The following is a 449,563-nucleotide window of genomic DNA, read 5'->3' on the forward strand; positions in this document are numbered from 1 at the left end:
GCAGTTCCTTCAGGCAGGCGATGACGTCCGGGTTGCCTTTCATGGGGGGCTCCTGTGAATCGATGGCGCATAGGGTGACGCATTTCAGACGACGGTGATCTAATCGGAATCAGTCGCAGTTGCGCCTGCGGCTACAATCGCCCCTCGAGTGCTGGAAGGACCTGCAATGCGACGTAGATGGCGTTGGATACTGGCTCTGCTGATCGCCATCGTGATGGCTGCGGTCCTGACCATCTGGCTGCTGCTGCGCGGCAGCCTGGCCGATCTTGACGGCGAACATGCCCTGCCCGGGCTGGCCGCCCCGGTCAGCGTCGAACGCGATGCGCTGGGGGTGGTCACCATCATCGCCGGCAGCCAGGCCGATGCGATGCGCGCCCTGGGCCATGTGCATGCGCAGGAACGCTATTTCGAAATGGACCTGATGCGCCGCAGTGCCGCCGGTGAACTGTCGGCGCTGTTCGGCCCGGTGGCCATCGACACCGACAAGCGCATGCGCGTACACCGCCTGCGCGCACGCACCGAGGCCCATCTGGAGCAGGCGCTGGGCGCCGAGCCGCAGGTCGTGCAGGCCTATGTGGCCGGGGTCAACGAAGGCCTGGCCGATCTTTCCGTGCGGCCATGGGCCTACCTGCTGCTGCGGCAATCGCCGCAGCCGTGGAAGGCCAGCGACAGCGTGCTGGCCGGGCTGGCCATGTATGCCGACCTGCAGGACCCGGGCAACCAGAACGAACTGGCGCTGGCAAGGATCCGCGAGGTGGTGCCGCCGGCGCTGTACGCGCTGCTGGCACACGACGGCAGCGCGTGGGATGCACCGCTGCAGGGCGAACCGCGCGGCGATGCCGTGCTGCCGGACTCCACGCAGCTGGACCTGCATGCGCTTGCCGGCGTGCCCGCAGCGCCCGCCGAAGAGACCGACGCGGTCGGCAGCAACAACTTTGCCGTGGCCGGCACACTGACTGCCGATGGCCGTGCCATCGTCGCCGACGACATGCACCTGGGCCTGCGTGCGCCCAGCCTGTGGTTCCGCGTGCGCCTGCGCTACCCGGACCCGAAGGCGCCCGGCGGCCAGGTCGATGTCAGCGGCTTTTCGCTGCCGGGCGTGCCGGCGGTGATCGTCGGCAGCAACGGGCACGTGGCCTGGGGCTTCACCAACAGCTACATCGATACCGCCGATTTCCGCCGCGAAGCCGCCAACGCGGCGGTGACCGTGCACGAAGAACACATCGCCGTGGCGGGCCAGGCCGATGTGGTGTTGCCGGTGCACGAAACCGCCTGGGGCCCGATCCTGCACACCCATGCCGACGGCAGCGGTGATGCCCTGCGCTGGGTTGCCCACCTGCCCGGCGCGGTGCGCATGGATTTCGCCGGGATGGCCCGCGCCGGTGACCTCGACCAGGCGCTGAAGACCGCCGACCACGCCGGCATTCCCGCGCAGAACCTGGTCATCGGCGATCGCAGCGGGCGCATCGCCTGGCGCTTGATCGGCGCACGGCCGGACCGTGGGCCCGGTTGCGTGCCGCAGGGCTTCAATACGCTGCAGAACAGCGCCGACTGCGCGCCGTGGCCGATCCGCAGCGATGCCGCACCGGCCCTGGTCGATCCGCCCGGACAGCGGCTGTGGACCGCCAACAGCCGCGTGGTCGACGATGCCACGCTGGCCGTGGTGGGTAATGCCGGCTACGACCTGGGCGCGCGCGGGCAGCAGATCCGCAATCTGCTGGCCACTCAGGAACGCTTCGATGAACACGACCTGCTGGCGATCCAGCTCGACGACCGCGCGGTGTTCCTGCAGCGCTGGTGGGTGCTGCTGCAGGAAACCGCCGCGCACAGCGATGACCCGTCATTGAAGCGTTTGGCGGCCGCCAGCGAACACTGGGACGTGCGTGCCTCGGCCAATTCAACCAGCTACCGCATCGTGCGCGGCTTCCGCGGCAAGGTGCTGGACGCGGTGGAAAGCGCACTGCTGGCGCCGGCCAAGGCGCGCCTGGGCGATGACTACCTGCCGCCTCGCCTTGCCCAGCTGGAGGGCGTGGTCTGGCCGATGCTGGAGCAGCGCCCGGCCAACCTGCTGCCGCCCGGGGTGGACAGCTGGGACGCGCTGCTGGCCAACGCGGCGCGTGAACTGGACGCCGACCTGGGTAAGCAGGGGCCGCTGCAGCAGCGCACCTGGGGCGAGCGCAACGTGGCCGACATCTGCCATCCCATCGCCCGCGCCCTGCCCGCCTTCAGCCGCCGCTGGCTGTGCATGCCGGCCGATCAACTGCCCGGCGACCGCGACATGCCGCGCGTGCAAGGCCCGAGCTTCGGCGCCTCGCAGCGCATGGTGGTGTCGCCCGGCCACGAGGCCGACGGCATCGTGCACATGCCCGGTGGCCAGAGCGGCCATCCGCTGTCACCTTACTGGGGTGCCGGCCACGAGGACTGGGTGCACGGCCGCCCGACCCCGTTCCTGCCCGGCAAGGCGCAGCATGTGATGACGCTGGTGCCAGCGAGGTAAATGTAGAGCCGAGCCCATGCTCGGCTGCCTTTTGTGTGAAGCCGAGCGTAGGCTCGGCTCTACAGCACGGTCAGAGCTAGTGCCGGGCCATGCCCGGCGCTACCGGATCAGCCCTTGCGCCGCTCGATGAAGTTCAACAGCGGCCCGGTCATCGCCGTGGTCACCAGCGCCATGATCACCAGCACGGCGAACAGGCGGTCGCCCAGCAGGCCCATTTCGTAGCCCAGGTTGAGCACGATCAGTTCCATCAGGCCGCGGGTGTTCATCAGCGCACCCAGGCGCCAGGCTTCGCGGTTGTCCATGCCGGTGCTGCGCGCCGCACTCCAGGTGCCCAGCAGCTTGCCGACCGTGGCCACCGCGATCACCACCACGCACAGCAGGATGTCGCTGGTCTGCAGTGCATCGGCACGCATGCGCAGGCCGGTCATGGCGAAGAACAGCGGCAGCAGCAGGGTCGCGGCGAAGGGTTCGACCTTGGCCACCAGCAGGTTGCGCAGCTGTTCGTTGGACGACACCGCCACGCCGGCGGCGAACGCACCGAACAGCGCATGGATGCCCAGCACTTCCGTCACCAGCGCGCTGGCCAGCGACAGCAGCAGGATGCCCAGCAGCCAGCGCCCCTCGCGGCCGGGGGCGATCTGCTGGCGCGCGAACCAGGGCTTCACCGCGCCCAGCATCAGCGCGATGAACAGCACCACGCAGACCAGGTTGATGCTGGCCGACAGCCAGCCGGTGGCCTGCGCGGCCGCTACGATCAGCGCCAGCATGCACCACGCCGTGGCGTCACCCAGCGCCGCACAGGCGATGGAGGTCTGCCCCAGCGGGGTCTGCGTGATCCCACGGTCGGCCAGGATGCGCAGCAGCACCGGGAAAGCGGTGATGCTCATGGAAATGCCGACGAACAGCGCGAAGGCCGTGAAGCCCACGCCCTGCGGGCCGTGTTCGGGGAACAGCCAGATCGCCATTGCCACGCCCATCACAAAGGGCACGGCGATGCCGGCATGGCTGACCGTGAAGGCGAATCTGCGCCGCCCGCGCAGCGCGCCCAGGTCCAGTTCGGCACCGGCCACCAGCAGGAACATCAGCACGCCCAGCTGGCTGAGCATGCCCAGCGGCCCCAGCGAACTGGCCGGGAACAGCGCCCCGTGCAGCTGGGGCAGCAGGCTGCCCAGCACCAGCGGGCCCATCATCAGGCCGGCGGCCATTTCGCCGATCACCGCCGGCTGGCCGAAATGCTTCAGCAACGCGCCGGCGCCCTTGGCCACCACCAGCAGCACCAGCAGCTGCAGCAGGAACAGGCCCAGCGGCGATGCCAGGTGATGCGCCCAGTCACTGCCGACCACGGCCTCGGCCTTGGCCGCCATCGAGGGCACGCCCGGCCCGGCATAGCGCGCCAGCGCCAGGCCCACCAGCAACGGAACCGCGGCCCAGGCCAGGTAGCGCCAACCCCACTTCATCGGCGGCACGCTGCCTCCGGTCTGTACGTCCATGAACATTCCCCAATGTGCAGGGGGCCGATGATACGTCCTTCTTCGCGCGCCCGCCGGGCACGGCCCGGCGCTACCCTTCCCTGGCTGCGCCCGACCTTGCCCGGCGGAATCATTCTTCGGTAGCGCCGGGCCATGCCCGGCGGAAACATCAGGCCAGGGCCTGCTCGTGCACCCCGGCAATGGCACGGCCGGAAGGATCGGCGGCGGCGGCGAAGCTGGCGTCCCAGGCAATGGCGGCCGGCGAGGAACAGGCGATCGACTTGCCGCCCGGCACGGTCTCGGCGGCTGCACGGCTCGGGAAGAACTGCTCGAACAGGTGGCGGTAGTAGTACGCCTCCTTGGTCTGCGGCGGGTTGTGCGGGAAGCGCTTGTCGGCCGCCGCCAGGACGCGGTCGCTCACCTGCGCTTCGGCATGTGCCTTCAGGCCATCGATCCAGCCGTACCCCACGCCATCACTGAACTGCTCCTTCTGCCGCCACAGGATGCTGTCCGGCAGGTAGCCATCGAAGGCTTCGCGCAGCACGGCCTTTTCGATGCGGCGGCCACCGAAGCCGGCGCCGACCATCTTGTGCGCGGCATCGAACCGCATGGCCACGTCCAGGAACTCGCGGTCCAGGAACGGCACGCGCGGCTCCACGCCCCAGGCCATCATCGACTTGTTGGCGCGCAGGCAGTCGTAGTTGTGCAGGGCGTCGAGCTTGCGCACCAGCTCCTGGTGGAACTCGCGCGCATCCGGCGCCTTGTGGAAGTACAGGTAGCCGCCGAAGATCTCGTCGCTGCCCTCGCCGGACAGCACCATCTTCACGCCCATCGCCTTGATCCGGCGTGCCAGCAGGAACATCGGGGTGGACGCGCGGATGGTGGTCACATCGTAGGTCTCGATGTGGCGGATCACTTCCGGCAGCACGTCCAGGCCTTCCTCGAAGGTGTACTCGAACCCGTGGTGCACAGTGCCCAGCGCTTCGGCGGCCACCGCCGCGGCAGCCAGGTCCGGCGAACCCTTCAGGCCGATGGCGAACGAGTGCAGGCGCGGCCACCAGGCTTCGCTCTGCCCGCCATCCTCGATGCGGCGGCGGGCATAGCGCGCGGCCACCGCCGCCACCAGCGATGAATCCAGCCCGCCGGACAACAGTACGCCATACGGCACATCGCTCATCAGCTGGCGCTCGACGGCGTGTTCGAAGGCCAGCCGCAGTTCGGCCAGGTCGGCCTGGCGGCCCTGCACATCGGCGTAGTCGCGCCAGGACTGCTGGTAGTAGCGCACCAGTTCGCCGCTGGCGCTGTCGTAGTAATGGCCGGGCGGGAACTGCGCGACATCGGCGCAGGAGTCGACCAGCGCCTTCATTTCCGAGGCCACCCGCAGGCGCCCCTGCGCATCGTGGCCCCAGTACAGCGGCACCACCCCGATCGGATCGCGCGCAACCAGCACCCGGCCGGCATCACGGTCCCACAGCGCGAAGGCGAAGATGCCGTTGAGCTGTTCGAGCCACTGCGCCGGTGCAGTGCCCTGCCGGTACAGCGCGTTGATCACTTCGCAGTCCGAACCGGTCTGGAAGTCGTAGGCCTTGGTCAGCGCGGCCTTCAAGGCCTGGTGGTTGTAGATCTCACCGTTGACCGCCAGCGCGAGCTGGCCATCGGCCGACAGCAGCGGCTGCGAGCCGCCGGCCGGATCGACAATGGCCAGGCGTTCATGGACCAGCAGCGCGCCTTCGTCCAGATACACGCCGCTCCAGTCCGGGCCGCGGTGGCGCTGGCGCTGCGACAGTTCCAGCGCATGGCGGCGCAGGGCGGGAAGATCGTCGCCGGCCTGCAGGCCGAAGATTCCAAAGATCGAACACATGGGTGGCGCTCCTGTTGTGGGGGTTACACGAGGGGAAGGTGTTCGACCGGCCAACCAGGCCCGGGTGGGGCTGCGCCCGGGCACAAAAAAACCCGCATCGGCCGATGCGGGTTTTCTGGTGTCCGGGCGTTTGTTGCTGTCTATCTACCCAGGGCGCAGTCCCGCATCGGCCGCGCACGATTATTCGTGCGCAGATTATTGCGGTTGCTGTTGTTGACGGCGGGGGCCAGGCGGATCGACATGGACCGACCGTATCGCGGTTTCCGGCGCCGTGCAACAGTTGCGTCGGCAACCACGCCTGCAGCGCATAATGGCCCGCCCTGAACCGTGTAACAGGAATGCAACACCGCACTGGACGCACCGCACCGCTGGCCGCCCTGCTCTGCCTGGCACTGACCGGCTGCCAGACCCTGCCCCCGCCGTCCATGCTGCCACTGGCCCAGCAGCAGGCACTGCAACAACGCGGAACCGACGGCAGCTTCGAAGGTGCCTGGGACACCGCAGAAACCTTCGAGCGCTTCAACGACCCACGCGCCATCGCCTATTACGAACGCGCCGCGGCGATCACCCCTTGGACCTTCCACAACGCCAAGGCCGAACGAGCGCTGGGGCGCATCTGGACCGACGGCGCGCTGCGCCATGCCGACAGCCCGCACATCAACCCGGCACCGGTGCTGCGCGCCTCATGGCGACGCGGCGAACGCGCGTACCTGGCGGCGGCCAACCACGGCAATCCCTACGCGTTCCAGGAACTGGCCAACGCCTACCGCAATCGCGGCGACGCGCAACAGGCACTGCGCTGGGATCTGCGCGGAATGATCTACCAGCGTTACGCCAGTTCATCGTCGCACCTGCCCGGTGCGGTGGCCGCACAGGGCGGCAGCGTGCATCCGCGGGTTGCCTACATCCAGCGCCGTGCGCAGCGCGGTGATGCCGAAGCGCAGGTGGATCTGGGCGCACTGCTGGAAAAGGGCGTGGGGCTGCCACGCGATCCGGCGCGGGCGCTGCAGCTGTACCAGCGCGCCGGTGAGCAGGGCAATGTGTTCGGCCAGTACTTCGCCGGGCTGTTGCTGGGCCGCAGTGCGCCGGGCGTGGAAAAGGACACCGAAGCGGCGGCGCGCTGGTTCGCCCGGGCCGAAGCGCAGCGCTTCTACATGGCAGCACCCAGCTACTGGGAAAAAGCCATCAAGCCGCCGTTCTTCAATTTTTCAGAATGACCGCAACCGCCGCCCGGCATGGCCCGGCGCCATGCCTCACGCCAGCAGGCGTTCCACCAGCCGCTGGTACAGCCCCGGCAGTGCTTCCAGTTCATCCACGCGCACGTTCTCGTCCACCTGGTGGATGCTGGCATTGACCGGCCCCACTTCGATGCACTGCGCGCCCAGCGGCGCGATGAAGCGCGCATCGGACGTGCCACCACCGGTGCTTTCTTCCGGCGCACGGCCGATGTGCTCGGCCAGCACCGCACGCGCCGCCGCGCGCAGCGGGCCTTCCGGGGTGTAGAACGGTTCGCCGCTGCGGTGCCACTTCAGGGTGTACTGCAGGCCGTGCCGCTCGAGCAGCCCGTTGATCTCCGCTTCCAGCTTCGGCGCATCCCAGTGCGGGTTGTAGCGGATGTTGAAATCCACCTCCAGCTCACCGGGAATCACGTTGTTGGCGCCGGTACCGGCATGGATGTTGGAGATCTGCAGGCTGGTCGGCGGGAAGCTCTCGTAGCCGTCGTCCCAGCGCCGCGCGCTCAGTTCGGCCAGGGCCGGCGCCGCCTGGTGGATCGGATTGCGTGCCTTTTCCGGGTAGGCCACGTGGCCCTGCACACCCTGCACGCGCAGCTTGGCCGACAGGCTGCCGCGGCGGCCCACGCGCAGCAGGTCGCCCAGGGTCGCGGTGGACGACGGTTCGCCGGTGATGCACCAGTCGATGCGCTGGCCACGCTCGGCAAACAGTCGCGCGACGTGGCGCACGCCATCGATGGCATCGCCTTCCTCATCGCTGGTCAGCAGCACCGCCAACGTACCGGCATGGCCCGGATGGGCCGCGACGAACTGCTCGGCCGCAACCACGAAGGCGGCCACGCTGCCTTTCATGTCCGCCGTGCCGCGGCCATACAGCACCCCATCACGGATCTGCGGGGTGAACGGATCGCTCTGCCACGCCTCGCGCGGGCCCGGGGGTACCACATCGGTATGGCCCAGCAGGACCAGTACCGGCGCACCGCTGCCATGGGTGGCCCACAGGTTGTCGACCTCGCCCAGACGCAGGTGTTCGCACTGGAAACCGGCCTGCTGCAGGCGCGCGGCCAGCAGCGCCTGGCAGCCGGCATCGTCGGGGGTGACCGACGGCCGCGCGATCAGGTCACAGGCCAGGTCGAGGACCGCGCTCATGCGCCGCTCACGCCGAAACGTGCCTTGAAGCCGTTGTCACTGAAGCCCTGGCTGACCGTGCCATCGGCGGTGACCACCAGCGGGCGCTTGATCAGCTGCGGGTACTCGCGCAGCAGCAGCTTCCATTCCGCCTCTGAATCGGCCGCCTTGCGGTTGTCGGGCAGCTGCCGCCAGGTGGTGGAGGACTTGTTGACCATCGCCGCCAGCCCGCCCAGCTGCGCAGCCCATTCCAGCAGCGTTTCCGGGCTGGGCTTGTTGTCGCGGTAGTCGACGAAGGTGTACGGCACGCCGAAGCGGTCCAGCCACTTGGTCGCCTTCTTGCAGGTATCGCAGTTCTTCAAACCGTAGACGGTGGTGCTCATGGCCATCTGTAGTGCAGGAAAACAGAGGGCCAGAATCTCACAACAGGCGCTCGGACACGACCCGGAACGGCACGCGTGGCAGCCGCAGCACCAGCCCCTCCTGCAGGTTCACGCCCATCGCCTGCAGCCGGGGGCAATACGGGCGGCCCTCCAGCTGCAGGGGCTGCAGGCTGACGATGTCCACCGGCAGTTCGATACGGGTGCTGGCCCAGCGTTGGTCGCAGGTGCGGGCAATGGCCTCGTCCTGGCAGGTCAGGAAACCCAGCAGGGCCTGCGGGCCTCCGAATGCTGCGGCCCAGCCGGGGTCGATGCCAGAGCCGGCCGCGCGCCACTGCAGGTGCAGGGCCGGGGCACTGCCCTGCCCCCCTTCGATCACGGTGTGGCCGCTGCCATCGGTGTGCACCACGTGGTCGAAGCGCGTGGAAAGATGCGGCTGCATGGCATCGCTGAAGGCACGCGCGCCAGCCACGAAGGCCAGCTGGTCCATCACGTTGCGGTCGAACAGCACTACTGGCGTTCCCTGCGGATCGTCATCGCGGCGCAGGTACCAGCGCCAGTTGCTCTGCCGGGGCGAAGGCATCAGCGCGCGCAGCGAGCCGGCGATACGTGGCCCGAAGTGGCCATGCCGGTAGCTGAGGATGGTGTACGGGGTGCGACCGCCCTGGACCACGTAGTGATGCCCCGGCGGTGGCAGCGGTGCGTGCCGCACGTCCACCCACCAGGTCGCGTAGACCACATCGCGGACATCACTGACCAGCTGCGGCATCGGCCAGCGCCGCGACAGTGCGCGGCGCAGCCGGGTCCAGCCGGGGGCATGCAGCAGGCGCGGCAGCATCCGTCCGGACAGGGTGTTGGACGGATGCCGGTAGATCGCCGACGGCACCAGGTCCTCCGGCGCAGTCACCTTCAGTCGGCCAGGCCGCGCAGCAGGTCGTTCACGCTGGTCTTGCTGCGGGTACGGGCATCCACCTGCTTGACGATCACCGCGCAGTACAGCGAGTGGGTGCCGTCCTTGCTCGGCAGCGAGCCGGACACCACCACGCTGTACGGCGGGATGTAGCCGTAGGTGATTTCGCCGGTGGCGCGGTTGTAGATGCGGGTGCTCTGGCTGAGGAACACGCCCATGCCGATCACGCTGTGGTGGCCGACCACCACGCCTTCCACCACTTCCGAACGCGCACCGATGAAGCAGTGGTCTTCGATGATGGTCGGGCTGGCCTGCAGCGGTTCCAGCACGCCGCCGATGCCGGCGCCGCCGGACAGGTGGCAGTGCTGGCCGATCTGCGCACAGGAGCCCACGGTGGCCCAGGTATCGACCATGGTGCCTTCGCCCACATAGGCGCCGATGTTGGTGAAGCTCGGCATCAGCACCACGTCCTTGCCGAAGTACGTGCCGCGGCGGGCGATCGCACCCGGCACCACGCGCACGCCAGCGCGGCGGAACTTCGCTTCGTCATAACCGGCAAAGCGCGATTCGACCTTGTCCCAGAACGGCGCCGGGCGTGCGTCGACCACGGCCATGTCGTTCACACGGAAGTACAGCAGCACCGCCTTCTTCAGCCACTCGTTGACCTTCCAGCCGCCCTGGCCGTCCGGTTCGGCGACACGGAATTCGCCGCTTTCCAGGCCATCGATCACGCGGTTGACCAGCGGGCGGGTGGAACCTTCCAGTTCGTGCAGGGTGAGCGTGGCGCGGCGCTCGAACGCGCTTTCAATGCCGAACTTCAGCTCTTCCACGCCCGGCACCGACGGCTTGCGCAGCGACTTGCGGGCGATGGTTTCGGCGCGTGCGGCTTCGGCACTCTTGGCCGGGGCCTTCTTCGCGACCGGCTTCTTCGCAACAGCGGCCTTCTTCACCGGCGCCTTGGCCGGCGCGGCCTTCTTCGGTGCGGCAGTCTTTTTCGCCGCTGCGCTCTTGGCGGTCGCAGCAGTCTTCTTCACAGGCTTGGTGGCCATCAGGTGGGGTCTCCGGCGTTTCGATCAGGGTCCAGGCAGGCCAGCATTGCGTCATGCAGCTGCTGCCGGGCGGGTTCGGTCAGGGGGAGGTCGTGTTCGTCACTGATCACGAAAGTGTCTTCGGCGCGCTCGCCGAACGTGGCAATGCGCGCATCATGCACGCGCAGGCCCTGGTTGCGCAGCACGAACGCCACGTCGGCCAGCAGGCCGGGGCGGTCGGGGGCGACCAGGGCGAATCGGGTCGCGCCGGGTTCATCGCGGAACTCGATGCGCGGGGCGAAACGGAAGTGGCGCAGCTGCCGCGGCACGACCCGGCGCGAAGGGCGCAGGCGGGTCAGATCGCCACTGAGCGCTTCGCGCAGGGCCGCTTCCAGGTTGGCGCTGCTGCCATCGGCAAAGGTATCGGCCGGGCTGACTTCGAAGGTATCGAAGATGGTGTCCGACGGGCCGTCCAGCACGCGCGCACGATGGATGCCGTAGCCCTTGCGGTCCAGGGTCATCACGATCGCGGCGAACAGGCCATCGCGGTCCGGCGAATGCACGAACACTTCCAGCGCGGGGTCGTCCACGCTGATCCGGCGCACCTTCACCAGGGTGTGGCCCTGCTTGACCGGCACCAGCGCCGAGGCCTGCCAGGCCAGCTGTTCCGGACGCAGGCGCATGAAGCCTTCATCGGGCATCACCGCGAACTGGCGGTCGATGGTGGCATCGTCGTAGCCCTGCTCGCGCACCAGCGCGCGCACGCTGTCACGCGCCTCGGCCACGCGCTCGGCGGCCGGCACCGGGTGCTCCAGGCCCTCGCGCAGTGCGCGGCGGGTGGCGAAGTACAGGTCGGCCAGCAGCCGGTCTTTCCACGCATTCCACAGCTTGGGGCTGGTGCCGGCAATATCGGCGCAGGTCAGCAGATACAGGTAGTCCAGGCGGTCGCGGCTGCCAACCAGGGTGGCGAAGCGGTGGATCACCACCGGATCGGCGATGTCCTGCTTCTGCGCGGTCACCGACATGCGCAGGTGCTGCTCGACCAGCCAGGCCACCAGGTCGGTATCCGAGCCGCTCAGCGCATGCGCGTGGCAGAACGCGCGCGCGTCCACCGCGCCCAGTTCGGAATGGTCGCCGCCGCGGCCCTTGGCAATGTCATGGAACAGGCCTGCAAGCAGCAGCAGTTCCGGCTTGCGCAGGCGCGGCCAGACTTCATGGGCGATCGAGAAGCGTTCGTCGGCACGGCTGCTGGCGAACAGGCCGATGTTGCGCAGGACCATCAGCGTGTGCTGGTCGACCGTGTACACATGGAACAGGTCGAACTGCATGCGCCCACTGACCTGGGCAAATGCAGGAATCCACTGCCCCAGCACGCCCAGCCGCGCCATGCGCGAAAGCGTATCGACCGGGCGCTGGCCCCGCAGCAGGGCCAGGAACTGCTCGCGTGCGTTGCTGTCGGCCTGGTCATAGGCCGGCAGCAGCGGCAGCGACTCGGCCAGCGCGCGTGCGGTCAGCGAATGCAGGCCGCGCACCTGCGGGTTGTTGGCCCAGCCGGCGAACAGCGCGAACACCTGGCCGATATCGCCGCGCGGCCACTCCGGCTCGTTGGCGGCCAGGTAACCACGGCGCAGGGAAAAACCCACGGTCAGCGGCTCCGGCTGCGCTTCGCCGTCGAACTGTTCCTCGAAGCGCTGCAGCAGTCGGTCGCTGATACGGCGCACCACCAGGGCGGCGCGGTAGAAGCCCTGCATCATCTTTTCGACGCCCAGGTTCTCGGCGTCGTCTTCGAAGCCCAGGCGCGCGGCCAGGGTCTTCTGGTAATCGAAACGCAGGCGCTCTTCCGGGCGCCGCGCCACCAGGTGCAGGCCGAAGCGCAGCCGCGCCAGCACGGCACGCTCGCGCTTCAGGGCAGCCGCTTCGTCAGCGCCCAGGTGGCCCAGCCCGACCAGCGCTTCCAGGTCGCGCACGCCGAAGGCGCGCAGCGCCATCCAGCCCAGCGTGTTGAGATCGCGCAGGCCGCCGGGGCCATCCTTCAGGTCCGGCTCCAGGTTGTCGGCGGTATCGCCGAACCGCTGGTGGCGGTTGCGCAGCTCTTCCAGCTTGGCCAGGAAGAAGGCGCGCGCCGGCCACAGTTCACGGTCGTCGACCGCCGCGCGCAGCGCGCGGCGTGCGGCGTCGTCGGCCAGGATCGGCCGCGCTTCGATCAGTGCGGTCAGCACGGTCTGGTCGGTGGCCGCTTCACGGGTCTGCGCCGCAGACCGTACCGCGTGGCTGACCGCCAGCCCGCAATCCCACAGCAGGGCAAACAGCCGCGAAAGCGCAGGCTCGTGTGCCAGCTGCGCGGGCGCATCGCCGAACACCAGCAGGTCGATGTCCGAACGCGGGAACAGTTCACCGCGCCCGTAGCCCCCTACTGCGAACAGCGACAGGCCGCTGTCGGCCGGCAGGCAGCGCTGCCAGGCCAGGCGGATCAGATGATCGGCCGCGCGTGCGCGCAGCGCGATCAGCCGTTCGATGTTGTCGCCCTGGTCGAAACGCCGGTACAGGCGCGCATCGGCCTGCTGCAGCGCCTGCCGTGCGGCAGACGCCCATTCGGGATCGTCAAGCGAATCGGCCGGCGCGTCCAGCAGTGAACCCGCCGGCAGCATCGTCAGGAGACCTGCGATTCGCCCGGCGACAGGGTCAGCACGTCCACGCCGGTCTCGGTGACCGCGATCATGTGCTCCCACTGCGCCGACAGCTTGCGGTCCTTGGTCACCACGGTCCAGCCATCGGGCAGCACCTTGTTGTAGCGGGTGCCCTCGTTGATCATCGGCTCGATGGTGAAGGTCATGCCCGGCTGCAGCACCAGGCCCTGGCCCGGGCGGCCGTAATGCACCACCTGCGGTTCATCGTGGTAGACCTTGCCGATGCCGTGGCCGCAGTACTCGCGCACCACGCTGAAACGCTCGCCTTCGGCATAGCTCTGGATGGCATGGCCGATGTCGCCCAGGGTCGCACCCGGGCGCACTGCGCGGATGCCGCGCCACATCGCCTCATAGGTGGCTTCCACCAGGCGGCGGGCCATCACCGACGGCGTGCCGACGAAGTACATGCGGCTGGTGTCGCCGTGCCAGCCATCCTTGATGACGGTGACATCGATGTTGATGATGTCGCCATCCTTCAGGACCTTCCCCTCGCTGGGAATGCCGTGGCAGATGACATTGTTGACCGAGGTGCACACGCTCTTGGGGAAGCCGCGGTAGCCGACGTTGGCCGGCGTGGCGCCCTGCACGTTCACGATGTGGTCGTGGCAGATGCGGTCCAGCTCCTCGGTGGTGACACCGGGCTTGACGTGGGGGGTGACGATGTCGAGCACTTCGCTGGCCAGGCGGCCGGCGATGCGCATCGCCTCGATTTCCTGCGGGGTTTTCAGATTCACGCTCATGGCCGCCATTATCGCCGATCCGCATGCAATCTGAACGAACGCCACCCAACTGGCCGTCCAGGTCATGCACATATCCGGCAAGGACCGTGAAAGCGTGACCGACCGCGCTCTTTTGCGGCCACAAATATCACTGAATACAGACACTTGGCTCGGGAAGCTGGGATCGACCGTCCTCAAAGCGGCGCAGAACGTGCCGCCCTCGCCCCGTTCAACAGACCTTCGGGTCAGGGAGGTTGTCCATGCGATCCGCCGTTCGTTTCCCGCTGGCCGGGGCTTTGGCCCTGGCGCTGGCCGGCCCGGCCGCCGCAGCCGATACGACCACGTTCAATGTCACCCTGATCATCACCAAGGCCTGCACGATCACCGCCGCAGCCGCCACCAACGTGGACTTCGGCACCGCCGCCTCGACCACCGCCACCCCCACCCTGGGCCAGGGCACGGTGACCGCGCAGTGCTCGGCGCTGACCCCCTACACGATCTCGCTGAATGCCGGCGCCAATGCCGGCACCGCCAACGACGTGACCACCCGCCGCATGAAGAACACCGATACCACGGTGACCGCCAACAACTTCGTCGGCTACCAGCTCTACCGCGATGCCGCACGCAGCCTGGTCTGGGGCGCCACGTCAGGCACCAACACCCAGGCCGGCATCGGCACGGGCCTGAACCAGCCGTACATCGTCTACGGCCAGATCGCCAACCTGAGCACCAACAACGCTGCGGCCGGTAACTATCTGGACACGGTCACCGCCACGATCACCTATTGATGGGGCGGCACCGGATGATCCTGCCCCGCCCGTGGCGCGCCACCGGGGTGGCGCTGCTGCTCTGCCTTGCCCTGGCGGCCGACGCGCTGGCCGCGACGAGCATGCAGATCGCGCCCACCAGCCTGCAGATGGAACCACGCCAGCGTGCGGCCGAACTCTGGCTGACCAACAGCGGCACCGCACCGGTGAAGCTGCAGGTGCGGGTGTTCCGCTGGACCCAGCAGGAGGGTGAGGAACAACTGCTGCCCACCACCGATCTGATGGCCACCCCACCCATGCATGAACTGGCCGCCGGCCAGCAGCAGCTGGTGCGGGTGATGCGCGCCGATCCGCAGGCGCCGGCCAGCCAGCAGTACTACCGGCTGATCGTGGACGAAGTGCCGGACCTGGCCACCCGCGCCAGCGGCATGCAGTTCGTGCTGCGCTATTCCATCCCGGTGTTCATCCAGCCGGGCGGCGGCGGCAAGCTGGCCCCGCAGCTGCAGGCCCGGCTGCTACGCCTGGACGATGGCCGCAACGGGGTGGAAGTGCGCAACACCGGCAACAGCTACGCGCAGATTGCCGACCTGGCACTGGGCACGGTCGAGCGCCCGCGCATCATCCACCCGGGCCTGCTGGGCTACGTACTGCCCGGCCAGGTGATGCGCTGGCCGCTGGAACGCATCGCGACCAGCGGCGACAACGACCTGATCACGGCCAAGCTCAATGGCGAGTCCGAGCAGACACCGCTGCCGACGCCACCGGCTCGCTGAGGCCCTGGTGAGCGCGCTGCTGGGTGCGGCCCTGGATCCCGCGGCAAGCCTTGCCGCCGATGTTTCCGGGGTTTCGGCCGATGCCGTCCTGCCCCCGCCCACCCCGCTCACCGCCAACCAGACGCTGTATCTGGATGTCACACTGAACAGCACCTCGCGCGGCCTGCTGCCCTTCATCCAGACCGGCGGCCGCCTGCAGGCCAGTGCCGACGTGCTGCGTCAGCTGGGCTTCGACGCACGCGGCCAGGCGCCGGTGTACCTGGACCAGATCGCCGGTGTGGTGGTGCGCTACGACGCGCAGCTGCAGACCTTGGCGTTGGACGTGCCGCTGGACCAGCTGACCCTGCCCACCACCGTGCTCAGCCGGCCGCAGGTGCGCGCACCTGCGGGAAAGGCGTCACCAGGGGTCCTGCTGAACTACGACCTGTACGGCAGCCACGTGGATGAACTGGGCAACGTGAGCCTGACCACAGAGCTGCGCGTGTTCGGGCTGGGCAGCGGCACCTTTGAAAACACTGCCATCAGCCGCCGCTACCAGCAGGCCGAAGACCGCCACTGGCGCGGCGAAAGCGTGCGCCTGGATACGCGCTGGACGCTGGACTTCCCCGAGCAGGCCCTGACCCTGGAAGTGGGTGATTTCTACAGCGGCTACGTCGACTGGTCGCGGCCGGTGCGCCTGGGCGGCCTGCAGATCGGCCGCAACTATGGCCTGCAGCCCTACCGGGTCCTGACGCCTACCCCGTCCTTCCTCGGCCAGGCCGTGGTGCCTTCCACGGTCGAGCTTTATGTGGACGGGCTGCGCCAGTACAGCGGCCAGGTGCCGATCGGCCCCTTCCAGCTTTCGGCGCAGCCCGGCATCAGCGGCACCGGCAGCGCGCAGGTGGTGGTGACCGATGCCTTCGGCCGCATGCAGACCCTGGATTTCAGCTTCTACGGCACCCAGCAGCTGCTGGCCAAAGGCCTGTCGGACTGGTCGCTGGGCGTGGGCCGGCTGCGTGAGGACTTCGGCGAACGCTCCTTCGAATACGACGGCCGCACCGTGGCCACCGCCAACTGGCGCGGCGGCATCAGCGACCGGTTCACCGGCGAAGTGCATGCCGAGGGCGGTGGTGGCCTGGCCCTGGCCGGCCTGGGCGGCTGGTGGCAGCTGGGCAGCGCGGGCGTGTTCAATCTGGCCTACGCCAACAGCCGCTACCAGGGGCTGCAGGGCGGCCAGTGGGCGCTGGGCTACAGCTGGAACAACCGCCGCTTCAACGTCAACCTGCGCAGCGTGCGCAGCCATGGCCAATACCGCGACCTGGGCGCCCTGCAGGGCAATCTGCCACCGGACATCAGCGAACAGGCCACGCTGGGCGTGGACCTGCTGAAACTGGGCACGCTCAGCACCAGCTACCTGCGCCTGCGCTATCCCGACGGCCAGGACAACCGCTATGCCAGCCTGTTCTGGTCGCGCAGCTGGAGCCCGCGCTGGTCGGCCTACCTGTCGGTCAACCAGAACCTGGACCGGGGCGAAGACCGCAGCATCTACCTGTCGCTGACCGCCAGCCTGGGCAACAACCGCCAGGCCAGCCTGTCTTCCCAGCGCAATGGCGATGCGCAGAGCTGGGTGGCCGATGTCACCCAGCCGGTCCCGGGCGACGGCAGTGCCGGCGGCATCGGCTGGCGCGCGCAGGTGCGCCAGGGCGACGACGGTACCGGCGGGCTGGCCGAGGTCGGCATCCTCAATGAGCTGGGCCGCTATTCCTTCGGGGCCTCACGGCAGGGCGGCAGCACCTTCGCCTACGGCAGCGCCAGCGGCAGCGTGGTCTGGATGGGCGGCCACACCTTCGCCACCCGCGAGGTGTCCGATGCGTTCGCCGTGGTCAGCACCAGTGGCGTGGGCGGCGTGCCGGTGCGGCTGGAAAACCGCCTGATCGGCGTGACCGATGATCGCGGCCTGCTGCTGGTCAGCCCGCTGATGTCCTGGCAGCGCAACCGCGTTTCGATCGATACGCTGGACCTGCCCGCGGACATGCGCGCCGACCGTATCGAGGACTGGGTGACCCCACGCCAGCGCGCCGGCACCGGGGTAACCTTCACGCTGCGCGCGCGCCCCTCGCTGATGCTGGCCCTGCAGGACATGCAGGGCCAGCCGCTGGACGCCGGCAGCGAAGTGCGGCTGCCCGATGGCCGCCAGGCCACGGTCGGCTACGACGGCCTGCTGTATCTGGAAGACGTCGCCGCCGGCACGGTGCTGTACATCACCACCAGCCAGGGCCAGTGCCGCAGCCGGGTGCCCGCACAGCCGCAGGTGGTGGCCAGCGGCGCGCAGGCGCAACCGGTGCCATTGCGGTGCGTGCCGGAGGTGGCGCCATGACCGCAGGCCCCTTCACCGCACGCCACCTGCTGCTGGCCCTGCTGCTGGCCGCCGGCCTGCTGATGATGGCGCCGGCACGGGCCGCGGCCGTATGCACCGCCGTGGCCAACCCCACCCTGCCGTTCGGCAACGTCAACAGTGGCGCTGCCGGCCCGACCACGGCCACCCTGAACATCAACGTGACCTGCAGTACCGCGGCACTGAGCCTGCTGGCCACCACCGGCGTGCGCGTCTGCGTGGGCATCGGCCCCGGCAGCGGCGGCAGCACGCCCAGCTGGCGGACGATGACCACCAGCACCAGTGACAGCATGAACTTCCAGATCTACAACAACGCCAGCTTCAGCCAGGTCACCGGCCTGGTACCGCATGGCACGCCGCCGGCACAGGAACTGACCATGTCCTACAACGTGCCCCTGCTGACCGGCGGCAGCGGCGTACAGACCACGCAGTTGTTCGCACAGATCCCGGCTGGCCAGGTGCTGGCCTCCGGCGCCTACAGCAGCACATTCAGCGGCGCCAACGTGGTGCTGACCTGGGCCTGGAACGAAGTGCTGCTGGGCACTGCCACGGTGCCTGCCACCTGCACCAGCGGCACCGGTACCGCCACGGCCAGTGCGGCCTTCAGCGTGACCGCCACCGCCAACGTGCTGCCGCAATGCGGCAGCTATGTCACCACCAACATGAACTTCGGCAACGTCACTGGCGGCATCTCCAGCAACATCGACCAGACCGCCACCCTCAGCCTCAGCTGCCTGAAGAACACCGCCTACCAGGTCGGCCTGAGCAACGGCCTGAACAACCCCACGGCCACCAGCACCCGGCGCATGAGCACGACCATCGGCGGCAGCAGCTATTACCTGACCTACGAGCTGTACCGGGATGCCGCGCGCAGCCAGCGCTGGGGCAGCACGCTGGCCGTCGACACCGCCAGCGGAACCGGCACCGGCAGCACCCAGCAATGGACGATCTACGGCCGCGTGCCGCCGGTGACCGGCCAGCCGCCAGCGGGCACGTACAACGATGTGATCACGGTGACGATCACCTATTAGCGTTCCCTAGCATCGAGCTTGCAGGACCGCGCCTTCGTAGAGTCGAGCTTGCTCGACTGCGCCTTCCGTAGAGTCGAGCTTGCTCGACTGCGCCTTCCGTAGAGTCGAGCTTGCTCGACTGCGCCTTCCGTAGAGTCGAGCTTGCTCGACTGCCGGGCAAGTCGAGCAAGCTCGACTCTACGCATGGGGTGCGGTCGAGCACGGCTCGACGCTACAGATCCACCACGCCCGGCCGATACCGCCCACAGGGTTTTCCAGCAGGGCAGATGGCCGGTGCAACGCGCATTACTGATGACAGCCATGCTGATGGCCAGCCTGCCAGCCCTGGCCGAACCGGTGGCCACACCGCTGCAGATCCGCCTGGTGGTGGTCGAGGGCTGCGCCACCCTGCCGGGCAGCAACGCGCCCTGCCCGGTGCCCGCCCAGTACAGCGATGCGGCCGCCCTGCCTGCGCAGGTGCGCGAACTGGCACCGGCGGCCGAAGACGAAAGCGGCCACGCCCTGCCCGAGCCGCCCACGGTCTACTACTGATGCCACACCCATGGCTGACCGGCCTGCTGGCCCTGCTGCTGGCCTTCCCCGCCGCTGCGCTGGACCTGCTGCCGACCACCCTGCAACTGCCCGCCACGGGCGGCCACACCGAGTTGTGGCTGCACAACCCCGGCCCCACCCCGTGGCACGGCCGCGTGCAGGTCTGGGCCTGGGACCAGCAGCCCGGCGCCGAGCGTCTGCAGGCCAGCGACCAGATCCTGACCAGCCCGACCGTGATCGCCCTGCCCCCCGGCGCCCGGCAACGGGTCTGGATCCTGCCGCGCATACCCGCACCGGTGGCCGCCGAACAGGCCTACCGCCTGCTGCTGACCCCCGACGACCGCCGGCAGCCACGCTATTCCCTCCCGCTGTTCCGCGGCGGCGACACACGTGGAGAGCACCCCGAGCTGTGGGTGGCCCCCCCGGCCGATCCGTCGCAGCCTGTGCTGGGACTGCATAATGACGGGGCGCGCCATGCCCGCCTGAGCGAACTGGTCTACGAGGACGCGCGCGGCCGGGCCAGCCTGCTGCTGCCCGGCCTGGCCGGCTATGTCCTGGCCGCCCGGCAGCGCAACTGGGCGCTGCCGGTACGTGCCGACGGCTACGCCGGGGGGCGTTTCCTGGCCCGCCTGCAGGACGGGCGCCAGGTCATCCTGCAGGCACGTACCCCGCCAATTGCAGCCGGCGCCCCTACCGGGCTATAATCGACTGGATGTCCTGCCGCCCTGTGCGCGGAACACCGTCCACGCCGTACGTCATCGGCGAATCCACACCTGCTGCCCCCATCCGTGCCGGGGTGCTCCGCAAGGAGTTCGGCCACGGAGGCAGCAGGGAAGCCAAACCCCGGAACCATCAGCGTTTCCACGCGTCCCGCATACCTATCCCGCGGGCGGATTCGCCGGTTCCCCATCAGGAGTATTGCAATGCCCCAGGTCACCATGCGTCAGATGCTGGAAGCCGGCGTCCACTTCGGCCACCAGACCCGCTACTGGAACCCCAAGATGGCTCCGTACATCTTCGGCGCCCGCGGCAAGATCCACATCATCAACCTGGAAAAGACCGTCCCGCTGTTCAACGACGCGATGAACTTCATCTCGTCGGTTGCCCAGAAGCGCGGCACCGTCCTGTTCCTGGGCACCAAGCGCAGCGCCCGCGAAACCATCCGTGAAGAAGCCGAGCGTTGCGGCATGCCGTTCATGAACCAGCGTTGGCTGGGCGGCACCCTGACCAACTTCCGTACCGTCAAGCAGTCGGTTGCCCGCCTGAAGGAACTGGAAGCCGGTGAAACCGACGGCACCTTCGAGAAGCTGGTCAAGCACGAAGTGCTGGGCCTGCGTCGCGAGCGCGACAAGCTGGAAGCCTCGCTGGGCGGCATCAAGGAAATGAACCGTCTGCCGGACGCCATCTTCGTGATCGACATCGGCCACGAAGACATCGCGATCAAGGAAGCCAAGAAGCTGGGCATCCCGGTCATCGCCGTGGTTGACACCAACTACAACCCGGAACTGGTCGACTACGCGATCCCGGGCAACGACGACGCCATCCGCGCTGTGCAGCTGTACGCCCGCGCCGCTGCCGACGCCGTGCTGGAAGGCAAGGCTGCTGCTCCGCACGCTGCTTCGGTGCGTGAAGAAGAGTTCGCCGACGCCGCTGCTGCTGAAGGCGAAGAAAAGGCTGCCCGCCGCGCTCCGGCGAAGAAGGCTGCCAAGAAGGGCGACGACGCCCAGGCCTGATCCAGGCCCCCGGGGTGGACGCCCGGCGTCCACCCTCCCTGCGCGCAGCCTTGGGCGCGTGACAGGACCGTGTCACACGGGCCGGCCACCATGCCGGCCCTACCCCTTTCTTTCGTGAGGTAATCCCGTGGAAATCACTGCTTCCCTGGTCAAGGAACTGCGCGAGCGCACCGGCGCCGGCATGATGGAATGCAAGAAGGCGCTGACCGAAGCCGGCGGCGACATCAACGCCGCTGCTGAAGCCCTGCGCAAGTCGGGCGCCGCCAAGGCCGACAAGAAGGCTGACCGCGTGGCCGCCGAAGGCCGTCTGGGCCTGGCCCAGGATGGCGGCAAGGCCGTGCTGGTCGAGATCAACTCGGAAACCGATTTCGTTGCCAACGACGTCAACTTCAAGTCCTTCGTCGACGCCGTCGCCGCTGCCGCCCTGGCATCGGGCGCCGCTGACGCCGAAGCCCTGAAGACCGCCAAGCTGGCCTCCGGCGAAACCGTCGAAGAAGCCCGCGCCACCGCGATCCAGAAGCTGGGTGAAAACATCCAGATCCGTCGCCTGGTCAAGGTCGACACCACCGGCAACGTCGGTGCCTACGTCCACACCAACGGCAAGGTCGGCGTGCTGGTTGACCTGATCGGCGGCGACGTCGAGCTGGCCCGCGGCCTGGCCATGCACGTGGCTGCGCTGAAGCCGCCGCACAACAAGGCAGGCGACGTGCCGGCCGAGTTCGTGGAAAAGGAAAAGGAAATCGAACTGGCCAAGATGTCCGAGAAGGACAAGTCCAAGCCGGCCGACATCCTGGAAAAGATCATCAGCGGCAAGATCAACAAGATCGTCAGCGAAGTGACCCTGTACGGCCAGACCTACGTTCTGGGCGACACCACGGTCGAGCAGGTGGTCAAGGCCGCTGGCGCCGACGTGGCTGGCTTCCAGCTGCTGGTCGTCGGCGAAGGCATCGAGAAGGTGGTGGAAGACTACGCCGCCGAAGTTGCCAAGGCGATGCAGGTCTGATTCCAGCCTTCCGGCTGTGAACGACCAGAAGGAGCCGCGGGAAACCGCGGCTCTTTTTTCATGTCTGGAGCACACCCGGCGTCGGCAGGCTTTGCGTTATGCATGAATCGGGCCGATACTCGGCACAGGGGAATCTGCAATCACGTAACAGGAACGAAAGTCGCAGACTGTGATGCATTCCTAGATATTCTTGTCCTAATGGAATTGAACGATCCGACATGCCTCCTGAGCTGACTGCTGCCCTGGCGTTGTGCCGAAACCTGCCCTCGCCGCCCGGTATTGCCCTGCGCATCATCGAACTGGCCCAGGACCCGGAAGCGGACATCGCCACCGCCGCCGACATCATCGCCATCGACATGGCGTTGAGCGCTCGCATGCTGCGCATCGCCAATTCGCCGCTGTACGCCAGCCGCCGCCGGATCGAGAACCTCGGCCAGGCACTGACCATGCTCGGCCTGAACGCCACCATCAGCCTTGCGCTGGGCTTCACCGTCACCCAGGGCCTGACCGGCGGCAGTGGCGCCGACCATGACCTGCGCCAGCGCGCCTGGAAGCGCAGCATCCTCAGCGCACTGGCTGCCAGCCAGCTGGGCCAGGCCCGCGGCCTGCGCCGGCTGGAAGAACTGATGCTGGCCGGCCTGCTGCAGGACATGGGCGTGCTGTGCCTGGCCCAGGCCGAATCCGAACGCTACCTGCCGCTGCTGCGCGAAGCCCGCGACAATCCCGACCTGGTCGCCCGCGAGCGCGAAGCGCTGGGCTGCAGCCACGCCGACGTGGGCGCCTGGGTGGCCGAACAGTGGGGCCTGCCGCGCTACCTGGTGGAAAGCATCCGCCTGAGCGAATCCGAGGCCGCCGCCGATACCCCGTTCCAGGCCTGCGTGCAGCTGTCCGGCGCCGTGGCCGACATCTGGCTGGACGACGATGCCGACAGCGCACGCGAGCGCGCCCTGCACGAGGTGCATGAGCGCCTGCAGCTGGACAGCGCCCGCTTCGACCAGGTGCTGGCCCGCATCAGCGAGGCCCTGCCCGACATCGCCAGCCTGTTCGAGACCGGCCTCAGCTCGCCTTCGCGCGTGCGCGAGCTGATCGACCACGCCCAGGAACTGACCACCCTGCGCAACCTGCGCGAGATGCAGGACGCCGAACAGGCGCGCCGCCGCGCCGACGAATTCGAGGCCCGGGCCAAGCGCCTGGCCGACCAGGCCCACCGTGACGCGCTGACCGGCGTGCTCAACCGGCGCCAGCTGGAAGCCGTGCTCGAGCAGGAGTTCCTGCGCGCCGGCCGCCACGGCTGGCCGCTGTCGGTGGCCTTCATCGACCTGGACGATTTCAAGAAGATCAACGATGCCCATGGCCACCTGACCGGCGATGAGGTGCTGCGCGCCTTTGCCGCCAAGCTGCAGGGCCAGCTGCGCAACAGCGACACCGTGGCCCGCTTCGGCGGCGAGGAATTCGTCGCCCTGCTGCCCAACACCAGCGAGGCGGTGGCGCTGGATGTGATCCGCCGGGTTCTGGCCAACATCGTCTCCACGCCGATGGCCGAGGCGGAGGGCGGGCCGCTGTTCGTCACCTTCTCCGCCGGCGTGGCTACCCAGGGCGGCTACGAGCGCTTTGCCGGCGTGCAGGACCTGCTGCGCGCGGCCGACGATGTGCTGTACCGCTCCAAGAACCTGGGCCGTAACCGGGTCATCGCACGCTCTCCCGGCGAACTGGGGCATGATGAGCTGTCCGCCACCGCAGGCGCGGAACTGGGCTGAGCCCACCGCGCCGGCTGAACGGGGCACTGCGAAGATCTGCGCCGCAGTGCACAAAAAGCTTTGGCCGCGCGCCGCATGCGCGTAGAATCCCCCGCGATTTCCACGCACCCGAGGTCCCCATGTCCAAGCTCGCCTATCGCCGCATCCTTCTGAAACTGTCCGGGGAGGCGCTGATGGGAGATGAGGACTACGGCATCGACCCCAAGATCATCAACCGCCTGGCCCGTGAAGTGATCGAGGCCCAGCAGGCGGGCGCCGAAGTGGCGCTGGTGATCGGCGGTGGCAACATCTTCCGCGGCGCCGGCCTGGCCGCAGGCGGCATGGACCGCGTCACCGGCGACCAGATGGGCATGCTGGCCACCGTCATCAACGCCCTGGCCATGCAGGACGCGCTGGAGAAGCTGGGCGCCAAGGCCCGGGTGATGAGCGCGATCAAGATCAACGATGTGTGCGAGGACTACATCCGCCGCCGCGCCATCCGCCACCTGGAAAAGGGTCGCCTGGTGATCTTCGCCGCCGGCGTCGGCAGCCCGTTCTTCACCACCGATTCGGGCGCCGCCCTGCGCGCGATCGAGATCGGCGCCGACCTGCTGCTGAAGGCCACCAAGGTCGATGGCGTGTACGACAAGGATCCGAACAAGTACAGCGACGCCGTCCGCTTCGACAGCCTGAGCTACGACGAAGTGATCCGCCGCGGCCTGGAAGTGATGGATACCGCCGCCTTCGCCCTGGCCCGCGACAGCGACCTGCCGATGCGCGTGTTCGACATGGGCCAGCCGGGCGAGCTGCTGAAGATCCTCAACGGCCAGAACATCGGCACCTTGGTCCAGGGCCGCGATCCGGCCTGAGCCTGAGCGCCAGGGGTGCTCCGGGCCGATTCAGGCCCGGCAGCGTCCCGTATTCGCCTATAATCGCCCGATTCCAGTTACATCCAGGACCCGGGCGATGCTCAACGACATCAAGAACAACGCGCAGACGCGCATGGCCAAGAGCATCGACGCTCTGAAGCACACCCTCACCTCGATCCGCACCGGGCGTGCCACTCCCGCCCTGCTGGACCGCGTCACGGTCAATGCCTACGGCAACGCCAGCACCCCGCTGAACCAGGTTGCGTCGATCTCCAACGCCGACGCCCACTCGCTGCTGGTCACGCCCTTCGACAAGAGCATGATCAAGGAAATCGAGAAGGGCCTGTACAACCACGAGTTCACCCCGAACACCCTGGGCGCAGCGATCCGCATCAACATGCCGCCGCCGACCGAAGAGCGCCGCAAGGAGCTGGCCAAGCAGGTGCAGAAGGAAGGCGAAGGCGCAAAGATCGCCATCCGCAACATCCGTCAGGACGCCAACAAGGAAGTGGCCAAACTGGTCAAGGACAAGGCGATCAGCGAAGACGAGAAGAAGCGCGGCGAAGACGACATCCAGAAGCTGACCGACAGCAGCATCAAGGACGTCGACAAGGTCGTCGCCGACAAGGAAAAGGAACTGTTGTCGGTCTGAAGTCGATGCCGTCCGTCCCGCCTCCGTTGCCGGCCGCCCTGCCCCGCCACGTCGCCATCATCATGGATGGCAACGGGCGCTGGGCACAGCAGCGCCGCCGCCCGCGCGTGATCGGCCACCGTGCCGGCGCGCGCGCGGTCAACCGCACCATCGACCGTTGCCTTGAACTGGGCATTCCGGCGCTGACCCTGTTCGCGTTTTCCAGCGAGAACTGGGGCCGCCCGCAGGAAGAAGTCGACGCCCTGATGAAGCTGTTCCTCGGCGCGCTCGACCGCGAGGTGGACGAGCTGCACCGGCGTGGCGTGCGCGTGCGCTTCATCGGCGAACGCGAGCGCTTCGGCGCCGGCCTGGTCAGCCGCATGCAGCTGGCCGAGCAGCGCACCGCCGACAACACCACCCTGACCCTGTCGATTGCTGCCAGCTACGGCGGCCGCCAGGACATCGCCCGCGCCGCACGTGCGCTGGCGGCGGAAGTGGCCGCCGGCCGCCTGTTGCCCGAGCAGATCGACGAATCGCTGCTGGGCCGCCAGGTCGCCCTGGCCGACCTGCCGCCGCCGGACCTGTTCATCCGCACCGGTGGCGACACCCGTATCAGTAATTTCCTGCTGTGGCAGCTGGCGTATACCGAGCTGTGGTTCACCGAGGCGCTGTGGCCGGATTTCGATGCCGGGCAGCTGCAACAGGCGCTGGACGCCTATGCCGGCCGTGAGCGCCGCTTCGGCCTGACCAGCGCCCAGATCGCCGCCCTGGCCACCGAGACGCCCAGCCCATGACCAAGACCCGAGTTCTCGCCGCGCTGATCATGGCGCCGGTGGCCATTGCCGCGATCCTGCTGCTGCCCACCCAATGGCTGGCCGCCGCCGCCGCCGCCGTGTTCCTGATCGGCCTGTGGGAGTGGCTGAAGCTGGCCGGCATCGAAGACACCCTGGCCCGTACCGTGCTGCTGGTGCTGAACCTGCTGCTGATGGTGCTGATGGTCTGGGCCGACGGCAGCACCCTGGTGCTGTTTCAGATCGCGACCCTGGTCGGCGTAGCCTGGTGGCTGGCCGCACTGGTCTGGCTGCGCTTCTTCACCTTCGGCGCGCAGCCGGGCAGCCCGGCCCGCATCCTCAAGATGCTGGCCGGTACGCTGGCGATCGTGCCCGCCTGGGCCGCGCTGGTGCTGATCCATGCCGGTGGCGACCCGCCGGGCCACAATGGTCACCTGTGGCTGCTGGCCGCGCTGGCGCTGGTCTGGGCCGCCGATTCGGGCGCCTATTTCGCCGGCCGCCACTTCGGCAAGCGCAAGCTGGCCCCGCGCATCAGCCCCAACAAGACCTGGGAAGGCCTGCTCGGCGGCCTGCTGGCCGGCGTTGCCGTGGCGGTGGGCCTGGGCCTGCTGGCCGGCATCGACACCGCCCACCTGCCGGGCCTGCTGGTCACCTCGGTGGTGGCCGTGTTCGCCTCGGTGCTGGGTGATCTGTACGAAAGCCTGATCAAGCGCCATGCCGGCGCCAAGGATTCGGGCCATCTGATTCCCGGCCACGGCGGCGTGCTCGACCGCGTGGACGGGGTGCTGGCCGCCCTGCCGGTGTTCGCGCTGGGCAAGGAAATCTTCGGGTTCTGACCATGGAAGCTGCTGCAGACCTGCGCCGGGTTGCCGTATTCGGCGCGACCGGCTCCATCGGTGCCTCCACGCTGGACGTGATCGCGCGCCACCCGCAGCGCTACCAGGCCACGGTGCTTGCCGCCGGCCGCCAGGTGCAGGCGCTGCTGGCCCTGTGCCGCGTGCACCGGCCGGCGCACGCGGTCATCGCCGACGACAGCCTGTACGCCGAACTGCGCGACGGCCTGCGCGACGCCGGCCTGGCCACCCAGGCCCACGCCGGTGCCGCCGCGCTGGACCAGCTGGCCGCCAGCGATGCCTGCGACACCGTGGTCGCCGCGATCGTCGGCGCCGCCGGCCTGTCCTCGACCCTGGCCGCCGCAGCGGCCGGCAAGCGCATCCTGCTGGCCAACAAGGAGTCGCTGGTGCTGGCCGGCGAACTGCTGACCCGCACCGCCGAACGCGCCGGTGCCGAAATCATCCCGATCGACAGCGAACACAGCGCCATCTTCCAGTGCCTGCGCTCGCGCGATGCCAGCCTGGACGGCGCCGGTGTGCGCCGCATCCTGCTGACCGCCTCCGGCGGCCCCTTCCGCGGCCGCAGCCGTGCGGAGCTGGCCGAGGTCACCCCGGCGCAGGCCGTGGCCCACCCGAAGTGGTCCATGGGGCCGAAGATCTCGGTCGATTCGGCGACGTTGATGAACAAGGGTCTGGAAGTGATCGAGGCCCACCACCTGTTCGGCATCCCCGGTGAGCGCATCGAGGTGCTGGTCCACCCGCAGAGCCTGGTCCATTCACTGGTCGAGTTCGTTGACGGCTCGACCCTCGCCCAGCTGGGCCTGCCGGACATGCGCACCACCCTGGCCGTCGGCCTGGGCTGGCCGCAGCGCATTGAATCGGGCGTGTCCGGGCTGGACCTGCTGAGCCAGGGCCGCCTGGATTTCGAAGCACCCGACACCGACGCCTTCCCCTGCCTGGCCCTGGCCTGGCAGGCCATGCAGGCCGGCGGCACCGCCCCGGCGGTGCTGAATGCGGCCAATGAAGAGGCTGTTTCAGCGTTTCTTCAGGGCCGGATCGGTTTCCTGACCATTCCCGCGCTGGTTGCTAACGCTCTTTCAACACTGCCGACCGAAGCAGCCGATACACTGGACGGCCTGTTGTCCGCCGACCAGCGGGCCCGCCAGTTGACCCTGAACGCCATCGCCGCCGCCTGAACGCCACGCCCATACCGCATGACGCCGCTGCCCTTGTCCGCCAATGTTGTGAGCCTGCATGACTGACTTCATCGGATCGGTCTGGTGGATGATTGTCAGCCTGGGGCTGCTGGTCACCTTCCACGAGTTCGGGCATTACTGGATCGGCCGCCTGTGCGGGGTCAAGGTGCTGCGGTTCTCGGTCGGCTTCGGCCGGCCCCTGTGGTCCCGCCGCGACAAGCATGGCACCGAGTTCGCCATCGCCGCCCTGCCGCTGGGCGGCTACGTGAAGTTCCTCGACGAGCGCGAGGTGGAAGTACACCCGCACGAGCGCGGGCAGGCCTTCAACCACAAGACGGTCTGGCAGCGCATCGCCATCGTCGCCGCCGGCCCCATCGCCAATCTGCTGCTGTGCGTGCTGCTGCTGTGGGCGATGTTCGTGATCGGCAAGCAGGACTATTCGGCCACGCTGGGCCGCACCACCGGCATTGCCGCCACCGCCGGCCTGGCCAGCGGTGACCGCGTGCTGCGCGTGGACGACCGCGAAGTCGCCACCCTGGGCGAGGCCAGCATGGCGCTGACCGCCGCAGCCATGGACAAGCGCGACGTGACCCTGGAAGTGCTCGACAGCGCCGAGCAGGTGCGGACCCGCACCCTGCCGCTGTCGCAGCTGCCGGCCGGGTTCGATGAACGCCGGGTACCGATCCTGGCCGGCCTGTACTGGCAGGCCTGGCTGCAGCCAGCCCAGGTGGACAGCCTGACGGCGGACTCGGCCGTGGCCGGCCAGCTGCAGTCCGGCGACCTGATCGTGGCCATCGACGGCCAGCGCATCGACGGCGCCGACCAGGTCAGTGCGCAGATCCAGGAACTGGGCCGCCGTGGTGGCCCGGGCATGATCGAAGTGATGCGCGGTGGCGAACGCCTGGCGCTGGAAGTGACCCCGCGCCTGGGCAAGGACGGCCAAGGCAAGCCGGTCTGGCAGATCGGCGTGGGCTTCGCCGGCGCCTACAGCCCGGCCTACGACACCCTGATGCGCTACGGCCCGATCGATGCAGTGGGCGTGGCCGTGCGCGAAACCGGCCGCCTGGCCTCCGATTCGCTGGGCATGATGGCCCGCATCGTCACCGGCAAGGCCTCGCTGCAGAACGTTTCCGGCCCGGTCACCATCGCCCGCGTGGCCAATGTTTCGGCCAAACGCGGCCTGGACTGGTTCCTGCAGTTCCTGGCGCTGCTGTCCCTCAGCCTGTGCATCATCAACCTGCTGCCCATCCCCATCTTGGACGGCGGGCACCTGCTGTATTACCTTATCGAGTTGGTCAAGGGCAGCCCGCTGAGCGAGCGTGCCATCGCCGCAGGTCAGTACATCGGCCTGGCGTTGCTGGCCGGGCTGATGGGGCTGGCGTTCTACAACGACATCCTCGGCCTGGTCCCGCGATGAACTTTTCCATGTTGTTGCCGTCTACAGCGTCGGCATCCCGCACCAATGAAATCGACCTTCCTACCGGACGTGACATGACGCGACTCCCCAATCGCCGCCTGCTGGCCCTCGCCCTCGCCGCCGTCACCGGCGCTCCCGCCCTGGCCCAGGCAGCCGAGCCCTTCACTGTCAGCGACATCCGCGTCGACGGCCTGCAGCGCATCAGCTCGGGTACGGTATTCACCTACCTGCCTGTTGAGCGTGGCGAGACGGTCACCGACAGCAAGGTGGGCGAGACCATCCGCGCCCTGTACAAGACCGGCTTCTTCGAAGACGTGCAGCTGGACCGCCAGGGCTCGATCCTGGTGGTGACCGTCAAGGAACGCCCGGCGATCAACAAGCTGACCGTGACCGGTAACAAGGACATCAAGTCCGACCAGCTGCTCAAGGGCCTGTCCGACATCGGCCTGACCGAAGGCGGCACCTTCGATCGCCTCAGCCTGGACCGCGTGACCCAGGAACTGCGCCGCCAGTACAACGACCGCGGCAAGTACAACGTCGAGATCACCCCGACGGTGAGCCCGCTGGACCGCAACCGCGTGGACATCGCCATCGCCATCAAGGAAGGCAAGGCGGCCAAGATCCGTCACGTCAACCTGGTCGGCACCGAGAAGTTCGACAGCAAGGACATCCTGGAAATCTGGGAATCCAAGGAGCACAACTGGGCGTCGTGGTACCGCCGCGATGACCAGTACTCCAAGGAAAAGATGTCCGGCGACCTGGAAAAGCTGAACTCCTGGTACCTGGACCGCGGCTATGTCGATTTCAGCGTCGACTCGACCCAGGTCTCGATCAGCCCGGACAAGCGCGACATGTTCGTGACCGCCGGCGTGACCGAAGGCAACCAGTACAAGATTTCCGAGATCAAGGTCAGCGGCGACACCATCCTCCCGCAGGAAGATGTCGAGCGCATGGTCGTGCAGAAGTCGGGTGATACGTTCTCGCGTGCGCTGCTGGAATACAGCTCCGACGCGATCACCAACTCGCTGTCCAACATCGGCTATGCCTTCGCCAAGGTGAACCCGATCCCGACCACCAACCGCGCCGAACAGACCGTGGCGGTGAACATGCAGGTCGTTCCCGGCCCGCGCGTGTCGGTACGCCGCATCATCTTCAAGGGCAATACCCGCACGTCCGACGAAGTGATGCGTCGTGAAATGCGCCAGTTCGAGAACACCTGGTACTCGCAGGCGGCCATCGACCGTTCGAAGATCCGCCTGCAGCGCCTGGGCTACTTCGAATCGGTGGACGTGGAAACCCCGCCGGTCAGCGGCAGCAACGACCAGGTCGACGTCGTCTACAACGTCAAGGAAACCACCTCCGGCAGCTTCGTGTTCGGCCTGGGCTATTCGCAGTCCTACGGCATGACCACCTCGGTGCAGCTGTCGCAGAACAACTTCCTGGGCGGCGGCAACCGCGTGTCGGTCGAAGCCTCGCGCAGCAGCTACCTGCAGCGCTACGGCTTCAGCTACACCAACCCGTACTTCACCGATGACGGCGTGTCGCTGGGCTACAACCTGTCCTGGCGCGAACTGGATTACTCCGATTTCAACACCGCGCAGTACAACAGCACCAATGGTTCGGCGCAGGTAGTATTCGGCGTGCCGCTCACCGAGACCGACAGCGTCTCGCTGATGTTCGGCATCGACAGCAACCAGATCACGACCTACCAGGGTTCCACCCCAGATTCGATCATCGACTACATCAACGCCATCGGCACGCGTACCTTCCATGCCTGGCGCACCGAGCTGGGCTGGGCCCGCGATTCGCGCAACGACTACTTCATGCCGACCCGTGGTACCTACCAGCGCGTCGGCCTGGAAACCACCCTGCCGGGTTCGACCGTCGAGTACTTCAAGCTGAACTACCAGATCAGCAAGTACTGGCCGATCATGCCTTCGCTGGTGATCAACACCCGTGCGGAAATCGGCTACGGTGACAGCTACGGCAAGGACTACATCCGCGACCTGTGCTACACCGCACCGACCGACGCCAACCCGAACCCGACCCAGACCGTCGACTGCAACCCGAGCTCCTCTGACTACGTGAAGACGGTCAAGGCCTCCGGACTGCCGTTCTACGAGAACTTCTACGCCGGCGGCACCAATTCGGTGCGCGGCTTCGAAGACAACACCTTGGGCCCGCGCGAGGCGACGCGAGGCTATCCGAACGGCCAGCCGCTGGGTGGCTCGGTGAAGACCGTCGGCTCGATCGAAGCATACTTCCCGCGTCTGTTCGACAGCCCGTCGGCCCGCGTGTCGGCCTTTGTCGACTTCGGCAACGTCTACAACGGCGTGGACAACTTCAAGGCCAACGAGCTGCGCGTGTCCACCGGCGTGGCCCTGCTGTGGCGCGCCCCGGTCGGCCCGATCTCGATCAGCTACGCGTTCCCGCTGAAGAAGAAGGACGGCGACGAAATCGAACGGCTGCAGTTCACCTTCGGTGGCCAGTTCTAAGGAGCGAAGCTCCTCAGAACCGCGCCACCTCCGGTGAATTGCCCCCGCATTTCACCTATCCCCCGCGCCGCTGGCGCGCCCCCCTTAACAAAGGGGGGCTTTCCACCAGACGGGGTACGAAGCGCCGGGCAATGCCCGGCGTTTTTGTTTGTGGAGCCCGTGCGAGCGCGGCGGGCGAATTGCTTTTGATTTTTTCTGTTTTTCCGTGGCTGGCACTCGCGCCAGACTGTCGGGGGTCGGACGGGTGGGGCCGGCGGGGGTGTGAGCCGCATGGATGCGGCGATCAAGGCTACATGGACGTACTTGCGCCGTCCCCCGCTGGCCCTACCCGTCCGACCCTGCCACGGGCCTTATCCTGCAAGCCACGAGGGGCCCTGCCGTTGGCCGTGGAACCGCCCCGCATGACCGGACTGGCTCCACACGTTAAACTCCCGCCGTGAATACTCCTACCTACACCGCCCAGCAACTCGCCGACCAGTTCGGCCTGCAGGTCCATGGCGACCCCGCCACCGCCATCCATGGCGTGGCGACCCTCGCCCATGCCGGTGCCGGCCAGCTGACCTTCCTCGCCAACCCGCGCTACCGCACCCAGCTGGCCGACAGCCAGGCTTCGCTGGTGGTATTGCGCGCCGAGGATGCCGAGGCCGCGCCCGGCGCCGCCCTCGTCGCCAAGGATCCCTACACCACCTTCGCCAAGATCGCCGCGCTGTTCGACATCGCGCCGCTGCGTGAACCCGGTATCCACCCCAGCGCGGTCATCGATCCGCAGGCGCAGGTCGCCGCCAGCGCCCATGTCGGCCCGTTCGTCACCATCGGTGCGCGCAGCGTGGTCGGCGAGAACTGCATCATTGGCGCCGGCAGCATCATCGGCGAAGACTGCACCCTCGATACCGGCTGTGAACTGATCGCCCGGGTCACCCTGGTCACCCGCGTCAAGCTCGGCAAGCGCGTGCGCGTCCACCCCGGTGCCGTGCTCGGTGCCGATGGCTTCGGCCTGGCGATGGACGCCGGCAAGTGGATCAAGGTGCCGCAGCTGGGCGGCGTGCGCATCGGCGATGACTGCGAGATCGGCGCCAATACCTGCGTCGACCGTGGTGCGCTGGAAGACACCGTGCTGGCCGAAGACGTGCGCCTGGACAACCTGGTGCAGATCGCGCACAACGTGCAGATCGGCGCCCATTCGGCCATCGCCGGCTGCACCGGCATTGCCGGCAGCGCCAAGATCGGCCGCTACTGCCTGCTCGGCGGCGCCGTCGGCGTCGTCGGCCATCTGGAAATCTGCGACAAGGTCGTGATCACCGGTAAATCGGTGGTCCGCAACTCCATCACCGAGCCGGGCGAATACTCGTCCGGAACGCCCCTGACCGACAACCGCACGTGGCGCAAGAACGCCGCGCGCTTCAAGCAGCTCGATGCACTGGCCCGTCGCATCCTGTCTGTGAGCAAGGAGAAAGAATGAGCCACCCCCAGACCCTGCCGGACATGGCACAGATCCAGTCGCTGCTGCCGCACCGCTACCCGTTCCTGCTGGTCGACAAGGTCGTGTCGATCGACTACGAGAAGCGCACCATCGTGGCGACCAAGAACGTCAGCATCAACGAGCCGTTCTTCCAGGGCCATTTCCCCAACCAGCCGATCATGCCCGGCGTGCTGATCATCGAAGCCATGGCCCAGGCTGGCGGCGTGCTGACCCAGCTCACCCTGGGCCGCGATTCGCAGTCCAAGCTGTTCTACATGGTCAAGGTCGACAAGGCCCGCTTCACCAAGCAGGTGGTGCCGGGCGACGTGCTGGAAATGCACGTGGAGATCAAGCGTGTGATCCGCAACATGGCCGTGTACGACTGCGTGGCCAAGGTCGACGGCGAAGTCGTGGCCTGCGCCGAGGTGCTGTGCGCCGGCACCCGCGAATGACCCTGGCCGGAGGACCGAGATGAGCGACAACGCCCCCCTGATCCATCCCACCGCCGTGATCGATCCGTCGGCACGACTGGCCGACGGCGTCCGCGTGGGCGCGTTCACGATCATCGGGCCGGACGTCGAGATCGGCGCCGGCACCGAGGTCGGTCCGCATTGCAGCATCAACGGCCCGACCCGGATCGGCCGCGACAACCGTTTCATCGGCCATGTCGCGGTCGGTGGCGAGCCGCAGGACAAGAAGTTCGCCGGTGAACGCACCGAACTGGTCATCGGCGACCGCAACGTGTTCCGCGAATTCGTCACCCTCAACCGCGGCACCGGCGGCGGCGGTGGCATCACCACCATCGGCGACGACAACTGGATGCTGGCGTACACGCACGTGGCCCACGACTGCCACGTCGGCAACTTCTGCGTGTTCTCCAACAACACCACCCTGGCCGGGCATGTCACCGTCGGCGACTACGTGATCATCAGCGGCTTCGCCGGTGCCCACCAGTTCTGCCGCATCGGTGCGCACGCCTTCCTGGGCATGGGCGCGCTGACCAACGGCGATGTGCCGCCGTTCACCATGGTCGGTACCGATTCGCTGGGCCGCCCGCGCGGCATCAACAGCGAGGGCCTCAAGCGCCGTGGCTTCGATGCCGACCGCATCGCCGCCATCAAGCGTGCCTACCGCACCCTGTACGTGGCGGGCCTGCCGCTGGCCGAGGCCAAGCAGCAGCTGGCCGAACAGGCGCAGGCCAGCGATGACGTCCGCTCCATGCTGGACTTCATCGAACACACCGAGAGGCACCTGCTGCGATGAGCAGCACGACCGGCCAGGCGCCGGCCGGCGCCGCCATCATTCCGCTGGCCTCGATGGCCGGCAGCGCTCCGGCGCAACGGGTGCTCAGCGAGCGCCCGTTGCGGATCGCGCTGGTGGCCGGTGAAGCCTCCGGCGACCTGCTGGGCGCCGGCCTGGTGCGCGAGCTGAAGGCGCGCTTCCCCAATGCCGAATTCGCCGGCATCGGCGGCGATGCCATGCGCAACGCCGGCTGCCAGACCTGGCACGATGCCAGCGAGCTGGCGGTGATGGGCCTGACCGAAGTGCTGCGCCACCTGCCACGCCTGCTCAAGCTGCGCTCGGCCTTCCGCCAGCGTGCGCTGGACTGGCAGCCGGACGTGTTCATCGGCATCGATGCCCCCGACTTCAACCTGGGCATCGAGCGCTGGCTGAAGCAGCGCGGCATTCCCACCGTGCATTACGTCAGCCCCTCGGTCTGGGCCTGGCGCGAGAAGCGTGCGGAGAAGATCGGCAGCAGTGCCGACCTGGTGCTGTGCCTGTTCCCGATGGAACCGCCCATCTATGCGAAGCACGGCATCGATGCGCGTTTCGTCGGCCACCCCATGGCCGATGACATTCCGCTGCACGGTGACCGCGATGCGGCCCGCGCCGCGCTCGGCCTGCCCGTCTCGGCCAAGGTACTGGCGGTGCTGCCGGGCAGCCGCCTGGGCGAGATCTCGCGCCTGGGCGAACCGTTCTTCGAAGCGGCCTGGCAGGTCTCCGAACGCATTCCCGGCCTGCACGTGGTGGTGCCGGCGGCAAACGCCGCCTGCCGTCGCCTGATCGAGGAACAGCTGTCACGTTCGGCGCTGCCGGTGGCGTACTCGCATGTACTGGATGGGCAGGCGCGCACGGCGATGATCGCCGCCGACGTGGTGGTGCTGGCCTCCGGCACGGCCACCCTGGAAGCCATGCTGGTGAAGCGGCCGATGGTGGTCGGCTACCGGGTGAACGAACTGACCTACCGCCTGGTGAAGGCACTGGGCCTGATCAAGGTCGACCGCTTCGCCCTGCCCAACATCCTGGCCGCGCAGGATCTGGCCCCGGAACTGATGCAGCACGACTGCACGCCGGACAAGCTGGCTGCGGCCATCCAGCAGTGGTTCGACCACCCGCAGCGGGCGGCCGACCTGCAGGGCACCTACGAGCGCCTGCATGAGCGCCTGCGCCGCAATGCCTCGGCCCGCGCGGCCGATGCCGTGGGCGAACTGCTGGTGCGCCAGCAGGAACCGGCATGAGCCGCCGTGGCGCGGCGGCCGCCAGCCTGGCGCTGTTCGACGGCGCTGCGGTGGTCGAGCCGGAACGCCTGGTCGCCGGCGTGGACGAAGCCGGCCGTGGCCCGCTGGCCGGGCCGGTGGCGGTGGCGGCGGTGGTCTTCGATCCATCGCGCCCGCGCATCAACGGTCTGGACGATTCCAAGCAGCTGACCGCTGCCCGCCGCGAACAGCTGCACGACCGCATCATCGAACGGGCACTGGCCTGGAAGGTGGTGCTGGTGGACGTGCACGCCATCGACCGCCTGAACATCTACCAGGCCACCCTGCAGGGCATGCGCGAGGTGGTCGCCGCCGTGGCCCACGTGGCCGGCTTCGCCCGCATCGACGGCAACGTGGTGCCCAAGGGCCTGGTGCTGCCGGCGCAGGCGCTGGTCGGCGGCGATGGCATCGACCGCGCGATCATGGCCGCCTCGATTTTGGCCAAGGTCTCGCGCGACCGTTACATGCAGGACCTGCACGCCCGGCACCCGCAGTACGGCTTCGACCAGCACAAGGGCTATGGCACCCCCGCGCACCTGGCCGCGCTGCGCACGCACGGCCCCTGTGACGAACACCGCCGCAGCTTCGCCCCGGTGCGCGAGTGCCTGGAAGTGCCGCAGGCAGCGGTCGCCGACATCGCGATTGCCTGAATCGCCTGAACGCCCGCTGCAACCCGTCTGGGGAAGAGTCCCCCTGAGTCAGGGGGACGCGCCGACGGCGCGGGGGTCTGGAAGCATGGTGAGACGGGGCCCGCGGTTCGCCTGCGAACCGTGGGAAGCGATAGCGCGAATGCGATATCGCGTATCGTCAAGAGCTTGTCGCCACCCCCTGCCCTCGCTACCCTGACCGGGCACTCCAGCGCTTCCCGACCCCGGCGACGATTTCCCCGTCAGCACCCGGGGCCCGCGCGCTCCAACCTGGTCCGGCATGTCCAACTCCCGCTTCGTACATCTCCACGTCCACACCGAGTTCTCGCTGGCGGACTCGACCATCCGCGTGCCGGCCAAGCCCGACCAGGCCGACCCGAAGAAGGCCAAGCAGGCCAACCTGCTGTCGCGCTCGGTCGAACTCGGCCTGCCCGCGCTGGCGGTGACCGACCTGAACAACCTGTTCGCCCTGGTCAAGTTCTACAAGGCCGCCGAAGGCGTGGGCATCAAGCCCATCGCCGGCGCCGACGTGATGATTGCCGAGGAAGGCCAGGACCCGTGGCGGATGACCCTGCTGTGCCGCGACCGCGAGGGCTACCTGAGCCTGTCGCGGCTGCTGACCCGCGCCTGGATGGAAGGCCACCGCCCTGAAGGCGGCGTGGCCATCCACCCGGACTGGCTGAAGGCCGGCAACGCCAACCTGTTCGCCCTGGCCGGCCGTGACAGCCTGGCCGGCCGTCTGGCCCTGGACGGCAAGCACGACCTGGCCGAGCAGCAGCTGGCCGACTGGCAGCGCGCTTTCGGCGACGGCCTGCACCTGGAACTGACCCGCACCGGCCGCGAAGGCGAGGAAACCTTCAACCGCTTCGCGTTGATGGCCGCCGGCCAGCGCGGCCTGCCGGTGGTGGCCAGCAACGATGTGCGCTTCCTGGCGCCTACCGATTTCAGCGCGCACGAAGCGCGCGTGTGCATTTCCACCGGCCGCGTGCTGGACGACCCCAAGCGCCCGCGTGAGTACAGCGACCAGCAGTACCTGAAGTCGGCCGAGGAGATGTGCGCGCTGTTCGCCGATATCCCCGATGCGATCGACAACACGCTGGCGCTGGCCGAACGCTGCAACATCGAAATGCGGCTGGGCACCTACTTCCTGCCCAACTACCCGGTGCCCGACGACGAGACCCTGGACACCTGGATCCAGAAGATGTCGCGCGACGGCCTGGAAGAGCGCCTGGAGAAGAATCCGCTGGCGCCGGGCAAGACCCGCGAGGAGTACTTCGAACGCCTGGAGTTCGAGCTCAACACCATCATCAAGATGGGCTTCCCGGGCTACTTCCTGATCGTGGCCGACTTCATCCAGTGGGGCAAGAACCAGGGCATCCCGATCGGTCCCGGCCGTGGTTCGGGTGCCGGTTCGCTGGTGGCCTGGGCGCTGAAGATCACCGATCTGGACCCGCTGCCGTACAACCTGCTGTTCGAGCGCTTCCTGAACCCGGAACGCGTGTCGATGCCCGACTTCGACATCGACTTCTGCATGGACCGCCGCGACGAAGTGATCGACTACGTCGCGCGCAAGTACGGGCGTGAGCGCGTCAGCCAGATCATCACCTACGGCACCATGGCCGCCAAGGCGGTGGTGCGCGACTCCGGCCGCGTGCTCGGTTTCCCGTACGGCCTGGTGGACGGCGTTTCCAAGCTGATCCCGAACATCCTGGGCATCCACCTGAAGGATGCGCTGGGCAAGGGCAAGGAAGGCCCCAGCTCGGAAATGGCGTCGGCCGAACTGATCCAGCGCTACGAGACCGAGGACGATGTCCGTGACCTGATCGACCTGGCGCTGCAGCTGGAAGACCTGACCCGCAACGCCGGCAAGCACGCCGGTGGCGTGGTGATCGGGCCCGAGCCGCTGAGCGAGTTCTGCCCGCTGTACGCCGAACACGATGAGAACGGCCTGGGCAAGAACCCGGTCACCCAGTTCGACAAGAACGACGTGGAAGAAGTCGGCCTGGTGAAGTTCGACTTCCTCGGCCTGCGCACGCTCACGATCATCGACTGGGCGGTGAAGGCGATCAACAAGCGCCACGAGCGCGCCGGCATTCCGCCGGTGGATATCGCCGCAATCCCGCTGGACGACACCCCCACCTACAAGGACATCTTCGCCAACGGCAACACCGGCGCGGTGTTCCAGTTCGAATCCTCGGGCATGCGCCGCCTGCTGAAGGACGCGCGCCCCGACCGTTTCGAAGACCTGATCGCGCTGGTGTCGCTGTACCGCCCCGGCCCGATGGACCTGATTCCTTCCTTCAACGCGCGTAAGCACGGCCAGGAAGAAATCATCTACCCCGATCCGCGTACCGAAGCGATCCTGAAAGACACCTACGGCATCATGGTGTACCAGGAGCAGGTGATGCAGATGGCGCAGATCGTCGGCGGCTACTCGCTGGGCGGCGCCGACCTGCTGCGCCGCGCGATGGGCAAGAAGGTGCCGGCCGAAATGGCCAAGCACCGCGAAATCTTCCGCGAAGGCGCGGCCAAGGACGGCGTGGACGAGGCCAAGGCCGACGCGATCTTCGACCTCATGGAGAAGTTCGCCGGCTACGGCTTCAACAAATCGCACGCCGCCGCCTATGCGCTGGTCAGCTACCAGACCGCGTGGCTGAAGCGCCATTACCCTGCCGAGTTCATGGCGGCCACGCTGTCCTCGGACCTGGACAACACCGAAAAGGTGGTCGGCTTCCTGGATGAGGTGCGCAACCTTGGCCTGACCGTGCTGCCGCCGAAGGTGAACCAGTCGGCCTTCATGTTCGAAGCGGTGACCCCGGACACCATCCAGTATGGCCTGGGCGCGATCAAGGGCGTCGGCCAGGGTGCCTGCGAGGCGGTGGTGGACGAGCGCCTGAAGGGCGGCGACTACAAGGACCTGCTCGATTTCTGCACCCGCGTCGGCTCGGCCAAGCTCAACCGGCGCACGCTGGAAGCGATGATCAACTGCGGTGCGCTGGATGAGCTGGGGCACAACCGCGCCTCGCTGATGCTGCAGCTGCCGGAAGTGATCAAGGCCACCGACCAGATGGCGCGCGAGCGCGCCTCGGGCCAGAACTCGCTGTTCGGTGGCCCCGACCCGAGCACGGTGACCATCCAGCTGGACCTGCCCGAAGCCGAGGAATGGCCGCTGCTGCAGCGCCTGAACGGCGAGCGCGATACGCTGGGCTTCTACCTCAGCGGCCATCCGTTCGACCCCTGGCGCGACGATGTGCGCGACCTGGTCGGCAACGACCTGGGCTCGGTGGAAAAAATCTGGAGTTCCAGCAACAGCGGCGGTGGCGGCGGCGGTGGCGAAAAGCGCTGGCGCCCGGAAGTGCCGACCGTGCTGGCCGGCCAGGTGGTGGGCGTGCGCCGCAAGGGCGAGAGCCAGATCTTCATCCAGCTGGAAGACGGCCGCGGCCGCGTCGAGTGCAGCGCGTTCTCCGATGCCATGGCCGAGTTCGGCCACCTGATGACCAAGGACCGCATCCTGGTGGTCAAGGGCGGCCTTCGCGAAGACGAGTTCAACGGTGGCTACGCGCTGCGCATCCGCCAGTGCTGGGACTTCGATGAAGTCTGCGCCAACTACGCCACGCGGCTGTCGCTGCGCCTGGACCTGCGCCAGCAGCGCCCGGTCTGGGAACGCGTCAACGCCCTGCTCGACCGCCATCGCCCGGGCCGCACCCCCCTGCGCCTGGACCTGCTGCTGAAGGGCCCGCAAGGCGGCGTGGCCGGCATGCTGGACGTGTCCGGGCAGAACGCGGTGCGCATCGATTCCAAGCTGATGGAGGCGCTGCGCGCCGACCCGGCCGTACGCACGCTGAAGGTGCGCTACAGCCCGCCGTGGGCCAGCTGAGGCCGGCCCACGCGTCTTGTTTTTCCGTTGTTGCCGTCAAGGACGATAGACCGTCATGAAACTGCTGTTCCCCTTCTTCGCCGCATTGGCGCTGGCCGCCTGTTCGTCCAAGGTCGATTTCGAGATCGACAACCCCACCGATGCCCCGCTGGCCATCAGCATTGATGGCAAGGATCTGCCGGTCGCCGCCCATGCGTCGCGGCCGGTCAGCCTGGCCCCGGGCGAGCACCGCCTGCACACCAACCGCCTGGGCGATGTGCGCTTCATCGTCTACGAACGCGGTCGCGGCGGCCTGATCAACCCGACCCTGAGCGAGTACATCACCGCGCGCGAGATCTACGTGACCGGCGAAGACAAGCTGAAGAACTTCGGTACCAGCGGCCTGGGCATCGAGGTTGGCGGCGTGGAGTTCAAGGGCCCGTTCGACAAGTTCCATGGCCTTTTCATCGACAAGACCTGGAACTTCGGCGTGCGCGAGCCGTTCCCGCAGGAACAGATCGTGGCCCACGTGGATTCGACCGGTGGGAAGATCAGCACCAAGATCTTCACCGCGCCCGACTTCATCACCTATGTCGAGGAAGGCATGGGCGAACCGGGCGCCTACACGCGCGAGCAGCCGGCCGGTTACGTGGCCCCGGTCTACACCCTGGAACCGGCCCCGGCCACCCTGCCCGCCCTGGACCCGGCCTTCGAGGCCCACGCCGGCCCCATGCGCGACCTCTATGCCCGCTGGCTGAAGGCCACCACCGCCGCCGAGCAGAAGGCGCTGCGCAAGGAAGACTTCCAGGCCAGCATGGCCTTCACCCAGGCCACCGCGACGCTGGGCTCGACACTGCCGGTGGCCGCCAACCAGGCCTACAACGACTTCGTCACCGTGCGCAGCACCGAAATGGCCCGCAGCGCGCTGGTCCTGCCCTGAGCTGACTGGCGCCCCCTGCCCGGCTGGGGTACCGTCGCCTTCCAGACGAAGGCGTACGGGCCATTGCTGCGCATTCGGCTAGAATTCCCCTCTTCTTTACACGACGGCTTCCGATGAATCCGAACTACCTCGACTTCGAGCAACCCATCGCCGACCTGGAAGCCAAGATCCAGGAACTGCGCAACGCCAGTGCCGGACCGGCGGTCAATGTCGAGGCCGAGGTTCACGCCCTGCAGGACAAGCTGCGCCTGCGCACCGCGCAGATCTTCCGCAACCTGACCTCCTGGCAGGTGCTGCAGCTGGCCCGCCACCCGTCGCGCCCGTACACCGCCGATTACCTGCGCATCATCTTCGATGAATTCCAGGAACTGGCCGGTGACCGCGCCTTCGCCGATGACAAGGCCATCATGGGTGGCCTGGCCCGCATCAACGGCCGCTCGGTGATGGTGATCGGCCACCAGAAGGGTCGCGACACCAAGGAAAAGATCAAGCGCAACTTCGGCATGCCCAAGCCGGAGGGCTACCGCAAGGCCCTGCGCCTGATGAAGATGGCCGAACGCTTCGGCCTGCCGGTGCTGACCCTGATCGACACCGCCGGCGCCTGGCCGGGCATCGATGCCGAATCGCGCGGCCAGTCCGAAGCCATCGCCCGCAACCTGATGGAGATGGCCGAGCTGAAGGTGCCGATCATCTGCACCGTCATCGGTGAAGGTGGTTCCGGCGGCGCGCTGGCGCTGGGCGTGGGCGACCGCACCGTGATGCTGGAATACGCGGTGTATTCGACCATCACCCCGGAAGGCTGCGCCTCGATCCTGTGGAAGGACGCCGGCAAGGCCAAGGATGCCGCCGAACAGCTGGGCCTGACCGCCCCGCGCCTGAAGAGCCTGGGCCTGATCGACAAGGTCGTGCGCGAGCCGACCGGTGGCGCCCACCGCAACCCGACCCAGATGGCCAAGCGCCTGAAGGCCGTGCTGCTGAACGAACTGGACGCGCTGGATGGCCTGTCCACCGAGCAGCTGCTGGAGCGCCGCTATGCGCGCCTGCGCAGCTACGGCACGTACGAAGCCGCATAAGCCCGGTAGTGCCGGCCGCTGGCCGGCAGCATGTACGGGATTGCAGAAACGAAAGAGCCGGGCAGATGCCCGGCTCTTTACGTTTGCGCGTTGACGGCATCCACGCGTGGCGTGGATCTACTTCGCCTCAGAACGGCTTGGCCAGCACCAGCCAGACGATCGGGATGAAGGCCAGCAGCGGAATCTCGTTGATCCAGCGCAGCGCGCGCGAGGACGGCAGCGCCCTGCCCTTGGCCACGCCCTTCAGCAGGCGGCCGGTCCAAATGAAGTACACCAGCAGCAGCACCACCAGGCCCAGCTTGGCGTGCAGCCAGCCGGCGCCACCGGGCGCGACCATGGTCGGGAAATCCGGGATGACCTTGTAGCCCAGCCACAGCACCAGGCCCAGCACGAAGGCCAGCCCGAACATCGAGTGGCCGAAACGGTACAGGCGCAGGCCCATCAGCTGCAGGCGCTCGCCCACCGCTGCCTGCCCGGTGGTCTCGGCCAGGTTCACCAGGATGCGCGGCAGGTAGAACACGGTTGCCATCCAGGCCACCACGAACACGATGTGGAAGGTCTTGACCCAGTAGTAGCTCTGCATGCGCTCGCTCCGGCGGCTGGCGGGGATGGGCGGCTATTGTCGCAGTAGAGCCACCCCATGGGTGGATGCCGCGGCCAATTGCCGCACTCACCATCGCAGCCACGCATGGCGTGGCCAATCGACGCACCACAGTAGAGCCATCCCATGGATGGCTGCCCACCGCACCATCGCAGCCACGCATGGCGTGGCTCTACTCCCGGTTCGCCCGCCCAGCGCAGTAGAGCCACCCCATGGGTGGATGTCGTGGCCAATCGACGCACCACAATAAAGCCATCCCATGGATGGCTGCCCACCGCACAGTCGCAGCCACGCATGGCGTGGCTCTACTCCCGGTTCGCCCGCCGGTCGCAGTAGAGCCACCCCATGGGTGGATGCCGCGGCCAATCGACGCACCCGTGGCCGCGACGCCGTACGATAGGCGCCGTTTTCACCCTCTACGCGCCCTGCCCCATGGACAAGACCTACGACGCCGCCTATTTCCAACGCTGGTACCGCCAGGCCGACATCGGTGGCAGTGCCCGCCTGGCGCGCAAGGTCGCCCTGGCCGTGGCCACCGCCGAGTACTACCTGGAACGGCCGGTGCGCAGCGTGCTGGATATCGGCTGCGGCGAAGGCGCCTGGCGCGCACCGCTGCTGAAGCTGCGTCCGAAGGTCCAATACCTGGGCTTCGACAGCAGCGAGTACGCTGTGCGCCGCTACGGGCGTACCCGCAACCTGCACCTGGCCAGCTTCGGCGATTTTGCCTGGCTGCGGCCGTGCGCCCCGGTCGACCTGCTGGTCTGCTCGGACGTGATGCACTACGTGCCCGACCGCGAGCTGCGTGCGGGCCTGGCCGGCGTGGGCGAGCTGACCGGGGGCGTGGCCTTCCTCGAAACCTTCGCCGCCGAGGATGAGTTCGACGGCGACCACGAAGGCTTCCACGCCCGCCCGGCGCGCTGGTACCGCCGCGAGCTGGCCCGCCAGGGCCTGCAGGCCGCTGGTTCACACCTGTGGCTGGGCCCCGGCCTGGCCAGCGAGGCCGCCGCGCTGGAGAAGATGTGAATCCGGGTTCATTATTTTTACCCGGCTTAACCTGTGGGACGCCCGGATGGGATATGCTGCGCGGCAACATATGACCATACATATTCGGTCGTCATGCTCTATCAACTACACGAACTGACCCGCAACCTGCTCGCCCCCTGGGTGCACCAGGCCCAGGCCAACGCCAGATTCTTCGCCAACCAGGGCCACTGGTGGTCGCAGATGCCGGGCGCTGATCGCCTGGCGGCGGTCAATGAGCTCTTCCATCGCATCGGCAAGGATTACGAGAAGCCCGAATGGGGCATCAACGAAATCGAGGTCGAAGGCGAGCGCGTGCCGATCGTCGTGCACGAGGAAGTGAGCAAGCCGTTCTGCAAGCTGCTGCGCTTCAAGCGCCACAGCAACGAAGCCGACCAGCTGCACACCATGCTCAACCAGCCGTTCGTGCTGGTGGTGGCGCCGTTGTCGGGCCACCACGCCACGCTGCTGCGCGATACCGTGCGCACCCTGCTGCGCGACCACCGCGTGTACGTCACCGACTGGGTGGATGCGCGCATGGTGCCTGCCAGCGAAGGTGAGTTCGGCCTGGACGACTACATCGCCTACATCCAGGAATTCATCCGCCACCTCGGCGTCGAGCGCCTGCACGTGGTCAGCGTCTGCCAGCCGACCGTACCGGTGCTGGCTGCGGTTTCGCTGATGGCCAGCCGTGGCGAGCCGACCCCGCGCACCCTGGTGATGATGGGTGGCCCGATCGATGCGCGCTGCAGCCCGACCGCAGTGAACAACCTGGCCACGCAGAACCCGTTGTCGTGGTTCGAGAACAACGTCATCCACACCGTGCCGGCCAGTTACCCCGGCGCCGGCCGCCGCGTGTACCCGGGCTTCCTGCAGCACGCCGGCTTCCTGTCGATGAACCCCAGCCGGCACTTCAGCTCGCACTGGGATTTCTATACCGACCTGGTGAAGGGCGACCTGGAAGACGCCGACGCGCACCGTCGTTTCTACGACGAGTACAACGCGGTGCTGGACATGCCGGCCAAGTACTACCTGGACACGATCTCGGTGGTGTTCCAGGACTTCCTGCTGCCGCGTGGCGAGTGGGTGGTGAACGGTGAGAAGGTTGATCCGTCGGCCATCGGCGATACCGCCCTGCTGAGCATCGAAGGCGAGCTGGATGACATCGCCGGCCTCGGCCAGACCGAAGCCGCGCAGGCGCTGTGCACCGGCATCAGCGCCGACCGCCGCGAGCATTTCATCGTCGAAGGCGCCGGCCACTACGGCATCTTCAGCGGCCGCCGCTGGCGCGAAGTGGTCTACCCGAAGGTACGCGATTTCTTCGCCGCCCATGCCGAGGCACCGGCCGCCAGGGCCACAAAGAAGAAGAGCAACGTCACCCCGTTGCGGCGCAAGGCGGGTTGATTCCCCGCCCGGGGTCGGATCCCTTTCCAATGGAAAGGGCTCTGACCCCTGCATGATCGAACCTGGGGTCAGAGCCCTGTTCTGCGAACAGGGATCCGACCCCAGCCCGTTACAGCCGCACCAGCAGGTTCTTGGCCAGCAGCCCGTGCAGCTTGCCGATGCCGCGTGCCAGATGCATCGTCAGCAACAGCAGCAGCGCGCCCGCCGCCGCAACCGCGATCGCCACCAGCGGCGAGGCCGCCATCGGCAATACATTCACATCGTTGATGTACACGCCGGGGATGTCGCCACTGAAGATCGCCGCGACTGGCGCCCAGATCAGGCTCAACGACAGCGACAGCAACGTCACCGCGATGGTGAAGTAGATAACGCCCAACGGCAGCATCAGCACGAAGTACAGCAGGGTCAGCCAGGTGCGGCCATCGGTGAACATGTCGCCGACGCGCTGCAGCCAGGTACGGCTGCGGTCGGTGTAACGCGGACGGCGTGGCATGCGCTCGCCCAGCAGCGCCTCCACCAGGCGCCCTTCCAGCAGCGCCAGCCCGCGCACCGAGCCGAAGAACAGCACCGTCAGCGGCACGCCGATGATCAGGATCAGCAGGCCCAGCGACAGCGACAGGCCGGTCACCACCCAGGTGAAGAAGAAGATGCCCGTGGCCAGCGACAGCAGCATGTAGAACAGCGCGCCATAGGTGTGCGGGTCCATCACCACGCCGAAGAAGCGCGCCATCAGCGAGCGCTGCGGCGGTACCGGCGTCGGTGCGGCCGGCGCCACGCCGCTGGCCTCGGCGGCGGCGCGCAGCACCGGGCTGGTGTCGGCACGCGGCGTACGCAGCGCGCGGTTCACGGTCACCTCGGTCTCGCGATAGATCTCCGCCACTTCTTCCGGCGCGCCGTAGCTGCCGGCCACATCGGCGATGACGTCGGCCTCGCTGCGGCCCGGCTGCGCGGCCAGTTCCGAGCGCAGGTATTCCTCGGCGTCGTACAGCGCGTCCTGCACCATGGCCGGATCGGCGCCCTGGAGGGCCGCGCGCAGCTGCGCCAGATACTGGGTGATCGTGGTGGGCAGGCCAGCGCCTGCCAGGCTCGGGTCGTTCATTGCGGTATCCCCTCCAACACGGAATCGACGGAATCTCGGGTGGCCTGCCAGGCCTGGCGCCACTGCGCCAGCACCTCGTGGCCGCGTTCATTGATGCGGTAGTAGCGCCGCGGCGGCCCGCTGCTGGACGGCTCCACATGGCTTTCCAGCAGGCCGGCGCCCTCCAGGTTGCGCAGCACCGGGTACAGCGCGCTCTGTTTGCCGCTCAGCACGCCCTCGCCCACGCGTTCCAGCTCCTTGGCGATCAGGTAGCCGTACAGCGGCTCTCCGGCCCGGGCCAGCACCGCCAGCAGGGCCAACGAGACCGTGCCGGCACTGAGCTCCTTCTGGAACTTCTTCAGGTGGACATCGTCGTCGGACATGACCGGCCCTCCACTACGTTGAAGTCCACAGTAGTGCGAAGTTCGGTATAGCGAATGTGTCGTTAGTCATCCTGCCGTGCGGGTGGGGGCTCAGGCCCGCCGCACCGCTGCCAGTACCTCGCTGGCCACGGCGTGGGGCAAAGCGTGCCTGCCCTCTTCAAGCCGGCTGACCAGAGCCTGCCGCCGGGAGGTCCCCAGCGGCGAGTACTGCCCGCTCACCCGAAGCCAGTCCTGCACGAGCCGCAGGTGCCACGCCCGCTCATCCTCACGCTGCGGCACCGCATCCAGCAGCAGGTCGAGGTGCTGCCACAAGGGCAGCTTCGTCAGCTGCGCAAGCAGCCCCGCCTGTGCCACCGGCGAAGGACCGTCGTGGCAGAACGCGAGCAGGCGCGCCGGGTCCAGCTCCGCCGCCCATAGCGCACTGGCGCTGGCCAGCAACGCCTGCACCGTCCGCCCCGGCACCTCCAGCGCTTCACGCAGCAACGCCATGCCGACGCCGCCCTCGGCCCGCACCCAGCCGCGCAGGCAGGAGCGCTGATGCCGCGGCGACACCTGGGGCAACAGGGCGCGCAGTGCAGGCACATCCTCCGCCTCGGCGTGGTCGGCCAGCGCTTCCAGTGCTTCGCGCCATCGCCCACGTCGGCCGTGCGTGAGTTCGTCGCGCCACAACGCAATGGCCGGCGTGGCCTGCCGCTGCTGGAGCAGCCACGCCGCCAACCGGCGCACGCCGCGCGAGCGGTCGAATGCCGCGGTTTCGATGTACGCATCCAACCCGGCCACCTCGCGCTCGACCAGCGCACGCAACGCGGCGCTACGCACCCTGCTTGATGGCGCAGACAATGCCAGCACGCACTGCGCTTCGATCTCCCCGGGCTCACCGTGCTGCAGAAGATCGGCAAGTGCCAGGTGCGAGACGTGTGGATCGCTGTCCAGAATCGCGTGCGCGCGCAACGCTGCCCGGTCCGGATGACTGCCCAGGGCGACGACATGAGCCGCCAACCGGGTGCGTGCGTCGGGATGGCCCAGCAGTCCTTCGAGCACTGCGCGATTGGCAGGCGACGACAGCCCGGCAAACAGCGTTCCCTCCAGCCACACACGGTCAACGCGCTGCGCATCGCGCAGACGCACGGCCACCGGCCAGGCCGCCAGCACATGCGGCACCGCGCACTGCGCGAGCAGGTCGATCACCACGTCATGGGCCACCGCCCGCACTTCGGCCACCCAGTCATTGCAGCGGAGCAAGGCACAGGACAAGGTAAGAGGGCTGGGTACCGTACGCATCATCCGCAGTGCGGCCTCGCGCGTATGGCCATTGCCATCGGATCCCGCAAGGAACAGTGCCGCCGCGCGCACTTCAAGCGGCGCCTCTGGACAGGCCTTCAGGCAGGAAAAAAGCTCATTTTCCCGCGGTGTCCACCAATTGCGCCGGCGCTCATCCATGCCGGACAACCCGCGCGGGTCGAGGGCATGCAACCAGCGCACAGCATCCACGTCATCGTCGACGAAGCCCTTCAGGGTCCGTGTGATCACCGTGCGCAACGCAGCTTCTTGACTACCGGAACGTTCCTTGCTCATTGCATGCTTCCCTGCAGAAGTCGACAGAGTGCCGTACGCGCATCGGCAAGGCCAGATCGCCCATGGCGCGACCACCGCCGGTAGCGCAGAATCGGCCAACGCCATCGAACCGGGGATTCCATGTCGCACCGTCGTCTCGCCCTGACCGCCCTTGCCCTCGCCTGCCTGCTGCCCGCCCTGGCCAGTGCGGCCACGCCCTACCGCAGCCCGCAGCAGATCCTCGATGCGTCGGCGGCCAGCGACTGGCGCACGCCGGACCCGGCCAACCTGCTTTACATGGACCTGCCGGCCGGGCGGGTGATCATCGAGCTGGCGCCGCAGTTCGCCCCGCGCCACGTAGCCAACATCCAGACCTTTGCCCACGAGCACTTCTGGGACGGCACCAGCATCTACCGGTCGCAGGACAACTTCGTGGTGCAGTTCGGCGATGCCGACGCCGATGACGCGACCAAGGCCAGGCCGTTCGGCAGTGCCGCGCGCAAGCTGCCGGCCGAATTCGAACGCGCCAGCGCCGGCCTGAAGGTGAGCGTGCTGCCCGACCGCGATGGCTGGGCCGCGCAGACCGGGTTCGTCGATGGCTTCCCGGTGGGCCAGGATCCGCAGGCCGGCAAGGCCTGGCTGGCGCACTGCTACGGCATGCTAGGTGCCGGCCGCAGCAACGAAGAAGACAGCAGCATCGGCGCCGAACTGTACGTGGTGACCGGGCAATCGCCGCGCCAGCTGGACCGCAACATCACCGTGGTCGGCCGCGTGCTGAAGGGCATGGAACTGCTCAGCGCGATCCCGCGCGGGCCGGCGCCGATGGGCTTCTACGAAGACCCGAAACTGCGCACGCCTATCGTCTCGATCCGCCGCGCCAGCGACGTGCCGGCGGCCGAACGCACCCCAATCCAGGTGTTGCGTACCGATTCGAAGACCTTCGCCGATACGGTGGAAGCGCGGCGCAACCGCGTGGATGATTTCTACAAGCGCCCGGCCGGGCACATCGACCTGTGCAATATTCCGGTGCCGGTGCGGTAAGGACTCGGCTTTTGCGCTGAGTGCGCGCCATGCCAGGGCGCGCGGCTGTGGCCTTTGATCTTGGGTCCGCCTTGGAGCGAGCCGAGCACCGCAGTTCCGGCGAGGGCGAAGAGGCGCGGGTGTCTGAGCGCAGCGAGTTCCGCGCCGTCCCTCGACGGACCGAGGAGCGCAGGGGACCGGCGTGCGCAGCACGCCGGCTCGCGGACGGCGGCGTGTTTCTTTGGTTACTTTCTTTGCACGAGCAAAGAAAGTGACACCTCTCCGCAGGCGCGGAAAAGGGCTGCCGGGCAGCGCCCGGCACCACCGTTGTGTCGGCGCCCTCAGCCCTTCTGGCTGACGGCCACGCTGCCAAGAATCAGGCCGCCGGCAATCAGCATCTGCAGGGTCACCGGTTCTCCCAGGAACAGCCACGCGAACGCCGCGCCGAACAGCGGAATCAGATAGGTCACCGTCGACGCGCGCGAGGGCCCGATGCGACCGATCAGGCGGTAGAACATCAGGAACGCCAAGCCGGTGCAGGCCACGCCCAGCGCGATCGCTGCGCCCCAGGCCTTGCCCGGAATCGCCGCCTGCGGCCAGTGGGTCACCGCCATCGGCAGCATCCACAGCGAAGCACAGCCCAGCGTTGCGGCGGCCGCGGCGGCCGACGGCAGGCCGGTCATGTGCCGCTTCACCAGGTTCACCCCCAGGCCGTACAGCAGCGAGGCCGCAGCGCCGGCCAACACGGCCATGCCGATGCTCAGGCCCGACACCTTGGCCGTGGCCAGCACCACCACGCCGGCAAAGCCGACCAGCAGTGCACCTGCGCGCCGCACGCCGATCTTCTCGCCGAAGAACAGGAAGGCGATCAGTGCGGCGAACAGCACGGTCATCGCATTGCAGATGGCGCCGATGGCGGCCGGGGCCTGTTCGGCCGAATAGGCGAACAGCACGAACGGCAGGGCAGAATTGATCAGGCCGATCGGCGCCAGCCACAGCCAGCGGCGCGGCGGAAACTGGGCGCGGGCGTGCCACAGGAAGGGCATCAGCACCAGCGCGCCCAGCACCAGACGGACTTCGACCAGGGCGAACGGGCCGAACGAGGGCACCGCCACCCGCATGAACAGGAACGAGCAGCCCCAGATCGCGCCCAGCAGGGTCAGCTCCAACGGGGTGCGCCAATCGCGTTCTGCCACCTGCGGTACCGCGTTCATGCCCTGCCTCCGTCCTGCGCCTGCGCTATGCCTGGACCCACAGGATCTTCCGCAGACGCCCGCCGCACAAGCGCGTAGTATCGCTGCCAGCCACAAATATGGTTTGAGGCTCGCCATGCAGCTACGCCCCTCCCTGCTCCCCGCACTGGCCGTGTTTGCGGTGGCCGCGCGCCACCAGAACTTCGCCCAGGCCGCACAGGAGCTGCACCTGACCGCCAGCGCGGTCAGCCACCACGTGCGCCGCCTGGAAGAGGTGCTGGAAGTGCGCCTGTTCCTGCGCCACGCGCGTGGCGTGCGCCTGACCGCCGAGGGCCGGCAGCTGGCCGACGCGGCCAGCGCCGCCTTCACCGATGTCGCGGCCGTCGCCCACCACCTGCAGCCGGACGCGGACAGCGTGCCGCTGCGGGTCACCACGCTGCGCTCGCTGTCGTACTGCTGGCTGCTGCCACGCCTGCCACGCTTCACCCAGGCGCATCCGCACATCCGCATCGAACTGCACACCGGCAGCGGCCTGGACCGCTACGACGACAATGGCCCTGAAGTGGGCATCCGCTACGGCCTGGGCCAGTGGCCGGGCCTGCATGCGCAGCACCTGATGGACGACAACCTGTTCCCGGTAGCCTCGCCCGCCCTGCCCGGCGTGGAAGCGCTGCAGGACCCGGCGCGCATCGCCGAACTGCCGCTGCTGACCGACCTGTCGCCGCAGGGCTGGCGTGACTGGTTCCGCCATGCCGGCGTGCGGCCGCCCTCGCCGCTGCCGCCGATGCATACCTTCGCCGACAGCACCGATGCCATGCGCGCAGCCGTGTACGGCATGGGCGCGGTACTGGCGCGCACGCACGTCGCCCAGCCCTACCTGCAGCGCTATGAAGTCGTGCGCCTGCCCGGCCCGGCGCTCAAGGCGCGCTATGCGTACTACGTGGTGCATGCCGAAGCGCAGCCGCCCAGCCCGGCCGCGCGTCTGTTCATCGACTGGCTGCTGACCCAGGCGCAGGACGAGCGCACACCCATCCCGGCCCTGCCCGACAGCCTGCTGGGGCGCCCGCCCACGGCCGGCTGACTGCGCCCTCACCCGATCTTTGCCCGCCGCTGGCTAGGCTGCAGGCAACCCCACTCTGTGTACCTGCCATGGCAATGCTGCGACTGCGCATCACCGGAACCGAAGACGACGCCCGCGCCATCAGCGATCTGCTGCTGGGCCTGGAAGGCATCGAACATGTCGAGGAAACCGACGACCTGATGCCGCACATGGACGACGACGATTCCAGTTCGGCCGGGCTGTCCGATGACATCGGCCCGGGCATCCACGAGCTGGAAGTGGAAGTCGGCAACGAAAGCACCGCGCAGAAGGTGCGCGATGCGGTGCAGGAACTGGCGCTGGAGCTGGATGTGTTCGTCGAGTACGAGACCGACGAAGGCTGAGGGTTCGCCGGGCATGGCCCGGCGCTGCCCATTGCGTGCAATCAGGCTTTGCGGCGGCGCCGGCGCAGCCATGCGCGGATGCCCCACCCCACCAGCAACGCCACGATGCTGACCGGCAGCAAGGCCGCGGCGGCCCGGATCAGGAAGGCCACGCTGAGGCTGAGGATGTTGCCGGACTCGCTCAGTGCTTCGCCGATCTCGCTGCGGCTGCGCTGCCCGGAGGTGGTATCGAAGTGCAGCGTGACCAGCTGCGTGTCGATGCGGCGGCGCTGCTGTGCGGCATCCTTGTTGGCCTGCTCCACACCCGCCTCGATTTCCGACAGGCGGGTGGTGATCGCCATCAGGTCCTCGATCTTCAGATCCTTGCGATCCTGGTAGGACAGCAGCCGGGCGTGCTCCTTTTCCAGCCGCGCCTTGGTCAGCGCGGTGTCGGCCACCTGCTGGGCCAGATCCTCGGCGCGGGTGTTGCGCCCCTGGGTCTGCCCACCTTCACCGGCCAGGCTGATCAGCGGCTCCACACCCTTGGGCGCGATGCGCACCTTGACCTCGCCGCTGGGCCGTTCACCGCTGCGCTGGTCGACCTCCAGCACCGCGCAATCACCGAACTTCGCGCTTTGGCAGGCCTGCGCGACCTGCTGGATGCGCGGGCTGATCTGCTCGGCCTGCAGCTGTATCTGCACATCGTGTTCGTAGGCCAGGAAAGCACCGTCAGGCGAGGCCACGGCTTCGGCCGCCGCGCCAGAAGCCGACGCTGCGCGGTCGCCCTGCGGCGCGCAGCCCACGACGGCCAGCAGCAGTACGGGCAGCAGCACGCGCGCACGCGCCGCCCTCATGCGGCCGCTCCGTCATGGGACGTGACCGACAGGCCGGACAGGTCCAGCTCGGGCAGGCAGCGCACGTTGATCGCCACCATCGGCATGCCGCGGCGCGGGTCCACCGCTTCGCTGTAGGGCGCGGTGCCACACTCGCGGCAATGGTGGTGGTCGATGTGGTGCTTGTTGAACTGGTAGGTCGCCACATCGGCCGGGTCGGTTGCCAGCGCGAAGGCCTCGCGCGGGGCGAACCACAGCAGGCTGCCGCGACGGCGGCACATCGAACAGTTGCAGTCGATGACATCGGTGATCGGCGCCGGCGCCTGTACGGTGAATGCGATCCTGCCGCAATGGCAGCTTCCCTGGTATTGCATGTCCTGCACTCCGCTGGAGGGTCCTTGTGCCGCCCATGGTAATCCTATGGCAGGGGGACAAAGCAGCCCGCGCACCCTATGCTCGGGGATTGACCCCAGTACAGGAACGCCGATGCGCCCGCATCTCCTTGCCCTCGCCCTGGTCGCCGCCCTGGCCGGTTGCCAGCCGGCCGACGCCCCGACCAACGCTTCCACCCCGGCCGCCAGCCAGCAGGCCGGCGACGCGGCGGTCGATGCCGCCTTCGCCGATCTGTCCAAGCGTGCGCTGGACACCTGGATGCAGCTATCCCCGGTCAGCGCCACCCAGATCGGCGACCACCGCTACGACAGCGAGATCGACGACCTCAGCGCCGCCGGCCAGCAGAAGACCGTGGACGCCTACAAGGGCCTGCTTGCCGATCTGGACAAGATCGACGTGGCCAAGCTGGGCCGCGAGAACCAGGTCGATGCGGCCATCCTGCGCAACCAGCTGCAGTCGGAAATCTGGAACACCGAAGTCATGCAGTCCGGCAAGTGGGATCCGCAGGTCTACAACGGCCTGGCCGGCAGCGCCCTGTACGGCCTGATGGCGCGTGAGTTCGCGCCGCTGCCGGACCGCCTGAAGTCCGCCACCGCGCGCATGGAGAAGATCCCGCAGATCTTCGCCCAGGCCCGCGAAAACCTGGACCCGGCGCGCGTGCCGAAGATCCATGCCGAGACGGTGGCCAAGCAGAACAAGGGCATCCTCAGCATCGTCGATACCTTCATCACCCCGCACATCGGCGAACTGCCGCAGGCCGACCAGCAGCGCCTGCAGGCCGCCATCGATGGCCTGAAGAAGGCCGTGGACGAGCAGCAGACCTGGCTGGACAAGACCCTGGTGCCGAACGCCAAGGGCGATTTCCGCATCGGCGCGGAAAAGTACGACCAGAAGCTGAAGTTCGCGCTGAACTCCTCGCTGTCGCGCCAGGAAATCGGTGAGCGTGCCCGCGCCGAACTCAAGCGCGTGCGCGAAGACATGTACGGCATCGCCCAGACCGTGCTGAAGGACAAGCCGGGCGCACCGGAAATGCCGGCGCAGCCCACCGACGAACAGCAGCAGAAGGCCATCGAGGCCGCGCTGGAGCTGGCCTACGCCGACAAGCCGGCACGTGACAAGGTGGTGGACGATGCCAAGGCCGCGCTGGAGCAGTCCACCGCGTTCGTGCGCGAACACGACCTGATGACCCTGCCGGACGCGCCGGTGGACATCATCCTGATGCCGGAATTCCAGCGCGGCGTGGCCGTGGCCTATTGCGATTCGCCGGGCCCGCTGGACAAGAACCTGAAGACCTTCTACGCCGTCTCGCCGATTCCGGATGACTGGAATGACAAGCAGGTCGACTCGTTCCTGCGTGAGTACAACTCGCGCATGATCCACCTGCTGAGCATCCACGAAGGCACCCCGGGCCACTACCTGGAAGGCTGGCACTCGGCCAAGTTCCCCTCCACCCTGCGTGCGGTGCTGCGTTCGGGCCTGTTCGCCGAAGGCTGGGCGGTCTACACCGAACGCATGATGCAGGAGCAGGGTTACCTCAACAACGACCCGCTGTTCCACCTGGTGCAGCTGAAGTTCTACCTGCGCACCATTTCCAACGCGATCCTGGACCAGGGCGTGCACGTGGACAACTGGGATCGCGAGAAGGCGATGCACCTGATGACCCACGACGCGTTCCAGCAGGAAAGCGAAGCCTCGGGCAAGTGGGTTCGCGCGCAGCTGACCTCGGCCCAGCTGCCGACCTACTTTGTCGGTGCGCAGGAACACTTCGACACCCGCAAGGCGATGCAGGACAAGCTGGGCGACAAGTTCAACCTGAAGGCCTACCACGACCAGATGCTGTCCTACGGCGCGCCGCCGGTGCGCTTCGCCCGCCAGCTGATGCTGGACCAGCCGATCGAGTGATCGGTCGGGTGTGAGATGGAAACGGAACGGCCCGGGGAGACCCGGGCCGTTTTTTTGTTTGGCGTCTCCGGATGGGCCCATCCACGCGTGGCGTGGATCTACTGCGTGGCGTGGATCTATCGCACCCCATCCACGCGTGGCGTGGATCTACTGCGTGGCGTGGATCTATCGCACCCCATCCACGCGTGGCGTGGATCTACTGCGTGGCGTGGATCTATCGCACCCCATCCACGCATGGCGTGGACGTTCTCCGGTTTGCCAGTAGATCCACGCCATGCGTGGATGGCATTCAATTCACCGCGCGATGCAGCAGGCGCTCGAACTGCACCTCACTGCATCCATCCTGCGCACACCCCGACAAGGCGAGCTCCACCCGCCCCGGCGGCCGCGCATCACTCAACGGCAGCGCATCACGCAATTGCGCGCGGGTCGGGTAGACATACACCAGCCGGTAGCGCACTTCCCCGCTTTCCCTACGCCAACGCTCGAACTGCAGCAGGCCGCCGATCGGCGTCTTCTCGAGCTGCCCTGGCAGCATGTAAGCAGACACACCCAACGCGGCCAGCACCGAACCGATGTTGGAATCGTGCCCGACCAGCAATGTCACCTTCGGCGACGCCGGCGCTTCGAACAATTCCGCAATGTGCGACAGCAACGGCGCCGCCACATCGCGCGCCACGTCGGGCGTGCCGAACAGGATGTCCTGGTAGCCATTGCGCACCCGCGCCAGCGCCTGCCACTGCGCTTCATCGTGCAGCCTGCCCCAACCCGCCGCAGTGCCCGTCGCGTTCTGGTAGTCCTCCATCAGCAGCGCATCGACCATGCCGTTGGCCAGGGCCAGCGAGCCGGTGGCGCCGGGCTCCTTGCCCACCTCCACGCGGAATGTGCTGTCACCTGTGCGCAGCGTGCACGGTCTGCGCCCCGCACAAGCCGGCGAGGCCGCATGCTCGACCACCTCATCCACCACCTGCAGATCCGGCGCGAGACGCGCCTGCGCCTCGGCCTTCTGCATGGCACGCAGGGCGCGGCGCTGGAAGGCGGCGTCATCGCGGTGGATTACCGGGTCGAACAACGGATCCATCGTGCCCAGCGGCCTGCGCTGCTGCACCGCTACGTGGCAGCCCGGGAAGGCACCGGCGATGAAGAACTGTGCGGTGGCCTGGGTGCGCTGCAGACTGTTGGCCAATGCATGGAAGTCAGCGGCCTGCGGGCAGCCGGTGGCGGGCAGCACGTTGGCCTGCCGCAGCCACTGGCCCAGGTAACGGCCCATGTAGACCTCCAGCACGCCGCCTTTGGTGATCAGCTCGCCAGCGGCAACGTCCCATGTTGCCCACGCATGCGGCGTGGCCTCGGCCAGCGTGCCGGAGGACACCAGTGGCGCGCGCAGATTGTGGCGGCTGAGCAGGACGACCTGTTCGAGGCGGTCGGCTTCCACGGGTGCCGGCACAGCGGCTGCGGACGAACTGACGAGGGCAAGCGCCAGCAGAAGAAGGCGTAGAGGGCGGATCATTCGGATCTCCGGAAACACGCTGGGGTCAGAGCCCTTTCCCGCGGAAAGGGATCCGACCCCGACGGATAAGTACGCATCCACGCGTGGCATGGATCTACTGATCCGCCGCCACGAACCCACCGGTCTGCCGCGCCCACAAGCGCGCGTACAGGCCAGCGGCGGCGATCAGTTCGGCATGGGTGCCGGTCTCGACGATGCGGCCCTGGTCCATCACCACCAGCCGGTCCATGCGCGCGATGGTCGACAGGCGGTGCGCGATCGCGATCACCGTCTTGCCGCCCATCAGCTCGTCCAGGCTGTCCTGGATGGCCGCTTCCACTTCCGAATCCAGCGCCGAGGTGGCTTCGTCCAGCACGAGGATCGGCGCGTCCTTCAGCAGCACGCGGGCGATGGCGATGCGTTGGCGCTGGCCACCGGACAGCTTCACGCCTCGCTCGCCCACATGGGCGTCATAGCCGCGGCGCCCCTGCCCGTCCACCAGCGTATCGATGAAGGCTTCGGCACGTGCCTTGGCCACGGCAGCGCGCAGCTGCTCATCGGTCGCGTCGGGGCGGCCGTACAACAGATTGTCGCGGATCGAGCGGTGCAGCAGCGAGGTGTCCTGGGTGACCACGCCGATCTGCTGGCGCAGGCTTTCCTGGGTGACGTGGGCGATGTCCTGCCCGTCGATCAGGATGCGGCCGCTTTCCAGGTCGTACAGCCGCAGCAGGATGTTGACCAGGGTCGACTTGCCGGCGCCGGAGGGACCGACCAGGCCGATCTTCTCGCCCGGCTTCACCACCAGGTCCAGGCCGGCGATCACGCCGCCCTTCTTGCCGTAATGGAAGTGGATGTCCTGGAAGTGCACGCCGCCATGCGCCACCTGCAACGGCACGGCATCCTCACGGTCCTGCACGGTCAGCGGCTGGGCGATGGTGGTGATGCCATCCTGCACCGTGCCGATGTCCTCGAAGATGCCGTTGATGGTCCACATGATCCAGCCGGACATGTTGTGGATGCGGATCACCAGACCGGTGGCCAAGGTGATCGCGCCCACGGTGATGTGCCCGCCGTTCCACAGCCACAGCGACAGGCCGCAGGTGCCTGCGATCAGGAAGCCGTTGACGATGGCGATGGTCAGGTCCATGCCGGTGGTGATGCGGGTCTGCGCACGGTGCTTGACCGCCAGTTCCTGGATCGACTCGGCCACGTACGCCTGCTCGCGCCCACCATGGGCGAACAGCTTCAGCGTGGGGATGTTGGTGTAGCCGTCGACAATGCGGCCCATCGCCTTGGAACGCGCCTCCGAGGCGATCCACGCACGTTCCTTCGCACGCGGCACGAAGTAGGCCAGGATCACCGCATAGGCCAGCAGCCACAGGATCAGCGGCACCATCAGGCGCCAGTCGGCCTGCGCGAACAGGTACAGCGCGGTGCCGGTGTAGACCACGATGTACCAGAGCGAATCGACCATCTGCACCGCCGATTCGCGCAGCGACGTACCGGTCTGCATCACCCGGTTGGCCACGCTGCCGGCGAAGTCGTTCTGGAAGAAGCTCAGGCTCTGCCGCACCACGTAGTTGTGCATCAGCCAGCGCGAGCGGTTGCTCAGGCCGGGCACGATGGCCTGGTTGACCAGCAGGTTGTGCAGGCCGACCAGGATCGGCCGCGCGATGACCGTGATGAACAGCATCCAGCCCAGTTCATTGGCATGGCGCTTGAAGAAGTCGGCCCCCGGCTGCTCGGCGACCATGTCGACGATGCGCCCCAGGTAATCGAACATCGCCACTTCCACCAGCGCCAGCAGCAGGCCGGCGATGAGGGTGGCCAGCAGCACCGGCCACACCGGGCGCAGGTAGTGCAGGTAGAACGGCAGCACCTTCTGCGGCGGCATGCGGCCGTCCACGGGCGGGAACACCGGAATCAGGGATTCAAACCAACGAAACATCACATTCCCTCGCCAGATCAGCGCGGCGATTATCCCATGGACGGTGTGTTCCCGGCGTTCGCCGGGCATGGCCCGGGTACGCGTCCGCGCATTCGCGCTGACGCTCCCACGGTTCGCTGCGCGAACCGCGGGCCCCACTCATCAACACCCTCACCCCCGCGCCTGCGGCGCTGCCCCCGTACACCGGGGGCGGTAGTGCCGGCCGCTGGCCGGCAACCACGCGGTGCACACCGGGGCTCATGAAGTTGCCGGCCAGCGGCCGGCACTACCCTCACTGCTTGACCGGGGTGAACAGCAGGTCCTGGAAATCGAAGCTGAAATCGGTCAGGTCGGAGACCGGCTGCATGCGCAGCTCGCGCACCTTGCCGTCCGGGTCCAGGCTGAAGTTCACGAACGCATCGGCGTTGAGCGAACGATCATCCCAGCGCACGATGAAGGTATCGTGCTGCCAGTGCTCCAGGCGGCCGGTCAGCTGCGCGGTCTTCGCAAACCGCAGGCGCAGGCCCTTGCCTTCGGTCGACACCACCATGTCGCCATACCAGCGGTCACGATAGGTCGCCGCGTAGCCGGCCAGCGGCAGCGAGGGCGTGCTGCCCTTGGCCCGCTCGGCCTGGTGCCTGGCCCAGGCTTCATCGGCCTTGTCCTGGCCCTTGGCCACGCCCTTGGCGTAGGCATCGACCCAGTCATGCTGCTCGCCGCCCAGGTAGGCATCAAGCACGCTCAGGGTGATGGCATTGAACGCTGCGCCGGCTTCCTGGTTGGTCAGCACCACCACGCCCAGCTTCTGCCCCGGCACCAGGGTCAGCCGCGAAACCATGCCCGGCCAGCCGCCGGTGTGCCAGACCAGCTTCTGCCCGCGGTAGTCGCTCAGGCTCCAGCCCTCGCCATAGCCGGCGAAGTTGGCACGGGCCGGCTCCAGCTCGGGCACGCTCGGTGCGGCGATGGCCTGCGGCGTGATCATCTGCCACATCTCTTTCTGGGTCTTGGCACTGAACAGCGGCGTGCCATCGGCCAGCTTGCCTTCGGCCAGCTGCACCTGCATCCAGCGCGCCATGTCATGCGCGCTGGAATAGATGCCACCGGCACCGGCGTTGTTGGACCAGGTCAGCGGTGCAACGGTGCGCAGATCCTTGAAATCGTACTTGGCGTGGCCGATAGCGGCCTTGTCGCCTGCCCGCAGGTGGTCGGCGTTGTAACGCGTTCCGGCCATGCCCACCTTGTCGAAGATGCGCGTCTGCAGGAACTGCTGGTAGCTCATGCCCGACACCTTCTCGATTACCTGCTGGGCGACCGCATAGAGGATGTTGTCGTAGGCATAACGCTCGCGGAACCCCCCCTTCAGCGGCACCTGGCCCAGGCGCTGCACCACTTCGGCATTGCTGTAGGACGTGGTCGGCCAGAACAGCAGGTCACCGGCGCCCAGGCTCAGGCCGCTGCGGTGCGACAGCAGGTCGCGCAGGGTCATCTGCCCGGTCACGAACGCATCGGACATGCGGAACGACGGCAGGTGGTCGATCACCTTGTCGTCCATCTTCAGCTTGCCGTCCTCGGCCAGCAGGTTCAGCGAGGTGGCGGTGAAGGCCTTGGTGTTGGATGCGATGGCGAACAGGGTGTCGGCCTGCACCGGCTCGGGCTTGCCCAGCTCACGCACGCCCCAGCCACGCTCCAGCACGATCTGGCCGTCCTTGACCACGGCCACGGATACGCCGGGCACGTCGAACTGCGCGCGCACGCGCTCGACGGTCGCGTCCAGCGCCTGCAGCTGCGCGGGGGTAGGTGCGGTCTCGGCCGCGTTCGCCATCGTCGCGCAAGCCAGCAGCACGGCGCCTCCAATCCAGTTGTTCATCCAGCACCATCTCCGAACAGGGGTCGCGGCCGTGTGCAGGCCGTCACCGGGGTTTCGCGCGATGGTAACGGCCGCCGGCCGATCCTGCCCTGTGCCATAGGAGGGGTGTCATGGCCGAAAACGGTCAATCCAGCAGCGGCTCCACCATCATTCCCTGCCTGCGCTACCGCGATGCGCTGGGCGCCATCGACTGGCTGCAGCGCGCCTTCGGCTTCCACGCCCAGGCGGTGTACGCCGATGGCGAAACCGTCTTCCATGCACAGCTGGTGTTCGGCCACGGCATGATCATGCTCGGCTCGGCCAGCACCAGCGGCGAATGGTCGAAGCTGGCGGTAATGCCCGACGAGGTCGGCGGACGGCAGACGCAGAGCGCCTGCGTGATCGTCAGCGATGTGGATGGCCATTACGCGCGGGCCAAGGCGGCCGGCGCACGCATCGTCATCGATATCGCCGACCAGGACTATGGCGGGCGGGGTTATGCCTGCGCCGATCCGGAAGGCTACCTGTGGTGGTTCGGCAGCTACGACCCGTGGCGCGCGGACCACGGCCAGTGACACCGGCAGCGCCCCCGGCGCCGATCCGCTGCGGCATCGGCGGCTGGGTGTTTCCCGAGTGGCGCGGTGGCGTGTTCTATCCCGCCGGCCTGCCGCAGCGCGAGGAGCTGGCCCATGCCAGCCGCGCCCTGCGCTGCATCGAGATCAACGGCACGTTCTATCGCACCCCTACCGAAGCGCAGTGCGCGCAATGGGCCGCGCAGACGCCGCAGGGCTTCCGCTTTTCGATGAAAGCGCCGCGCTACCTGGTGCAACGGCGCGATCTGCGCAGCACGGTCGACGCTGCCGCGCCGTTCCTGCAGGCCGCGCTGGCACTCGGTGACCGACTGGGCCCCCTGCTCTGGCAGTTCGACCCCAGGCACCCGGCCGATGCGGCGGCACTGGCGGCATTGATGGCCGAGCTGCCGCAGCGCCTGCAGGGCGTGCCGCTGCAGCACGCGCTGGAAGTGCGCAATGCACAGGCGCATGGCCCGGAGCTGGTCGCCGCCGCGCGCCGCCACGACGTCGCGCTGGTGATCGAGGACAGCGACGAAGCACCGCTGCAGGGCGACCTGAGCGCCAGTTTCGTCTACGCGCGCATCAAGCGCAGCCAGGCGCGCCTGCGCGAAGGCCTGCCGCGCCCGTTGCAGCAGCGCTGGGCCACACGCGCCCAGCACTGGTCGCGCGGTGAAGCGGTGGCTGACCTGCCCTGCGTGGCCGAGCCTGCCCCGCCCCGGCCACGCGAGGTCTATCTGTTGTGCATCGGCGCCGGCAAGGCGCGCAACCCGGCGGCGGCCATGGCCCTGCAGCAGCTCAGCGACGGCGCCAGCGATCCAGGCCCCACAGCAAGGTCCAGCCCAGCACGAACACCCCGGCCACGCGCAGCACGTTGACCGCGAAGGCGGCCGCGCCGATCCGCTGCAGTTCCAGGAACGGATACGGCGCCTGCCCGAGCAGGCCGGTCACCGCCATCGCCCAGCCCAGATACGCGGCGGGCACCAGCAGCACCGCCCCCAGCGCGCGCCAGCGCAGGCCGCCATGCGGCAACAGCAGCAGCCAGCCGCCCAGGTACAGCACCGGCACCGCGTAATGCAGGCCCACATCCACCCACCATTGCAGCCCGGTCGGCCTCCACAGGCCCTGCAGGGCCAGCAGGTAGACCAGGCCGGTCACGCCGATGCACAGGCCCAGCGCGGCCGCCGGCGTAACGCCCAGCCTGCCGCCAAGGGCCAGCCGCAGGCAGCCCAGACAGACCGCCAGATTGCTGAGGATGGTGAAGTAACCGAAGAAGCGCAGCGTCGCCGCACCGATGCCCGCACTGCCGCCATGGCCGTTCACCAGCAGCAGGTACTGCAGCAGCAACGCCACGGCGGCGACCAGGGCGGTCAGCGCCGCCCATCCACGCAGGAGCGGACGGTCTGCAGGCATGTGGAACCCCCGGGAGCCAGTGTGCGCCGGGCAGGCCATGGCCATCGCCGCTGCCCTGCGCTTGCCGCACAATACACCGATGACGACCCCCGACACCCGCAAAGCGCTCTGGCAGATCCATTTCTGTGTCCTGTTGTGGGGTGTCACCGCCATCCTCGGCAAGCTGATCACCCTGCCCGCGTTGCCGCTGGTGTGGTGGCGCATGTTGCTGGTGGTGGCGATGCTGGCCCTGCTGCCGCGGGTCTGGCGCGGGCTGCGCACCCTGCCCCTGCGGCTGGTGGCCGGCTATGCCGGCATCGGTGCGCTGGTGGCCCTGCACTGGCTGACCTTCTACGGCGCGGTGAAGCTGGCCAACGCCTCGGTGGCCGCCACCTGCATCGCGCTGGCGCCGGTGTTCACCTCCATCATTGAACCCTGGGTGGCCAAGCGCCCGTTCCAGATGCGCGAACTGGCCTTCGGCCTGGCCGTGCTGCCGGGCGTGGCGCTGGTGGTGGGCGGCGTGCCCGATGGCATGCGCCTGGGCGTGCTGGTAGGTGCCCTGTCGGCGCTGCTGGTGGCGGTATTCGGCTCGCTGAACAAGCGCATGGTCAGCCATGCCGACCCGCTGACGGTGACCGCGCTGGAACTGGGCGCCGGCACGCTGACCCTGACCCTGCTGGCGCCGGTGATGCCCTACCTGCTGCCGGCCCTGGCCAGCCCGCTCTGGGTGGTGCCCAACCTGCACGACGGCATCCTGCTGCTGGTGCTGGCCGGCGCCTGTACCCTGCTGCCGTTCGCCCTGGCCCTGGTCGCCCTGCGCCATCTCAGCGCCTACACCGTGCAGCTGGTGACCAACCTGGAGCCGGTCTATGCCGTGCTGCTGGCGGTGGTGCTGCTGCGCGAGCAGCATGAAGTGACGCCGTGGTTCTACCTGGGCGTGGCGATCATCGTCGGTGCCGTGTTCCTCCACCCGCTGCTGAACCGCCGCAAGCCGGTGCAGCACCCGGAAATCCTGGGTACGGCCGAAGCGCGCAACATCGCCGATTGAGGCGGAGGGTTCTGTAGAGCCGAGCCATGCTCGGCTACGCCTTTTGTAGAGCCGAGCCATGCTCGGCTGCTCTCCGCGAAAATCAGCCGAGCATGGCTCGGCTCTACAGCGCTTCCGCCGCGCAGCGGTTCACGGCGCCAGTTCCACCCGGTTGCGGCCGTTGGCCTTGGCCCGGTACAGCGCGGCGTCTGCGCGGGCCAGGGTCTGGTCGGTGCTTTCGCCGGGCTGGTGCTGGGCGGCACCGATGCTGATGGTGACCGGGAAGCCCAGCGGCAGGTCGGCCACGGCCATGCGCAGGAACTCGCACTGCAGTTCGGCGGTGCGCAGGTCCACGTCCGGCATCAGCGCCACGAATTCCTCGCCGCCGTAACGTGCGGCCAGCCCGCGGCCGGAGAAGTGCGAACGCAGCAGCACGCCCAGCTCGGCCAGTACCCGGTCGCCGGTGGCGTGGCCCTGGAAGTCGTTGATGTGCTTGAAATGATCGATGTCCACCAGGGCCACGCAGGGCTGCCGCGGGTGGCCATCGGCACTGGCCACGGCGTCCTGCAGGGCGGCCGCCATCGCGCGCCGGTTCGGCAGCCCGGTCAGCGCATCGGTGCGGCTCTGTTCGGTCAGGTCGGCGTTCTGCGCCAGCAGCACGTCGTGGTATTCGGACAGCAGGCGCTCGTAGTCGTCGCGCTGCACCATGTGGCTCTGGATATCCAGCGCGAAGCGCCGCAGTTCCATCACCAGCATCACCTGCCGCGACAGCGCGGCCAGCGCTTCGGCCTTGTCCGGGGCCAGGTGCTGCGGGTTCGGATCGAACACGCACAGCGTGCCCAGCGGCAGGCCGTCGCTGCTGATCAGGGGCGCGCCGGCATAGAAACGTACGTGCGGGTCACCGGTCACCACCGGGTTGTCGTGGAAGCGGATGTCCTGCAGGGCATCCTCCACCACCATGATCTCGCGCGGCTGCAGGATGGCGTGGCCGCACATCGATTCACTGCGCAGGTTCTCGGCAGCGTCGATGCCCTGGATGGACTTGAACCACTGCCGTTCGACATCGATCAGGGTCACGGCGGCCATGGTGGTACCGCACACCGCCTTGGCGATGACCACCAGATCGTCGAAGGATTTTTCGCGCTCCGAATCCAGGATGCGGTAGCGGTACAGCGCCTCAAGGCGCAGGGCCTCGTTGGCAGGCTTGTCGGGCTTGATCATGCAGCGTCACGTTCCGGCAGGTCACTGCGGAGTCTAGCCGATGATGCAACCCGCCAGCCGAGCGCAGGCTCGGCTCTACAGGCGTCCGTTACCAGTCCTGCTGCTTGGGCAGCAGCCCGTGCAGTTCCTGCTCGGTCAGGTTGCGCCACTGGCCCGGCTTCAGCGCGCCGATCTTGATGTTGTCGATGCGCACGCGGCGCAGCTGGGTCACCCGGTAGCCGAATTCAGCCGCCATCAGGCGGATCTGCCGGTTCAGGCCCTGCTGCAGGGTGATGCGGAAACCGAACTTGGCGATGCGCGAGGTCTTGCACGGCAGCGTCATCTGGTCGTGGATGCGTACGCCGCGGGCCATGCCGCGCAGGAATTCGTCGGTGACCGGCTTGTTGACCGCCACCAGGTATTCCTTCTGGTGGCCGTTCTCGGCGCGCAGGATCTGGTTGACGATGTCGCCGTTGCTGGTCATCAGGATCAGGCCCTCGGAATCCTTGTCCAGGCGGCCGATCGGGAAGATGCGCTGCTCGTGGCCGACGAAGTCGACGATGTTGCCCTTCACCGAGCTCTCGGTAGTGCAGGTCACGCCCACCGGCTTGTTCAGCACGATGTAGACGTGGCGGCGGGCGCCAGGCTTGCGGGCCACGCGCACCTGCAGCGGCTGGCCATCAACCAGGACGGTGTCGCCCTCGCCGACCACCGCGCCGGTACCGCCCGGGTGGCCGTTGACGGTGACCCGCCGGGCGGCGATCAGGCGATCGGCCTCGCGGCGGGAGCAGAAGCCGGTTTCGGCAATGTATTTGTTGAGTCGGGTGGTCATCGCCCTATTATCGGCCATCCCCGCCCCGACCGGGTCACGCCGGCAGCAATGGATCGACGGTTTCGCCGTCGAAGACCCGGTTGCGGCCGTTGCGCTTGGCCACGTACATGGCATGGTCGGCCCGCCGCAGCAGCCCGGCCAGGTCATCCTCGCCCGGCCGCCATTGCGCCAGGCCGATGCTGGCGGTCACTTCCAGGCCCGGCACCTGCAGGTCCTGGCAGATCTCGGTGATGCGCTGGCGCAGGCCTTCCAGGCGCTCGGTCGCCACCTCGCGGGGCATGCCCGGCAGCAGCAGCAGGAATTCCTCCCCGCCCATGCGCACCACCTCGTCCTGGTTGCGCACGGCCGCGCGCAGGGCCTGGGCCACCGCCACCAGCACCTGGTCGCCGACCTCATGGCCGTGGCGGTCGTTGATGTCCTTGAACAGGTCGATATCCAGGAAGCCGATCACCAGCAGGCTGCCATCGCGCTGTACCCGGTCCACGTGGTGGGCCAGCTGCTGCAGGCCGGCGCGGCGGTTGGCCAGGCCGGTCAACATGTCGGTCTCGGCCAGCTGGCGCATCTCGTCGCGCTGCTGGCGCAGCCGGCCCAGCCGCAGGTTGAGCGCGTAGGCGGCCATCATCAGCAGCCAGGTGACGGCCAGCTGCAGCGCCTCCACCCGGTATTCAAACAGCCAGCGCGCACTGGTCGCATCGGCCAGCACCAGCACCAGCATCGGTGTCAGCGCGGCCAGCCCTGCCAGCGCCCAGACATCGCCACGCAGGCGGGCCCACAGGCCCATGCCCAGCGACAGCAGGCACCCGGCCACGAAGCAGCCCTGCAGTACCAGGGCGACCACGGCCAGCTGGTCCCAGCCCAGCCACGGCACCAGCACGGCCAGCCCCATCAGGCCCCACAGCACCGCCTGCTGTGCAAGCCGCGAACGCGGCAGCACGCGGTCGCCACCGTTCAGGCGCCACAACGCCGGCAGCACCAGTGCCTGGGTGGCCGCGGTCAGCGACAGCAGCCACCAGGCCCCGCGCTCGCCCACCGCAAGCCAGGGTTCGGGGTAGCCGCTCAGGCCGCCCAGGATGGATTGCCAAAGGACCAGCACCAGGGTGGCGCCGATGTACATCATGAAGCTGCGGTCGCGGGTGGTGAGGTACGCCATCAGCGCCGACAGCGCCAGAGCGATGGCCACGGCGATGCAGGCGGCGCGCACCAGCAGACGCGCGGTGTCGTTCTGCTGCACCGGGCTGGGTGCTCCCAGCCGCAAGGTCGGCACCCAGCGCGCCTTCAGCGGCGTCTGCCAGGACACGACGAAGGGCTCGTAGCTGCCGGCCTTGGGTACCGCGACCATGCCGATGCCGGCGCGGAAGCGCGAATCGCGGGTGCGTGCATCGTGCATGTTGCCGCAGATCTCGCGATCGCCGTGCTGCATGCGCACCTCGCCGGCGAATACGTTGAAGACGTCCAGCGCCTGCGGTTCACCGGACCAGCCCCCGGGCGGGGCCTGCACTTCCACCTGCTGGCGGTCGCCGGACAGCATCTGCGGGCTGCAGGCACGGTGCGGGGTGGGTTCATTGGTTGCTTCGCCCACGAGCAGATAGTCGCGCCCAGCCTCGACCGTGCGGGCATAGCCCAGCCACGGCGTGGCCAGCACCATCAGCAGCACGACCAGCACCGCCCCTGTTACGTAACGCCCCTGCCTGCCGACCACGCTACATCCTGTTCCTGCTTACGCCCGCGCCCGTTGCGCGTCGCCCCTGCGGGCATTATCGCAGCGGAACGGCCGCCTGATGTGTAGGCCAAAGGTTGTAGGTGGGGGTGGTGATTGCAGGGCTGCGCCCTGCACCTGCTGCGAGCCAGATCAAAGTCAAAAGCCAAAGCGGCTCTGGTTTTCTGCTGATTGGGCGGGGCGCTGTGGGCTTGCAGGACACGCCGTGAACCCATCCTTGGGGGCTCGTAGGCGCCTTGCTCGTGTGCGCTGTCCTGCGCGCACGGCAAGACCGGGGTTGGGCATCCTGCCCAACCCGCCCGAGGCATGCCTCGAGCCCATGGCGCCTGCGGTCCTGCAAGCCCACACCGCCCCACCCCCGACAGATCTCTATTGACGGTTGGCGGGTGTCGACCTTGGTCGACACGATTTTTCTGTCAGATATCGAATTGAATACTGAATCCGGGGTCGGATCCCGTTGCGCAGCAACGGGATCCGACCCCGTGCTCCGACAGATCGAGGAAGTCTGTCGAAGGCGGGGTGGGTCCGGTTGAGGGGGTGTGAGCGGCATGGATGCCGCGACCAAGCCCCATGGGTGAGGGCGCTTTGCTTGCGAAGCACTGCTTCGCAAGCGCCCGAACGCACAGCCGCCAGCGGCTGGGCCGGACCCCGGAGGGGGGTTTACGGCGTCCCCCGCAACCGGACCCACCCCGCCATCCCACGGAAAGCACGCCTTTGACGTTGACGTTGCTTCGGCTTCGGCTTCGGCTTCGGCTTCGGCCTCGGCGGGTGCAGGGCGCAGCCCTGCCGGACACCCTCCTATGTCGGCGGCCCCTGGGTGCCCGCCAGCCGCACCGGCCTCTGGTCCGCCAGGGTCAGCCGCTCCAGCGGCTGCGGCCGCTCGATGCCGTAGCCCTGCAATCCCTGCACCCCCAGCTCGGTCAGGGTGGCCGCCACTTCGCTGGTCTCCACCCACTCGGCCACCACTTCCATCTGCAGCTCGCGCCCCAGCTCGCTGATCGCGCGTACCGTCGCGCGGCTGACCGGGTCGGTGTCCATGTCACGCACGAAGGCGCCGTCGATCTTCAGCATGTCCGCCGGCAGCTGGCGCAGGTAACCGAACGAGGAAAGGCCCGAGCCGAAGTCGTCCAGCGCCATCCGGCAGCCCCGCGCCTTTACCGCGTCGATGAAGGCGCGGGCCTGGGTCAGGTTGCTGATCGCGGCGGTTTCCGTGATCTCGAAGCAGAGCTTGGCCGCCAGCGCGCGGTTGCGCTCCAGCAGGTCGCAGACGAAGGCCAGGAAGCTGGGCTCGGCGATCGACTGCGCCGACACGTTCACGTTGCACAGGCCCAGCTGGCGCACGTGCGCGGGGCAGACCTGCAGGTGGCGGAACAGCAGGCCCAGCACGTGCCGGTCCAGCGCCACCGCCATGCCGTAGCGCTCCACCGCCGGCATGAACTGGCCCGGCAGGTGCAGGGCGCCGTCGGCATCGCGCATGCGCACCAGCACCTCGTAATGCAGGTAGCCCGGGTCGCCCACCTTGGCGATGCGCTGGGCGTACAGCAGCATGCGGTTCTCGGCCATGGCGCGGCTCACCCGCTGCAGGCGCTCGGCTTCCTGCCGGCGCTCGTCCAAGGCCAGGCGGTCTTCGTTGAAGCAGTGCACACGGTTGCGGCCGGCCTGCTTGGCTGCGTAACAGGCGCTGTCGGCGGCACTCATCAGCCAGTTCACGTCCGGCGCGTCGGCCGTCACCTCGACCACGCCGATACTGCAGCTCAGCTGCGGGCTGCCTTCGCTGATCGGGAACGTAGCCTGGCCCAGGTTGCGGATCAGGCGCTGCAGCACGCGCTTGGCCTCATCCTGGCTGGCGCGCGCCAGGAACACTGCGAATTCGTCCGCACCCAGGCGGCCGACCCAGTCGCCGTCGCGCACCGCGCCCACCAGGTATTCGGCGAAGCTGCGCAGCATCTGGTCGCCGGCGGCGTGGCCGAAGCTGTCGTTGACCAGCTTGAAGTGGTCCAGGTTGATGTAGCACAGCGCATGCGTGCCGCCCTCGGTGCGGACCTGCAGCAAGGCCTTTTCCAGCAGCCGCTCGATCTCGCGGCGGTTGATCAGGCCGGTCAACGGGTCATGGCTGGCATGGTGCTCGATCTCACGGGCCAGCGCGTGGTTCTGGCTGACATCCTCGACGATGGAAAACACTGACAGACGGCCGCGCGAGCCGCGCACGCCGGTGCCGCTCCAGCGCCCCCACACCAGGCTGCCATCGCGGCGGCGGAAGCGCAGTTCGCCGGGCCGCAGCTGGCGTTCCCAATCGATGCCACCGGCCTCGTCCAGCACCAGTTCGCCTTCCATCAGCAGGTCGGACAGGGTCAACTGCAGCAGCACATCGCGCCGGTAATCGACAATGTCGGCCATCGCCTGGTTGGCTTCCATCACCCGCCCTGCGGCATCCAGCTTCAGCATGCCCACGTTGGCCTGGTAGAACGCTGCGCGGAAACGGCTTTCATGTTCGGTCAGGTCCTTGCCGACCCGGCGTGCCAGGCCCACGGCCATCAGGCTGATGACCAGCACCGACAGGCCGCCGACGATCAGGGTGGCAATGCGCACGTCATGGGCCATGCGCAGCAGCGCCTGGGAAAAGGCTTCGGCCTGCGACTGCAGCTGCAGATCCAGGTCGTGCACACGCTGCAGGTAGCGATCACGCAGCGCCGGCTGCTGCAGGGCCTGCACCGGTACGTCATCCAGTTCCTCGATGAGGGCCTGCATGGCCAGCAGGTCGGTGTCGGTCTGCCGCCACAACCAGGTGGCCTGGCGGAATGCGCCCAGATTGCGCGCATAGCGGAAGGACAGCACCAGCCGCGAAACATCCGAGCGAGCATTGTTGCCACGCAGGAAACCCGCACGGGCCTGGGCCACGTCCGGATCGGGCTGTTCCAGCGCCAGTCGCGCGTGCAGGTCACCCAACGGCACCTGCAGCGCACGGCCTGCATCTTCCAGATCGTGCCGTTCACCACGGGCCAGGTAGCGGCTCAGCGCCGCGGTGGCGTCCTGCTGCCCACGCGACCAGTGCCCCTGGCCGGCAATCCAGGCAGTGGAGGCCGCCTGCAGTTCTTGTATCAACGCGGACAGGCCGACCAGTCCGATCGCCATGCCCGTCAACAACGCAAACCGCATTCCCAGCCCGCGGGTCATCGGCACCCGCCGGTAATGATGCTCCGTGCCGCTCCTACGCATCCCGGATCCCCCCGAATGTGCTGTGACAGCCTCCTTCTGTAACCGTTTCAGCCTAGGGCCGGGCATGTGTGGACGGCGCGAAGCCGGGCGCCACCGGGGGCGGCCAGGGCAGTTGAACCGATCCAATTCCCGCTGCCCCTGTTTGCCGGGCGCAGAAACGAACAACGCCAGCCCGGGGGCTGGCGTTGTCCTGGAACATCGCAGGGATCAGTAGCTGCGCGGGCCGCGCGGCTTGAAGCCATCACGACGCGGCGGGCGGCTGTCGCGGTCACCGCCGCGGTCGCCACCATGGCCACCCGGACCACCCGGGCCGCCACGACGCGGGCCGCCCGGGCCACCCGGACCACGCTTGTCGAAGCGCGGCTTGAACGGGCGCGGCGCCGGGTTGGTGTCTTCACCCGGGGCCAGTGCGCGCATCTGCAGCTGCTGGCCGGACACCCAGACCTTCTGCAGGTGCGACAGGACGTCCGACGGCATCTGCGCCGGCAGGTCCAGCAACGAGAAGTCGTCGTGGATGTCGATGCGGCCGATGAAGCGGCTTTCCAGGCCGGCCTCGTTGGCGATGGCGCCGACGATGTTGGCCGGCTTCACGCCATGCTGGTGGCCCACCGAGATGCGGTAGGTCTCCATGCCCTGCTCCGGCGCGCCACGCGGCGGCACGTCACGGCGCGGACGCTGCTCGAAACCACCCTCGCCTTCCTCACGGCGCGGGCCACGCTCGAAGCGCGGGCCACGGTCGTTGCGGTCGAAGCGATCACCACGCTCCGGGCGGTCGCCACGGTCGAAGCGCTCGCGCGGGGCGCGCTCTTCACGCGGGGCGCGCACCGGCGGCTGCAGCAGGAACGGGGTGTCACCCTGCAGCATCTTGGCCAGTGCGGCGGCAACTTCAATGGCCGGCACGTTCTGCTCGTTCTCGAAGCGTTCCAGCAGCTGGCGGTAGAAGTCCAGGCCGCCGGCAGCGAGGGTTTCGCTGATACGCGAGGTGAACTTGTTGATGCGGGTGTCGTTGACCGCTTCTACGCTCGGCAGCTGCATTTCTTCGATCGGCTGGCGGGTAGCGCGCTCGATCTGGCGCAGCATGCCCTTCTCGCGCGGGGTGGCGAACAGGATCGCCTCGCCGCTGCGGCCGGCACGGCCGGTACGGCCGATGCGGTGCACGTAGCTTTCGGTGTCGTACGGGATGTCGTAGTTCAGCACGTGGCTGATGCGCTCCACGTCCAGGCCTCGGGCGGCCACGTCGGTGGCGACCAGGATGTCCAGCTTGCCTTCCTTCAGCATGGCGATGGTGCGCTCACGCTGGGCCTGCTGCATGTCGCCGTTGATGGCGGCAGCGGCCAGGCCACGGGCCTGCAGCTTGCTGGCCAGTTCTTCGGTGCCGGCCTTGGTACGCGCGAAGATGATCATCGCGTCGAACGGCTCGACTTCCAGGATGCGGGTCAGCGCGTCCAGCTTGTGCATGCCGCTCACCCACCAGTAGCGCTGGCGGATGTTGGCCGAGGTGGTGGTCTTGGCCTGGATGGTGACCTCGACCGGATCCTGCAGGTAGGTCTGCGCGATGCGGCGGATCTGCGGCGGCATGGTGGCCGAGAACAGGGCCACCTGGCGCTGCTCCGGCAGCTTCTTCAGCACGGCTTCGACGTCGTCGATGAAGCCCATGCGCAGCATTTCGTCGGCTTCGTCCAGCACCAGGGTCTTCAGCTCGGACAGGTCCAGGGTGCTGCGGTCCAGATGGTCGATCACGCGGCCAGGGGTACCGACCACGATGTGCACGCCGCGGCGCAGGGCCGACAGCTGCTGGCCGTAGGGCTGGCCGCCGTACACCGGCAGCACGCGGAAGCCCGGGATCTTCGACGAATAGGACTGGAACGCCTCGGCGACCTGGATGGCCAGTTCGCGGGTCGGCGCCAGCACCAGGGCCTGGGGCTTGATCTGCTGCAGGTCGATGTTGGACAGTACCGGCAGGGCAAACGCTGCGGTCTTGCCGGTACCGGTCTGGGCCTGGCCCAGCACGTCGCGGCCTTCAAGCATCGCCGGGATGGTGGCGGCCTGGATCGGCGACGGGGTTTCGTAGCCGATGGCGGTGACCGCCTGCATCACGGGCTCGGACAGGCCGAGCTGCGCGAACTGCAGCGGCGCTTGGGAATCTTGGGACATGGGAAACTCCAAAGGCACGGCCATCTGCATGGCAGTGCGATAAAAAAGGGATGGTCCGCGCTTTGGGCGCCCTTCTTATCGCGTGCCCTGGCGCTGCTCGGTCGGAGGAGATTTCACTCACTCAGAGCGGAATGATACCGCACTGTTCCTGAACCATGCGTACAGGAAACCATTCGCATCCCCATCCGGGCCGCGCTGGCGCACAATACGCGCCCTTTCCCCCGCTCTCCAGGACGTTCTTCCATGCAGATCCTCGAATTCGACCTCGACGGCGAATACGTCGAACTCAAGCAGCTGCTCAAGCTGGCCGACCTGGTCACCAGCGGCGGCGAGGCCAAGACGGTCATCAGCGAGGGCCAGGTGCTGGTGGACGGCCAGGTCGAGCTGCGCAAGGCCTGCAAGATCCGCGCAGGCCAGGTGGTCGAATTCGCCGACAGCCAGATCCGGGTGCTGGCCGCCGGCTGAGCCCCCCCAGGCGGGTCCGTTCAGGCAACCCGCTGGGTCAGGTGCGAGGCGATCAGCTGCCGGAACGGCGCCACGCCCTGCGCCACCCGCAACCCGGCCGCGCGCAGCAGGCGTGCCGGCCGGCGGTCGTCGGTGTACAGGCTGGCGATCGCATTGGTGGCTTCATACAGCGGCCGCGAGGCCAGCCGGTGCCCACGCTGGAACGCCGCCAGCATGCCGGCGGCGGCGATATCCGCCCCCCGCCGCTGCTGCCCGGTGATGCCCAGTGCCAGCCGCTGCGCGCTGGCCAGGCCCAGGTTGAAACCATGTGCGGTGACCGGGTGCATGCCGACGGCGGCATCGCCGATCAACGCCGCACGCTCGCCCACGAAGCGGTGCGCGTACACCCCCACCAGCGGATAGGCCTGTGGCGTGGCCACCGCCTGCATCCGCCCCAGCCGGTGCTCGAAGAACCCGGTGATGGCATCGCCGAAGGCCACCTCGTCCATCGCCAGCAGGTCTTCGATCTGCCGCGGCGGCAGGGTGATCACCGCCGACGCCTGGCCTTCATTGAGTGGCAGCAGTGCCATGGTGCGGCCGTAGCCGAACCACTCCCAGGCAGTGTGGTGGTGGTCACGCTCGACCTGCATGCGGCAGACCAGCATCGACTTGCCGAAGTCGCGCATCTGCGCGCCGATGCCCAGCATGCGCCGGGTGCCGGAGAAGCGGCTGTCGGCGGCAACCAGCAGCCGTGCATGCAGTTCGCTGCCGTCATCCAGCCTGACCACATGGCCCTGCGCGTCGGCCTGCACGGCCAGCACCTTGCGACCATCGAACAGTTCCAGCCCCTCCTGGCCCTGCACGGCCTGCCACGCGGCGCGGCGGATCAGGTGGTTGGGCACCAGCCAGCCCAGCGGCTGGCCATCCACCTGGCCGCTGGCGAAGGTCAACGCGAACGGCGAACCACCGTTCATCACCCGCGCATCGCGCAGTTCGGCAATCTCGGTGTCGGGCAGGTGCTGCCACAGGCCCAGCGCTTCCATGCCCTGCCGTGAGGCGTGGGTCAGCGCGATCTCGCGGCCATCGAAGGCCGCCTCGGCCAGCGCCTGCCGCGGCTGCACCTCGACCAGCCCGACCTGCAGGCCACTGCCGGCCAGCGCGCGCGCAAAGCACAGTCCCGCCGGTCCGGCGCCGACCACCACCACGTCCATCCTGCGCATGCGCGCCTCCTGCCGTTGATCCAGTCACGCCCAGCATAGCGCCGCGAAGGTGACTGGCCTTGATCTGGATCAGGCAGCGCGCAGCTCAGAGCAGTGCGAACACCAGTTTGAAGATGGCCAGGATCGAGACGACCCAGACCAGGCTGCGCACGTAGGGCACGCCGGCGGCATACAGCGGCAGGTAGACCACGCGGGCCCAGAAGTAGACCTGCGCAGCGATGACGGTCGTCTCGCTGCTGCGCCCGGCTACCACCACCGCGATGGCGGCCGCGGCGAAGAACGGGAACGTCTCGAAGAAATTGGACTGCGCCCGCTTCAGCCGTCCCGCCAGTGGGCTCAGTGGCACGTCGGGCGAATCACGCGCCGACGCGTTCCATTTCATTCCGCGCTCGCGGGTGACCACGGCGGACGCGGCGAAGATGTAGACGAAGCCGAGCAGCGTCGCCCAGGCCAGCATGCTCAGTTCGGTGGCCATCGCGGTTCTCCGTCAGGGTGCGGACGCGCGCAGGCTGTAGCCAGCCAGGCGCCAGGTCTGGTCTTCGTCGAAGCGGAACGACACCAGTTCGCGCACCGGCTGTGCGCTGTTGGCGAAACGGGTCGGGAAGCTGACATTGATGTACAGCCCCTCGGGCACGGCGGCGCCGGCGGCGTACTTGACCCGGGTGATGGTCGGCTGACCGCGGCCTGCCATCGCCCCCAGGCGGGTGCGGTCGGCGGTCAACTGGCTGACGAAAGCGGCCTTCGGCACGGCACGGCGCGCCACGGTCGACGCACCATCCCACAGTTCGCCGGCACGGTTGGCATCGACCAGTTGCGCGGCCTTCAGCGCCGCTGCGCCCATTTCGGCATCCTGCTTCTGCACCTGCGCCTGCTGCGCAGCGGTCAAGGCCGGTGCGGCCGTTGCGGGCTTCGCTGCGGCCGGGGCGGCAGGCGCGGGACGTGCCGGGGCCGGTGCAGGCGTGGCCGGCGCAGGGGCCTGGGCCCATGCAGTCAACGGCAGCAGGGACAGCAGCAGGAACTTCGGCAAACGCACGCGCTTCATGGACACCGCCGGTTGGATGGACGAGACCGCAGTCTACGCCAGCGCGGTGAGCAGATCGTCAGCGCGCGGACGCCTCGCCTTCCACTGCTGCGGCGTCTGCCTGCGCGGCAGGTGCATCGCCTTCCGGCGCCGCCTGTGCGGCCACCGGCGGCTCGGTGGGGGCTGGCGGCAGGGTCGCCACATCGATCTCCGACAGCGGGCTTTCCTCCGGGCACACCGGATCCGGGAAGCCGAAGCGCTGCTTCAGTGCCTGGCCGCAGCTGTTGATCGATTCCATGTCCGCGCCTTCGCGCTTGCACTGCTGGTCGAAGGCCACCAGGAAGGCATCCTTGCGCTGCACGAAATCATCGCCGCAGGCGCGCATCTGCTTGATCCGTTCCAGATCGTCCTGCACGGCATTGGTGCCATCCAGGCCGTACTGGCGCAGCTCCTCCGGCGTCAGCAGGCGCAGGCTGCGGTTGGGCACGGTCATCATCAGGTCGGCCACGCCCACCGCCACGCCATTGCGCTGCAGGTAGTCCTTCACGTTGTCGTAGACCTCGTGCAGCTCGCGGTTCAGTTCGGCCCGCGAGGTGGCTTTGGAACTGATGCGCATCATGCGGTGGATGCCGACCTTGCCCGAGAGCAGCCGGTTGTCGCCGGCCGCCAGCACGAACACGCAGGCGCTGTGGCAGATCGAACCCTCGCGGACCCAGATGGTCCAGCCCGATTCACCGATGCTGTCACCGGCCACGATGGCCGACTCGACCTGGCCACCACTGGAGTCCAGATCGAGGATGCGCTTGTGGATCTTCAGTTCATCGGCCACCACCGCCAGCCGCCACATCATTTCGGCGAAGCCCGGGTTGATCTTGCCGTTGTAGCGCACGCGCAGCAGACCACGCTCCACGCACGGCTGCAGGGCCGCACGGATCTGCTCACGCTGCAGCCCTTCCAGCTCGGCACCATCACCGCCTTCCACGGCGTAATCGGTACCGCAGCTGACCCAGGCGCGGCCGTTTTCCAGCTGCGCCTGCGGCCACGGCCGATCCGCCCGGCTGCGCGGCGGCGCCGGTGGCAACGGCGCATCGGCCGCATTGATCGACACCATGTTCTCGCCATCACTGGCCGGCGCCCGCGTCGCCTTGTCGGCAGCGGTCACGTTGCCGGGATTCTCCAACTGGCTGCAGCCGGCCAAGGCCAGGCACAAGAAGGGCAACCAGCGGAATCTGACGGACATCGGGCAACCGGTCTTCATGAGAACAAGACCCACAGTCTACCCGTCCCAACCGCCCATTCAGCGCGCAGCACTGAACCCCCTCTGACCCTGCGGAAAGCGTGTCGACCAAGGTCGACACCTGCCAAAGGCAGAGCCCCGTTCCGGCAGCCCAGCCACCAAGGGGGTCAGAGCCGTTTTCCAACGGAAAACGGATCCGACCCCATACCGACCAACAGCCGCGGGAAACTGTCGAAGGCGGGGTGGCGTGGGCTGGCAGGACCTCAGGCGCCATGGATGGCGCCTACGAGCCCCCAGGGACGGGTTTACGGCGTGTCCTGCCAGCCCACACCACCCCGCCATCCCACGGAATGCCAGCTTTTGAAGTTGCCGTTGAGGTTGATTCGGCGGGTGCAGGGCTGCAAGCCCTGCCGGCCTCCCTCCAACATTCATGTCCGAATCCGGCGAGTATCTCCCCCCGCCCCGCCCTAGACTGGCGCCATGGACACCGCCCTCGCCCTCGACACCGCCGCCTGCGACCGCGCCCGCCTGGCCCGCGACGCACGCTTCGACGGCGTGTTCTTGACCGCCGTACGCAGCACCGGCATCTATTGCCGCCCGGTATGCCCCGCGCCACCGCCCAAGCCGCGCAACATCACCTACTACCCCACCGCGGCCGCGGCCGCCGCGGCGGGCTACCGGCCCTGCCTGCGCTGCCGCCCCGAACTGGCCCCGCAGGCCCAGCAGGCCTTGGCCGGGCAGACCGTGCAGCGCGCCCTCGCCCTGATCCAGGCCAGCTTCCTGCAGGACCAGCCGGTAGCCGATCTGGCAGCCCGACTGGGCCTGAGCGCACGCCAGCTGCAGCGCCTGTTCGTCGAACACCTGGGCGCCACGCCCGGACAGCTCCACGCCACCCATCGCCTGCTGCTGGCCAAGCAGCTGCTGACCGAAACCACCCTGCCGGTGACCGATGTCGCCCTGGCCGCCGGCTACAACAGCCTGCGCCGTTTCAACACCGCCTTCCTGCAGGGCTGCGGCATGGCGCCGACCGCGCTGCGCCGCCAGCACACGCCGTTGGCCGCCGATGACGACTGCCTGGTCCTGCGCCTGGCCTACCGGCCGCCGCTGGATTTCCCCCGCATGCTGGCCTTCCTGCGCAAGCGCAGCCTGCCGGGCATCGAACTGATCGGCGAAGACAGCTACCAGCGCGTGCTCGGCACCGCCGAGCGCCCCACCCTGCTGCGCGTCACCGCCGATCCCAAGCGACCGGAACTGCGCCTGCAGCTGGGCGCGGTCGATCCACGCCTGATCCCGGACATCGTGCGCCGCGTGCGCCGGGTCTTCGACCTGGATGCCGATCTGCAGCAGGTGCATGCCGCGCTGGGTGAAGAACCGCTGCTGGCGCGCGGTATCGCCGAACGCCCCGGCCTGCGCGTGCCCGGTGGCTGGGACGGCTTCGAAGTGGGCGTCCGCGCCGTGCTGGGCCAGCAGGTGAGCGTGGCGGCCGCTACCACCTTCGCGCGGCGGCTGGTGGATGCGTGGGGCGCCCATCTGCCCGGCATGCCCGCCGCGTTCGACCGCCAGTTCCCGGCACCGGAGGTGCTGGCCGAGGCGCCGCTGGAATCCATCGGTCTGCCACGCACGCGTGCGGCCACCGTGCGTGCGCTGGCCGCGGCCTGCGCCAGCGGCGAACTGGACTTCGGCCCTGGGCAGGCGCTGGAAGAGTTCGTGACACGCTGCGTGGCGCTGCCCGGCATCGGCCCGTGGACCGCGCAGTACATCGCCCTGCGTGGCCTGGGCCAGCCCGATGCCTTCCCCGCCGGCGATCTGGTGCTGCAGCAGGTGCTGGGCCATGCGCAGGGGCAGCGCCTGAGCGAACGCGCCACCGAAGCGCGCTCGCAGCCGTGGCGACCGTGGCGTTCCTATGCGGTGCTGCACCTGTGGCATCTGTCAGGCACTTTCGTTGGAGAACCGACATGACCCTGTTGTTCGACCATTTCGACAGCCCGATCGGCGAGCTGACCATCGCCGGTGACGAACACGGGCTGGCCCATGTGCTGTTTCCCGAGAACCGCCACCCGGCGCGTGGGCGCGGCGACTGGCAGTACGCGCCGGATGCGTTGCCGGCGGCGCGCGAGCAGCTGCTGCAGTACCTGCACGGTGAGCGGAGCACGTTCGACCTGGTGCTGGCGCCGCGCGGCACGCCGTTCCAGCTGCGGGTATGGCAGGCGCTGGCGCTGATTCCCTTCGGGCAGACCTGGAGCTACCTGCAGCTGGCCCAGCATCTGGGGCAGCCAACGGCGACGCGTGCGGTGGGTGCGGCCAATGGGCGCAATCCATTGCCGATCATCCTGCCGTGCCACCGTGTGATCGGCAGCAACGGGGCGTTGACCGGGTTTGGGGGCGGCCTGGAGACCAAGGCGGCATTGCTGCGGCTGGAGGAGCGGCAGGCACCGTTGTTTGCGTGAGGGGTGGGTGTTCCGGCAGGGCTGCGCCCTGCACCCGCTCAATGCAACGTCAACGTCAAAAGCCAGAGCGGCATTCCGCGGGATGGCGGGGCACTGTGGGTTTGCGGGGACGCCGTAAACCCATCCATGGGGGCTTGGTCGCCGCATCCATGCGGCTCACACCCCGCAAACCCACAGTGCCCCGCCTTCGACAGTTGGCCGGCGGCTGTTGGTGGGTGCCGACCGTTGGTCCGCAAATCTGTCGCGGCCGTTGGTAGGTGTCGACCTTGGTCGACACGCTGTGGCCCCACCAGACGTGAAATGAAATCGACGGGTGTGTCTGGTGAGAAGCCCCCTTGTTGTTCAAGGGGGCGCGCCGACGGCGCGGGGATAAGGAAAAATGCGGGGACACGGCGCGCTCTCCCGCGCCGTGTCTTGGGTACGTCATTGCTGCGGCTTATGATTGCCGGATGACTTCCGTACGCTTGACCTGCTCGCTGGCGTTGCTGCTGCCCCTGGCGGCCTGCACGACCACGCCTTCTTCGTCCGCGCCGGTTGCGCGCGCCGACGCGCCGCCGCCGAAGCTGTTGCTGATTTCCATCGATGGCCTGCGCGCCGACGCGCTGGATCGTGGGATGACGCCGAACCTGCAGCGCATCATCGACGGGGGCGTGCGCGCCCGTTGGATGACGCCGTCCTATCCGTCGCTGACCTTCCCCAACCACTACACCATCGTTACCGGCCTGCGCCCGGACCACCACGGCATCGTCAACAACAGCATGGACGATGCGCAGCTGGGCCGCTTCGCGCTGAGCGATCGCGATGCGGTGACCAACAGTGGCTGGTGGGGTGGTGAGCCGATCTGGGTGGGGGCCGAAAAGGTCGGCGTGCGCACCGCCACCACGTCGTGGCCGGGCAGCGAGGCCGAGATCGATGGCACCCGCCCCAGCCAGTGGCAGGTGTACGACGGCAAGGAGCCGCTGCAGCAGCGCGCGCGCACCGTGCTGGAATGGTTGGCGCAGACCGATGCCGATGCACCGCGGTTGACCACGCTGTACATGGAAAACGTGGACAAGGCCGGCCACACCTACGGCCCCGATTCGACCCAGTACCGCGATGCCATCGTGCAGGCCGACCAGATCGTCGGCCAGGTGCTGGACGGCCTGGACGCTGCCGGGCTCGCCGCCACCACCAACGTCATCGTGGTGTCCGACCACGGCATGGCCAGCGTGGCCGAGGGCCATGTAGTGTCCACCGAATCGATGGCCGATCCGTCCATCGCGCGCAACGTCAGCCAGGGCCAGTCGGTCGGCTTCGCGCCGGTGGCCGGCCGCGAGGCGCAGGCCGAGCGTGCGCTGCTGGGGCGCCATGCCCACTACGAATGCTGGAAGAAGGAATCGCTGCCGGCGCGCTGGCACTACGGCACGCATCCACGCGTGCCGCCCATCGTCTGCCAGATGGATGAAGGCTGGGATGCGCTGCACGCCGAACGGATCGCCAAGCGCGACCGCCAGGAACGCGGCTCGCATGGCTATGACAATGCCCTGCCGTCGATGCGTGCGGTGTTCGTGGCACGCGGCCCGTCGTTCCACCAGGGCCTGGTGATCGATGGCTTCGACAATGTCGATGTCTATCCGCTGCTGGCGCACCTGCTGCAGGTGCCCGCGGCGCCGAATGACGGCAACGCCGAAACGCTGCAGAAGACCCTGCGCTGACCCGGCGAGCGCAGCGGCACGAAAGTAAGGCACAAAAAAACGCGGCGCCAGGCGCCGCGTTTTTCTTGGACCACCTGCCCGGCCGGATCAGGCCTTGGCAGCAGCCTTCTTCGCCACGGCCTTCTTGGCCGGAGCCTTGGCCACGGTCTTCTTGGCAACCGGGGCACCGGCGCCTACAGCGACCTTGCTCGCGGTGTGCGAACGGGCATTGCCGTAGCTGGCGTTGTAGCGCTTGCCCTTGGCGGTCTTGCGGTCACCCTTACCCATGTCATCAACTCCTAAAGTATGAAATCTGGTTACCCCGTGCTGACACGGGTTCGGCGGGGCCGCCTTGCTGGGCGCCCCCGCGCACGATCGGAAAGCCTAACACGGCGCGCCTAGTGCGCGCAGCTGGCGTCATGCACGTGGATGTGGTTCAGGCGCAGATTCACCAGGTGGGCCACGCCCACCAGCAGGCCACCCAGGGTCATCACCACGGCATGCGGCACCGCGTTGTGGTGCAGCGCGTCCACCAGCACGCCCGCCCACAGGGCCACCAGGCCCGGCAGCAGGAAGCCCAGCGCGCGCAGGGCACGGTGGCGGCGGTAACCCATGACCAGGCTGAACAACCCAAGCAGGGTCACGAACACCACCAGCGTCATCTCCACCCCGTCGCTCAGCCAGAACGAGAGGCCCAGCGAAGGGGCGATCGCCAGCAACACCGGGATCACCGCGCAGTGCACCGCGCACAGCATCGAGCCGGTGGCACCAAAGCGGTCAAGCAGGCGGCGGAAGGAGGAGGACAGGGACATGACTTCCAGCAGGGTCGGCGAATCGTTATGGAATAATATAACATCCGTCCCCGACCCGCACGGTTTCCCTCCCCCTGTCCCACGACGGGATACGTGCGCCACCCGATTGATACAATGTAACAAAGGAACCACCCATGCCTGCCCACCACCCACGTTTCAAGCCGCATTCCCTGGCCCTGGCCCTTGCCGCCCTGCTGCCGTCGGCCGCATTTGCCGCCGCCGATGACCAAGGCCATCGTGACCGCCACCTGACCGAGCTGTCGTCGGTGCAGGTCACCGCCTCGCCGCTGCAGGGCGATGCCGAGTCGCTGGCCCGCCCGGTGGAGGTGCTGGCCGGTGAACGCCTGGACGAGCAGAAGGCCGGCACCCTGGGTGACACCGTGGCCAAGCTGCCGGGCGTGCAGAGCACCTTCTTCGGTCCCGGCGTCGGCCGTCCGATCATCCGCGGCCAGGAAGGCCCGCGCGTGGCCGTGCTGTCCAACGGTATGAGCAACATGGATGCCTCCACCGTCAGCGCCGACCACGCCACCAGCATCGAGCCGTTCCTGGCCGACCAGATCGAAGTGCTGAAGGGCCCGGCCACCCTGCTGTTCGGCAGCGGCGCCATCGGCGGCGCGGTGAACGTGGTCGACGGCCGCATTGCCCGCGAACTGCCGGACCGTCCGCTCAGCGGCCGCGCCGAGCTGCGTGGCAATTCGGTGAACGACGAGCGCAGCGGCATGTTCCGGCTCGACGGCGTCAGCGGCAATGTCGTGCTGCACGTCGATGGCCTGGTGCGCAATGGCGACGACTACCGCATTCCGGGCTACGCAGTGATCGACAGCCTGGAAGAGCACCACGACGACCACGACCATGACCACGCGGGCGAAGAAGGCGAAGAGCCGCGCCGCGGCCGCCTGGACAACAGCTCCATCCGTACCCGCGCCGGTGGCGTCGGCGCCACCTGGCTGGGCGAAGGCGGTTACTTCGGCGTGTCGGCCAGCACCTACCGCACCAACTACGGCATCCCCAACGGCGCCCACGTGCATGCCGACGGCGATGACCACGGCCATGATCACGACCACGACCATGGTGACGAGGAAGAAGGTGACGAGCACGACGTTCGCATCGACATGGTGCAGAACCGCTTCGAGACCAAGGCCGGCATCTACAACCCGGTGTCGTTCCTGAAGAACGTCAACGCGCGCGTGGCCTACACCGATTACGAGCACGTGGAGCTGGAAGCCGGCACGCCGTCCACCCGCTTCACCAACCGCGGCATCGAAACCCGCCTGGAAGCCGTGCAGCAGCAGATCGGCGGCTGGGATGGCGCCTTCGGCCTGCAGTTCGGCAACAGCGATTTCGGCGCCAAGGGTGAAGAAGCCTTCGTGCCGGACACCAACACGAAGAACGTCGGCCTGTTCGTGCTGCAGGAAAAGCAGTTCGGCCCGTTCAAGCTGGAACTGGGCGGCCGCCACGACCAGGTCAAGCTGGACCCGACCGGTGACTACCGCCGCCGCAAGTTCGACGCCACCAACCTGTCCGCCGCCGGCATCTGGAAGCTCAATGATGCCGTCGACCTGCGCATTGGCGTGGACAGCTCCGAGCGTGCGCCCACCAACGAAGAGCTGTACGCCGCCGGCGCGCACATCGCCACCCGCTCGCTGGAAATCGGCGATGCCAACCTGAAGACCGAGCGCGGCCAGCGCGTCGAACTGGGCATCCACACCCACAGCGACCGCCTGGACTTCTCCGCCGCGATCTACCAGACCAAATTCAAGGACTTCATCTACCTGGCCGACACCGGCATCACCGAAGGCCTGCCGGTGCGCACCTGGACCCAGCAGGATGCGGTGTTCAAGGGTGCCGAAGCCGAGGCGCTGGTGCACCTGTTCGAAGGCAGCGCCGGTGACTGGGACCTGCGCGTATTCGGTGACTACGTGCAGGCCAAGCTGGATGGCAACGGCAGCCGCAACCTGGACATCGCCGTGCCGCATGGCGACCACAACCACAACTACAGCGTTGAACTGGCCAATACCGGTTACCTGCCGCGCATCGCCCCGGCCCGCGTCGGCGCCGACCTGCGCTGGGCCAAGGACGGCTGGCGTGCCTCGGTGGGCGCGGTGCGTTACAGCCGCCAGAAGGACGTGGCCCAGAACGAAGCGCCGAGCAACGGCTACACCCTGGTCGATGCGCACTTCGCCTACCGCTGGGACCGCAGCGACAGCAACAGCTACGAAGTGTTCCTGGATGGCAGCAACCTGACCAACCGGGAAGTGCGTCCGCACACCTCGCTGCTGCGTGATTACTCGCCGCTGCCGGGCCGTGGTGTCGCATTCGGCATCCGCGCGTACTTCTGATCCGTCATCCACGCACGGCGTGGATCTACTGATGCCTGGAGGTCGGATCCCTTTCCGCAGGAAAGGGCTCTGCCACCGGGCGCTCATTTCCTGGCGACGTTCCATGTCGTTCTCTCCCGGGGGCCTTCTGGCCCCCGTTTTTTTGCGCAACGATTTCATCACGCAGTCATCACAAAGATGTGCGTACGACAACAAGCGGACAATCCCGTCGCCAAACGTCTCGCCAACCGGACACTAGTGTCCGAAAATGAAGCCATGACCACCCAACGTGCTGATGCTGCTGCCCGACGTGCCCTCATCCTCGATGCCGCCGACCATGTGTTCGGCCAACATGGCGTCACTGCGCCGCTGGACCTGGTGGTCGAACGCGCCCAGGTGGGCCGCGCCACCCTGTACCGCAACTTCCCCGACCGTACTGCGCTGATCCAGGCGCTGCTGCAACGCACGGTCGATCGCATCCGCCGCCAGGTCGAACAACTGGGCAACCGCGACGACGCCCTGTTCGAGGTGTTCGAGGGCATGGCCCAGCGCATCATCGATTCGCCCGCGCTGGCCGACTACTGGCGTGCGGTGGATTCGGACGTGCCCGCCATGCGCACCGCGCGCGAAACCGTGCGGGACCTGCTGGAAGCCCCCATCGCCCGCGCCAAGGCCGCCGGCCTGTGCCGGCCGGACCTGGAGAAGACGGATATTTCACTGATCTCGGGCATGCTGGGCGCAGCCCTTCGCGGCAAGACGCGTGAAGAGCGTGCCCAGCTGGCCGGGCGCGCCCTGCAGCTGCTGCGCGGGGGCCTCCAGGGAGCTGCCAACGAGGCGCGCTGATGGTGCAGCCGTACCTCAAGCCGGTACCGGACTGGGAGGAACACGAGAAGCCGACCATGCCCGGTTCGGCCTCGATGCCCTGGCACCCGCCGTACCGGCGCGCGGCCTACGCGCTGGTCTCGCTGCTGGTGGCCATCACCGGTGGCCTGGGCAATGCGCTGGTCACCGCCAACCTGCCCTTCCTGCAGGGCCAGCTGGCGTTGACGCCCACCCAGGGCAGCTGGCTGGTGGCGGCCTACGCCATGGTGAACGTCACCGCCAACCTGCTGGCCTTCAAGTTCCGCCAGCAGTACGGCATCCGCCTGTTCGCCGAAATCGGCCTGGGCCTGTACGCGGCGCTGGCGGTCCTGCACCTGTTCGTCGGCAGTTTCGAAACCACCCTGCTGACTCGCGCCGCCAGCGGCTTTGCCGGCGCGGCGTGTTCAACGCTGGGTACCCTGTACATGCTGCAGGCCCTGCCGCGGCGCTTCACCGGCAACCTGCTGGTGGTCGGCGTGGGCCTGTCGCAGCTGGCGGTGCCGATTGCCTGGATCGTCTCGCCGGCACTGGTCGATACCGGCCAGTGGCACCAGCTGTATTCGTTCGAAGCCGGCCTGGCCCTGTGCGCGTTCGCGGCGGTGGTGGTGCTGAAGCTGCCGCCGGGCGTGCAGATCAAGGCCTTCGAACCGTTGGACTTCCTCACCTTCGCCCTGCTGGCGCCGGCCGTCGCGCTGCTGGTGGTGGTGCTGGCACAGGGCTACACGCGCTGGTGGTTGAACACGCCGTGGCTGGGCTGGGCGCTGGTGGCCTCCATCGCACTGACCACCACCGCGCTGGTCATCGAGCACTACCGGCGCAACCCGCTGCTGCAGATCCGCTGGCTGTCGACGTTGCCGGTGCTGCACTTCATCGTCGGCGCGTTCCTGCTGCGCTTCCTCACCACCGAACAGTCCTACGGCGTGGTCAACCTGATGCGCACGTTGGGCATGGGCCCGGACCAGATGCGCCCGCTGTTCGTGGTCATCCTGGCCGGGGTGATCGCCGGCATCGCCGGTGCCTCGCTCACCTTCGGCCCGAAGCGGTTGATCGCCCAGCTGCTGATGGCCATCCTGCTGCTGGGCGCGGCGGCGTTCTTCGACCAGCACCGCACCAGCCTGGACCGCCCGCACGATTTCTACATCAGCCAGTTCCTGGCGTCGGTCGGTGCCGGCATGTTCATGGGCCCGCTGATCATGCTGGGTATTTCCGCCGCGCTGAAACAGGGCGTGGACCACATGATCACCTTCCTGGTCACACTGTCGATCACCCAGACCCTCGGCGGCCTGGCCGGTTCGGCGGTGCTGGGCACCTTCCAGCTGCACCGCGAACAGCTGTATTCCAGTGCGATCACCAGCCAGCTGGACCCGGCCGACCCGGTGGTGGCGCAGCGCCTGCGCATCCAGCAGCAGATCTACGCCGCGCAGATCACCGACCCGGTGCTGCGCAGCGCGCAGGGCACCGCGCAGCTGGCGCAGACCGCGCGCCGCGAAGCCAATGTGCGCGGCTTCAATGATGTGTTCACCCTGAGCGGCTGGCTGGCCATCGGCTTCCTGTGCTGGTTGCTGCTGCTGTCACTGCGTACCGCCGTGCTCAAGCAATGGCGCAAGCGCCATCCCTCACCGTCCCCTGCGGCCAACGCCGCCCTGCCCCACTGAGCCCGCCGCCATGTCTCCGCTTCCGCCCCGCTCCGACAGCGACGCCACCGACAACGTCAGCCCACCGCCGCCCACCGATGCGGCGCCGGCCGCCACGCCGGCGGCACCGGCAGCGGCACCGAAGTACCTCAAGCCCAGCGCGCGCAGCGTGGTGGTGATGGTGGTGGTGGCGCTGCTGGGCATCGCGCTGATCCTGCGGGCCTGGCACCTGTGGCCCTTCGCCAGCAGCGTGATGGTGACCGACAACGCCTATGTGCGCGGGCAGATCACGGTGATGGCACCGCAGGTGGCCGGCTATGTCACCGAGGTGCTGGTGAAGGACTTCCAGCACGTGAAGCAGGGCGAGCCGCTGCTGCGCATCGACAACCGCATCTACGCGCAGAAGGTGGCGCAGGCCGAGGCGACGCTGGACAGTGCGCGCGCGGCGCTGGCCAATTCGGACCAGTCGCAGGCGCAGAACCGCGCGCAGATCGCCTCGGCCCACGCCACGCTGTCGGCCGGCCAGGCCGAGCTGCAGCGCTCACGCAACGAGGCCAAGCGCTACGAGGAACTGGCAGCGCAGCAGCTGGTGTCGATCAACGACCGCGACAAGTTCCGCACCAGCCAGGCCTCGGCACAGGCCAGCGTGCAGCAGTCGCAGGCGCAGATCCGCATTGCCGAAGAGACCCTGGTATCGACCCAGGTGGCGCGCAAGAGCCTGGAGGCGCAGGTGGAAAGTGCGCAGGCGCAGCTGGAACTGGCCCGCATCGATCTGGCCAACACGGTCATCCACGCGCCGCGCGATGGGCAGATCAGCGAGGCCAGCGTGCGCGTGGGCCAGTACGTGGCCGCCGGTTCGCAGCTGCTGTTCCTGGTGCCGGATGCGTTGTGGGTGGTGGCCAATTACAAGGAAGGCCAGACCTGGCAGATGGCCATTGGCCAGCCAGCCTCGTTCTCGGTGGATGCGTTCCAGGGCCAGGTGCTGCGCGGCCATGTGGAGGAGATCGCGCCGGCCACCGGCTCGGAATTCAGTGTGCTGCGGCCGGACAATGCCAGTGGCAACTTCACCAAGGTGGTGCAGCGGCTGCCGGTGCGCATCCGCATCGACCCGGAGCAGCCGCTGGCGGCGCGGCTGCGGCCGGGCATGTCGGTGATCGCGCGGGTGGATACGGCGGCGGAGCCGGAGCCTGCGCCTGCGCCTGCGCGGTAGAGTCGACTGCTGGTCCACTGCTCTGCTGCCCGCCGAACCGTGCGGCTTCGCCGAGGGCTGCGAACGGCGGAGCCCCTCGTGGCTGATCGTTGCGGTTGGATTGCTGGATGGGCCAGGTGGGTGGGGCAGGCGGGACACGCCGTAAACCCGTCCATGGGGGCTCGTAGGCGCCATCCATGGCGCCTGCGGTCCCGCCTGCCCCACCCACCCGGCCACGGACATTTTCCGTGCGCGTCAGCCACGTGTATCAAAGGGATAAAATCAAAAGCGGGGGCTGCGGCTCCGCTTTATTTGTAGAGTCGAGCCATGCTCGACTGCTCTATGCCAGGAACATGCAGAAGACATGAAATTCAACGCACTGGCCCAAAAAGCGGCCAAGGGCCCTGCGCCGCTGGAACATGGCGGCAACGTGGAAGTGGAGGATCTGATCCGCTTCGTGCTGGAACACGGTGCAGAAGGCGCCGCCGAGATCGAGCGTCTGTGTGCGCTGTACGGCTGGCGCGAGGAATTCCAGTACAACGCCGATGGCACGCACTTCGCGCCGATGGCGCCGTGGGCGCGGGCATGTGCGGCATTCGGTTACGGTGGCGTGGCGGGGCTGCAGCCGCTGCTGGATGATCCGCGCCGGGCGACCTATGCGATCGGTGTGCTGGAGGACGTGCGCAGCGAGGCGTCGGTGAACGCGCTGCTGGGATTCTGCGAACAGGCGGATTTCAGCCAGGGCGATCCGATGTCGGCGCCGTTGCGGGCGCTGGCTGCGCTGAATTCGCTGCTGTCATTCGACAAGGGCGTTGTGGTGCCAGTGGCCACGCAGCAGGCGTTGCTGCAGGTGGTTCAGCGCGCGTGGCCGCAGGCGTCGACCGCGCAGGGCCGGAGCCTGGCGCTGTATGCCGCGCGCGGTGCGTCGGTGGCGGAAGCGATGGCGTGGCTGCAGTCGCTGGCGCTGGAAGAGGAAGAGATGGTTGCTGCACGCAAGGTGGCGTTGAAGCGGCTGCGGCAGCGTCTTTAAGTGGGGTCAGAGCCCTTTGCCCTTGGCAAAGGGATCCGACCCCGATTCCATGCCGGCCAGCGGCCGGCACCACCGATCTGTCAGCCGGCGCAGCGCGCGCAGAGGCCGTGCACTTCCAGGGTCTGCGCCTGCGGCTGGAAGCCCAGCTCCTTGGCGCGCTTTTCCAGCTGGGTGACGATTTCGCGGTCTTCCAGCTCCACCGCGCTGTGGCAGCTGTTGCAGATCAGGAACGGCACCGAGTGTGCCGCGCTGCTGGGGTGGTGGCAGGCCACGAAGGCGTTCACCGATTCCAGCTTGTGCACGAAGCCATTGGCCATCAGGAAATCGAGGGCGCGGTACACGGTGGGCGGGGCGTCGGCACCCACGCCCTTGCCGTTGCGTACCCACTCCAGCAGCTCGTAGGCCTTGACCGGCTTGCCGGCCTCGGCGATCAGCTTGAGCACGTTGGCGCGGATGGGGGTCAGGCGCAGCCCGCGCTCGCGCGAGACGCGCTCGACCACCGCCACGAAATCCGATGCGTCGTGGACGTGGTGGTGCGGGGCGGTACAGGCAGAAGCTGGTTTGGCGGGCATGCGCGTTCTCCGGTTCAGGTCTGGGCGGCAGGGCTCAGGCCGTTGCTACCTTGGTGATGGCCACATCGATGCGTTTCAAGGCCTGCTCGCGGCCGGCCAGGTACACGGTATGGGAAATGTCAGGACTGACCTGGGTGCCGGTGATGGCCACGCGCAGCGGCTGGGCCACCTTGCCCATGCCCATTTCCAGGGCGGCAGCGGCATCGTGCAGGGCCACGCCCACGGCTTCGGCGGTCCATTCCGGCAGGGCCGCCAGCAGCTCGCGGGCCTTGCCCAGCGGCAGCTCGGCGCCGGCCTTGAAGTGCTTGGCCACGGCGGCCTCGTCGTACTCGGTCAGCGGCTGGTACCAGACCACGGCCTTCTCGGCCATTTCCTTCAGGGTCTGCACGCGCTCGCGCAGGGCGATCACCACATCCACCGGGGCCGGGCCTGCGGCCACGTCCAGGCCCAGCTTTTCCAGCTGGTAGACCAGGTGCGGCACGATGCTGGCCGGTTCCTCGGTCTTCAGGAAGTGCTGGTTGACCCAGCCCAGCTTGGCCATGTCCAGGCGCGAGGCCTTGGAATTGCAGTTGGTCACGTCGAACAGCTCGATCAGTTCCTGGCGGCTGAACAGCTCCTGGTCACCATGCGACCAGCCCAGGCGGGCCAGGTAGCTCAGCAGCGCGTCGGGCAGGTAACCGGCGTCCTTGTACTGCATCACGTCGGCCGCGCCGGTGCGCTTGGACAGCTTGGCACCCTGTTCGTCCAGGATCATCGGCATGTGGCCGAACTTCGGCACCGGCGCGCCGATGCCTTCGTACAGGTTGATCTGGCGCGGGGTGTTGTTGATGTGGTCGTCGCCGCGGATGACCTCGGTGATGCCCATGTCCCAGTCGTCCACCACCACCGCGAAGTTGTAGGTGGGGTAGCCGTCCGGGCGGAAGATGACCATGTCATCCAGCTCGCTGTTGGCGATCTCGATGCGGCCCTTGATCAGGTCGTCGAACACCACGGTGCCGTCCAGCGGGTTCTTGAAGCGGATGACGCGGTTCGGGTCGTCCTTGCGCGGCAGGCCCAGCTCGCGCGCGGCGCCGTTGTAGCGCGGCTTTTCCTGCTTGGCCATGGCGGCCTCGCGCATGGCGTCCAGCTCTTCGCGGGTTTCGTAGGCGTAGTACGCCTTGCCGTCGGCCACCAGCTGCTCGGCCACTTCCAGGTAGCGGGCCACGCGGTCGGTCTGGTAGATCGGGCCCATGTCGTAGTCCAGGCCCAGCCAGTCCATCGCCTCCAGGATCGCGTCGATCGCGCCCTGGGTGCTGCGTTCACGGTCGGTGTCCTCGATGCGCAGCACGAATTCGCCGCCGCGGTGGCGGGCCTCCAGCCAGCAGTACAGCGCGGTGCGGGCACCGCCGATGTGCAGGTAACCGGTGGGGCTGGGGGCGAAGCGGGTGCGGCAGGTCATGGACGGCTCGGGGAACGGGAATCCGCCGATTTTACCACCAGCCCCGTAAGGGCAAGGAGGGGCGGACGCGTCCGGCCCCTCCCCGCCTGCCTTTTACGGCTGCGGTTCAGCCTTGCGCGGGAAAGACGGCTCGCGCATCGCCGCGTTGTAGGCGAAGGAGGCGACGATGGCGGCGGCCTGCTTCAGGTCGTCCGGCTCGGCGTGGTCCCAGGTATCGAGGTGGCTGTGGTGGACGTTGGTGAAGTAGTCCAGCCGGTCCTGGATGAACTGGAAGCCCGGCAGGCCGATCCGGTCGAAGCTGATGTGGTCGGTGCTGCCGGTATTGCGGGTGGCCACGGTGGTGGCGCCCACGTCATGGAACGGGGCCAGCCAGGCTTCGAAGATCGGCATGGCCGCCAGGTTTTCCTGGGCGTAGATGCCCCGGAAGCGGCCGGAGCCGTTGTCCATGTTGAAGTAGACCTGGAACTTGCCGTAATCGCGGGTCTTCTGCAGGGCACCGGTCGGGTCGCGCAGCGAGGCCGGCAGCGCCTTCTGCGCCGGGTCGTTGGGTTCCGGGAAACGACCGAAGTGCTTGGCCACATAGGCCTGCGAGCCGATCAGGCCCTGCTCCTCGCCGCTCCACAACGCCACGCGGATGGTCCGCTTCGGCTTGGCACCGGTGGCCTTGAGGATGCGCATGGCCTCCATCATCACCGCCACGCCGGCGGCGTTGTCGGCCGCCCCGGTGCCGCTGTGCCAGGAATCCAGGTGGGCGCCGATCATCACCACTTCATCGGGCTTGCTGCTGCCGCGGATCTCGGCCAGCGTGTTGTAGCCCGGCTGGTCGGCCTCGTCGGTGAAGCGGGCGGCCACGTCCACGCGCAGGCGCACGGTCTGCTTGGCGCCCAGCGCGCGCACCAGCGGGTTGAAGTGTTCGGCGATCATCGCCAGCTCCGGGATGCCCACCGATTCGCCGGCCTTGCGCGAACCGCCGCCGGCAACACGGATGATGCCGTTGTCCCAGCTGCTGATGCTGATCGAGGCCAGCGCGCCCTCTTCCACGAAGAAGGCGTTGACCTTGGCCGCCAGCTCCTGGCGTTCCTTGTATTCCTTCACCCGCTTTGCCCGCTCGGCGGCGGCATCCTTGGGCAGGGTGAACTCCTGCAGGCCTTCCAGCGAGGTGGCATCGTGGCGGTGCGAATCGGCCTCGGTACCGCGCTTGTACTCGCGCGCTTCACCCAGCAGCAGGATCTTGCCGCGCAGCTTGCCACGGTACTTTTCGATGTCTTCCGGCTTCTTGATGTCCACCTGCACCAGCTCGCCCTCGACCGGGCCACGGGTGCCCGGCGTCCAGGCCTTGGGCAGGGCATGCAGCGGCTGCACGCGGTCGCCCAGCATTTCAACGCTGGCCGAGGTGAACTCCCAGCCACGGCCGAAATCATCGAAGGCTTCGTCGTGGACGTTGTCCAGCTTCCATTCGTTGAACTTGCCGCGGGTCCAGGCGTTGGCACGGCCCATCGCCGGCGAGTTGGTCAGGCGCGGGCCGATCCGTTCGGTGAGATAGCTGAAGGTGTCCATCACCTGCGAGCGGTGGAACGCTTCCTGGCGGATCCGGCTGACCATGTCCAGGTCCACCGGCTCGCGCTGCTGCGCCCCTGCATTGCCACCCATCGCCAGCGCTGCGGCCAGCATGCCCCACTTCAACACATCGCACCCCTGCCCTTCGGCTCGATCATCAACCCATCGAGTCTAGCCAGCAGGGGCGCGCGGCCCCCGTCCCATCGGTCATGGACCGCACCGCGATCACCCACGTCATGCGTGTCGGTCATGGGCAATGGCTCCCGTAGATCCACGCCATGCGTGGATGCTCTGTGCGCGATCACCCGCGCCAGCCCAGCCACAGCTGCGCGCGCTCGGGCAGCAGCAGCAACCAGTGCTGCAGGTCCACGCTGCTGCAGCCGTACACCGCTGCGTGCATGGGCCAATCGCCGGGCAGGCCATCGATGCCGATCTCCGACAGCGCCGCCGCGCCGGCCTTCCATGGCCGGTATCGCGGCACGCGCCCGGCCAGCGCGCCGCGTCCCTGCCGCGCGCCTGCCAGCCACGCCAGACCCTGCGCCTGCAGTCCCTCGCAGGTCGCCGCGGCCAGCTGGAAGCGGACCAGGCCGGGGGCGATCCGTGCCCCCGGCAGGGCCGCCAGCACACCATGTGCCTGCAGCAGTGCATCCACTTCCAGCAGGGCCGGAACGCCCTGCCGTGCCCGTTGCCGCAATCCCTGGCGCCAGCTCATGGCGTGCTCCTTACTTCAGTTCCGCGCCCAGCGCGTACCAGTCGACCCGGCGGGTCACCCACATGGCCAGCGCCAGGATCACGAACAGCAGCAGCGAACCCATCAGCAGCGCGTTGTTTTCCGAAACCAGCAGGCCATACAGGGCGCCATACAGCAGGGTCAGCATCGCGGCAAAGCCGAGCCCGCGCTTCCAGTGCCCCAGCACATGGGCCAGGTACACCGCCTGCAGGCCGATGCAGGCCACGGCCGAAACCAGGTACGCCTTCCAGAAGGTGATGTGCTCGGACAGGCTGATCAGCAGCAGGAAGAAGATCGCCAGCGCCAGGCCTACCATCAGGTACTGCAGCGGGTGGATGCGCAGCGACTTGATCAGTTCGAACAGGATGAAGCCGACGAAGGTCAGCACCACGAACAGGATTCCGTACTTGGACGCGCGGTCGGCCTGGGTGTAGGCGTCGATCGGGTCCACCAGCGAGACTTCCACGGCCTGCGCGTCCAGGTCGCCTTCGCTGCGCAGCTGGCGCTGTGCGTCCGAGGCCAGCGAGGACACCGCCCAGCGTGCGTCGAAGCCCTTGCCATCCACGCGGCGTTCGTTGGGCAGGAACGCCCCGGAGAACGAAGGGTGCGGCCAGGTCGAGCGCAGCGCGATGTGGTTGTCATCACCCACCGGCACCACCGACAGCGCGCGGCTGCCATCCAGGCGGATGTCCAGCGCCACGCTGCTGGCTGCCAGCGTGCCGCCGCTGGCATCGGCGAAGCTGGCCAGCGGCGCATGCAGGCCACGGCCCAGCACCGATGCAGTGCCTACGCCCGGCTGCAGCTTCAGCTGCTTGCCGTCCACCTGCAGATCGGGCGTACCGACCAGGCCACGCGCATCGGACACGCCCAGCGCCACGTACGGCTGGCCATAGCTGCGGCCGGCCTTCACCGGGTAGTCGTCGGCGGCGAAGCTGGCCTTCAGCGTGCCGTTCCAGCTGTAGACCGGCACCTTGAACAGGCCGACCGAACGCTGGCTGGGTACCAGTTCACCGTTCACGTCCAGGCTGGTCGGCACCTGCAGCCAATGGCCTTCGGTGGTCTGCACCTCGGTCTTCTTGTTGCCCTGCGCGTCGACCACCTCCACCTGCTGGCGTTCCACCCAAGGCACCACCCGCACCGGGCCAACCAGGCGCTGGGTACCGGCACGGCTCTCGGCCACGCGCGAATACGCCTCGTCACGGTAGGCGCTGCGTTCGCTGATCACACCGCGGATCATCATCAGCGGGATCAGCAGCAGCAGGATCAGTCCGCCGACGATGGCGAACCGCAACAGCATCTTCAGGGATTTCATCGTCCATCCTCGTTGGAGAGGGCTGCAGGATGGACGGCGGCGGTGAGCGGGGTTTGTGGCGAATTTGAAGCGAATGTGAAGTCAGCGGCGCGTGCGCGGGGCCGGGCTGCCCAGCGGCAGCCACAGGCTGGCCACGCTGCCTCCACCGGGGCGTGGGTCCAGGCTGGCGCGGCCATCGTGCAGGCGTGCGACTTCCTGCACGAACGGCAGGCCCAGGCCGGAACTGCGGCGGCCGTTGCCGGGGCGGGCCAGGGAATAGAAACGCTCGAACACGCGCTCACGTGCGTAGTCGGGCACGCCGGTGCCACGGTCGGCCACCTGCAGGCGCACGCCCCGCCCTTCGGCATGCGCCTCCAGTTCCACCTCGGCACCGGGCGAGGAGAACGCGATGGCGTTGTCGATCAGGTTGTGCAGCGCCTGCCGCAGCAGATAGGCATCGCCCTGCACGCGCAGGTCCGGCGCGGCGCCGATGCGCACCTGCACGCCGGCCGCCTGTGCACGCACCTGTGCGGCAGCGGCGGCATCATCCAGCAGCGCGACCAGCGCGATCGGGTCGCGGGTCTGCAGCCAGCCATGCTGCTCCACTTCGGCCAGCGCCAGCAGCTTGTCGATGGTTTCGGTCAACCGTTCCTGTTGGTCGACGATGCTGCGTGCGAAGTGCGCGCGGTCGGCATCGGGCATCGGTTCCTGCAGCAGTTCGGCGGCACCACGGATGGCGGCCAACGGGCTCTTCATCTCGTGGGTGAGCGACTGCACGTACTGCTCCACGTAGGCCTTGCCCTCCAGCTTGCGGCGCATGGTTTCAAGGGCCTGGCCCAGGTCGCCGATCTCGTCGCGGCGGCGCCGCGGCGGCGGCACCGGCTCGCCGGCGGTCACTGCGCGCGCGTAACGGCTCAACTGGCCCAGACCGGTGGTCAGCCACATCGTCACCAGCACGCCCACCAGCGCCGACAGGCCGATCAGCCAGGCACCACGTTCGATGATGGCGCGCTGGCTGGCCGCAATGAACGGGTCGATGCTGCGGTTGGGCTGGGCCAGGCTCAGCACGCCGATCAGGGTGCGCCCGTCGGCCGGGTCGTACACCGGCGCGGCCACGTGCATCACCGTATCGCCTTCCTCGCCGGCGACTTCCGGGCTGGAGCGCGCACCGTACTCCCCGCGCAGGGTGCGGTAGACATCGTTCCAGCGCGAATTGTCGCGCCCCACATCGCGGCCCAGCGAATCGTAGATGACGATGCCCTTCGCATCCGTGATCGTCACCCGGTAATCCAGCGAACGTTTCGGGAAGCGCCAGACCATCGCCTTCAGATCGCGCTGGCGTGCATGGGCCAGATTGCGGGTGAACTGGCCGCCCTGCAGGGTGCCGGCCTTGACGTCGGCCGCCGCCATCTCGGCCAGCACGTTGGCCGCATCGACCAGGGTCGATTCCATTGCCTGGCGAACGCCCGGCTTCACCTCGTTCACGAACACCCGCATCACGAAGAACGCGGCGATGCCGGTGATCAGGAAGAAGCCCAGGAACAGCTTCAGTACCAGGCGCATGGCTCAGGCCTCCAGCGCGTAGCCCAGGCCACGATGGGTGCGGATCGGGTCGTCGCTGGCACCGGCCGCGCGCAGCTTCGCGCGCAGCGTCTTGACGTGGGTGTCGACGGTACGGTCGGCGCTGTCGGCGCTGCTGTCCCAGCCGCGGTCCATCAACTGGGCGCGGCTGAGGATCGCCCCGGGCCGCTGCAGCAGGGCCTCCAGCAGCGCGTATTCGTAGCGGGTCAGGTCCAGCGCCTGGCCGTGGTAGCGGATGCGCCGGCCCTCGCGGTCGATGGCGAAGGCGCCGTGCTCGCGCCAGCCCGGCTCGGCCGCTGCCGCCACCGGCGTGGCCGGCAACGCGCGGCGCAGGCGGGCACGCACCCGCGCCACCAGTTCACGCGGTGAAAAGGGCTTGGCCATGTAGTCGTCCGCGCCCAGTTCCAGGCCCAGCACCCGGTCCAGCTCATCGTTGCGGGCGGTCAGGAAGATCACCGGCAGCTGTGCCTGCGGCCCCGGCAAGGCGCGCAGGCGGCGGCAGACCTCGAACCCATTGAGGTCCGGCAGGCCCACATCCAGCACCACCAGGTCCACGTCGCCGTCCTGCAGCCGCTGCAGGGCCTGCCCGCCCAGCAGGCAGTGGCTGGCCGCATAGCCCTCGCTGCGCAGGGCATACAACACGGTATCGGCAATGGCGGCTTCGTCTTCGACCACCAGCACATGGGCAACAGGGCTTGTCATGGCGCGCAGCATAGCCGCTGCGGCCGCCGCCCCGTACACTGCCGGCCATGAACTATCGCCACGCCTTCCATGCCGGCAACCATGCCGATGTCCTCAAGCACATCGTGCAGCTGGCCCTCATCGACAGCTTCAAGCGCAAGGACAGCCCGTTCTTCGTGCTCGACACCCACGGCGGTGCCGGCCGTTACCTGCTGGCCAGCGAAGAAAGCCGCAAGACGCTGGAGGCCGAAGCCGGGATCATGCGGCTGATGGCCCAGCCCAAGCTGCCGGAGGTGGTCGAGCGCTACCTGAAGGCGGTGCAGGCCGACAACCCGGTGGGCGCGATGATCACCTACCCCGGCTCGCCGCTGCTCAGTGCCCAGGCCATGCGCGCGCAGGACCGTATGGCGGTGTGCGAACTGCAGGAAGACGAAGCCAATTCGCTGAAGGCCCTGTTCGCCCATGACAGCCGCGTGGGCGTGCACCCCGGCGATGGCTACAGCCAGCTGCGTGCCCTGCTGCCGCCCAAGGTCAACGGCACCAAGATCGGCCGCGGCCTGGTCCTGATCGACCCGCCCTACGAAGCCCAGGACGCCGAATACCAGGCGGTGCTGGCCGCCCTGGCCGAAACCCTGGCACGCTGGCCGCAGGCCACCTGCGCAGTCTGGTTCCCGATCAAGCAGCGCCGCACCATCCTGCATTTCCTGCGCAAGGCCACCGCCCTGCCGGTGAAATCGGCGATGACCATCGAATTCCTGGTGCGCCCGGACGACTCGCCCCTGCGCCTCAACGGCAGTGGCATGCTGCTGCTCAACGCCCCCTGGCAGTTCGACCGGGTGGTCGGCCCGGCCCTGCCCGCGCTGCGCCAGCACTTGGGCGAACCGGGTGCCACCACCCGCCTGGACTGGCTCAAGGCGCCCGAATAGACCACGCGCAAGGCACGCCCAAGCCACGATCAGCCGCCTTCACGAGGCTGTACCCACGTGAGCCTTTCGTTCACGGAATGCAGCCCCGGTGATGCCACAATCGATGGACCACCAAGGAATCACCCGGTATGGCCACTCGCAACCGCATGCCGCCCTGGCATGAGATCTTCAAGGCTCCCAGCGGCCACGAGCTGCTGATCCGCCCCATCCGCCCGGAAGATGGCGCGCCCCTGCAGGCCGCCTTCAGCCTGTTCGGGCCGGAAGAAATCCGTGACCGTTTCCTGCAGTCGGTGACCGAGCTGTCCGCGGACACCACCCAGCGCCTGACCCACCCCAACCCCAAGACCGAAATCACCCTGGTGGCCGCCGAATCGCTGCCCGCCGGTGAGGCCGTGGTGGGGGCGGTGGCCCGCGCCTCGATCATCCCCGGTACCCGCGAAGCCGAGTACGCGATCCTGATCAGCCGCTTCCTGATCGGCCAGGGCCTGGGCCGGCAGCTGATGCGCAAGCTGGTGAAGTGGGGCCGCGGCAAGTACCTGGACCGCCTGTATGGCGACGTGGCTGCCGAGAACGAGCCGATGAAGCAGCTGGCCGCCTCGCTGGGCTTCAAGCCGGTCCCCCACCCCAACGGCGCCGACGGCCTGGTGCGGATGGTGCTGGAGCTGGACAATTAAGGTAGTGCCGGCCGCTGGCCGGCATTCCCCTCGCAGACGTGGCGGCCGCAGGATGCGCACACGGTAGCGACACCCCCTTCTGTTAAGATCGGCGGTCAATGTCGCGTACCTCATATCCCGCCCCGCCGCTGCCGCGCGCCGGCCAGCTCCGCGCCTGGTGGCGCGCCCCTGCCTCACCGACCGCCCTGGCCTGGTACCTGGCCCAGGCCGCGCGCGCGCACGATGCGCCGCTGCTGGTGATCGCCCGTGACAACCACGGCGCCAACCAGCTCGAAGCCGACCTGCATACCCTGATCGGGGGTGACCCGGACCTGCCGGTGGTCGCCTTCCCGGACTGGGAAACCCTGCCCTACGACCGCTTCAGCCCGCACCCGGACATCATCTCCCAGCGCCTGGCCGCCCTGCACCGGCTGCCCTCGCTGAAGCGTGGCCTGGTGGTGGTGCCGGTGCAGACGGTGCTGCAGCAGCTGGCCCCACGCAGCTATGTGATCGGTGGCAGCTTCGACCTGAAGGTCGGCCAGCGCCTGGACCTGGAAGCCGAGAAGCGCCGCCTGGAAAGCGCCGGCTACCGCAACGTGCCGCAGGTGATGGACCCGGGCGACTTCGCCGTGCGCGGTGGCCTGCTGGACGTGTTCCCGATGGGCGCCGACGAGCCGCTGCGGGTGGAACTGCTGGATGAGGACATCGATTCGATCCGTGCGTTCGACCCGGAAAGCCAGCGCTCGCTGGACAAGGTCGACGCCGTGCACATGCTGCCCGGCCGCGAAGTGCCGATGGACGATGCCAGCATCGCGCGCGTGCTGGGCACCCTGCGCGAGCGCTTCGATGTCGATACCCGCCGCAGCTCGCTGTACCAGGATCTGAAGTCCGGCCTGGCACCGGCCGGCATCGAGTATTACCTGCCGTTGTTCTTCGACCGTACCGCCACCCTGTTCGACTACCTGCCCGCCGGCAGCCTGCCGGTGGTGTGCACCGGCGCGGACGAAGCGGCGGTCGCGTTCTGGGCGCAGACCGGCGACCGCTACGAGCAGCGCCGCCACGACGTGGAACGGCCGCTGCTGCCGCCGTCGTCGCTGTACCTGTCGCCTGACCTGCTGCGCGAGCGCCTGAATGATGCGCCGCGCATCGAAGTCTGGTCGCCCGACCACGCACGTATCGCCGATGCGCATGCGCTGGGCGACCAGCCGCTGCCGCCGCTGCCGGTGGCCGCACGCGAAGCACCGGCCGGCGATGCACTGAAATCCTTCCTCGGCCATTACCCGGGCAGGGTGCTGATCGCCGCCGATTCGCCGGGCCGCCGCGAAGCCCTGCTGGAAGTGCTGCAGGCCGCCGAGCTGAAGCCGCCGGTGGCGGTCGATCTGCCCAGCTTCCTCGCCGGCGATGCGCGCTTTGCCATCACGGTGGCGCCGCTGGAAGATGGCTTCGCCCTGGACGAGCCGCGCATCGCGGTGCTGACCGAGCGCCAACTGTTCCCCGAGCGCGCCGGCAGCACCCGCCGCACGCGTCGTGCCGGCCGCGAGCCGGAAGCGATCATCCGCGACCTCGGCGAGCTGACCGAAGGCGCGCCGATCGTGCACGAAGACCATGGCGTGGGCCGCTACCGCGGCCTGATCGCGATGGACGTGGGCGGCATGCCCGGCGAGTTCCTCGAAATCGAATACGCCAAGGGCGACCGGCTGTACGTGCCGGTGGCCCAGCTGCACCTGATCAGCCGCTATTCCGGTGCATCGGCCGAAACCGCGCCGCTGCACTCGCTGGGTGGCGAGCAATGGACCAAGGCCAAGCGCAAGGCCGCCGAAAAAGTGCGCGACGTCGCCGCCGAACTGCTGGAAATCCAGGCCCGCCGCCAGGCGCGTGCCGGCCTGGCCCTGCAGGTGGACCGCGCGATGTACGAACCGTTCGCGGCCGGCTTCCCGTTCGAGGAAACCCCGGACCAGCTGGCCGCCATCGATGCGACCCTGCGCGACCTGGCCAGCAGCCAGCCGATGGACCGCGTGGTCTGCGGCGACGTCGGCTTCGGCAAGACCGAAGTGGCCGTGCGCGCGGCGTTTGCCGCCGCCAGTGCCGGCAAGCAGGTGGCGGTGCTGGTGCCGACCACCCTGCTGGCCGAACAGCATTACCGCAACTTCCGCGACCGCTTCGCCGATTACCCGCTAAAGGTGGAAGTGCTGTCGCGCTTCAAGAGCACCAAGGAAATCAAGGCCGAACTGGAGAAGGTCGCCGCCGGCACCATCGACGTCATCGTCGGTACCCATCGTCTGCTGCAGCCGGACGTGAAGTTCAAGGACCTGGGCATGGTCATCGTCGATGAGGAGCAGCGTTTCGGCGTGCGCCAGAAGGAAGCCCTGAAGGCGCTGCGCGCCAACGTGCACCTGCTCACCCTGACCGCCACGCCGATTCCGCGCACCTTGAACATGGCCATGGCCGGCCTGCGCGACCTGTCGATCATCGCCACTCCGCCGCCGAACCGGCTGGCCGTGCAGACCTTCATCACCCAGTGGGACGACGCGCTGCTGCGCGAAGCCTTCCAGCGCGAGCTGGCACGCGGTGGCCAGCTGTACTTCCTGCACAACGACGTGGAAAGCATCGGCCGCATGCAGCGCGAGCTGTCCGAGCTGGTGCCGGAGGCGCGCATCGGCATCGCCCACGGGCAGATGCCCGAGCGCGAGCTGGAAAAGGTGATGCTGGACTTCCAGAAGCAGCGCTTCAACGTGCTGCTGTCGACCACGATCATCGAATCGGGCATCGACATCCCCAACGCCAACACCATCATCATCAACCGCGCCGACCGCTTCGGCCTGGCCCAGCTGCACCAGCTGCGCGGCCGTGTGGGGCGCTCGCACCACCGCGCCTACGCCTACCTGGTGGCGCCGGACCGCCGCTCGATCACCCCGGATGCGGAAAAGCGCCTGGAAGCGATCGCCTCGATGGACGAACTGGGCGCCGGCTTCACCCTGGCCACCCACGATCTGGAAATCCGCGGTGCCGGCGAACTGCTGGGCGAGGACCAGAGCGGGCAGATGGCCGAAGTGGGCTTCAGCCTCTACACCGAGCTGCTGGAGCGCGCGGTGCGCAGCATCAAGCAGGGCAAGCTGCCCGACCTGGATGCCGGCGAGGAAGTGCGCGGCGCCGAGGTCGAGCTGCATGTGCCGGCACTGATCCCGGAAGACTACCTGCCGGACGTGCACACCCGCCTGACCCTGTACAAGCGCATTTCCAGCGCGCGCGACAGCGATGCGCTGCGCGAGCTGCAGGTGGAGATGATCGACCGCTTCGGCCTGCTGCCGGATGCGGCCAAGCATCTGTTCGCCATTGCCGAACTGAAGCTGCAGGCCAATACGCTGGGCATCCGCAAGCTGGACTTGGGCGAGAACGGCGGCCGCATCGTGTTCGAATCCAAGCCGAACATCGACCCGATGGCGGTCATCCAGCTGATCCAGAAGCAGCCCAACCTGTATGCCATGGAAGGGCCGGACAAGCTGCGCATCAAGCACCCGCTGCCGTTGCCCGAAGACCGCTTCAACGCCGCCCGTGCCCTGTTGCTGACCCTGGCGGTGCGCTGAGTCTGCAGCGCACCACCAATGCCTGTCCGCTGCGGGTGGCGGACAGGCACCGATCCCGTACCTGCGCCCGCGACAAGGAGTGTTGCCATGAATCGATTCGCCCCCCTTCTGCTTGCCACCAGCCTGGGCCTGCTGGCCGCCTGCAACAGCGGCATGAGCAATCGCGATTACCTGTACGAGAATGTCGCCAGCTGGAACAGCATGGTGCATACCGTCGAGCTGTGGACCGATGGCCCGCGCGGCGAAGCCTTCCAGGCTGCGCTGCAGGACGGCAAGAGCCTGGAGCAGTACCGCTTCGGCCTGAAGAATGCGCACCAGGAAGCCACCGACCGTCTGACCCACATCGAACTGCTGACCCACGGCAAGGATGCTGAGCCGCTGCACCAGAACCTGCGTGATTCGGTGCAGAGCACCGCCGCCATGTTCGCAGTGATGGAACAGATCGCCGCCCTGCCCGACGGCTACAGCGAAGCGCAGGTTGCACCGCTGCTGGAACAGCTTGACCAGGCCGTGACGAAGATGGACAAGGACATGCAGGTGCTGAGCGACGCGCAGGATGCGTTCGCCAAGGCCAACCGCGTGCAGCTGCAGGTCAGCGGTTGATCGATTGGCTGCAGCCACCGCCTGCGTGCGACTGAACGCTGCACCGTATGCAGCACTGCGCGTGGTTCAACACGCGCTACGCAATGTGGGTGCGCGCGTTACCCTATGCGCACCCCCACCCCGACCGGGCCCGCTGCTGCGGGCCTTGTTGCTTTCCGCGCCGCCCGCGGCGTTGCCAGACCCATGCTCGAAGCCAATCCCCCAGATCTGCTGCACACCCAGGCCTGCCTGATCGACGCGTTGTCGATGTCGCTGCAGATGCGCGATGCCTATACCCGCCACCACTGCGACCGCGTAGGCCTGCTTGCGCAGCGCCTGGCCGCGCACTGCGACATGGATACCGGGAGCTGCGCGCAGGTTGGCCTGGCCGCGCGCTTCCATGACATCGGCAAGATCGGCATACCCGATGATGTGCTGCTCAGCCCACGCCGGCATACCGACGAAGAGCGCACCATCATGCGCGAGCACCCGGTGCGGGGTGAGCACATCTTCCTGGCCACCGGGCGCAGCGATGCACTGCCGGTGGCCCGGCTGATCCGCGCCCACCACGAAGCCTACGATGGCAGCGGCTACCCCGATGGCCTGCAGGGCGAGGCCATTCCGCTGGGCGCGCGCATCATGACGATTGCCGATGCCTACGATGCGATGACCAGCGCCCGGCCCTACCGCGATGCGATGGAACACGAGACGGTGCTGCGCATTCTCGATGACCAGGCCGGCGGGCTGATCGATCCCTACTTACTGCAGCGCTTCTGCGGCATGCTGGCGCGCGAGCCCGCACTGGCCTGAGCGGCATGCACAGGTAACCGCATCGCCACTCTAGCGGCGCGACCGCAGCGGAATGCCCGCACCCGCGCTGAAGCCGATCCCGCTGAGCAGGCCAAAGAAGCCACCGACCGGGAAGCAGAAGATGAGCCCCCAGCCAAGGTCCATCAGCAGAATGTCGAGGTAGCCCTCTTCCGGCGGCCACTTGGCCCGCACCATCAGCATGATGCCGCCGATCAGCGCAGCACCACAGCAGACCGGGAGCCACCCCAGGCGCCGGCGCCAGCGAAGCAGCCCGATCCAGGGGCCACAGAGCAGCACCGCAAGGACCATCGACACCATGATCTCGTGAAGCGAGGCCCCCAGCACGGCAAGATAGTGTGGGGTTCGGCCGAGCGTGAACACGAACACGACCAGCACCGCCACCAGGCCGATGAACGGCGCGATGGCCCCGAAGATCATCCCCAGCCACAAAGGCCGGCGGTGCCCGCACGCCGGCATCGCGGGCGTCGTCGGGGAAGATGAGGCGTTGTTGGCCTGGTATGGATTGATGCTCATGAACGTCCCTGTCTGCGCGCAGGACACGCGTAGCGCGCGCATCCTAGCGCATCCGCTGCGCCCGATGGCAATCAGGACACGCCAGAACAGGAAGGCCCGGCAATGCCGGGCCTTCCGCTTTCATGCCACCGCGGTGGCCATTACCAGATCACCACGCGCTTGTCGTCGGCGCGCACCATGGCGTCGCCGGCCTTGCACTGGAATGCAGCGGCGTACGACGGCATGTTCGACGGCGCACCGTTGGCACGGAAGTTGGCCGGGGCGTGCGGATCGGTGTTCAGGCGCACGCGCAGCTCGCCATCGGTGAAGTTGCGGCGCCACACGGTGGCCCAGTTCATGAAGAAGCGCTGGTCCTGGCTGTGGCCATCGACTTCGACATTGGCCTTCGGGTCTTCCTTCAGCGCCATCTGCAGCGCGTCGTAGGCCACGGTCAGGCCGCCCAGGTCACCGATGTTCTCGCCCAGGGTCAGCTTGCCCTTCACGAACACGCCCGGCACCGACTCGTAGCCGTCGAACTGTGCGACCAGCTGGTCGGTACGTTCGGTGAAGGCCTTGCGGTCGGCGTCGGTCCACCAGTTGTCGAAGTTGCCATTGGCGGCGAACTGGCTGCCCGAATCATCGTAGCCGTGCATCATCTCGTGGCCGATGACCGCGCCGATGCCACCGTAGTTCAGTGCCGGATCAGCCTTGGCGTCGAAGAACGGCGCCTGCAGGATGGCGGCCGGGAACACGATCTCGTTCTTGGTCGCGTTGTAGTAGGCGTTGACGGTCTGCGGGGTCATGCCCCACTCGGTCTTGTCCACCGGCTTGCCGATCTTGTCCAGCATGTAGCGGTAGTTGAACGCGCGCGCCGCCTGCATGTTGCCCAGGTAGCTGTCGCCGTTGGTCTGCAGGCCCGCCCAGTCACGCCACTTGTCCGGGTAACCGATCTTCGGGGTGAAGCTGGCCCACTTTTCCAGCGCCTTCTTCTTGGTTTCCTCGCCCATCCACGGCAGCTGCTCCAGGCGTGCCTTCAGCGCCTGCGACAGGTTTTCCACCAGGTGCTGCATGGCCACCTTCGATTCGGCCGGGAACACCGCATCGACGTACAGCTGGCCCAGGGCTTCACCCATGCCACCGTTCACCGATTCCAGCACGCGCTTCCAGCGCGGCTGCATTTCCTTCTGGCCACGCAGGGTGGTGCCGTAGAAATCGAAGTTGGCCTTTTCGAAGGTGCTGCTCAGGTACGGCGAGGCATCGTCGATGGTGTGGAAGCGCAGGTAGGCCTGCCAGGTGCTGGCCGGCACGTCGGCCAGCATCTTGTCCATTTCGCCGAAGAAGCCCGGCTGGGCCAGCGAGAACTTCTGCGCGGCCGGCACCTTCAGGGTGTCAAACAGCGCGGTCCAGCTGAAGTTCGGGGTCAGCTTGTCGGCGTCGGCCGCGCTCAGCGGGTTGTAGCGCTTGGCCGGGTCACGCATCTCGATGCGCGACATCGACGCCTTGGCCAGGCGGGTTTCGAAGGCCATCACGGCCTTGGCCTGTTCGGCGGCCTGCGCCGCGTCCATGCCCGACAGGGTCAGCACCTGGGCGATGTAGGCCACGTAGGCGTCACGGATCTTGGCCTGCGATTCGTCGAAGTAGTAGCCCTTCTCCGGCAGGCCCAGGCCGCCCTGGCCCACGTAGGCGATGACGTTGGCCGAATCCTTGTAGTCGGCATTGGCGAACAGCGAGAACAGCACGCCCTTGCCTTCTGCCTGGCTGTCGCGCAGGTACTGGGTGATGGCGGCGGTATCGTTCAGTGCAGCGATCTTGTCCAGCTGCGGCTGCAGCGGGGCCAGGCCGGCGGCCTCGATCTTGGCTTCGTCGTTGCCGGTCTTCCAGATGTCGCCGATCTTGGCTTCCACCGAACCGGCCTTGGCCTGGCTGGCGGCAGCCTGCTCGACCAGCGCGTGCTGCACTTCCAGCGAGCGCTCGCGCAGGATTTCGAAGCTGCCCCAGGTGGTCTGGTCGCCCGGCACCGGGTTGGCCTTCAGCCACTTGCTGTTGACGAAGCCATTGAGGTCGGTACAGGCGGCGATGGACGGATCCAGGTCGGCGCTGTTGAGCGAGATCAGCGCGGTCTTGATCTGCGACTGATCGAAGGCCGGCTTGGCATCGGCGGTGGCAGCCGGCGCGGTTTCATTCTTGCCACAGGCGGCCAGTGAAGCAGCAATGGCGATGGTCAGGCCCAGCGGGACCAGGTTGCGGACGTTCATGAGGCTCTCCTGCGGGTAATTTCACAGGGTAGCCGGGGATGCCCACGGCACGGACCGGCCAAAGGTCACGAGCCCGTAGCGTCGCCAATCCACTGCATGCCGGTATTCTTGTCCTCCCGATCACCGGACCTCGTGCCCATGGACGAAGCTGCGCTGCTGGAGGCCCTCGACACCTGTGAGTATCTGTTCCTGACGGATATTGGCGAACCGGACGCCAACTGTCTGCGACTGGTCATCGACGAGGGACGAGTGACAGGAGAGCCCCGCCGGGTGGATCTCGGTCAGGGACGATCGATCGATTGCGCGCGCGCGATAGGGATAACCTCCGGTTCGCAGCAGTTCGAGCTGGTTTGGGACCACTACATCAGCTATGCCGTGCACAACGAGTCCTACCAGAGCTGGGACGACTCCGAAGCCTGGAGCGGAAACCTGTTCCGCCGCTACAGCCGTTCGAAGTTCCTCGACTATCTGGACCATGCCACCTTCGCTGATAGCCGTTACCCCGGGCCATTCGCGCACTATCAAGTGATATGCCAGGACCACGTCATCGATATTGCTGCATTGCAGCCGCCGAAGATGCGCCTGCTGGGTCCTTCGTAGCGGACAGATGCAGCCACCCATGGGGTGGCTCTACTCGGGTGCGGCAGCGGCCGAGCATGGGCTCGGCTCTACAAAAGGAAAGGCCGGCTTGCGCCGGCCTTGTGCTTTATTTTGCCTTGCCCTGGTTGGCCACGGCTTCAGCGGCCTTGCGGGCGGCTTCCGGGTCGCCCAGGTAGCGGAACGACTTGACGGTCAGGTCGTCGTTCAGTTCGAACAGCAGCGGGATGCCGGTCGGGATGTTCAGCTCGAGGATTTCCTCGCGCGACACGTTGTTGAGGTACTTGTACAGCGCGCGCAGCGAATTGCCATGGGCGGTGACCAGCACGGTCTTGCCTTCCTTCAGCTGCGGCGCGATGGCGTCGTGCCAGTACGGCAGCACGCGGTCGAGCGTGGTCGCCAGCGATTCGGTGCCCGGCAGCGCGTTGCGGTCCAGGCCGGCGTAACGGCGGTCGTGGATCGGGTGGCCCGGGTCTTCCAGGTCCATTGGCGGCGGCGGGATGTCGTACGAACGGCGCCACACCTTGACCTGCTCCTCGCCGTGCTTGGCGGCGGTCTCGGCCTTGTCCAGGCCCTGCAGGCCACCGTAGTGGCGCTCGTTGAGGCGCCAGGACTTGTTCACCGGCAGCCAGTCCTGGCCCAGTTCGGCCAGCGCCCCCTGCAGGGTGTGGATGGCACGCTTGAGCACCGAGGTGTGGGCAACATCGAACTGCAGGCCTTCTTCGCACATCAGGCGGCCGGCATTGGCGGCCTCGCTGCGGCCCTGGTCGGTCAGGTCGACATCGACCCAGCCGGTGAAGCGGTTATCCAGGTTCCACTGGCTCTGGCCATGGCGCAACAGTACGAGTTTACGGGTCACTGCAGGATCTCCAACGCGTGGGTAGGCAGGCGGCCATTGTAGCCCCGGCCGCGCTCACCGCACCGTGGCAGCGCCCATGCCATGCTGTGGGCGATGAATACACCTATCGGCCACACCTTGATCGACCCCGGCCGCTGGGAAGGCAGCGTGGCCGCCGCCCGCGCGCAGCAACTGCAGTTGGCCGGCCGGGTGGAACGGCAGGATCGCCTGGCGGCCGCGCCGCGCTGGCTGGCCGGGCTGGACGTGGGCTTCGAGGACAACGGCGCCATCACCCGCGCCGCCGCCGTGCTGCTCGATGCCAGCACCCTGCAGCCGGTGGCGCAGGAAATCGCGCGCATTCCCACCGTCATGCCCTACATTCCCGGCCTGCTCAGCTTCCGCGAGCTGCCGGCCCTGCTGGTCGCGCTGGCACAGCTGCCGCACACGCCCGACCTGGTATTCGTCGATGGCCACGGCATCAGCCACCCGCGCCGGTTGGGGGTGGCCGCACACCTCGGCGTGGTGACCAACCTGCCCAGCATCGGCGTGGCCAAGTCGAAACTGGTCGGCCGTTTCGAAGAACCCGGCGCCGAAGCCGGCGCACATACGCCGCTGCTGGATGGTGACGAGCAACTGGGCTGGGTCCTGCGCAGCAAGGTCCGCTGCAAGCCATTGTTCGTGGCCGGTGGCCATCGGGTCAGTGCCGATACGGCACTGGCCTGGGTGCAGCGCACGCTGCGCGGTTATCGGCTGCCCGAGCCGACGCGGCTGGCCGATCGACTGGCCTCGCGCCGCGATGAGGGTAGAGCCGAGGGGTAGAGTCGACTGCTAGTCGACTATCGCGCGAAGCGCGGGATTTTCGGGGTTTTCCGCCAAGAGCAGTCGACTAGCAGTCGACTCTACCCAGCCGACGCGACCCGGTCGAAATTCTTTACCGGTGCACGTGGCCATGATGGCCCTGCGCATCATGGTCATGGTCATGATCGTGCTTCACCGGCTGCCCGCACGCTTCGCCGCAATGATCCGCCTCGATCTGCAGGGTCACGTGGTCGATGCCGAACTCTTCGTGCAGGCGTGCACCCAGTTCGCGGCGCAGCGCATCGGCATCGGTGCCATCACGCATCACCACGTGCGCGGTCAGCGCCGGGGTACTCGATGCCAGCGCCCACACATGCAGGTCATGCACATCCAGCACCGCCGCGTGTGCGGACAGGCCGGCACGCACCTTGGCCACGTCGGTGCCCTTGGGCACGCCTTCCAGCAGCACGTTGATGGCTTCGCGCATCAGCACCCAGGTACGCGGCAGCACCCACAGGCCGATCAGCACGGCCAGGATCGGGTCGATCGGCTTCCAGCCGGTCCAGCGGATCAGCAACGCGCCCACGATCACTGCTACCGAGCCAAGCATGTCCGCCCACACTTCCAGGTAAGCGCCCTTCACGTTCAGGCTTTCGCCGCTGCCGGCCTGCAGCAGGCGCATCGAAATGAGGTTGATGACCAGGCCGATCGCCGCGATCACCAGCATGCCGGTCGAGGCGATCTCCTGCGGCTGGCGGAAGCGCGCGATGGCTTCCCAGAGGATGTAGCCCGCAACCACGAACAGCATCGCGCCATTGATCATCGCGCCCAGCGCTTCCAGGCGCGCGTAGCCGTAGGTGCGGCGCGCATCGGGCGGGCGCCGGCTCAGGCGCACGGCCACCAGGGCAATCATCAGGGCCAGGGTATCGGTGGCCATATGCGCGGCATCGGACAGCAGCGCCAGGCTGTTGGTCCAGAACGCACCCACCACTTCCACCACCAGGAAGGTGGTGGTCAGGCCAAGCGCCCACCACAACGGCTTCTCGTGGCGGATTTCCGATGGCAGGTGGTCGTGGTCATGGCCCATGGCAAAGCTCCTGTGCAATGCATGAAGGCTACGCGCGGGCGGCGCGGGAGACTATTACGCTGTTTATAACATTGCAGGCGTGGCCGCCCCGCCAGCGCAGCGGGCAGGCACCCTGCCTGCATCGCGCTTAAACTGCCGGCTCAACCCCCATCAACCGTACGCCCGCGCTGCCGATACCGGTGGTTTGCTGTACGCCGCTGGATACCGACGTGGACACACCCCAACTGGATGAGGCCAGCCAACCGCTGGCCGATGCATGGCAGCACTGCCTGCTGCAGGCCGGCCCTGACGCCACCGCGCTGCTGCGGCAGGTCGCGCAGGATGCACCGCCCGCGCTGGCGCAGCGCTTCTACGACGTGCTGCTGCAGGATGCGCGTGCGCGCCGCTTCCTGTCCCACGAACAGGTGAAGGATCGCCTGCAGCCGGCCATGCAGCGCTGGCTCACCCAGTTGCTGTGCACCGGTGCGGGTGACGTCGCCGCGGCAGTGGCCGCACAGCGGGTGATCGGCGATGTGCATGCGCGCGTGGGCATCCCCGTGGATCTGGTCACCCGCGGCGCGCGCGTGCTCAAGCAGGAACTGTTCGCACGCCTGCGTGGGCTGGCCCACGACAGCGCGACGGCCTTCGCCGCCATCGACTGCCTGAGCGCCACCATGGATATCGCCATGGAAGGCATGACCCTGGCCTACACCCATGCCCGTGAACGCTCTTCGCGCACCGATGCCGCGTACCGGCTGTTCTCGCTGGTGCAGAACGTCAGCACCGAACGCGAACGCCAGCGCGCACTGCTGCTGGATTGGGAAAACACCCTGCTGTACACCCTGGCCGGCCATGCCGGCGATGGCCAGGGTGCCAGCCTGGCCACGTCCGAATTCGGCCTGTGGTTCACCCACAAGGGCGTTCCCAGCTTCGGCGAAAGCAGCGAAACCCAGCAGGTCTGCCAGCTGGTCGCGCGCATCGACCATTGCCTGCAGCGCGCAGGCAGCGATGCCCCCCCTTCCCAGCGCCTGGCCGTGCTGCCACCGGTCCGCGAAGACCTGGCCACCATCCGCAACCTGATGACCCTGTTGTTCGAACGCATCGGCGAACTGGACGCGGGCAGCGATGCGCTGACCAACCTGCTCAACCGGCGCTTCCTGCCGACCGTACTGCGCCGGGAAATCGAACTGGCCACGCGCAACCAGACGCCCTTCTCGTTGCTGCTGCTGGACCTGGACCATTTCAAGGCGATCAACGATGGCCATGGCCACGACGCCGGTGACCGCGCGTTGCAGCACGTGGCCGCCCTGCTGGGGCAGCTGACCCGTGGCAGCGACTACCTGTTCCGCTATGGCGGCGAAGAGTTCGTGGTGGTGCTGGTGGCCGCCAGCGAATCGCAGGCGATGGTGATCGCCGAAAGCCTGCGCCGGCAGATCGCGCAGTCGCCGGTAAGCCTGCCCAACGGCCAGCGGCTGGACCTCAGCGCCAGCATCGGCGTGGCCGGCCACGATGGCCACCCCGATTACGAACGGCTGATGGCACGCGCCGATGCCGCGATGTACGCCGCCAAGCGCGGTGGCCGCAACCGCGTGGTGCTGGCCGATGCCTCCCTGCCGGAAGCCCCCGGCCGGCGCGCCCTGCAGCGCTGACCCGGGCGCGCCGCGGCTAGGGCGAACCGGCGCAGCATGCCGGGGCGACGCGTGGCCGGGCGCGAAGCTGCGCCCACCACAGCAGTGCCAGCAGCGCGGTCGCTGCGCCCAGCGTGCATACCGCCGCCCAGCCATGCCGGGCCTGCATCCAGGTGCCGGCCGCTGCGCCGGCGCCGCTGCCCACGGCATAGAACAGCATGTACAACGCCACCAGGCGCCCATGCTGTTCGATCGGTGCGCGCAACAGCAGCGCCTGGTTGGACACATGCAGCGCCTGCCCGCCCAGGTCGAGCAGCACCACGCCCAGCACCAGCAGGGCCAGCGAATGCGGCAGGCCCAGCAGCGGCCACCACGCGACGAGCATCAGCAGCAGTGCGGCAAGACTGACCCGGTGCGCATGCCCACGGTCCATCCAGTGCCCGACCTGCGCGGCCAGCAGCGCACCGACCACCCCGGCCAGGCCCAGCGCACCGATCGCCGCGGTGGACCAGCGCAGCGGCGGCGCCGACAACGGCAGCGGCACCGCCGCCCAGAACACGTTCAGGCCGGCGAACAGCAGCAGGGCCAACGGCCCGCGTTCGCGCAGGGTGCCGTTGTCGCGCAGCATCGCCAGCATCGACCCCAGCAACACACGCCAGCGCGGTGGCACGGCGGGCACCGGCAGGGCCGGCAACCGCCGCCACAACAGCAGCGCCAGCGCCGCCATCACCACGGCCGACAACAGATAGACCGCACGCCAGCCGGCCAGCGCCGCAACGCTGCCGGACACCACGCGCGCCGACAGCAGGCCGATGAACACCCCACCCTGCACGGCTCCCACCCGACGCCCACGCTCGGCCGGTTCGGCCAGATGGGCGGCATAGGCGATCAATCCCTGGGTCAGCGCCGTGCCCAGCAGGCCTGCCAGCACCATGCCCGACAGCAGCCACGCAGGCGTCTGCGCCATGGCCAGCCCAGCCAGCACGGCCACCAGTGCCAGCAACTGGATGCGCAGCAGGCGGCGTCGGTCACCACGGTCGGCCAACGGCAACAGGCCCAGCAGGGCCAGCACGCTGCCGATCTGGGTGGCGGCCACGGCAGCACCCGCCGCCGCCGCATCCAGTCCGAAGTCCCGCGCCAGTTGTTCCAGCAGAGGCTGCGCGTAGTAGACATTGGCCACGCTGGCCCCGGCGGCTACCGCCAGCAGCGCGAACAGGGAACGGGAAGGAAGGAGTGTCACCATGCACCAGGGATGTGTGGTTTCAATTTGAAACTTGATGCACCGTAGCGCCACTGGTTTTAAACTGCAACCACATTCCCACCGGTGCCCGCCATGCATGCCGACAGCCCCTGCCCCGTAGCCCGCAGCGCCGACCTGCTGGGCGACCGCTGGGCCTTGCTGGTCATCCGCGATGCGTTTGATGGCATCAGCCGCTTCGGCGATTTCCAGCGCAGCCTGGGCGCGGCCCGCAACATCCTCAGTGACCGGCTGCGCCGCTTGGTCGACGCCGGTCTGCTGGTGCAAGAGCCTGCCGCCGACGGCAGTGCCTACCAGGACTACGTGCTGACCGCCGCCGGTCGCGACCTTTTCCCGCTGCTGGTGGCGCTGCGCCAGTGGGGCGAACGCCACTGCTTCGGCCCCGGTGAGGCGCATTCCACCCTGGTCGAGCGTGGCAGCGGCGCCGCCCTGCCCTACATGCAGCCGCTGGACGCAGGCGGGCACGCCGTCGACGCCGGGCAGACCGTGGTCCGCAAGCTCTGACGCTTCTGCGGGCGCCTCCCCCGAATGGGGGACTCGACAGCGCCACCGGTGTCAAATAGCATTCAATCGCAATTGCATTCGATTCCTATTGACATCGGCGATGGCCGCACCCTCTTCTTCCTCCCCCGCCGGCACCCCGGCGGCCAAGCGCGTGGCCCGCGGTAGCGGCCATGCCCTGCTCTGGGCACGTGGCGGTCTGGCCCTGCTGGGCGGCTACGCCGTCGCCGCGTGCTGGGCGGCGGCACTGGCCCGTCTGCTGCCAGGCGCCACCGCCGATGCCACCCTGGTCGCGACCATGGCCGCCTTCTTGGTCTACGCCCTGGCCGCCATCTGGGCCTACGCTGCACGCAGCACCCTGCGCGCCACCCTCGGCCTGCTGCTTGTCGGCGGCGTGGGCGCGCTGCTGGCCTGGCTGCTGCGCGGGGGCGTGGCATGAGCAACCTCGGTGGCTTTCGCCAATCGCAGTCGGTGCTGCATACCTGGTCGGGCCTGGTGGTCGGCTGGGTCCTGTTCCTGATCTTCATCGCCGGCACCGCCGCCTACTGGAAGGAAGAGCTGACCCGCTGGATGCAGCCGGAAATCGGCCTGCCCGCCGACAGCGCCACTGCGGTCACCCAGGCCCAGCAGTTCCTCGCCCGCACCGCGCCCGATGCACAGCGCTGGAGCATCGAACTGCCTGATTCGCGCAGCACCGCCACCACGGTCAGCTGGCAGCCGCCGGGCGAGAAGGAACGCCGCCGTGGCCAGCGCAATCCCAACCAGGCCACGCTGGATGCCGACGGCAACCCGGTGCAGGTGCGCGAGACGCGTGGCGGCAACTTCTTCTACCGCCTGCACTTCGATCTGCACTACGTGCCGGTGCTGTGGGCGCGCTGGTTCATCAGCGCCTGTTCGATGTTGATGCTGGTCGCGCTGATCAGCGGGGTCATCACCCACAAGAAGATCTTCACCGACTTCTTCACCTTCCGCCGCGGCAAGGGCCAGCGCAGCTGGCTGGATGGCCACAACGCGTTGGCCGTGCTGTCGCTGCCGTTCCATCTGATGATCACCTACACCGGCCTGATCACCCTGATGACGCTGTACATGCCGTGGGCGGTGGATGCCAACTACCCCGGCGGGCGCGACGCGTTCTTCGCCGAACTGTTCCCGCGCGCGGAAAAGGTCGAGGCCAGCGGCGTGGCCGCCACGCCACCGGCACTGGACGCGGTGCTGCGCCGTGCCGATCTGCAATGGGGGGGCGGCCATGCCGCATCGCTGCAGATCGACAACCCGGGTGATGCGGCTATGCGCATCAACATACGCCGGCAGCAGGGCGACCAGATCGCCGGTGCCGCCGATGCGCTCAGCTTCGATGCACAGGGCGAACTGCTGGACGCCGCTGCGCCACGCTCGGCTGCGGTCATTACCCGCGACGGCATGATCGGCCTGCATGCGGCACGCTTTGCGCCCACCTTCATGCGCTGGCTGTTCTTCCTGTCCGGCGTGGCCGGCACCCTGATGGTCGCCACCGGCCTGGTGCTGTGGACCGTGAAGCGGCGCACGCAGCTGCCCGATCCAGCGCGCCCGCACCTCGGCTTCCGCATTGTCGAACGCCTGAACATCGGCTTCGTCACCGGCCTGCCGGTGGCGATGCTGGCTTTCCTATGGGGCAACCGCCTGCTGCCGCTGGACGTGGCCAACCGCAGCGATGGCGAAGTGAAGGTGTTCTTCTACGCCTGGGCCGCCTGCGTGCTGCACGCCCTGCTGCGCGCACCGCGCCGTGGCTGGGTGGAACAGCTCGCACTGGCCGGCGTGCTGGCACTGGGCCTGCCGCTGTACAACCTGGTGGTCTGGCACGGCGGCGCGGTCACCGCGCTGGCCGTGGGCGATGGCGCCAAGGCCGGCATCGATATCGGCCTGCTGCTGATCGGGGCCAGCCTGTTGTGGGCGGCGCGCAAGGTGCATCGCTTCGTGCCGGCGCAGCGCAAGCCGCGTACCGCGCGTGCCAGCAGCCCGGCCGAGGCACGCGCATGAGCGTGCTTGCCGTGCTGCTGGCCGCAGCTGCCTTCGCCTGCCTGGCCATGGCCATGGACCGCCACCACCGCGATGTGGCCGGCCAAGCGCCGCCTGTGGCGCGCCGCCGCCTGCTGCAGGGCCTGGGCGTGCTGGGGCTGGCCGCCAGCCTGCTGGCCAGCCTCGCCGCCTGGGGCATTGCCATGGGCTTCGTTGGCTGGTGCGGCGTACTCGCCGCCGGTGCCGGCGCCATGCTGCTCTGGCTCAGTTTCCGCAGCCCGGCCAAGCCGGCGCCACGCCCGTCTTCCCGTTCCTGACCTAGAAACCGAGGTTCCATCATGAAGCAGCCTTCCTCTGGCGCCCTGCGCCGGAACGCCCTTGCCATGTCGCTTGCCTGCGCCGCCGCGCCGGCCTTCGCCCAGGACAGTGCCCCGACCACCACCGAACTGGATCGGGTGATGGTCACCCAGCGCACCGAGGGCTACCAGGTGTACGGCACCAACACCGCCACCAAGCTGCCGCTGACCCTGCGTGAAACCCCGCAGTCGCTGACCGTGTTCACCCGCCAGCGCATCGAGGATTTCAACCTCATCACCATTTCCGAAGTGCTGCAGCAGACCCCGGGCGTCACCATCCAGTCCTACGACAGCAACCGCACGCTGTTCAACGCGCGTGGCTTTGCCATCAACAACTTCATGTTCGATGGCATTCCCACCAACTACACCACCGGTGCCGGCGGCAACTCTATCCTCAGCGATACCTCCATCTACGAGCGGATCGAAGTGGTGCGCGGCGCCAGCGGCCTGGTCACCGGTTCGGGCAATCCGTCGGCCACGGTGAACATGGTGCGCAAGCGCCCGACCGAAACCTTCCAGGCCAGCACCAGCCTCAGTGCCGGTTCGTGGGATTACAAGCGCGCCGAAGTGGATGTGTCCGGCCCGCTCAGCAAGGGCGGCCGCGTGCGTGGCCGCTTCGTCGGCGCCTACACCGACAAGGAAAGCTGGGTGCGCTTCCAGCACGATAAATCGCCCAGCCTGTATGGCGTGATCGAAGCCGACCTGACCGACAGTACCCGCCTGCGCGCCGGCATCGACTATCTGAAGACCGGCTCCGATGGCGGCGCATGGAGCGCTTCGCCGCTGTACTTCCGCGACGGCACCCGCGCGCACATGCCGCATTCCTACAGCGCTGCGGCGCGCTGGAACGAGTGGAACCGCGAAAGCACCAACTACTTCGCCACCCTGGAACAGCAGCTTGGCGCCGGCTGGAGCGGCCGCCTGGCCTACAACCACCGCGCCACCGACACCGACTCGCTGCTGATGGCCGGCTCCAACACCGGCAACTGGGCCAATGCGACCACCGGGCTCGGCCTGCGCATTGCCGATACCTATTCGGTATCCGAGACGCGCGAAGATGCGTTCGACCTGTATGCCTCCGGCCCGTTCCAGCTGTTCGGCCGTTCGCATGAACTGGTGGTGGGCATCAACCACTACGACCGCGACCTGGACACGATCCGCGCCGGCATCACCTCGCGCCCGTACAACGTCAATGCCTTCCCCAGCATCTACGAGTGGGACGGCAACATCGGCAAGCCCACCACCTTCAACTACGGCATTCCGTCGAACACGGTGAACACCACCGAGACCGGCTACTACGCTGCCGTGCGCCTGAACCCGATCGATCCGCTGAAGATCATTGCCGGTGCGCGCTATTCCGACTACCGCACCACCACCGACAACTACGACGTCAACGGGGTATTCACCAGCCGCAGCGCGCGCACCACCGCGCACGAGCTGACCCCGTACGTGGGGGTGCTGTACGACCTCAGCAGCAGCATCACCGCCTTCGCCAGCTACTCGGACGTTTTCCAGGCCACCGCGCGCCGCGACATCAACAACCAGCTGCTGGACCCCACCACCGGCGGCAACTACGAGTACGGCCTGAAGGGTGAATTCTTCGGCGGCCGCCTGTACACCTCGTTGAACGGCTTCTACATGAAGCAGGACAACGTGGCCGAACTGGACCCCAACGGTGGCGAGATCAAGCTGCCCGATGGCAGTTCGCCCTACATCGCCAGCAAAGGCATCACCACCCAGGGCGGCGAGTTTGAAGTGTCCGGCTCCATCACCGACCACTGGAGCATGACCGGCGGCTATACCTACAGCTACAGCAGCAACCCTGACGGCAGCCGCTTCGCCAGCACCAGCCCGATGCACCTGGCGCGCTTCAACACCACCTACAGCCACGGCGCATGGACCGTGGGTGGTGGCTTCAGCGTGCAGAGCGAGATCTACCAGATGCAGCCGATTCCCACCGGGCGCTTCAATGCCAACGGCACCCCGGTCACCGCCACCGGCAAGATGAGCCAGGGCGGCTACGTGCTGTTCGACCTGATGGGCCGCTACCGCATCAACGACAACCTGAGCGTGGGCGTGACGGTCACCAACCTGTTCGACAAGGTCTACTACCGCAACGTCGGCTTCTTCAATTCCGGCTACTGGGGCGAGCCGCGCCGCGTGTTGTTCAATCTGCGCGCGAAGTTCTGATCCACACCTTGCGGCGCCGGGCACCCGATTCCGCACAGTGACCCCCACCTTCGGCGCATGCTGCCGGGGCGGACAACGGCGTAGCATCACCGGCGGGCCTTCAGGCCCGCCTTTTTGTTGCCCGTCGAGGAACCGCCCATGCTGCACCGCCGCCTGCTCCGCCCCGCCCTGCTGCTGTTGCCGCTGGCCCTGTTGGCCACGCCATCACTGCAGGCACGCGAGGTGGCCACGCCGGCCGAGCATGTCGACGCCGATGGCCCGTATGTCTTCCGCATCGGCGACCAGCTGCGGGCCACGTGGATCTGTGGCGACCAGGTGCAGATGCGCACCCTGCCGGCCGATGCGAATGGCACCGACTTCACTCCTCAGTGTGGTTACGGCCACAACGTGCATGTGCTGCCGCCGGTGGCGCCGTCGGTGTCGGTGCTGCCCGCCACCCCGCGCATCGTCGCGGTGTCCGACATCCATGGCCAGTACGGCCTGCTGGTAAGGCTGCTGCGCGCCAACCAGGTGATCGATGCGCGGGATCGCTGGGCCCTGGGCAAGGACACCCTGGTCATCGCCGGCGATGTATTCGATCGCGGCCCGCAGGTGACCGAAGCGTTCTGGCTGCTGTACGGGCTGCAGCAGCAGGCCGCTGCGGCCGGCGGCGCAGTGCACTTCGTGCTGGGCAACCACGAAACCATGGTGCTCTACGACGACCTGCGCTACGTCAACCCGAAATACCTGCGCAGCGCCCAGCTGCTGGGCCGCAGCTACCCGCAGCTGTACGCCGCCGATTCGGTGATCGGCCAATGGCTGCGCACCCGCCCGGTGCTGCTGAAGATCGGCGACACCCTGTTCCTGCATGGCGGCATTTCGCCCGAGGCGGTGCAGCTGGCGCTGGACCCGGCCGCCACCAATGCGGCCTACCAGGCCTCGCTGGGCACGCCCAAGGCGGAGGTGAAGGCCGACCCGGCCACCGCACCGCTGTATGACGGCAAGACCAGCCCGATCTGGTACCGCGGCTACTTCGACGGGCGGCTGGACAGCGACGGCGTGCAGGCCGTGCTGGACCGCCTGCAGCTCAAGCGCATCGTGGTCGGCCATACCTCGATGCCGCACGTGAGCCGCTTCCATGGCGGGCGCGTGATCGCCATCGACAGCAGCATCAAGAACGGCGAGAACGGCGAACTGCTGTTCATCGAGGGTGGCAGGCTCAGCCGCGGCCTGCTGGACGGCTCGCGGGTACCGCTGGCCGACGGCGTACCCGGCCTGCAGGACTGAACGCCGGGCCAGCGGGCGGCGCGCGCAGGCCGCGGCAGGCGCCACCTTCACCCGGTTTGCCGCTACCCTCGGCAGCCGAGACGCCGGCCGGTCCGCACCGGGCCGGCGGGACCGCCCCCCAGGAGCCCTGCATGCGCGTGCTGATCGCTGAAGACGACCCGGACATCGCCTCCGGTCTGTGCGCGTCGCTGCGCCGCCAGGGCCATGTGGTGGACCATGTGGACAACGGCGCGCATGCCGATGCGGCGTTGGGTTCCACCCAGTACGCGCTGCTGGTGCTGGACCTGGGGCTGCCACAGCTGGATGGCCGCGACGTGCTGCAGCGCCTGCGCCAGCGCGGTGACGGCCTGGCCGTGCTGGTGGTGACCGCCCGCGATGGTCTGGCCGAGCGGGTGCGCGTGCTCGACCTGGGCGCCGACGATTACCTGGTCAAACCTTTTGCCCTGGATGAGTTCGAAGCGCGCGTGCGCGCGCAGCTGCGCCGGGTCACCAGCAACGGCAACCCGGACCTGCGCATCGGCCGCCTGCGCCTGGACCTGGCCGGGCACCGCGTGTGGATCGACGACCAGAGCCTGGAACTGACCGCGCGTGAGTTCGGCCTGCTGTCGGCCCTGGCCGTGCGTGCCGAGCGCATCGTGTCGCGTGCGCAGCTGGTGGAAGCCCTGTGCGACTGGGGCCAGGACCTGACCGACAACGGCCTGGACATCGCCCTGCACCGCCTGCGCCGCAAGCTGCAGCCCGGCGGCATGGGCATCCGCACCGTGCGCGGGCTGGGCTACATGCTGGAAGACGGCCAGGGCGACAGCACCCCGTGATCAGTGGCCCGCCCAGCCTGCGCCGGCGCCTGCTCGCCTTCCTGGCGCTGCCGATGCTGGGCCTGCTGGTGTTCAACACGGTAGTGGCCTATTACGTAGCGCTGGATTATTCCAACCGCATCCACGACCGCAACCTGACCGACGACACCCATTCGTTCGCGCAGATGCTCAGTGGCATGCCGGTCAGCAGCGACATCTCGCCACAGGCGCAGTTCCTCATCGAATACGACCCGGACGGGCATCGCTACTTCAACGTGGACAGCAGCCGTTTCGGCACGATCAGCGGCAATGCCGATTTCAGTGCGTACGCACCCTCGCAGGACTGCGAAGGCGTGCACCCTGCCCTGTACGACGGTGAGTTGAACGGCCAGCAGGTGCGCATGGCCACCGTCTGCACGGTCGCCATGAGCGACCCGCAGGACCAGCTGGCGGTGACCGTGGCCGAAAGCATGGCCGACCGCCGTGCGCGCGCACGCGAGATCCTGCTGATCATCATCCCGCTGATGACCATGCTGGCACTGGGCATGGCGGCGCTGGTCTGGTTCGGCGTCACCTATGGCCTGCGCATCCTGACCCCGCTGACCACGCGCCTGGCCCAGCGCCGCGGCAAGCTGGAGCCGATTTCCGATGCCGACGTGCCCGAAGAGATCCAGCCGCTGATCAGCACCATCGACGGCCTGTTCGCGCGGCAGTCGGAAATGATCACCCTGCAGAACCGCTTCATCGCCGATGCCGCCCATCAGCTGCGCTCCCCGTTGGCCGGCATGGCCCTGCACGTGGACCAGGCGCTGGCCCATGGCGATGCGGACACGGTGCGCGAGGCCCTGCAGCACATCCGCCGGCTGAACCAGCGCACCGCCCGCGTCAGCACCCAGCTGCTGGCGCTGAGCCGCGCGCAGACCGTGCCCGAAACCGTGGAGGCACTGGACCTGTCCGAGCTGGTGCCGCAGTGGGTGGGCATGCGCGTGCCCGAAGCGATCCGCGATGGCATCGACCTGGGCTACCAGGGCAGCCAGCAGCCCCTGCGCGTGCTGGGCAACGGCGCGCTGCTGCACGAGGCGCTGGACAACCTGATCGACAACGCCCTGCGCTACGCCGGCCGCGAGGCCACGGTGACCGTGGGCGTGCATGCGCTGGATGACAACGACGTGGAACTGCACGTGGACGACAACGGCCCCGGCGTGCCGGAGGACATGATGCCGCGGCTGGGCGAGCGCTTCTTCCGCGCCCCCGGAACCACCGCCAGCGGCACCGGGCTGGGCCTGGCCATCGCCCATGAGGCGGTGGAGCACCTGGGCGGCCGCCTGCAGTACCTGAACCGGCCCGGCGGCGGCTTCAAGGTCGCGATCATCATTCCGCTGCTGAAGGGCCCCTGACCCGCCCCGGCGGCTGAAAGGCTGGCGAAAATCGGGCTTGCCATCCTGCGCTTCCCGATTGCCGCCGGAGCCGCCAGGTGACCGCATCCCATGAGTTCTTCCTTCCCGGTGGCCCGCAGGGCGTGCTGCTGGTGCATGGCCTGACCGGTACGCCGGCGGAAATGCGCATGCTCGGCAAGGGCCTGAACAACGCAGGCTTCACCGTGCACGGCGTGCAGCTGCCCGGCCACTGCGGCACCGTCGAGGACCTGCTGCAGACCCGCTGGGAGGAGTGGTACCAGGGCGTGGAAGACGCCGCCGCGCAGCTGCGCGGCAAGGTCGACCAGCTGTTCGTGGGCGGCCTGTCGATGGGCGCGCTGCTGGCCCTGGCCCTGGCCGCACGCCGCCCGGACTGGGTGTCCGGCGTGGGCGTGTACGGCGCCACCTTCCGCTACGACGGCTGGAACATTCCTGCCGTCGCCCGTTTCTCGTTCCTGCTGCCGTGGTTCAAGCGCTTCAACATCGGCCGCGACCGCATGTTCATGGAAGAACCGCCGTATGGCCTGCGCGATGAGCGCCTGCGCGCACAGGTCAGCGCAGCCATGCTGTCCGGCGACAGCGCCGCCGCCGGCCTGCCCGGCAACCCCTGGCACGCCCTGGCGGAAATGCGCGCGCTCAGCCACTGGACCCGGCGCCACCTGCACCAGGTCACTGCACCGTGCCTGGTGATGCATGCACGCGAGGACGACGTGGCCAGCATGGGCAACGCCGAACTGGTGATGTCGCGGGTGAGCGGCCCGAAGGAACTGGTGGTGCTGGAAGACAGCTACCACATGATCACCATCGACCGCGAACGGCGCGAAGTCATCCGCCGCAGCGCGCGCTTCTTCGCCGCCCTCGCCGAACACGGCGACACCGCCCTGCAGGCCGTGGCCTGATGGGCAGCCTCGCCACCCTGTTGTGGCTGGCCAACGTGGTGCTCGACACCGGCGGCCAGCTGGCGTTCAAGGCCGCCGCCAGCGACCCGCGGGATGCCGAAGGCCTGCAGCGCTGGAAGCACATGTTCAGCCGCCCCTGGCTGTGGCTGGGCATCGCCTGCTATGTGCTGGAATTCGTTGCCTGGATCGCGTTCCTGTCGCTGGTGCCGCTGTCGCAGGGCGTGCTGCTGGGCTCGATCAACATCGTCGCGCTGATGATCGCCGGCCGCGTGCTGTTCCGCGAGAAGCTCACGCCGTTGCGGGTGACCGGCATGCTGCTGGTCAGCGCCGGCGTAGCCGTGGTGGGGGCCGGCGCATGAGGCGGCTCTACCTGGTCGGTTTCCCGCTGCTGATGGCCTTCGATACCCTGGCCCAGCTGTGCTTCAAGTACGCCGGCGACGCTGCGCTGCCGGTCGAGGCCAACACCGCCTGGCTGCTGCGCGTGCTGTCCCAGCCCTGGGTGTACGGCGCGATGCTCGGCTACATCGGCGCGTTCTTCACCTGGATGAGCCTGCTGCGGCATGCACCGATCGGCCCGGCCTTCGCCGCCTCGCACCTGGAAGTGATCAGCGTGCTGCTGCTGTCGGCGTGGCTGTTGAAGGAGCCGCTCAGCCTGTACCACCTGGTCGGCGCGGTGCTGATCGTGGCCGGCATCGTCTGCCTGGGCCGCGCCGAGGCCGATGATCCGCACAGCCCTGCGGACAGCACTGCAGCGGGCACACCGGCGGCCGACAACCGTGTGTGAGCCGGCGGCGATGAGGCTGCGGTCGTGAATCTGTTCCCGCGCGAACTGCCCCCCACCGCCGGTCTGCCGATACAGGCCAGCGATTTCTTCCCCGGCGGCGGTGACCTGGTCGACATCCTGGCCGCGCAGCTGGGTACGCCTCCGTTGCAGCTGACCTGTTCGGGCACCCATGCACTGCTGATCGCCCTGCGCACGCTGCGCCAGCGCGCACCGCGCCGCGACACCGTCATCCTGCCGGCCTACACCTGCCCGCTGGTGCCCATCGCCGTGCACAGCCTGGGGCTGCGCGTGCAGCTGTGCGACACCCGGCCCGGCCACTTCGACTTCGACCCGGGCCAGCTTGCACGCCTGGCCGATGCCCGCACGCTGGCGATCCTGCCCACCCATCTGGGCGGGCGTATCGCCGATGTCGAGCTGGCCTGCGAGGTCGCACACGCGGCCGGCGCCTGGGTGATCGAAGACGCAGCGCAGGCACTGGGCGCGCGGGTGGGCAACAACAGTGTCGGCCTGCGCGGCGACATCGGCTTCTTCAGCCTGGCGGCAGGCAAGGGCCTGAGCCTGCACGAAGGCGGCCTGCTGGTCAGCGGCGATGACGACCTGCGCCATGCGCTGGCCGCGCATGCCGACACCCACGTGCGTTTAAGCCTGCGCTGGGAACTGCTGCGCTGCATGCAACTGCTCGGCCTGGCGGCGTGCTACCGCCCCTCCCTGCTGTCGCTGGTGTATGGCAACGCCCTGCGCAGCGCGCTGCGCCGCGGCGATGTGGAAAACGCTGTCGGCGATGTCTTCCCGCTGCAGATTCCGCAGCACCGCGTCAGCCGCTGGCGGCAGAACGTCGGTGCCCATGCCGCGCGGCGCCTGCCCGCATTCCTGCAGGCCAGCCGCCTGCGCGCCCTGCAGCTGCGCGTGCAGCTGGCACAGGTGCCGGGCGTGGAAGTGGTGGATGGCCTGCCCGGCACCGGCGGTACCTGGCCGATGCTGATGCTGCTGCTGCCCAGCCAGCGCGCGCGCGATGCTGCGCTGGATGCGCTGTGGTCGCGCGGGCTGGGCGTCAGCCGCATGTTCGTGCATGCCCTGCCCGACTACGCCTACCTGCAGGGCGTGGTGCCCGCTACCCCGGTGCCGCATGCGCGGGACTTCGCCGCGCGCATGCTGACCCTGGGCAACAGCGCATGGCAGACCCCGCAGGACACCGCCACCCTGCTCGCCGCACTGGCCCGCGCACTGGCCTGAAATGCCTTTTTTCAAGTCACTTCGCGCATTCATCGCCACGGCTTCCTGAACGTTTCCAGCATCGTTGCGTGAAGGCTTTCAGCAGGAAAGGAACGAGAAAGGCGGCCTGCCTACATTGAGCCTGCCCTGGCCCCGTGCCGGATGTTTTTCACTTCGACGGACCTGCCCATGCACTGGAGCATCCTGTGTGACTTCGACGGCACCATCAGCCTCGAAGACGTCATCGACGCGCTGCTGGAAACCTACGGCCAGCCCGGCTGGCAGGAACTGGAAGAGCAGTGGAAGGCCGGCACGATCGGGTCACGCGAATGCATGCAGGGCCAGGTGCGCCTGCTGCAGCTGGACCCGGCCACGCTCGATGCGCACCTGGACCAGGTCCGCATCGATCCGGGCTTCATCGACTTCGTGACGTACACCCAGCAACTGGACGTGCCCCTGCGCATCGTCAGCGATGGCCTGGACTACGCCATCCACCGCATCCTGGCCAACCATGGCCTGCCGCCGCTGCCGGTGGTGGCCAACCACCTGCGCTGGTGCGGCGACCACTGGGAACTGGACGCCCCGCACCAGGCCGATGGCTGCCGCAGTGGCACCTGCAAGTGCGCCATTGCCGCCCACGCCCGCGCCAGCGAAGCGCCGCGCGTGCTGATGATCGGCGATGGCACCTCCGATTTCTGCGTGTCCGAGCACGCCGACTACGTGTTCGCCAAGCGGCGCCTGGTCACCCATTGCCATAACGCCGGCATTCCGCACACGGCCATCAACACCTTCCACGACGCCATCGCACTGCTGCCCCGGCTGCTTGAAGGCAGCCTGCTGTCCCCCTCCCTGCCGCACCTGCTCGCCACTGCCTGACCTCCTTCCTCCGGAACCGTATCGATGAATATCTTTGACAAGAACGCCAACGCCGCCGCCAGCGACGCGCAGCTGCTGGCCGATGAAGCCCGCTACAGCTCCTTCGGCGATACCGTGCACTACGTCGACCCGCCGAAGATCTTCCAGCGCGGCGAAGGCAGCTACATGTTCGACGGTGCGGGCATTGCGTACCTGGACCTGCAGATGTGGTATTCGGCCTGCAACTTCGGCTACAGCAACAAGCGCCTCAACGATGCGCTGAAGGACCAGATCGACACCCTGCCGCAGGTGGCCAGCCAGTACCTGCACCCCACCCGCGTGCAGCTGGCCAAGACCATTGCGGTCGACATGCACGACAAGTTCGGCCTGGATGGCCGCGTGCACTTCAACGTCGGCGGCGCGCAGGCCATTGAGGATTCGCTGAAGATCGTGCGCAACGCGCGTGGCGGCAAGAGCCTGATGTTCGCCTTCGAAGGCGGCTACCACGGCCGCACCCTGGGTGCTTCCGCCATCACCTCCAGCTACCGCTACCGTCGCCGTTACGGCCACTTCGGCGAGCGCGCGATGTTCATCCCGTTCCCGTATCCCTTCCGCCGCCCCAAGGGCATGACCCCGGACGAGTATTCGGACCACTGCGTGTGGCAGTTCGAGCGCCTGTTCGAGAGCGAATACAACGGCGTGTGGGATCCCAAGGTCGGCCAGGCCGAGTACGCCGCGTTCTACGTCGAACCCATCCAGGGCACCGGCGGCTATGTCATCCCGCCGCGCAACTTCTTCACCGGCCTCAAGCGCGTGCTGGACAAGTACGGCATCCTGATGGTGGTCGATGAAATCCAGATGGGCTTCTGGCGCACCGGCAAGCTGTGGTCGATCGAACACTTCGGCGTGACCCCGGACGTGCTGGTGTTCGGCAAGGCGCTGACCAACGGACTGAACCCGCTGTCCGGCCTGTGGGCGCGCGAGGAACTGATCAACCCGACCGTGTTCCCGCCGGGCTCCACCCACTCCACCTTCAACTCCAACCCGCTGGGCACCCGCCTGGGCCTGGAAGTGCTGAAGCTGGGCAAGGAAATGGACTACGAGCGCACCGTGCCGGAAAAGGGCGGCTACTTCCTCGATGGGCTGCGCGGGCTGCAGAAGCGCCACCCGGAAATCGGCGATGTGGACGGCCTGGGCCTGGCCCTGCGCGCGGAAATCTGCCAGGCCGACGGCTTCACCCCGAACCGGGAACTGCTGGACCGCATGGTCGATATCGGCCTGGCCGGTGACCTGCTGCATGACGGCAAGCGCATGGGCCTGGTGCTGGACGTGGGCGGTTGGTACAAGAACGTGATCACCTTCGCGCCGTCGCTGGACATCAGCTACGAAGAGATCGACCTGGCCATCACCCTGCTCGACCAGGCCCTGACAAAGGCCAAGGGCTGAGGCTGGATGCGCAGCCGGTTCCCGCGTCGATGGAGATGACCTCGCGCACGTCCAGCACCGCGCTGGAACCGGCCGCGCTGCTGGAGGGCTTCCTGGCCCACCCGCCGCTCGGCTTCGAGGCGGGCCGCCTGCCCAGCGGCCTGCCAACCTTCCGCGCGCCGCTGGACCTGACCACCACCATGGATGACACGCTGCGCGGCAAACTGCTGGGCCTGCCGCTGTCGCGCCTGTGGCGGCCCTGGATCACCTGGCAGACGCGCTTCATCGGTGCCACCAGCACCGAGTACACGCCAATGCCGGCGCATGTCGCACCGCAGGCGCTGGCCGAGGACGTGATGCGTCACGCCACCGGCGATACGCGCCTGCTGGTGGTCAAGGACCTGGCCATCGATTCGCCGTTGCTGGATGAGGCAGCCAACGCCCACAGCAGCGCCTTCCTGCAGGCCCTGCGCGAACGCGGCTTCGTGGAACTGGAAGGCATGCCGCTGGCCTGGGTGGCCATCGATTTCGATTCGCTTGATGGCTATCTCGGCCGCCTGTCGTCGTCGCGGCGCAAGAACATCCGGCGCAAGCTGCGTTCGCGCGATGCCCTGCAGATCGACTGCCTCGCCACCGGCGATCCGCGCTTGGCCGATCCGCACCTGCAGGCCGAACTGCATGCGCTCTACCTGGGCGTGTACGCGCAGAGCGCGGTGCACTTCGACCAGCTCACGCCGGCCTACTTCCAGCATCTGCTGGGTGACAGCCTGGGCCAGGGGCGGCTGTTCCTGTACCGCCATGAAGGCCGGTTGATCGGCTGGAACCTGTGCTACGTGCATGCCGGCAAGCTGGTGGACAAGTACATCGGCCTGGCCTACCCGCAATCACGCGAGCACAACCTCTACGCGGTCAGCTGGATGCACAACCTGGACTACGCGCTGCAGCACGGCCTGAGCCACTACGTGGCCGGCTGGACCGACTCACGCATCAAGGCCGAACTGGGGGCCCGCTTCACTTCCACCCGGCATGCCATCCACGCGCGGTCGCCGCTGCTGCGCGCCGCATTGAAGAAGCTGGCCCCGCACCTGCAGGGCGAGCCGGATGGAGGTGGCTGAGCGATGCCCCCCCGTTCCCCGCTGATCCTCGATCTGGACGGTGGCGTGCTGCCACTGCCCAACGCACGAAGCATGGCCCTGCCGCAGTGGCATGACCCGCTGCGCTTCGCCTGCAGCCACGCAACCCTCGCCCGCTTCGCCGATGAGGTGCTGGCACCGCTGCCAGCGCAGCTGGGCACGGTGATGCTTGGCAGCGGCGACTTCCACCATCTCAGCCTTCCGCTGCTGCGCCGCCTGCGCCCGCAGCCGCGCTTCCAGCTGGTGGTGCTGGACAATCATCCGGACAACATGCGCTTCCCGCTGGGCATGCACTGCGGCTCCTGGGTGAACGCAGCCAGCAAGCTGGCACAGATTTCCCACGTCCACGTCCTTGGCATCACCTCCGGCGATATCGGCCTGGGCCATGCCTGGGAAAACCACTGGCGGCCGCTGCTGGGTGGAAAGCTGACCTACTGGTGCATGGACGTGGATGTGAGCTGGGGCGCGCGTGCAGGGCTGGGGCGGGCGTTCCGCCGCTTCGAGCACCCCGACGCGCTGGTGGCCGCCTTCGCCGCCGAGCAGGCGCGCGCGCCGCAGCCGACCTATCTGTCGATCGACAAGGATGTGTTCGGCGAAGACGTGGCGCGCAGCAACTGGGACCAGGGCCGCTTCCAGCTGGACGATGCACTGGTGGTGATCGAGTCACTGCGCGCCGGCGGCCTGGTCGGCAGTGACATCACCGGCGAGGTTTCACTGGCCCATTACCAGAGCCGCTTCAAGCGCTGGCTGTCGTCGCTGGATGGGCAACCGGAGGTCAGCGCCGAGGATCTGCCTGCGTGGCAGGCGCAGCACCAGCAGGTGAACCGCGAACTGCTGGCGGCCATCGCCACCGTGCCCACGGCCGGCTGACCGCGCGTGTAGAGCCGAGCCCATGCTCGGCTCTGAGAACAACAGCCGAGCATCGGCTCGGCTCTACACTGGGCACTGCCCTCCCGGAACCTGCCTCATGCCCCAGACCGTCATCCCGCAGCTGCGCATGCTGCATGCCGATACCACCCTGCCGTTCTACGTACAGGGCCTGGGCTTTACCATCGACTGGGAACACCGCTTCGAACCCGGCCTGCCGCTCTTCACCCAGCTCACCCGCGACGGCCAGACCCTGTTCCTGACCGAACATGCCGGTGACTGCCAACCCGGTGCCGCGGTCTACTTCAAGGTGGACGATGTCGATGCGCTGTTCCGCGCCTTCAGCACCGCCGGCGTGCCCATCCCGCAGCCGCCGCACGACACCGAATGGGGGACCCGGGAAATGCTGCTGGTCGACCCCAGCGGCAACCGCCTGCGCTTTGCCACCCACCGCGACTGAACGGCGCCGGCTTGAGTCGATTATATGAAACGTATACGCTTCATATAAACCCATTCGAGAACCCGTCATGGGCATCGTCAACATCGATGACACCCTGCACGACCAGCTGCGTCGTGCCTGCACCGTCTCCAGCCGCTCGATCAACGCCCAGGCCAACTTCTGGATCCGGGTCGGCATGCTGTGCGAACTGAACCCGACCCTCAGCTTCCAGGACATCGTCGCCAGTGAACTGCGCGCAGCCGGCGTACAGCCGCAACTGCTGCCGCCGGGGCAGGCCTGAGCGCATGGGTATCATCAAGCGCCCCGATGAAATCGAGCTGATGGCCGAATCCGGCCGTCTGCTCGCGCAGGTATTCGCCGCGCTCGATGCCCTGCCGCTGGCAGGCCGCAGCACGATGGACATCAACGACTTCGTCGAACGCATGATCGTCGATGAGCTGCAGGCGCGACCGGCCAGCAAGGGCCAGTACGGCTTCCCGTACGTGCTCAACACCTCCATCGACAACGTCATCTGCCACGGCGTGCCCAGCCACGACGATGTGCTGCGCAGCGGCCAGATCGTCAACCTGGACATCACCCTGGAAAAGAACGGCTACATCGCCGATTCCAGCACCACCTACCTGGTGGGCGAGGTCGACTATGCCGCGCGCAAGCTGGTGAAGGTGGCCTACCAGGCCATGTGGAAAGGGATCGCCGAAGTGCGTCCCGGCGCACGCCTGGGCGACATCGGCCACGCCATCGCTCGCCATGCACGCGGCCACGGCTACAGCGTGGTGAAGGAATACTGCGGCCACGGCATCGGCCACGAAATGCACGAAGAGCCGCAGATCCTGCACTACGGCCACGCGGGCACCGGCATGGAACTGCAGGAAGGCATGGTGTTCACCATCGAACCGATGCTCAACCAGGGCAAGGCGGCCATCCGCCAGCTGCCGGACGAATGGCCGGTGTACACGCGCGACGGCAAGCTGTCGGCGCAGTTCGAACACACCGTGGCGGTGACCGCGCAGGGCGTGCGCGTATTGACCCTGCGCCCCGGCGAAACGCCGCTGTGCGCGGTGGACGGCCTGCACGCCTAGAGCGGGCGCAGCAGCAACAGCAGGACCAGAACGCCCATGAACAGTGCGATGAAGGCATCCAGCACGCGCCAGGCCACCGGCTTGCGGAACACCGGCTGCAACAGGCGCGCACCATAGCCCAGCGCGCAGAACCAGGCCACGCTGGCCACGCAGGCGCCGGCAGCGAAGACCCAGCGCAGGTTGCCTGGATAACGCGTGGACAGGCTGCCCAGCAGCACCACCGTATCCAGATAGACATGCGGGTTGAGCACGGTGAAGGCCAGGCAGGCCAGCAGCACCTGGCGCCGGCTGCCACCACCGCTGCTGTCGGCGGCTGCCAGCGCACTGCCACCGCGCCACGCGCGCAGACCGGCCTGCAGGCCGTACCAGAGCAGGAAGGCCGCGCCGCCGAAGCGCAGTCCCTGCAGCAGCAAGGGCCATTGCAGGACCAGCGCGCCCATGCCACCCACACCGGCCAGTATCAGTGAGATGTCCGCGCCCATGCAGGCCAGCACCACCGTGCCCACGTGCTGCCGCTGCAGGCCCTGGCGCAGCACGAAGGCGTTCTGCGCGCCAATGGCGATGATCAGGCCTGCGCCTGCAAACAGGCCGGCCAGCGCCGCTGCGATCCACATGCGTTTTTCCTTTTCCGGATGGACGCGCAGGGTGCGGCCATCGACCACGTTAAGGCCAGCTGGTTTTTCTTTATCCTGTGCAGAAAAACTGAAGAGGCCCGGCATGGACCTGGTACACCCGCAACTGGCCGCCTTCGCCGCCGTACTGGAGGAAGGCAGCTTCGAGGCCGCCGCGCGGCGCCTGGCCATCAGTCCGTCGGCGCTGTCACAGCGCATCAAGGCGCTGGAAGACCGCCTGGGCCAGGTGCTGCTGGTGCGGCAGGCGCCGTGCCGGCCCACTGCCGCAGGCGAGGTGCTGCTGCGCAGCGTGCGCCCCATGCAGGTACTGCAGAGCGAGGCACTGGCCGAGCTGCTGCCCGAACGCGGCCACGATGCCACCCGCACGCCCATTCCCCTGGCCGTCAATGACGATTCGCTGGATACCTGGTTCGTCGCCGCCATCGCCGAGCTGCATCAGCGCCATGGCTACCTGTTCGACCTGCGCATGGACGACCAGGACCACACCCTGGAACTGCTGCGCGATGGCAGCGTGCTCGGCGCGATCACCGCCGCAGGGCGTGCGCTGAAAGGCTGCAACCTGCACCCGCTGGGCGCGATGCGCTACCAGGCCATCGCCTCGCCTGCATTCGCGCGCCAGCACTTTGCCAAGGGCATGCACGCCGACGCGCTGGCCCACGCACCGATGATCGTGTTCAACCGCAAGGATGACCTGCAGGCCCGCTTCGTGCGCCGCCTGACCCGTGCCCGCCTGCAGCCCCCGGTACACTACCTGCCCTCCTCCACCGGTTTCGTCGAAGCCGCCGCACGCGGACTCGGCTGGTGCCTGGCACCGGAAACCCTGGTCGCCCCAGCCGTTCGCGCCGGCCAGGTGGTGGTGCTGGAACCCCGCCGATGGCTGGATGTACCGCTGTACTGGCAACACGCCGCCGTGCGCTCAAGCACGCTGCAGCACATCACCCAGGCGCTGCACGCCGCCGCCCGCGGCACCCTGCGTTGATACAAGGACGAACCCGATGAGGCACTGCGCAGACCCTGGCTTCACACGCCGGCCACTACCGTTTCCCCACTTCTTCACCACAGGGATGGCGTGCGCGTGAGCGGCCGGGTAACAAGGATGCAGCGTGCGCTCGGCGCCGCCCTGCTGGCGGGCCTGCCACTGGCCGCGTTCGCGCAGGCCGGGGCGGACGCGCCGGCACTGCAGTGGGAACAGGCGCGGCAGCGATTGGAACAGGTCTCCGACGCCCTGGCCGCCGCCGATGCCGGCGTGCGCAACAAGCAGGACCTGCAGGAAGCCACGCGCCTGCTGCGGTTGCCGGAGATCACCGGCGAAGTGCGCCGCCTGCAGTTCCAGAAGACCCTCACCCTGCCGCTGGGCTCACTGGCACCGGTGGCCGAGGCCTATGGCATCGATTCGCCGTTGTCCTTCACCGAACGCGACTGGCGCACCCGCCCGGTGGTGACCGCGGTTCTGCCGCTGTACACCGGCGGGGTGATTCCGGCGGCACAGCGCGCGGCCAGCGCCGCCAGCGAACAGGCCAGTGCCGAGCGCGAAGCCCAGCGCCAGTCGCTGACCGTGCAGCTGGCCCAGGCCTACTTCGGCCAGCGCCTGGCCGAACAGGCCGTGGACGTGCGCCGCGAGGTACGTGATGGCCTCAACCGCCACCTGTCCGATGCGGAGAAGCTGGAACGCGAAGGCTTCGCCACCCGCGCCCAGCGCCTGCAGGCCACCGTGGCCCGCGACAAGGCCGAGCGCGAGTACCAGAAGACCGTCAACGACCTGGCCACACTGAAGGCCGCGCTGGCCACCCTGCTGCGCAGCGGTGGCGACGTGCAGCCGCTGTCGCCGCTGTTCGTGCAGCGCGCGCCGCTGGAACCGGTGGCCAGTTTCGAGCGCACCGCACAGGCACGCCAGCCACAGATCCGCCGCCTGCAGGCGATGGTCACCCAGGCCGAACAAGGCGTGCGCGTGCAGCAGGCCAAGCTCAAGCCGCAGATCTTCGCCTTCGGCCAATACGATTTCCGCCGCCGCGATGAAATGCTGACCGACCCGGACTGGGCCTTCGGCATCGGCCTGAAGTACACCTTCCTCTCGCCCAGCTCGCGGCCGGCACAGATCAGCGCCGCACGCGCACAGCAGGAACAGGCCGAGGCCGGCCTGCGCGAGGCCGAAAACCAGGTCGCGCTGGGCGTGCGCAAGGCATGGAACGAACTGGAAACCGCGCGCCAGCAGTTCGTGCTGCTGGACAGCAGCATCGCCCAGGCACAGGAAAACCTGCGCCTGCAGGAACTGGCCTTCCGCGAAGGCCAGGCCACATCGCTGGATGTGATCGATGCGCGGCTGGGCCTGGGCGGCGCCCGCGTCGAGCGCGCGCAGGCCGCCTATCAATACGATATCGCCCTGGCGCAGTTGCTGGAGATCAGTGGACAGATGGACCGTTTCGAAGACTATCGGCGCCGTGCGGACGAGGTGATCGACCATGAGTGATGTATTGCACGACGAATCCGGGACGCCGCCGGGCAAGCGCCGCGTGGGCATCCTCCTGGTGGTGGTCCTGCTGCTGGTGGTGGTGCTGGGCCTGTGGCTGGCCTGGCGCAGCCCGGCCGACCAGATCCAGGGCATGGCCGACGCCGACACCGTCAACGTCGCCGCCAAGATCACCGCGCGCGTGGCCGAACTGAAGGTGCGCGAGGGCGACCGCGTGCAGGCCGGGCAGATCGTGTTCCTGCTGGACAGCCCGGAAGTGGCGGCCAAGGAACAGCAGGCCCACGGCGCCCTGGCCGCCGCGCAGGCCGTGGCCGACAAGGCCGATGCTGGCGCGCGCAGCGAGGACATCCGCGCCGCCGAGGCCAACTGGAAGCGTGCCGAGGCCGGTGCCACCCTGGCCGAAGCCACCGCCAGCCGCGTGCAGAACCTGTTCAACGAAGGGGTGATGACCCGGCAGAAGCGTGACGAAGCGCAGGCCCAGGCCACCAGTTCGCGCGAACTGGCACGCGCAGCGCGCGCGCAGTACGACATGGCCCTGGCCGGCGCACGCGAGCAGGACAAGCGCGCCGCACAAGGCCAGGTGCAGCAGGCGCAGGGCGCGGTGGCCGAAGTCAACGCCGCCCGTGCCGAGGTGGAAGGCCGCGCACCGGTGGCCGGTGAAATCAACAAGCGCATGGCCGATCCGGGTGAACTGGTGCCCGCCGGGTATCCGGTCTTCACCCTGGTCGACATCGATCGCATGTGGGTGTCGATGAACCTGCGCGAATCGCAGATGCAGGGCCTGAAAGTGGGCAGCACCCTGCGCGGCAGCATCCCCGCCCTCGAGCAGGACGCCGAGTTCAAGGTGTACTTCATCAACCCCGCCGGCGATTACGCGACCTGGCGCACCACCCGCCAGTCGTCCGGCTACGACGTCCGCAGCTTCGAGGTGCGGGTGCGCCCGGTACGCCGCATCGAGGGCTTCCGCCCCGGCATGAGCGTGCTGTTCGCATGGCCCCAGCACTGAGCCCGGACAGCGGTGGCTTCGGCGCGTCCTGGCGGCGCGAACTGCACGCGCTGCGCCGCAGCCGTGCCGATCTGCTGCTGGTCACCCTGCTGCCGCTGCTGATGCTGCTGCTGATGGCGTGGATGTTCAGCCCTTCGGTGATGCGCGATGTGCCCATTGCCGTGGTCGACCTGGACCACAGCAGCGACAGCCGCCTGCTGCTGCGCATGCTCGATGCCAGCCCCGGCGTACGCATCGCCAGCCAGCCGACGGACATGGAAGACGCGCGCGCGCAGCTGCGCCGCCTGCAGGTGTACGCCATCGTGCTGGTGCCGCGCGATGTCACCCGGCAGGCGCTACGCGGCCAGCAGGGCACGCTGTTCGCCTATTACAACGCCACCTACATGACCACCGGCCAGTCCGCTGCGCGCGACATCGGTGATGCCGTGGCCGCCTGGAACGCGCGCCTGCTGCGCGAGCGCATCGGCCTGCAGGTCGGGCCGGGCAAACTGCGCGCCGCACCGATCGCCGTGCAGTCGGACATCCTCTACAACCCCGCGCGCAGCTACGAGCTGTTCCTGCTGCCGCTCATCTTCCCCGCCGTGCTGTCGCTGGTGCTGGCGCTGGCGGTGGCCGGCAGCCTTGGCCGCGAGATCCGCGATGGCACCCTGCCCGCCTGGCTGGGCCGCACGCCCTGGTCGGCCATCGCCGGCAAGATCACGCCCTATGTGCTGCTGTTTTCGCTGTATGGCGCGCTGGGCGTGGCCTACCTGGCCTGGCTGCGGGGCGATGGCATTGCCGGCAGCGCGGCACTGCTGCTGGTCGGCCAGCCGCTGTTCTACCTGGCCACCGCGGCGTACGCACTGTTCTTCGTCGGCGTCACCCGTGACATGGGGACAGCGTTGTCTGCCGTGGGCCTGAGCATCGGCACCGCGCTGGCCTTTTCCAGCGCCACCTTCCCGGTCATCGATGCACCGCTGTTCACCCGCGTCTGGCACCTGCTGCTGCCGCTCAGTGCCTACATCAAGCTGCAGACCCAGCAGCAGTTCGTCGGTGCGCCGCTGGCGGTGTCGCTGTGGCCGCTGGGCACCCTGCTGCTGATGATCCTCATCGCCGGTGGCATCGGTGGCTGGCGCCTGCTGGCCTTCGCGCGCAGCGCGCAGGCCGCGCAACCCGCAGCGGCCGACGCATGAGCGCGGTCTGGGCCAGCCTGCGGCAGACCCTGATGGCGGTGCTGCTGGACCGCTACGCCATCGTGGTGATGGTCGGCGCGGTCATCCTGTACTCGTTCTTCTACCCGGCCGCGTACCGCCACCAGGTGGCCGGCAACCTGCCGATCCTGGTGGTGGACGAAGACCACAGTGCTACCAGCCGCGAGCTGCTGCGCAGACTGGACGCGCTGCGCGTGGCCCACGTGGTTGGCCAGCCGGCCGACATCGACAGCGCGCGCCAGCAGCTGGAAGCCGGCCACGCCGAAGGCATCGTGCTGATTCCCGCCAACCTGGAACGCGACATCCTGCGCGGGCACCCGGCCAAGCTCGTACTGCTCGGCAATGGCGCCTACCTGGGCCGCGCCAGCTGGGTACTGGGCAGCGTGGCCGATGCGCTGGGTGCGTTCGGGCGCGAGGCCGCGGTCACCCAGGCCGCCTTCATGGGGGCACCGCAGGCGCCAGCGGTCACCCTGGTGCAGCGGCCGCTGTACAACACCCAGGAAGGCTACGGCAGCGCCATCGTGCCGGGCGTGGCCGAACTGATCGTGCACCAGACCCTGTTGATGGGCATCGGCGTACTGCTCGGCGGGCGCCGCCTGGCCCTCGGCCGACGCTTGCGCTTCGACCTGCCGACGCTGGCCGGCATGGCACTGGGCTTCGGCCTGATCGGCCTGTTCGGGTTGTTCTACTACGCCGGGTTCACCGCCTGGGTGCAGGACTACCCGCGCGGCGGCAATCCGGCCGGGCAACTGCTGGGCGGCACGCTGTTCATCGCCGCCACGGTGGCCTTCGGCCTGTTCGTGGGCAGCTTCTTCCGCACCCGCGAACGCGCCTTCCAGTACGTCATCGCCACGTCCATTCCATTGTTCTTCCTGGCCAACCTGTCCTGGCCCACGGTGATGACCCCGCAACCACTGGTATGGCTGTCGCAGCTGCTGCCCACCACCTCGGGCATCAACATGATGGTGCGCCTGACCCAGATGGATGCGCACCTGGCGGATGTCAGCCACGAGCTGATCACCCTTGGCGTGCTGTTGCTGCTGTACGGCAGCCTCGCCCTCTGGCGCCTGCACGGCGCCGCGATCAGGGGTCCGGGGCGTACCAGAACGGGATGAAGTATTCGCGCCGGCGATCCGCGCCGCGCTCCGGGCCCTCGCCATTCCACAGCAGGTGCAGGTCGTGCCGGCCCGGTGCCAGCCCGGCCATCGGCAGGTAACCGGCCAGACCGCGCATATCGAGGTCGCGCCGCTCCATCGGCACGAAGGCGTGCAGGTCAACGGGGCTGCCGTCCAGCTGCACCGTCCAGAGCTGGGCCAGGCAGTCCACCGCTGCGGTCGCGGCCGCCGCATCCTTGGCTTCATTGCGCCCACCAGGCAGTGGCGCACAGCGCTCACGTGCCACCGTGTTGTCGCGCTGCGGGCGGTGCGGAATGAACAGCCGCAGCTGCGAGCCACTGATGGTGTCAGCCGGAATCATCGGGTACGGCAGCAGCTGGTCGTGTGCCGAGCGCATCGATTCGTAGTGCGCGCTGAGCATGCCGTGGTCGACCGCTTCTTCAGTGATGACCTGGTAGCGGTTGAACAGCGAGAACTTCACCGAACCCGCCACCTGCAGGCCACCGAGCATCATCGCCACCATGATCGCGCCCATGTACGCCACCATGAAGTAGCGCGAGCGCAGGTTGCTCTGCATCGTCAGCTGCATGGTCTGGATCAGGCGCAACAACGGCACCCGCTGCAGCCCCCCCAGCACCCAGTGCAGCACGCGCTGCTGGCGTTCGGTCGGCCGCCCACGCGCCTGCTGCCATGCGATGGATTTCTCCAGCAGGGACGGCAACACGCCAACAAACAGCAGGCCCGCCAGCATGACGCAGACAAACACCGTGGCCGCTGTTTCCGAGCCACCCGACACCGCGGCTACCGCCATCGCCAGGCCGAGGATGACGATCGCCATCACCAGGGTGCCAGCCAGGGTCTGCACGCACATCAGCGTGGTGGAGAACAGCATCGTCGCTAGCCGGTCCGCACGCTGGATGCTGCCATCCAGGCCCCCGTCACGGGAGCGCATGAACGCACGCGCGACCGGCCCCATCTTCGGCAGGTGGTCCCAGTCGATACCCTTCGGGAAGTGTGACTTCAGGCCGACCAGGCCGATCCAGAATCCGCGCACGGTCAGGTGGGCGATCAAGGCCACCGCCAGCACGTAGCACATGCCCACGCTGATGCTGAAAGCGAACCACAGCACCTGGAAGTACATGCCTTCGGTGTGCAGGCTGCTGCGCGCCCACGCATCGAACAGGTAGCCGGGCACGGCCAGCAGCGCGAACGCCAGCAGGCCGGAAATGAACAACTCAAGCTCATCGGTGCGTTCGCGCAGACGGCCGAAGCGCGTGCTCGGCTCCTGGCCGCCTTCGGTATCGGGCGCAGGCGTTGCAGGGTCGACCGCAGGCGATTCGTTCACAAGGCGTTCATCCGTGGAATTCGCCGCAGTATAGGGGGCGTGTCGTGCCCGGCGATACGCCCGCCCACAACCTCGAACGCCGGCCCTGGGGCCGGCGTTCGAGGTACCGCATCGTGGAAGGGAGCGGGTGTCTCAGTCGTGCGTTGGGCTCAGCGGTAGACGCGCTCGCAGCGGCGTTCGACCACACGGTCACCGGTCTTGTTCTGGTGGTTGCCCTGGATCTGCCGGCCGGCTGCACCGCCAGCCACGGCACCGGCCACGGTTGCGACCTTCTTGCCGTTGCCGCCGCCCACCTGGTTGCCCAGCAGGCCGCCGATCACCGCGCCTGTGGCAGTACCGGCAATGCGGTTGGGGTCGCGCGAGTTGCGCTGCACTTCAACGTTCTTGCAGACCACGCGGCTGCCATCGTTGAACTTGCGACCTTCGTCACGCGGGCCGTAATTCTGCGCGCCCGCAACCGACGAGGCCGCCAGCAGGGTGCCCAGCAGCAGCACGCGAATGGAAGTGTTCATGGCCATCTCCTGTGTTCCGGTATGGCGCCAGTGTCCCGCTGGGGATGACAAACGAAGGTGAAATTGGCGTGGTCGCCACTTCATCGGCCATGGTGGGTTCAGCAAGAAAATCGCGCCCGCCGGTGACCCAGCATCACCGGCGGGCGCCGTCTCCCCTACCGGCTCAGAACTCCTCCCATCCCCCGCCATTGGCCGCCAGCGACGGTTCGATGCGGGTCGACAGCAGCGGCTTGCGCACGCTGGGTGCCGCGGCAGCGACGGCGGCCAGCACCGGGCGTACGGCCGCGCCCGCAGCCGCCGCGCCGGTGCGGAACACCGATACCGCTTCGGCCAGCAGGCCCGCCTGCTCTTCCATCGACCGCGCCGCCGCGCTGGCCTCTTCCACCAGCGCCGCGTTCTGCTGGGTGGTCTCGTCCATCTGCATCACGGTCTGGTTGACCTGCTCGATGCCCGAACTCTGTTCCTGCGACGCCGCAGAAATCTCGGCCATGATGTCGGTCACCCGCTGCACCGACGCCACGATCTCGCCCATCGTGCTGCCCGCCTGGCGCACCAGCGACGATCCCTGGGCAACCTTGCCGACCGAATCCTCGATCAGGCCCTTGATCTCCTTCGCTGCCCCGGCCGACCGCTGGGCCAGCGTGCGCACTTCGCTGGCCACCACCGCAAAACCACGCCCCTGTTCGCCGGCACGTGCTGCTTCCACCGCCGCGTTCAACGCCAGGATGTTGGTCTGGAACGCAATGCCGTCGATGACCGAAATGATCTCCGCGATCTTGCGCGACGCGGCCTCGATGCCGGACATCGTGGTCACCACCTGGCCGACCACTTCGCCGCCCTGCGACGCGACTCCGTGTGCCCCGATCGCCAGCTGGTTGGCCTGGCGGGCGTGTTCGGCGTTCTGCTTCACCGTGGAGGTCAGTTCCTCCATAGATGCTGCGGTTTCTTCCAGGTTCGCCGCCTGCTGTTCGGTGCGCCGCGACAAGTCGGTGTTGCCCGACGCGATCTCGCCTGCAGCCAGATTGATGCTGGCTGCACTGGTCTGGATGCGCCCGATGATCTGGGTCAGCTGCTCCACCGTGGCGTTGCAGTCATCACGCATGCGGGCGAATACCCCGTGGAACTCGCCCTGCATGCGTACGGTCAGGTCACCGCGGGAAATCGCCTGCAGCAGGGTGGACACCTGCATCAGGTTCTCATCGGTGGTCTGCATCAGCCGGTTCAGGCCGGCCACCATGTCGCGGAAGTCGAAATCGAAGCGCGCTTCGTCCCCGCGCAGGCTGAAATCACCGGCCGCCGCTGCCGTGGCCAGGCGGCGGATCTCGCCGTTGATCGCCGACAGACTGGCCTTGGTCTCGTCCATCGCCTGGGTGATGGCGGCCTTCTCGCCGGGCAGCGCATCCATGTCCACCGACAGGTCGCCGCGCGCGTAGTGCTTCATCACGTCGATCAGGCGGTTCTGCACCTGCACATGCGAGCCCACCAGCTGGTTGGTCTCGTGCACCATGCGCTGGTAATCGCCGGGGAAGGCCGCAGCATCCATGCGGTAGCTCAGGCTGCCGCCATCATGCTGCCGCGCCATCTCATTCTGCGCGGCCATGACCGCCTGCAACTGCCCCTGCATGCGCTGCATGGACTTCAGCAGCTGGGTGACTTCATCGTTGCCCGACGCATCGATCGCATTGTCCAGACGGCCGTTGGCGATGCCATCGGCCAGCTTCACTGCCCCCTGCAGCGGACCGGTCAGGCTGCGGGTGGTCGCCCAGGCCGCCAGTGCACCCAGCAGCAGGCTCAGCACCCCGAAGACGATGGCCAGCGTGCCGGTCCAGGCCTCGGTTGCGCGGTAGTCCTCGCGGCTGCGTTCGGTCAGCACTTCCTGGTGCTTCAGCAGGCGGGTGATGGCCTGGTTCCAGGCCGTGGCCAGCCCCTGCTCGGCCAGCAGCTCCTGCGCTGCGCCATCGAAGTCGCCGGCCTTCATCCGTTCCTGCAACTGCTGCGAGGACGCGTCGATCGCCTTGCGTGCGGCATCGATCCTGGCCACCAGTTCGTCGCCGGTGGCATCGCGCGGAATGGCGATGTACTTCGTCCAGATGGCGTCGTAGGCCTGGCCCAGTTCGCGTGTGCGCTGTTCGTCCTGATCGAAGCCCTCACCGCGCTTGATCACCATCAGCCGCCGATGCATCAGCATCGCGTTGTTGGTATCCAGCATCTCGTTCAGCATGCGCATCTTGACCATGTTCACGCCCACCACTTTCTCGAACTGGGCGGACTTCAGATGGTTTCCGTAGAGCACCAGGCCAATGATGGCCAGGATGAACAGCAGCAGCAGACCAAAGCCGGCCGACAGCCGGGAACCTACACGGAGGTTGCGTAAGGCGAGCATCTCAATTCCTTATGATCGTGTCCTACCCACGGTGGCGGCGCGGCCTGCGGAATCTTTATGCCGTCCGTCGGGCCGCCTGTCATGGCAAATGCATGACGGGGCGGATCGGGTAGGCGATGCTGGCCATCTGTCCCACCGCGTGATCCCTCTACCAGGTACGGCCGACCATGACCCTTACCCTGCACATCGAAGGTCACGCCATCACTGGCATCGACAGCCTCTATGCCGAGATCAACCGCGTGTTCATGGCCGGCGAGGACTGGCAACTGGGGCCCAGCCTGGATGCGCTGGACGACCTGCTCTACGGCGGCTACGGCGCGCTGGCCGGCCATGCAACGGCCACCGTGGTCTGGCGCGACATTGAACACAGCCGTGCGGCGCTGGGCGCGGATGCGACCCTGGCCTGGCTGGATGCGAAGCTGCAACAGCCCGGTACCTTCAACGCCGATGCGATCCACCGCCAGCGTGCAGCGCTGGCGCGCGGTGACGGCCAGACCTATTTCGAGATCGTGATGGAGATCTTCGCCGGGCATCCGCAGATCAGGCTGCTGCCGGCCTGAACGCCATCCCGCACCTGCACCGGGTGCCCGCCGATCGGCCTCCAGCCGTTACCATGGACGGCCCTGTACCTGCTGCAGCCTGCCGCCGACCGGCGCGGGCGCATGCCCCGGATCCACGAGCCCCATGTCCAAAGACAAGTCCGCCGAACACACCCCGTTGATGAAGCAGTTCTTCGCAGCCAAGTCCGACTACCCGGACCTGCTGCTGTTCTTCCGCATGGGCGACTTCTACGAGCTGTTCTACGACGACGCCCGCAAGGCGGCGCGGCTGCTGGACATCACCCTGACCCAGCGCGGCAGCTCCGGCGGCGCGCCCATCCCGATGGCCGGCGTGCCGGTGCATGCCTACGAGGGCTACCTGGCCCGCCTGGTGGCGCTGGGCGAATCGGTGGCCATCTGTGAACAGATCGGCGACCCGGCCCTGGCCAAGGGCCTGGTCGAGCGCAAGGTGGTGCGCATCGTCACCCCCGGTACGGTCACCGACGAGGCCCTGCTGGACGAGCGCCGCGACACCCTGCTGATGGCCCTGTCGCGCACCCGGCAGGGCTACGGCCTGGCCTGGGCCGACCTGGCCGGTGGCCGCTTCCTGGTCAACGAAGTGGAAACCGACGACGCGCTGGAAGCCGAACTGGCCCGCCTGGAGCCGGCCGAGCTGCTGGTGCCCGACGAAGAAAACTGGCCCGAGTTCCTGCGCCAGCGCACCGGCGTGCGCCGCCGCGCGCCGTGGCTGTTCGATGCGGACAGTGGCCGCCGCCAGCTGCTGGCCTTCTTCAAGCTGCATGACCTGAGCGGCTTCGGCATCGACGACAAGCCGCGTGCCACCGCAGCGGCCGGCGCCCTGCTCGGCTATGTCGAGGAAACCCAGAAGCAGCGCCTGCCGCACCTGACCTCGATTGCGATGGAAACCGCCGGCGAAGCGATCGCGATGAACGCCGCCACCCGCCGCCATCTGGAACTGGACACCCGTGTTGACGGCGATACCCGCAACACGCTGCTGGGCGTGCTCGACAGCACGGTGACGCCGATGGGCGGCCGCCTGCTGCGCCGCTGGCTGCACCGCCCGCTGCGCCTGCGCGAGGTGCTGGTACAGCGCCACCATGCGGTGGAAACGCTGATCGACCGTGGCAGCGACGCCGACATCCGCGAACAGTTCCGCCGGCTGGGTGATCTGGAACGCGTCCTCACCCGCGTGGCGCTGCGCTCGGCGCGCCCGCGCGATTTTTCCACCCTGCGCGATGGCCTGGGCCTGCTGCCGGCCGTGCGCGAGGTGCTGGCGCCGCTGGATTCGCCGCGCCTGCAGACCCTGCACGCTGCGTTGGGCGAGCACGACGAGTGCGCGCACCTGCTGGCCAGCGCCATCGCCGAGATGCCGCCGCTGAAGCTGAGCGATGGCGGCGTGCTGGCCGATGGCTTCGATGCCGAGCTGGATGAACTGCGCCGCCTGTCCACCCACGCCGACCAGTTCCTGGTCGACCTGGAGCAGCGCGAGCGCGAGAGCAGCGGCATCGCCACCCTGAAGGTGGGCTACAACCGCGTGCACGGCTATTACATCGAAATCAGCAAGGGCCAGTCCGACCGCGCGCCGGTGCACTACACCCGCCGGCAGACGCTGACCAATGCCGAGCGCTACATCACCGAGGAACTGAAGGCCTTCGAGGACAAAGTACTGTCCGCGCGCGACCGTTCGCTGTCGCGCGAGAAGTACCTGTACGAGCAGCTGTTGGACACGCTTGGCGGCCAGCTGGAACCGCTGAAGCAATGCGCCGCGGCGCTGAGCGAACTGGACGTGCTGGCCGCCTTCGCCGAACGTGCCCAGGCGCTGGACTGGGCACGCCCGGAACTGCAGGCCGAGCCCTGCCTGAAGATCGAGCGCGGCCGCCACCCGGTGGTCGAAGCCGTGCGCGAACAGCCGTTCGAGCCGAACGACCTGGACCTGCATCCGGACCGTCGCATGCTGGTCATCACCGGCCCGAACATGGGCGGTAAATCGACCTACATGCGGCAGAACGCGCTGATCGTGCTGCTGGCTCACATCGGCAGCTTCGTGCCGGCCAGCCGTGCGCTGATCGGCCCGATCGACCGCATCCTGACCCGTATCGGTGCCGGCGACGACCTGGCCCGCGGGCAGTCCACCTTCATGGTCGAAATGGCCGAGACCAGCTACATCCTGCACCACGCCACCGCGCATTCGCTGGTGCTGATGGATGAAATCGGCCGCGGCACGTCCACCTACGATGGCCTGGCCCTGGCCGACGCGGTGGCCCGCCACCTGGCCTACCAGAACCGCTGCTACACGCTGTTCGCCACCCACTACTTCGAACTGACCGCACTGGCCGACGAGCAGCACGAGGGCGGCCGCAGCGGCATCGCCAACGTACACCTGGATGCGGTCGAGCATGGCGAAGCACTGGTGTTCATGCACGCGGTGAAGGATGGCCCGGCCAACCGCAGCTTCGGCCTGCAGGTGGCCGCGCTGGCCGGCCTGCCGCGGGCGACCGTGGCGCAGGCCCGCCGTCGCCTGGCCGAGCTGGAACAGCGCGGTGGCGAGAGCCATGCCGCTGAAGTCTCGCCGCAGGCGCTGGATGCACCGCAGCAGTTCGGCCTGTTCAGCGCACCGGCCAGCAAGGCGCAGGAAGCGCTGGCCGCGATCGACCCGGACGAGCTGACCCCGAAGCAGGCGCTGGAAGCCCTGTACCGGTTGAAGACGCTGCTGTAACCGCGCCCGTTGGCAGGGCTGAGCCGAGCATGGGCTCGGCTCTACAACGGCCCCGTCACGCCCCATCTGTAGAGCCGAGCCCACGCTCGGCTGCCTTCGCATTTCCGTCGTGTACCCGGCGTTATGCTCGGGCGGTCCTTCCTTCACAGAACGGAGACCGCCATGAACACCGAATCCCTCGCCGCATCCCTCTTCCAGCAGCTGCAGCAGGGGCAAGGCCTGCAGCAGGTGTCCCAGCAGCTCGGCCTGGACAGCAGCCAGACCACCCAGGCGGTGGGCAGCGCGTTGCCGCTGCTGCTGGGCGCCATGGGCCAGAACGCCAGTGAACCGCAGGGCGCGCAGTCCCTGCTCAACGCGCTGCAGCGCGACCACCTGGGCGGTGGCGCCGGTGGCGGCTTCGACCTGGGCGGGATTCTCGGCGCGGTGATGGGCGGCGGCGGCAGCGGCGCCACCGATGGCGCCGGCATCCTCGGCCACGTGTTTGGTGGCCAGCAGCCCCAGGCCGCGCAGCTGCTCGGCCAGAAGACCGGGCTGGACAGTGGCACCACCAGCAAGCTGCTGGCCATCCTCGCCCCCATCGTCATGTCGTTCCTGGCCCAGCGCTTCGCCCAGCAGGGCAATGCCAATGAACTCAGCTCGGCCCTCGGCCAGGAAGCGCAGCAGTCCGGTGGTGGCCTGGGCAGCCTGCTGGGCGGCGTGCTCGACCAGGACGGCGATGGCCAGTTCGGTGCCAGCGATCTGTTCAAGCTGGGCGCCGGCCTGCTCAAGCGCTGATCGCGCACAACGGTCCAAGCCCTTCTCCTGATAGGCAGCCACTATCACATCGGTTGAATCAATCAAATTTACCCATTGGTAGGCGCCGCCTATGGTGGTCAGGCCTCCCCCGATTCCACCTTTCGCCAGTCCACAGGTAGAGACCCATGAAAAGCGAAGCCAAGTGCCCCTTCAATCACGCCGTCGTCGGCGACGCGACGACCAACCGCGACTGGTGGCCGAACCAGCTGCGCGTGGACCTGCTCAACCAGCACTCCACGCGCTCCAATCCGCTTGATGCGGGCTTCGATTACGCCAAGGCCTTCAAGGGCCTGGACTACGCCGCGCTGAAGGCCGACCTGAAGGCCCTGATGACCGATTCGCAGGATTGGTGGCCGGCCGACTTCGGCCACTACGGCGGCCTGTTCATCCGCATGGCCTGGCACAGTGCCGGCACCTACCGCATCGGCGATGGCCGCGGCGGTGGCGGTCGTGGCCAGCAGCGCTTCGCCCCGCTCAACAGCTGGCCGGACAACGTCAGCCTGGACAAAGCGCGCCGCCTGCTGTGGCCGATCAAGCAGAAGTACGGCCAGGCCATTTCCTGGTCCGACCTGCTGATCCTGACCGGCAACGTCGCCCTTGAATCGATGGGCTTCAAGACGCTGGGCTTTGCCGGCGGCCGCCCCGATACCTGGGAACCGGACCAGGACGTGTACTGGGGCCGCGAAACCACCTGGCTGGGCGGCGACGTGCGCTACAAGCACGGCTCGGAAGGTGTGCAGGAAGACCACGGCGTGCTGGTGTCCGATGATGACGCCGACGGCGACGTGCATTCGCGCAAGCTTGAAAACCCGCTGGCCGCGGTGCAGATGGGCCTGATCTATGTGAACCCGGAAGGCCCGGACGGCAACCCCGACCCGGTACTGGCCGCGCATGACATCCGCGACACCTTCGCCCGCATGGCCATGGACGACGAGGAAACCGTCGCCCTGATCGCCGGTGGCCACAGCTTCGGCAAGACCCATGGCGCCGGCCCGGCCGACAATGTCGGCAAGGAACCCGAAGCGGCCGGCCTGGAAAACCAGGGCTTGGGCTGGACCAACAGCTTCGGCAGCGGCAAGGGCGGCGACACCATCACCAGCGGCCTGGAAGTGACCTGGACGCGCACCCCGGCGCAGTGGAGCCACGACTTCTTCGAGATCCTGTTCGGCAACGAATGGGAACTGACCAAGAGCCCGGCCGGCGCCCACCAGTGGGTGGCCAAGAACGCCGACGCAGTCATTCCCGACGCACACGATCCGTCGAAGAAGCACCGCCCGACCATGCTCACCACCGATCTGTCGCTGCGCATGGACCCGGCCTACGAAAAGGTCTCGCGGAAGTTCCTCGAGAATCCGCAGGCTTTCGCCGATGCCTTCGCCCGCGCCTGGTTCAAGCTGACCCACCGCGACATGGGCCCGCGTGCGCGTTACCTGGGCCCGGAAATTCCGGCCGAGGAGTTCATCTGGCAGGACCCGGTGCCGGAAGCCAGGCACCCGCTGATCGACGCCAAGGACATCGCCGCGCTGAAGCAGAAGATCGCCGCGACCGGCCTGAGCGTGGCCGAGCTGGTGTCCACCGCGTGGGCGTCGGCCTCGACCTTCCGCGGCTCGGACAAGCGCGGCGGTGCCAACGGCGCACGCATCCGCCTGGCCCCGCAGAAGGACTGGGCGGTGAACCAGCCGCAGCAGCTGGCCAAGGTGCTGGCCGCACTGGAAAAGGTGCAGGCCGAATTCAATGGCGGCGGCAGCAAGCAGGTATCGCTGGCCGACCTGATCGTGCTGGCCGGTGGCGTGGGTGTCGAGCAGGCGGCCAAGGCCGGCGGCCATGACGTCAGCGTGCCGTTCACCCCGGGCCGCACCGATGCCAGCCAGGAACAGACCGATGTCGAATCGTTCGCGGTGCTGGAGCCGGCCGCCGATGGCTTCCGCAACTACCTGAAGGGTGCGTACAGCGTGCCGGGCGAAGCGCTGCTGATCGACAAGGCGCAGCTGCTGACCCTGACCGCACCGGAGATGACCGCCCTGGTCGGTGGCCTGCGCGTGCTGGGTGCCAATGCCGATGGCGGCAAGCACGGCGTGTTCACCACCCGCACGGGCACGTTGAGCAACGACTTCTTCGTCAACCTGCTGGACATGGGCACGCAGTGGAAGGCCACCGGTCGCGAGAGCTATGAAGGCCGCGGCCGTGGCGATGGCAGCGCACGCTGGACCGGCACCCGTGCCGACCTGGTGTTCGGTTCCAACGCCGTGCTGCGCGCACTGGCCGAGGTCTATGCCAGCACCGATGGCGAAAAGAAGTTCGTGCAGGATTTCATTGCCGCCTGGACGCGGGTGATGGAACTGGATCGCTACGACCTGCACGGTTGAGGTGATCCGCGGGTGGCCGCCGGGCATGGCCCGGCGCTACCTCAGCGGCCATGATCCGGGCGTGACACAGCGGTAGCGCCGGGCCACGCCCGGCGAGCGCAGCGGTTGGAGGTTCAACGCACCCCGGCCTTCAACCGCTCCAGAATCGGCGCGAACACCGGCGCCTGCATCGACCGCGGTGGCTGTACCGCCTCACCCTTCTCCAGCGCCTGCCAGTACGACCACGGCAGCGCCTTGTCGCCCAGTTCGTAATCCATGCCGTCCCAGCCATCCTCGCGGAAGGCATAGAACGCCCAGTGCACCTTCTGCTGTTCGGCCACCGCCAGCACATCGCGCAGGTAGGCGCCGCAATCGGGCCAGCGCCGCATGCAGCCGAACTCGCCCAGCACCATCCGGTTCGCACCGATGCCGTGGGTCTTCGCCCAGTCCATCGGTTGCTGCAGGTAGCGGCGCACGCGCGCGGAATCCCAACGCTCGCTGCCCGCGCCGAACGGCACCTCGGCCGGGTAGCGGTACGGTGTGGCCCGCTTCTGGTTGGGCGCGCTGGTGGCCGCGTACGGCTCGTACATGTGCACGCTGTACAGCAGCTTGGCGTCATCCAGCGGCGCAGGCCAGTAGTCGAACGCATTGGCCGCGGCATACCAGCCGGCATCAAGCATCAACGGCATGTCCGCATCGACCGCACGCACGCTGGCGATCAGCCCCCGGTACAGCACGCGCAGATCACGTGGACCGTCCTGCACGCTGGCGTACCACTGCTGCATGGCTGCGCGTGGCGCGTGTTCGGCCAGTGCCGTGCCGTACTCGGGCGCAGGCTCATTGATCAGGTTGTAGGCGGCCAGCGCCGGGTGCCCTTTCAGCGCTGTGGCCAGATCACGCCAGAAGCGCTGCGCGGGCGCGTGGTTGTCCAGCGACTGCCACAGGCGTTGGTCGACCACGTCATTGTTCTTCTGCTTCCAGCGCAGCAGGGGCAGCGACAGCGGCACCAGCACCACCTTCAGGCCCACGGCATCTGCGTCATCCAGCGCACGGCGCAGGGTCGCCACATCGGCCTGCACCAGTCCCTGGTAGTGGTCGGCATCGCCCATCAGGAAGTCGCGGCCGCCAGCGCTTTTCCATTTGTCCGGACTCAGCCGCACCCAGGTCGCGCCGGTGTCACGCAGGGCCTGGAAGTAGGCACGGTCCGGGGGACTTTCGTTGAAGCTGTTGCCGCCGCGCTGCGGGCTATCCCAGAAGGTGATGCCGGCGGCGAACACCGGGGCGGCGGCGGACAGGGCCAGGCACAACAGGCTGCGGCGCAGGAGCATGGTGGGCTTCCATGAAGAGGACGATCCAACGTGCGGGGCGCAAGCCGAACGGTGGCTGAGTGCCGGCCTGTTCGCCGAGCATGGCCCGGCGAGCGCAGCGGGTGCGTCAGAGCGCGTCCAGGTCACCCAACGCGCGGATCAACCGGCGCGCGCGCTTGTCCGGCTTGTGCTCCGGCGGCTGGAAACCATCGCGTGCGGCAATGCGCAACGCACGCTGTTCGGCGCGGCGCGCCTTGGAGGCGTCGCTTTCGGCATACAACTGCTGCGCCACCGGCGCCGGCCCGCGCTGGTCGCTGATGCCCAGCACCTGCAGCTCGAAATGCTCCTCGCCACGGTCCACCTGCAACTGCTCGCCCACGCGCACCGCGCGCGAGGATTTCGGGCGCTGCCCGGCCACGGCTACCTTGCCGGTTTCAATGGCCTGCTTGGCCAGGCTGCGGGTCTTGTAGAAGCGGGCCGCCCACAGCCAGATGTCCAGGCGGACGCTGGGGGACGGCGGGGAAAGCTCGGACATCGGCAGGAACTACTCCGTACGCTTGTTCAGGGGTCGCGGGTTGGCGGGGTCGGTGCGGCAGCCGCTACCGCCCATCAACGTAGGCGTGCCCGCCAGGTCCTGGCGCTGGTTGCCGACCAGGCACTCAGGGCGGTCGGCGGGCCGCACCTGGGCATCGCCCAGCCGGTCACCCGTCGAACATGCGGCCAGTGCGGCCACGATCAAGGCCCCCACGCAGTGCCGCGCCACCTGCTGTCGTTGATGCATTGCCACACCCCGCAAACCGGCTTGATGCTAGTGTGCGCCTCCCGGGAATCGATCACCAGCCCATGGCCAAAGCGCCGCTTGACCTGACCTCCGGCCCGATCGGGCGCAACCTGCTGCTGTTCGCGCTGCCGATCCTGGCCGGCAACATCGCCCAGTCGCTGAATGGTTCGGTGAATGCGGTGTGGGTCGGGCGTTTCCTGGGCGAAGCAGCGCTGACCGCCACGGCCAACGCCAACAACATCATGTTCTTCCTGATCGGGTCGGTGTTCGGCTTCGGCATGGCCTCCACCATCCTGATCGGCCAGGCCATCGGCGCACGCGACATCGCCCAGGCGCGGCGCGTGGTCGGCACCAGCGCCACCTTCTTCATCGGCCTGTCGGTGATCATCGCCGTCGCCGGCTGGTTCCTGGCCCACCCGCTGCTGGCGGCGATGGGCACGCCCGCCGCTTCGCTGCCGCTGGCCGAGGCCTACCTGCGCATCATCTTCCTGGCCATGCCCACGCTGTACGCGTTCGCCTTCCTCAGCGCGGCGCTGCGCGGTGCGGGTGATTCACGTACGCCGTTCCGCTTCCTGCTGGTGTCGGTGCTGCTGGACATCGCACTGAACCCGGTGCTGATCTTCGGCCTGGGGCCGTTCCCGGAACTGGGCATTGCCGGCTCGGCCTGGGCCACGCTGGTATCGCAGACGCTGTCGCTGGGCGGCCTGCTGCTGTACATGCGGCACAAGCGGCACACGCTGTGGCTGGGCCGTGCCGACATGCACCTGTTCAAGCTGGACCTGACCATCCTGCGCGCACTGGTGGTCAAGGGCGTGCCGATGGGCCTGCAGATGGTGCTGATCTCGCTGTCGGTCATCCTGCTGATGACCATGGTCAACCAGTACGGCACGGCCACCGGCGCCGCCTATGGCGCGTCGCTGCAGCTGTGGAACTACGTGCAGATGCCAGCGATGGCGATCGGTGCGGCGTGTTCGTCGATGGCCGCGCAGAACGTGGGTGCGCAGCGCTGGGATCGCGTTCGTGGCACCGCGCACCAGGGCATCCTGTTCAACTTCCTGCTGACCGGCGCGTTGATCCTGCCGCTGGTGCTGCTGGACCAGTATTCGCTGGCACTGTTCCTGCCGCAGGGCAGCGAATCACTGCAGATCGCCCGCCACCTCAATCACATCGTCATCGGTTCGTTCCTGTTCTTCGGCGTCAGCTTCGTCATTTCCGGCGTGGTGCGCTCCACCGGCGCGGTCATTCCGCCGCTGCTGATCCTGGCCGCCTCGCTATGGGGCGTGCGCGTGCCCTTCGCCGAATTCCTGCAGCCCTATTGGGGCGCCGATGCGATCTGGTGGAGCTTCCCGGCCGGTTCGCTGGTATCGATGCTGCTGTCGCTGGCGTATTACCGCTGGGGTGGCTGGCGCAAGGCGCGGATGATCACCCCGCCGCCGGCGGAACACGTGGCCACGCCCTCGGAAGTTCCGGCCTGCCCGCCTTCGCCGGTGGCCGACCCGGATGCTGTGACCCGGTAGCGCCGGGCCATGCCCGGCGAGCGCAGCGGTTGCCAGACATCCGCCGGGCATGGCCCGGCGCTACCGTCTTTTCTTCGCGGTGTTGTGCTTGGCCGCCGCACGCATCAGGGCCTTGAACGCGGACGCATCGGGCATCGCACCTTCGTGGATGTCGATCGCGCGCCGGGTATTGCCTTCCAGGCTGGCGTTGAACAACTGCTTCGGGTCCGGCAGGGCCGCGCCGTTGGCGAAGGTCAGCTTCACCGCCTGCTTGTAGGTTTCGCCGGTGCAGAGGATGCCGTTGTGTTCCCACACCGGTGTGCCGCGCCACTTCCAGGTTTCCTCCACGTCGGGCAGCGCCTCGTGGATCAAGGCCCGTACGCGCGCCAGCGTCTGGCCACGCCAGTCGCCGAGGGCGGCGATGCGGGCGTCGATCAGTTCAGTGGCAGGGCGTACTTCTTCGAGGGTTTCCGCGGCTTTTCTGGGCATGTCAGCACTCGCACGGCACGGCGGGAAGAGAAACTACATACGCACACCCGGCAGCGCACGCGCCTGCTGCAGCCAATCCACCAGCTGCGCATGGTCCAGCACGCTGTCTTCGTACAGGTGCAGATAGCGCGTGGTGGCCTGCCGCGAGGGCTTGGGCGGCTCCGGCTTCAGCAGCGTGCCATGGAACAGCGCCACCTTGATGTAGCGGGTGCAGCAATGGAAGCTGAGGAACCAGCCCTGCCCTTCGCCCGTGCCATACATGGGTGAGTTCCAGCGCACCGCCTTGTGCACGCCGGGCACGGCCTCGCTGATCAGAGCGTCCAGCTGCTCGCCGAACGCGCGTTTCCAGCCGGGCATGGCGGCGATGTAGGCCTGGACCGGTCCATCACCATCGCCCTTGGCGATCTGCGGGTTGCCGCCGGACAGCAGCTTCGGTGCAGCAGTGGCGGATGGCTTGGCGGGCATTGCGCAGCGCTCCGGGGTCGTGGGTCAGCGGCCTGGTGCAGCCGGCAGGTCGCGCCACAACGGCAGACCGCGGCGCAGGCGCATGACGCGCATCACGACCGCCATCAGCAGACCGAACAGCACGCCGGCGAGAAGTGCGCTGAACACCGCAACACCTGCCGGCATGTGGGTGTTGCGCCAGACCAGCAGCCACATCAGCACGCCCCAGCCCAGCGCGAACCAGATCCCCATCAGCAGTGCATTGGAGGCCACGCTGGCCAGGATCGGCGGTGGCGCGTTGATGCCCATGCGCCACAGCAGGCGATGCAGTGGCGGCGCCGAGTGCCGGCGCTGCACGCCTGCGGCGTCGAGATGGCGCAGGGCGGCCTGCACCTTGGGCGGGTAACGCTGTTCAACGGTAGTCATGCCGCGAACATAGCGCCGGCCGGCGCACAAACGCAAACGGCCGCCCGAAGGCGGCCGTTGCGGCAACAACCGAAGTTGTTTATCAGGCCTTTTCGGCCAGACGGGCAGCCTTGGCGGCAGCAGCGGCAGCCAGGTCTTCCTTGATGCGGGCAGCCTTGCCTTCCAGGCCACGCAGGTAGTACAGCTTGCCGGCGCGGACCTTACCACGACGCTTCACTTCGACCGAGTCGATGATGGCGCTGTGGGTCTGGAAGACGCGCTCGACGCCGTAGCCGTGCGAAATCTTGCGGACGGTGAACGAGGAGTTCAGGCCGCCGTTCTTGGTCGCGATGACAACGCCTTCATAGGCCTGCACGCGCTCGCGGGTACCTTCCTTCACCTTCACGTTGACGACAACGGTGTCGCCCTGGCTGAACTTCGGCAGTTCGCGGGTGATCTGGGCGGATTCGAATTCCGCGACGATGGACTTGTTCAGCTTGCTCATGGGTTACACCGATTCTTGTTCGGGTGGGCGTGTCGTGTCGACAACGTAGGCTCATGCAGTCACGGAACTGTGCTGCACGTTTGTTGTGGGTACTGCGCACACCAGCCGGGGCTGGCGGGAATTGGCCATGATAGCCGATAAAGCCAGCCCTGCGCTAGGGGTTGGCCTTCTGTTTCAGGGCCTGGCGGGCCTGGTCCAGCAGTTTGCGGTCGGCCTTGCCCAGCGCCTGTTCATCCAGCAGGTCCGGGCGCCGCTCGGCGGTGCGCAGCAGCGACTGCTGGCGGCGCCAGGCGGCGATGGCCGCATGATTGCCCGAACGCAGCACGTCCGGCACATCACCCAGCGGGTGCTGGGCCGGCTGGCTGTAATGCGGGCAGTCGAGCAGGCCGAGTTCACCTTCGAAGCTGTCCTGGGCCGCCGATTCGGCGTCGTTCAGGGCACCTTCCTGCAGGCGGGCCACGGCATCGATGATGACCGCCGCGCCCAGCTCACCGCCGGACAGCACGTAGTCGCCGAGGGAAATCTCCTCGTCGACATTGGCTTCCAGGAAGCGTTCGTCGATGCCCTCGTAACGGCCGCAGAGCAGGACCATGCGCGGCAATGCCGCCAGTTCCCGCACCTTGGCCTGGGTCAACGGCGCGCCCTGCGGGCTGAGATGGATCACCCGCGCCGGGGTCGGATCGGCGTCAACGATCGCCTGCAGGCAGGCCTGCAACGGCTCGATCAGCATCACCATGCCCGGGCCACCGCCGAACGGACGGTCGTCCACCCGGCGGTAGTTGCCTTCGGCGTAATCACGGGGGTTCCAGCCGTGCAGGCTGAACAGGCCCTTCTCCTGCGCGCGCCCGACCACGCCCAGCCCAGCGGACTGGGCGAGGAACTCGGGGAACAGGGTGATGACGTCGAACCGCATGCTCACACTCAGAACTCGGGATCCCAGTCGACCACGACCAGGTTGGCCTCGAAGTCGACCGACTTGACGAAGTCCGGCTGCACGAACGGAATCATCCGCTCGCGGTCGCCACGGACCACGACCACATCATTGGCGCCGGTGCTGAACAGGTGCGAGACCTGGCCCAGGGCAACGCCCTCGGTGGTCTTCACATCCAGGCCTTCCAGGTCGACCCAGTAATACTCGTCGGGCTTAGGCGGCGGCAGCGCACTGCGGGCCACGTAGACCTCGGTGCCGTGCATGGCTTCGACGACATCGCGGTCCTCGACGCCGGGGAACCTGGCGACCAGGTGCTTGCCGCTGTCACGGCCACGAGCGCCTTCAAGCGTCGATTCCTGCCCGTTGGGGCTGCGCAGGATCCACGGCTGGTAACGGAAAATAGCGGAACGCGGCTCGGTCCAGGACTCGAGCTTTATTTCGCCGCGCACACCAAAAGCGCCGACAATCCTGCCCAGCAGGATGCGGCGCTCGTTATCTTTCATCTGCGTTCAATCAGATGGGCCGCACCAGGGTGCGGCCCGTCAGGATCAGGCCGCAGCGGCCTGGGACTTGGCCGCTTCCTTGATCAGGTTGCGGACCTTTTCAGTCGGCTGGGCGCCGTTCTTGACCCAATGGTCAACGCGGGCCAGGTCCAGCTCGATGCGCTTCTCGCCGCCCTGGGCGACCGGGTTGTAGAAACCAACGCGCTCGATGTTGCGGCCGTCGCGCGCGCTGCGCACGTCGGTCACGATGATGTGGTAGAACGGACGCTTCTTGGCGCCGCCGCGGGTCAGTCGAATCTTGACCATGGTATTTTTCCTATTGCCCAGTCGCCAGGATGGCGAGGTAAGCGGGCGATTATAGCGGCAGAGCGCGGCCGAGCCAACCCCACGGGGTGGCCCGCCTTCACCGTAGCGCCGGGCCATGCCCGGCGGCTTTCGTTCAGCAACGTGATCAATTCCCGAGTGACGCCGCAGACGTCGCCAAGCCAATAGCGTCAGAGTGCCTCAGTGACAGGCGACCGATGCATGTCCAGCACATCCATCTCCTGCCGCTGCAGCAGGTCATCAAATGCATCGCCACCAATCCGCTCGACAAGTTGCCGCTCGGATTCGTGGATGGCGATGCACTGCAGCCAGTTGATCGCCACCGGCGGGAACTTCAGCTCCGGGAAGCTGGCGTCATTCCAGAAGAAGGGCGGCACCAGATAGACGTGTGCCATCCGGGTTGATGGGAAGTAGTCCTGCAGGATGTCGGGAATCACGCTACCAGGCCGCACCGCCGCACGATCACGCATGATCGCGAAAGCCGTCGAGGCGACGACGTTGTCCCAATGCAGCGCATCTTGTTCTGCACACGCGCACAGCTCTACGCGCGTTTCCAGTTCATGACCCTCCGCATGACGTAAAACAAAATCAGACAGCCCGATGGACGAGATCGAGGTCAGCCCTGCTTCCGGCGAGTTGAACGTCGTGAGGATATCAACCGAACGCCGGCGGTGATCATCGTAAAAGGCCTGGACCTTGGGCCGCCCCTCACCACCCATGATCTTGATTGCGTGCATCGCTACCGCGCGATGCTGCTCGGTGACCGTACCCATATCTGATTGGAACTCCTGAGTGTTGTTCGCTGCGGAAGCATCCGCCGGGCATGGCCCGGCGCTACTCGCTACAACGCTTCAAGGTAGCGTCCGACTATGCCCAGCGATCGGCAGCCGCGCGCCTCGTTCAGGAAAGCGGCTGCCCGCCCACACCCGCCAGTACCGCCCTGCCCTGTTCAGCCAGCGCCTGCGATCCCGGCAGCACCTGCCCGTCGATGGCGTCCAGCGCCCACAGGCCACTGGCATTGCAGGCAAAGGCTGCCTTCACACTGGCCAGATCGGCCAGCCGCAGCGGCTCCGTGGCCTGTGCGCCCGGCCAATGCCGCTGCAGCAGCGCTTCGGCCGTCCCGCGCAGGGCTGGGGCCTGCGGCCAGAGCAGCCGTTCACCATCGTGCACGGCCAGGTTCCAGGTGCTGCCCTCGCTGATCTCGCCGCGGGCGGTCACGAACAGGGCGTCGTCAAAGCCGGCCGCCATCGCCGCACGACGCTCGGCAAACAGCCCGAACGTGCCCACATGCTTGATCTGCGGCAGCTCGCGCTGCCAGACCACGCTGCGCACGCGCTTCGGTGCGGTCAGCGCCACCGGTGCGGACACCGCCACCAGCACGTCCACCGGCACGGCCGCCAGCGGAGTGCGGAAATCGAAGTGGCGCGAATACACCGTCACCCGCAGCGACGCATCACCCCGTCCTGCCTGCTGCAGCGCGTCCGCCATCCAGGCCTGCACCTGCGCGGCATCGAGCTCGCTGCCGAACAGCTCGCGCGTGGCCTGCGACAACCGCGCCAGATGCAGATCCAGCCCCTGCACGGCATGGCCGCGCACCTGCAGCGAGGTGAAGTGGCCGTAGTTGACCAGGGCCGGCAGCAGATCCTCCACCTGTGCCGGTTGGCCATTGCAGAACACCGTCATCGCAGCAGGGCCTGCGCCTGTTGCCACATGTCGCGCAGTACGTCGGCGGCGGGTGCTGCCGGCGCCATCCAGGCCGATTGGCCGGCCCAGGCCTGCATCGCGGCCAGGCGGTTTTCCTGCGCCGCCTGCTTGCGCATCGGCGCGGTCAGCCCGCGCTGTACCGGGTACGGGCGCGGCGCCGGGGCACCCTCTGCGGCAGCGGCGCGCACATACGGCGTGGCCAGGCCACGACCGAGGCGGCCACTGAAGGCGCGGGTCGGCCAGGTGTCTTCGGGTTCGCTCGCGGCCAGGCCATCGGCCCAGGCCGACGCAATCGCCGCTTCCGGCGTGCGCAGGAAGGCGGTGCCGACCTGCACCGCGCTGGCGCCAAGGGTGAGCGCAGCCGCGATGCCGCGACCATCGGCAATGCCACCGGCGGCGATCACCGGAATCTGCAGGTGATCCGCCAGGCGTGGCAGCAACGCGAACAGGCCCACCAGCTGGCGCTCGGCCAGGCTCGGGTCGAACGCACCGCGATGGCCACCGGCTTCGGCGCCCTGCGCCACCACCGCGTCGGCGCCCGCATCCTGCGCCGCGCGTGCTTCGCCCAGCGTAGTCGCGCAGGCGATCCAGGCGATGCCGGCGTCCTTCAACTGCTGCACGTGGCGCGGCGACAGCACGCCCATGATGGTCGAGGTCACCGCCGGGCGCGCGGCCAGCAACGCAGCGAACTGTTCGTCGAAATCAGCCGGCGTGGCATCGGCGGCACTGGCGGGCACGTCCGGGCCCCATTGGGCGAGGAAGGCGCGGCTGGCGGCTTCGGCGGTGACATCGCGAACGGGCGCCGGATCCGGCAGCCACAGATTCACCTGCGCCGGGCCCGCGGAAGCAGCGCGGAAGTCATCCATCCAGCGGCCGATGTCGGCGGCCGGCGACAGCACCGCACCCATCGCGCCCATGCTGCCGGCATTGGCCAGCGCGGCCGACAGCGGCACCGGGCAGGCACCGGCCATCGGTGCCAGCAGGATCGGAACCTGCAATGAAAAACGCCGACAGAAGGTGTCGGCGCGTTCAAGAATCGGCGATGCGTTCACGCGACATACCTGTTGGAGAAGTCGCCACCCAGCATACGCCACTCATTGTGACCGGGGCCGGATCGCGATGCGCGCCGGCCCCCTCGCTGCATCAACGGAACGGCATGCCGCGGCCGCCCATGGCGCCCATCATGCCCTTCATGCTGCGCATCATGCCTTTCATGCCGCCGCCGGCCATCTTGCTCATCATCTTTTCCATCTGCATGTACTGCTTCATGAGCTTGTTGACGTCGGCCGGGGTCACGCCCGAGCCCTTGGCGATGCGCGCGCGGCGCGAGCCGTTCAGCAGGTTCGGGTTGCGCCGTTCCTTCTTGGTCATCGAGCCGATGATGGCGATCATGCGCGGCACTTCCTTGCCCTGGCTGACCTGCTGCTTCAGGTGCTCGGGGATGTTGCCCAGGCCCGGCAGCTTGTCCATCAGGCCGCCGATGCCGCCCATGTTCTGCATCTGCTCCAGCTGGTCGCGCATGTCGTTCAGGTCGAACTTCTTGCCCTTGGCGACCTTCTCGGCCAGCTTGGCGGCCTTGTCCTTGTCGACCTGCTGCTCGACCTGCTCGACCAGCGACAGCACGTCGCCCATGTCCAGGATGCGGCTGGCGATACGGTCCGGGTGGAACACGTCCAGGCCTTCCGGCTTTTCGCTGACACCGACGAACTTGATCGGCTTGCCGGTGATGTAGCGCACGCTCAGCGCGGCACCGCCACGGGCGTCACCGTCGGTCTTGGTCAGCACCACACCGGTCAGCGGCAGGGCATCGCCGAAGGCCTTGGCGGTGTTGGCCGCGTCCTGGCCGGTCATGGCGTCGACCACGAACAGGGTTTCGGCCGGGTTGACCGCCGCGTGCAGGGCCTTGATCTCGGCCATCATCGCTTCGTCGATGGCCAGGCGGCCGGCGGTATCGACCAGCAGCACGTCCACGAACGACCTGCGTGCATCGTCGATGGCCGCGCGGACGATGGCCTCCGGCTTCTGGTCGGCGCTGGACGGGAAGAACAGCACGCCCACCTGCTCGGCCAGGGTCTTCAGCTGCTCGATCGCGGCCGGACGGTAGACGTCGGCCGAGACCACCATCACCTTCTTCTTGCGCTTTTCCTTCAGGTGCTTGGCCAGCTTGCCCACCGTGGTGGTCTTGCCGGCGCCCTGCAGGCCCGCCATCAGGATGATGGCCGGGGCGGGAACGTTGAGGTTCAGGTCGCTGGCTTCAGCGCCCATCACCGCGGTCAGCTCGTCGCGAACGACCTTGATCAGGGCCTGGCCCGGGGTCAGCGACTTCAGCACTTCCTGGCCGACCGCACGCACCTTGATGCGTTCGATCAGGGCCTGCACCACCGGCAGCGCAACGTCGGCTTCCAGCAGGGCGATGCGCACTTCGCGGGTCGCCTCGCGGATGTTCTCCTCGGTCAGGCGGCCACGGCCACGCAGGCGCTCGATGGTGCCGGAAAGGCGCTGGGTCAGGGACTCGAACATGCGGCGCAACCTGTCTGAAAGCGGGGGACAATAAGGCAGACAGTATAACGGGTCCGCCTGCCCTGCCGGGCTGCGACCACCGGGCCGTCGCCAGCACCCCGGGGGTATGCGAAACTGCAACGATGACAATCGTTCTCATCGCCGTCCTGCTCTATCTGGCCGCCAGCGCCCTGCTGGTGCGCGCGCTTGGCCGCGACGATGCGAGCGGCTCGCCCACCTGGCTGTGGCCGGCGCTGCCGGCCATGCTGCTGCACGGTGGGTACCACGTGCTGGTGGCGATGCGTACCACCGGTGGCCCGGACATGCACTTCTTCGCCGCGCTGTCGCTGGTCGGCCTGGGCATGGCCTGGCTGACCTCGCTGGTGGGTGCGCGCGGGCGCATGTCCGCGCTGGGCGTGGTGGTGTTTCCACTGGCCGCGCTGCTGCTGGCGGTCTACCACGGTTACGGCCACGAGCCCAGCAAGGTGCTGGGCTGGCGCCTGGCCAGCCACGCCTGGCTGGCCCTGCTGGCCTACGCCACGCTGAGCATCGCCGCGCTGCTGGCCATCATGCTGTGGCTGCAGGAACGCGCCCTGCGCCGCCGCGAGTTCCGCCCGTGGCTGCGCGCCCTGCCGCCGCTGGCCGACCTGGAAGCGCTGCTGTTCCGGGTCATCGCCGTGGGCTTCGCACTGCTCACGCTTACGCTGGTGACCGGCGTGCTGTTCGTCGATGACCTGCTGGCGCAGAAGCTGGTGCACAAGACCGTGCTCAGCGTGTTGTCGTGGATCGTGTTCGGCGTGCTGCTGATCGGCCGCCGCCGCTACGGCTGGCGCGGGGTGAAGGCCGTGCACTGGACCCTGACGGCCATGGTGCTGCTGCTGCTGGCATTCTTCGGCAGCCAGTTCGTGATTGAACTGGTGTTCGGGCATACGCGATAGACGCGTGTAGAGCCGAGCCCATGCTCGGCTGCTTTGCCACGTGAGCCGAGCATGGGCTCGGCTCTACAACACTCCGCAGAATGCGGCCGCCCTCTGCGCCCTCGGCGCTGCCTGGACCCCGTTCGGGCATACGCGATAGACGAATGCCGGCCAGCGGCCGGCACTACCGTCAGGGCACCGTGCGGCCGCTGTTGGTGATCACATCCGCGCGTGGGGCGTGTAGAGCCGAGCCCATGCTCGGCTGCTTTGCCGCGTGAGCCGAGCATGGGCTCGGCTCTACAACAATCCGCAGAATGCGGCCGCCCCCTGTGCCCTCGGCGCAGCGGCCGGCACTACCGTCAGGGCACGGGCTGGGCGAGGATGCTGCGCACCGAGCGGCCGCTGTTGGTGATCACATCATCCACCTGCCAGCCGCCCTTGCCCTGGCGCACCATCGGCAGGCGGGTCAGGTAGGCCTCCTTCCATACTGAATAGCGCATCTCGACCTGGCCGTTGGTGGCCGACGCCTCTTTCCAGCTGTAACGCACCGGGCTGTCGATGTCGCCATCCTGCGCATCCAGCCACGGGTCCGAATCGATGGTGCAGATGCCTTCTTCGCGTTCCTGGCAGGCACGTTCGCCACGCAGCGCCTTGCCGAAGGCCGGGCTGACCAGCGCCGGGGGCGGTTCCAGCAGGTCGCCATTGCCGGTGCTCGCCTCGAAGAAGGCGCGGGCAACGGCGGCCGGTTCCTGGCAGGCCGGTGCGGCCTGCACGGCCGGGGCCAGCAGCAGGCTGGCGATCATCAACATCCGTGTCTTTCGCATGTGTCTCTCCTTGGTGTGGGGACGCCGGGCACCTACCCGGCGTTGCCTGGGATCGCGGTGGTGCCGGCCAGCGGCCGGCACTACCTTTACAGCCCGTAACGCTCGATCACATCCAGGTGCGGCTGCCGCTCCTGGTTGCAGGCTTCGGCCAGGCGCAGCCAGCAGTGCCGGTGCGGCCAGGCTTCGGTGGCCTGCTGCAGGTAGCGATGCAGGGCCAGCGGTGCATGGTCCTGTGGCTGCGCCACGGTGAACAGCAGTCCCGGCAGGGTGCCCTCGTCCGCATCCGGATCGGTCACGGTGTAATCGGGGCGGTTGTGCGCCCAGACCTGCCAGCCCTGTGCCTCAGCCCCTTCTACCAGGGCATTCCAGGCGTCCTCGCCCGGGTGCGCGCCATCAACCAGCCAACTGCGGGCGAAGCCGCCGCGCTCCAGCACGTGCACCTGTGCATAGGTGGGAATGAAATGCTGGCGCTGTTCCTCGTCTTCCGGCGCCGGGTGCACCAGGGCGGCGTCGAACACCACCCAGTCGCCGACCTGCTGGGCGCGGTTGGCCGGCGCGTTTTCGACAATACGCGCGGTTACCGGCCCGGTGCGGCGGGCGTAGTACTCCATCGGCTCGCCCTGTTCCAGGCTGCGGATGATCACCCAGCCCCACGGTTCCTCAACCACGCCTTCCTGGCTGGACAGCTCCATGCCGATGGCCGCAGCCGAGCGACGCACCGCGTCCCAGTCACGTGCGGCACTGGCGGCGCTCATGTGGTCCCAATGCGCGGCGTTGGGATCGTCCAGCGTTTCCACCAGCTGCGCATAGCAGGCCTGCGCATCGCTGAAGCGGCCGGTTTCCATGTACATGCGTGCCAGCGTGCCACGCGCACCGTGCGAACCCGGCGACAGCGCCAGCAACGCCTGCGCGGCCTGTTCCAGCGCCGGCCAGTCCGATACGCGGCGCGCACGCTGCACATCGCACCAGTGCGCGAACACCGGCACGCTGCCGCGGTAGGTATCGGCCAGACGGCGCAGGCCATCGTCATCGCCCTGTTCGGCCAGCCAGCGCATCAGCGTATAGGCGGCTGCGCCGTCTTCCTGCGCGTGGGCGCGCACGAACTCCCACAGCAGTGCGCGCGCTTCGCTCTGTGCACCGCAGGCATTCAGTGCGGATGCGGCGACCTCGGCCAGGCCTTCGTCATCCGGGCACTCGGCGTGCGCCTGCAGCAGCCACTGCGCCTCGCGCTCGGGGTCGCGCGACTGGTTCTGCTCGCCCTGTGCTTCCAGCCACGGCAGCAGTTCGCCCGCCGGCACCGGCAGTGGTGCAACTTCGGGCAGTGCGTCGATGCGCGCGGCCAGGCCGGCCACCAGCACCGCCGCGCCGCGGTCCTGTCGCAGCTGCGCCAGATGGGTACGGGCCAGCCCAAGCTGGCGCTGGGCCACCCAGCGCGCGCCGCGCTGCAGGGCCAGTTCCAGGCTCAAGGCCGCCAGTTCAATCACCAGGCGGTGCGCACCGACCCCGGCGAAGTGTTCGATGATGGTGTTGAAGCGCGTGCCCAGATCCCAGGTGTTGCGCGCCGGATCGCGGCGGCACAGGATCGCCACCGTGTTGGCCCACAGGCGCCAGGTGTTGGGGGTCAGTTCGCTCCACGGCACCAGTTGCTGCAGCGCCTCTTCATCGCGGCCCAGCTGGGCCAGCGCCCAGGCCTTGGAAAGCCGGCGCGGCACGGTGCAGTTGGCCGGTTCGTATTCGCCGGCCGCGGCCACTTCCGCTTCGCGCTGCTCGATCAGCACCAGCGCCTCGTCGGCGCGGCCGCTGGCCAGCAGGATCTTGATCTGCATTTCCGGGAAGCTGTCGAACACTTCCTTGCCGCGCGCTTCGATCGCGTCGGCCTGCACCTTCAGGTAGTCCAGCGCATCCTGGGCCCGGCCATCGTCCAGCAGTGCATCGGCCTTCTCGCAGCTCAGGCACTGGAAGCAGGCCCAGGTGGGATCGATGCGCGCCAGCGTTTCATCGCACACTTCAATGCGCTCGGGCACCCAGCCCGGGCCATCGATGTTGCCGTAGCAGGCGGCCAGATCCTGGGTGACGCAGATCGACTGCGGGCACTCCAGCGTATCGGCGCGGTGCGCGCGTTCGAACAGCGACACCGCTTCGCCCAGCGCGCTTTCACCTTCAACGCGGTTGCCCACGCGGTTGCGCAGCGCCCAGTGGCCCACGTAGACGTCCACCCAGGGGTTGTCCAGCGCCTTGCCCAGCGCACGCGCTTCAGGCAGCAGCGCATCGGCGCGGTCGATCTGCAGTTCGCTCACGTCGTCGGCAAGGCGGGTCAGCAGGTGGGCGTTCTGCGCCTGGCCGGCCTGGCGCAGGTCTTCCTGCAGCTTTTCGACCCAGTTCCAGATATCCATGTTGGTTGATGCTCCTGTCTAGCGAAGGCTGGATGAGAAAGGGAGCGGTGCTCAGCGCAGCATCTGCTGCAGGGCACCGGCAATATCGGTGAAGGCGCCATTGAGATCGGGTGCCGGCGCGGCGGCGTCGCGTGACAGCGGCCGCCCCTGTGCGGAAACGATGATCTTCAGCGAACGCAGCAGGCGTGCGGCGGCCGGGGCCTGTGCATGCCCGTCGCGCTGGGCCTGCAGCAGTGCCTGCACTGCCGGGTTGTCCAGGTTGAGGTACAGCCGCGACGGCGCGCGCGCCTCGATGCGTGCGGTGAACTGGCGGGCCAGGCGCAGTGCGGCCATCGACACGCGCTTGTCGTTCTCGTCGTCTTCCAGGCGCTGCTTCAGCTCGGCCTCGCGGTCGGGCACCACCACCACCGGCAGCGCTTCGGGGCTGAAACGTGCCGGCAGCAACTGCTCGCCATCGCCCAGGTGTTCGCGCAGCCAGGCAAGCTGGGCCTCGTCCAGGCTGTCATCGGTGCGGAACAGCGCGCGGTTGCCCTGTTCGGTGCCCAGTTCCACCAGGCGCAGGCCCTTGGCCTGGGTCCAGCGGCGCAGGAACGGCACCACCGCGTAGCGATGGCCGTGCGCGACCGGCACACCCATCGCGCGGAACAGCATTTCCTCGAAGCCGCCACCATTGTCCAGGATCACGTGCACGGCGCCGCGCGCGGGCAGCGCACTGGCCGGCAGGTCACCCTGCGAGGTGGGCACGCGCACGTGCTCCAGCAGCAGCTCGAACAGGCGTTCATCGCACAGCGCCGCACCCAGCAGCGCCTCGTTGTGGCGGGTCAGCACACGCCGCCAGGCTTCGGGCTGCTGGCGGGCGACATCGGCCAGTCCATCGATCAGCGCTTCCAGCAGCGCATGCTGCACGGCCCGGTAGTGGTCGTCGCGCTGCAGGTCTTCGCGGCTGGCGGTGGGCGTCAACCGCGAGGATTCGATCACCCCGCCGATGAAGCCGGCCCACGGCGGCAGCAGATCACGCGCATCGTCATCCAACAGCATGCCGCGCACGAACACCGACAGGTTGCGGTTGTCGCTGGTGCCGTAGGTGGCGCCGTCCTGCACCCACAGCAGGCCGGTGGCATCGCTGTCGGCATCGGCGCGCAGCGGCACGGTCACGATGGGCTCGAAATCATGTTCGAAGCGCGCGGCGAACTGCAGCGCCTGGCGGCGGGCCTGCACCGGGTGCAGGGCCACTTCGCCCTGCCCGCGCCACGGCGGCGGTTCGGGGTTGATGGCCTCGGCGGCCGCGCCGATGAAGATCGGTTCGGACAGCAGCGCGCAGTAGCGGCCCAGCACTTCGTACAAGCGTGCTTCGTTGGCCAGCGGCAGGAAATCCGGGTGCAGCTCCAGTTCCACCTCGGTGCCGATGTCACGCGCCGGCACTTCGCTCACCGTGTACTGCTCGGCGTTGCTGGATACGTACAGGTGGCCCAGTTCCGGCGTCTGGTAGGACGTGGTGCGCACGCTTACCCGCCGCGCCAGCACGAAGGCCGACAGGAAGCCCAGGCCGAACATGCCGATCAGGCCGTCCTGGTCATCGCCGGCCTGGCGCAGGCCGCGGGTGTAACCCACGCCCACCGTGGCCAGATAATCGTGGATCTCCTGACGGGTCAGGCCAGCGCCGGTATCGGTGATGCGCAGCACGCCGGCCGCGGCATCCACCTGCACGGCAATGCGCGAGGGCACCTCGGTGCCCGGTTGTTCGATGCGGCGGCGGATGATCGAGTCATGCGCGTTCTGCACCAGCTCGCGCAGGGCCACCATCGGGGTGGAATACAGGTGCTTGCCCAGCACCGTCATCAGTCCATTGAGATCGACCCCTGCGCGACGGATTTCGGCGGCGGGGGTGCTGAGCGTCGGGTCCTGCATGTAATCGGTTACTCCTTGCCACACAAGGCGCCACGGGGCGCCATCGTCAAGCCGGGAAAACTAGCACAGGGAAGCTGACCGTTGCTGCATCGGACGCTGCGCTTGGCCTTTTGCAGCGTCGAGCCATGCTCGACTGCTTTTCCGCTTTTGTGTAGAGCCGAGCCCATGCTCGGCTGCTTCTCCGCCAAGAGCAGCCGAGCATGGCTCGGCTCTACAAAGGGCGAACAGCAGCCGAGCATGGCTCGGCTCTACAAAGGGCGAACAGCAGCCGAGCGTCGGCTCGGCTCTACCAAAGCCGCGTCACGCGGCGTCGATGGCCTCGGACAGGCGCTCGACCGCGATCACCTCCATGCCCTTCACGCTGCCGCCCTTGGGGGCGTTGGCCTTGGGTACGATGGCGCGCTTGAAGCCGTGGGTGGCCGCCTCGCGCAGGCGGTCTTCGCCATTGGGCACCGGGCGGATTTCGCCGGACAGGCCCACTTCGCCGAAGGCAATGGTCTTTTCCGCCAGCGGCCGGTCCTGCAGCGACGACAGCACGGCCAGCAGCACCGGCAGATCGGCGGCGGTTTCCTGCACGCGGATGCCGCCCACCACATTCACGAACACGTCCTGGTCGCCCACCAGCACACCGCCATGGCGGTGCAGCACCGCCAGCAGCATGGCCAGGCGGTTCTGCTCCAGGCCTACCGCCACACGCCGCGGGTTGGACAGCGGCGAGGCATCGACCAGCGCCTGCACTTCCACCAGCAGCGGCCGCGTACCCTCGCGGGTGACCATTACGCAGCTGCCCGGCTGGTGGGTGCTGGCCCCGGACAGGAAGATGGCCGACGGGTTGGACACTTCCTTCAGGCCCTTGTCGCCCATGGCGAACACGCCCAGTTCGTTCACCGCACCGAAGCGGTTCTTGAACGCGCGCAACAGGCGGAAGCGGCTGCCGCTCTCGCCTTCGAAATAAAGCACCGCATCGACCATGTGTTCGAGCACGCGCGGGCCGGCAATGCCGCCTTCCTTGGTCACGTGGCCCACCAGGAACACAGCGGTGCCGGTTTCCTTGGCGAAGCGCACCAGCCGCGCGGCGCTTTCGCGCACCTGGCTGACCGAGCCGGGGGCGGCGGTGAGGGTTTCGGTCCACAGGGTCTGCACCGAGTCGGCCACGATCAGGCGCGGGCCCGCCTTGGCGGCGTGCTGCAGGATGGATTCCACGCCGGTTTCGGCCAGTGCGTTCACCCCGTCCAGCGGCAGTTCCAGGCGGTGCGCGCGGCCGGCCACCTGGGCCAGCGATTCCTCGCCGGTGACATACAGCACCGGCAGCACGGCAGCCATCTTCGCCACCGCCTGCAGCAGCAGGGTGGACTTGCCGATGCCCGGGTCGCCGCCGACCAGCACCACCGCACCCTCCACCAGGCCACCGCCCAGCACCCGGTCGAACTCGCCGATGCCGGTACTGACCCGGCGGTGCTCGGTCTGCTCCACATCCTTCAGCGCGGTGATCTTGGGAGGATCGATCTTGCCGGCCCAGCCGGCCCGGCGCGAGGCCGGCGCCTTGGCCGCCGCTGCGCTTTCCAGCACGATTTCCGACAGCGAATTCCAAGCGTTGCACTCGGTGCACTGGCCCTGCCACTTGCTGTACTCGGCGCCGCATTCGTTGCAGACGTAGGCAGTGAGGCGGGCTTTGGCCATGGGGCAGGACATCGGTGCGGGGGAAGGTGAACGAGGATAGCCGAGGCCGGTCGCAGGCGCTGCGACCCGATCACGGAGCTGGCCGGGTCGTGACATCTCCAAATATGAGATGAACATCACACTTTTGTGCGCTAAGGTTCAGCGCCCCGCGGCCGCTATAGTCCGCGCCGCCACGCCCCTCCCCCGCTCATGAAGGACCCTCAATGACTGGCACCTACAGCCAGAGTCTGGTTGTTTTCTCGCTGCTGGTTGCCATCCTTGCGTCCTATACCGCGCTGGACATGGCCGGCCGCCTGGCCACCACTCAGGGCCGGGTGGCCCGCTGGTGGCTGACCGGCGGCGCCACGGCCATGGGTCTGGGCATCTGGTCGATGCACTTCGTGGGCATGCTGGCCTTCGACCTGCCGATTCCGATCGGCTACGACATGGCCATCACCCTGTATTCGCTGGCGGTGTCGATCGCCGCATCGGCCTATGCGCTGTGGCTGGTATCGCGGCCACAGCTGCCGCGCCGCCGCCTGCTGGCCGGGGCCGTGCTGATGGGCCTGGGCATCGCCACCATGCACTACCTGGGCATGGCCGCCATGCGCATGCAGCCGGGCATCGATTACGACCCGCTGTGGTTCACCGCCTCGATCCTGATCGCCATCGGCGCGGCCGGCGCCGCGCTGTGGATCGCCTTCCGCCTGCGCAAGGAAGGTGAGCGTACCTTCCGCCTGCGCCTGCTGGCCTCACTGGTGATGGGCCTGGCCATCGTCGGCATGCACTACACCGGCATGGCCGCCGCGCGCTTCCCGGAAGGCAGCATCTGCGGTGCCGTGGTGGCCGGTGGCATCGACAGCCGCTGGCTGGCGGTGCTGGTGATCGTCACCACCCTGGGCACCATCGGCATCGCCCTGGTCGCTTCGCTGTTCGACCGGCAGATGCGCGAGCGCACCGGGCTGCTGGCCGAATCGCTGGAAAAGGCCAACGACAAGCTGCTGCAGGCCGCCCTGCACGACCCGCTCACCCAGCTGCCCAACCGCATGCTGCTGCAGGATCGTATCGAGCAGTCCATCGAGAAGGCGCGCCGCCGCGGCCATCTGCTGGCGGTGATGTTCTTCGATCTGGACGGTTTCAAGGCGGTGAACGATGCCTACGGCCACCAGCTGGGCGACCGCCTGCTGGTGCGCATGAGCGAACGCGTGGGCGATCTGCTGCGCCCGCAGGACACGTTCGCACGGCTGGGCGGCGACGAGTTCGTGATCGTGCTGGCCATTGATGAGCCCGACGATGCCGTGGTGGTGGCCGAGCGCATCATCGCCGCGGTGGGCGAACCGTTCCTGATCGACGCGGCCGAGCTGCAGGTGAGCGCCAGCCTGGGCATCGCCTTGTACCCGGACGATGCCACCACCGAGCGCGACCTGATGGCGCATGCCGATGCGGCGATGTACCACACCAAGGAAGCCGGCCGTAACGGCTATACCTTCTTCACCCCGTCGATGCAGGTCAGCGCCAACCGCCAGCTGCGCCTGCTGCAGGACCTGCGCCGCGCCGCTGATCGCGGCGAACTGCGCCTGCACTACCAGCCCAAGTTCGTTGCGGCCGGTACGCCGGCCACCGGCGCCGAAGCGCTGCTACGCTGGCAGCACCCGGAACTGGGCATGCTGGGCCCGGATGTATTCATTCCCATTGCCGAACGCAGCGGGCTGATCCTGCCCATTGGCGATTGGGTGCTGGACCAGGCCTGCGCGCAGCTGCGCGCCTGGCACGATGCCGGCCACGAGGAATGGACGATGGCGGTGAACCTTTCGCCGCTGCAGTTCTCCTCCCCTGCCCTGCTGGACAGCGTGCGCGAGGTGCTGGAGCGCCACGGCATCGCGCCGCAGCGGCTGACGCTGGAGATCACCGAAACCACGGCCATGAAGGATGTCGAGGCCAGCCTGGCCATCCTCAACGACCTGACCGCGATGGGCGTGCATATCGCCATCGATGATTTCGGCACCGGCTATTCCAGCCTGCTGTACCTGAAGCGCATGCCGGCCACCGAACTGAAGATCGACCGCGCCTTCGTGCGCGACCTGGAGCAGAACGCCGAGGACGCGGCCATCGTGTCGTCCATCGTGGCGCTGGGGCGTTCGCTGCAGTTGCAGGTGGTGGCCGAGGGCGTGGAAACACCGGCGCAGCAGGATTACCTGAGAGGGCTGGGCTGCGACCAGCTGCAGGGCTACCACCTGGGCCGGCCGATGGAACCGGACGAGTTCCTGCGCAAGGTGGGGTGAGGCGGGGTCGGATCCCTTTCCGCAGGAAAGGGCTCTGACCCCAGTCGTGCGCGAAAGGCATCCACGCATGGCGTGGATCTACTACCGCCCCAAACAAAAAGGCCGCCCGAGGGCGGCCTTTCTGCGTGGCAACGTCGCGAAGACGTCAGTGCATCATGTGCACGTTCATGTTGTGCATGACCCACAGGGTACCGACCACGATGATGCCGATCACCACGATGGTGAAGGCCGCAGCGTTGACGTTCCAGCGGCTTTCCGAAGAGCGGTCCAGGTGCAGGAAGAACACCAGGTGGACCAGCATCTGCAGCACCGCGGTAACCGCGATGACCACACCGCAGACAGTGCGCGAGAAATCACCCGACATCACCACCCAGAACGGGATGACGGTCAGCACCACCGCCAGCACGAAGCCGATCAGGTAGGACTTGACGCTGCCGTGGCTTTCGCCGCCGGCTGCGTGGTCGTGTGCATGGTTGTCATGTGCCATTACAGCGCTCCATTGAGGTAGACGACGGAGAACACGCCGATCCAGATGAGATCCAGGAAGTGCCAGAACAGGCTCAGGCACGCCATGCGGGTCTTGTTGGTCGGGGTCAGGCCGTACTTCTTCAGCTGCACGAACATCACCAGCAGCCACAGCAGGCCGGCGCTGACGTGCAGGCCGTGGGTACCGACCAGGGCGAAGAACGCCGACAGGAAGGCACTGCGGTCCGGACCGTAGCCCTGATGGATCAGGTGATGGAATTCATAGACTTCCATGCACATGAAGCCGAAGCCCAGCAACCAGGTGACCGCCAGCCACAGGAACATCTGGCCGACCTGCTTGCGGTGCATGGCGATCATGCCCAGGCCGAAGGTCAGCGACGAGGTCAGCAGCAGCGCGGTTTCCCACGCCACGAACGGCAGTTCGAACAGGTCCTTCGGACCCGGGCCGCCGTCGGTACCGCCGGCCAGCACCACGTAGGTGGCGAACAGCGAGGCGAAGATGAGGCAGTCGCTCATCAGGTACACCCAGAAACCGAAGACGGTGTTGCCGCCGGTGTCGTGGTGCTCGTGGTCGTCATGGCCATGGGCCGCCGCTTGCGCGGCGTGCCCGTGGCTCAGGGTCGAGGTATTGGTGCTCATGCCTTCAGCTCCGACTTCACCAGGCCCTGGGATTCCAGGTGCTTGCGGTGTTCGTTCTCGATGCGTTCCACCTCGGCGGCCGGGACCCAGTAGTCCACGTCCTGGTCGAAGGTGCGGTAGATGAACGTGGCGATCATGCCGACGAAGCCAATGATGGCCAGCCACCAGATGTGCCAGATCATCGCGAAGCCGAACACCAGACTGAAGGCGCCGATCACCACACCGGTGCCGGTGTTGCGCGGCATGTGGATATCGGTGTACTTGGCCGGCTTCGGCCAGGCTTCACCACGCTGCTTGCGCTCCCAGAAATCGTCCAGTTCGGTGACTTCCGGCAGGGTGCCGAAGTTGTAGAAGGCCGGCGGCGAAGAGGTTTCCCACTCCAGCGTACGGGCATCCCACGGGTCGCCGGTGAGGTCGGCAGTCTTCTTGCGGTCGCGGATGGACACGGCCACCTGGATGATCTGGCACAGGATGCCCGCACCCACGATGAAGGCGCCCACGGCAGCAACCAGCAGGAACGGCTCGTAGGCCGGGTTCACGGTGCTCTGCAGGCGACGGGTCATGCCCATGAAGCCCAGCACGTACATCGGCATGAAGGTCACGTAGAAGCCGATGAACCAGCACCAGAACGCGCACTTGCCCCAGAACTCGTTCAGGCGGAAGCCGAACATCTTCGGCCACCAGTAGGTGATGCCGGCGAACATGCCGAACACCACGCCGCCGATGATGACGTTGTGGAAGTGGGCGATCAGGAACAGGCTGTTGTGCAGCACGAAGTCGATGGCCGGGATCGCCAGCATCACGCCGGTCATGCCGCCGATGGTGAAGGTGACCATGAAGCCGATGGTCCACAGCACGGGCGTGGTGAACTGCACGCGACCGCGGAACATGGTGAACAGCCAGTTGAAGATCTTCACGCCGGTGGGGATCGAAATGATCATCGTCGTGATGCCGAAGAAGGCATTGACGTTGGCACCCGAGCCCATGGTGAAGAAGTGGTGCAGCCACACGATGAACGACAGCACGCCGATGCAGGCGGTGGCGTAGACCATGCCCTTGTAGCCGAACAGTGCCTTGCGCGAGAAGGTCGCGATGACTTCGGAGAACACACCGAACGCCGGCAGGACCAGGATGTACACCTCCGGGTGACCCCAGATCCAGATCAGGTTGATGTACAGCATGGCGTTGCCGCCACCATCATTGGTGAAGAAGTGCGTACCCAGGTAACGGTCCAGGGTGAGCAGCACCAGGGTGATGGTCAGCACCGGGAAGGCGGCGACGATCAGCACGTTGGTCACCAGCGCAGTCCAGGTGAACACCGGCATCTGCATCAGCTTCATGCTGGGGGTACGCATCTTCAGGATGGTAATGAAGAAGTTGATACCGCTCAGCGTGGTACCCAGACCGGCTACCTGCAGGCCCCATATGTAGTAGTCCATACCTACATTGTTGCTGTACTCGATGCCCGACAAGGGTGGGAAGGCCAGCCAGCCGGTGGCGGCGAATTCACCGATCCACAGCGACAGCATGATCAGCACCGCACCGGACACGAACAGCCAGAAGCTGAGCGAGTTGACGAACGGGAACGCGACGTCGCGCGCACCGATCTGCAGCGGCACGGCCAGGTTCATCAGGCCGGTGATGAGCGGCATCGCCACGAAGAAGATCATGATCACGCCGTGGGCGGTGAAGATCTGGTCGTAGTGGTGCGGCGGCAGGTAACCCTCGGACCCGCCGACGGCGATGGCCTGCTGGGTACGCATCATGATGGCGTCGGAGAAACCGCGCAGCAGCATGACGAAGGCGACGATGAGGTACATCACGCCGATCTTCTTGTGGTCCACCGAGGTGAACCACTCCTTCCACAGATAGCCCCACAGCTTGAACTTGGTGACCAGGGCCATGACGCCCAGGCCACCCAGCACCGCGCCGACCAAGGTGGTCAGCACGATCGGATCGTGGGGGATCGACTCAAGAGAGAGTTTTCCCAACATGTTCATTCTCCCGAACCCGCGTGGCCTTCATGGCCCGCGTGTTCGTGTTCTTCGGTGGCGTCCAGGTTCTTCCCGGATTCCTTGGAGTCATGCGCGTCCATCGGGGCGTGCCCCTCGTGCGCTTCATGGCTGGCCGCATCTGCCGCAGCAGCACCCGCGTGGGAATGCTTCATGCCGTAGTGCTTGTTGTCACCCATGTGCTTGGCGATGACCCAGTCGAACAGGCCTTCTTCGCTCTTGCCGTAATAGGTAACCGGGTACCACTCGGAGTTCTTCGCTTCGCCCAGGGCCTTGAAGGTGGCCTTGTCCAGGGTCTGCTCGCCGGCGCGGACCTGGTCCAGCCACTGGCGGTACTGCGCATCGGTGACCGAATAGGCAGTGAAATGCATCTTGGCAAAGCCCAGGCCGCTGTAGTGCGAGGACATGCCCGGGAATTCACCCAGTTCGTTGGCGATCAGGTGGAGCTTGGTCTCCATTGCCGCCATCGAATAGATCATGCTGCCCAGGTGCGGGATGAAGAAGGCATTCATCACCGTATCGGAGGTGATCTCGAAGTTCAGCGGGGTGTTGACCGGGAACTTGATCTCGTTGACGACCGCGATCTTCTCTTCCGGGTAGATGAACAGCCACTTCCAGTCCAGCGAGATCGCCTGGATGGTGACCGGCTTCACGTCCGATTCCAGAGGCTTGTACGGATCCAGCGCGTGCGAGGACCGCCAGGTCAGCACCGCCAGGACCAGCACGATCATGCAGGGGATCGACCACACCACCACCTCGATCGCCGTCGAGTGGGACCACTTCGGCTCGTAGCGGGCCTTGGTGTTGGAGGCGCGATACTTCCACGCGAAGGTCAGGGTCATGATGATGACCGGGATGACGACCAGCAGCATGAGCACGGTAGCCGTGATCAGCAGGGTCTTCTCATCCTGGCCGATCTGGCCCTTCGGACTGAGGATGGCCACCGCATCGCAACCGGTGAGCATCACCAGCAACGACAGCAGCAGGCCCGGGCGCAACCAGCGCCCAAGGGTTTTCAACGGAATCATCGGTCGATCCAATTGCGAGGGAATGCCGTTCCCCGTCCTGCCCGCTCCGGCCAAAGCCGGTCCCGCCTGCGGTTGAGACAGGCAGTGAGGTGGGGTCGAGTCAGCCTTTCAATTTTAGGCCGTCACGCATCATTTAAGAAGGGCATTGACAATGATCCAGCGCAGGAAGTGGCCGGATATCGCTGCGACACGTTGTCGCACCGCGCGCAGGCGGGGGGCAGATCGCCCGTGTGCGGCAGCTTGCCACAGGTGGTGGCGGGCGGTGGCGCCGGAATCGGCAAAGATGGATGAATGCATTCAGCTTTGCTGGACCCACTGAACCACGGTTTGGGTGGGGCTGTCGCGATCAACGTGTGTCTGCAGGGGGTGCAGGCGCCGCGCCCTGGATGCGCCAACTGACGCATTTGGCCACCCCGCACCGGGCGCACCCAGGGCAACGCCTTGTACGGCGGGCGTTTGCGGGCAACCACCTGCGTGCCAAACTATGCTGGAAGCGTAAGACAGCCCCGCCCATTCACTGCCCGAACGTGGCAGCCGCGGCCGGGATGTGCACACCATGGCATGCCACTTACAACGAGTGGCCGGGTCGGCAAAACCCGAGGATCGATGGTTCTTTACGCTTGTCAGCCGGCGTCACCTCTGCGTGGCGCCGGCTGGCAATCCGTCCGCGTTCTTTGGCGGGCGGTGCGTGGGGGTGCGTGCTTGCATGCGCCCGCCGGTTTCCATCGATCACCGGTTTTTGCCGCCACGCACCGTCCGCCACCTTCCCGGTGGCGCTGCTGTCTGTCCTGCACGGAGCACTGCCATGCACGCATCGGAATATCTTGACCTCAACGCCCGCCCCGACCCGGCCAATGCCGAGAGCCTGGGCGAACCTGGCACCAACCCCACCGCCTTCATTTCCACCCTGCGCAGCATCCAGGCCGGCGCCGCCGCCGATGGCCGCCCGTGGCCGGAACGCCACCTGCAGCCCGGGCGCCGCATGGAACTGGCCGACGCCGACTGCGCGCTGGCCGGCCTGACCGTGGTGCAGGAAATGCTGCTGGCGGCCGAGCGAACCCGGCAGAACGGCCCCGCCCAGGAATATGTAGGCGAGCGCGCAATGGAGGGCATGATGATGGCCTGCCTGGCCCTGACCGCGCAGATCACCGCCTGCCTGCACGTGCGCAGCTAGTGCGCCGCCGCTTTTCCAGGGTGCTGCTGGCATGGACCACCTCGCTGCTGATCGTGGTACTGGGCGTGGTGGTTGCGGACAGGTCTCTGCCTGATGCACGGCTTAAGGTGACTGCTTACCGGCAGTTGTCCGATCTGGAGTTTCTTCAACTGCAGGAGGAAATGCGCCTGCTGGTGCAACAGGAGAACGCGGCTGGCCCGCAGGAATTCAAAATGACCAGCTCGGCGACGTACTTCGAGATCCACCAGAATGGCGAGCCCGTCATTCTGGTGGATAACTCGGCAGGCCGTTCGTTGATGATCGTGTTTGGCCAATAGTGCCGCAGGGTTTCAGAGCGCCCTCGCCTTCAGGGGCGGGGCCACTGCTCGTTCTGAAGCGACTTCGCAGGGGGCCGACGCTGAATCTTACCGGTCCTTTGAAATACGCGGCGGGGCGTACTCGAACCGCATCTCACGGCGCCCTTCGCCCACCACGGGCAACGCGGAATCGGTTTCCACACAGCCCAGACGTTGGCTCACGCGAGCGTCCGCGGGCACATCCCCACAGGTGCCGGAACTGACAATATCCAGCTGCGGCAGCAGCACCCCGGCGAATTCCTCAAGTTCGCGCCGCGCCTTCTTCCGGCTCGCCGTGGATGTCTCAACGCTGTAACGCAGCTTGATGGCGTACAGGCGGTCCACTGCCAGGATCATCACCGAGCTGTACTGCTTGCCATCGCGATGGAAGCCGAAGTCCATCGCGCTCGCTTCCAGATGGTCCGAACCACCCTCGCCCAACGCGGGAACAGTGAAGCGCAGTGAATCGATACGGGACATGTCATCCTTGCGTGCCATCGCCCCTTTGCGGGCCTCCAGCAGGCCGCTCCGCTCACTTTCCACCAAGCGTGCACGCTCGTGCGGCTCCAGCCTGCCCACCGGATAGAAGTACACGTCGATCCACCCGTGCTCCCTGCCATCCCGCTGATAGCGGACCGAGGCGCCTGCGCCGACGCTGTCATAGCGGCGCTCCCCAACGGCCTTCCAGTCGGCAACCTGCACGGGATAGACCACACTGGTGGCACGCAGCACGCCGCCCAGGAACGGCGGCGGCGAAGATGCCGCACCGTCGCCGCACTCCGCCTTCACCACAGGCGCAAGATGCGTGCGCAGCGTGCCGGCCTTCTGCTGGGCTGCCAGCACGTCCATCGCGGGGAACTGCCAGGTGGAGTCGGCCGCCACGAAGGCCTGGTACGCCCTGATCGCGCTTTCCACGCCGGCGACCTGCCGGCTGAGTTCGTCGCCCTCGCTGCCGTGGTCAATCTGGTACGCCAGATTGCCGAAGCTCTGCTGAATCAGCAGATCCAGACCGAGCACGACAGGCTCTTTGGGCTCATCCGGCAGATCCGGCAACCCCATGACGTCACAGATGGTCACCTGGTAATCCGGCGTTTCCACCAACCAGCGCAACATCGCCTTGCGCAGATCCACGGCGCCGGGCTGCCGGGGCGATGCCTCCAGCGACCGCGTCTGGCCTACGAAGCTGGTCGCATCCACCGCGTGCGCGGCCACCGGCTGCGGCTGCGGCTGTGGGGTTTCGGGCGCCGCGCATGCCAGCGGCGGCAGCGCCGCCGAGAAGCTGATGACCGCCAGCAAGGCGAGGCGACGCACTGCATTCCCTGGTGCCATGGTCCACGATCCCTGTAGCCGCGCGGCGCGGCGTGCCGGCGCAGCGTAGCAGGCGGGGATTCACGGCGACAGCGGGAGTGGTATTCGGGTGGCTACCGGGTGGTTTATCCCTCGGGGCCGGCCGCAATCTTCCCGCGCCGTATTCCTTCGGGGCCCGGGTCGATGACGGTGATCCAGGCGGCGACGTCGCCGTCTGAGACAGGCAGGAACATTCCCGCTTTCAGAACCAGCGACTGCGCGGCCAAGTCTTCCACTGTGCCGGTCAGGTTGAGCCTCAGGTAGCCATCGGGGTCTCGGTTGTTGAAGTCCACGAATATGCTGGGCATGGGGTACGCCAGAAGCATGGGGATCACCAGCTCCTCGCCCTCCACCAGACGCCCTTCGCCGAGCATGTGCGCGGATTCCCAGGCAATGAGCCGCCCGGCTTCATCCAGCGAACGGGTCGATGTAAGTGCCAGGAGCTCCAACAACTCTGATCGATCGAGCCGATCATGCTCGAACAGCCAACGAACAACGCGCAGGTGAAATCCCGGATCATGGCTCGACACAGCATAGTTGCGCACGATCCAGACTGCGGCGCGAATCAGCGCCTCTGGCTCGGGCTGCGACAGGTATGCGTCGATGTCGCGCTCGATACCCAAGGGCACCTTGATGGAACCCGACCAGTAGGCATTCAGCTGATGCGGAGTGAGGCCCTTGGTGCCGCCGAGAAGCGTGCTCTCGAGCAGATCGGTGAGGAAGCGGTAGTCGTGCTGTTCCATAAGTCGCTGGTGACCTGCTTCGGCATGTTGGGGCGGACGTCGATCTTGAGGCCGGTCATCTGCTCAAGATTTCTGATCGCAGGCTTCAAACGCTCCACCTGGGCACCGTCGCCCTCGATGTCGACCAGCACCCGCTCCTCGCCCGGGAATGCAGTCGTCCCGGTGATGCCTGGCAGAGTGCTGTAAAGAAGTGGTCTGTACCGGGACAGGATGGCGAGGAACTCGTCTTGGGTGTACTTGTGGCCCACATCGAACACCACGCGGGTTGATCCGCTCGCGGTCGTAATCGTGCGACCGGCCACAGGAGCATCCCCCTTGAGCTGCACCAGAATATGTTGATCTGGCGCGCCTTCGATCGACAGTTCAGTGAGACGCGCGGTGAACTCGACGCGCAGTGCTTCGATATCAGGGGCCAACTCGCCTTGGATTGCCAGGCGCGTGACTGCATCAGCAACTGAGACCGAAGGATGTTCACGCACGTAGCTTTGAGCAAGAAGCTGCAGCTCCCTGCCTTCATCCGAGTCGGCATGCGGCGCTTGCGCCAGGGCGCAGGTAGATACAAGAAGCGCTGCCGAACAGCCTAGAACCTTCCATTGCATGCGACTTCTCCTGTGCTCACGCCACTTCCTTGCGGAGTTGAATTTTCCTGGACAGTCATCCCGCGAAGCATCACCCGATCTCCCGCACCGACGTCACGCTGACCAGCAGTACAACGGACTTCCAAAAATGCCGTGCGCTCCAAGCTGTTCGGGCCTTGGCCCCCAAAAGACATAGAACCGATCCTCCTTCGCCCGATAGACCAACCAGCGCCCTCCCCGCTTGGCGACGCACATCCCAGAGATCTCTTCACCATCGTCAAATCCCGGAATACCTGGTGCCAATACCACCGCAGACAGTTCAAATGGCTCACATGCATTCAGCCTGATGTCATTCGCAAGTTCTTCAAGATATTCGCTCGGATTCACGCCAGAATCGATATAGACATCGGAGCCACCGGCTAGGCGCGACTCCAATAAATCAATTAGATCGCTCATAGGCCTGACCTCTCTGGCGGCGAAGGAGGCTTGGGGTGATGTATTGTCTCATGAGGATTTTCACCATTCTCCTGAATATCGATTCGAGGGCCAAAGCTCGCCTTTCCTGGTCGATAGACAGAACCAACACGAACTCGGTTCTGCGCCAACTCGCCCCAGGAGTCCATCACCACGCCAGCGAAGCTGTTGTATCGACACGATCGTCGGCAAAGGCCTGGCACGTAATGACATAGGTCAGTTGCGCCTTACCAGCCCTCCTCTGACCCTTCACTTGCTCACCACAGCTCACGAATTGGCCCCTTTTCGGCATCAAAGAAGAAGCGCGTCTTTTGATCACTAACGGGATCATAGCCACAAGAAACGTGACCTACATCCGCAACTCTGGAAATTTCCATGGAGGCATGATGCAACTCATCAAGCACATCCACGGATTCACATTTGAGATCGGAATCCAGAAAATGAAGGAAAACATCAAAGCTTCCGTCAAACATCAAAACACGGATCAAAGGATTTACTACTCTCACACCTCCAATCTTCACACCATCGACATTGAGACTAACGCAGCCAGAGTTAGGCGCCGCGCCCTCAAGTATTTCGAGCGCACTACCGCGCCAAGAACCGAGGTCCAGACCTGGGCTCTCACTAGCGGCAACCGAACTCAAGATCGATTCACTCAAAATCCTTTCGACCAAGCTATCCAAGCTGTTCCTTGGAACCCCTTCAAATAGCAGATCAATCAAATCACTCATTGGTCGATAAACCCCTTGAATGTGCCGCCAATGTTGACGCAGGCTCCTCACCCATCTTCGAGTGACTTCTCGAGAACGTTAACACCCTTCTCATTGGGGGCCACTTTAAAGCCCCCCCGGGCCTCTTACTATCTCCCTGAAGTGCTTCATCGCTTGATCATTCCAGGTTGACGCTGCCCCGGTCATTTTTCCCCAGAAGGGAAGCCGGCGGAGCGAGTGGGTCGCGAGGTTCGGAAATCCTTGGCTGCCAGCCATGGGCTGGCACTACGGGTTGCCGGCCAGCGGCCGGCACTACCATCGGCGAAGCCGCCCAAACAAAAAGCCCCGACCAAGGCCGGGGCTTTTCATACAACTGGTGCCGGAAACAGGAGTCGAACCTGCGACCTACGCATTACGAATGCGCCGCTCTACCAACTGAGCTATTCCGGCTGAGCAGGCGATTTTACGGGCAGCCCACCCCGCCGGTCAATCCGCCCCTACCCGGTTGGCACATGCCCGCCCGGCGGCGAAATCGGCCAGATTGCCCAGGGTGATGGCTGAGATCTCCTGCAGCGCCTCCACGGTGAAGAAGCCCTGGTGGCCGGTCACCAGCACGTTGGGGAAGGTCATCAGGCGCTGGAAGGCCTCATCGTCGATGATTTCGCCGGACAGGTCCTGGAAGAACAGCGCGCTTTCCTGTTCGTATACGTCAATGGCCAGGTGGCCCAGCCGCCGCGACTTCAGCGCGCGGATCACCGCATGGGTATCCACCAGCCCGCCACGCGAGGTGTTGACCAGCATGGCGCCGGGCTTCATCCGCGCCAGCGAGGCGTCGTTGATGAGGTGCTGGGTGTCCGGCGTCAGCGGGCAATGCAGCGACACGATGTCCGCGCGCGCCAGCAGTTCGTCCAGGCCCACCCGCTCGCCCACCCCAACGAAATCCGCCGATGGGTATGGGTCATGGCCGAGCAGCGTACAGCCCATGCCACGGAAGATGCGCGCGGTGGCCAGGCCGATCTTGCCGGTGCCCACAATGCCCACGGTGTGGCCATGCAGGGTGCGGCCCAGCAGGCCATCCAACATGAAGTTGCCTTCGCGCACGCGGTTGTAGGCGCGGTGGGTCTGCCGGTTGAGGGTCATCACCAGCGCCAGCGCGTGTTCGGCCACGGCTTCGGGCGAATAGGCCGGCACGCGGGCGACGAACAGGCCCAGAAGCGCGGCCTCGGCCAGGTCGACATTGTTGAAACCGGCGCAACGCAGCAGCACCGCGCGCACGCCCAGTGCATGCAGTGCCTGCAGCACGGCCGCATCCAGGCGGTCGTTGACGAACACACAGACGGCGGCGCAATCCTGCGCCAGCGCAGCGGTATGCACCTCCAGCGCGGCATCGAAGTAGACGAACTGGAAGCCCTGCCCGGCGCCCTCGCGCGTATTGGCTTCTTCCAGGAAGCGGCGGTCGTAGGGACGGGCACTGAACACGGCAATCTGCATGGGCGGGCCTGCACGGGAATCCTGCGCAGACCATAGCGCACCGGCGGCGGTCCTGCCGCCGGTGCGCCCTTTACTCAGAACGCGTAGCCCAGGCCCAGCATCACGCCGTTCTGCACCTGGCCGTCGCGGCGCTCACCCACGTAGTCCACCATCACCGACAGGCGGTCGCTGGCGCGGCTGGTCACACCCAGGTTCCAGGCCAGAACCTGCTCGCCCAGCGTCTGGCTGCTGCTGCCGAACACCAGGTCCGGGGCGGCGGCGAAGCCGGTGCTGTAGCGGGCCTGGGTGTCGCCCAGTTCCTTCTGCCAGACCACGCGCGCGCGCGGGGTGATGCGCTCGCCGTTGCTGCCGTTGAAGGTTTTGAACAGCTGCAGGCCGGCGCCCACGCGGATGCTTTCCAGGCTGCCGCCACGGCCAGCCAGGGCACCCGCGCCCTGCCCTTCGTTGAAGCGCGTGGCCGAGGTGCGTGCGTAGTCGACCACCGGCAGCAGCGGCTGCAGCACCAGGCCGTTGCCGGTGGTGAAGCTGAAGCCGTGCTCCAAACGCGCGGAAATCGCATCGTTGTTGTACTTGGCGCGCAGGGCATCATCCAGACCATCGATACCGGCAATGCTGCGGCGGGTGTCATGGCGCAGATCGGTATAGCGCACCGCTGCGGAGAGATAACCGCGTGCATAGGTGGCATCAATGTAGCCACCGATATCCAGCGCGCGCACATCACCGGTGAAACCGGAGCCGTCGCGGGCCTTGGTCGACATGTCCGCTGCGGCCACGCTCACGCCCAGGCTCACGCGGTCATCGGCCACGCGCGTATCGGCACCCAGCACGATGCCGCCCACGGTGTGGCTCAGCCCTGCCACGCCACCTTCGCCATCGATGCGTCCATGGCTGCCGAAGCCGCGGCCCCAGAAACCATGCTGGCGCGTAGTGCCACCGAAGTCGGTACCGCCGGTGGCGCCCTGCGCGGCGGGCTCCACCAGGTGCATGGCCAACTGGTTGAACAGGCTGCCGTTGGCCATGCCCGGCTGTGCCGAGGCGGCCTGTGCGGCCTGCGCGGCCAGGCCACCGGCATCGCCGCTGCCACTGCGCAGGCCGGCCTGGTGCTGGCTGACCACGTTGCCGATGCTGCCCAGCAGGGCGTTGTCGGCCAGGCGCAGGCTGGCATGCACATCACCGCGCAGGGCACCGGCCTGCTGCGCGATCACATCGCGGTCGGCGAACTGCAGCGCGCCCAGCAGCGACTTCAGGCCTGCATCCTGGCGCTCACCTGCCGCAGCCAGGGCAACGCCCAGGCTCTGGTTGCCATTGCTGGCGGTCAGCTGGGCCAGCTGGTCGAAGCCGGGGTTGGCGGTGAGCGACAGGCCGTCTTCGCTCTGGTGGATGTTGAAGCTGAGCAGCGAGTTGTGGCGCGGGCGGAACACTTCATTGCCGGCGATGCTGGCGCTGTACGTGGTGTCGCCCAGGCGCACGGCGTCGCTGAAGCCATCTTCGTAGATTGGGCCGGTGACCAGCTCACGGCTGTAATTGCCGGCATAGAAGCCCTGCGCGACATTCAGTTCCAGGTGCGCGCCGGGCGAAATCACCAGCGCGCCCTCGTTCTGCCCGCCATCGAAGAAGCTGCCCACGCGCAGGCGACCGGCCGCGGTGCCACCGGCGTCGGTGACATCGAACAGCACTTTGCCGCCGGGCATGATGTTGACGTAGCCGTGGGTGACCAGATCGCCGCCGCGCGGCATCAGCGTGCCGTACACGCGCAGTCGGTTGAAGCCATCTTCGCGGAACGAGGGGCCGCTGCCGTCCAGCAGCGCATCCGAATCGGTGGCGGCCGAGGCGATATCGCCGTGGCCCACCACCATGCCGCCAGCCATCACCCGCAGTTCCGGGGCCCGCAGTGCGCCGCCTTCCAGGGCGATGGTGCCGCCGTCGACCAGCATGAAATCCGCGCCGGTGGTGGCCGAGGTGCGCCAGGTGCCCCCCTGGGTCACGCGGATCACGCCGGCCGAATCGCCCAGCGTGGAGGCATCCAGATCGGCCAGGCGCAGGCGCGACAGCAGATTGGCCTGGATGTCGGCGTCGTTCAGGTAATCCTGCACCGAGAACGGGCCGATGCCGTTGGGGCCACGGCCGGCGGCGTTGTAGATGGCCACCGCCAGGTTGATGTAGGTGTTGGCATCGCCATTGGCCCAGCGCGCGATATCGGCATCGACAAAGGCCTGCAGCTGCCGCGCGGTGCGCAGGTAGCCGGGGTTGATGTCACCGCTGACGTTGCCGGTCACCGCCAGGGTATCGCCCGGGTTGCGGTAGCCGGCCTGGGTGATGATCTTGTTGCTGTAGATGTCCTGGCCGGGGAAGGTCTGCAGGCTGCGGCCGCTGCCATCGGGATCGAAGCTGACCGATGCGCCATTGGTGCGGGCCGGATCGCGGAACACCAGCAGCCCGTTGGGCGCCACCACTTCATACATGGCCTTGTGCAGCAGGCCGGCATCCATGCCACCGCCGTAGTTGCCGGTGTAGATCTGGGTCATGCGCGGCGAAGGGGTGTAGGTGATGCGGCCGCCGCTGCTGGCGGCGTGGATCTGCACCGAGTCGACCAGCGGCAGATCGCCGGCCAGATAACGGTTGACGCCACCGGACTGCATGATCGAGCAGGACGAGATGCAGTGGCCGGACACGATGGTGTTCAGCCCGTTGCTGCGGATCACGCCCTGCAGCCACTCGCCGGCAATCAGCGCGCCACCGTTGGATGTGCGCAGCACCACTTCGCGGATCGGGCGGCCTTCGGCCTGTGCCTTGGCCAGCAGTGCCGGCAGCGCGACCACGTCGGCCACGGTCACGCCGCCACTGAGGACGATGCGATCGCCCTGCACGTGATAGTTCATCGCCGCGGCGTTGCCGATCGCGCCCATTGTCGCGATACCCACCAGGCCCGCCAGGGCGATGCTCAACTTCGAATGCTTCATTGCGGTCTCTCTCTCCACCCGCACCACGCGGGACGAGAGCAGAACGCAGCAGGGCGGCCATCTCCCCCAGTCAGCGGCAGGGTAAAAACTGAATGCATTCACAATGAAATGTCGCAAATACCACGGTCTTTCCCTTCCGGTCATCGTCGCGTAAAACTCGATGAAGCGTCCGCCACCGTCGTTCGAGGCCCTCCCCTGTCCGCCCCGTCCCCCCAGATCCGCGATGCACCGGACCCGACCGGCGTTGCGGATGTTTTCATCGCCTTCGTGCGCGAGGAACGCGCGCCGTTATGCGCTTTCCTGCGCGGGCGCGGCGTCGGCCCGGACGATGCCGAGGACATTGCGCAGGACTGCATGGAGCGGCTGATCCGCTACCGCGGGCACGATGTGGAAGCGCTGCGCCTGCTGCTGTACCGCATCGCCCGCAACCGCCTGGCCGACCGTGGCCGCTCGCCGCAGGCCCGCCCCCACCTGCCGCTGGCCGAACGCGATGGCAACGAAGAGGCCACCGGCACTTCTCCGGATCCGCTGCGTCAGGCAGAATCCGGGCAGATGATCGCCCTGCTGCGACAGGCATTGTTCAAGCTGCCCGAACGTGCCCGCGAGGTGTACCTGCTCAACCGCATCACCGGCATGAGCTATACACAGATCGCCCGGCATTGCGGCATCACCGCCAAGACGGTGGAAAAACACATCGCCCGTGCCCTGCAGGGCCTGCGCAAGGAGCTGGGCACCAATCCTCTCCACACTGATGGAGATAGTGAATGACCCGCAACGCATACAAGGACGACACGTTGCCGTTTGAACGCGCAAGCGCCTGGGTGGCCCGCCTGGAGGCCACCGACTGCACCTCGATCGAGCGCGAGGCCTTCGAGGATTGGCTGGCCGAGGATCCTGCCAACGTCACCGCCTGGGTACAGGCCGAGAAGCTGCACCAGCGCAGCGCCGGCCTGGCCGCTGACCCGTGGGTGCGCACCGCGGCCGCCCGTACCGCGCGCCTGCCGCAACGGCGCTGGCTGCCTTCGGCGGCCGCCGCCGCCGGCATCTGCCTGGCCGTGGGCGTGGGCTGGATGCTGTACACCGATGGCAACCCGTCGCCGCAGATCTATGCCAACGCCAGCCACATGCCGCAGACGCGCACGCTGGCCGACGGCAGCATCGCCACGCTGGATGCGGGCACCACGCTGAGTGCCCGTTTCGGCTGGCGCAAGCGCGAACTGGAACTGCAGCGCGGCCGCGTGCAGCTGGAAGTCGCCGCCTCCTCGCGCTCGCTGCGCGTGCAGGCGGGCGGCAGCAGCATCCGCGATATCGGTACCACCTTCCAGGTGGAACGCCTGGACGACGGCCGGGTGGAAGTGGCCCTGCTGGAAGGCGCGGTGGAAGTGACCAGCGGCAGCGCGCAGCACACGCTGTCGCCGGGCCAGCAGCTGCAGGTGCTGGCCAACGGCCGCATCCAGCCGGGCCCGCAGCTGGCCACCACCGCCGCCGCCGAAGCCTGGCCGCAGGGCAAGCTGGTGTTCGATGCCACGCCGCTGTCCACCGTGGTCGAGCGCATGAACCGCTATGGCAGCACGCCGCTGGTGATTGCCGATCCGGATATTGCCGATCTGGCCGTGAGCGGTACCTTCCGCGCCGGTGATGCCAACGAACTGCTGTCCGCCCTGGAGCTGGGGTGGTCCATCGCAGGCCAGACGCGCAAGGATGGCGCGCTGGAACTGCGCCGCACGTACTGAGGCGGGCGCCGATGCCCGCCCCCGGGGCGCTGCGCCAGGGCCTGCTGGCCCTGTTGTGCATTGCCCTGGCCAGCGGCACCGGGGCGGCCGCCCCTGCCGCGCCAGCCACTGCCGAATACCGCATCGCCGCCGGCCCGCTGGTGCCGGCCCTGCAGCAGTGGGCGCGGCAGAGCGGCGTATCCCTGCTGTTCGACGCCCGCGAACTGGCCGATCTGCGCACCGATGGCACGCAGGGCCCGCAGGACCCCGCCGCCGCCTTGAAACACCTGGTGGCCGGCAAGCCGGTCAACATCCTGCGAACCTCCAGCGGCGCCTTCGTGCTGCGCCGCCACGCCGTGGCCACGCCCGCACCTGCCGCCCCGGCGCGTGCCCCGCTGCCGCCCCGGCCGGCGGGCCCGGGCGAGGTGGAACTGGCGCCGATCCACGTGACCGGCAGCCGCCTGCCGCGCACCTCGGTGCAGACCACCCTGCCGGTGGCGGTGATCGAGCGCGAGGACATCCTGCGCAGCGGCTACGGCACCCTGTTCGATCTGCTGCGCCACCTGCCGGGCATGAACGGCCACCCGCCACTGAGCACCTCGCGCGGTGGCGATTCGCTGTACCTGCCGGTAGGCGCGGCGGCCACCACCAGCCTGGACGGCATGGGCCCGCGCGCCACCCTTTTCCTGGTGAACGGCCGGCGCCTGCCGCGCTACCCCATGGTGTCGCTGGAAGAAGGTGGCCTGACCGATCTGGGCGGCATTCCGCTCAGCTTCGTTGAACGCATCGAGCTGGTGCGCGGTGGCGCGTCGGCCATCTATGGTGCTGATGCCATGTCCGGGGTGGTCAACATCATCCTGCGCGACCAGGCCGACGGGCCGGAAGCCACCCTGCAGACCGGCGTGAGCAGCCGTGACGATGGCGACCAGTACCGCGTGCAGGCCGCCACCGGTGGCGTGCGCGAGGGCGGCGACCGCTGGTTCGCCGGCATCGACCTGCACCGCTTGAGCCATGTGGCGGGCGACCGCCGCGCCTGGCATGCCGAAACATCGCTGTACCCGATCGGCCTGATCCTGGCCAATGGCGATTACTACCCCGCCACCGAATGCCACCCACCGCTGCTGGAGGACGACGAGGGCTGCTGGTATGACAGCGCGCGCCCGCGTTCGCTGCAGCCGGCATCGGACACGCTGTCGGGCTATCTGCGCTACCGCCACGAGCGCGGCGAAGGGCGCTACGCCTATGTCGAAGCGCGCGCCAGCCACAACCGCCAGCGCTTCGACCTGGGGCCGACAGCGGTGGCGCTCAACTTCAACCGCGGCGCCATCCTGAACGTGGTGCTGCAGGAAGGCGGCGACGTGCGCCCGCGCGTGCGCTCCAGCGAAGGCGACCTGAGCGTTGGCATCGGCCGTGAGCGACCCGGCCGCAGCTGGGACGCCGGGCTCAGCGCGCAGCGCAACCAGGTGGACCTGCGCACCGATGGCACGGTGCTCAGCGAGCGCCTGCTGGAAGCCGCGCGCACCCTCGATTTCCTGCCCGGCTTTTCCACGTTGCCGCCCGGCCTGGCCGAGGAACTGTTCCCGGCCATCCGCAACCGCGGGCGTACCGAACAATGGCAGGGCTGGTGGGGCGTGCAGCGCGAGCTGATGGCCCTGCCCGGCGGCAAGGCACAGCTGGCCACCGGCATCGACCTGCGCCACGAACGCTGGACGTCCCTGCCCGATCCGCTGCTGGGCAAGGGCGAGCTGGCACTGGGCATGCCGCTGGACCAACGGCGGCTGTCGCGGCAGAGCAGCGCCGCCTACGCCGAAGTAGGCCTGCCGCTGGCATCCACGCTGCGCCTGGATGTGGCCGCGCGGGTGGACCGCGACGGCGGCGATACCGCGTTTTCACCGCGCGCGGGCCTGCGCTGGAGCCCCAGCCCACACTGGTCGTTCCTGCTGGCCAGTGGCCGCGGCTACCGCGCGCCCAGCCTGTTCGAGAAGCGGCGGCCACCGGCCTACTTCGGCCTGCTGGCCCTGCCCGCATCGGACACGCTGCCACCGTGCGCGCGGCCGCTGCGCGAAGGCGGCTGCGCCGTGGAAGTGAACGTGGTGGAGAACGATGCACTGCGCGCGGAAACCTCGCGCAGCCATTCGCTGGCGGCCAGCTGGACGCCGACCGACACGTTCTCGCTGTCGCTGACCCACAACATCGTTGAACTGCGCAATGAAATCCTCGCCCTGCAGCCGGGGGATGCGCTGTGGAATCCCGATACCTGGGAACTGGACGACCAGGGCCGCCTGCGCGACCTGCGCCTGTCCTTCGACAACATCGGCCGCACCACCTCGCGCAACTGGGTGCTGCGCGGCGAATACCGCGTCGACGCCGGCCGTGACGGGCAGTGGCTGTTCTCGCTGGACGGCCTGAAGCAGCAGGAACTGCGCCGCGACCGCGCACATGGGCCGTCGGTGGACCTGCGCGGCCACGCCACGCCGGAAGTGGCCGGCATCCTCAACGTGCAATGGCAGAACCCATCGTGGGACATCGCCCTGCGTGGCAACCGCGTGGGCCGCACGCGCGCGTGGCTGGCCGGCGAAGACTGCCCGCAGGACCAGCGCGAAGAACGCCGCTGCATGAACCCCGCGCAGCTGCGCTGGAACCTGCACGTGGCGCGCAAGCTGAGCCCGCGTGTGATTGCCGCGCTGGACGTGCACAACCTGCTGGACACTCAGCCGGTGAACCATTTGGTGGGCAGCGGCGGGCAGATGCCCGGGCTGGATGATCCGCTGGGCCGCTATTTCCTGCTGACCCTGCAGTTCCGCTGACACGCTTTTTGTAGAGCCGAGCCATGCTCGGCTGATGCATTTGTAGAGCCGAGCCATGCTCGGCTGATGCACTTGTAGAGCCGAGCCATGCTCGGCTGATGCACTTGTAGAGCCGAGCCATGCTCGGCTGATGCATTTGTAGCGCCGAGCCATGCTCGGCTGATGCACTTGTAGAGCCGAGCCATGCTCGGCTGATGCATTTGTGAAGCCGAGCCATGCTCGGCTGATGCATTTGTAGCGCCGAGCCATGCTCGGCTGATGCTGGAGAAGCAGTCGAGCATGGCTCGACTCTACAAAAGCGAAGTCGAGCGCCCTGCCGTGCGGGTCAAGCCTCCCAGTACTTGGCCCCTTGGGCCTCATGAAACCGGGATAGAAATTCCAGAAGCGAACTCGCTGCTTCGGGCCAGTCTTCTCGTCTATTCAATGGCAGACAAACCAGCACACGACCAGATGCAACCATCACAAGTAACTCCGAGTCCCCGTAGAAGCGGCCAAATACGACATCGCCATCCCTGCAATCCAATGGACGCAAATCGGAAAGGGCCGCTGTTTGAATGTGCGCTTCCTTTGCATCCAATAGCTCAACACCCCATTGGCCAAATCGCTCGTCCTTGAAAAGGTCGGCCGAAGCGCACAAACCCCAGAACGCGAGCAACTGCGTATTGCCGCGCGGGAATCGCCTTGATGCCTCGTCCGCGCCGCTGCGTTCCACGAAGGAAGAACGGAGCGGGAACGGGCATTCGCCTTTCGGATGCACGGCAACCCGAGGCTGGGTCCAGCCAGCGCGGATGGTGTCGATGATCGCAACCAATGCACCGATTTCAGTATCCATCAGAAGATCATAGCGACGCCGGATCACCCGCGCACAGGTGTGACCGAACGGGCGATCGCGTACTGCGCTGCGTAATACGTGGACAACACCAGCAGGCTCGCCACCGGCAAGCCACCCGCGAACCGGTCCCAGGCCAGCAGCGAATCGCTGGCGACGAACAGCACCGCGCCCACTGCCGCCCAGCGTGCGCTGCACAGCTCCGCAGCTGCCGGCTGCGGCCGCGCCCACACGCGTGCCAGCGCCAGCACCGCCATCGACGCCAGCACCGCCACATAGGCCAGCACCGGGATGCGCATCGGCTGCGGCAAGTGCGGCCACAGGCCCACCACGTTGAGCGTTGCGAAGCCGCCCAACAGCACCACCGCGCCCCACAGCCCCGCACCCGCACGCAGGCCGGCGCGGAACGCGACGATGTAGCAGACGTGCGCGAGCAGGAACGCGACCAGCCCCGGCACGAAGGCATCGACCGGCAGCATCAGCGCGATGTCCCCCAGGCAGGACAGCAGCATGCCGGCCAGCACCGCGCGGCGGTAGGACGGCGATGCCGCCGGCCGCGCCTGCCACGCGATGCCGGCGATCAGCAGCGTGGTGGCCGGCTTGGCAAACCAGTGCAGCCAACGGCCCTCCCCCTGCAGGAACGCGCCGATGATGGCCAGCACGGCCACCACCAGGATCAGGCCGTCGCGCCGGCGGATGATCATCGTGCCTTCCACAGCTCTGCAAGGCGATCCGGCTTGCCGGCGATGCGTTCCAGCACGGGGTACTGCAGGCCACCGTGGTAATCGATGCGCATCGTTTCGATGCGGTCGAACTGTTTCACCAGCAGTTCGATCGGCGCCTTGTCCTTGGCCGCGGCAGACACCGCGTCCTTCAGGCGCTCGCTGCTGTACTCACGCCCGCTCACGGCAATCACCCTCATGCCCGGTGCCAGACCGGCGTTGAAGGCCGGGCTGTCCCAGATCACATCGCCCACCGCACCCGTATCGAGCACGGTGGCGCCCAGCGAATACGCCAGCAGCGCGGCCTTGGCGCGCTTTTCCTGCGCCTTGTAGGCCTCGTTGGGCGTATCGCGGTAGACCAGTTTCCAGCCAGCCAGTTCCAGGCCACCGGTCAGCGAGCCGTGCCCGTCCAGGCGCTGGCGCAGGAAGCTGGCCCAGTCGTAGGGGGCAATGCCGTTGAGCGTGGCCACCACATCGTCGAAGGTGTACGGGTTGACGTTCCAGTCGCCATTGCCGACGCCGAAGAAGGCGCGCGCGAAATCATCCAGGCTGCGGCGGTTGCCGGTCAGCCCGCGCAGCTTGCCTTCCACTTCCAGCCACAGCATCTGCCCGCCGGAATAGTAGTCCTCGCTCATCTGGTAGTTGCGGTACGGCAACGTGCGGCGCTGGGCGATGGTCGGATCGTTGGTGGTGTCCTGCAGCGCGCGCCAGGCCAGACCTGGGCGGCCACGATCATAGGTCGCCGCCACGTTGGCCAGCATGTCGCGGGTCTGCTCGACCGACCACAGCCCCGAACGCGCGGCCAGCACCTGGCCCCAGAACTGGGTCTGGCCTTCGTACACCCACAGCAGGCTGTCGCCCATCGGCACGTTGAAGTTGGCCGTGGCCAGGTCCGCGCCACGGCGGTACTTGCCGTTCCAGGAATGGGTGTACTCGTGCGGCAGCAGGTCACGCATCCACGCGTTGCTGTCCCATTCGATGAAGTAGCCCGGGTCCGCACTGTTCTCGCTGGAACGGTGGTGCTCCAGCCCGATGCCACCGAGGCGGTCGGTCAGCGCCAGCAGGAATTCGTAGTGGTCGTAGTGGCGCGCGCCGTACAGCTTGTCAGCCTGCTGCACCAGCGCGCGATGCAGCTTGATCTGCGCGTCGGTCGGTTTCAGCGATTTAGCATCGTCGGCGAACACATTCAGGTGCACCGGCACCTTGGCGCCCGGGTCCAGATCGATGCGCTGGTGGTGTTCACCGGCAAACAGCGGCGAGTCGACCAGGTGGTCGTAGGCGATCGGCTTGAACACCACGGTATCGCCGTCGCGGCGCGCGGTTTCCAGCGCGGTGGCATAGCCCCAACCCTTGGGCAGGGTGACGCTGGCCTGCGCCTGCAGGTTGCGCGCATCCACGCCGGCCGGGTACAGCGAATTGGCGTTCCATTGCAGGTTCAGCATTTCCGGGGTCATCACCACCCTGCCCTGGCTGCCGCCCTGCGAGGACAGGAAATCGAAGTGGGCCACGATCTCGCTCACGCCCTCGGGCACGTCCACCTTGAACGCGTAGACGTTGTACTGGTCGCGCTGCCAGGCCAGCGGCTTGCCGTTGGCGGTCACCCGCAGGCCGGCCAGCTTGTCGATGGGGCCGGTGGGCGAATGGTTGCCAGGAATCCACTGCGGGTACAGCAGGGTCATCGGGCCCGGCTTGGCCGGCACGGTGGCGGTCACTTTGAAGATGCGGCGGGCCAGGTCGCGCGCGTCCACATCGATGCGCAGCAGGCCGGGCGCGGCGGCATCGCCCGGCGGCGAGGTCTGCGCCAGCGCAGGCGTGGCCGCCAGCGCGAACAGCACGGACATCACCAGGGCACAGGTTTTCATCAGCAGGTTCCAGCAGCGGTAGAACCTTCGATGCTAGGCCTGTGTGGTGCGTGGCCCCATGGCCAAAGGTCATGGGCGATGCCCATCCACGCATGGCGTGGATCTACTGGCACATAGGGTCATGGGCGGTGCCCATCCACGCATGGCGTGGATCTACTGGCGCATTGGTCATGGGCGGTGCCCATCCACGCATGGCGTGGATCTACTGGCGCATTGGTCATGGGCGATGCCCATCCACGCATGGCGTGGATCTACTGGGGATGCGATGTGCCGGCCGGATGCAGTAGATCCACGCCATGCGTGGATAACGTACACGCCGGTAGCGCCGGGCCATGCCCGGCGAACCACCTTCCGCCGTCAGTCCACCAACCGCAGACGCAGTTCCTTCGGCAGCGCGAACACCATCGATTCCGGTTCGCCATCCAGTTCGCCCACGCCGTTGGCACCCAGTTCGGCCAGGCGGGCCAGCACGCCATCCACCAGCACCTGCGGTGCCGAGGCACCGGCAGTCACGCCGATGTGCTGCTTGCCTTCCACCCAGCGCGGGTCGATCTCGTGCGCACCGTCGATCAGGTACGACTCCACGCCTTCGCGGCGGGCCAGTTCACTCAGCCGGTTGGAATTGGAGCTGTTCGGCGAACCCACCACCAGCACCAGGTCGCAGCGCTTGGCCAGGTCGCGTACGGCATCCTGGCGGTTCTGCGTGGCGTAGCAGATGTCGTCGTTCTTCGGGCCCTGCATGGCCGGGAAGCGCTCGCGCAGTGCATCGATGATGCCGCGCGTGTCATCCACCGACAACGTGGTCTGGGTGGTGTAGGCGAAGTTTTCCGGCTGGTTGATCACCAGCGTGGAAACCTGCTCCACATCCTCCACCAGGTAGATCTGGCCGGTACCGGCTTCGCGGTTCCACTGGCCCATGGTGCCTTCCACTTCCGGGTGGCCGGCATGGCCGATCAGCACCACGTCACGGCCGGCACGGCAGTGGCGGGCCACTTCAAAGTGGACCTTGGTCACCAGCGGGCAGGTGGCGTCGAACACTTTCAGGCCACGGCGCTCGGCTTCCTGGCGCACGGCCTGGGACACGCCGTGCGCGCTGAAGATGACGGTGTTGTTGTCCGGCACTTCATCGAGTTCTTCTACGAAGATCGCGCCGCGCTGCTTCAGGTCATCCACCACGAAGCGGTTGTGCACCACTTCATGGCGGACATAGATGGGCGCGCCCAGCGTTTCGATCGCGCGCTTGACGATCTCGATCGCACGATCGACACCGGCACAGAAACCACGCGGGTTGGCGAGCAGCACATCCATCAGTTCAGTCTCCCGGCAGCGGCCGGCTTACGGTTTCGGGGTGGCATTATCCGCCTTTTTGGCGGACTTGCCGTCGAACAGGCCAAACAGGGCGATGCCCACGGCACCGACCACGATGGCCGAATCGGCCACGTTGAACGCCGGCCAGACGTGGTCACCGATATACCACTGGATGAAATCGACCACGTGACCGTGCACCTGGCGGTCGATCACGTTGCCGATGGCACCGCCGATGATCAGCGCGTACGGCACCGCCGCCTTCCAGTTGCCACGGGCGGTGGCACGCAGCCACCAGGCCATCAGGCCGCTGATGGCGATGGCCAGCACGGTGAAGAAGTACTTCTGCCAGCCGCCGGCGTCGCTCAGGAAACTGAATGCCGCGCCGGTGTTGTAGGTGCGGTACCAGTTCCAGAAGCCGTCGATGACCACCACCGGCTGGAATTCCGGCAGGCTGGACAGCACCCAGGCCTTGGACCACTGGTCCAGGCCGATGATGGCCGCCGACAGCAGCAGCCAGATGAGGGCGTTGGGATGCGGACGGGGCGCGGCCATCAGAACCAGCTCCGCAGTTCACCGGCACCGTTGATGTTGCCGGCGCAGCGCCCGCACAGTTCCGGGTGATCGGCATTACTGCCGACATCGGCGCGGTGGTGCCAGCAGCGCACGCACTTGGCCTTTTCGGTGGGCTGGGCGCTGACGAACACCTCGTCGGTGGTCGCCGGGCGCACCTGCACATCGCCACTGATGAACAGGAAACGCAGTTCATCGGCCAGCGGCTGCCAGCGCGCGGCCTGCTCTTCGCTGGCGGCGATGGTGATTTCCGCTTCCAGCGCGGCACCGATGGCACCGTTGGCGCGCATCGGCTCCAGCACCTTGGCCACCTGCTCGCGCACGGCCAGCAGCTGGTCGAAATCGGCGGCGTTGAGCTGGGCATCGGCCGGCAGCGGCGCCAGGCCGTCATACCAGGTGGTGAACAGCACGTGGCCCGCACGCTCGCCCGGCAGGTAGCCCCACAGCTCGTCGGCAGTGAAGGTCAGGATCGGCGCGATCCAGCGGGTGAACGCTTCGGCGATGTGGTACATCGCGCTCTGCGCCGAACGACGGCCGTCCGAATCGGTCGGCATCGTGTACAGGCGGTCCTTGGTCACGTCCAGGTACAGCGAGCCCAGGTCCACGCTGCAGAAGTTCAGCAGCAGCTGGACGATCTCGGCCATGTTGTAGTTGTCGAACGCGGCCTTGATCTTTTCCTGCAGTTCCCAGGCGCGGTGCACGATCCAGCGGTCCAGCGCGACCATCTTGTTCAGCGGCCGCAGGTGCTGGGCCGGATCGAAACCATCCAGGTTGCCCAGCAGGAAGCGCGCGGTGTTGCGCAGGCGGCGGTAGGCATCGGCGTTGCGCTTGAGGATTTCCTGCGACAGCGACATCTCGTTGCTGTAGTCGGCCGAGGCGATCCACAGGCGCAGGATGTCCGCGCCCAGCTTGTTCATGATGTCCTGCGGCTCGATGCCGTTGCCCAGCGACTTGGACATCTTGCGGCCGTGCTCGTCCACGGTGAAACCGTGGGTGAGGCACTGCTTGTACGGGGCACGCTGGTCGATGGCCACGCCGGTCAGCAGCGAGGACTGGAACCAGCCGCGGTGCTGGTCGGAACCTTCCAGATACAGGTCAGCCGGCTTGCCGAAACCACGCGCGGCCAGCACGCCTTCATGGGTGACGCCCGAATCGAACCAGACATCGAGGATGTCGGTGACCTTCTCGTAGTCGGCCGCTTCGGCGCCCAGCAGTTCGGCGGCGTCCAGCGAATACCACACGTCGATGCCCTCGGCTTCGACGCGGTCGGCGACCTGCTGCATCAGTTCCACCGTGCGCGGGTGGATCTCACCCGTCTGGCGATGGGTGAACAGTGCGATCGGCACGCCCCAGGTGCGCTGGCGCGAGATGGTCCAGTCCGGGCGACCATCGACCATGCTCTGGATGCGCGCCTTGCCCCAGCTCGGGAACCAGCCCACGGTGTCGATGGCGGCCAGCGCATCGCGGCGCAGGTTGGCCTTGTCCATCGAGATGAACCACTGCGGGGTGGCGCGGAACACCACCGGCGTCTTGTGGCGCCAGCAGTGCGGGTAGCTGTGGCGGATGGGGTGGAAGGCCAGCAGCGCGCCGTTGTCGCGCAGCACACCGACGATGGCCTCCTGCGCCTTCCACAGGTGCTGGCCCGCCAGCACCACGTCACCGGCCGGCGGGGTCGATTCCAGGTACACGCCACGGCCGTCGATGGGGGTCACCTGGCCGGCGTTGTACTTGTCCAGCAGGCCGTACTTCTGGCTGACCACGTAGTCTTCCTGGCCGTGGCCGGGGGCGGTGTGCACCGCACCGGTACCGTCCTCGTCGGACACGTGTTCGCCGTTGAGCACCAGGATCTCGCGCTCCGGGTAGAACGGGTGCGCCAGCAGCTGGTTTTCCAGCGCCGCGCCGGTGGTTTCACCGTGCAGCACCACGTTTTCGACGCCATAGCGCTGCAGGGCGCGCTCGGCGAGGGCCGCGGCCAGCACCAGCCAGCGGCGCTTGCCGTTGTGCGCCGGGCCTTCGGCCAGCACGTAGCGGATATCCGCGCCCAGCGACACGGCCAGCGAGGCCGGCAGGGTCCACGGGGTGGTGGTCCAGATCGGCACGGCCACTTCCACGTCGCCCGGCAGGCTCACGCCGAAGGCCTGGGCCACGGCCTGCGCATCGCGCGCGGCATAGGCCACGTCGATCGCCGGCGATTCCTTTTCGTGGTATTCGATTTCCGCTTCGGCCAGCGCCGAACCGCAGTCGAAGCACCAGTACACCGGCTTGGCGCCGCGCACCAGGTGGCCGTTGGCCACGATCTTGGCCAGCGCGCGGATCTCGTTGGCTTCGAAATCGAAGCTGAGGGTCTTGTACGGGTTGTCCCAGTCGCCGGTCACGCCCAGGCGCTTGAAGTCGGTGCGCTGGATGTTGATCTGCTCTTCGGCGAACTCACGGCACTTCTGCCTGAATTCAACGGCGTCGAGCTTCACGCCGACCTTGCCCCACTTCTTTTCCACCGCGATTTCGATCGGCAGGCCGTGGCAATCCCAGCCCGGCACGTAGGGCGCATCGAAGCCGGCCAGATAGCGCGACTTGACGATGATGTCCTTCAGGATCTTGTTGACCGCGTGGCCCAGGTGGATGCGGCCGTTGGCGTAGGGCGGGCCATCGTGCAGCACGAACAGCGGGCGGCCGGCGGCGTTGTCGCGCAGCTGCTGGTAGAGCCCCTGCTCTTCCCACCGCGCCAGAATGCCCGGCTCGCGCTTGGGCAGGTCGCCGCGCATCGGGAATTCGGTGGCTGGCAGGTTCAGGGTGGTCTTGTAGTCCTGGCTCACGCAGTGGCTCGCAATCTGTGTTCGGAAAGAAGGGCGCGCGCCTGGTCGGCGTCGCGGTGCATCTGGTCGGTCAGCGCCGCCAGATCGTTGAATTTCTCTTCGTCGCGCAGCTTGGCGACGAATTCGACTTCGATGTGGCGACCGTACAGGTCCCCCTGGAAATCGAACAGGTGGGCTTCCAGCAGCGGCTCCACGCCTTCCACGGTGGGCCGGGTGCCGAAGCTGGACACCGACGGCCAGGGCTGGTCGAACACCCCGTGCACCCACGTGGCGTAGATGCCCGACAGCGCCGGGGTCTTCGGGAAGCGCAGGTTGGCGGTGGGGAAGCCGAGCGTGCGGCCCAGCTGGCGCCCACGCACCACCCGCCCGCTGATCGCGTAGGGGCGGCCGAGCAGATCGTTGGCATGGGTGAAATCACCGGCCTGCAGCAGCTGGCGGATGCGGGTGCTGGAAATGCGCTCGCCGTGCAGGTCCACCGCTTCGATCTCGCCCGCGGTGAAGCCCAGGTCGGCGCCCATCGCCTGCAGCAGGGCCAGATCGCCGCGACGGCGGTTGCCGAAGCAGAACTCCGGGCCGATCCACACTTCGCGTGCGCCCAGGCGGTGGGCCAGCAGCTGGTGGACGAAATCCTCGGCCGGCATCGCCGCCATTGCCGCGTCGAAACGCAGCAGGCCGATCGCATCGACACCGAGCTCGCGCAGGATCTCGACCTTGCTGCGTGCCAGGGTCAGCCGCGGCGGCGGCGTGCCCTGGGCGAAGAATTCACGCGGCAGCGGCTCGAAGGCCACGGCCACCGCGGCCACGCCCAAGGCGCGCGCGCGGGCGACCGCGTGGCGGACCAGCGCACGATGGCCCAGATGGAGGCCGTCGAATGCGCCGATACAGACCACGCTTCCGTTGGGGAACAGCTCCCCGCCCTCGACGCTTCTGAACAGCCTGCTCATCAAATCTCGTTCCGGCCCACCGGGGGCCGCCGCTTCAATGGTGTAACCCTGAAGTATAGCCGCCATGGGCGGCGATCAATGGCCGCGCAGGTCGCGCGGGCGGAAGCCCATGGCCAGCATGGCCACCGCATAGGTGGCGCCACCGCCGCCGACCAGCAGGGCCAGCGCGCCGATCCGCTCCCACACGGCCATGGCCGAGAAGCCCGGCAGCCAGTGCAGCAGGGCCAGCAGCACGCCCACCATGGCCACGCAGGCCACCAGCAGGCGCAGCAGGTAGCTGCCCCAGCCCGGCCGGCGCTGGTAGACATCGGTCTTGCCCAGCCAGTACCAGAGCAGGCCCAGGTTCAGGTAACTGGACAGCGCGCTGGCGATGCCCAGCGCCAGGTGCAGGCCCGGCTGCTTGCCGATGGCCGCCATCACGCCCTGCGCCTTCAGTTCGTCGGGCACCATCACCTGATACAGCACGGCCAGCAGGGCGAAGTTGAACACCATGTTGGCCACCAGCGCGGCCACGCCGGCACGCACCGGGGTGCGGGTGTCCTGGCGGGCGTAGAAGGCCGGCAGCACCACCTTCAGCAGGGCGAACGCCGGCAGGCCGAAACTCAGGCCGTACACCGACAGCGCGGTCATGCGGGTATCGAAGGCGCTGAACTGGCCGTGCTGGAAGATGGTGGCGATGAGCGGCTCGGCCAGGAACAGCAGGCCCAGCATGGCCGGCACCGAGATCAGCAGGGTCATGCGCAGGCCCCAGTCCAGCGAACGCGAGAAGCCTTCGCGGTCGGTACTGACATGGTGGCGGGCCAACGCCGGCAGGATGACCGTGCCCAGGGCCACGCCGAACACGCCCAGCGGCAGTTCCAGGAAGCGGTCGGCCAGCGACAGCCAGGACTGCGAGCCATCGGTCAGCTTGGCGGCGATGACCGTGTCCAGCAGCAGGTTGATCTGCGCCACCGACGAGCCGAACAGGGTCGGCACCATCAGGGTCATCACCTTGCGCACGCCCGGGTGGCTCCAGCCCCAGCGCGGAAGGGTCAACAGGTTGATGCCCTTCAGCGAGGGCAGCTGGAACAGCAGCTGCAGGATGCCGGCGGCCAGCACCGCCCAGCCCAGCGCCAGGATCTGCTTTTCCGGGGTGCCGCCCAGCCGTGGCGCCAGCCACAGCGCGCCGGCGATCATGCACAGGTTGAGGATGACCGGGGTCAGCGCCGGCATGGCGAAGCGCTGGAAGCTGTTGAGCGCGCCACCGGCCAGGGCGGTGAGCGAAACGAACAGCAGGAAGGGGAAGGTCAGCCGGAACAGGTCGACCAGCAGGCCCTGCTTGACCGGATCGGTATCAACGCCACTTGAGAATACCGAGGCCAGCTGCGGCGCGAAGATCAGCGCCACGGCGGTGACGAGCATCAGTACCCCACCCAGGGTGCCGGCCGTGCGCGCCATCAGTTCGCGCAGCTCCGCATGGCTGCGGGTCTCTTTCACTTCCGTGAACACCGGCACGAAAGCGGTGGCGAAAGAGCCCTCGGCGAACAAACGGCGCAGGAAATTGGGTACCCTGAAGGCGACCCAGAAAGCATCAGTGATGGCGTTGGTGCCGAACGTGGTGGTCACCACGAAGTCCCGGACAAGTCCGAGAACGCGCGAGACCATGGTCATGCTGCTGAACGACAGCAGGCCCCGCAACAACTTGGGTGAACTCACTCAGCGTCCCTCTTGACAATCGACTTGACGTGCATTTCTTACGCCATCATACTAGCTAGCTTGCTGTTCCCATAACACCGATTTTTTCAGGAAACCACCACCGTGGCCAATATCAAGTCCGCCAAGAAGCGCGCCAAGCAGACCGTCGTGCGCAACGCGCGCAACGTGGCTCAGCGCTCGATGCTGCGCACCGCTGTCAAGAAAGTGATCAAGGCGCTGGACGCCAACGATGCCGCCGGCGCCGAAGCCGCCTTCGCCGTTGCCCAGCCGATCCTGGATCGCTTCAGCGCGCGTGGCCTGATCCACAAGAACAAGGCTGCTCGCCACAAGAGCCGCCTGAACGACCGCATCAAGGCCCTCAAGGCCGCCTGATACGGCGTTGCCGCCCTGCCCTTCGGGGCGCGGGCAGCAGACAAAAGCCCGGCCCCGGCCGGGTTTTTTGTTGCCTGCGATCCGCCCCATGTAGAGCCGAGCCCATGCTCGGCTGCTGTTCGCACGGCCAGCCGAGCATGGGCTCGGCTCTACAGAAAAGCGGCAGCCCACAAAAAACCCGGCCGAGGCCGGGTTTTTCGTGCGGAACCACAACGGCATTACTGCGCGTTGCGGGCTTCCAGCTCGTCTTCCTTCTGGCGATCGAAGAAGGCCATGACCCGGCTCATGATCGGGAAGGTGCCTTCACGGCCCAGCGCGGAGACCAGGAACCACGGCTCCTTCCAGCCCAGCTCGGCCACGATCTGCTCGGCGGCGACCTTGGCCTCGTCCTCGAACATCAGGTCGGCCTTGTTCAGCACCAGCCAGCGCGGCTTCTGCAGCAGCTCCGGGTCGTGCTTTTCCAGTTCGCGCTCGATGGCACGCACCTGCTCGACCGGGGAAATGCCATCCACGCCACCTTCCATGGGGGAAATATCCACCAGGTGCAGCAGCAGGCGGGTGCGCTGCAGGTGGCGCAGGAACTGCGCGCCCAGGCCGGCACCGTCGGCCGCACCTTCGATCAGGCCCGGAATATCGGCAATGACGAAGCTGCGATAGTTTTCCACCTTCACCACACCCAGGTTCGGGTACAGCGTGGTGAACGGGTAATCGGCCACCTTGGGGGTTGCCGCCGAAACAGCACGGATCAGGGTGCTCTTGCCGGCGTTGGGGAAGCCCAGCAGGCCGACGTCGGCCAGCAACTTCAGCTCCAGCTTCAGCGTGCGCTCTTCGCCCGGCTCGCCCGGCAGCGCCTGGCGCGGCGAGCGGTTGGTCGAGCTCTTGAAGTGCATGTTGCCCAGGCCGCCACGGCCGCCCTGCGCCACCAGCAGGCGGTCGCCGTGCTGGGTCAGGTCGCCGATGATTTCATCAGTGGCCACGTTGATGATCACGGTACCGACCGGCACGGTGATGGTCAGGTCTTCGCCGCCCTTGCCGTAGGCCTGGCGGCCCATGCCGTTCTCGCCGCGCTGCGCCTTGAAGATGCGGTCATGGCGGAAGTCGACCAGGGTGTTCAGATTTTCGTCGGCGCGGATGTACACGCTGCCGCCCGCACCGCCGTCGCCGCCGTCCGGGCCGCCGAGCGGAATGAACTTCTCGCGACGGAAGCCAATGCAGCCGTTGCCGCCGTTGCCGGCGAACACTTCGATTTCTGCTTCGTCTACCAGTTTCATTGTTTCGATGCCTGCGATGGGCGCGGCCTGCGTGCCGCTGCCTTGCTTGAATGTCGTGCCGGATGCTCTCCGGCCACCGGGGCGGGGCCCCGCGATCGGGCCGTGCCCGTTGTACCACTGATTCCAACGAAAAGCCCCGCCGAAGCGGGGCTCTTCATGCAGCGTGCGATTCGACCAGCAAGGCCATGCCGGGGCATGGCTGCCGGACAAGCCTTATCAGGCTTCGACCGACACGACGCTGACGGTGCGACGCTTCTTGGCGCCCTTCACCGAGAACTCCACCTTGCCGTCCACGAGGGCGAACAGGGTGTGGTCGCGGCCGAGGCCGACGCCCGAACCCGGGTGGAACTGGGTGCCGCGCTGGCGCACGATGATGTTGCCAGCTTCAATGGCCTGGCCACCGAAGATCTTGACGCCCAGGTACTTCGGGTTGGAGTCGCGACCGTTGCGCGAAGAGCCTACGCCTTTTTTATGTGCCATGACCTATCTCCTTACTTGCTGCCACCGGCAATGCCGGTGATCTCGATTTCGGTGTAGTACTGACGGTGACCCTGGCGCTTCATGTGGTGCTTGCGGCGACGGAACTTGATGATCCGGACCTTGTCAGCACGACCCTGGGACAGGACGGTGGCGGTGACCGCAGCGCCGTTCAGGGCGTCGCCGATCTTGATGCCATCGCTGTCGCCGAGCAGCAGGATGTTGTCGAACTTGATCTCGCTGCCGACTTCGACTTCGAGCTTTTCAATGCGGAGCTTTTCGCCCTGCGCCACGCGGTATTGCTTACCGCCGGTGACCAGTACTGCGTACATGACCAGACTTCCTCTGTAGTTATTGTGGTCTATGGACTGCCGCCATCGAGGGCGGACAGGAGCGGGATTGTACGCAGATCAATGCGACCGGGTCAAGTCAACCCCTGGGCGGCCCTGAACGGGGCCTGCCCCCCTGCCTCTGTAGGGCCGAGCCATGCTCGGCTGAACGGCTCGGGGCCCGCGAAGCCGAGCATGGCTCGGCTCTACACAAAGCTGTCGCCTGGTCTCACAAGGTGAGACACCCGACTGGCATTGTCGCCCATTGCCCCCATCTGGTCACCTCGGTAGGCTGACCGATTGCCGTCCCCCTGCTGGCCCGGCACCCAGCCAACGCCCCCCATAACCGGATCCCCCATGGCGATGGATTTCATCCGCATCCGCGGCGCGCGGACGCACAACCTCAAGAACATCGACCTCGACCTGCCCCGCGACAAGCTGATCGTGATCACCGGCCTGTCCGGCTCGGGCAAGTCCTCGCTGGCGTTCGACACCATCTATGCAGAAGGCCAGCGCCGCTACGTCGAGTCGCTGTCGGCCTATGCACGGCAGTTCCTGAGCGTGATGGAAAAGCCGGACCTGGACCACATCGAGGGCCTGTCCCCGGCCATCTCGATCGAACAGAAGTCGACCTCGCACAACCCGCGCTCGACCGTGGGCACGATCACCGAGATCTACGACTACCTGCGCCTGCTCTACGCCCGCGTCGGCACCCCGCGCTGCCCGGACCACGGCTACCCGCTGGAAGCACAGACGGTCAGCCAGATGGTCGACCAGGTGCTGACCCTGGACCCGGAACAGCGCTACATGCTGCTGGCCCCGGTCATCCGCGACCGCAAGGGCGAGCATGCGCAGGTCTTCGACCAGCTGCGTGCGCAGGGCTTCGTGCGCGTGCGCGTGGACGGCGAGCTGTATGAAATCGACGCGGTGCCGCCGCTGGCGCTGCGCCAGAAGCACACCATCGAAGCGGTGATCGACCGTTTCCGCCCGCGCGAGGACATCAAGCAGCGCCTGGCCGAGAGCTTTGAAACCGCGCTGAAGCTGGGCGACGGCATGGCCTCGGTGCAGAGCCTGGACGCGGCCGACGCCACCCCGACCCTGTTCTCGTCCAAGTATTCCTGCCCGGTCTGCGATTACTCGCTGCCCGAACTGGAACCGCGCCTGTTCTCGTTCAACGCACCGATGGGCGCCTGCCCCGGCTGCGATGGCCTGGGCATGGCCGAATTCTTCGATCCCTCGCGCGTGGTGGTGCACCCGGAGCTGTCGCTGGCCGCCGGCGCCGTGCGTGGCTGGGACCGCCGCAATGCCTATTACTTCCAGCTGATCGCTTCGCTGGCCAAGCACTACAAGTTCGACACCGATGCGGCATGGAACTCGCTCCCGGCCAAGGTGCAGCAGGCCGTGCTGTACGGCAGCGGCGATGAGGCAATCACCTTCACCTACTTCACCGAGGCCGGTGGCCGCACCCAGCGCAAGCACCGCTTCGAGGGCATCATTCCCAACCTGGAACGGCGCTACAAGGAAACCGAATCGGCGGCGGTGCAGGAAGAGCTGGGCAAGTACATCAGCGAACACGCTTGCCCTGAATGCAACGGTGCGCGCCTGAACAAGGCCGCGCGCAACGTGTTCGTCGCCGACCGCCCGCTGCCGGAGCTGGTGGTGCTGCCGATCGACGAAGCCCTGAAGTTCTTCAGCGAACTGAGCCTGCCGGGCTGGCGCGGTGAGATCGCCGCCAAGATCGTCAAGGAAATCGGCGAACGCCTGGGCTTCCTGGTCGATGTGGGCCTGGATTACCTGACCCTGGAGCGCAAGGCCGACACCCTGTCCGGTGGCGAAGCGCAGCGCATCCGCCTGGCCAGCCAGATCGGCGCCGGCCTGGTCGGCGTGATGTACGTGCTGGACGAGCCGTCCATCGGCCTGCACCAGCGCGACAACGAGCGCCTGCTGGGCACCCTCACCCGCCTGCGCGACCTGGGCAACACGGTCATCGTGGTCGAGCATGACGAGGATGCGATCCGCCTGGCCGACTACGTGCTGGACATCGGCCCGGGTGCGGGCGTGCATGGCGGCGAGATCGTCGGCCAGGGCACCCTGCAGGACATCCTGGATGCCCCGCGTTCGCTGACCGGCCAGTACCTGTCAGGCAAGCGCGCAATCGAGATCCCGGCGCGCCGGCACAAGCCGAACCCGAAGATGACCCTGCACCTGCGCGGTGCCAGCGGCAACAACCTGAAGGGCGTGGACCTGTCAATTCCGTCGGGCCTGCTGACCTGCGTGACCGGCGTGTCCGGCTCGGGCAAGTCGACCCTGATCAACGACACCCTGTTCTCGCTGGCCGCCAACGAGATCAACGGTTCCTCGCATCCGATCGCCCCGTACAAGGAGATCGATGGCCTGGACCTGTTCGACAAGGTGGTGGACATCGACCAGTCGCCGATCGGCCGCACCCCGCGTTCGAACCCGGCTACCTACACCGGCCTGTTCACGCCCCTGCGCGAACTGTTCGCACAGGTGCCCGAAGCGCGTGCGCGCGGCTATTCGCCGGGCCGTTTCAGCTTCAACGTGCGCGGCGGCCGCTGCGAGGCCTGCCAGGGCGATGGCCTGATCAAGGTCGAGATGCACTTCCTGCCGGACGTGTACGTGCCCTGCGATGTCTGCCACGGCAAGCGCTACAACCGCGAAACGCTGGAGATCCTCTACAAGGGCTACAACATCAACGACGTGCTGGAAATGACCGTCGAAGATGCGCTGAAGCTGTTCGAGCCGGTGCCGTCCATCGCCCGCAAGCTGGAAACGCTGGTGGACGTGGGCCTGAGCTACATCAAGCTGGGCCAGAGCGCGACCACGCTGTCCGGTGGTGAAGCACAGCGCGTGAAGCTGTCCAAGGAACTGTCGCGCCGCGATACCGGCCGCACCCTGTACATCCTGGATGAGCCGACCACCGGCCTGCACTTCCACGATATCGAAGCGTTGCTGGGCGTGCTGCACAAGCTGCGCGACGAAGGCAACACGGTGGTGGTGATCGAGCACAACCTGGATGTGATCAAGACCGCCGACTGGATTGTCGACCTGGGCCCGGAAGGCGGCCACCGCGGCGGCACGATCCTGGTGACCGGTACGCCGGAAGACGTGGCGGCCTGCCCGCAGTCGTACACCGGCCAGTTCCTGGCCCGCATGCTGCCCTCCACCAGCGCGCGCCCGGAACAGCCGGCCGCCGTGGCCAACAAGCCCGACGCCCGCCCGCCGCGCAAGGTGAAGCCTGAGAAGCCGGCCAAGGTGGCGAAGAAGGCCGTGGCCGCCAAGAGCACCGGCAAGGCCAGCAAGAGCACCACGAAGAAGAAGGACGCCTGATGAGCAGCGAACACAAGATCCTGGCCCGCATCCCGATCAGCGTGCGCTGGCGGGACATGGACAGCATGGGGCACGTCAACAACGCCAAGTACATTTCCTACCTGGAAGAAGCGCGCGTGCGCTGGATGCTGGGCGTGGAAGGCGTGTCGATGACCGACCGCATCGCCCCGGTGGTGGCCGCGACCAACGTGAACTACCGGCTGCCGATCGTGTGGCCCAACGACATCCTGGTTGAACTGTTCGTCGAGCGCCTGGGCAACAGCAGCGTGACCATCGGCCACCGCATCGTGGACCAGCAGGACGATACGAAGCTGTATTCGGACGGCAACGTGGTGGTGGTGTGGATGGATACCCAGACCGGCAAGAGCGCGCCGCTGCCGGACGCGATCCGCAACGCTTCAAGCTGAAGGTAGTGCCGGCCGCTGGCCGGCATGCCCGACCTTGCACCTCGTAGAGTCGAGCTTGCTCGACTGCCGTTTGCCGGATCAGTCGAGCAAGCTCGACTCTACCGACACCGTTCAAAGGACTGACATGATCCACCACACCGAACTGCGCGACCTGCTGCCCGGCATGGTCCCCTTCCCCACCGATGTCTTCCCCGCCGACCAGGCCTGGCTCGGCCAGCACCTGCTGCCGCTGCTGAAGATCGACCTGGGCGTGCTGCGCCCGGAACTGGCGGGCCAGGTGGCGACGATGCTGTGCCCGATCGAGCCGTATGAAGGCTGTATCGGTGACGACACCACCGCGCACCACAACGCGTTCACTGGCATCAACTGGATCGCCTTCGAGCTGACCGCGGACAACCGCATGCGCTTCCTCGGCACGCAGGAGTACTTCCTGGGTGAAGCGGTGGAGGGCGACGAGGCCCGCGCCCATATCGTTGAAATGCGCGAGAGCCATGCCAAAGCGCGTGCGTATTTCCAGCAGCATGGGCGCCTGGCCAGCTGCTCGCGCTACGGCGACGGCGAGCTGGACGAACAGGCATGGCTGCAGCAGTTGGGCGGCCCGATCTGGTTCGGCAACTGGTCCGACTATGCCCCGCTGCCGACGGCGTTCCAGCTGCAGGATCTGGCCGGCTACCGGCAGCGCGGCAGCCTGCGTTTCCGCAATGACAGCAGCCAGCTGGCCGACGATGGCCTGCAACTGACCCGCGATGGCCAGGCCTTCTTCCATGTGGCCAGCGTGCCCGCCAGCAACTGGGTCGCGGCCGGCGCCGATGCCATCGTGATGTTCTACGAACCGCACAGCCGCACGGTCCTGTTTACGTTCGACTGGTCGTAAAGCCCCGCCGGGCATGGCCCGGCGCTACCGGGTGCGTCGCCTGCGCTTCGTAGAGTCGAGCTTGCTCGACTGCTGTTGGCCGGAGCAGTCGAGCAAGCTCGACTCTACGGCGGTCGACACCACCATCCCCTTACGGCGCGGCCTTGCGCACGGTCAGCGTGGCGCTGGCTTCACCACCGCCCTCCAGCTGCAGCTGCAGCGGCACGACCTGCCCTTCCTTCAGCGCGCCCGTGCCCCGCATGAGCATCAGGTGCAGGCCCCCGGGCTTGAGCTCGGCACGCGCGCCGGGCGCCAATGGCAGGCGTTCAATGGCCCGCATGCGGCTGACCCCATCGACCAGCGTGGTTTCGTGCAGCGACACATCGCCGAAGGTCGTGCTGCTGGCGCCGGTGATCGCGACCGCTTTGGCGCAGCCGTTGTGGATCACGCCGTAGCCGGCGGTCATCGGCATGGCCGGGTTCGGCGGCAGGCGCGCCCAGCCCTGCTGCACGGTAACGCAGGCCGGCGCGGCAACGGCCGCTGATGCTGCGCCCGCACACACCATCAACAATACGCCAACGAATGGTTTGGTTATCATCGCCTCAGATTCCTGTCCGCAACGAGACCGCAGCATGACGACGCTCATCGAGGTGATCAACCATGGCCCCATCCGCGAACTGCGCCTGGCGCGACCGCCGGTCAATGCGCTGGACACCGAGCTGTGCCGGCAGCTGATCCACGCCATCGATCTGGCGATGGCCGAAGATGTGCATGGCATCGTGCTGTCGGGCAGCGAACGGGTGTTCACCGGCGGCATGGACGTGCCGCACCTGCTGTCGCACGGCGATGACAAGCACAAGCTGCTGGACAGCTGGAACGCGTTCTTCGGCGCAGTGCGCACCGTGGCCGAGAGCCGCATTCCGGTGGTGGCGGCCATCACCGGCCACGCCCCGGCCGGCGGCTGCGTGCTGGCGCTGTGCTGCGATTACCGGGTGATGGCGCGCAGCGCGGACCCGGCCCGCCCCTATGCCATCGGCCTGAACGAGGTGCAGGTGGGGCTGGTGGCCCCCGAGGGCATCCAGCGCCTGCTGCGCCGCGCGGTGGGTGTGCACCGCTCGGGCGTGCTGCTCAGCACCGGCGCACTGGTGCCGGCCGAGCAGGCGCTGCAGATCGGCCTGGTGGATGAGCTGGCCGAGGGCGACCTGGTGGTGGCACGCGCCATTGCCTGGCTGCAGAACCTGCTCAAGCAGCCGCGCCAGCCGATGCTGCTGACCCGGGCCATCGCCCGCACCGAGCTGCATGAGGCCCTGCACCCCGACCTGATCCAGCTGGATCGCTTCGTGGAAGCGTGGTTTGCGCCGGATGCGCAGAACGCCCTGCAGGCGCTGGTGGCCCGGCTGGGCAAGTAACCGCCGCGCCTCCCCGGGGTCAGAGCCCTTTCGCAAAGCGAAAGGGATCCGACCCCTGACCGGTATAATCGAGCCTTCTTCATTGCTGTGGCCGCCCCCTTGAACGACACGCCCGAACCCGTCGTCTCCGAGCTGATCGACCTGCTCACCCTGGAGCGGCTGGAGGACAACCTGTTCCGCGGGCAGAGCCGCGACATCGGCACCAAGTACGTGTTCGGCGGGCAGGTGCTGGGCCAGGCGCTGGCGGCGGCGCAGGCCACGGTCGACAACGGCCGCCACGTGCACTCGCTGCACGCCTATTTCCTGCGCGCGGGCAACATCGACCACCCCATCGTCTACGACGTGGACCGCACCCGCGATGGCGGCAGCTTTTCCGTGCGCCGGGTCACCGCGATCCAGCACGGCAAGGTGATCTTCTTCTGCGCAGCCTCGTTCCAGCAGGCCGAAACCGGCGCCCAGCACCAGCACAAGATGCCCGAGGTGCCGCAGCCGGAGGACATCGAGCCGAACCGCCCGCTGCCGGCCGAAGTGCTGGAGCGGCTGCCGATCAAGGTGCAGCGCTGGCTCTCGCGCGGTGGTCCGTTCGAGTTCCGCCATGTGTACCCGCGCGATGAACTGAACCCGCCCAAGCGCCCGCCCTACCACCAGGTGTGGCTGCGCCTGAGCGAACCGGTGGGCGATGCGCCGGAGCTGCACCAGGCGCTGCTGGCCTACGCCTCCGATTTCCACCTGCTGGGCACGGCCACCTTCCCGCACGGGATCAGCTACTACCACCCGCACGTGCAGATGGCCTCGCTGGACCATGCGATCTGGTTCCACCGCCCGTTCCGCGCCGACGACTGGCTGCTGTATTCGCTGGACAGTCCCAGCGCGCAGGATTCGCGTGGCCTGGCCCGCGGCCAGTTCTTCACCCGTGATGGCGTGCTGGTGGCCAGCACTGCCCAGGAAGGCCTGATCCGCGTGGTACCGGACCAGGATGCCGCGGCCGCCGTGCCGGCCAAGGAGTAAGCAATGCGCCAGATTTTCAGCAGCCAGCGCGTGGAAACCGTGGAGGGCGTGGCCGAGCTGCTGCGCAGCCATGGCATCGACGTGAAGGTGACCAACGGGCGCTCGTACAAGACCCGGCGTCGCGGGCAGTTCAGCTATACCGACCTGGGCAACGCCAACGCCTACCCGGCGGTGTGGATCGTGCGTGCCGACGACCAGCCACGTGCGCGCGAGATCCTGCGTGATGCGCGCCTGCTCGACACCACCCGCCGCGACCACCCGACGGCCGAATTCGCCTTCCGCGATACCGCCGAAACCTCGAACAGCGGCCGCGGCTGGGCCTGGCGCATCCGCATCGCCCTGCTGGTGGTGATTGCCGGCGTGGCGCTGGTGATCGGCCTGAACCACCGCGGTGCCCCGGCGCCCACGGCACCGGCCCCGGCCCCGCAGGCACAGCCGCAGCCGCAGCCGGCCCCGCAGGCCGCGCCGGAAGAGGAAGAAGTGCGCGTGCGCATCCAGCCGTCCACGTAATGCGCAGGTAGCGCCGGGCCATGCCCGGCGAGCGCAGCGGCCTGACCGATGAGCCGCCGGGCATGGCCCGGCGCTACCGGGACGCGAACCGGTCACATCAGGCGCGCAACTCCGTCTTGGGACACAATCCCAGCAGGAGCTGCCGCCATGACCACTTTCGCTGCAACGATCGACGAGACGCTTGAACGCGAGCTGCCGGCGGCCAGCAGTGGCTGCCAGCACGCCTATGGGCGCATCGTGGTGGCCTGCCAGAACACGGTCACCGCCATTGCCCTGGCCATCACCGGCGATCGCCAGGCCAGCGAGGACATCGCCCAGGAAGCGTTCGTGAAGGGCTGGCAGCAGCTGCACCAGCTGCGCAGCGCCACCAGCTTCCTGCCGTGGCTGCGGCAGATCACCCGCAACCTGTCGCGCGACTGGCTGCGCGCCCAACGCGGGCGGCCGCTGAGCGGCGAAGCCGCCGAGGTCGCGCTGGGCATGGCCGCCGACCCGACCCCGGGCGCGGCCGACCGCCTGCAGCGGCTGGAAGAAGAAGTGGCCGCCGAGGACATCATCTCGGCCCTGCCCAGCGACAGCCGCGAAGTGCTGCTGCTCTACTACCGCGAAGGCCAACGCTCGCAGCAGGTGGCCGATCTGCTGGGCCTGAGCGATGCGGCTGTGCGCAAGCGGCTTTCCCGGGCACGGGCGCAGGTGCGCGACGGGCTGCTGCAGCGCTTCGGCGAATTCGCCCGCAGCAGCGCACCCAGCGCGGCGTTCGCCACCACGGTGGTGTCGATGGTGCTGGTGGCTGCGCCGGGCACGGCCAGCGCGGCGATCCTGCTGGGCACCGGCGTGGGCGTGGGCGGCAGCAAGCTGGGCCTGGGCGGCGTGAGTGCCGCCGGCGGTACGGCACTGGGTTCGTTGACGGCGGCCATTGGTGAAAGCCCGCTGGTCGGCAACGGCTTCAACGCGGGCCTGGTGGTCGGCGGCGTGATCGGCGGCTTCGTCGGCTGCTACCTGGGTGGCCGCTACCTGCTGCGCTTCACCGAAACGCCCGCCGAGCAGGCGCAGATCATGCGCTTCGTGCGCTACAGCACCTTCACCGCGATGGGCACCTGCCTGCTGGTGCTGATCGGCGAAATGCTGAAGGCGCCGACGTGGGTGATGACCTCGTCGCTGCTGCTGGGCATGGGCGTGGTCAGCTACCAGTGCCTGGGGCCGCTGCAGCGGATCATGGCGCCGATGATCGCCCGCGACAACGCACGACGCGGACGCACGGGCCGCAACTGGGTGTACGAATCCATGTACGGGCGATCGGCGATCATCAGTTGCTGCGTATTGATGCTGCTGGTCGTCGCCGGCGTGCACTGGCTGGAATCGCTGGGCTGAGCTGAAACGACAACGCCGGCACGAGGCCGGCGTTGTCTTGCTTCACCGCCGCAGGATTCAGCGCGGCGGCTTCGGAGCACTGCCATCACGCGGGCCGCCGTGGCGCGGACCACCATGCATCGGGCCCTTGGCGGCATCGAACTCCGCCTTGCTCAGCTGGCCATCCTTGTTGGTGTCGGCGGCAGCGAACCAGGCATCACGGTGCTGCTTCATGCGCAGCTCGCGGTCGGCCTTGTCCAGGTAGCCGTCCTTGTTCACGTCCAGCTGGTCGAAGCGGGCGGCCAGGCGCGGGTCGGCCTTGGCTTCCTCACGGCTGATGCGGCCATCCTTGTTCACGTCCAGCTTGGCCATCCAGGCGCCGTGACCACCGCGGCGACCCTGCTTCCAGCGCGGCAGTTCGTCACGCGACAGCTTGCCGTCCTTGTTCTTGTCCAGTTCGTCGAACTTCGCGGCCAGGCGCGGGTTGGCGGCAGCCTCGCTGCGGTCGATGACGCCATCGCCATTGGTGTCCAGCTTGGCATGACGCTGCGCCGGGGCAATCGGGCTGGCCGGGGTATCGGCGGCCAGGGCGATGCCGGTGGCGGAGGTGCCCAGCAGCAGGGCCAGCAGCAGGGGGGTACGGATCATGGGGTCACTCCTCGATGGGGATTGCGTCATTGCGTCGGGGTGATCACTTCACCCTCGGGAGACAACAACGCCCGGCCGCGACATCGGTTGACGCAGCCCCCGGTTCCGTTCATCCGGCGGACAGTCGCGGCCATTGCGACACGCTGGGGCTATGCTGTGCCCATGGCGATACACGGTGACAGAGACGACGAACTGAGGCTGTTCCAGACCGGCGAGCACCCTTGCGGGTACTGGTCGGACCGCGTTGCGCGCGATCTGGTGCTGGACCCGCAGGACCGCCGCCTGGGCGGGCTGTACCCGCTGGCCCTGAGCTGGGGCTTCCGCCGCAGTGGCGATCTGGTCTACCGCCCGCACTGTGCGCAGTGCCATGCCTGCGTGGCCGTGCGCATTCCGGTGGCGCGCTTCGCCGCCGACCGCAGCCAGCGCCGCTGTGCCGCGCGTAACGCCGATCTGGAAGTGCGCATCACCGCTGCGATGCCGCGCCAGGACCTGTTCGACCTCTACCACCGCTACCTGACCCACCGCCACGCCAACGGCGGCATGGATGACCACGGCCCGCACGAATTCGAGCAGTTCCTGATCGGCAGCTGGTCGCACACCCGGTTCCTGGAAATGCGCCTGCCCGGCCACGATGGCCAGCCCAGCCAGCTGCTGGGGGTGGCGGTGACCGACGTGACCGAACACGGCCTGTCAGCGGTCTACACCTTCTTCGACCCGGACCACGCCGCGCGCGGCCTGGGCACCTTCGCGATCCTGCAGCAGATCGAATGGGCCCGCCGCGAGGCCCTGCCGCACCTGTACCTGGGTTACTGGATCCGTGGCCACCAGAAGATGGACTACAAGCGCCGCTACCGCCCGCTGGAGGCGTACGACGGCCGCCGCTGGCACGATTTCGACAGCGAACTGGACGGACGCTGACAAACCGCTGACACCGGGCCGGGTGCACAATACGGCCCATGAACATCACCCGCCGCCATCCCCTGATCCTCGCCCTGGCCCTGCTCTGCGGCGCCAGCGCCCCCGCCTTCGCCAAGTCCCCTGCGATGACCGAAAAGCCGTCCTCGACGCTGCGCCTGGCCACCTACAACACCTCGCTGTATTCGGATGATGCCGGCGGCCTGATCAAGGAGCTGGAAGGCGACAGCGAGCACGCGCGCAAGATCGCCGCGGTGCTGCAGCAGGTGCGCCCCGACCTGGTGCTGCTGAACGAATTCGACTTCGACGATGCCCATCGCGCCGCCGACCTGTTCCAGAAGCGCTACCTGGAAGTGGCCCAGCCCGGCGGCGGCAAGCCGCTGCACTTCGCCTACCGCTACCTGGCCCCGGTCAACACCGGCGTGCCCAGTGGCCTGGACCTGGACGGCAACGGCGTAGTGGGCGGCGAAGGCCGCAGCCGCGGCAACGATGCCTGGGGCTACGGCCTGCACCCCGGCCAGTACGGCATGCTGGTGCTGTCGCGCTACCCGATCGACGAAGCCAAGGTGCGCAGCTTCCAGCTGCTGAAGTGGAGCACGATGCCCGGCGCGATCCGCCCGGTCGACCCGCGTACCGGCAAGAGCTTCTACAACGACCAGGTGTGGTCGCAGCTGCGCCTGTCCTCGAAGTCGCATTGGGACGTGCCGGTGAAGACCCCGGCCGGCGTGGTGCACGCGCTGGTCTCGCACCCGACCCCGCCGGTGTTCGACGGCCCGGAAAAGCGCAACGCCGCGCGCAACCACGACGAACTGCGGCTGTGGCAGGAATACCTGTCGGCCGGCGACAAGCCGTGGCTGTGCGATGACAAGGGCCACTGCGGCGGCCTGGCCCAGGATGCGCGCTTTGTGATCTTCGGCGATCTGAACAACGACCCGGTGGACGGCGACGGTCGCCACGACGCCATCGTCAACCTGATCGAGAACGCGCGCGTGCTGCGCTACCCCACCCCGCGCAGCGTCGGTGGCGAGCAGACCAGCCTGGCCTATGCGGCCAAGGGCATCGTGCGCAAGGGTGCCCCGTTCCATGCCACCGGCGATTTCGGCCCGAAGTCCGGCACCATGCGCCTGGACTACGTGCTGCCGTCGACCGGCTTCGAGTACGTCGGCAGCGGCGTGTTCTGGCCGGCCAATGAAAGCCCGGAAGCGAAGATCGCCGACGGCAGCGACCACCACCTGGTGTGGGTGGACGTGAAGCCGTAACCGGCAGGCCGCCGGGCATGGCCCGGCGGTACCACCTGCTGGGGATGGTGTAGAGCCGAGCCCATGCTCGGCTGCTCCCTCGTCCTTTTTCGGTTCTGCTAGATTTCCGGTACAAGGACACGATGCCGGGGGTGGGCAGTGCACAGGAACGTGGTACTCATTCTTGCGGTTTTCAGTACCGTCGCCGTGGCGTGCTGGGTGCAACCGGTGCTGATGCAACTGGCGCCCTTGGTCCTGATCGGTTTGATCCCTGCAGGTGTCGCCTGCTGGAAGGGCTACGCCGACCGCTTCGGCACCTGGTGGATGTATGGCTCGGTGCTGTGGGCGGTGGCCATGATCCACGTGACCGTACTGCCCTGGCGCCATCGCTGACGCACGCACCCTGCTCGGGATGGCCCGGCGCTACCACCTGCTGGGGATGATGTAGAGCCGAGCCCATGCTCGGCTGCACCGCAGCGGTGTCCGGCCCTCAGAAAAGCAGCCGAGCGTGGGCTCGGCTCTACAGTCGGTTTGCGCCGGGCATGGCCTGGCGCTACCGCCGTTACGGCCGCAATTCGACGCCGATGGCTTCGGCGGCATCGCGCGCGATGGCGCGGGCCTCATCGATGGTTTCCGCACGCGCCAGGGTCACGCCCACGCGGCGGTGGCCATGCACGCTGGGCTTGCCGAACAGGCGCACGGCGGTGTCCGGCACCTGCAGCGCGGCGGCCACGTTGTTGAAGTACGGCACGCCTTCGCCGTGCGCCAGCAGCGCGCACGACGCCGATGCGCCGCTCTGGCGGATGACCGGAATCGGCAGGCCCAGGATCGCGCGTGCATGCAGCGCGAATTCGCTCAGCTCCTGCGACACCAGGGTGACCAGGCCGGTGTCGTGCGGGCGCGGCGACACCTCGCTGAACCACACATCGTCGCCCTTCACGAACAGCTCGACGCCGAACAGGCCCCAGCCACCCAGGTCATCGGTGATCGCGCGCGAGATTTCTTCCGCACGGGCCAGCGCGGCGCTGGACATCGGCTGCGGCTGCCAGCTTTCGCGGTAGTCGCCGTCCTTCTGCAGATGGCCGATCGGCGCGCAGAACGAGGTGCCCCCGGCATGGCGCACGGTCAGCAGGGTGATCTCGTAATCGAAATCGATGAAGCCTTCGACAATGCAGCGGCCGGCACCGGCGCGGCCACCGGTCTGCGCGTAGTCCCACGCCGGGGCGATGTCCGCTTCGCTGCGCAGGGTGCTCTGGCCCTTGCCCGAGGAGGACATCACCGGCTTGACCACGCACGGCAGGCCGATGGCTGCCACGGCGGCGCGGTATTCGGCTTCGGTATCGACAAAGCGGTACGGCGAGGTCGGCAGGCCCAGGGTCTCGGCGGCCAGGCGGCGGATGCCTTCGCGGTCCATGGTCAAGCGTGCGGCACGCGCGGTCGGGATCACCCGCAGGCCCTGCTCCTGTTCCAGCTGGACCAGGGTTTCGGTGTGGATGGCTTCGATTTCCGGCACCACCAGGTGCGGCTGTTCCTGGGCAATCAGCGCGCGCAGGGCCATCGCATCCAGCATGTCGATCACGTGCGAGCGGTGTGCGACCTGCATGGCCGGGGCATCGGCATAGCGGTCGGCGGCAATCACTTCCACGCCCAGGCGCTGCAGTTCGATGGCCACTTCCTTGCCAAGTTCGCCCGAGCCCAGCAGCAGCACGCGGGTGGCGGAGGGGGACAACGGGGTTCCAAGCTTGGCCATGGCGGGGGTCCGGCAGCGATGTGAAGGCGGGTGGGCATTCTATCCGGTCTGCCCCCGGCCAGCCGACGAACGGTACTTGCGGACTGATATCAATTTGATATCTTTTCATCGAACCCTCAAGGACGTACTGACATGAAAGAGAAGTCGCTTTCCTCCCCCAGCGGTCTGGGCATGCTGGCTCTCGCCCTGCTGGTCGTACTGGCCGGCGGCGCGCTGTTCGTGCTCGGTGTCGCGGCCAAGGCCAGCACCGGTTCGCCGAACCTGGCCATGATGTTCGGTGGCCTGCTGATCGCCGCGCTGGCGGTCTTCGCCATGGCCGGCCTGTACACCGTGCAGCCCAACCAGGCCGCGGTGCTGAGCCTGTTCGGCAAGTACGTGGGCACCGTGAAGGACAACGGCCTGCGCTGGAACAACCCCTTCTACAGCAAGCGCCGGGTCAGCCAGCGCGTGCGCAACTTCGAAAGCGGCAAGCTGAAGGTGAACGAGCTGGACGGCAGCCCGATCGAGATCGCCGCGGTGATCGTCTGGCAGGTGATCGATGCCTCCGAAGCGGTCTACAACGTGGACGACTACGAGAGCTTCGTGCACATCCAGTCCGAATCGGCGCTGCGTGCGATGGCCACCAGCTACCCGTATGACCAGCACGAGGAAGGCCAGCTGGCCCTGCGCAGCCACGCCAGCGAGATTTCCCAGCACCTGAAGAACGAACTGGCCGAACGCCTGGCCGATGCCGGTGTGCAGGTCCTGGACGCGCGCATCAGCCACCTGGCCTATGCCGCGGAAATCGCCCAGGCCATGCTGCAGCGCCAGCAGGCCAACGCGGTGATCGCCGCGCGCACCCGCATCGTTGCCGGCGCGGTGGGCATGGTCGAAATGGCCCTGGCCGAACTGCAGAAGAACGGCGTGGTGCAGCTGGACGAAGAGCGCAAGGCGCACATGGTCAGCAACCTGCTGACCGTGCTGTGCTCGGACCGCGGAACCCAGCCGATCGTCAACGCCGGTTCGCTGTACTAAACCCTCGCAACGGGGCGCCCCACCGCCCCGCCAGGAGCTTGCATGAGTGAGAAGAAAGCCTACCCGCTGCGTATCAACGCCGATGTCCTGGCCGCCGCGCAGCGCTGGGCTGACGACGAGTTGCGCAGCCTCAACGCGCAGATCGAATACGTGCTGCGCGACGCGCTGCGCAAGGCAGGACGCCTGCCCAAACCCAAGGCATCGCCGGAGGACAAGGAATGAGCAAGCGCTGGAGCTACCAGACCATCGAGGTCAAGACGTCCATGATGGGCGTACTCAAGCCCGAAGACGTACAGGCTGAACTCAGCCGCCAGGGGCAGCTGGGCTGGGAACTGGTCAACATCATCATCCCGGCGCCGATGCGTCCGGCCATGCTGGTCTTCAAGAAGGAACAGTAACCATGCGCCTGCGTCCCACCCTGTTTGCCGTCGCCCTGGCCGCCTTCAGCGGCGGCGCCCTCGCCGCCGGGCCACAGCAGGTGGCCACGCAGCTGCTGGACCACCTGCAGGCCGGGCGCATTGCCGAGGCCGAGGCCATGTTCACCCCGCAGATGGCCAGCGCCGTGCCGGCCGACAAGCTGCAGGGCCTGTGGCAGTCGCTGGGTGAGCTGAAGCAGCGTGGCAGCGCCCACAGCAGCGAACAGCAGGGCCTGCACCTGGTGGACGTGCCGCTGACGTTCGCCACCGGTGCGGTGATCGCGCAGGTGGCGGTGGACGCGCAGGACAAGGTGGCCGGCCTGCTGCTGCGCCCTGCCCCGCCGGCCAAGGCGCCGCCACCGCCGGCCGATGCCAACTACAGCGAAGCCGATTTCAGCATCCCGCAGGTGCGCGGCGCACTGCCCGGCACGCTGGCCCTGCCCAAGGGCAAGGGCCCCTTCCCGGCCGTGGTACTGGTGCACGGCTCGGGCCCGCAGGACCGCGACGAGACCATCGGCGGCAGCCGGCCGTTCCTGGATATCGCCCGCGGCCTGGCCGCGCAGGGCATCGCCGTGCTGCGCTACGACAAGCGGACACAGGCCCGCCCGCAGGACTTCCAGAGCGGCACGTTCACCGTCGATGACGAAACCACCGACGATGCCGTGGCCGCACTGACCGCACTGGCAGCCAACCCGCACATCGATGGCCGCCGCGTGTTCGTGCTGGGCCACAGCCAGGGCGGCATGCTCGCCCCGCGCATCGCCAGCCACTGGCCACAGGCGCGTGGCGCGATCCTGTGGGCGGCACCGGCCCGCACCCTGCTCGACCTGCTGCCCGAACAGAACCGCTACCTGCTCGGCCTGGACGGCCACATCAGCGCCGCCGAACAAGCCTTCCTGGACACGCTCGACGCGCAGATCGCCGCTGCGCGCGGCAGCGTGCCGGCTGCTGCCAGCGACCTGCCGCTGGGCGTGCCGCAGAGCTTCTGGAAGAGCATCGAGGCGGTCAACGCGCGCGCCGATGCGCAGGCCCTGCACAAGCCGCTGCTGATGCTGCATGGCGGCCGCGACTTCCAGGTGCCCGATACGGACTGGCAGCTCTGGAAGAAAGCACTCGGCAACCGCAGTGACGTGCAGTGGCAGGCCTATCCCGCGCTGAACCACATCGGCGTGGCCGGCAGCGGCCAGAGCACGCTGAAGGAATACACCACCGCCGGCCATGTGGATGCCCAGCTGATCGCCGACGTGGCGCGCTGGATTGGAGCACAGCAGTGAGCGGCAGTGATCCGCGCGCGTTCGAGGTGGCCGAAAGCTCGCCGCTGCGCGTGCTGTGGGTGGTGCTGCCGGTGCTGGTGATATTCGTCGGCAGCATCTGGGCGCAGATGGACCGGGTGCCCCGGCAACCGGCGCCATGGATGGAAATCACCCTGTCGCCGCCGTTCTTCCTGATGTGGGGCAGCGCGGCGTGGAGCCTGGCGCTGATCGCGCTGATCGGTATCAGCCTGGCGGTGTCCTTCTTCCGCCGCCGGGTGCTGCTGGACGGCAACGTGCTGGACGTGCGTTCGACGGTGTATCGCCGGCGCACGCCGGTGGCGGATCTGCAGCTGGACCAGGCCGAGGTGGTGGACCTGTCGAAGGACCGCCGCTATGGCATCCGCTTCAAGACCAACGGCTATGCCATGCCCGGCTTCTACTCCGGCCACATGCGCCTGAAGGGCGGCACGCATGGTTTTGCCCTGGTCACCGACCGCCGGCACACCCTGGTCATTCCGGTGCGCGGCGGCAGCACCCTGCTGCTGAGCCTGGAGCGCCCGCAGGTGCTGCTGGAGGCCCTGCGCAAGGTGGCCGCAGCGGCGCCCCGGCAGTAAGCTGCGGGCATGCACCGTCGCGCCTCCCTGCTGATCAATACCGAAGCCATCGAGCTCTGGCCGGCCGCCCTGCTGCGTGCGCGCAGCAACCTGGATGCGCGCCTGCTGGCGCAGGCACGCTGGGTGCTGCGGCGCAAGCAGGATGGCCGCTACCTGGCGGCCGTGCTGGAGCACGGCGTGCACTCACTGGTACCGCGGCTGCCGCGCGAACCCGGCGTGGAAGATGCCCTGGCACTGCTGGAACAGGCCCGCGCACGCCCCTTCGCCGCGACGCTGGAAGATCACTGGCTGCCGCTGGCGGGGCTGCAGCAGCGCCTGCAGCAGCTGGGGCTGGATGCACAGCGCTACGCCGATGACAGCGGCCTGCCGCTGGAAGCCGAACCCTGCGTGCTGCACCTGGCTGGGCGTGATCGCTTCGGCCGCCCGCTCTGGCTGCGCCGTGGCGCCGCACAGGGCTGGCGGCGCATGCGCCAGCACGCAGCGCGCGATGGCGTGGCGCTGGATGCGATTTCCGGCTTCCGCAGCCATGCCTACCAGCTGGGTATTTTCGAGCGCAAGCTTGCGCGCGGGCTGAGCGTGGCGGAGATCCTGAAGGTCAACGCCGCACCGGGCTTCAGCGAACACCACAGCGGCCACGCGCTGGATATCGGCACGCCAGGCGATGCGCCGGCGGAAGAAACCTTCGAGGCGACCGGAGCATTCGCCTGGCTGCAGGTCCATGCCGGCGGCCACGGCTTCGCGCTGAGCTACCCGCGCGACAACCCGCACGGCATCGTCTACGAGCCGTGGCACTGGTGCTGGAACGGATCGCTATAGCGCCGGGCCCATGCTTGGCTCCATCGCCGCGCCGATCAAAGGCAGCCGAGCGCGGGCTCGGCTCTACACGGTAGCGCCGGGCCGTACGGATCAAAGGCAGCCGAGCGTGGGCTCGGCTCTACAGGGCGCGCGCTGACCCGGCGGCCGTAGACGCAACGGCCGTCATCGCCTCAGCGCATTGATCGCCAGCAGCACCCAGCCCGCCATCAGGGTGGTGCCGCCCACCGGCGCCAGGCGGGTGGGCCATTGCCACAGCGCGCCACCGGCCAGGCTGCCGGAGAACAGCAGCACCCCCAGCAGCAGCACGTACAGGCCCAGATGGGCGATGGCCCCCTGCGCGCGCGGGCCCAGCGCCAGCAGCACCGCACCGTGGGCGAAGGCATACAGCGCTGCCATGTTCAGGTGCTGCTGGGCCAGCGGGTCGGCCACGCCGTGGGCGGCGTAGGCGGACAGGCCAATGGACGCTGCTGCCAGCAGCGCCCCCAGGCAGGCCAGCAGGGATGGCTTACGCGCGCGTCGTTCCGGGTTGAACATGGCTGCTCCTTGCACAGCGCCGCACAGGGCGCAGATCAAAAAAAAACGCGCCGCAGGAAGCGGCGCGTTTTCGTATCCAACACTACATGGGTCAGCCGAGGCTTACTTGACGGCCCAGTAGATGTCGTAGGTCGCTTCCGGGGTGAACGACTTGTCCAGACCGTCCTTCCAGGTTTCGTACGGGCGATCGACCACTTCCGAACCGTTGGTCACAGCCCAGGCACGCAGGGCGTTGCGGGCAACGTCCAGGCCAGCCATGTGGCCGGTGTAGGCCGCGTGGGCCGAACGGTGCGGAGCGACGCGGACGTACTTGACCGGAGCGCCGCCGTCGATCTTGACGGACAGTTCTTCGGCAGCAGCACCCTCGGCACCCTTCTTCTTCACCGGCTGGGCGATGTCGAAGGCGTACTTCTCAGCACCGAAATCGGTGGTGATGATGCGGAACGGGCCGGCGGCTTCAAGGCCATTGGCCTCCATCACGCGCTTGATCCATTCCTGGTTGTCCTTGATGGACTTGGTGATGGTGTCCTGGCCGCGATCAACGTTACCGGCATTGACGACCAGCAGGTCTTCGGCCGGCACATCGACGATGCCCAGATCGGTCAGCGGGGCTTCGGCGGTGCGGTAGTCGACGTTCGGCACGGTGGCCAGCATGTTCGCCATGCGCGACAGACCCATCTTGATGTCATCGCCGATCTGGCGGCTGACATACAGGCCTGCGTAACGACCGAACAGGTCGAAGCCGTACTTCACCGAGTAATCCTGGGTGATCTTGACGTTACGGCCACCCTTGCCGGTCGGCTCCAGGGTGAAGGTGCTGACCTTGTCGTGACCCTTGGTCGGGTCTTCGATGGCGATCACAACACGCTTGTTCTCTTCCGACTCGGTGATCTTCCAGGAACCGTTGCCCAGGTCCTTGGAGGAGAAGTCGAGGGTGGCACCGACGCCGGAGGCCGGGCCGGACAGCTTCAGGTCAACGGCGGGATCGCGCAGTACCAGCGGGTTCCAGTCCTTGAAGCGGCGCAGGCTGTTGACCGTGTCGTACACGATCGTCATCTTGCGGTTGGTCTCGATGCTTTCGGTGATGTGACGCTCGCCCGGCAGACAGACGCCAATAATGACGAACAGGCCAGCCACGATCCCCAAGGCGATCAGGAACTCGATAATACGGGTCATTCAGAGAGTCTCCGGGGCCGATCCCACGGCCGGGTTGATTGAAGCGAAGCGCCAATCCTAGCAGGCTTCGCGGGCATTGTTTATCGGGATTGGCGCACCGGTTTCCGTGCCGGCAGCGCATTTGTATGGACAAAGATTTTGAAGGGTAACGCATCCGGGCCGCGCGCGGGCCACCCGGATGCAGGGGCCATCCCGCCGGGAGGCCCCCAAAATCACCCAAACCCTTGTCCTGAAAGGATTTTCCCTAGACCAACTGGAGTTCGAACGCCTTCAACACGGCGCGCGTACGGTCGCGTACGCCCAGCTTGGACAGGATGTTGGACACGTGGTTCTTGATGGTTCCTTCGGCGACCCCCAACGAGTTGGCGATCTCCTTGTTGGAGAAACCGCTGGCCATCAGCCGCAGGATCTCGGTTTCACGGTCGGTCAGCGGGTCCGGGCGGTCCAGGCTGACGAAGTCGTTGCGCATGTGTTCCAGGCCCGACAGCAGGCGCTGGGTCACCGCCGGCTGCACCAGCGAGCCGCCGTCGGCTACGGTGCGGATGGCCCCCACCAGCTGTTCCAGGGTGACGTCCTTGAGCAGGTAGCCCTTGGCCCCGGCCTTCAGCCCGGCCAGCACCAGCTGGTCATCGTCGAAGGTGGTCAGGATGATGGTCGGTGGCAGCTGTTCCTGCCGCGACAGCACCTGCAGCGCCTCCAGCCCCGACATCACCGGCATGCGCATGTCCATCAGGACCACGTCCGGGCGGACCTGCGGCACCAGCTCGACGGCCTGGCGGCCATCGGCGGCTTCGGCCACCACTTCGATGCCGTCGTCGAGCGCCAGCAGGGAGCGGATTCCCTGCCGCACCAGGGTTTGGTCATCGACCAGGCAGACGCGAATCATCAACGCACTCCTTCAGGAACCTGGGTAAGGGCCGCCAGCACCGTCGCCGGGACCGTGGCCCGCAGGCGGAAACCATCGCCGGGGCGGGTATCCACCTGCAGCTGGCCGCCACATTGTTGCAGGCGTTCGCGCATGCCGCGCAAGCCATTGCCCACATTGACCATTTCCGCGCCGACGCCATCGTCGCGGGCCTCGATCACCACCCGCCCGGGGGCTTCACGGTACACCTTGATCCACAGGTGCCGCGCATGGGCGTGGCGCACGGTGTTGGTGATGATTTCCTGGGTGCAGCGCAGCAGCACGTGGGCCCGCTGCGGGTCTTCCACGTTCAGCGGCTCCTCGATGTCCAGCTGGATGTCCAGCGAGGGCACGTTTTCGGTCAGCGGGCGCAGCGCGGCGGCCAGGTCGATCGCCCCGGTCTCGCGCAGCTGGCTGACCACTTCGCGCACATTGCCCAGCAGCAGCTTGGCCAGGGTGTGCGAGCGCTTCACGTGGTCCAGCGCCTGGCCCTCGGCCAGATGCCCGGCCACTTCGAGGTTCAGGGTCAGCGCGGTCAGCTGGTGGCCCAGCACATCGTGCAGTTCGCGGGAGATGCGGGTGCGTTCATTGACCCGCGCGCTTTCGGCCAGCAGGGCGCGGGTGGCGCGCAGTTCGGCATTCAGCAGGCGCTGCTCGTCGCGCGCCTCGGCCTGGCGGCGGGCGACCAGGGCGATGACGAACACGAAGCTGGAAAAGCCCATGTAGCCCATGGCCTGCAGCACGGCGATGACCGGCGGGAAGCCCAGCGGCTTGATGTAGACCGGCAGCACGGCCAGGTTGCTGGCCACCAGCCAGACCACGCCGATGCGCGGCCCGAGCAGCCACGGCAGCAGGCCGGCCACGACCATCAGCAGGATGCTGCCCAGCGCGGTGCCGGAGAAGTAGCTGACGCCAATGGCGCAGGCGGTGAGCAGGATCAGCGCGGCGTGGTCGAAGAAGCCTGGGCCGCTTTCGCCCAGATCGCGGGTCAGGCCCCAGTAGACCACCCCGAAGGCCAGGTAGGCCGATGCCCAGGGGATGAGCCGGTAGCCGGCCTCGCCATCCAGGCTTTCCAGGGTGAGCGAAACCGGGTCGATCAGGTAGATCGCCAGCCAAAGGCCAACGGTGCCCCAGGTGAACAACCCGGAGTAGCGCAGCATCGCATTGTGGTTCAGTCGGGCCAGCATGGCCCATCGTAGCCTGTGTGCGGTTGGCCCCAAGGGCATAAAGTCATGCCCGGCCCCGCCCCCTGTTCATGCCGCAGCCCACCCCGGGCATGCAATAATCGTGCGCAGGGTCCGTTGATGGACCAACCGCGTTACCCCACGGAGTCACAATGTCGATTGTCATCCGCGACGTGCGCGAGCACGAGCTCGATTCCGTCCTGGCTTTGAACAACAATGCAGGCCTGGCCATCCTTCCGCTGGATGCCGCACGCCTGCACCTGTTCTACGAAACCGCTGAATATTTCCGCGTCGCCGAGCGCGACGGCAACCTGGCCGGCTTCCTGATCGGCTTCGGCAGCGACAGCCAGCACGACAGCAGCAACTTCGCCTGGTTCAAGCAGCAGCTGGACACTCCCTTCTTCTATATCGACCGCATCGTGGTCGCCAGCCGCCGCCGCGGCGGTGGCGTCGGCCGTGCGTTCTATGCCGATGCGCAGAGCTTTGCCGAGCTGCGCTACCCGCAGATGACCTGCGAGGTGTTCCTGGACCACGGCGCCGATGCCGCCCTGCTCTTCCACGGCAGCTTCGGCTTCCGCGAGCTGGGCCAGAACACCATGCCGCATGTGGACGTGCGCGCCAGCATGCTGGCCAAGGAACTGTGCAGTTACCCGTGGGTGCAGGACACCTACGGCGGCAAGCTGCCGGATGTGGCATGGGCGCGTGACCGGCAGCTGCCGGTGCAGGCACAGCGGCCGACGGGGACCTGAGCGTGGCGGTGAATTTCGATTACGAACAGGCCGGTGAACTGAAGATCGGCCAGGTGGGCATTGCCAACCTGCGCATCCGTACCCTTGATGTCGAACGCCTCGTGCAGGAAATGCAGGAACGCGTGAACCGTGCGCCGAAGCTGTTTGGCCGCGCGGCGGTCATCCTCGATTTCGGCGGCTTGAGCCAGGTGCCCGACGTGGCCACCGCGCAGGCGCTGGTGGACGGGCTGCGGGGCGCCGGCGTGCTGCCGGTGGCGCTGGCCTACGGCACCACCGCCATCGACCTGCTGTCGCAGCAGCTGGGCCTGCCGCTGCTGGCCAAGTTCCGCGCGCAGTACGAACGTGCCGAGGCCGAGCCGGCCCCGCCGCCGCCCGCTGCGCCCGCACCCGCACCGCGTCGCGCCGCCAAGGCCGAACCGGCCCCGGCCGCACCGGTGGGCAAGGCCCCCGACGCCGCCGCGCCGCAGCCGGGCCGCATGCAGCTGGGCAACGTGCGTTCGGGCCAGCAGCTGTACGCGGAAAACTGCGACCTGACGGTCATGGCCACCGTCGGCGCCGGCGCCGAGGTCATCGCCGACGGCAGCATCCATATCTACGGCACCCTGCGCGGCCGCGCGCTGGCAGGGGCCCAGGGCAACACCGCGGCGCGCATCTTCTGCCGCGATTTCCATGCAGAACTGGTCGCCATTGCGGGCCATTACAAGGTACTGGACGATGTGCCGGACAACCTGCGCGGCAAGGCCGTGCAGGTGTGGCTGGAACAGGACCAGATCAAGATCGCTGCGCTGGACTGACGCAGCACCCAAACAGAATCATCAGGAGAAGTCCTTTGGCTGAAATCATCGTAGTCACCTCCGGCAAGGGCGGCGTCGGCAAGACCACTTCCAGCGCGAGCCTGGCCTGCGGCCTGGCACGGCGCGGCAAGAAGGTGGCCGTGATCGACTTCGACGTCGGCCTGCGCAACCTCGACCTGATCATGGGTTGCGAACGCCGCGTGGTGTACGACTTCGTGAACGTCGTGCACGGCGAAGCCACCCTGAAGCAGGCCCTGATCAAGGACAAGCGCTTTGACAACCTGTACGTGCTGGCCGCTTCGCAGACCCGCGACAAGGATGCGCTGACCCAGGAAGGCGTGGGCAAGGTGCTGAAGGACCTGGCCGCCGACGGCTTCGACTACATCATCTGCGACTCGCCGGCGGGCATCGAAAAGGGCGCGTTCCTGGCCATGTACTTCGCCGACCGCGCGGTGGTGGTGGTGAACCCGGAAGTGTCCTCGGTGCGCGACTCGGACCGCATCATCGGCCTGCTGGATTCGAAGACCCACAAGGCCGAATCGGGCCAGGACGTGCCGGCCTTCCTGCTGCTGACCCGCTACACCCCGGTGCGCGTGGAAAGCGGCGAAATGCTCAGCATTGCCGACGTGGAAGAAGTGCTGGGGCTGAAGGCCATTGGCGTGATCCCCGAATCGGGCGACGTGCTCAACGCATCCAACAAGGGTGAACCGGTGATCCTGGATGTCGAATCCGCCGCCGGCCAGGCCTACGACGATGCCGTCGCGCGCATCCTGGGCGAAGAACGCCCGATGCGCTTCACCAGCGTGGAGAAGAAGGGCTTCTTCAGCAAGCTGTTCGGAGGGTAAGCATGGGCCTGTTCGATTTCCTCAAAGCGAAGAAGACCACCGCCGAAACCGCGAAGAACCGCCTGCAGATCATCATCGCGCAGGAACGCAGCCACCGCGGTGGCCCGGACTACCTGCCGCTGCTGCAGCGCGAGCTGCTGGAAGTGATCAAGAAGTACGTCAACATCGATGTCGACGCGGTAAAGGTCGACCTGGTGAAGGATGGCCAGCACGACGTGCTGGACATTTCCGTGGCGCTGCCTGAAGGTCCGGACAAGCCCTGACCCCCTGCCCCGCCCGTGCCTGCACGGGCGGGGTGCGTGAACTGCATGACTGAATCCTCTACCGCCGTGGACGTCACCTGCGTGGGCGATATCGCCTTCGCCGATGCGCAGCGCCTGCTCGCCGCGCACGACCTGCGCCTGCACCACGTGGCGGCCGGTGCGCCCATTCCCGGAAGCTACTGGGGCGAGCCCGAAGCCGGCATCATCGCCAGCGACGTGTACGTGCGCGACGACACCCCCGTGCACTCGATGCTGCACGAAGCCTGCCACCTGATCGTGCTGCCGCCCGAGCGGCGCGCGCAGGTGCATACCGACGCCACCGATTCGGTGCCCGAAGAAGACGCGACCTGCTATCTGCAGATCGTGCTGGCCGCGCAGTTGCCCGGCGTGGGCAGCGAACGGCTGATGGCCGACATGGATACGTGGGGGTATACGTACCGGCTGGGGTCCACCAAGGCGTGGTTCGAGCAGGATGCCGAAGACGCGCGGGCGTGGTTGATCGAACGCGGGTTGCCGGTGGCGTGAAGCATCCACGCATGGCGTGGCTCTACTGTAGAGCCGAGCCCATGCTCGGCTGCTCTTCGCCGTTACCAGCGCGAGTGCAAAACCCAAAGCAGCCGAGCATGGGCTCGGCTCTACAGGATCACCCCTGACCGGCCAGCGCGCGCAGGGTGATGCCGACGATGTAGGCCAGATACGTGCCGGTGGCATAGCCCATCGTGCCCAGCAGCACGCCCACCGGCGCCAGCGCCGGATGGAACGCGGCCGCCACCACCGGTGCCGAGGCCGGGCCACCGATGTTCGACTGCGAGCCGATGGCGAAATAGAAGAACGGCACCTTCAGCAGCTTGCCCAGGCACCACAGCAGGGCGATATGCACGGCAATCCAGATGATGCCCAGCAGGAACAGCCACGGGCGGTCCAGCAGCGCCAGCAGGTCCATCTGCATGCCGATGCAGGCGATCAGGAAGTACAGCAGCAGCGAGCCCAGGCGCGAAGCGCCCGCCCCTTCCAGGGTGCGCGCACGGGTGAAGCTCAGGCTCAGGCCCAGCGTGGTCGACAGCACCACCACCCACACGAACGGTGCGTCCAGGCTGAACTGCGAAGCCCAGCTGACGTTGGCCTTGAACCACGCCGCCAGCGGCGCGCCGATGGCATGCGACAGGCCCACGCCACCGAAGGCCACCGCCACGATCAGCATCAGGTCGGTCAGGCTGGGAATGCGCTCGTGCTCGGCCTGGAAGCGCGCGATGCGCTCCTTCAGTTCATCGATGGCCGAAGTATCGGCACCGCTGCGCGCATCGATCTTTGCCGCACGACCGGCCAGGAAGATCAGCGCGGCCATCCACACATAGCCCACGCCGACATCGACCACGGCGAACTGGCCGAAGGTGGTCGCATTGACGTCGAACACTTCGCGCATCGCCAGCATGTTGGCACCGCCGCCGATCCAGCTGCCGGCCAGTGCCGCCATGCCGGCCCAGGTATCGCCGGCCACGGTATCGGGATGGATCGCGCGCATCACCAGGAACGCTACCACCGCGCCCAGCATGATGCTGGCCGAGGCGCCCAGGTACATCAGCACCAGCTTCGGGCCCAGCCGCAGGATGCCCTTGATGTCCACCGCCAGGGTCAGCAGGATCAACGCCGCCGGCAGCAGGATGTCGCGCGCGATCGGGTTGTAGAGCTTGGTGTTCTGGCCGTCGATGAGGCCGACGGTGTTGTAGATGCCGGGAATGAGGTAGCACAGCAGCAGGGCCGGCACGAAGGTGTAGAAGCGCTTCCACGCACCTTGTTCGCGCGAGGCGGTCCAGAACACGGCACCGAGGGTGGCGGCGATCAGGCCGAAGACGACGATGTCGTTCTGGATCAGGGCGGTCGAAGGCATGCAGGCGCTCGTGTAGAGCCGAGCCATGCTCGGCTGCTGTTGGCGGGAAAGGAGGCACAGAGCAGCCGAGCATGGCTCGGCTCTACAAAAAGCCGGGCGCCGCCACGAGGGCGGCGCCGGTAACGCTTATTCGCCGATGTGCTGCTTCAGCCAGGCATTGACGGTGTCATGCCACAGGATGCTGTTGTTCGGCTTCAGCACCCAGTGGTTCTCGTCCGGGAAGTACAGGAACTTCGATTCGATGCCTTGGCGCTGGGCGGCGGTGAACGCGGCCAGGCCCTGCTCGACCGGAATGCGGAAGTCCTGCTGGCCGTGGATGACCAGGATCGGCTTCTTCCAGTCGGCCACGTGGTTGACCGGGTTGAACTTCTCGAAGTTGGCTGCCTTCTGGTACGGGGTGCCGCCCTGCTCCCACTCGGTGAACCACAGTTCTTCGGTGGCGTAGCCCATCATGCGTTGGTCGAACACGCCGTCATGGTTGACCAGGCACTTGAACGGGCTGTTCCAGTTGCCGGCGATCCAGTTGACCATGAAGCCGCCGTAGCTCGCACCCAGCGCACAGGCCTTGTCACCGTTGAGGAAGGAATACTTCTTCAGCGCCGCATCCCAGCCCTTCTGCAGGTCTTCCAGCGGGCGGTCGCCCCAGTGCTGGCTGATCGCATCGGTGAAGGCCTGGCCGTAGCCGGTGGAACCGTGGAAGTCGATCATGACCACGGCATAGCCCTGGCCGGTGTAGGTCTGCGGGTTCCAGCGGTAGCTCCAGCCGTTGCCGAAGCTGCCCTGCGGGCCGCCGTGGATCAGGAACGCGACCGGGTAGGACTTGCCTTCCTGGTAGTTGTGCGGCTTGACCACGTAGCCGTGCACGGTGTCGTTGTTCCAGCCCTTGAACGAGAACTGCTCGAAGTCGCCGAAGTTGACGTCCTTCAGCACTTCGCCAGCGGCCGGGGTCAGCGCGCGCAGTTCGCCGATCGGCTGGCCAGCGACCGGCAGCATGCCGACCAGCACCTGGTCGTTGCTCTTCAGGCTGTTGCGGGTGATGGCCACGCTGTTGCCGGCCACGCTGACCGAGGACACGGTGCCATCGCCGATCACCTTGGTGGCCTTGCCGCTGGCCACGTCGATCTGGAACAGCGGGTGCTCGCCCAGGTCGTCGGTGGTGGTGTAGATGCTGGCGCCATCGGCGGACAGGTTGATCTCACCGGCCGAACGATCCCACTGCGGGGCGATCTCGCGGGTCTTGCCGCTGGCCAGGTCCATCGCCATCAGGCCGAAGCGGTCGGCTTCGAAGCCCGGGCGCTTCATGGCGCGGTAGAACAGGGTCTTGCCGTCGGCGCTGAACACCGGGCCGGCATCCCAGGCGGGGTTGGCGGCGGTCAGGTTGACCGGCGCCTGCTTGCCGGCGGCATCGAAGCGGTACAGGTCGAAGTTGGTCGACCACGGTTCTTGCTTGCCGGCCACACGGATGCTGGCGACCACGCTGGCGCCATCCGGCGACCAGGTGAAATCGTCATTGCCGCCGAACGGCTTGGACGGTGCGTCGCCGTCGATGGTCGCGCTCAGCGCCGAGGCGCCCTTCACCGGGCCGGCCTTGGCCGCCGGCAGCGGCGCCACGAACAGGGTGTTGCGACGGCCATCATTCCAGGTGTCCCAATGGCGCACGAACAGCGAATCGAAGACCTTGCCGCTGGCCTTGGCGTCGGCCACGTCCTTGAGCTTCTTTTCGGTGCAGGCCAGGTCCGAGGCACAGGCCTGGAACACGCCGGCGCTGAACAGCACGCGGTCGTCCTGCGGCGAGACGTGGTAGCTGTCCACGTCCACCGGGAAGTCGGTCAGCTGGCGCGGGGTGCCGCCGCTGATCGGCTGCGCGTACAGCTGCTGGCTGCCGTTCTTGGCGCTGAGGAAATAGACGGTCTGGCCATCGGCCGACAGCGAAGCCGAATTGACGTTCCAGCCAGCCGGAGTGATCTGCTTCGGCGGGGCTGCATCACGCGTGCGCAGGTTGCGTGCGAACAGGGCGGTGCTGGACTTGAGGTTGGCATCGGTGCTGCGCTTGGCGAACACCACGGTGCCGCCGTCGGCGGTCAGGACCGGGGCGGAGACGCGATCCATGGCCACCATGTCGCGGACTTCCAGGCCACGGGCAGCGGCGACGCTGGGCAGGGCGGCCAGAAGGCTCAGTGGCAGCAGGGCATGACGCAGTTTCATCGGGGTCTCCGCAGGACGGCAAAAAACCGATGGTAGGCCTGCGCGGGCGGGGCTGCCAAGGCCATCGGTCATGGCTGCCCGCGTGGGTTCGTCCCACCGCCAGAAAAAGCAAACCCCGCCGTGGCGGGGTTTGCGGGGGGCACCGGGGTCGGATCCGATTCCGCAGGAATCGGCTCTGACCCCTGCCCAGCGTCGGACGGCGAACCCGGGGTCAGAGCCCTTCCCGTCGGGAAGGGGTCCGACCCCTTGGCACTACGCCATGGCGCGCTTGCCGGTGCGGTAGATCAGCAGGCCCACCAGGAACAGCACGGCCAGGCCGAACCACTGCGCGGCCGGCAGGTGGAACGGCAGGGCCAGCACATCGGCGCGGCTGCTGATCACGATCGGCACGGCAATGGCGATACCCATCAGCGCCTCGCCGGTGATCAGGCCGGCGGCGAACAGCACGCCCGGCTTGTGCACGCGGTCGCGGCCTTCTTCGTCGTCGGCACGCACCTTGTGGAAGCGCTCGACCAGATAGGCGATCAGGCCGCCCAGGAAGATCGGCACCATCAGTTCCAGCGGCAGGTAGATACCGATGGCGGCGGCCAGCACCGGCACGCGGAAGCGCGAGTTGCGCGACTTCAGCCAGCTGTCGAAGGCGATGATGACCGCACCAACCACGGCACCGATGCCGATGAAGGTCCACGGCAGTTCGCCACCGAACAGACCCTTGGCCACCGACGCCATCAGGTTCGCCTGCGGGGCGGCCAGCGCGTTCGGGTGCAGCTCGGACTTCACGCCGATGCCGTAGGCCGTGGCCAGCAGGTTCAGCACCGGGGCCATGATCAGCGCGCACGAGAACGCACCGATGCCCAGCATCAGCTGCTGCTTCCACGGGGTGGCACCGACGATGTAGCCGGCCTTGAGGTCCTGCAGGTTGTCACCGCCCACCGCGGCGGCGCAGCAGACCACCGCGCCGATCATGATGGCGGCCACCGCACCCAGCGGCGCACCACCGGCACCCACCGGCTTCAGGCCATCGGCGCCCAGCAGCACGACCAGCACGGCCGAGGCGAACAGGATGGTGGAGATGGTGATGCCCGAGACCGGGTTGTTGGACGAACCGATCAGGCCGGCCAGGTAGGCCGACACCGACACGAACAGGAAGCCGGCGACGATCATGATGATGGTCATCGGAATGGACACGTGCCACTGGCCGACGATGGCCTGGTACAGGGCCAGCAGCGGCAGTACGAAGACCACCAGGGCGACCAGCATCCACTTCATCGGCAGGTCGCGTTCGGTATGCGCCAGCACCGGGCCGCCACTCTTGCGCGCGGCGGCGAAGCCGCTCTTGACGCCGTTCAGCAGCGACTTGCGCAGCGAGATCAGGGTCCAGATGCCGCCGATCAGCATCGCGCCGACACCCAGGTAGCGCATCTTCGCGCCCCAGATGGCAAACGCGGCCTCGGTGGACGAGGCGGCGGCGACCGACGCGGCCAGGGCCGGATCGGTGTTCATGAAGAACGCCTGGTAGATCGGGATGGCGATGTGCCAGGTCAGGATCGAGCCGGACACGACCACGATGCCGACATTCAGGCCGACGATGTAGCCCACGCCCAGCAGCGCCGGCGACAGGTTGGTGCCGATGAAGGCGGTGATCTTCGAGCTGCCGACGTAGGCCGAGGTCGACCAGGCATCGGGGATCAGGCGCAGGCCGCTTTCGGCGGCCAGCTTGACGAAGGCACCGATGACGGCCGACAGGCCGAGGATCTTCAGGCCCGGGCCGGGGTTTTCACCGGCCTTGAGCACTTCGGCCGCGGCCTTGCCTTCCGGGAACGGCAGCGGGTCTTCGACGATCATCGAGCGGCGCAGCGGCACCGAGAACAGCACGCCCAGCAGGCCGCCCAGGCCGGCGATGCCCAGCACCCACCAGTACTTGAAGTCCGGCCAGTAGCCCATGATGACCAGCGCCGGGATGGTGAAGATGACACCTGCGGCGATGGACGAACCGGCCGAGGCGCCGGTCTGCACGATGTTGTTTTCGAGGATGGAACCACCGCCCAGCAGGCGCAGCACGCCCATGGAAATGACCGCCGCGGGAATGGCGGTGGCGATGGTCAGGCCTGCGAACAGACCGAGATAGGCGTTGGCCGCCGACAGCACCACCGCCAGCACGATGGCCAGGGCCACTGCGCGGAAGGTGAGCTGCTTGGGCGCAGCGTCATGGTTCATGGAAGCCCCTGCTGGCAAAAAATCCCTTGCACGCTAGCGTTCAGGGGGCGGCAAGTCCAGTGCGGTTCGGGACGGTTGCGGCCGGGCGGCCAGTGGGATAGTCGCATTTGGCCAAAGTCAGCCAATGCACCAGGCGCATCAGGCACATCCCGGTGGCCTACGGGGCACCGCGGCCCCCTTGTCCCGCATGGTCCAGGCCAGCAAGCCCTGCTGCATTGCAGCCAGCACCGTTTGAAGTGACTCAACGACTCATGCAACGTGTCCATGATCTGCCCCCACGACGCCGAGGCGACCCATGAACAGCGCACTTCGGGTCTGCCCGGTCAAATCACCAGCCATGGCCATCGCGGCCCTGTTCTGCCTGATGCCACTGAGTGATCACGCCTCTGCCTGGAGTCGGGTTGGCGCGGTCGAGGTCACCGACCATGCCGGCACACCCTGTTTCGGGCTGCCAAAGAAGGAACGCAAGCGTATCGGCAAGACGCCGCAGGTGTACGGTGTGGAGGTGCATGACGCGATTTCGCCACCACTGCGGCGGCAATGGTCTTTCTACTTTGAGCATCCCGCGTCACTGCCGCTTCCACCCGGAGCCTGCGTGCTCTACGGCGAAGTACCAGACAACGCCATGGCAAGACAAACGGCCATGCCACTGCAACCTGGACGCCTGTACGACGTCTCGATGTCGGCCACCAGGACCGGCGCCACCCAATTCCACAGCGCCCGATTCTGCGTGAAGGCGCACCCCGACGGGAGCCTGCGAGCGATCCAGGTTCAGTACGACAAGGCGCTGAGCTGGAGTCCCGCCGTCTGCCTGCCCTGAGCGGGCAGGTACTCGCGTCCACAGCTCCCGGTGCGTGCTGGAAACAGGTTATTGTTATGTTATATCCTGTCACGCCACTCGAGCATTACACGTGGCTCCAACGCCCTCTCCCCGGCTGGCCTCCATCGACCAGCTGCGCGGCACCGTGATGCTGCTGATGCTGCTCGACCACGTGCGCGAGACCTTCTTCCTGCAGTACCAGGTCAGCGACCCGATGGACGCGGCCAGCGTCTCCCCTGCCCTGTTCGCCTGCCGCCTGCTGGCCCATCTGTGCGCGCCGGTGTTCGTGCTGCTGACCGGCCTGTCGGGTTGGCTGTACGGCCAACGCCAGGCCGATCCGCGCCGGGCCATCGCCACCTTCCTGCTCAAGCGCGGCCTGTTCCTGGTGGTGCTGGAGCTGACCCTGGTGAGCTTCGCCTGGACCTTCCAGTTCCCGCCGGACACCCTCTACCTGCAGGTCATCTGGGCCATCGGCCTGAGCATGATCGCGCTGGCCGGCCTGCTGTGGCTGCCGCGCCCTGCCCTGCTGGTGCTGGGCGTGCTGCTGGTGGCCGGCCACAACCTGTTCGATGGCCTGCGCGTGGAAGGCAACGGCGTGCTGGCGGTGCTGTGGAAGGTGCTGCACCAACGCGACTGGATTGAAACCGGCGTGCTGCGCCTGCGTACGTCCTACCCGGTGCTGCCGTGGGTCGGGGTGATCGCCCTGGGCTACCTGATGGGGCCGTGGTTCGCCCGCGACCGCGACCCGGCGCAGCGCCAGCGATGGCTGCTGTGGGCCGGGCTGGGCGCACTGGCGGCCTTCGCCCTGCTGCGCCTGGCCAACGGTTACGGCGAAGCGCCGTGGCAGCACCAGGACAGCGCCCTGCGCACCTGGATGAGCGTGTTCAACGTGACCAAGTACCCGCCGTCGCTGCAGTTCCTGCTGCTGACGCTGGGCGCGGGCCTGTTGCTGCTGCGCCTGTACGAATGGGCGCCGCTGGCGCGCGCGCTGCGCCCGCTGGCCGACATCGGCGCGGCGCCGATGTTCTTCTACCTGCTGCACCTGTACGTGCTGAAGCTGCTGTACCTGGTCGCGCTGGCAACCTGGGGCCCGACTCACGGCAATCTGTACGCACTGGATTCGGTGGCCGGCCTGCTGCTGGTGGCCTGTGCGCTGGCGGTGCTGCTATACCCGCCGACGCTGGCGTTCGGTCGCTTCAAGGCGCGCCGCCGCGACCTGGCGTGGTTGCGGTACCTGTGATCGACCGCGCGGGATGAGCGCCATCCACGCATGGCGTGGATCTACTGGGAGCGCCGGGCCATGCCCGGCGTTGTAGCGGATCGCCCGGCGTGGCCCGGCGTTGCGTAGGGTCGCCGGGCGTGGCCCGGCGCTACCCGGCGCCTATAATCCGGCGATGAATTCCACCGCGATTGCTTCCGACGACTTCCTCGGCCACCCGAAAGGCGTCTACGTCTGCTTCTTCACCGAAATGTGGGAGCGCTTCTCCTTCTACGGGATGAAGGCACTGCTGCTGTTGTATCTCACCAAGTACCACCTGTTCGGCGACAAGGCCGGCCTGGACCTGCTGGGTGCCTATGGCGGCCTGGTCTACTGCATCCCGGTCTTCGGCGGCATGCTGGCCGACCGCTGGCTGGGCATGCGCCGGGCGGTGCTGTTCGGCGGCATCCTGCTGGTGCTGGGCCACCTGGGCATGGCCTTCGAAGGCCACGCCGCGTACCGGGTGAACGGTGAGGTGGTGCGCGATACCTCGGCGCTGGCCGTGACCTATCTGTCGCTGGCGCTGATCATCATGGGCGTGGGCTTCCTCAAGCCGAACATCTCCACCATCGTCGGCAAGCTCTACCCGCAGGACGATCCGCGCCGCGATTCGGGTTTCTCGCTGTTCTACGCCGGCATCAACCTGGGTGCGCTGTTCTCCTCGCTGGTCTGCGGCTTCCTGGGCGAAGCCTATGGCTGGAAGTACGGTTTCGGCGCGGCCGGCATCGGCATGGTGGCCGGTCTGGCGATGTTCCTGTGGGGCCAGAAGTACCTGCAGGGCCACGCCGAAGCGCCGCAGCCGGCGGCATTGAAGCAGAAGGTGCTGGGCCTGCCCCGCGAGTGGCTGATCTACCTGTGCGCGCTGGTGGGCGTGCTGCCGGTGGCGTGGCTGATGTGGGCCGCGGGCAACGGTGCCTTCGCCCTGGGCGGCGAGATCAGCCTGGCGCTGATGCTGATGCTGGTGGTGCTGGGCGGCGTGCTGGTCTGGTTCGCCTGGTTCACCGGCAACAAGTGCACCCCGGTGCAGCGCCAGCAGATGATCGCGCTGATGGTGCTGATCTTCATGGCGCTGGTGTTCTTCACGATGTACGAGCAGTCCTACGGCTCGTGGGTCACCTTCACCGATCGCCTGCTGACCAAGGACATCGTGCCGGCGCTGGTCATTACCGGCGGCACCCCGCTGCCGTGGTCGATCGTCTCGCTGCTGCTGGCACCGCTGGGCTTCGTGGTCAGCGCACGCCTGTCCGAGCGTCGCCCGGGCTCGAACGCGCCGCGTGCATTCTTCATCGCCATCGTCGCGCTGATGCTGGTGCTGCTGGTGCGCGACTGCCTGGTGATTCCGCAGACCGCCGGTTCGCTCACCTATCTGGGCGGCCTGTTCCTGGTGCTGCTGGCCCCCGCCTTCGCCGCGCTGTGGACCTGGATGGACCGCCGTGGCTGGGAGCCCGGCAAGCCGGTGAAGTCGGCCTGGGGCCTGGTGATCGGCGCGCTCTCATTCGTGCCACTGGCGCTGGCCGCGCAGCAGGTGGGCGCCACCGGTGAAATGGCCAGCGTGTGGTGGCTGGTGCTGGCCTACTTCCTGCTGGCCAGCGGCGAGATGTGCTTGTCTCCAGTGGGCCTGTCGGCGGTGACCCAGCTGGCGGTGCCGCGGGTGATGAGCCTGATGATGGGCACCTGGTTCCTGGCCACCGCGTTCTCGGAAACGCTGGCGGCGCTGTTCGGCAAGCTGGCGGCGATCGACGTGCCCGAAGGCGAATCCCTGGACATGGTGGCCGCGGCGGGTGCCTACGCGCACCTGTTCTGGCTGCTGATGTGGATCGGCCTGGGTTGCGCGTTGGCCGCATTCATCGCCGCGCCGTTGCTGAAGCGGATGATGCACGGGGTCAAGTGACCCCGTGCATCACTTCACAGGCCATTGCGCATGGCCTCGGCCATCTGCAGGCGCATGTCCTTGATCTTCTGACGGGTTTCCTCGTCAAGCGCAGAAGGATCGATGTTCTCCACGCGCAGCGCTGCGGGCATGAAGCGGCTGATGTTGGACGGCGCGCCCCACACGTCCACTACCGGCGTCGGCAGCAGCGCGCGCGAATGCAATGCAGGATGCGCGCCCGGGGGCAGCACCCACCCCTGGGTGTCTGCGTTCCACCGCAGGGTGGTGAAGCCGGTGAGAGTGGCTTCCGGGGCATCGCCGATGGCGTGGCGAAGCCCGGTCAACACCTGCCGGTACTGCTGTTCCAGCACCGCTTTGTCCTGCAAAGGCCCCATGACCGGCACCGGCAGATGGTCCAGGGATGGGACCGTACATTGGACTTCAAGCCGCGCCAGATGGCCTTCCTCGTCGATGAAGTGCGCCTGCACCGGCCTGCATTGGATCTTCTGCGGTGACGCTGCCGCGACGTAAGCCTCCACATCACTGCGCAGCGACCCGCGCAGGACCGGTGGTATCCAGAGCAGGATCTGGCTGACCAGTTCCGGCGCGGCAGGTTGTTCGCTTGTCTGGGCGGTGAAGGCGACGGACATCGCCGTTCGAGCAGCAGCATCAACTGGCCGCGGGGCGTTCACCTTCAGAAGGAGCTGCGTCAGCATCTCCGTAGCACTCCCATCTTCGTACCAATAGCGGCCGCCAGCGACCGACAGGAGCTGCAGTTCACCGCCACTTGCCATTGGCCAGCGCCGGTCCCGCTCCATGGCGGCCTCAAGGTCTGAAATCAGCTCACCTGCTGCCGGCCTTCTGCCCTCTGTCAGCAGGTTGATCGTCGCAAGCGCAAGCGCCCTGGGCGCCGACACGTAGGAGGTGATGCAGCGGTACTGAACATCCATGACCTTGGCATCAGCCGGCAACCGGCCGTCCCCGAAGCGCTTCAGTGCAATGCCCTGCAGCGGGGTATCCGGAGCCCGCTCACGCACCTCATGCGGCCCACAGCGCGACGCGCCGGCCAGTGTGGTCTGTGCCATCAGCTGGCGGGCCCTGGCGATGTCGGCGACGGACGTGTCATCACTGGAAAGCGCATCGATCCAGCTGTCGGTCAGTGCAGTCCCCAACGCCAGCGCGCGGATCATCATCCTGATCTCCGCCTCGGAACCTGCAGGCGGGTCGGCCTGCATGCCGATCAACCAGCGATGCAGCTGCAGACCTTCCTCATCCACCCGTGCCGTATTGAGAAGTGATCGCGTGACTTCCTCGACCTCGTAGGTCTGCTGGGCGTGCGCCTGCAGGGCAAGCACACCACCGAAGGCCAGGAACAGGCGCCCGCAGCGGGCAGCGATGGAGCGAAGGCGGGATTGAACGGCCATGGCAGTACTACGCAGAACAAAGGGAGGCCATCATTGCCGCCTGCCGAATCCACCGGCCATAGGAATTGTTTGAAACGGCGGCAGAAAATTCCTCGGTTACCGTGCGGCGGCGCCCCCCTGCCACCGCATGCACTCAAGGCGCCTTGGCCCTGCCCGGCGCTGCCGCCGGTGGCGCTGCGGTCGCTCCCCCCAGGCTGCGTGAAAGGAAGGCCAGCAGCCGCGTGTAGTAGTCGCGCTGGTTCGCTTCGCCGTACAGGCCATGCCCTTCGCGCGCGTAGTACGCCGCTTCCACCGGCACCCCGGCCTGCTTCAGGGCCGCCTCCATGCGTTCGGTGTGCTGCACCGGCGCACGCTGGTCTTCGCGGCCGGCCGCCAGCAGGACCGGCACCTTGATGGACGCGGCCAGGTTTACCGGCGATACCGCCGACAGCCCCGCCGGATCACCCAGCCAGTCACGCAGGTAGTTCAGGCCCGACGTACGGTCCTGGATGTCACCGCGCTTGAACATCAACGGCAGGTCGTAGACGCCCACATAGCCGGCGGCGCACTTGTACAGCCCCGGCTCGCGCACCGCCCCCATCATGGCCGAGTACGCACCGTAGCTGGCGCCGTAGATGCAGATGCGCTGCGCATCGGCGATGCCTTCCCTGATCGCCCAGCGAGTGGCATCGGTCACGTCATCCTGCATGGCCCGGCCCCACTGCTGCGCGGCCGCCTGGGTATGTGCACGGCCGTAGTTGCCGGACCCGCGGAAGTTGACCTGCAGCACCGCATAGCCCGCTGCGGCCAGCAACTGGTTGTCACGTTCGAAGCTGCCATCGTCGAAGATGCCGATCGGGCCGCCGTGCGGCACCACCACCATCGGCAGGCCACGGCCATCACTGCCCTGCGGCAGGGTCAGGTAGCCATGCAGGGGCAGCCCGTCGCGGGCGGCCAGGGTGACCGGGCGCACGCTGGCGCCGCCATCACGGTCGAACCAACGGTGGCGTGCAGTCAGGAAGGCCGCTTCGCGGGTGGCAGTGTTGAACAGGAAGAAGTCGCCGGGGTTGCGCGCCGAACTGACCTTCACCAGGATACGCGCGTTGTCGCGGGTGGCCGACAGCAGGCTGACCGACTGGCCCGGGAAGGCCTTTTCCAGCATGCGCTGGATCCGCGCGGTGGCCGATTGTTCGTCGAAGAAGGCCGTACGCGGGGTCGCACCCACGAACTGCACGCCGATCGGCACCCGCGTGCCCGGCTGGTGGATGACATGGGTCGGGTCGACCACGGCATCCTGCAGCAGGGTGTTCCGCTCGCCGGTCTGCGGGTTCCAGCTGACGACCACGTCAGGCCCCTTGGCCTGTTCAACGATCAGGTAGGCCAGCGTGTTGTCCGCGGAAAACCCGATGGGCCGTTCGATGCGATGGCTGCTGCCTTCATCGTTGACCAGTTTCCAGTGATCGCGATCCTGCCGGTAGTACAGCTTGTTGACGTTGTCCGCAGCGGCGCCGCGGGCGAAGCGCAGCTTGCCGCTGTTGTCGGTGGTGAACGTGGCCCGCTGCACTGGCGAACGCGATACCAGCATCCGCCGGCCGGTGATGACATCCATCCGTTCCAGGCGTGCGCTGGTGTCGTTGGCGAAGGGCCACAGCGAGATCAGCACGTTGCGTTCGTCACCGGCCAGCGGGTCGGCCAGGAAGGCGGCCACCGGTTCGACCACGCGCCCGGTCACGAAGCCCGGTTCGTCCGGGCGTGCGCGGTAGCCCACCAGCAGATCGCCGCGCTTGCCGTTGGCATCGATGGCATACAGCTCGCCGGTGGGCCGCGGCTCGTCCAGCGCGCCCCACTTTTCGGCCAGGCCGATCAGCAGGCGGGTGTCGCTCACCCAGTCGACCGTGTCGGCATGGTTGTTGCGCGGCGGGCGGAAGCTGCCGACCAGCGCCATGCTGTCGGTGCGCAGGATGGCCACGGCGGTGGCATCTTCCAGCGGCAGGGTCATCGCCAGGTACTCGCCGGTGGGCGAGAGCTGGATGTCGTTGAATTCGGCGCGGCGCAGATAGTCGTCCAGTGCGACATCGGCCGCCCCGGCATTGCATGCGCAGGCCAGGGCGAACAGCCCGGCCAGCAGGTGCCTGTAGTTCATGGTTCCCCCCGGAAACCGGGCAGCCCGCTGCCCGGCGTGATGGCGCGCGTGCCGCGCGCCGGTGGCTTCACGGTGCCTTGCGCTCGCCGGCCGCTGGCGTCGCTGCCGGCGCCGCCGACGCCGTTGCTCCGCCCAGGCTGCGCGAGAGGAAGGTCAGCAGCTTGCCGTAGTACTCACGCCGGTGTTCCAGCGTGTAGAAGCCGTGCCCTTCGGTCTTGAAGTACAGGCTTTCCACCGGCGTGCCGCTGCGCTTGAGCGCCGCCTCCATGCGTTCGGTGTGCTGCACCGGGGCGCGCTTGTCTTCGCCACCTGCGGCCAGGAACACCGGCACCTTGATGCGCCCGGCCTGGGTCACGGCCGACACTTCGTCCAGCTTCTTCGGGTCGCCCAGCCACTCGCGCAGGTAGGTCATGCCTGACGCGCTGTCCTGGATGTCGCCCCGGTTGAACATCATCGGCAGGTCGTACACCCCCACATAGCCGGCCGCACACTGGTACAGACCGGGTTCGCGGGCGGCGCCCATCATGGCCGAGTAGGCACCGTAGCTGGCGCCATAGATGCAGATGCGGTCCTTGTCGGCCATGCCCTGGGTGATCGCCCAGCGCGTTGCGTCGGTGACATCGTCCTGCATGGCGCGGCCCCACTGTTCGGCGGCCGCCTGCCCATGGGCGCGGCCATAGTTGCCCGAGCCGCGGAAATTGACCTGCAGCACCGCGTAGCCTGCAGCAGCCAGCAGCTGCGCTTCGCGGTCGTAGCTGCCATCGTCGAACACACCCAGTGGCCCACCGTGTGGCACCACCACCATCGGCAGCGCGCGCCCTTCGGTGCCCGCCGGCCGGGTCAGGAAGCCGTGCAGGGCCAGGCCATCGCGCGCCTTCATCTGGAACGGAGTGACCGTGGCAGCACGCGCGACATCGATCCAGTCGCTGCGGCTGACCAGGTATTGGGCGTTGCGCTTCTTGATGTCATACAGGTAGAAATCGCCTGGATTGCTGCCCGACCACACCTTCACAAGCACCTTGCTGCCATCGCGGGTGCTGGAAGTGATGTAGACGCCCTGCCCCTTGAAAGCCGTTTCCAGGCCACGGTAAAGGCGTGCGTCGGCCGAGGCTTCATCGAAGAAGCGCGTGCGCGGCACATCGCCCATGTACAGCGCGCCGACCGGAATGGACGTGCCGGGGCGGTAAAGGATGCTGGACGGGTCGACCACCTCGTCGCGCAGCACCGTCCGCCGCTCGCCGGTCTGCGGGTTCCAGCTGACGATGGCATCGGGCCCCTTCGGCTGCTCGCTCTGCAGGTAGGCCAGCACGCCGTCTTCGGAAAAGCCGACAGCGCGTTCGATGCGGCCGCTCAGCACCTCGTTGTTGACCAGCTGCCACTCGCCGCCGGTGGCGGCACGGTAGTAGAGCTTGTTGACGTTGTCGGTGTCGGCGCCGTGGGCGAAGCGGACATTGCCGCTGGCGTCGGTGGTGAAGCTTGCGCGGCGCACCGGCGAACGCGCCAGGATCGTGCGCTGGCCGCTGAGCACGTCCATGCGCTCGGCACGGGTGAAGGGTTCGTCGCTGAAGGGCCACACGGCGATGACCACGCTGCGCTCTTCGCCCGGCAGATCATCGGTGAGGAAGCCGGCCACCGCTTCGGCCTTCTTCGGCTGGATGCGCGTTCCCGCGCCGCGGTCCGACACCCGGTAGCCGACCAGCAGGCTGGCGCGCCCACCATCGGCGTTCATGCCCATCAGCTCGCCGGTCGGGCGCGGCTCGTCCAGCGAACCGAACTTCTCGGCCAGGCCGATCAGCAGGCGGTTGTCATTGACCCAGTGGAAGCTGGTCGCGTGGTTGTCACGTGGCGGGCGCATGCTGCCCACCACGCTGTGGTCGGACGTACGCAGAATGGCCACGGCGGTGAAATCGTCGCCCGGCAACGTGGTCGCCAGGTACTCGCCATTGGGCGAGATCTTGATGTCCTTGAACGCTTCCTGCCGCAGATAGGCATCCAGATCGACCGCCTGCGCCGCGCCCGACGACAGGACCGCCGCCAGCACGGCAGCGCTGAGATAGCTGTACATCCCTTTCCCCCTTGCACCCGGACACCCTGTCCGGGGATTGCCGATTCTAGGCAGGCCATGGCCGCGCCCGCCAGTGAAGGTCGTGTCGGTTCCCCGCGCCCCGCTCAGGGCGCCTTCTCCGCATCGCCGGTGGCCTGCACCTGTGGCGTTGCGCCACCCAGGCTGCGCGACAGGAACGCCAGCAGGCGGCCGTAGTACTCGCGGCGATGGGCCTGGGTATAGAAGCCATGGCCTTCGGTGCGGAAGTACAGCGCTTCCACCGGCGTGCCGGCACGTTCCAGCGCGGCCTGCAGGCGCTTGCTGTGTGCGATGGGCGCACGCGCATCCTCGCCACCGGCAGCCAGGAACACCGGCACCTTGATGCGGTCTGCCAGCGCCACCGGCGATACCTCGCCCAGCGTGGAGGGATCGCCCAGCCACTGCTGCAGGTAGGCGGTGCCCGAGTCGCTGCCAGCCACGTCGCCGCGCGTATACATCAGCGGCAGATCGTAGACCCCTACGTAGCCGGCAGCACAGCGGTACAGGCCAGGCTCGCGGATGGCCCCCATCATGGCCGAGTACGCACCGTAGCTGGCGCCGTACAGGCAGATGCGGTCCTTGTTGGCGATGCCTTCGGCAATGGCCCAGCGGGTGGCATCGGTCACATCGTCCTGCATGCGGCGGCCCCATTGCCGCACGGCCGCGCGGGCGTGCGCGCGCCCGTAGTTGCCCGAGCCACGGAAGTTCACCTGCAGCACGGCATAGCCTGCGGCGGCCAGCAGCTGCGTCTCGTGGTTGAACGCACCATTGTCGAATTCGCCGATGGGCCCGCCATGTGGCAGTACCACCAGGGGCAGGTCGCGGCCGCTGCTGCCATTGGGCAGGGTCAGGAAGCCATGCAGGTCCTGGCCGTCGCGCGCCTTCAGCTGGAAGGGCCGCACGCTGGCGGTCTTTTCCGGATCGAACCATTCGCTGCGCGCCATCAGGAAACGCGCCTGGTTGCGGTCCAGGTCGTACAGGTAGAACTCGCCGGGGTTGGCCCCGGACCAGGTTTCCACCAGCAGCCGGCGGCCGTCGCGGGTACTGGAGGTGATGAACACCGCACGCCCGGGGAAGGCCGCTTCCAGGCTGCGGTACAGCCGCGCATCGGCCGAGGTTTCATCGAAGAACCGGGTGCGCGGGCGGTCGCCCAGGAACAGCGCACCCACCGGCACCCGGCTGCCCGGGCGGCGGATCAGCCGCGCCGGATCGACCACCTCGTCGCGCAGCACCACCTTGCGTTCCTGCGTGGCCGGGTTCCAGCTGATGATGGCATCGGGCCCGCTGGCCTGCTCGCTCTGCAGGTAGGCCAGCTGGCCATCGGCGGAAAAGCCCAGCGCCGCCTCGATGCGGCCACTGCGCGTTTCGTCGTTGACCAGTGCCCAGTCGCCGCCGTTGCGGTGGTAGAGGCGGCTGCCGTTGTCGGCGGCGGTGCCGTACACGAAGCGGACCTCGCCCTTGCCGTCAATCGTGTAGGCCGACGCCGGCAGCGGTGCACGGACCAGGGTCTGCCGCTTGCCGGTGGCCAGATCCAGCCGGGCCGCATAGCCATTGGCATCCAGGCGCGACCCGCCCATGGCGATGACCACCTCGCCATCGTTGTCCGGCAGGGTGTCACTGAGGAAGGCAGCGGCACCGCTGTGGTAACGGGGCCGCAGGCGCAGGCCCAGGTTGCGGTAGCCGACCAGCACCTCCGGGCGCCCGGTGCGCGCGTCCAGCGACAGCAGTTCGCCGGTGGCCCAGGGCGCATCGCGGGTACCGAACTTCTGCGCCAGGCCGAACACCACCTGATCGTTGTTGACCCAGTGCATGTTGAAGACATGCGAATTGCGTGGCGGCCGCAGGCTGCCCACCGGCGTGTTGTCGTCCGTGCGCAGGATGATCAGGGCGGTGAAGCCATCACCGGGCACGGTCGCGGCCAGGTAGTCGCCACCGGGCGACAGGATCACATCTTCGAACTTGTCCGTCCGTACATAGGCATCCAGATCAACTGCGGCTGCGTTTCCCCAGCCCATGCCCACCGCCACAAAGGCGGCCAACCAGAATCCGCGCATCCTTCCCCCTCCCTGCCTGGACCCCTTGTCCCGGCTGGCCGATTCTAGGCAGGCCTGCGCCCGCCCCGCCAGTGGCGCGACGTTGCCGGCGCGGAAAAGACGACGGCACCGTTTCCGGTGCCGTCGTTGCCACTACCTTGGAGAGAGAGTCAGGACGTGGGTTCGGGGGGCGTGCGCCGGGGGTCAGTGGACCCCGCGCACCGCCAGGGTAAGGGCCAGGATGCTGAGGATCACCGCGATGGTGCCGTCGAGCACGCGCCAGGTGCTGGGCTTGGTGAACAACGGCGCCAGCAGGCGGGCACCCAGGCCCTGCGCGGTCAGCCACAGGCAGCTGGCGGTGACCACGCCGGCGGCGAAGGCCATGCGTGCATTGCCGAAGTTCTCGGCGATCGAACCGATCACCATCATGTCCAGCCAGAAGTGCGGGTTGATCAGCGAGAAGCCGACCGCAGCCAGCAGCACCGCGCGGCGGCTGCCGTCATCGCTGTCGGCCTCGCCCATGCCACCGCCACCGGCGAAGGCACGGCGCGCAGACTTCATCGCATACCAGGCCAGGAAGGCCACGCCGGTCCACAGCACAGCGGTGGTCAGCCACGGCAGCGTGGTGGTAAGCGTGCGCAGGCCGGCCACGCTGGCGAAGATGAAGAACGCATCGATGGCCGCGCAGGTGGCGACCACCGGCACGATGTGCTTGCGCAGGATGCCCTGGCGCAGGATGAAGGCGCTCTGGGCGCCGACCACGGCGAACAGGCCGATGCCGGTAGCTGCACCAGAGAACCAGGCACCGAGGCCGGTGCTGGCGGAGATGACCGAGAACATGGGGTGACTGCCTTTTCTTGCTTGGGGGGCGGTGCCTCGCGAAGGCGGACAGCACCGGAACGGGCGCCATTGTCGCGCCGCAACATTTAAAAGACGAGCTAAACTTACTAAACCAACATTAGCGGAGCTTAATTCGATGCGTATCGATCACGCCCAGCTGCGGGCCCTGGCCGCGGTGATCCGCGAAGGCAGCTTCGATCGCGCCGCGCAATCGCTCAACGTCACCCCCTCGGCCATCTCGCAGCGGGTCAAGGCGCTGGAGGACCGGATCGGCCGGCTGCTGGTCAAGCGTGGCACCCCGGCCACCGCCACCGCCGAGGGCCAGCTGCTGGTGCAGCTGGCCGAGCAGACCGCCCTGCTGGAACACGACGCCCTGCACCGCATGGGCCTGGCCGATGAGGATCTGCCCCAGGCCAGCATCCCGGTGGCGGTGAACCACGACAGCCTGGAAACCTGGTTCCCGCAGGCCGCCCAGCAGTTCGCGCAGCGCACCGGCACCACCCTGGACCTGCGCGTGGAGGACCAGGACCACACCGTGGAACTGCTGCGCCAGGGCACGGTGCTGGGGGCGGTGACCACCCTGGACGAGCCGGTGCAGGGCTGCCAGATCCATGCCTTGGGCAGCATCCGCTATGCGGCAACCTGCACGCCCGAGTTCCGCGAGCGCCACTTCGCCAAGGGAGTGACGGCGCAGGCGCTGGCCCAGGCGCCGGTGCTGGTGTTCAACCGCAAGGACGACATGCAGTCGCGGTTCGCCCGGCGGATGGCGGGCGATGACCTGCCCAGTACGGCGCCGACCTGGTGGATTCCGTCCACGCGGGCGTTCGTGCAGGCGAATCTGGGCGGGCTGGGCTGGACCATGAACCCATTGCCGCTGGTGAAGCGCCATCTGGATGCGGGGCGGCTGGTGTATGTGCGGCAGCGGGCGTGGGAGGACGTGCCGCTGTACTGGCAGCACTGGAAGGGGGATGTGCAGACGATGGCGCTGCTGACGCAGGCGGTGTTGGAGGCGTCCAGCACGCTGGTACGGCGGAAGCGGTAGTGCCGGCCGCTGGCCGGCAGCTTCAAAAGCAGAGGCCTGCATTCCGTGGGTTGGCGGGGTGGGTCCGGTTGCGGCGCAATGGGCTCTGACCCCATTTCTGTGCCAGCATCGCGGCAACCGTCTTGGGAGCTGGGCGATGCAGACCGAACCGGTGTTCCTGCATATCCGCGTGGTGATGGGGATCATCCTGGGCCTGTCCATCACCACCCTGCTGAAGGGACTGGCGCAGGTGATCGAGCATCCGCAGCGGCGTGGGCGTTCTGCGCTGCATCTGTGCTGGGTGGCCTGGACGCTGGTGTCGCTGGTCACGTTCTGGTGGTGGGAGTTCCGCCTGATCGAGGTGCATCGGTGGACCTTCGAGACGTATCTGTTCGTGATCGGCTACAGCGCGACGTGGTTCCTGTTGTGCGCGCTGCTGTTCCCCGATGACCTGCGCGAGTTCGGCAACTACGGTACATACCTGATGCAGCGCCGCCGCTGGATCTTCAGCGTGATTGCGGCACTGACGCTTCTGGACCTTGTGGATACCGCAATCAAGGGGCAGAGTCGCTGGCGCCTGCTGGGCGAGGCGTATCCGCTGCACACGGCGCTGATGCTGGTGGTCTGCGTGCTGGGCTGGAACCTGCGCAGCGCGCGTGGACAGGTGGTCCTGGCCAGCGTGGCGCTGGCGTACCAGATCGGGTACTTCGCGGCGGAGTACTTCACCATCGGCAGCGATTGAACGCTTCCGCCAGGCAGGGCCTGGCGCTAACCAAGGAACATGCATGACGATCCACTACCGCTCCGCCCTTCCCGCTGATGCGGCCACCTGCATCCACCTGCGCGGGCGCACGCGCGAGAACGCTTTCAGCGCGGCACAGCTGGCCGAGCTGGGCATCACCGCGGAAAGCTGGGCGGCGGGTATCGCCGAAGGCGATTTCATCGGTCGCATCGCCGAGGACAACGCGACGGTGGTCGGCTACGGTTTCGCCGACCGCGACAGTGGCGAGGTGCTGGTGCTGGCCCTGCTGCCGGACTACGAGGGCCGTGGCATCGGCCGCCAACTGCTGCAGGAGGTGGTGGCCCTGGCACGCGATGCCGGCCACGGCCGCCTGTTCCTGGCCTGCTCGGCCGATCCGCGGTCGCGCTCGCATGGCTTCTATCGCCATCTGGGCTGGCAGCCCACCGGCGAAGTGGATGAGGCCGGCGACGAGATTCTCGAGCTGGTCTGAACGTGTGAAGGCGCCGGGCATGGCCCGGCGCTACCGGCGGGGCAGGATGCTGCATTGCATCAAAATCGGACCGGATCGGGTTAAAATCGCGCCAGGTTGCTGCAAGGCATTGTTTCTTCACGCCATTTGCCGTCACGGCGCGCATCCTGCCCCCTTCCCCACGCCCAAGTCATTCCCATGAAGAAATTTGGCAAGGCTCTTCTCGCCCTGCTCGTGCTGCTGTTGCTGGCCGCCGCGCTGTTCCTGTACTGGCCGCTGACCCAGCGCTCGGTGCCCGCCGCCAGCAACGACAAGCCGGTCGACGTCGTCCTGGTCGGCGCCGGCATCATGAGCATCACCCTGGCCACCTACCTGCAGGAACTGCAGCCGGACTGGAACATCCAGGTCTACGAGCGGCTGGACACCGTGGCCGGCGAAAGCTCGGACGGCTGGAACAATGCCGGCACCGGCCATTCGGCGTTCGCCGAACTGAACTACACCCCGGAACTGCCCGATGGCAGCATCGAGACCAAGCGCGCGGTCGGCATTGCCGAATCGTTCGAGGTCTCGCGCCAGTTCTGGTCGCACCAGGTGAAGGAAGGCCGGCTGAGCCAGCCCAGCGACTTCATCAACCCGACCCCGCACATGAGCTTCGTCTGGGGCGATGACAACATTGCCTACCTGCACAAGCGCCAGCAGGCGCTGGTGAAGAACCCGCTGTTCTACGGCATGCAGTACTCGGAAGATCCGGCGCAGATCAAGCAGTGGGCCCCGCTGCTGATGGAAGGTCGCGACCCGAAGCAGAAGGTCGCTGCCACCTGGATGCCGCTGGGTACGGACGTCAACTTCGGCGTCATCACCCGCCAGCTGGCCACGGGCCTGCAGCGCAGCCCGAACTTCGGCCTGCACCTGAACCATGAAGTGCGTGCACTGCGGCAGAACGCCGACAAGAGCTGGAACGTGACGGTGAAGGACCTCAAGGCCGGCACCGAGACCACCACCCACGCGCGCTTCGTGTTCATCGGTGCCGGTGGCGCCGCGCTGAAGCTGCTGCAGATGTCCGGCATTCCGGAATCGAAGGACTACGCCGGCTTCCCGGTGGGTGGCCAGTTCCTCGCCTTCCAGGGCCAGGACGTGACCTCGCGCCACGGCGTGAAGGCCTACGGCATGGCCGAGACCGGTTCGCCGCCGATGTCGGTGCCGCACCTGGATGCGCGCAAGCTGGACGGCAAGCCGGTGGTCCTGTTCGGGCCGTTCGCGCTGTACAGCACCAAGTTCCTCAAGCACGGCTCGTGGTGGGACCTGTATTCGTCGGTCAACCACAACAACGTCGCGCCGATGCTGGAAGTGGGCAAGGACAACCTGGACCTGGTGCAGTACCTGATGGGCCAGGCACGCCTGAACGATGCTGACCGCCAGGCCGAACTGGTCAAGTACTTCCCCAATGCCAAGCCTGGCGACTGGAAGCTGGTGACCGCCGGCCAGCGCGTGCAGATCATCAAGCGCGACCCGCTGAAGGGCCCGGTGCTGCAGTTCGGTACCGAGATCGTGACCGACAAGGACCACACCCTGGCCGCCCTGCTGGGTGCGTCGCCGGGCGCGTCCACCTCGCCGCCGATCATGCTGGACCTGATGGCCAAGGCCTTCCCGGAACAGATGAAGGCCGGCTGGGAAACGCGTCTGCGCGAGATCGTGCCCTCGTACGGCCGCAAGCTCAACGAGAGCGCCGCGCTGACCAACGAGATCCGCACGCTGACCAGCCAGACCCTGCACCTGCCCTACCTGGAGGTGCCGCTGGAGAACGGGGCCGCGACGCCGGCACTGGCGCCGGCCGCTGCACCGGCCGCGCCGGAAAAGCGCAACGCCAACGAGGAACTGCAGGCGCTGTAAGCCCGTGCTTACCTGCTGCACTCGGACGGCCACCTTCGGGTGGCCGTTCGCGTTTGTGGGTTCCGGGGGCCGGGGTCAGAGCCCTTGGCCGGGGCAAAGGGATCCGACCCCGGGGTCGGATCCCTGCGCCGCAGGCGCAGGGCTCTGACCCCTTCCGGATACGCAAACACCATCGCCCCGTGTCACGAATTGTAATGTTGTTAAGAACGATTTACATTTGCGTCCCGCACGACGCACGCACGCCTCCCAGATGGATCTGAACCCACCCGCTGCCGCCGCCGGGTGCTGGTCGATGGCTGCTGCCCTCCCCCTCTCAACGTCCCCCGAGCCCTCCATGTCCCTGCCTACCCGCTTGTCCCTGCCCCGCCGTGCGCTGCTGCCGGCCGCCCTGCTGTCCTGCCTGGCCGCGGCGGCGCCCGCCGCATCGGCCGCCGACACCGGCGCCGATGCCTCCGACGCCAAGACCCTGGATCGGGTGAGCGTGCGCGCCGAGCAGTCCGCGCCGCCGTCCAGCACCACCCGCCTGCCGATCACCCTGCAGGAAACGCCGCAGTCCTCCACGGTCATCAGCCTGCAGCGCATGCAGGACGAATCGCTGTTCAGCATCAACGACGTGATGCGCAACGTCACCGGCGTCAGCGTGTCCTTCTACGACACGCAGCGCCCGCTGTACTACGCGCGCGGCTTTGCCATCACCGATTTCCAGGTGGACGGCATCCCCACCTACAGCGGTTCGACCAACCAGGAATACGACACCGCCTTCTACGATCGCGTGGAAGTGATCCGCGGCGCCAACGGCCTGCTCAGCGGTGCCGGCGTGCCGTCGGCCACGGTGAACCTGCTGCGCAAGCGCCCCGGCAAGGAATTCGACGCCGCGTTCTCGGTCAGCGCCGGCAGCTGGGATTACCGGCGCATGGAAGCGGACGTGACCGCGCCGCTCACCGCCGACGGCCGCTTCCGCAGCCGAGTGGTGGCCGCCTATACCGATCGTGATTTCTATTACGACCGCTACAAGGAAAACAAGATGGCCGGCATGGCCGTGCTGGAAGGCGACGTGACCGACAGCACCACGGTCACCGTCGGCTACCAGACCCAGGACAACAACCCCGTGGGTTCGACCTGGGGCACCGTGCCGTTCTTCGACAGCCAGGGCAACTTCGCCCACCTGCCGCGCTCGACCAACCTGTCGCCGAAGTGGAGCTACTGGCAGCGCGAAACCAGCACCGTGTTCGCCAACCTGGAACAGCGCTTCGGTGACGACTGGCTGCTGAAGGTCAACACGTCCTACACCCGCGGCAACGTGCAGAACGTGCGCCTGTACGGCACCGGCAACCCGAACCCGGTGGACGGCTCGGGCATCTTCCTGCGCGCCGCCGCCGGCGATGCGGAAGACACCCGCCGCAACGTCGATGCCTACCTGACCGGCACCTTCAGCCTGTGGGGCCAGGAACACGATGTGACCCTGGGCACGCAGTGGTCGGACCTGGAAGCCACCACCCACACCACCACCCTCAACTTCCCCAGCGACTGGGCGCGCTGTGGCAACGACCGCTGCTACTACATCCCGAACGTCTACAACTGGAACGGCGACATTTCCGAGGTGACCTACACCCGTACCGGTGCGCGCCGTTTGGCCAAGACCACGCAGAGCGGCGTGTACCTGGCCACCCGCCTGCGCCTGGCCGATCCGCTGGCGCTGATTGCCGGCGCACGCCTGAGCCGCTGGGAAACCCGCACCCGCGCCTACAACGCGGCCGGCACGTATACCGGCACCAGCGGCGCCTACAAGGTCAGCGATGAAGTGACCCCGTATGTGGGCCTGGTCTACGACATCACCCCGGCTGTGTCGGTGTATGCCAGCTACACCGAGATCTTCAACCCGCAGAACTTCAAGGACAGGAACGAGAACCTGCTGGCACCGGTGCAGGGTTCGAACCTGGAAGCGGGCATCAAGACGCAGTGGCTGGATGGCCGCCTGACCGCCAATGCGGCGGTGTTCGAAGCCAAGCAGGACAACTACGCGGTGCGTGACATGAGCGTGCCGGACGGCTCACTCAGCGATGGCAGCTCGGCCTACATCGGCGTGAACGGCACCAAGGCACGCGGCTGGGAAATGGACATCAACGGCGAGATCCTGCCGGGCTGGACGGTCAATGCCGGCTACACCCACGTCAAGGTGACCCGTGCCGCGACCGACCTGCTGTATGCCAACCCGGCCGAGGACCTGCTGCAGCTGAACACCCAGGTGCGCCTGCCCGGCGTGCTGGAGCGCCTGAGCGTGGGTGCCGGCGTGCAGTGGCAGAGCAAGGTGCAGGGCTACAACATCGTCTACCCGCTGGGCGGCACTGTGACGGTGAACCAGCCGGCGTACGCGCTGGTGCAGTTCAACGCCAACTACCGCATCAGCGACAACTGGACGGCCACGCTGAGCGTGCGCAACGCGCTGGACAAGACCTACTGGGCGAACCTGGACTACAACAACTACGGCGATCCGCGCTTTGTGGCGGCCAGCCTGCGCTGGAAGTTCTAAGGCCGCCGGATGCCCGGGGTCGGAGCCCTTTCCGCAGGAAAGGGCGCTGGCCCCCTCCCGGGGCTCCATCCACGCATGGCGTGGATCTACTGTGGGTGCCGACCGTTGGTCGGCACACGACCTGAATGGGCCCGCCTGCGTGCGGGCCCTTTTTTTTGCTGCGCTGCGGGTTGCATACGCCACCGTAATTATGCCGTAATTATTCCAACGCCAATCGGAAGCCGGTCGATGAACCCGAGCTGGGACACGTTGGAACGCAGCCGCCAGGCCCGCCTGGAACGGGCAGCGCCTTGGGCCCGGGGCCGCGAAGTCGCCGCCGCCGATGTGGGCGAGCTGCTGCACGCGCTGCTGGAGCCGGGCGACAAGGTCTGCCTGGAGGGCAACAACCAGAAGCAGGCCGACTTCCTGGCCCAGGCGCTGGCCGATCTGGACCCGGCACGGGTGCACGACCTGCACATGGTGCAGTCGGTGCTGTCCCTGCCCTCGCATCTGGATGTGTTCGAGCGCGGCATCGCGTCCAAGCTGGACTTCTCGTTCTCCGGCCCGCAGTCGGTGCGGCTGGCCAACCTGGTGGCCGAAGGGCGCATCCAGATCGGTGCCATCCACACCTACCTGGAACTGTTCGGCCGCTACTTCATCGACCTGACCCCGCGCGTGGCGCTGGTCGCCGCGCAGGCCGCCGACCGCCACGGCAACCTTTACACCGGCCCGAACACCGAAGACACGCCGGTGATCGTCGAGGCCACCGCCTTCGGTGGCGGCATCGTCATCGCCCAGGTCAACGAAATCGTCGACACCCTCCCCCGCGTCGATATCCCCGCTGACTGGGTCAACTTCGTGGTGCAGGCACCGCGCCCGAACCACATCGAACCGCTGTTCACCCGTGATCCGGCGCAGATTTCCGAGATCCAGGTGCTGATGGCGATGATGGCCATCAAGGGCATCTATGCCGAGTACGGCGTGAACCGCCTGAACCACGGCATCGGCTTTGACACTGCAGCCATCGAACTGCTGCTGCCCACCTATGCAGAATCGCTGGGGCTGAAGGGAAAGATCTGCCAGCACTGGGCGCTGAATCCGCACCCCGCGCTGATTCCGGCGATCGAATCGGGCTTCGTCAAATCGGTGCACTCGTTCGGTTCGGAACTGGGCATGGAGAAGTACATCGCCGCCCGTGGCGATGTGTTCTTCACCGGCGCCGACGGCTCGATGCGCTCCAACCGCGCGTTCTCGCAGACCGCCGGCCTGTATGCCTGCGACATGTTCATCGGCTCCACCCTGCAGATCGACCTGCAGGGCAACAGTTCCACCGCCACCCGCGACCGCATCGCCGGCTTCGGCGGTGCACCGAACATGGGCTCGGATGCACGCGGCCGCCGCCACGCCAGCGATGCCTGGATCAAGGCCGGCCAGCAGGCCGCACGGCCGGGCGAAATGCCGCGCGGGCGCAAGCTGGTGGTGCAGATGGTGGAAACCTTCCGCGAGCACATGGCACCGGCCTTCGTTGAACGACTGGATGCCTGGGAACTGGCCGAGCGCGCGGACATGCCACTGCCGCCGGTGATGATCTACGGCGACGACGTCAGCCATGTGCTGACCGAGGAAGGCATCGCCAACCTGCTGCTGTGCCGCACGCCGGAGGAACGCGAACAGGCGATCCGCGGCGTCTCCGGCTATACCGCCGTCGGCCTGGGCCGCGACCGCGCGATGGTGGAAAACCTGCGCGACCGCGGCGTGATCCGGCGCCCTGAAGACCTCGGCATCTCGCCGCGCGACGCCAGCCGTGACCTGCTGGCCGCGCGTTCGGTGAAGGACCTGGTGCGCTGGTCCGGCGGCCTGTACGACCCGCCCAAGCGCTTCCGCAACTGGTAAGGGACTGAGCATGGAAACCCTCGACTATCGATTCGACGGCCGCACCCCCGTGCAGTTCCCGCGCGATGCGGTGCTGGTGGGCGTACTCGCCTCGGGCAACCTGGAAATCCTGCTGGAGCCCGCCGCGCTGGACGGTGCGATGACGGTGCGCATCATCACCGCCGCGCAGGGCTTCGGCACCATCTGGCAGGCGGTGATCGCCGATTTCGCCCAGCGCCATCCGCTGCGCGATGTGCGCGTCTCGATCAATGATGCGGGAGCGACCCCGGCCGTGGTCAGCCTGCGCCTGGACCAGGCCGTGGAAACCCTGCTGGCCGGAGGCACGCCATGACCCACGTGCAACGCCACAGCTATTACGAAGCCGATGCACGCGAACGCATCGCCGGTCTGGTCGATGCCGGTTCGTTCCGCGAGTTCCTTGGCCCCGCGCGGCGGATGATGAGCCCGCACCTGGCCCAGCTGGACCAGCCGGCCGCATTCGACGATGGCATCGTGGTGGGCGAAGCCCTGCTGCGCGGCAAGCGCGTGCTGCTGGCCGCGCAGCAGGGTGAATTCATGGGCGGCGGTGTGGGTGAGGTGCATGGCGCCAAGCTGACCGGCCTGCTGCGCCGCGCCGCGCAGACACGCCCCGATGGCGTACTGCTGCTGCTGGACACCGGCGGCGTGCGCCTGCACGAAGCCAATGCCGGCCTGATCGCGATTTCCGAGATCATGCGCGCCACCCTGGGCGCGCGCGCGGCCGGCGTACCGGTGGTCGCCCTGATCGGCAGTGGCAACGGCGCGTTCGGCGGCATGGGCATCGTCGCCCGCTGCTGCACCACGGTGATCATGTCCGAGGAAGGCCGGCTGTCACTGTCCGGCCCGGAAGTTATCGAGACCGTGCGTGGAGTGGAAGAATTCGATTCGCGCGACCGTGCCTTGGTCTGGCGCGTGACCGGCGGCAAGCACCGCTACCTGATCGACCAGGCCCAGGTGCTGGTACCCGATGCCATCGAAGCGTTCGCGCTGGCCGCACATGAAGCGCTGCAGCCGGACACCACAAGCACCGACACCGATGCAGCGCTGACCGCGCTGCAGGAGCGCCATTCAGCATTGAAGGCACGCGTGCAGGCCTGGGGCGACTGCCGCGATGGCCTGGAGATCTGGACCCGCCAGGGCATCGCCGAGCCCGAGCGCCTGCCGCTGCTGGACACCGATGCCTTCCTTGCCGCCACCGCCGATCGGAGCCTGCCATGAGCGCCTCGCTGCAGTCCCTGCTCGATGCCCTGTTCCCGCGCGGCCACCGCATCGACATCCACGATTCGGTGCTGACCGGCACGGCCACCACCGAAGATGGCGAAGTGACGGTGATCGGCACCACCGACCGCATCGAGGTCGGCGTCGACCACGCGCTGGCGCTGGCCGACACCGTGCTGGCCAGCACCGCCACCCACCCGCAGCGGCCGATCGTGATGCTGGCCGACACCGCCGGCCAGCGCCTGGCCCGTCGCGATGAACTGCTGGGCATCAATGGCTACTTTGCGCACCTGGCGCAGACCCTCGATCTGGCCCGCCGCCGTGGCGCACGCCTGGTGACGCTGGTGTACGGCGAATCAGTCAGCGGCGGCTTCCTGTCCTTTGGCCTGATGGCCGACCACATCCATGCCCTGCCCGATGCACAGGTGCGGGTGATGGACCTGCGCGCGATGGCGCGGGTGACCAAGCAACCGCTGGAAAAACTGCAGGCGCTGAGCCAGACCTCGCCGGTGTTCGCCCCGGGCGTGGCCAACTACGTGGCGATGGGCGCGGTCGAATCGCTGTGGCAGGGAAACCTCGCCCACGACCTGCTGCAGGCCCTGCGCACGCCCAGCCCAGGCGACCTGCGGGCCGCACGCGGCGCCGAGCGTGGTGGCCGTGCCCTGGCGGCCGATGTCTGCACTACGGTGGCCCACGGCGATGCCTGACCGGCCCGCCCGCCACACGCTGGCCTGGCTGTCGGCCGATGCCGGCTGGCGGGCTGACGTGGCTACCCAGGAGCCGCGCCTGGCGGCGTGGTTCGCGCAGGGGCTGCCTGCCATGGTGGCGCGGCGTGCGGTGGATGACCCCGACCCGCGCCTGCGCCTGGGCGTGCCGCTGCCGCCCGGTGAGGGCAAGCAGCGGCTGGCACTGCGCGTGCCCCCGCAGGACGTTCTGCGGTTGCAGGCGCCACCTGCACTGGATGAGGTCCTCGCCGGCGGTGTTGCGACTGATTGGCAGGCACCGCTGCAGGCCATGCTGCGGCTTGCACCGGCCCGCGTGTTCGGCGCCTTCGCCTGGCAGCACCTGACCGGTCTGCCGTATGTGCACCCCCGTTCGGATGTCGACCTGCTATGGCAGGTAGATGATGCGCGCCAGGCCGACCTGCTGGTCGAGCGGCTGCGGCACTGGGAAAGCACGCACGGACAGCGCGTCGATGGCGAACTGTGCCTGGCCGATGGCGGCGGGGTGAACTGGCGCGAGTACGCCGGGCGCAGCCGCGAGGTCCTGGTGAAGCGCCTGGACGGCGCCGCGCTGGAAGCCCGCGACCGGCTGTTCGTTGCCACCGGAGTGGCCGCATGAGCGCCCTCGCCCAACGCCTGCCGTCCTGCCCGTCCGGCGTGGACAGCGCGCGGCTGGGGCGCCTGGCCATCGCCAGCCTGCATGCCGAACTGGCCTGTGCGCCCAAGCCGGGCCTGGTGACACCGTTCACCACCGGCAGCCATGACGACATGGATGCAGGCACTTTCCTGCGCAGCCTGTTCGCACTGCGCCACTACTTCACCGATGTGGCACGCGCCGGTGCGGCCGATGCGCCGTTCAGCACCCTGCGCGCGCACGGCATCGCCGCCGAAGCGGCCATGCTGCGCGCCACCGGCGGCATCAACACCCATCGCGGTGCGATCTTCAGCCTGGGCTTGCTGGTCGCGGCCGCGGCGCGCTGCCGGCACCTGCAGGGACAGGCCGTGTCCGGCGCGCAGGTCTGCCTGGCCGTGCAGCACTGGGCGGCAGACTTCGCCGGCGCGCCGCTGGATGCCGGCAGTCCGGGCCAGCGGGCCCGCGCGCGCCACGGTGTGCCCGGGGTACGCGAGCAGGCGGTCGCGGGCTACCCGCTGCTGCGCGAACTGGCCCTGCCGAGCCTGCGCCATGCGCTGGCCAGTGGCATGTCGCGCGACGCCGCGCTCTGCCAGACACTGATGCGCCTGGTCGCACAGGTGGACGATCTCAACCTGCTGCATCGCGGCGGCGCCGACGGCCTGCGCTGGGCACAACAGCAGGCGCAGGCCTTCCTGGATGCCGGCGGCAGCTTCGCACCCGGCTGGGACGCACGTCTGCACAGGATCGGCGAGAGATTCGTCGCCCGCCGCCTCAGCCCCGGCGGCAGTGCCGATCTGCTGGCCTGCAGCTGGTTCCTGCTGCAGCAGGAGGCCGCATGAGCCTTGCCCTGCTCTGCCCTGGGCAAGGTGCGCAGCATGCGGCCATGTTCGACCGCGTGCGTGCACTGCCCGCCGCAGGCGATGTCCTGGAGGCCGCCAGCGCGGTACTGGGACGCGATGTTCTCGTGGCCGCCGCCGATGACGCACGTTTCGACAATGCACTGGCGCAACCACTGCTGTGCGCGGCCAGCCTCGCGCACTGGCAAGGCCTGCGTGAACAGGTGCCTGTGCCGGTGGTGGTGGCCGGCTACAGCATCGGTGAACTGGCCGCGCATGCGGTTGCCGGCGGCCTCGATGCGAGCACTTGCCTGGTTCTGGCCGCGCAGCGCGCGCGGCTGATGGATGCTGCCACCCCTGCCGATGCGGGCATGCAGGCGGTACTGGGATTTGAACGGCACACGCTGCAGCCACTGTGTGATGCGCACGGCGTGCATGTGGCCATCGCCAACGGGCAGGACCATTTCATCGTGGGCGGCACGCACACCGCACTGCAGGCTCTGGCCGAAGCAGCGCGCGCACAGGGAGCGGAGATCCGTCCGCTGCCGGTGCATGTCCCCGCGCATACGCCGCTGCTGCACGCAGCTGTCGCACCGTTCGCCGCCGCACTCGATGCCTCGGTGCTGCAGGCCCCGCGCGTGCCGCTGCTGGCCGGCATCGATGCGCGCCCGGTGCGTGACCGCGCAGCTGCGGTGCACACGCTGTCGACGCAGCTGGAACAGACCATTGAATGGGCGCAGGTGATGCGCCAGGCCTTCGAGCGCGGCGCGCGGGTGTTCCTGCAGCTGGGCCCGGGCAATGCACTGGCGCGCATGGTCGCGCCGTCCTACCCGTGCTGCGAAGTGCGCGCGGTGGAAGAGTTCCAGAGGCTGGACGGCGCGGCGGCCTGGGTCCGCAGCGCGCTGGACCGGCTGCAGTAACGGGTTCGAGCAGTACGTATCACGCATCACGTTGTACGACGCCTTACCCCGGGATGGCGGGTCTCCATCCGAGCTGTACCCGAGTCACGTGTCTGGGAGGGCGCATGAGTCCACAAATCGCAACGATCATCGGCCTGGTGATCATGTTCATCGTCGCCACCGCCATGCCCATCAACATGGGTGCGGTGGCCTTCGCCCTTGCCTTCATCATCGGCGGCATTTTCGTCGACATGGGTGGCAAGGAAGTGCTGGCCGGCTTCCCGGGTGACCTGTTCCTGACCCTGGTCGGCATCACCTACCTGTTCGCCATCGCGCAGAAGAACGGCACCATCGACCTGCTGGTGCACTGGGCGGTGAAAGCGGTACGCGGCCACATCGTGGCCATTCCGTGGGTGATGTTCGTCATCACCGCCGTGCTGACCGCCTTTGGTGCGCTGGGCCCGGCCGCGGTGGCCATCATCGGCCCGGTCGCACTGCGTTTTGCCAAGCAGTACAACATCAACCCGTTGATGATGGGCCTGCTGGTGATCCACGGTGCGCAGGCCGGTGGTTTCTCGCCGATCAGCGTGTACGGCAGCATCACCAATGGCGTGGTGCAGAAGGCCGGCCTGGAAGTGACCGAGATGGCGGTGTTCCTGACCAGCCTCGGCTTCAACTTCATGATGGCGATCATCTGCTTCTTCGCCTTCGGTGGCATCGCCCTGCTGCGCCGTGGCTCGATCAGTGCGGCCGGCGGCGTCGGCACTGCGGATCTGGCGATGGCCGGCGGCCCGCAGGCGTCGTCGCGGCAGTTCGCGATCGAAGGCCATGGCGCGCTGGTCGCCGCTGGCGGCGGCACCCTGTCCAACGACCCGGCGGCGCTGGAAGCGGTGGGCTTCACCCGCGAGCGCCTGTTCACCCTGATCGGCCTGCTGGGCCTGGGCGTGGCCGCGCTGATCTACAACCTCAACGTGGGCCTGGTCTCGATCACCGTGGCGGTGGCGCTGGCGCTGCTGTCGCCGCAGAGCCAGAAGGGTGCGGTCGATGGCATCAGCTGGTCCACCGTCCTGCTGATCTGCGGCGTGGTGACCTACATCGGCGTGCTGGAACATGCCGGCGCGGTCGACTTCATCGGCCACGGCGTTTCCAGCATCGGCATTCCGCTGCTGGGTGCGCTGCTGGTCTGCTACGTGGGCGGCATCGTGTCGGCCTTCGCTTCGTCGGCCGCGGTGCTGGGCGCGACCATTCCGCTGGCGGTGCCGTTCCTGATGCAGGGCCATCTGGGTGCGGCCGGCGTGATCTGCGCGCTGGCAGTGTCGTCCACCATCGTCGATGTCAGCCCGTTCTCGACCAACGGCGCACTGGTGGTGGCCTCGGCCGCGAAGGAAGAACGCGAAACCCTGTTCCGCCGCTTCCTGGTCTACAGCGGCCTGGTGGTGGTGTTTGGCCCGCTGCTGGCCTGGCTGGTATTCGTGGTGCCGGGCTGGATGTAACCACCCAACGGTAGTGCCGGCCGCAGGCCGGCAATCTCATGAAGCCATCCAGCGATCATGGGTTGCCGGCCAGCGGCCGGCACTACCTGGCGGTACACTTCCTCCATGGCTATTGCCCCTGCCCCGCGGTCACCGAAGAAGCGCGCGCCTCTGTACGAAGAGGTGGCCGAGCATGTGCGCGAGCGCATCTACGATTACCGGCTGCCGCCGGGCGAGTGGATAGACGAACCGGCTCTGTGCGAAGAGCTCGGCATCAGCCGCACGCCGCTGCGCGAGGCGTTGAAGCTGCTGGCCGCCGAAGGCCTGGTGCAGATCGATGCCGGCCGTGGCGCACGGGTCACCCGGCTCACCCTGGAAGACCTGAACCAGCTGTTCCCGGTGATGGCGATGCTGGAAGGCCGCTGCGCACATGAAGCGGTCAAGCACATCGACGATGCCGGCGTGCAACACCTGGAAGAGCTGCACGCAGCGATGGAAGCGGCCGCAGCCGACGGCAACATCGCCGAGTACTACCGCAACAACTACCTGATCCACGAAACCGTGCAGCACTATGCCGGCAACCCGTGGCTGATCCGCATCACCCACGATCTGCACCGCATCCTGAAGATGCACCGCGGCCGCCAGTTGCTGACCCCGGGGCGAACCGCACAGTCGCTGGCCGAGCACCGCGAACTGATGGACTGCTTCCGCCGCCGCGACGCGCAGGCGGCAGGCAACACCATGGAACGCCACCTGCTCAGCCAGGGTCAGGCGCTGGCCGCCTATGTGGCCGCGGGCGGCCTGCTGAACGTGCCCGCGCCATTGCCGACCGAAGGCGGCGGCTGACGACGGCTGACCGCTGTTCTGTAGAGTCGAGCCATGCTCGACTGCTTTTCAAAGGCAGTCGAGCATGGCTCGACTCTACAAAACACCTGCGCCTCAATCGCCGCAGCTGCCACCATCGCCGCCACCGCTGTCACTGCTGCAGTCCGATCCGCCATGGCTGTGGCTGCTGTGGCTGTCACTGGAATAGCTGCCCGAGGAATCGTAGCTGCCACCGCCACTGCCATCGGCCCGGCTGCTGGACCCGTCGGCCGTGGCCGCGGCCATGCACAGGATCGCGCCGACCAGCGGCAGCAGCCAGACCAGCAGCAGCTGCACCGTCCGCCTGCCCACCGACACGTCGTCGCGCCGCACCACCACGTATGTGGCGACCAGGTTCAGGCCCAGCACCAGGGCAATCAGGACCAGGGTGACAACCAGCATGGCGCAGCTCCTTGCGCAGGGGGGTGGCGGCATTATGCCCCCGCCGTGTCCCCGGTTCGCCCTGCCTGTCATGAAGATGGGACAATGTAGGGCGCGCCGGCCCGGCCCCCCTGGGGCCCGCCGGCCCCCTTGCACCACACGGAAGAAGAAGAACAACAACATGCTGAAAGTCATTTTCGATACCGACCCGGGCGTCGACGACGCCCTGGCCCTGCTGTACCTGCACAAGCACCCGCAGATCGACCTGGTGGGCGTCACCACCACCTTCGGCAACGCGTCGGTGGATTCGACCACCCACAACGCGCTGTACCTGAAGCAGGCCTGGGGCTTTGCCGCCCCGGTCGCGCGCGGCGCCGCAGGCCCACTGCAGCCCGAAGCCACCCCGGAAGCCTGGCCGGTGCACATCCACGGCCACAACGGCCTGGGCAACCACCCGGTGCCGGCCGCGCTGGACGTGGCCGCCGATGCACGCCCGGCCCACCAGCTGATCATCGACCTGGTCCGCGCCCACCCGGGCGAGGTCACCTTGGTCGCGGTCGGCCGCATGACCAACCTGGCCCTGGCCCTGCAGCAGGCCCCGGACATCGCCGGCCTGGTGCGCGGCGTGGTCCTGATGGGCGGCGCTTTCCACGTCAACGGCAACATCACCCCGGCCGCCGAGGCCAACATCTGGGGCGACGCCGAAGCCGCGGACATCGTGTTCACCGCGCAGTGGCCGGTCACCGCCATCGGCCTGGACGTCACCACCCGCGTGGAAATGGACCGTAACGGCCTGGACAAGCTGGCTGCCATTGGCGGTGCCGACGCCGACCTGGTGCGCGCGCTCTCGCAGGACTACGTGGACTTCTACCTGCAGGCCGGGCACAAGGGCATGGTCGTGCATGACTGCTGCGCCTGCATCGCCCTGACCCGCCCGGAGCTGTTCCAGTTCGAGCGCGCCAGCGTGCGCGTGGCCACCGATGGCGTTGCCCGCGGCATGACCATCCCCAAGCCGGAAGGTCTGGCCTTCGGCCCCAGCGTGTGGGATGGCCACGTGCTGCAGTCGATCGCCATCGGCGTGGATGCACCGGCCGTGCTGGCCGACATCGAGCAGACCCTGAAGGTCTGATCGCCTAGCGTTCGGCCCTGCCCGGGACGGTCTCGGGCAGGGTCCACAGCACCGGCAGCACCAGCACCGCCACCAGCGCGATCATCGCGCCCGGCGCCGCCGCCCAGCCGCTGCGTTCCACCCACCACTGCGCCAGCCACGGTGTCGCACCGCCGAACACCGCCGTGGCCATGGTCACCCCCAGTGCCAGTCCGCTCACCCGGCCCTCGCCCGGGAACTGCTCGGCCGTGGCCGGTGCCGCCACTGCGCTGATGCCGCCGGCCACGCAGGCCAGCACCACCGTCGCCAGCGCTATGCCCAGCGGCGCGGCCTCGGCCATCCAGCCGAACATCGACAACGGCAGCAATGCCGCCAGCACGGTCAGCCCCAGCAGCAGCGGTCGCCGCCCGAAGCGATCGGACAGCAGCCCGCACAGCGGCGTAATGGCGATGACCGCCACTGCCGCCACCGTCGACAGCCACAGCGCATCGCCTTCATCGTGCCCCTGCGCATGGAGGAACGCCGGCACATAGGTGATGCCGACGTAGTAAGTGATCGAACCGAGTGCGGAGATCGCGAAGGTGCGCGCCACCGCGCCGGGGTGGTTGCGCAGTACGTGGCGCAGCGGCGTCGCCGGAATGCTGCCCTCGCGACGCTGGCGCTCGAACTCGGGCGATTCATGCATGCCCGAGCGCGCGATGAGGATCGCCAGCGCCAGCGCGGCACCGACGAAGAACGGAATACGCCAACCCCAACCATCCAGTTGCGCAGGCGTGAGCACTGCCACGGTCACCGCGGAGATCGCCACCGCCAGCATCGCGCCCACTTCACTGGCCGCCGAGGCCAGCGACGTGACCAGGCCGCGACGGCGGGCCGGTGCGCTTTCCAGCAGGTAGGCGACCACGCCGGTGTATTCGCCGCCTACCGAAAAAGCCATCACACAGCGCAGGACCAGCAGCAGCGCGCCGGCCGTGGTGCCCGCGGTCGCTGCGGTCGGCAGCAGTGCGGTGACAAGCATCGCCGCCGCCATCAACGCCATCGAGGCCAGCAGCATCCAGCGCCGGCCGAGGCGATCACCGAGGTGGCCGAAGCACAGCGCGCCCAGCGGGCGCATCAGGTAGGAGACGGCGAAGCCCGCCAGCGTGACCAGCATCGCCTGCTCGCCGCCACCGAAGAACACCCGCGACAGCACGGTGGCGAAATACAGGTACAGGGTGAAGTCGTACCACTCCACCACGGTGGACAGGCCCGCAACCCACATCGAGCGCTGCCGCGCCGCCGTCATTTCGTTCATGGGCGGAGGGTGTCACGCGCGGGGTGACGGCGCGGTGCATCTGCAGCCGGGCGCGGGGTCGGATCCCGTTCCCGCAGGGAATGGGCTCTGACCCCACCGATCACCCCGGCAGCTGCAGCACCGCCTGCAGGCCACCGCCCTCACGGTTGCGCAGCTGCAGCGAACCGCCCAGCGACTGCGCCAGCTGCACAGCAATGGCCAGGCCCAGCCCGGTGCCGCCGGTATCGCGGTTGCGCGAACCCTCCAACCGGTGGAACGGGGCCAGCACCGCCTGCAGCTGGTCCTCGGGAATGCCAGGCCCGCGGTCGGACACGCTGATCCACGGCTTGCCGGCGGCATCGCGACCGGCATCGATCTCTGCGCTGCCGGCGTAGCGCAGGGCGTTGTCCACCAGGTTGCCGACCACCCTCCGCAGCGGCTGCGGCCAGGTCTGCACGGTCAGGCCTGCGGGCGCACCGCCCGAGACCGGCCTGCCCATGTCTTCGTAGTCGCCCACCACGCTGGCCAGGAACGCGGCGAGATCCATCGCCACCGGCGCACCGCTGGCCACGTGGCTGCTGCGTGCATAGGCCACGCCTTCGCGTACCAGCTGGCCCAGGTGGTCCAGGTCATCCAGCAGGCGCTGCTGGGTCGCGTCTTCGGGCAGCGTTTCCACGCGCAGCTTCATGCGCGTGATCGGCGTCTGCAGATCGTGCGAAATGGCCGCCAGGATCTGCAGGCGTTCGCTGACGTGCCCGCGTATACGCGCCTGCAGTGCATTGAGTGCGGCGGCGGCGGTGCCCACTTCGGCCGGGCCATCCTCGGCCAGCGCCGGTGCGTCCTTGCCGGGCTGCAGGTGCTCGACGGCGTGCGACAGCTGCTGCAGCGGGCGCAGTGCCAGCCGCACCGCCAGCCACGCACACAACAGCAGCAGGGCCAGCTGTACCAGCAGCACGGCCGGCAACCAGCGCGCCAGCGGCAGGCCCGATGGCGTGACCTCGATGGTCAGCGGCGTGCCATCGTGCAGGCGCAGTTCCACCTCGAAACGTTCGGGCAGGCGCGCGACCTGGCGCGCCAGCAGCGGATAGCGATGTTCCAGGCTGTCATCGATAAGGCCGGTGACCTCACGTGCACGCTCGGTTTCCAGTGCCGATCCGGCGGCGGCCGGGCGCAGCAGGTAGCGATAGGTGCGCCGCTCCAGGCGCGGCACCCAGGCCTGGCGCTGGTCGGCCGGCAGGTGTTCCAGCAGGGCCACGCTCACCGCCACATCCTCGTCCAGGTTGCGCAGCATCATGCTGCGCGTGGCCTGGTAGCGCTCGAAGAACAACAGGCCGAACGACAGCGCATGGGCCAGGGTCAGCCCGCCCAGCAGCAACAGCAGCAGGCGCGCCGACAACGTGCGCGGCCACGGCAGGCAGCGCGCGGCGGCGTTCATTCCTCCGGCCCCAGCAGCTGCACCGGCACGCTGAACACATAGCCTTCGCTGCGCACGGTCTTGATGTAGGTCGGCTCTCGCGCGTCGTCGCCCAGGCGCTGGCGCACGCGGCTGACCAGCAGGTCGATCGAGCGGTCGAACAGTTCGGCATCACGGCCCTGGGTGAGGCTGAGCAGCTGGTCGCGGCTGAGCACGCGGTTGGCGTGGTCAAGAAACACGCGCAGCAGGCGGAACTCGGCGCCGCTGAGCGGATAGGCGGTGTTCTGCGCATCCAGCAGGTGGCGCGCGGTGGTATCCAGGCGCCAGTCACCAAAGGCCAGCTGGCGGCCGGCTTCGCTCACCTGCAGGTTCGGCGGCAACATCTGCGTGCGGCGGATCACCGCGTTGATGCGCGCCAGCAGTTCGCGCGAGGAGAACGGCTTGGTGACGTAATCATCGGCGCCCATTTCCAGGCCGATGATGCGGTCGGTCTCGTCATCGCGGGCGGTCAGCAGCACCACCGGCACGGCGCGGTGCTTGCCGGCCCGCAGGTTGCGGCACAGGCTCAGGCCATCCTCGCCGGGCATCATTACGTCCAGCACCACCAGATCCACCGCATGGGTGTCCATCAGCGCGCGCATCGCGCGGCCGCCGTCGGCCTGGCTGACGCGCAGCCCGTTGCGCTGCAGGTAGTCGGCCAGCATCTGGCGGATGTCGCTGTCATCGTCGACGACAAGGATGTGCGGTACGTGGTTCATTGCGTTCTCGATGGAGGCGGAGGACAAGGCCGCGCGGCGCGGCCATGGTAGCGCGGCTCAGGGGCTGGCCAGCAGGCGCTGGATCTCGCTTTCGGTACGCGCGTAGTCGCCTTCGCCGTAGTGGCGGTAGACCACCCGACCCTGCCGGTCGACCAGATACAGTGCCGGCCAGAATCGATTGCCCCACGCGTTCCAGATGCGGTACCGGTTGTCCTGCACCACCGGCCAGGTGATGTCGAGGCGGTGGATCGCGTGGCGCACGTTGGCCTGCAGGCCTTCGTAGGCGAATTCGGGTGTATGCACGCCGACCACGCGCAGCCCCTGCGCTGCGTAGCGCGCGTGCCACCGGTGCACGTAGGGCGCCACGTTGAGGCAGTTGCTGCAGCCGTAGGTCCAGAACTCGACCAGCACCACCTGCCCGCGCAGCTGCTCCAGCGTCAGCGGCGGACTGTTGTGCCAGGGCCCACCGCCGCTGAATCCTGCAGCGGGTGCGGCCTCGGCCGTCTGTGCACCGGCTTCGGGGCTGGGCCAGGCCATCAGCAGCGCCCCCCCGCCCAGCAGGGCCAGCAACAGCGGCAGCGTATAGGCACGAAGCGCGGCCATCGCTCAGCCCCCCTGCTCGGCCAGCGGCAGCTCGGCCGGCTTCACCCCGGCCGCTTCCAGGATGCTGTCGGCCACCTGTGCGGGGTGCGAGAGCAGCGACACATGGCTGCTGCCGATCGACTGCAGCTGTGCGCCGATGCGCTGCGCGGTGGCCACCTGCAGCTGCGGCGCCAGCATGCGGTCGTTGCGGCTGACCACGTACCAGCTCGGCTTGCTGCGCCAGGCGGCGGTGGTCACCGCTTCGCCCAGCGCGCTGGCCTTCAACGGCACCTGCGTGCTGTACAGCAGGGCGGCGGTCTTCTTCATCACGTCGGGTGCGAAATCCCGCGCGATGGCATCGGCCGGCAGGGTCAGGTAGCCGTCTTTCTCCTGCAGGCGGGTCAGCCCGGGGCCAACCGGGAAGCCTTCGCCCTGCTGCGCGGAGGACTGGCCGACATCCGGTGCGAAGGCGGCTACGTAGACCAGCGCCTGCACCTTGGGATCGTTGCCGGCTTCGGTGATGACCGTGCCGCCCCAGCTGTGGCCGACCAGCACCACCTTGCCCGGTGCGGCGGCAATCGCGCGACGGGTGGCGGCCACATCGTCCGCCAGCGAGGTGAGCGGGTTCTGCACGGCCACCGCCGGCAGCTTCCAGTCGTGCAGGGTGGTGATGACCTTGTTCCAGCTGGAACCGTCGGCGAAGGCGCCATGCACCAGAATGACCGTGGGCGGCGCACCGGCATCGGCCTGCGCAGCGAAGGCGGGGGTGGCGGCGCCGGCCAGGGCCAGGGCGGCGGCAAGCAGGGTGGTGCGGATCATGGGTGGCACTCCAGTGTTGGGAGTGGCCATTTCCACCTGCGGGTGTATCGCTGCTGTTTCGGCGCGGAGGCTGAGTTGTACCGGACTGTAGGACGGTGGCCGGTTCCTACAGTGGGATACATTCGGCCGCCGGGCATGGCCCGGCGCTACCGGGTGGATAGCGTTCCCCGCACGCGGGCGCGCAACGCGCCGATGCGCCCCCGATGCGGCGCCTTTGTATCCAACTGTACGAAACCCCTGCCGCAGCCACAGTCGCTGACAAAACCCCGGGCAACGGCACACGTTGCCGATACCTGCGTGGCCCGAAATGGCCTCCATCGACCACTGGCCCGCAGGACACACCCATGATCAGCACCGCCTCCACCCTCTACACCCCGCGTCTGGATGCCGTCGGCCGCTGGCTGTCGCCGCTGGCGCTGCGTGCGCTGCTGGCCTGGGAATTCTTTGAATCCGGCCGCGAGAAGCTGGGCGGCCAGAACTGGTTCGTCGACCTGGAAGGGCGCTTCCCGTTCCCGTTCTCCACCCTGCCCGCTTCCCTGAACTGGCAGCTGGCCACGTGGCTGGAACTGGTGGGCGCGGTGATGCTGCTGCTGGGCCTGGCCACGCGTTCGGTGGCCTACATCTTCTGGGTGCTGACCGTGGTCGCCATCGCTGCCGTGCACTGGCCCGACCAATGGAGCGGCCTGGGTGAACTCTGGCAGGGCTATGCCATCACCGACCAAGGCTACGGCAACTTCAAGCTGCCGCTGCTGTTCCTGGCCATGCTGCTGCCGCTGATCCTCAACGGCGGCGGTGCGCTCAGCGTCGACCGCCTGCTGGCCGGCCCGCAGCGTGCCGTTGTTGGCGATGACAGCCTTGGCTGGGGCGTCAGCCTGATCGCCCTGCTGCTGCCCATTGCCGCACTGCTGCCTGGCATTGGTGTTGGCGGTGCCCTGCTCGGCGGCGCCCTGCTGCTGGCCCATGTACTGCGGCGTCGCCGCGCCGCCTGATCCGCTTCCGTCCTTTCCCATCCCGCTTCGCATCGCATTCCGTCGCCTTGTGGCGGCGTCCATCCCGCACGCCCGGCGTGCCAATCCAAGGAGTCATCACCATGTCCGTCTCGACCAAGAACACCGCTGCTTCCCGTCTGCCGCGCATCGGCGCCATCGGCATCGCCCTGGCCGGGAGCCTGCTGCTGGCCGGCCAGGCCGCCGCACTCCAGCCGCTGGCGATCAGCGCCGTGGCCATGAGCGCTGCTGCCGAAGGCAAGTGCGGAGAAGGCAAGTGCGGCGCCAACAAGAGCGCCACCAGCAAGCCGGCCGGCAAAGCCAAGGTAGCCGAGGGCCAGTGTGGCGAAGGCAAGTGCGGCGACGCTTCGTTTGCCCGCACCGACCGGGACCACGACGGTCGGGTCTCGCGTGCCGAGTTCAATGCCGTGGCTGCCAAGCGTGCCGCCGAATTCGACCGCATCGACACCGACCACGACGGCTACATCAGCGAACAGGAAGCGCACGACTACCTGCGCAGCGTCTACACCGCCCACGGCAAGCCGATGCCGAAGGGCCTGTTCTCCCGCGTCAACGACTGATCGCCCACCACCCGGCGCCGCCCCCACGGCGGCGCCATTGCCCTGGAGTACCGCGCATGTCCCTGCCCCTGCCTTCCGCCAGCGCCGGCCTTGGCCTGCGCCGTGGCCTGATCGATGCGCTGCTGGCGATGCCGGCCGATGCCATCGACTTTCTCGAAGTCTCGCCCGACAACTGGATCGGCGTCGGCGGTGCCCACGGGGCCGCGCTGCGCCGGTTGAGCGAACGCCACCGCCTGACCTGCCACGGCCTGTCGCTGTCACTGGGGGGGCCGGACCCGCTGGATCGCACGCTGCTGGCGCAGACCCGCGCCTTCCTCGACCTGCACCAGGTGCAGCTGTACAGCGAACACCTGAGCTACTGCGCCGCCGGTGGCCATGTCTACGATCTGCTGCCCCTGCCGTTCACCGCCGAGGCCGTGCACCACGTCGCCGGTCGCATCGCCCAGGTGCAGGACACGCTGGGCAGGCGTATTGCCGTGGAGAACATTTCCTACTACGCCGTGCCCGGTGCGGACATGAGCGAGATCGACTTCATCACGGCGGTGCTGGCCGAGGCAGACTGCGATCTGCTGCTGGACGTCAACAACGTCTTCGTCAACGCCTGCAACAACGGTTACGACGCCTTTGATTTCCTGGCCCGCGTGCCCGCCCACCGCGTTGCCTCGCTGCATGTGGCCGGCCACTTCGACGAGGACGACGGTTTCAAGATCGACACCCATGGCGCGCCGGTGAAGGGCGTGGTCTGGGCCCTGCTGCGCGACGCCTATGCGCGCGTAGGCGTGCGCCCCACCCTGCTGGAGCGTGACTTCAACTTCCCGCCCCTGGCCGAGCTGCTGGCCGAGGTCGAGCAGATCCGCCAGGCGCAGGCCGATGTGCTGCTGCCGGAGGTGGCCCATGGCTGACTCCCTGGCCGCCCTGCAGCAACGCTGGGCCGATCACGTACGCGACCCGTCGATGCCCGCGCCCGATGGCATCGACGCGCGGCGGCTGGCGGTCTACCGCCGCCTCTGCATCGACAGCCTGGACAGCCTGCTGGCAGGCAGCCTGCCGCGCCTGCAGGCGCAGCTGGGCGGGGCGCGCTGGCGCAGTCTGGTCGAGCACTACTACGCACACCACGTGTGCCATACCCCGTTGTTCCCGCAGATCGCCAGCGAATTCGCCGCGTGGCTGGCCGTGCAGGACACGTTCGCGCTGCCGGGCTGGGCGGCGTAACTGGCGCACTACGAGAGCACGCAGCAGGCGCTGTACATCGAAGCGCGCGAGGCCGGCCGACAGCAGTCGCACGCACCCGAGGCGGACAGCGTGCTGGCGGTGTCGCCGTGGGTGCGGGTGCTGGGCTACCAATGGCCGGTTCACGAGGATGCCGCACTACCCGAGCAGCCCGCAGCCACGCCGACGCTGCTGTTGCTGCGCCGCCAAGCGGATTTCGGCCTGCAGGTCGAGGAACTGCCGCCGCTGGCGTATGCGCTGTTGTCGGCCTGCGGTGATGAAGGTGCCCGCGTGGATGACGCACTGCAGGCGCTGGCCGATGCGCATGGCGTGGCGGCCGACGAACTGCGCGAGGTTGCCGTACCCGTGCTGGGCGAACTGTGCGCGGCCGGCGTGTTGGTTGTGCTGACCGGGTTCTGAGATTGCCGGCCAGCGGCCGGCACCACCCCCTATCTGATTCGAGGTTTGACCATGGCTGTTTCCAATACTTCCTTGCTGCACGGCTGGCGCCTGTTCGTGGCCATCGCCGTGGTCCTGATCGCCATCGCACTGGCGGCGTTCTCCCTGCAGCCCGACGTGGTCGAGGGCAGCCGCGCGGCGATCCGGGTGACGGCGCGCACATCGTTCCTGCTGTTCCTGGCAGCCTTCACCGCGTCTTCGTTCGCCAGCCTGCTGCCCGGGCCGTTCACCCGGTTCCTGTTGCGCGAGCGGCGCATCATCGGCCTGTCCTTCGCGTTCTCGCACCTGCTGCATGCAGTGGCGATCACCGCCTTCGGCATCCTCAACCCCGCGTTCTGGCCGGCGCGATCAGCCCTGGCCAACCTGCCGGGCACGGTGGGCTACGTGGCCATCCTCGCCCTGGCCATCACTTCGCACCGTGGCATTGCCCGGCGCATGGGACCTACCGCGTGGGGTCGCCTGCACGTAGCCGGCATGTGGATCATCGCCGCCGTGTTCACCTATTCGTACTTCAAGCGCGTGCCAGCCAACTTCTGGTACGCCGTGCCCTCGGCCCTGCTGTTCACCGCCTTCGTGGTGCGTGCGATCGCAAAGCGCGCGCAGTCCTTGAAGCGCAGTGCGAACGCAAGGCTGGCGGTGCGATGAACCTGGGGTCGGATCCCTTTGCCGGTGGCAAAGGGATCTGACCCGATCAGGCATCACGTGCAGCGCGATAGGCGCTGTAAGCCGCCACGATCTTCTGCATCCGGGCCTGCTGCTTCGCACCCATCGGCACCCGCTGCACACGCTTGTACAGGGTCTTCCACATGTAACCGGAACGGAAGAAATACGGCCGCACCTCCAGGAAGGTCAGCACCACATCCACGATGTTCGGCTCGTGCCGGGCCAACTGCTGCAGGGCATGGTCGTAGCCACCAGGAAACACCAGCTGCGGGTAGCGCTGGTGGAATTCCGCGCAGGCATCGGCGTGTCGCTGCCTCTCTTCCGGCCCCCGCCAGCGCAGTGCAGCCGTCTCGCGGATGAGCTGCTGCAGCCGGTTGATTTCATCCGCGTTGGCGCGGATCAGCCGTTCCATGGGTGCGCGGGTGTGGGACATGGTTCCTTCCATGGGGTCCGTCGGGGGTCAGAGCCCTTTGCCATTGGCAAAGGGATCCGACCCCACCAGAGTTCACGGCGCGCGGCGCAGGGTAAACACCGTGATTTCCGAAGGCACACCGATGCGTGCCGGGAACCCAGCCCACAGGCCGGCGCCGTTGCTCACGTACAGCGTCATGCCGTCCACCTCATAGCGGCCGGAGACGAAACCCCCGTTGGCGCGCTTCACCAGCTGATCCATGCCGATGATCTGGCCACCATGGGTATGGCCGGACAGCTGCAGCTTGACCCCGCGTGCGGCCGCTTCGGCAGCGTTGCGCGGGCGGTGGTCGAGCAGAATCACCGGTGCGGCCGGGTCTGCGCCGGCCAGGGCGGCGTCCAGATCCGGCAGCGGCAGGCCATAGCGCGCGGCCACCGGATCGGTCACGCCCGCAATGGTCAGCGCTGCGTCGCCACGCCGCACCTGGGTGTGGCTGTTTTCCAGCACCTGCATGCGCAGCGCGCGGAACGCCTGCATCCAATCACTGTACTGGGCGTAATACTCGTGGTTGCCGGTGATGGCGATCACCCCATCCGGTGCCTGCAGGTCACCCAGCGGCCGGTAGTCGTTGCGGCGTGCTTCGACCGTGCCGTCGATCAGGTCACCGGTGATCACGATCAGGTCCGGCTTCAATGCATTGCTTTCAGCCACCACCTTGCGCACCCAGTCGCCGGTCAGCAGGCGGCTGGCATGGATATCGGTGAGCTGCAACACGCTGTAGCCATCGAAGGCGGCCGGCAGGCCCTTGACCGCGACATCGATCTGCCGCGGCTTCGGCACGGCCATGCCCTGGCTGACCCCGTAGCCACTGAGCAACAGGGCGACACCTGCCGCGAGCGGTCGCAGCAGCGGCGCACGCAGGGCCGATACCGCACGTGGCAGGCGCAGCATGCGCGCAGCCAGCAGGCCGGCATCGAACAGCAGCATGGCCAGGGCCAGCAGCAGCACGGCGGTGGACCCGGTGGCGAGGACGGCGATGGCCATCTTCGGGATTTCCGGCGAGGCCATCGTGCCCCAGAAACTGGCGACGATGCGCAGCTGCACGGCAACGGCCACCAGCAGCAGCGACAACAGGACCTTGGCCCAGGCCGGCAGGCGCAGCGGCCAGAACAGGCGCCAGGCCACGTACAGGCCCATCAACAAACCAATCGTACTCAGCACTACGACAATCCATAACGTGGGGCCCGCCATGGTGACGGGCAAAGGTTGCAATGGGTAGAGCCGAGCACGGGCTCGGCTGCTGCAACTGTAGAGCCGAGCCCGTGCTCGGCTGCGGGAAAAGCAGCCGAGCGTGGGCTCGGCTCTACAAAAAGCAGAAGGCAGCCGGCGTTACGGCTGCGCCAGGCGCTGCACGCGCAGGCGGGCGATGCGGCGCTTCTCCATGACCAGCACGGTGATGCGGATGCCTGCCACGTCCACCGCATCACCTTCGTCGGGCAGGCGGCCCAGCTGTTCCAGCACCAGACCGGAAATGGTCATGTAATCGGCACTGCGCGGCAGCGATACGCCGGCCAGGCGCTGCAGGTCGTCCAGTGTCAGCGCGCCATCGGCCTCCCAGTGGTCCTCACCCTGTGCGACCACGCCATAGCGCTCGTCCTGGGTGTCGGCCAGGTCGCCGGCGATGGCCGCCAGCAGGTCGTTGGCGGTCACCAGGCCTTCCACGCTGCCGTATTCGTCCACCGCTACCGCCAGCGGCACGGGGTGCTGGCGGATCAGTTCCAGCGCCTGCAGCGCGCTGGCGCTGGACAGCACGTACTGCGGCTCGCGCAGATTGCCTTCCAGCTGCAACGGCCTGCCCTGCAGCAGGTCGGCCAGCAGGTCGCGGCTCTGCACCACGCCACGCAGGCTGTCCAGGTCGCCCTCGCCCACCAGCAGGCGGGTATGCGGCGAGGCAACCAGCCGCGCCACCACATCCTCCTGGCCGCGCGACAGGTCGATCCACTGCACATCCGCGCGCACGGTCATCACACTGGACACCGGCCGGTCGGCCAGGCCCAGCACGCTGCGGATCATCTCGTGTTCGGCCGGCTGCAGGCGCTCCTCGGCCTCATCGCCACCGTCCTCGTGCGCATCGTCGTGGCCGTTGGCCGGGCGCGCGCCCAGCATCCGCAGCACCGCATCGGCGGTGCGCTGGCGGAACGGCTGGCGGCGCTCGTTGCGCTCACGGTTGAAGCGCACCCACTGGTTGAACGCTTCCACCAGGATCGAGAAGGCGATGGCCGCGTACAGATAGCCCTTCGGAATCTTGTAGCCCAGGCCTTCGGCCACCAGGCTGAAGCCGATCATCAGCAGGAAGCCCAGGCACAGCACCACCACCGTGGGGTGCTTGTTGACGAAGCGGGTCAGCGGCTTGCTGGCCAGCAGCATCAGCGCCATGGCGATGGTCACCGCGGCGTACATCACGCCCAGGTTGTCGACCATGCCTACAGCGGTGATGACCGAATCCAGCGAGAACACCGCGTCAAGCACCACGATCTGCGCCACCACCATGGCGAAGCTGGCATAGACCTTCTTGCCGTTGTCCTCGTGCTGGCGGCCTTCCAGGCGCTCGTGCAGTTCCATCGTGCCCTTGAACAGCAGGAACAGGCCACCGCCCAGCAGGATCAGGTCACGCCCGGAGAAGCTGTGCTCGAACAGCGTGAGCAGTGGCTCGGTCAGTTTCATGATCCAGGCCAGTGCTGCCAGCAGCACCAGGCGCATCAGCAGGGCCAGCGCCAGGCCGATCACCCGCGCGCGGTCGCGCTGGTGCGGCGGCAGCTTGTCCGCCAGGATCGCGATGAACACCAGATTGTCGATGCCGAGCACGATCTCCAGCACGACCAGCGTTGCAAGGCCCATCCAGATCGAGGGGTCAGCCAACCATTCCATTTCGGGTCCGTTTTTTCATGAGGTAAGGGGAAAGCGTGTTCAGTCGTCGTCCTGCGCCTGCAGCGGGTCGTGCCCGAGCAGGTCGCCGGGCGTGCACTGCAGTTCGCGACAGATCGCATCCAGCGTGGAAAAGCGGATGGCGCGGGCCTTGCCGGTCTTCAGGATGGACAGGTTGGCCAGGGTGATGTCGATGCGACCGGCCAGCTCGGACAGGGTCATGCCCCGCGCCTGCAGCATGCGGTCCAAAGTGATGGTGATCGCCATCAGGCACCCTCCTTCATGGCGCTGCCATCAGACCAGGCCATCGAGGTCGTCACGCATGGCCGCGCCGACGGCGAACACACGCGCCAGCACGAACAGCATCAGCACGGCGATCAGTCCGGTGATGGACATGCCACCGCCGACTTCCATCCAGGCGAAATCCGGGCCCATCCAGGCGGCGTAGACACCGATCACGATCGACAGCGCTTCCATGGCCAGCATCAACCAGGCCATGCGCTGCAGCCGCTGCGCATTGGCGTGGGTGAACGGGCGGGCGCCGGCGGCCGAGCGCAGCAGCCGGGCAAGGTGCCGCAGGAACACCAGGCACAGCACCAGCAGGGCAACGATGGTGCCCAGGCCGATGCAGAAATGCAGGAACAGGTGGCTGCCGTGCACGGCCACCGCCTGCGTGTCATGCACGGTATCGAGCAGCCAGCGGCGGTCGTAGGCGACCAGCGGCACGGCCAGCAGCGCGGCCAGGATGCCCAGCCAGCACATCGCCCGCACCGCCTGTACGGCGGTCTGGGCCAGGGTGAACAGGCCTCGCGCGGAGTGGGCGCGGGCGGGAAGAGCGGTCAAGCAGCCTCCGGTCTGGGGCGGCCATGCCGCCCGGGGTGAATTTATCGATAAACGATATACCACATCCGGGCGCGGTGGATGAATCCTCCCGCGCGCATGGCAGGACGCTAGCGGGTGGTGCCGGGCTCGGGCTGAGGCGCCCCAGGCAGGCCTGCTCCGGGCTGCGGCGTCGGTGCCTGTTCCAGCATGGCTTCACCGGGACTGACCGAGGCCATGGCCTGCACGCCGGCTTCGGCCGCCTGCCGGGTGACCAGGCGGAAGCGCACGCGCAGGCGGGCATCGCCGGGGGTGGCCCAGCCGTACTGGATCGCGACCTGGTCGGCCGACAACGGCCCGCGCCCGGGCAGCGAGCGCACCTGCAACGGCTTGGGTGCGGCCTGCACCAGGCGCGCGAAGCCCTTCTGCACCACCGCCGGCTCGGCCTTTTCCGCATACACGCTGCAGGTGCCATCGTCGGCCCAGCTGACCGCGTAACGCCCGCTGGCCAGCGGCACCAGCCAGGCCACGCCCGATTGCCCCTGCAGCAGGCTGGCGGCCTCGGCCGGCTGCAGCGGCGACAGCCCATTGGCCTCCATCAGCGACTGCAGACGCGCGGGCGCACCGATGTGTTGCATGCAGGCGGTATCGAACAGTTCGTTGAACGGGTCCTGCGCTGCAGGTGCCGCCTTCGGTGCGCGCGCCGGCGCGGCCGCCCCCAGGACAGGCAGCAGCAGGCCAAGCATCAACCACGGCACAGAACGCATCGGAACTCCAACGAACGGAACGCAGGCGGGAGGATGGCAAAGGCCGGTGGCACTTCGCAACGGCAGCAGGCACTTGACAGCGGGCCGGGGCAGCGCAATCATCAATTAACGAATTAGTTAACTACCATCCATGGACCGCATCTTCGAAGCACTCGCCTCCGGCGCACGCCGGCAGATCCTGGCCTACCTCAGCGCCGGCGAACTGAGCGCGGGCGAGCTGGCCGAGCGCTTCGACTTCAGCAAGCCCGCCCTGTCCAGCCACCTGCGCATCCTGGAAGAGGCCGGCCTGATCGAACGCGAGAAGCGCGGCCAGTTCGTGTATTTCCGCCAGGTGCCCGAGCGCCTGGCCAACACGCTGTTCTCCTGGGCGGCCGAGGTGTGTCCGGTCGGTGGCCCGCTGAAGCGCGAAGCCCGCGCACGCCGCAAGTCCCCTGCCCGCTGACAAGGAGCACGACGATGCCTGGTTCGACCCGCAACAGCCGCTCGTTTCCAGGTGTCCAGCTGCCCGCACAGGACGGCGCCGGCCCGATCGAAGTCACCCTGATCGCCCAGCTCGGCATTGGCGCCGGCGATGCACTGGTGAAGGATGCAGGCGAACGCCAGCGCCACCATCCGTCCTACATCGATGCGCTGGATGAACCCTCCGCGCGCCTGGGCGGAATGCACCTGCAGCACGGCGATGCGTCTTCGCTGTACAGCTTCGCGGTCGGCGCCGGCGGTCATCCGTTCCATCGCCATGCCGGCCCGCGCATGTTCACTGCCATTGCCGGCAGCGCCGGCGCCGAACTGCGCTTCGCCACCGCCGGCGACGCGCAGCTGGACGCCGACCCGGCCGCCTTCCTGCGCAGCCTGCGGCGCATCCGCATTCCACCGGACTGCCTGTTCACCGTGCGCTTCGGCGGTGGCACCTGGCACCAGTTCGCCTCCAACCATCCGGCACACCCGGCGCTGTTCGCGCTGTCGTGCCACAGCAACGAACTGGCCGGCAGCCTGAGCGCGGCCACGCGCGCCCAGGTGCAGGCCAACAGTGCCGACATTCCCAGCCTGACCCACGTTCTGCCGAGCGCGCATTGGCCAACGCCGGCCACCCTGGACACCGCGCCCTTGCTGCAGCTGTCACTGCAGGCCGCGCCGCCCAGCCTGTGCGCACGCCTCTGCGCGCAGACCCGTGCACTGCTGGGGCCGCTGCGGCGGATCAACCTGCGCCCTCTGCGCGGCTTCGTCGAACGCAGCACGCCGCGCTATCCGGTACACAGCGGTCAGCCCGACACGCAGGGCCTGCTGGCCAGCGCGCTGCCCAACAGCCACTACCAGGACCTGACCGTGCTGACCCTGCGCAGCGGGCACTGCACGCAGCGCTCGGCGTCCGCCCTGCTGGCGGATGTGCTGGACGGTTTCCTGCGCAATCCACCGGGCGGCGTGGGCCGGTTGATGGCCCTGCGCAACCGCCTGGTGGCACCGTTGCGCCTGCGCACCTCGCCGCTGGGTTGCCCCGTGTCGTCGCTGTTGTCAGCGGATCGCAGCCGCCTGTTCGCTGGGCGTTTTCCGGTACTGGACGCACGCGTGGATGGCACCGACCGCAGTGCCGAAGTACTGCTGGGCGCCGATGACCGCCACCTGCGCTTCCGCAGCAGCGTGCGCGTGCAGTTCGACGACGACGGCAATGTGCAGATCAGCCTGGGTTCGCGCGTACAGACCCACAACCGGTTCGGCCGGCTGTACATGGCGCTGATCGATGCCGTGCACCGCCATTACATCGCCCCGGCGCTGCTGCGGCGTGCGGTGGAACACGCGCTGGCGCCGGAGCTGGCCGACTGGGTGGATAAGGGTGTGGCTGCATCAGGCTGAGCCGCCGGGCATGGCCCGGCGCTACCCTGCATGATCAGACGGCCAGTTCGCCCTGGTCCTCGCCATCCCAGTACTGCAGGCGGTGGGCGTGCACATGGATCAGCACCAGCCCCGGGGTATCCACGCCCTGTTCGAACCAGCGCTCCAGTTCTTCCACCCAGTGCTGGGCCAGCACACCACGTTCGCGGATGATCGCGGCCATGCCTTTCACATGGACGAACAGCGGGGGCTTGCCCAGCAAGGACTTGTTGCCGGTGAAACCCAGCGCAACCTTCGGATCGGCTTCGATCTGGCGCACCATGTCGGTGCTGTCCAGGGCGAAGAACCAACTGTCGCCATCGTAGTCCACATCCCCGTTGTTGCTCATCGGCCGGCCATCGATCTCGCCGCCTGCGTGGGTCTGCAGCATCGCGAAATCGATGCCGGCCATCTTCTTCGCCAGTTCGGGCAGGGTGAGCGTGGTCATGCGCGTGATCCGTACGGAAGGGTGGATCAAGCGTCTGCCGTGCACGGTGACCGGCGCGTGCAGTGGCGCTGGCGCGGCCTTCACGCTTGCGCCGGGCAGTGCCCGGCGCTACCGATGCGGGGCGAACGCGGCCGGCTCAGATCCAGCCCTGGTCGACCAGTTCGCGCTTCACATAGGCATAGAACACCGGCGCTGCCACCAGCCCGGCCAGGCCGAACGCTGCTTCCATCACCAGCATGGCCAGCAGCAGTTCCCAGGCGCGCGCCTGGATCTCGCCGCCGACGATGCGTGCATTGAGGAAGTACTCCAGCTTGTGGATGACGATCAGGTACAGCAGCGCGGCCACGGCCACGTAGAACGACACCGACAGCGCCACGATGGTGATGACGGTATTGGAGATGATGTTGCCCACCACCGGCAGCAGGCCGGCCAGGAAGGTGATCAGCACCAGCGTCTTGGACAGCGGCAGGTGCACGCCGAACATCGGCAGCACGCCCAGCAGGAAGATGGCGGTGAACACCGTGTTGAGCAGCGAGATCTTCAGCTGGGCGAACACCACCTGGCGGAACGCGGTGGCCAGGCGGCTGGTGCGGCCGATCAGTTCCTGTGCCAGCGGCCCCATCTTCGGCAGCGGCAGTTCGTCGTACAGGGCGATCATCGCGCCCAGCACCATGCCGATCAGCACGCGCACGCCTACCTGCACCACCGAGGTACCGGCCACGCCCAGCTGCCGCTGGTGCTCGGCGGCCCATTCGTTCAGCGCCGCGCGCAGCCGTGTCAGGTCTTCGGGGATATAAGGCTGCAGCATCGCCGGCACCTGGTGCCGCGATGTGTTGAGGATGTCCATCAGCCGCGCCAGCAGCACATCCGGCCCGCCGGTCTCGTTGCGGAAGAACGAGGCCACGCCGATACCGGCCAGCACCAGCACGCCGATGATGACCGCCGACAGCACGATGACCGCGAACGCGCGCGCCCGACCCGGCGGCAGCTTGCCTTCCACGGTGTTGGCCAGCACATGGGTCAGCTGGAACACCAGCAGGCCCGACAGCAGGGTGACCACCAGGCCCAGCTTCAGGGCCAGCCACATGCCCAGCAGCATCAGCAGCCAGGCGGCAATGCGCGCAGCAGGGGGCCTGGGCGGGGCAAGGACGGCTTCGGGCATGGCGGCACTTTCCGGCGGGGTGGCCCATGGTAGTGGATTGGCACGACGGTTCCGCTGCACCCCGCGCGCCCGTTCAGCCCACTGGCGGCCCGGCACGGCGCAGCGCACACTGCGCGCCATCACGCCCGCAAGGATGCCCCATGCACCGCCCTCTTCTCGCAGCCCGCCTGGCCCTGCTGTTGCTGCCGTCCACGGCCTGGGCCGCGGACGACACGCCCTTGCCGCCGCAGGTGAAGGCCGATGCCGAAGCCATCGCCACCGAACTGCTGAAGGTGCAGCGCACCGATGCCGGGCTGTCCTGCCCGAAGGCGGTGGAGAACGCACGCTACGGGCTGGAAACCATGCTGGAAGTCGGCGCGAAGAACGTGGCCGGAGGCTACATGGACGCCGACAGGTTCGAAACCCTGGCCGCACCCATGCGCGAACTGCTGCCGCAGTTCACCGTGGCCGACTGCGAAGCCTCGGCCGATGGCAAGCGAGACTTCTACCAGTGCATGTCCAGCGACTACAACCATGTGCTGGCCTGCGCCAAGGCGCATCTGTAGCGCCGTCAGCCGTGTGTCGGCGCCGCGGTCGAACCGCGCACCATCAGGTTGAAATCCAGCGTCTGCTGCAGCGGCACGTCCACACGCTCGATGATGGCCAGCAGCAGGTTCACCGCGCGGGCACCGATTTCCCGCATCGGCTGCCGGATGGTGGTCAGCGGCGGCGTGAGGAAACTGGATGACGCCAGATCATCGAAACCAACCACCGACAGCGCGTCCGGTACGCGGATACCCAGTTCCCGGCAGGCCGCCAGCGCGCCCAGCGCCATCTGGTCGCTGAAGCAGAATATGGCGGTTGGTGGCAGCGGGCCGGCCATCAGCGCCGTGCCAGCGGCATGGCCGGATTCCAGCGAGAAGTCACCGGGTACAATGCTCAGGCTGCGCAACCGGCCGCGTGCCTTGCCGGCACTGCGCACCCCTTCCAGCCGCTGCTGGTGCAGCGGGTTGTCGGGCGGCCCGCCCACCACGGCGATCCGCTCATGCCCCAGGGCATACAGGTGTTCCATCACCGCGCGTGCGGCGGCGGCGTTGTCGATGTGCACGCTGGGGATGCCCAATGCGGGGTCGAACTCGCAGCCGTTGACCACCGGTGCGGCGGCACCCAGCGCCTGCACGATCTCGCGTGCGGTGGGCGGCAGGCGATGCCCCAGCACGATCAGGCCATCGGCTTCGTTGCGCCTGAGCATCTGCGCGTAGCGCTCCTCGCGGTCAGGCTGGTGCTGGGTATCGCCCAGCAGCACCGCATAGCCCACCGCCTGCGCCGCGTCCTCGGCGCCCTGCAGGATCTGCGCGAAGAACGGATTGGCGATATCCGGCACCGTGACCAGGATCTTGCCGCTGCGCTGGGTCTTGAGCGTCCGCGCCACCGTATTGGGCACATAGCCCAGCTTGGCGGCCGCCTGCTCGATGCGCGCGCGCGTGGCCGGCAGCACCTTTTCCGGCCGCGACAAGGCCCGCGACACCGTGCCGGCGGACACGCCCACGTGCTTTGCGATGTCGTAGATGGTTGCCATGGTCTCAGCTCCTGTTGCCGCTGTGCACTGCACAACGGGTCTGCGGAAAGCCCATGCTAGGGTAATGCAATCGATTGCATCGAGGGCGAATCATCTTGAAGACGCTCAAGGGTCCAGCGCTTTTCCTGGCGCAGTTCATCGGCGACAAAGCTCCTTTTGATCGGCTGGACACGCTGGCCGGGTGGGCAGCGGGCCTGGGCTATTCTGGCGTACAAGTGCCCACCACCGCGCCCCACCTGTTCGATCTGGCCGAGGCCGCGCGCAGCCAGACCTACTGCGACGACATGGCCGGCATGCTGGCCGGGCACGGTCTGCAGATCACCGAACTGTCCACCCACCTGCAAGGACAGCTGGTTGCCGTCCACCCCGCCTATGACAGCCTGTTTGACGGTTTCGCACCGGCGGACAAGCGCGGCAATCCCGCTGCCCGCCAGGCGTGGGCGGTGGACCAGCTCATGCTGGCGGCCAAGGCCAGCCAGCGCCTGGGGCTGAACGCACACGCCACCTTTTCCGGCGCACTGGCCTGGCCCTACTTCTATCCGTGGCCGCAACGCCCGCCCGGCCTGGTGGCTGAAGCCTTCGCCGAACTGGGCCGCCGCTGGCGCCCGATCCTGGATGCGTTCGACGCCTGCAGCGTGGACCTGTGCTTCGAGATCCACCCCGGCGAGGATCTGCACGACGGCGCGACCTTCGAGCGTTTCCTCGAGGTGGTCGACCACCATCCGCGCGCGAAGATCCTGTACGACCCCAGCCACCTGCTGCTGCAGCAGATGGACTACCTGGGCTTCATCGATCGCTACCACGCGCGCATCGGCATCTTCCACGTGAAGGATGCGGAGTACCACGCCAGCGCCCGCAGTGGCGTCTATGGCGGCTACCAGGACTGGATCGACCGGCCGGGCCGGTTCCGTTCACTCGGCGATGGACAGGTCGATTTCAAGGCGATCTTCTCCAAGTTCGCGCAGTACGACTTCCCAGGCTGGGCGGTGCTGGAATGGGAGTGCTGCCTGAAGCACCCCGAAGATGGCGCGCGCGAAGGCGCGGCCTTCATCCGCGACCACATCATCCGGGTGACCGAACGGGCCTTCGACGATTTTGCGGACAGCGGCACAGATGCCGCCGCACTGCAGCGCATGCTGGGAATCTGAGCCGACACCGCCCCGGGAGGGCAAGCCATGACGCACGCCATGTCGCGCTTGGGCGCGATGATGTTCCTGCAGTTCTTCATCTGGGGCGCGTGGTTCGTGACCCTGGGCACGTACCTGGTGCAGGGCCCGCTGCAGGCCAGTGCCAGCCAGGTGGCGACGGCCTTCCTCAGCCAGTCCATCGGCGCGATCGTCGCACCCTTCCTGGTCGGCCTGATCGCCGATCGCTACTTCGCAGCGCAGCGTATTCTCGCGGTGCTGCACCTGGCCGGTGCGGTGCTGATGTGGCTGGCCTCCACCGCGACCAGCTTCAGCATGTTTTCCGCCTGCGTGATGGGCTACATGCTGCTGTTCATGCCGACGCTGGCACTGGCCAACAGCGTGGCGATGCGGCACATGCAGTCGCCTGAAAAACAGTTCCCACTGGTGCGGGTGGCCGGCAGCATCGGCTGGATCATCGCCGGCGTGCTGATCGGCTGGATGGGCTGGGAGCAGGCGCACCGGCTGGAGCTGACGTTCCAGATGGCGGCGGTGGCATCGCTCGCCCTGGGCCTGTATGCATTCACCCTGCCGCACACGCCGCCACTGGCCAAGCAGCGCGATGCCGGCCTGGGGCAGATCCTGGGGCTTGATTCGCTGCGGCTGCTGAAGTCGCGCTCGTACCTGGTGTTCTTCCTGGCCTCCATCGCCATCTGCATTCCGCTGTCGTTCTATTACAACTTCACCAACCCCTACCTCAACGATCTGGGCGTACGCGGCGCCGCGGGCCTGCAGTCGCTGGGCCAGGTGTCCGAAGTACTGCTGATGCTGGCCATGCCGTTCCTGTTCGTGCGGCTGGGGGTGAAGACCATGCTGGCGGTGGGTATGGCCGCCTGGGTGGTGCGCTATGCCCTGTTCGCCTTCGGCGATGCGGGCGGCGGCTTCTCGCTGCTGGTGATCGGCATCGTGCTGCACGGCATCTGCTACGACTTCTTCTTCGTCACCGGCCAGATCTATACCGATGCACATGCGGGACCTGACGCACGCAGCAGCGCGCAGGGCTTCATCACCCTGGCCACCTATGGCGTGGGCATGCTGATCGGCACCTTCCTGTCCGGCGCGGTGGTGGAGCACTACACCACGGCCGCAGGGCCGGACTGGCAGCAGATCTGGCTGTTCCCCGCCGGCGTTGCCCTGGTCGTGCTGATCGCCTTCCTGCTGCTGTTCCGCGACCGCCCCGCCGCTGCCGCCGCGGCCACTACCCGCTGAGAAAATCGCCGATGCCAAAGCTTGGAATCGCCATTGTCGGCACGGGGATGATCGCCGCGGTGCACCGCCGCGCCGCCCTGCTCGCCGGTGCCGACGTGCGCGGCGTGGCCGCATCTTCTCCGCAGCGCGCGCAGGAGGTGGCACAGGCGTGGAATGTCCCGCGCGCCTACCGCGATATCGAGGAAGTGATCGCCGACCCGCAGGTGCAGGTCGTGCACGTGTGTACGCCCAACCACTTGCACCGCGCCATGGCGCAGGCCGCACTTCAGGCCGGCAAGCACGTGGTCTGCGAGAAGCCGCTGGCCACCACCCTGGCCGATGCGCAGGCGCTGGCCGAGCTGGCCGCATCGACCGGACTGATCGCCACCGTGCCCTTCGTCTATCGATACCACCCGGTGGTGCGGGAAGCACGCGCGCGCATCGCCGCCGGCGACATCGGGCCCCTGCACCTCATCCACGGCAGCTACCTGCAGGACTGGCTGCTGGACCCGGCAAGCAACAACTGGCGCGTCGACCCCGCCCTTGGCGGTACATCACGCGTATTCGCCGACATCGGCTCGCACTGGTGCGACCTGGTGGAATGGGTCAGCGGCCAGCGCTTTGCCGAGGTCAGCGCCGCGTTCGCCACGGTGATCGCCGAACGCGGCGCCGAAGGCGCAGAGAGTTTCAGCACACCCAGCGCAGGCGGCACGATGCAGCCGGTAACGAGCGAGGACGTGGCCGCCGCGCTGTTCCGCACCGGCGCCGGCACCCTGGCCTCGCTGACCGTCAGCCAGGTTTCGGCCGGGCGCCACAATCGCCTCTGGTTCGAGATCGATGGTGCCAAGGCCAGCGTGGCCTTCAACCAGGAAGACGCCGAGCGCCTGTGGATCGGCCGGCCTGACCAGCGCGAGGAAACCTTCGTGCGCGGGCCAGGTGCCGGCAGCGCCGAACAGCGCCGGCTGTCGGTGCTGCCGCCGGGGCACGCGCAGGGCTATGGCCATTGCTTCGAGGCCTTCGTGGCCGACTCCTATCGCGCCATCGAAGGCGAGCGCCCGCAGGGCCTGCCCACTTTCGAGGACGGCCTGCGCTCGGCATTGATCGTCGACCGCGTCATTGCATCGGCCAGGTCCCGCGCCTGGTCCACCATCGACTGAATCCCGGGAGGGTGTACGGATGAAGGCTCCAACACGCAGGATCGCAACCGCCGCGCTGCTGTTTCTTGCCGCCCTGCCCGCCTTCGCCGCTGACGCCGGCGGCGCGCAGAAGCCCATCGCGGTGCAGATGTACACGCTGCGCAATGCCGGCACGCTCGACCAGCAGCTGAAGATCGTCCACGACGCAGGCGTGCATGCGGTGGAAACAGTGGGCACGCAGAATGTCAGCGCCGCCGAACTCAAGCAGCTGCTGGAAAAGTACGGGATCAAGGCGATCTCCTCGCACACCGCACTGGCCGATCTGCGCAACGACCTCGACGCGGTGGTGGCCTTCAACCGCGCGATCGGCAACACGACCCTGGTGGTGCCCTATCTGGACAGCAAGGACCGGCCGACCGATGCCGCCGGCTGGACGGCGCTGGGCAAGGAGCTGGGCCGCATCTCGGAACGGGTGCGGGCAAAGGGCATGCGCCTGGCCTATCACAACCACGATTTCGAGCTGGTCGATGTCAATGGCAGGACCGGGCTGGAGCTGCTGTTCGAAGCGGCCGGCCCCGGTCTGCAGACCGAACTTGACCTGGCGTGGGTGGCCCGCTCCGGCCATGACCCGGTGGTGATGCTGGGCAAGTTCCGCGGCCGCCTGTTCGCCGTCCATGCCAAGGACAACGCGCCCAAGAGCCAGGCCGAAGACGAAGGCGGCTTCGCCGCCGTAGGCCAGGGCGTGCTCGACTGGAATGCGATCCTGCCGGCGGCCGCAGCGGCCGGCGTGCAGTGGTACATCGTCGAACATGACGAACCGCGTGATCCGGCCAAGGTCATCCAGGCCGGTGCCGACTACCTGCGCGGACACCTGACCGTCACCCTGCCCGCCCGCGCATCGCGCTAGCCCGCAAAGGAGCTTCGTTTGAAAATCATCCTGACCCTGGCCCTGAGCTTGTGCGCGGCAGCCCATGCGCTGCCGGCATGGAGCAAGGACGATCCCGCCGCCGGCGCCAAGCTGTACGCAGCGAACTGCGTGGCCTGCCACGGCGCGGATCGTGCGGGCATGCCCGGCGCGTTCCCCGCACTGACCGATATCGGCAAGCGCCTGCCGCCTGCGCAGATCAAGGAAAAGATCAGCAAGGGCGGCGGCCTGATGCCGCCCTTCTCCCAGCTGTCCGCGCAGGAGATCGATGACCTCGCCAGTTTCCTGGCGAAGTAGGCGCGGGCGTTACAGCTCGCGCACCCAGATGTTGCGGTAGCTGACCTTCGATGCGTGCTCCTGCAGATACAGCGGCGCGCACCCATGTGGCGAGTACGACGGCGCGCCGATGTACTCGGTCTTTCCCGCCAGCACGGTATCGTCCTGCACCAGCACGCCGTTGTGCAGCACGGTGATGCGGGCCGGTGAGGCCAGCCCACCACCCGGCGAGAAGCGCGGTGCCTTCCAGATGATGTCGTAGGCCTGCCACTGACCCGGCGCACGCGAGGCATTCACCCGCGGCACGGCCTGCTTGTAGATGGAACCTGCCTGGCCATTGGCGTAGGTGGGGTTGTTGTAGCTGTCCAGCACCTGCAGCTCGTAGCGCTCCTGCAGGAAGATGCCGCTGTTGCCGCGGTTCTGGCCATCGAACCCCTTCGTATCGGTGGGCGTACGCCATTCGACGTGCAACTGCATATCGCAGAACGGCTGCCGGGTGCGGATACCCTTGCTGCCCGGAACCACGGTCATGGCGCCGCCGGCCACCTTCCAGGGCACAGGCCCGCCCTGCTCCGCCTCCCAGGCGGACACATCCTTGCCATTGAACAGCACGATCGCATCGGAGGGCGCCGCGCCCATTGGCGTGGCCACTTCGGCCACCGGCGCCCACACCTCGGTCTTCGCCGGATCGCGCTCGGGCCCCGTGCTGGACTGTGCAAAAGCGGACGCCGCTGCAAGCACGCCGGCAGCCATCAAAAGAGGTCTGATCATCCTGTCGTACTCCATCAGCTGGTCGCCCAGGCGGGTGTGCCCGGGGCATAGGCCATATCGCCGTCGTATCGTCCGGGCACGGCCACGTACTTCAGCACCTCGGTCGCGCCCTGTTTCGAGGTGAAGAAGCCGAAGATGGCCAGTTGCTTGATCATCGTGAAGGGATGCGGCATCGCCTTCGCGCTTTCGCCGGTACCGGTCTCGGTCACTTCAACCGCACGCTTGCGGGCTTCGGTATCGAGCGCGCGCAGCAGTTCGGTGCGCGCCTCGGGCGTCAGGGCGACGAAGCGACCGCCGGCGCGTTTGTCGATGTCGACCAGCCCGGCACGGAAGGTCGCCTGCTGCCGGGCGGTGTAGCAGTCGGTGACGAACCGGGCCATGAAGGCGCCGGTACCCGCGTCCTTCGCGCCCGGCGTGCGGGTGCGCGGCAGGATGGTCTCGGCGATCTCATCGAGCGTGGCGATCTCCGCCTCGGAGAAGGCAGCGCCCGCTGCCGCTACCGGCAGCTTGGCGCCGGCCAGCGCCGGCAGGCCGATCATCGCCGCGCCGGTGGCCGCCGCAATCATCTTCAACAGTTCACGGCGATCCATCAGAGATTCCCCGCTTTCAGTTCGCGTACGGCATGGTCGGCGGCCCGTGCGGTCAGCGCCATGTAGGTCAGCGAGGGGTTCACGCAGGCACTGGAGGTCATGCAGGCCCCGTCGGTGACATAGACGTTGGGCGCATCCCAGACCTGGTTGTTGGCGTTGAGGACCGAGGTCTTCCGATCACGGCCCATGCGTGCGGTGCCCATTTCGTGGATGCCCTTGCCCGGGGCGTAGTCGTTGTCGTGCATCTCCACATCCTTCACCCCGGCGGCCTCCAGCATCTCGGCGGCATCGGCGGCCATGTCCTTGCGCATGGCCTTTTCGTTCTCGCGCATGGCAACGTCCATCGCCAGCACCGGCAGGCCCCACTTGTCCTTGTGGTCGCGGTCCAGGCGGATCGTATTGTCGTGGTGCGGCAGCATTTCGCCGAAGCCGGTCATGCCGATGCGCCAGTCACCCGGCTGGGTCAACGCCTCCTTCAGGTCGGCACCGATGTTCAACTCGGCGATCTCGCGTGACCAGCCGTTGCGGCTGGCACCGCCCTGGTAGCCGAACCCGCGCAGGTAGCCTCGCTTGTCCGCGGCAACGTTGCGGAAGCGGGGAATGTAGAAGCCGCAGGGGCGGCGGCCGAAGTAGTACTTGTCGTCGTAGCCTTCGACACGTCCAGAAGCACCCGCACCGAAATGATGGTCCATCACGTTGTGGCCGAGTTCCCCGGACGAAGAACCCAGGCCGCCTTCCCAGACGTCGGTGGCCGAATTCATCAGCAGCCAGGTCGAGTTGAACGATGACGCGTTGAGGAAGATCACCTTGGCCGTGTACTGGTAGGTCTGCCCGGTTTCGGCGTCGATGACCTCCACCCCGCGCGCACGCCTGCGGTCCTTGTCGTAGAGCACTTCCTTGACGATGGAGAACGGCCGCAGCGTCAGGTTGCCGGTCTTCATCGCCACCGGCAGCGTTGCCGCCTGCGTCGAGAAGTAGGCACCGAAGGGGCAGCCGAGAATGCACTTGTTGCGGTACTGGCAGTTGACCCGGCCCTGTTCGGGCATCGGCTTGGTGATGTTGGCGGTGCGCGAGTGGATCATGTGGCGGGTACCACCGAAGGCCTTCTGGATCCGCGCGGCCACATCCTTCTCGACGATGTTCAGCGGGATCGGCGGCAGGAATTCGCCATCGGGCAGCACGTCCAGGCCTTCGCGCGTACCGGCGATGCCGGCGAACTTCTCCACGTGGTCGTACCACGGCGCGATGTCGGCATAGCGGATCGGCCAGTCGGCGGCAATGCCTTCCTTGAGGTTCGCTTCGAAATCCAGGTCGGAGAAGCGGTAGCTCTGCCGTCCCCACATCAGCGAGCGCCCGCCCACGTGGTAGCCGCGGAACCAGTCAAAACGCTTGGTCTCGATGTAGGGCGAGTCCTGTTCGTCGGCCCACATCCCTTCCAGATTCTCGGCCAGGGCATAGTCGCGCATCAGCACCGGAAACGCGGCCTTCATCGCCTGGGTTGGCCGGTTGCGGTGCGGGAAGTCCCACGGCTCCTTCATCGCATTGACATAGTCCTTCACGTGTTCGATGTTGCGCCCGCGTTCCAGCATCAGGACCTTCAGACCCTTTTCGGTCAGTTCCTTTGCCGCCCAACCGCCACTGATTCCCGAGCCAACAACGATGGCGTCGTAATGATTATCTGCCATGGGTCTCTCACCTGGGTGGATATCGTTTCAGACGTCGCAGAGACGGATCGCCTCGCGCAATGAGCCAACGGGATCGGGCGCTGCAGGCGTGAATTCCTGCGCCAGATACCCATCGAAGCCGGTGTCGCGGATCGCGCGACAGATGGCCGGATAGTTCAGTTCCTGCTGATCGCCGATCTCGTTCCGGCCCGGCACGCCGGCAGTGTGGTAATGCTTGAAGAATGCGTGGTGCCTGCCGATGGTGGCGATGATGTCGCCTTCCATGATCTGCATGTGATAGATGTCGTAGAGCAGGCCGAAGTTGTCCGAGCCCAGCCGCTGGCACAACGCCACGCCCCAGGCGGAGTGGTCGCACAGGTAGTCGAGGTGATCGACCTTGGAGTTCAGCAGCTCCATCACCAGGACCACGCCGCGCTTCTCGGCGTGCCCGAGGATGCGCTTGAGCCCCGCCTCGGCATTGGCCAGGCCTTGCTGGGGATCCATGCCATTGCGGTTGCCGGAAAAACAGATCAGGTTGCGATAACCGGCATCGGCCACCAGGTCGATGTGGCGCGTGTAGCGCGCCACCAGTTCATCGTGGAATGCACGGCCCGCGAAGCCCTTGGTCAGGCCCAGCTCGGCACCGTTGCACATGGCGCTGTAGACGCCATGGGCCTTCAGCGTGGGCCAGTCGTCCGGCCCCACCAGGTCGATCGCGCCAAACCCGAGCGTTTTCACCGTCTGGCAGAGCTGGGCCACCGACTGCTGGGGGAACGTCCAGCGCGCCACAGACTGCTTCAAGCGGCCCTTGAGCGGCGTGGCGGCGGCCACCGACGGCAGCGCCCCCGCCCCTGCAGTGGCCAGACCAAGGCTGCCGGCGACTGCGATGCGCAGCGCGTCGCGCCGCGTGAACCCCGGCGCCGGCACCGGTTCAACTGAATGGATGGACATCCACTACCCGGCCTCCCAACCGGTGCAAACGCTGACCAATCACCGCAATGCAATCGATTGCACCATAAGGGAGGTTTTCTTTTTTTTGCAAGACGCGCTGCACGAAAACACATGCTGCGCAGCACAACGACAAGGTCGCCTGCGCCCGCGGTGGCGGGGAGTGCGCGTCACGATGTGCGCCCCCCCCGCCCCGCTTTGCGTTACATCGGGTCCGATTCCAATCCAGCCCGGTGGGTTGCACGCTCGATACGTAGCGCAGCCACCTGGCCCTGCACCTGTTGCAGGTAGGCATGGGCCTCGCCCCGGGTACTCAGCTGCCGGTAGCGCTGCAGCGCCTCGGCCTGCGCCACGGCGTCATCCCCGGCCAATTCGAGTTCGGTCTTCAAGGCAATCGCCAACACGCCGGGCAGATTGCCCTGCTCGGGCAGAGGTTCGGCTGCCCGCGCGGACAGGGCGGCCAACGCAACGCTGTCCATGGCCTGCGCCAGGTACTCGGCAGACGGTGGCACCGGTGCAGGCAAGGTATGCGGGCAGTCGGCACGCGCCGCACGCAGCAGCCGCGGCACCAGCGAGGCCGCCTGCCGATCGCGTTCGGTCAGCGGCGTCAGGCCCATCAGGGCCTCCAGTGTCGCCAGCACCGACGCATGGTCGTAGACCGTGCTGTCCACCGCCGCCGGCAACCACGGCGAGATCGCAAGCGTCGGCACCCGCACACCGGACACGCCGAAGCCGAACCCATGTTCGGACAGCCCCGGCTTGCCGGGCCGCTGGTCACCGGGCGAAGGCAACGTGACCGGCGGCTGCGAGTCGTAGAAGCCGCCATGTTCATCGTAGGTGATGATCAGCAGGCTGTTCGGCCACAGCGGTGAATTGCGGATCGATTCGTAGACATGCTTGACCAGGCCCTCGGCACCACAGGTTTCGTCCATCGGGTGCTGCGATGATCCGTGGCGATAGGTTTCCAGCAGCACGTTGCCGTAGTTGGGTTCTATGAAGGTGTAGGCCGGCTCGTAGTCGCCGGCCAGGTCCTTGGCCAGGTGCATGACATCACGTACCTTCAACGCACTCACCCCCCTGATGGCGGCAGCCTGGGTGATGTTGCCACCGTCGAAGATGTGGCCATGCGGGCGCGCGAAGCTGCTGTGCTCGTCCTGGTAGACGCGGTAGGGAATGCCGGAACTGCGCAGCGCATCGAAGATGGAACCATTCGGGTAGGCAAACCCGCGCAGCGCGGCCCAGTCCACCAACTCGAGCTTGGACGGACTATGGTCCAGGCCATTGGCCGAGGCCCCGTGCACGAAGAAGCGGTTGGGCCAGGTCGGCCCGGGCATCGACGAATACCAGCGATCGCACAGCAGGTACTGCTCGGCCAGTGCCTGCAGCACCGGCAGCTGGCGCGGAGTGTCGAAGCAGGCCATGACCTTGCCCCGTTCGCCTGCGGCGGTGTGCGGCACCTTCGCGTAGTTGGCCGCGTAACCGGAACCGTCGATCGGCGGATACGGCCCCCCCTTGGGGTAGCGTGCCCCTTGTCCGGCCAGCTGCTCCACCACATCCTCGAATTCGTGCCCCGGATCGGTCGGCATTGCCACCGGCGCACCATCGACCACCGGATAGCGCGTGCCCTGGTAGTCGTTCCAGTTGTCCTGCGGCGTCGCCTTGATGATGCCCTCGATGCCGGACATGGCGAAGATGTTGTCGAACGAATGGTTTTCCAGCATCAGCACGAAGACGTGCTGGATGGGATAATGCGGCTTGATCGCCGCTGCGCTGAACGTGAAGCTGTCGTGCGTGCCGGACAACGGCACCTGCAGCTTGAATGCAGCATCCTCGCCCACCGGCACATCCAGCACCTTCCGGTTGCTGTCGATCTGGGGGGCACCCAACCACCAGTCGTTCACGCCTGGGCGGTGCCCCTGCCCCACATTGATCGACACCCGGCCCTCGCCACGCTGGGTCTTGAACACCAGCAGCAGCTTGAAGGTGAAGTTCAGCTTGCCCGGCGTCCTGTCATGCGAACTGCCTGGGAACGCGTGCCCCTTGCCGCCAGAGCGGCTGTTGAACGTCCTGGCCACGTCCGATGAACCATGGCGATCGCAATGGAAGGTCACCGTGTATTCGTTGCCGCTCTTCTGCACCGTCACCGTGTCATCGTGTGACTGCCCCGAAGGCACGGCGATATCACCGTCGAAGCGGATGCTCTGCAGAGCGCCGGAATTGTCGGTGATCCGCACTACGTTCTTGCTTGACATGATCGTTTCCTCATCCTGATCGAGGGTCAGCGGATCTTTCCGGGTTTGAGCTCGAACGAATCGTGGGTTCCTGACAGCGGCAGCACCAGCTCGGTGCCGCCCACCGCCACGCTCAGGCTGGGCCCTGCGGACAGCACGCCGTTCCCGCCGATCCACCAGTTGTTCTCGGCGCCGTGGTGACCCTGCGCCAGGTAGATGCGGGCATGGCCCTGGCCCTGCGCGACCACGCATTCCACGTCCACGGCGAAGAAGAAATTGAGCTTGTCCGGCGAACCTCCGCCTCCGCCGCTGGGGGCGTATTCGTAGGGACCGCCGCCACACGCGGTGTTGAACGCCTTGGCCACGGCCGCCGTGCCGCTGCGCTCGGCCTCGAGCACCAGGATGAAGTCCAGGCCGGATTGGCGGATGCGGACCGTGCCATCGAAGGATTTCCCTTTGGACACCACCACCGAACCGGGAACGAACTGCATCCCCAGCACGGTGCGCGAACTGTCCTTGATGGTGACCTTGTTGCCGGGTAGCGACATATGCCTCACTCCTGCAGGAAAGTGAATGCCTCCGCCACCGGTCATACCCGCCGGCCAGCAGGGCAACGTGGATACAGCGGTTGTTCCCATTCACATGCCTGCGGTGCGGTGCACCGTGGGTGTGGCGCCCCCGATGCGCCTGTGCACGCCCGATCGCCATCACACGTTCCCCGCCGCTGCACCAGCCCGCCGCCATCAGGCACGCGGCTGCATGCTAGGCCCAGGCTGGCGCGAGGGGCATCCCCGAAATCAGGGGGGCGCGGTCTGCAGGGCCGGCTGCGGCAGCGACAGCGACAGGTGGGTGCCCTGCCCCTGCCGTGCCTGCAGGATGAACTCGGCGCGCAGGCGATGGGCACGTGCGCGCAGGCTGGCCAGCCCGGCGCCAGCGGTGGCCGAGGCCACGTCGAAACCACGGCCATCGTCGCTGACCTGCACCTGCAGGGTGCGGCCATCCCATTGCAGCCGTACCTGCACCCGGGCGGCGGCCGCATGCTTGAGCACATTGGTCAGCGCCTCCTGCAGGAAGCGCAGCAGGTCCAGGCTGCGTGCCGGGCCCAGGTGCAGGCCGGCCAGTCCGTCAAGCTTCCAGTGCATGGCCACACCGGCGCGTTCGAAGCGCTGCGTCCAGCGATGGCGCAGCGATGCCAGCAGCGCCGGCAGATCCAGATCCTGTTCGTGCGCGGTGGTGTCGATCACCAGCCGCAGGTCATCACGCAGTTCCTTCAGTGACGCCACCGCGCGCATCGATTCCGGCGTCGGCGGCCCCTGCTCCAGCGCGGCAAGCGTGGACACCAGGCTGCCACCGAAGCCGTCATGCAGATCACGTACCAGCTGCAGGCGTTCGCTGGCACGGGTATGGGTCAGCGCCAGCTGGTGCTCGCGCTGCAGCGTCTGTCCCAGCAGCCGGGTCGCTGCATCCACTTCCACGCGCAGCTCTTCATTGAAATTCTCGATGCGACGCATCGCCACGGCGAAGCGATGCGCCAGCACCGAACCCAGCCCGATCATCGTCAGCGGCGAGGTCAGTGCCAGCAGGTAGGCGCGTGCCGGCAGCACGCCGAAGTACACCAGGAAATCATGTGCGGAGGTCAGCAACGGCAGCAGCAGGCACGCAGCCAGCAGGCGCGCATTGCTGTCCTGGCCGCGCCAGGCATGCACGATGAACATCACCATGCCGCAGTAATACACGGCACCGCCCAGCAGCACCGCCGGCAAGCGGTTCGGCCCGGCCATCTGCGGCCACAACAGCGCCGCGGCGAAGGCCAGCAGGCTGGCTACACCGAGTGTGCGCTCCAGCCAGGGCCGGCGCAGGCGGCAGTAGCGCAGCAGGAACAGCGCGAAGCTGCAGGCCGCTGCCAGGTACAGCGCCGCGACGAAGGCCTGCCAGCCGTCGGTGCGGGTGAACGGCCACGGCCGGGTCACGATGTAGTTGCAGCCATACAACGCAAACAGCCACGCACTGAGCGCATACCAGCCATAGACGGTCTGCTCGCGGCGGAACAGCCAGAACAGGCCGAACAGTGCGCCCAGCACCAGGCCGACGGCCACCGCGAACAGCTGCGCGTCGTGACGCCACAGCATGGCCGCGCGATAGCGGGCCTGCACCTGCTCCGGCGCCCCTACCAGCACCTTGCCGAATCCCGGCTGGTAGGCCGCCAGGCCGGAGACGCGCACCAGCAGTTCGTTCTGCCCGTCGCGCAGCAGCGGCCGGTCCAGCAGCATGTACTGCGGGCGTACCCAGCTGCGGGTGAGCGGCTCGACCAGGGATGGATCACGGTGGATCAGGCTGCCATTGAGATACACCGCATCGGCCAGGCAGACGTAGTCCAGCAGCAGCCCAATGGGGGCGTCGCCCTGCTGCTGCCAGCGCAGCCGGTACCAGACCACGCCGTCGTGGCCGGGCCAGCGCGTGGTCCACAGATCGGGCAGCGCCACCGGTGTCCAGCCGTGGGCCGGTGGCTGCCGGGCCTGCCAGTCCGACGCCACCGCTTCGGCCTGCAGCAGGGTGCGCGGCTCCGGTGCCGCTGCCAGAGCGGTGGCGGACAGCAGCAACAGCAGCGCAGGCAGCCATGTCCACCGCGCCCAGCGCAGCCTCATTGCAGCCAGCCGTGCTGCCGGGCCGCGAATACCGCCGCCGTGCGCGAGCCCACCGCCAGCTTGCGGTAGATGCTCTTGGTGTAACTTTCGATGGTCAGCGGTGAAAGCCCCAGTTCCTGCGCGATCTCGCGATTGCTGTGGCCCTGCGCGACCCATTTCAGGATTTCGGTTTCGCGCGGCGTGATCGGTACCGGTTCCGCCGGCTCCACCGCGGCCACCACGGGTGACGGCGCAGGCAGCAGTGCCAGCAGGCCACGCGCAACGAAAGGATCGATGGGTGCACCACCGCGGGCGATGCTGGCCAGCGCCGCGCGCAGCTCATCGTCGTCGCGCTCCTTCAGCAGGTACCCGACCGCGCCACCACGCAGGGCGTCCAGCACGACGCTTTCATCACTCCAGCTGGACACCACCACGCAGTCGACCTCCGGCCGGTGCTGCTGCAGCCAGGCCAGCAGTTCCAGGCCGCTGCCATCGGGCAGGCCCAGATCCAGCACCACGGTGTGCAGCGGCGGCTGCCGCGCCAGCCAGTCCCGTGCCTGCGCCAGACTGCCCGCCACCTGCACCGACGCGACACGATCGGTTCCAGCCTGCAGCAGGGCCTTCAGGCGCTGCTGCATGCTTGGATCGTCTTCGACCAGCAGTGTGTGCTCCCGCTCCCCGGCAGCGTTCATCGGCGTTCCCCCGGCGCACCCCGCGCGCAGGCCGATTGTAGCGGCAGTGGTCGCGGCTGCCAGCCGCGCCCGTGGCTCAGCGCCTCTCCGCTTCGCCCTGGGCGGTGGCCAGCGCGCGCAGGTGCTGGTGCCAGCGCGGTTCGATGTCGGCGTAGCGGCCAATCCGCTGCCGGAACGCCACCGGATCAGCGCCGCCACGCAGAAGCTCCAGAGTCTGCTGGCGATGGGCCCGCGCATCGCCCTCCATCAGGAAGTGCACCAGGCTCCACCACGCAACGTAGTACCCGTTCACGTGCCCAGCGACCGGCGGCCCGCTGTCCTCCACCAGTTGCTGCAGGGAAGGCAACGGCGCATCGTCCAGGCGGGGGCGGCCGGCGCTGTCGAACTGCAGGTCGCCCAGCCACCAGACCGGATAACCGGCCGGGTCCGGCACGCCCGCGTGCAGAGTTCCTCCGGCAAGGCGGCTGGCGCCGAAATAGCAGGCCATGCCCTCGTTCATCCAGCGCCGTGGCGCCAGGCCACTGGCTTCGGCAAGCAACTGGTGGGTCACCTCATGCAGCATCCAGTGGTGCGGCGCATCGCCCTGGCCGGGGTAGGCAAAGGCGTAGGGCCGCCGGTAGTACGCCTCGGCCCACGGGCTGCTGCGGTTGTGCGCCTTGAAGTCGGCCTGGTCGCGGTACAGCACCAGCTGGAAGGGTCCGGCGCTGCCTGGCTGCCCAACGGTGGCGACATAGGATTGATGCAGCGCTTCCACGGCGGCAGCGACTGTGGCGGTCCGCTCCGGGGTGGCCGCGCTGTGGATGAGGAAGTGCGCCGTGCGTGACACCGGCGCAGACGGGCCCAGCGGCGTAGCAGGCGGAGCGTGGCTCTGGCCAACGCCACTGCCGGCGTCACCGCAACCGCCGAGTATCAGCAGCAGCGCCACGGTGGCTAGGCGGAAGGGTGTCATGTGCACCCACGCTACAACAAAAAAACCCCGGCAGGCGCAGGGCCTTGCCGGGGTTCTGTGCAGGCGGGAGCCTGGCGGAAAATCAGAACGGAATATCGTCGTCAGCGAAATCGTCCATCGGCGGTGCCTGCTGCGGCTGCTGCTGCGGGCGCTGCTGGCCGTAGCCGCCGCCCTGGTTGCCGCCCTGGTTGCCGTAGCCGCCACCCTGGTTGCCACCGCCCTGGTTGCCGTAACCACCGCCCTGGCCGCCGCCACGCTGGCCGCCACCGCTACCGCCGCCGTACTCCTGGCGCGGGGCCTGCTGGCGCTGCGGACGGTCGCCGCCGAAGTTGCCACCACCGCCGCCTTCACCGCGGCCGCCCAGCATCTGCATTTCGTCGGCGATGATGTCGGTGGAGTACTTCTCCACGCCATCCTGGCCGGTGTACTTGTCGTAGCGCAGGCTGCCTTCGACGTAGACCGAGCTGCCCTTGCGCAGGTATTCGCCGGCGATTTCGCCGAGCTTGCCGAAGAACACCACGCGGTGCCATTCGGTGCGCTCCTGCTGGTTGCCGTCCTTGTCCTTGCGGACGCTGGTGGTGGCCAGGCTGATGCGGGTGATCGCCATGCCGCCCTGGGTGTACTTCACGTCCGGGTCGTTGCCGAGATTGCCGACCAGGATGACTTTGTTGATGCCGCGCGCCATAGGTACCTTCGTCCGTTGTCCAGGGGCAGCCGCCAGAGATAGCACGTCCTCCGGGCAGGAGGCAGTGGCCCGGGGCCGCCCCCGATGAATTTGGGGGAATACAGGAACGGGGCATCTTATCATCGCCGCCGCCCCGCGCCGGGTCAGGGAAGCCCCCGGCGAGGACCGGAATGCGGCCCGATCCCTTGCCGGGCCTGCCCTGGGGGGTGATCGGCCAGCATCACAGACGCTGCCCCTGCCCGCGCCTGCAGGCCCCGGTGCGACAGTGCCTGCGCGGTCGCGGCGCGGTCATGGACTGACCGCCACGGCGGCTGGACAGGACAGCGGGCGGGTCAGCGCCGGCCACCCATGGCATCATCCGGTGATCATCCCGCCCGCACCGCTCATGACCATCAAAGGCAAAGCCACGTCCCTGGACATCGCCCACCTGGCCGGGGTTTCCCAGCCCACGGTGTCGCGTGCCCTGCGCGGCAGCCCGATGGTCAACGCCGAAACCCGCGAACGCATCCTGCGCATCGCCCGCGAGCTGAACTACAAGGTCGACAAGAACGCCTCCAGCCTGCGCCTGCGCAACGCCGGCACCCTGGCCCTGCTGTTCTTCGAAGACCCCACCAACGACGATTCGCTGATCAACCCGTTCTTCCACTCGATGCTGGGTTCGATCACCCGCGCCTGCGCACTGCACGGGCAGGACCTGCTGGTGTCCTTCCAGCAGCTGTCCACCGACTGGCAGGCCGACTACGAGGACAGCAACAAGGCCGACGGCATCATCCTGCTCGGCTACGGCGACTACCACCAGTCACGCGACCGTCTGCAGCGGCTGGTGGAACAGGGCACCCACTTCGTGCGCTGGGGCGCGGCCCTGCCCGGCCAGCCGGGCGTGTCGATCGGCAGCGACAATTTCCAGGGCGGGCATGACATCACCACCCACCTGCTGCAGCAGGGCTGCCGCCGCATTGCCTTCCTCGGCCATGCGTCCAGCCATTACCCGGAATTCGAGGAGCGCTACCGCGGCCATGTCGAGGCGCTGCGCGCGCACGGACTGGCCGCCGACCCGGCGCTGCAGCACGATGCGATCACCACCGAAGCGTCCGGTCAGGAGGCCTGCCAGGCCCTGCTGGCGCGCGGCGAACACATCGATGCCATCTGCGCGGCCAGCGACCTGATCGCCATCGGCGCAATGCGCGCCCTGCGCGAGGCCGGCCTGCGCGTGCCGCAGGATGTGGCGGTCACCGGCTTCGACGATATTCCGCTGGCCGCCTCGGTGTCGCCGGCCCTGACCACCGTGCAGCAGGACACCAAGCAGGCCGGGCAGCTGCTGGTGGAAAAGCTGCTGGCGCTGATCGGTCGCCAGCCCGAGGACAGCCTGAGCATTCCGGTGAAGCTGGTGGTACGCGAATCGTCGCTGCGGATGTAGAGCCGAGCCCACGCTCGGCTGTCGTTGCTCTTCTATAGAGCCGAGCCCATGCTCGGCTGCCTTTGTTCCCAGCCTAAAAGCAGCCGAGCATGGGCTCGGCTCTACAAAAATGCGAAAAGCAGCCGAGCACGGCTCGGCTCTATAGAAAGCCGCAAACGCAGTCGTGCAGGCTCGTCGCTACGGGGCGTCCGGCATGGCAGTGCGTACCGCCGCGCTGAACTCATCCAGCAGGAAGGGCTTGGCGATCATCGCCATGCCCTCGTCGAGGAAGGACGCGCGCTCCTGCGCCTTCTCGGCGTAGCCGGTCATGAACAGCACCGGCAGCGACGGCCGCGACTGACGGGCGATCTCGGCCAGCTGCCGCCCGTTCATGCCCGGCAGGCCGACGTCGGTCACCAGCAGGTCGATGGCCTGTGCCGATGCCAGGATCGGCAGGGCCCCATCGGCATCGCCCACCACCTGGGCGTGGTATCCCAGATCCTCCAGCACCACCGTCACCAGCATGCGCACCTGCGCATCGTCTTCCACCACCAGGATGGACTGCCCGGCACCACGCCGGATCTGCGCCGCCGGTTCGCCCGGCACCGCCGCCCCGGGCGCTTCGTCCAGTGGAATGAACAGGGTGACCACCGTGCCCTCGCCTTCGCTGGAGGCAATGGCGATATGGCCGCCGGACTGCTGCATGAAGCCATAGACCATCGACATGCCCAGGCCGGTGCCCTTGCCGATCGGCTTGGTGGTGAAGAAGGGTTCGAAGACACGCTCGACCACCGCAGGTGCCATGCCGGCGCCGGTGTCGGACACCACCACGCAGGCGTAGCGGCCCGGTGGCACCGACGGGTACTGGCCCTGCTCTACCCGGACATCGGCCGTGCGAAGGGTCAACTGGCCACCGGCCGGCATGGCATCGCGCGCGTTGATCGCCAGGTTCAGCACCGCGCTTTCGAACTGGTTCGCATCCAGGGTGGCATGCAGCGGTGCGTCCCAGGGCTGGGCAACAATGCGCACGCCTTCCCCAAGGGTGCTGCGCAGCAGGTGCTGCACCGATTCAAGCAGCGCGTTGATTTCCACCGGGCGCGAATCCAGCGACTGCCGACGGGAAAACGCCAGCAGGCGCTGGGTCAGCGCCGCAGCACGCTGCCCCGACGCCGTGGCGGTATCCAGGAACCGGGCCAGATCATCCACCCGGCCCATTTCCAGCCGCAGCCGCACGATATCCAGTGCGGACAGGATGCCGGTCAGCATGTTGTTGAAATCGTGGGCGATGCCACCGGTCAACTGGCCGATTGCTTCCATCTTCTGCGACTGCCGCAGCGCCGCTTCGCTGGCCTCGCGTGCGGCCATCTGCGCTTCCAGCTCACGCGTGCGCTCGGCCACCATCGCTTCCAGGGCATGTGCGTGCTGCTGGCTGGTGGCGAGCGCCAGTTTGGCGGCGGTGATGTCGGTGACGAAGACGTGGAAACCATCGATCCGGCCCTCGGCATCGCGGCGTGGCGAGTAGCGCACTTCGCAATCGCGCCGGCCGCGCTGCCGGTGCGGCCACTCGATCTCGAATACCGCCCCCTGCCCGTCCAGTGCGGCTTCCATCGCCGGGCGACGGAGCTGCCAGACCGCATCGCCGATGATGTCGCGCACGTGGCAGCCGATCACCGCGCCGGTGGCCAGGCCGAACCAGCTTTCGTAGGCCGTGTTGGCAAAACGGAAACGCATTGCCGTATCGACGAAGGCGATGAGCACCGGCATGGTATCGGCAATCAACCGCAGCTCGGCTTCACTGCGTGCCAGCGCGGCTCGGCCGTCAGCCAGCGCCTGCAGCTGGTCGCGCAGCAGAAACTGCTTCTGGCGGGCGCGCAACGCGCCCTGCACGGCACTGATGAGCGATACGCTTCCCAGCGGCCTGTCCATTTCAACCACGTTGATGGACGCCGGCAGCAGCGGCTCACGGGTGGAGCGGCGGTAGGACCGGGCGGAGCGCAGCAGGATGAAGGGAAGATCGGACCATGCGGGCTGCTGCTGCAGCACCGGCCACAGTGCATTGCTGCCACGCGCCATGGCTTCCTGTGTCACCACTACCAGTCCGGTGGCGTCCTCCAGCTCAGCGGCCAGGGCTTCCAGGCTGGGAGCTATGGAGGTGGCCAGACCGGCCGCGCCAAGTACCGCTGCGATACTCTCGGCATCCCGCCCAAACGGGGCGACAATACGGACAATCGCCCCACTGCCATCGCTATCGGGCATCGGTCTGGCCGAGCAGTGCGGCGCCATCACCCACGAATTCCGGCGTTCCAGTGAGAATGCCCTGGAAATCGGCCAGTGGCCCGCTGACGGTGATACCGCGGCCGTCGATCTTCAACTCGCGAATGGTGTCCTCGTGCGCGCCACCGCGGTTCTTGATCACAGAAATCGCCTTGCGGATGCGGCCTTTGGCCTCGAAGAAGCGGAACAGCACGACGGCGTCGGCAATGTAGGACACATTGAGGCTGCCGGTGGACATGGTACCGACCAGACCATGCTGTGGGTTGACCATGAAGGTGACCACGCCCTTCTGGTTGAGATAGGACAACATTTCATGCAGCTGCAGCATCAGCTGCTTTTCCTGCGGCATGGCCGTCACATAGCCGTTGAGGCTGTCGATCACCAGAACGCTGCAGTTGCGCTGCTCGACGGCGGTGCGCAGGTTCCATGAAAACTCGCCCGGTGATACCTCCGCCGGATCTACCTGCAGGATCTCCAGCAAGCCAGTATCCAAGTGCTTGTGCAGATCGATGTCCAGCGCTTTGGCGCGCGCCAGCAGGGTGCCCACCCGTTCGTCGAACTCGAAAATGCACGCGCGCTCACCGCGCTCGCATGCCGCCCACACATACTGCAGCGCCACATTGGTCTTGCCGCTGCCGGCAGGGCCGGTCAGCAGCGTGGAAGTGCCCCGCAACGGCCCACCACCCAGCAGACGGTCGATCTCTTCAACGCCACTGCTGACAGGCGTGCCGAGGAACCGGCCATGATGTTCGGAGGCGATCAGGCGCGGGAAAATTTCCAGCCCCCCGCTGCGGATGACCATATCGTGGTAACCGGCCACGAATTCGACACCACGCAGCTTCTGCACCTGCATGCGGCGCCGCGCCGGACCGAAATCCAGGGTCAGCCGCTCCAGCGAGATCACGCCGTGGCAGAGACTATGCAGCTGCCCGTCGCGTTCTTCACCGGTGGAGGTCAGGTCGTCCACCAGGATGACCGTGGCGCTCTTGGGTCCGAAGAACTGCTTCAACGAAAGGATCTGCCGGCGGTAGCGTAGTGAATCCTGGGCCAGCAGGCGCAGTTCGGACAGCGAATCGAACACCACCCGGGTCGGCCCGATGCTGTCCACCTTGGACGTGATCAGGTTGATCGTCTCGTCCAGTTCCATTTCCCAGGAGTGCAGCACCGACTGCAGGCGTCCATTGCCCATAGCACCCTCGGCCGAGCCGAGTTCGAACAGGTGCAGCCCGTCCAGCGACCAGCCGTGGGCGGCCGCCACTTCGCGCAGTTCCTCGGCAGTCTCCGACAGCGTGATGTACAGGCAGCGCTCGCCGTTGCGCAGGCCTTCCAGCAGGAACTGCAGCGACAGCGTGGTCTTGCCCGAACCGGGCGGGCCCTCCAGCAGGAATAGGCGGGCCTGCGGCAGGCCCCCACCCAGAATGCTGTCCAGCCCCTCGACTCCCGTTGCGATCCGCATGTGCGCCTGCATGGCTCTGAAGATGCACCCGAGCCTATCGGGGTGCCTGTCGACGCGCCGTGTGATCCAGCGCACCCACCGTGGGCGTATTCAGGTTGATTTCATCCCGCCCCTGGCCTCTCCAAGGCGGGCACCCATGACCAACGGCGTTTGACCGCCGCCGTATTCAGCGCGATAAACGGCGCTTCACACAGGGAAGAGGTGTACGCCGCATGCTGCAGATCGATTCGCTGTCCAAGACCTACGCCAACGGCGTGCACGCGTTGAACGGGGTCACCCTGGACATCCCACGCGGCATGTTCGGCCTGCTCGGCCCCAACGGCGCCGGCAAATCCTCGCTGATGCGCACCCTCGCCACGCTGCAGGAAGCGGATAGCGGCAGCGCGGTGCTGACCATTCCCGGCGAGGCCCCGATCGACGTGCTGCGCGACAAGGATGCAGTGCGCCGCCGCCTGGGCTACCTGCCGCAGGATTTCGGCGTCTACCCCAAGGTCAGCGCGCTCGACCTGCTGGAACACTTCGCCGTGCTCAAGGGCCTCACCCAGCGCGCGCAGCGCCGTGAAGTGGTCGATGGCCTGCTGCAGCAGGTGAACCTGTGGGACGCCCGCAAGCGCAAGCTGGGCACCTATTCCGGCGGCATGCGCCAACGCTTCGGCATCGCCCAGGCCCTGCTGGGCGATCCGCGCCTGGTCATCGTCGACGAGCCCACCGCCGGCCTTGACCCGGAAGAGCGCAACCGCTTCCTCAACCTGCTGGCCGCCATAGGTGAGAACGTGGCGGTGATCCTGTCCACCCACATCGTGGAGGACGTGACCGACCTGTGCCCGACCATGGCCATCATGAACAAGGGCCAGGTGCTGCTGACCGGACGCCCCACTGATGCCATCGACGCCCTGCAGCAGCAGGTCTGGCGCAAGCAGGTCGATCCGTCCGAGCTGGCCGACCATGAGGCACGCTACGTCGTGCTTTCCTCGCGCCTGGTGGGGGGCCGGCCGGTCATCCATGTGCACAGCGCCAGCGACCCGGGTGATGGCTTCGCCGCGGTCGCCCCCGACCTTGAGGATGTCTACTTCCAGCGCCTGCGCCTGCAGGCGCGTGCCCGCGCGGCCTGAGCGGAGCACATCATGATCCTGACGTTCTTCCGCTTCGAGCTGCGCGAGCAGCTCCGCTCCCCGCTGCTGTGGCTGCTGGCCTTCCTGTTCGCCGCCCTGGCCTTCGCCGCCGCCTCATCCGAAGCCGTGCAGATCGGTGGCGGTGCCGGCAACGTGCACAGCAATGCACCGATCGTCGTCGCGCGCTTCATGGGCATCTTCACCATGATGGGCATGCTGGTGTCCACGCTGTTCGTCAGCAATGCCCTGCTGCGTGACTTCGAACTGGGCACCGCCGAACTGATCTTCGCCAGCCCGATCAAGCGCCGCGACTATCTTGCCGGGCGGCTGCTGGCCGCGATCTGCGCCAGTCTGGTGGTCTATCTCATCATCGCGCTGGGCATCTTCCTGGGGCCGTTGATGCCATGGGTGGACAAGGCTCGGGTCGGGCCGGTCTCGCTGGCCGCCTACGCCTGGACCTTCACCTGGATCGTACTGCCCAACGTGCTGTTCACCACCGCCCTGCTCTCGCTGCTGGCGGCGGTGACCCGCTCCATCCTGTGGGTCTACATCGGCCTGGTGGGCTACTTCGTGCTGTACGGGGTAAGCGCCTCGCTGCTGAGCGACATCGACAACGTGTGGATCGCCACGCTGACCGAACCGCTGGGCATGCGTGCGCTGGGCCGTGCCGTGCGCTACTGGGCCGCGGAGCAGAGCAACACCCAGCTGCCGGCGGTGGCCGGCTACCTGGTGGCCAACCGTGCCCTGTGGCTGGGCGTGGCCGCGGCACTGTTTGCCGCCACCTTTACCCTGTTCCGTACCGAACGCACCGGCAGCGGGCGCCGCCGCTGGGGCCGCCGCAAGATCGTGGCCAACGCCGATGCCGCGCGGCCGGCACAGATCGTGGCGCCGCGTGTGCGCCCGGTGTTTGGTGCCGCTACCGGCTGGCATCAGTTCCTGCGCCAGGTGCGCTTCGATACCGTGGGCGTGCTGCGCAGCGTGCCGTTCATCGTGCTGCTGGTGCTGGGCCTGGCCAACTTCATTCCCGGCGCGCTGCACCAGAACGTGATGTACGGCACCCCCATCTGGCCGGTGACCAGTGAAATGCTGGCGTCGCTGCAGGGCGCCTACAGCTGGCTGCTGGTGATCATCGTGTTGTTCTATTCCGGCGAGCTGATCTGGAAGGATCGCTCGGTGCGCCTGAATGAAGTGAGCGACGCCATGCCCGTGCCCAACTGGGTGCCGCTGCTGGCCCGCTTCACCACGCTGGTGGTGATCGTCGCGTGCTTCCAGGCCATCGGCGCAGCGGTGTCGATGGTGCTGCAGCTGGCCCAGGGCTACACCCACCTGGAGCCGCTGCTGTACCTGAAGGCGCTGGCGCTGGGATCGGTGTTCTACGTGCTGATGGGCGGCATGGCGCTGGTCCTGCAGGTGCTGACCAACAACAAGTTCTTCGGCTACGCGCTGCTGATCCTGGTGATGATCGCGCAGGTCGCGTTGGGCCTGCTGGACTTCACCCAGAACATCTACAACTTCGGCAACTGGCCCAACGCGCCGTACTCGGACATGAACGGCTACGGCCACTTCCTGCCCGGGCAGCTGGTGTTCCAGGGCTACTGGTCGCTGCTGCTGATCGCCCTGTTGTTCCTGGCGTCCGCATTCTGGGTGCGCGGCGTGGGCAGCAGCGTGCGTGAGCGTCTGAAACTGGCAGCGCGCCGCCTGCGCGGCCCGACCGGCGCCGGCCTCGCCATCTCCCTTCTCGGCTTTGTCGCGCTGGGCGGCTGGCTGTACTGGAGCACCAACATCCGCAACGAGTTCCAGTCACCGGACCAGCAGCGCGACCTGCAGGTGCGTTACGAGCGCGAACTGTCCAGGTACCGGAACCTGCCGCAGCCACGCATCTACGCCGTCGACAACCGCGTGGACCTGCATCCGGAAACGCAGACCGTGGTGATCGATGCCCACTGGGCGCTGCGCAACACCCATGCCGCGCCGATCCGCGATATCCACGTGGCGATGGGGGATGACCGCAGGCTGGTCAAGGTTGACCTGGGCGGGCAGACCCTCAGCTTCCACGATGCCGACCTGGGCTACCGCATTTACCGGCTGGCCAGACCGATGCAACCGGGTGAACAGCGCCAGGTGTACTTCCGCGTGGAGCAGCGGCCCAAGGGCATTACCGCCGGCCAGGCACCCAGCAACATCGTGGACAACGGCACGTTCTTCAACAGCAACCTGCTGCCGTCCTTCGGCTACGATGCCGGCAACGAGCTGCAGGACCGCAACGAACGGCGCAAGCGTGGCCTGGGCGAACCGACGCGCATGCCGAAACTGGAAGACGAAGCGGCGCGGGCCAACACCTACATCTCCGACGATGCCGACTGGCTGGACTTCCGCACCACCGTCTGCACTGCACCGGACCAGGTAGCCCTGGCCCCCGGCTACCTGCAGCACGAGGCCACCGTGAACGGCCGCCGCTGCTTCAACTATGCGATGGACCGGCCCATGCTGAACTTCTACGCCTACCTGTCGGCACGCTGGCAGGTGAAGAAGGGCATGTACAAGGACATCCCGATCGAGGTGTATTTCGATCCGGCCCATCCCTACAACGTGGACCGCATGATCGAGGCGGTGCAGAAGTCGCTGGCCTACTACGAGGCCAACTTCACCCCGTACCAGCACCGCCAGGTGCGCATCATCGAATTCCCGGGCTACCAGAGCTTCGCCCAGTCCTTCGCCAACACCATCCCCTACTCCGAATCGATCGGCTTCATTGCCGACCTGCGCGACCCGGACAAGGTGGATTACGTGTTCTACGTGACCGCACATGAGATTGCCCATCAGTGGTGGGCGCACCAGGTGATCGGCGCCAACGTGCAGGGCGCCACGGTGCTGTCCGAATCGCTGTCGCAGTACTCGGCGCTGATGGTGATGGAGAAGGAATACGGCCGCGCGCACATGCGCCAGTTCCTGAAGACCGAACTGGACCGCTACCTGGCCGGCCGTGGTGGCGAGCGCATTGGCGAACTGCCGTTGGAGCGGGTGGAGAACCAGCAGTACATCCACTACAACAAGGGTTCGCTGGTGTTCTACCGCCTGCGCGAAGAGATGGGCGAGCAGGCCGTGAACCGGGCCCTCAAACGCTTCCTGCAGGACAAGGGCTACCAGCAGCCGCCCTACACCACTTCGCGGGAACTGGTGGACTACCTGCGCGCCGAAGCCCCGGCCGACCGCCAGCAGGTGCTGACCGACCTGTTCGAGAAGATCACCCTGCACGACAACCGCCTGGTGGAAGCGCGCGCGAAGAAGCGTGCCGATGGACGCTACGACGTAACCCTGAAGCTGCACGCTGGCAAGGTGCATGCCGACGACCAGGGCAAGGAAACGCCCGCCACGCTGGACGACTGGATCGAAATCGGCGTGTTCGCCAACGGCCCCTCGGGCAAGGAACGTGACCAGAAGGTGCTGTACCTGCAGCGCCACCACGTGACCACGGCCGAGCCGACCATCACGGTGACAGTGGACAGCAAGCCGGACGAAGCCGGGTTCGATCCGTACAACAAGCTGATCGACCGGGTGAGCGATGACAACCGCCGCAAGGTGACGATGTGACGCCTGCGGGGGGCCGGTTTCGGCCGGCACCCCTGTTTACGAAGTGCAGGGAGATGCAACGTGGTTGTGATGATCTATGGCTTCACCGGCCGCTACGCCGGCCCCTCCGGATACGAATGGAACGCACCCGAAATCGGAGCGCACCACAGGGCCATGCTGTTCCTGCGGCAGGACGAAGCGCGCGATGCCTTCGACCTGGCCCAGGCCGAGTGCGCACGGTTCGGTTTCGATGAGATCCGCGACCTGCGCTGTGGCCGCCTCCAGGTGGAAGCACTCAGCACCGATGCCTACCGCGGCTTTGCCGGCTTCTACGAAGAAGCGCTGGCCGAGGGCTCGGCCCTGCTCTACTACCCGAACTGATTCCCGACACCGCGCACCGCCCCTCTGTAGTCCCGAGCCATGCTCGGCACACTGCATCCGAAGGCGCGAGCCGCTGGCGCAACGCGCTTGACGGGGCCGCCCAACTGACACGCGGCCTGCCGGCACATGACCCGCCCCGCCAGTAGTGCCAGGCCATGCCTGGCAGCACGGCCCCTGCCGGAGGCGTCACCCGCGTGGCGGCGCCCCGGTTTTAGCGCCCAGCAACGCCAGCAGCACATACACCACGATGGAAGCGACCGTACCCAGCAGCGCTGGCCCACCGAAGGCCCAGGCCGGTCGGCCCTGCTGCCGGGCCCACTGCCCCAGGTGCCAGGCCGCGCCCAGGTTGATCAGCCAGGCCAGGACAAACACCGGCCACTGCACCATGCCCACGGCACGCAGCACCGGCATGGCCAGCAGCGCGGCCACGATGGCGGCGATCAGGAAGATCAGGGCGGAGCGCGCATGGCGCGGTGCAGGTGTTTTTTCCAGCTCCATGGTCACTCCCTGTTGGCCTGGCATCGCCGTTCTGTAGAGTCGAGCCCTGCTCGACTGCCGTTCGCATGATGCCAGATGAGTCGAGCATGGCTCGACTCTACAGGGGGCAGCAGCGGCGGCTCAGCCCTGGGCGAAGTCCTTCAGGATCTCGCCCACACCGCTGGCGGAAATCTCGAAGCCCAGCGTGGTGCCGGGGTTGACCACCACACCGTAGCCACCGGGCACGCGGTGCAGCACGTCCAGCATCCGCCAGCGGATCTGGTGCGGGGCCTGCTGGCTGTGGATGCCGACCCGTGCCGGATCGGTGAACACCGCCACGTGCAGGGTGCCCTGCTTGTCGAACAGCAGCGGGTCGAAGCCGCTGCCGTCGGGGGTGACCAGGCTGCCGGTCAGCAACACCACTTCAGAGGCCACGAAGGCCTCCATGAAGGCGCGGATCGGTACGGCTCCGTCCATGGCGGCCTTCAGCAGGGTTTCGATCGGGGTCTGCGGGGCTAGGTCGGTCATGGCGGCTGCGACAGGGAGGTAGGGGGGCCTATTGTAGAGCCGAGCCCACGCTCGGCTGCCGCCATCTACGGTCCGTCGAAGCGCAGCCGAGCGTGGGCTCGGCTCTACAACCGCCCGGCCCGGGCCTCTCAGCGCCTCAGACGCTGGTCGCGCGCCTGCTGGTCGGCCATGGCCCTGTCCAGTTCGGCCTGCAGCGCCGGCTGCTTCACCGCCGCGTCCAGCACATAGACCTTCACCCCATGTGCCGGCACGTCAGCCTTCAGTTGGCGCTTGACCTTCACCGTGCCGCCGCCCAGCGCGTCACGCCAGGTGCCGGCCTGCAGGTAGCGGTCTACCTGGAAGGTGCGCACGGCATCGCCCTTGTTCAGCAGCACCAGCGCGGTCTGCGCCACGTCGCCGTGCTGCAGCACGCGGAAGAACACCGCCTCATCCCCCTGCAGGCGCTCGTTCACCTGCAGGCCACGCTGCAGGGCCGGGGTTGCCTCGCGCAGCTTGGCGATGCGCTGCAGCGGCACGAAGATCGGACTCTGCGGGGCCTCGTCCACACGCTGCTGGCCGAAGTAGGCGCGGTTGCCGGCATGCTCGGCGCGGCCACGCATGAAGCCGGTTTCCGAACCGTAGTAGACCACCGGAATGCCGCGTGCGGTGAACAGCCAGTTGTGCGCGTCGATGAAGCCGTTGTCGCTGGCCTGCAGGCGCGGCATGTCGTGGTTGTCGTAGAAGCTCATCAGCTCGTACGGATTGGCATACGGGCCACCGGTCAGGTGCAGCGGTTCGGCCAGCGTTTCAAAGCCCTTGCCGGTGGTGCCGAAGGTCTGCTCCAGCGCGCCACGCAGGGGGAAATCGAGCACGCTCACATTGGCGTTGGCCGGCCAGGTGTGTTCGGCGATGCTGGCGGCGTTGTAGTCGAAGGCCTCCCCAAACATGAACATGCCCGGATGCTCGGCACGGATGCGCGTGACGAACTCATGCCACCACGGGTGCGGCAGCCAGCCGATGGTGTCGATGCGCAGCGCATCCACGCCCTGCGCGGTCCACTGCAGGTACGCGCCGACCAGATAGTCCATCACTGCCGGGTTGTCCTGGTTGAAGTCGGACAGCTCGGCCAGGTTGCCATCGAAGATCGAGCCGTCCTTGCTGTCGACCGGGCCGATGTTGTTGTAGAACGCGTGCAGGGGGTTGTGCTTGGGGTCCAGCTTCTGCGGCGGCAGGTTCTGGTGGTCGGCGATCAGCCTGCCGTCCTTGTCGAAGATCTGGCCGAACTGCGGCTGCCGCTTGGGCATGGTCCAGGCCGGCGAACCGTGGTTGCCGACAATGTCCAGCACCACCTTCAGGCCGGCATCGTGCAGGCCCTTGTTGAGGCCGGCGAAATCCAGGTCCTTGCTGGGCAGGTGTTCGTCCAGCTTGTAGAAGTTGATGCCCCAGTAACCGTGGTACCCGGTCTTGCCGCGGTCGGTCAGCGTGCTGGTGCAGCTGATCGGCTTGCTGCCGGTGAAGGCCTCGTCGGGGTTGTCGACGATGGGGGTGATCCACACCGCGCCGAAACCGAGATCGCGGATGTACTGCGCGTTGTCCAGCACGCCGCGGAAGTCGCCCCCCAGATAGCCGATGTTGCCGTCCACCTTGTCCGGGCACGGCACCGGAATGTCGAAGGTGCGGTGCTTGCCACCCTGGTCACGGTGGTCGTTGGCGGTATCGCCATTGACGAAGCGGTCGGTCACCACGAAGTACACCGCATCGCTGGCGAACGGTTCGGTGGTGCCGACATACGCCGGGCCCGGCGCGGCCACGGCCTGGCCGGCGAACAGGGCAAGGGAAACAGCAACAGACAGCGCACCACGCATCACACCACCTCCGGACGGGACGGAACCCGCAGCACGCACAGGCCGGCCACCAGCAGGCTGCAGCCGCCAAGCACCAGCACGTGGATTGGCTGGTCACCCAGCCACGTACGCAGGGCAAAGCCCAGTGCGCTGGCCGCGACGAGCTGCGGGATCACGATGAAGAAATTGAAGATGCCCATGTACACACCCATCTTCGCCGCCGGCACGCTGTCCGACAGCAGGGCATAAGGCAGCGACAGGATCGAGGCCCAGGCAAAGCCGACGCCGACCATCGACAGCAGCAGCCAGCGCGGATCATCGATGAACATCATCGAGATCAGCCCGGCCCCGCCCAGCCATAGGTTCACCAGGTGGCTCCAGCGCAGGCCCAGCGCACGCACCATGGGCGGGATCAGCAGCGCGGCCAGCGCGGCGAAGCCGTTGTAGGCACCGAACAGCACGCCCACCCAGTTGGCGCCTTCGTTGTAGGCGGCCGACTGCGGATCGGTCGAGCCGAAGTGGGTACCGGCGACGGCAGCGGTGGTGAAGATCCACATCGCAAACAGCGCGAACCACGAGAAGAACTGCACCCAGGCCAGGCGCCGCATCGTCACCGGCATCGCCCGCAGGTCGCCGACGATGGCCGCCAGCATGTGCGGGCCGGGCAACACGCGGGCCAGTGCCAGCAGCAGGCCGTAGCCCGCGCACAGGCCGGCCAGCACGTACAGCATTTTGTCGCCCTGCCGCCAGGCGATCAGTACCGCCAGCAGCACGCCCAGGCCCAGCCACAGCGCGACCTGGCCCCACGGTGCCGGTCCGGTCACCGCAGCACCGGCGTGGTGCGCGGGGGGCTCGGCATCGTCGAAGGACGCAAGCTCGGTGGGCGAATACTCGCGCGTGCTGAACACCGTCCAGCTGATTGCCGCCAACAGCACCACCGCGCCGAAGTAGAACGCGTAGCGCACTGAATCGGGCACTTCGCCCGGTGCGGCCGTGTTGCTGACGCCGACGTGGGTGAGGATGAAGGGCAGGAAGCTGGCGACGATGGCGCCGACGCCGATGAAGAAGCTCTGCATCGCATAGCCGGTGGGCCGCTGGCGCGGCGCCAGCTGGTCGCCCACGAAGGCGCGGAACGGTTCCATCGACACGTTGATGGAAGCATCCAGCACCCACAGCGTGCCGGCGGCGATCCACAGCGTGGGCGAGTTCGGCATCACCAGCAGGGCCAGCGCGGTCAGCACCGCACCGATCATGAAGAACGGGCGGCGCCTGCCCCAGCGCGTCCAGGTACGGTCGGACAGATAGCCCACCACCGGCTGCACCAGCAGGCCGGTCAGCGGCGCGGCGATCCACAGCCCCGGTACCGCATCCTGCGATGCCCCCAGCGTTTCGAAGATGCGGCTGGCGTTGGCGTTCTGCAGGGCGAACCCGAACTGGATGCCGAGGAAACCGAAGCACATGTTCCAGATCTGCCAGAACGACAGCTGCGGCTTGGCGGGGCGGCTCATCGTGCGCCCTCGATGGCGGCGACCGGCGCCACCTTCAACGCCTGCACCTGGGCCTGGTTGAGCACGCCGTCGCGCCCGCCCTTGCCGCCGGTGTAGTGCGCGAAGTGCTGCAGCGCGCTCATGTTGAAGCCTTCTTCCAGGGTGACCGTGCAGCGGCCCTTGGGCACCGCGAAGCTGACCGCAGTCGATTCCTGCACCGCCACACTGTGCGGCAGGGTGACCGTCTGCCGCTGCGCCGGCTGGCCTGCGCACTGCAGGTTCAACTGCTTCACCGCCGCAGTCACGCCGGTGTTGATCGGCCCGTTGGGATTGTTGTACTGCAGGCGCAGGCGCACCTGGCCGGCCTTGGCCGTGGTGAAGCGCCACTGGCGGTCACCGCGCAGCACCTGCTGCGGGCCCACGCACAGCATCGGGCTGTGCAGCGATTCCAGCGCGCCTTCGCGGCGGGTCAGGCTCAGGCAGTGCTGCAGGCCATCGTCGCCCACGCGTGCCACGCCCTTGGCCGGCGACAGCGCCTTGCCGTCCTGCCACAGCACCTGGTCGGCGGCCACCGCCACGGTCCAGCCCTTGCCGCTGCGCTTGGCCTGAGGCGCGGCCGGGGTGGCCGGTGCGCGTGCATTGGCATCGGCGCTGGCCACGGCAGCACGTGACGCAGCCGCGGCCGGCACCAGCTGCACGGTGGTGGTGGTGCCGCGCGTCTTCACCTTGCCCGCCACCAGCAGCCCATCGCCCAGCTGCTTCGGCCGCTCCAGCACGTAGCGCTTTCCGTTGGCGTCCAAGGTGATGCGACGCTGCTTGCCGAACAGGTCCGGCACCAGGCTGGCCGGCAGCTTGGGCTGCACGCGGCCATCGTCCTGCACGCCGAACACGCCTTCGGTCACCATGGCCAGGTAGCCAGCCACCGACCACAGCTGGCGCTCGGAATTGACCACCGGGCCACTCAACGCGCCTTCGTCCACGTGCACGGCCTGGGTGACCAGTTCGTAGTTTTCCATGTTGGAACCGGCCAGCGCCGCGCCCTGCATCAGCGAGCGGATCTCGGCAGCGATGCGCGGGGCATCATCCAGCTTGCGTGCCGCGCGCAGCGAATAGGCGCTGACGAACGGCCAGATGGCGCGGTTGTGGTAGATGGGCTGCTGCGCTTCCTGTGGCCACACCACCGGGCTGCCGGCCGGCCCGACCGGGTAGGCGGCCAGCGCACGCTGCGCGCGCTCGGCCGGCAGCACGTCGGCGAGGATGCCCAATGACAGGCCCAGCAGATCCACCTTGGCGTAGGGCACCGGGTGCGCCGCTTCGCCGATGTAGCTCATGTACTGGCCCATGTCCTGGCGCCAGAAACGTGCATCGATCTGCATCGCCAGCGCATCGGCCCAGGCCTTGTACTGCTCGGCGCGCTCATCGCCCAGCTGCGCGGCCATCTGCTGGCCCAGGCGCAGGGCCTGGTAATGCAGCACGTTGGTGGACAGCGCGTAGGAATCGCCGATGAAGCGCACGTTCTCGCGGGTCCAGTCCGGGTAGGTCTGCTCACGCCAGTCCAGGAACGAGGTCTCGCCACGGTACAGGCCCATCTGCGCGTCGAACACCATCGCACGGTCCTGCGCCAGCGTGCCCTGCAGCGCCTGCCAGACCTGGTCGGCGAAGGCCGCATCATCCAGCAGATGGCGCGCGGCCAGGAACCACACCACGCGGTCGCTGCTGATCGGCCAGCTGCCGCCGGAGCCGGTGTCCTGGGCCACGAACAGGCCGGGGGTATGGCCGTCGCGCGCGGCCGACAGCTTGAACTGCAGCGACTGCCGGGTGCGCTGCGGGTCCAGCTTCGCCAGTGCCAGATCGGCCGCGAAGCTGACATCGCGGGTCCACACATAGGGCCAGCGCGCGCCGGTCTGGAAGCACTCGCACGGCACCGGGCGGCCTTCATCGAAGGACGGATCGCGGATCGCATCCACGCGGTCCTGGTCCATTTCCTGCTGCGCCAGCGCGAACAGCGCGTCGAACATGACGCTGCCGGTCTGGCTGCGCATGGGCGCGGCGGCGATCTGCACCGCTCCCTTGGGCGCATGCAGCACGTAGCTGCCCTTGGCAGCGGCTTCGGCGCGCGCATGGCGGCCGTTGAATTCCAGGTCGGCCGCGTGCGCGGTCGTTCCCAGCGCTGCCCCCAGGGCAGCCGTCAGGCAAATGATCTTCAGCATCGAAGCGGCAGACCGGCTTGCGCCGGTCGACCTCCCTCCCTCTCTGCACCGTTGTAGGTCCGCGCCACCATTGCCGGTGCGCGGGCGCGGCCCCTCCCTCAAGGTGCCTTGGCCCCATGGTAGTCGCGGGGCTGCGGCCTGCGTCCAGCTGCATACGTATTCATGGCCGGCAGCGGTAGCGGCGCTGCCGTGCTGGCTTATGGTCCGGGTCTGCCAACGGCACCTTGGGAGGGGAAACGCCGATGTCACCCACTGCTGTACGCGCGGTGTTCGCGCATGTGCTGGGCCTGGCCCTGCTGGGCCTGGCGGCCCTGGCGCAGGCCGCGCCCCAGGTCACCAGCGTTGAATCACCGGGCAAGGTGCTCAAGGTCAGCCTGGTGCTGGACGGGGGCAGCGCGCGCTACCGCGTCGAGCGCTTCGGCGAAACCGTCGTGGCCGATTCGAAGCTGGGCTTCGAACTGCGCGATGGTCGCCTGGACCGCGATTTCGCCCTGCTCGGCCAGCAGCAGCGCAGCGTCGATGACACCTGGGAACAGCCCTGGGGCGAGCGCCGGGTCACCCGCAACCACTTCAACGAGCTGACCGTACAGCTGGCCGAAACGACCGGCAGCAAGCGGCGGCTGGACGTGGTGTTCCGTGTGTACGACGACGGCCTGGGCTTCCGTTATGTGTTCCCCGAGCAGCCCAACCTGCGCGAGGCGATCATCGATGACGAACTGACCGAGTTCGCCATCGCGCCTGACTCCACCGCCTGGTGGATCCCCGCCGGCGAGCCGATCCACTACGAATACCTGTACCAGCGCACGCCGCTGCGCGAAGTGCCGCTGGTGCACACGCCGATGACCCTGCGCAGCCACGATGGCCTGCACGTGGCCATCCACGAGGCCGCACTGGTGGACTATGCCGGCATGTGGCTGCGCCGCACCGATGGCCAGCGCCTGCGCGCGCAGCTTTCACCCTCGGCCGAAGGCTGGAAGGTGCGCCGTGCCCTGCCCTTCGCCACGCCGTGGCGCACGCTGCAGATTGCCGACCGCGCCGGCGGCCTGGTCGAGTCGGACCTGATCCTCAACCTCAACGAACCCAATGCGCTGGGCGACGTGAGCTGGGTGAAGCCGGCCAAGTACCTGGGCGTCTGGTGGTCGATGCACCTGGACAACGAAAGCTGGGCGACCGGCCCGAAGCATGCCGCCACCACCGCCAAGACGAAGAAGGTGATCGACTTCGCCGCCGCGCACGGCTTCCGCGGCGTGCTGGTGGAAGGCTGGAACCCCGGTTGGGATGGCATGTGGGTCGGCAACGGCTACGACTTCAATTTCACCCGCGCCACGCCCGATTTCGATATCGAGGCACTGTCCGCCTATGGCCTGAACAAGGGCGTGCACCTGATCGGCCACCACGAGACCGGCTGTGCCATCGAGCATTACGAAGACCAGCTCGGTGCTGCGCTGGACCTGTATGCACGGCTGGGCGTGGACCAGTTCAAGACCGGCTACGTCTGCGATGACGGCCAGGTCGACCGCCGCAACCCGGCCGGCGGCCCGCTGTGGCGCGAGTGGCACGACGGCCAGTTCATGGCCCGCCACCACCTGAAGGTAGTGCAGGAAGCGGCGAGCCGGCACCTGTCGGTAAACCCGCACGAGCCGATCAAGGACACCGGACTGCGCCGCACCTACCCGAACTGGATCTCGCGCGAAGGCGCGCGCGGCATGGAATACAACGCCTGGGGCCAGCCACCGAACCCGCCCGAGCACGAGGTCAACCTGGTGTTCACCCGCATGCTGGCCGGCCCGTTCGATTACACCCCCGGCATCCTCAGCCTGAAGGGCCGCCACGGCCAGGCCATTCCCAGCACGCTGGCCCGCCAGCTGGCGCTGTACGTGGTGCTGTACAGCCCGATCCAGATGGCCGCCGACCTGCCCGAGCATTACCTGCAGCACCGCGAAGCGTTCCGCTTCATCGAGGATGTGGCGGTGGACTGGGAACAGAGCCGCGTGCTCGATGGCGAAGTGGGCGACTACGTGACCATTGTCCGCCGCGACCGCAACAGCCGCGACTGGTTCCTGGGCAGCATCACCGATGAACACGGCCGCGTGCTGCCGGTGTCGCTGGGCTTCCTGGAGCCGGGCGTGCGGTACCGCGCCGAGATCTACCGCGACGGCGACGGTGCGGATTTCCGCAGCAACCCGTTCGCGTTCAAGCGCGAAACCCGCGAGGTGACCAGCGCCGACGCACTGGCCCTGGTGCTGGCACCGGGCGGTGGCCAGGCTATCCGGTTCACCCCGCTCTGAATCGCGGGCCGATGGAAACGCAGCCGAGCATGGGCTCGGCTCTACACGGTAGCGCCCGAGCCCACGCTCGGGCGGCGGCGCCCAGCGCCGGGATACGGGCACTGGAATCGATTACAACGCTGTGAAAGCCATTGAATACGTATGCAGGGTGATTCCCGCGGAGAAGCCGCTGCCTACCATAGCGGCGACGACAGCGGCCACCGCGTCGCACGTTTCCGGCACCGCCGGGACGACCACAAGATGCTCTACAACATTGCCTGGGAGGGGAAAATGTTGAACCACACGCGCACCGCGCTGAGTCTGGCGCTGGCCGTTGCACTGGTGCCGTCGCTGGCATCGGCACAGTCCACGCAGACCACCGAGCAGTCCACCAAAGCTGCCACCACCGGCGAGTCCGCCACCAACCTGGACACCGTGCAGGTCACCGGCATCCGCCGCGGCATCGAGAATGCGATCGCGATCAAGCAGGACGCCACTTCGGTGGTGGAAGCGATCTCCGCTGAAGACATCGGCAAGCTGCCGGACGTGAGCATCGCCGAATCGCTGGGCCGCCTGCCCGGTCTGGCCGCACAGCGCGTGGCCGGCCGTGCGCAGGTGATCAGCGTGCGCGGCCTGTCGCCCGACTTCGCCACCACCCTGCTCAACGGGCGTGAAGTGGTCAGCACCGGCGACAACCGCAGCGTGGAATTCGACCAGTACCCTTCGGAACTGGTCAACGGCGTGACCGTCTACAAGACCCCCGATGCGGCACTGGTCGGCCAGGGCCTGTCGGGCACCATCGACATGCAGACCGTGCGCCCGCTCAGCTTCCCCGATCGCGTGATCGCGGTCAGCGGCCGCCTGCAGAAGAGTTCGCTGGGCAAGGCTGCCAACGTCGATGAATTCGGCAACCGCTTCAGCGCCAGCTACATCGACCAGTTCTTCGACAAGACCCTGGGCATCTCGATCGGCTACGCGCACAGTGACAACCCGATCCAGGAAAACCAGGTGGGCCTGTACGAGCCGTGGACCGCCGAACAGACCACCAACGGCAACCGCCCCGGCGTGGCCCCGGGCACGTTCTTCTCCGATGGCATCAAGGCCCTGCGCCGCACCGGCAACAACAAGCGCGACGGTGTGATGGCCACCATCCAGTTCCGGCCGAACAATGCCTGGACCAGCACCTTCGATGCGTTCCACACCGAAGCCGAGCAGATCGACACCGCCAACCAGTTCGAGCTCAACCTCAGCAACTTCAACGGCGGCTATACCCCGGGCCTGCTGATCAGCAACCCGCAGGTCAACGCCGATGGCACCTTCACCGGTGGCACCGCCAGCGGCGTGTACCCGCTGGTGCGCGGCATGTACAACAAGCGCAAGGACAAGATCGACGCGTTCGGCTGGAACAACGAGTTCACCTTCGGCAGCGTCAAGCTGGTGGCCGACCTGAACTACTCCAAGGCCACGCGCGATGAGCTGAACCTGGAAAACAACCTGCAGCTGACCCCGATGCCGCAGCTGGATACGGTCGGCCTGGTGGTGAACCCGAATGGCTTCTCGCAGATCACGCCGGGCCTGGATTACTCCAACCCCAATGCGCTGTTCCTGACCAACACCATCTACGGTTCCGGCTACGGCAAGGTGCCGCAGGTGGAAGACCGCCTGAAGGGCGCCAAGCTGGCCGCGACCATCGCCCTGCCCGACGCCCTCGCGTCGTGGGCACCGGACGTGGATATCGGCGTGAACTACGCCGACCGCCGCAAGACCAAGACCCAGTCCGAAGGCAACATCCTGCTGGGTGCACAGGGCGATGCCAACATCGCGTCGGACCTGCAGTATTCGCCGGTGAACCTGGGCTTTGCCGGCATCGGCCGCATCCCTGCGTGGAACGTGCCGGCGGCCGTGGCCCGCTACATGTCCTTCAACCCGGTCGACAACCTGGACTACCTGATCCCGAAGTCGTGGGTGGTGGAAGAGAAGATCACCACGGCCTGGGCACGCCTGAACATCAACACCGACATCGGCGTGGTGGGCGTGCGCGGCAACATCGGCGTGCAGATGCAGCACACCGACCAGAGTTCGGATTCGCGCTACTGGGACAGCTCGCAGCCGGCCGGCAGCAACATCCAGCCCTATTCCAACGGCAAGACCTACAACGACTGGCTGCCGAGCCTGAACCTGGTCTTCATGTTCCCGCACCAGCAGACCCTGCGCTTCGCCGCGGCCAAGCAGGTCGCGCGCCCGCGCGTGGACCAGATGCGGGCCGGCCTGGAATTCGGCGTGGACACCGCCACCGGCAAGCCCGGCGGCAGCGGCGGCAACCCGCTGCTGGATCCGTGGCGCGCCACCGCGCTGGACCTGTCCTACGAGAAGTACTTCGGTGAAAAGGCCTACGTGGCCGCCGCCATCTTCTACAAGGATCTGAAGAGCTACGTCTACACCCAGTCGGTGGACGACTACGACTTCACCGACCTGCTGGGCAGCTACGTGCCGCCGCCGGGCATGACCGCGCCGGTGCTGACCACCGGTACGTTCTCCTCGCCGGAAAACGGCAAGGGCGGCACGCTGAAGGGCCTGGAAGTGACCGCCTCGTTCCCGCTGGACATGCTGACCGAGAGCCTGCGTGGTTTCGGCGTGCAGGCCAGCGCCACCTTCAACAAGAGCGACATCAAGATCCTCGACCCGGAAAGCGCCTCCAGCGTGGGTTCGGATCCGATCAGCCTGCCGGGCCTGTCCGACCGCGTGTACAACTTCACCGCCTACTTCGAGCGCAACGGTTTCGAAGCACGCGTGAGCCAGCGCCGTCGTTCGGACTTCATCGGTGAGATCGGCAACTTCAACGGCAACCGCACGCTGCGCTACGTGGTGGGCGAGAACGTGACCGATGCGCAGATCAGCTACACCTTCAGCGACAGCAGCGCCCTGCGTGGCCTGACCCTGCTGCTGCAGGGCAGCAACCTGACCAACGAGCCGTACCGCACCTATGCCGGCACCAAGGATCGCCCGCTGGAATACATCGAGTGGGGCCGCACCTACGTGCTGGGCGTGAACTACAAGTTCTGACCACGGCCCGTCAACCCGACACGGGGAGCTGGACCGGAAACCCGCTGCGCAGGCAGCGGGTTTTCTTTTGCGCGACCCAGCGCGACCGACCCAACCCGGTAGATCCACGCCATGCGTGGATGCCTGCCCAGCACGACCGACCCAGCCCGGTAGATCCACGCCATGCGTGGATGCCCGCCCAGCGCCACCGACCCAACCCGGTAGATCCACGCCATGCGTGGATGCCCGCCCAGCACGACCGACCCAACCCGGTAGATCCACGCCATGCGTGGATGCCCGCCCAGCGCGACCGACCCAACCCGGTAGATCCACGCCATGCGTGGATGCCCGCCCAGCACCGCCGACCCAACCCGGTAGATCCACGCCATGCGTGGATGCCCGCCCAGCACGACCGACCCAACCCGGTAGATCCACGCCATGCGTGGATGCCCGCGTGTCCCGGCCACCCACAAAAAAGGGACGGGGCGCTTCGGCCCCGTCCCCGCAAGTACCGCCACCGGAGAAATCGGTCAGCTGCGTCGTGCGCAATACACCGCGCGCGGCGGCAGCCGCAGTTCATTGCCCTCCACCGTGCCCGCATCCGGGCCCGGTACGGCCACCTGCTGCCAGGTGCCGGCCGGCAGCGGATGGCTCACCGCCTCGGCCGACAGGTTGAAGGCCAGCAGCAGAGTTTCATCTGCAAGCATACGCTCGAACAGCAGCACCGGCTCGCTGCTGTCCAGGAAGCGGATGTCGCCGTGCAGCAGGGCCGGTTGGGTCCGGCGCCAGGCCAGGAAGCGGCGGAAGGCCTGCAGCACCGAATCCGGGTCTGCTTCCTGCACCGCCACGGCCGCCGCGCGGTGCTCGGCCGGGATCGGCAGCCACGGCGTGGCCGTGCTGAAACCGGCAAGTGGCGCATCGGTCCAGGGCATCGGCGTACGGCAGCCATCGCGGCCCTTGAAGTTGGGCCAGAAGGTGATGCCGTACGGGTCCTGCAGCGCCTCGAAGGGTACATCGGCCTCGGCCAGGCCCAGTTCCTCGCCCTGGTACAGGCAGACCGAACCGCGCAGCGAGCACAGCATCGCCACCAGCATGCGGGCCAGGCGGGGATCGGACGGGTGGCCGCCCCAGCGGCTCACCGCCCGCTCCACGTCGTGGTTGGACACCGCCCAGCACGGCCAGCCCTGGGTCATGGCCACTTCCAGGCGCGAGACCGTATCGCGGATGTAGGCCGCGCTGTAGTCATCCACCAGCAGCTCGAAGCTGTAGCCCATGTGCAGGCGGCCGTCCTGGGTGTATTCGGCGGTGGTGGCCAGCGAATCCTCCGAAGAGATCTCGCCCAGGCTCACCGCGCCCGGGTACTGGTCCAGCAGCGCGCGCAGCTGCTCCAGGAAAGGCAGGTTTTCCGGCTGGGTGTTGTTGTAGTAGTGGTACTGGTAGGCGTAGGGGTTGTCCGGGCTGAAGCCGCGGCCCACGCGCTTGTCCGCCGGCTTGGGCGGGTTGTCGCGCAGCTGCGCGTCGTGGAAGCAGAAGTTGATCGCATCCAGGCGGAAGCCATCCACGCCCCGGTCCAGCCAGAACCGCACGTTGTCCAGGGTGGCCTGCTGCACGTCCGGGTTGTGGAAATTCAGGTCCGGCTGGTCGACCAGGAAGTTGTGCAGGTAGTACTGCTCGCGCCGCGGCTCCCACTGCCAGGCGCCGCCGCCGAACAGCGACAGCCAGTTGTTGGGCGGGGTGCCGTCCTCGCGCGGGTCGGCCCAGACATACCAGTCCGCCTTGGGATTGGTGCGGTCCTGCCGGCTCTCGCGGAACCAGGCATGTTCCAGCGAGGTATGGCTGAGCACCTGGTCGATCATCACCTTCAGGCCCAGGCCGTGGGCCTTGGCCAGCAGGCGATCGAAGTCGTCCAGGCTGCCGAACAGCGGGTCGACATCGCGGTAATCGGCAATGTCATAGCCGAAATCGGCCATGGGCGACCTGAAGAACGGCGAGATCCAGATCGCGTCGGCGCCCAGCGCGGCGATATGGTCCAGGCGCTGGATGATGCCCGGCAGGTCGCCTACCCCGTCGCCGCTGGCGTCGAGGAAACTGCGCGGGTAGATCTGGTAGATGACGGCTCCGCGCCACCATGGATTGTGCGACATCGACAGCCCCCCTCCGGGCATGCGGGACCCACCGGAAGCGGGCCGAAAACCAACTCCGGCAAGCTTAGCGGTGGCTTCCCGGGCATGGCGCTGGCTGCATACGTATTCACGCCCCAGGGCCGGCCGGCGGTTGGCGGAAAGGCCGGTCGGGACGCTTTGCGCCCGAATTCACGGCCAGCGCCTATAATCGGCGGTGAGCCTGAAAGCCTGATCGCATGACCATCACTGAAGACACCCGTCCCGCCCTGGGCCTGCCCCAGATCCAGTCGCTTGCTGCGGCCGACATGGCCGCCGTCGATGCCCTGATCCGGCGACGGCTGTCCTCGGACGTCGTGCTGATCAACCAGATCGCCGACCACATCATCTCTGCCGGCGGCAAACGCCTGCGCCCGATGCTGGTCATGCTGGCCGGCCACGCGGTCGGCCAGGCCGGCCCGGAGCACCACCAGCTGGCGGCGATCATCGAATTCATCCACACCTCCACCCTGCTGCATGACGATGTGGTGGACGAGTCCAGCCTGCGGCGCGGCCGCAGCACCGCCAATGCGCTGTGGGGCAACGCGCCCAGCGTGCTGGTGGGTGACTTCCTGTACTCACGCAGCTTCCAGCTGATGGTGGAACTGGACCGCATGCCGGTCATGCAGATCCTGGCCGACACCACCAACCGCATCGCCGAAGGCGAAGTGCTGCAGCTGCTGCACGTGCACAACCCGGACACCGACGAAGCGGCCTACCTGCGCGTGATCGAGCGCAAGACCGCCGTGCTGTTCGCCGCCGGCACCCGCCTGGGCGCGCTGGCCAGCGGCGTGGACGACGCCGCCCAGCAGGCCCTGTACGACTACGGCATGCACCTGGGCTACGCCTTCCAGATTGCCGATGACGTGCTGGATTACTCGGCCAACGCCGAGGAACTGGGCAAGAACCTGGGCGATGACCTGGCCGAAGGCAAGGCGACCCTGCCGCTGATCCACGCCATGGCCCATTCCGACGATGCCACCCGCGAGCGCCTGCGCAGCATTGTGCAGGATGGCGACGCCTCGGCCATGCCGGAAGTCCTGGCCGCCATCCGCGCCACCGGCGGCCTGGACTACAGCCGCCGCCGCGCCGAGGAATATGCCGAAGCCGCCGAACGCGCCCTGGACGGTCTGGGCGACAACGATGCCGTGGCCGCCCTGCGCGGCCTGGCCCGCTACGCGGTGCAGCGCTCGCATTGACCGGTGAAGGTGTGCCGACCAAGGTCGGCACCCCTTCAACAGTCGAGCATGGCTCGACTCTACAAAAACCGTTCCTCGAAGAACTCATCCAGCGCCTTCCACGCGCGCTTGGCCGCCCGTTCGTTGTACTGGCAGCCCGGCGGGCTGTTGGCATCGCGCTCGGCGAAGCAGTGCACCGCCCCGCTGTAGTTGGTGAATTCCCAATCGACCTTGGCCGCGTTCATTTCGGTCTGGAAACCGGCGATGTCCTCGGCGGTCACACTCTTGTCGTCGGCGCCGTTGAGCACCAGCACCGACGGATGGCTGCCACCGGCCTGGGCCGGCAGCGGCGAACCCAGCCCACCATGCAGGCTGACCACGCCGGCCAGCGGCGCACCGGCACGAGCCAGTTCCAGCACCGTGGTGCCACCGAAGCAGAAGCCCACCGCGCCGATCCGGCTGGCATCCAGCGGTGCCTTGCCGACCTGCGCCTTGAGCACGTTCACCGCCTCCAGCGCACGTGCACGCAGCAGCGGCCTGTCATTGCGCAGCTTGGTCGCCACGGGGCCTGCCTCGGCATCGGTCTTCGGCCGCACGCCCTTGCCGTACACATCGGCCACCAGCACCACGTAGTCATCGCCGGCCAACTGTTTGGCCTTCTCGATGGCCGATTCGTTCACGCCCTTCCAGTTGGGCACCATCACCAGGCCCGGGCGCTTGTCATGCTCGCCATCGTCGTAGACCAGCACGCCGCTGAAGGTCGTGCCCTGGTGTTTCCACTCCACCGGCTGCGTCTTCATCGCCGCCCACGCCGGCATCGCCGCCAGCCCCAGCACCATCGCCACACCGCATCGCCAACGTTTCATGCGCCTGCTCCGCAGAAAAAGGGGACGGAGGGGATTAAGCCGTATTCGCCCCTACCGCGTCACATTCTGCCTTGGCGGTGTGACGCAGGTGTGGTGGGATTGCCGGGACATCTCGCCAGCTGGCTTACTTACCTTCGTACAGGGCACGAAGAAATTCAGCGAATGAGCTGAATATGGTCTCGATCTCACCCTCTCCCGGCAACCAAAGAAGGACCTCTCCGGGCATGTCCAGCTTTCCGGACAACAGAAAAACATTCCCGCAATCGTCATATGCAAAGGGAACCAACCCCTCCAGTGCCGGGTTGCCTTTAATCAACGATTGGTAGGCGGTATCAATCGTCCCATCACCGTAGCGGATCGAAAGAAAGCTGTTCAGCAGAAGTGGATTCACCTCATCCGCCTCAACATCCGGATATCCGCCATTGTTCTCCAGGTAGAAGTCCACGAACTCGCCAGAGAGCCTCAGGCCCGTCCTTTCTGAGAAGTCGCAGAGATCTTCACGGGTAAGTTGTTGCTCCTGTCCTCTGAGTTTCATTACTTCGCCTCGTCACATTCTGAAAACTCTGCGGGTTGTCGGCAGACCTGCTGGACAAAAACGCACTGAATTACACTACCAGCAAGGCGTGCCTTGATTGGCACGTTGTGCCCTTTGCTCATCAAATTCGTGAACTGCATGAACCTTGTTGATCGCTTTCTGTCTGGTCTGATCCCGCGCCTGCCTGCCGACGACGCGCCGCAGTGGGCCCACGTGCAGGGCGCCAGCGCCGATGATCTGCAGCGCCTGCGCGCGCAGTGGCCGCAGGTTCCCGAGAGCCTGCTGGCGCTGCTGTCGCAGGTGGACGGCACGCATTTCCGCGACTATCCCGGTGGCGAGGTCTGCGTGCTGATGCTGGGTTCGGATGTGGGCGACTACCCGTATTACCTGCGCTCGGTCGCGCAGATCTTCGAAGACCAGCAGCAGTGGGACGACAGCATCCGTTCCATCTACGAGGAATGGCTGGACGAGGAGCCGGACATCCTCGGCGCCGGCATCGATGGCGATCTGCCGATGAACCGCCGCCTGTGCTTCTCGCACTGCATGAACAACGGCGGCACCTCGATGCTGTACCTGGATTTCGACCCTGCACCAGGCGGCAGCGTCGGCCAGGTGGTGCGCTACCTGCATGACCCGGACAGCTACGCGGTCATCGCGCCGAGCTTCGACGCGTACCTGCAGCAGCTGATTGATGGCGGTTACGCATTCATCGATCAGGACGCCGACTGAATAGTAGATCCACGCCATGCGTGGATAACGGCCTCACCCGCGTTCGATCCAATGCAATGAAGGCAGCCGAGCATGGGCTCGGCTCTACAGTAGATCCACGCCATGCGTGGATAACGGCCTCACCCACGTTCGATCCAATGCAATGAAGGCAGCCGAGCATGGGCTCGGCTCTACAGTAGATCCACGCCATGCGTGGATAACGGCCTCACCCACGTTCGATCCAATGCAACGTGCCCGGCTCGAACGCCAGCAGATCCGCTGCGGCCAGATGGCCCCGCGGCCAGTGACGTTGCGGCGGCTTCGGCTGCCGGGCACCGACCGAGCCGTCGTAGTCTCGTACCAGAAGTCCGATGCGCGCCGCGCCCCCGGCCAGCAGGCCATCGATGCGCTGCAACCACTGGCCGGCGTCGCCCAGCGCTTCATCGCGACGCACCTGCTGATCCTGTTCATGCCGTGCCTGCTGCTCGGCCAGCGCGCGGGCGATCTTGGCTTCGCTCCAACCCTTCTTCCGCCAGCGCCCGGCATCGCCCTTCCACTCCCGCTCGGCCCGCGACGAGGCCAGCGCGGTACCGCAATCGCAGTGCGCGGCGCTCAGCCACGGCTGCCAGCCGGGCCCGACCGCCGCCTGCAGACTGGGCGAATCCTGCGCGAACAGGCTCCGGCCGCTGCGCTCCATGATCGCGGCGGCTTCAACGTGCGCAAACGAGGTGGGCAGGAACAGGGTGATGAAGGTGCACATCGGGCTTCTCGAATCCGTCCGGGAATGCGCCGATGGTAACGCTCACCTGCAACTCGCTGGGGTCAGAGCCCTTTCCTGCGGAAAGGGATCCGACCCCGGGCCGGTGGATCAAACGATGCCCAGGCCCGGAATCGCGCTGATGCTGTCCGGGTCGAACCCGGCCAGTTCGGCGAAATGGCGGCCACGGGCCACGTAATCGCGGTAGGCCCCGAAGCTCGGCGCACCCGGCGACAGCAGCACCACCCCACCCTGCGCGCCCAGCGCGGTACGTGCCAGCGCCATCGCTTCGGGCAGGTCAGCGGCCGCATGCAGGCCGAAGCGACCGGCATCGGCCAGTGGCTGCAGCATGGCGTGGATGCGCGGGCCGTTGCTGCCCATCGTCACGATCTCCACCGGCGGCACGTCGTGGGCCATGTGCTGCATGAAATCGGTCCAGTCCAGGCCACGGTCATGCCCGCCTACCAGCAAGGCGATGCGCTGCCCGGCGAAGCACTCCAGCGCAGCCAGGCTGGCATGCGGCGTGGTGCTGATCGAATCGTTGATATAGCTCAGGCCGTCGGCCTCACCAATACGCTGCAGGCGGTTGGGCAGCGGGCGGAAATCCTGCACCGCCGGCGCCAGCGCTACGGCGTCCAGGCCCAGCGCTTCCAGCGCGGCCAGCACCGCACACAGGTTGCCGCGGTTGTGGCGCCCCGGCAGCGGCGTGTTGCAGGTATCGAACACCGGTTGTTCGCCACGGTGCACGATGTCACCGCGCATATGCCAGCCCTGCGGCTGGTTGAACCAGACCACGTCGCTGTCGGGCAGCGACAGCGCGGCCAGGTGCGGATCGGCGGCGTTGAGCACGGCGATGCGCGGCGCGGCTTCGGTCACCAGCCGCAGCTTGTCTTCGATATAGCGCTGCTCGCTGCCGTGCCAGTCCAGGTGTTCCGGGAACAGGTTCAGCACCACCGCCACCTGCGGGCGGGCGCCACTGCGCGCCACTTCGCCGGTCTGGTAGCTGGACAGTTCCACCGCCCAGTACGCGGGCGAAGGCTGCGGGTCCAGCACTTCCAGCAGCGGCAGGCCGATATTGCCGACCAGGCCGGTGCGGTGGCCTGCCGCACGCAGCAGGTGCGCCACCAGCGCGGTGGTGGTGCTCTTGCCCTTGGTACCGGTCACGCACACGGTGTCGTGCACGATGCCATCGGCGCCGGCATGTTCGGCGAACCACAGCGCGGTGCCGCCGATGAAGGCGGTGCCCTGCTCCGCCGCCGCCAGCGCGATCGGCTGATAGGGGCTGATGCCGGGCGACTTGATCACCACATCGAACGCGGCCAGCGCTTCGGCAGTGGGTTCACCTCGCACGTCCAGCAGCCCCTGCGTTTCCGCACGCGCGGCCTCGGCCTCAGCGGCCGGGCAGAACAGGCTCAATGGCAGCGTGGGTAGGCGCTCACGCAGCACCGCAAATGCGGCACGTCCCTCACGCCCCCAGCCCCACAGCGCAACGCGCTTTCCTTCAAGCTGCGAAATCTTCACGCACACGTTCCCACAGCGCGGCCGGAATGCGGTGCTCGCCCTGCAGCTGCAGCAGCGGTACCAGTTCCAGTTCAGCGGCATCCAGCTGCGGCTGGATCTCATTGCAGAAGCGCTTCACCAGCACGTCTTCCTTCCATTCCGGGCGCTGCGCCAGGGTGGCCATCGCTGCACGCGATTCGCGGCCTTCGCCCACGCACTCGAACGGCTTGTGGTCCTGGAATTCCAGCAGCGCATCGAAGCCACCGGCCTGCTCGGCATCGTCCAGCAGGTTGCGGCCGAAGATGCGCACCAGGCGGGTCTTGGGCATGAACGGGGCCAGCGCCAGGAACACGAAGTGGCACTTCGGGCAGACGCCGCACCAGCGGTTCACCGGGCGCTCGCCGAGGATATGGAAGTTGCGGTTGCAGCTGGAGAAATGCGCGTCGTAGAAATCGCTCTTGGCGAACTGGCGGGCCACCGCCAGCTCGGACATCGGGCGCAGCAGCGAGTAGTACTGCAGATCGGCGGCCACCTGCTTCTGCACGTGGCTGCCGAAGGCCTGCTCGAACGCCCAGCCCTTGGACCACTGGTGGTTCACTTCGCCGGTGCCCGGAATCTGGCTGCCGTAGCTGGCCGAACGCTCGTTGGAGAACACCACCTGGTCCACGCCCTGCAGCAGCGCGGCCAGCACCATGATGGCCGAGTTCACCGCGGTGACCGGGATATGCCCGTTCCACGCGCCCTGGCGGTTGAGCTCGAACAGTTCCGGCGCCAGCGCGCGGCCCAGGTTCAGGGTCGGCAGGCCGGTGCGCTCGGCACAGGCACGGATCAGCTGCGAACCGCCGATCCAGGTCACCGTCTCGTCCACGCCAGCACGGCGCAGCGCTTCGATGCTGACCAGCGAATCCTTGCCGCCGCCGATGGCCACCAGCGCATGCGGCTGCAGGCCCAGCACCGGCGCCTGCACCGCGTCGCCCTGCACCGGCAGGCGGAAACGCCCGCGCAGGTTCAGGCCGTTGCGGTAGGCGAATTCGCCCAGGCCGTTGAGGTAGACCGTTTCCACCAGCGCGGCGGTCTCGGCATCGATGGCATAGCTGTCGATGCTGACCGTCTCCGGCACGCCCGCCTTGTAGTAGCTGACGCCGGCGATCAGGTGCAGCAGCTGCAGCGCACGCTGTACTGCCGCCGCACGCACCTCGTCCAGCACGAACGGGGCGCCGGGCACGGTGATGGTTTCCACCATCTCCGGGCCGTCATCGAAGGCGTAGACCAGCTTGGCCACGCCGGTTTCCGCAGCGAATTCGCAGCGGACGAAGCGGAAGCGGGAAACCTGGTGTTTATCGAAAGCAGTCATGGTGGATCCAGTTCAAGCGCGGTCAGGCACGCCCCGCGCGAAGGCGCAGGACGTGTCGGTGGGCGGGTGCAGGGCGCGAAGGGCGGCGATCACTCGATCACGTCTTCGCGCGGCATCGCCCGCTGGTTGTAGGTGTTGGCCATCACATAGCCGTAGGCACCGGCATCGGCGATCAGCATCACGTCGTCCGGCGCGGTCGACACCGGCAGCTTGCGGCGCTTGCCGAACACATCGCTGGATTCGCAGATCGGGCCGACCACATCGAACGCCGCTTCGGCATAACCGCCCTGGCGGCTGAGGTTCTCGATGTCGTGCCAGGCGTCGTACAGGGCCGGGCGCATCAGCGTGTTCATGCCGGCATCCAGGCCGACGCGGCGCACGCCGTCCTTTTCCACCACCTGGGTGGCATGGGTCAGCAGCACGCCCGATTCGGCCACCAGGTAGCGACCCGGCTCGATCGCCAGGCGGAACGCCGGGTGCAGCGCCTTGACCTCGGCCAGGCCCTCGGCCCAGGCGTCCAGGTCGAACGGCTCGTCTTCCTCGCTGTACGGAATCGGCAGGCCACCACCGATGTCGATGGTCTGCACGCTGCCGATGCGGCGGGCGAAACCGGCCAGCTCATCGCACATCAGGCGCCAGTGCTGCGCGGTTTCCACGCCGCTGCCCAGGTGCGCGTGCAGGCCGACCACGCGGGTGCCCAGATCGGTGGCGGTGCGCACGAACTCGTCCACGCGCGCCATCGGCAGGCCGAACTTGGAATCCTTGCCGCCGGTGCGGACCTTGGCATGGTGGCCTTCGCCACGACCCAGGTCCACGCGCAGCCAGATTTCGCGGTTGCGGAACAGGTCCGGCCAGCGCTGCAGCGCTTCCAGGTTGTCCACGGTGACGGTGACGCCGAGCGCGAAGCCGGCCTCGTACTCTTCGCGCGGGCAGAAGCTGGGGGTGAACAGCACGCGCTTGGGCGACAGTTCCGGCAGGTGCTGGAACACGTGCTTCAGCTCGCCATGCGACACGCATTCCAGGCCGAAGCCTTCGGCTTCCAGCAGCTGCAGGATGGCCGGATGGCTGTTGGCCTTGATCGCGTAGTAACGCTGGTCGATCGGCTTGATCGCGGCCAGCGCGCGGGCACGGGCGCGCACGGTCGGCAGGTGGTAGACGTAGCGCGGCGTGCCGGCGTCGGCCAGCTGCAGCAGGTGCGCACGCTGGCCGCGCCACCACGGCGTGCCACGCGGGCGCACGGTACCGGCGATCTCGCGCCAGCGCGGGCCGAACACCTCGGTTTCTTCCACCGGCATCGCCCCACTGTCGATCAGCTCGGCATGCAGGATCGGCAGCAGGCCATCGGCATCGGCTTCGTCGATGACGAAGGTCAGGTTCAGGTCGTTGGACGACTGCGAGATCATGTGCACGCGCTCGCGGCCGAAGGTGGCCCACACGTCCGACAGCTTGTGCAGCAGCGAACGCATGCCACGGCCGACCAGGGTGATGGCCGCGCACGGCACGATCACCTTCACCTTGCAGATCTGCGAAAGATCGGCCGACAGCGCGGCCAGCACATCGGTGTTGACCAGGTTTTCGGACGGATCCAGCGACACGGTGACGTTGGTTTCGGCCGAACCGATCAGGTCCACCGACAGGCCGTGCTTCTTGAACAGGCCGAACACGTCGGCCAGGAAGCCGACCTGCTGCCACATGCCGATGCCTTCCATCGACACCAGCACGATGCCGTTGCGGCGGCTGATCGCCTTCACCCCCAGCACCGGCGCGGCGCTGCCGTCGATGCTGGTGCCCGGCAGTTCCGGGCGCTCGGTATCGAGGATGGCCATCGGCACGCCGGCATCGCGGCACGGCTTGATCGAACGCGGGTGCAGCACCTTGGCGCCGGTGGTGGCGATTTCCTGCGCTTCGTAATAGTCCAGGCGGGTCAGCAGGCGCGCGTCCGGCACGTCCTTCGGGTTGGCGCTGAACATGCCCGGCACGTCGGTCCAGATTTCCACGCGGCTGGCGCCCAGCAGCGCACCGAAGTACGCCGCCGAGGTGTCCGAGCCGCCGCGGCCGAGGATGGCGGTGCCGCCGTCGGCATGGCGGGAAATGAAGCCTTGGGTGATCAGCAGGCGGGTCGGCTGGGCGCGGAAGCGCTGCATCCACTCCGCATCGGCGCGCCACTGGCAGTTCACCGACAGGCGCTGCGACCAGTCACTCTGGTTCGGCTGCGGCGGCATCGCGTCCAGCCACTGGCGGGCGTCCATCCAGCCCATGTCCAGGCCGGAGGCATGCAGGTAGGCCGCGCCCAGGGTGGAGGACAGCAGTTCGCCCTGGCCCAGCACTTCGGCCTGCCAGTCCAGCGGACGGGTGGCCGCGCGCGGGTCATCCAGCAGGCCCTGCAGCACGGCCAGGCGCTCGGCCAGCACGTCGTGGCCCAGGCCGAGCTCGACCAGGAAGCCCTCATGGCGTTCGACCAGGGCGGCCACGCGGTCGCGGCTGTCCGGCGCGCCATCGGCGATCGCGGTCAGTTCGTTGGTGACCCCGGACAGCGCCGAGACCACCACCAGCACGCGCGAGCCGGTTTCTTCCGCGCGTTTTTTCGCCAGCTTCCCGATCGTGTCCCAACGGTGGCGACGCGACACCGAGGTGCCGCCGAACTTCAGTACGATCCAACGATCGACAAGGGGGGAAGCTGACATGGATAGGCTATGTGTAATGTGGGGAAGCCGCCCGTGGGGGCGGAACCTTCGATTCTAAGCCCAATGGACCCGCCGATGGCCGCCTTCCGTTACCTGCAGCTGGATGTCTTCGCCCCCCACCCCGGCAGCGGCAATCCGCTGGGCGTGGTACTGGGCGCCGACGCGCTGTCCAGCGCCCGCATGCAGGCGCTCGCTGCTTGGCTGAACCTGTCCGAGACGGTGTTCTTCCTGCAGCCCAGCGCCGCGGGCGCCGACTACCACATCCGCATCTTCACCCCCGGCAGCGAACTGCCGTTTGCCGGCCACCCCAGCGTGGGGGCGGCCTGGGCAGCGGTCACCTGCGGGCTGGCCACGCCGCGCGAGGGCGGTGCGCTGGTTCAGCAATGCGCCGCCGGCCTGCTGCCGGTGCGGGTAAGTGGCCCGGCCGACGCGCCGACCATCGAACTGGCCAGCCCGCCGGCGCGCCACCTGCCCACCGCCCCTGGTCAGGTACCGGAACCGCTGCTGGCGCTGGCCGCCGACGGCCATGCCCCCGAGCTGTGGGGCAACGGCCCGCGCTGGTGGCTGCTGCCGCTGCGCGATGCCGCCGCCGTGCGCGGCCTGGCCCCGGACATGGCGGCCCTGCGCGACTGGACCAATGCCACCGGCGCGACCGGGGTGGCGGTGTTCGCCGATGAGGCCGCCGCGGCACACAGCCGCGTGGTGCGTGCGTTCTGCCCCGGCGATGCGGTGAACGTGCCCGAAGATCCGGTGACCGGCAGCGCCAACGCGCTGATCGGCGCCTGGCTGCGCGAGCGTGGCGCCCTGCCCGCTGGCGACGCCGCCTATGTGGCCAGCCAGGGCCGCGAAGTCGGCCGCGACGGCTACGTCCACGTCCGCGTCGATGCCGAAGGCACGGTGTGGATCGGCGGCCAGGTGCAGCCGGTGATCGACGGGCAGATAAGCTGGATGTAGAGCCGAGCCCACGCTCGGTTGCTTTTTCTCATGCCCCAACACAGCCGAGCATGGGCTCGGCTCTACAACGGCGCGCTAAGCTGCGCGCTATCTGAATCTGGAGTTTCCCTCGATGTCCGCACGCCGTTTCCTGCAACTGGATGTGTTCTCGCCGCGCGCCGGCGCCGGCAATCCGCTGGCCGTGGTGCTCGATGCCGAGGGCCTGGACGACACTGCCATGCAGGCCATTGCGCGATGGACCCGGCTGCCGGAAACCACCTTCGTGTTCGCGCCGCAGGCCTCTGGCAGCAGCTACCGGCTGCGCATGTTCAGCCCGCAGAAAGAGGTCCCCTTCGCTGGCCACCCCAGCGTCGGCACCGCCCACGCCGTGGTGCAGGCTGGCCTGGCCGCGCCGGTGGAGGGCGTGCTGGTGCAGGACGGCATCGCCGGACTGCTGCCGCTGCAGGTGATCGGCGAAGGCGCCGCACAGCGCATCGCCATCCGCACCCCGCGCGCGCAGCTGGCCGAAACCGCGCAGGCCGATGATCCGCGACTGCAGGCCGCGTTGCAGGGCTGGCCGCTGGGTGAGCTGCCGCCGGCACGCATGCAGGGCGGCCGCAGCTGGTGGGTGGTGCAGGTGGCCGACGAGGCCGCGCTGCGTGCGCTGCAGCCGGACTGGGACGCGGTCGCCGCGCTGGCCGAATCCACCGACAGCATGGGCGTGTTCGCCTATGCGTTCAGCGATGGCAGCGAGGGCTTCGACCTGGCCGTGCGCGCCTTCGTCGGCAACGGGCGGCGTTTCGAGGATGCGGCCTCGGGCGCGGCGAATGCCGTGCTGGCGGCATGGCTGGACCTGCGGGGCGTGCTCCCGCGCGGCAGCGAACCGTATGAAGTCAGCCAGGGCCGCGAGGTCGGCCACGACGCTCGCCTGACCCTGCGGGTCGATGCGGACGGCGAGGTGTGGTCCGGCGGGCAGGTGCAGACGGTGATTGCCGGCACCCTTGATTGGTGAAGAGCAGCCGTAGAGCCGAGCCCATGCTCGGCTGCTCTTCGGCCAGATCGCGGCAGCTGAGGGAGCCGAGCGTGGGCTCGGCTCTACAGACGCAGCGGTTCAGCCCAGCTCGGCTTCCAGGCTGATCGGCACCGCGCTCAGGGCCTTGGACACCGGGCAGTTCTGCTTGGCGTCATCGGCGATGGCGCGGAACTGGGCGGCATCGATGCCCGGCACCACGGCCTTCACTTTCAACCGGATCTGCGACAGCTGCGGGCCGCCTTCCATCGACAGATCCACCTTGGCTTCGGTGTCCAGGGAGGTCGGGGTGAATCCCGCGTCCCCCAGCTTGGCCGACAGCGCCATGGTGAAGCAGCCGGCGTGCGCGGCGGCGATCAGCTCTTCTGGATTGGTGCCCTTTTCATCGCCGAAACGGCTGTTGAAGCCGTAGCGGGTCTTGTCCAGCAGCCCGCTCTGCGGCGTGCTCAACTGGCCCTTGCCCGACTTCAGATCCCCTTCCCAGTGCGCGGTGGCGTGTCGCGAGATTCCCATGTGCTGCTCCTCCGTGGCGGTGATGAACGGTCACCCTCGCACGCCACGCGTTAGCCCTGCGTCGCCCCGCCGCAGGCCGCGCCACTGTCCCGGGCCATGCCGCTGGACAATTCCTCGCCAACCAGTTCTGCATTTTTCCCTTGTTTTCAGTGGTTTCGCGCATATCCCGCAGGCGGCGAGCGGCATTGCGCAGCGCAGCGTAGCGCCCCGTCCCCCTGCCCCAGGACATGTACTGAATCGGCCTGGATATGAAAAAACATGCAATTTCAGCGCTCCGGGCTATTGGCGGCGCTCGAGAGTTGCCCTACATTGCGCTTGCCGACGGGGTTCGGCGCCGACCACACAACCAACCGTTCACGGAACAGGAAACCATGGCAAAGACCGCTAAGAAGGCTGCCCCGAAAAAGGCAGTGAAGAAAGTCGCGACGAAGGCTGCCGCCAAGCCGGCCGCTCCGAAGCCGATCAAGGAAGTGCTGACCAAGTCGGGCCTGGTTGCACACATCGCTGAAGCGTCCGGCGTTGTTGCCAAGGACGTGCGTGCGGTGCTGGCCTCGCTTGAAACCGCCGTTGCTTCCTCGGTGCACAAGAAGGGCGCTGGCTCCTTCACCCTGCCGGGCCTGCTGAAGATCAGCACCGTCAGCGTGCCGGCCAAGCCGAAGCGCAAGGGCATCAACCCGTTCACCAAGGAAGAGCAGTGGTTCGCTGCCAAGCCGGCCACCACCAAGCTCAAGGTGCGCCCGCTGAAGAAGCTCAAGGACGCCGCGCTGTAAGCGCGCGCCCAACGGCATCTTCCGACGGGACGGCGCAGGCCGTCCCGTTTTTGTTTGCGGCGGCACCGCCCCCCCCGCACAAACCGCAACACAGCGTTTCCGCACCCGCACTGACCCCGGCAATACCCGCGCCAGCATTGGCTGCGCCCGCGCTTTTCCAGCCCGGGAACGAACCGGGTGGAACACTGCGTGCAGCCCCGGCCGTCGCCGCCGGTCGCCGCCTTGCCTATGGTGGGCACATCCCTCCACACCCAAGGCGAGCACCTTCTCATGGCCAGCCCCTCCACCCGCTACCGGATCTCGGTGACCCCGATCGAAAAGGACGGGCACCCCTGCACCGGGCGCTGCACCATCGAACTGGAACACCGCGCCAGCCGCGACCTGATGCGCCTGCTGGAAGCCGCACCGCGCACGGCCGGCCTGACCGGCGACGAGCGCGCGACCCTGGTGATCGCCAGCCAGCTGCTGCGCGATATCGTGCAGCGCCATGCCGATACCGATGGCCATGCACTGGCCGCCATCGCAGCCCAGGTACTGCCTGCGCTGGACGCGCTGGAACAGCTGCCGACATCGCGCTGACTGCGGCGCCGCCGATAGACTGACAGCTTCCTGGTTGCCTCGGGGAGGAGGCAGACATGCGCAGTACCCTGATATGGCTGGTGCCATTGGCCCTGCTGGGCTGCTCCAGCCCTGCGCCGCCCGGCGAACCGAGCCGCACGGCGCCCGCCGAGGCTGCGGCATCTGACGCGTCCGCCCCGCCCGCGCGTGCTGATGCAGCGGCTCTTGCAACCCGCGCCGTCGCCCCCCTGTACGCGGCCGTCGCGCCCGCTGGCGAAACCCCGCCACGCATGCTCAACCGCTATGTCATGGACATCCTCAACCGCAACCAGGCCGGCATCGACGCGGCCTGGGCCGTGGCCCCGCCGGATGCACGCCGCGCCGACGATGCCGTGCTGCGGGTGCTGAGCGACGTGCGCAACCTGCGGCTGGACAGCGACCCGCCGCTGCCCCGCGACCTGGCCCAGCCCCCGCGCCTGCTGGAAGTGCCGGTACGGGTGCGCGCGGTGACGGCCCAGGGCCAGTTCCGCTACCACGGCTGGTACCGGGTGCAGCCCCGCGCCGACGGCCAGGGTTGGCAGATCCACTCGGCCCAGCTGCAGCCAACGCTGGACTGAACCGTTGCAGCGGCATGCACGCACGATTCAGCGGGCAAAGCTACTCTGTAGGCCTCTCGATTCCGCTCCGGTCACCGCCATGCGCCTGCGTTCCCTGATGACCCGCCTTGCCGCTTCCACCGTACTGATTGCCGCGGCGATCGGTGCGCAGGCGGCCCCTTCGATTTCCGGGCGCGAACTGGCGGTCGGCGCCAGTGACGTGCAGCAGTATCTGGATGGCAGCTTCCCGCGTACGCAGGATGCGCTGGGCGGTCTGATCGCCCTGACCATGAGCCACCCGCAGCTGACCCTGCCGGCCGGTGAGCGGTTGAACCTGGGGATGGACCTGGCGCTGGCCACCGCCGGCGGCAACCCGGCCAACCTGGGCAAGGTGAAGCTCAGCAGTGGCCTGCGCTACGACGCGCAGACCCAGGGCTTCCACCTGCAGGAACCGACCGTGGACGAGTTCACCCCGGCCAGCCAGGGCGGTCGTCTCGATTCGCGTACCCGCGCCCTGCTCAACGCCGCGCTGAGCGACTACGCGCGCCGCGAGCCGATCTACAAGCTGGACCCGTCGGTGGCCGGCCTGCTGGGCGCGCTGCAGGTGCAGTCGGCGCAGGTGAAGAACGGCAAGCTGGTGGTCACCTTCAACCAGAACCTCGGCAACCTGGTTCCGGCTGGGATTCTCGGCAAGTAATGGGTAGTGCCGGCCGCTGGCCGGCAGCTTCTTCGGTTCCCGCGCTTTGCGCTCGCCGGGCATGGCCCGGCGCTACCGCATGCCACCCCGGGTGGAGGTAGCGCTGGGCCATGCCCGGCGGCACTCCATCACGCGGCCAGCGCCTTCACCACCGCTTCGCTGAAGGCCGGGATGTCGTCCGGCTTGCGGCTGGTGATCAGATTGCCATCCACCACCACTTCGGCGTCGCGCCAGCGTGCGCCGGCATTGGCCAGGTCCTGCTGCAGCGATGGCCACGAGGTCACCTCGCGCCCCTGGGCCAGGCCGCTGTTGATCAGCAGCCAGGGGCCATGGCAGATGGCGGCCACCGGCTTGCCGGCGGCGGCCACGGAACGGATGAAGTCCAACGCAGCCTCATCGGTGCGCAGGGTGTCCGGGTTGATGACCCCGCCCGGCAGCACCAGCGCGTCGAAGCGCCCGGCATCGGCTTCGCCCAGCGCCAGGTCCACTGCCACCACCCCGCCCCAGTCCTTGTCCTTCCAACCCTTGATGCTGGCCTCTTTGGCCGGGGAAACGACGGTGACGATCGCGCCCTGCGCTTCCAGCAGGTGCTTGGGCTCGGTCAGTTCGGACTGCTCGAAGCCATGGGTGGCGAGGATGGCGACCTGCTTGCCGGCGATACGCTGTGCCATGTCGGCTGCTCCAGGGAAAGGAGCGGACAGGGTGGGCGAAGGCGCATTGAACCGCGGTGACCCAGCCGTGCACGGCAGGTGCAGATGGCCCTTGTAGAGTCGAGCCATGCTCGACTCCACCCGGCGACGGCCGACAGCCAAAGCAGTCGAGCATGGCTCGACTCTACAAATACCGGTCAGCGCTTGGGCTGCAGCATCGTGCCGGTGCACTTGGGCGAGCCGCAGCGGCACTCCCAGATCTTCTTCAGCTTGGCCGTATGGCGCTCGGCCAGCACGATGCCGTAGTTGTAGGTCAGCTCTTCGCCGGCGCTTACATCGCGCAGGGCTTCGATGAAGACCTTGTCACCGCGGCTGTCACCGTCTTCGTCTTCCTCGATCACCGCCTCGCAGTTCGGGTCGCAGCTGTGGTTGATCCAGCGTGCGTCATTGCCCTTGTAGTTGGCATCGATCACCCAGTCGTCGTTGAGGGTGAACAGGAAGGTATGGCCACTTTCCACGTCGCCGCTGTCGTCGGCATCGACGTCACCATGGCTGCGCAGCAGGCCCTTGTACTGGATCACGCGCTCGCCCTGCTTGATCGGGACCACGGCGAACACGCCGTTGCCGTGGATGGCGGACTTGCGGGCTTGGATCTTCTTGGGCATCGGCAAGAGAGGTCTGCAGCGAAAGGAACCTGATTCTCGCCCATTCCGTGCGATTGCGAAAATCACCCCGATGGCGCAGCATTGCGCCCTGCGCGGGCCGATGGCCGCGCCCTGCCGGTGGGGTGTCCCGGCCGCCCTGCCTCCGGGGCCCCAGCGCCGGCTGAATGGCCGGGTTGGATGCCGGCGAATAAAAGCGTACAATTTCAGTCCGCTTTAAGAACCACTCGCATCCCCATGTTGCGCGTCACCAAACTCACCGATTACGCCACCGTCGTGCTGACCGTGCTTGCCGCCCGCCCGGGCGAAGTACTCAGTGCCACCGAACTGGCCGAATTCACCGGTCTGGAGCCGCCCACCGTCAGCAAGGTGCTCAAGCCGCTGGCCCAGGCCGGTCTGGTCGAAGGCCTGCGTGGCGTGCGTGGCGGCTACCGGCTGACCCGGCCCGCCATCGAGATCTCGCTGTTCGAAGTGGTCGAAGCGATGGAAGGGCCGCTGGCCCTGACCGAATGCAGCCACGACCACCACCAGTGCGGCATGGCGCCCAAATGCGGCGCGCGCAGCAGCTGGCGGCTGATCAACGACGTGGTCTCCGAGGCCCTGCGCGATGTCACCCTCGCCCAGATCCTGCCCCCTCTTCCCCTTGTCGATGACGAACAGCGCCGCACCATCGCTGTCGACGTCGTCTCCTGATCCGTAGGCAGCCCCCCATGGCCACCGAAACCATCGAAACCGTCGCCCACGACGACACCCCCAACCGCGAGATCCATGAGCAGCTCGGCCGCAAGTATTCGGCCGGCTTCATCACGGACATCGAATCGGACTCCCTGCCGCCGGGCCTGGACGAGGACACCATCCGTGCCCTGTCAGCCAAGAAGGAAGAGCCGGAATGGATGACGCAGTGGCGCCTGGACGCCTACCGCCACTTCCTGACCATGCCGATGCCGAACTGGGCCAAGCTGCAGATCGCCCCGATCGACCTGCAGGCGCTCAGCTACTACTCCGCGCCGAAGGGCCCGAAGTACGCCTCGCTGGATGACGTGCCCAAGGAACTGCTCGATACCTACGACAAGCTGGGCGTGCCGCTGCACGAGCGCGCCAAGCTGGCCGGCGTGGCGGTGGATGCGGTGTTCGACTCGGTGTCCGTTGGTACCACCTTCCGCAAGGAACTGGCCGAGAAGGGCATCATCTTCTGCTCCATGTCCGAAGCCATCAAGGAACACCCGGAACTGGTGCGCCAGTACCTGGGCACCGTGGTGCCGGTGGGCGACAACTACTTCGCCGCACTGAATTCGGCGGTGTTTTCCGATGGCAGCTTCGTGTTCATTCCCAAGGGCGTGCGCTGCCCGATGGAACTGAGCACCTACTTCCGCATCAACGCCGGCCACACCGGCCAGTTCGAGCGCACCCTGATCGTGTGCGAGGACAAGGCCTACGTCTCCTACCTGGAAGGCTGCACCGCGCCGATGCGCGATGAGAACCAGCTGCACGCCGCGGTGGTCGAGCTGGTCGCGCTGGAAGATGCGGAAATCAAGTATTCCACCGTGCAGAACTGGTACCCGGGCGACGAGAACGGCGTCGGCGGCATCTACAACTTCGTCACCAAGCGTGCCGAATGCCGTGGTGCGCGCAGCAAGGTCACCTGGACCCAGGTCGAGACCGGTTCGGCCATCACCTGGAAGTACCCGTCCTGCGTGCTGCTGGGCGACGATTCGGTGGGCGAGTTCCACTCGGTGGCGCTGACCCATCACCGCCAGCAGGCCGACACCGGCACCAAGATGATCCACGTCGGCAAGCGCACCAAGAGCAAGATCGTCAGCAAGGGCATCAGCGCCGGCCGTGGCCAGAACACCTACCGCGGCCTGGTCAAGGTGGACCGCAACGCCGATGGCGCGCGCAACTACACCCAGTGCGATTCGCTGCTGATCGGCAAGCAGTGCGGTGCCCACACCTTCCCCTACATCGAGGTGAAGAACCCGGGCGCGACCGTCGAGCACGAGGCCACCACCTCGAAGATCTCCGACGACCAGCTGTTCTACTGCCGCGCCCGTGGCATCAGCCAGGAAGATGCGGTGTCGATGATCGTCGACGGCTTCTGCAAGCAGGTGTTCCGCGAACTGCCGATGGAGTTCGCGGTTGAAGCCAAGAAGCTGCTGGAAGTCTCGCTGGAAGGTTCGGTGGGCTGAGCGCCCGCCCCTGCCCCTCGCAAACGCATTCTCTTTACCGGCGGGCCACGGCCCGCCCCACGGAAATCCCCACCATGCTGAAGATCGAAAACCTCCACGCCCGCATCGGCGACAAGGAAATCCTCAAGGGCCTGTCGCTGGAAGTGAAGCCCGGCCAGGTGCACGCCATCATGGGCCCCAACGGCGCCGGCAAGTCCACCCTGGGCAATGTCCTGGCCGGCCGTGACGGCTATGAAGTGACCGAAGGCAGCGTGCAGTTCGAAGGCAGCGACCTGCTCGACCAGGACCCGGAAGCGCGCGCCGCCGCCGGCCTGTTCCTGGCCTTCCAGTACCCGGTGGAAATCCCGGGCGTGAACAACACCTACTTCCTGCGCGCAGCCCTGAATGCCCAGCGCAAGGCGCGCGGCCAGGACGAACTGGATTCGATGCAGTTCCTGAAGCTGGTGCGACAGAAGCTGGCCGTTCTGCACCTGAAGGATGAACTGCTGCACCGTGGCGTCAACGAAGGCTTCTCCGGTGGCGAGAAGAAGCGCAACGAGATCTTCCAGCTGGCCGTGCTCGAGCCGAAGCTGGCGATCCTCGACGAAACCGATTCGGGCCTGGACATCGACGCGCTGAAGAGCGTGGCCGACGGCGTCAACGCGCTGCGCGCGGCCGACCGTTCGTTCCTGGTCATCACCCACTACCAGCGCCTGCTGGACTACATCAAGCCGGACGTGGTGCACGTGCTGGCCGATGGCCGCATCGTCAAGACCGGTGGCCCGGAACTGGCGCTGGAGCTGGAAGCGCACGGCTACGATTTCCTCAAGGATCGCGTGGTGCGCGAGGCGGCGGTCTGATGAGCGCCCTGCTCGACTCGATGGCCCAGGCCTTCTGCGGCAGCGATGCGCGCCGCGAAGTGCTCGATACGGTGCTGCGCGATGGCCTGCCGGCCGCCCGCAGCGAAGCCTGGAAGTACACCTCGCTGCGCCAGCTGGAGCGCCGTGCCTTCGCCGCCGCGCCGCTGTCGCCGCCGGTGCTGGATGCGGCCGTGCTGGAAGACATCCCGGCGCCGCGCCTGGTGTTCGTCAACGGCCGCCTCAGCGACGCGCTCAGCGACACCCACGGCCTGCCGGCCGGCGTGCAGCTGGAACCGCTGTCCTCGGCGCTGGCCGCCGGTGAGGATGCCGCGCGTTTCCTCGGCCGCCGCTACGAGCGCAGCGACGAAGTGTTCGCCCGCCTGAATGCCGCGCTGGCCGATGAAGGCGTGGTGCTGCGCGTGGACGAAGGCGTGCAGGTCGAAGTGCCGCTGCAGCTGGTATTCGCCAGCGTGGCCGGCGAGACCGACCTGGCCTGGCACCACCGCCACCTGATCGAACTGCGTGCCGGCGCCAGCCTGGGCGTGGTCGAGCACCGCTTCAGCGTGGGCGACTCGGCGCACCTGGACAACACCGTGCTGCATGCCCACGTCGCCCGCGATGCCGTGCTCAAGCACGCCCGCGTGCAGGCCGGCAGCGCGCGCCAGACCAGTTTCCTGCGTACCGATGCGGTGCTGGCACGCGATGCCCAGTACCACCGCGTCGACCTGGAACTGGGCGCCGCGCTCAGCCGCCACGAACTGAACGTGCGCCTGGAAGGTGACAACGCCCAGCTGACCGCCAACGGCGTGCTGCTCGGCAATGGCCGCCGCCACGTCGATACCCGCCTGGGCATCGACCACATCGCCCGCGATACCAGCAGCGAGCTGCTGTGGCGCGGCGTGGCGGCCAACCGCAGCCGCGTGGTGTTCCATGGTGGCATCCAGATCCGCGAAGGCGCCGACGGCACCGACGCCAACCTGTCCAACAAGAACCTGCTGCTGTCGGCCGACGCCGAGATCGACACCCAGCCGGTGCTGGTGATCGACGCCGACGAAGTGAAGGCCGCCCACGGTGCCACCGTCGGCCAGCTCGATGCCAACGCGCTGTTCTACCTGCGTTCGCGCGGCCTGCCGCAGCCGCAGGCACAGGCGCTGCTGAGTGCCGCGTTCTGCCACGAGCCGCTGAAGGTGCTGCCCGAGGCCCTGCGCGAGCAGCTGGCGCGCCGCCTGGACAAGGCCCTGGCCGAGGCAGGTGTGGCATGAACCTGTCCACGCCGCGCCCGATCGAAGCCCCTGCCGGCACGCCGGACTGGGACCGCGTCCGCCTCGACTTCCCGCTGCTGATGCGCGAAGTGCACGGCAAGCCGCTGGTGTATTTCGACAACGCCAACACCGGCCAGAAGCCGGTGCAGGTGATCGGCGCGGTGGACGAGTTCTACCGCCGCTACAACGCCAACGTCAGCCGTGCCGTGCACGCGCTGGGCACCGAGGCCACTGATGCCTACGAGGGCGCGCGCAACAAGCTGGCCCGCTTCCTCAACGTGCGCAGCAGCGAGCTGGTGCTGTGCAGCGGCACCACCTTCGCCATCAACCTGGTGGCGTACTCGTGGGCGCTGCCGCGGCTGAAGGCCGGCGATGTCATCCTGGTCTCGCGCATGGAACACCATGCCAATATCGTGCCGTGGCAGCTGGTCGCCCAGCGTACCGGCGCGACCATCCGCGTGGCCGAGATCACCCCCGATGGCGCGCTGGACCTGGATGCACTGCGCAAGGCGATGACCCCCGAGGTCAAGCTGCTGGCCGTGGCCCATGTTTCCAACGTGCTGGGCACGGTCAACCCGGTGCGCGAGATCTGCCGTGAAGCGCGCAAGCGCGGCATCGTCACCGTGGTCGATGGTTCGCAGGCCGTGCCGCACCGCAAGGTGGACGTGGCCGCGATCGGCTGCGACTTCTACGCCATCACCGGCCACAAGATGTGCGGCCCGACCGGCACCGGTGTGCTGTGGGCACGTCGCGAGCATCTGGACGCCATGCCGCCGTTCCTCGGCGGTGGCGAGATGATCAAGGAAGTCAGCTTCGACGGCACGGTGTTCAACGACGCCCCACACAAGTTCGAAGCCGGCACGCCGAACATCGCCGGCTTCATCGGCCTGGGCGTGGCCGTGGACTACCTGCAGGGCCTGGGCCTGGAGCACGTGGAAGCACGCGAGGCCGAGCTGTTGGCGCACTTCAGCGAAGAACTGCGCAAGGTCGAAGGCCTGCGCATCCTTGGCGAAGCGCCTGAAAAGGCCGCCGTGGTGTCCTTCCTGATCGATGGCGCGCACGCGCACGACCTGGCCACCCTGCTCGACCTGGAAGGCGTGGCCGTGCGCTCCGGCCAGCACTGTGCGCACCCGCTGCTGCAGTATTACGGGGTGGCCGCCACCTGCCGTGCGTCGCTGGCGTTCTACAACACGCACGCCGAGATCGAGCGCTTCATGGCGGCGCTGACGAAGGTGCGCAAGCTGCTGGGCTGAGCCGCGGGCCGAACGATGAAATCAGAGCGCCACGGGAGACCGTGGCGTTTTTGGTTGGCCCCCTCTCAAGTCACGCGCTGGAGGGCGCCCGCTCGCGGCGCGTCCGGGTGAATCCAGAGAATTCCACTGCATAGCCCCCGCCGTTGTCGAACAGCACGGTGTGCCGGTAGCGCTCCGGTTCGACAACCGATACCTCATGTACCAGCACATCGACGCCGGGGTCATCACTGCACAGCGATTCCTGCAGGACATAGCCCACCACGCCCGAGTACGTCATCAGCATTTCGCCTTCGAACTGCTGATCAAGCAGAACCACCTCGATGCTGACCGTCGCCCCTTCGGCACCGTCAACAGCCGACTTTTCAACCCGGAACGCGCTCATGCGCGCGTCGTGCAGGGAATCGCGGCCGCGCAGCGCGTAATTGCCGAAATCGAGCGCGAACTCGCGAAGTGTGTCGGGCAAGTCCGCCGCTGCCCCTGCCAGGTAGTCGAAGTAGGCATCGAAGTGCCACCCCTGCTCATCCTGGCGAATCCAGTTCATTGCGATCATGGTGTCCCACATGTCCTCCGGCCTGGCCATGCAGCCAGGCGCTGTGATGGCGTCATCGTCTCACATCGTTTGCAGAGGGCCTGGCCAGCACAGCGCCCCACCACCCGCTCACTCCTGCAACCGCCGCACCGACGACACGCACAGTTCGGCAGGCCACTGGCCAAGATGCCCCTTGCCGCTCACCGCATCCGGGCGCGCCGCCGCCACGATCCCGGTCATTTCAAACGCCTGCGCCGTCGGCAACGTCACCGGTGCGATGCCCTGCACCCAGATGCCGTCCGCCGCCCACGGGTCACGTACCGGCGGCCCCGGATGCAGCGCCGACATTTCCCAGCCATCGACGTAGGCACCCCGCACCTTCACCAAGCGGCCCTGGTAGCGGACCGGGTGCGCACGCAGTTCCTCGAGCGCGACAGGAAGCGCGCGTGCCGGGTTGAACCTGGGGCAGGCAAAGCTGTTGAAGGCAGCGTCCCTGCCCGCAACGGAGGCATCCATGCGCGCAAGCAGGATCGACATCGCAACGACCACACCGAGCGTCACGACCCTTACCGCCACGCCGCCTGCGCCCTGCCAGTCCATTGCTGCCTCCTGCGGGAAAGCGATGAACAGGGAGCATAGCCGGCGCGGCGGGGTCAGAGCCCTTTCGCGGCGCGAAAGGGATCCGACCCCATCCCATTTCCCCCCACAATTTTGCGGGCGCCCCCGCCCCACCTAGAATGGCGTCATGAGCACCCTGACTTTCCGTGCCGCCACGTCGGCCGACATCCCCGCCCTGATCACCCTGGTCACTTCGGCCTACCGTGGCGACGCCAGCCGCGCCGGCTGGACCACCGAAGCCGACCTGCTGGACGGCGCCCGCATCGATGCCGAAGGCATCCAGGGCGACCTGGACCGGCCGCGCTCGACCATCCTGCTGGCCGAACGCGAGGGCCGCCTGGTGGCCTGCGCCCACGTCGCCGATGTCGACGGCAAGGGTTACTTCGGCATGTTCTCGGTGGACCCGGCCCAGCAGGGCGGTGGCGTCGGCAAGCAGCTGATGGATGCGGCCGAAGCCCATGCCGCGCGCGAGTGGAACGTGCCGGTGATGCAGATGACGGTGATCGACGTGCGCGACGAACTGATCGCCTTCTACGAGCGCCGCGGTTACCAGCGCACCGGCATCAAGAAGCCGTTCCCCTACGGCGATGAGCGCTTCGGCATTCCCAAGCGCGACGACCTGCGCTTCGAGATCCTGGAAAAGACGCTGGCCGGGGCATCGGCATGAGCGAGGCCTGGACCTTCGTCTGCGCCGGCAGCGAGCTGCTGCCGGGCGAAATGAAGAGCGTGTTCGATGAAGTGACCGGCACGCCCATCGTGGTGTTCAACCTGGATGGCGAGCTGTACGCGCTGGAAGACCAGTGCACGCACGAGGAATTCGAGCTGTCCTCGGGCGAGTTCAACACCACCGAAGGCAGCGTGGAGTGCGTGCTGCATGGCGCCCGCTTCGATGTACGCGACGGCCGCGCTCTGTGCGCCCCGGCCTATTCCCCGGTGCCCAAGTTCCCGGTGAAGCGCGAGCGCGACGCCATCTGGACCCGCGACGACCGCGATTGAGGCGGCGTACCGCTTCCAGAGAGCCCAGCCATGGGCTGGCCCCACTGAACCGCCCCACGGGCCCTGCAGAGCCCTCTCCGGCCATCCGGGCGGCGCGCCAGACCCCGCATATGCGAATCATTATCGTTGATGTTATCCTGCGCAACGGATTCGTAACGATTTGTCATCACCCGCGCCATGGCTTCGCCCGCGCCCACCGCCACGCTGTGCCAGCTCGCCCGCCAGGGGTGGCCGCTGCTCGTGGCCGCGCTGCTGACGCTGTGGCTGGGCTGGTCGGCGCTGCAGGAAGGCCGCGGTGTCGATCGTTTCAGCGGCCAGGCCGGTTGGCAGGCACAACGGGACGAAGGCGCGCAGGCAACCCCTGCCCCCCTTCCGGCCGGTGATGAGTGCCCGCACCATGCCGCACCCGCCCCGGAAGCCCCGTTCGACGGCGATGGCAGCACGACCTGCGTGGGCATCGCCCCGGCGCGCCCCCCGCTGGTCGCCCATGTTCCGCTGTGGCCCTCCGATGCCCTGCGCTGGCACCAGCCTGATCCCTCGCTGCGCCTGAACCCCGGCCACGCGCCCCCCGCACCGCACGCCTGCTGAGGCGCCCTGCGGCATCTGCCGTGCGCCTGTTGCAGTGAGTTCCCGCCGGGCATCACCCGGCGCTGCACAACGCCTTCGCCTCCCGTCGCCGCGCATCTTCCGCGCCCGGCCGGTCTCCGCTCATTCCGATCCACGCCACTGGCACCCATGCCCATGACCCATATCACCTCCCGCAAGCACGCCCCGCGCGTTTCCCTGCTCGCCACCGCCACCCTCGCCGCCGGCTTCGCGCCGCTGGCCGCACAGGCCGCCGACGACGCCGCGTCCAGCAAGGCCACCGATCTGGACAAGATCCAGGTGCGGGGCAGCTGGTTCAATCCGTCCTCGCCGAAGTTCACCGCCGAACTGCTGGACACCCCCAAGTCGGTGTCGATCGTGTCGGAAAAGCTGATCGCCGAAACCGGTGCGACCAACCTGCAGGACGCACTGCGCATGGTGCCGGGCATCACCTTCGGTGCCGGCGAAGGCGGCAACCCGACCGGTGACCGTCCCTTCATCCGCGGCTTCGATTCGCAGAGCAACATGTTCGTCGATGGCCTGCGCGACGTCGGTTCGCAGACCCGCGAAATCTTCGACCTGGAGCAGGTGGAAGTGGTCAAGGGCCCGAGCTCGGCCTATGGCGGCCGCGACTCCGGCGGCGGCAGCCTGAACCTGGTGAGCAAGACCCCGAAGCTGAAGAACGAAACCAGCGCCAGCATGGGCATCGGCACCGACAGCTACGCCCGTGGCACCGTCGATGCCAACTACATGCTCGGCGATGGCATTGCCGCCCGCCTGAACCTGATGAAGCACGAGTCGGACATCGCCGGCCGTGATGCGGCCAACGTCAGCCGCTGGGGCATCGCCCCGTCCATCGCCTTCGGCCTGGACGGCCCGGCACAGCTGATCGCCAGCCACTACCACATGGAAAGCGACGACCTGCCCGACGCCGGCGGCTTCCCGTACGGCAACCCGAACGGCGCGCCTGTGTCCAAGTGGGTCGACGGCCGCCCGATGGTGCCCGACCGCAACAACTACTACGGCCTGGTCGACCGCGATTTCCAGCGCACCCGCGCCGACATCAGCACCCTGGACGGCAGCTATGACTTCGGTGGCCACAAGCTGCGCAACATCGCGCGCCTGGGCAACACCAGCAACGACTACCTGTGGACCCAGCCGGACGACAGCCAGGGCAACCCGAACAACTACGGCACGCTGTGGCGCCGCACCAACAGCCGCGCGGTGGACGTCAAGAGCTTTGCCGACCAGCTGAGCCTGACCGGCGCCTTCCAGACCGGCGCGCTGAAGCACAGCTACAGCGCCGGCGCGGAGTACAGCGACGAGAAGATGACCCGCGGCAGCTACCTGATGACCCCGGGCACCAACAACCCGCTGACCAACAGCAGCAAGTGCCCGACCACCGGCGCCGCCACCGGCTACAACTGCACCAGCTTCGCCAACCCGAACCCGAACGATCCGTGGTCGGCCACCCATGCGGTCTATCGCAGCAACAAGGCACTGGACGTCGAGCAGCGCACCAAGACCACGTCCGCCTATCTGTTCGACACGATCGAGCTGAACGCCCAGTGGAGCGTGAACCTGGGCCTGCGCTACGACGACTTCAGCACCACCCTGACCACCCCGGTGGCCAACGCCGCGCCGACCCGCGTGCGCAATGACAACGACTTCCTGAACTACCAGGCAGGTGTTGTCTTCAAGCCGGCCGCCAACGGCAGCATCTACCTGTCCTGGGGCACCTCCTCCACCCCGCCGGGCATGGACGGCGGCGACGGTTCCGATGGCCTGAGCGCCGCCGTGGCCGACCTCAAGCCGCAGGACACGAAGAATCTGGAACTGGGCACCAAGTGGGACCTGTTCGACAACCGCCTGAACCTGACCGCCGCCGTGTTCCACACCGTGATGAACAATGCGCGCGTGACCGTCGACAACGGCACCAGCCAGAACGCCGGCAAGAAGGAGATCAACGGCTTCGAGCTGGGCTTTACCGGCCAGCTGACCGAAGCCTGGAGCCTGTACGGCGGCTACACCTACCTGGATTCGGAACTGAAGGACAACGGCTTCGTCTGCGCCGTGTCCGGCCGCACCTGCCCCAGCGGCGTCTACGTCCCGTCGCCCTACAACGGCAACGAGTTCCCCAATACTGCAAAGCACAGCGCCACCCTGTGGAGCACCTACCGCTTCCCGTTCGGCCTGACCGTCGGCGCCGGTGCCAACTACTCGGACAAGCAGTACGGTGATGTGGCCAACACCAAGTGGATCGCCAGCTACACCCGCTTCGACGCGATGGCCAGCTACGCGATCCAGGACAACATCAGCCTGCAGTTGAACGTGCAGAACCTGACCGACAAGACCTACTTCACCAAGGCCTATGCCTCGCACTACGCGAGCATTGCCCCGGGTCGCTCGGCCACCCTGGCGCTGAACGTGAAGTTCTGATGTAACCATGCTCCACTGCGGCGGCAGGCTCTCCTGCCGCCGTTATTGTTTCCGGCGATACTCACCCCATGGTTACCCGCACTCCCATCGACAGCGATGCCCTGGCCGAGCTGCTGCAGCGCGATCCGCAGGCGGCCTTCGCGCACGTGCGCGATGCTGCACAGGCCGGACAGGTCGACGCACAACTGCTGCTCGCGCAGATGTACATGGATGGCAAGGGCACCACGCAGGACGCTTCCGCAGCGCTGCTCTGGTACGAAACCGCGGCCAACAACGGCGCGCCGATGGCGATGAACATGCTCGGCCGCTGCCATGAGCTGGGCCAGGGCACGGCGGCGGACCCTACGCTGGCGGCGGTGTGGTACCGGCGCGCGGCCGACACCGGCCTGGACTGGGGCCTGTACAACCTGGCCAACCTGCTGGCCACCGGCCGCGGCGTGCCACAGGACCGCGCGCAGGCGCTGGCGCTGTACACCCGCGCCGCGCACCTGGGTCACGCCAAATCGATGAACCTGCTGGCGCGCCACCTGGAAGACGGGCTGGAGATCGAGCGCGATCCGCAGGCCGCACTGGGCTGGTACCGGCGTGCGGCCGAGACCGGCGATTTCCGTGGCCAGGCCAACTATGCCTCGATCCTGCTGCAGGCCGGCCAGGTCGACCAGGCCGTGCACTGGCTGCAGCTGGCGCTGGCTCACGGCAGCCCGGCGTTCATGGCGCACATCGTGCCGGAGCTGGCGGCGTCCCCGCATCCGCAGGTGCGTGCGCTGGTCGCGCCGCCATCCCACTGAGGAGTTCCGCATGCTGCTGCACATCCCCGACATCCTCAGCGCCGCGCAGGTGGCCGAGTTCCGCCGCCACCTCGACGCCGCCGACTGGACCGATGGCCGCGAGACGGTTGGCCATCTGGGCGCCCAGGCCAAGCACAACCAGCAGCTGCCGGAAGCCTCGCCGCTGCGCCGCGAGCTGGGCGAGATCATCCTCGTCGCGCTGGCCCGGCACCCGCTGTTCTTCAGCGCGGCACTGCCGCTGAAGTACCTGCCGCCGCGCTTCAACCGCTACACCGGCGGTGGCACCTACGGCTTCCATGTCGATGGCGCGGTGATGAACCTGGGCAACGGCGAACAGCTGCGATCGGACATCTCCTGCACCCTGTTCCTGTCCGATCCGGACGAGTACGAGGGCGGCGAGCTGATCATCAGCGACACCTACGGCGAGCACGAGGTGAAGCTGCCGGCCGGCGACCTGATCGTGTACCCGTCCAGCAGCCTGCACCAGGTCAATCCGGTCACCCGTGGCACGCGCGTGGCCTCGTTCTTCTGGGTGCAGAGCATGGTCCGCGACGACGCACAGCGGCGCCTGCTGTGGGAAATGGACACCTCCATCGAACGCCTGCGGCAGACCGGCGGCGATGCCGGCGCCGTGCTGCAGCTGACCGGCGTGTACCACAACCTGCTGCGCCGCTGGAGCGAGGTCTGACCGCCGTTTCGACCGGCCTGCGACACTTTGGCAATCATTCTCATTTGCAAGCGCTAACAGCTCTCATTACAATCACGCCCCGTTGACGCCGGATGGTCCGGCGCACCGCCCGGGGTTCCCTGCCTTGCTTCGCCCGCTCCGCCCTCGCCCGCTCCGCCTTGTGCAGCTCGGCACCGCCATGCGCGGCCGTCGCCCTGCCGTGGCCAGCCTGTTGGCGTGGGTCGCGATGCTGGCGCTGCTGCTGGGCGCCCTGCCGCTGCTGCCGCATGGGCAGGCTGACGCCGCCGCACAGGCATGGCAGCAGCCGATGGAAGGCCGCGGTGGTGAAGTGCCGGTGGAAGAAGACGCACCGGCCAAGCTGCGCCGCTGCGCGTCGGTGCCGGTGAAGACCGCCGACAAGGCGCCCGCGCCCCTGCTGCTGGCCAGCCACTGGCTGCGCAGCGAACTGGATCTGGTTCCCCTCGCCCCGGCCAACACCGGGGTTCGTCCGCACTGGCCGCTGGCCGCGCCGGACACGCCGTGGGCCGATGCGCCCGGGCGCCGCCAGCAACGCGGCCAGGCCCCGCCGTTGGCCTGATCTTCGGCCCCTCGTGACCGCCCTTGCGGTCGCGCCTGCGCGCCGCTGCCTGTTCCATCCCCGTCTGCTTCATCCCTGCGGGCCCTGACCGGGCCTTCCCGTGCCTGCCGCGCATCCTGCGCCGGCATCGCGCCCCCCTGCATCCTTTGAGGTTACTGCCATGGCCCAGCGCCATCGTGTCCGTTCGTCCCTGTCCCGCCACCTGCTGACCAGCGCCGTGCTGGCCGCCTTCGCCAGCCCCGCCTTCGCCCATGGCGATGCCGCCGGCGCCCCGCAGACCCTGGACAAGGTGGTCGTCACCGCCTCCGGTTTCGAACAGAAAGTGGTCGATGCACCAGCCAGCATCAGCGTGGTCAGCCGCGAGGAACTGAGCAAGCGGCCGTACACCAACCTGGTGGATGCACTGCGCGATGTCGAAGGCATCGACGTCGGCCTGGAAGCGAGCGACAAGAACGGCCGCGCCACCATTTCCATGCGTGGCCTGCCGTCCGAGTACACCCTGGTGCTGATCGACGGCCGCCGCCAGAGCAACGTCGGCCAGCTGTACCCGAACAACTTCGGCGGTGGCCAGTTCGCCTACCTGCCGCCGCTGGATGCCATCGAGCGCATCGAAGTGGTGCGCGGCCCGATGTCCACCCTGTACGGCTCCGATGCGATGGGCGGCGTGATCAACATCATCACCCGCCGCAACCAGGACAGCTGGCATGGCGCGCTCACCCAGGGCTTCACCGTGCAGCAGGATGACCAGTTCGGCGATGCGCGCACCACCGACCTGTACCTGAGCGGCCCGCTGGTGAAGGACCGCATCGGCCTGGCCGTGCGTGGCAGCTACTACGATGCCAAGGCATCGAACCCGGAATGGGATGCGCTGCCCCTGCCCGACGGCACCCTGTGGGAGCGCAGCATCGGCTTCGGCGGCGGCGGCAAGTCGGTGGCCAACACCAACTGGAACACCGGCCTGCGCCTGAACTTCCACGTCAACGACGACCACGAACTGTGGCTGGACTACGACGTGTCGCGGCAGAAGTACGACAACAGCGAAGGCCAGACCGGCACCCTGGACAGCCTGGCCAGCCTGTGGCGCGTCGGCAACGCGGTCATTCCCAACCCGAATGGCAGCGGCACCGTCACCCGCCGCGTGGTGCAGCCGCGGGTGGGCTACACCGCCTACCAGCGCTACGAGCGCGACCAGGTGTCGCTGACCCACCAGGGCCGCTACAGCTTCGGCACCTGGCAGACCTCGCTGACCCACAGCAAGAGCAACAACCTGGGTCGCTCGCTGCCGCTGACCCTGGACGAGCGCGCCGACCTGCAGACCCTGTGGAACGACGTCTGCCGCCGCACCGGCGCCGCCAACAACTGCGCTGCCGGCCGCAACAATGCGCTGGGCGTACTCAATGCCAGCGAAATGGCGCGCCTGCAGGCCTTCCTGCCGCGCCCGCTGCGCACCATGGAACTGGAAGGCTACGTGCTGGACACGATGCTCGACCTGGACTTCGGCGCGCACAAGCTGACCGTGGGCGGCCAGTACAACGACACCGACATGATCGACGGCGTGTTCGGCATGGACGGCGCCGGCTACCGCAGCAACACCAAGCAGAAGCACCGCATGTGGGCGCTGTTCGCCGAGGACAACTGGTCGCTGACCGACACCCTCACGGCCACCTTCGGCCTGCGCTACGACGACCACAACGTGTTCGGCAGCCATGTCAGCCCGCGCGGCTACCTGGTGTGGAATGCCAGCGATGCGTGGACCTTCAAGGGTGGCGTCAGCACCGGCTACAAGACCCCGCGCCCGGACCAGCTGTTCCCCGGCATCAGCGGCTTCGGTGGCCAGGGCGTGCTGCCGCTGGTGGGTTCGCCCAACCTGAAGCCGGAAACCAGCACCAACTACGAGCTGGCCGCGTACTACGAAGGCCAGCGCTGGGGCTTGAACGTCACCGGCTTCATCAACAAGTTCGATGACAAGATCGCCAGCGGCGGCACCTTCCCGAACTGCGAAGTGGCCCCGGCCGGCAGCGGCTACTGCGTGGATATCGGTCCGGGCTGGGCGGCGCTGGGCTACAGCACCTTCACCCAGAGCGTGAACATCGACAAGGCCGAAACGCGCGGTGCCGAGCTGGCCGCGCACGTGGACCTGCTGGACAGCCTGCAGCTGCGCGGCAACTACACCTGGACCAAGAGCGAACAGACCAGCGGCGCGCAGAAGGGCCTGCCGATTGCCGGCACCACCCCGGCCAAGCACATGGCCAACGCCAGCCTGAACTGGCAGCTCAACGATGCCATCAGCCTGTCGCTGATCGGCGAAGGCCGCTACGACCGCTACCGCGACACGATCCTGGATGCCAACGGCAGCAGCCACAACCGCTACTACCAGGACTACACGATCTTCCACCTGGGCGGCAGCTGGAAAGCCACCTCGTGGCTGACCGTCAATGCCCGGGTCAACAACCTGCTGGACAAGGACTTCGTTTCGCAGTCGTGCCTGCTGATCAGCCAGAGCGAATACAACTGCGTGGACGACTACGCGACCAAGGACCAGCGTCGTAGTTACTGGATCTCCCTCAACGCGAAGTTCTGACCACGCGCAGGCCCTCCCGCACGGCATCCACGCATGGCGTGGATCTACTGCACCGGTAGTGCCGGCCGCTGGCCGGCATTGCCCGGGCCCTCCCCCACGGGATACACAACGACACGCAATTGCGAGCCATTCTCAACAATGATGTAATGGGCAGTCTCCGCTCTTCCAGAACCGCGCCGTGAGCCGTCCTGCCTCTTCCACCGTGCAGCAGCAACAGAGCCGTGGCTTCTGGCTGCGTACGCTGCACCAGTGGCACTGGATCAGCTCGGCGGTGTGCCTGATCGGCATGCTGCTGTTTGCAGTGACCGGCCTGACCCTGAACCACGCGGCGAAGATCGAAGCCAAGCCGCAGGTGCAGAACCAGCAGCTGGAACTGCCGGCAGCGCTGCTGGGCCAGCTGGGTGACCGTGAGGACGGCAATGCGCCCATTCCGCGCCCGGCCCGGCAATGGCTGGATGCGCAGCTGGGCATCGCCATTGGCGGCCGCCCGGCCGAATGGTCGGCGGAGGAAATCTACCTGTCGCTGCCGCGCCCCGGCGGCGATGCCTGGTTGAGCATCGACCGCGAAAGTGGTGCGGTGGAATACGAGTCGACCTCGCGTGGCGCGGTGTCCTACCTCAACGACCTGCACAAGGGCCGCAACGCCGGCCCGGCGTGGGGCTGGTTCCTGGACCTGTTCGCGGTGGCCTGCCTGGTGTTCTGCATCACCGGCCTGTTCCTGCTGCACCTGCATGCGCGGCAGCGGCGCATGACCTGGCCCCTGGTCGGCCTGGGCTTGATGATTCCGCTGCTGATCGCCCTGCTGCTGATCCACTGACTTCCATCCGTTCCCTCCGGAGCCGCCCCATGCGCGTCACCCTCACCATCGCCCTCAGCGGCCTGCTGGCCACCTCGCCGGCCTACGCGGCCACCCTCGACATCAACGTCGAAGTGCCCAAGCTCAACGTGGCCGAATACCACCGCCCGTATGTGGCCGTGTGGCTGGAAGGTGCCGACCAGAAGGTCGCTGCCAACCTGTCGGTCTGGTACCAGCAGACCAGCAACAGCGAAGGCCATGGCACCAAGTGGCTGCCCGACCTGCGCCAGTGGTGGCGCAAGAGCGGCCGCACCCTGCAGGTGCCGGTGGACGGCGTGACCGGCCCGACCCGCCCGGCCGGCAAGCACGCGCTGTCCTTCACCGACAAGCAGCCGGCGCTGAAGCAGCTGGCCCCGGGCAACTACACCCTGGTGGTGGAAGCGGTGCGCGAAGTCGGCGGCCGTGAACTGCTGAAGATCCCCTTCACCTGGCCGGCCACCGCCGCGCAGAACGGCAAGGCGCAGGGCGCCACCGAACTGGGCCAGGTCACCCTGGCCGTCAAGCCGTAACTGCATGACCGGGGTCGGATCCCTTCCGCAGGATGGGCTCTGACCCCATCGCCCTATCCCTCGGGGTCAGAGCCCTTTCCGTTGGAAAGGGATCCGACCCCTTCCAACTGGAGTCTTCCGCATGAAGCGCACGCTCGTCCTCGCCGCCGCCCTGGCCGCTGCCCTTCCGTTCTCCGCCCTGGCCCACAAGGCCTGGCTGCTGCCCTCGCAGACCGTGATTGCCGGCAACGCGCCGTGGATCACCGTCGACGGCGCTGTTTCCAACGACCTGTTCTACTTCAACCACGTGCCGCTGCGCCTGGAATCGCTGGTCATCACTGCCCCGGACGGCAGCAGCGTGCAGCCGCAGAACGCGGCCACCGGCAAGTACCGCAGCGTGTTCGACATCGAACTGAAGCAGCAGGGCACCTACCGCATCGCCTCGGTCAATGACGGCCTGTTCGCCACCTACGAGCAGAACGGCGAGCGCAAGCGCTGGCGCGGCACCGCCGCCACCTTCGGCGAACTGCCCAAGGACGCGAAGAAGCTGGAAGTGAGCCAGTCGGTCGGCCGCGTGGAAACCTTCGTGACCAACGGCGCACCGAACAACACCGCGCTGAAGCCGACCAACCGCGGCATCGAACTGGTGGCCGTCGGCCATCCGAACGATCTGTTTGCCGGCGAGGAAGCCACCTTCCGCGTACTGGTCGACGGCAAGCCGAGCGCCGGCCTGGAATTCGAGATCGTGCGTGGCGCCACCCGCTACCGCAACGCGCAGGATGAGCTGAAGGTCACCAGCGATGCCAAGGGCGAGATCAAGGTCACCTGGCCGGAAGCTGGCATGTACTGGCTGGAAACCGGCACCGAAGACAACAAGACGTCGGTGAAGCAGGCCGCCAAGCGCCGCCTGAGCTACGTCGCCACGCTGGAAGTGCTGCCGCAGTGATGTGGACCGCGGTGCCGGGCACGCCCCGGCATCGCGCCTGCAACGCCCCACCATGACCGATTCCCCGCTCGATATCGCCCGCCTTGGCGGCACCACCATGGGCACCACCTGGAGCGTGTCGCTGGTCGCGCCACGCCGGCGTGACCTGCATCCGCTGCACGCCGGCATCCAGGCGCAGCTGGACGACGTGGTCGCGCAGATGAGCACCTGGGAACCCGCTTCGGATCTGAGCCGCTACAACGGCGCCGGCGCCGGCCAGTGGTGCACCCTGCCCGCCCAGACGCGCCAGGTGCTGGCATGCGCGCAGGCGATTGCCGCGGCCAGTGACGGTGCCTTCGACCCCACCCTCGGCCCGCTGGTCGCGCTGTGGGGCTTCGGTGCGCATGCCGGCGCACGCCGCGTGCCCGATGCTGCCACCCTGCAGGCCACGCGCGAACGCTGCGGTTGGCAGCACCTGCGCTGGCACGGCGATGCGCTGCTGCAGCCGGGCGGGCTGGAACTGGATCTCTCCGCCATCGCCAAGGGCTTCGGTGTCGACCACGTGGCCGCCTGGCTGCGCGCGCAGGATATCGGCGCCGCCCTGATCGAAGTGGGCGGCGAGCTGGCCGGGTTCGGCCGCAAACCCGATGGCCAACCGTGGCGTGTACTGGTCGAGTCGGCGCCGGAAGAAGACGCGCACAGCGACCTCCCGCCGCGCGTGCTGGCCCTGGAGGGCAAGGCCGTGGCCACCTCCGGCGACCGCTGGCACCAGTACCAGGCCGATGGCCAGGCCTTCAGCCACAGCCTGGACCCGCGCAGCGGCATGCCGGTGCGGCAGGTGGCCGCTGCGGTGACCGTGGTCGCCGACGATGCGATGCACGCCGATGCCTGGGCCACCGCCCTGACCGTACTGGGCCGCGAACAAGGCCTGGCGCTGGCCGAGCGCGAGCAGCTGGCGGTGCGCTATCTGCAACGCTCGCTGGATGGCCCCCGCGAATTCCTCAGCAGCGCCTTCCAGCGCCTGCTCGATGGGCAGGACGGATGAGCGCCCGCCCTGCACGCGCCCTGCTGGGCAACATCGCCATGCTTCTGCTGCTGGCGGTGATCGGCGGCGCCCTGCTGTACCTGCACCTGGGCGAGACCTGGTGGCCCGGGGCGCCGCCGGCACGGCAACAGCTGACGGCCGTGGCCGCCACCGCGTTGTACGCACTGGCCTGCGCTGCACTGTGGTGGCGCAGCCGCCCGCGTGACGATGCCGGCAGTGGCGATAGCGCACCGATTCTGCTGGTCTGGTCCAGCCAGACCGGCTTCGCCCATGAACTGGCCGAACGCAGCGCCGAAGCGCTGCGCGGTGCCGGCGTGCCGGTACGCGTGCGCGGCCTGCACGAGGTCGACATCGCCCTGCTCGACGGCAGCCAGCGCGCGTTGTTCATCGCCAGCACCACGGGCGAAGGCGACGCCCCCGACCATGCACTGCCCTTCCTGCGGCGGGTGATGGGCGCATCGCCTGCACTGGCCCATCTGCAGTTCGGTGTACTCGCGCTGGGCGACCGCAGCTACGGCCACTTCTGCGCATTCGGCCACCAGCTGGATGACTGGCTGCGCCAGCACGGTGCGCATCCGATGTTCGACGCCATCGAAGTCGACAATGCCGACCCGGCGGCCCTGCGCCATTGGCAGCAGCTGCTGGGCCAGATCGGCGGCGGCGCCAGCGAACTGCCGGACTGGAGTCCGGCCGAGTACCAGGCATGGCCGCTGCTGCAGCGCGCGCACCTGAACCCTGGCAGCCAGGGCGGCCCGGTGTACTGGCTGCGCCTGCAACCGCCGACGGACGGCAGCGCAGCGTGGCAGGCCGGCGACATCGCCGAGATCGGTCCCCAACATGCGGCGGCCAGTACGCGCGACTGGCTGCTCGAACGCAACTTCGATCCGGACCTTCTGCTGGACGATGGCCAGACCCTGCTCGCGCACGTGGTGCGTTCGCACCTGCCCAGTCTGGTGGCGCCGGGCGACCTGGCAGACCTGCGGGCTGCGCTGCAGCCGCTGCCGCATCGCGAATATTCCATCGCCTCGGTGATGGCCGATGGCGCGCTGGAGCTGCTGCTGCGCCGCCAGTTGCGTGCCGACGGCACACCGGGCATCGGCAGTGGCTGGCTGTGCGACCACGCCATCATCGGCGAACCGGTGCGGCTGCGCCTGCGCCGCAACGGGAATTTCCATGGTGTGCCCGCCGAGGTGCCGCTGTTGCTGATCGGCAACGGCACCGGCATCGCAGGCCTGCGCGCGCACCTGCACGAACGCGCGCGCAGCGGCGCACGCCGCACCTGGCTGCTGTTCGGTGAACGCTCGGCCGCGCACGATTTCCACTTCGGTGATGAACTGCAGGCGATGCGTGCCGAAGGCACGCTGGCGCGGCTGGATACGGTGTTCAGCCGTGACGGCGGCGCGCACCGCTATGTGCAGGACTGCCTACTGGCGGAAGCGGCGACGCTGCGGCAGTGGGTGGATGAAGGCGCCACGATCCTGGTCTGCGGCAGCCTGCAGGGCATGGCCCCGGCCGTGGATGCGGTGATCGAGCAGGTGCTGGGTGCCGAGGGCAAGGAAGCACTGCTGCTGGCCGGTCGTTACCGGCGCGACGTGTATTGACCACCGATCGGGGTCGGATCCCTTTCCGCAGGAAAGGGCTCTGACCCCAACCGCATCCACGCATGGCGTGGATCTACTGCGCGGTGGGGGTGGGTGCGGACCGTTGGTCCGCACTGACGACGCCCCATGAAGCCGGGCATGGCCCGGCGCTACCCGGCACTCGTTACCCGTATCGCCAACAACTCTCCGCCGCCCTGCAACGCATGCCGCTGCCGTTCACCGGCCGCCAACCACGCCGTATCCCCGACCTGCATGGGCGGCAGCCGACTGTCGGTGGCAAACTCCGCGTGCCCGGCCAGCAGGTACAGCGCCCACGCCACGCCGGGTTCGCAGAAGAAAAACATTGATCCCACCAACGGCCGATGCAGCAGCTCGGCCTGCAGCCGCCCGCGCTTCCACATCAGGTTGAAGTCGTGGGTGGTGCCGTCCACCAGTTCGCCCTGCAGCGTTTCTTCGCCGGCAAAACGCACCCGCCCATGCGGTGGCAGCACCTCGGCCACGCGGCCATCGGCAAACCGCAGGCGCACACCATTGCCCTGCAGCAGCACCAGCTCGCGCTCCACGCCGGGGAAGGAGGAAAACGCAGCGTCCTGCTCGATCTCGGCCACGGACAGGCGCAGCGCCCAGTCATCACCCTGCGCCGGCAGGCGCAGGATCTCGCGGGTCCAGCCCAGTCCATTCCGCCAGCGTTCGCGGCGGTAATCCAGGCTGGAAACCACCTGGCTCGGCGTGTGCAGCAGGTCTTCTATATCCATGCGCGCATTGCACCATGCCGCGCGCGATCGCGCATCACCGCGTGGCGACGTTGCCCGAACCACCACACTCGCCGCCCAGCAGCTGCGAATGCTTCAACCAGTCCTGGTCGGGGTAGTAGGCGAACACCATCGTGCCGCCGCGCAGCGCGTCGATCAGCGGCTTGGCCACCGACAGCCGTACCGCAGGGCAGCCGAGGCTGCGACCCAGCCGCCCCTGCAGGTGCGCGGTGGCCGGATTCACATAGGGCGCGCCATGGATGACGATCGCGCGTTCGCGTGCGCGGTCGTTGAAGCCGGGTTCCAGCCCGGCCAGGCGCAGCGAATAACCGTTGCCGCCCATGTAGGTCTCCTGCGCGGTGAACGCGCCGAGACTGGACATGAAGCTGCCCTCGCGGTTGGAAAAGTGCTCGGTGCGGTTGTTGCCGCTGTTGCGGCCGTGCGCCACCCATTCTTCGAACAGCAGGCGCTGGCGTGCCAGATCGAACACCCACAGGCGCGGCTCGGTGGACGGACGCGAGTAATCGATCACGCTCAGGCGTTCACCGTTGATGCCCAGTTCCGGCCGCTGCAGCGCACAGCGCATGGCATGGGCAGCCAGCTGCAGCACATGGCGGTCAGCGTTGGGCGCGGTGCGCGCGAGCAGCGCGGCAAGATCATCGGCGCTGCCGGTGATGGCAGCCGGCTGTGCCAGCGCCGGGGCGCTGGCCGAGGTCGCCAGCAGGCCAAGGGTGGCCAGCCGGCGCAGGCGGGAGGCGGGGATCGGCACGGCGTGTGATCTGGGGCTCAGGAACCCTTGAGAGTGGGCGCCGGCGGCTCGGATTCCAAGACCGGCTGCATTCCCGATTCAGCCGGGCTTGGGCGCACCGCCGGCAGCGAGGTGACCAGCAGGGTCGTGCCCGGCACCAGCACCTGGTACAGCTGGCGGGCGAAATCGGCCGGCAGCGCCATCGGCAGGGACGGCGTGGCCAGCAGGTCCGGGGTGGCCTGGGCGCGGTCCTGGCCCAGCAGCGGATAGGCCGTCCACTGGTGCAGGCGCTGCTGCGCATCCAACGGACTGGGGGTATCGCTGAAGCCCTGCCCCATCACGAACAGCGTGGTGCCCTGGAACGCCGGCAAGGCATCGGCCTTCAGCGGCGATTCGCCGATCATCACACCATCGCGCAGCACGTACAGACGCTGGTCGTGCAGGCTGACCAGGATGCCGACCTGGCCGCTGGGCGCGGCCGCGTCATCCCACCACGCCTTGTCCGGAGCGGCGCCCTCGGTTTCCGGCAAGGCCTGGCCGCGGGCGTTCACCGGCGCCAGCACGGCCGGATAGGCCAGGGTCATCGGCGCGCTCTTGGCATCGGCCACGACCACCGTATCGCCGCGCTGGGTTTCACTGAACAGCTTCTGCGCGAAGGCCTGCGGCAGGCGCACGCAGCCATGCGAGGCCGGGTGCCCGGGCAGGCTGCCGCCATGCAGGGCGATGCCGTCCCAGGTGAGCCGCTGCATGTAGGGCATCGGCGCGCTGTTGTAGAGGTTGGATTTGTGGTCCTTGTCCTTCTGCAGAATGGTGAACACGCCGGTAGGCGTTTCATGCCCGGCCTTGCCTGAGCTGATCGTGCTCAGGCCGATGGCGATGCCGTTGCGGTACACATAGGCCCGCTGTTCATCCAGGCTGACCACCAGCACGATGGGACCGGCCGGCGACACTTCCGGGTGCCAGAGGTACTCGCCGGGCTTGAGATCGGTGGGGCCACGCACCTGCGCGGTGGTGGCGGCGGGCGCGGCGGCGGGCGCAGCGGCCTGGGCCACCAGCGGCGCCACCAGGGCGAGTGCGAGCATCAGAGGCAGACGGTGCAGGGGCATCCAGCGGCTTCCAGTCCATGCGGAGCCCTCAACGTACACCATCGCTGGGTCGCGGCTGCGCCAAAAAAGAAATTGCCCGGCGACACAGCCATGTGTCGTACCGGGCAATCGTTACGTCCTTGTCGGCCTGCTGCCGCCCCCTCGCGTCCTGCGAAGCGGGGGTGACCTTGCATCCTGCACGCGGCCGCGTTCGTCCTGTTTTGTATCTCAGCCCCTTCCACAGGTCTGTGATGCCACCATCCTGGTGATTGGTGCCGCATCCCTGCGACAGTCGGTGGGCACGGCCATCCTGTCCGTGTCCGGTGAACCAGCCTCCTGCCGGTCCCGACGATTCCTGTCTGTCAGCGCCTGGGTACGGAGCGCACCGGTACCGATCCGGGTACCGGATCCGCGGGCAACCATCCGGTGCCTACGGTGATCCGCTGTCGATTCCGTTCGACGATCGCTGTCCCTATCCCCTTCACCTGCGTCAGATCCTCGACGCGATGAAATGGGCCGTGTGTGCGCCGGTGCTCGACGATCGCCGCAGCCTTTACAGCCCCGACCATCGTCAATCCCTGCTGCAGCGCCTGGGCATCGGCCCGGTTGATGTCGATCGGCTCGGCGGCTTGCGCCCCCAGCATCCACATTCCCAGTACGAGCGCCCTGAACACGACTGACCAAGGCACGACGTGTATCTCCTTGTGGTTCTGGCCGCCCCGACCGGCAATCCCGTCGGTCGAAACAGTGTCCGTCACCACATGTGCACAGCCTATCGGTTTCCTCAATTTCTAAAAGCCAGCCAAATACCCGACGTGCTGTAGGAAAAACCCTACCCCCGGCACAGGCGTAGAATGGCCTGATCACAGCCCATGCAACCGGAGTTTCAGATGGACAGCGCCAAGCTCGGCCAATTCGTCAATGACAAGTGGGACAGCGAAATCGTCCCGCAGTTGGTCGACTACATCCGCATTCCCAACAAGTCGCCGATGTTCGACGCCAATTGGGTGCAGAACGGCTACATGGAACAGGCGGTCACCCTGATGGAGAACTGGGCCAAGGCCCAGCAGCTGCCGGGCCTGAAGGTTGAAGTGGTGCGCCTGGAAGGCCGCACCCCGCTGATCTTCCTGGAAATTCCGGCCACCGGCGCTGAAACCGGCGACGACACCATCCTGCTGTACGGCCACCTGGACAAGCAGCCGGAAATGACCGGCTGGGATGACGACCTGGGCCCGTGGACCCCGGTCCTGCGCGGCGACAAGCTGTATGGCCGTGGCGGCGCCGATGACGGCTACGCCATCTTCGGTTCGCTGGCTGCCGTGCTGGCGCTGCAGGCCCAGGGCCTGCCGCACGCCCGCTGCGTGGTCCTGATCGAAGCCTGTGAAGAGTCCGGCAGCTACGACCTGCCGGCCTATGTCGACCATCTGGCCGACCGTATCGGCAAGCCGTCGCTGGTGGTCTGCCTGGATTCGGGCTGCGCCAACTACGACCAGCTGTGGTGCACCACCTCGCTGCGTGGCCTGACTGGCGGCAACTTCACCGTGAAGGTGCTCAACGAAGGCGTGCACTCCGGCGATGCCTCCGGCGTGATCCCGTCCAGCTTCCGCCTGCTGCGCCAGATCCTGTCGCGCATCGAGGACCAGGACACCGGCCGCATTCTGATCGACGGCATGAACGTGGAAATCCCGGCCGAGCGCCAGGCCCAGGCCAAGCGCGCCGCCGAAGTGGTCGATACCGAGATCTTCGAGAAGTTCCCGATGGTCGACGGCCTGCGCCCGATGAACGAGGACCTGACCGAGCTGGTGCTCAACCGCACCTGGCGCCCGGCGCTGTCGGTGACCGGCGTGGGCGGCATGCCGCCGCTGGAATCGGCCGGCAACGTGCTGCGCCCGCAGACCTCGGTGAAGCTGTCGCTGCGCCTGCCGCCGACCGCCGACGGCAAGACCTGCGGCGAACTGCTGAAGGAAGCGCTGCTGCGCGATCCGCCGAACGGCGCCCAGGTCACCCTGGACCTGGAAAAGGCCTCCACCGGCTGGAACGCCCCGGCCATGGCGCCGTGGCTGACCCAGGCCATCGACGACGCCAGCCAGGCCTTCTTCGGCAAGCCGGCGATGTACATGGGCGAAGGCGGCTCGATCCCGTTCATGGGCATGCTGGGTGAGAAGTTCCCGGGCGCCCAGTTCATGATCACCGGCGTGCTCGGCCCGCACTCCAACGCGCATGGCCCGAACGAATTCCTGCACATCCCGATGGGCAAGAAGGTCACCGCCTGCGTGTCCAAGGTCATCAGCGAGCACTACGCCGCCAGCCTGCGCGGCGAGACCAGCGGTTCGCCGGTGGCTGCCGACAGCGGCACCCGCCACGGCGATCACGGCTGCTGCTGATCACGTCACACCGTGACGGACGCAGCCTGGCCTTGCTAGGCTGCGTCCAACCCACGCGGAACGCATGCACATGAATGGTCTGTTCGGCAGCAGCAGCTGGCTGTACATCCTGCTGGTCGGTTTCTTCGTCGGCCTGCTCGGGCGCTTCTTCATGCCCGGCAACAACCGCATGGGCTGCCTGCTGACCATCTTGCTCGGCATCGTCGGCGCGCTGGTGGCCGGCTGGTTTGGCCAGTACATGGGCTGGTATTCCCCCGGCGAGCCGGCCGGGTTCCTCGGCGCGGTGGTCGGTGCGGTTGCCGTACTGGCGCTGATGCGGCTGTTCACTCCACGCCGCTGACACCCTTCTTCCCTCTTTCCCCCTGAGCTTGGCGCGCCCGTCGCGCCCGGAACTGCCTGCATGACCGAACCTGCTTCCGATCCCCAGCGCAGCGCGCAGCGCCTGCAGTGGGCCCGCACCCAGCTGGACGATGCCAACGCAGTGGTCGAGCGTGCCTCGGTCGATGCCGGCCTGCGCAGCTACTGGCGCACCACCAGCACGCGCGGCAGCCACATCGTGATGGACGCCCCGCCGGGGTTGGAAGACCCGCAGCCGTGGCTGCGAATGCGCGGCCTGCTGCACGACCACGGCCTGCGCGTGCCCGCGCTGCTGGCCCAGGACCTGGACGCCGGCTTCCTGCTGTTGGAGGACCTCGGTGGCCCGACCCTGGCAAAGGTGCTGGACGAGCGCAATGCCGATGCCTGGTTCGGCCGTTCCATCGACCAGCTGCTGCGCCTGCAGGCGATTCCGGTGCCGGAAGATTTCGGCCGCTTCGGCGAAGCCCTGCTGCAGCGTGATGCCGGCCTGTTCGACGAATGGTTCCTGCAGCGCCACCTTGGCATCACCCTGGACGGCGCCGAGGCCGAGCGCCTGCAGCAGGCGCAGCGCCTGCTGATGGACAACGCGCTGGGCCAGGCCCAGCTGATGACCCATCGCGACTACATGCCGCGCAACCTGATGCCGGTCGACGACGGCCCGGCCATCCTCGATTTCCAGGACCTGGTGCGCGGCCCGATCGCCTACGACGCGGTGAGCCTGTTCAAGGACGCCTTCCTGAGCTGGCCGCTGCCGCGCGTGGACGCCTGGCTGGCGCAGTATCACCAGCGCGCGCTCGACGCCGGCCTGCCGGTACCCGACCGTGCCACTTTCCTGCGCGATGCCGACTGGATGGGCATCCAGCGCCACCTGAAGTGCCTGGGCATCTTCAGCCGCCTGCGTTACCGCGACAACAAGGGCCATTACCTGGACGACGTGCCGCGCTTCATCGGCTACCTCGATGAAGTACTGCCACGCTACCCGGAACTGGCCGCGCTGCAGCAGCTGCTGGACGTGCGCATCAAGCCGGCCCTGGACGAACTGGCCGCGCCGATGCGCGTGGTGCGCTGATGAAAGCCCTGATCTTCGCCGCCGGTCTGGGCGAGCGCATGCGCCCGCTGACCCTGCACACGCCCAAGCCCCTGCTGGCGGTGGCCGCCAAGCCACTGATCGTGTGGCACCTGGAGCGGCTGGCCGCGCTGGGCGTGCGCGACGTGGTGGTCAACACCGCGTGGCTGGCCGAGCAGTTCCCGGCCACGCTGGGCGATGGCAGCCAGTGGGGCCTGCAGCTGCACTTCGTGCACGAAGGCGAAGCGCCGCTGGAAACCGGCGGCGGCATCCTCAACGCGCTGCCGCGGCTGGGCGATGCCCCGTTCCTGGTGGTCAACGGCGATATCTGGACCGATTTCGATTTCGCCACCCTGCCCCGCGAACCGCAGGGCCAGGCGCATCTGGTGCTGGTCGACAATCCCGCACAGCACCCCGAAGGCGACTACCGCCTGGATGCGCAGGGCCTGCTGCACCACGACCGCGCCGGCCCGTGCCTGACCTATGCCGGCATCGGCGTGTACCGCCCGTCGATCGTGGCGGACTGGCGCGCGGTGATCGGCGATGCACCGGGCAGCGAACGGCAGCCACCTAAGTTCTCGGTAGTGCCGCTGCAGAAGCATTTCATGGCGCAGGGACTGATGACCGGGCAGCACCATCGCGGGCGCTGGACCGATGTCGGGACGGTGGATCGGCTGCGGGCGCTGGACGCGGAGTTGGCGGCGAACGGCTGAGCCCCTCGTGGCTGGATGCGTGGTCGGTAGAGTCGAGCTTGCTCGACTGCAAAGCCGTGCTTGGCCGGGCGGGATGGCCACGGACAATTTCCGTGCGCGTCCAGCCACGGAAAAGAAAAAGCAAAGCAAAAGCGGGTCGCGTCGCTGCGCTCGCTCACTTGCTCCTGTAGAGCCGAGCCCACGCTCGGCTGCCTTTGGCCGTTCGCCAGAATTCAAGAAAGCCGAGCATAGGCTCGGCTCTACAGAAACAAATCATCCAGGCATGGCCTGGATCTACTGTGACCAAGGTCGACACCTACCAAGAGCGGAGCACATCAGATCCAGGGTCAAATCCCGAGGCCACCGGCCTACTGTCGAAGGCGGGGTGGGTCCGGTTGAGGGGGTGTGAGCGGCATGGATGCCGCGACCAAGCCCCCATGGATGGGTTCACGGCGTCCCCCTCAACCGGACCCACCCCGCCATCCCACGGAATGCACGCATTTGACGTTGACGTTGACGTTGCTCTGGCTTGCAGCGGGTGCAGGGCAGCAGCCCTGCAAAGAAGACCCCACCCTCAGTACCGCGGCCGACCTTCTTCCAGCACCTGCCGCAGGAACGGCACCGTGATCCGCCGCTTGGCCGCCAGCGATTCCCGGTCCAGCCAGTCCAGCAGCGTGATCAGCCCGCCCAGCTCACGCCCGGTGTGCGACAGCAGCCACTCGATGGCCGCCTCGTCAATCGCCAGCCCGCGCCGCAGCGCACGCTCACGCAGCACCGCCGCGCGACCCTCCTCGTCCAGCGGCTGCAGCAGCACCCGCACGCACTGGCCCAGCCGTGAACGCAGGTCCGGCAGCACCAGGCCCAGCTCGCCCGGCGCATGCTGCGCCGTGTACAGCACCGTCACTCCCGCCGCGCGCGCGCGGTTGTGGAAGTCGAACAGCGCAATCTCGTCCTCGCGGTCACCGGCCACCGCATCCAGCCCATCCAGCGCCACCAGCTCGCGCTGCTCCAGACCATCCAGTGCGGCGCGCACGCGGCCGGCTGCGCTGGCCAGAGGCACGTAGGTCGGCAGGCGCCCGGCCTGCTGGGCGCTGGAACACATCGCCAGCGCCTGGTGGGTCTTGCCCGTGCCCGCCGCCCCTTCCAGGTAGATCCAATCACGGTTGGCGCCCACCGCAATCGCATGCAGCTGCGCCAGCGCGCCGTCCGGCGCGCCGATGAAGGTCTCCAGGCGCTGGTCCCGCGGGTAATGCAGGGCCAGCGGAAGTTGCGGCACACCAATCACTTCGGGTCCGGGCCGTTCTCGTAGGGGTCGATGATGATATGGGGCGTATCGATCACGCCATCAAGCACGATCGCCGGCTTTTCGCCGACGTACAGCTCACTCTGGCGGTAACGCTGGTGCGCATAACGCAGCAGCACGTTGCTCACCGCCGCCACCGGCAGCGCCAGCAGCATGCCCAGGAAGCCGAACAGCTGGCCGCCGGCCATCACCGCGAAGATCACCGCCACCGGGTGCAGGCCGATCTTGTCGCCGACAATGCGCGGGGTCAGCACGTAGCTTTCCAGCAGCTGGCCAACGGTGAACACCACGCCCACCAGCAACAGCAGCTTCAGGTCGATGCCCTGTGCCTGCACCAGCGCGGCCACCACCGCCATCACGATGCCGGTGGTCGCGCCCAGGTAGGGAATGAAGCTGATCAGGCCGGCCACCAGGCCGATCAACAGGCCCAGCTTCAGGCCAACCAGCGACAGGCCCGCTGCGTAGATCACGCCCAGCGCCACCATCACCAGGAACTGGCCACGGATGAACGCACCGAGCACGTCGTTGGATTCGCGCGCCAGGTTGCTGATGGTGCCGATGTGGTTGCGCGGGATGACCGAGGCAACCCGCTCCACCAGCTTGTCCCAGTCACGCAGGAAGTAGAACGCCAGGATCGGCAGCAGGGCCAGGTTGACCACCCAGGTCACCACCGTGAAGCCCGAGCGCGATACGTAGCCCATGAAGGTGGTGGCGAAACCGCCGGCCTGCTGCCAGTGGCTGCGCACCCATTCGATCAGCCGGTCCGGATCCATCCACTGCATCACTTCCAGGCCGGTCTTCTGCTCGAACCAGGGGATGCCCTTTTCCATCAGCCAGGCCTGCGCCTGCGGCACCGCCGCCACCAAGGTGGTGATCTGCCGTTCGATCATCGGCACCAGCACCAGCAGCAGCGCGGTGATCACCAGCACCATCGCCACGAACACCAGCACCACGCCGGTATTGCGCGAACGGCCGGTGGCCTCGATGCGGTCGACCAGCGGGTCGCCCAGCCAGGCCAGCGCCAAAGCCAGCACGAACGGGGTCAGGATGGGGGCCAGCAGCCACACCACCCAGCCCACCAGCAGGGCCACGGCCACGTACTTCAGCCGCCGCAGGAACTGCGCGATTTCCGCCTCGGGCGTCAGGATCATCGCAGTCGGTACTCGTTGCTGACGGGCGCGGCCACCGGGGCACCGGTGGTGTCATCGAGCGGGGTCGGCAGGGCCGGCAGCGTGGCGCTGGGCACCAGCACGCCGTTGTCGCCCAGCATGCGGTTGAAGCCCGCCAGGCCGGTGGTCATTTCGATGTTCAGTTCCAGGTGGTCGGCGGTGGCACGCAGCGGGGTGATGTTGCGCACCACCGGCACTTCGCGCAGGCCCGCGGCAAGGCGCAGGTAGTCGTCGGCGCTGTTGATGCCGGTCACCACCACACGGTAGCTGCCGGCCTGGCCGGTGGCCGCGCCGGCCTTGGCGTAGCGCTTGACCAGCGCGTCGGCGGCACCGTCGGCACCGGCCGCCATCGCGCGCATGGCATTGGCGTCCTTGCTGGTCCACTTGTTCAGTTCACGGCCGTTGTCGACGAACACCCAGTCCGCCTGCCAGCCGCCATTGGCGCGGTACAGCTTGCCGATCAGCTGCATCGGCGGCGAGTAACGGGCCGAGGCGCGGGCCACTGCGGCGGTGTCCTGGCGCCAGATCGCGCCGGCCAGGGCCTGTTCGGCCGCGCCACCGCTGGGCAGGCCCAGCTTGTAGCCACGCTCGATGGCGCGGTTCAGCAGCGGACGGGCGGCGTTGGCCTGCTGCACGCTGACCAGTCGCGGGCCACTGCCATCGTCCACGGCGAGCCAGACCACCGGCTTCGGCCGCGGCTGCGGCCACAGCGGCAGGCCCAGCGCCGACACCAGCGCGTCGACGTCGTCCTCGCGGAAGCGGGCGACCAGCAGGGTGCGGAAGCTGGGGGCACCGCTGGCGCCTACGCTCTGGTCCTGCTTGTAGTCGTAACTGGCCACGTAATCCTTGGCATTGCGCAGCGCCTGCACAACGCCAGGGCGTGACATCACGCTGCGATCGCCGGACAACTTGCCCAGAACAACGCTCAGCGCGCGGGCCAGGCCGCCGTTGCGGTCGGCCTCGGCCTGGCTGTTGACGGGCACTTCTGCCTCGTAGGCACCACTGGCGGTGGCGACATCTCCCTCGGTGCGAAGGCCGCTCTGGGCCATCGTGGCCACCGGCAGGCACAGCGCAAGGAGCAGGGTGAGAATCAGGCTGCGGCGCATCAGGACATCCATTGGCTCGACGTATCCGGGGGGAATTGTTGCCCGAATACGGACTTTGCGCCAATGCGGCCTGTTAAAATCGCCCGTTCAACCCCTGCCAGCGCCGACGCCCGTGACCAACACCCCGTCTTCCGCCCCCTCCCCCCTCACCTACCGTGACGCGGGTGTCGACATCGACGCCGGCAACGAACTGGTCGAGCGGATCAAGCCCCTGGTCAAGCGCAGCTTCCGTCCGGAAGTGATGGGCGGCCTGGGGGGCTTCGGCGCCCTGTTCGACCTGTCCAACAAGTACCGCGAGCCGGTGCTGGTGTCCGGTACCGATGGCGTGGGCACCAAGCTGAAGCTGGCCCACCAGCTGAACCGCCACGATACGATCGGCATCGACCTGGTCGCCATGTGCGTGAACGACGTGCTGGTGCAGGGCGCCGAGCCGCTGTTCTTCCTGGACTACTTCGCCACCGGCAAGCTGGACATCGACACCGCGGCGGCCGTGGTCGGCGGCATCGCCAACGGCTGCACCGAAGCCGGTTGCGCGCTGATCGGCGGCGAGACCGCTGAAATGCCCGACATGTATGCCCCGGGCGAGTACGACCTGGCCGGCTTCACCGTCGCCGCAGTGGAAAAGAGCGAACTGAAGGACGGCGCCAGCGTGGCCGCCGGCGACGTGCTGATCGGCATCGCCTCCTCCGGCCCGCACTCCAATGGCTATTCGCTGGTCCGCCGCATCTACGACCGCGCCGGCCAGCCGGCCGATCTGGAACTGGAAGACGGCGTGAAGCTGGTCGATGCGCTGATGGCACCGACCCGCCTGTACGTCAAGCCGATCCTGTCGCTGCTGAAGTCGCACGGCGCGGCCATCCACGGCATGGCCCACATCACCGGTGGCGGCCTGACCGAGAACATCATCCGCGTGGTGCCCGAAGGCCTGGGCCTGGACATCCAGGCGTCGGCCTGGCCGCTGCCGCCGGTGTTCCAGTGGCTGCAGAAGGAAGGCGCCGTGGTCGACAGCGAGATGTGGCGCACCTTCAACTGCGGCATCGGATTCGTGCTGATCGTCGCCCCCGAGCAGGTCGCTGCCGTGTCCGAAGCCGTGCAGGCGCAGGGACTGGATCACTGGCCGATCGGCCAGGTGGTCACCGCCACCGGCGCCGAGCGCGTGCGCATCGCCTGATCGCCCTGTCACTGGAGCAGAGGAACCCGCATGGATGCCCTTCCCCCTTCGCCCGCCGCACCGGTGCCGCCCCCGGCCCCGGTCGCGCCGGTGCTGACCCAGCAGGACACCGACCACCTGCGCCTGCTGTCGATCTTCCACTACGTGGTGGCCGGCCTGGCGGCGGTGTTCGCGCTGATCTTCGTGATCCACATCGTGATGGGCATCGCCATGCTCAACGGTGCACTGCCGATGAACTCCAACGGCCATCCCAGCTCGCCGCAGGAACAGCGGTTCGCCGGCTGGATGTTCATCGTCATGGGCAGCTGCATCGTGTCGCTGGGCCTGGTCATGGCCGGCGTCATCGCCTACGCCGGGCGCTGCCTGAAGCAGCGGCGCCGCTACCTGCTGTGCATGATCGTGGCCGGCCTGTCGTGCCTGTTCACGCCCTTCGGTACGGTGCTGGGCGTGTTCACCCTGATCGTGCTGCTGCGCCCGCAGGTCAAGGCCGCATTCGAAGCCAATCCCCCGTCCCGCCGTTGAGAGACCGATGACGTCCGTCCCGCCTCCGTTGAACGCGCCGCGCGGCTGGACCGCCCACCAGATCGGCGGACACCTGCACACGCTCAAGATCCTGTTCTACGTGTACGGCAGCCTGCAGGTGCTGCTGGCGCTGTTCCTGCTGCTGGCGGCCGCCGGCGCCTATGTCAGTGAAAGCAACAGCACCGACCCGAATGCATCGCCGGCCCTGCTGGCCGCCATCTTCGCCGGTGCCGCCGTGTTCATCGCGGCCCTGGGCACCCTCAGCCTGACCGCCGCACGCCGGCTGGGGCAGCGCCGGCAGCGCACCCTGTGCCTGGTCGCCTCTGGTGCGGCCTGCCTGGGTGGCGCGCTGGGAATCGCCCTGGGCGTGTACGCGCTGATCGTCCTGCTGCGTGCCGACGTGGCCGCCAGCTTCGCCGAGCCGGGCAGCGCGGTCGTCGCATGACCGCCCGTATCGCCGTACTGGCCTCCGGCCGTGGCAGCAACCTGCAGGCGATCCTCGATGCCATTGCCGATGGCCGCCTGCCGGCCCAAGTGGTGGGCGTGTTCTCCGACCGCCCCGATGCCGCCGCCCTGCAGCGGGTCGCTGCCAGCCAACGCTGGGCGCAGGCACCGAAGACCTTCGCCGACCGTGCCGCCTACGAGCAGGCGCTGGGCGATGCCCTGCAGGCGGTGGCACCGGACTGGATCGTCTGCGCCGGCTACATGCGCATCCTCGGTGCCGACTTCGTGCAACGCTTCAACGGCCGCCTGGTCAACATCCACCCTTCGCTGCTGCCGCTGCACAAGGGCCTGCACACCCACGCCCGCGCGCTGGAAGCCGGCAACACCGAACATGGCGCCAGCGTGCACCTGGTCGTGCCGGAACTGGACGCCGGCGCAGTGCTGGCCCAGGTGCGGGTGCCGGTCCTGCCCGGCGATGACGCCCAGGCCCTGGCCGAACGGGTGCTGGCCGTGGAGCACCCGCTGCTGATCGCCACCCTGCAGCTGCTCTGCGGCGGCCGCCTGGCTGAACGGGAGGGACAACCGACATTCGACGGTCACCCCCTGTTTAGCCCCTTGGCTCTAGATTCCGCCGGGAACCTGAACCCGTAACACCCTTGCACACGCCCCGCTGACTGCGGGGCTGGCATCCTGCCCCCTCCTGCGGTTCCTGCCCGCCATGAAGACCACGACTCTGTTGCGCAAATCCCTGCTGCTGCCGTTTGCCGTGCTCGCCTGTGCAGCCTGGGGCCAGGCCCAGCCGCCAGCGCCGACCGCGCCCGCCGTGCCCACCCCCGCCGCACCGCCCGTGCCCGCGCTGCCGGCCCTGGCCTGGGAACCGCCGCCGCTGCAGCCGTTCAGTGCCACCTACCAGGCCTTCTACAAGGGCAAGGAGGCCGGCGATGCGGCCATGCAGGTCACCCACACCAGCGGCAACCAGTGGCGGGTGGACATGCAGGTGGTCGGCCGCCGCGGCTTCGCCAGCGTGCTGGGCCTGAACATCGAACAGAGCACCGTGTTCGAGCAGCGCGGCGGCGTCTATGCGCCGCTGAGCCAGAGCACGGTGCGCAAGGGCCTGTTCCTGGGCAAGAAGGCAGTCGGCACCTACAACTGGCAGGCTGGCACCGCACAGTGGACCGGCGATGTGAAGAAGGACCGCGCCCAGCCCATTCCGCTGCAGGCCGGCGACCAGAGCGCGCTGCTGCTGAACCTGTCGCTGATGCGCGACGCCCGCCCCGGCGCGGTGATGCATTACCGCTACGTGGACATGGGCAAGGTGCGCCAGCACGACTACCAGGCCGCGGCGCAGACCGAGAACGTCGAGGTGGGCGACCTGTCCTACAACGCGCTGAAGGTGTACCGCACCAACGGCGGCAACAACGAAACCATTCTTTGGATCGCCAACGGTGTCCCCACCCCGGTGCGCATCCTGCAACGCGAAGACGGCGAGGACCGCGTCGACCTGCGCCTGATCGAATACCAAGGAGTCTGAGCATGAATACCCTGACCCGCCCGCTGACCTGGATCGCTGCTGCCGCCCTGTCGGTGGCCAGCCTGCCGGCCATGGCCCTGCAGCCGTTCAAGGCCGATTACCTGGCCAGCTACATGGGCATGCAGGCCAATGGCACGATGACCCTGGCCAACGAGGGCAGCAGCAAGTGGCGCTACAGCCTGCAGGTGAAGAACCAGCTGGCCGACCTGAGCCAGAGCACGGTGTTCGAGGAAGTGCGTGGCCAGCTGCGTCCGCTCAGCAGCCAGGACCGTTCGGCGCTGCTGGTGAAGAAGCGCAACGTGCAGGCCAGCTACAACTGGACCAGCAACCAGGCCACCTGGACCGGCGACATCAAGCCGGACCGTGCCGGCCCGGTCGCACTGAAGGCCGGTGACATGGACGCGCTGCTGATCAACCTGGCCATCGCCCGCGACCTGGCCGCCGGCAAGCCGCTGACCTACCGCATGGTAGACGAGGGCCGCATCAAGACCATGACCTACAAGGTGGCCGGCAAGGAAGCGATCACCGTGGCCGGCAAGAGCTACCAGGCCACCAAGGTGTCGCGCGTGGACGGCAACAAGGAACAGATCGCCTGGATCGTGCCGGAATTCCCGGTGCCGGCGCGCATCCTGCAGCGCGAAGGCGGCCGCGATGCGCTGGACCTGACCATCAAGGCGATGAACTGACGCGCCAGGGGTCGGATCCCTTTCCATCGGAAAGGGCTCTGACCCCGTCCATGCGGCAACCGGGGTCAGAGCCCCTCCCTGCGGGAAGGGATCCGACCCCAGAAAAACGCCCGCTTGCGCGGGCGTTTTTCATTTCTTCTCTTCGGCCTCGGCCGGCTTGAACTCGGTCCGGCAATCCACCCGGATCTGCTCGCCGCTGCTGCGCCAGACGAAGGTGCGGCAATGGCGGCTGCCTTCCTGGCTGTCATTGACCGCCACCGCGTAGAACGACTGGATGATCTCGTCACGGCTGACCGTGCCGTCGCCGTTCCAGTCCATGTCCTTCTGCTCGATGCCCTTGGTGATGGCCAGGTTGGCGTACCAGGCATAACCCAGCCACGCCAGCACGATCAGCACCAGCACCAGCAGCGCCTTGCGGCGGGGGCTGAAACGGCCGCGCAGGATCATGCCACGCGCCGGATGGTGGCGCCCAGCGAAGACAGCTTCTCTTCGATGTTCTCGTAGCCACGGTCGAGGTGGTAGATGCGGTCGATGGTGGTCTCACCGTCGGCCATCAGGCCGGCCAGGATCAGCGACGCCGATGCGCGCAGGTCGGTGGCCATCACCGGCGCACCGCTCAGGCGCTCGTGGCCGCGGGCGATGGCGGTGTGGCCTTCCACCTGGATGTCCGCGCCGAGGCGCAGCAGTTCGTTGACGTGCATGAAACGGTTTTCGAAGATCGTTTCGTTGATCACGCCCACGCCGTCAGCCACGCAGTTGAGCGCCATGAACTGCGCCTGCATGTCGGTCGGGAACGCCGGGTACGGAGCGGTGGTCAGGTTGACCGCCTTCGGCCGCTTGCCCTGCATGTCCAGGGTGATGCTGTCTTCGGTGGTCTCGATCTTCGCACCGGCTTCGACCAGCTTGGACAGCACGGCGTCCATGGTGTTCGGGCGCGCGCGGTTGACGGTGACCTTGCCGCCGGTCATCGCCGCGGCCACGAGGAAGGTGCCGGTTTCGATGCGGTCGGGCAGCACTTCGTGGCGGCCACCGGACAGGCGCTCGACGCCTTCGATGACCAGGCGGGCGGTGCCCAGGCCCTCGATCTTCGCGCCCAGTGCGATCAGGCAGTGCGCCAGATCGGTCACTTCCGGTTCCATCGCGCAGTTGTCGAGGATGGTGGTGCCTTCAGCCAGCACCGCGCCCATCAGCACGTTCTCGGTGCCGGTGACGCTGACCATGTCGAAGGTGAAGTGGCCACCCTTCAGGCGCTTGGCGGTGGCCTTGATGAAGCCGTTCTCGACCACGATGTCCGCGCCCAGCGCCTGCAGGCCCTTGATGTGCTGGTCCACCGGACGCGAGCCGATCGCGCAGCCGCCGGGCAGCGACACTTCGGCTGCGCCGAAGCGGGCCAGCAGCGGGCCCAGCACCAGGATCGAGGCACGCATGGTCTTGACCAGCTCATACGGCGCGACGTGCTGGTTCACCGAGCGCGGGTCGACCACGATCGCGCTGCCGCGCGACAGGGTGCCCTGGTCGATGGTGACCTTGGCGCCCAGTTCACCCAGCAGCTTCACCGTGGTGACCACGTCGTGCAGGTGCGGCACGTTGGTGATCTCCACCGGCGCATCGGCCAGCAGGGTCGCGCACAGAATGGGGAGGACGGCGTTCTTGGCGCCGGAGATGCTCACTTCACCGTGCAGCGCAGCGCCGCCGGTCACAACGATCTTGGCCATGTATTGGGAATCTTCTGCGGTTCAGCCGGCTTCGGCCGGGGTCACGGTTTTCAGCGCCAGCGCGTGGATCGCGCCGCCCATCAGGTCGCCCAGGGTGGCATAGACCATCCGGTGGCGGGCCAGCGGCATCTTGCCGGCAAAGGCCTCGCAGACCACGGTCGCTTCGAAATGCACGCCATCGTCGCCCTGCACGTCGGCGCGGGCGCCGGGCAGGCCGGTTTCGATCAGGTTGCGGATGGTGTCAGCGTCCAACGGGCTTTCCTAATAAAATGTCCCCTCATTCTACTTCCGCTGCGTGGCGTCCGCATGGCCGAGTCATCCCTGCCCCCCCGTTCCGTCGATCCTGCCGCCCTGGTGGCCAGCGGCCGCCGCGTGTTCGAGATCGAACAGCAGGCGCTGGACGCCGTGGCCGGTCGCCTGGGCGAGGCCTTCCAGCAGGCCTGCCAGGCGATCCTGGGCAGCCGCGGCCGGGTGGTCGCCACCGGCATGGGCAAGTCCGGCCACGTCGCGCGCAAGATCGCCGCCACCCTGGCGTCCACCGGTACCCCGGCGTTCTACGTGCACCCGGGCGAGGCTGGCCACGGCGACCTGGGCATGATCACCGAGGATGACGTGGTGCTGGCCCTGTCCTATTCGGGTGAATCGGACGAGGTGCTGATGCTGCTGCCGGTGCTCAAGCGCCAGGGCAACGTGTTGATTTCCATGACCGGCCGCCCGCAGTCCAGCCTGGCTACCGCCGCCGACGTGCACCTGGATGTGAGCGTGCCGGCCGAGGCCTGCCCGCTGGCGCTGGCGCCGACCTCCAGCACCACCGCCTCGCTGGCGATGGGCGATGCACTGGCGGTGGCCCTGCTGGACGCGCGCGGCTTCACCGCCGACGATTTCGCCCGCTCGCACCCCGCTGGCAGCCTCGGCCGCCGCCTGCTGCTGCACATTACCGACGTGATGCACAGCGGCGAGGACCTGCCCAAGGTCGACGCCGGTGCCAGCCTGAGCCAGGCGCTGGTGGAGATGAGCCGCAAGCGGCTGGGCATGACCGCCGTGGTCGACGCCCAGGGCGTGTTGATCGGCCTGTTCACCGACGGCGACCTGCGCCGGGCCCTGGACAGCGAACTGGACGTGCGCACGGCGAAGATCGCCGATGTAATGACCCACAGCCCGCGCACCATCGGTGCCGACCAGCTGGCGGTGGAGGCGGCACGGCTGATGGAGACCCAGAAGATCAACGGCCTGATCGTGGTCGATGGCCAGGGCCGGGCGGTCGGCGCGCTGAACATTCATGACCTGTTGCGGGCCCGGGTGGTTTAACCGGGAGTCCGTAGACCCCATTCAGACTGTTACCCCGCCCGCCCCACTCGAGCCCGATGCCCTGATGCCCTGGTCCCCCCTGCCCGCCTTCCCCGCCCACCTGCATGCCGCCGCGGCCCGTATCCGTCTGGCCTGCTTCGACGTGGACGGCACCCTCACCGACGGTCGGCTGTACTACGACAAGGACGGCAACGAGAGCAAGGCGTACTTCGTGCAGGATGGTCTGGGACTGAAACTGCTGCAGCAGCACGGCATCCACCCCGTGCTGATCACCGCGCGCAACAGCCAGTCCGCGCTCAAGCGCGGCGCCGATCTGGGCATCGACACCCAGATCGCGGTGGGCGACAAGCTGGCCAGCGTGCAGGCGCTGTGTGCCCAGCACGGCATCGGCCTGGACCAGGTGGCCTTCATGGGCGACGACCTGCCGGACCTGGCGCCGCTGGGCGCGGTCGGCCTGGCCGTGGCCCCGGCCAATGCCCACCCGTGGATCGCCGAGCGCGTGCACTGGATCACCCGCGCCGATGGCGGCCGGGGCGCCGCCCGTGAGCTGTGCGACGTGCTGCTGGCCGCACAGGGCCACGTGGACGCGGTGCTGGCGAGGTTCGGCGCATGAACGCACCTTCGTTGAACTGGCGCACCGTGCTGGGCGTCGGCCTGCTGCTGGCGGCCCTGCTGAGCAGCTGGGCCGCCCTGCGCAACCGCGACAAGGCGCCGGTCCAGGCCGGCCAGGACGTGGGCGTGGACTACATCCTGCACGACTTCCAGATCGTGGCCCTGGATGAACAGGGCAAGGAATCGACCACCCTGCGCGCGCCGCTGCTGCAGCGCCAGCGTGGCGACCAGACCATCGACATCACCACCCCGCTGTTCGAAATGCCGGACAAGGATGGCCAGCACTGGACCCTGCGGGCGAAGACCGGCTGGCTCAGCGCCAAGGGCGACCAGATGAAGCTGCGCGGCGATGTGGCCGGTGACAGCCCGGCCGCCCCCGGCGTGGTGCCCACCACCTTCCGCACCGACCACCTGGACGTGTTCCCCAAGGAAAACCGTGCCCGTACCGACGCCCTGGTGACCATGACCCGCCCGGGCATGGAGCAGTCCGGCGTCGGGTTCGAGGTGGATTCGAAGAACAACACGTATCATTTCCTCAGCCAGTCCAAGGGCCGCTACATGCCCAAGCGCTGATTCCGCCGCTGGCCCGCGACGTCACCCGACTGGCGCGAGGCCGCAGCCCCCACCCGCCACCCGGCCTGTCCGGGCGGCATCACCGGTAGAACGGACCCCGATGAAGATCCCCTTTGCTGCCGTCCTCGCACTCAGCCTGCTGGCCCCCGCCCTGGCACACGCCAAGTCGAGCGACCGCGACCAGCCCATGAACATCGATGCCGGTGCACAGACCGGCACCCTCACCGGTGATGGCAAGACCACCCTGTCGCAGGGTGTGATCATCACCCAGGGCACGCTGGACCTGCGCTCGGCCGATGCCGAGATCTATCTGAAGGACGGCGAGGCGGTGCGCGCCGTGTTCAGTGGCAAGCAGGCCAAGATGAAGCAGCAGCTCGATGACGGCACCTGGATGGATGCGGTGGCCGACAAGATCGACTACGACATCAAGACCGAGATCATCACCCTTACCGGCAACTACAAGGTCACCAGCGCGCGCGGCACCAATGCCGGCCAGCGCATGGTCTATAACACCCGTACCGGTGAAATGAACTCCGGTGGCGATGGCAGCCGCGTGCGCACCGTCATTCCGCCCAAGAACAAGACGCCTGCTGCGCCGGCGGCCGGGAGCAAGAAGTAATGCTCGTCGCCAAGGGCCTGCGCAAGAAGTACAAGCAGCGCGAAGTCGTCAAGGACTTCGGGCTGACCCTGGATGCCGGTGAAGTGGTCGGCCTGCTGGGCCCCAACGGCGCCGGCAAGACCACCTGCTTCTACATGATCGTCGGCCTGGTTGCCGCCGATGCCGGCAGCATCGTGCTCGATGGCCAGGACATCACCAACGACCCGATGTATACCCGCGCCAAGCAGGGCGTGGGCTACCTGCCGCAGGAACCGTCGGTGTTCCGCAAGCTGACCGTGGCCGACAACCTGCGCCTGGTGCTGGAACTGCGCGAAGACCTCGATGCCGCCGGCCGCGAGCGCGAACTGAACAGCCTGCTGGACGAACTGCAGCTGGGCCACGTGTCCGAACAGCTCGGCGCCAGCCTGTCCGGCGGTGAACGCCGCCGCTGCGAAATCGCCCGTGCGCTGGCCGCGCAGCCGCGCCTGATCCTGCTCGATGAGCCCTTCGCCGGCGTCGATCCCATTTCGGTGGGCGAGATCCAGCGCATCGTCACCCATCTCAAGCAACGCGGTATCGGTGTGCTCATCACCGACCACAATGTGCGCGAAACCTTGGGAATCTGCGACCGCGCGTATATCCTCGCCGAGGGCACCGTGCTCGCCCAGGGCTCGCCGGAGGCGATCCTGGACAACGCAGATGTGCGTCGCGTCTACCTTGGAGATTCCTTCAAGCTGTGATCGCGGCCGCCGGGGCCACTCCCTTCCGTTCGGCACAGGCATGAAGACTCGGCTGCAGACATCGTTGGGACAGCACCTGGTGCTGACACCGCAGCTGCAGCAGGCCATCAAGCTGCTGCAGATGTCGAGCACCGAGCTGGAGCTGGAAATCGCCCAGGCGGTGGAAAGCAATCCCCTGCTGGACTGGGCCGACAGCAGCGATGCCGGTGCCGCCAACGACGGCGGCGATGGCCAGGACAGCGCCGGCGATGCCGACGCGCCGCCCGAACCCACCGAAAGCAGCGGCGACGACTGGGCACCGTCCGAACAGGACTGGAGCAGTGCCGGCAGCGGTGGCAGCTTCGATGACGACGAAGACACCGGCAGCGCCGCCGAACGCGTGGCCGAAACCGAAACGCTGGCCGACCACCTGCTGTGGCAGCTGCACCTGTCGCATCTGTCGATGCGCGACCGCAGCATCGGTGCCGCGCTGATCGATGCGCTGGAAGAAGACGGTTACCTGCGCGAGCCGCTGTCCGGCATTGCCGAAACGCTGCTGCCGGTCATCCATGCCGGCGAAGACGAAATCCTGACCGTGCTGCACCAGGTGCAGCGCTTCGACCCGGTGGGCGTGGCCGCACGCAGTCTGGGCGAATGCCTGCAGCTGCAGCTGGACGTGCTGCCCGCCGACACACCCGGGCTGGCCCTGGCCCGCCAGGTCGCCGCCGGGCCGCTGGAGCGGCTGCCACGCAGTGGCGTGACTGGCCTGGCCCAGGAGCTGAGACAACCCCTGGCCGACGTCGAGACCGCCGTGGCCCTGCTGCGTTCGCTGGACCCGCGCCCAGGCACCCAGATCGCCCCGCTGGCGCAGGACACCTACGTGGTACCGGACGTGGTGGTATGGCGGCAGAACGGCGTCTGGCGCGCCGCCCTGGCCGGCCATGCCGGGCCCAAGGTGATCATCCACCGGGGCTACGAACAGATGATCCGCCGCTGTGGCGAGGCCGATGCAGGCTACCTGCGCGCGCAGCTGCAGGAGGCGCGCTGGCTGCTCAAGGGCCTGCAGGCCCGCGGCGAGACCCTGCTGCGGGTGGTGCGCAGCCTGATCCAGCAGCAGGCCGGCTTCCTCGAATTCGGTGAACAGGCCCTGCGCCCGCTGACCCTGCGCGAGATCGCCGCCGAACTGGGCCTGCACGAATCCACCGTGTCGCGGGCCATCGCCCGCAAGCACGTGCGTACACCGCGCGGCACCCTGCCGCTGCGCGCGTTCTTCGCTTCCGGCATCGACACCGAAGGCGGTGGCGAAGCCTCCAGCACCGCCATCCAGGCAATGATCCGCCGCCTGATCGATGACGAAAACCCACGTAAGCCGCTTTCTGACGCCAAGCTGGCTGACCTGCTCAAATCGTCGGGAATTCCAGTAGCGCGGCGCACCGTGGCGAAGTATCGTGAGGCCATGAACATCTCCGCCTCGCACGAAAGGGTCAGAATCGCTTGACGCGCCGCCGCGCCCGGCGGAGAGGTTCATTGGCACATCCGAACACAGGAGAAACCCGATGCGCATCGAAACGTTTGGCAAAGATGTCGAAGTCACCCCGGCCCTGCAGTCGTATGTTGAAGAAAAGCTGGCCCGGGTCGGAAAGCACTTCGACCAGCACTGCGAAGCGCGGGTAACCCTCAAGCTGCAGAAGACCGAACACCACGTCGACGCCAGCCTCAATATCCCCGGCCAGACCCTGCACGCCGAAGCCGGCGGCCAGACCATGTATGCCGCCATCGACGTACTGGCGGACAAGCTTGACCGCCTTGTGATCAAGCACAAGGAGAAAAAACAGCAGCACGCACCGCTGCCGGTGGGCGACAATGGCGGCTGATCGCCACCGTTCCCCGCAGACATGCCCCTGACTGACCTTCTGGCGGCCGTGCAGACCCAGCTCTGCACGGCCACCGACCGCGACAGCGTCCTGCAGGCCGCCGCCGGGTTGCTGGCCTGCCGCCAGGCCAACGCCGAACAGATCTACCGCAACCTGTGCGAGCGCGAAGCGCTGGGCAGTACGGCGATCGGTTGCGGCATCGCCATTCCCCACGGCCGGGCCCCTGCCCTGGACCGTCCACGCGGCGCCCTGCTGCGGTTGCAGACCCCGGTCGATTTCGGCGGCGATGAACCGGTGGACCTGGTGTTCGCCATGGCCGTCCCCGCCCACTACACCCATCAGCACCTGATGCTGCTGTCCGAACTGGCCGAGCTGTTCTCGACGCCGTCGATCCGCGATGCCCTGCGCGCGGCCGGCGATGCACGGGCACTGCGCGAGGCCCTGGACCTTCCCCCATCGGCGAGCGCCGCATGAATACCAGCATCACCGCACGCGAACTGTTCGACCAGCAGCGCGAGCGGCTGGGGCTGCGCTGGGCCGCCGGCCAGGCCGGCGAGAAACGCGAACTGGAAGCGGGCAACACCGTCTCCCGCCGCCCCTCCCTCGCCGGTTACCTCAACGCGATCTACCCCAACAAGGTGCAGATCCTGGGCACCGAGGAACTGTCCTGGCTGGACGCGCTGGAACCGCGCCAGCGCTGGGAGACCATCGAGAAGATCATGCAGTCGCACCCGCTGGCGCTGGTGCTGACCCGCAACCAGGCCTGCCCCGAAGACCTGCGCGCGGCCGCCGATGAATCCGGCACGCCGCTGTGGCTGTCGCCCAAGCGCGGCCACGAACTGCTCAACCACCTGTCCTACCACCTGGCGCGCACGCTGGCGCCGCGGGTGATCCTGCATGGCGTGTTCATGGAGATCTACTCCATCGGCGTGCTGATTACCGGTGAAGCCGGGTCGGGCAAGAGCGAGCTGGCGCTGGAGCTGCTCAGCCGTGGCCACCGCCTGGTGGCCGACGATGCCCCCGAATTCACCCAGATCGCCCCGGACGTGCTCGACGGCACCTGCCCCGAGCTGCTGCAGGACCTGCTGGAAGTCCGTGGGCTGGGCGTGCTGAATGTACGCGAGATGTTCGGCGACACGGCTGTAAAGAAGAACAAGTACCTTCGGCTGATCGTCCACCTGACCAAGCCGATGACCGAGCCCACCCCGCATGGCTACGAGCGCCTGACCGGCGATTCGGGCACCCGGCACGTGCTGGACCTGGACGTACCGCTGATCACCCTGCCGGTGATGCCCGGCCGCAACCTGGCCGTGCTGACCGAGGCGGCCACCCGGCTGCACATTCTACGTACCAAGGGTATCGACCCGGCGGCGATGTTCATCGCCCGCCACAGCAACCTGCTGGAACGACGAACACCCTGAGCCCACTGCAAAGAGTCTGTCCATGAGCACCGTCACCCCCTCCGCCCCGACCCTGATGATCGTCAGCGGCCTGTCCGGCTCGGGTAAATCCGTCGCCCTGAAGACCTTCGAGGACCAGGACTACTACTGTTCGGACAACCTGCCGATCCAGATGCTGCCCGATTTCGTGCGCAGCGTGCTGGAGAACCACGATGGCAGCGCGCCGCGACGGTTGGCCGTGGGCATCGACGTGCGCGGCCAGGCGGATCTGAGCCAGCTGGCCAACTGGCGGCAGCTGGCCACCGATGCCGGCGTGGAAGCGAAGGTACTGTTCTTCGAAGCCAGCGACGAGGCCGTGCTGAAGCGGTACGCGGACACCCGCCGTCGGCACCCGCTGAGCCAGCTGGGCCTGTCGCTGCCGGAAGCGATCGCCCGCGAACGCGAACTGATCGCGCCGCTGCGCCGCGAGGCCGATGCGGTGATCGATACCAGCGCGTTGAACGTGCACCAGCTGCGCCGGCGCATCATCACCGAATTCGCGCTGGAACACGCCACGCGCCTGTCGCTGCTGTTCGAGTCGTTCGCCTACAAGCGTGGCGTGCCGGCCGAAGCGGACTTCGTGTTCGATGCGCGCGTGCTGCCCAATCCGCATTGGGATCCGGAACTGCGTGCGCTGAGCGGACGCGAGCCGGGCGTGCGCGAATTCCTGGAAGCACAGCCGGACGTGCAGCGCTATCTGGCGCAGCTGATGGACTTCCTCGATACCTGGTTGCCGAAGCTGGGCGATGGCACCCGCAGCTATGTGACGGTGGCCTTCGGCTGTACCGGCGGCAAGCACCGGTCGGTGTTCCTGGCCGAGCGGATGGCCCGGCACGCGCGTGAGAAGGGCTGGGAAGACGTGGCAACGTACCACCGCGAACAGGATTGAGCTTCGAGCGAAGACGGAACAATGGGCGTAGATCCACGCCATGCGTGGAGACCGCCCGCAGGGCGGCACAAGCATCCGTAGCCGCACACTGCCCACAACCACTTTCGTCCGGAGTTGATCCCCAGCCGGAGCTGCTCCCGGGCGTTTACATCCTGCGCGCAGGGTCCATCCACGCATGGCGTGGATCTGCTGGGCGCAATATATGAATACGGGACACAGTGCCCCTCTCCTGCTGCTATCGCCGATTCACCTCGACCTGTTAACGTGCAGTAATGACCTGTGGCATTCTCCTCGTAACACATCCCGGGGTCGGGACCGCCCTGCTTGACGTGGCGACCCGGCTTCTGCGGCAATTGCCGCTGAAAACCGAAGCTTTCGAAGTACCGTTCGACGCAGACCTGGACGCTCTGCTCCCGCTCGCCTCGGCCGCTCTGCGGCGGGTCGATGGGGGGGAAGGCGTGCTGATCCTGACCGACCTGTACGGCGCCAGCCCCGCCAACCTTGCCGGGCAGCTGGCCCGGCTGGGAACCCCGGTTCGCCGGGTGTCGGCGCTGAGTCTGCCGATGTTGCTGCGGGTGATGAATTATCCGGAACAGGCACTGGATCAACTGCCCGCCACTGCGGCGGCGGGCACCCGTAATGGAGCGATAGTCGACGATGCTTGAACGAGAACTCACCGTGAGCAACCGCCTGGGCCTGCACGCCCGGGCCACCGCCAAGCTGGTGCAGACCCTGGCGCCGTTCCGCTGCAACGTGACCATGGCCGCCAAGGGCCGTGAGATCAATGCCAAGAGCATCATGGGCGTGATGCTGCTGGCCGCGGGCCAGGGCACCCCGGTCACCATCCGCATCAACGGCGAAGACGAGGCTGCGGCGATGGATGCGGTGGTCGAGCTGTTCGAGCGTCGCTTCGACGAGGACAGCTGAGCGTGCCCCGCGCACGCGCCGGCCAACCTGCTTCCGGCCAGCGGCCGGTACAGCTGCTGGCCGGCCACGGCGCCGCACGCGGTTCGGCCATGGGGCGGGCGCGGGTGCGCCTGCCGCACGCCCTTGAAGTAGCCGAGCAGCGCGTCGCGCCACAGCAGGTCGAGGCCGAGCTGGCCCGCCTGCACCGCGCACTGGATGCCGCGCGCGCGGAAATGCACGAACTGCGGCAGCGCCTGCACGGCGCACTCAGCCAGGACGTCGGCGAGTTCCTCGACCTGCATGCCCTGCTGCTGGACGACCCCGAACTGCTGTATGGCCTGGACGAACTGATACGCAGTGGTCCGTACAGCGCCGGCTACGCGCTGCGCCTGCAGCGTGACCGCCTGGCCAAGGTCTTCGATGGCATGGACGATGCCTACCTGAAGAGCCGCATGGACGATCTGGACCATGTGATCGGCCGCATCCATGCCTTCCTGCAGCCGGACCGCCCGGCGGTGGTGAAGGGCCTGGCCGGTGAGATCCTGGTCTGCGACAACATCGCCCCGTCCGAGCTGGCCCAGCTGCAGGCACAGGGGGTGGTCGGCATCGTCACCGCCGCCGGCAGCGCGCTGTCGCACAGCGCCATCCTGGCCCGCAGCCTGCACCTGCCGCTGATCGTCAACGTGCCGCAGGTGCTCAGCCGCATTGCCGATGGCGACGTGCTGATCGTCGATGGCGCCGATGGCAGCATCACCGTCAACCCGCAGGCCGACAACCTGCGCGACTACCGCGTGCGGCTGAAGGAGCATGCGCGCGAGCAGCGCGAGCTTGGCCGCCTGCGCAGCAAGCCCAGCCGCACCCGCGACCAGGTCGACATCGCCCTGCTGGCCAATGCCGAATCGCTGGAGGATGTGACCCAGGCGCATGCGCTGGGCGCACAGGGGCTGGGCCTGTACCGCACCGAATTCCTGTTCCTGCAGCGCAACGAGCTGCCGGATGAAGAAGAACAGTTCCAGACCTACCGCGATGCCGCCCTGGGCATGAGCGGGCGGCCGGTGACCATCCGCACCCTGGACCTGGGCGCGGACAAGGCCGACCGCACCGGCCTGACCCTGAGCAACGAGGAAAACCCGGCCCTGGGCCTGCGCGGCGTGCGCCTGTCGCTGGCCCGGCCGAAGGTATCCGACACTCAACTGCGCGCGATCCTGCGTGCGTCGGCCTACGGCAAGCTGCGCGTGCTGGTGCCCATGGTCAGCACCCGCGAAGAGCTGCTGGCGGTACGCCGGCGCATGTTGAAGCTGACCGACCAGCTGCGCGGCGAAGGCCACGTGGTGGCCGAACACGTACCGCTGGGCGCGATGATCGAAGTACCGGCGGCCGCGCTGGCGCTGGAAAGCTTCATCGACCTGGTCGACTTCCTGTCGATCGGCACCAACGATCTGGTGCAGTACCTGCTGGCCGCCGACCGCAACAACGAGGCGCTGGGCGAGCTGTATTCGCCGCTGCACCCGGCGGTGCTGCGCCTGCTGCAGATGGTGATCGACACCGGTGCACGCCACCGCATCCCGGTGGCCGTGTGCGGCGAGATCGCCGGCGATGCGCGGATGGCCCCGTTATTGCTGGCGCTGGGCCTGACCGAATTCAGCCTGCACCCGGGTACGCTGCTGGAAGTCCGCCGGGCGATCCGCGAGGCCGACCTGGGCGCCCTGCGCGCACGCGCGCCGAAGCTGCTGGCCGCACGTGACCGCCGCGCCATCGAGCGCTGGCTGGCGCTGGTGGCCGAGACACCCTGACTACCGCGCTACGCGCTCGCCGGGCACGGCCCGGCGCTACCACCACCACGCGCCCCCGGTAGCGCCGGGCCATGCCCGGCGGGGTATGCGTTGCAACATCCGCTTGCGATAATGACGCGCTGAACACCCCTGTTGCCGCATCCTTGCCAGGATCGCGGCTTTTCTTATCCCGCGGGAGCTGCGATGGCTGAAGCTGTACGCCACGACAAGACTGCGCGCCAACTGCGGATGCTGTCCGATGCACTGGACAGCGGTCGGCTGGGTCCGGTGCGCCGCTTGGTCAACACCCTGGCCCCGGCCGAGATCGGCAACCTGCTCGAATCGCTGCCGCCGGGCAAGCGCGAGGTGGTGTGGGGCCTGGTCGATCCCGAGGACGACGGCGAGGTGCTGGTCCACGTCGGCGACGAGGTGCGCGAAAGCCTGCTCGCGGACATGGACCCGGACGAGATCATCGCCGCGGTCGAAGACCTGGACATCGACGATCTGGCCGATCTGGTCGAGGACCTGCCCGATACGGTCATCGACGAGGTCCTCAAGTCGATGGACCGCGAGAACCGCGAGCGCCTGGAGCAGGTGCTGTCCTACCCCGAGGACAGCGCCGGCCGATTGATGAACCCGGACGTGGTGACGGTGCGCGCCGACGTCAACGTCGACGTGGTGCTGCGCTACCTGCGCCTGCGCGGCGAACTGCCCGACCATACCGATCACCTGTTCGTGGTCAGCCGCCGCCACCAGTACCTGGGCCGCGTGTCGCTGGCCGCGCTGGTCACCCACGAGGACACCACGCCGATCAACCGTCTGATCGATGACGAACAGCCGGCCATCGACGTCGGTGAGAGCGACCAGGAGGTGGCGCGGCAGTTCTCCGACCATGACTGGGTGTCGGCTCCGGTGGTGGACGACAACAACATCCTGCTCGGCCGCATCACCATCGATGACGTGGTGGACATCATCCGTTCGCAGGCCGAGCACCAGGCGCTGGGCGCCGCCGGCCTGGACGAGGAAGAAGATCTGTTCTCGCCGATCAAGCGTGCCGTGCGCGGCCGCGTGGTCTGGCTGGGCATCAACCTGTGCACGGCATTCCTCGCTGCCAGTGTGATCGGCCAGTTCGAACTGACCCTGCAGAAGGTGGTGGCGCTGGCGGTGCTGATGCCGATCGTCGCCGGTGTCGGCGGCAATGCGGCGGTACAGGTGCTGACCCTTATGGTGCGCGGCATCGCGCTGGGCCAGGTCGGCCAGAGCAATGCGCGCATCCTGCTGTGGAAGGAAGCGCGCGTGGCGCTGATCAACGGCACGCTGATCGGCCTGCTGGTCGGCCTGATCGCGTTCATCTGGTTCCACAGCCTGCTGCTGTCGCTGGTGATCACCTTGGCGCTGATCATCAACTTCCTGGCCGCGGCGCTGGCTGGCGTGCTGCTGCCGCTGCTGCTCAAGCGCATGAACGTGGACCCGGCCGTGGCCGGTACCGTGGTGGTGACCGCGGTGACCGACGTGATGGGCTTCTTCAGCTTCCTCGGCCTGGCCACCCTCATCCTGCTGCACTGACCCCAACTGCCCCACGCGCGGGGTCGGATCCCTGCAAAGCAGGGCTCTGACCTAGCTGCATTACCGTCCGGATGCCACATGGCCACCACGATTGAAAACTACTTCCAGCCCGGCTGGCGGGACCAGATGCATACCTGTGCCGCCTGCGAATGGAAAGGCAGCACACGGGCGATGGTGATGGAGCTGGACGAGGACGCCACCGAGTACGACTGCCCGGTGTGCGAGAACCCGCTGCTGGTGGTGCTGCACCCGGACCTCGCCCAGGTACAGGCCGCCGCCGCCGAGGGCAATGCCGAGGCGCAGGAACAACTGGACATCATCGCCAGCTTCCCGCGCCCGCAGTGACGCGCTGCACGATGCCCGGCGCGCGCCGAAGGACTACCATGAAAACGCTTCCAAGCCTTGGGGAAACGTCATGGTCCGTCCGTTGCTGCGCTGGCTGCCGCTGCTGTCCCTGCTGATGCTGGCCGGTTGCGCCAGCACCCCCGACAGCGCGCGTGGTCACTTCGAATCGCGGGCGGTGAAGGTGGACGGTCAGACCGCCTACTACCAGGTCTTCATTCCCGCAGCGGCCGCGCGCACGCCCGGTGCGTTGCCGGTGGTGCTGTTCCTGCACGGCTCGGGGGAGCGCGGTGGCGATGGTGTCAAACAGACCCGCGCCGGCCTGGGCCCGTACCTGCGCGAGCACGCCGCCGACTTCCCGGCCCTGGCGGTGTTTCCGCAGGTGCCCGGCCGGGAGGAATGGGACGGCCACAACAACCGCGTGGCACTGGCCGCACTGGATGCCGCCATCGCCGAGTTCGGCGCCGATCCCGCGCGCCAGTACCTGACCGGCATGTCGATGGGCGGCTACGGCAGCTGGAACATCGCACTGGACGAACCGCAGCGCTTTGCCGCGATCGTGCCGGTATGCGGCGCAGTGCTGGCCCCGCGCGCGGTGCGCCCGACCCTGTTCGTCGAACAGGTGGCCCACGAAGCCGACCCGTACGCAGCCATCGCCCAGCGCCTGCGGCAGACGCCGATCTGGATCTTCCACGGCGCCCTGGATGACGTGGTGCCGCCTGCCGACGATCGCCGCCTGCATGCCGCCTTCCAGGCCGCCGGTGCGCGTGACGTGCGCTATACCGAATACCCCGACGGCAACCACAACGCTTGGGACGCGACCTACGCCGACCCGGCGATGTGGGCGTGGTTGTTCGAGCAGAAGCGCTGACGGTTCCACCACCCCGCACACCGCTCTGGTAGATGCCAACCGTGGTTGGCGCTGCCCTACCCGAAATCGCGCTGTTCCCTGATATTGCAGAAAAGCATGCACGGCGATGCTTGTGCCATGCAGAACGTCCGCCTTCCTATTGGCCGCCATTCAAGCGTCGGTCTCTTCTACCTCCTCACCACCGTCGTGGACGGCCGCACTCCGCTGTTCGCCAGTGACGCTGCGGCAGCCATGGCCATCCGTGAGTTTCAACGGCTCGACCAGGAAGGCTTCACCCGCTCGGTTGCCTACGTGGTCATGCCAGACCATGTCCACTGGCTGGTCGAACTACGCGCAGGAACGCTGGAGGACGTGATGAAGCGCTTCAAGTCGCGTACCGCCCAGCAGATAAACCGACTTCTGGGACGGATCGGGCGCTTCTGGCAGGCCCGCCACCACGATCACGCGATCCGCCCGGATGAATCGCTGTACCGGCATGCGATGTATCTGATGGGCAACCCGATCAGAGCGGGGCTCGCGGCGCAGTTGGGGCAGTACCCGCACGCGTGGTGCGAGTGGGCGCTTGAGAATTCAAGCGGCCGGCGGATGTCGCTCGTCACTGACGGATAGGTGCCAACCCAGGTTGGCACCTGCCAGAGCAGGGTGCGGGCGATCAGCCCAGCAGGGTTTCCAGCACGGCCATGCGTACGGCAACGCCGTTGGCGACCTGGCGCAGCACCCACGACTGCGGGCCGTCGGCCACCTCGTCGGTCACTTCCACGCCGCGGTTGATCGGGCCCGGGTGCAGCACGGCCGCGTCCTTGCCGGCGCGGGCCAGGCGTTCGGTGTTCAGGCCGTACTGCGCGTGATACTGCTCCAGTGACGGCACCAGGCCTTCTTCCATGCGCTCGCGCTGCAGGCGCAGCATCATCAGCGCATCGACGCCTTCCAGCATGGCGTCGAAATCATCGCCGACCACACAGCCCTTCAAGGTCTCGTCGTCCGGCAGCAGCGACTGCGGACCGCAGACGCGGATCTCGCCCACGCCCAGCGTGCGCAGCGCATGCAGGTCGGTGCGGGCCACGCGCGAGTGCTTCACGTCGCCGACGATCACGACCTTCAGCTTCGAGAAGTCCGGGCCCTTGGCCTGGCGCAGCGTCAGCATGTCCAGCAGGCCCTGGGTCGGGTGCGAGCTGCGGCCGTCACCGGCATTGACCAGCGCGGTGCCCTCGCCTGCCGCTGCCGCCAGCGCCGCGACCGCGCCATCGTCGGGGTGGCGCACCACGAAGCCGCGCACGCCCATCGCTTCCAAGTTCTTCAGCGTGTCGCAGGCGGTTTCGCCCTTGCGCGTCGAAGACGTGGAGGCATCGAAGTTCAGCACGTCCGCGCCCAGGCGCTGCGCGGCCAGCTGGAACGAGCTGCGGGTGCGGGTGGACGGTTCGAAGAACAGCGTGCACACCGCCGAGCCGGCCAGCACCTGGCGCTTGTTGCCGACGCGGCCAACGGCGGCATCGCGGATCTGCCCCGCCCGGTCGAGCAGCTGCAGCAGGGTCTCGCGTGGCAGGCCCTCCAGGGTCAGCAGGTGGCGCAGGCGTCCGGAAGCATCAAGTTGCTGTGCAGTCATGGCGGGAGTCGTGCAGTCAGGGAATGGGGGTGGCGTCGTCGGGGGACGACAGCCAGCGGTCAATGATCACCGCCGCGGCCACGGCATCAAGAGCGGCCGCATCGCGGCGGCGCTTGCGCCCTTCGGCGCGCTCGACGGCGAAGCGGCGGGCGGCCTCGACCGAGCTGGAGCGCTCGTCGATCATCACCACCGGCAGCTTGAAGCGTTCCCGCAGCTGGCGGGCGAAGCCCTGCGCGCGCTTGCGGTTGGGCTGGTCCTGGCCATCCAGGGTGAGCGGGTCGCCCACCACCAGGCCATCGGGCTTCCATTCCTTCAGCAGGCGCTCGATCGCGGCCCAGTCCGGGCCGTTGCCGTGCACATCGACCACGGCCACCGCGCGCGCATGCGCAGCGAAGGCACTGCCGATGGCCACGCCAATGCGGCGCGAGCCCACATCGAAACCGAGAACGGTGCCGTCACGGCGGATGGCCGCGGCGGGCGAAACAGGTGCGGGCGCGGACGGCTCAGACATGGCCGCTGTAATCGGTCAGCCGGAACAGGTCCACGCCGATGCGCGAGGCCGCGCCCTGCCAGCGCTGTTCCAGCGGCAGCTGGAACACCAATTCGGCATCGGCCGGCACGGTCAGCCAGCTGTTCTCGGCCAGTTCGCTTTCCAGCTGCCCTGCGCCCCAGCCGGCACAGCCCAGGGTGACCACGGCATTGGCCGGGCCTTCACCGCGGGCCATTGCTTCGAGGATGTCGCGTGAGGTGGTCAGGTACAGCCCCTCGCTCACGCGCAGGCTGGAATCCCAGTCGCGCGCGTCGTCGTGGATGACGAAACCGCGCTCAGGATGCACCGGGCCGCCGTTGAGTACCACGCGCGCCTGCAGCTCACCATCACCGGTGGTGATGTCCATCTGCGAAAGCACCTCGCCGAGCGTGTATTCGGAAGGCTGGTTGACCAGCACGCCCATGGCCCCGTTCTCGTCGTGCTGGCAGATCAGCGCGACGCTGCGGGCAAAGGTGGCGTCGATCAGCGACGGCAGCGCGACGAGCAGGTGATCGGCAAGGGAGGTCGGCGTTACAGGCATGGCGCCATTCTAGCCGGTGGGCGCCTCCGGCGCCTGCACGCCGCGCATAATGGGGCGCCCGCCCGCCAGGAGAACACCTTGTCCGGATACTGCCGCATCGCCCCGGGCCACCCGGTGCACGAGTTCTACCACGCCAATGAATACGGCTTCCCGCAGCGCGACGAGCGCGAACTGTTCGAGCGGCTGGTGCTGGAAATCAACCAGGCCGGGTTGAGCTGGGAAACCATCCTGAAGAAGCGCGAGGGTTTCCGCGCGGCCTACGAGGGCTTCGACGTGGACCGCGTGGCGGCCTATGCCGAGCAGGACATCGAGCGCCTGCTGTCCGATGCGGGCATCATCCGCAACCGGCTGAAGGTGCTGGCCGCGATCCACAACGCGCAGGTGATCCAGCAGCTGCGCCAGAGCCACGGCAGCTTCGCCGCCTGGCTGGACGCGCACCACCCGCGCAGCAAGGCCGACTGGGTGAAGCTGTTCAAGAAGACGTTCCGCTTCACCGGCGGTGAGATCACCGGCGAGTTCCTGATGAGCCTGGGCTACCTGCCCGGCGCGCACGCGGAGGACTGCCCGGTGCATGCGCGGTTGTTGAAGCTGGCGCCGCCGTGGTTGCAGGCGACGGGCCGCTGACGCACATCCGCCGGGCATGGCCCGGCGCTACCACAAGGTGGTTCCGGTAGCGCCGGGCCATGCCCGGCGAACGCGGTATGTGCGGTTACACACCCATGTAACGGCCGGGGCGGTGGTTGAACATCAGCACCAGGCTGAGCACCACCGCGCCAATGGCCGAGTACATCACCTTCGACGGTGACAGCACGAAGAACGCAGCCACCATCAGGCAGGCATCGAAGGACATCTGCACCTTGCCCGCACTCCAGCCGCGGGTGCGCTGCAGGTACACCGCCAGGATACCGATGCCGCCCAGGCTGGCGCGATGGCGGATGAAGAACAGGATGCCCAGGCCGGACAGCGCACCGCCGACCAGCGCCGAATACAGCGGCGCGATGTGCGAGAAGTCCGCCCAGCGCGGCAGGATGTCGGTCAGCACGCCGCAGGCGGTGACCGCAGCGAAGGTCTTGAGGGTGAATTCCCAGCCCATGCGCCGCACCGCCACCCAGTAGAACGGCAGGTTGACCAGCACGAACACCAGGCCGAAGTTCCAGCCCATGGCGTAGTGCAGCAGGAAGGCCGCACCGGCCATGCCGCCGATCATCAGCCCGCCCTTGGCGAAGATGGCCAGGCCCAGCGAGGCCACCAGCATGGCCAGCACCATGCCCTGCACGTCCTCGGCGACCGAGTGGCGCAGCGCTTTTTCGTCGGCGGGGGTGCCGGCGCTGTCCGGCGGCGGGGTCAGCGGACCGGCGGTGACCAGGTGGCCGTCAGCGTCGTCGCACGGCGCCGGGCCATGGGATTGGAGGGACATACGGGTGGGGTACCGCGGGTGGGGAGCGGTATTAGACACGATCCGCGTGACAGTTGCAGATGAAATCGTTCAGTCAGCGAACGGCGCAGCCCTCGTGGCTGGGCGTGACTGCGTGGTTCATGGGCTTGGCCGGGCGGGATGGGACAGGTTCCGTGGCCGTCCAGCCACGTGAAGAGAAGAAAGAGCAGAAGCGGGTCGCTTCGCTCGTTGGAACGGAGGGTCAGCGCTGGGTGTTCAGGTGATGGGCGACCAGGGCATTGGCGTGGCCGTGGCCCAGGCCGTGCTCGGTCTTCAGGAAGCTGACCAGTTCCAGGTGTTTCAGGCCCGGCTTGCTGGCCAGCAGCCCCAGCCAGTGCGCCACCGGCTGGCCGTAGGTCTTCTCGATGGAGGGGAAATACGAGGCCGGGCCTTTCGGCTTGGTGTCAGTGCTCATGTGCAGCTCCCGTTGAAAGTCACTCATTCGACGAACCACGACATCCGAATTCGACACCCTCCAACGTCCAGACAACACGATGGGGTCAGAGCCCGTTGCGCAGCAACGGGATCCGACCCCGTGCCCCGACAGACCGCGGCCAACTGTCAGAGGCGGGGTGCTGTGGGTGGGCGGGACCGCAGGCGCCATGGATGGCGCCTACGAGCCCCCACGGACGGGTTCACGGCGTGTCCCGCCCACCCACAGCATCCCGCCATCCCACGGAATGCCCGCTCTTGCCGTTGCCGTTGACGTTGACGTTGATTCGGCGGGTGCCGGGCGCAGCCCGGCCGTATCATCCCCCATCATGCCCCGCGAAAATCTCAACGACCTGCAGGCCTTCGTCCACGTTGCCCGCGAAGGCAGCTTCACCAAGGCCGCCGCCCAGCTGGGCGTCTCCCAGTCCGCCCTCAGCCACGCCATGCGCGGGCTGGAAGAACGCCTGGGCGTACGCCTGCTCACCCGCACCACCCGCAGCGTGTCCACCACCGAAGCCGGTGCCCGCCTGCTCGAAACCCTCGCCCCGCGCCTGGCCGAGATCGAAGAAGAGCTGGCCGCGCTGGCCGAGTACCGCGAACGACCCGCCGGCACCATCCGCATCAACGCCACCGGCCACGCCGCCGAATACCTGGCCTGGCCACGGCTGGCGCCGCTGCTGCGGCAATACCCGGACCTGAACGTCGAACTCACCGCCGACTACGCCCTGGCCGACATCGTCGCCGAGCGCTATGACATCGGCATCCGCCTGGGCGAACGGCTGGCGCGCGACATGGTGGCTGTGCCCATCAGCCCGCCGCTGCGCATGCGCGTGGTCGGCGCACCCAGCTACTTCCGCCAGCACGCCGCGCCACAGCACCCGCACGAGCTGGCCGCACACAACTGCATCACCCTGCGCCTGCCCACCCACGGCGGGCTGATGCCCTGGGACTTCGGCCAGGATGGCAATGAGTTCAGTGTGCGGGTCAGCGGCCAGTGGACCTTCAACACCATGGGCATGACCCGCGAAGCGGCGCTGGCCGGCAGCGGGCTGGCCTGGCTGCCGGAAGACCAGGTGCTGGCCCTGATCGAACAGGGCCGGCTGCAATCGACGCTGGACGCGTGGTGCCCGACCTTCGATGGCTATTACGCGTACTACCCGTCACGCCGGCATGTCAGCGTGGCCATGCGCACGGTGCTCGACGCCCTGCGCGGGCCGATGGCCGGCTGAAGGGTGCGGACCGCTGTCCGCACCCTGCCCGCTCAGCCCTTGGCCTGCGCCGCACGCTGGGCGTTGTAGCGCTCGCCGACGATCGACACCTCTTCCAGCGCCTGCGCGATGCGCTGCAGTTCCTCGGCGGACAGCTGCAGTTCGGCCGCCGCCAGGTTCTCGTCGAGGCGATGGACCTTGGTGGTGCCCGGAATCGGCACGATCCACGGTGCCTGCGCCAACAGCCAGGCCAGCGCGACCTGCGCCGGAGTGGCAGCACGGGCGGTGGCGATGGTGCTGATGCGATCGACCAGCGCCTGGTTGGCCCTGCGCGCCTCCACTTCGAAGCGCGGCACGGTGTTGCGGAAGTCGTTGTCGCTGAAGGTGGTATCGGCGTTGATCGCACCGGTGAGGAAGCCGCGGCCCAGCGGGCTGAACGGCACGAAGCCGATGCCCAGTTCCTGCAGGGTCGGCAGCAGTTCGCGTTCCGGCTCGCGCCACCACAGCGAGTACTCGCTCTGCACCGCCGCCACCGGCTGTACTGCATGCGCGCGGCGCACGGTGGCGGCACTGGCCTCGGACAGGCCGAAGTGGCCGACCTTACCGTCGGCGATCAGGTCACGCACGGTGCCGGCCACATCCTCGATCGGCACGTTCGGGTCCACCCGGTGCTGGTAGAACAGATCGATGTGGTCGGTGCGCAGGCGCTTGAGGCTGGCCTCGGCCACCGCGCGGATGTTCTCCGGCCGGCTGTCCAGGCCCGTGTCGACGCGGGCATCCTTGAAGCCAAACTTGGTGGCGATCACCAGCCTGTCGCGGTACGGCGCCAGGGCCTGGCCGAGCAGTTCCTCGTTGATGTACGGGCCATAGACTTCGGCGGTATCGAAGAAGGTCACGCCGCGCTCGACTGCGGCATGCAGCAGGGCAATGCCCTGTGCCTGCTCCACCGGCGGGCCGTAGCCATGGCTCAGGCCCATGCAGCCCAGGCCCAGGGCGGAAACCTTCAGGCCACTGCGGCCAAGTTCACGTGTCTGCATCGTCGTGCTCCAGAGGGGGAGCGACGACGATACGCCGGGACGTGCCGTGGATAGAACGGCCTGGATGGCAGTCGGTCATGACTGGATTTCATCAATCCACTTCGCCCACCACAAAGGCCAGGATGGCCAGCAACAGCAGCCCACCGCCTGCCAGCAGCACCAGGATGTGCCAGACACCGAAACGGTCCATGCGCTGCAGGTCGACCTTCTCGTCCAGGTGGTAGCGCCGCAGCAGGCTGTTGACCGGCAACAGCGGCACGAAGGTGAACAGTGAAAGCAGCGCACCGCCGTTGGGCAGGCGCCCGGCGAAATTGAGCAGGAAGAACAGCAGCGCCAGCAGGCCCGGCGCGAAGGCCAGCTGGCGGCGGCGCGACTGGGCGATGTCGCGCAGGTCGCCGAAGCAGAAGAACGCCCAGATGGGCGAGAACAGCGCGCGTGCCCAGGGCCACTGCGTACCGCCGGTTTCGCGCTTGATCGCGCGCCAGTTCTGCCAGAACCAGTACAGCGGGTACAGCCCCAGCGTGGCCAGCGACAGCGCGGCGATCTTCATCGTTGACGGCGAGTAATACACCGCAGCGGTGGAGGTGGCGAAGCTGACCGGCGCGGTCGGCAGCACCGGCGGACGCGCAGGCGTTGCCGCCGGCGCACGATACGGATCGTGCATTTCCATATGCGAACCTTGAATTGTCACGCCGGCACGGTGCCGGCTCCCCCTGTCCCGCGAACGCGGCGACCGCGCGACTATCGCAGAGCGGATGGGGGTGGCGCCAGTGCCGCTCAGGCGCGCATGGCCGCCACCTGGTAATGGACCTTGTTGCCCTCCAGCACGATCCATTTGTTCTGTTGCAGCTGCTGCACCAGCGCGGTGACTTCCTTCGCAGCCAGGGCCTTCTGGAAGAGGTTGTGGATGGAGTTGTGCAGCGCCACCTTTGAACCAGGGCGCGCCTTGTCCTGCCGCACCAGCCAGTCACGCAGATGCGTCAGCCGCGCATCGGGCAGCACCGCTTTCGCTGCAGGCAATGCAGGGGCTGCAGCGCTCTGCCGCGCCGGGCGGAACATGGGCAGATCGGCCACCGACACGCAGCGGTCGGCCCGCAGGCCTCGTGCCTTCAGGTGCGCCACCAGCGGGTCGAAACCGGTGTCCCTGGAAATGATGTGGAAGTACGCCTTGGGATCGGCGGCCGCGATTTCGCCGATATAGAACGCGATATGGAAATCCAGCGCGTTGGGGCCACTGCCATGGCAGCGTATGTAACGCCCCTGGCTGCCCAGCGCCTGCATGGCCTCGGCCACGTCCATGCTGATGCGTGCCTGCGATGCGCCGACAAACACCAGTACCGTGAACCCGGGTGCCGCCAGTTCCTTCAGGGACGGTGGCTGCACGTTCTCGAAATCGATCAGTACGACGTTGCGGGCCAACGGCATGTCCATATGCACTCCCCTGTAGCGGTCGCCCGGCAACAGCCCCCTTGCTGGGGGCCCTGCCTCTGATGATCAACGAACCTCGGAAATCTCCACGCCGTCCAGGCCCTGCGACAGGGTGCGCGCATCACCGCCCTGGCTGAGCTTGATGCGCAGGCGCACTTCGTTCTGCGAATCGGCGTAGCGCAGCGCGTCCTCGTAGCTGATCTCGCCGGCCTGGTACAGTTCGAACAGGCTCTGGTCGAAGGTCTTCATGCCCAGCTGGACCGACTCCTTCATCAGTTCCTTCAGCTTGTGGATCTCGCCGTCGCGGATGTAGTCCTGCACCAGCGGCGTGCCCAGCAGGATTTCCATCGCCACCTTGCGCGAGCGGCCATCGGGCGACGGCACCAGCTGCTGGGCGACCACGCCCTTGAGGTTCAGCGACAGATCCATCAGCAGCTGGTTGCGGCGGTCTTCGGGGAAGAAGTTGATGATGCGGTCCATCGCCTGGTTGGCGTTGTTGGCATGCAGGGTGCACAGCACCAGGTGGCCGGTTTCTGCGAAGGCGATGGCGTGGTCCATGCCCTCGCGGGTACGCACCTCGCCGATCATGATCACGTCCGGTGCCTGGCGCAGGGTGTTCTTCAGCGCCGCTTCCCAGCTGTCGGTGTCGATGCCGACTTCGCGCTGGGTGATGATGCAGCCTTCATGCTTGTGCACGAACTCGATCGGATCTTCGATGGTGATGATGTGGCCGGTCGAATTCTGGTTGCGGTAGCCGATCATCGCCGCCAGCGAGGTGGACTTGCCGGTACCGGTGGCGCCCACGAACAGGATGATGCCGCGCTTGGTCATCGCCAGCGTCTTGATGATAGGCGGCAGGCTCAGTTCTTCCACCGTCGGGATGCGCGTTTCGATGCGACGCAGGACCATGCCGACCTGGTTGCGCTGGTAGAAGCAGCTCACGCGGAAACGGCCGACACCGGCCAGGCCGATGGCGAAGTTGCACTCGTGGGTCTTCTCGAATTCCTCGCGCTGGGCCGGGGTCATCACGTTGAGGACCAGGTCGCGGCTCTGTTGCGGGGTGAGCGGCGTCTGCGTGATCGGCGAGATCTTGCCGTTGACCTTGATCGCCGGCGGCATGCCGGCGGTGATGAACAGGTCCGAGGCGCGCTGGTGCGCCATCAGCTTGAGGAAGGAGGTGAAATCGATGGTGCTGGCAGTGCTGGCGGTGCTGTTCATGGCGGGCTCCCAATGGGCGATGCCAGAGATCGGTCGGTGGGCGGAATTTCGCCGGCGCGGCGGCATCGATACGCGCCGCGGCCGGGCGGATCCGCCTTACTCGAACAGACGCTTGTCCTTGGCGTACTCGCGCGCCTGGTTGCGGGTGATCAGGCTGCGCTTGACCAGGTCCTGCAGGTGCTGGTCAAGGGTCATCATTCCGTACTGCTGGCCGGTCTGGATGGCCGAGTACATCTGCGCCACCTTGTCTTCGCGGATCAGGTTGCGGATGGCCGGGGTGCCGACCATGATTTCCCACGCAGCGGTACGGCCGCCGCCGACCTTCTTCAGCAGCGCCTGCGAAATGACCGCGCGCAGCGATTCGGACAGCATCGAGCGCACCATCGGCTTTTCGCCGGCCGGGAACACGTCGATGATGCGGTCGATGGTCTTGGCCGCCGAGCTGGTGTGCAGGGTGCCGAACACCAGGTGGCCGGTTTCCGCAGCGGTCAGCGCCAGGCGGATGGTTTCCAGGTCGCGCAGTTCGCCCACCAGGATGATGTCCGGATCCTCACGCAGTGCCGAGCGCAGTGCTTCGTTGAAGCCGTGCGTGTCGCGGTGCACTTCGCGCTGGTTGATCAGGCACTTCTGCGAGGTGTGCACGAATTCGATCGGATCCTCGACGGTGAGGATGTGGCCGTATTCGTTCTTGTTGATGTAGTCGATCATCGCCGCCAGCGTGGTCGACTTGCCCGAACCGGTCGGGCCGGTCACCAGGATCAGGCCCTGCGGCTGCTGGATGACCTCGCGGAACAGCGGCGGGCAGGCCAGGTCCTCCAGGGTCAGCACTTCGGACGGAATGGTACGGAACACCGCACCGGCGCCACGGTTCTGGTTGAAGGCATTGACACGGAAGCGGGCCAGCGACGGAATCTCGAAGGAGAAGTCGACTTCGAGGAATTCCTCGTAATCGCGCCGCTGCTTGTCGGACATGATGTCGTACACCAGCGCGTGGACCTGCTTGTGGTCCAGGGCCGGGATGTTGATGCGGCGGACGTCACCGTCCACGCGGATCATCGGCGGCAGGCCTGCAGACAGGTGCAGGTCGGACGCTTTGTTCTTTACGGAAAACGCCAACAGTTCGGCGATATCCATGAGCGGCTACTCCCCAATAACGGCTTCGACTGGAAGGATCTTTCCCCTGGCGGCAGTATAGCCTCCTGTCACACTGGAACGCGTTACGTGGCCACTGCCCTGCCCGAGATCCTGAGCAACCTGCACAACGCCGCCGAGGCTGCCGGGCGGCCACCGCCGCGCCTGCTGGCGGTTTCCAAGACCCAGCCGGCCGAGGCCGTGGCGGCGCTGGCCGCGCAGGGCCAGCGCGCCTTCGGCGAAAACTATGTGCAGGAAGCCCTTGCCAAGATACAGGCGCTGCAGGCACTGGGGCTGGAATGGCACCTGATCGGCCACCTGCAGTCGAACAAGGCCGAGGCCGTGGCCCACCATTTCGACTGGGTGCAGAGCGTGGACCGGCCCAAGCTGGTGGCGGCCCTGGCCCGCTACCGTCCGGCCGGGCGCTCGCCGCTGAACGTGCTCATCCAGGTCAACATCGACGACGAATCCAGCAAGCACGGCTGCGCCCCGCAGGACGTGGACGCCCTGGCCGCCGCCATCGCCGCCGAGCCCGCCCTGTGCCTGCGCGGGCTGATGGCCATTCCCGCGCCGTGGCCCGATGCCGGGCGCCGCCGTGAAGCCTTCGTGCGCATGCGCACACTTTTCCAGACGCTGGCCGCGCGCCATCCGCAGGTGGACACCCTGTCGATGGGCATGAGCAGCGACTATGCCGAGGCCATTGCCGAGGGCGCGACCCTGGTCCGCATCGGCACCGCCCTGTTCGGCGCACGCCCGCGCCCCGCCTGACTTCAGGAGATTCCCCATGACAGTCGATTCCATCACCTTCATCGGCGGCGGCAACATGGCGCGCAGCCTGATTGCCGGCCTGGTCCGCCAGGGCGTGCCCGCCACGCAGATCCACGTGGCCGAGCCGGTGGCCGCGCTGCGCGATGCACTGGCCGCCGATTTCGGCGTGCAGACCCATGACAACGCCGCCGATGCCGCAGCCCAGAGCCAGACGTGGCTGCTGGCGGTGAAGCCGCAGGTGCTGCGCGATGTCTGCCACTCGTTGCAGGGCCTGGCCCAGACGCAGGCGCCGCTGGTGGTGTCGATCGCCGCCGGCATCACCAGCGCCCAGCTGCAGCGCTGGCTGGGCGGCCCCGTGCCGGTGGTGCGCGCGATGCCCAACACCCCTGCCCTGCTGGGTGCCGGCGTGACCGGCCTGTATGCCACCGCCGCCGTCGATGCGCAGCAGCACGCGCAGGCCGAGCGCGTGCTGGCCAGTGCGGGGCGCACGGTGTGGATTGACGACGAGGCGCTGATGGATTCAGTCACTGCCGTGTCCGGCAGCGGCCCGGCCTATGTGTTCCTGCTGGCCGAAGCGATGGAGGCGGCCGGCATCGCCCAGGGCCTGCCGGCCGATGCGGCGCGCGCACTGGTGGTGCAGACCCTGCTGGGGGCATCGCGGATGCTGGACGAAGCCGGCGAGAGCCCAGCCGAACTGCGGCGCCGGGTGACCTCGCCCAACGGCACCACCCAGGCGGCGATCGAGAGCTTCCAGGCCGATGGTTTCGAACGGCTGGTGGGCAAGGCGCTGCGCGCGGCACAGCTGCGCGGGCGGGAGTTGTCTGCGGCCAATGATTGACCCGACCACCAGTAGATCCACGCCATGCGTGGATGGAGCCTTCCCGGTGCACCGACACGCCGGCATCGACGCATGGCGTCGATCTACTGGCCGCTGGTAGATCCACGCCATGCGTGGATGGGCCCTCCCGGTACGCCGGCACGCCGGCATCGACGCATGGGGTCGATCTACTGGCCGCTGGTAGATCCACGCCATGCGTGGATGGGCCCTCCCGGTGCACCGGCACGCCGGCATCGACGCATGGCGTCGATCTACTGGCCGCGGGTAGATCCACGCCATGCGTGGATGGAACCTTCCCGGTGCACCGCCACGCCGGCATCGAGGCATGGCGTCGATCTACTGACCGCTGGTGGATCCACGCCATGCGTGGATGGAGCCTCCCCGGCACACCAGCACGCCAGCATCGACGCATGGCGTCGATCTACTGGCCGCTGGTAGATCCACGCCATGCGTGGATGGAGCCTTCCCGGTGTACCGGCACGCCGGCATCGACGCATGGCGTCGATCTACTGACCGCTGGTAGATCCACGCCCTGCGTGGATGGAGCCTTCCCGGTGCACCGACACGCCGGCATCGACGCATGGCGTCGATCTACTGGCCGCTGGTAGATCCACGCCATGCGTGGATGGAGCCTTCCCGGTGCACCAGCACGCCGGCATCGACGCATGGCGTCGATCTACTGGCCGCTGGTAGATCCACGCCATGCGTGGATGGGCCCTCCCGGTGCACCAGCACGCCGGCATCGACGCATGGCGTCGATCTACTGGCCGCTGGTAGATCCACGCCATGCGTGGATGGAGCCTTCCCGGTGCACCGACACGCCGGCATCGACGCATGGCATCGATCTACCCCGCGTGCTGCAGCACGTACTCCACGAAGCACTGCAGCCGCGGGCGGGGCCGCCGGTCCGGCAGGTAGACCAGGTGCATCGGTCGCGGCTCAGGCAGGTACTCGCGCAGCAGCGGTTTCAGGCGCCCGGCGGCAATGTCGGCCGCCAGCAACGCCGTCGGCTGCAGGACCAGCCCGGCCCCAGCCACCGCTGCTTCGCGCAGCGCATAGCCATCATTGCTGGTCAGCCGGGCTTCCCAGTCGACCGGCTCGCCATTGGCCAGCTGCCAGCCGTGCCCGCCGCGCCAGGCCAGGTGGCTCAGGCAGTCATGGCCATCCAGATCCGCCGGGGTACGTGGCGTGCCGCGCCGGCGCAGGTAGGACGGCGCAGCGCACAGGCTCATCGCATAGGGCTGCAGGGGGCGTGCCACCACATCCCGGGATGGCAGCGGCCCGACCCGGATCACCGCATCGAAGCCATCTTCGATCAGGTCCACGCGGCGGTTGCTCAGGTCCAGCTCGATGTTCAACAGCGGCTGCGCACGCAGCAGGCCGGACAGCAGCGGCGCCAGCACGCAGCTGCCCCAGGTGGTGGGCGCACTGATACGCAGCAGCCCGCGCGGCTGCCGCTGCAGGCCGGCCACATCGGCCTCGGCCTGCTGCACCTGTTCCAGTACCTGCCGGCAGCCGGCCAGATAGGCGGTACCGGCTTCGGTCAGGCGCTGGCGGCGGGTGTTCCGCTGCAGCAGGGCCGTGCCCAGATGCGCTTCCAGCTGCTGGATGTACTTTCCCACCATCACCGCCGACACCTGCAGGTGCACGGCCGCTGCGGAAAAGCTGCCGTGGTCGGCCACAGCGACGAACGCCTGCATGCAGCGCAAGGTGTCCATTACAAACCCCTGATTAGCAATCTGCGAATCATACGCCGCTTACCAAACCCCGCAATGACGGCGCAGACTGCAGGCCTCTCCCACCAGGAAACCGTCATGAAGATCCTGCTTGTCGGCGCCAACGGCACCCTCGGCCAGGCGGTCGCCCGCCACCTTGGCCAGAACCACGAGATCCTATCCGCCGGCCGCCGCAGCGGTGCGCTGCGCGTGGACCTGGGCGACGATGCCAGCGTGGCTGAGCTGTTCGCGCAGACCGGCACGGTGGACGCGGTGATTTCCACCACCGGCAGCGTGCACTTCGGTCCGCTGCTGTCGATGACCGCAGCGCAGTTCAACAGCGGCCTGCAGGACAAGCTGCTCGGCCAGGTGCGCTTGGCGCTGGCGGCCCAGCACCATCTGAACCCGGGCGGTTCCATCACCCTGACCACCGGCATCATCAGCGCCCAGCCGATCCGCGACGGCGCCAATGCCACGGCAGTGAACCAGGCGCTGGAGGGCTTCGTGCGTGCGGCCGCACTGGAACTGCTGCCGCGCGGCCTGCGCATCAACGCGGTCAGCCCGAACGTGCTGGTCGAATCGCTGCAGGCCTATGGTCCCTATTTCCCGGGTTTCGAAGCGGTGACTGCGCAGCGCGCGGCCCTGGCCTTCCAGCGCGCGGTGGAAGGCATCCAGAGCGGCCAGACCCTCACCGTCTGGTAATCCCGGCGATCTGCGCCGGGCACGGCCCGGCGCTACCGGAAGCGACTCAGCCCCAGCGCATGGGGCCGTCGCCGCGCTCGCCCAGCACGTCGTCCGGGTTGGCCAGGCGGCAGCGCTTCAGCGACAGGCAGCCGCAGCCGATGCAGCCGGTCAGCTCATCGCGCAGCAGCTGCAGCATGTGGATGCGCTCTTCCAGTTCCTGTTGCCAGCGTGCGGACAGCCGCGCCCAGTCGGCCTTGGTCGGTGCGCGGCCCTCCGGCAGGGTATCGAAGGCACGGGCCACGGCTTCCAACGGCATGCCCACGCGTTGCGCGACCCGGATCACCGCCAGCCGGCGCAGCACATCGCGCGCGTAGCGCCGCTGGTTGCCGGCGGTACGCAGGCTGCTGATCAGCCCCTTGCGCTCGTAGAAATGCAGCGCCGATACCGCCACGCCACTGCGGCGGGCCACCTCGCCCACGCTCAGTTCCTGTTCCAGCATCACTTGACCTCAACCATGGTTCAGGTGGCATGCTGCTGTCTTCGCCGCACGAACTCAAGCGCGGCCCGATCGATCGCAGAACGATGACACCCCAATCCCCCACGCCTGCCGCCGCCCTGCCGGCGGCCGAGTCCATCCTGTCGCCGCAGTACCGCACCACCACGGTGGGCATGGTGGTGCTGGTGGCCCTGCTCGCCTTCGAGGCCCTGGCCGTGGCTGCGGCAATGCCGACCGTGGCCGAAGCCCTGGACGGCCTACGCCTGTACGCGCTGGCATTCGGCGGCACCCTGGCCACCAGCGTGGTCGGCATGACCGTGGCCGGGCGCTGGACCGACCGCGGTGGCCCGGCGCGGCCGCTGTGGTGGGGCCTGGCCTGTTTCGTGCTGGGCCTGCTGCTGGCCGGCCTGGCCGTGCGCATGGGCATGCTGGTGGCTGGGCGCCTGCTGCAGGGCCTGGGCAGCGGTGCGATCTCGGTGGCGCTGTACGTCATGGTTGCGCGCAGCTACCCCGAAGCCCTGCGGCCGAAGGTCTTCGCTGCCTTCTCGGCCGGCTGGGTGGTGCCGTCCATGGTGGGCCCGGCATTGAGTGGCCTGATCGTGCAGCACCTGGGCTGGCGCTGGGTGTTCCTGGCAGTACCGCTGCTGGCGGTACCGGCGGCGTTGATGCTGCGCCCGGCGCTGGCCCGGCAGGCACCGGTGCGGTCCACGGGCCACGACGGCGGCACGCAGGTGGTGCGCTGGGCGGCCGGTGCGTCGCTGGCCGCGCTGCTGCTGTACCTGGGCGGCCAGCAGCATGGCGTGCTGGCCGTGGCCTGCATGGTCATCGCCATCGCCGGCCTGCTCCTGTGCGGGCACCGCCTGCTGCCGGTGGGTACGCTGCGCCTGCGCCGCGGCCTGCCCAGCGTGATCGCGCTGCGCGGCGTGGCCGCCGCCGCGTTCTTCGCCTGCGAAGCCTACCTGCCGCTGCTGCTGCAGCGCGAACGGGGCCTGTCGCCCAGCTGGGCCGGCGCGGTGCTGAGCCTGGGCGCGCTGGGCTGGTTCAGCGGCTCCTGGCTGCAGGGCCACCAGCAGCGCGGCTGGTCGCGCCAGCAGCTGCTGCGCGTGGGCACGGTGCTGATGACGGTGGGCATCACCGCCACCCTGGCCGTGCTGTTCAACACGGTGCCGCTGCCGGTGGCCCTGGCGGGCTGGACGCTGACCGGTTTCGGCATGGGCATGATCTACGCCAGCCTGTCGGTGCTGACACTGTCGCTGTCACCGCCGCACGAGCAGGGGCGCAACACCTCGGCACTGCAGTTGAGCGAAGCCCTGTGCGTGGCCACGGCGCTGGCGCTGTCCGGTGCGCTGTTCGCGCTGTTCGTCGAACGCGCACCGCATACCGGCTATGTGCTGTGCCTGGCGATCACGCTCGGGCTGGCGCTGCTGGCAACGGTAGTGGCGCGACGGGTGTAGCCAGCCACAGGGTAGTGCCGGCCGCTGGCCGGCACTACCGGCTGCCCGTCCCCACATCATCGATATCGCGGTGCAGGATGCGCCGCACTTCCAGCACCGCCTGCGGGGTTTCCTGCACGCTGTGGCCGGAAATGATCACCTTTTCCGATTGTGCCCCGGGCAGGTGCGCGCTCCAGTAGGGCACCAGGCCATCGTCGGATTTCTCCAGCGGCAGTTCCGGTTTGCGCTGGGCGATGATCGAGTGGTACTTCAGGCCCGCTTCGATCGGCAGCTGCGCGGCCGCCTTCACGAACGGGTCGCTGGCCTTGAGGTTGTCGATGCTGTTGGGAATCTTCGGCTTGGCCGTGCCGTCCGCCTGCTGCTCGGCCTGCGCCAAGGCCAGGAACACATCCTCGAACTTGCCAAGGATGGTCAGCGGCAGCCGCACAAGGCGGCCGATCAGCCGGCCCAGCTTGTTGCCGGCGATATCCGTACCCTGGTGCGGGGCGGCGATGAAGATCGCCCGTTCCACGTTCGGCTGCGCCTTGAAATGCAGCAGCGGACCCAGCTTGCTCTGCACCCGCTTCAGACGCTCGCCCTTCAGATCATAATTGGCCAGCAGATCGTCCCACAGCACATCGCCCGAATCGCTCACCAGCAGGCGCGCCAGCACACCGCCCATGCTGTGGCCGATGTACACCATGTCCTTGGATGCACGCGTGCTGCCGTCGGGATCGAAGTGCTTCAACGTGTCGTTGAACGCGTTGGCGATCTCGTAGCGGTTCAGCGCGATGGGCGCGTTGGTGGGGTAATACACTTGCCACACCTGGAACTGCCGGCGCAGTTCCGGGTCGCCCATGATTTCGTTGGCCAGGTTCACCCAGGCCTCCGGGCTGCTGGCCAGGCCATGCAGCATGAAGATGATGCGGCGGTTCGGGTCCCACGGCTGCATCAGGTAGATATGCGGTTCGCCGATGCCCTCGCTCAAACCGAACAGCGTGCGCAGCGACTGCGTGGCAAACCCGCTCTGGGCCAGCCACAGCCCGTAGGCGGCAGTGAAATTGCCGGCCAGCGGCACCTGCTCGCCATGCAGGGTGATGCGCTCGGTGGCTTCGGGCGAATACGCGTCCAGCTCCACGCGGCGGGTGCGCATCACATCATCCAGGCTGTCGCCCTCGAAGCGCAGCAGCGCGGTGACGTTGATCGAGGACATCTCGCTGTATTCCGGCACGCTGTCGTCGTGCCGGTGGTGGCGCGCGCGTGCAGCGTCCTCACCGCCCTGCCCGTCCTCGACCTTGGGGCCCTCGGCGGCCACCGCCGGCACCACCAGCTTCGGCGGATCCATCACCATCACCAGTTCGGCACCAAAGCCATCACGGCGGTAGGTGCTGCGCAGGCCAACGAAGCTCACCGTGCCGGCTGGCACCAGCTGGGCAGGAATGCTCTTCAGCGACAGCTCGGCGTAGTTGGAGGCCAGCGTCCAGCTGCCGGCGGACATCGGCCGGGTGTAATCCTCACCAGCCAGCGCCGCCGCACGGGCGCGGCTGAACAGCACCACCGCGGCCTTCTCGGCCGCGTAGTTGTAGTAGTCGCGCACCTGGGTCTGGCGGTCTTCGAAGGCGCGGTCGGACGGCGAGCGGCCACTGAAGAACAGATAGGCATAGCCGTAGCGCGCGGCCTCCAGCCAGGCGTCCAACGCCGCATCGCTCATCGGCGGTTCGCCGCTGGCATGCTTCTTCGGGGTGAGCGCCAGCGCGGCCTTCACCCACAGTTCGGACAGGGTCGAAAGACGCTGCTCGACATTCAGGTCGTCGGTCATCAACAGCGTGCTGCGGCAGACCAGGAAGTCCTTCTCGCACTGCGATTCGTCCAGCCCCGCCGCACTCAGCGTCTCGCGCGAGGCCGGGCTCAGCTTGCCGGTGTTGAGCACGTCGGCGCGCTTGTTCACCAGCGAATCGCTGGACGCCACCTGCTTGACGGTGACCATCGCGCAGCCGCTGCCCCCCAGCAGCATGGACAGCGCCAACAACGCCGGCAGCACGCGCTGCCAGCGGATCAGGAAAACGACGGTCATTGCTGCGGGTCCTGCTCGGTGCCGGGAATTCCCTGGCGGATCACGGTGGAGTAGTTGCCATCGGGCGCCATCTTCAGCGCGCGCTCGGTGATGCGCCCCTTGGCATGCAGTTCGGCATAGGGCACGCCCGGGGTCAGCGCGCCGACATCCTGTGCGTATTCGCCCAGGTAGCCTGACAGCAGCAGGCGGTAGTCCATCGGCAGGCGCGGGGCGATGTGCCTGGCCAGGTCGAAGACAATCGTCGTGCAGTTGCTGGTGGCCGTGTTGTAGAACGCCGGCTGCGCATCAAGCTGCCGAGCCTGGTCGAGGTAGGCGGCGAACAGGGTCTTCAGCTGCGCGCGGTCCATGCCATGCAGGCGGTACAGATAGACATCCTCGCCGCGCGCGTTGGTGCGGGTGCGCAGGATGTCGGTCTCCTCCGCGGCGACCAGGGTCATCTCGAAGCGGCGGAAGAAGCCGCCCAGCGCCGAGAACGATTCGCCGCGTTCCTTGCGGATTTCCAGCGAGAACACCAGGTGGCGGCCATCGTCGAAGCCGAACGACACCAGGGTGTGGGCGATGGCCGGGCCCATCCAGTAGGACAGCACCAGGTCGGCCGAACGCAGCTGGTCGAGGTCGTACTCGCGGCGGACCCAGCGCGCGTCGTAGTCGGTTTCACTGCGCCAGGTGAAGTCGCGCACGTTGTCCAGCACCACGTGGCGGCCATCGAAGGATTCCATGTGCAGGCGCTGGGCCACGTCGTCGGCCCAGTCGCGATCCTGGCGCGGCGTCAACAGCAGCCACCACAGCCCCGCCAGCGCCACCGAACCGAGGTAGAAGCCCACCCAGCGCCTGCGAGGCCGCCCGCGTGCCACGGCCCACGCCGCCCACAGGGCGGCCAGCAGCCACAGCACGGCCACAGCCGCCGACACCCAGCCCGGCCCCGGCAACTGGTAGGCCAGCAAACCGGTCACCCACAGCGCCAGCAGCGCCATGGCACATCCTGTCATCCAACGTCCTGCGGCTCTCACGGGCATCCTGTCGCGTTCGGGGGGCGGCATAGTTAGCCACAAGCCACCTGACGCTGGCATCACCGGCCCATTCAGCCAAGGGCCCGGGCGGACGCTGCGGGCGCATACTGGCGCGGTCATCCCGACCAGGAACCCCGATGGGAATCACCTCCGTTGCCGGTGTGGCCGTGCAGCCACGGCACCGCGCCACCTGCCACTGCGGCACCGTCGAACTGCTGCTGGACCTGCCCGAGGGCATCATCGAACCGCGCCGCTGCGACTGCTCGATGTGCCGCCGCCGGGGCGCGATCGCCGCCAGCGTGACCCGTGAGGGGCTGCAGGTGGTGCGTGGCCAGGACCACCTGCGCCTGTACCAGTTCAACACCCATGTGGCCGAGCACTATTTCTGCGGCATCTGCGGGATCTACACCCACCACCGGCGGCGCTCCAACCCGGACCAGTACGGCTACAACGTGGCCTGCCTGGAGGGCATCGACCCGTTCGCACTGGGGGTGATTCCGGTCAACGACGGGGTCAACCACCCCGCCGACCGCACGGCTTAGTGGCGCGTGCGCCGGGGCGGTGCGGCCACCTTCTGCCAGGGTGCCATGCCGCTGCGGCCGGCCCGCGCGGGCCGCTTCAGCCAGGGCCTGCGCGGCGGCGGCGGGTCGACGGCCATCGGCGGCGGCAGCGGACGGCGGCTGGGCCAGAGATGATCAAGCAGCCACATGGCGGATCTCCGTGGGGGACGGGGATGATCGACTCTAGGCCTGCGGCGGCATGGACCGCGTGAGGCCCTGACGACACGACGATGACATGCCGGGCGACTTACACGCGTTCCGGATTGGTTTCGTGCAACACCACGCTGCGCCCCAGCAGCAGTTGCCCAGCGCGCGGCTGCGGGTATTCATCGATTACCTGGTCGAACACCTGTTCCGTGCTCGATAGACTGGGCAGCCGTATTGGAAGCAGTTGCGCACATGGCGATCAAACACCTGGACGTACTGAAACTGCTTGCCGCCGCCGGCCTGGTCGAGGCCATCGACGGCGACGTCAAGCGCTGCGCGCTTTGGGCGCGACTCGGCCCTGAGGCAGCAAAGCGCGAGCCTGCGCAGATCGGTGCAGAGGTGATCGAAAACGTGCTGCTGCGCTGGAACTGCATCCTGCAGGCCGACCCGGCCGAGGTGGCGCCGCTGTATGTCCACAAGACCGCGTTGGCGCTGGCGGTGTGCCTGCACCGGCAGGGCTTCGTCGATGCGCAGCTCACCGACGCAGCGGTTGCGGCCATTGCGGCGTTGAATGCCGCCGTGGCGCTGAATGACGTATTTCACCGTCGCCGCGCGGATATCGAGGCGCTGCTGCGCAGCCCGGCAGTGATGCCGGCACGTCGTCCCCCGCTGTTGAAAGCGCAGACCGCGTGGCGCGCCGGTGACGTGGTCGGCATGCAGGTGGCCGACCGCCACCATGCCTTCCATGTGCTGCAGGTCAGCCAGGGCGCTCCCATTGTGGAGTTCTACGATATCGTGCAGGACACGCCGCTGGCATGGGAACACCTGCAGGGCGTCATCGCCCGTGGCAAGCAGCTCAACGACGGCTGCGAATACCTGGACCGTTACGCGCTGTACAGCCTGCAGTACCAGCCCGACCCCGCCCACCAGTTCCGCCTGCTGGCCAGCGGCATCACGCACGGGCCGGACAACGCACACCTTGCCCGGCACAGCGCCCTGTACGTGGTGACCGATATCTTCCGCATGGCGCGTGAGCTGCTGCCGTAGTCCAGGCCTGCGAAGAATGCACCGCCCGCCGCCACTCCCCAGGTGAGGTGCGCTCTGCCTGCACAGAGCTGCAGCGCTCACACCCACGCAGTAGCGTGGATGGGCGGCGGGCGATGCGGGTTGGCGTACCGGAAGACTCTGGAGAAGACTCTGGAGCGGACCGGCGGATCGGGATGATCCCCACGCATCACCCGCCACGGACCAGCGGGCCGCGTCATCCGGAAGCCGTCCTCCCTGGACAGCTTCCGGACACGCGCCCGAGTTTTTTGGGACGCCAATCCCAGCCAGCCACGAAGGCCGGCGAAGGGATGCTGACGGCGCGTGCCGACGCTGGCCGTTGGGGTCACCAGCAGCCCCGCCGCAGGAATGTGAGGATCGCCAATGCGACGCGCTGAAGCCCTTGTCCTGCAGTGCCCGCGCATCGGCGTCGCAACGCGCGGCAACCGGCACTTCAGGCACCACCGGCGCGGCAAAGACACGCCACAATGTCGATCAAGACAGATGCTGCTGGGCGGCCAGTGCCAGGAAGTGCTGCAGCACCGGCCCAGCTACGCCCGGTCGCGTGCAGAACTGCAGTTCGAAGGCCGCCTCGGCGCCGTCGATCACGCGGTACACCACTTCCTGCGGACGGAAGCTGGCCATGCTGGCCGGCACGATCGCCACACCCGCATCCACCGCCACCAGCGACAGCACCGCGTGCATGCCCTGTGCTTCCTGCACCACCCGCGGGGTGAAGCCCGCCGCTGTGCACAGCCCCAGCACCTGTGCGTGGAAACCGATGCCTTCGGCAGCCGGCCAGGAAACGAAGGGTTCCTCCACCAGCGCGGCAACCTGCAGCCCCTTGGCCGCCGCCAGGCGATGCGACCGCGGCAGCGCGATCGCAAGGCGGTCCTGATCGAAGGCCTGCAGCACCAGTTCGGCGGCGGGGATCGGCGGAATCAGCAGCCCCAGATCGATGCGTTCCTCGCGCAGCCACAACTGTTGCTGGTGCGTGGTGGCCTCATGCAGGTGCAGCTGCACCTGCGGGTAGGCCTGGCGGAACTGGCGGATCAGGCCAGGCAGCCGGCCATACAGCGCGCTGCCCACATAGCCCACGCGCAGGCTGCCGGTCTGCCCTGCCGCCGCTTCACGGGTACGCTGCAGCGCCTGTTCGGCCTGCAGCAGGGTGGCCCGCGCTTCCACCAGCAACGTGTGCCCGGCAGCGGTCAGGCCCAGCGTGCGGTTGCCGCGCTCGATCAGGCTGGTGCCGACCTCGTCCTCCAGCCGCCGCATCGCCGCGGTCAGCGGTGGCTGCGACATATGCAGGCGTGCGGCGGCACGATGGAAGTGCAGTTCTTCAGCAACCGCCACGAACTGGCGGAGCAGGCGCAGATCGATCATCGCAGGACAGGCAGCGGACAGGCTGCCTAGGGTACGCGCTCAACCGCGTGCGTCGACACTCGGCCGTGCGATCACCGGCCACTGCAGGGCCACCGCTTCGATGCTGTCGGCCACCACCGCACGCAGGTCGCGCGGGTAGGCAACATGCTCGGCGTCCTGCAGGCGCAGCGCGTGGAACTGCCCGTTGCTGGCACGCAGCACCCAGCCACCGTCGCGGCAGCGCGTGGATGCAAGGAAGGCCACGCCCGTGGCCACCGTGTCCGGGTGCAGTTCATCAGGTTCACCATCGATGCCCCACATGCGGGTCTTGGCCACCGGTGAAACCGCGTTGACCACGATGCCGTGTTCGGCGCCTTCCAGCGCCAGCACGTTCACCAGGCCCTGCGCGGCCAGCTTGGCCATCGCATAGGCGGACAGCCCGCGCTGCGCATACTGCGGGTACAGCGCGCGGTCGGACGTGGTCAACACGATGCGTCCACCGCCGGCCGCACGCATGGCCGGCCATGCCGCCTGTGCCAGCCACAGCGGCGTCTTGGCGGCCAGGCACAGCATCCGCTCCAGCTCGGCATCATCGATGTCTTCCAGCGCCTGGTAGGCCACCCAGCCCGCGTTGTGGATGAGGAAATCCAGGCGGCCGTGGCGCTGCAGGATGTCGCTCACCAGGGCATGGCAGCGCTCGCGCTGGTCGATGGCAGCGCTGGCCGCCTCCACCGACAGTCCCTGCGCCTGCAGCGCCTGCGTGCACTGGCCGATGCGCAGCGGGTCACTGCCCGCGCCGTCCACGCCCGCGCCGATGTCATGCATGACCACATGCGCGCCACGCTGCGCCAGCAGACGGCTGTACGCCAGGCCAAGGCCGCCGGCCGCGCCGGTGACAAGGCCGACCTGGCCCTGGAAACAAATACTGGAAATCGGCTTCATCGGCCCAGCATCGGGCAACGGCGGGTGCGCAGGCCAATACTGTTGAGGCCCGGTGGCGATACGGCAAAGCTATCGCGCCAGCTGCTTCAACGGCTGAGGGGTTCAGCGGCTGAAGCGGCGCGCGCCGGCCACGCACACCACTGCGGCCATCGTGACCAGCAGCATGCCCACGCTGACCGTTTCGTGCAGCAGCACGGCCGCCAGTGCCAGGCCGAAGAACGGCTGCAGCAGCTGCAACTGGCCCACTGCCGCGATACCGCCCTGGGCCAGCCCGCGATACCAGAACAGGAAGCCGAGCAGCATGCTGAAGACCGCCACATAGCCCAGCGCCCACCATGCCGGCGCGCCCACGGCGGCGAGCGACAGCGGGCGCATCAGTACGGTCAACGGCAGCATCACCGGCAAGGCCAGCAACAATGCCCAGCTGATCACCTGCCAGCCGCCCAGATGGCGCGCCAGGCGCCCGCCTTCGGCATAGCCCAGGCCGCACACCACGATCGCCGCCAGCATCAGCAGATCGGCCTGCAGCGAGGCTTCGATGCCGTTGCGTGCGGCGTAGCCCACTACGCACGCGCTGCCCAGCAGCGAGAACAGCCAGAACGCCGGCCGCGGCCGCTCGCCGCCGCGCAGCACACCGAAGAGGGCCGTACTGAGCGGCAGCAGGCCCACGAAGACGATGGTGTGTGCCGACGATGCATGGCGCAGGGCCAGCGCCGTCAGCAGCGGAAAGCCCACCACCACGCCCAGGCTGACCAGGGCCAGGCCAGGCAGGTCGGCGCGCGCCGGGCGCGGTTGCCGCAACGCCAGCAGCAGGGCCAGACCCAGCACGGCCGCAATGCTGGCGCGCGCGGCCGTGACGAAGCCGGCATCCAGCTCCATCACCGCCAAGCGGGTAGCCGGCAGCGAGCCGGCGAAGATCACCACACCGATGAAGCCATTGAGCCACCCGCTTGCCGACCGTTGCACGCTGCCATCCACTGCGAAGGGCACTGCACGGCCCGGGTCTTCATTGGGCCATCCTGGGGGCGCGGCACCCAGCTACAATCCAGTACAGTCCGAAGTAACTGTACTGGTCACACTTCCCACACAGTCGCCGCCCATGTCCCTCGCCCGCAGCCGTATCGACACCGTCATCCACGCCGTGCGCACGCGCATCGCCGCGCGCCAGGACGGGCCGGGCGCGCGCCTGCCGTCGGTGCGTGCGCAGGCCTCGGCCATGGGCGTTTCCGTGTCCACCGTGGTCGAAGCGTACGAGCGCCTGGCCGCCGAAGGGCTGATCGCCGCGCGCGCGGGTTCGGGTTTCTATGTGGCCGGTCCATTGCCGCCCTTGGCGCTGGCCGCGATGGAGCCACGCCGGGATCGCGTGGTGGATCCGCTGTGGGTGTCGCGGCAATCGCTGGAAACCCCGGCCGACCACCTCAAGCCCGGCTGCGGCTGGATGCCCAGCGATTGGCTGTACCAGGATGGGGTTCGCCGCGGCCTGCGCCGCATGGCGCGTGCCGAGCCCGCCCATCTGGCCGACTATGCCAGCCCGCTGGGGCTGCCGGCGCTGCGCCAGTCACTGCAGCGGCGTGCGGCCGGCCTGGGCATCGAGGTACCACTGGACCAGCTGCTGCTGACCGAATCGGGCACGCATGCGGTCGACCTGGTCTGCCGCCTGCTGCTGAAACCGGGCGACTGTGTGCTGGTCGATGATCCCAGCTACTTCAACTACCACGCGCTGCTGAAGGCGCACCGGGTGCAGGCCATCGGCGTGCCCTATACGCCCGGCGGGCCGGACCTGGACGCGTTCGCAGCGGCCCTGCAGGCGCATGCGCCGCGCCTGTACATCACCAATTCCGGCCTGCACAACCCGACCGGCGCGGTGCTGTCGGCGGCCACGGCACACCGCCTGCTGGGGCTGGCCGAACGCAGCGGGCTGACCGTTGTCGAGGACGATATCTTCGCCGACTTCGAACTGCGCCCTGCCCCACGCCTGGCGGCGCTGGACGGCCTGTCGCGGGTGATCCATGTCGGCAGCTTCTCCAAGACCGTGTCGGCCGCCTCACGCTGCGGCTACATCGCCGCGCGGGCAGACTGGATCGATGCGCTGACCGACCTGAAACTGGCCACCAGCTTCGGCGGTGGCCATCTGGCCGCGCACCTGATGCACATCGCGCTGACCGACAGTGGCTACCGCCGGCACATGCAGGCCATCCGTGCGCGCCTGGCCGATGCCCGCAAGCACACCCTGCGGCAGGTGCAACGCCTGGGCATCACGCCCTGGCTGCTGCCCGAAGCCGGCCTGTTCCTGTGGTGCCAGCTGCCCGATGGCCGCGACGCTGCGGCACTGGCACGGCACTGCCTGGGCGAAGGCGTGGTACTGGCCCCGGGCAATGCCTTCAGCCAGTCGCAGCGTGTGGCCGACTACGTGCGCTTCAACGTGTCCCAGTGCCAGGACCCACGCATCTGGCAGGTACTGGCACGGGCGCTGCGCTGAGGCGGGTGCGGGTCACCCGGCCTCGGCCGTACCGTCCTGGCCGAGGTAGGTTTCAGCCTTGATGTCGAGCAGTTGTGGCCCGGACAGTGTCGCACCATTGAGTTCGACCCCTGCGTGCAGCGCGCGGTTGACCGCGTCCATGGTCGAACTGCGCTGGGCGATGGCCTTCAGCTGCGCCGGTGGGCCTTGGTGATGGATCTGCAGCGCGCGGCGCACGGCCACCGCGAACAGCGGCTCACGGCCGAAGGCGAAGGTGTGTTCGCTGTCATGCTCATCGCGTGCGGTGAACGTCCTCGGCAGGGTGAGGCCGTCGCTGTGCCCCAGCACCGCCAGCGCGAATGCTTCGGGCAGCCACACCAGCAGGCGGCGCATCTGCCAGTACTCGACGCCGGCGTCGGCCAGCGCCTGTTCGGCCTGGTCTTCATCCACCTCCTCCCTGCCCAGCAGGGACAACGCCAGTTCAAACGCCTCCATGGAGGGCATGGTGGGGAAGCGGTGGTGCATGGGCAACGTCCTGCATCGCAGACAGGCGCGCATCCTGGGGCAAAGTGCTGCGTGCATGCAATGCCTCTTGCGCCTCGCGGTAAAGTGGACTGTCACCCCTGCCGCAGGAACGCTTCGATGTCGACCTTCAATGATCCACAGGCCGTCGCCCACTACGCCGACGGTCCGCTGCGGCAGGTGCCGGGCTTCCTCGCCCTGCAGCAGATGAGCCAGCTGCTGCTGGCCGAGCACGTGCCCGCCGAAGGACGCGTGCTGGTGCTGGGTGCGGGCGGCGGGTTGGAACTGAAGGCCTTCGCCGAAGCGCACCCCGGCTGGTGGTTGCTGGGTGTGGATCCGGCCGCGCCGATGCTGGCGCTGGCCGAGCAGACGCTGGGGCCGCTGATGGCGCGGGTCGAACTGCTGGAAGGTTATATCGACGATGCACCCGACGTGCGTTTCGATGGCGCCAGCTGCCTGCTGACGCTGCACTTCCTCGATGCCGCACAGCGCCTGCACACGTTGCGCGAACTACACCAGCGCCTGCGCCCGGGTGCGCCGCTGGTGGTGGCCCACCACAGCGTACCGGCCGATGAAGCAGGCAAGCGCCGCTGGCTGCAGCGCTACCTGGCCTTCGCCGAGGCGTCCGGGGTGACCCATGCCGATGCCCAGCGCACGATCGAGGTCATGATCGAGCGGCTGCCGCTGCAGTCACCGGAACAGGAAGTCGGGCTGCTGGAACAGGCCGGCTTCGAGGGCGTGGAACTGTTCTATGCCGGCTTCAGCTTCAAGGGCTGGGTGGCGTACGCCGGCTGATGCGCCACAGCGTAGAGTCGAGCTAGCTCGACTGATGGCTACGGATGGAGCAGAAACAGTCGAGCAAGCTCGACTCTACGGCGATCGCACCATGGTGTTACGGCACCACGGTGATGCCGATGCGCTGCATCAACAGTGCGGCCTGCTGCACATCCAGCCGTGCGCCACGCAGGTTGACCACGCGCAAGTCCAGGTCGCCCAGCTCCGAACCGGTCAGGTCGCAGTCGGTGAAGTTGGCGCTACTCCAGTCGATGCCTTCGAACTGGCCCGCCGACAGGTCCGAACCGGCAAAGCTGGCGCCGCTGAGGTTGGCGCCGTCCCAGCGGTTCTCCCACAGCTCGCACTTTTCCAGGGTGACCCGCGAGAAGTTGGCGTAGCGCAGGTTCGACTTCTTGATGAAGGCACTGCAGAACCAGGTACGCGTGGTGATCTGGTTCATGAAGCTGGCGTTGCTGAAGTCCGCGCCCTGCGCGCGGCACTCGCTGATTTCCAGGCCCAGCGCCTTGATGAAGTTGAAATGGCACATGCTGATGTCGCAGCCGCGGAAGCTGGCCTCCTTCAGCGTGGCGCCATTGAAGCGGCAGCCGGTGCGGGTTTCAGCATCGTAGAAGCTGCAGTTGATGAATTCGGTGGCAGTGAGGTCCGCACCGGAAAAATCACACTCATGGAACTGCTGGTCGACCACTTCTTGGCCGGTGTACTGGTCGGCGGCGATGCGCAGCTTGCGGTGAACGTTGGGGGCCATCTGCATTTCCATGTCACGTGTGCCCGCCATGATGCCGCGCAGACGTGGCTTTCCGTAAGCGGCCACGCAGCCGGGTTCACCGGCAGTCCAGCGTTGCTGTGTACAAGGCACGGGCCGAATCAGCGGTGACGGCGCCGGAACTTCATCCGCAGCCGGCGGTAGCCGATCACCACGCCCGTCGCGCACAACCCTGTGCCGGCCACGCTCAACACCAGCAGCACGCCCAGCCGCGTGTTCTCCTGCCGCAGCATGCCCGGCAGGTCCCAGCTGTGCAGGAAGTAGAACAGCCAGCGGCCGACGCGTTCGCGATGGCCCAGGGTCAACAGCGGATCGCCGGTGGCCAGATCGATGTACACCCGCGTGGCATGCGCATCGCCGAAATCGGCCACGGCCACCGGGAAGCGGCGCACCGCCGCACCGTTCATCGCCTCGGGGGCGCGCGGGTAGAACCAGGCGTCGGGCGTATGCAGGATCGTGAGTGACCGCAAGGGGGCCGCACTCAGTGCCCGTGCGTGCTGCTGCAGCCACGCCACCGGCAACTGCTTCGCAAGCTGCAGCTGCCCATCCACGCGCGAGACGATGCGCGAACCGCCCTGCCCGTCCAGCAGCACCGCGAACAGTTGGCCACCGATGCGCCGCCACTGGATCTCCACCGGCGCAAAACCCGCCTGTGCCGCTGCGGCCAGCAATGCCTGCGGCTGGACCAGCGCATCATCCAGCGCCACCGCCGCACCGCGATAACGTCCGGCATTCATTGCATCCGCCGGGCTGCTGAACACCTGCAGCGGGTTCATCGACATCAACCCACTGAAAATCCAGGTGAACACGAAGGCCGAGGCCATCAAGCCGACCAGATGATGCCAGCGCATCCACGGCTCGACGTAGGGGGTCTTCGCGCCCGATCGGTAGCGGCCGCGGAAGCGCCAACGCCACACGCCCACCACGATGCCGCTGATGGCCGCCACCGTACACAGCCCGGACAACACGATCACCACCCACGTCCACACCGGGTCCACCGATTGCATGCGCAGGAAGTACAGCCAGTGCAGCCAGGCCCCCACGTAGTTCCAGCGCTGCTGATGGTACGGCGCGTCCAGCACCACCTCGCCGGTATACGAGGACACGTACAGGCTGCCGGGCTGCAGACCGCCCGCTTCCACCTTGTACAGCGGACGGTGCGCATCCAGAGCGCGTGAGTGGGTCCAGCGATCCTCGTCCACGCGCACGGCGCCGGGGAAGGCCGGGCCACCGGCAAACGCGGCCGCCGAAAGCTCGGCCTGCTGCGCAGACACCGGCAGCAGCGCGTGACCACTGCGAGCCGACCACGTGCCGATGTTCGCGCCGCTGCGCACCACGTAAACCGGTTCACCGCGCAGCGTGGTCAGCGCCACGCGCTCGGGTTCGGCCTGGACTCCGGCGGGCAACGCCGGAAGCCCCTGCAACGGTCGCCCGCCCTCAAGCGCCGGCAGGGCCGCCAGGCGCTCACCTGGCGTCAGCTTCGGGTAACCGATGAACAGCATCACCATGCCGCTGACGAACCACAGCAGCATCAACAGGCAGCCGCCAATACCCAACCAGCGGTGCAGCAGGTAGGTCCAGCGCTTGGCGGAGGATCGCAGCGACATCGGCAACGCCCTCAGAAGCGGTGGTCGAGGGTGAACTCGACGCGGCGGTCAGCGCCCAGCAACCACTGCGTGCTGGTGTAGTAGGCCGTCGCGTAGTACGCCTTGTCGAACACGTTGAACAACCGCGCGCTCACCCGCGTGCGCGGTGCTGCCTGCCAGGTCAGGGCCAGATCGGTGGTGCTGTAACTGGGCAGTTCCAGGGTGTTGGCATTGTCGGCATAGCGCTTGCCGACGTAGCGCACGCCCGCGGCGGCGGTCCAGTCGGGCAGGAACTGCCAGCTCAGCCAGGCGTTGGCCAGCCTTTCGGCCACGTTGGGAGGTACGTTGCCATCACGCGACACCAGCACCGCCGGCGAACCGGTAGTCTCGAGGAAATCCTCGAATTCGGCCTTCAGCACCGTGGCGTTGGCATCCAGCGACCAGCGCGGCGCGAAGTTCCAGTTCAGCGACGCCTCGATGCCCCGGGACGTCTGTGCCCCTATCTGCACGCGGCGGTCCGGCTGCAGCGGGTCACGACTGAGCAGGCCGGTCTTGCGGATACGATAGGCGGCCAGCGTCCACTCGCCGGTATCGAAGGCCTGCTTCAGGCCGACCTCGAACTGGCGGCCCTTGGCCAGATCGAAGGCACCGTTGGCCGGGCTGATCATCAACAGGCCACTGACCGGATCGGCCGCCTGCGAGTACTGCGCGTACAGGCTCAGCGCCGGGCGCAGGGCGAACACCGTACCCGCGCGCCAGCCGGTGCTGCTGTAGGTCCTGGAGAACGCAGCCGCACCGCTGGCCAGATCGCTACGGTCGATGCGGGCCCGGTCGTGGCGCAGCCCGCCCAGCAGCGACCAGCGCCCGGTCAGGGCCAGATGGTCTTCCACGAACAGCGCGTACTGCTCGGCACTGTTGCGATAGCGCGGCAGGTTCGGTGCATCGCTGGCGAACTCGCCCGGCACCGGATGGAACGGGTCCACCGGCCCGGAACTGCCCGCATAGGTGTTGTTGGTGTGCTTGAAGTGCGCGCGGTTCACATCCAGACCCACGGCAATGCTGTTCGCCAGACCGCCCACGCGTCCCGCCATGCGCAGGGTCGAGGTCAGCCCGGTCTGGTCCTGGTTGTGGGTGATCTGCGTGTTGCCCGAGCGATCAATCAGGCCCGTCGCGTCGTTGTAGACGTAGGCTTCGGCGTTGCGCCAGTCGCGCTGGCTGTCGATCTGGTACAGCCGCGTGCGCCATTCCAGGTTCGCCGTCGGTGTCCACAGCGCATCCAGCTGGGTCCAGCGGTCGCGGAAGCGGATCTCGCTGTCGCCCACGTTGTAGTTGCGGTGGCGCAGAGCATCCCGCTGCTGGCCATCCACCAGCGGCGTGCCGAAGTAGCGCATCGGCTGCTGGTAGCCCTGCGCATGGGTCAGGGTCAGCTGCAGGTCGGTGCGCGGCTGCCACAGCAGGGCGCCGGAGAACGTCGCATCGTTGTTGCGGCCACGGTCGACCCAACCGCCGCTGTAGTTGCCGCTCACGTCCACGCGGTAGGCCAGTTGCGGGCTGAGCGCGCCGCCACTGCCGTAGCCCAGGCGCGCGGTGTCCTCACTGCCCAGGGTCACGCTCACCTCGCTCTCGATGGCGCCGCGGGTGGGCTTCTTCGGCACGATGTTGATCACCCCGCCGATCGCACCATCGCCGTGGATGACCGAGGCTGGCCCGCGCAAGACTTCAATGCGCTCGATCGACCAAGTATCGAAGGGGAAGGTGATCCCTACCCCTCCGTACTGGCGCAGCCCGTCGTACAGGCGCATGACCGACGCGCTGTCGGTGAAGCCACGACTGGACAGCGCGCTCAGGCCATTGCCCGGATGCGGCATGGCGCTGATCGCACCGGCGCGGCTGATCGCATCGTTGAGGCTGGAATCGCCCCTCGCCTGCAGCTGGTCGCGGCCAATCACGGTCAGGCTGGCCGGCGTCTGCAGCACGTCCAAGCCCAGCGACGAACCCGCATCCGCGGTGGCGGAAAGCCCACTGCTGCGGGTGTCGACCACGCGCACGGTATCCAGGGTGGTAGGAAGCGGTGCTTCGGCGTGTACGGCAGGGGTGTGCAGCGCAAGCGCGCACAGCGCTGGCAGCGTCGCCCGGCGCAGGGCAACGACGTTGTTGTTGGTTTTCATTTTTCCACGGCATGCAATGCCGCCCCATCAACCAGGGCAGCAGGAAGAAAAACGCACGCAGTAGTGCCAGGCCATGCCTGGCAGCTTTGAATCCATCAAGGAGCGACCGCGTGCGCGGCTCAGCCAGCCAATGCCGCCGGTGGTCCACGTGCCCCCAGGCTGCCGGCGATGCGCGCCGGCAACGCCGCCACGCTGCCGCACACGGCCCGGCACACCGGCGCCAGCGGCACCAGCAGCAGGAACGCGGCGACCAGCAGGGTGATCAGCCGTGCGGCGATCAGGCAGTAATCGCAGTCCACGCCCATTTCATGATCGGCGTGCGGGTCAGCGGGGGGCTTGGCTTCGCCGCCGCCGTGCTGCATCGCCATCGCGTGGTGATCGTGGTGCCCTTCCATCGCGTGCTGTGCATGCGCGGCATGGCCTGCATGCTGCATGTGTGCCGCAGGGTCCGCATGCGGTGCAGGCTCCGCCCGACCCGGGATAGCCAGGGCCGTTGCTGCAGGCACAGGCGCAGGCCCGTGCGCCAGCCAGCGACTCACCAGCGGGGCGAGCAGCACCAGCAGCAGGGCAAGCCCGGCCAGGGCCAGCAGCAGACGGTGGAAACGGGAACGGCGCACCCGGCCATTCTACGTGTCCACGGCCAACCCTGGACCTCGTTCAGGGTTTACATGCGGGGCCTGCGACATCATGACGCAGGCCCCGCCAGGGTGCCCCTGCAACGGGCACACCACCACTCAGAACCGCGTCGGCTGGCTGACCGCGCGTTCCAGGAACATGACGCCCGCCTGCAGGCTGTTGCGGGCGTTCTCAAGCCAGCGCTCCGGATCGGCCAAGGCATATCGCTCCTGCGCATCCACATCCCCCGAGTCGGCCAGGTCGGCCATCTGCAGATGGATGCGGTTTTCAACCAGACTGACCAGCACGGCCAGTTCGGCCGAGAGTCCGGCGATACGTTCGGTGAATCCAGCGTCGTTGCTGTTGAGAGACATGTCCCCTGTTCCTATGCGTTGCGGTGTTGATTGATGGCCTCGAAACGCTCGGCGCAGGCCGGCCCGCAGAAGAGCCTGGCGGGGTCGTTGTCGAAGTCTTCGCTGCAGTCCGGGTTGCGGCATTCTCCGTTGGGCGTGAGGGGAGCAAAGGTGCTGGCCCGCGATGCGTGCCGTGCCAGTGCGCGTTGCAGATGGCGCGCTTCCAGTTCCTGCGCTTCGTCGATGGTGTCCGTCATGCGGCTTGTATTTTATCGAGGGGTGGTCGCACCGGCTGAGAACGGCAGCGGCGCATCGGAACGGCGTGGAATACACGGCAGAACGCGTGTTCGGCGGCAAGGGACGGAGGGCATGCAGACTCCTTGTGCATGGGCGCCCGGGCAGGCGCAACGGGAAGGGAAACGCGCCGCCGCAGGGCAATGGCGGGGCGTGGTTGAATGATCGAAGAAAGGGTTCTCGCAACCTGCGACGGCACAGGGCGGATATCGCGGATCGCGACCGGCATCGCAGAACCACACGGCCGACGCCGCTGAGGGAAGCCGCCGCCCCAGCAACGGGGATGAACGTTGCCGAAAGGTGTTGTGGAGCGCATTCTGATCCGGCATCATGCCGCAGTCAACACCTTTCATCACCTGCAGATCTTCTGCCGCTGCGCGCGGCGGGACGCGGCCGCTATGGCCGCAGCAGGGCCGCCGCGCGTAACGCGGCGGTGATCGGATCCACGCAGCACAGGGGAGCGCCGAATGCAGATCCAGCATCCATCACAGGACATCGTCGCCGCCTTCCTGCAGGCCATGCATGTACAGGGCATCGTGCCGGACCCACGCGGCTGCGATGCCCTCAACGCCAATGGCGAGCTGGTCCGTTTCCATGTACAGGGTGACCGCCGTGGCAGCCGTAACGGCTGGGCCGTGCTGTTCGGCGATGGGGTGCCGGCAGGCGAGTTCGGCAGCTGGCGCACCGGCACCACGCATACCTGGTGCGCACGCGCGGCCACCACCTTGACCGCGGCCGAGCAGCGCGCGGTCCGCCAGCGCCAGGAACGTGTACGCAGCGAGCGCGAGCAGCAGCAGCGCCTGCGCGAGGACGAAGCGGCACGCCTGGCCAACGCGCTGTGGAACCGCGCTGCGCCGGCCGATCCCGGCCATCCCTACCTGCTGCGCAAGAACGTGCAGGCCCATGGCCTACGGGTGGCGGCGTGGCCGGTGCGCAACGGCGAAGGCGAGGTCTTCCGCCAGATCGACAATGCCCTGCTGGTGCCGGTGATGAACGCCACGGGCAGGATCGTCTCGCTGCAGGCGATCTTCCCGCGCGTGGATCCGGCCTTCGGGCGGGACAAGGACTTCCTGGCCGGCGGCCGCAAGCAGGGCTGCTTCCATGTGATCGGCAAGCCCTCGGCCGGCACGCCCATCGCCATTGCCGAAGGCTATGCCACCGCCGATTCCATCCACCAGGCCACCGGTTGGTGCGTGGTGGTCGCCTGGGACGCCGGCAACCTGGCGGCAGTGGGCAAGGCCTGGCGCACGGCCATGCCCGATGCGCAGATCGTATTCTGCGCCGACAACGACCAATGGACGCGGCAGCCGCTGGACAACCCCGGCGTGACCCTGGCCACCCGCGCGGCGGCGGAGATCGAGGCGCGCGTGGTGTGGCCGGAATTCGCCGAACTGCATGGCAGCAGCGACCGCCCCACCGACTTCAATGACCTGCATCTGCGCGAGGGGCTTGCCGCCGTTCGCGCCCAGGTGCTTCCAGCGCCCAGCGACACCGGTGAATCCAGCACGGACGAAGCCGATGGCATGCGCGCGGACGGGCGCTACCTGGTGCCAGGCAATCTGTCCGCGTTCGACGTGCTCACCCCCTTCCCCGATTTCAATGCGCGTGGCCGCCCACTGCCCACGGCGCGTAACCTGGCCGAGCTGTGCCGGCGCACCGGCGTGACGGTGCGCTACAACGTCATCAAGAAGGATCTGGAGATCCTGGTGCCTGGCCTGCAGACCACGGTGGACAACGCCAAGGAAGTGGCCGCCGGCGAACTGATGGATGGCATGCACCGCGCCGGCATGGCGACCGGCAGCTTCGAAACCAACCTCTGCCAGGTGGCCGAGGCCAACCCCTACAACCCGGTAGCTACGTGGATCACCTCGCGGCCATGGGATGGCCAGTCGCGGCTGCAGGCCTTCTTCGACACCGTGCAGGAAGCCGAGCCCCGGCGCATCGCCGACGGCCGCGTGCTGAAGGAAGTGCTGATGCGCCGCTGGCTGATTTCCGGCGTGGCTGCGGCATTCGAGCCCGATGGCGTGGTCGCCCGCGGCGTGCTGACCTTCGTGTCGCGGCAGAACCTGGGCAAGACACGCTGGGCCCGGCAGCTGGCACCGCCGGAGCTGCAGCTGATCGCCGATGGCGTGGTGCTGGACCCGGCCAACAAGGACAGCGTCAAGCAGGTCATTTCCAAGTGGATCGTCGAACTGGGCGAAGTCGATGCCACCTTCCGTCGCACCGACATCGCGGCGCTGAAATCCTTCATCTCGCGCAGCTACGACGAGCTGCGCCGCCCCTACGCACGGACCGAATCGCGTTACGCGCGGCGCACCATCCTGTTTGCCAGTGTCAACGACGAACGCTTCCTGCGTGACGCCACCGGCAATACGCGCTGGTGGACCGTGCATGCCGTGGCGCTGGGCGAGCCGGCGCGCATCGACATGCAGCAGGTCTGGGCCGAGGCGCACGCGCTGTATCGCGCCGGTGAGACCTGGCATCTGGATACCCAGGAACTGGAGGCCCTGAACGCCACCAACAGCGAGCACGAACCGATTTCACCGGTCGCTGAAATGATCGATCGCAGCTTCAACTGGGCCGTGGCCGAGCAGCACTGGAGCGCGCAGTACCGCGCCACCGAGATCGCCATCGCGATCGGCATCGACCGCCCCAGCCGGCGTGATGTCAACGAAGCGGCCGCCTATGTGGTCAAGCGGCACGGCGTACGTACGCGCGTGGTCGGCAAGGAGCGGGCCAAGGTCTGGCTGATGCCACCGCGCCAGCACAACCCTGCCGGGAGCGTGTTCCAGCGCCCGGAGATGCATGTAGATGAAAGGTGTTGACTAAGTCATCCCCAGCAGGCATCATTCCGGTCACGGCTGCGCCACCCCAGAAGGAGCTTCCGACGTGTCCTGCTTCGTTCCCCGTTGCCTGGTACATGCATTTCCCACTGCACTTGGAGCGGCCCGATGAGGCCTGCCCTGCTGCATGACTTCGAAGGCGAGCAACTGACCGTTCGCCAGATCCACCTGCGGGTGCCCGCGCTGTCCGAGCGCACCATCCGTGACCACCTGGCAGCCGGCCGCCGTACCCGCACGGACATGCTCGCCTTTGATCCCATTGCCGCGGCGGCCCGCGGTGGCCGCATGACCCAGCGCCTGCTGCGTGCGCGCATCGATGCCGGCCACTGACCGCGCAGCCGCTTCCCCCTTCCAGGAGCAGAACCCCTTGAATGCCCTCCCCTTCGACAGCGGCCACCGCATGATCGCCGACATCCTCGCCACGGCCTTTGCCCGGCCCGCGCTGCACGGCGCGGCAGCCCGCCCGCTGCCTGCAGCGCCGGCACCGCTGCAGATCGGCATCACCGGCCACGCCGGCGCCGGCAAGGACACCCTGGCCAATGGGCTGGCCTCGGCCCTGGGGCTGCCCTGCGTCGGCCGCCGCGGGGCCCTGCGCGTCCCGCCCGCAGGCGCCATCGTGGTTGGCGTGCGCCAGGCCGACGAAGCCGAAGCGATCCGCCGCCGCGGTGGCGTTGTGGTGCGGGTGCTGCGCCCGGGCCACGCCGCTGGGGAAGGGCAGCTGCCCGATGCGCTGGTGGACATCGAGGTGGTCAACGACCGCACCCCGGCCGACCTGGTGCGCATCGCGCTGGATCGGCTGATGTGCCAAGGGGTGGTCTAAGCCCCCTGTCACCGCGTTTCCTGCGGCCCGTGCGGGCCGCGCATTCCCCGGCCCGCAAGGGCCGCCTGCGCAGGTTGCGACCCATCATCGGCGAAAATGATGTAAGGTCGTCCCCCAACAGTGACGGCACCTGCCGTCACCCTGCATCCCCAACCGATTTCGCTGAGAGGAAATGTCATGGAGGTCGAACAGTTCACGTCGACTCGCCAGAAGGCCATCGAATTGTTCAAGTCCCAGCCAAAGGATGGAAAGAACACGATCAGCCTGGATGCGATCTTCATCGCGCTGTGCAATGTGCAGGCCCAGCCCGAGGCCGACAGCAAGGCCGACCGTACTGCCGTGCGACCCGGCAACCAGCAGCCTCCCGCGCCGTGGTTCACCGAAACCCTGGCCGCGCTGAAGGGCAAGGGCGAATCGGTCACCGTGGCCCGCTTCCTGATGTTCGCCAACCGTTTTCCGGTCAAGCGCATGGACCAGGTCAATGCGGCGCGCTGGTTGCGCGATGCCGGCCATATCCCGCGCAAGACCGGCGGCAATCTCGTGTTCGATCTGTGATCGAGCCCTCCAGGCAGTCCTGAAGCCCCGGCATCGTCCGGGGCTTTTTCGTTTCAGGCGCTCCCTGCCCGCCAGGCGGTGAGGATGACGCCGGAAGACGTCCTCACCCTGTCCCTGCCCTGTTCCCCTTCTCTGCCCTGCCTTTGCCAAGGGTGAGTACAAGGAGTACGGGAAATGTGGCAAACCGGAAGCAGGAACGCTGCAGGGAAGACGCCCTGCGAACGGGATCGGGGTTCATCCTCGCCCGTCCTCGCCATGGCAACGCGAATACTCGAAAGTAGCTGAAAGGTGTTGACTGGCGATACGGGATGGCAACAGTGGATAGCCATGCCACCGAGCCATCGCCCCATGAACGCCTTGCCTGACAGCATCCAGACCCTCGCCGAGGTCATCGGCGAATCCGCCGCCCTGACCCTGGTCCGCAACTGGCCGCCCAGCACGTCCAGCAGCACCGGCCGCCATCGCGTCATCGTCTACATTCCAGCCACCCTGCCCGATCGCCACCGCCTGATCGACATCCTCGGCCATGCCGATGCACAGCGGCTGGTCGCCCACTTCGGTGGCGAGCTGCTGTTCCTGGCCTCGTGCTTCGCCGCCGGTGCGCACGACCGCCGCGAACGCATCGCCCGCGCCGTGGCCAGCGGCATGCCGCGTGACGCCGTCGCCGCCGAGTTCGGCGTATCGCAGACCACCATCAAGCGTGCCGTGCGTGGTGCACGCACGGTGATGCCGCCGGTGCATGCCGGTGTGCTCAACCGGTACCCGCGCGCATGAACGGTACCGAGCTGCTGTCCAACGTGCCCGACTGGGCCAAATACCTGGGGGGCACCTCTGGCGTGCTGGTGGCCGCGTCGCTGTGGCTGCGGCAGTGGCTGTCCTCGGCCAAGGTCGAGCGCACCGCCGATGAAGCCACCGGCAACACCCTGCGTGCGCTGCAGGAGCAACTGTCGGCCGAACGGCTGCGTGCCGATGGATTGATGCACGAACGCGAGGCCATGGCCCAGGAGATCGGCCAGCTGCGTGGTGAAGTCAGCGCCCTGCGTGCGCAGATCGCCCAGCAGAGCGTGCAGATCGATGCCCTGCTGGACCTGGTGCGCAAGCGCGGGAGCACGGCATGACCGCCGCCGCAGCCAGTGCCCTGGGCGGCACCAACGTCGCCGCCTTCCTGGACATGCTGGCCGTGTCCGAAGGCACCGACGTTCCCAGTCAGCGCAGCCGCGACCGCGGTTACGACGTGATCGTCGGTGGTCAATTGTTCTCCGACTACCGCGACCATCCCCGCGTCCTGGTCGCCCTGCCGCGCTATGGCATCTCCTCCAGTGCCGCCGGGCGCTACCAGTTCCTGCGCAGCACCTGGGACGATCTCCGCCGTCGCCTGGACCTGCCCGACTTCGGACCGGTTTCGCAGGACCGCGCCGCCGTCGCACTGCTCAGGCAATGCGGCGCCTACGAACTGGTCCGTGTCGGCCGCTTCGAGGCGGCGGTCAGCGCCGCACGCCACATCTGGGCCTCGCTGCCAGGCGCCGGCTACGGGCAGAAGGAGCACGCGCTGGACACGCTGAAGGCTGCCTACCGCGCCGCCGGTGGAGCCCTGCAGTGATCCTCCCACGCTCCCTGCTGCTGGGCGGCTACGCGGCCAGCTGCGCCGCCTGCGCGGTGCTGGGCTGGGAACTGCGTGACCGCAGTGCCGACCTGGCGCAGGCAACCGCACAGCACCACGCGCAGGCCGCGCGTGCCGACGCTGCGCAGGCCGCCCTGCAGCAGGACCGTGGCAACCATCGCGCTGGCACCGCCAGCGAAACCCGGTACCTCGCCGCGCAGGCGGCACACGCGCGCCGGTTCACCACCATTGAACGGGACATCCAGACCCATGCACAGAACCCCCACCGCGATCGCGGCGATGCTGATCCTGAGTTCGTGCGCATCTGGCGCGAAGCGAACGCCGGCGGCGCCCCTTCCCCCTGACCTGCACATCGCACCCGCGCAGCTGCAGCCACCGCCGGACCTGCCGGACCTGACCGGCGCCGACGACCTGGCCCTGCTGCGCAACCACGTGGCCGTGGCGCGCCAGTACCACGCGCTGGCCGACCAGCTGCGCGCGCTGCTGTGCAGCCTGGGCAGCCAGCGCGGCTACACCGTCAACGGCACGCCACCGGTCATCCCTGCCGGTTGTGAGGCACCGCCCTGACAGCGGCACGGCCACGCCTGCAATGCCCCGCCGCATCCCCTCCCGCGAGACTGCGCGCCCGCCTGGATACAGGCCGCCGCCTTCCTTCTTCCACGCACGAGCTGACATGGCCAACGATACCTCTCCACTCAATCTGGATGCGCTGCACGCCGCGATCGAGGCCGCCATCCGTATCGCCTTCCCCGATTTTGCGACCGTCGAGTTCTACCGCAGCGGCGCCGCCGACACACCGCCGATGCCGGCCTGCCTGCTGTCGATGACACGGTGCGACCGCAGCCGGGAAAACCTTGATGGCGATGGCCAGATGAAGGCCGCGCTGCGCTTCGAGGCGCGTATCAGCGTGGCCGACAGCACGCCCGGCGCATCCCTGCAGTTGCGCAGTACCGCCGTAGCGCTGGCGAGCTGGCTGCACCAGCTGGGCCGCTTCCCCGGCGCGCCCAGTGATGCCATCGATGTGATCGCCGCACTGCCGGCCGCCACCAGTGCCACGCCGGACGCGGCACCGGCCTGGATCGTCGAATGGACGTTGCCGGTCGCGCTGGGTCGCAGCGCATGGCAGGACGGCGATGGGGTGACACCGCGGGCGTCCTTCAGCTTCGCACCGGACATCGGCCGTGCGTACGAGGATGACTACCAGCCGTTGCCGGAGCGCGCGCCATGAGCGCCGAACAGTCGCGCCTGATCGGCAACCTGCTGATGCTCGGCGTGGTGCGCGAACTGGACGATGCACAGGGCCGCGTGCGCGTGGATGCCGACGGCATGCTCACCGACTGGATCCCCTGGGTGGAGCAACGCGCCGGGCCGGGCGTGCGCAGCTGGTGCGCGCCCGAACCGGGTGAGCAGGTGGTGCTGGCCTGCCCCTACGGCGATCCCGGCCAGGCCGTGGTGATCGGCAGCCTGCACCAGGATCGTTTCCCCGCGCCGGCCGATTCTCACCAGGTCCACCGCACGCAGTACGCCGACGGCAGCCTTGTCGAGTACGACCGCCAGACCACCACGCTGACCGTCACCGTCGGCACCGGCCAGGTGATCGTCAACTGCGCCCGCGCCGAAGTGCATGCCAGTGAATCGGTGCTGCTCGACACGCCGTCGGTGCAAGCGACCGGCGATCTGGAGGTCAGTGGCGCGATCACCGCCGGCAAGGACATCAGCACGCCAGGCGAAGTCAAGGCCGGCGCCATCGGCCTGAAGGCACACAAGCACACCGCGCAGGGCCCGACCGCACCGACCACGCCTGCACAGGCATGACGGGCCACCCCTGCAATGCCCTGAAAACCCCTACTCCACGACGATAGAGACCATGCGAGGAATCGACGCCAACACCGGCAAATCCCTGGATGGGCTGGCCCATCTGCATCAATCCGTGCGTGACGTTCTCACCACGCCCCTGGGTTCACGGGTCCTGCGCCGCGAGTACGGCTCGCGCGTGTTCGAACTGATCGATGCGCCGACCAACCGGTCGCTGCGCATGGACCTCACCGCGGCCACCGTCGACGCGCTCGCGCGTTGGGAACCGCGACTGCACGTCGAGAACGTCGACGTGTCCATCCCCGCCCCTGGCGTGATGATCCTGGCAGTGACCGGAATCCATCTGCCCGACGGCGAGGTCCTCACCATCGAAGGAATCGAGGTTCGCTGACCGTGGCATCCGGCTCATTCACCAGTGTCAATCTTTCCCAGCTGCCGCCCCCGGCAGTCATCGAAGTCCTGGACTTCGAAACCCTGTTCGATGAATCGTTGACCGCCCTGCAGGCGCTCGACCCGACCTTCGACGCCCTGCTGCCTTCCGACCCGGCGTTCAAGATCCTGGAGGTCTGCACCTACCTGCGCCTGCTCGACCGCCAGCGCATCAACGACGCCGCACGTGGCGTGATGCTGGCCTATGCAGTGGGCAGCGACCTGGACCAGCTGGCCGCGATCTTCGGCGTGGCCCGCCAGGTACTGGATGCGGGCAAGCCGCAGGAAGGCATCGCACCCACCTACGAAAGCGATGAGGACTTCCGCCGCCGCATCCAGCTGGGCCCGGAGGGGTTCAGCGTGGCGGGGCCGGAAGGTGCCTACGTCTTCCACGCGCTCAGTGCAGATCCACGCGTGCTCGACGCCAGCGCCACCAGCGCGACGCCAGGCGAAGTCGTGGTATCAGTACTGTCGCGCGAAGCCGATGGTGCCGCCAGCCACGCGCTGCTGGACATCGTTGAAGCGAAACTGAGCGCAGACGATGTGCGGCCGCTCACCGACCATGTGCTGGTGCGCTCGGCCACCATCGTCGACTACCGCGTCGAGGCTACGCTGCACACCTTCGCCGGCCCCGATTCGCAGGTGGTGCTGGCCGAGGCACGCGCCCGCCTGGACCGCTACATCGCCGAATCGCATCGCCTGGGTCGCGACGTGACCCGTTCCGGTCTGTTCGCCGCGTTGCACGCCGTGGGCGTACAGCGCGTGGAGCTGACCATGCCGGTAGATGATGTAGTGGTGGACCGTACCCAGGCCACGCACTGCACCGGCATCACTCTGGTTCACGGCGGCAACGATGAATGACGCCACCACGCGCCTGATCAACGCACGGCTGGGCGGTGTGGTCGATGGCCGCAATCGTGTCTTCCGCCACCCGGGTGGCGCCCTGGCCACGCTGCAGGCGGTGTATCGCACCGATGCGCTGGGCAGGCAGCGGATCCAGGACGGCGCCATCAGCGGCGGCACGATCACCTTGGCGAGCGCCCCGGCACCGGGCGTGATCATCGAGGGTGACGCGCAGATCGTGGTACCGCGCGCCGCCAACCTGATGCCGCCCAATGCCACCCACGCCGAACGCAGCCTGGCGCGCGCCATCATCGCGCGACCGCTGCCGGTGGATATCACCGCGCTGTGGGATGCCGACCGCTGCCCGGCACCGCTGCTGCCGTGGCTGGCCTGGGCGCTGTCGGTGGACGAATGGAAGGCGTACTGGCCCGAAGCGGTGAAGCGCGCGCGCGTACGTACGGCCATCGCCATCCAGCGCCGCAAGGGAACCGCCGGCAGCGTCCGCGATGTGGTCGCAGCGTTCGGTGGGTCGGTCCTGATCCGCGAATGGTGGCAACTGCAACCCAAGGGGCCACCGCACACGTTCGAAGCCGTGATGACCATCGCCAACCAGGGCGGGCAAGCCGCCACCGCCATGTTCGTCGACGACGTCATCGGTGAGATCAGCCGGACCAAGCCGGTGCGATCGCACTTCACCTTCACCCAGGGCATGCAGGCCGACGCCACCGTCGGCGCACTTGCAGGCGCCCACGCCACGGCCTTCCGCCGCATCCAACTGATCGGAGAGTAAACCCCGCATGCGCTTGAAAATCACCGACGCCGGCTTCGCCAAGCTGGTCAACACACCCAACACGGGCACCAATGCCGTCCTGGTCACCCAGATCGGCCTGACCTCGACGGCCTTCACGCCCTCGGCCGGCTTGACCGCCCTGCCCGGCGAGATCAAGCGCGTGGCCACCTTCGGCGGCCAGGCCGTGGGTGACGACACGGTGCACGTGACCATCCGCGACGACAGTGCCACCGCGTACTCGCTGCGCGGCTTTGGCCTGTACCTGGCCGATGGCACGCTGTTCGCCAGCTATGGCCAGCCCGATCCGATCATGGAGAAGACCGCTGCCTCGATGCTGTTGCTCGCCACGGATACGCGGTTCACCGATATCGACACCGCGCTCATCCAGTTCGGCGATGCCGGTTTCATCTATCCGCCGGCCACCACCGAGGTCGTGGGCGTGGTCGAGCTGGCCACCAATACCGAAGCCGAGGATGGCGCCGACACGCAGCGCGCACTGACGCCGCGCGGCATGCGTGCATACACCGACAAGCGCTTTGGCGCCGCCGCACCGACCGCACTGGCCAGAACCCTGCTTTCGGCGGGCAGCACTGCGGCTGCGCGCACCGCACTGGAACTGAAGAGCGCAGCGCTGAAGGACACCGGCCATGGCAACGGCCTGGACGCCGACACCCTGGATGGCAAGCACGCCTCCGAGTTCGCCTTGGCCGGCGACTTCGCCACGGTGGGCCACAAGCATGTGATCACCGATGTGACCGGGCTGCAGGGGGCCCTGGACGGCAAGGCGTCGAAGGCAGGCAACACGTTCACCGACCAGCAGTTCATCGCGGGCAGCTCGCCTCTGGTCGGATTCGGCAGCGCCGGCGCCGAACAGTCGTTCATCGGCGGCTGGGCGAACACCGGGCTGTGGCGCGTGTGGAGTGCTGACCGCGGTGCCAGCAGCGAGCTCACCATCAAGCACGGTGATGGCCCACGCTGGAATGGATCGGCGATTTGGCATGCGGGGAACTTCGCGCCGGATTCGAAGATCAACCTCACTGGCGGCACGTTCACCGGTGCCGTCAGCATCAAGAGCAACTCGCTGCGGCTCTCCGGCTGGGGCAACGTCGCGACCGACGGTGTCATGTACTTCGGCTCGGGCGACAGCTACCTGTTCAAGAGTGGTTCGTCGTTCTCGCTCAAGAACGTGGAAGGTGGGTATACCGCCACGATCAGCTCCGGTGGCAACGTCTGGACGAGTGGGAACTTTGATCCGAACGCAAAGCTCAACGCAGCTGGCGGCGACATGACCGGTCCGTTGAGAATGAGGGGTAACGCCGCCGGGCGCATCGCGCTCTACGACGACAATCTGGATGTCGCAAACATCGAGCTTGGTGCAGGCCTGAACACTGGCAACGACCGCAACGGCTTCCTGGTCAACAGGAACGCAAAGGGTTCACTGGCGCTATTGGCAGGCAATGGAACGTCGAAACTGACCGTAGACGGTGGCGTTGGCTACGTCACCATTGCATCTCCGCCCGTGGGAACCGGGCTGTGGAACTCACAAGCGGTTCTTCATTGTGTCATCCCGCATGGCGGGAACATGGATGGAATGAAGACAACCCTGATACGCACGGTCAATGGCGCAAACGGTTGGTCGTCTGCCCGCTGGAGACTGGCGCGCGAAGTCGATTCCACGACACAGGGCTTCATCGATTTCCATGGCGACATATCGGATGACAACCGCGTGTTCACTTTCGGAGGCTATGGGCAGTCGTTCTGGCTTGCCAAATCTGGCGTGGTCGAAGCACCTGCGGGCTTCAACCGACCATCCTCGCGAAAACTGAAATGCGATCGTCCGTTGACGCCCCTTTCCTATGGCCTGGCGGAAATCGAGAAGATCGAAACCTACTTCGGCCATTACAACAGTGACTTCGTGAATGACGACCGGCGTCGCATGTTCATGATTGCTGAGCAGTTGTCGGAAGTTGTGCCGGAAGCCGTCTTTGAAGGCGCAATTGATTATCGCGGCGAGAAAGTTCCTTCAATCCAGGAATCTCAGCTAATTCCGGTCCTGGTCCGCGCGATTCAGGAGCTGGCGAAGGAAGTAAGGGTACTGAAGGGAGCTCGCTGACATGGCATCTGGCTACGCGTTGACCGGTATTGATCTGGACGATCTCTTTGACCCCTATATCGAAGGTCCTACATCCTCGGACTCGGGCTTCCTGCTCACTGGCTCCGACCTGAGCCGCCGCTACGCCCACATCCAGTACGGCAGCAAGCGGCCGGACGTGGGCTACCGCGTCGGCGGCATGGATGTGTCCAACCTCTGGGCAGCCAAGGGGACGGCCAGCTATCGGCTGCCGTTCCACGGCAAGGCCTATTCCGCACACGCGGGCGCCAAGACCAACTCCACGGGCAACGTGACAGCAACAGTCAGCTTCGCCATGAACTCGGACGGTACGTACAGCGCCTATTCCTCGGTCGCGGGCGGCGGAAACGGCGGCAGCTCCCAGGTTGCTTCCGGACGTTGGCTTCCGGCAGGCGCGAACGCGGGCGATTACGAAGTGCAGATCACCGCGCCCACACCTGAGAAGGCCTCCTTCAGCACCAGCGCGCCCTCGTTCGTTTCGCTGTCCACCTCGCGGTCGGCTTCCGTGTCCATCAGCGTGCCGGCCAGGTCGGCACGCTCCGACGAAGACTACGTAAGCGTGTCCGTTGCGCTGCGTCGGGCAGGCGGCGCCGCCCAGGTTTCGTCGTTCGGCGCGATCGTCAGCGCAACTGGCTGGGTCTGATCCCCCTGGGCCACGGCTGCAATTATCGCCGCGGCCCGCTTCTCCGAACATATCCCCGTCGCCTGCATCTGCGGCACACCACCACACCGAGGAAAAACCCCGAATGTCCGATTTTCTCCATGGCGTACAGGTCGTCAACATCGACACCGGTGCCCGTTCGATTGCCATCGCGTCCAGCAGCGTGATCGGCATTGTCGGCACCGCGCCGCTGGCTGACGCCCAAGCGTTCCCCATCAACACCCCCGTCCTGGTGACCTCGCCGTCGCAGGCCGCCAAGCTGTCGGCGAAGGCCGGTACCGAAGCGGGCACCCTGCCCGGCGCGCTCGATTCGATCTTCGACCAGGCCAGCGCAGTCGCTGTCGTCATCCGCGTCGAGGAAGGCGCCAACGAAAGCGCCACCCTGGCCAACGTGATCGGCGGCGTGGACGCGCAGACCGGCGGCTACAAGGGCGTGCATGCCCTGCTGGCGGCCAAGTCCATTGTCGGCGTGAAGCCGCGCATCCTGGTCGCACCGGGCTTCACCCACCAGCACCCGACCGATCCGGCCAGCCCGGACACCGTGCTCGCCAACCCGGTCGTGGCCGAGCTGCTCGGCATCGCCGACAAGCTGCGCGCGATCATCGTCAAAGACGGCCCGAACAGCAACGACGACGCCGCCAAGACCAGCACCGCACTGACCGGCTCCAAGCGCGTCTACGTGGTCGACCCGGCACTGCTGGTGCAGTCCGGTGACACCATCGTCACCCGCTACGCCTCCGGTGCCGTGGCCGGCGCCATCGCCCGCAGCGACAACGAACGCGGCTGGTGGGCTTCGCCGTCCAACCTGGAGCTCAACGGCATCGTCGGTACCGCACGTGCCATCGACTTCGGCCTGTCCGATGCGACCAGCCGCGCCAACCTGCTGAACCAGGCCAACGTGGCGACCGTGGTGCGCGAAGGCGGCTTCCGCCTGTGGGGCAACCGCACCACCAGCACCGATGCCAAATGGCAGTTCCTGTGCGTGGTGCGCACCGCCGACATCATCGCCGACAGCCTGGAAGCCGCCCACCTGTGGGCCGTCGACCGCGGCATCAGCAAGACCTACGTCGATGACGTGCGCGAAGGTGTCAATGCCTTCCTGCGCGGGCTGAAGACCCAGGGCGCGATCCTGGGTGGCAACTGCTGGATCGACCCCGAACTGAACGCGGCCGACAGCGTGGCACAGGGCCGCTTCTATTGGGACTTCGACTTCACCCCGACCTACCCGGGTGAGCAGCTGACCTTCCGCATGCACATGAACAACAACTACGTCTCGGAGATCTTCTAAGCATGGCGCGCAAGATTCGCAAGAACTTCAACTTCTACGTCGATGGCAAGGGCTATGCCGGCAGCGTGATGTCCTTCACCGCCCCCAAGCTGTCGCTTAAGACCGAGGACTTCCAGGCCGGCGGCATGCTGGCCCCCACCGAGATCGTGCTGGGCCATGAAAAGCTGACCGCCGATGTCGAGTTCGCCTCGGACGACGCGGAGATCATGAGCAAGTTCCACGTGATCGAAAGCAAGGAATACGGCTTCACCGCCCGCGAAGCGCTGGAAGGCGACGACGGCGAAGTGACCCAGGTCGTGCACAACATGCGCGGCAAGGTGAAGCTGCTGGACCGCGGCGAAACCAAGGTTGGCGAGAAGGGCACGATCAAGGTCAGTTTGGCGCTGAGCTACTACAAGCTGACCCATGGCACCCAGGTCGTGCAGGAAATCGACGTGGTCAACATGATCGCCCGCCAGGGCGGTGTGGATGCACTGGCCGGCATCCGCGGCGCGCTGGGCATCTGAACCCGCCGCCGTAACGAAGTACACCGGGGGCGCGCTGCGCCCCCGGCTTTCCGCATCACCCTCGAACCAGGAACGCATCCATGTCCAGCAAGACCAAGACCGCCGCCGGCACCGTCATCGAACGCGACGGCTACGCCGAAATCACCCTCACCCGCCCGCGCCAGGTCAACGGCATGGAAACCGCCGTGCTGCGCATGCGCGAACCGACCGTGGAAGACATGGAGCGCTACCAGGACGACAAGGGCAGCGACGCCCAGCGCGAGGTGCGGATGATCGCCAACCTGTGCGAGATCGCACCGGACGACGTGCGCAAGATGCCGCTGCGCGATTACGCCCGCCTGCAGGCCGGCGTCGCGCTTTTTACCACCTGACCCTGCCGCAGATCAGGCAGGGAACGCTTGCCCTGGCCGGTCATACCGGCTGGGGCCTGCGCGAGATCATGACGCTGCGGGTGTCGAAGTTCATCTGGTGGATTCAGGGGTTGCCGGTAAATGGCCAATAACGTTCAAACGACAACGATCACGATCGGCGGCGAAGTGTCCAAGTCACTGAAGGACGCCTTCTCCTTCGCCAACGACGGCATCAAGCGCCTCGGCACCGAGGTGACCCTGCTGGACCGCAGGCTCGCCCGCATGAGTACGACCAGCAAGGAGTACGCCCGCATGCGTACCCAGGTCGATGCTCTGCGTGCTTCGCAGGTGGCGCTGGAGAGCATCGAAGCAAAGCGCGCCGCCAATCTGGAGAAGCGCGGCACGCTCGGTTCGGCCTTCGGCGAGGCGCGCGGCGCGCTCGGCAGCGCCGTCACCGCACTGGCCAAGCCGGTCGAGAACGCCTCCGGCTTCGCTCGCCAGAACCAGCAGATCGGCGTGGCGGCCAACCTCAGCCGTGCCCAGGTCAGCGCGCTCGGCCAGGCGATCCTGGAGCAGTCGCGCGCGACCAACCAGGGCGCCGACACGCTGCAGCGCTCGATCAAGCTGATGATCGATGCCGGCATGGATGCGCAGTCGGCCCAGGCCAGCCTGGGCGCCGTCGGGCGAACCACCACGGTCACCGGCGCCAGCATTGATGATGTGGCCCACGCCGCCGCCGCCCTGCAGCAGTCGTTCGATATCGATCCGTCGCGCATGCAGAACGCGCTGGACGTGCTGGTGATCAACAGCCGGCAGGGCGGTCTGGGCCTGAAGGACATGGCCGCCGTGCTGCCCACCCTGGGCTCCTCGTTCGAAGCGATGAAACTGCAGGGCACCTCGGCGGCAGCCACCCTGGGCGCGGCTCTGCAGGCCACCCTGGATTCGGCCGGCGGTGCCGACAAGGCCGCCAGCAACATGAAGAACTTCATGTCGGCCGTGCTGTCGCCGGAGCTGCAGAACAAGGCGAAGAAGAGCCTCAACCTGGATCTGCGCAAGATCATCGGTGACGCGCAGACGAACGGAGGCAATCCCTTCGATGCCGCCATGCAGGGAATCATCCAGGCCACCGCAGGCGACCAGAAGAAGATCGGCACACTGTTCGGCGATGCCCAAGCGAAGAACTTCGTCCAGCCGATGATCGAGAACTGGGATACGTACATCCGCATCCGCGACCAGGCACTGAACGGGTCGGCGGGCACCACCGATGCGGCCTATGCCAACGCCATGCAGACCGATCCGGAAAAGATCGAAGGCGCGAAGATCGCCGTGGACAACCTGTCCAAGGCCTTCGGTGCGGCGCTGCTTCCGGCTGTCGGCGAAGCAGCGCTGAAGCTGACCGATCTGCTGAACGGGGTGACCTCGTTCGTGCAGGAAAACCCGAAGCTGATCGCCAACACCACCCAGATCGTGGTGGGCATGCTGGGCATGCGCACGGCGGTGCTCGGCGCGCGCTACGCGTGGACCTTCCTCCAGGGCCCGATCCTGGCCGCGCAGAAGGCCTTCGAGCTGTTCCGTGGCGGCAGCCTGCTGGCACAGATGGGGCGCTTCGGGCCGATGGCCATGCGCCTGGCCTCGGGCTTCCGTGTGGTCGCCACTGCCGTGGCCGCCATCGGCGGTGGTCCGATCACGATCGCCATTGCGGCGATCACGGCCGGCGCCATCCTGGTGCGCAAGTACTGGGAGCCGATCAAGGCCTTCCTTGGCGGTGTCTGGGATGGGCTCAGCACTGCCGGCAGCGCAGCGATGGGGGAGCTGATGCGTGCCGTCGAACCACTGCGCCCCGCGTGGGAAGTGATGAGCGGACTGATCAGCCAGGCCTGGGATTGGCTGTCCAAGCTGATGGAACCTGCGCAGTACACCGGCAACGAGCTGTCACGCGTGGCCGAGATCGGCGCGGTGGTCGGCGAGGCCCTGCTGTTCAACTTCCGCATGGTCATCGAGGTCATCGGTGGCGTGGTGCAGTCGGTGGTCTGGCTGGGTGAACTGCTAGGCACCGTGGCCGGCTTCATCACCGAATCGCTGGGCGCGGCCTGGGACTTCGTCAGCGAGAAGGCGACCGCAGCCTTCGATGTCATCCTGGCAAAGCTCAAGCCGGTTCTGGAAGGCGTGGGCTGGGTCATGGACAAGCTCGGCTTCGGCGGGGGTGAGGGCCCGGCCCTCGGTGCCGCCGTCGGCGCCGGTGCAGCGGGAGCCAGCTCGGCAGCAGGTGCCATCGCAGGCGTGGCCGCGGTGGGCGGAGATGCCGCCGGCAGGCGCCCGGTCGAACTCGGTGGCGCCCAGGGCCGCGCAGCCCCTGCCCTGCCTTCGCCATCGATTCGCGTGGTGCCCAACGTGCAGCAGCAACAGACCAACAACATCACCATCCACCAGCAGCCAGGGGAATCCGGCGATGCCCTCGCACGCCGCACCGCCGACGAGCTGCAGCGCCGCAACGCCGTTGCCGCCCGCAGTGGCCTCGCAGACAGGAACTGATCATGAAGCGCGAGTTCGTAACCGGGACAGTAGACAAGCTGCTGTCGCAGTTCAAAACCAACGATTCCGGCAACGCGCCGGTGCTGTTGATGCTGGGTGGCTTCAAGTTCAGCCTCAACACCGCGGTGTTCCAGACGCTGCAGCAGAGCAACGAGTATGGCTGGGCTGCACAGGACCGCATCGGGCAGATGGATGCCCTGCAGTACACCGGCCCAGGCAAGACCACCCTGACCCTGCCTGGCGTCATCCACTACCCGTTCCGTGGTACCGGCAACGAGCTCTCGCAGCTGCGCAGCATGGCCGCGCAGGGCGAGCCACAGCGGCTGCTGACCGGCAAGGGCGGAAACCTGGGGCTGTGGGTCATCGAGAAGATCGACACCACCGCCTCCGGATTCACGGCCGACGCCGAGGTCCAGCGGCACGAATTCACCCTCTCCCTGCGGAAGCACAGTGATGGCACGAACGTATAACACCCGCGACGGCGACGTCGTCGACCGTATCGCCTATGCGCACTACGGCGAACAATCACCGGCCATCCTGCGTGCCGTGTTCGACGCCAACCCGGGCTTGGCCGCCCGTGGCCCGGTGCTGGGCGCAGGCGTGGCGATCACCCTGCCCGACGTGCAGCGCCCGGCCAGCGAACGCAAGGGGGTGGCCCTGTGGGATTGAACATCGCACCGAGCTTCAAGGTGGTGGCCAACAACGAGGACATCACCGACAAGATCACATCGCGCCTGAAGTCCCTGCGCATCACCGACGAGACCGGCATCAGTTCGGACATGCTGGAACTGCACCTGGCCGACCACGATCCGTCCGATCCGATCCAGCTGCCGCCGCTGGGCGCCGAGCTGGAAGCCTTCATCGGCTACGACGGCCAGGTGCGGCGCATGGGTCTGTACATCTGCGATGAAGTGCAGATTTCCGGTTACCCGGGCAGCATGATGCTGCGCGCGCGTGCGGCACCGTTCGAAGCCAGCAAAGGCGGCAAGAGCGATCTGCAGACCCAGAAGACCCGCACCTGGAAGAAGGGCACGACCCTGGGCGGCATGGTGGAGCGCATGGCTGCTGAGCACGGCCTGGCGGCTGCGGTAAGCGAAGCGCTGGCCAGCATCGTGCTGCCGCTCACCGTGCAGTCGCAGGAGTCGGACATGAACCTGCTGCTGCGCCTGGCCAAGCAGTACGACGCCATCGCCAAGCCCGGTGGCGGGCGCCTGCTGATGGTCAAGCGCGGCGAATCGACCACCGCCGGCGGCGAGCGCATTCCGGATGTCGTCCTCACTCCGGCCGATGGCAGCGCCTACCAGGTGAGCATTACTGCACGCGAAGACGCGGGCACCACCATCGCCTACTACCGCGATGTGCGTGGTGCCAAGCGCCAGGAGGTGAAGGTTGGCTCCGGCGAGCCCATCGTGCGCCTGCGCATGGCCTACGCCGACCGCGAAACCGCCGAAGCTGCGGCGCGCGCCCGACATCTGCAAAACGCGCGACAGAAGCGCACGCTGACCTACACGCTGCCCGGCCGCGAAACGCTGATGGCCGAGGCAACCGTCATCATGCAGGGCTTCCGCGAGGGCGTGGACGGGTCATGGCTGGTCAAGAGCGCCGAGCACAACCTGGGCAACGAGGGCTATGTGACCCGCATCGAGTGCGAGCAGCCCAACAGCGCCGAAGGCGTGCAGGCGGCCAGCAGCGCAGCCGTGGCCGAGGGCGAACAGGTGGGCAGCGAGGTGTAGGTCCACGCCATGCGTGCACGCGCGTGGCGCATCAACTGACGTACTGGGCCACGCCGTTGCCGAACGACCAGTTTTCCTTCTTCACTTCCACCAGGTTGATGAACACATCCTCGCGGCGGATGCCCACCGCCGCGTGCAGGCCATTGGCGATGCCCAGGTACAACGCCTTCTTCTGTTCCAGTGTGCGGCCTTCGTTCCAGGTGATCTGGATGCAGATGAAGTCGTCGGTGCGGTCCACGCCCAGATAGCCGGCGTCGTAGATGAGCGTGCCGGGCTCGTGTTCCTGGAAGATCTGGAAGCGATCGTTTTCCGGCACGCCTACCGCGCGCATGGCCTGGTAGATCACTTCACCGACCTGCTGGCGGTAATCAGCGGTTTTGCCTTTGCGAAGATCGATGCGGGCGAGCGGCATGGCGGAAACTCCAAGGGTGGCCGGGGGACACGACAATGGCCCGAGACTACGCCCACGAGGAATGCTGGGACAGCGCATGGATGGAACCCACTGCCTTCATCCATGGCACGTCGGGCATCGAGATCATCGCCATGCACCCGGCTGCACCGACAAGGCGGCGCAGCGCCAGACAACAAAAAAGCCCCCATCGCTGGAGGCTTTTTTCGTTCTGCAACATGGTGGGCGGTACAGGGATCGAACCTGTGACCCTTGCCGTGTGAAGGCAATGCTCTACCGCTGAGCTAACCGCCCGGTGTGTTGCTGAGCCGCTCATTATAGGGGCTTTTCAGAGGCCGTCAACACTTTTTCACATTGGTGTTCACGGGTGTTTTCGGGGCCTGCAGTCGAGCATGGCTCGACTCTACAGAACAGCGGTTCACGGGTGTATTGAGGGGACGGCGATCCGTGCCCCGTTACATCGTGTGGGTCGGCTTGTCCGAGCTGGTCAGGCCAGCCAGCAGGGTCTCGATCTTGTGGCGCACGGTCTCGCCCTCCTGGCCGTCGGCAAGCTGCACGCCGATGCCGGCCACGCGGTTGCCCTGTGCGCCGGCCGGTGTCACCCAGATCACCTTGCCGGCCACCGGCAGGCGTTCGCTGGATTCGGGCAGGGTCAGCAGCAGGAACACCTCGTCCCCCAGGAAATAGCGCTTGGGCGTGGGCACGAAGATGCCACCGTTCTTCACGAACGGCATGTAGGCGCTGTACAGCGCGGCTTTGTCCTTCACAGCCAGGGACAGGATGCCCTGGCGGGCGTTGCTGGCACTCATCGATTTCCCCTTGCGGCAGGCCGCTCGTTCACCTTGTTCCAGGCCAGCAGCAACTCGACCACCGCAAGGTCTGCACGCACCGTGGTGCGCAGCAGGTCGCGGGTGCGGTTGGCAGCGTCGAACCAGGCTGCAAGCTTGTGCAATCGGTCCGGCGCGGTCAAGGCGTCGGTGCTGGCCTGGGCCAGTGCCAGATCGGCGGCAAAGCGCAGGCGCAGGGCCGCGTTCTCATCGCCACACCACTTCTGCGCCAGCTCCACCGCGCCGGTCTTGCCGGCGGCCAGCTGCTCCAGCTCGCGGCCTACTTCACGGCGCAGGCTCAGGCCGTCTTCGCGCAGCCAGTTGTCGGCCTGGCCGGGGTGGCCGCGTGCAGCCTCCAGCGCTTCGCGCGCCGATGCTTCGCTGTGCCCCTGCTGCTGCAGCCAGGCCATCGCTTCATCGCGCGGCGGCAGCTTGAACTCCAGGCGCTGGCAGCGGCTGCGCACGGTCTGCGGCAGGCGTGCCGGGTCGCTGCTGATCAGCCACAGGTAACGCCCGGGCTGTGGCTCTTCCAGCGTCTTCAGCAGCGCGTTGGCGGCCGAACGGTTGATCGCATCGGCCGGGTCGACGATCACCACCTGGGCCACGCCGTACTGCGGGGTCAGCGCCAGCTTGTTGGTGATCTCGCGCACCTGCTCGATCACGATCTCGGTGCGCAGCTTGTCGCCACTCTTGTTCGGAATGAAGCTGACCAGCTGCAGGTCCGGGTGGGTGCCGGCGGCGATCAGCTGGCGGGTGCGCGTGGCATGCGCGGCATCGCCACGGGCCAGCACGTGGTCGGCCAGGGCCAGCGCAACCTCACGCTTGCCCAGCCCGGCCGGGCCGCAGATCAGCAGGCCATGGCCCAGGCGGTCGGCATCGAGTGCGGCCACGGTCTGGTCGAACGCGCGCTGCTGCCAGGGCGAGAAACCGCTCATGCGCCCTCCCCCGCCTGCAGCCAGCGCTCGACGCTGACCACCACGTCGGCGGCCACGCGTTGCTGCACCTGGCCGGCATCGATCAGCGCGAAGCGTTGCGGATCCTGCTGGGCGCGGCTGCGGAACACTTCGCGCACGCGCTGGAAGAAATCGTCCTGCTCGCTTTCGATGCGGTCCGGCCACAGATCGCGGCCATTGGCACGCGCGCGGCCCACGGCCACGTCCACATCCAGCAGCAGGGTCAGGCCCGGCAGCAGACCGACGGCGCGGCGCTCCAGGTCGGCGATCCACTGCGGGTCCAGGCCGCGGCCACCGCCCTGATAGGCATAGCTGGAATCGGTGAAGCGGTCGCTCAGCACATAGGCGCCGCGCTGCAGGGCCGGCTGGATGACCTGGCGCACGTGCTGGGCACGCGCGGCGAACACCAGCAGCAACTCGGCTTCGGCACTGAGCGGCTCGGCGGCGATTTCGTCGTCGGGCTTCAGCACCAGGCCGCGGATGCGCTCGGCCAGCGGCGTGCCGCCCGGCTCGCGGGTCAGCACCACCTCGTGGCCGTGGCTGCGCAGGCAATCGCGGATGGCGTTGATGGCCGTGGTCTTGCCCGCGCCCTCGCCGCCTTCCAGGCTGACGAAACGCGGGTGGCGAAGCAGCGCGGGACTCATTGCGCCGGGGTCTCCTTGGTGCGTTGCTGGCGCAGCTGCTGCAGGTAGCGGGCTACGGCGGCGTTGTGCTTGTCCAGGCTGGGCGAGAACACGTGCGCGCCGCTGCCATCGCCCACGGCGACGAAGTACAGCGCATCACCGGCGGCCGGCTGTGCGGCGGCCATCAGCGCATCGCGGCTGGGCATGGCGATCGGGGTCGGGGTCAGGCCCGCACGGGTATAGGTGTTGTAGGGCGTATCGGTGGTCAGGTCACGGCGGCGGATGTTGCCGTCGTAGGCCGCGCCGATACCGTAGATCACGGTCGGGTCGGTCTGCAGGCGCATGCCGATCTTCAGGCGGCGCATGAACACCCCGGCAATCTGCGGGCGCTCGCTGGCCAGGGCGGTTTCCTTTTCGATGATCGACGCCATCGTCAGGAGCTCGTACGGGCTGTTGATCGGCAGATCAGCCGCGCGGCGTTCCCAGGCCTCGTCCAGCGCCTTTTCCATCGCGGCATGGGCGCGCTTGAGCACGTCCATGTCACTGTCGCCGCGCTGGTAGACATAGGTCTCGGGCAGGAAGCGGCCTTCCGGGTGCTGGCCGCCGAAGCCCAGCCGCTGCATCAGCGCGGCATCATTCAGGGTGTCGGTGGTGTGCAGCAGCGGCTCGGCGCGCTTGAGCGCGGCGCGCACCTGCCGGATGTTCCAGCCTTCCACGATCGTGACGCGGTGCTGCAGCACCTTGCCGGCGCGCATGCGCAGCAGCAGCTCGCGCGGGGTCAGGCTGCTGTCGAGGGCGTACTCGCCCACCTTCAGCTTGCCGGCAGCATCCAGCTGGCGGGCCAGCAGCTGCCACTGGGTGTCCTGGCCCTCGTCCACGCCGGCGTCGCGCAGCTTGCGCAGCACGCTGTTCAGGCCATCGCCGCTGGCGATGACCACGCTGTCGGCGGACGGGGTGATGTGGCGGTCTGCGAACTGGCTCTGCTGGTAGAAGAACCACGCGCCCGCGCCGGCCAGCACGGCGGCCAGCACCACCACCAGCGTTACCACGAACAGACACCCGCGCTTGGCTCCCGCCATGGACTACCTCTGAATGCGATTCCGCCGTGCAGGATACCGTGCTGGGTGGTGTGGGGTCATGACCGGGGTGGCGCCCGACCCCGCTTCGCTCGCCGGGCATGGCCCGGCGCTACCGACTCCGGGCGATCCCATGGCGATTCATCCACGCATGGTGTGGATCTACTACCGGCAGTGGAGCCACGCCATGCGTGGATGAACCGTCGGTAGCGCCGGGCCATGCCCGGCGGGGGCGATCGATTACCCCTGCTGGCCCAGCGCCCGCAGCAGGCCGCGGGCCTTGGCGCGGGTCTCGTCCAGTTCCTTGTCCGGGTCCGAGTCGACCACGATGCCGGCACCGGTGCGGAAGCTCACCTCGTGCCCGTCCACTTCGGCGGTGCGGATGAGGATGTTCAGGTCCAGGTCGCCATCGCGGTTCAGCCAGCCGAATGCGCCGGTATAGGCACCGCGCGGCACCTGTTCAAGTTCGCTGATGATCTGCATGCAGCGCACCTTGGGGCAGCCGGTGATGGTGCCACCCGGGAAGGTCGCGGCGATCACCTCGCCCGGGGTCACTTCGGGGCGCAGGTGGCCGCTGACGTTGCTGACGATGTGGTGCACGTGCGCGTAGCTTTCCACCGTCATCAACTCATCGACCACCACGGTGCCGGGCAGGCAGATTCGGCCCAGATCGTTGCGCTCCAGGTCGATCAGCATCACGTGTTCGGCGCGTTCCTTGGGGTGGCCCACCAGCTCCTGGATGCGCGCGGCGTCATCATCGCCGTCGAAGCGCGGGCGGGTGCCGGCAATCGGCCGGGTCTGCGCATGGCCGGCATGCACCGAGACCAGGCGTTCGGGCGATGAACTGACCACGTGGCGGCCGTGCGCGGTGAAAAGCCCGGCGAACGGTGCCGGGTTGGCACGGCGCAGCTGCGCGTACAGCGCCTGCGGGCTGACCGGCGCAGCGAACTGCGCGCTCCAGCGCCGCGACAGGTTCACCTGGAACACATCGCCGGCGCGCAGGTAGTCGATCACCCGGCGCACGCCGTCGGTGAAGCGCTGCGGCGCGTCCTCGCCCACCGACTGCGGCGGCTGCCAGCCCTGCCCCGCTTCGGGCAGCGCGGCCGTGGCCTGTGCCAGCAGCGCATCCAGCAGGGCCTGTTCGCCCGCCTCGGCGATGACGAAGCTGGCGTCGCTCTCGTGGTCGTGCAGCAGCGCGGCCGGGCAGCGCAGGGCCAGTGCGGTCGGGCGGCCGTCGTCGCGCGCACGCGCCGGCAGCACCGTTTCGATCTGGCTGGCCACTTCGTAGTCCAGCATCAGCGCCCAGCCGCCACGGAACGGCAGGCTGTGGCTGCCATCGTGCGGCAGGCGCGCGGCCTGCCAGGCGCGGTCCAGCACCTGCAGGAAGCTGCCCGGCTGCACGGCGTCGTGCTGGTCGCGCACCTGGCCGTCGGCGTCCAGCCGCAGGCAATCGCCCTGTGCGGCCAGCAGCAGGCTCCAACGGCCCTGGGCGGTGCCCGAGGCGGTGGATTCCATCAGCAGCGGGAAACGCGCCGGGTCGTGCTGCTGCAGGGCCAGCAGGTCGATCGGGTGCGGCAGCGGGTGGATCAGCGGGGCGTGGGTCATGGCGGCCAGGTCGGGGTTCAGATGCGCGGAAGCCGCCTTGCGGCGGCTTCTTCGCATGTAGAGTCGAGCCATGCTCGACTGGGTTGCACGTTCAGTCGAGCATGGCTCGACTCTACACAACGGCGGAGTCGAGCATGGCTCGACTCCACAGCCTCGGTCAGACGCGCTTGAAGATCAGCGTGCCATTGGTGCCGCCAAAGCCGAAGCCATTGGACATCACCACGTCCACCTTGGCCTGGCGTGCTTCGTTGGGCACGTAATCCAGGTCACAGCCTTCGCTCGGCTGTTCCAGGTTGATGGTCGGCGGAATGATGTTGTCCTGCAGCGCCATCACCGAGAAGATCGCTTCCACGCCGCCGGCGGCGCCCAGCAGGTGGCCGGTCATCGACTTGGTGGAGCTGACCATCATCTTGTAGGCGTGGTCGCCGAAGGCGGTCTTCATGGCCATGGTTTCGCCCAGGTCGCCCAGCGGCGTGGAGGTGCCGTGCGCGTTGAGGTAACCGACCTGTTCCGGGGTCACGCCGGCATCGCGCATGGCCATGGCCATGCAGCGGGCAGCGCCTTCGCCGTTCTCGCTCGGCGCGGTCATGTGGTACGCGTCGGAGCTGGCGCCGAAGCCGGCCAGTTCGCAGTAGATCTTCGCGCCGCGGGCCTTGGCGTGCTCGTACTCTTCCAGGATCAGGATGCCGGCGCCGTCACCCAGCACGAAGCCGTCACGGTCCTTGTCCCACGGGCGCGAGGCCTGTTCCGGGGCGTCGTTGCGGGTGCTCATGGCCTTCATCGCGCAGAAGCCGCCCAGGGCGGTCGGCGAGGAGCCACGCTCGGCACCACCGACCACCATCACGTCCGCATCGCCGTACTGGATCATGCGCATGGCGGTGCCGATCGAATGGTTCGAGGTGGCGCAGGCCGACACCGCCGAGAACGACGGGCCCTTCAGGCCGGTGATGATGCTCAGCTGGCCCGGCAGCATGTTGATGATGGTCTTGGGCACGTAGAAGGGCGAGATCTTCCTGCCCTCGTGGAACTCGATGGTCTGCTCTTCAATGCCCAGCAGGCCGCCGATGCCGGCGCCGACGATGGCGCCGATGCGCTCGGCATTGGCTTCGGTGATTTCCAGGCCCGAATCATTCAGGGCCATGAAGGAGGCACCGAGGCCGTAATGGATGAACGGGTCCATCTTCTTGGCATCCTTGCCGCTGACCCGGAACTTGCCGAACTGTTCGTTGTCGGCGGTGATGTCGAATCCTTTGACCTCACCTGCAATCTTGGTGGTGAACCGATCCAGGTAGGCATCAGAAACGTTGGTCAGCGGACCGATGCCCGAACGACCATGGGTGATGCCTTCCCAGCTGCTGGCCAGATCATTGCCCAACGGCGAGACGATACCCAGGCCGGTTACGACGACGCGACGCTTCATTGCTGATTCTCCTGGCCCGGATGGTTTCAACGGGCAACTCGGTTTGCTTCGGTGTGATGCTCAAACACACGGGGCCGCAACTGCGGCCCCATGGGGTGCGGTGCGCGGCGAGCGGAACCCGCACGCGCACTGCCGTCTGACATCAGGCCTTGACGTGGGCCTTGATGTAGTCGATGGCGGCCTGCACGGTGCTGATCTTCTCGGCTTCTTCGTCCGGGATCTCGCACTCGAATTCTTCTTCCAGGGCCATCACCAGCTCAACGGTGTCCAGCGAGTCAGCGCCCAGGTCATCGACGAACGATGCGCTGTTGGTGACTTCTTCTTCCTTGACGCCAAGCTGTTCGACGACGATTTTCTTGACGCGTTCTTCGATGGTGCTCATGGGGTATCGCTCCAGATGGAGTAGTGGTTCAAAAGTGATCGCCATCGGATGGCGATGGCCGTGGGATAGTGTAGTGGAAACCGGCGCAGCCTTGCATGGGTGCAAAAAACGTCGCAGATCAACCACTTGCGGCGCAATCCCTGCGCCCCTTGCTTACGGCATGTACATGCCGCCGTTCACATGGAGGGTTTCGCCGGTGATGTAGCCGGCCGCCGGGCTGGCCAGGAAGGCCACCGCATGGGCGATGTCCTCCGGCGAACCCAGGCGTTCGAGGGCGATATCGTTGATCAGGGCGGTGCGGGCTTCTTCCGGCAGCGCCTTGGTCATGTCGGTATCGATGAAGCCGGGGGCGACGACATTGACGGTGACGCCGCGCGAGCCGATTTCCTTGGCCAGCGACTTGCTGAAACCGATGATGCCGGCCTTGGCAGCGGCGTAGTTGGCCTGGCCGGCATTGCCGGTCACGCCCACCACCGATGCGATGTTGATGATGCGGCCCTTGCGCGCCTTCATCATGCCGCGCATGACGGCCTTGCTGGTGCGGAACACGCTGGTCAGGTTGGTGTCGATGATCGACGCCCAATCGTCTTCCTTCATGCGCATCAGCAGGTTGTCGCGGGTGATGCCGGCGTTGTTGACCAGGATCGAGATCGCGCCGAATTCCTTGGCGATGCCGTCCAGCACGCTGTCCAGCGCGGCGGCGTCGGTGACGTTCAGCGCACGGCCGTGGCCACCGTGGGCGGCCAGGCGTTCGCCGATCGCGGCAGCGCCGGAGTCGGTGGTGGCGGTGCCGATGACGGTGGCGCCCTGGGCGGCCAGCAGATCGGCGATGGCGGCACCAATGCCACGGCTGGCGCCAGTGACCAGTGCGATTTCACCCTGCAGGGGCTTGCTCATGATGTTGTCCTCAGACGTGGGCAGCGACCGCGCCCGTGCCGCTTGCAGCGGCCACCGGCACGGTCGGCAGGAACAGGGGGATCAGGCCGACCACGCCTCGCGGGCGCCTTCGAAGTCGCCCGGGGTGGCCAGGGAACGGCCGTCGATGGCCTTGTCGATGCGCTTGACCAGGCCGGTGAGCACCTTGCCCGGACCGCACTCGGCGATCTGGGTGATGCCACGGGCGGCCAGGGCCTGCACGCAACCGGTCCACTGCACCGGCTGGTACAGCTGCTGCACCAGCGCGGTACGGATGGCGTCGACGCCGTCGTGCACCTTGGCATCGACGTTCTGCACCACCGGCAGCTGCGGCACCTGCCAGGACAGGCCGGCCATCACTTCGGCCAGACGGTTGGCGGCTTCGCGCATCAGCGGGGTGTGCGAGGGGACGCTGACGGCCAGCTTCACCGCCTTGCGCACGCCCTTCTCGGCCAGCAGCGCCAGCGCGCGGTCGACCGCGTCGGCATCGCCGCCGATAACGATCTGGCCCGGCGAGTTGAAGTTGGCCGGCACCACCACCTGGCTGCCTGCGGCTTCAGCGCAGACGTCCAGCACCAGCTGGTCCTCGGCGCCAAGCACGGCGGCCATGGCGCCGACGCCGGCCGGAGCAGCCTCCTGCATCAGCTGGCCGCGCAGGCGCACCAGGTGCGCACCGTCGTGCAGGCTGAGCGCACCGGCGGCGACCAGGGCGGTGTACTCGCCCAGGCTGTGGCCAGCCAGCACCGACGGGCGCGGACCGCCGACGGCGTTCCAGGCGCGCCACGCGCCGATGCTCGCTGCCAGCAGGGCCGGCTGGGTGTATTCGGTACGGTTGAGCATTTCCTCCGGGCCACCCTGGGACAGCGCCCACAGGTCGACGCCGGCACCATCGGATGCTTCGGTGAAGGCTTCACGCACCTGCGGGTGCAGCTCGGCCAGCTCGGCCAGCATGCCCACGGACTGCGAGCCCTGACCGGGGAAGACAAAAGCGAGGGTGGATACGGTCACGCGGTCATCCGCTTGTTGCAATCGAAGCGGGCCATGATAAGGGCGAATCCCCCGTGTCGTCTGTACGTGCGCGTATGCAGGGCGTATGGACCCAGGACGGGGTCGGATCCCTTTTCCACCGGAAAAGGGCTCTGACCCCTGCCCCGCGAACGGGTCCGGTAGCGCCGGGCCATGCCCGGCGGATGCGATCAGCAGAACAGCTGCAGGATGTCGAGCTCGCCATCGGCGAACCAGTCCACGCACAGCCCCACCACCATGATCAGGCCCAGCGTGGTGGCGCCATGGGTGATGAAGATCGATTGCGCCAGCGCGCGCGCCGAGCGGCCCAGCTTCATGCAGACACGGGCCAGGCCCTGCAGCCGGCCACTGACCGAATGCACGTGCGCGCGTACCGGCGCCTGCACGCCATCCATGGCCTCGGCCATCATCGCCTGCAGGTGCTGCGGGCGGTCGGCGTAATACTTGGCCACGCCGTAGCCGAACATCAGCCAGTCGCGCGCCTGCGCCTCGGCCAGGTCCATCACTTCCAGCGGGTCTTCCTCGAAATCGATGAAGCCCACGTTCTGGCCGTCCCAGGTGAGGTTGCGCGGCACCGGCTGGCCGAAATACGCGCCACGGCCGTGGGCCTCGGCGAGGGCCTTCATCGCGGCCGCCACCAGCCGGTCACGACCGGCATCATCGGCTTCGCGCAGGCAGGTATTGAAGGAACCACCGTTGTCGCCGATCACCAGCGCGGCATGGCCGCTGCCGATCACTTCGGGCACGTTCACACCCTGCGCATGCAGCTCGCCCAGGCGACGGGCTTCGGTCTCGCGCGCTGCATCACCACCACGGTGCGGCGGCGGGCGCAGCGCATCAAGCTGGAAGCGGCGGGCGATGAAATTGAGCAGGCCCAGGGCGAATGCTCGGCTTCCTTTGCCGTACTGCTTCAGCCAGGCGCGCTGCCCTTCAATGACGATGGGCTCAACCATGACGGATCTCCTGAAACGCGTTACGGCCCCAGAGGGGCCGTAACGACAGACTTCACGTTGTCGTAACTACGCTATCAATAGCGCAGCAGAGCCGAACCCCACGTGAAGCCGCCACCGAAGGCTTCCAGCAGCAGCAGCTGGCCGCGCTCGACCTTGCCCGAACGCACCGCGGCGTCCAGCGCCAGCGGCACCGAGCCGGACGAGGTGTTGCCATGCTTGTCCACGGTGACCACCACCTGGTCCATCGACATGTCCAGGCGCTTGGCGGTGGCTTCGATGATGCGCAGGTTAGCCTGGTGCGGGATCAGCCAATCCAGGTCGGACTTGCCCAGGCCATTGGCCTCCAGGGTTTCGTCCACGACCGAGTCCAGCGCCTTGACGGCGTACTTGAACACGTCGTTGCCCTTCATGTTGATGGTGCCGCCGCCGTTGCCGCTGCCATCCTTGAAACCGACCGACACGCCTACCGGGTTCCACAGCAGCTCTTTCTTGCTGCCATCGGAATGCAGGTGGGTGCTGAGGATGCCGGTCTCTTCGTCGGCCTTGAGCACGACCGCGCCGGCACCGTCGCCGAACAGCACGCAGGTGGTGCGGTCTTCCCAGTCGACGATGCGGGTGAGGGTTTCGGCGCCGATGACCAGCACGTAGCGGGCATCACCGGAACGGATGAACTTGTCGGCCACGCTGAGCGCGAACACGAAGCCCGAGCAGGCCGCGTTGACGTCGAAGGCGGGGCAGCCCGACGCACCGAGCTTGGCCTGGATCAGGCATGCGGTGGACGGGAAAATAAGGTCAGGGGTGGTCGTACCGACCACGATCATGTCGAGCTGGGAAGCGTCGATACCGGCCGCTTCAAGCGCACGCAACGCGGCCTGGTAGCCGAGGTCACTGGTGGTCTCGCCTTCGGCCGCGATGTGCCGTTCACGAATACCGGTGCGCGTCTGGATCCACTCGTCCGAGGTTTCGACCATTTTTTCCAGGTCGGCGTTGGTCAGGACTTTTTCCGGCAAATAGCTACCGGTGCCCGCGATCCTCGAGTAGATCCGCTTGCTCATCATGTTTCCTGTTGCGCAGGCTGCCGATCACCGGCATGCCCGGGAAGAAGGCAAAGGCCGCTGCCCGGGGGCAGCGGCCTTCCCGGCACATCAATCTTCTTCGACGGCCGAGGTCTTGGTCTGGATGACCTTCTTGCCGCGGTAGAAACCGTCGGCAGTGATGTGGTGACGCAGGTGCACTTCGCCGGTGGTCGGGTCGGTCGACAGCTGCTTGGCGCTCAGGGCGTCATGCGCACGGCGCATACCGCGGCGGGACGGGGTAACACGGGATTTCTGGACAGCCATGGGATTGCTCCAAACTCGGTTCGATTTGCTTCGTCGTATCGTCGCGCAGGGCGTCAGCGCCCAGCACACTTTTCGCTTTCGCCGCAGCCGCCGACGACACCCGGCTGCTATTGTTTCTTCAGTGCCGCCAACGCCGCGAACGGGTTGGCCTGCTTCGATTCTTCTTCGCTCGGCGCCCAGTCCTGGTCGACCGCTTCACCGTCGGGCGACAGCGGTACCACCGGCACTGCCAGCACCAGCTCGTCCTCGACCAGGTCCAACGGACGTAGCTGGCCATCTTCCGGCACCAGCAACGCCTCGTATTCCTCCGGCAGGGACGATTCCTCGTCCTCGTCGCGGATCAGGCCAAGCCTCTGGGTCATCTTCACCGGCAACAGGAATCGCTGCATGCTGCGCTGACAGGTCAGCGGCAACGCGGTATCGATGGTCAGTTCCACATAGGATACCCGCAAGACGTCGTCGCGACCGAATTCAAGCGAGTAATTGCACTCACCGTCGGTATCGGCGACCAAGCCCTGCAGGCGGGTCAATTCAGCCAAGGGTACCTGGCCGTCGAAGCGCCTTCGCGCTACAACCATCCGCCAGGCATCCAGCGTTTCGGGCACGTTCGCGGACATAAGCCGCTGAATACTAAGGATCGGGACCGCCGCTGTCAAATACCCGCCATACAGGGGCTTGCCGGAGGCGTCCGCACAGGGCCAGACTGCCGCGCCCTGCCCCGGAATTGTCGCATGCCCGCCCTGCTCCTGGCCTCCACGTCCCGCTACCGGCGCGAGCTGCTGCAGCGCCTGGGCCTGCCCTTCGACTGCGCACGCCCGGATGTGGACGAGACCCCGCAGCCAGGCGAGGCGCCCCTGCCGCTCGCCATGCGGCTGGCGGCGGCCAAGGCCGCCGAAGTGGCCGCGCGGCACCCCGGTACCTGGGTGATCGGCTCGGACCAGGTGGCGGACCTGAACGGCCAGCCGCTGGGCAAGCCCGGCACGGTCGAGGCCGCCTGCGCGCAGCTGGCGGCAATGTCCGGACAGACCGTGCGCTTCCACACGGCGATCAGTCTCACCTGCGGCGGAGAATCATTCAGCGCCATTGACCTGACCGAAGTGCGCTTCCGCGCGCTGCAGGCGCAGGAGATCGCCCGCTATGTGGCCATCGAGCAGCCGCTGGACTGCGCCGGCAGCTTCAAGTGCGAGGGCCTTGGCATCAGCCTGTTCGAGGCCATCGACAACAACGACCCGACCGCACTGATCGGCCTGCCGTTGATCGCACTGTGCGGGCTGCTGCGCCAGGCCGGCTTCGCCGTGCCGTAAGGCACCGGCTTTGTAGAGTCGAGCCATGCTCGACTGCATCGAACATCCAGCCGAGCGTGGGCTCGGCTCTACAAGGGGCGAAGTCGAGCGTGGGCTCGGCTCTACAAGGGGCGAAGTCGAGCATGGCTCGGCTCTACAAGGGGCGAAGTCGAGCATGGCTCGACTCTACAAGGGATTACCGCTCCACCTCGAACGGCTGCTCCTGCCAGTCTTCCACGCTGCCATCGCGGCCATGCAGGCGCAGGCCCAGCCAGTGCCGGCCGGGTGACAGCGTGCGCGTATCGACGCTGGCATCAAAACCGGCGTGCGGGTGCTGCGGGTCATTGGACATCGGCCACAGCGGGCGGATATCCAGTTCGCGGCCGTACTGCGCGTCGCCCACCGGCCGCCCGTCCACCCGCACCTCAACGCGCGCCAGGCCGACACCATCCTTGAACGCCCAGCCCTTCACCGCAAGCACGCCGGACACCTGTTCGCCGTTGCCTGGCGAATCCAGATAGGCCACCGCCGGCGTCACGCACGGCCCCTGCGTGCGCTGCGCAGGCAGGCGGAACAACAGGAAACGCTGGAAACCATGGTCGTTGCTGACCACCCGTGGCGGCGGCAGGGGCCCGACCTGTTC

Annotated in this window: 432 protein-coding genes and 2 tRNA genes (2 of these 434 cut by a window edge); 235 read left to right on the forward strand and 199 right to left on the reverse strand. The window is 67.6% G+C overall.

All coding sequences use genetic code 11. From position 1 onward, the window contains the following. Positions 1-43: the 5' end (the start) of a bacterioferritin gene (gene bfr / locus ACM2ZB_RS07850; protein WP_416058059.1), read on the reverse strand. It extends 446 nt beyond the left edge of the window; 43 of the gene's 489 nt are visible here — the first part of the coding sequence; the start codon lies at positions 41-43; its stop codon lies beyond the left edge, outside the window. Between the two features lie 123 nt (positions 44-166). Between bfr and ACM2ZB_RS07855 the strand changes: the two genes are divergently transcribed. Continuing rightward, a complete protein-coding gene (locus ACM2ZB_RS07855; protein WP_416058060.1) occupies positions 167-2,497 on the forward strand; it encodes a penicillin acylase family protein in 2,331 nt (776 codons plus the stop codon). 107 nt (positions 2,498-2,604) lie between these two features. Here the strand turns inward: ACM2ZB_RS07855 and ACM2ZB_RS07860 are convergent, their stop codons facing one another. Then, positions 2,605-3,993: a cation:proton antiporter gene (locus ACM2ZB_RS07860; protein WP_416058061.1), complete on the reverse strand. Its 1,389-nt coding sequence runs from the start codon at positions 3,991-3,993 to the stop codon at positions 2,605-2,607. Between the two features lie 142 nt (positions 3,994-4,135). Then, positions 4,136-5,827 carry an asparagine synthase B gene (asnB, locus tag ACM2ZB_RS07865; protein WP_416058062.1) on the reverse strand — a complete coding sequence of 564 codons (1,692 nt, stop codon included), beginning with the start codon at positions 5,825-5,827 and terminating at the stop codon, positions 4,136-4,138. Between the two features lie 338 nt (positions 5,828-6,165). Here asnB and ACM2ZB_RS07870 point away from each other — a divergent pair, with 338 nt between their 5' ends. Next, positions 6,166-7,044: a tetratricopeptide repeat protein gene (locus ACM2ZB_RS07870; RefSeq protein WP_416058063.1), complete on the forward strand. Its 879-nt coding sequence runs from the start codon at positions 6,166-6,168 to the stop codon at positions 7,042-7,044. A gap of 36 nt (positions 7,045-7,080) precedes the next feature. Here ACM2ZB_RS07870 and dapE read toward each other — a convergent pair whose 3' ends face one another. The 6 genes from dapE to map (ACM2ZB_RS07900) are packed head-to-tail and all read right to left on the reverse strand — an operon-like array spanning position 7,081 to position 13,998. Further along, complete coding sequence (dapE, locus tag ACM2ZB_RS07875) at positions 7,081-8,208, reverse strand: succinyl-diaminopimelate desuccinylase (RefSeq protein ID WP_313438774.1); 1,128 nt, start codon at positions 8,206-8,208, stop codon at positions 7,081-7,083. Continuing rightward, complete coding sequence (locus ACM2ZB_RS07880; protein WP_416058064.1) at positions 8,205-8,576, reverse strand: arsenate reductase; 372 nt, start codon at positions 8,574-8,576, stop codon at positions 8,205-8,207. Before ACM2ZB_RS07880 ends, dapE begins: the two co-directional genes overlap by 4 nt. A 31-nt stretch (positions 8,577-8,607) precedes the next feature. Further along, positions 8,608-9,474, reverse strand: coding sequence for a hypothetical protein (locus ACM2ZB_RS07885; RefSeq protein ID WP_416058065.1), 867 nt, complete (start codon positions 9,472-9,474; stop codon positions 8,608-8,610). A gap of 2 nt (positions 9,475-9,476) precedes the next feature. Next, entirely contained in the window at positions 9,477-10,526 is a 1,050-nt protein-coding gene (gene dapD / locus ACM2ZB_RS07890) for a 2,3,4,5-tetrahydropyridine-2,6-dicarboxylate N-succinyltransferase (protein WP_416058066.1), read from the reverse strand. Then, on the reverse strand, positions 10,526-13,153 hold the full coding sequence (locus ACM2ZB_RS07895; protein WP_313438786.1) for a [protein-PII] uridylyltransferase: 2,628 nt from the start codon (positions 13,151-13,153) through the stop codon (positions 10,526-10,528). Before ACM2ZB_RS07895 ends, dapD begins: the two co-directional genes overlap by 1 nt. 2 nt (positions 13,154-13,155) lie before the next feature. Further along, positions 13,156-13,998: a type I methionyl aminopeptidase gene (map, locus tag ACM2ZB_RS07900; RefSeq protein WP_416058067.1), complete on the reverse strand. Its 843-nt coding sequence runs from the start codon at positions 13,996-13,998 to the stop codon at positions 13,156-13,158. A 173-nt stretch (positions 13,999-14,171) separates the two neighbouring features. Here map (ACM2ZB_RS07900) and ACM2ZB_RS07905 point away from each other — a divergent pair, with 173 nt between their 5' ends. The 24 genes from ACM2ZB_RS07905 (at position 14,172) to ACM2ZB_RS08020 (ending at position 42,603) form a co-directional block, all read left to right on the forward strand. Further along, positions 14,172-14,699: a spore coat U domain-containing protein gene (locus ACM2ZB_RS07905; RefSeq protein WP_416058068.1), complete on the forward strand. Its 528-nt coding sequence runs from the start codon at positions 14,172-14,174 to the stop codon at positions 14,697-14,699. Between the two features lie 14 nt (positions 14,700-14,713). Next, positions 14,714-15,451 carry a molecular chaperone gene (locus tag ACM2ZB_RS07910; RefSeq protein WP_416058069.1) on the forward strand — a complete coding sequence of 246 codons (738 nt, stop codon included), beginning with the start codon at positions 14,714-14,716 and terminating at the stop codon, positions 15,449-15,451. Then, complete coding sequence (locus ACM2ZB_RS07915) at positions 15,405-17,807, forward strand: fimbria/pilus outer membrane usher protein (RefSeq protein ID WP_416058070.1); 2,403 nt, start codon at positions 15,405-15,407, stop codon at positions 17,805-17,807. Before ACM2ZB_RS07910 ends, ACM2ZB_RS07915 begins: the two co-directional genes overlap by 47 nt. Beyond that, positions 17,804-18,856 carry a spore coat U domain-containing protein gene (locus ACM2ZB_RS07920; protein WP_416058071.1) on the forward strand — a complete coding sequence of 351 codons (1,053 nt, stop codon included), beginning with the start codon at positions 17,804-17,806 and terminating at the stop codon, positions 18,854-18,856. The genes ACM2ZB_RS07915 and ACM2ZB_RS07920 overlap by 4 nt, the downstream gene beginning before the upstream one ends. Before the next feature lie 291 nt (positions 18,857-19,147). Continuing rightward, complete coding sequence (locus ACM2ZB_RS07925) at positions 19,148-19,387, forward strand: hypothetical protein (protein WP_416058072.1); 240 nt, start codon at positions 19,148-19,150, stop codon at positions 19,385-19,387. Further along, on the forward strand, positions 19,387-20,091 hold the full coding sequence (locus ACM2ZB_RS07930) for a molecular chaperone (protein ID WP_416058073.1): 705 nt from the start codon (positions 19,387-19,389) through the stop codon (positions 20,089-20,091). The genes ACM2ZB_RS07925 and ACM2ZB_RS07930 overlap by 1 nt, the downstream gene beginning before the upstream one ends. Before the next feature lie 219 nt (positions 20,092-20,310). Further along, on the forward strand, positions 20,311-21,120 hold the full coding sequence (rpsB, locus tag ACM2ZB_RS07935; RefSeq protein WP_313438806.1) for a 30S ribosomal protein S2: 810 nt from the start codon (positions 20,311-20,313) through the stop codon (positions 21,118-21,120). Positions 21,121-21,247: 127 nt separating this feature from the next. Further along, positions 21,248-22,123 (forward strand): translation elongation factor Ts, encoded by an 876-nt coding sequence (tsf, locus tag ACM2ZB_RS07940; RefSeq protein ID WP_313438809.1) that lies wholly within the window; start codon positions 21,248-21,250, stop codon positions 22,121-22,123. A 218-nt stretch (positions 22,124-22,341) separates the two neighbouring features. Next, positions 22,342-23,880, forward strand: coding sequence for a GGDEF domain-containing protein (locus ACM2ZB_RS07945; protein ID WP_313438812.1), 1,539 nt, complete (start codon positions 22,342-22,344; stop codon positions 23,878-23,880). Positions 23,881-23,999: 119 nt separating this feature from the next. Next, positions 24,000-24,728 (forward strand): UMP kinase, encoded by a 729-nt coding sequence (gene pyrH, locus ACM2ZB_RS07950; RefSeq protein ID WP_313438814.1) that lies wholly within the window; start codon positions 24,000-24,002, stop codon positions 24,726-24,728. Between the two features lie 97 nt (positions 24,729-24,825). Then, positions 24,826-25,380: a ribosome recycling factor gene (frr, locus tag ACM2ZB_RS07955; protein WP_108768305.1), complete on the forward strand. Its 555-nt coding sequence runs from the start codon at positions 24,826-24,828 to the stop codon at positions 25,378-25,380. 5 nt (positions 25,381-25,385) lie between these two features. Next, positions 25,386-26,153 (forward strand): polyprenyl diphosphate synthase, encoded by a 768-nt coding sequence (gene uppS, locus ACM2ZB_RS07960; RefSeq protein WP_313438818.1) that lies wholly within the window; start codon positions 25,386-25,388, stop codon positions 26,151-26,153. Then, positions 26,150-26,986 (forward strand): phosphatidate cytidylyltransferase, encoded by an 837-nt coding sequence (locus tag ACM2ZB_RS07965; RefSeq protein ID WP_313438820.1) that lies wholly within the window; start codon positions 26,150-26,152, stop codon positions 26,984-26,986. Before uppS ends, ACM2ZB_RS07965 begins: the two co-directional genes overlap by 4 nt. 2 nt (positions 26,987-26,988) lie before the next feature. Next, positions 26,989-28,179, forward strand: a complete 1,191-nt coding sequence (locus ACM2ZB_RS07970; RefSeq protein WP_313438823.1) for a 1-deoxy-D-xylulose-5-phosphate reductoisomerase — start codon at positions 26,989-26,991, stop codon at positions 28,177-28,179. A gap of 58 nt (positions 28,180-28,237) precedes the next feature. Beyond that, positions 28,238-29,596, forward strand: coding sequence for an RIP metalloprotease RseP (rseP, locus tag ACM2ZB_RS07975; RefSeq protein WP_416058074.1), 1,359 nt, complete (start codon positions 28,238-28,240; stop codon positions 29,594-29,596). 74 nt (positions 29,597-29,670) lie between these two features. After that, entirely contained in the window at positions 29,671-32,091 is a 2,421-nt protein-coding gene (gene bamA / locus ACM2ZB_RS07980; RefSeq protein ID WP_416058075.1) for an outer membrane protein assembly factor BamA, read from the forward strand. 436 nt (positions 32,092-32,527) lie between these two features. Continuing rightward, positions 32,528-33,550: a UDP-3-O-(3-hydroxymyristoyl)glucosamine N-acyltransferase gene (gene lpxD / locus ACM2ZB_RS07985; protein WP_416058076.1), complete on the forward strand. Its 1,023-nt coding sequence runs from the start codon at positions 32,528-32,530 to the stop codon at positions 33,548-33,550. After that, positions 33,547-34,002 carry a 3-hydroxyacyl-ACP dehydratase FabZ gene (fabZ, locus tag ACM2ZB_RS07990; protein WP_313438834.1) on the forward strand — a complete coding sequence of 152 codons (456 nt, stop codon included), beginning with the start codon at positions 33,547-33,549 and terminating at the stop codon, positions 34,000-34,002. The genes lpxD and fabZ overlap by 4 nt, the downstream gene beginning before the upstream one ends. Positions 34,003-34,021: 19 nt before the next feature. Beyond that, positions 34,022-34,813: an acyl-ACP--UDP-N-acetylglucosamine O-acyltransferase gene (gene lpxA, locus ACM2ZB_RS07995; protein ID WP_313438837.1), complete on the forward strand. Its 792-nt coding sequence runs from the start codon at positions 34,022-34,024 to the stop codon at positions 34,811-34,813. After that, positions 34,810-36,069, forward strand: coding sequence for a lipid-A-disaccharide synthase (lpxB, locus tag ACM2ZB_RS08000; protein WP_416058077.1), 1,260 nt, complete (start codon positions 34,810-34,812; stop codon positions 36,067-36,069). Before lpxA ends, lpxB begins: the two co-directional genes overlap by 4 nt. Then, on the forward strand, positions 36,066-36,737 hold the full coding sequence (locus tag ACM2ZB_RS08005; protein ID WP_416058078.1) for a ribonuclease HII: 672 nt from the start codon (positions 36,066-36,068) through the stop codon (positions 36,735-36,737). The genes lpxB and ACM2ZB_RS08005 overlap by 4 nt, the downstream gene beginning before the upstream one ends. A 277-nt stretch (positions 36,738-37,014) precedes the next feature. Beyond that, entirely contained in the window at positions 37,015-40,611 is a 3,597-nt protein-coding gene (dnaE, locus tag ACM2ZB_RS08010; RefSeq protein WP_416058079.1) for a DNA polymerase III subunit alpha, read from the forward strand. A 55-nt stretch (positions 40,612-40,666) separates the two neighbouring features. Continuing rightward, positions 40,667-41,530, forward strand: coding sequence for a hypothetical protein (locus ACM2ZB_RS08015; RefSeq protein WP_416058080.1), 864 nt, complete (start codon positions 40,667-40,669; stop codon positions 41,528-41,530). A 113-nt stretch (positions 41,531-41,643) separates the two neighbouring features. Next, positions 41,644-42,603: an acetyl-CoA carboxylase carboxyltransferase subunit alpha gene (locus ACM2ZB_RS08020; protein WP_313438851.1), complete on the forward strand. Its 960-nt coding sequence runs from the start codon at positions 41,644-41,646 to the stop codon at positions 42,601-42,603. A gap of 127 nt (positions 42,604-42,730) precedes the next feature. Here ACM2ZB_RS08020 and ACM2ZB_RS08025 read toward each other — a convergent pair whose 3' ends face one another. After that, a complete protein-coding gene (locus tag ACM2ZB_RS08025) occupies positions 42,731-43,186 on the reverse strand; it encodes a CopD family protein (RefSeq protein WP_416058081.1) in 456 nt (151 codons plus the stop codon). A gap of 450 nt (positions 43,187-43,636) precedes the next feature. On the opposite strand from ACM2ZB_RS08025, the gene ACM2ZB_RS08030 reads away from it, so the two are divergent. Further along, positions 43,637-44,227 carry a class I SAM-dependent methyltransferase gene (locus tag ACM2ZB_RS08030; RefSeq protein WP_313438855.1) on the forward strand — a complete coding sequence of 197 codons (591 nt, stop codon included), beginning with the start codon at positions 43,637-43,639 and terminating at the stop codon, positions 44,225-44,227. A gap of 93 nt (positions 44,228-44,320) precedes the next feature. Next, entirely contained in the window at positions 44,321-45,628 is a 1,308-nt protein-coding gene (locus ACM2ZB_RS08035) for a polyhydroxyalkanoate depolymerase (protein ID WP_416058082.1), read from the forward strand. Positions 45,629-45,737: 109 nt separating this feature from the next. Here the strand turns inward: ACM2ZB_RS08035 and ACM2ZB_RS08040 are convergent, their stop codons facing one another. The 3 genes from ACM2ZB_RS08040 to ACM2ZB_RS08050 all read right to left on the reverse strand — a co-directional run bounded on the left by ACM2ZB_RS08040 (position 45,738) and on the right by ACM2ZB_RS08050 (position 48,664). Beyond that, positions 45,738-46,727: a sensor domain-containing protein gene (locus ACM2ZB_RS08040; RefSeq protein WP_416058083.1), complete on the reverse strand. Its 990-nt coding sequence runs from the start codon at positions 46,725-46,727 to the stop codon at positions 45,738-45,740. Further along, positions 46,724-47,089, reverse strand: a complete 366-nt coding sequence (locus ACM2ZB_RS08045; protein ID WP_313438861.1) for a PadR family transcriptional regulator — start codon at positions 47,087-47,089, stop codon at positions 46,724-46,726. Before ACM2ZB_RS08045 ends, ACM2ZB_RS08040 begins: the two co-directional genes overlap by 4 nt. Before the next feature lie 90 nt (positions 47,090-47,179). Then, the gene (locus tag ACM2ZB_RS08050) at positions 47,180-48,664 is read right to left on the reverse strand and encodes a HEAT repeat domain-containing protein (protein WP_416058084.1); all 1,485 of its coding nucleotides are present in this window, start codon (positions 48,662-48,664) and stop codon (positions 47,180-47,182) included. 120 nt (positions 48,665-48,784) lie between these two features. Here ACM2ZB_RS08050 and ACM2ZB_RS08055 point away from each other — a divergent pair, with 120 nt between their 5' ends. Beyond that, on the forward strand, positions 48,785-49,684 hold the full coding sequence (locus ACM2ZB_RS08055; protein WP_416058085.1) for a peptidylprolyl isomerase: 900 nt from the start codon (positions 48,785-48,787) through the stop codon (positions 49,682-49,684). Positions 49,685-50,004: 320 nt separating this feature from the next. On the opposite strand, the gene ACM2ZB_RS08060 is transcribed toward ACM2ZB_RS08055, so the two are convergent. Next, on the reverse strand, positions 50,005-50,877 hold the full coding sequence (locus ACM2ZB_RS08060) for a DMT family transporter (RefSeq protein ID WP_416058086.1): 873 nt from the start codon (positions 50,875-50,877) through the stop codon (positions 50,005-50,007). Positions 50,878-50,992: 115 nt separating this feature from the next. Between ACM2ZB_RS08060 and ACM2ZB_RS08065 the strand changes: the two genes are divergently transcribed. Continuing rightward, on the forward strand, positions 50,993-51,937 hold the full coding sequence (locus ACM2ZB_RS08065; protein ID WP_313438872.1) for a LysR substrate-binding domain-containing protein: 945 nt from the start codon (positions 50,993-50,995) through the stop codon (positions 51,935-51,937). 68 nt (positions 51,938-52,005) lie between these two features. After that, on the forward strand, positions 52,006-52,299 hold the full coding sequence (locus ACM2ZB_RS08070; protein ID WP_005408721.1) for a hypothetical protein: 294 nt from the start codon (positions 52,006-52,008) through the stop codon (positions 52,297-52,299). A 41-nt stretch (positions 52,300-52,340) separates the two neighbouring features. On the opposite strand, the gene ACM2ZB_RS08075 is transcribed toward ACM2ZB_RS08070, so the two are convergent. Next, positions 52,341-53,132, reverse strand: coding sequence for a DUF4349 domain-containing protein (locus ACM2ZB_RS08075; protein WP_416058087.1), 792 nt, complete (start codon positions 53,130-53,132; stop codon positions 52,341-52,343). After that, positions 53,129-53,485, reverse strand: a complete 357-nt coding sequence (locus ACM2ZB_RS08080) for a GFA family protein (RefSeq protein WP_416058088.1) — start codon at positions 53,483-53,485, stop codon at positions 53,129-53,131. The genes ACM2ZB_RS08075 and ACM2ZB_RS08080 overlap by 4 nt, the downstream gene beginning before the upstream one ends. Positions 53,486-53,597: 112 nt before the next feature. Here ACM2ZB_RS08080 and ACM2ZB_RS08085 point away from each other — a divergent pair, with 112 nt between their 5' ends. Further along, on the forward strand, positions 53,598-55,406 hold the full coding sequence (locus tag ACM2ZB_RS08085; protein WP_416058089.1) for a DUF885 domain-containing protein: 1,809 nt from the start codon (positions 53,598-53,600) through the stop codon (positions 55,404-55,406). A gap of 289 nt (positions 55,407-55,695) precedes the next feature. On the opposite strand, the gene agp is transcribed toward ACM2ZB_RS08085, so the two are convergent. From agp to ACM2ZB_RS08100, 3 genes are all read right to left on the reverse strand, one after another. Then, positions 55,696-56,916, reverse strand: coding sequence for a bifunctional glucose-1-phosphatase/inositol phosphatase (gene agp / locus ACM2ZB_RS08090; RefSeq protein WP_416058090.1), 1,221 nt, complete (start codon positions 56,914-56,916; stop codon positions 55,696-55,698). A gap of 94 nt (positions 56,917-57,010) precedes the next feature. Then, positions 57,011-58,843, reverse strand: a complete 1,833-nt coding sequence (gene smrA, locus ACM2ZB_RS08095; protein ID WP_416058091.1) for a multidrug efflux ABC transporter SmrA — start codon at positions 58,841-58,843, stop codon at positions 57,011-57,013. 271 nt (positions 58,844-59,114) lie between these two features. Continuing rightward, on the reverse strand, positions 59,115-60,689 hold the full coding sequence (locus ACM2ZB_RS08100) for a serine hydrolase (protein ID WP_416058092.1): 1,575 nt from the start codon (positions 60,687-60,689) through the stop codon (positions 59,115-59,117). A gap of 110 nt (positions 60,690-60,799) precedes the next feature. Here ACM2ZB_RS08100 and ACM2ZB_RS08105 point away from each other — a divergent pair, with 110 nt between their 5' ends. After that, positions 60,800-61,243: a VOC family protein gene (locus ACM2ZB_RS08105; protein ID WP_313438896.1), complete on the forward strand. Its 444-nt coding sequence runs from the start codon at positions 60,800-60,802 to the stop codon at positions 61,241-61,243. Next, positions 61,240-62,115, forward strand: coding sequence for a DUF72 domain-containing protein (locus tag ACM2ZB_RS08110; RefSeq protein WP_416058093.1), 876 nt, complete (start codon positions 61,240-61,242; stop codon positions 62,113-62,115). Before ACM2ZB_RS08105 ends, ACM2ZB_RS08110 begins: the two co-directional genes overlap by 4 nt. Here ACM2ZB_RS08110 and ACM2ZB_RS08115 read toward each other — a convergent pair. Then, entirely contained in the window at positions 62,036-62,650 is a 615-nt protein-coding gene (locus tag ACM2ZB_RS08115; protein ID WP_416058094.1) for a Pr6Pr family membrane protein, read from the reverse strand. The genes ACM2ZB_RS08110 and ACM2ZB_RS08115 overlap by 80 nt on opposite strands. Positions 62,651-62,729: 79 nt before the next feature. Between ACM2ZB_RS08115 and ACM2ZB_RS08120 the strand changes: the two genes are divergently transcribed. Further along, positions 62,730-63,677, forward strand: coding sequence for a DMT family transporter (locus tag ACM2ZB_RS08120; RefSeq protein ID WP_416058095.1), 948 nt, complete (start codon positions 62,730-62,732; stop codon positions 63,675-63,677). Positions 63,678-63,806: 129 nt separating this feature from the next. On the opposite strand, the gene ACM2ZB_RS08125 is transcribed toward ACM2ZB_RS08120, so the two are convergent. The 5 genes from ACM2ZB_RS08125 to ACM2ZB_RS08145 all read right to left on the reverse strand — a co-directional run bounded on the left by ACM2ZB_RS08125 (position 63,807) and on the right by ACM2ZB_RS08145 (position 72,775). Then, positions 63,807-64,877 carry a diguanylate cyclase gene (locus tag ACM2ZB_RS08125; protein WP_416058096.1) on the reverse strand — a complete coding sequence of 357 codons (1,071 nt, stop codon included), beginning with the start codon at positions 64,875-64,877 and terminating at the stop codon, positions 63,807-63,809. An 88-nt stretch (positions 64,878-64,965) separates the two neighbouring features. Beyond that, positions 64,966-65,688, reverse strand: a complete 723-nt coding sequence (locus ACM2ZB_RS08130) for a pseudouridine synthase (RefSeq protein ID WP_313438914.1) — start codon at positions 65,686-65,688, stop codon at positions 64,966-64,968. 34 nt (positions 65,689-65,722) lie between these two features. Then, positions 65,723-67,333, reverse strand: a complete 1,611-nt coding sequence (locus tag ACM2ZB_RS08135; protein ID WP_416058528.1) for a diguanylate cyclase — start codon at positions 67,331-67,333, stop codon at positions 65,723-65,725. 870 nt (positions 67,334-68,203) lie between these two features. Continuing rightward, positions 68,204-70,621, reverse strand: coding sequence for a putative bifunctional diguanylate cyclase/phosphodiesterase (locus ACM2ZB_RS08140; RefSeq protein WP_416058097.1), 2,418 nt, complete (start codon positions 70,619-70,621; stop codon positions 68,204-68,206). A 207-nt stretch (positions 70,622-70,828) separates the two neighbouring features. Then, positions 70,829-72,775 carry a DEAD/DEAH box helicase gene (locus tag ACM2ZB_RS08145; RefSeq protein WP_416058098.1) on the reverse strand — a complete coding sequence of 649 codons (1,947 nt, stop codon included), beginning with the start codon at positions 72,773-72,775 and terminating at the stop codon, positions 70,829-70,831. A gap of 243 nt (positions 72,776-73,018) precedes the next feature. Here ACM2ZB_RS08145 and ACM2ZB_RS08150 point away from each other — a divergent pair, with 243 nt between their 5' ends. Then, the gene (locus ACM2ZB_RS08150; protein WP_416058099.1) at positions 73,019-73,240 is read left to right on the forward strand and encodes an RNA-binding S4 domain-containing protein; all 222 of its coding nucleotides are present in this window, start codon (positions 73,019-73,021) and stop codon (positions 73,238-73,240) included. A 20-nt stretch (positions 73,241-73,260) separates the two neighbouring features. On the opposite strand, the gene ubiM is transcribed toward ACM2ZB_RS08150, so the two are convergent. The 4 genes from ubiM to ACM2ZB_RS08170 all read right to left on the reverse strand — a co-directional run bounded on the left by ubiM (position 73,261) and on the right by ACM2ZB_RS08170 (position 76,700). Beyond that, positions 73,261-74,439 carry a 5-demethoxyubiquinol-8 5-hydroxylase UbiM gene (gene ubiM / locus ACM2ZB_RS08155; protein ID WP_416058100.1) on the reverse strand — a complete coding sequence of 393 codons (1,179 nt, stop codon included), beginning with the start codon at positions 74,437-74,439 and terminating at the stop codon, positions 73,261-73,263. Between the two features lie 85 nt (positions 74,440-74,524). Beyond that, positions 74,525-74,914: an MAPEG family protein gene (locus tag ACM2ZB_RS08160; protein WP_416058101.1), complete on the reverse strand. Its 390-nt coding sequence runs from the start codon at positions 74,912-74,914 to the stop codon at positions 74,525-74,527. Between the two features lie 12 nt (positions 74,915-74,926). Further along, positions 74,927-75,481 carry a DUF4019 domain-containing protein gene (locus ACM2ZB_RS08165; protein WP_313435597.1) on the reverse strand — a complete coding sequence of 185 codons (555 nt, stop codon included), beginning with the start codon at positions 75,479-75,481 and terminating at the stop codon, positions 74,927-74,929. Positions 75,482-75,539: 58 nt separating this feature from the next. Then, the gene (locus ACM2ZB_RS08170) at positions 75,540-76,700 is read right to left on the reverse strand and encodes a hypothetical protein (protein WP_416058102.1); all 1,161 of its coding nucleotides are present in this window, start codon (positions 76,698-76,700) and stop codon (positions 75,540-75,542) included. A 477-nt stretch (positions 76,701-77,177) separates the two neighbouring features. Between ACM2ZB_RS08170 and ACM2ZB_RS08175 the strand changes: the two genes are divergently transcribed. From ACM2ZB_RS08175 to ACM2ZB_RS08185, 3 genes are all read left to right on the forward strand, one after another. After that, positions 77,178-78,656: an AlkA N-terminal domain-containing protein gene (locus ACM2ZB_RS08175; RefSeq protein ID WP_416058103.1), complete on the forward strand. Its 1,479-nt coding sequence runs from the start codon at positions 77,178-77,180 to the stop codon at positions 78,654-78,656. Then, complete coding sequence (locus ACM2ZB_RS08180; RefSeq protein WP_416058104.1) at positions 78,653-79,144, forward strand: methylated-DNA--[protein]-cysteine S-methyltransferase; 492 nt, start codon at positions 78,653-78,655, stop codon at positions 79,142-79,144. The genes ACM2ZB_RS08175 and ACM2ZB_RS08180 overlap by 4 nt, the downstream gene beginning before the upstream one ends. Positions 79,145-79,593: 449 nt before the next feature. Beyond that, entirely contained in the window at positions 79,594-80,838 is a 1,245-nt protein-coding gene (locus tag ACM2ZB_RS08185; protein ID WP_416058105.1) for an ectonucleotide pyrophosphatase/phosphodiesterase, read from the forward strand. An 87-nt stretch (positions 80,839-80,925) separates the two neighbouring features. Here the strand turns inward: ACM2ZB_RS08185 and ACM2ZB_RS08190 are convergent, their stop codons facing one another. After that, positions 80,926-81,105 carry a 30S ribosomal protein THX gene (locus ACM2ZB_RS08190; protein ID WP_079221211.1) on the reverse strand — a complete coding sequence of 60 codons (180 nt, stop codon included), beginning with the start codon at positions 81,103-81,105 and terminating at the stop codon, positions 80,926-80,928. A gap of 110 nt (positions 81,106-81,215) precedes the next feature. Further along, a complete protein-coding gene (locus ACM2ZB_RS08195) occupies positions 81,216-81,629 on the reverse strand; it encodes a MerC domain-containing protein (protein ID WP_313435587.1) in 414 nt (137 codons plus the stop codon). 134 nt (positions 81,630-81,763) lie between these two features. Here ACM2ZB_RS08195 and ACM2ZB_RS08200 point away from each other — a divergent pair, with 134 nt between their 5' ends. The 5 genes from ACM2ZB_RS08200 (at position 81,764) to ACM2ZB_RS08220 (ending at position 88,661) form a co-directional block, all read left to right on the forward strand. Then, positions 81,764-83,968 (forward strand): TonB-dependent receptor, encoded by a 2,205-nt coding sequence (locus ACM2ZB_RS08200; protein ID WP_416058106.1) that lies wholly within the window; start codon positions 81,764-81,766, stop codon positions 83,966-83,968. Between the two features lie 255 nt (positions 83,969-84,223). Beyond that, positions 84,224-84,790: a helix-turn-helix domain-containing protein gene (locus tag ACM2ZB_RS08205; protein WP_313435583.1), complete on the forward strand. Its 567-nt coding sequence runs from the start codon at positions 84,224-84,226 to the stop codon at positions 84,788-84,790. Next, on the forward strand, positions 84,790-86,463 hold the full coding sequence (locus tag ACM2ZB_RS08210) for an MFS transporter (protein WP_313435581.1): 1,674 nt from the start codon (positions 84,790-84,792) through the stop codon (positions 86,461-86,463). The genes ACM2ZB_RS08205 and ACM2ZB_RS08210 overlap by 1 nt, the downstream gene beginning before the upstream one ends. A gap of 10 nt (positions 86,464-86,473) precedes the next feature. Further along, positions 86,474-87,652, forward strand: a complete 1,179-nt coding sequence (locus ACM2ZB_RS08215) for an HlyD family secretion protein (RefSeq protein WP_416058107.1) — start codon at positions 86,474-86,476, stop codon at positions 87,650-87,652. Between the two features lie 343 nt (positions 87,653-87,995). After that, entirely contained in the window at positions 87,996-88,661 is a 666-nt protein-coding gene (locus ACM2ZB_RS08220; RefSeq protein WP_416058108.1) for a hypothetical protein, read from the forward strand. Between the two features lie 80 nt (positions 88,662-88,741). On the opposite strand, the gene ACM2ZB_RS08225 is transcribed toward ACM2ZB_RS08220, so the two are convergent. From ACM2ZB_RS08225 to creB, 7 genes are all read right to left on the reverse strand, one after another. Continuing rightward, positions 88,742-89,233, reverse strand: coding sequence for a Fur family transcriptional regulator (locus ACM2ZB_RS08225; RefSeq protein WP_079221204.1), 492 nt, complete (start codon positions 89,231-89,233; stop codon positions 88,742-88,744). 34 nt (positions 89,234-89,267) lie between these two features. Beyond that, positions 89,268-90,671, reverse strand: a complete 1,404-nt coding sequence (gltX, locus tag ACM2ZB_RS08230) for a glutamate--tRNA ligase (protein WP_416058109.1) — start codon at positions 90,669-90,671, stop codon at positions 89,268-89,270. A 93-nt stretch (positions 90,672-90,764) separates the two neighbouring features. Further along, the gene (locus ACM2ZB_RS08235) at positions 90,765-92,342 is read right to left on the reverse strand and encodes a M20/M25/M40 family metallo-hydrolase (RefSeq protein ID WP_416058110.1); all 1,578 of its coding nucleotides are present in this window, start codon (positions 92,340-92,342) and stop codon (positions 90,765-90,767) included. A 187-nt stretch (positions 92,343-92,529) separates the two neighbouring features. Beyond that, positions 92,530-92,940 carry a hypothetical protein gene (locus tag ACM2ZB_RS08240; protein WP_313435571.1) on the reverse strand — a complete coding sequence of 137 codons (411 nt, stop codon included), beginning with the start codon at positions 92,938-92,940 and terminating at the stop codon, positions 92,530-92,532. A 10-nt stretch (positions 92,941-92,950) separates the two neighbouring features. Next, positions 92,951-94,270, reverse strand: a complete 1,320-nt coding sequence (creD, locus tag ACM2ZB_RS08245; protein WP_416058111.1) for a cell envelope integrity protein CreD — start codon at positions 94,268-94,270, stop codon at positions 92,951-92,953. A gap of 81 nt (positions 94,271-94,351) precedes the next feature. Further along, positions 94,352-95,812 carry a two-component system sensor histidine kinase CreC gene (gene creC / locus ACM2ZB_RS08250; RefSeq protein WP_416058112.1) on the reverse strand — a complete coding sequence of 487 codons (1,461 nt, stop codon included), beginning with the start codon at positions 95,810-95,812 and terminating at the stop codon, positions 94,352-94,354. 3 nt (positions 95,813-95,815) lie between these two features. Continuing rightward, a complete protein-coding gene (gene creB / locus ACM2ZB_RS08255) occupies positions 95,816-96,544 on the reverse strand; it encodes a two-component system response regulator CreB (RefSeq protein WP_416058113.1) in 729 nt (242 codons plus the stop codon). A 35-nt stretch (positions 96,545-96,579) separates the two neighbouring features. Here creB and ACM2ZB_RS08260 point away from each other — a divergent pair, with 35 nt between their 5' ends. The 5 genes from ACM2ZB_RS08260 to ACM2ZB_RS08280 all read left to right on the forward strand — a co-directional run bounded on the left by ACM2ZB_RS08260 (position 96,580) and on the right by ACM2ZB_RS08280 (position 103,066). Next, the gene (locus ACM2ZB_RS08260) at positions 96,580-97,437 is read left to right on the forward strand and encodes a 23S rRNA (adenine(2030)-N(6))-methyltransferase RlmJ (RefSeq protein ID WP_416058114.1); all 858 of its coding nucleotides are present in this window, start codon (positions 96,580-96,582) and stop codon (positions 97,435-97,437) included. A 128-nt stretch (positions 97,438-97,565) separates the two neighbouring features. Then, complete coding sequence (locus tag ACM2ZB_RS08265) at positions 97,566-98,111, forward strand: GNAT family N-acetyltransferase (RefSeq protein WP_108768252.1); 546 nt, start codon at positions 97,566-97,568, stop codon at positions 98,109-98,111. Between the two features lie 98 nt (positions 98,112-98,209). Further along, the gene (gene mfd, locus ACM2ZB_RS08270; protein WP_416058115.1) at positions 98,210-101,674 is read left to right on the forward strand and encodes a transcription-repair coupling factor; all 3,465 of its coding nucleotides are present in this window, start codon (positions 98,210-98,212) and stop codon (positions 101,672-101,674) included. An 87-nt stretch (positions 101,675-101,761) separates the two neighbouring features. Continuing rightward, on the forward strand, positions 101,762-102,277 hold the full coding sequence (locus ACM2ZB_RS08275; protein WP_313435558.1) for a hypothetical protein: 516 nt from the start codon (positions 101,762-101,764) through the stop codon (positions 102,275-102,277). Positions 102,278-102,460: 183 nt separating this feature from the next. Next, positions 102,461-103,066, forward strand: coding sequence for an HD-GYP domain-containing protein (locus ACM2ZB_RS08280; RefSeq protein ID WP_416058116.1), 606 nt, complete (start codon positions 102,461-102,463; stop codon positions 103,064-103,066). A 30-nt stretch (positions 103,067-103,096) separates the two neighbouring features. Here ACM2ZB_RS08280 and ACM2ZB_RS08285 read toward each other — a convergent pair whose 3' ends face one another. Beyond that, a complete protein-coding gene (locus ACM2ZB_RS08285; protein WP_416058117.1) occupies positions 103,097-103,600 on the reverse strand; it encodes a hypothetical protein in 504 nt (167 codons plus the stop codon). A gap of 140 nt (positions 103,601-103,740) precedes the next feature. Further along, positions 103,741-105,834 carry a M13 family metallopeptidase gene (locus tag ACM2ZB_RS08290; RefSeq protein WP_416058118.1) on the reverse strand — a complete coding sequence of 698 codons (2,094 nt, stop codon included), beginning with the start codon at positions 105,832-105,834 and terminating at the stop codon, positions 103,741-103,743. A 138-nt stretch (positions 105,835-105,972) separates the two neighbouring features. On the opposite strand from ACM2ZB_RS08290, the gene ACM2ZB_RS08295 reads away from it, so the two are divergent. After that, positions 105,973-106,434 carry a hypothetical protein gene (locus ACM2ZB_RS08295; RefSeq protein ID WP_416058119.1) on the forward strand — a complete coding sequence of 154 codons (462 nt, stop codon included), beginning with the start codon at positions 105,973-105,975 and terminating at the stop codon, positions 106,432-106,434. 106 nt (positions 106,435-106,540) lie between these two features. On the opposite strand, the gene gpmA is transcribed toward ACM2ZB_RS08295, so the two are convergent. After that, the gene (gene gpmA / locus ACM2ZB_RS08300; RefSeq protein ID WP_416058120.1) at positions 106,541-107,290 is read right to left on the reverse strand and encodes a 2,3-diphosphoglycerate-dependent phosphoglycerate mutase; all 750 of its coding nucleotides are present in this window, start codon (positions 107,288-107,290) and stop codon (positions 106,541-106,543) included. A gap of 93 nt (positions 107,291-107,383) precedes the next feature. Between gpmA and nfi the strand changes: the two genes are divergently transcribed. After that, a complete protein-coding gene (nfi, locus tag ACM2ZB_RS08305) occupies positions 107,384-108,088 on the forward strand; it encodes a deoxyribonuclease V (RefSeq protein WP_416058121.1) in 705 nt (234 codons plus the stop codon). A gap of 112 nt (positions 108,089-108,200) precedes the next feature. On the opposite strand, the gene ACM2ZB_RS08310 is transcribed toward nfi, so the two are convergent. Beyond that, on the reverse strand, positions 108,201-109,154 hold the full coding sequence (locus ACM2ZB_RS08310; protein ID WP_416058122.1) for a cation diffusion facilitator family transporter: 954 nt from the start codon (positions 109,152-109,154) through the stop codon (positions 108,201-108,203). 209 nt (positions 109,155-109,363) lie between these two features. Between ACM2ZB_RS08310 and ACM2ZB_RS08315 the strand changes: the two genes are divergently transcribed. Next, complete coding sequence (locus tag ACM2ZB_RS08315; protein ID WP_416058123.1) at positions 109,364-110,782, forward strand: GGDEF domain-containing protein; 1,419 nt, start codon at positions 109,364-109,366, stop codon at positions 110,780-110,782. Positions 110,783-110,798: 16 nt separating this feature from the next. Here the strand turns inward: ACM2ZB_RS08315 and ACM2ZB_RS08320 are convergent, their stop codons facing one another. Continuing rightward, positions 110,799-112,001, reverse strand: a complete 1,203-nt coding sequence (locus ACM2ZB_RS08320; RefSeq protein WP_416058124.1) for an MFS transporter — start codon at positions 111,999-112,001, stop codon at positions 110,799-110,801. Between the two features lie 93 nt (positions 112,002-112,094). Between ACM2ZB_RS08320 and ACM2ZB_RS08325 the strand changes: the two genes are divergently transcribed. The 19 genes from ACM2ZB_RS08325 (at position 112,095) to map (ACM2ZB_RS08415) (ending at position 129,250) form a co-directional block, all read left to right on the forward strand. Then, positions 112,095-112,523, forward strand: coding sequence for a winged helix-turn-helix transcriptional regulator (locus tag ACM2ZB_RS08325; RefSeq protein WP_416058125.1), 429 nt, complete (start codon positions 112,095-112,097; stop codon positions 112,521-112,523). A gap of 100 nt (positions 112,524-112,623) precedes the next feature. Further along, positions 112,624-112,959 carry a hypothetical protein gene (locus ACM2ZB_RS08330; protein ID WP_416058126.1) on the forward strand — a complete coding sequence of 112 codons (336 nt, stop codon included), beginning with the start codon at positions 112,624-112,626 and terminating at the stop codon, positions 112,957-112,959. Continuing rightward, on the forward strand, positions 112,956-114,536 hold the full coding sequence (locus tag ACM2ZB_RS08335) for a PepSY-associated TM helix domain-containing protein (RefSeq protein WP_416058127.1): 1,581 nt from the start codon (positions 112,956-112,958) through the stop codon (positions 114,534-114,536). Before ACM2ZB_RS08330 ends, ACM2ZB_RS08335 begins: the two co-directional genes overlap by 4 nt. After that, entirely contained in the window at positions 114,533-114,832 is a 300-nt protein-coding gene (locus tag ACM2ZB_RS08340; RefSeq protein WP_416058128.1) for a DUF3325 domain-containing protein, read from the forward strand. Before ACM2ZB_RS08335 ends, ACM2ZB_RS08340 begins: the two co-directional genes overlap by 4 nt. 66 nt (positions 114,833-114,898) lie before the next feature. After that, entirely contained in the window at positions 114,899-117,061 is a 2,163-nt protein-coding gene (locus tag ACM2ZB_RS08345) for a TonB-dependent siderophore receptor (protein ID WP_416058129.1), read from the forward strand. Positions 117,062-117,199: 138 nt separating this feature from the next. After that, positions 117,200-118,327, forward strand: coding sequence for a metallophosphoesterase (locus tag ACM2ZB_RS08350; protein WP_416058130.1), 1,128 nt, complete (start codon positions 117,200-117,202; stop codon positions 118,325-118,327). Between the two features lie 131 nt (positions 118,328-118,458). After that, on the forward strand, positions 118,459-119,142 hold the full coding sequence (locus tag ACM2ZB_RS08355; RefSeq protein WP_313435529.1) for a response regulator: 684 nt from the start codon (positions 118,459-118,461) through the stop codon (positions 119,140-119,142). Continuing rightward, positions 119,139-120,518 (forward strand): sensor histidine kinase, encoded by a 1,380-nt coding sequence (locus ACM2ZB_RS08360; protein WP_416058131.1) that lies wholly within the window; start codon positions 119,139-119,141, stop codon positions 120,516-120,518. Before ACM2ZB_RS08355 ends, ACM2ZB_RS08360 begins: the two co-directional genes overlap by 4 nt. A gap of 77 nt (positions 120,519-120,595) precedes the next feature. Then, complete coding sequence (locus ACM2ZB_RS08365; RefSeq protein ID WP_416058132.1) at positions 120,596-121,435, forward strand: alpha/beta hydrolase; 840 nt, start codon at positions 120,596-120,598, stop codon at positions 121,433-121,435. Next, positions 121,435-121,794: an EamA family transporter gene (locus tag ACM2ZB_RS08370; protein WP_416058133.1), complete on the forward strand. Its 360-nt coding sequence runs from the start codon at positions 121,435-121,437 to the stop codon at positions 121,792-121,794. Before ACM2ZB_RS08365 ends, ACM2ZB_RS08370 begins: the two co-directional genes overlap by 1 nt. Next, the gene (locus tag ACM2ZB_RS08375; RefSeq protein ID WP_416058134.1) at positions 121,791-122,219 is read left to right on the forward strand and encodes a DMT family transporter; all 429 of its coding nucleotides are present in this window, start codon (positions 121,791-121,793) and stop codon (positions 122,217-122,219) included. The genes ACM2ZB_RS08370 and ACM2ZB_RS08375 overlap by 4 nt, the downstream gene beginning before the upstream one ends. 24 nt (positions 122,220-122,243) lie before the next feature. Continuing rightward, entirely contained in the window at positions 122,244-123,452 is a 1,209-nt protein-coding gene (locus tag ACM2ZB_RS08380; RefSeq protein ID WP_416058135.1) for a DegT/DnrJ/EryC1/StrS family aminotransferase, read from the forward strand. 168 nt (positions 123,453-123,620) lie between these two features. Next, complete coding sequence (locus ACM2ZB_RS08385; RefSeq protein WP_416058136.1) at positions 123,621-124,307, forward strand: MtnX-like HAD-IB family phosphatase; 687 nt, start codon at positions 123,621-123,623, stop codon at positions 124,305-124,307. Between the two features lie 24 nt (positions 124,308-124,331). Beyond that, entirely contained in the window at positions 124,332-125,732 is a 1,401-nt protein-coding gene (locus tag ACM2ZB_RS08390; RefSeq protein ID WP_313435515.1) for an aspartate aminotransferase family protein, read from the forward strand. A 29-nt stretch (positions 125,733-125,761) separates the two neighbouring features. Continuing rightward, positions 125,762-126,826, forward strand: a complete 1,065-nt coding sequence (locus ACM2ZB_RS08395; protein WP_416058137.1) for a GNAT family N-acetyltransferase — start codon at positions 125,762-125,764, stop codon at positions 126,824-126,826. A gap of 3 nt (positions 126,827-126,829) precedes the next feature. Further along, on the forward strand, positions 126,830-127,714 hold the full coding sequence (locus tag ACM2ZB_RS08400; RefSeq protein ID WP_416058138.1) for a hypothetical protein: 885 nt from the start codon (positions 126,830-126,832) through the stop codon (positions 127,712-127,714). 97 nt (positions 127,715-127,811) lie between these two features. Next, complete coding sequence (locus ACM2ZB_RS08405; protein WP_416058139.1) at positions 127,812-128,171, forward strand: bleomycin resistance protein; 360 nt, start codon at positions 127,812-127,814, stop codon at positions 128,169-128,171. Between the two features lie 67 nt (positions 128,172-128,238). Then, entirely contained in the window at positions 128,239-128,451 is a 213-nt protein-coding gene (locus ACM2ZB_RS08410; protein ID WP_416058140.1) for a ParD-like family protein, read from the forward strand. 10 nt (positions 128,452-128,461) lie between these two features. Further along, positions 128,462-129,250 (forward strand): type I methionyl aminopeptidase, encoded by a 789-nt coding sequence (gene map / locus ACM2ZB_RS08415; RefSeq protein WP_416058529.1) that lies wholly within the window; start codon positions 128,462-128,464, stop codon positions 129,248-129,250. Here the strand turns inward: map (ACM2ZB_RS08415) and ACM2ZB_RS08420 are convergent. After that, entirely contained in the window at positions 129,247-129,864 is a 618-nt protein-coding gene (locus tag ACM2ZB_RS08420) for a LysE/ArgO family amino acid transporter (RefSeq protein WP_416058141.1), read from the reverse strand. The two genes, map (ACM2ZB_RS08415) and ACM2ZB_RS08420, sit on opposite strands and share 4 nt — an antisense overlap. A gap of 103 nt (positions 129,865-129,967) precedes the next feature. Here ACM2ZB_RS08420 and ACM2ZB_RS08425 point away from each other — a divergent pair, with 103 nt between their 5' ends. From ACM2ZB_RS08425 to ACM2ZB_RS08445, 5 genes are all read left to right on the forward strand, one after another. Next, the gene (locus ACM2ZB_RS08425; RefSeq protein ID WP_416058142.1) at positions 129,968-130,861 is read left to right on the forward strand and encodes a LysR family transcriptional regulator ArgP; all 894 of its coding nucleotides are present in this window, start codon (positions 129,968-129,970) and stop codon (positions 130,859-130,861) included. Between the two features lie 90 nt (positions 130,862-130,951). Further along, the gene (locus tag ACM2ZB_RS08430; protein WP_416058143.1) at positions 130,952-132,349 is read left to right on the forward strand and encodes a TolC family protein; all 1,398 of its coding nucleotides are present in this window, start codon (positions 130,952-130,954) and stop codon (positions 132,347-132,349) included. Continuing rightward, positions 132,342-133,355, forward strand: coding sequence for an HlyD family secretion protein (locus tag ACM2ZB_RS08435; protein WP_416058144.1), 1,014 nt, complete (start codon positions 132,342-132,344; stop codon positions 133,353-133,355). The genes ACM2ZB_RS08430 and ACM2ZB_RS08435 overlap by 8 nt, the downstream gene beginning before the upstream one ends. Continuing rightward, positions 133,340-134,527 (forward strand): ABC transporter permease, encoded by a 1,188-nt coding sequence (locus ACM2ZB_RS08440; RefSeq protein WP_416058145.1) that lies wholly within the window; start codon positions 133,340-133,342, stop codon positions 134,525-134,527. The genes ACM2ZB_RS08435 and ACM2ZB_RS08440 overlap by 16 nt, the downstream gene beginning before the upstream one ends. After that, positions 134,524-135,660 (forward strand): ABC transporter permease, encoded by a 1,137-nt coding sequence (locus ACM2ZB_RS08445; protein ID WP_416058146.1) that lies wholly within the window; start codon positions 134,524-134,526, stop codon positions 135,658-135,660. Before ACM2ZB_RS08440 ends, ACM2ZB_RS08445 begins: the two co-directional genes overlap by 4 nt. Here ACM2ZB_RS08445 and ACM2ZB_RS08450 read toward each other — a convergent pair. The 3 genes from ACM2ZB_RS08450 to ACM2ZB_RS08460 form a co-directional block, all read right to left on the reverse strand. Continuing rightward, positions 135,629-137,005, reverse strand: coding sequence for a hypothetical protein (locus tag ACM2ZB_RS08450; protein ID WP_416058147.1), 1,377 nt, complete (start codon positions 137,003-137,005; stop codon positions 135,629-135,631). The two genes, ACM2ZB_RS08445 and ACM2ZB_RS08450, sit on opposite strands and share 32 nt — an antisense overlap. Positions 137,006-137,154: 149 nt before the next feature. Then, positions 137,155-137,523: a glycine zipper 2TM domain-containing protein gene (locus tag ACM2ZB_RS08455; protein WP_313435491.1), complete on the reverse strand. Its 369-nt coding sequence runs from the start codon at positions 137,521-137,523 to the stop codon at positions 137,155-137,157. Between the two features lie 157 nt (positions 137,524-137,680). Next, the gene (locus ACM2ZB_RS08460; protein WP_416058148.1) at positions 137,681-139,900 is read right to left on the reverse strand and encodes a methyl-accepting chemotaxis protein; all 2,220 of its coding nucleotides are present in this window, start codon (positions 139,898-139,900) and stop codon (positions 137,681-137,683) included. 167 nt (positions 139,901-140,067) lie between these two features. Here ACM2ZB_RS08460 and ACM2ZB_RS08465 point away from each other — a divergent pair, with 167 nt between their 5' ends. From ACM2ZB_RS08465 to katG, 4 genes are all read left to right on the forward strand, one after another. After that, the gene (locus ACM2ZB_RS08465) at positions 140,068-140,460 is read left to right on the forward strand and encodes a barstar family protein (RefSeq protein WP_416058149.1); all 393 of its coding nucleotides are present in this window, start codon (positions 140,068-140,070) and stop codon (positions 140,458-140,460) included. Positions 140,461-140,584: 124 nt separating this feature from the next. After that, entirely contained in the window at positions 140,585-143,176 is a 2,592-nt protein-coding gene (gene mutS, locus ACM2ZB_RS08470; RefSeq protein ID WP_416058150.1) for a DNA mismatch repair protein MutS, read from the forward strand. Between the two features lie 162 nt (positions 143,177-143,338). Continuing rightward, a complete protein-coding gene (locus tag ACM2ZB_RS08475) occupies positions 143,339-143,950 on the forward strand; it encodes a DUF937 domain-containing protein (RefSeq protein WP_416058151.1) in 612 nt (203 codons plus the stop codon). Between the two features lie 146 nt (positions 143,951-144,096). Beyond that, positions 144,097-146,337 carry a catalase/peroxidase HPI gene (gene katG, locus ACM2ZB_RS08480; RefSeq protein ID WP_416058152.1) on the forward strand — a complete coding sequence of 747 codons (2,241 nt, stop codon included), beginning with the start codon at positions 144,097-144,099 and terminating at the stop codon, positions 146,335-146,337. A gap of 113 nt (positions 146,338-146,450) precedes the next feature. On the opposite strand, the gene ACM2ZB_RS08485 is transcribed toward katG, so the two are convergent. The 3 genes from ACM2ZB_RS08485 to ACM2ZB_RS08495 form a co-directional block, all read right to left on the reverse strand. Beyond that, a complete protein-coding gene (locus ACM2ZB_RS08485; RefSeq protein WP_416058153.1) occupies positions 146,451-147,644 on the reverse strand; it encodes a glycoside hydrolase family 5 protein in 1,194 nt (397 codons plus the stop codon). A 106-nt stretch (positions 147,645-147,750) separates the two neighbouring features. Beyond that, on the reverse strand, positions 147,751-148,158 hold the full coding sequence (locus ACM2ZB_RS08490; protein ID WP_416058154.1) for an RNA-binding S4 domain-containing protein: 408 nt from the start codon (positions 148,156-148,158) through the stop codon (positions 147,751-147,753). Between the two features lie 9 nt (positions 148,159-148,167). Further along, positions 148,168-148,404, reverse strand: a complete 237-nt coding sequence (locus ACM2ZB_RS08495; protein ID WP_313435476.1) for a hypothetical protein — start codon at positions 148,402-148,404, stop codon at positions 148,168-148,170. Between the two features lie 62 nt (positions 148,405-148,466). On the opposite strand from ACM2ZB_RS08495, the gene ACM2ZB_RS08500 reads away from it, so the two are divergent. Further along, positions 148,467-149,921, forward strand: a complete 1,455-nt coding sequence (locus tag ACM2ZB_RS08500) for an MATE family efflux transporter (RefSeq protein WP_416058155.1) — start codon at positions 148,467-148,469, stop codon at positions 149,919-149,921. Between the two features lie 60 nt (positions 149,922-149,981). On the opposite strand, the gene ACM2ZB_RS08505 is transcribed toward ACM2ZB_RS08500, so the two are convergent. The 11 genes from ACM2ZB_RS08505 to ffh all read right to left on the reverse strand — a co-directional run bounded on the left by ACM2ZB_RS08505 (position 149,982) and on the right by ffh (position 157,725). Beyond that, positions 149,982-150,389 (reverse strand): DUF1801 domain-containing protein, encoded by a 408-nt coding sequence (locus ACM2ZB_RS08505; RefSeq protein ID WP_416058156.1) that lies wholly within the window; start codon positions 150,387-150,389, stop codon positions 149,982-149,984. A gap of 33 nt (positions 150,390-150,422) precedes the next feature. Continuing rightward, positions 150,423-150,854 carry a DUF1801 domain-containing protein gene (locus ACM2ZB_RS08510; protein ID WP_416058157.1) on the reverse strand — a complete coding sequence of 144 codons (432 nt, stop codon included), beginning with the start codon at positions 150,852-150,854 and terminating at the stop codon, positions 150,423-150,425. A 24-nt stretch (positions 150,855-150,878) separates the two neighbouring features. Next, positions 150,879-151,259, reverse strand: a complete 381-nt coding sequence (locus tag ACM2ZB_RS08515; RefSeq protein ID WP_416058158.1) for a DUF6404 family protein — start codon at positions 151,257-151,259, stop codon at positions 150,879-150,881. Positions 151,260-151,341: 82 nt separating this feature from the next. Next, the gene (gene rplS, locus ACM2ZB_RS08520) at positions 151,342-151,743 is read right to left on the reverse strand and encodes a 50S ribosomal protein L19 (RefSeq protein ID WP_079221128.1); all 402 of its coding nucleotides are present in this window, start codon (positions 151,741-151,743) and stop codon (positions 151,342-151,344) included. A gap of 154 nt (positions 151,744-151,897) precedes the next feature. Next, positions 151,898-152,656: a tRNA (guanosine(37)-N1)-methyltransferase TrmD gene (gene trmD, locus ACM2ZB_RS08525; RefSeq protein ID WP_416058159.1), complete on the reverse strand. Its 759-nt coding sequence runs from the start codon at positions 152,654-152,656 to the stop codon at positions 151,898-151,900. 8 nt (positions 152,657-152,664) lie between these two features. Further along, positions 152,665-153,177: a ribosome maturation factor RimM gene (gene rimM / locus ACM2ZB_RS08530; protein ID WP_416058160.1), complete on the reverse strand. Its 513-nt coding sequence runs from the start codon at positions 153,175-153,177 to the stop codon at positions 152,665-152,667. 45 nt (positions 153,178-153,222) lie between these two features. Then, the gene (gene rpsP, locus ACM2ZB_RS08535; RefSeq protein WP_004149033.1) at positions 153,223-153,483 is read right to left on the reverse strand and encodes a 30S ribosomal protein S16; all 261 of its coding nucleotides are present in this window, start codon (positions 153,481-153,483) and stop codon (positions 153,223-153,225) included. Positions 153,484-153,671: 188 nt separating this feature from the next. Next, entirely contained in the window at positions 153,672-154,274 is a 603-nt protein-coding gene (locus ACM2ZB_RS08540) for a suppressor of fused domain protein (RefSeq protein WP_416058161.1), read from the reverse strand. A gap of 127 nt (positions 154,275-154,401) precedes the next feature. Then, positions 154,402-155,184 (reverse strand): aminotransferase class IV family protein, encoded by a 783-nt coding sequence (locus ACM2ZB_RS08545; RefSeq protein WP_416058162.1) that lies wholly within the window; start codon positions 155,182-155,184, stop codon positions 154,402-154,404. After that, entirely contained in the window at positions 155,181-156,257 is a 1,077-nt protein-coding gene (locus ACM2ZB_RS08550) for an NAD(P)H-dependent flavin oxidoreductase (protein WP_416058163.1), read from the reverse strand. Before ACM2ZB_RS08550 ends, ACM2ZB_RS08545 begins: the two co-directional genes overlap by 4 nt. 91 nt (positions 156,258-156,348) lie before the next feature. Beyond that, the gene (gene ffh / locus ACM2ZB_RS08555) at positions 156,349-157,725 is read right to left on the reverse strand and encodes a signal recognition particle protein (RefSeq protein ID WP_416058164.1); all 1,377 of its coding nucleotides are present in this window, start codon (positions 157,723-157,725) and stop codon (positions 156,349-156,351) included. A gap of 122 nt (positions 157,726-157,847) precedes the next feature. Between ffh and ACM2ZB_RS08560 the strand changes: the two genes are divergently transcribed. Further along, entirely contained in the window at positions 157,848-158,642 is a 795-nt protein-coding gene (locus ACM2ZB_RS08560) for an inner membrane protein YpjD (protein ID WP_416058165.1), read from the forward strand. Positions 158,643-158,980: 338 nt separating this feature from the next. On the opposite strand, the gene ACM2ZB_RS08565 is transcribed toward ACM2ZB_RS08560, so the two are convergent. From ACM2ZB_RS08565 to radA, 4 genes are all read right to left on the reverse strand, one after another. Further along, positions 158,981-159,445 (reverse strand): hypothetical protein, encoded by a 465-nt coding sequence (locus ACM2ZB_RS08565; RefSeq protein ID WP_416058166.1) that lies wholly within the window; start codon positions 159,443-159,445, stop codon positions 158,981-158,983. 86 nt (positions 159,446-159,531) lie between these two features. Beyond that, positions 159,532-161,838, reverse strand: coding sequence for a tetratricopeptide repeat protein (locus ACM2ZB_RS08570; RefSeq protein ID WP_416058167.1), 2,307 nt, complete (start codon positions 161,836-161,838; stop codon positions 159,532-159,534). Between the two features lie 51 nt (positions 161,839-161,889). Continuing rightward, complete coding sequence (locus ACM2ZB_RS08575; protein ID WP_416058168.1) at positions 161,890-163,746, reverse strand: ATP-binding protein; 1,857 nt, start codon at positions 163,744-163,746, stop codon at positions 161,890-161,892. A 300-nt stretch (positions 163,747-164,046) separates the two neighbouring features. Next, positions 164,047-165,426, reverse strand: coding sequence for a DNA repair protein RadA (radA, locus tag ACM2ZB_RS08580; RefSeq protein WP_313435450.1), 1,380 nt, complete (start codon positions 165,424-165,426; stop codon positions 164,047-164,049). Between the two features lie 203 nt (positions 165,427-165,629). Here radA and ACM2ZB_RS08585 point away from each other — a divergent pair, with 203 nt between their 5' ends. Then, positions 165,630-167,687: a putative bifunctional diguanylate cyclase/phosphodiesterase gene (locus ACM2ZB_RS08585; RefSeq protein WP_313435448.1), complete on the forward strand. Its 2,058-nt coding sequence runs from the start codon at positions 165,630-165,632 to the stop codon at positions 167,685-167,687. Between the two features lie 145 nt (positions 167,688-167,832). On the opposite strand, the gene cyoD is transcribed toward ACM2ZB_RS08585, so the two are convergent. Genes cyoD through cyoA form a run of 4 tightly spaced genes read right to left on the reverse strand, consistent with a single transcriptional unit; the run spans position 167,833 to position 171,852 of the window. Next, entirely contained in the window at positions 167,833-168,174 is a 342-nt protein-coding gene (cyoD, locus tag ACM2ZB_RS08590; protein ID WP_108768202.1) for a cytochrome o ubiquinol oxidase subunit IV, read from the reverse strand. After that, positions 168,174-168,812 (reverse strand): cytochrome o ubiquinol oxidase subunit III, encoded by a 639-nt coding sequence (gene cyoC / locus ACM2ZB_RS08595; RefSeq protein WP_108760122.1) that lies wholly within the window; start codon positions 168,810-168,812, stop codon positions 168,174-168,176. The genes cyoD and cyoC overlap by 1 nt, the downstream gene beginning before the upstream one ends. Then, the gene (gene cyoB / locus ACM2ZB_RS08600) at positions 168,809-170,806 is read right to left on the reverse strand and encodes a cytochrome o ubiquinol oxidase subunit I (protein WP_324808972.1); all 1,998 of its coding nucleotides are present in this window, start codon (positions 170,804-170,806) and stop codon (positions 168,809-168,811) included. The genes cyoC and cyoB overlap by 4 nt, the downstream gene beginning before the upstream one ends. Positions 170,807-170,808: 2 nt before the next feature. Continuing rightward, entirely contained in the window at positions 170,809-171,852 is a 1,044-nt protein-coding gene (cyoA, locus tag ACM2ZB_RS08605) for a ubiquinol oxidase subunit II (RefSeq protein WP_416058169.1), read from the reverse strand. An 805-nt stretch (positions 171,853-172,657) separates the two neighbouring features. On the opposite strand from cyoA, the gene ACM2ZB_RS08610 reads away from it, so the two are divergent. Then, positions 172,658-173,026 carry a hypothetical protein gene (locus ACM2ZB_RS08610; RefSeq protein ID WP_416058170.1) on the forward strand — a complete coding sequence of 123 codons (369 nt, stop codon included), beginning with the start codon at positions 172,658-172,660 and terminating at the stop codon, positions 173,024-173,026. Continuing rightward, entirely contained in the window at positions 173,026-173,343 is a 318-nt protein-coding gene (locus ACM2ZB_RS08615; RefSeq protein ID WP_416058171.1) for a hypothetical protein, read from the forward strand. The genes ACM2ZB_RS08610 and ACM2ZB_RS08615 overlap by 1 nt, the downstream gene beginning before the upstream one ends. Positions 173,344-173,430: 87 nt before the next feature. Here the strand turns inward: ACM2ZB_RS08615 and ACM2ZB_RS08620 are convergent, their stop codons facing one another. The 8 genes from ACM2ZB_RS08620 to ACM2ZB_RS08655 all read right to left on the reverse strand — a co-directional run bounded on the left by ACM2ZB_RS08620 (position 173,431) and on the right by ACM2ZB_RS08655 (position 181,664). Next, a complete protein-coding gene (locus ACM2ZB_RS08620) occupies positions 173,431-174,672 on the reverse strand; it encodes a hypothetical protein (protein WP_416058172.1) in 1,242 nt (413 codons plus the stop codon). A gap of 122 nt (positions 174,673-174,794) precedes the next feature. Beyond that, positions 174,795-175,451: a hypothetical protein gene (locus tag ACM2ZB_RS08625; protein WP_416058173.1), complete on the reverse strand. Its 657-nt coding sequence runs from the start codon at positions 175,449-175,451 to the stop codon at positions 174,795-174,797. Beyond that, on the reverse strand, positions 175,364-176,050 hold the full coding sequence (locus ACM2ZB_RS08630) for a hypothetical protein (RefSeq protein ID WP_416058174.1): 687 nt from the start codon (positions 176,048-176,050) through the stop codon (positions 175,364-175,366). Before ACM2ZB_RS08630 ends, ACM2ZB_RS08625 begins: the two co-directional genes overlap by 88 nt. A gap of 93 nt (positions 176,051-176,143) precedes the next feature. Beyond that, on the reverse strand, positions 176,144-176,485 hold the full coding sequence (locus ACM2ZB_RS08635) for a hypothetical protein (protein ID WP_416058175.1): 342 nt from the start codon (positions 176,483-176,485) through the stop codon (positions 176,144-176,146). Positions 176,486-176,760: 275 nt separating this feature from the next. Next, positions 176,761-177,234, reverse strand: coding sequence for a hypothetical protein (locus ACM2ZB_RS08640; protein ID WP_416058176.1), 474 nt, complete (start codon positions 177,232-177,234; stop codon positions 176,761-176,763). A gap of 353 nt (positions 177,235-177,587) precedes the next feature. Then, a tRNA-Thr gene (locus tag ACM2ZB_RS08645) sits at positions 177,588-177,663 on the reverse strand. A gap of 36 nt (positions 177,664-177,699) precedes the next feature. Then, the gene (locus ACM2ZB_RS08650) at positions 177,700-178,704 is read right to left on the reverse strand and encodes a 2-hydroxyacid dehydrogenase (RefSeq protein WP_416058177.1); all 1,005 of its coding nucleotides are present in this window, start codon (positions 178,702-178,704) and stop codon (positions 177,700-177,702) included. Between the two features lie 74 nt (positions 178,705-178,778). Next, on the reverse strand, positions 178,779-181,664 hold the full coding sequence (locus ACM2ZB_RS08655) for an autotransporter domain-containing protein (RefSeq protein ID WP_416058178.1): 2,886 nt from the start codon (positions 181,662-181,664) through the stop codon (positions 178,779-178,781). 267 nt (positions 181,665-181,931) lie between these two features. Here ACM2ZB_RS08655 and ACM2ZB_RS08660 point away from each other — a divergent pair, with 267 nt between their 5' ends. From ACM2ZB_RS08660 to ACM2ZB_RS08670, 3 genes are read left to right on the forward strand one after another with little or no spacing between them, the layout of a single operon-like run. Further along, positions 181,932-182,432 (forward strand): RNA polymerase sigma factor, encoded by a 501-nt coding sequence (locus ACM2ZB_RS08660; RefSeq protein WP_416058179.1) that lies wholly within the window; start codon positions 181,932-181,934, stop codon positions 182,430-182,432. Continuing rightward, on the forward strand, positions 182,429-183,397 hold the full coding sequence (locus ACM2ZB_RS08665; RefSeq protein ID WP_416058180.1) for a FecR family protein: 969 nt from the start codon (positions 182,429-182,431) through the stop codon (positions 183,395-183,397). Before ACM2ZB_RS08660 ends, ACM2ZB_RS08665 begins: the two co-directional genes overlap by 4 nt. 11 nt (positions 183,398-183,408) lie before the next feature. Continuing rightward, complete coding sequence (locus tag ACM2ZB_RS08670; protein WP_416058181.1) at positions 183,409-186,183, forward strand: TonB-dependent receptor plug domain-containing protein; 2,775 nt, start codon at positions 183,409-183,411, stop codon at positions 186,181-186,183. 325 nt (positions 186,184-186,508) lie between these two features. Here ACM2ZB_RS08670 and ACM2ZB_RS08675 read toward each other — a convergent pair whose 3' ends face one another. From ACM2ZB_RS08675 to murJ, 8 genes are all read right to left on the reverse strand, one after another. After that, positions 186,509-187,015: a hypothetical protein gene (locus ACM2ZB_RS08675; RefSeq protein WP_416058182.1), complete on the reverse strand. Its 507-nt coding sequence runs from the start codon at positions 187,013-187,015 to the stop codon at positions 186,509-186,511. 23 nt (positions 187,016-187,038) lie between these two features. Further along, the gene (locus ACM2ZB_RS08680; RefSeq protein ID WP_416058183.1) at positions 187,039-187,716 is read right to left on the reverse strand and encodes a lysoplasmalogenase; all 678 of its coding nucleotides are present in this window, start codon (positions 187,714-187,716) and stop codon (positions 187,039-187,041) included. Continuing rightward, positions 187,713-189,596, reverse strand: coding sequence for a M61 family metallopeptidase (locus ACM2ZB_RS08685; protein ID WP_416058184.1), 1,884 nt, complete (start codon positions 189,594-189,596; stop codon positions 187,713-187,715). Before ACM2ZB_RS08685 ends, ACM2ZB_RS08680 begins: the two co-directional genes overlap by 4 nt. A 357-nt stretch (positions 189,597-189,953) precedes the next feature. After that, on the reverse strand, positions 189,954-190,904 hold the full coding sequence (gene ispH / locus ACM2ZB_RS08690; protein WP_416058185.1) for a 4-hydroxy-3-methylbut-2-enyl diphosphate reductase: 951 nt from the start codon (positions 190,902-190,904) through the stop codon (positions 189,954-189,956). Positions 190,905-190,931: 27 nt separating this feature from the next. After that, positions 190,932-191,456 carry a signal peptidase II gene (gene lspA, locus ACM2ZB_RS08695; protein WP_416058186.1) on the reverse strand — a complete coding sequence of 175 codons (525 nt, stop codon included), beginning with the start codon at positions 191,454-191,456 and terminating at the stop codon, positions 190,932-190,934. Then, positions 191,456-194,287 carry an isoleucine--tRNA ligase gene (ileS, locus tag ACM2ZB_RS08700; RefSeq protein ID WP_416058187.1) on the reverse strand — a complete coding sequence of 944 codons (2,832 nt, stop codon included), beginning with the start codon at positions 194,285-194,287 and terminating at the stop codon, positions 191,456-191,458. The genes lspA and ileS overlap by 1 nt, the downstream gene beginning before the upstream one ends. Continuing rightward, positions 194,284-195,231 carry a bifunctional riboflavin kinase/FAD synthetase gene (locus tag ACM2ZB_RS08705; protein WP_416058188.1) on the reverse strand — a complete coding sequence of 316 codons (948 nt, stop codon included), beginning with the start codon at positions 195,229-195,231 and terminating at the stop codon, positions 194,284-194,286. Before ACM2ZB_RS08705 ends, ileS begins: the two co-directional genes overlap by 4 nt. 75 nt (positions 195,232-195,306) lie before the next feature. Continuing rightward, positions 195,307-196,911 carry a murein biosynthesis integral membrane protein MurJ gene (gene murJ, locus ACM2ZB_RS08710; protein ID WP_416058530.1) on the reverse strand — a complete coding sequence of 535 codons (1,605 nt, stop codon included), beginning with the start codon at positions 196,909-196,911 and terminating at the stop codon, positions 195,307-195,309. A gap of 117 nt (positions 196,912-197,028) precedes the next feature. On the opposite strand from murJ, the gene rpsT reads away from it, so the two are divergent. After that, on the forward strand, positions 197,029-197,298 hold the full coding sequence (gene rpsT / locus ACM2ZB_RS08715) for a 30S ribosomal protein S20 (RefSeq protein ID WP_005408560.1): 270 nt from the start codon (positions 197,029-197,031) through the stop codon (positions 197,296-197,298). 218 nt (positions 197,299-197,516) lie between these two features. On the opposite strand, the gene cgtA is transcribed toward rpsT, so the two are convergent. From cgtA to rplU, 3 genes are all read right to left on the reverse strand, one after another. Beyond that, the gene (gene cgtA, locus ACM2ZB_RS08720; RefSeq protein ID WP_416058189.1) at positions 197,517-198,569 is read right to left on the reverse strand and encodes an Obg family GTPase CgtA; all 1,053 of its coding nucleotides are present in this window, start codon (positions 198,567-198,569) and stop codon (positions 197,517-197,519) included. Between the two features lie 216 nt (positions 198,570-198,785). Beyond that, the gene (gene rpmA / locus ACM2ZB_RS08725; RefSeq protein ID WP_004148333.1) at positions 198,786-199,049 is read right to left on the reverse strand and encodes a 50S ribosomal protein L27; all 264 of its coding nucleotides are present in this window, start codon (positions 199,047-199,049) and stop codon (positions 198,786-198,788) included. Positions 199,050-199,060: 11 nt separating this feature from the next. Then, positions 199,061-199,378: a 50S ribosomal protein L21 gene (gene rplU, locus ACM2ZB_RS08730; RefSeq protein WP_197584023.1), complete on the reverse strand. Its 318-nt coding sequence runs from the start codon at positions 199,376-199,378 to the stop codon at positions 199,061-199,063. 354 nt (positions 199,379-199,732) lie between these two features. Here rplU and uvrA point away from each other — a divergent pair, with 354 nt between their 5' ends. The 3 genes from uvrA to ACM2ZB_RS08745 all read left to right on the forward strand — a co-directional run bounded on the left by uvrA (position 199,733) and on the right by ACM2ZB_RS08745 (position 204,007). After that, positions 199,733-202,726: an excinuclease ABC subunit UvrA gene (gene uvrA, locus ACM2ZB_RS08735; protein WP_416058190.1), complete on the forward strand. Its 2,994-nt coding sequence runs from the start codon at positions 199,733-199,735 to the stop codon at positions 202,724-202,726. Continuing rightward, entirely contained in the window at positions 202,726-203,133 is a 408-nt protein-coding gene (locus ACM2ZB_RS08740; protein ID WP_116865286.1) for an acyl-CoA thioesterase, read from the forward strand. Before uvrA ends, ACM2ZB_RS08740 begins: the two co-directional genes overlap by 1 nt. A 124-nt stretch (positions 203,134-203,257) precedes the next feature. After that, positions 203,258-204,007, forward strand: coding sequence for an enolase (locus ACM2ZB_RS08745; RefSeq protein WP_416058191.1), 750 nt, complete (start codon positions 203,258-203,260; stop codon positions 204,005-204,007). A gap of 130 nt (positions 204,008-204,137) precedes the next feature. Here the strand turns inward: ACM2ZB_RS08745 and ACM2ZB_RS08750 are convergent, their stop codons facing one another. Further along, entirely contained in the window at positions 204,138-204,584 is a 447-nt protein-coding gene (locus ACM2ZB_RS08750) for a copper chaperone PCu(A)C (protein WP_416058192.1), read from the reverse strand. Between the two features lie 34 nt (positions 204,585-204,618). Here ACM2ZB_RS08750 and ACM2ZB_RS08755 point away from each other — a divergent pair, with 34 nt between their 5' ends. The 4 genes from ACM2ZB_RS08755 (at position 204,619) to ACM2ZB_RS08770 (ending at position 208,281) form a co-directional block, all read left to right on the forward strand. After that, complete coding sequence (locus ACM2ZB_RS08755) at positions 204,619-205,395, forward strand: enoyl-CoA hydratase/isomerase family protein (RefSeq protein WP_416058193.1); 777 nt, start codon at positions 204,619-204,621, stop codon at positions 205,393-205,395. An 87-nt stretch (positions 205,396-205,482) separates the two neighbouring features. Beyond that, positions 205,483-206,403, forward strand: coding sequence for an acyl-CoA thioesterase II (gene tesB, locus ACM2ZB_RS08760; protein WP_200752761.1), 921 nt, complete (start codon positions 205,483-205,485; stop codon positions 206,401-206,403). 3 nt (positions 206,404-206,406) lie between these two features. Next, positions 206,407-206,913 carry a pathogenicity-like protein gene (locus ACM2ZB_RS08765; protein ID WP_416058194.1) on the forward strand — a complete coding sequence of 169 codons (507 nt, stop codon included), beginning with the start codon at positions 206,407-206,409 and terminating at the stop codon, positions 206,911-206,913. Positions 206,914-207,060: 147 nt separating this feature from the next. Next, on the forward strand, positions 207,061-208,281 hold the full coding sequence (locus tag ACM2ZB_RS08770; RefSeq protein WP_416058195.1) for an RNA polymerase sigma factor: 1,221 nt from the start codon (positions 207,061-207,063) through the stop codon (positions 208,279-208,281). Between the two features lie 57 nt (positions 208,282-208,338). Here ACM2ZB_RS08770 and ACM2ZB_RS08775 read toward each other — a convergent pair whose 3' ends face one another. Next, positions 208,339-208,908 carry an EF-hand domain-containing protein gene (locus ACM2ZB_RS08775; RefSeq protein WP_416058196.1) on the reverse strand — a complete coding sequence of 190 codons (570 nt, stop codon included), beginning with the start codon at positions 208,906-208,908 and terminating at the stop codon, positions 208,339-208,341. Between the two features lie 162 nt (positions 208,909-209,070). Here ACM2ZB_RS08775 and ACM2ZB_RS08780 point away from each other — a divergent pair, with 162 nt between their 5' ends. From ACM2ZB_RS08780 to ACM2ZB_RS08790, 3 genes are all read left to right on the forward strand, one after another. Next, positions 209,071-209,826 (forward strand): arginyltransferase, encoded by a 756-nt coding sequence (locus ACM2ZB_RS08780; protein WP_416058197.1) that lies wholly within the window; start codon positions 209,071-209,073, stop codon positions 209,824-209,826. 38 nt (positions 209,827-209,864) lie between these two features. After that, positions 209,865-211,082 carry an endonuclease/exonuclease/phosphatase family protein gene (locus ACM2ZB_RS08785; RefSeq protein WP_416058198.1) on the forward strand — a complete coding sequence of 406 codons (1,218 nt, stop codon included), beginning with the start codon at positions 209,865-209,867 and terminating at the stop codon, positions 211,080-211,082. 228 nt (positions 211,083-211,310) lie between these two features. Further along, entirely contained in the window at positions 211,311-211,454 is a 144-nt protein-coding gene (locus tag ACM2ZB_RS08790) for a hypothetical protein (RefSeq protein ID WP_313435382.1), read from the forward strand. Between the two features lie 169 nt (positions 211,455-211,623). Here ACM2ZB_RS08790 and purT read toward each other — a convergent pair whose 3' ends face one another. Further along, a complete protein-coding gene (gene purT, locus ACM2ZB_RS08795) occupies positions 211,624-212,811 on the reverse strand; it encodes a formate-dependent phosphoribosylglycinamide formyltransferase (RefSeq protein ID WP_416058199.1) in 1,188 nt (395 codons plus the stop codon). A 132-nt stretch (positions 212,812-212,943) separates the two neighbouring features. Between purT and ACM2ZB_RS08800 the strand changes: the two genes are divergently transcribed. From ACM2ZB_RS08800 to ACM2ZB_RS08825, 6 genes are read left to right on the forward strand one after another with little or no spacing between them, the layout of a single operon-like run. After that, positions 212,944-213,825: an SPFH domain-containing protein gene (locus ACM2ZB_RS08800; RefSeq protein WP_313435380.1), complete on the forward strand. Its 882-nt coding sequence runs from the start codon at positions 212,944-212,946 to the stop codon at positions 213,823-213,825. A gap of 42 nt (positions 213,826-213,867) precedes the next feature. Beyond that, positions 213,868-214,047, forward strand: a complete 180-nt coding sequence (locus tag ACM2ZB_RS08805) for a hypothetical protein (RefSeq protein WP_049398902.1) — start codon at positions 213,868-213,870, stop codon at positions 214,045-214,047. Beyond that, positions 214,044-214,223: a DUF4177 domain-containing protein gene (locus ACM2ZB_RS08810; protein ID WP_313435378.1), complete on the forward strand. Its 180-nt coding sequence runs from the start codon at positions 214,044-214,046 to the stop codon at positions 214,221-214,223. The genes ACM2ZB_RS08805 and ACM2ZB_RS08810 overlap by 4 nt, the downstream gene beginning before the upstream one ends. 2 nt (positions 214,224-214,225) lie before the next feature. Continuing rightward, a complete protein-coding gene (locus ACM2ZB_RS08815; RefSeq protein WP_416058200.1) occupies positions 214,226-215,515 on the forward strand; it encodes an alpha/beta fold hydrolase in 1,290 nt (429 codons plus the stop codon). After that, positions 215,512-216,108 carry a hypothetical protein gene (locus ACM2ZB_RS08820; RefSeq protein WP_416058201.1) on the forward strand — a complete coding sequence of 199 codons (597 nt, stop codon included), beginning with the start codon at positions 215,512-215,514 and terminating at the stop codon, positions 216,106-216,108. The genes ACM2ZB_RS08815 and ACM2ZB_RS08820 overlap by 4 nt, the downstream gene beginning before the upstream one ends. A gap of 9 nt (positions 216,109-216,117) precedes the next feature. Beyond that, the gene (locus ACM2ZB_RS08825; protein ID WP_416058202.1) at positions 216,118-216,924 is read left to right on the forward strand and encodes a D-alanyl-D-alanine carboxypeptidase family protein; all 807 of its coding nucleotides are present in this window, start codon (positions 216,118-216,120) and stop codon (positions 216,922-216,924) included. Positions 216,925-217,086: 162 nt separating this feature from the next. Here ACM2ZB_RS08825 and ACM2ZB_RS08830 read toward each other — a convergent pair whose 3' ends face one another. From ACM2ZB_RS08830 to ACM2ZB_RS08845, 4 genes are all read right to left on the reverse strand, one after another. Beyond that, positions 217,087-217,458, reverse strand: a complete 372-nt coding sequence (locus ACM2ZB_RS08830; RefSeq protein WP_416058203.1) for a DUF423 domain-containing protein — start codon at positions 217,456-217,458, stop codon at positions 217,087-217,089. A gap of 102 nt (positions 217,459-217,560) precedes the next feature. After that, on the reverse strand, positions 217,561-218,634 hold the full coding sequence (locus tag ACM2ZB_RS08835; RefSeq protein WP_313435370.1) for an SRPBCC family protein: 1,074 nt from the start codon (positions 218,632-218,634) through the stop codon (positions 217,561-217,563). A 244-nt stretch (positions 218,635-218,878) separates the two neighbouring features. Then, positions 218,879-219,520: a response regulator gene (locus tag ACM2ZB_RS08840; protein WP_108748925.1), complete on the reverse strand. Its 642-nt coding sequence runs from the start codon at positions 219,518-219,520 to the stop codon at positions 218,879-218,881. Beyond that, positions 219,520-220,725 carry a sensor histidine kinase gene (locus ACM2ZB_RS08845; RefSeq protein ID WP_313435367.1) on the reverse strand — a complete coding sequence of 402 codons (1,206 nt, stop codon included), beginning with the start codon at positions 220,723-220,725 and terminating at the stop codon, positions 219,520-219,522. Before ACM2ZB_RS08845 ends, ACM2ZB_RS08840 begins: the two co-directional genes overlap by 1 nt. 149 nt (positions 220,726-220,874) lie before the next feature. Between ACM2ZB_RS08845 and ACM2ZB_RS08850 the strand changes: the two genes are divergently transcribed. From ACM2ZB_RS08850 to ACM2ZB_RS08870, 5 genes are read left to right on the forward strand one after another with little or no spacing between them, the layout of a single operon-like run. Continuing rightward, on the forward strand, positions 220,875-221,471 hold the full coding sequence (locus ACM2ZB_RS08850; protein ID WP_416058204.1) for a GNAT family N-acetyltransferase: 597 nt from the start codon (positions 220,875-220,877) through the stop codon (positions 221,469-221,471). A gap of 8 nt (positions 221,472-221,479) precedes the next feature. Continuing rightward, positions 221,480-222,265, forward strand: a complete 786-nt coding sequence (gene minC / locus ACM2ZB_RS08855) for a septum site-determining protein MinC (RefSeq protein WP_416058205.1) — start codon at positions 221,480-221,482, stop codon at positions 222,263-222,265. Between the two features lie 35 nt (positions 222,266-222,300). Further along, positions 222,301-223,110: a septum site-determining protein MinD gene (gene minD / locus ACM2ZB_RS08860; RefSeq protein ID WP_313435361.1), complete on the forward strand. Its 810-nt coding sequence runs from the start codon at positions 222,301-222,303 to the stop codon at positions 223,108-223,110. Between the two features lie 2 nt (positions 223,111-223,112). Then, positions 223,113-223,373, forward strand: coding sequence for a cell division topological specificity factor MinE (gene minE / locus ACM2ZB_RS08865; RefSeq protein ID WP_005408532.1), 261 nt, complete (start codon positions 223,113-223,115; stop codon positions 223,371-223,373). Between the two features lie 45 nt (positions 223,374-223,418). Next, on the forward strand, positions 223,419-223,898 hold the full coding sequence (locus tag ACM2ZB_RS08870; protein WP_416058206.1) for a hypothetical protein: 480 nt from the start codon (positions 223,419-223,421) through the stop codon (positions 223,896-223,898). Positions 223,899-224,016: 118 nt separating this feature from the next. Here the strand turns inward: ACM2ZB_RS08870 and ACM2ZB_RS08875 are convergent, their stop codons facing one another. From ACM2ZB_RS08875 to ACM2ZB_RS08885, 3 genes are all read right to left on the reverse strand, one after another. Continuing rightward, positions 224,017-225,261, reverse strand: a complete 1,245-nt coding sequence (locus ACM2ZB_RS08875; protein WP_416058207.1) for a DUF819 domain-containing protein — start codon at positions 225,259-225,261, stop codon at positions 224,017-224,019. Between the two features lie 126 nt (positions 225,262-225,387). Then, complete coding sequence (locus tag ACM2ZB_RS08880) at positions 225,388-227,466, reverse strand: prolyl oligopeptidase family serine peptidase (protein ID WP_416058208.1); 2,079 nt, start codon at positions 227,464-227,466, stop codon at positions 225,388-225,390. A gap of 252 nt (positions 227,467-227,718) precedes the next feature. Beyond that, the gene (locus ACM2ZB_RS08885; RefSeq protein WP_416058209.1) at positions 227,719-229,683 is read right to left on the reverse strand and encodes an OPT family oligopeptide transporter; all 1,965 of its coding nucleotides are present in this window, start codon (positions 229,681-229,683) and stop codon (positions 227,719-227,721) included. 295 nt (positions 229,684-229,978) lie between these two features. Between ACM2ZB_RS08885 and ACM2ZB_RS08890 the strand changes: the two genes are divergently transcribed. From ACM2ZB_RS08890 to ACM2ZB_RS08900, 3 genes are all read left to right on the forward strand, one after another. After that, complete coding sequence (locus ACM2ZB_RS08890; protein WP_416058210.1) at positions 229,979-230,503, forward strand: hypothetical protein; 525 nt, start codon at positions 229,979-229,981, stop codon at positions 230,501-230,503. 91 nt (positions 230,504-230,594) lie between these two features. Continuing rightward, positions 230,595-231,743: a DUF1624 domain-containing protein gene (locus ACM2ZB_RS08895; RefSeq protein WP_416058211.1), complete on the forward strand. Its 1,149-nt coding sequence runs from the start codon at positions 230,595-230,597 to the stop codon at positions 231,741-231,743. A 154-nt stretch (positions 231,744-231,897) separates the two neighbouring features. Continuing rightward, a complete protein-coding gene (locus tag ACM2ZB_RS08900) occupies positions 231,898-233,652 on the forward strand; it encodes a peptide MFS transporter (RefSeq protein WP_416058212.1) in 1,755 nt (584 codons plus the stop codon). 14 nt (positions 233,653-233,666) lie between these two features. Here ACM2ZB_RS08900 and ACM2ZB_RS08905 read toward each other — a convergent pair whose 3' ends face one another. The 5 genes from ACM2ZB_RS08905 to ACM2ZB_RS08925 all read right to left on the reverse strand — a co-directional run bounded on the left by ACM2ZB_RS08905 (position 233,667) and on the right by ACM2ZB_RS08925 (position 242,133). Further along, complete coding sequence (locus ACM2ZB_RS08905) at positions 233,667-235,055, reverse strand: hypothetical protein (RefSeq protein ID WP_416058213.1); 1,389 nt, start codon at positions 235,053-235,055, stop codon at positions 233,667-233,669. Between the two features lie 133 nt (positions 235,056-235,188). Further along, on the reverse strand, positions 235,189-237,177 hold the full coding sequence (locus ACM2ZB_RS08910; RefSeq protein ID WP_416058214.1) for an alpha/beta hydrolase family protein: 1,989 nt from the start codon (positions 237,175-237,177) through the stop codon (positions 235,189-235,191). Between the two features lie 67 nt (positions 237,178-237,244). Next, positions 237,245-239,242 (reverse strand): alpha/beta hydrolase family protein, encoded by a 1,998-nt coding sequence (locus ACM2ZB_RS08915; RefSeq protein WP_416058215.1) that lies wholly within the window; start codon positions 239,240-239,242, stop codon positions 237,245-237,247. A 104-nt stretch (positions 239,243-239,346) separates the two neighbouring features. After that, the gene (locus ACM2ZB_RS08920) at positions 239,347-241,314 is read right to left on the reverse strand and encodes an alpha/beta hydrolase family protein (protein WP_416058216.1); all 1,968 of its coding nucleotides are present in this window, start codon (positions 241,312-241,314) and stop codon (positions 239,347-239,349) included. Positions 241,315-241,497: 183 nt separating this feature from the next. After that, entirely contained in the window at positions 241,498-242,133 is a 636-nt protein-coding gene (locus ACM2ZB_RS08925; protein ID WP_416058217.1) for a LysE/ArgO family amino acid transporter, read from the reverse strand. Between the two features lie 136 nt (positions 242,134-242,269). Here ACM2ZB_RS08925 and ACM2ZB_RS08930 point away from each other — a divergent pair, with 136 nt between their 5' ends. The 14 genes from ACM2ZB_RS08930 (at position 242,270) to ACM2ZB_RS08995 (ending at position 257,302) form a co-directional block, all read left to right on the forward strand. Continuing rightward, complete coding sequence (locus ACM2ZB_RS08930) at positions 242,270-243,175, forward strand: LysR family transcriptional regulator ArgP (RefSeq protein WP_312736067.1); 906 nt, start codon at positions 242,270-242,272, stop codon at positions 243,173-243,175. A gap of 136 nt (positions 243,176-243,311) precedes the next feature. Further along, positions 243,312-243,896 carry a hypothetical protein gene (locus ACM2ZB_RS08935; protein WP_313435334.1) on the forward strand — a complete coding sequence of 195 codons (585 nt, stop codon included), beginning with the start codon at positions 243,312-243,314 and terminating at the stop codon, positions 243,894-243,896. A gap of 43 nt (positions 243,897-243,939) precedes the next feature. Further along, on the forward strand, positions 243,940-244,386 hold the full coding sequence (locus tag ACM2ZB_RS08940; RefSeq protein WP_416058218.1) for a GNAT family N-acetyltransferase: 447 nt from the start codon (positions 243,940-243,942) through the stop codon (positions 244,384-244,386). A gap of 177 nt (positions 244,387-244,563) precedes the next feature. After that, a complete protein-coding gene (gene mqo / locus ACM2ZB_RS08945; protein ID WP_416058219.1) occupies positions 244,564-246,255 on the forward strand; it encodes a malate dehydrogenase (quinone) in 1,692 nt (563 codons plus the stop codon). A gap of 334 nt (positions 246,256-246,589) precedes the next feature. Next, on the forward strand, positions 246,590-248,785 hold the full coding sequence (locus ACM2ZB_RS08950) for a TonB-dependent siderophore receptor (RefSeq protein WP_416058220.1): 2,196 nt from the start codon (positions 246,590-246,592) through the stop codon (positions 248,783-248,785). A 228-nt stretch (positions 248,786-249,013) separates the two neighbouring features. Next, a complete protein-coding gene (mdcA, locus tag ACM2ZB_RS08955; protein ID WP_416058221.1) occupies positions 249,014-250,657 on the forward strand; it encodes a malonate decarboxylase subunit alpha in 1,644 nt (547 codons plus the stop codon). A 10-nt stretch (positions 250,658-250,667) separates the two neighbouring features. Further along, entirely contained in the window at positions 250,668-250,988 is a 321-nt protein-coding gene (gene mdcC / locus ACM2ZB_RS08960; protein ID WP_308155185.1) for a malonate decarboxylase acyl carrier protein, read from the forward strand. Beyond that, a complete protein-coding gene (locus ACM2ZB_RS08965) occupies positions 250,985-251,893 on the forward strand; it encodes a biotin-independent malonate decarboxylase subunit beta (RefSeq protein ID WP_416058222.1) in 909 nt (302 codons plus the stop codon). Before mdcC ends, ACM2ZB_RS08965 begins: the two co-directional genes overlap by 4 nt. Continuing rightward, positions 251,890-252,600 carry a biotin-independent malonate decarboxylase subunit gamma gene (gene mdcE, locus ACM2ZB_RS08970; protein ID WP_416058223.1) on the forward strand — a complete coding sequence of 237 codons (711 nt, stop codon included), beginning with the start codon at positions 251,890-251,892 and terminating at the stop codon, positions 252,598-252,600. The genes ACM2ZB_RS08965 and mdcE overlap by 4 nt, the downstream gene beginning before the upstream one ends. Beyond that, a complete protein-coding gene (gene mdcG / locus ACM2ZB_RS08975; protein WP_416058224.1) occupies positions 252,593-253,234 on the forward strand; it encodes a malonate decarboxylase holo-[acyl-carrier-protein] synthase in 642 nt (213 codons plus the stop codon). The genes mdcE and mdcG overlap by 8 nt, the downstream gene beginning before the upstream one ends. Continuing rightward, positions 253,231-254,088: a triphosphoribosyl-dephospho-CoA synthase MdcB gene (gene mdcB, locus ACM2ZB_RS08980; RefSeq protein WP_416058225.1), complete on the forward strand. Its 858-nt coding sequence runs from the start codon at positions 253,231-253,233 to the stop codon at positions 254,086-254,088. Before mdcG ends, mdcB begins: the two co-directional genes overlap by 4 nt. After that, positions 254,085-255,005 (forward strand): malonate decarboxylase subunit epsilon, encoded by a 921-nt coding sequence (mdcH, locus tag ACM2ZB_RS08985; protein WP_416058226.1) that lies wholly within the window; start codon positions 254,085-254,087, stop codon positions 255,003-255,005. Before mdcB ends, mdcH begins: the two co-directional genes overlap by 4 nt. 104 nt (positions 255,006-255,109) lie before the next feature. Further along, positions 255,110-256,477 carry an SLC13 family permease gene (locus tag ACM2ZB_RS08990; RefSeq protein WP_416058227.1) on the forward strand — a complete coding sequence of 456 codons (1,368 nt, stop codon included), beginning with the start codon at positions 255,110-255,112 and terminating at the stop codon, positions 256,475-256,477. 105 nt (positions 256,478-256,582) lie between these two features. Then, positions 256,583-257,302, forward strand: coding sequence for a GntR family transcriptional regulator (locus tag ACM2ZB_RS08995; protein ID WP_416058228.1), 720 nt, complete (start codon positions 256,583-256,585; stop codon positions 257,300-257,302). Positions 257,303-257,395: 93 nt separating this feature from the next. On the opposite strand, the gene ACM2ZB_RS09000 is transcribed toward ACM2ZB_RS08995, so the two are convergent. Next, on the reverse strand, positions 257,396-257,722 hold the full coding sequence (locus tag ACM2ZB_RS09000; RefSeq protein WP_416058229.1) for a hypothetical protein: 327 nt from the start codon (positions 257,720-257,722) through the stop codon (positions 257,396-257,398). Between the two features lie 160 nt (positions 257,723-257,882). Here ACM2ZB_RS09000 and ACM2ZB_RS09005 point away from each other — a divergent pair, with 160 nt between their 5' ends. After that, positions 257,883-258,830 carry a nucleoside hydrolase gene (locus ACM2ZB_RS09005; protein WP_416058230.1) on the forward strand — a complete coding sequence of 316 codons (948 nt, stop codon included), beginning with the start codon at positions 257,883-257,885 and terminating at the stop codon, positions 258,828-258,830. Between the two features lie 4 nt (positions 258,831-258,834). On the opposite strand, the gene ACM2ZB_RS09010 is transcribed toward ACM2ZB_RS09005, so the two are convergent. The 5 genes from ACM2ZB_RS09010 to ACM2ZB_RS09030 all read right to left on the reverse strand — a co-directional run bounded on the left by ACM2ZB_RS09010 (position 258,835) and on the right by ACM2ZB_RS09030 (position 263,655). Continuing rightward, positions 258,835-260,094, reverse strand: a complete 1,260-nt coding sequence (locus ACM2ZB_RS09010; RefSeq protein WP_416058531.1) for an MFS transporter — start codon at positions 260,092-260,094, stop codon at positions 258,835-258,837. 109 nt (positions 260,095-260,203) lie between these two features. Continuing rightward, complete coding sequence (locus ACM2ZB_RS09015) at positions 260,204-261,517, reverse strand: sensor histidine kinase (RefSeq protein ID WP_416058231.1); 1,314 nt, start codon at positions 261,515-261,517, stop codon at positions 260,204-260,206. Then, positions 261,514-262,254: a response regulator gene (locus tag ACM2ZB_RS09020; protein ID WP_416058232.1), complete on the reverse strand. Its 741-nt coding sequence runs from the start codon at positions 262,252-262,254 to the stop codon at positions 261,514-261,516. The genes ACM2ZB_RS09015 and ACM2ZB_RS09020 overlap by 4 nt, the downstream gene beginning before the upstream one ends. 57 nt (positions 262,255-262,311) lie before the next feature. Further along, the gene (locus ACM2ZB_RS09025) at positions 262,312-262,857 is read right to left on the reverse strand and encodes a redoxin family protein (protein ID WP_416058233.1); all 546 of its coding nucleotides are present in this window, start codon (positions 262,855-262,857) and stop codon (positions 262,312-262,314) included. Positions 262,858-262,860: 3 nt separating this feature from the next. Continuing rightward, positions 262,861-263,655 carry an alpha/beta fold hydrolase gene (locus ACM2ZB_RS09030; protein WP_416058234.1) on the reverse strand — a complete coding sequence of 265 codons (795 nt, stop codon included), beginning with the start codon at positions 263,653-263,655 and terminating at the stop codon, positions 262,861-262,863. Positions 263,656-263,999: 344 nt separating this feature from the next. Between ACM2ZB_RS09030 and ACM2ZB_RS09035 the strand changes: the two genes are divergently transcribed. The 6 genes from ACM2ZB_RS09035 to ACM2ZB_RS09060 all read left to right on the forward strand — a co-directional run bounded on the left by ACM2ZB_RS09035 (position 264,000) and on the right by ACM2ZB_RS09060 (position 267,535). Next, entirely contained in the window at positions 264,000-264,644 is a 645-nt protein-coding gene (locus ACM2ZB_RS09035; RefSeq protein WP_416058235.1) for a DoxX family protein, read from the forward strand. 101 nt (positions 264,645-264,745) lie between these two features. Next, the gene (locus ACM2ZB_RS09040; RefSeq protein WP_416058236.1) at positions 264,746-265,222 is read left to right on the forward strand and encodes an EF-hand domain-containing protein; all 477 of its coding nucleotides are present in this window, start codon (positions 264,746-264,748) and stop codon (positions 265,220-265,222) included. A gap of 56 nt (positions 265,223-265,278) precedes the next feature. Beyond that, the gene (locus tag ACM2ZB_RS09045) at positions 265,279-266,124 is read left to right on the forward strand and encodes a DUF692 domain-containing protein (RefSeq protein WP_416058237.1); all 846 of its coding nucleotides are present in this window, start codon (positions 265,279-265,281) and stop codon (positions 266,122-266,124) included. After that, positions 266,117-266,434, forward strand: a complete 318-nt coding sequence (locus ACM2ZB_RS09050) for a putative DNA-binding domain-containing protein (RefSeq protein ID WP_416058238.1) — start codon at positions 266,117-266,119, stop codon at positions 266,432-266,434. The genes ACM2ZB_RS09045 and ACM2ZB_RS09050 overlap by 8 nt, the downstream gene beginning before the upstream one ends. Before the next feature lie 90 nt (positions 266,435-266,524). Next, on the forward strand, positions 266,525-266,851 hold the full coding sequence (locus tag ACM2ZB_RS09055; RefSeq protein WP_416058239.1) for a hypothetical protein: 327 nt from the start codon (positions 266,525-266,527) through the stop codon (positions 266,849-266,851). A 51-nt stretch (positions 266,852-266,902) separates the two neighbouring features. Next, on the forward strand, positions 266,903-267,535 hold the full coding sequence (locus ACM2ZB_RS09060; RefSeq protein ID WP_416058240.1) for a ferric reductase-like transmembrane domain-containing protein: 633 nt from the start codon (positions 266,903-266,905) through the stop codon (positions 267,533-267,535). Positions 267,536-267,581: 46 nt separating this feature from the next. On the opposite strand, the gene ACM2ZB_RS09065 is transcribed toward ACM2ZB_RS09060, so the two are convergent. The 6 genes from ACM2ZB_RS09065 to ACM2ZB_RS09090 form a co-directional block, all read right to left on the reverse strand. After that, positions 267,582-267,986, reverse strand: coding sequence for a hypothetical protein (locus ACM2ZB_RS09065; protein ID WP_416058241.1), 405 nt, complete (start codon positions 267,984-267,986; stop codon positions 267,582-267,584). Between the two features lie 72 nt (positions 267,987-268,058). Beyond that, complete coding sequence (locus tag ACM2ZB_RS09070; protein WP_416058532.1) at positions 268,059-269,195, reverse strand: metallophosphoesterase; 1,137 nt, start codon at positions 269,193-269,195, stop codon at positions 268,059-268,061. Positions 269,196-269,354: 159 nt separating this feature from the next. After that, positions 269,355-270,893, reverse strand: a complete 1,539-nt coding sequence (locus ACM2ZB_RS09075; protein ID WP_416058242.1) for a TerC family protein — start codon at positions 270,891-270,893, stop codon at positions 269,355-269,357. Positions 270,894-270,932: 39 nt separating this feature from the next. After that, positions 270,933-271,157, reverse strand: coding sequence for a helix-turn-helix transcriptional regulator (locus ACM2ZB_RS09080; RefSeq protein WP_313435281.1), 225 nt, complete (start codon positions 271,155-271,157; stop codon positions 270,933-270,935). Positions 271,158-271,184: 27 nt separating this feature from the next. Further along, complete coding sequence (locus ACM2ZB_RS09085) at positions 271,185-271,652, reverse strand: DUF2975 domain-containing protein (protein WP_416058533.1); 468 nt, start codon at positions 271,650-271,652, stop codon at positions 271,185-271,187. Between the two features lie 188 nt (positions 271,653-271,840). Beyond that, a complete protein-coding gene (locus ACM2ZB_RS09090; RefSeq protein WP_416058243.1) occupies positions 271,841-272,476 on the reverse strand; it encodes an NMCC_0638 family (lipo)protein in 636 nt (211 codons plus the stop codon). Between the two features lie 130 nt (positions 272,477-272,606). On the opposite strand from ACM2ZB_RS09090, the gene ACM2ZB_RS09095 reads away from it, so the two are divergent. Next, positions 272,607-272,918 (forward strand): metalloregulator ArsR/SmtB family transcription factor, encoded by a 312-nt coding sequence (locus ACM2ZB_RS09095; protein ID WP_079221004.1) that lies wholly within the window; start codon positions 272,607-272,609, stop codon positions 272,916-272,918. A gap of 14 nt (positions 272,919-272,932) precedes the next feature. Next, positions 272,933-274,324 (forward strand): DUF2867 domain-containing protein, encoded by a 1,392-nt coding sequence (locus ACM2ZB_RS09100; RefSeq protein ID WP_416058244.1) that lies wholly within the window; start codon positions 272,933-272,935, stop codon positions 274,322-274,324. Between the two features lie 34 nt (positions 274,325-274,358). Here ACM2ZB_RS09100 and ACM2ZB_RS09105 read toward each other — a convergent pair whose 3' ends face one another. Both ACM2ZB_RS09105 and ACM2ZB_RS09110 read right to left on the reverse strand, forming a co-directional pair. Next, complete coding sequence (locus ACM2ZB_RS09105; protein WP_416058245.1) at positions 274,359-274,790, reverse strand: pyridoxamine 5'-phosphate oxidase family protein; 432 nt, start codon at positions 274,788-274,790, stop codon at positions 274,359-274,361. A gap of 136 nt (positions 274,791-274,926) precedes the next feature. Beyond that, entirely contained in the window at positions 274,927-275,952 is a 1,026-nt protein-coding gene (locus ACM2ZB_RS09110; protein WP_416058246.1) for an AI-2E family transporter, read from the reverse strand. Between the two features lie 140 nt (positions 275,953-276,092). On the opposite strand from ACM2ZB_RS09110, the gene ACM2ZB_RS09115 reads away from it, so the two are divergent. Then, positions 276,093-276,497 carry a hypothetical protein gene (locus tag ACM2ZB_RS09115; protein ID WP_416058247.1) on the forward strand — a complete coding sequence of 135 codons (405 nt, stop codon included), beginning with the start codon at positions 276,093-276,095 and terminating at the stop codon, positions 276,495-276,497. Positions 276,498-276,502: 5 nt separating this feature from the next. Here ACM2ZB_RS09115 and ACM2ZB_RS09120 read toward each other — a convergent pair whose 3' ends face one another. After that, entirely contained in the window at positions 276,503-277,510 is a 1,008-nt protein-coding gene (locus ACM2ZB_RS09120) for a LacI family DNA-binding transcriptional regulator (RefSeq protein WP_416058248.1), read from the reverse strand. A gap of 95 nt (positions 277,511-277,605) precedes the next feature. On the opposite strand from ACM2ZB_RS09120, the gene ACM2ZB_RS09125 reads away from it, so the two are divergent. From ACM2ZB_RS09125 to ACM2ZB_RS09145, 5 genes are read left to right on the forward strand one after another with little or no spacing between them, the layout of a single operon-like run. Further along, on the forward strand, positions 277,606-278,658 hold the full coding sequence (locus ACM2ZB_RS09125) for a sugar phosphate isomerase/epimerase family protein (protein WP_416058249.1): 1,053 nt from the start codon (positions 277,606-277,608) through the stop codon (positions 278,656-278,658). 27 nt (positions 278,659-278,685) lie between these two features. Then, positions 278,686-279,903 carry a nucleoside permease gene (locus ACM2ZB_RS09130; protein ID WP_416058250.1) on the forward strand — a complete coding sequence of 406 codons (1,218 nt, stop codon included), beginning with the start codon at positions 278,686-278,688 and terminating at the stop codon, positions 279,901-279,903. Positions 279,904-279,914: 11 nt separating this feature from the next. After that, positions 279,915-281,039, forward strand: coding sequence for a Gfo/Idh/MocA family protein (locus tag ACM2ZB_RS09135; RefSeq protein ID WP_416058251.1), 1,125 nt, complete (start codon positions 279,915-279,917; stop codon positions 281,037-281,039). A gap of 19 nt (positions 281,040-281,058) precedes the next feature. After that, entirely contained in the window at positions 281,059-281,925 is an 867-nt protein-coding gene (locus tag ACM2ZB_RS09140) for a sugar phosphate isomerase/epimerase family protein (RefSeq protein ID WP_416058252.1), read from the forward strand. Between the two features lie 18 nt (positions 281,926-281,943). Further along, the gene (locus ACM2ZB_RS09145; protein ID WP_416058253.1) at positions 281,944-282,240 is read left to right on the forward strand and encodes a c-type cytochrome; all 297 of its coding nucleotides are present in this window, start codon (positions 281,944-281,946) and stop codon (positions 282,238-282,240) included. A 9-nt stretch (positions 282,241-282,249) separates the two neighbouring features. Here ACM2ZB_RS09145 and ACM2ZB_RS09150 read toward each other — a convergent pair whose 3' ends face one another. From ACM2ZB_RS09150 to ACM2ZB_RS09195, 10 genes are all read right to left on the reverse strand, one after another. Continuing rightward, positions 282,250-282,990, reverse strand: coding sequence for a DUF1080 domain-containing protein (locus ACM2ZB_RS09150; protein WP_416058254.1), 741 nt, complete (start codon positions 282,988-282,990; stop codon positions 282,250-282,252). Positions 282,991-283,004: 14 nt separating this feature from the next. Beyond that, the gene (locus tag ACM2ZB_RS09155) at positions 283,005-283,580 is read right to left on the reverse strand and encodes a gluconate 2-dehydrogenase subunit 3 family protein (RefSeq protein WP_416058255.1); all 576 of its coding nucleotides are present in this window, start codon (positions 283,578-283,580) and stop codon (positions 283,005-283,007) included. Beyond that, entirely contained in the window at positions 283,580-285,265 is a 1,686-nt protein-coding gene (locus ACM2ZB_RS09160; protein WP_416058256.1) for a GMC oxidoreductase, read from the reverse strand. The genes ACM2ZB_RS09155 and ACM2ZB_RS09160 overlap by 1 nt, the downstream gene beginning before the upstream one ends. Positions 285,266-285,292: 27 nt before the next feature. Beyond that, on the reverse strand, positions 285,293-286,195 hold the full coding sequence (locus ACM2ZB_RS09165) for a hydroxypyruvate isomerase family protein (protein WP_416058257.1): 903 nt from the start codon (positions 286,193-286,195) through the stop codon (positions 285,293-285,295). A 200-nt stretch (positions 286,196-286,395) separates the two neighbouring features. Further along, positions 286,396-288,444, reverse strand: coding sequence for an alkaline phosphatase family protein (locus ACM2ZB_RS09170; protein ID WP_416058258.1), 2,049 nt, complete (start codon positions 288,442-288,444; stop codon positions 286,396-286,398). A 26-nt stretch (positions 288,445-288,470) separates the two neighbouring features. Continuing rightward, the gene (locus ACM2ZB_RS09175; RefSeq protein ID WP_313435247.1) at positions 288,471-288,971 is read right to left on the reverse strand and encodes a hypothetical protein; all 501 of its coding nucleotides are present in this window, start codon (positions 288,969-288,971) and stop codon (positions 288,471-288,473) included. A 249-nt stretch (positions 288,972-289,220) separates the two neighbouring features. Beyond that, positions 289,221-291,068, reverse strand: coding sequence for a sensor histidine kinase (locus tag ACM2ZB_RS09180; protein WP_416058259.1), 1,848 nt, complete (start codon positions 291,066-291,068; stop codon positions 289,221-289,223). Then, complete coding sequence (locus ACM2ZB_RS09185; RefSeq protein ID WP_416058260.1) at positions 291,065-291,739, reverse strand: response regulator transcription factor; 675 nt, start codon at positions 291,737-291,739, stop codon at positions 291,065-291,067. Before ACM2ZB_RS09185 ends, ACM2ZB_RS09180 begins: the two co-directional genes overlap by 4 nt. Positions 291,740-291,815: 76 nt before the next feature. Beyond that, positions 291,816-292,688, reverse strand: a complete 873-nt coding sequence (locus ACM2ZB_RS09190) for a hypothetical protein (protein WP_416058261.1) — start codon at positions 292,686-292,688, stop codon at positions 291,816-291,818. An 82-nt stretch (positions 292,689-292,770) separates the two neighbouring features. Continuing rightward, positions 292,771-293,373, reverse strand: coding sequence for a single-stranded DNA-binding protein (locus tag ACM2ZB_RS09195; RefSeq protein ID WP_416058262.1), 603 nt, complete (start codon positions 293,371-293,373; stop codon positions 292,771-292,773). A gap of 385 nt (positions 293,374-293,758) precedes the next feature. On the opposite strand from ACM2ZB_RS09195, the gene ACM2ZB_RS09200 reads away from it, so the two are divergent. Next, positions 293,759-294,790: a LacI family DNA-binding transcriptional regulator gene (locus ACM2ZB_RS09200; RefSeq protein ID WP_416058263.1), complete on the forward strand. Its 1,032-nt coding sequence runs from the start codon at positions 293,759-293,761 to the stop codon at positions 294,788-294,790. Positions 294,791-294,967: 177 nt separating this feature from the next. Here ACM2ZB_RS09200 and ACM2ZB_RS09205 read toward each other — a convergent pair whose 3' ends face one another. Next, positions 294,968-297,025 carry an ATP-binding protein gene (locus ACM2ZB_RS09205; RefSeq protein ID WP_416058264.1) on the reverse strand — a complete coding sequence of 686 codons (2,058 nt, stop codon included), beginning with the start codon at positions 297,023-297,025 and terminating at the stop codon, positions 294,968-294,970. Further along, positions 297,015-298,511: an ATPase domain-containing protein gene (locus tag ACM2ZB_RS09210; RefSeq protein WP_416058265.1), complete on the reverse strand. Its 1,497-nt coding sequence runs from the start codon at positions 298,509-298,511 to the stop codon at positions 297,015-297,017. Before ACM2ZB_RS09210 ends, ACM2ZB_RS09205 begins: the two co-directional genes overlap by 11 nt. A 200-nt stretch (positions 298,512-298,711) precedes the next feature. Between ACM2ZB_RS09210 and ACM2ZB_RS09215 the strand changes: the two genes are divergently transcribed. Genes ACM2ZB_RS09215 through ACM2ZB_RS09225 form a run of 3 tightly spaced genes read left to right on the forward strand, consistent with a single transcriptional unit; the run spans position 298,712 to position 303,562 of the window. Beyond that, positions 298,712-299,611, forward strand: coding sequence for an ABC transporter ATP-binding protein (locus ACM2ZB_RS09215; RefSeq protein ID WP_416058266.1), 900 nt, complete (start codon positions 298,712-298,714; stop codon positions 299,609-299,611). A 12-nt stretch (positions 299,612-299,623) separates the two neighbouring features. Further along, a complete protein-coding gene (locus ACM2ZB_RS09220; protein ID WP_416058267.1) occupies positions 299,624-303,202 on the forward strand; it encodes a M1 family aminopeptidase in 3,579 nt (1,192 codons plus the stop codon). Positions 303,203-303,262: 60 nt separating this feature from the next. Beyond that, positions 303,263-303,562, forward strand: a complete 300-nt coding sequence (locus ACM2ZB_RS09225; RefSeq protein WP_416058268.1) for a hypothetical protein — start codon at positions 303,263-303,265, stop codon at positions 303,560-303,562. Between the two features lie 186 nt (positions 303,563-303,748). Here the strand turns inward: ACM2ZB_RS09225 and ACM2ZB_RS09230 are convergent, their stop codons facing one another. The 5 genes from ACM2ZB_RS09230 to ACM2ZB_RS09250 form a co-directional block, all read right to left on the reverse strand. Then, positions 303,749-304,060 carry a hypothetical protein gene (locus tag ACM2ZB_RS09230; RefSeq protein ID WP_416058269.1) on the reverse strand — a complete coding sequence of 104 codons (312 nt, stop codon included), beginning with the start codon at positions 304,058-304,060 and terminating at the stop codon, positions 303,749-303,751. A gap of 120 nt (positions 304,061-304,180) precedes the next feature. Beyond that, on the reverse strand, positions 304,181-304,567 hold the full coding sequence (locus ACM2ZB_RS09235; protein WP_416058270.1) for an SseB family protein: 387 nt from the start codon (positions 304,565-304,567) through the stop codon (positions 304,181-304,183). 128 nt (positions 304,568-304,695) lie between these two features. Then, positions 304,696-306,411, reverse strand: coding sequence for an alpha-amylase family glycosyl hydrolase (locus ACM2ZB_RS09240; protein WP_416058271.1), 1,716 nt, complete (start codon positions 306,409-306,411; stop codon positions 304,696-304,698). After that, positions 306,411-307,898, reverse strand: a complete 1,488-nt coding sequence (locus ACM2ZB_RS09245) for an MFS transporter (protein WP_416058272.1) — start codon at positions 307,896-307,898, stop codon at positions 306,411-306,413. The genes ACM2ZB_RS09240 and ACM2ZB_RS09245 overlap by 1 nt, the downstream gene beginning before the upstream one ends. Next, a complete protein-coding gene (locus ACM2ZB_RS09250) occupies positions 307,895-310,087 on the reverse strand; it encodes a Six-hairpin glycosidase-like protein (protein ID WP_416058273.1) in 2,193 nt (730 codons plus the stop codon). Before ACM2ZB_RS09250 ends, ACM2ZB_RS09245 begins: the two co-directional genes overlap by 4 nt. A 242-nt stretch (positions 310,088-310,329) precedes the next feature. Here ACM2ZB_RS09250 and ACM2ZB_RS09255 point away from each other — a divergent pair, with 242 nt between their 5' ends. Both ACM2ZB_RS09255 and ACM2ZB_RS09260 read left to right on the forward strand, forming a co-directional pair. Continuing rightward, positions 310,330-312,375, forward strand: coding sequence for a glycoside hydrolase family 97 protein (locus ACM2ZB_RS09255; protein ID WP_416058274.1), 2,046 nt, complete (start codon positions 310,330-310,332; stop codon positions 312,373-312,375). Between the two features lie 270 nt (positions 312,376-312,645). Continuing rightward, on the forward strand, positions 312,646-315,417 hold the full coding sequence (locus ACM2ZB_RS09260; protein WP_416058275.1) for a TonB-dependent receptor: 2,772 nt from the start codon (positions 312,646-312,648) through the stop codon (positions 315,415-315,417). On the opposite strand, the gene ACM2ZB_RS09265 is transcribed toward ACM2ZB_RS09260, so the two are convergent. Then, entirely contained in the window at positions 315,405-315,836 is a 432-nt protein-coding gene (locus ACM2ZB_RS09265; RefSeq protein WP_416058276.1) for a hypothetical protein, read from the reverse strand. The two genes, ACM2ZB_RS09260 and ACM2ZB_RS09265, sit on opposite strands and share 13 nt — an antisense overlap. A gap of 90 nt (positions 315,837-315,926) precedes the next feature. Continuing rightward, complete coding sequence (locus ACM2ZB_RS09270) at positions 315,927-317,540, reverse strand: alpha-glucosidase family protein (protein WP_416058277.1); 1,614 nt, start codon at positions 317,538-317,540, stop codon at positions 315,927-315,929. A 215-nt stretch (positions 317,541-317,755) separates the two neighbouring features. Here ACM2ZB_RS09270 and ACM2ZB_RS09275 point away from each other — a divergent pair, with 215 nt between their 5' ends. Further along, complete coding sequence (locus ACM2ZB_RS09275; protein ID WP_416058278.1) at positions 317,756-318,754, forward strand: polyprenyl synthetase family protein; 999 nt, start codon at positions 317,756-317,758, stop codon at positions 318,752-318,754. 59 nt (positions 318,755-318,813) lie between these two features. Here ACM2ZB_RS09275 and ACM2ZB_RS09280 read toward each other — a convergent pair whose 3' ends face one another. Together ACM2ZB_RS09280 and ACM2ZB_RS09285 are read right to left on the reverse strand one after the other, a co-directional pair. Further along, a complete protein-coding gene (locus tag ACM2ZB_RS09280; protein WP_416058279.1) occupies positions 318,814-319,599 on the reverse strand; it encodes a dienelactone hydrolase family protein in 786 nt (261 codons plus the stop codon). A gap of 124 nt (positions 319,600-319,723) precedes the next feature. Next, positions 319,724-320,134 (reverse strand): SMI1/KNR4 family protein, encoded by a 411-nt coding sequence (locus ACM2ZB_RS09285; protein ID WP_416058280.1) that lies wholly within the window; start codon positions 320,132-320,134, stop codon positions 319,724-319,726. A 138-nt stretch (positions 320,135-320,272) separates the two neighbouring features. Here ACM2ZB_RS09285 and ACM2ZB_RS09290 point away from each other — a divergent pair, with 138 nt between their 5' ends. After that, positions 320,273-320,863: an SMI1/KNR4 family protein gene (locus tag ACM2ZB_RS09290; protein WP_416058281.1), complete on the forward strand. Its 591-nt coding sequence runs from the start codon at positions 320,273-320,275 to the stop codon at positions 320,861-320,863. A gap of 205 nt (positions 320,864-321,068) precedes the next feature. Here ACM2ZB_RS09290 and ACM2ZB_RS09295 read toward each other — a convergent pair whose 3' ends face one another. From ACM2ZB_RS09295 to ACM2ZB_RS09310, 4 genes are all read right to left on the reverse strand, one after another. Further along, positions 321,069-321,602: a hypothetical protein gene (locus tag ACM2ZB_RS09295; RefSeq protein ID WP_416058282.1), complete on the reverse strand. Its 534-nt coding sequence runs from the start codon at positions 321,600-321,602 to the stop codon at positions 321,069-321,071. Positions 321,603-321,710: 108 nt separating this feature from the next. Beyond that, positions 321,711-323,120, reverse strand: coding sequence for a UDP-N-acetylmuramoyl-L-alanine--D-glutamate ligase (gene murD, locus ACM2ZB_RS09300; protein ID WP_416058283.1), 1,410 nt, complete (start codon positions 323,118-323,120; stop codon positions 321,711-321,713). Next, a complete protein-coding gene (gene murL, locus ACM2ZB_RS09305) occupies positions 323,101-324,453 on the reverse strand; it encodes a UDP-N-acetyl-alpha-D-muramoyl-L-alanyl-L-glutamate epimerase (protein ID WP_416058284.1) in 1,353 nt (450 codons plus the stop codon). Before murL ends, murD begins: the two co-directional genes overlap by 20 nt. Positions 324,454-324,542: 89 nt before the next feature. Further along, positions 324,543-327,137 carry a bifunctional aspartate kinase/diaminopimelate decarboxylase gene (locus ACM2ZB_RS09310; RefSeq protein WP_416058285.1) on the reverse strand — a complete coding sequence of 865 codons (2,595 nt, stop codon included), beginning with the start codon at positions 327,135-327,137 and terminating at the stop codon, positions 324,543-324,545. Between the two features lie 75 nt (positions 327,138-327,212). On the opposite strand from ACM2ZB_RS09310, the gene ACM2ZB_RS09315 reads away from it, so the two are divergent. Both ACM2ZB_RS09315 and ACM2ZB_RS09320 read left to right on the forward strand, forming a co-directional pair. After that, entirely contained in the window at positions 327,213-328,091 is an 879-nt protein-coding gene (locus ACM2ZB_RS09315; RefSeq protein WP_416058286.1) for a PhzF family phenazine biosynthesis protein, read from the forward strand. 112 nt (positions 328,092-328,203) lie between these two features. Beyond that, positions 328,204-329,082: a PhzF family phenazine biosynthesis protein gene (locus tag ACM2ZB_RS09320; protein ID WP_416058287.1), complete on the forward strand. Its 879-nt coding sequence runs from the start codon at positions 328,204-328,206 to the stop codon at positions 329,080-329,082. A gap of 99 nt (positions 329,083-329,181) precedes the next feature. Here ACM2ZB_RS09320 and ACM2ZB_RS09325 read toward each other — a convergent pair whose 3' ends face one another. Beyond that, on the reverse strand, positions 329,182-329,613 hold the full coding sequence (locus ACM2ZB_RS09325) for an OsmC family protein (RefSeq protein WP_079220964.1): 432 nt from the start codon (positions 329,611-329,613) through the stop codon (positions 329,182-329,184). Between the two features lie 371 nt (positions 329,614-329,984). On the opposite strand from ACM2ZB_RS09325, the gene ACM2ZB_RS09330 reads away from it, so the two are divergent. The 4 genes from ACM2ZB_RS09330 to ACM2ZB_RS09345 all read left to right on the forward strand — a co-directional run bounded on the left by ACM2ZB_RS09330 (position 329,985) and on the right by ACM2ZB_RS09345 (position 332,234). Then, positions 329,985-330,383: an HU family DNA-binding protein gene (locus ACM2ZB_RS09330; RefSeq protein ID WP_108768080.1), complete on the forward strand. Its 399-nt coding sequence runs from the start codon at positions 329,985-329,987 to the stop codon at positions 330,381-330,383. Between the two features lie 270 nt (positions 330,384-330,653). Continuing rightward, the gene (locus ACM2ZB_RS09335; protein ID WP_313435187.1) at positions 330,654-330,962 is read left to right on the forward strand and encodes a DUF3861 family protein; all 309 of its coding nucleotides are present in this window, start codon (positions 330,654-330,656) and stop codon (positions 330,960-330,962) included. Between the two features lie 56 nt (positions 330,963-331,018). Continuing rightward, entirely contained in the window at positions 331,019-331,558 is a 540-nt protein-coding gene (locus ACM2ZB_RS09340) for a hypothetical protein (protein WP_416058288.1), read from the forward strand. A gap of 79 nt (positions 331,559-331,637) precedes the next feature. Next, positions 331,638-332,234: a DUF1439 domain-containing protein gene (locus ACM2ZB_RS09345; RefSeq protein ID WP_313435183.1), complete on the forward strand. Its 597-nt coding sequence runs from the start codon at positions 331,638-331,640 to the stop codon at positions 332,232-332,234. A gap of 128 nt (positions 332,235-332,362) precedes the next feature. Here ACM2ZB_RS09345 and ACM2ZB_RS09350 read toward each other — a convergent pair whose 3' ends face one another. Together ACM2ZB_RS09350 and ACM2ZB_RS09355 are read right to left on the reverse strand one after the other, a co-directional pair. After that, positions 332,363-332,905 (reverse strand): type 1 glutamine amidotransferase domain-containing protein, encoded by a 543-nt coding sequence (locus ACM2ZB_RS09350; protein ID WP_313435181.1) that lies wholly within the window; start codon positions 332,903-332,905, stop codon positions 332,363-332,365. A gap of 176 nt (positions 332,906-333,081) precedes the next feature. Continuing rightward, complete coding sequence (locus tag ACM2ZB_RS09355; protein WP_416058289.1) at positions 333,082-333,549, reverse strand: SET domain-containing protein; 468 nt, start codon at positions 333,547-333,549, stop codon at positions 333,082-333,084. 234 nt (positions 333,550-333,783) lie between these two features. On the opposite strand from ACM2ZB_RS09355, the gene ACM2ZB_RS09360 reads away from it, so the two are divergent. From ACM2ZB_RS09360 to ACM2ZB_RS09380, 5 genes are all read left to right on the forward strand, one after another. After that, positions 333,784-334,239, forward strand: a complete 456-nt coding sequence (locus tag ACM2ZB_RS09360; protein ID WP_197579613.1) for an SUF system Fe-S cluster assembly regulator — start codon at positions 333,784-333,786, stop codon at positions 334,237-334,239. 17 nt (positions 334,240-334,256) lie between these two features. Continuing rightward, positions 334,257-335,732: a Fe-S cluster assembly protein SufB gene (gene sufB, locus ACM2ZB_RS09365; protein ID WP_313144963.1), complete on the forward strand. Its 1,476-nt coding sequence runs from the start codon at positions 334,257-334,259 to the stop codon at positions 335,730-335,732. Positions 335,733-335,806: 74 nt separating this feature from the next. Then, positions 335,807-336,571, forward strand: coding sequence for a Fe-S cluster assembly ATPase SufC (gene sufC / locus ACM2ZB_RS09370; protein ID WP_108764333.1), 765 nt, complete (start codon positions 335,807-335,809; stop codon positions 336,569-336,571). Next, entirely contained in the window at positions 336,571-337,833 is a 1,263-nt protein-coding gene (gene sufD / locus ACM2ZB_RS09375) for a Fe-S cluster assembly protein SufD (protein ID WP_108768073.1), read from the forward strand. The genes sufC and sufD overlap by 1 nt, the downstream gene beginning before the upstream one ends. Further along, positions 337,830-339,086, forward strand: coding sequence for a cysteine desulfurase (locus ACM2ZB_RS09380; RefSeq protein WP_416058290.1), 1,257 nt, complete (start codon positions 337,830-337,832; stop codon positions 339,084-339,086). Before sufD ends, ACM2ZB_RS09380 begins: the two co-directional genes overlap by 4 nt. Before the next feature lie 70 nt (positions 339,087-339,156). On the opposite strand, the gene ACM2ZB_RS09385 is transcribed toward ACM2ZB_RS09380, so the two are convergent. Further along, on the reverse strand, positions 339,157-339,636 hold the full coding sequence (locus tag ACM2ZB_RS09385; protein ID WP_416058291.1) for a hypothetical protein: 480 nt from the start codon (positions 339,634-339,636) through the stop codon (positions 339,157-339,159). Between the two features lie 108 nt (positions 339,637-339,744). Beyond that, on the reverse strand, positions 339,745-340,215 hold the full coding sequence (locus tag ACM2ZB_RS09390; RefSeq protein ID WP_416058292.1) for a hypothetical protein: 471 nt from the start codon (positions 340,213-340,215) through the stop codon (positions 339,745-339,747). A 145-nt stretch (positions 340,216-340,360) separates the two neighbouring features. Here ACM2ZB_RS09390 and ACM2ZB_RS09395 point away from each other — a divergent pair, with 145 nt between their 5' ends. The 13 genes from ACM2ZB_RS09395 (at position 340,361) to ACM2ZB_RS09455 (ending at position 353,802) form a co-directional block, all read left to right on the forward strand. Continuing rightward, positions 340,361-340,900 carry a GNAT family N-acetyltransferase gene (locus ACM2ZB_RS09395; RefSeq protein WP_416058293.1) on the forward strand — a complete coding sequence of 180 codons (540 nt, stop codon included), beginning with the start codon at positions 340,361-340,363 and terminating at the stop codon, positions 340,898-340,900. Further along, positions 340,897-341,229, forward strand: a complete 333-nt coding sequence (locus tag ACM2ZB_RS09400; protein ID WP_416058294.1) for a non-heme iron oxygenase ferredoxin subunit — start codon at positions 340,897-340,899, stop codon at positions 341,227-341,229. The genes ACM2ZB_RS09395 and ACM2ZB_RS09400 overlap by 4 nt, the downstream gene beginning before the upstream one ends. 177 nt (positions 341,230-341,406) lie before the next feature. Continuing rightward, positions 341,407-341,817, forward strand: coding sequence for a hypothetical protein (locus ACM2ZB_RS09405; RefSeq protein ID WP_416058295.1), 411 nt, complete (start codon positions 341,407-341,409; stop codon positions 341,815-341,817). Between the two features lie 153 nt (positions 341,818-341,970). Further along, the gene (locus ACM2ZB_RS09410; protein WP_416058296.1) at positions 341,971-344,253 is read left to right on the forward strand and encodes a TonB-dependent receptor; all 2,283 of its coding nucleotides are present in this window, start codon (positions 341,971-341,973) and stop codon (positions 344,251-344,253) included. 68 nt (positions 344,254-344,321) lie between these two features. Next, complete coding sequence (locus ACM2ZB_RS09415; RefSeq protein ID WP_416058297.1) at positions 344,322-345,041, forward strand: tetratricopeptide repeat protein; 720 nt, start codon at positions 344,322-344,324, stop codon at positions 345,039-345,041. 10 nt (positions 345,042-345,051) lie between these two features. Further along, positions 345,052-345,729, forward strand: a complete 678-nt coding sequence (locus ACM2ZB_RS09420; protein ID WP_416058298.1) for a Fe2+-dependent dioxygenase — start codon at positions 345,052-345,054, stop codon at positions 345,727-345,729. A gap of 178 nt (positions 345,730-345,907) precedes the next feature. Further along, complete coding sequence (locus ACM2ZB_RS09425; RefSeq protein WP_313435154.1) at positions 345,908-346,306, forward strand: hypothetical protein; 399 nt, start codon at positions 345,908-345,910, stop codon at positions 346,304-346,306. A gap of 160 nt (positions 346,307-346,466) precedes the next feature. Further along, on the forward strand, positions 346,467-348,887 hold the full coding sequence (locus ACM2ZB_RS09430; RefSeq protein ID WP_416058299.1) for a TonB-dependent receptor domain-containing protein: 2,421 nt from the start codon (positions 346,467-346,469) through the stop codon (positions 348,885-348,887). A 178-nt stretch (positions 348,888-349,065) separates the two neighbouring features. After that, positions 349,066-349,704: a PepSY-associated TM helix domain-containing protein gene (locus ACM2ZB_RS09435; protein ID WP_416058300.1), complete on the forward strand. Its 639-nt coding sequence runs from the start codon at positions 349,066-349,068 to the stop codon at positions 349,702-349,704. A gap of 29 nt (positions 349,705-349,733) precedes the next feature. Next, a complete protein-coding gene (locus ACM2ZB_RS09440; protein ID WP_006423068.1) occupies positions 349,734-350,252 on the forward strand; it encodes a DUF2271 domain-containing protein in 519 nt (172 codons plus the stop codon). 121 nt (positions 350,253-350,373) lie between these two features. Beyond that, positions 350,374-351,177: a DUF4198 domain-containing protein gene (locus tag ACM2ZB_RS09445; protein ID WP_416058301.1), complete on the forward strand. Its 804-nt coding sequence runs from the start codon at positions 350,374-350,376 to the stop codon at positions 351,175-351,177. A 52-nt stretch (positions 351,178-351,229) separates the two neighbouring features. Beyond that, a complete protein-coding gene (locus ACM2ZB_RS09450) occupies positions 351,230-352,201 on the forward strand; it encodes an FAD:protein FMN transferase (RefSeq protein ID WP_313435145.1) in 972 nt (323 codons plus the stop codon). Beyond that, entirely contained in the window at positions 352,198-353,802 is a 1,605-nt protein-coding gene (locus tag ACM2ZB_RS09455; RefSeq protein ID WP_416058302.1) for a sulfite reductase subunit alpha, read from the forward strand. Before ACM2ZB_RS09450 ends, ACM2ZB_RS09455 begins: the two co-directional genes overlap by 4 nt. A 149-nt stretch (positions 353,803-353,951) precedes the next feature. Here the strand turns inward: ACM2ZB_RS09455 and ACM2ZB_RS09460 are convergent, their stop codons facing one another. The 4 genes from ACM2ZB_RS09460 to ACM2ZB_RS09475 form a co-directional block, all read right to left on the reverse strand. Then, complete coding sequence (locus tag ACM2ZB_RS09460; protein ID WP_416058303.1) at positions 353,952-354,557, reverse strand: HutD family protein; 606 nt, start codon at positions 354,555-354,557, stop codon at positions 353,952-353,954. Positions 354,558-354,591: 34 nt separating this feature from the next. Further along, positions 354,592-355,317, reverse strand: coding sequence for a murein L,D-transpeptidase catalytic domain family protein (locus ACM2ZB_RS09465; RefSeq protein ID WP_416058534.1), 726 nt, complete (start codon positions 355,315-355,317; stop codon positions 354,592-354,594). Positions 355,318-355,340: 23 nt separating this feature from the next. After that, positions 355,341-356,408, reverse strand: a complete 1,068-nt coding sequence (locus tag ACM2ZB_RS09470; protein ID WP_416058304.1) for a L,D-transpeptidase — start codon at positions 356,406-356,408, stop codon at positions 355,341-355,343. A 341-nt stretch (positions 356,409-356,749) separates the two neighbouring features. Then, positions 356,750-357,076 (reverse strand): ComEA family DNA-binding protein, encoded by a 327-nt coding sequence (locus ACM2ZB_RS09475; RefSeq protein WP_416058305.1) that lies wholly within the window; start codon positions 357,074-357,076, stop codon positions 356,750-356,752. A 201-nt stretch (positions 357,077-357,277) separates the two neighbouring features. On the opposite strand from ACM2ZB_RS09475, the gene ACM2ZB_RS09480 reads away from it, so the two are divergent. From ACM2ZB_RS09480 to murU, 4 genes are all read left to right on the forward strand, one after another. Continuing rightward, positions 357,278-358,771, forward strand: coding sequence for a M20 family metallopeptidase (locus ACM2ZB_RS09480; protein WP_313435135.1), 1,494 nt, complete (start codon positions 357,278-357,280; stop codon positions 358,769-358,771). Between the two features lie 70 nt (positions 358,772-358,841). Beyond that, the gene (locus tag ACM2ZB_RS09485; RefSeq protein ID WP_416058306.1) at positions 358,842-359,111 is read left to right on the forward strand and encodes a GlsB/YeaQ/YmgE family stress response membrane protein; all 270 of its coding nucleotides are present in this window, start codon (positions 358,842-358,844) and stop codon (positions 359,109-359,111) included. Positions 359,112-359,171: 60 nt separating this feature from the next. Further along, positions 359,172-360,197: an aminoglycoside phosphotransferase family protein gene (locus ACM2ZB_RS09490; RefSeq protein ID WP_416058307.1), complete on the forward strand. Its 1,026-nt coding sequence runs from the start codon at positions 359,172-359,174 to the stop codon at positions 360,195-360,197. After that, positions 360,197-360,907: an N-acetylmuramate alpha-1-phosphate uridylyltransferase MurU gene (gene murU, locus ACM2ZB_RS09495; RefSeq protein WP_416058308.1), complete on the forward strand. Its 711-nt coding sequence runs from the start codon at positions 360,197-360,199 to the stop codon at positions 360,905-360,907. Before ACM2ZB_RS09490 ends, murU begins: the two co-directional genes overlap by 1 nt. A gap of 553 nt (positions 360,908-361,460) precedes the next feature. Here the strand turns inward: murU and hda are convergent. Genes hda through ACM2ZB_RS09510 form a run of 3 tightly spaced genes read right to left on the reverse strand, consistent with a single transcriptional unit; the run spans position 361,461 to position 364,464 of the window. Beyond that, complete coding sequence (gene hda / locus ACM2ZB_RS09500; RefSeq protein WP_416058535.1) at positions 361,461-362,168, reverse strand: DnaA regulatory inactivator Hda; 708 nt, start codon at positions 362,166-362,168, stop codon at positions 361,461-361,463. Beyond that, on the reverse strand, positions 362,168-363,340 hold the full coding sequence (locus ACM2ZB_RS09505) for an AI-2E family transporter (RefSeq protein WP_313435130.1): 1,173 nt from the start codon (positions 363,338-363,340) through the stop codon (positions 362,168-362,170). Before ACM2ZB_RS09505 ends, hda begins: the two co-directional genes overlap by 1 nt. Further along, complete coding sequence (locus ACM2ZB_RS09510; RefSeq protein WP_313435128.1) at positions 363,337-364,464, reverse strand: DUF2066 domain-containing protein; 1,128 nt, start codon at positions 364,462-364,464, stop codon at positions 363,337-363,339. Before ACM2ZB_RS09510 ends, ACM2ZB_RS09505 begins: the two co-directional genes overlap by 4 nt. Positions 364,465-364,576: 112 nt before the next feature. On the opposite strand from ACM2ZB_RS09510, the gene purM reads away from it, so the two are divergent. The 6 genes from purM (at position 364,577) to ACM2ZB_RS09540 (ending at position 368,818) form a co-directional block, all read left to right on the forward strand. Next, entirely contained in the window at positions 364,577-365,635 is a 1,059-nt protein-coding gene (purM, locus tag ACM2ZB_RS09515; RefSeq protein ID WP_416058309.1) for a phosphoribosylformylglycinamidine cyclo-ligase, read from the forward strand. Between the two features lie 30 nt (positions 365,636-365,665). Then, positions 365,666-366,157 (forward strand): hypothetical protein, encoded by a 492-nt coding sequence (locus tag ACM2ZB_RS09520; protein WP_416058310.1) that lies wholly within the window; start codon positions 365,666-365,668, stop codon positions 366,155-366,157. Between the two features lie 7 nt (positions 366,158-366,164). Further along, positions 366,165-366,602 carry a hypothetical protein gene (locus tag ACM2ZB_RS09525; RefSeq protein WP_416058311.1) on the forward strand — a complete coding sequence of 146 codons (438 nt, stop codon included), beginning with the start codon at positions 366,165-366,167 and terminating at the stop codon, positions 366,600-366,602. After that, on the forward strand, positions 366,599-367,252 hold the full coding sequence (gene purN, locus ACM2ZB_RS09530; RefSeq protein ID WP_416058312.1) for a phosphoribosylglycinamide formyltransferase: 654 nt from the start codon (positions 366,599-366,601) through the stop codon (positions 367,250-367,252). The genes ACM2ZB_RS09525 and purN overlap by 4 nt, the downstream gene beginning before the upstream one ends. Before the next feature lie 67 nt (positions 367,253-367,319). After that, a complete protein-coding gene (locus tag ACM2ZB_RS09535) occupies positions 367,320-368,132 on the forward strand; it encodes a DUF3108 domain-containing protein (protein WP_416058313.1) in 813 nt (270 codons plus the stop codon). 2 nt (positions 368,133-368,134) lie between these two features. Continuing rightward, a complete protein-coding gene (locus ACM2ZB_RS09540) occupies positions 368,135-368,818 on the forward strand; it encodes a DUF3108 domain-containing protein (RefSeq protein ID WP_313435119.1) in 684 nt (227 codons plus the stop codon). A gap of 129 nt (positions 368,819-368,947) precedes the next feature. Here the strand turns inward: ACM2ZB_RS09540 and ACM2ZB_RS09545 are convergent, their stop codons facing one another. From ACM2ZB_RS09545 to ACM2ZB_RS09555, 3 genes are read right to left on the reverse strand one after another with little or no spacing between them, the layout of a single operon-like run. Beyond that, positions 368,948-369,265: an EF-hand domain-containing protein gene (locus ACM2ZB_RS09545; RefSeq protein WP_313435117.1), complete on the reverse strand. Its 318-nt coding sequence runs from the start codon at positions 369,263-369,265 to the stop codon at positions 368,948-368,950. After that, positions 369,262-370,533, reverse strand: coding sequence for a UDP-N-acetylglucosamine 1-carboxyvinyltransferase (gene murA, locus ACM2ZB_RS09550; protein ID WP_416058314.1), 1,272 nt, complete (start codon positions 370,531-370,533; stop codon positions 369,262-369,264). Before murA ends, ACM2ZB_RS09545 begins: the two co-directional genes overlap by 4 nt. A gap of 21 nt (positions 370,534-370,554) precedes the next feature. Next, positions 370,555-370,785, reverse strand: coding sequence for a BolA family protein (locus ACM2ZB_RS09555; protein ID WP_005408396.1), 231 nt, complete (start codon positions 370,783-370,785; stop codon positions 370,555-370,557). A 54-nt stretch (positions 370,786-370,839) separates the two neighbouring features. On the opposite strand from ACM2ZB_RS09555, the gene ACM2ZB_RS09560 reads away from it, so the two are divergent. The 17 genes from ACM2ZB_RS09560 (at position 370,840) to ACM2ZB_RS09640 (ending at position 384,611) form a co-directional block, all read left to right on the forward strand. After that, entirely contained in the window at positions 370,840-371,841 is a 1,002-nt protein-coding gene (locus ACM2ZB_RS09560) for a KpsF/GutQ family sugar-phosphate isomerase (protein ID WP_416058315.1), read from the forward strand. Between the two features lie 64 nt (positions 371,842-371,905). Then, entirely contained in the window at positions 371,906-372,454 is a 549-nt protein-coding gene (locus tag ACM2ZB_RS09565) for a KdsC family phosphatase (protein ID WP_416058316.1), read from the forward strand. Continuing rightward, on the forward strand, positions 372,451-373,026 hold the full coding sequence (gene lptC / locus ACM2ZB_RS09570; RefSeq protein WP_416058317.1) for an LPS export ABC transporter periplasmic protein LptC: 576 nt from the start codon (positions 372,451-372,453) through the stop codon (positions 373,024-373,026). The genes ACM2ZB_RS09565 and lptC overlap by 4 nt, the downstream gene beginning before the upstream one ends. Positions 373,027-373,126: 100 nt before the next feature. Beyond that, positions 373,127-373,645 carry a lipopolysaccharide transport periplasmic protein LptA gene (gene lptA, locus ACM2ZB_RS09575; RefSeq protein ID WP_313435107.1) on the forward strand — a complete coding sequence of 173 codons (519 nt, stop codon included), beginning with the start codon at positions 373,127-373,129 and terminating at the stop codon, positions 373,643-373,645. Beyond that, positions 373,645-374,364: an LPS export ABC transporter ATP-binding protein gene (gene lptB / locus ACM2ZB_RS09580; RefSeq protein ID WP_313435105.1), complete on the forward strand. Its 720-nt coding sequence runs from the start codon at positions 373,645-373,647 to the stop codon at positions 374,362-374,364. The genes lptA and lptB overlap by 1 nt, the downstream gene beginning before the upstream one ends. Before the next feature lie 40 nt (positions 374,365-374,404). Beyond that, entirely contained in the window at positions 374,405-375,841 is a 1,437-nt protein-coding gene (locus ACM2ZB_RS09585) for an RNA polymerase factor sigma-54 (RefSeq protein WP_416058318.1), read from the forward strand. A gap of 58 nt (positions 375,842-375,899) precedes the next feature. After that, positions 375,900-376,217, forward strand: coding sequence for a ribosome hibernation-promoting factor, HPF/YfiA family (hpf, locus tag ACM2ZB_RS09590; RefSeq protein WP_079220898.1), 318 nt, complete (start codon positions 375,900-375,902; stop codon positions 376,215-376,217). Positions 376,218-376,238: 21 nt separating this feature from the next. Continuing rightward, entirely contained in the window at positions 376,239-376,691 is a 453-nt protein-coding gene (locus tag ACM2ZB_RS09595; RefSeq protein WP_416058319.1) for a PTS sugar transporter subunit IIA, read from the forward strand. Then, positions 376,688-377,638 (forward strand): HPr(Ser) kinase/phosphatase, encoded by a 951-nt coding sequence (gene hprK, locus ACM2ZB_RS09600; RefSeq protein WP_313435099.1) that lies wholly within the window; start codon positions 376,688-376,690, stop codon positions 377,636-377,638. Before ACM2ZB_RS09595 ends, hprK begins: the two co-directional genes overlap by 4 nt. Positions 377,639-377,660: 22 nt before the next feature. Further along, the gene (gene rapZ / locus ACM2ZB_RS09605) at positions 377,661-378,545 is read left to right on the forward strand and encodes an RNase adapter RapZ (RefSeq protein WP_313435097.1); all 885 of its coding nucleotides are present in this window, start codon (positions 377,661-377,663) and stop codon (positions 378,543-378,545) included. 272 nt (positions 378,546-378,817) lie between these two features. Continuing rightward, the gene (locus ACM2ZB_RS09610; protein ID WP_108748799.1) at positions 378,818-379,210 is read left to right on the forward strand and encodes a PTS sugar transporter subunit IIA; all 393 of its coding nucleotides are present in this window, start codon (positions 378,818-378,820) and stop codon (positions 379,208-379,210) included. Then, the gene (locus ACM2ZB_RS09615) at positions 379,203-379,472 is read left to right on the forward strand and encodes an HPr family phosphocarrier protein (protein WP_313435095.1); all 270 of its coding nucleotides are present in this window, start codon (positions 379,203-379,205) and stop codon (positions 379,470-379,472) included. Before ACM2ZB_RS09610 ends, ACM2ZB_RS09615 begins: the two co-directional genes overlap by 8 nt. A gap of 2 nt (positions 379,473-379,474) precedes the next feature. Then, positions 379,475-381,244, forward strand: a complete 1,770-nt coding sequence (gene ptsP, locus ACM2ZB_RS09620) for a phosphoenolpyruvate--protein phosphotransferase (protein ID WP_416058320.1) — start codon at positions 379,475-379,477, stop codon at positions 381,242-381,244. Positions 381,245-381,427: 183 nt separating this feature from the next. Then, positions 381,428-382,789 carry a magnesium transporter gene (gene mgtE / locus ACM2ZB_RS09625; RefSeq protein ID WP_313435092.1) on the forward strand — a complete coding sequence of 454 codons (1,362 nt, stop codon included), beginning with the start codon at positions 381,428-381,430 and terminating at the stop codon, positions 382,787-382,789. 78 nt (positions 382,790-382,867) lie between these two features. Next, positions 382,868-383,134, forward strand: a complete 267-nt coding sequence (locus ACM2ZB_RS09630) for a hypothetical protein (protein ID WP_416058321.1) — start codon at positions 382,868-382,870, stop codon at positions 383,132-383,134. A gap of 70 nt (positions 383,135-383,204) precedes the next feature. Further along, positions 383,205-384,002, forward strand: coding sequence for a prolyl oligopeptidase family serine peptidase (locus ACM2ZB_RS09635; RefSeq protein ID WP_416058322.1), 798 nt, complete (start codon positions 383,205-383,207; stop codon positions 384,000-384,002). A 117-nt stretch (positions 384,003-384,119) separates the two neighbouring features. Continuing rightward, positions 384,120-384,611, forward strand: a complete 492-nt coding sequence (locus ACM2ZB_RS09640; RefSeq protein WP_416058536.1) for an REP-associated tyrosine transposase — start codon at positions 384,120-384,122, stop codon at positions 384,609-384,611. A gap of 43 nt (positions 384,612-384,654) precedes the next feature. Here the strand turns inward: ACM2ZB_RS09640 and ACM2ZB_RS09645 are convergent, their stop codons facing one another. From ACM2ZB_RS09645 to ACM2ZB_RS09655, 3 genes are read right to left on the reverse strand one after another with little or no spacing between them, the layout of a single operon-like run. Next, positions 384,655-385,605 carry an aspartate carbamoyltransferase catalytic subunit gene (locus ACM2ZB_RS09645; RefSeq protein ID WP_313435085.1) on the reverse strand — a complete coding sequence of 317 codons (951 nt, stop codon included), beginning with the start codon at positions 385,603-385,605 and terminating at the stop codon, positions 384,655-384,657. Between the two features lie 16 nt (positions 385,606-385,621). After that, positions 385,622-386,116, reverse strand: coding sequence for a Holliday junction resolvase RuvX (gene ruvX, locus ACM2ZB_RS09650; RefSeq protein WP_416058323.1), 495 nt, complete (start codon positions 386,114-386,116; stop codon positions 385,622-385,624). After that, positions 386,109-386,675, reverse strand: a complete 567-nt coding sequence (locus ACM2ZB_RS09655) for a YqgE/AlgH family protein (RefSeq protein ID WP_313435081.1) — start codon at positions 386,673-386,675, stop codon at positions 386,109-386,111. The genes ruvX and ACM2ZB_RS09655 overlap by 8 nt, the downstream gene beginning before the upstream one ends. Before the next feature lie 78 nt (positions 386,676-386,753). Between ACM2ZB_RS09655 and ACM2ZB_RS09660 the strand changes: the two genes are divergently transcribed. Then, positions 386,754-387,299 carry a DNA-3-methyladenine glycosylase I gene (locus tag ACM2ZB_RS09660; protein ID WP_416058324.1) on the forward strand — a complete coding sequence of 182 codons (546 nt, stop codon included), beginning with the start codon at positions 386,754-386,756 and terminating at the stop codon, positions 387,297-387,299. Positions 387,300-387,384: 85 nt separating this feature from the next. On the opposite strand, the gene ACM2ZB_RS09665 is transcribed toward ACM2ZB_RS09660, so the two are convergent. Continuing rightward, on the reverse strand, positions 387,385-388,092 hold the full coding sequence (locus tag ACM2ZB_RS09665) for a YitT family protein (protein WP_200733422.1): 708 nt from the start codon (positions 388,090-388,092) through the stop codon (positions 387,385-387,387). A gap of 220 nt (positions 388,093-388,312) precedes the next feature. Next, complete coding sequence (locus tag ACM2ZB_RS09670; RefSeq protein WP_416058325.1) at positions 388,313-388,525, reverse strand: DUF4287 domain-containing protein; 213 nt, start codon at positions 388,523-388,525, stop codon at positions 388,313-388,315. Between the two features lie 346 nt (positions 388,526-388,871). Here ACM2ZB_RS09670 and ACM2ZB_RS09675 point away from each other — a divergent pair, with 346 nt between their 5' ends. Then, complete coding sequence (locus tag ACM2ZB_RS09675; protein ID WP_416058326.1) at positions 388,872-389,771, forward strand: LysR substrate-binding domain-containing protein; 900 nt, start codon at positions 388,872-388,874, stop codon at positions 389,769-389,771. Positions 389,772-389,803: 32 nt separating this feature from the next. Here ACM2ZB_RS09675 and ACM2ZB_RS09680 read toward each other — a convergent pair whose 3' ends face one another. From ACM2ZB_RS09680 to ACM2ZB_RS09700, 5 genes are all read right to left on the reverse strand, one after another. Next, positions 389,804-390,787 carry an aldo/keto reductase gene (locus ACM2ZB_RS09680; RefSeq protein WP_416058327.1) on the reverse strand — a complete coding sequence of 328 codons (984 nt, stop codon included), beginning with the start codon at positions 390,785-390,787 and terminating at the stop codon, positions 389,804-389,806. A gap of 91 nt (positions 390,788-390,878) precedes the next feature. Then, on the reverse strand, positions 390,879-391,451 hold the full coding sequence (locus ACM2ZB_RS09685) for a hypothetical protein (protein WP_416058328.1): 573 nt from the start codon (positions 391,449-391,451) through the stop codon (positions 390,879-390,881). 113 nt (positions 391,452-391,564) lie between these two features. Further along, positions 391,565-392,206: a PIN domain-containing protein gene (locus ACM2ZB_RS09690; protein ID WP_416058329.1), complete on the reverse strand. Its 642-nt coding sequence runs from the start codon at positions 392,204-392,206 to the stop codon at positions 391,565-391,567. A 75-nt stretch (positions 392,207-392,281) separates the two neighbouring features. Next, positions 392,282-393,433 (reverse strand): PilT/PilU family type 4a pilus ATPase, encoded by a 1,152-nt coding sequence (locus tag ACM2ZB_RS09695; RefSeq protein WP_313435065.1) that lies wholly within the window; start codon positions 393,431-393,433, stop codon positions 392,282-392,284. A 96-nt stretch (positions 393,434-393,529) separates the two neighbouring features. Beyond that, the gene (locus tag ACM2ZB_RS09700) at positions 393,530-394,567 is read right to left on the reverse strand and encodes a type IV pilus twitching motility protein PilT (RefSeq protein WP_004147099.1); all 1,038 of its coding nucleotides are present in this window, start codon (positions 394,565-394,567) and stop codon (positions 393,530-393,532) included. An 87-nt stretch (positions 394,568-394,654) separates the two neighbouring features. Here ACM2ZB_RS09700 and ACM2ZB_RS09705 point away from each other — a divergent pair, with 87 nt between their 5' ends. Together ACM2ZB_RS09705 and proC are read left to right on the forward strand one after the other, a co-directional pair. Beyond that, positions 394,655-395,332, forward strand: coding sequence for a YggS family pyridoxal phosphate-dependent enzyme (locus ACM2ZB_RS09705; RefSeq protein WP_416058330.1), 678 nt, complete (start codon positions 394,655-394,657; stop codon positions 395,330-395,332). 16 nt (positions 395,333-395,348) lie between these two features. After that, a complete protein-coding gene (gene proC, locus ACM2ZB_RS09710; protein ID WP_416058331.1) occupies positions 395,349-396,170 on the forward strand; it encodes a pyrroline-5-carboxylate reductase in 822 nt (273 codons plus the stop codon). A gap of 845 nt (positions 396,171-397,015) precedes the next feature. Here proC and ACM2ZB_RS09715 read toward each other — a convergent pair. Next, positions 397,016-397,888, reverse strand: a complete 873-nt coding sequence (locus ACM2ZB_RS09715; RefSeq protein WP_416058332.1) for a LysR family transcriptional regulator — start codon at positions 397,886-397,888, stop codon at positions 397,016-397,018. Between the two features lie 96 nt (positions 397,889-397,984). On the opposite strand from ACM2ZB_RS09715, the gene ACM2ZB_RS09720 reads away from it, so the two are divergent. Beyond that, the gene (locus tag ACM2ZB_RS09720) at positions 397,985-398,587 is read left to right on the forward strand and encodes a short chain dehydrogenase (RefSeq protein ID WP_416058333.1); all 603 of its coding nucleotides are present in this window, start codon (positions 397,985-397,987) and stop codon (positions 398,585-398,587) included. 46 nt (positions 398,588-398,633) lie between these two features. On the opposite strand, the gene soxR is transcribed toward ACM2ZB_RS09720, so the two are convergent. Continuing rightward, a complete protein-coding gene (gene soxR, locus ACM2ZB_RS09725) occupies positions 398,634-399,065 on the reverse strand; it encodes a redox-sensitive transcriptional activator SoxR (RefSeq protein ID WP_416058537.1) in 432 nt (143 codons plus the stop codon). Positions 399,066-399,097: 32 nt separating this feature from the next. Here soxR and ACM2ZB_RS09730 point away from each other — a divergent pair, with 32 nt between their 5' ends. Continuing rightward, complete coding sequence (locus ACM2ZB_RS09730) at positions 399,098-400,519, forward strand: MFS transporter (RefSeq protein WP_416058334.1); 1,422 nt, start codon at positions 399,098-399,100, stop codon at positions 400,517-400,519. A gap of 34 nt (positions 400,520-400,553) precedes the next feature. On the opposite strand, the gene ACM2ZB_RS09735 is transcribed toward ACM2ZB_RS09730, so the two are convergent. After that, positions 400,554-402,572 (reverse strand): esterase/lipase family protein, encoded by a 2,019-nt coding sequence (locus tag ACM2ZB_RS09735; protein WP_416058335.1) that lies wholly within the window; start codon positions 402,570-402,572, stop codon positions 400,554-400,556. Next, the gene (locus ACM2ZB_RS09740; RefSeq protein WP_416058336.1) at positions 402,569-403,546 is read right to left on the reverse strand and encodes a DUF4105 domain-containing protein; all 978 of its coding nucleotides are present in this window, start codon (positions 403,544-403,546) and stop codon (positions 402,569-402,571) included. The genes ACM2ZB_RS09735 and ACM2ZB_RS09740 overlap by 4 nt, the downstream gene beginning before the upstream one ends. A 173-nt stretch (positions 403,547-403,719) precedes the next feature. Here ACM2ZB_RS09740 and ACM2ZB_RS09745 point away from each other — a divergent pair, with 173 nt between their 5' ends. Next, positions 403,720-404,124: a GFA family protein gene (locus ACM2ZB_RS09745; protein ID WP_416058337.1), complete on the forward strand. Its 405-nt coding sequence runs from the start codon at positions 403,720-403,722 to the stop codon at positions 404,122-404,124. Here ACM2ZB_RS09745 and ACM2ZB_RS09750 read toward each other — a convergent pair. Continuing rightward, positions 404,121-404,291, reverse strand: coding sequence for a hypothetical protein (locus ACM2ZB_RS09750; protein WP_416058338.1), 171 nt, complete (start codon positions 404,289-404,291; stop codon positions 404,121-404,123). The genes ACM2ZB_RS09745 and ACM2ZB_RS09750 overlap by 4 nt on opposite strands. Positions 404,292-404,541: 250 nt before the next feature. Here ACM2ZB_RS09750 and ACM2ZB_RS09755 point away from each other — a divergent pair, with 250 nt between their 5' ends. After that, the gene (locus ACM2ZB_RS09755) at positions 404,542-405,336 is read left to right on the forward strand and encodes a hypothetical protein (RefSeq protein ID WP_416058339.1); all 795 of its coding nucleotides are present in this window, start codon (positions 404,542-404,544) and stop codon (positions 405,334-405,336) included. 492 nt (positions 405,337-405,828) lie between these two features. Here ACM2ZB_RS09755 and ACM2ZB_RS09760 read toward each other — a convergent pair whose 3' ends face one another. The 3 genes from ACM2ZB_RS09760 to ACM2ZB_RS09770 all read right to left on the reverse strand — a co-directional run bounded on the left by ACM2ZB_RS09760 (position 405,829) and on the right by ACM2ZB_RS09770 (position 408,603). Next, positions 405,829-406,716: a LysR family transcriptional regulator gene (locus ACM2ZB_RS09760; protein WP_416058340.1), complete on the reverse strand. Its 888-nt coding sequence runs from the start codon at positions 406,714-406,716 to the stop codon at positions 405,829-405,831. A gap of 39 nt (positions 406,717-406,755) precedes the next feature. After that, positions 406,756-407,637, reverse strand: a complete 882-nt coding sequence (locus ACM2ZB_RS09765) for an SDR family NAD(P)-dependent oxidoreductase (RefSeq protein ID WP_416058341.1) — start codon at positions 407,635-407,637, stop codon at positions 406,756-406,758. Between the two features lie 102 nt (positions 407,638-407,739). Continuing rightward, the gene (locus ACM2ZB_RS09770; RefSeq protein ID WP_416058342.1) at positions 407,740-408,603 is read right to left on the reverse strand and encodes a DMT family transporter; all 864 of its coding nucleotides are present in this window, start codon (positions 408,601-408,603) and stop codon (positions 407,740-407,742) included. A gap of 133 nt (positions 408,604-408,736) precedes the next feature. On the opposite strand from ACM2ZB_RS09770, the gene ACM2ZB_RS09775 reads away from it, so the two are divergent. Continuing rightward, positions 408,737-410,116, forward strand: coding sequence for a PLP-dependent aminotransferase family protein (locus ACM2ZB_RS09775; protein ID WP_416058343.1), 1,380 nt, complete (start codon positions 408,737-408,739; stop codon positions 410,114-410,116). 12 nt (positions 410,117-410,128) lie between these two features. On the opposite strand, the gene ACM2ZB_RS09780 is transcribed toward ACM2ZB_RS09775, so the two are convergent. Continuing rightward, the gene (locus ACM2ZB_RS09780) at positions 410,129-410,620 is read right to left on the reverse strand and encodes a hypothetical protein (protein ID WP_416058344.1); all 492 of its coding nucleotides are present in this window, start codon (positions 410,618-410,620) and stop codon (positions 410,129-410,131) included. Positions 410,621-410,737: 117 nt separating this feature from the next. On the opposite strand from ACM2ZB_RS09780, the gene ACM2ZB_RS09785 reads away from it, so the two are divergent. Beyond that, complete coding sequence (locus ACM2ZB_RS09785) at positions 410,738-411,412, forward strand: class I SAM-dependent methyltransferase (RefSeq protein WP_416058345.1); 675 nt, start codon at positions 410,738-410,740, stop codon at positions 411,410-411,412. A 97-nt stretch (positions 411,413-411,509) separates the two neighbouring features. Here ACM2ZB_RS09785 and smqnr read toward each other — a convergent pair whose 3' ends face one another. The 6 genes from smqnr to ACM2ZB_RS09815 form a co-directional block, all read right to left on the reverse strand. Further along, positions 411,510-412,157 carry a SmQnr family pentapeptide repeat protein gene (gene smqnr / locus ACM2ZB_RS09790; protein ID WP_416058346.1) on the reverse strand — a complete coding sequence of 216 codons (648 nt, stop codon included), beginning with the start codon at positions 412,155-412,157 and terminating at the stop codon, positions 411,510-411,512. Positions 412,158-412,276: 119 nt separating this feature from the next. Then, on the reverse strand, positions 412,277-413,782 hold the full coding sequence (locus tag ACM2ZB_RS09795) for a PepSY domain-containing protein (RefSeq protein ID WP_416058347.1): 1,506 nt from the start codon (positions 413,780-413,782) through the stop codon (positions 412,277-412,279). An 11-nt stretch (positions 413,783-413,793) separates the two neighbouring features. Beyond that, a complete protein-coding gene (locus tag ACM2ZB_RS09800; RefSeq protein ID WP_416058348.1) occupies positions 413,794-415,929 on the reverse strand; it encodes a TonB-dependent receptor in 2,136 nt (711 codons plus the stop codon). Positions 415,930-416,048: 119 nt separating this feature from the next. Then, on the reverse strand, positions 416,049-416,495 hold the full coding sequence (locus ACM2ZB_RS09805) for a DUF2946 family protein (protein WP_416058538.1): 447 nt from the start codon (positions 416,493-416,495) through the stop codon (positions 416,049-416,051). 168 nt (positions 416,496-416,663) lie between these two features. Beyond that, positions 416,664-416,918 (reverse strand): hypothetical protein, encoded by a 255-nt coding sequence (locus ACM2ZB_RS09810; RefSeq protein ID WP_313435029.1) that lies wholly within the window; start codon positions 416,916-416,918, stop codon positions 416,664-416,666. A gap of 11 nt (positions 416,919-416,929) precedes the next feature. Continuing rightward, positions 416,930-417,154, reverse strand: coding sequence for a hypothetical protein (locus tag ACM2ZB_RS09815; protein ID WP_313435027.1), 225 nt, complete (start codon positions 417,152-417,154; stop codon positions 416,930-416,932). 504 nt (positions 417,155-417,658) lie between these two features. On the opposite strand from ACM2ZB_RS09815, the gene ACM2ZB_RS09820 reads away from it, so the two are divergent. The 23 genes from ACM2ZB_RS09820 to ACM2ZB_RS09930 all read left to right on the forward strand — a co-directional run bounded on the left by ACM2ZB_RS09820 (position 417,659) and on the right by ACM2ZB_RS09930 (position 436,108). Continuing rightward, entirely contained in the window at positions 417,659-420,016 is a 2,358-nt protein-coding gene (locus ACM2ZB_RS09820; protein WP_416058349.1) for a VapE domain-containing protein, read from the forward strand. A gap of 126 nt (positions 420,017-420,142) precedes the next feature. Then, a complete protein-coding gene (locus tag ACM2ZB_RS09825) occupies positions 420,143-420,364 on the forward strand; it encodes a hypothetical protein (RefSeq protein WP_416058350.1) in 222 nt (73 codons plus the stop codon). A 37-nt stretch (positions 420,365-420,401) separates the two neighbouring features. After that, positions 420,402-420,854: a hypothetical protein gene (locus tag ACM2ZB_RS09830; protein ID WP_313435021.1), complete on the forward strand. Its 453-nt coding sequence runs from the start codon at positions 420,402-420,404 to the stop codon at positions 420,852-420,854. Positions 420,855-421,031: 177 nt separating this feature from the next. After that, on the forward strand, positions 421,032-421,409 hold the full coding sequence (locus tag ACM2ZB_RS09835) for a hypothetical protein (protein WP_416058351.1): 378 nt from the start codon (positions 421,032-421,034) through the stop codon (positions 421,407-421,409). Positions 421,410-421,757: 348 nt separating this feature from the next. After that, the gene (locus ACM2ZB_RS09840; RefSeq protein WP_416058352.1) at positions 421,758-422,183 is read left to right on the forward strand and encodes a helix-turn-helix domain-containing protein; all 426 of its coding nucleotides are present in this window, start codon (positions 421,758-421,760) and stop codon (positions 422,181-422,183) included. Next, complete coding sequence (locus ACM2ZB_RS09845) at positions 422,180-422,527, forward strand: hypothetical protein (RefSeq protein ID WP_416058353.1); 348 nt, start codon at positions 422,180-422,182, stop codon at positions 422,525-422,527. Before ACM2ZB_RS09840 ends, ACM2ZB_RS09845 begins: the two co-directional genes overlap by 4 nt. Beyond that, positions 422,524-423,009: a glycoside hydrolase family 104 protein gene (locus ACM2ZB_RS09850; RefSeq protein ID WP_416058354.1), complete on the forward strand. Its 486-nt coding sequence runs from the start codon at positions 422,524-422,526 to the stop codon at positions 423,007-423,009. Before ACM2ZB_RS09845 ends, ACM2ZB_RS09850 begins: the two co-directional genes overlap by 4 nt. Next, positions 423,006-423,374, forward strand: a complete 369-nt coding sequence (locus ACM2ZB_RS09855; protein WP_416058355.1) for a hypothetical protein — start codon at positions 423,006-423,008, stop codon at positions 423,372-423,374. The genes ACM2ZB_RS09850 and ACM2ZB_RS09855 overlap by 4 nt, the downstream gene beginning before the upstream one ends. Further along, positions 423,310-423,597, forward strand: a complete 288-nt coding sequence (locus tag ACM2ZB_RS09860; protein ID WP_416058356.1) for a hypothetical protein — start codon at positions 423,310-423,312, stop codon at positions 423,595-423,597. Before ACM2ZB_RS09855 ends, ACM2ZB_RS09860 begins: the two co-directional genes overlap by 65 nt. A 106-nt stretch (positions 423,598-423,703) precedes the next feature. Then, positions 423,704-424,258, forward strand: a complete 555-nt coding sequence (locus ACM2ZB_RS09865) for a hypothetical protein (RefSeq protein WP_416058357.1) — start codon at positions 423,704-423,706, stop codon at positions 424,256-424,258. Next, positions 424,255-424,845 carry a phage baseplate assembly protein V gene (locus ACM2ZB_RS09870; RefSeq protein ID WP_416058358.1) on the forward strand — a complete coding sequence of 197 codons (591 nt, stop codon included), beginning with the start codon at positions 424,255-424,257 and terminating at the stop codon, positions 424,843-424,845. Before ACM2ZB_RS09865 ends, ACM2ZB_RS09870 begins: the two co-directional genes overlap by 4 nt. A 52-nt stretch (positions 424,846-424,897) precedes the next feature. After that, positions 424,898-425,236 (forward strand): GPW/gp25 family protein, encoded by a 339-nt coding sequence (locus ACM2ZB_RS09875; RefSeq protein ID WP_416058359.1) that lies wholly within the window; start codon positions 424,898-424,900, stop codon positions 425,234-425,236. Between the two features lie 2 nt (positions 425,237-425,238). Beyond that, positions 425,239-426,135, forward strand: coding sequence for a baseplate J/gp47 family protein (locus ACM2ZB_RS09880; protein ID WP_416058360.1), 897 nt, complete (start codon positions 425,239-425,241; stop codon positions 426,133-426,135). Then, positions 426,128-426,907 (forward strand): phage tail protein I, encoded by a 780-nt coding sequence (locus ACM2ZB_RS09885; RefSeq protein ID WP_416058361.1) that lies wholly within the window; start codon positions 426,128-426,130, stop codon positions 426,905-426,907. The genes ACM2ZB_RS09880 and ACM2ZB_RS09885 overlap by 8 nt, the downstream gene beginning before the upstream one ends. Before the next feature lie 7 nt (positions 426,908-426,914). Further along, the gene (locus ACM2ZB_RS09890) at positions 426,915-429,020 is read left to right on the forward strand and encodes a tail fiber domain-containing protein (RefSeq protein WP_416058362.1); all 2,106 of its coding nucleotides are present in this window, start codon (positions 426,915-426,917) and stop codon (positions 429,018-429,020) included. Between the two features lies 1 nt (position 429,021). Further along, positions 429,022-429,681: a hypothetical protein gene (locus tag ACM2ZB_RS09895; RefSeq protein ID WP_416058363.1), complete on the forward strand. Its 660-nt coding sequence runs from the start codon at positions 429,022-429,024 to the stop codon at positions 429,679-429,681. Positions 429,682-429,784: 103 nt separating this feature from the next. Then, a complete protein-coding gene (locus ACM2ZB_RS09900) occupies positions 429,785-430,987 on the forward strand; it encodes a phage tail sheath C-terminal domain-containing protein (protein ID WP_416058364.1) in 1,203 nt (400 codons plus the stop codon). A gap of 2 nt (positions 430,988-430,989) precedes the next feature. Then, entirely contained in the window at positions 430,990-431,493 is a 504-nt protein-coding gene (locus ACM2ZB_RS09905) for a phage major tail tube protein (RefSeq protein ID WP_416058365.1), read from the forward strand. Positions 431,494-431,573: 80 nt separating this feature from the next. Then, positions 431,574-431,864, forward strand: coding sequence for a phage tail assembly protein (locus tag ACM2ZB_RS09910; protein ID WP_313434989.1), 291 nt, complete (start codon positions 431,574-431,576; stop codon positions 431,862-431,864). Positions 431,865-431,984: 120 nt separating this feature from the next. After that, positions 431,985-434,375: a phage tail tape measure protein gene (locus ACM2ZB_RS09915; RefSeq protein ID WP_416058366.1), complete on the forward strand. Its 2,391-nt coding sequence runs from the start codon at positions 431,985-431,987 to the stop codon at positions 434,373-434,375. Between the two features lie 2 nt (positions 434,376-434,377). Continuing rightward, on the forward strand, positions 434,378-434,845 hold the full coding sequence (locus ACM2ZB_RS09920) for a phage tail protein (protein WP_313434986.1): 468 nt from the start codon (positions 434,378-434,380) through the stop codon (positions 434,843-434,845). Continuing rightward, positions 434,829-435,044 (forward strand): tail protein X, encoded by a 216-nt coding sequence (locus tag ACM2ZB_RS09925; RefSeq protein ID WP_313434984.1) that lies wholly within the window; start codon positions 434,829-434,831, stop codon positions 435,042-435,044. The genes ACM2ZB_RS09920 and ACM2ZB_RS09925 overlap by 17 nt, the downstream gene beginning before the upstream one ends. Then, positions 435,035-436,108, forward strand: coding sequence for a phage late control D family protein (locus ACM2ZB_RS09930; protein WP_416058367.1), 1,074 nt, complete (start codon positions 435,035-435,037; stop codon positions 436,106-436,108). Before ACM2ZB_RS09925 ends, ACM2ZB_RS09930 begins: the two co-directional genes overlap by 10 nt. 31 nt (positions 436,109-436,139) lie before the next feature. Here ACM2ZB_RS09930 and ACM2ZB_RS09935 read toward each other — a convergent pair whose 3' ends face one another. The 15 genes from ACM2ZB_RS09935 to ACM2ZB_RS10005 all read right to left on the reverse strand — a co-directional run bounded on the left by ACM2ZB_RS09935 (position 436,140) and on the right by ACM2ZB_RS10005 (position 448,254). After that, a complete protein-coding gene (locus ACM2ZB_RS09935; RefSeq protein ID WP_313434980.1) occupies positions 436,140-436,520 on the reverse strand; it encodes a tautomerase family protein in 381 nt (126 codons plus the stop codon). Between the two features lie 216 nt (positions 436,521-436,736). Beyond that, positions 436,737-436,811: transfer RNA gene (locus ACM2ZB_RS09940), tRNA-Val, on the reverse strand. Between the two features lie 161 nt (positions 436,812-436,972). After that, positions 436,973-437,326: a PilZ domain-containing protein gene (locus ACM2ZB_RS09945; protein WP_313434978.1), complete on the reverse strand. Its 354-nt coding sequence runs from the start codon at positions 437,324-437,326 to the stop codon at positions 436,973-436,975. Continuing rightward, positions 437,323-438,279 (reverse strand): DNA polymerase III subunit delta', encoded by a 957-nt coding sequence (locus ACM2ZB_RS09950; protein ID WP_416058368.1) that lies wholly within the window; start codon positions 438,277-438,279, stop codon positions 437,323-437,325. The genes ACM2ZB_RS09945 and ACM2ZB_RS09950 overlap by 4 nt, the downstream gene beginning before the upstream one ends. Continuing rightward, positions 438,276-438,941, reverse strand: a complete 666-nt coding sequence (gene tmk, locus ACM2ZB_RS09955) for a dTMP kinase (protein WP_416058369.1) — start codon at positions 438,939-438,941, stop codon at positions 438,276-438,278. Before tmk ends, ACM2ZB_RS09950 begins: the two co-directional genes overlap by 4 nt. Beyond that, positions 438,938-439,999: an endolytic transglycosylase MltG gene (gene mltG, locus ACM2ZB_RS09960; protein ID WP_416058370.1), complete on the reverse strand. Its 1,062-nt coding sequence runs from the start codon at positions 439,997-439,999 to the stop codon at positions 438,938-438,940. Before mltG ends, tmk begins: the two co-directional genes overlap by 4 nt. A gap of 237 nt (positions 440,000-440,236) precedes the next feature. Further along, the gene (locus ACM2ZB_RS09965; protein WP_416058539.1) at positions 440,237-441,601 is read right to left on the reverse strand and encodes an aminodeoxychorismate synthase component I; all 1,365 of its coding nucleotides are present in this window, start codon (positions 441,599-441,601) and stop codon (positions 440,237-440,239) included. A 157-nt stretch (positions 441,602-441,758) separates the two neighbouring features. Next, complete coding sequence (gene fabF / locus ACM2ZB_RS09970) at positions 441,759-443,021, reverse strand: beta-ketoacyl-ACP synthase II (RefSeq protein WP_416058371.1); 1,263 nt, start codon at positions 443,019-443,021, stop codon at positions 441,759-441,761. A 142-nt stretch (positions 443,022-443,163) separates the two neighbouring features. Further along, a complete protein-coding gene (acpP, locus tag ACM2ZB_RS09975; RefSeq protein ID WP_005415509.1) occupies positions 443,164-443,403 on the reverse strand; it encodes an acyl carrier protein in 240 nt (79 codons plus the stop codon). Between the two features lie 153 nt (positions 443,404-443,556). Then, positions 443,557-444,300: a 3-oxoacyl-ACP reductase FabG gene (gene fabG / locus ACM2ZB_RS09980; protein ID WP_200751390.1), complete on the reverse strand. Its 744-nt coding sequence runs from the start codon at positions 444,298-444,300 to the stop codon at positions 443,557-443,559. An 81-nt stretch (positions 444,301-444,381) separates the two neighbouring features. After that, positions 444,382-445,326: an ACP S-malonyltransferase gene (fabD, locus tag ACM2ZB_RS09985; RefSeq protein ID WP_416058372.1), complete on the reverse strand. Its 945-nt coding sequence runs from the start codon at positions 445,324-445,326 to the stop codon at positions 444,382-444,384. 188 nt (positions 445,327-445,514) lie between these two features. Continuing rightward, positions 445,515-446,297, reverse strand: a complete 783-nt coding sequence (locus ACM2ZB_RS09990; protein WP_416058373.1) for a serine/threonine protein phosphatase — start codon at positions 446,295-446,297, stop codon at positions 445,515-445,517. A gap of 74 nt (positions 446,298-446,371) precedes the next feature. Then, entirely contained in the window at positions 446,372-447,352 is a 981-nt protein-coding gene (locus tag ACM2ZB_RS09995; protein ID WP_416058374.1) for a beta-ketoacyl-ACP synthase III, read from the reverse strand. 90 nt (positions 447,353-447,442) lie between these two features. Further along, on the reverse strand, positions 447,443-447,637 hold the full coding sequence (rpmF, locus tag ACM2ZB_RS10000) for a 50S ribosomal protein L32 (protein WP_004154640.1): 195 nt from the start codon (positions 447,635-447,637) through the stop codon (positions 447,443-447,445). A gap of 107 nt (positions 447,638-447,744) precedes the next feature. Continuing rightward, on the reverse strand, positions 447,745-448,254 hold the full coding sequence (locus ACM2ZB_RS10005) for a YceD family protein (RefSeq protein WP_416058375.1): 510 nt from the start codon (positions 448,252-448,254) through the stop codon (positions 447,745-447,747). Between the two features lie 114 nt (positions 448,255-448,368). Here ACM2ZB_RS10005 and ACM2ZB_RS10010 point away from each other — a divergent pair, with 114 nt between their 5' ends. After that, positions 448,369-448,941 carry a Maf family protein gene (locus ACM2ZB_RS10010; protein WP_416058376.1) on the forward strand — a complete coding sequence of 191 codons (573 nt, stop codon included), beginning with the start codon at positions 448,369-448,371 and terminating at the stop codon, positions 448,939-448,941. Between the two features lie 175 nt (positions 448,942-449,116). Here ACM2ZB_RS10010 and ACM2ZB_RS10015 read toward each other — a convergent pair whose 3' ends face one another. Further along, positions 449,117-449,563: the end of a glycosyltransferase family 39 protein gene (locus ACM2ZB_RS10015; RefSeq protein WP_416058377.1), read on the reverse strand. 1,392 nt of this gene lie beyond the right edge of the window; the window shows 447 of its 1,839 coding nt (coding positions 1,393-1,839); its start codon lies off the right edge, out of view — the gene reads right to left on this strand; it ends in the stop codon at positions 449,117-449,119.

This window comes from Stenotrophomonas maltophilia (assembly GCF_047782825.1).
Classification (GTDB): Bacteria; Pseudomonadota; Gammaproteobacteria; order Xanthomonadales; family Xanthomonadaceae; genus Stenotrophomonas.

Bases quoted from the DNA above. Each gene is read 5' to 3' on its own strand.
- ACM2ZB_RS07855 (WP_416058060.1), top strand. From the start codon at position 167: ATGCGACGTAGATGGCGTTGGATACTGGCTCTGCTGATCGCCATCGTG.
- ACM2ZB_RS07860 (WP_416058061.1), bottom strand. From the start codon at position 3,993: ATGTTCATGGACGTACAGACCGGAGGCAGCGTGCCGCCGATGAAGTGG.
- asnB (WP_416058062.1), bottom strand. From the start codon at position 5,827: ATGTGTTCGATCTTTGGAATCTTCGGCCTGCAGGCCGGCGACGATCTT.
- ACM2ZB_RS07870 (WP_416058063.1), top strand. From the start codon at position 6,166: ATGCAACACCGCACTGGACGCACCGCACCGCTGGCCGCCCTGCTCTGC.
- dapE (WP_313438774.1), bottom strand. From the start codon at position 8,208: ATGAGCGCGGTCCTCGACCTGGCCTGTGACCTGATCGCGCGGCCGTCG.
- ACM2ZB_RS07880 (WP_416058064.1), bottom strand. From the start codon at position 8,576: ATGGCCATGAGCACCACCGTCTACGGTTTGAAGAACTGCGATACCTGC.
- dapD (WP_416058066.1), bottom strand. From the start codon at position 10,526: ATGGCCACCAAGCCTGTGAAGAAGACTGCTGCGACCGCCAAGAGCGCA.
- ACM2ZB_RS07895 (WP_313438786.1), bottom strand. From the start codon at position 13,153: ATGCTGCCGGCGGGTTCACTGCTGGACGCGCCGGCCGATTCGCTTGAC.
- map (WP_416058067.1), bottom strand. From the start codon at position 13,998: ATGACCTGGACGGCCAGTTGGGTGGCGTTCGTTCAGATTGCATGCGGA.
- ACM2ZB_RS07905 (WP_416058068.1), top strand. From the start codon at position 14,172: ATGCGATCCGCCGTTCGTTTCCCGCTGGCCGGGGCTTTGGCCCTGGCG.
- ACM2ZB_RS07910 (WP_416058069.1), top strand. From the start codon at position 14,714: ATGATCCTGCCCCGCCCGTGGCGCGCCACCGGGGTGGCGCTGCTGCTC.
- ACM2ZB_RS07915 (WP_416058070.1), top strand. From the start codon at position 15,405: ATGGCGAGTCCGAGCAGACACCGCTGCCGACGCCACCGGCTCGCTGAG.
- ACM2ZB_RS07920 (WP_416058071.1), top strand. From the start codon at position 17,804: ATGACCGCAGGCCCCTTCACCGCACGCCACCTGCTGCTGGCCCTGCTG.
- ACM2ZB_RS07925 (WP_416058072.1), top strand. From the start codon at position 19,148: ATGACAGCCATGCTGATGGCCAGCCTGCCAGCCCTGGCCGAACCGGTG.
- ACM2ZB_RS07930 (WP_416058073.1), top strand. From the start codon at position 19,387: ATGCCACACCCATGGCTGACCGGCCTGCTGGCCCTGCTGCTGGCCTTC.
- rpsB (WP_313438806.1), top strand. From the start codon at position 20,311: ATGCCCCAGGTCACCATGCGTCAGATGCTGGAAGCCGGCGTCCACTTC.
- ACM2ZB_RS07945 (WP_313438812.1), top strand. From the start codon at position 22,342: ATGCCTCCTGAGCTGACTGCTGCCCTGGCGTTGTGCCGAAACCTGCCC.
- pyrH (WP_313438814.1), top strand. From the start codon at position 24,000: ATGTCCAAGCTCGCCTATCGCCGCATCCTTCTGAAACTGTCCGGGGAG.
- frr (WP_108768305.1), top strand. From the start codon at position 24,826: ATGCTCAACGACATCAAGAACAACGCGCAGACGCGCATGGCCAAGAGC.
- uppS (WP_313438818.1), top strand. From the start codon at position 25,386: ATGCCGTCCGTCCCGCCTCCGTTGCCGGCCGCCCTGCCCCGCCACGTC.
- ACM2ZB_RS07965 (WP_313438820.1), top strand. From the start codon at position 26,150: ATGACCAAGACCCGAGTTCTCGCCGCGCTGATCATGGCGCCGGTGGCC.
- ACM2ZB_RS07970 (WP_313438823.1), top strand. From the start codon at position 26,989: ATGGAAGCTGCTGCAGACCTGCGCCGGGTTGCCGTATTCGGCGCGACC.
- rseP (WP_416058074.1), top strand. From the start codon at position 28,238: ATGACTGACTTCATCGGATCGGTCTGGTGGATGATTGTCAGCCTGGGG.
- bamA (WP_416058075.1), top strand. From the start codon at position 29,671: ATGACGCGACTCCCCAATCGCCGCCTGCTGGCCCTCGCCCTCGCCGCC.
- fabZ (WP_313438834.1), top strand. From the start codon at position 33,547: ATGAGCCACCCCCAGACCCTGCCGGACATGGCACAGATCCAGTCGCTG.
- lpxA (WP_313438837.1), top strand. From the start codon at position 34,022: ATGAGCGACAACGCCCCCCTGATCCATCCCACCGCCGTGATCGATCCG.
- lpxB (WP_416058077.1), top strand. From the start codon at position 34,810: ATGAGCAGCACGACCGGCCAGGCGCCGGCCGGCGCCGCCATCATTCCG.
- ACM2ZB_RS08005 (WP_416058078.1), top strand. From the start codon at position 36,066: ATGAGCCGCCGTGGCGCGGCGGCCGCCAGCCTGGCGCTGTTCGACGGC.
- dnaE (WP_416058079.1), top strand. From the start codon at position 37,015: ATGTCCAACTCCCGCTTCGTACATCTCCACGTCCACACCGAGTTCTCG.
- ACM2ZB_RS08015 (WP_416058080.1), top strand. From the start codon at position 40,667: ATGAAACTGCTGTTCCCCTTCTTCGCCGCATTGGCGCTGGCCGCCTGT.
- ACM2ZB_RS08020 (WP_313438851.1), top strand. From the start codon at position 41,644: ATGAATCCGAACTACCTCGACTTCGAGCAACCCATCGCCGACCTGGAA.
- ACM2ZB_RS08025 (WP_416058081.1), bottom strand. From the start codon at position 43,186: ATGCAGAGCTACTACTGGGTCAAGACCTTCCACATCGTGTTCGTGGTG.
- ACM2ZB_RS08030 (WP_313438855.1), top strand. From the start codon at position 43,637: ATGGACAAGACCTACGACGCCGCCTATTTCCAACGCTGGTACCGCCAG.
- ACM2ZB_RS08035 (WP_416058082.1), top strand. From the start codon at position 44,321: ATGCTCTATCAACTACACGAACTGACCCGCAACCTGCTCGCCCCCTGG.
- ACM2ZB_RS08040 (WP_416058083.1), bottom strand. From the start codon at position 46,727: ATGAACGACCCGAGCCTGGCAGGCGCTGGCCTGCCCACCACGATCACC.
- ACM2ZB_RS08045 (WP_313438861.1), bottom strand. From the start codon at position 47,089: ATGTCCGACGACGATGTCCACCTGAAGAAGTTCCAGAAGGAGCTCAGT.
- ACM2ZB_RS08050 (WP_416058084.1), bottom strand. From the start codon at position 48,664: ATGAGCAAGGAACGTTCCGGTAGTCAAGAAGCTGCGTTGCGCACGGTG.
- ACM2ZB_RS08055 (WP_416058085.1), top strand. From the start codon at position 48,785: ATGTCGCACCGTCGTCTCGCCCTGACCGCCCTTGCCCTCGCCTGCCTG.
- ACM2ZB_RS08060 (WP_416058086.1), bottom strand. From the start codon at position 50,877: ATGAACGCGGTACCGCAGGTGGCAGAACGCGATTGGCGCACCCCGTTG.
- ACM2ZB_RS08065 (WP_313438872.1), top strand. From the start codon at position 50,993: ATGCAGCTACGCCCCTCCCTGCTCCCCGCACTGGCCGTGTTTGCGGTG.
- ACM2ZB_RS08070 (WP_005408721.1), top strand. From the start codon at position 52,006: ATGGCAATGCTGCGACTGCGCATCACCGGAACCGAAGACGACGCCCGC.
- ACM2ZB_RS08075 (WP_416058087.1), bottom strand. From the start codon at position 53,132: ATGAGGGCGGCGCGTGCGCGCGTGCTGCTGCCCGTACTGCTGCTGGCC.
- ACM2ZB_RS08080 (WP_416058088.1), bottom strand. From the start codon at position 53,485: ATGCAATACCAGGGAAGCTGCCATTGCGGCAGGATCGCATTCACCGTA.
- ACM2ZB_RS08085 (WP_416058089.1), top strand. From the start codon at position 53,598: ATGCGCCCGCATCTCCTTGCCCTCGCCCTGGTCGCCGCCCTGGCCGGT.
- agp (WP_416058090.1), bottom strand. From the start codon at position 56,916: ATGATCCGCCCTCTACGCCTTCTTCTGCTGGCGCTTGCCCTCGTCAGT.
- smrA (WP_416058091.1), bottom strand. From the start codon at position 58,843: ATGTTTCGTTGGTTTGAATCCCTGATTCCGGTGTTCCCGCCCGTGGAC.
- ACM2ZB_RS08100 (WP_416058092.1), bottom strand. From the start codon at position 60,689: ATGAACAACTGGATTGGAGGCGCCGTGCTGCTGGCTTGCGCGACGATG.
- ACM2ZB_RS08105 (WP_313438896.1), top strand. From the start codon at position 60,800: ATGGCCGAAAACGGTCAATCCAGCAGCGGCTCCACCATCATTCCCTGC.
- ACM2ZB_RS08115 (WP_416058094.1), bottom strand. From the start codon at position 62,650: ATGCCTGCAGACCGTCCGCTCCTGCGTGGATGGGCGGCGCTGACCGCC.
- ACM2ZB_RS08120 (WP_416058095.1), top strand. From the start codon at position 62,730: ATGACGACCCCCGACACCCGCAAAGCGCTCTGGCAGATCCATTTCTGT.
- ACM2ZB_RS08125 (WP_416058096.1), bottom strand. From the start codon at position 64,877: ATGATCAAGCCCGACAAGCCTGCCAACGAGGCCCTGCGCCTTGAGGCG.
- ACM2ZB_RS08130 (WP_313438914.1), bottom strand. From the start codon at position 65,688: ATGACCACCCGACTCAACAAATACATTGCCGAAACCGGCTTCTGCTCC.
- ACM2ZB_RS08135 (WP_416058528.1), bottom strand. From the start codon at position 67,333: ATGGTGCTGGCCACGCCGTGGCTGGGCTATGCCCGCACGGTCGAGGCT.
- ACM2ZB_RS08140 (WP_416058097.1), bottom strand. From the start codon at position 70,621: ATGCGTAGGAGCGGCACGGAGCATCATTACCGGCGGGTGCCGATGACC.
- ACM2ZB_RS08145 (WP_416058098.1), bottom strand. From the start codon at position 72,775: ATGTCCCAAGATTCCCAAGCGCCGCTGCAGTTCGCGCAGCTCGGCCTG.
- ACM2ZB_RS08150 (WP_416058099.1), top strand. From the start codon at position 73,019: ATGCAGATCCTCGAATTCGACCTCGACGGCGAATACGTCGAACTCAAG.
- ubiM (WP_416058100.1), bottom strand. From the start codon at position 74,439: ATGCGCAGGATGGACGTGGTGGTGGTCGGCGCCGGACCGGCGGGACTG.
- ACM2ZB_RS08160 (WP_416058101.1), bottom strand. From the start codon at position 74,914: ATGGCCACCGAACTGAGCATGCTGGCCTGGGCGACGCTGCTCGGCTTC.
- ACM2ZB_RS08165 (WP_313435597.1), bottom strand. From the start codon at position 75,481: ATGAAGCGCGTGCGTTTGCCGAAGTTCCTGCTGCTGTCCCTGCTGCCG.
- ACM2ZB_RS08170 (WP_416058102.1), bottom strand. From the start codon at position 76,700: ATGTCCGTCAGATTCCGCTGGTTGCCCTTCTTGTGCCTGGCCTTGGCC.
- ACM2ZB_RS08175 (WP_416058103.1), top strand. From the start codon at position 77,178: ATGGACACCGCCCTCGCCCTCGACACCGCCGCCTGCGACCGCGCCCGC.
- ACM2ZB_RS08180 (WP_416058104.1), top strand. From the start codon at position 78,653: ATGACCCTGTTGTTCGACCATTTCGACAGCCCGATCGGCGAGCTGACC.
- ACM2ZB_RS08185 (WP_416058105.1), top strand. From the start codon at position 79,594: ATGACTTCCGTACGCTTGACCTGCTCGCTGGCGTTGCTGCTGCCCCTG.
- ACM2ZB_RS08190 (WP_079221211.1), bottom strand. From the start codon at position 81,105: ATGGGTAAGGGTGACCGCAAGACCGCCAAGGGCAAGCGCTACAACGCC.
- ACM2ZB_RS08195 (WP_313435587.1), bottom strand. From the start codon at position 81,629: ATGTCCCTGTCCTCCTCCTTCCGCCGCCTGCTTGACCGCTTTGGTGCC.
- ACM2ZB_RS08200 (WP_416058106.1), top strand. From the start codon at position 81,764: ATGCCTGCCCACCACCCACGTTTCAAGCCGCATTCCCTGGCCCTGGCC.
- ACM2ZB_RS08205 (WP_313435583.1), top strand. From the start codon at position 84,224: ATGACCACCCAACGTGCTGATGCTGCTGCCCGACGTGCCCTCATCCTC.
- ACM2ZB_RS08210 (WP_313435581.1), top strand. From the start codon at position 84,790: ATGGTGCAGCCGTACCTCAAGCCGGTACCGGACTGGGAGGAACACGAG.
- ACM2ZB_RS08215 (WP_416058107.1), top strand. From the start codon at position 86,474: ATGTCTCCGCTTCCGCCCCGCTCCGACAGCGACGCCACCGACAACGTC.
- ACM2ZB_RS08220 (WP_416058108.1), top strand. From the start codon at position 87,996: ATGAAATTCAACGCACTGGCCCAAAAAGCGGCCAAGGGCCCTGCGCCG.
- ACM2ZB_RS08225 (WP_079221204.1), bottom strand. From the start codon at position 89,233: ATGCCCGCCAAACCAGCTTCTGCCTGTACCGCCCCGCACCACCACGTC.
- gltX (WP_416058109.1), bottom strand. From the start codon at position 90,671: ATGACCTGCCGCACCCGCTTCGCCCCCAGCCCCACCGGTTACCTGCAC.
- ACM2ZB_RS08235 (WP_416058110.1), bottom strand. From the start codon at position 92,342: ATGCTGGCCGCAGCGCTGGCGATGGGTGGCAATGCAGGGGCGCAGCAG.
- ACM2ZB_RS08240 (WP_313435571.1), bottom strand. From the start codon at position 92,940: ATGAGCTGGCGCCAGGGATTGCGGCAACGGGCACGGCAGGGCGTTCCG.
- creD (WP_416058111.1), bottom strand. From the start codon at position 94,270: ATGAAATCCCTGAAGATGCTGTTGCGGTTCGCCATCGTCGGCGGACTG.
- creC (WP_416058112.1), bottom strand. From the start codon at position 95,812: ATGCGCCTGGTACTGAAGCTGTTCCTGGGCTTCTTCCTGATCACCGGC.
- creB (WP_416058113.1), bottom strand. From the start codon at position 96,544: ATGCTGCGCGCCATGACAAGCCCTGTTGCCCATGTGCTGGTGGTCGAA.
- ACM2ZB_RS08260 (WP_416058114.1), top strand. From the start codon at position 96,580: ATGAACTATCGCCACGCCTTCCATGCCGGCAACCATGCCGATGTCCTC.
- ACM2ZB_RS08265 (WP_108768252.1), top strand. From the start codon at position 97,566: ATGGCCACTCGCAACCGCATGCCGCCCTGGCATGAGATCTTCAAGGCT.
- mfd (WP_416058115.1), top strand. From the start codon at position 98,210: ATGTCGCGTACCTCATATCCCGCCCCGCCGCTGCCGCGCGCCGGCCAG.
- ACM2ZB_RS08275 (WP_313435558.1), top strand. From the start codon at position 101,762: ATGAATCGATTCGCCCCCCTTCTGCTTGCCACCAGCCTGGGCCTGCTG.
- ACM2ZB_RS08280 (WP_416058116.1), top strand. From the start codon at position 102,461: ATGCTCGAAGCCAATCCCCCAGATCTGCTGCACACCCAGGCCTGCCTG.
- ACM2ZB_RS08285 (WP_416058117.1), bottom strand. From the start codon at position 103,600: ATGAGCATCAATCCATACCAGGCCAACAACGCCTCATCTTCCCCGACG.
- ACM2ZB_RS08290 (WP_416058118.1), bottom strand. From the start codon at position 105,834: ATGAACGTCCGCAACCTGGTCCCGCTGGGCCTGACCATCGCCATTGCT.
- ACM2ZB_RS08295 (WP_416058119.1), top strand. From the start codon at position 105,973: ATGGACGAAGCTGCGCTGCTGGAGGCCCTCGACACCTGTGAGTATCTG.
- nfi (WP_416058121.1), top strand. From the start codon at position 107,384: ATGAATACACCTATCGGCCACACCTTGATCGACCCCGGCCGCTGGGAA.
- ACM2ZB_RS08310 (WP_416058122.1), bottom strand. From the start codon at position 109,154: ATGGGCCATGACCACGACCACCTGCCATCGGAAATCCGCCACGAGAAG.
- ACM2ZB_RS08325 (WP_416058125.1), top strand. From the start codon at position 112,095: ATGCATGCCGACAGCCCCTGCCCCGTAGCCCGCAGCGCCGACCTGCTG.
- ACM2ZB_RS08330 (WP_416058126.1), top strand. From the start codon at position 112,624: ATGGCCGCACCCTCTTCTTCCTCCCCCGCCGGCACCCCGGCGGCCAAG.
- ACM2ZB_RS08335 (WP_416058127.1), top strand. From the start codon at position 112,956: ATGAGCAACCTCGGTGGCTTTCGCCAATCGCAGTCGGTGCTGCATACC.
- ACM2ZB_RS08340 (WP_416058128.1), top strand. From the start codon at position 114,533: ATGAGCGTGCTTGCCGTGCTGCTGGCCGCAGCTGCCTTCGCCTGCCTG.
- ACM2ZB_RS08345 (WP_416058129.1), top strand. From the start codon at position 114,899: ATGTCGCTTGCCTGCGCCGCCGCGCCGGCCTTCGCCCAGGACAGTGCC.
- ACM2ZB_RS08350 (WP_416058130.1), top strand. From the start codon at position 117,200: ATGCTGCACCGCCGCCTGCTCCGCCCCGCCCTGCTGCTGTTGCCGCTG.
- ACM2ZB_RS08355 (WP_313435529.1), top strand. From the start codon at position 118,459: ATGCGCGTGCTGATCGCTGAAGACGACCCGGACATCGCCTCCGGTCTG.
- ACM2ZB_RS08370 (WP_416058133.1), top strand. From the start codon at position 121,435: ATGGGCAGCCTCGCCACCCTGTTGTGGCTGGCCAACGTGGTGCTCGAC.
- ACM2ZB_RS08375 (WP_416058134.1), top strand. From the start codon at position 121,791: ATGAGGCGGCTCTACCTGGTCGGTTTCCCGCTGCTGATGGCCTTCGAT.
- ACM2ZB_RS08385 (WP_416058136.1), top strand. From the start codon at position 123,621: ATGCACTGGAGCATCCTGTGTGACTTCGACGGCACCATCAGCCTCGAA.
- ACM2ZB_RS08390 (WP_313435515.1), top strand. From the start codon at position 124,332: ATGAATATCTTTGACAAGAACGCCAACGCCGCCGCCAGCGACGCGCAG.
- ACM2ZB_RS08395 (WP_416058137.1), top strand. From the start codon at position 125,762: ATGGAGATGACCTCGCGCACGTCCAGCACCGCGCTGGAACCGGCCGCG.
- ACM2ZB_RS08400 (WP_416058138.1), top strand. From the start codon at position 126,830: ATGCCCCCCCGTTCCCCGCTGATCCTCGATCTGGACGGTGGCGTGCTG.
- ACM2ZB_RS08405 (WP_416058139.1), top strand. From the start codon at position 127,812: ATGCCCCAGACCGTCATCCCGCAGCTGCGCATGCTGCATGCCGATACC.
- ACM2ZB_RS08410 (WP_416058140.1), top strand. From the start codon at position 128,239: ATGGGCATCGTCAACATCGATGACACCCTGCACGACCAGCTGCGTCGT.
- ACM2ZB_RS08420 (WP_416058141.1), bottom strand. From the start codon at position 129,864: ATGTGGATCGCAGCGGCGCTGGCCGGCCTGTTTGCAGGCGCAGGCCTG.
- ACM2ZB_RS08425 (WP_416058142.1), top strand. From the start codon at position 129,968: ATGGACCTGGTACACCCGCAACTGGCCGCCTTCGCCGCCGTACTGGAG.
- ACM2ZB_RS08435 (WP_416058144.1), top strand. From the start codon at position 132,342: ATGAGTGATGTATTGCACGACGAATCCGGGACGCCGCCGGGCAAGCGC.
- ACM2ZB_RS08440 (WP_416058145.1), top strand. From the start codon at position 133,340: ATGGCCCCAGCACTGAGCCCGGACAGCGGTGGCTTCGGCGCGTCCTGG.
- ACM2ZB_RS08445 (WP_416058146.1), top strand. From the start codon at position 134,524: ATGAGCGCGGTCTGGGCCAGCCTGCGGCAGACCCTGATGGCGGTGCTG.
- ACM2ZB_RS08455 (WP_313435491.1), bottom strand. From the start codon at position 137,523: ATGGCCATGAACACTTCCATTCGCGTGCTGCTGCTGGGCACCCTGCTG.
- ACM2ZB_RS08460 (WP_416058148.1), bottom strand. From the start codon at position 139,900: ATGCTCGCCTTACGCAACCTCCGTGTAGGTTCCCGGCTGTCGGCCGGC.
- ACM2ZB_RS08465 (WP_416058149.1), top strand. From the start codon at position 140,068: ATGACCCTTACCCTGCACATCGAAGGTCACGCCATCACTGGCATCGAC.
- mutS (WP_416058150.1), top strand. From the start codon at position 140,585: ATGTCCAAAGACAAGTCCGCCGAACACACCCCGTTGATGAAGCAGTTC.
- ACM2ZB_RS08475 (WP_416058151.1), top strand. From the start codon at position 143,339: ATGAACACCGAATCCCTCGCCGCATCCCTCTTCCAGCAGCTGCAGCAG.
- katG (WP_416058152.1), top strand. From the start codon at position 144,097: ATGAAAAGCGAAGCCAAGTGCCCCTTCAATCACGCCGTCGTCGGCGAC.
- ACM2ZB_RS08485 (WP_416058153.1), bottom strand. From the start codon at position 147,644: ATGCTCCTGCGCCGCAGCCTGTTGTGCCTGGCCCTGTCCGCCGCCGCC.
- ACM2ZB_RS08490 (WP_416058154.1), bottom strand. From the start codon at position 148,158: ATGTCCGAGCTTTCCCCGCCGTCCCCCAGCGTCCGCCTGGACATCTGG.
- ACM2ZB_RS08495 (WP_313435476.1), bottom strand. From the start codon at position 148,404: ATGCATCAACGACAGCAGGTGGCGCGGCACTGCGTGGGGGCCTTGATC.
- ACM2ZB_RS08500 (WP_416058155.1), top strand. From the start codon at position 148,467: ATGGCCAAAGCGCCGCTTGACCTGACCTCCGGCCCGATCGGGCGCAAC.
- ACM2ZB_RS08505 (WP_416058156.1), bottom strand. From the start codon at position 150,389: ATGCCCAGAAAAGCCGCGGAAACCCTCGAAGAAGTACGCCCTGCCACT.
- ACM2ZB_RS08510 (WP_416058157.1), bottom strand. From the start codon at position 150,854: ATGCCCGCCAAGCCATCCGCCACTGCTGCACCGAAGCTGCTGTCCGGC.
- ACM2ZB_RS08515 (WP_416058158.1), bottom strand. From the start codon at position 151,259: ATGACTACCGTTGAACAGCGTTACCCGCCCAAGGTGCAGGCCGCCCTG.
- rplS (WP_079221128.1), bottom strand. From the start codon at position 151,743: ATGAGCAAGCTGAACAAGTCCATCGTCGCGGAATTCGAATCCGCCCAG.
- trmD (WP_416058159.1), bottom strand. From the start codon at position 152,656: ATGCGGTTCGACGTCATCACCCTGTTCCCCGAGTTCCTCGCCCAGTCC.
- rimM (WP_416058160.1), bottom strand. From the start codon at position 153,177: ATGAAAGATAACGAGCGCCGCATCCTGCTGGGCAGGATTGTCGGCGCT.
- rpsP (WP_004149033.1), bottom strand. From the start codon at position 153,483: ATGGTCAAGATTCGACTGACCCGCGGCGGCGCCAAGAAGCGTCCGTTC.
- ACM2ZB_RS08540 (WP_416058161.1), bottom strand. From the start codon at position 154,274: ATGGGTACGGTCACCGAGCAGCATCGCGCGGTAGCGATGCACGCAATC.
- ACM2ZB_RS08545 (WP_416058162.1), bottom strand. From the start codon at position 155,184: ATGACGGTGTTCTGCAATGGCCAACCGGCACAGGTGGAGGATCTGCTG.
- ffh (WP_416058164.1), bottom strand. From the start codon at position 157,725: ATGTTCGAGTCCCTGACCCAGCGCCTTTCCGGCACCATCGAGCGCCTG.
- ACM2ZB_RS08560 (WP_416058165.1), top strand. From the start codon at position 157,848: ATGACAATCGTTCTCATCGCCGTCCTGCTCTATCTGGCCGCCAGCGCC.
- ACM2ZB_RS08565 (WP_416058166.1), bottom strand. From the start codon at position 159,445: ATGCGAAAGACACGGATGTTGATGATCGCCAGCCTGCTGCTGGCCCCG.
- ACM2ZB_RS08570 (WP_416058167.1), bottom strand. From the start codon at position 161,838: ATGGATATCTGGAACTGGGTCGAAAAGCTGCAGGAAGACCTGCGCCAG.
- ACM2ZB_RS08575 (WP_416058168.1), bottom strand. From the start codon at position 163,746: ATGCAGGACCCGACGCTCAGCACCCCCGCCGCCGAAATCCGTCGCGCA.
- radA (WP_313435450.1), bottom strand. From the start codon at position 165,426: ATGGCCAAAGCCCGCCTCACTGCCTACGTCTGCAACGAATGCGGCGCC.
- ACM2ZB_RS08585 (WP_313435448.1), top strand. From the start codon at position 165,630: ATGACTGGCACCTACAGCCAGAGTCTGGTTGTTTTCTCGCTGCTGGTT.
- cyoD (WP_108768202.1), bottom strand. From the start codon at position 168,174: ATGGCACATGACAACCATGCACACGACCACGCAGCCGGCGGCGAAAGC.
- cyoC (WP_108760122.1), bottom strand. From the start codon at position 168,812: ATGAGCACCAATACCTCGACCCTGAGCCACGGGCACGCCGCGCAAGCG.
- cyoB (WP_324808972.1), bottom strand. From the start codon at position 170,806: ATGTTGGGAAAACTCTCTCTTGAGTCGATCCCCCACGATCCGATCGTG.
- cyoA (WP_416058169.1), bottom strand. From the start codon at position 171,852: ATGATTCCGTTGAAAACCCTTGGGCGCTGGTTGCGCCCGGGCCTGCTG.
- ACM2ZB_RS08610 (WP_416058170.1), top strand. From the start codon at position 172,658: ATGCACGCATCGGAATATCTTGACCTCAACGCCCGCCCCGACCCGGCC.
- ACM2ZB_RS08625 (WP_416058173.1), bottom strand. From the start codon at position 175,451: ATGGAACAGCACGACTACCGCTTCCTCACCGATCTGCTCGAGAGCACG.
- ACM2ZB_RS08630 (WP_416058174.1), bottom strand. From the start codon at position 176,050: ATGCAATGGAAGGTTCTAGGCTGTTCGGCAGCGCTTCTTGTATCTACC.
- ACM2ZB_RS08635 (WP_416058175.1), bottom strand. From the start codon at position 176,485: ATGAGCGATCTAATTGATTTATTGGAGTCGCGCCTAGCCGGTGGCTCC.
- ACM2ZB_RS08640 (WP_416058176.1), bottom strand. From the start codon at position 177,234: ATGAGTGATTTGATTGATCTGCTATTTGAAGGGGTTCCAAGGAACAGC.
- ACM2ZB_RS08650 (WP_416058177.1), bottom strand. From the start codon at position 178,704: ATGCAGATTGCCGTGTTCAGTGCCCGTCCCTACGACCGCCGCTTCCTG.
- ACM2ZB_RS08655 (WP_416058178.1), bottom strand. From the start codon at position 181,664: ATGAAGCATTCGAAGTTGAGCATCGCCCTGGCGGGCCTGGTGGGTATC.
- ACM2ZB_RS08665 (WP_416058180.1), top strand. From the start codon at position 182,429: ATGACCCGCAACGCATACAAGGACGACACGTTGCCGTTTGAACGCGCA.
- ACM2ZB_RS08670 (WP_416058181.1), top strand. From the start codon at position 183,409: ATGCCCGCCCCCGGGGCGCTGCGCCAGGGCCTGCTGGCCCTGTTGTGC.
- ACM2ZB_RS08675 (WP_416058182.1), bottom strand. From the start codon at position 187,015: ATGGATACTGAAATCGGTGCATTGGTTGCGATCATCGACACCATCCGC.
- ACM2ZB_RS08680 (WP_416058183.1), bottom strand. From the start codon at position 187,716: ATGATCATCCGCCGGCGCGACGGCCTGATCCTGGTGGTGGCCGTGCTG.
- ACM2ZB_RS08685 (WP_416058184.1), bottom strand. From the start codon at position 189,596: ATGAAAACCTGTGCCCTGGTGATGTCCGTGCTGTTCGCGCTGGCGGCC.
- ispH (WP_416058185.1), bottom strand. From the start codon at position 190,904: ATGGATGTGCTGCTCGCCAACCCGCGTGGTTTCTGTGCCGGTGTCGAT.
- lspA (WP_416058186.1), bottom strand. From the start codon at position 191,456: ATGGCCGCGCCCCGTCCGCATCCCAACGCCCTCATCTGGCTGCTGCTG.
- ACM2ZB_RS08705 (WP_416058188.1), bottom strand. From the start codon at position 195,231: ATGAGCAGGCTGTTCAGAAGCGTCGAGGGCGGGGAGCTGTTCCCCAAC.
- cgtA (WP_416058189.1), bottom strand. From the start codon at position 198,569: ATGAAACTGGTAGACGAAGCAGAAATCGAAGTGTTCGCCGGCAACGGC.
- rpmA (WP_004148333.1), bottom strand. From the start codon at position 199,049: ATGGCACATAAAAAAGGCGTAGGCTCTTCGCGCAACGGTCGCGACTCC.
- rplU (WP_197584023.1), bottom strand. From the start codon at position 199,378: ATGTACGCAGTACTGGTCACCGGCGGTAAGCAATACCGCGTGGCGCAG.
- uvrA (WP_416058190.1), top strand. From the start codon at position 199,733: ATGGCGATGGATTTCATCCGCATCCGCGGCGCGCGGACGCACAACCTC.
- ACM2ZB_RS08740 (WP_116865286.1), top strand. From the start codon at position 202,726: ATGAGCAGCGAACACAAGATCCTGGCCCGCATCCCGATCAGCGTGCGC.
- ACM2ZB_RS08745 (WP_416058191.1), top strand. From the start codon at position 203,258: ATGATCCACCACACCGAACTGCGCGACCTGCTGCCCGGCATGGTCCCC.
- ACM2ZB_RS08750 (WP_416058192.1), bottom strand. From the start codon at position 204,584: ATGATAACCAAACCATTCGTTGGCGTATTGTTGATGGTGTGTGCGGGC.
- ACM2ZB_RS08755 (WP_416058193.1), top strand. From the start codon at position 204,619: ATGACGACGCTCATCGAGGTGATCAACCATGGCCCCATCCGCGAACTG.
- ACM2ZB_RS08765 (WP_416058194.1), top strand. From the start codon at position 206,407: ATGCGCCAGATTTTCAGCAGCCAGCGCGTGGAAACCGTGGAGGGCGTG.
- ACM2ZB_RS08770 (WP_416058195.1), top strand. From the start codon at position 207,061: ATGACCACTTTCGCTGCAACGATCGACGAGACGCTTGAACGCGAGCTG.
- ACM2ZB_RS08775 (WP_416058196.1), bottom strand. From the start codon at position 208,908: ATGATCCGTACCCCCCTGCTGCTGGCCCTGCTGCTGGGCACCTCCGCC.
- ACM2ZB_RS08780 (WP_416058197.1), top strand. From the start codon at position 209,071: ATGGCGATACACGGTGACAGAGACGACGAACTGAGGCTGTTCCAGACC.
- ACM2ZB_RS08785 (WP_416058198.1), top strand. From the start codon at position 209,865: ATGAACATCACCCGCCGCCATCCCCTGATCCTCGCCCTGGCCCTGCTC.
- purT (WP_416058199.1), bottom strand. From the start codon at position 212,811: ATGGCCAAGCTTGGAACCCCGTTGTCCCCCTCCGCCACCCGCGTGCTG.
- ACM2ZB_RS08800 (WP_313435380.1), top strand. From the start codon at position 212,944: ATGAAAGAGAAGTCGCTTTCCTCCCCCAGCGGTCTGGGCATGCTGGCT.
- ACM2ZB_RS08805 (WP_049398902.1), top strand. From the start codon at position 213,868: ATGAGTGAGAAGAAAGCCTACCCGCTGCGTATCAACGCCGATGTCCTG.
- ACM2ZB_RS08810 (WP_313435378.1), top strand. From the start codon at position 214,044: ATGAGCAAGCGCTGGAGCTACCAGACCATCGAGGTCAAGACGTCCATG.
- ACM2ZB_RS08815 (WP_416058200.1), top strand. From the start codon at position 214,226: ATGCGCCTGCGTCCCACCCTGTTTGCCGTCGCCCTGGCCGCCTTCAGC.
- ACM2ZB_RS08825 (WP_416058202.1), top strand. From the start codon at position 216,118: ATGCACCGTCGCGCCTCCCTGCTGATCAATACCGAAGCCATCGAGCTC.
- ACM2ZB_RS08830 (WP_416058203.1), bottom strand. From the start codon at position 217,458: ATGTTCAACCCGGAACGACGCGCGCGTAAGCCATCCCTGCTGGCCTGC.
- ACM2ZB_RS08835 (WP_313435370.1), bottom strand. From the start codon at position 218,634: ATGACCCGTATTATCGAGTTCCTGATCGCCTTGGGGATCGTGGCTGGC.
- ACM2ZB_RS08840 (WP_108748925.1), bottom strand. From the start codon at position 219,520: ATGATTCGCGTCTGCCTGGTCGATGACCAAACCCTGGTGCGGCAGGGA.
- ACM2ZB_RS08845 (WP_313435367.1), bottom strand. From the start codon at position 220,725: ATGCTGGCCCGACTGAACCACAATGCGATGCTGCGCTACTCCGGGTTG.
- ACM2ZB_RS08850 (WP_416058204.1), top strand. From the start codon at position 220,875: ATGTCGATTGTCATCCGCGACGTGCGCGAGCACGAGCTCGATTCCGTC.
- minE (WP_005408532.1), top strand. From the start codon at position 223,113: ATGGGCCTGTTCGATTTCCTCAAAGCGAAGAAGACCACCGCCGAAACC.
- ACM2ZB_RS08870 (WP_416058206.1), top strand. From the start codon at position 223,419: ATGACTGAATCCTCTACCGCCGTGGACGTCACCTGCGTGGGCGATATC.
- ACM2ZB_RS08875 (WP_416058207.1), bottom strand. From the start codon at position 225,261: ATGCCTTCGACCGCCCTGATCCAGAACGACATCGTCGTCTTCGGCCTG.
- ACM2ZB_RS08880 (WP_416058208.1), bottom strand. From the start codon at position 227,466: ATGAAACTGCGTCATGCCCTGCTGCCACTGAGCCTTCTGGCCGCCCTG.
- ACM2ZB_RS08885 (WP_416058209.1), bottom strand. From the start codon at position 229,683: ATGAACCATGACGCTGCGCCCAAGCAGCTCACCTTCCGCGCAGTGGCC.
- ACM2ZB_RS08890 (WP_416058210.1), top strand. From the start codon at position 229,979: ATGAACAGCGCACTTCGGGTCTGCCCGGTCAAATCACCAGCCATGGCC.
- ACM2ZB_RS08900 (WP_416058212.1), top strand. From the start codon at position 231,898: ATGAATTCCACCGCGATTGCTTCCGACGACTTCCTCGGCCACCCGAAA.
- ACM2ZB_RS08905 (WP_416058213.1), bottom strand. From the start codon at position 235,055: ATGGCCGTTCAATCCCGCCTTCGCTCCATCGCTGCCCGCTGCGGGCGC.
- ACM2ZB_RS08910 (WP_416058214.1), bottom strand. From the start codon at position 237,177: ATGAACTACAGGCACCTGCTGGCCGGGCTGTTCGCCCTGGCCTGCGCA.
- ACM2ZB_RS08915 (WP_416058215.1), bottom strand. From the start codon at position 239,242: ATGTACAGCTATCTCAGCGCTGCCGTGCTGGCGGCGGTCCTGTCGTCG.
- ACM2ZB_RS08920 (WP_416058216.1), bottom strand. From the start codon at position 241,314: ATGCGCGGATTCTGGTTGGCCGCCTTTGTGGCGGTGGGCATGGGCTGG.
- ACM2ZB_RS08925 (WP_416058217.1), bottom strand. From the start codon at position 242,133: ATGTTCTCGGTCATCTCCGCCAGCACCGGCCTCGGTGCCTGGTTCTCT.
- ACM2ZB_RS08930 (WP_312736067.1), top strand. From the start codon at position 242,270: ATGCGTATCGATCACGCCCAGCTGCGGGCCCTGGCCGCGGTGATCCGC.
- ACM2ZB_RS08935 (WP_313435334.1), top strand. From the start codon at position 243,312: ATGCAGACCGAACCGGTGTTCCTGCATATCCGCGTGGTGATGGGGATC.
- ACM2ZB_RS08940 (WP_416058218.1), top strand. From the start codon at position 243,940: ATGACGATCCACTACCGCTCCGCCCTTCCCGCTGATGCGGCCACCTGC.
- mqo (WP_416058219.1), top strand. From the start codon at position 244,564: ATGAAGAAATTTGGCAAGGCTCTTCTCGCCCTGCTCGTGCTGCTGTTG.
- ACM2ZB_RS08950 (WP_416058220.1), top strand. From the start codon at position 246,590: ATGTCCCTGCCTACCCGCTTGTCCCTGCCCCGCCGTGCGCTGCTGCCG.
- mdcA (WP_416058221.1), top strand. From the start codon at position 249,014: ATGAACCCGAGCTGGGACACGTTGGAACGCAGCCGCCAGGCCCGCCTG.
- mdcC (WP_308155185.1), top strand. From the start codon at position 250,668: ATGGAAACCCTCGACTATCGATTCGACGGCCGCACCCCCGTGCAGTTC.
- ACM2ZB_RS08965 (WP_416058222.1), top strand. From the start codon at position 250,985: ATGACCCACGTGCAACGCCACAGCTATTACGAAGCCGATGCACGCGAA.
- mdcE (WP_416058223.1), top strand. From the start codon at position 251,890: ATGAGCGCCTCGCTGCAGTCCCTGCTCGATGCCCTGTTCCCGCGCGGC.
- mdcG (WP_416058224.1), top strand. From the start codon at position 252,593: ATGCCTGACCGGCCCGCCCGCCACACGCTGGCCTGGCTGTCGGCCGAT.
- mdcB (WP_416058225.1), top strand. From the start codon at position 253,231: ATGAGCGCCCTCGCCCAACGCCTGCCGTCCTGCCCGTCCGGCGTGGAC.
- mdcH (WP_416058226.1), top strand. From the start codon at position 254,085: ATGAGCCTTGCCCTGCTCTGCCCTGGGCAAGGTGCGCAGCATGCGGCC.
- ACM2ZB_RS08990 (WP_416058227.1), top strand. From the start codon at position 255,110: ATGAGTCCACAAATCGCAACGATCATCGGCCTGGTGATCATGTTCATC.
- ACM2ZB_RS08995 (WP_416058228.1), top strand. From the start codon at position 256,583: ATGGCTATTGCCCCTGCCCCGCGGTCACCGAAGAAGCGCGCGCCTCTG.
- ACM2ZB_RS09000 (WP_416058229.1), bottom strand. From the start codon at position 257,722: ATGCTGGTTGTCACCCTGGTCCTGATTGCCCTGGTGCTGGGCCTGAAC.
- ACM2ZB_RS09005 (WP_416058230.1), top strand. From the start codon at position 257,883: ATGCTGAAAGTCATTTTCGATACCGACCCGGGCGTCGACGACGCCCTG.
- ACM2ZB_RS09010 (WP_416058531.1), bottom strand. From the start codon at position 260,094: ATGACGGCGGCGCGGCAGCGCTCGATGTGGGTTGCGGGCCTGTCCACC.
- ACM2ZB_RS09015 (WP_416058231.1), bottom strand. From the start codon at position 261,517: ATGAACGCCGCCGCGCGCTGCCTGCCGTGGCCGCGCACGTTGTCGGCG.
- ACM2ZB_RS09020 (WP_416058232.1), bottom strand. From the start codon at position 262,254: ATGAACCACGTACCGCACATCCTTGTCGTCGACGATGACAGCGACATC.
- ACM2ZB_RS09025 (WP_416058233.1), bottom strand. From the start codon at position 262,857: ATGGCCGCGCTTCGTGCCTATACGCTGCCGCTGTTGCTGGCCCTGCTG.
- ACM2ZB_RS09030 (WP_416058234.1), bottom strand. From the start codon at position 263,655: ATGATCCGCACCACCCTGCTTGCCGCCGCCCTGGCCCTGGCCGGCGCC.
- ACM2ZB_RS09035 (WP_416058235.1), top strand. From the start codon at position 264,000: ATGATCAGCACCGCCTCCACCCTCTACACCCCGCGTCTGGATGCCGTC.
- ACM2ZB_RS09040 (WP_416058236.1), top strand. From the start codon at position 264,746: ATGTCCGTCTCGACCAAGAACACCGCTGCTTCCCGTCTGCCGCGCATC.
- ACM2ZB_RS09045 (WP_416058237.1), top strand. From the start codon at position 265,279: ATGTCCCTGCCCCTGCCTTCCGCCAGCGCCGGCCTTGGCCTGCGCCGT.
- ACM2ZB_RS09050 (WP_416058238.1), top strand. From the start codon at position 266,117: ATGGCTGACTCCCTGGCCGCCCTGCAGCAACGCTGGGCCGATCACGTA.
- ACM2ZB_RS09060 (WP_416058240.1), top strand. From the start codon at position 266,903: ATGGCTGTTTCCAATACTTCCTTGCTGCACGGCTGGCGCCTGTTCGTG.
- ACM2ZB_RS09065 (WP_416058241.1), bottom strand. From the start codon at position 267,986: ATGTCCCACACCCGCGCACCCATGGAACGGCTGATCCGCGCCAACGCG.
- ACM2ZB_RS09075 (WP_416058242.1), bottom strand. From the start codon at position 270,893: ATGGAATGGTTGGCTGACCCCTCGATCTGGATGGGCCTTGCAACGCTG.
- ACM2ZB_RS09080 (WP_313435281.1), bottom strand. From the start codon at position 271,157: ATGGCGATCACCATCACTTTGGACCGCATGCTGCAGGCGCGGGGCATG.
- ACM2ZB_RS09085 (WP_416058533.1), bottom strand. From the start codon at position 271,652: ATGTGCTGGCTGGGCATCCTGGCCGCGCTGCTGGCCGTGCCGCTGGTC.
- ACM2ZB_RS09090 (WP_416058243.1), bottom strand. From the start codon at position 272,476: ATGCGTTCTGTGCCGTGGTTGATGCTTGGCCTGCTGCTGCCTGTCCTG.
- ACM2ZB_RS09095 (WP_079221004.1), top strand. From the start codon at position 272,607: ATGGACCGCATCTTCGAAGCACTCGCCTCCGGCGCACGCCGGCAGATC.
- ACM2ZB_RS09100 (WP_416058244.1), top strand. From the start codon at position 272,933: ATGCCTGGTTCGACCCGCAACAGCCGCTCGTTTCCAGGTGTCCAGCTG.
- ACM2ZB_RS09105 (WP_416058245.1), bottom strand. From the start codon at position 274,790: ATGACCACGCTCACCCTGCCCGAACTGGCGAAGAAGATGGCCGGCATC.
- ACM2ZB_RS09110 (WP_416058246.1), bottom strand. From the start codon at position 275,952: ATGCCCGAAGCCGTCCTTGCCCCGCCCAGGCCCCCTGCTGCGCGCATT.
- ACM2ZB_RS09115 (WP_416058247.1), top strand. From the start codon at position 276,093: ATGCACCGCCCTCTTCTCGCAGCCCGCCTGGCCCTGCTGTTGCTGCCG.
- ACM2ZB_RS09120 (WP_416058248.1), bottom strand. From the start codon at position 277,510: ATGGCAACCATCTACGACATCGCAAAGCACGTGGGCGTGTCCGCCGGC.
- ACM2ZB_RS09130 (WP_416058250.1), top strand. From the start codon at position 278,686: ATGACGCACGCCATGTCGCGCTTGGGCGCGATGATGTTCCTGCAGTTC.
- ACM2ZB_RS09135 (WP_416058251.1), top strand. From the start codon at position 279,915: ATGCCAAAGCTTGGAATCGCCATTGTCGGCACGGGGATGATCGCCGCG.
- ACM2ZB_RS09140 (WP_416058252.1), top strand. From the start codon at position 281,059: ATGAAGGCTCCAACACGCAGGATCGCAACCGCCGCGCTGCTGTTTCTT.
- ACM2ZB_RS09150 (WP_416058254.1), bottom strand. From the start codon at position 282,990: ATGATCAGACCTCTTTTGATGGCTGCCGGCGTGCTTGCAGCGGCGTCC.
- ACM2ZB_RS09155 (WP_416058255.1), bottom strand. From the start codon at position 283,580: ATGGATCGCCGTGAACTGTTGAAGATGATTGCGGCGGCCACCGGCGCG.
- ACM2ZB_RS09160 (WP_416058256.1), bottom strand. From the start codon at position 285,265: ATGGCAGATAATCATTACGACGCCATCGTTGTTGGCTCGGGAATCAGT.
- ACM2ZB_RS09165 (WP_416058257.1), bottom strand. From the start codon at position 286,195: ATGTCCATCCATTCAGTTGAACCGGTGCCGGCGCCGGGGTTCACGCGG.
- ACM2ZB_RS09170 (WP_416058258.1), bottom strand. From the start codon at position 288,444: ATGTCAAGCAAGAACGTAGTGCGGATCACCGACAATTCCGGCGCTCTG.
- ACM2ZB_RS09175 (WP_313435247.1), bottom strand. From the start codon at position 288,971: ATGTCGCTACCCGGCAACAAGGTCACCATCAAGGACAGTTCGCGCACC.
- ACM2ZB_RS09180 (WP_416058259.1), bottom strand. From the start codon at position 291,068: ATGAGGCTGCGCTGGGCGCGGTGGACATGGCTGCCTGCGCTGCTGTTG.
- ACM2ZB_RS09185 (WP_416058260.1), bottom strand. From the start codon at position 291,739: ATGAACGCTGCCGGGGAGCGGGAGCACACACTGCTGGTCGAAGACGAT.
- ACM2ZB_RS09190 (WP_416058261.1), bottom strand. From the start codon at position 292,688: ATGACACCCTTCCGCCTAGCCACCGTGGCGCTGCTGCTGATACTCGGC.
- ACM2ZB_RS09195 (WP_416058262.1), bottom strand. From the start codon at position 293,373: ATGGCGCGCGGCATCAACAAAGTCATCCTGGTCGGCAATCTCGGCAAC.
- ACM2ZB_RS09200 (WP_416058263.1), top strand. From the start codon at position 293,759: ATGACCATCAAAGGCAAAGCCACGTCCCTGGACATCGCCCACCTGGCC.
- ACM2ZB_RS09205 (WP_416058264.1), bottom strand. From the start codon at position 297,025: ATGCCCGATAGCGATGGCAGTGGGGCGATTGTCCGTATTGTCGCCCCG.
- ACM2ZB_RS09210 (WP_416058265.1), bottom strand. From the start codon at position 298,511: ATGCAGGCGCACATGCGGATCGCAACGGGAGTCGAGGGGCTGGACAGC.
- ACM2ZB_RS09215 (WP_416058266.1), top strand. From the start codon at position 298,712: ATGCTGCAGATCGATTCGCTGTCCAAGACCTACGCCAACGGCGTGCAC.
- ACM2ZB_RS09220 (WP_416058267.1), top strand. From the start codon at position 299,624: ATGATCCTGACGTTCTTCCGCTTCGAGCTGCGCGAGCAGCTCCGCTCC.
- ACM2ZB_RS09230 (WP_416058269.1), bottom strand. From the start codon at position 304,060: ATGGAGCTGGAAAAAACACCTGCACCGCGCCATGCGCGCTCCGCCCTG.
- ACM2ZB_RS09235 (WP_416058270.1), bottom strand. From the start codon at position 304,567: ATGACCGACCTAGCCCCGCAGACCCCGATCGAAACCCTGCTGAAGGCC.
- ACM2ZB_RS09240 (WP_416058271.1), bottom strand. From the start codon at position 306,411: ATGCGTGGTGCGCTGTCTGTTGCTGTTTCCCTTGCCCTGTTCGCCGGC.
- ACM2ZB_RS09245 (WP_416058272.1), bottom strand. From the start codon at position 307,898: ATGAGCCGCCCCGCCAAGCCGCAGCTGTCGTTCTGGCAGATCTGGAAC.
- ACM2ZB_RS09250 (WP_416058273.1), bottom strand. From the start codon at position 310,087: ATGCTGAAGATCATTTGCCTGACGGCTGCCCTGGGGGCAGCGCTGGGA.
- ACM2ZB_RS09255 (WP_416058274.1), top strand. From the start codon at position 310,330: ATGTCACCCACTGCTGTACGCGCGGTGTTCGCGCATGTGCTGGGCCTG.
- ACM2ZB_RS09260 (WP_416058275.1), top strand. From the start codon at position 312,646: ATGTTGAACCACACGCGCACCGCGCTGAGTCTGGCGCTGGCCGTTGCA.
- ACM2ZB_RS09265 (WP_416058276.1), bottom strand. From the start codon at position 315,836: ATGGCGTGGATCTACCGGGTTGGGTCGGTCGTGCTGGGCGGGCATCCA.
- ACM2ZB_RS09270 (WP_416058277.1), bottom strand. From the start codon at position 317,540: ATGTCGCACAATCCATGGTGGCGCGGAGCCGTCATCTACCAGATCTAC.
- ACM2ZB_RS09275 (WP_416058278.1), top strand. From the start codon at position 317,756: ATGACCATCACTGAAGACACCCGTCCCGCCCTGGGCCTGCCCCAGATC.
- ACM2ZB_RS09280 (WP_416058279.1), bottom strand. From the start codon at position 319,599: ATGAAACGTTGGCGATGCGGTGTGGCGATGGTGCTGGGGCTGGCGGCG.
- ACM2ZB_RS09285 (WP_416058280.1), bottom strand. From the start codon at position 320,134: ATGAAACTCAGAGGACAGGAGCAACAACTTACCCGTGAAGATCTCTGC.
- ACM2ZB_RS09290 (WP_416058281.1), top strand. From the start codon at position 320,273: ATGAACCTTGTTGATCGCTTTCTGTCTGGTCTGATCCCGCGCCTGCCT.
- ACM2ZB_RS09295 (WP_416058282.1), bottom strand. From the start codon at position 321,602: ATGTGCACCTTCATCACCCTGTTCCTGCCCACCTCGTTTGCGCACGTT.
- murL (WP_416058284.1), bottom strand. From the start codon at position 324,453: ATGACTGCTTTCGATAAACACCAGGTTTCCCGCTTCCGCTTCGTCCGC.
- ACM2ZB_RS09310 (WP_416058285.1), bottom strand. From the start codon at position 327,137: ATGTCAGCTTCCCCCCTTGTCGATCGTTGGATCGTACTGAAGTTCGGC.
- ACM2ZB_RS09315 (WP_416058286.1), top strand. From the start codon at position 327,213: ATGGCCGCCTTCCGTTACCTGCAGCTGGATGTCTTCGCCCCCCACCCC.
- ACM2ZB_RS09320 (WP_416058287.1), top strand. From the start codon at position 328,204: ATGTCCGCACGCCGTTTCCTGCAACTGGATGTGTTCTCGCCGCGCGCC.
- ACM2ZB_RS09325 (WP_079220964.1), bottom strand. From the start codon at position 329,613: ATGGGAATCTCGCGACACGCCACCGCGCACTGGGAAGGGGATCTGAAG.
- ACM2ZB_RS09330 (WP_108768080.1), top strand. From the start codon at position 329,985: ATGGCAAAGACCGCTAAGAAGGCTGCCCCGAAAAAGGCAGTGAAGAAA.
- ACM2ZB_RS09335 (WP_313435187.1), top strand. From the start codon at position 330,654: ATGGCCAGCCCCTCCACCCGCTACCGGATCTCGGTGACCCCGATCGAA.
- ACM2ZB_RS09340 (WP_416058288.1), top strand. From the start codon at position 331,019: ATGCGCAGTACCCTGATATGGCTGGTGCCATTGGCCCTGCTGGGCTGC.
- ACM2ZB_RS09345 (WP_313435183.1), top strand. From the start codon at position 331,638: ATGCGCCTGCGTTCCCTGATGACCCGCCTTGCCGCTTCCACCGTACTG.
- ACM2ZB_RS09350 (WP_313435181.1), bottom strand. From the start codon at position 332,905: ATGGCACAGCGTATCGCCGGCAAGCAGGTCGCCATCCTCGCCACCCAT.
- ACM2ZB_RS09355 (WP_416058289.1), bottom strand. From the start codon at position 333,549: ATGCCCAAGAAGATCCAAGCCCGCAAGTCCGCCATCCACGGCAACGGC.
- ACM2ZB_RS09360 (WP_197579613.1), top strand. From the start codon at position 333,784: ATGTTGCGCGTCACCAAACTCACCGATTACGCCACCGTCGTGCTGACC.
- sufB (WP_313144963.1), top strand. From the start codon at position 334,257: ATGGCCACCGAAACCATCGAAACCGTCGCCCACGACGACACCCCCAAC.
- sufC (WP_108764333.1), top strand. From the start codon at position 335,807: ATGCTGAAGATCGAAAACCTCCACGCCCGCATCGGCGACAAGGAAATC.
- sufD (WP_108768073.1), top strand. From the start codon at position 336,571: ATGAGCGCCCTGCTCGACTCGATGGCCCAGGCCTTCTGCGGCAGCGAT.
- ACM2ZB_RS09380 (WP_416058290.1), top strand. From the start codon at position 337,830: ATGAACCTGTCCACGCCGCGCCCGATCGAAGCCCCTGCCGGCACGCCG.
- ACM2ZB_RS09385 (WP_416058291.1), bottom strand. From the start codon at position 339,636: ATGATCGCAATGAACTGGATTCGCCAGGATGAGCAGGGGTGGCACTTC.
- ACM2ZB_RS09390 (WP_416058292.1), bottom strand. From the start codon at position 340,215: ATGGACTGGCAGGGCGCAGGCGGCGTGGCGGTAAGGGTCGTGACGCTC.
- ACM2ZB_RS09395 (WP_416058293.1), top strand. From the start codon at position 340,361: ATGAGCACCCTGACTTTCCGTGCCGCCACGTCGGCCGACATCCCCGCC.
- ACM2ZB_RS09400 (WP_416058294.1), top strand. From the start codon at position 340,897: ATGAGCGAGGCCTGGACCTTCGTCTGCGCCGGCAGCGAGCTGCTGCCG.
- ACM2ZB_RS09405 (WP_416058295.1), top strand. From the start codon at position 341,407: ATGGCTTCGCCCGCGCCCACCGCCACGCTGTGCCAGCTCGCCCGCCAG.
- ACM2ZB_RS09410 (WP_416058296.1), top strand. From the start codon at position 341,971: ATGACCCATATCACCTCCCGCAAGCACGCCCCGCGCGTTTCCCTGCTC.
- ACM2ZB_RS09415 (WP_416058297.1), top strand. From the start codon at position 344,322: ATGGTTACCCGCACTCCCATCGACAGCGATGCCCTGGCCGAGCTGCTG.
- ACM2ZB_RS09420 (WP_416058298.1), top strand. From the start codon at position 345,052: ATGCTGCTGCACATCCCCGACATCCTCAGCGCCGCGCAGGTGGCCGAG.
- ACM2ZB_RS09425 (WP_313435154.1), top strand. From the start codon at position 345,908: ATGCGCGGCCGTCGCCCTGCCGTGGCCAGCCTGTTGGCGTGGGTCGCG.
- ACM2ZB_RS09430 (WP_416058299.1), top strand. From the start codon at position 346,467: ATGGCCCAGCGCCATCGTGTCCGTTCGTCCCTGTCCCGCCACCTGCTG.
- ACM2ZB_RS09440 (WP_006423068.1), top strand. From the start codon at position 349,734: ATGCGCGTCACCCTCACCATCGCCCTCAGCGGCCTGCTGGCCACCTCG.
- ACM2ZB_RS09445 (WP_416058301.1), top strand. From the start codon at position 350,374: ATGAAGCGCACGCTCGTCCTCGCCGCCGCCCTGGCCGCTGCCCTTCCG.
- ACM2ZB_RS09450 (WP_313435145.1), top strand. From the start codon at position 351,230: ATGACCGATTCCCCGCTCGATATCGCCCGCCTTGGCGGCACCACCATG.
- ACM2ZB_RS09455 (WP_416058302.1), top strand. From the start codon at position 352,198: ATGAGCGCCCGCCCTGCACGCGCCCTGCTGGGCAACATCGCCATGCTT.
- ACM2ZB_RS09460 (WP_416058303.1), bottom strand. From the start codon at position 354,557: ATGGATATAGAAGACCTGCTGCACACGCCGAGCCAGGTGGTTTCCAGC.
- ACM2ZB_RS09470 (WP_416058304.1), bottom strand. From the start codon at position 356,408: ATGCCCCTGCACCGTCTGCCTCTGATGCTCGCACTCGCCCTGGTGGCG.
- ACM2ZB_RS09480 (WP_313435135.1), top strand. From the start codon at position 357,278: ATGGACAGCGCCAAGCTCGGCCAATTCGTCAATGACAAGTGGGACAGC.
- ACM2ZB_RS09485 (WP_416058306.1), top strand. From the start codon at position 358,842: ATGAATGGTCTGTTCGGCAGCAGCAGCTGGCTGTACATCCTGCTGGTC.
- ACM2ZB_RS09490 (WP_416058307.1), top strand. From the start codon at position 359,172: ATGACCGAACCTGCTTCCGATCCCCAGCGCAGCGCGCAGCGCCTGCAG.
- murU (WP_416058308.1), top strand. From the start codon at position 360,197: ATGAAAGCCCTGATCTTCGCCGCCGGTCTGGGCGAGCGCATGCGCCCG.
- ACM2ZB_RS09505 (WP_313435130.1), bottom strand. From the start codon at position 363,340: ATGATCCTGACGCCCGAGGCGGAAATCGCGCAGTTCCTGCGGCGGCTG.
- ACM2ZB_RS09510 (WP_313435128.1), bottom strand. From the start codon at position 364,464: ATGCGCCGCAGCCTGATTCTCACCCTGCTCCTTGCGCTGTGCCTGCCG.
- ACM2ZB_RS09520 (WP_416058310.1), top strand. From the start codon at position 365,666: ATGGATGCCCTTCCCCCTTCGCCCGCCGCACCGGTGCCGCCCCCGGCC.
- ACM2ZB_RS09525 (WP_416058311.1), top strand. From the start codon at position 366,165: ATGACGTCCGTCCCGCCTCCGTTGAACGCGCCGCGCGGCTGGACCGCC.
- purN (WP_416058312.1), top strand. From the start codon at position 366,599: ATGACCGCCCGTATCGCCGTACTGGCCTCCGGCCGTGGCAGCAACCTG.
- ACM2ZB_RS09535 (WP_416058313.1), top strand. From the start codon at position 367,320: ATGAAGACCACGACTCTGTTGCGCAAATCCCTGCTGCTGCCGTTTGCC.
- ACM2ZB_RS09540 (WP_313435119.1), top strand. From the start codon at position 368,135: ATGAATACCCTGACCCGCCCGCTGACCTGGATCGCTGCTGCCGCCCTG.
- ACM2ZB_RS09545 (WP_313435117.1), bottom strand. From the start codon at position 369,265: ATGATCCTGCGCGGCCGTTTCAGCCCCCGCCGCAAGGCGCTGCTGGTG.
- murA (WP_416058314.1), bottom strand. From the start codon at position 370,533: ATGGCCAAGATCGTTGTGACCGGCGGCGCTGCGCTGCACGGTGAAGTG.
- ACM2ZB_RS09560 (WP_416058315.1), top strand. From the start codon at position 370,840: ATGGCCGAGTCATCCCTGCCCCCCCGTTCCGTCGATCCTGCCGCCCTG.
- ACM2ZB_RS09565 (WP_416058316.1), top strand. From the start codon at position 371,906: ATGCCCTGGTCCCCCCTGCCCGCCTTCCCCGCCCACCTGCATGCCGCC.
- lptC (WP_416058317.1), top strand. From the start codon at position 372,451: ATGAACGCACCTTCGTTGAACTGGCGCACCGTGCTGGGCGTCGGCCTG.
- lptA (WP_313435107.1), top strand. From the start codon at position 373,127: ATGAAGATCCCCTTTGCTGCCGTCCTCGCACTCAGCCTGCTGGCCCCC.
- lptB (WP_313435105.1), top strand. From the start codon at position 373,645: ATGCTCGTCGCCAAGGGCCTGCGCAAGAAGTACAAGCAGCGCGAAGTC.
- ACM2ZB_RS09585 (WP_416058318.1), top strand. From the start codon at position 374,405: ATGAAGACTCGGCTGCAGACATCGTTGGGACAGCACCTGGTGCTGACA.
- hpf (WP_079220898.1), top strand. From the start codon at position 375,900: ATGCGCATCGAAACGTTTGGCAAAGATGTCGAAGTCACCCCGGCCCTG.
- ACM2ZB_RS09595 (WP_416058319.1), top strand. From the start codon at position 376,239: ATGCCCCTGACTGACCTTCTGGCGGCCGTGCAGACCCAGCTCTGCACG.
- hprK (WP_313435099.1), top strand. From the start codon at position 376,688: ATGAATACCAGCATCACCGCACGCGAACTGTTCGACCAGCAGCGCGAG.
- rapZ (WP_313435097.1), top strand. From the start codon at position 377,661: ATGAGCACCGTCACCCCCTCCGCCCCGACCCTGATGATCGTCAGCGGC.
- ACM2ZB_RS09610 (WP_108748799.1), top strand. From the start codon at position 378,818: ATGACCTGTGGCATTCTCCTCGTAACACATCCCGGGGTCGGGACCGCC.
- ACM2ZB_RS09615 (WP_313435095.1), top strand. From the start codon at position 379,203: ATGCTTGAACGAGAACTCACCGTGAGCAACCGCCTGGGCCTGCACGCC.
- mgtE (WP_313435092.1), top strand. From the start codon at position 381,428: ATGGCTGAAGCTGTACGCCACGACAAGACTGCGCGCCAACTGCGGATG.
- ACM2ZB_RS09630 (WP_416058321.1), top strand. From the start codon at position 382,868: ATGGCCACCACGATTGAAAACTACTTCCAGCCCGGCTGGCGGGACCAG.
- ACM2ZB_RS09635 (WP_416058322.1), top strand. From the start codon at position 383,205: ATGGTCCGTCCGTTGCTGCGCTGGCTGCCGCTGCTGTCCCTGCTGATG.
- ACM2ZB_RS09640 (WP_416058536.1), top strand. From the start codon at position 384,120: ATGCAGAACGTCCGCCTTCCTATTGGCCGCCATTCAAGCGTCGGTCTC.
- ACM2ZB_RS09645 (WP_313435085.1), bottom strand. From the start codon at position 385,605: ATGACTGCACAGCAACTTGATGCTTCCGGACGCCTGCGCCACCTGCTG.
- ruvX (WP_416058323.1), bottom strand. From the start codon at position 386,116: ATGTCTGAGCCGTCCGCGCCCGCACCTGTTTCGCCCGCCGCGGCCATC.
- ACM2ZB_RS09655 (WP_313435081.1), bottom strand. From the start codon at position 386,675: ATGCCTGTAACGCCGACCTCCCTTGCCGATCACCTGCTCGTCGCGCTG.
- ACM2ZB_RS09665 (WP_200733422.1), bottom strand. From the start codon at position 388,092: ATGTCCCTCCAATCCCATGGCCCGGCGCCGTGCGACGACGCTGACGGC.
- ACM2ZB_RS09670 (WP_416058325.1), bottom strand. From the start codon at position 388,525: ATGAGCACTGACACCAAGCCGAAAGGCCCGGCCTCGTATTTCCCCTCC.
- ACM2ZB_RS09675 (WP_416058326.1), top strand. From the start codon at position 388,872: ATGCCCCGCGAAAATCTCAACGACCTGCAGGCCTTCGTCCACGTTGCC.
- ACM2ZB_RS09680 (WP_416058327.1), bottom strand. From the start codon at position 390,787: ATGCAGACACGTGAACTTGGCCGCAGTGGCCTGAAGGTTTCCGCCCTG.
- ACM2ZB_RS09685 (WP_416058328.1), bottom strand. From the start codon at position 391,451: ATGCACGATCCGTATCGTGCGCCGGCGGCAACGCCTGCGCGTCCGCCG.
- ACM2ZB_RS09695 (WP_313435065.1), bottom strand. From the start codon at position 393,433: ATGAACAGCACCGCCAGCACTGCCAGCACCATCGATTTCACCTCCTTC.
- ACM2ZB_RS09700 (WP_004147099.1), bottom strand. From the start codon at position 394,567: ATGGATATCGCCGAACTGTTGGCGTTTTCCGTAAAGAACAAAGCGTCC.
- proC (WP_416058331.1), top strand. From the start codon at position 395,349: ATGACAGTCGATTCCATCACCTTCATCGGCGGCGGCAACATGGCGCGC.
- ACM2ZB_RS09715 (WP_416058332.1), bottom strand. From the start codon at position 397,888: ATGGACACCTTGCGCTGCATGCAGGCGTTCGTCGCTGTGGCCGACCAC.
- ACM2ZB_RS09720 (WP_416058333.1), top strand. From the start codon at position 397,985: ATGAAGATCCTGCTTGTCGGCGCCAACGGCACCCTCGGCCAGGCGGTC.
- ACM2ZB_RS09730 (WP_416058334.1), top strand. From the start codon at position 399,098: ATGCTGCTGTCTTCGCCGCACGAACTCAAGCGCGGCCCGATCGATCGC.
- ACM2ZB_RS09735 (WP_416058335.1), bottom strand. From the start codon at position 402,572: ATGACCGTCGTTTTCCTGATCCGCTGGCAGCGCGTGCTGCCGGCGTTG.
- ACM2ZB_RS09740 (WP_416058336.1), bottom strand. From the start codon at position 403,546: ATGGCGCTGCTGGCGCTGTGGGTGACCGGTTTGCTGGCCTACCAGTTG.
- ACM2ZB_RS09745 (WP_416058337.1), top strand. From the start codon at position 403,720: ATGGGAATCACCTCCGTTGCCGGTGTGGCCGTGCAGCCACGGCACCGC.
- ACM2ZB_RS09750 (WP_416058338.1), bottom strand. From the start codon at position 404,291: ATGTGGCTGCTTGATCATCTCTGGCCCAGCCGCCGTCCGCTGCCGCCG.
- ACM2ZB_RS09755 (WP_416058339.1), top strand. From the start codon at position 404,542: ATGGCGATCAAACACCTGGACGTACTGAAACTGCTTGCCGCCGCCGGC.
- ACM2ZB_RS09760 (WP_416058340.1), bottom strand. From the start codon at position 406,716: ATGATCGATCTGCGCCTGCTCCGCCAGTTCGTGGCGGTTGCTGAAGAA.
- ACM2ZB_RS09765 (WP_416058341.1), bottom strand. From the start codon at position 407,637: ATGAAGCCGATTTCCAGTATTTGTTTCCAGGGCCAGGTCGGCCTTGTC.
- ACM2ZB_RS09775 (WP_416058343.1), top strand. From the start codon at position 408,737: ATGTCCCTCGCCCGCAGCCGTATCGACACCGTCATCCACGCCGTGCGC.
- ACM2ZB_RS09780 (WP_416058344.1), bottom strand. From the start codon at position 410,620: ATGCACCACCGCTTCCCCACCATGCCCTCCATGGAGGCGTTTGAACTG.
- ACM2ZB_RS09785 (WP_416058345.1), top strand. From the start codon at position 410,738: ATGTCGACCTTCAATGATCCACAGGCCGTCGCCCACTACGCCGACGGT.
- smqnr (WP_416058346.1), bottom strand. From the start codon at position 412,157: ATGGCCCCCAACGTTCACCGCAAGCTGCGCATCGCCGCCGACCAGTAC.
- ACM2ZB_RS09795 (WP_416058347.1), bottom strand. From the start codon at position 413,782: ATGTCGCTGCGATCCTCCGCCAAGCGCTGGACCTACCTGCTGCACCGC.
- ACM2ZB_RS09800 (WP_416058348.1), bottom strand. From the start codon at position 415,929: ATGAAAACCAACAACAACGTCGTTGCCCTGCGCCGGGCGACGCTGCCA.
- ACM2ZB_RS09810 (WP_313435029.1), bottom strand. From the start codon at position 416,918: ATGTCTCTCAACAGCAACGACGCTGGATTCACCGAACGTATCGCCGGA.
- ACM2ZB_RS09815 (WP_313435027.1), bottom strand. From the start codon at position 417,154: ATGACGGACACCATCGACGAAGCGCAGGAACTGGAAGCGCGCCATCTG.
- ACM2ZB_RS09820 (WP_416058349.1), top strand. From the start codon at position 417,659: ATGCAGATCCAGCATCCATCACAGGACATCGTCGCCGCCTTCCTGCAG.
- ACM2ZB_RS09825 (WP_416058350.1), top strand. From the start codon at position 420,143: ATGAGGCCTGCCCTGCTGCATGACTTCGAAGGCGAGCAACTGACCGTT.
- ACM2ZB_RS09835 (WP_416058351.1), top strand. From the start codon at position 421,032: ATGGAGGTCGAACAGTTCACGTCGACTCGCCAGAAGGCCATCGAATTG.
- ACM2ZB_RS09840 (WP_416058352.1), top strand. From the start codon at position 421,758: ATGAACGCCTTGCCTGACAGCATCCAGACCCTCGCCGAGGTCATCGGC.
- ACM2ZB_RS09845 (WP_416058353.1), top strand. From the start codon at position 422,180: ATGAACGGTACCGAGCTGCTGTCCAACGTGCCCGACTGGGCCAAATAC.
- ACM2ZB_RS09850 (WP_416058354.1), top strand. From the start codon at position 422,524: ATGACCGCCGCCGCAGCCAGTGCCCTGGGCGGCACCAACGTCGCCGCC.
- ACM2ZB_RS09860 (WP_416058356.1), top strand. From the start codon at position 423,310: ATGCTGATCCTGAGTTCGTGCGCATCTGGCGCGAAGCGAACGCCGGCG.
- ACM2ZB_RS09865 (WP_416058357.1), top strand. From the start codon at position 423,704: ATGGCCAACGATACCTCTCCACTCAATCTGGATGCGCTGCACGCCGCG.
- ACM2ZB_RS09870 (WP_416058358.1), top strand. From the start codon at position 424,255: ATGAGCGCCGAACAGTCGCGCCTGATCGGCAACCTGCTGATGCTCGGC.
- ACM2ZB_RS09875 (WP_416058359.1), top strand. From the start codon at position 424,898: ATGCGAGGAATCGACGCCAACACCGGCAAATCCCTGGATGGGCTGGCC.
- ACM2ZB_RS09885 (WP_416058361.1), top strand. From the start codon at position 426,128: ATGAATGACGCCACCACGCGCCTGATCAACGCACGGCTGGGCGGTGTG.
- ACM2ZB_RS09890 (WP_416058362.1), top strand. From the start codon at position 426,915: ATGCGCTTGAAAATCACCGACGCCGGCTTCGCCAAGCTGGTCAACACA.
- ACM2ZB_RS09895 (WP_416058363.1), top strand. From the start codon at position 429,022: ATGGCATCTGGCTACGCGTTGACCGGTATTGATCTGGACGATCTCTTT.
- ACM2ZB_RS09900 (WP_416058364.1), top strand. From the start codon at position 429,785: ATGTCCGATTTTCTCCATGGCGTACAGGTCGTCAACATCGACACCGGT.
- ACM2ZB_RS09905 (WP_416058365.1), top strand. From the start codon at position 430,990: ATGGCGCGCAAGATTCGCAAGAACTTCAACTTCTACGTCGATGGCAAG.
- ACM2ZB_RS09910 (WP_313434989.1), top strand. From the start codon at position 431,574: ATGTCCAGCAAGACCAAGACCGCCGCCGGCACCGTCATCGAACGCGAC.
- ACM2ZB_RS09915 (WP_416058366.1), top strand. From the start codon at position 431,985: ATGGCCAATAACGTTCAAACGACAACGATCACGATCGGCGGCGAAGTG.
- ACM2ZB_RS09920 (WP_313434986.1), top strand. From the start codon at position 434,378: ATGAAGCGCGAGTTCGTAACCGGGACAGTAGACAAGCTGCTGTCGCAG.
- ACM2ZB_RS09925 (WP_313434984.1), top strand. From the start codon at position 434,829: ATGGCACGAACGTATAACACCCGCGACGGCGACGTCGTCGACCGTATC.
- ACM2ZB_RS09935 (WP_313434980.1), bottom strand. From the start codon at position 436,520: ATGCCGCTCGCCCGCATCGATCTTCGCAAAGGCAAAACCGCTGATTAC.
- ACM2ZB_RS09945 (WP_313434978.1), bottom strand. From the start codon at position 437,326: ATGAGTGCCAGCAACGCCCGCCAGGGCATCCTGTCCCTGGCTGTGAAG.
- ACM2ZB_RS09950 (WP_416058368.1), bottom strand. From the start codon at position 438,279: ATGAGCGGTTTCTCGCCCTGGCAGCAGCGCGCGTTCGACCAGACCGTG.
- tmk (WP_416058369.1), bottom strand. From the start codon at position 438,941: ATGAGTCCCGCGCTGCTTCGCCACCCGCGTTTCGTCAGCCTGGAAGGC.
- mltG (WP_416058370.1), bottom strand. From the start codon at position 439,999: ATGGCGGGAGCCAAGCGCGGGTGTCTGTTCGTGGTAACGCTGGTGGTG.
- ACM2ZB_RS09965 (WP_416058539.1), bottom strand. From the start codon at position 441,601: ATGACCCACGCCCCGCTGATCCACCCGCTGCCGCACCCGATCGACCTG.
- fabF (WP_416058371.1), bottom strand. From the start codon at position 443,021: ATGAAGCGTCGCGTCGTCGTAACCGGCCTGGGTATCGTCTCGCCGTTG.
- acpP (WP_005415509.1), bottom strand. From the start codon at position 443,403: ATGAGCACCATCGAAGAACGCGTCAAGAAAATCGTCGTCGAACAGCTT.
- fabG (WP_200751390.1), bottom strand. From the start codon at position 444,300: ATGAGCAAGCCCCTGCAGGGTGAAATCGCACTGGTCACTGGCGCCAGC.
- ACM2ZB_RS09990 (WP_416058373.1), bottom strand. From the start codon at position 446,297: ATGGTTGAGCCCATCGTCATTGAAGGGCAGCGCGCCTGGCTGAAGCAG.
- ACM2ZB_RS09995 (WP_416058374.1), bottom strand. From the start codon at position 447,352: ATGAGCAAGCGGATCTACTCGAGGATCGCGGGCACCGGTAGCTATTTG.
- rpmF (WP_004154640.1), bottom strand. From the start codon at position 447,637: ATGGCTGTCCAGAAATCCCGTGTTACCCCGTCCCGCCGCGGTATGCGC.
- ACM2ZB_RS10005 (WP_416058375.1), bottom strand. From the start codon at position 448,254: ATGTCCGCGAACGTGCCCGAAACGCTGGATGCCTGGCGGATGGTTGTA.
- ACM2ZB_RS10010 (WP_416058376.1), top strand. From the start codon at position 448,369: ATGCCCGCCCTGCTCCTGGCCTCCACGTCCCGCTACCGGCGCGAGCTG.